Genomic DNA, 458,626 nt, shown 5'->3' with positions numbered 1-458,626 from the left:
CGGTGGACCCGTCGACGCCGTATCCCGTCCTGGTGACCGACTCCAGCCACAGGGCGGTGTAGTGCCCGGTCTTGTCCCAGGGGAAGGACTGCTTCAGCGACCACCGGTCCACCTTGGCCAGGGGGGTGCTGGTCTGCCCCGGCAGCGCGCAGGCGTGCCGGTCGCCGGTGCCGGCCGACGAGTTGTACGGGGTCAGGGAGGCACCCTTGACCCGCTGGGTGCAGGAGGTCACCTGGGTGATCAGCTTGCGGGACCAGAACGTCGGCGACGGGTTCAGGCAGTCGCCGGAGGAGCCGCAGTACAGGTCGGCGGGAGTGTCGTACCAGATGTAGTTCTCCGACCAGTTGCCGGAGGTGAAGTGGTCCGCGGTGCACTTGGCCTCGGACTCCAGGCACCGCTCGTCCGCGGTGAAGGCCATCCGGGCCAGCGGCTCGGCGGTGTAGAGGGTGTCGGAGCGCTGTCCGTAGTCGATGCGCTTGAGGAAGCCGCCGCGCTCGTAGGCGACGGGCTTGTCGAAGTCGAAGGCCTTGGCGTAGTGGTTGGTCTCCGACTCCCACCACAGCGACATGGCGTTGCCGTTGACGTCGACGACGTAGTCCAGGTTCCACTTCCAGGCCTGGTCCTGGAAGGAGTTCTTGAAGGTGGCGTTGTAGCCGGGCTCCCCCTCGTGGTTGGAGGCGACGGGCACGCTGAACACCGAGTCGGTGGTGCCCTTTCCGGACGTCCAGCCGGGAAGGTGGTTCAGCCCGTAGTAGTACTGGGTGCCCGCGGTGTCGGTGATGCGCCAGTACTCGCCGTCGTCGTCCCCGTTGGCCAGGGCGGTGTTCGTCAGCAGCTCGATCTTGGTGTTGTCACCGTTCGCGGTGCGCCACGCTCCGGCCTGGTAGACCAGCTCGGTGGTCGTCCCGTTCAGGGTGAGCGTCGCGTTCTTGGTGCCGTAGCACAGGTCGGCGGACGTCTTGCCCTTGTTGTTCGCCCCGGTGGTCGCGTCCAGCATGCACGAGGTGTACGTCCGGGTGATGCTGCCCGGGTCCCACGACCAGCCCTCGCCGATCCCGGTCGCCTGGTTGTTCGTCGAGGAGGTCTTGCCGTCCACCGACTGGGAGTTGTACGAGAAGGCCACGTTCGGCGTCGGACCGTTCGGCACCGTCGGACCGGCCAGCGGGTAGGAGTACGTGAACGCGCCCGAGGAGGATCCCGCCGACCACGAACCGGACGCGGGCAACGGGGTCGCGGCGAAGTCACCGCCCGCGCCGGAACCCGAGGAGGTACCGACCAGGGCGCCCGAACCCGAGGAGGTGCTCGCGACGCTCCGGATGCCGGAGTCGGTGTCGGTGGCGTGGGCCGCGGGGGTGTAGAAGGCGTTGGACACCGATCCCGTACCGGTCGCGGCGGCTGTCGTCGCCGCGGACGTGGTGGCGGTCGGGTCGGCCACCAGCGCCTTCACGTCCACCGTGACGTGGACCGTCGGCGCGAGGTCGGTGCCCGCCTTCTCGGTGGTGGTGCTCGCCCCGGTGTCCTCGTCGACGGTCGTGTCGGTGATGGTGGTGGCGACCTCGTCGTACACCACCTCGGTGGGCACCGCGGTCGGCTCCGAACAGCCCTCCACCTCGGGGGTGGTGAGGAAGCAGGACGGGTACATCCAGAAGTCCAGGCGGTCCATCCACTCCGCGCCGTAGTTCTGCGAGAAGTCCGCGGCGTCCAGCGCGATGACGGCCTCGCCCGTCGCGGTGGCCGGCGGCGCGACCTCCAGGACGACGCCCTCCACACCGGCGGCGTCCGCCTCCGTGTCCGAGGCCATCGCCACCGACCAGTTGCCTTCGAGGGCTTTCGCCTCCGTGGCGGTCGCGTCGGCCGGCGCCCCGATCTCAACGGGGACCGTGCCGTCCGTGGCGGTGACCTTCACCAGCTTCCCGGCCTCCAGGCCGGTCAGGCCGGCCACGGCCGAACCACCCTCGATGGGTTCGGTGTAGAGGGCCTGGAAGTCGTCGACCTCGGTGGAGGTCACCGTCTCCAGGGACTCGAGTGAAGTCGTCGTGGTGCTGTCCTCGGCCAGCGCCTCGGCCTCGGGCAGCTCCTCCAGGTCGACGCCGGTACGGGCGTCGTTCTTGGGCGGCAGGGCATAGGCCACCGGCGAGGCACCCAGCATCAGTGCCAGGAACAGACCGGTCACCACGGCCAGTCGGGCCCGCTTACGCCGCGCCCTCGTCATTCTCAACACCCCGCGCCCACGCCTGGAAGCACTGCGCACCGCCGTCCCCGTTCTCTCGACCCACGCAATCCCGGGATCCCGAAACACCCTCGACAGCACGGTGATTGGGCAGGCGGCGTCACAACACGATTGATACGAGCGCGATTTCTACATGCCGTGAGGATCTCCGGTCAATACCAACCGGAATTTATAACGAATAGACAACGACGCAATCGGCGCAGGGGAATGAAAATGACTCGACCATGCACAAGAGGGGGTCATCTTCTCGCAAAGCATCAACCCAAGAGAAAATATTCATTGGGCATGCAAGAGGTAAAAAGGGGGTAACTCGACCAGGATATTGACCCATCTAGCCACGTTACGTCCGACCCTCGTCACGATGTGGCACACACCGGCCCGCCTCGCAAAGTGATTATCTCACCCCGTTCCGGATGCACAGGGTCCGCATAGCATTTAACGCATCTCCGAAAGCCATTCCCAGGAGGGGTGATACTTCCCCTGCGATCCTCTTGCCCGTGGTGTGTCCGAAAACGCCCGGAGAGGAATTCGGGGCGGCGTCAGAGATATGCGTGAGGGGACGGGAAACACCGTGGACGAGCAACCGACCAAGAGAGCCGGTCACCGGCGGACAAAGCCACTCGTGGCACTCGTCGCCGCGGTCACGGCGACCGCTCTGGGCCTGGCTCTGCTGGAATCCGACCTCGGCTTCGGCACGCCCGGGTCAGGACCGGAAAAGCCCGCCGCCAAGGTGAAGCCGGTGGACGAGGACACCGCGCAGGACAAGGCCCGTGCCACCGGCACGAAGGTCGAGGTGACCGCACTGCGCGACGAGTCGTCCACCACCTACGCCAACCCCGACGGAACCTTCACCCTCACCACCCACGCCCAGCCCGTACGCGCCAGGAACGCCGACGGGCAGTGGCAGGACATCGACACCGGCCTGGTCGCCACCGAACAGGGCTGGACCACCACCGCCTCCCCCACCCCTGTCACCTTCTCCCCCGGCGGTCCCGGCAGCGGTGACGACAGCGGCGACAAGGGCGGCGGCGCGGTCAAGTCGGGCCTGCACCAGGCCGGTTACGCGAGTGCGCAGCAGGCCACCTACACCGGTCCGCGGCAGGCCGCATACACAGCCGACGACGAGACAGGCACCGGGAACGGGACCACCGAGGAGGACCCGGCAACCCCCACCATCCCGACCACATGGTCGGACCTGGTGACCCTCACCACCGGCGGACACGAACTGACCGTGTCCTGGCCCGGCGCCCTGCCCGAACCCGTCATCACCGGCGCACAGGCCCTCTACCAGGACGTCCTGCCCGACGTGGACCTCCTGCTGACCGCCCGCGACACCGGCTTCTCCCACGTACTGATCGTCCACACCCCCGAGGCAGCGGCCGACGAGGAACTGACCCAGCTCACCTACCGGCTGACCTCCCCCGACCTCACCTTCCAGATCGACCCGGCCACGGACACCGTCACCGCCCACACCTCCGACGGCACCGAGGTCGCCGCCTCCCCCACACCCCTGATGTGGGACTCCGCCGGCACCCCCGACACCACGATCGGCGACGACCCCGAGCCGACGGACGACAACACCGGGAGCGCCGAGGCAGACCCCAGCACGTCGGCCTCGGAGGAGTCGGACGAGGAGACGATCACCGAGGGCGAGAACGACGAGGCCGTCACCCCTGAGGAGTCCAGCCCGGAGGCGGCCACCCCGGACAGCGAATCGACGTCCGCCAGCGCCTCTCCCGACGCCACCACGGGCGACGGCACCGAGACCGCCGGTGCCGAGCCCGCGAGTTTCACCCGTGCCACCCCGGCCGGTCTGTCCACCGCCGACACCCTGGCCCTGCGGGGTCTGGCCGGTCCGGTTCCCGGCACCCACGCGGCCACCGCCCAGGCCCTCCTGACCGACGGCGCCTACCTCACCGTCCGGGCGGACACCAAGCTCCTCACCTCAGCCGACACCGCCTACCCGGTCTTCATCGACCCGTCCGTCTCCGGTGTCACCGACGCCTGGACCACCGCCTACAAGAGGTATCCCTCCTCCAGCTTCTTCGACGGCGCGAACTACAACACGGGCACCACCGAGGCCCGTGTCGGCTACGAGTCCGACACCTGGGGTACCGCCCGCTCGTTCTTCAGGCTCAAACTCAAGAAGGCGATCAAGGGCGCCACCGTCAGGTCCGCGACCGTCAAGGTCCGGGAGACCCACTCCTGGTCCTGCTCGGCCCGCCAGGTCGAGCTGTGGCACACCGGCGGAATCTCCTCGTCCACCACCTGGAACAACCAGCCCGCGTGGAAGACGCTCATCACCGAGCAGTCCTTCGCACACGGCTGGAAGTCCAGCAGCTGCCCCGACGCCTACGTCAACTTCAGCATCAAGTCCCTCGCCCAGTCCGCCGCCGACGGCGGCTGGACCTCCTTCACCATCGGGCTGCGCGCCAACTCCGCCTCCGGCTCCACCGCCGAGACCGACCCGTACACCTGGAAGAAGTTCAAGGCCGAGAACACCGACGCACCCGCCCTCTCCATCACCTACGTCCGCGCCCCGAACACCCCCACCAACCTCGCCATCACCGCCGGCACCTGCGACACCTCCACCAGCCCCTACATCAACATCGGCAAGCAGACCACCATCACCCTGTCCGCCAAGGCCACCGACCCCGACGGCGACCTCGCCTCCCTCTACTTCGAGTACTGGCGGACCGGTTACAGCAGCACCACCAAGGTCACCGCCACGAAAACCGCCGCCACCGCCACCGGCGCCGCGTCCTGGGCGATCGCCGGCACCAAGTTCACCAACGGCTACGACTACTCCTGGCGAGTAAGGGCCGAGGACGACGACGGCACCGACTCCGGCTGGGCCCCCACCACCGGCGACGACGTCTGCCGCTTCACCTACAACACCTCCATCCCCACCACCCCCGGAGCCGTTTCCACCGTCTTCCCCGAGGACGTGAAGCCCGACGGCAGCAGCGCGAACGGCAGCATCTGGTCGACGGTCACCTTCGGCACCTCCGGCGCCTTCACCTTCACCACCACCGACACCGACGTGGTGAAGTACGCGTACTCCTTCAACGCCACCACGTACGCCAACTACGTCTGCGCCTCCACCTCCGGCACCACCGGAGGGCCCACCGCCTCCTGCTCCACCGTCATCACCTCCAAGACCGTCACCGGCAAGCCCACCCTGGCCGGACCCAACGTCCTGTACATCAAGGCGTACGACGCCGCGGGCAACGCCTCCAACGCCAAGAAGTACGTCTTCTACGTCACCCCCAAGGCCGTACCGGACGGCGCCGCCGACTACACCGGCGACCAGATCCCCGACTTCGCCGCCATCCGCACCACCGGCAAGCTCTACATCGAGAGCATCACCAACACCGGTACCCACGCCGCCTCCACCGCGACCGCTCACAACGAGGGCACCCTCCTCACCGACGCCACCTCCATCGGCCACTGGTGGAACGGCACCAGCACCTACGCCCTCATCACCCACAACGGCGACTTCGCTCCCGGCGACGGCATCACCGACTTCATCGTCCGCACCCCGGACGGCGGCCTCTACCTCTATCCCGGCGACGGATACGGCGGTACCGACGTCTCCCAGCGCCAGAAGATCCAGCTCCCCTCGAACGCCCCCGACCCCGACACCCTCACCGACATCAAGTCGATGGGTGACGCCAACGGCGACGAACAGCCCGAACTCCTCGCGGTCTCCGGTGACGCCCTGTGGATCTTCAGCGGCTACAGCGGCGGCAGCATCGCCACCGCCACCCAGCTCTCCGCCAGCGCCTGGACGGGCCGCGACATCGTCACCCTCGCCGACTTCAACTCCGACGGCACCATCGACCTGCTCTACCGCACCGCCGCAGGCAACCTCTGGCTCCGCCACTCGGCCGCCACCACCACCGGCACCACCGACTGGGCCACCCTGGCCAGCGCCGCCCTCAGCCTCGACGGCGACCACCTCTACGCCGAGGGCGGCTTCACCACCGCCAACTACCCCTATCTGTACGGCAGCCCCGGCATGACCAGCACCGACCTCCCCGACATCTGGGCCATCACCCCGGCCGGCCTCCTCTACCGCCTCGACGGCACCACCACCGGCATCAGCGCCACCACGTACACGGGCAAGACCCTCACCGTCGGAGCCATCGGCTAGGCCGTCCGACGAACTCCGTCATCTCCGTATGGCTCAAGTACCGGCGTAAGGAGGGAAGTTCGTCCGCCGACTGGCTCAGGGAGCTGCCGTGACCGTAGGCGGTGCCTACCCTTGACCCTGGTCCGTCTCCGGCTCCGGGTCCTGGGCGATCCGTCCGTGCAGATGAACGTCCCGGAACGCGTCCTGGCGTTCCGCCTCGAACATCGCGCCCCGCAGGGTCCCCTCGTACCGGAAGCCACAGCGTTCGGCGACGCGGCAGGAGGCGTCGTGGCCGATGGCGTGGCCGAGGTCGAGGCGGTTGAGGCCGAGGACGTCGAAGGCCCAGCGCGCGCCGAGGGCGAGGGCGCGAGTGGCGACGTGTCTGCCGCGGGCCTCGGGGAGGACCCAGTAGCCGATGTGGGCGTCGCGCAGGAAGGGGTCGATGTCGTTGACGCCCAGGTGGCCGAGTATCGCGCCGGTGGCGTCGTCCGTGACGCAGAAGGACACCCGGGAGCCGTCCGGCGCGGTCCCGGAGCGGGTGCCGAGGGAGTCCCGGGCGCTGGCGAGGTCGGTGACCGGCTTCAACGGGGTGTTCCAGCGCTGGAAGTCCGGGTCGGTCAGCCCGCGCAGCCACGCGTCGACGTCGGTGTCCTGGTCCGCGCGCCACTGCCGCAGCCGGAGTCCCTGGCCTAGCAGTTCGGGAAACTCGGGCACGGGGTGGGCGTGGGACCGCTCATGAATGTGGGCCATCACTCCATTGAAGCCCGTACGGCTGTACGACTCCCACCTCTCGGACGAAATACGGGCACTCCCTTCCGGAACGCCACCTCCAGCCCCATCCCGACCCGCAGCGCCTCCTGGACGCCCAGCGCCTCCCCCTCCACCTCCGTCACCACCTCCGTCATCATCCGCGGCCCCTCGTCGAGGTCGACGACGGCGGCCACGTACGGCGTGCGCTCCCCGAAGGGCGGCAGGTCGTTGCGATGGACGACGGACCAGGTGTAGAGCGTGGCCAGCCCGCTCGCGGTCTCCCAGGTGACGTCCTCGCTCCAGCAGTGCGGGCAGAACTCGCGCGGATAGTGATGAGCGCGCCCGCAGCCCCCGCAACGCCGCACCAGCAGCCGCCCCTCGGCCGCGGCGTCCCAGTAGGGACGCGTGAAGGCGTCCACCTCGGGCACGTCGAACCGGCCCCTGCCCGTGTCCGTTCCTCTGTCCGTGCCCATGTCCACGGCCCCCTGCCGATCACCCGGATCTGACGATGCGTCAGCTCATCGCGTCCGCTCAGTATGCCCTCACCGCACCCTCGCAACCAGGCCCTCTGCCCCACCGGTCCCGCCCATATCCCCCACTGTCGTGATCAATCCGCAACCAATTCCGGTCTTGACCGAGACCTAACAAGTGAGCACGTGAATACGCTCGGGCACATGGCCGACTCACCGACACCGTCACCGTCCCCCGCCGCCCCCGTGTACGTCATCGGCGGTGGACCCGGCGGTCTCGCCGTCGCCTACGCACTGAAGGCCCAGGGTGTACGGGCCGTCGTGCTGGAGCGGGGCGACCAGGTCGGCTCGTCCTGGCGGCGCCACTACGACCGGCTGCATCTGCACACCACCCGACGGCTGTCCTCGCTGCCGGGGCTGGCGATGCCGCGCTCGTTCGGGCGGTGGGTGGCCCGGGACGACGTGGTCCGGTACCTGGAGAAGTACGCCGAGTTCCACAAGCTGGAGGTCGTCACCGGCGTCGAGGTGTCCCGCGTCGAGCGGACCGCCGACAACGCCGGCTGGCTGCTGCACGCCACCGGCGGGCGCGAGCTGACCGGCAGCGCGGTCGTCGTCGCCACCGGGACCAACCACACCCCTCGGATCCCCGAGTGGCCCGGGCGCGACGGCTACGCCGGCGAGCTGCTGCACGCCGCCCAGTACCGCAATCCCGCCCCCTACGCCGGCCGCGACGTCCTCGTCGTCGGGATCGGCAACACCGGTGCCGAGATCGCCGTCGACCTGGTGGAGGGCGGCGCCGCACGCGTACGGCTGTCCGTCCGCACCGCCCCGCACATCGTGCGGCGGTCCACGGCCGGCTGGGCGGCCCAGTTCACCGGCATCGTCGTACGACGGCTGCCGGTGCGCCTCGTCGACCGGCTCGCCGGACCGATGGCCAAGCTCAGCGTGCCCGACCTGTCCGCCCACGGGCTGCCCCGCCCCGACACCGGGCTGTACTCGCGCGTCACGGCCGGCTCGATCCCCGTCCAGGACGTCGGCCTCATCGACGCCGTGCGCAAGGGGCGCGTCGAGATCGTGGCCGCCGTCGAGAGATTCGAGGACGGGAAGATCGTCCTCGCCGACGGTGAGCACATCGAGCCGGACGCGGTCATCGCCGCCACCGGATACTTCCGGGGCCTGGAGCCCCTCGTCGGCCACCTCGACGTACTCGACGCCCGCGGCAAACCGGTCGTCCACGGCCCCCACACCCCGAAGAACGCGCCAGGTCTCTTCTTCAGCGGTTACACCAACCCCATCAGCGGCATGTTCAGGGAAATGGCCATCGACGCGGTACGCATCGCCAAGAAGATCGCGCGACACCAGTCCGTCACGGCGAAGTAGATCCCCCGATCCCCCGAACTCCCGATCCCCCGCTCCCCATACGGCCCTTGTGATGTGCGAGGCCGAACCGTCGGCCCAAGAAGTTCCTCGCACGCCGGTTCCTGACGGAGTGTCAGTTCAGTAACCTGACACTGCGTCAGTTAATTGGCTGTCACACAGGAGCGGGCGGACCGATGCTTGGATCAACCCACGGCACCTTCACCACCGACTCCCGCCGGGCCCGGGTCATCGCCTGCGGCGAGCAGCCCTCCCCTGTCGTGCACGGCAGGCCCGCCGATGTCGACGATCTCGACGTCGGCGGCCGGCCCCTGTACGCAGGCGTACCCGATCTCGACCGGTTCTTCCGGCCCGAGTCCCTGGCGGTGATCGGCGCCTCGGACACCGAGGGACGGCCGAACACCGGTATCACCCGGCAGTTGCTGGCGTGGGCCGAGCGCGTCGGAGCCCGGCTGCACCCGGTGCATCCGACCCGCGAGGCCGTCTTCGGCATACCCTGCTTCCCTTCCGTCGCCGACCTGCCCGAGCAGATCGATCTCGCCGTACTCCTGGTCGCCGACCCCCTTCCCGTGGTCGAGGAGCTCGCCGAGGCCAAGGTGAGGTTCGCCGTCGCCTTCGCCTCCGGGTTCGCGGAGACGGGCGAGGCGGGCGCACAGGCACAGGCCCGCCTGTCCGACGCCGTCCGCCGCTCCGGCCTGCGGCTGCTCGGCCCGAACACCAACCTCAACGCCTTCGAGAACTTCCGCGAGGACCTCGACGGCCCCGCGATCGCCCTGATCACCCAGTCCGGCCACCAGGGCCGTCCCGTCTTCGCCCTCCAGGAACTCGGTATCCGCCTCTCCCACTGGGCCCCCACCGGCAACGAGGCCGATCTGGAGACCGCCGACTTCATCTCCTACTTCTCGGAGCGCCCCGAGGTGGGCGCCATCGCCTGCTACGTCGAGGGCCTGAAGGACGGCCGCGCCTTCCTCCTGGCCGCCGACCGGGCCGCCCGGCGCGGAGTCCCCGTGGTCGCGGTCAAGGTGGGCCGCACCGAGACCGGCGCCCGCACCGCCGCCTCCCACACCGGCAAACTGACCGGCGCCGACCGGGTGGTGGACGCGGCGATGCGGCAGTACGGGGTGATCCGCGTCGACGGACTCGACCAACTCCAGGACACCTCAGCCCTGTTGGCCCGGGCCCGTCGTCCGCTCGCCGACGGGGTCGCCGTCTATTCGATCTCGGGCGGCACGGGGGCGCACTTCGCGGACCTGGCGACCGAGGCCGGGCTGCACCTGCCGCGGCTGTCCGCCGCCAGGCAGACCGAGCTGCACCAGTGGATACCCGACTACCTGAACGTGGCCAACCCGGTGGACAGCGGCGGGCATCCGGTCGGCGACTGGCGCGGCCGGAAGATCATCGACGCGATCCTCGCCGACCCGGCGGTGGGTGTCCTGGTCTGTCCGATCACCGGGCCCTTCCCCCCGATGAGCGACAAACTCGCGCAGGACCTCGTGGACGCGGCCGAGCAGACGGACAAGCTGGTGTGCGTGATCTGGGGATCGCCGGTCGGCACGGAGCCGGCGTACCGCGAGACGCTGCTCGGCTCCTCCCGCGTGGCCACCTTCCGTACCTTCGCGAACTGTGTGACCGCCGTCCGCGCCCACCTCGACCACGCCCGGTTCACCGCCTCCTACCGCTCCCCGTTCGACGAGGCACCGCGCACCCCGTCGCCCAGTTTCCGCAAGGCGCGGGCGCTGATGCGGCCGGGCGAGACACTGAGCGAGCACGCCGCCAAGCTGCTGCTGCGGGCGTACGGAATCCGGGTGCCGCGCGAGCAGTTGGTGACCAGCGCGGCGGCGGCCGTCCGGGCGGCGGGGCTGGTGGGCTACCCGGTGGTGATGAAGGCGTCGGGCGGCCAGATCGCGCACAAGACGGAACTCGGCCTGGTGAAGATCGGGCTGACCTCGGCCAGCCAGGTCCGCGACGCCTACCGCGAGCTGACCGACATCGCCCGCTACGAGGGCGTGGACCTGGACGGCGTACTCGTGTGCCAGATGGTGGAACGGGGCGTCGAGATGGTCGTCGGTGTCACACACGACGAGCTGTTCGGCCCGACGGTGACGGTCGGGCTCGGCGGTGTGCTCGTGGAGGTGCTCCAGGACACCGCCGTACGCGTGCCGCCCTTCGGTGAGGTACAGGCGCGGGACATGCTGACCGAGCTGCGCGGGCGGGCCCTCCTGGACGGGGTCCGGGGGCGCCCCCCGGCCGACCTGGACGCGCTCGTCGAGGTCGTCATGCGGGTGCAGCGCATGGCGCTGGAACTCGGGGACGAGCTGGCGGAGCTCGACATCAACCCGCTGATGGTGCTGCCCAGGGGGCAGGGCGCGGTGGCGCTGGACGCCCTGGCGGTGTGCGGGCCGGGTCCGGAGGGCGAGGACGACTGGCACGGCCGGCACGGGCGACAGCCGAACCAGCCGCCGCCCCAGTAGGAGGGCGGCGGTGGCCGGCCGGGATCCAGGCCGGCCACCGCCGCCCGAAGGGCCCGGCGGAGTCGTCCTGCTGACGCGTCCCGCTAACGCGTCCAGGCAGGAGCCTGTCCGGTCCAGCTCACGACGAGCAGGATGTCGTCGAGCGCACCGGAGTCGAACAGGCCGCCTGCCTCGCGGTCGAAACCGAGCCGCCACTCCCCTGCCGGGCTGGTGCCGAGGAACGACGCCCAGGTTGTGGCGTTGCCACGCCTGGTGCTCGCGATACCGTCGGCTGCCGTGGCCGTACCCCCGGCAGCGCCCTTCCGGAGCGAGACCACGGTGTCGGGGACCGTGGCGTCGCTCGACAGGCGAACGGCGACCGCCGCGGTGGCGATGTCGTCGATCCCGATCGGGAAGTCGACGTCGCGCAGTGTGAGGGTCACCTCTCTGACCGCCGGGTCGGTCGGGTTGTTGAGGTCGTACCACTGGTCGGGGAAGTCCCTGGCAAGGCTGAACACACAGTCGGCGCCGCGGTCCCGGTTTGCGTTGAGCCTGGTGACCACCTGGTCGCGATAGGTGTCGTCGTACGCGGCGGTGTATTCGACCGTGACCAGCAGGTCGACGATGCTTGAGTAGTCGAGCGGGTTGGCGGCGGGCGGCAGCCGGAACTCCCAGCTGGTGTCCACACCGCTGCCCTCGAACGGCAGCAGCATGTCCGACTGGGCGTCGAGCTCGAACACCCCGCTGGCATTGACCGGCGACGTCAGGGCGACGACGCCGGGGTCGCTGCGCACCACGACCTCCTGGAAGGTGCCGTCACCTCCGGTGGTCACCCGGGAGATCCCGTTGGAGTACAGCGTGGCCCGGATTCCGCGGTCGGGCGGGACGAGGGCCACCAGGCTGGTCCTCACCTGGCGGATCAGCCGCAGGTAGTGCCCGGGGAAGTCCGCGTCGAACAGGGACGTGGGCGTGGTGAACGCGAGCGTTCCGGTGCGCCTGAACTCCATGAACTCCACCGGCATGAGCCGCGCCAGCGAGAACGTCTGCGACAGGTTCAGCCGCCGCCTGGCAGAGCTGAAGGCGTACTCGTCGAGACGGGTGAGGTCCTCGCTGAGCCGTTCGGCGCCGGTCAGGCCCTTGCGGCTGGGTCCCGCGTTGGTGGTGAGTTCGGCGGGCGACTGCGTGTAGTCCTGGCGGATCACGACCCGGGCCGGCTCCGCCCGTTCGAACGCCAGCTGGGCCTGCGCCTGCCGGGCGGTCGCGGTGGCCTGCTGCAGGAAGTACCGGTAGACCCCTCCCAGCGTGTCGCTCATCCACCGGTACAGGTCGGCGTTGGTGAACTGTCCGTTGAGGAACGTCAGGGTGCCCATCGCCTGGTCGTGCTGCAGCGTCGCGACGTCCTGTTCGCGCAGGGCGATCGTGACCTGGTCCTTGGCCACAGTGATCTGTGCCGCGGCGATCTGCCCGTCCTGCTGGGCGGCGACCACCTGGCGCCGCCACTCGTCCTTGCGCTGCTCGACGCCGGCCCTCAACTGGTTGGCCTGCATCTGCGCTTCGATGTCGTTCTGCTGCTGTTGGAAGTAGGCCTTGCCCAAGGTGGCCGCGGAGATCCCAAGGGCCATCGTCTGCTTCATCCCGAGGGAGAAGAGCGCGTCCCACGAGCTGGCTGCCTGAGAGGCCGCCTGGAGGACACCGATCGTCGCATCGGCGTCGGAGATGTGGTCTCTGATTTCGCGCATGTCGCCGTAGCTGTCGAGCAGGTCCTGCTCGTACTGGTTCACGGGCGCCTCGATGGCGGAGGTGTAACTGGTGACCAGCGTGTCGGCCTTCGTCTTCTGGGCCTCCGCTGCCGCGGCGGCGTCCTTGGCCTCGTCGACCCGGCTTGCCGCCACCCTGGCCTGCGCCGCCGTGAGGTCGACCGCCTTGAGGGCGTCGTACACGCGCAGGTTGCGCTCGTCGTACTTCTCCAGGGCGGCGAGATAACCGGCCTCCATCTGGGCGGCCTGCGCGGCGAGTTGCCTGGCCCGCTCCAGCAGCACCTTGAAGCGGTACGGCGTCGGCTGGCTAACCGTCGCGGCCGCGAGCCCCTGCACGCGGGGCATGCCCGCGATGTTGCGGCCCTGGCGCAGCTTGGCCAGCTGCATGTCCACCCGGGTGCGCAGGGTGACCAGTTCCGGGATCGGCAGAGTCGGCTCCCCCGTGTTCGCCGGCTTCTGCGGGACCAGGGCCGACGAGGCGAGCAGACGGCGCGCGGTGACGTAGAGAGTACGGGCGTGCGCGACCGATTCGTCGGTCTCCCGGGCGAACTCGGCGTCGGCGTAGTCGAGATGACACCTGATGACCGAGAGCAGGGTGTACCGGGTGTAGGCCATCGGACGCGTGGCCGATGTCGCACCCACGAGAGCGAAGGGGTCGAGGCCGGCCGTCCAGCCCGGCGGGAAGGTCAGGTCGGGTGCGAAGGCCGTCTCACTGTTGATCCGGCTGTAGATGGACTTGGGGCTGACGCGGTCGTACGAATAGACGCTCCAGTACCAGTCGAGCGCGGCCCGGTAGTCGCCGGCCGCCTGCAGGCGCTGGGCCAGCAGCATGGGCACCACCCAGTAGACCTCCTTGCGGACCGGCTCGTCCGGGCGGTTCGGATCGTCGGCGAGTCTGGTCTGGTGGTCGTCCGTGCGCTTCGGATCGAGATAGGCGTATCCGGCAGGGAACGTGATCTTCTTCGCCGTCAGGTATTCGGCCGCCAGCGTGACCGCGGTCCCGGCGGTGAACGTGGCCCCCGGCGCGCTGATCTGGGCGAAGAGGACATCAAGCGGCAGTTGTGACGGCCCTGATGCCACTGTCCTGGTGCTCGGCACGAGCAGGGTGGGGTCGAGATGCCGCTCGGGGAACAGAAAGGCCGAAGTGGCCGCCTGCCAGCTTCCCTGCTCGCCCAGCCAGGCCCAGGCGGTGGCGAAGGTGTCGACGCCGTTCTTCAGCACCCAGCCCGCCGCCGGGTGGTCGCCGGCGAGTTCACCCGACCGCTTCGCCGACAGCAGCGACTGGACGCTCTCGACGGCCTGTCTGATGCGGGTGGTGCGCAGGGTGCCGCCCGCGAGCATGTCGACGAAGTACCGCGCCGACAACGCCTCGCCGGCGTTGGCGGTGGTGGCGGCCAGGTCGGTGAGCAGGGCGTCCCGCAGGATGGGCAGAGCGGCCTGTTCGGCCGCCGCCACGGCCTGCGCGTTGGCGCCGATGAGGTCCTGACGCTGCGCGGTCCTGGCCCTCAGCACGCTGTCCCACTCCGCGCGGGCGTCCGACTCTGCTCGGTACGGGCTGGGCGCGGGCCCGGTGCCGCCGGGGACGAAGAAGTCCGGCGAGAGCACGAACCCCGCCTCGGCCGCCCGCCAGGAGGCGTACAGGTTCCGCCGCTTGTACGCGCCGGTGAGTACGGCCAGGCCGTCGTCCCACTCCGCGGTGGTGACGGTCCCCGTGTTCGCCAGGGCGCTCAGCTTCCTGAGGTACAGGAAGCCCGCGCGGGTCAGGCCCTGCGCGGTGAGGGTGCCGCTGATGTCGGTGCCTTGCGTCTCCTGGGCCGCGAGAGCCGCGAGATCGAGGCCCGGCTGCGCCAGCGCGAGCATCGCGGCCAGCGCAGCCGCCGGGGTCTTGCCCGATCTGAGGGCCGCCAGCGTCGCCGTGAACGCGGTCAGCACCTGAGCCCGGTCTGTCAGCAGTTTGCGCACGGGGTCGCCGGCCTGACCGCTGATCACGTCGGCGGCGTTGATCACGTCGGGGTCGGCGAGCACTCCGAAGGCCCGTGGCGTGCTGGGGTGTTGGTCCTCCGCGGCCCAGGCCAGCGACTGGGCGGACAGTCGCCAGCTGGGCAGGAGGGGCACAGCGGGGGTGCCCAGTGGGTTGGCGGCGGTGGACGACGGAAGGCCGAACAGTGTCTCCAGCGCCGTCTCGGTCAGCGTGGGGCCGTCGAGGAGCAGCTGGTCCAGCTCGTCGGGCGTGGTTGCCGAGAGCGTGATGCCGAGCCGGGCGGCGAGCTCCTGGCGGGTCGCGGTGTCGGCGCCCCGCGCCAGCCGCAGTTCCGCGTAGGACGTTCCGGCGGCGGTGAGCAGCGCGGCGTAGGACGTGTCGCGGTACTGGAGTTCCAGGGTGCTGCCGGGGTTCGTGGAGGTGTTCGTGGCCGCGATGCGGGCTCGCAGGAGTTCCACCGGTATCCGCAGCTGGTTGACTTCGCGGGTGCCCCGGTCGGCCGCTGCCGACAGCGGCTGGCTGAGCTTGTCGACCGGCTGTCCGAGTGCGGCGACGAGGGTCGCGGTGTCCAGCGGAGCCGCGGGCGGGCCGGGCACGTTGACCTGCTCGTGCACGAAGGACAACAGCGCGGCGAGGTATTCGCGTTCGTCCAGACGTTCTTCCAGCGTCGTGGGCATGTACGAGCTGATCACCGTGACCTGGATGTCCTTGGCCGCGGTGTTGCCGACGTTGTCGGTCGCCCACAGGTAGACGGTGTGCGCGCCGAACCCGGACAGCGGCACGTCCGCCGTCCAGTTGCTGAAGTCACTGCCGGAGACCGGCTTGGCCGCTGTCCTGGTGCCCGTGGCGGACAGTGCCCATTCCACCTTGGCCCTGCCGCCGACCATGCCGCTCTGTGTGTCGGGCGCCGTCCCCTGCAGGGATGCCGTCACGGCACCGTTGGCGTCGCCGACGACCGTCGTGGTGGCCGCGACCTCCAACTTGGGCGGCGCCGCGTCCCGGCCCGTGAATGTGCGGGTCTGTGTCGCGGTGAGGCCGTCGGGATCGGTGCAGGTGATCGTCATGGGCCGTGCACCGAGCGGCATGGGCAGCAGGCCGACCGACGTCTGGTAGGAGGTGCCCCCGGTGAACGGTACGGAGGTGGTCGTGCCGTCCCGGGTGATGGAGATGGTGAGCGGCAGGCGCTGGGCGCGGGTGATGTCGAGTTGCACGCCGACCTGCGCGCCTCCCTCCTGCAGATCGACCGTAGCGCCGGCGGTGGGCGTCACCCAGGTGAACGCCGGAGGCAACGCGGTCTGCACCTGGATGGTCTTGACGATGCTGACCGCGGCGGAAGTCGCCGACCACATGTCGGGGTACTGCTCGGGTTGGGAGATGTAGAAGGAGACCGCATGGTAGTTGGCGGTCACCGTGACCGAGATCTGCGTGCCCTGCGCGACGGCCGCGGTCAGCGGCACCTGAGCCGTCCACGCCCCTCCCACGCTGGTCGCCTGTACCGCGGGGAGTCCGGCTACGGACACCATCACGCTGTTGAGAACGTCGTACGGGTCATGGTCGCCGCCCTGCGCGACAAGCCCGTTCACCTGAGCGGTGACGGTGACGGTGCGGCCCACCACCGCGTTCGTGGTCGGCAAGTTGATTTGTACGGTAACGCTCACTGTTCTCTGCCTTCCTCATCGATGGCCTGGGCCCTTTGCGATGAGTCGTCGACATTTGGCATCGCGGGGACCACAGCGGGAGGCGTCACGGCTTCTTCCCTGGTTTCACGGCGACGTTCCCCCACGGCCGCGGGTCGGTGATGGTGTCTGCTTTCGGGCTCACGTCGATGGCGTTCTTGGGTATGGGCTTGCCTGCCATTTCCGCCGCGACGATCCTGTGATGCCCTTGAGCGATTTTTCCGCCGGCATCGACTCGGACGATGTCTGTCGGAGAGGTTGGCCATTCGAAGCTCCCGCTCTTCATTTTCTGTGCCATTTCTTCGACGGTTTCCCTGTAGACAGCCCGCTGCGTCGGCTTGTAGCGCGACGTGGCCATGACGTCCGACAACGTCCAGTTACCAGCAGGAGCGGCATTCGCTGTGGGAGACGGCGCCGGGGCCGGGCCATGGGCCGGGCCAACGGGCTCACTCGGCTTGGAACTGAGGATCGTCGGCTCGGCCGGCGGCTTGCCCCTTGTCCCCGTGCTCCGCGTCCCGGCGCCTGGTGTCGGCGGCCCGTACGGGACCCCCAGGGGTCTGCCGGTCTGCCACATCACATAGCCCTGCGCAGCGGCATGCGCGACACCGGCGGCCATCACCAGATCCTCCTCCACTCGCTGCACGGAGGGGCCGGCCAACTGGCCGAGCGCGGTGGGCGCCGGGCTGCCACGAAACGCCTGGACCGCACCCGCCCCAGCCACATCTGCGCCCATGACCATCAGAGGTCCGCCCGCGAGGCAGCCGATTCCTGTCTCGCACAGCGCGGCTCCCGCGACGAACGCCCCGGCACCAGCCGCAACCTTGAGACCGCCCTCCACTCTCGGGGCTATCTCCTCCTTCGCGAATTCGAGCGGCGCCCATTCACGGGGATCCAACGTGAATTCCCACTCGGTACCTTCGGTGTCGGTGCGATTCATCGGGTTGCCGCCACACATCTGGTACTGATTTATTCCGCCCGCCGGGCCCGTGGGGTCGGACGAGGCCCAGCGCGCCACCCAGGGCAGGTAGTACCGCAGACCGTGGCACGCCAGCCCGCTTTCTTCGTCGCGTTCCATTCCTGTGAAGCGGTACCGCTTGCGGGTGTAGCTGCCGAAGCTGGTTTCGCCGTACGGGGTGTACTCCTCGCGGTTGGTGAGGATGCCGGCCCCATCGAGGACGGCAGTACTACTGCCGAGGTGGTCGGGGAGGTGGTAGGCGATCGCGGGGCCCCGGTCCTCGGGGTGGGCGGGGCCGAAGCGGACGAGAGCGATCCGTTGGCGGTCGTCCATGACGTGGACGACGTTGTTCGTGCCGGACTGCGGCCCGGTCCAGCGATGGTGTTCGAAGGCCTCGTCGAGGTAGTGGGTCACCTCGACGGCACCGCCCTGCCGACGGACGAGTTTCTTCACGCGCCGCCCGGTGGCGTCGTAGAGGTACTGGGCGTGCACGGAGGGCTCGGCGTCCGCTGTCCGCGTGGCGAAGGTGACGAGCTGGTCGGCGTGGTTCCACGTGAAGTGCCGGCTGGTCGTCTCAGCGGTCAGGTTGCCGTTCGGGTCGTACGTGTAGTCGTACGGCAGCGCGCCGACCGTCATCCGGTGCAGCCGGTTGCTGTCCGCCGGGACGGTGAAGTCGCGGGTGAAGCCGCCGGTACCCGCGTGGCCGAGTTGCAGGATGCTGCCGACGGCGTCGTAACGGTAGGTCTCGGTGTAGGGCTGGGCCTTCGTGACGTCGGTGCCGCGGGGCAGGTCGGTCCACGGATCCCCGGTCGGCGGCGCCTGGTGTTCGCGACCGGTGGCCGTCAGGAGCCGGTAGGTGGGGTCGTACGTGAAACGCCTGTCGAGCGCGTCGCCGCTGCCGAGGAGGGCGCGCAGCCGGGGGTCGGTGCTGGTCAGTGCCTCGGGGTTGCCGGGAATGCCGCTGCCGGGTGTGCGGTCGCGGAGGGTGACGAGGTTGCCGGCCAGGTCGTAGTCGTAGCCGTGGTCCTGGAGTGGGGGTCCCGTCGGCCGGTACGTCGTCGCGTCGGGCTGGGTGTAGCGCTCGCTGCGCAGTCGGACCAGGCGGAACGTGTACGGGTCGTAGGCGTAGCGGGTCAGCACGCCGTTGCCGTAGGCGATGAGGGATCGTCGGCCCTTGGCGTCGTAGGCGATGCGTTTGACGTGCACGGTGCTGTCGAGTTGCACCTGCTCCAGTCCGCCCGCCCGGTTGTACGTGTGGTAGAGGATGTGCCGCTTGCCCTCCGTGTCGCTTGGCAGGAAACGCCTCTTGACCCGGTTCAGGGCGTCGTATTGAGCGGACGTGACGTACGAGGACGCCTCCAGCAGTTGGGCGTCGCGCTGGGCCTGGGTCTGGCCGGGGCCGGGCGTCCAGTCGACCCAGAACGGCCGCACCTGCCAGCCGGTGGTCGCCGCCTGGTCGTAGGTGGCCAGGACGGGCGCGTCGGCGATGACCACGCGGGTGCCCTGCACCACGTTGCCCTTGAAGTCGACGGAGTTGGTATTGACGTAACCGGCTTCGTCCCAGTGCTGGGTCGCCCGGCCGAGCAGGTTGCGGTTGCGGGCGCCGTCGCGTTCGGCGGGGCGCTGGGCGGGCGTGCCCGCGTCGCCGTAGGCGATGCGCTGCCGGAGGGTGACCGGGCCGTCGGCGTCGTCCCTGGCCCAGACCCGGGTCGGGCGGTGCAGCAGGTCGAAGACGCCCAGGGTGAGCGCGCCCTTGCTGTCACGGCTCTCGACGACGCTGCCGAGGGCGTCGGGTACGGTGTCGCGGCGGCCGGCGTCGATGCTGTCCGTCCGCCAGCGCCGCTTGGCCAGGTCGAAGGAGTACCGGAACGCCTCACGGCCCAGAGCGTCGGTGATCGCCACCAGGTTGCCCTGGATGTCGTACGTGGAGCGGGTGATGAACCGGTCGTCCGGTGTCCGGCCGTTGCGGGCGACCGCGGTGACCACTCGGCCGAGGGCGTCGATCTCGGTACTGGCCGGGGTGTTCCAGTGGCTCGCGTACGGCTGGGCCTGCGCGGGGTGGGTGCGTCCGGCGTTGTCCTGTGCGTCGTAGGTGTAGGACTCCCACGGGGTCGGCAGACAGCGGTCCGGATCCGCGAGGTCGGCCGGGATGCCGTAGACGGTCCGCTGTTCGCTGCCGTCGGGGTGCACCGTGCGCTCGACCCGGCCGTGCGGATCGTAGAACGTGACCGCCTTCCGGCCGAGTTGGGCGTCGAGCGGCGGCGCGTAGTCGTACCCGGCGGAGAAGAACGGTTCGTACTTCTGCACCACCCGGCCCTTGTTGTCGTACACCTGCCAGCCGGACACCACCACGTTGTCCGGGCTGTCCGGAGTCCTCGTCCGCCCCGTCGAGTCACCCGTGGACGTGAGGTCGCCGACCGGGATGACGCCGCCGCCGAAGGCCGGGTCACCGAAGAGTGTCTCCTCGGCCTGCGACCGGGTCTGCAGCAAGCGGCCGAAGCCGTCGCTGTACACCACCGAGACGATCACCTCGTCGCGCTGTCCGGCGACGACGTCGGGTTCGGTGTCGTGATGCACCCGGCGGGTACTGCGCACCGAGGCCGGCCGGCCCCGCCCGGCGAACGCGTGCAGGTCGTGGGCGATGCGCAGACCGGGCGAGTCGCGGTCACCCTCGCCGTTCTTTCCGCGCACGTACTGGGCGGTGACGAACCCCGCCGGGGAGAACGTCACCGAGGTGGAGTTGCCGTTGGCATCGGTCATCCCGCCCGGCTGCAGGAGCCGGTGGTCGTTGACCGCCGACGTGACCAGGCCCGCGGCGTCGACCGTGCGGACGGCCAGCAGGTCGTGCTCGTCGTAGTCGATCGTGCTCTGCGCGCCGACCGGGTCGAGGGTGGCGACGGTCAGCCCGCGCGGTACCCGGCCCGGCACGTGGACGTCGTAGCGGAGCCGGGCGGACAGCACGTAGTAGCCGCCCGGCGATCCCGGCACCTCGCCGGCGTCATAACGCCGGTGTCCGGCCAGGGCCGGCAGCGAGGCGCGGAACTCGGCCGGATACTCCGCCGGCCACCCGCTCACCGGTCCGGTGCCCAGGACGGCGGGCCGCGGCCCGACCGCGAGCGGGTCGTCGGCGGGGTACAGGTCATCGAGGAACTCGTCGGTGAACGCGAGGGTTTCGGTACGCGTCGGCAGCCCGTACTCACCCAGCGCGCCGAGGGCCAGCCCGACGAACGCGTCACCGTCGAAGTGGGTACGGGCATGTCCGACCACCCGAAGTGACAGTCCCGGCCCGGTCACCCGGCCGGCCAGGACCGCGTCGCGCAGGTCCGGCACGGGCAGTCGGCCGTCGTTGACGACCTCGTGGGCCGAGGTTCGGCAGACCCGGTCGACGAGATAGTGCTCGGCGTCGTCCCGGCGGGCGTACTCCGTGGTGGTGTACGTCGCCAGATACGGCACCGCCTGCCCGGAGGCCGCCGCCATCGGGTCGCGGTGCCGGGGAACGGCGACCGAGAGTTGCTGGGTGGCGAACCCGTACGCGTCGTAGCCTGCGGAGAAGGCGAACCGGGTCATCGGCTCCGGACCACGTTCCCACTGGGTCGTACGAGTGCCGAGGACGTGCGGGAAGAAGACGCGCTCCCGGCCGGGCGCACCGCCGGCTTCCTCCTCCCGCACGCCCGAGAGCGTCTCCGCCACGGTGTAGGGCCGGTCGGCGAACCCGCTGCCGTCCAGCGCGTACACCTCGGTGCGCAGGGTCTGCCCACGCAGGGTGCGCAACGCCGAGCGGCGGTCGCGGCGCTCCAGCCCGGCCAGGAACGCGACCTGGTCGGCCGGCCTGGCCAGCAGGGGCTTGTCGCCCTGCCAGTACTCGTGGCGCAGATCGAGTTCGCTCCAGTCGCCGGCCTCGTCGGCGGCGACCGGTCCGGCGTGGAACCAGGTTCTGGTGAGGACGGGCGGCGCGTAGTGGCCGTCCGGCACCCCGTCGCCCGCCGCACCGGCGAACGATTCGGTGTCGAGGTGTTCGACCAGCGCGAACCCGCGGAACTCCCGCTCGACGCCGTCCCAGTAGCCGTGGCGGTAGCGGTACTCGGTGGACAGCGTGCCGCCCGAGATCCGGTCGGCGACCTCGACCTTCGTCACCACCTGCACGGGGAAGGGCAGTGTGGTGCGCCAGCGGGTCGCCGGATCCGCGTGGTCACGCAGGTACTCCTGTGTCGACGGCCCGTACGTCACCCGGGTGACGGCGCCGAGGCTGTTGTCCGTCCTGGTCAGCAGGTGGGGCTTGACCCCGCCGGTGAAGTCGAGGAAGCGCACCTGGGGCCCGCCGGAGGCGGCCGCCGACCGGCTCAGCAGCAGCCCGGCCATCCCGGTGCCGTACAGGTCGGACAGTTCGAGCGCGTCGGTGTCGGCCACCGCCGGGGTGCCCCGGACGACCACCGGCGCTTCGCTCCAGCCGTTGCCGGACTGGTTGCCCCACAGCAGAACACGCCCGCTGTCGACGTACAGCAGGTCGGCGGCTCCGTCTCCGTCGACGTCACCCAACAGCACTCGCCGCGGGTCGTACCCGTCCGGCAGGCGCGGTGAGTGACGCATCGCCACCCGCGTCCCCCACCTGTTGTGCCCGAGGTTCGGCCAGTACGACACGTTCCCGTTGCGCAGCAGCACGATGTCCTGCAGACCGTCGCCGGTCATGTCGGCCAGCCGCACCCGTGGATCGGCCAGGTCGACCTGCGGGCCGCTGCCGTTGCTCACCGCGGTGCGCCGCCATGCCAGGCGGGGATCACGGTCGTTGAACCATGCCTGCAGGCGTGTACCCGACCACAGCACGTCGGTCAGCCCGTCGCCGTCGAGGTCGACCAACTTGACGTGCGGGTCGGCGAGGCTCACGGCCGGGGACTGGGCGTAGGCCGTGAAGGCCCGCCGGCTCCACCCGCCCGCGAAGGCCATCGGGAAATAGCCCGCCGTGGGGCCCGTGCTGTCCCCGCCTGCCCCGCCCGTCGTCGGCACGACCAGATCGGGCCGCCCGTCGCCGTCGGCGTCGAGGAACCGCCCGCCCGCCGCACCGAGCGCGACGGGGGGCGCTTCGGCCATCGAGCGCGGCAGTTCGAAACGGCCGCCGCCCCTGTTGCGCCACACCCGCGCCGCCGCACCGAGTTCCACGATGTCGGGCAGGCCCGCTCCGTGCAGATCCACCAGGGCGAGTGTCGGGCTGTTCAACGCGGCGGCCGGGAAGCCCGGTCCGGTCACCGGGGAGAATCTGCGCCCACCCGGGTCGAAGCCCGAGTACGCGAACACCAACGCCGGCAGCGGTTCCTCCGCCGGAACCGCGGCGGCCGCCGACCGCGAACCGGAACCGGACACGCCCTCGGGTACGCCCTCCGAGCCGTCGCCGGAGACCGCACCCGACTCGTCGATCCCCACCGCGGTCACGCTCGCGAGCAGCGACACCCCGTTGAACGCGGCCTGTTCATACGCGAGCCGGTACTCGCGCGCCACCCTCGCCACGCCGTCCGCCGCATGCGTGCTCACCCGGATCGTGTCGCAGCGCAACGACGTCCGCACCTCGAACCCCGCCCGGTGGTCGGAGAACGGGTCGGGGCGCGCCGTGTACGCGAAGTCGACGGTGACCAGGAACGTCGGCTCGGCCCGGTCGCCGTAGTCGGCATAGGCGACCTGCGCGAGCAGCGGCTGGGCCCAGGACCGTCCCTGCCCCGTACCCGCGTCCGCACGGTAGGTGTACCGGACCAGGTTGCCGAGCCGATCGGCGGTCTCGGTCACCCGCCAGCCGAACACCCGTCCAGCGTCCCCCGGGTCGGCGATCACCGCGGGGTCCTTCCAGGTCTCCGGCGCCTGCGCCGGGCGCGGTGTGCCGTAGGTGGTGCGCGAGCCGTCCTTGCTCCGCACCTCCCAGTAGTCCCCCGTCGCGTCCCTGACGTGCTCGATCCGGGCGAACAGCCCTTCGGTACGCGGCCGGTACCGCACCCTGCCCGGGTGGCTGCCGGCGATCGGCACCAGGTCCTCGGCGCCCGCCAGCACGAACACGTCCGCCGGGCCGTCCCCCTCGCCGGGAGCGTCGACGTACCTCGGAACCCCGTGCGACGTCTTCCGCGACACTCCGGGCAGGCTCAGCTGCCAGCCGAGGCCGAACGGTCCGTTGCCGGTGCCGGTGCTGTAGGCGAGGGACAGCGTGGGTGTCGCGCCCGGGCGCCCTGCGGGCATCTCCAACGGCACCGACATGTTCCCCGTGCCGGTGAACAGGTCGGGGGTGAACTTCTCCCCGAGGCCACTCACCGCGCCGCCTCCCTGGGGCAGGGAGATCACCGAGCCGGCCACCGTCGCGTCCGTCGTACCGCTCGTGCTCATGTCCGCCGCCCTGCTGGTGCCGGCTCGGGCAGCCGCTCCGACTGCCGTACTGGCAAAGCGCCCTTCCCGGTCGCTCTCGCTCCCCGTCGCTCTTCCACAAACGTCTCCCCCACTACCGCCCGCCCGTAGGACTCCTGCGTCAGGACCGGCTCCGTGTCCTCACAATGGAGCCCGAGTGTGGGTCGGGACGTTGTCGAGAAGTTGTCGCGCGGCGCTCACTCGTCTGCGGCAAGTGGCGCAGGCGTACGCGGGAGTGTGGACATCCCGGTGGAGTTGGGGCTTCTCGGGCCGGCATTCGCCTGTGCCGATCCAGCAGGGACGCCGCGGGTCTGGACCGTGCGGCATCACCACGTCACCCTGGTCACCGCCACGGCAGTGATGTGACCCTCGATCAGGCCCTAGACGCCCTCCAGAAACGGAGAAGCACCCACATGGCCTCCTCCCCCCAAGAACGCGACTCGTTGGTACTGCACGCCACGGACAACCAGGTCTCGTGGATCACCCTCAACCGCCCCGAAACCCTCAATGCCATCACTCCTGACCAGCGCGAACGTCTGATCCAACTCTTCTCGGACGCCTCGGCCGACCCCGCCGTCCGGGCCGTCGTCCTCACCGGCACGGGCAAGGGCTTCTGCACGGGCGCGGACCTGAGAGGCGGCCAGGGACAGACCTCGGGGGAACGAGTCGCCGGGGACGTGGCCCGGGTCATCCGCCAGGGCGCCCAGCGCCTCATCGCGTCCGTCCTCGACTGCGAGAAACCGGTCATCGCGGCCGTGAACGGCACGGCGGCCGGCCTCGGCGCCCACCTCGCCCTCGCCTGCGACCTGGTCCTGGCCGCCGAACAGGCCCGCTTCATCGAGGTGTTCGTACGGCGCGGCCTCGTCCCCGACGGCGGCGGGGCGTATCTCCTCCCCCGCCTGATCGGCCCGCAGCGAGCGAAGGAGCTGATGTTCTTCGGCGACGCGCTGACGGCTCCCGAGGCCGAACGCCTGGGCCTGGTCAACCGGGTCGTACCGGCCGAGGACCTGACCAAAACGGCCCGCGAATGGGCGGAACGCCTGGCCACCGGCCCGACCCGCGCCCTCGCCCTCACCAAGCAGTTGGTCAACGCCTCCCTCGACTCCGACCGCGCCACCGCCTTCGCCGCCGAGGCCACCGCCCAGGAGATCAACATGACGACGGCGGACGCACGGGAAGGGGTCGCGAGCTTCGTAGAGCGGAGAAGCCCTCGTTACGACGGACGTTGATTCCCGTCACTGCCTCGACTGCCTTGACTGCCTTACGGGGCTTCACTTCTGACGGTACGTCAGTTCCAATGGATGGCATGTTGGGACAAGCGGGAATGGCGGCGGCTGCCGTCCGGTATCTCAGGTCCGCCGGTGCGCCGACAGTGGCGCCCACGGTCGCGGCCTCCGTCGAGGCGCTCCCCCGGCCGGACTTACGGGCGGTCGGCGAGAACGAGCGGGCGCCGGTCGCCCCGGCCGAGTTCCGGCGCGTACTGGGGAACTTCGCGACCGGCGTCACCGTCATCACCGCACCGGCCGCCGAGGGCGAGAACGCCCCCGCCGGTTTCGCCTGCCAGTCGTTCTCCGCCCTCTCCCTCGATCCGCCCTTCGTCGTCTTCATGGTCGGCCGTACGTCGAGGACATGGCCGCTCATCGCACGCGCGGGCGTCTTCTGCGTCAACGTACTGGGCGCCGGGCAGGGCGAGTTGTGCCGTGGGTTCGCGCGGAGCGGGGCGGACAAGTTCGCGGGCGTCGATTACGACTCGGCCCCGGTCTCGGGCTCGCCACGCCTCGCGAACACGCTGGCCTGGGTCGACTGCACGATCCAGGCGGTGCACACGGGCGGCGACCACCTGATCGTCGTAGGACGGGTGGACGCGCTGGGGGCGGGCGCCGAGGACACGAAGCCGCTGCTGTTCCACCGAGGGCGGTTCATCTGACCGATGCTCCCGGGGCGGGGCGCGTGTCCCCCGTTCGGCTCAGGCCGACGCGCCTGCGGCTCGCCACGATGGTCGACTGGGCCCGACTCTGTACCGCCCTCAAAGGGAGCCCAGCATGTCCATCGTCGTGGTCTTCGAGCTGCCGGGGATGACCCAGGCCCAGTACGAGGAAAGTGCCGAGAAGGTGGCCGGCCGGCCCGGCCCGGTGAAGAGCCCCTCGGACTGGCCGGTACCCGGCCTCATCTCGCACACCTCCGCCCCCACCCCCGACGGATGGCTCGTGGTCGACGTGTGGGAAACGCAGGAGGCCTTCGAGCGTTTCGGCGAAACCATCATCCCCATCCTGCGAGACCTCGGCGTCCCTGACGCGCAGCCGAAGGTCTATCCGGTGTTCAGCATGGTGACCCGCTAGGGATCCGTGAAGGCGGGGCCGCACGGGGACGGGTCCGGCTTCGGCGTTGAAGCCGTTGATGAGGTCGCGCAGTTCCTGCGTCCACCTCTACGAGCCCCTCGGCCGGCGCAGAACCAGCCAGGCCACGCCACCAGTACGGCAGAGGGCAGCACATCGAGGCGATCTGTTAGGTGGCTCCGGGCGTCTGAAGGGACCGGACCGGACTTTTCCCTTCTTCAGCCGATCGCCAGCCTCCACAAGGAAGTGATCTCCGCCGACCGGGCAGCATGCAGCGGGTCGTTGGCGTCCCGTGCGCGCGGGTGCCGTGGTCTGGTGTCGATCCGGCCCACCACCCGCAGCCCTGCCTCCGCGATGTCGCCCAGTAGGTCGCCCCTGGTGCGCAGACCCAGGTGTTCGGCCAGGTCCGACAGTACGAGCCAGCCCTCGCCGCCCGGTTCGAGGTGTGCGGCAAGCCCGTGCAGGAAGCCGTGCAGCATGCTGCCCCCAGGGTCGTAGACGCCCTGTTCGAGAGTCGAGGTCGGCCGGCCGGGAAGCCAGGGCGGATTACAGACGACCAGACCGGCGCGGCCTTCGCCGCATTCCCTGGCTTCGGAGGAGGGGTAGAGCTGGGACCCGTCCGCGACCGACACCCGTCCCTCCAGCCCCAACCGCCGTACGTTGTCCCAGGCGCAGGCACGCGCCCGCTCGCTGACGTCGGTGGCCACGACCCGCCCGGCCCCCCGGCGCGCCAGCACGGCGGCGAGCACACCGGTTCCGGTACCGAGATCGAAGGCCAGACCTGACTCCCCGTCGACCGACACAGGGAAGGGCGCGCGGGCCACCAGGTCGACGTACTCGCCCCTGACCGGGGAGAACACCCCGTAGTGCGGATGAATCCGGGCGCCCAGCGCCGGAACCATCACGCCTCTTTCCCGCCACTGCCGCGCCCCGATGACCCCCAGCAGTTCCCGCAGGGGCACGGTCCTGGGGTGTCCGTCGGGCGGGCCGTAGGCATCGGCGCACGCCAGGCGTACGTCCGGCGCGCGGCGCAGCGCCAGCGAGTGGTCGCCCTCGATGGTCACCACCAACTTGGCCAGTACGCGCGCCCGATGGGCGCGTGCCCGGCGGTGGAGGTGGAAGGTCTCGGCCGAAGTCCCCCCGGTCCGGGGCGGTTTCCGATCGATGCGGCGGGCCAAGGCACGCAGCAGTTGGCGTCCGTTGTGGAAGTCGCCCCGCCACAGCAGGGAGGTGCCTTCACAGGCCAGCCGGTAGGCGGCATCGGCCTTCATGCGGTCGTCGGCGTACTCGGCGTACACGACATACTCCTCGTGATCGAACGTGCAGGGGCACGAAGAGCACTTCGACGAGGAGGGAAGCGGTGATGGAGAGAGGAGAGATGCGATGAGATGAAGAGAAGCAGCCCGGTTGGGCTGGTTACCGCTCCCGCGTCGAAGTGCGAGAGCGGATGTCGCCGAGAACCATGCCGAGTGGGCAAGGCGTGCCTGGTGCGCCGAATGTCACGAGCAGCCCTTCCGAACGATCAGTGGGTTCAGGTTACCGTCGCCGTTCACGCCGCCGGTGCGGGTTCGACCCACGCCACCGACCCTCCGGACATCGGCCGCCGCCGTATCTCCAGCGCCATCAGCGCCACCGCGTACCAAACCACGTCGTACGCGCCGAAGACGATCGCGCTGTCGTCGCCGTAGTGCTCGCGGCACAGGGCGACGGTGGGCAAGACCGTGGCGACCCAGTCGAGGCCGCGCAGAGCCGCGAAATAGAGCGCAACTACGGTTCGCTGCGTCTGCCAGAAGGTCGGGATCCGCTGAGGCAGACGCTCAGCCGCGCGGTCAGACCGCCAGTGCACGGACAAGCATCGTGCCCACGGTCCCGCCCTCTGGCGGGTCGACCAGAGACACACGCACGTCAGAGAAGCCGTGCCCCGTCAGGATGCGACTCCACTCATCCGGGGTGCGGTCGTGCCGCAGTCCGGTTTTGGCGGGCTTGGGCCCCCGGCTGCCTGGAGGCAAGTGCGAGAAGGCCAGGATGCCGCCCGGCGCCATACGCGAGCGGATCAGCGGGAGCAGGGTGTCCGGATCGACGAACCACACGGCACCAAAGATCGAGAGCACCACATCGAATGTCTCGGCCGTTTCCTTCAGGAACGCCGTCGCCTCCGCCGTACGGAATTCGAGGCCCGGCAGGTTGCCCCAGCGCTCCCGTGCGACAGTCTCGCGGGCGGGGGCGATGTCCACCCCTTGCCCTGTCGCGCCAAGCGTCACGAGGTGCGCGAGGTTGCTACCGCTCCCCGAGCCGAGTTCGAGCACCCGGCGTCCGGCCACAGGACCCAGAACGCTCTCGTCCGGACCGTGATCCGCGTACTGGGTCCAGTTCAGCCAGGTCGTATCGCCCTTGGCGTTCACGGTCCTGCGTGGCTTGTTCCCGACCGCGTACCTGTCCCAGGACTCGGCCAATGACATGCGGTGATCCTTCCGAGAAGAGGGGCCCGCCCCCACGGTACGGAGACAGGCCCCAACTCACGTGCTACTCACCACTACTTGGGCGAGTCGTGGCACCCGGCCTGGCACTGGTTGCAGTCGGCCGCGTCCTCCATGCCCCACAGGTCTGGGTCGATCTCGAACCCGGCCGCCTTGATGGCCTTGATCGTCTGTTCCAGAACGAGCGGGCCGCCGGTCTTGGGGTCGTGGCCGTCTCGCGTCGCCTTGTCATCGCTGACGCACTGGACGCCGGCCACAACCCCCGGAAGCTCCGGGACGTGGTGGATGTACCGACCGAAGTGCCGACTGGTGAAGTGGTGGTACGGGATCGAGTCGAGCATGAACGAGTGCCATGCCTCGTCCACCTGCTCGGACGGGCCCATGAGAAGGTCCGGGTTCTCACCGCACGTGACCAGGTAGGCGATGGCCTGTCCGAACTTGGCCTCTGCCCGTTCGCGTGTGTTCTCAGGGTTGCGGAGGAGGAGTGCTACCTCCCGCTCCCACACGTCCGGCGTGACGTAGGCCTTCGGGTCGCGGATCACTACTGCCGTGCTCATGCTGACCTGCCTCCAGGTAATTGGGGGTCCGTGATGCTCCGGTTACGTCGTCCACCCGCGCACTTGGAACACAGGCATGGCGGCATGAGGCCAGTAGCCAGAGGTTCCCCGCCTTCCCCCTCGTACAGGGTTCGTGGTTCGGTCCGAGTGCCGTCGGCCCTCATCGTGTAAGCGCTGATGCGGATGGACATGACGTCCATGTTCCTGATCGGTCAGGACCATTGCGGCGACGTTCGGGGCGTCCCTCGGGCGTCATGTCGACGTCGCCCAGAAGGCGTCAAACCGGTGTCATTAGAGGTGGGACGTGGCTACCCTCAGATCATGACGACTACGGCCGAGCGTGAGCGAATCCCCAACGACGTGCTGACCTCCGTACGCAAGTCCATGAACCTCAGCCAGGACGAGTTCGCCCACGGCCTGCGCGGCGCGGGCGAGGAGCTGGGGGAACCGAACGACGCCTCCAAGCGACTAGTGCAACGCTGGGAGTCCGGGGAGACGAGGACATGCCGCCCGCTGTACGCGCGGGCGCTGAAGCGATTCACCGGCCGCGCCCCTGAGTCGCTGGGGTTCGCGATCCCGATGGCACGCGTCCACTCAGACGGGGCAGGAGGCCACGACATGGAAGCTGGGGAAGTCAGCACGGCTGACGCTGTCACAAGTCCGGAGCCAGGGCCGCACACCGAGTACGCGGGCATCTGGCTGTCTCGGTACGAGTTCTACTCTTCCAGTCGTGACGAGACGTACGACTGCAAGCATCACATCGTGATCGTCCAGCACGGCAACCGGCTGACAGCTCAGAGCTTGCCCGGAGCGTCGACCAACCCGGACAGCCCCTTGTCTCTGGATCTCACCGTTGATCGGAACGTCGTCACCGGTACGTGGACCGAGCAGACGGCGGCGAGCGGGTACTACCAGGGCGCCCGGTACCACGGGGCGATTCAGCTGCTCATCGAGCCGACGGGCCGACGTATGACAGGCAAGTGGGTAGGGTTCGGCAAAGACTTCGATGTGAACACAGGACCGTGGGAGCTGCGCCTTCTCGACCGGTCAACAAGCCGCGCGAGCATCGAGCGGTACTCGACCACACCACAGTGAGGGATCGGGGCGCTCCTCTGCGAGGAAGCAGTGGGAGCCGTCCCGCCCGGGCGCCCGGCCGCCGACTCCGCCTCGACTGGTTCGGGCCGGCGGGTGCGCACAAGGCATGCCGAGTGCGCCGAATGTCGCGAGCAGCCCTTGTGACCGGTCAGCGGGTCCGGCCACCGCCGCCCTTCACGCCGCCGGTGCCGGTGCAGGTACCACCGACGCCAGCGACCCCCCAGACACCGGCCGCCGCCGAATCACCAGCGCCATCAGCGCCGCCGCCGCGCACAGTGCCCCCGACGCGTACCAGACGACGTCGTACGCGCCGAAGACGTCCCGGGCCAGGCCGCCCAGGAACGCTACGAAGGCCGCGCCGACCTGGTGGGAGGCGAGGACCCAGCCGAAGACGATCGCGCTGTCGTCGCCGTAGTGCTCGCGGCAGAGGGCGATGGTGGGCGGGACCGTGGCGACCCAGTCGAGGCCGTAGAAGACGATGAAGAAGATCATCGGCGGGTGGACGGAGGGCGCCATCAGCATCGGGAGGAAGAGGAGCGAGACTCCGCGCAGTGCGTAGTACACCGCCAGGAGGCGGCGCGGGTCGTAGCGGTCGGTGAACCAGCCGGAGGCGATCGTGCCGACCACGTCGAAGACGCCGATGACCGCGAGCAGTGAGGCGGCGGCCGTGATGGGCATGCCGTGGTCGTGGGCGGCGGGCACGAAGTGGGTCTGGATCAGGCCGTTGGTGGAGGCCCCGCAGATCGCGAAGGTCCCGGCGAGGAGCCAGAACGGGCCGGTGCGCACCGCCGACAGCAGCACCCTGACCGTACGGCGTGCCGCGCCCTGCACGGGGGCCGGTTTCGGTACGAACTCCGTTGCCCCGTACGGCTTCAGGCCCAGGTCCGCCGGGTGATCGCGCAGCAGCAGCCAGACGAAGGGGACGACCGCCAGGGCCGCCAGGGACACCGTCACGGCCGCCGGGCGCCAGTCGTACGTCTCGATGATCCACGACAGCAGCGGCAGGAAGATCAGCTGGCCGGAGGCCGAGGCGGCGGTCAGGATGCCGGTCACCAGGCCCCGGCGTTCGGTGAACCAGCGGTTGGTGACCGTCGCCGCGAAGGCCTGTGCCATCGAACCGGTGCCGAGGCCGACCAACAGGCCCCAGCACAGCATCAGTTGCCAGGCGGCCGTCATCCACACGGTGAGGCCGGAGCCGAGGGCGATGATCGCGAGGGCCGCCGCGACGACCCGTCGGATGCCGAAGCGGTCCATCAGCGCGGCGGCGAAGGGGGCCGTCAGCCCGTAGAGCGCGAGGTTGACGGAGGCGGCGGCGCCGATCGTGCCGCGCGACCAGCCGAAGTCGGTGTGGAGCGGGTCGATGAGCAGCCCGGGCAGGGAACGGAACGAGGCGGCGCCGATGATCGTCACGAACGTGACGGCGGCGACGGACCAGGCCCGGTGAATGCGCGGGCGCGGGGACCGGCCGGGCTTCTGGAGGCGGCCGGGGGCGTCGGCGGCATCGGGTGTCTGTCTGGAGGTCGTCGTCACGCTGTCAAGCTTCCGACCTGCGTACTCCTCGATCGAGTGGCCGGAGGGACAGTGTTCGCTAGGATCGGGCCATGACCCTGTCCCGGAACGGCACTGGCACCTTGTCCTCGAAAGACACCCAGGCCCGGAACGACTCACTGGACCGGAACGGCACACCGGACCGGGACGGCACACCGGCCGTCGCGGACTTCCGCCCCCACCGCGTCGTCGTTCTCGCCCTGGACGGCGTGCTCCCCTTCGAACTGGGCATCCCGCACCGCATCTTCGGCCGCCCCAAGGACGCCCGGCGCCGGCCCCTGTACGAGGTCGTGACCTGCTCGATCCGCCCGCCGGGCCCGGTCGAGACCGACGCCGACTTCACCATCCAGGTCGGCCACGGTCCCGAGGCCCTGGCCACCGCCGACACGGTGATCGTCCCGGCGTCGTACGAGCTCGGCCCGGTCTTCGAGGAGGGCGTGCTGACCGACGAACTGGCCGCCGCCCTGGCCCACATCAGGCCGGGCACCCGGCTCGCCTCCATCTGCACGGGCGTGTACGTCCTCGCCGCCGCCGGCTACCTGGACGGGCGCCCGGCGACCACGCACTGGGCCAACGCCGACCGCTTCCAGCGGCTCTTCCCGAAGATCGAGCTCAACGCGGACGTCCTGTACGTCGACGACGGCGACGTGCTGACCTCGGCCGGTGTCGCGTCCGGTATCGACCTGTGCCTCCACATGGTGCGCCGCGACCACGGCACCGCCGTCGCCAACGACGTGGCCCGCCGTACGGTCGTACCGCCGCACCGCAACGGCGGGCAGGCGCAGTACATCCAACGCCCGTTCCCGGAGCCCCAGTTGGCGACCACGGCCACCGCCCGCGCCTGGGCGCTCGGCCGCCTCCAGGAACCGCTCCAGCTGCGCGACATGGCCGAGCAGGAGTCGATGTCTGTACGTACGTTCACGCGCCGGTTCCGTGAGGAGGTCGGCGTCAGCCCCGGCCAGTGGCTCACCCAGCAGCGCGTGGAACGGGCCCGGCACCTGCTGGAGTCCACCGACCTGTCCGTCGACCAGGTGGCCCGGGACGCGGGGTTCGGCACGGCCCAGTCGATGCGGCAGCACCTGCAGACGGCGCTCGGGGTCACACCGACTTCGTATCGCCGTACGTTCCGGGCGACGGCCCCCGTCCACTAGGAACCGCGGTCAGAACGTCAGCACCCCCCGCGCGACCCGCCCCGCCTCCGCGTCCCCGACGGCCTTCTCGAAGTCCTCGACCGGGTACGTCTCCGTCACCAACTCGTCGAGCAGCAGGCGCCCTTCGCGGTACAGGTCGGCGTAGAGCGCGATGTCCCGCTGGGGGCGCGAGGAGCCGTAGCGGCAGCCCAGGATCGACTTGTCCAGGTACATCGACGAGACGAGGAAGGACGCCTCGGCGGTCGAGGGCGGTACGCCGAGCAGGATCGCCTGGCCGTGCCGGTCGAGCAAATCGACTGCCTGGCGGACGAGTTCGACCCGGCCGACGCACTCGAAGACATGGTCCGCGCCCGTCGGCAGCACGTCCCGCACGCCCTCCGTCGAGGTCAGGAAGTGGGTCGCGCCGAACCGCCGCGCCACCGCCTCCTTCGCCGGGTTCGCGTCCACGGCGACGATCCGCAGGGCGCCCGCGATCCGGGCGCCCTGGAGGACGTTCAGCCCGACCCCGCCCGTGCCGATGACCACGACGCTGTCCCCGCGGTCGACGCGGGCCCGGTTGAGCACGGCGCCCACCCCGGTCAGTACGCCGCAGCCGATGAGCGCGGCCGACGGCATCGGGATGTCCTTCGGGATGCGTACCGCCTGCACGGCCTTCACCACCGTGCGTTCCGCGAACGCCGAGTTGGACGCGAACTGGAACACCGGCCGCCCGCCCCGCGTGAACGGCCGCCCGGGCCGCCCGATCGCCTGCCGGCACATGGTCGGCCGCCCCCGGTCGCACTCCGCGCACGCACCGCAGTTCGCGAGCGTCGACAGCGCCACATGGTCCCCGGGCGCCACATGCGTGACACCGGCACCGACCGCCTCGACCATGCCCGCGCCCTCGTGCCCGAGCACGACGGGGACGGGGAAGGGGATGGTCCCGTCCACCACGGAGAGGTCGCTGTGGCACAGCCCCGCCGCCGAGATCGCCACCAGCACCTCGCCGGGGCCCGGGTCCCGCACCTCCAGATCATCGACGACCTGGATCTGCTTCCCGTCGAACAGCACACCGCGCATCAGACGACCCCCTTGGGCTCTCGCGGCAGACCGAGCAGGCGCTCGGCGATGATCGTGCGCTGGATCTGGTCGGAGCCGCCGTAGATCGTGTCGGCCCGGGAGAACATGAACAGGTGCTGTGCGGCGTCGAGTTCGTACGGCGCCGAGGGCGTCCAGTCCGACGGCCCGATCCCCGCCCCCGCGCCCCGCACCAGCACCGCCAGCTCTCCCAGCCGCTGGTGCCACCCGCCCCACAGCAGCTTGGCCACACTCGCCGCCCCGGCGTCCGCCGAACTCCCCAGCGTGCGCAGCGCGTTCCAGCGCATCGCCCGCAACTCGGCCCACTGCCGGACGAGTCGCTCCCGTACGACGGGATCGGCCACCGCCCCACTGTCGACGGCGGCCTGCACCACCCGCCCCAACTCCCTGGCGAAGCCGATCTGTTGGGCGAGCGTGGAGACTCCCCGCTCGAACCCGAGGAGACTCATCGCGACGGTCCAGCCGGCGCCCTCACCTCCGACGAGATGCTCGGCGCGTGCGTGGGCCCCGTCGAAGAAGACCTCGTTGAACTCGCTGGTCCCGGTCAGCTGCCGGATCGGCCGGACCTCGATCCGCCCCGGCTGATCCATGGGAACGAGCAGAAAACCGAGCCCGTGATGACGGACCGACCCCGCTTCCGTACGGGCGAGCACGAAGCACCAGTCGGCCTCGTGGGCGAGGGAGGTCCAGATCTTCTGCCCGGTGATCCGGTACGACCCGTCGGCGCTCCGTTCCGCCTTCGTGCTCACCCCGGCGAGATCCGAACCCGCCCCGGGCTCGCTGTAGCCCTGACACCAGAGCTCCTCCCCGGCGGCGATCGGGGGCAGAAACCGACCGCGCTGCTCATCGGTACCGTGCGCAAGCAGCGTCGGGGCAAGCAGATTCTCCCCGATGTGCCCGGACCGCCCAGGCGCCCCCGACCGCGCATACTCCTCGGCCCACACAACCTGCTGAGTGAGACTGGCACTGCGATTCCCGTACCCGGCCTCCCCCCAGGAAAGCCCGATCCACCCACCCTTCCCAAGAATCCGCTCCCAGGAACGCCGATCAAGCCCCCCACCCACATGCGCCCCAAGCCAAGCCCGAGCTTCCGCCCGGAACTCCTCATCGCCGGCACCAAATCCGAACTCCACAGGGGCTCCCCTCTCAACACGGGACGCACGGACCCACCCAGGGGCGCGGGGAACTGCGCGACAAGCCACAACGCACCCGCACCCGCCAACCCACAAGCACCCCCGAGCTACTGGGCGTTGGGCCGCGCCCCCTCCCGCGCCGCCCGCTCCATCTCCTCCAACCGCACAAGCATCGGCATCGGATCCACCCCCACCGACCCCGGCAAAAACTCCGCGATCCGTTCCGCCGTCCACCCGCCGGAGGCGTACGCCGCCCGCAACTCCCGCGGCTGCGCCCACACCGCGATCTTCGGCCCCGCGACCGTGTAGACCTGCCCGGTGATCCGCTGCTCCTTCGCCCGGTCGGACAGCAGGTACACCACCAGGGCGGCCACATCCTCCGGCTCCCCGATCTCCGCCAGTTCCATGGGCACGTTCGCCGACATCCGCGTACGCGCGACCGGCGCGACCGCGTTGGCGGTGACCCCGTACTTGTGGAGCCCGAGCGCGGCGCTCCGGACGAGCGAGATGATCCCGCCCTTCGCCGCGCTGTAGTTGGCCTGTGACACCGATCCCTGGTGGTTTCCGCTGGTGAACCCGATCAGCGTCCCCGTCCGCTGCTGCCGCATCACCGCCGACGCCGCCCGGAACACCGTGAACGTGCCCTTCAGGTGAGTGGCGACGACCGGGTCCCACTCCTCCTCGGACATGTTGAACAGCATCCGCTCGCGCAGGATCCCGGCGACGCACACGACACCGTCCAGGCGTCCGTACGACGACAGCGCCACGTCCACAACCCGCTGACCGCCGGCCATGGTCGACACGTCGTCGGCGACCGCGACGGCGTCGCCGCCCGCCGCCTCGATCTCCTTGACGATGCCGTCGGCGATCTCGCTCGTCGGTGAGGCGCCGTCGATGGAGACCCCGTAGTCGTTGACGACGACCCGGGCCCCCTCGGCCGCCGCGCCCAGCGCCACCGCCCGGCCGATGCCCCGGCCCGCGCCCGTCACGGCGACCACCTTGCCTGCCAAGAAGTTCCCCATGTCCGGCCCCTTCCCACGGTTTCTGACGGACCGTTAGATTTTATGACCCGTCAGATATCCGGAGGCAAGCCCCGGGAGGGACCGGACTCCAGGAAGGACCGGACTCATGTCATTGCCGGCCGAGTTCCACGCCATCGCCAAACGCGTGAACAACTGGGGGCGTTGGGGGGAGGACGACGAGATCGGCACCCTCAACCTCATCACCGACGCCGTCGTACGAGCCGCCGCCGCGACCGTCCGCACGGGCCGCCGCATCCCCCTCGCCCTCCCCCTCCAGCAGGACGGCGTCCAGACCGGCGCGATCCCGGGCCGGCTGAACCCCGTACACGCCATGGTGCAGATCAACCAGGAGCTGTTCGGGCCGCCGGGCGGCGGAACCGTGGCGACCAGCGACGACATCGTCACCCTGGGACTCCAGTGCGCGACCCACTGGGACGCCCTCGCCCATGCCTCCCACTCCGGCAGGCTCTACAACGGGCGCCCGGCGGACACCATCACGGCCCACTCCGGCGCCGAGTTCGCCGGCGTCGACAAGGCGCGGCACGTCGTCTCGCGCGGGGTGCTGCTGGACGTGGCCCGCGCGCGGGGCGTCGAGCGGCTCGACGGGGGGCACGCGGTCACCCCGGAGGACCTGGACGCGGCGGAGGAACTGGCGGGCACACGTGTACGTGCCGGTGACATCGTGCTCGTACGGACCGGGCAGATGCAGGTCTACCTGGCGGGCGACAAGCACGGGTACACGTATCCCTCACCAGGGCTGTCGATCCGTACGCCGGAGTGGTTCCACGCGCGGGATGTCGCGGCGGTCGCCAACGACACGCTCACCTTTGAGATCTTCCCGCCGGAATCGGATGATCTGTGGATGCCCGTACATGCGCTCGACCTGGTGGAGATGGGGATGCCGCAGGGCCAGAACTGGAATCTCGAAGAGTTGTCCACAGCCTGTGGACAAGAAAACCGGTACGAGTTCCTGCTGTCGGCGACCCCCGAACCGTTCACGGGCGCCACGGGCAGTCCCGTGGCGCCCGTCGTACTCCTCTGACCTCTTTCGGCCGGTCGGCGGCGCGCCATTGCCCACCCCAAGTACGGCATCGCGCGCCGCCACCCGCCTTCGGCGTTCCCGCCCCACCCCCCCCGGGCCCTGAAGGAGCCGACGCCGAATCACGATCCACACTCGCCGAGGGCCCCCGTCACCGAACCCTCGCCGTCCCCTCACGGCGGATCGTGCTGCACACAAGCGTGTTCACTCGGTCACGTCACGTCAACACCTGTTCGGAGATTTATCGCTTTCGCCCTTTTTGCGACAACCGCGCACAGGGGCACACCCCGGCGCACCACACCACACCGGACCTGAAAAGTCGGATTTTCTGCACCCGTGCCCCACCGAGCGCCGCACCGAACCCAGGGGCACACACGGCACCGCACAGGGCGCTCCACACAGCACCCCACCTGGCATGACAGTCGGCACGACAGACTGCGTGACCGGCGGCTGCCCGTCCGGCGCGGACAGGGCCGTCCCGGTCAGACGGCCTCGTACGCCGCCATGCCCCCGTACGCGGAAGCCGTGACGGTGGTCGCGGCCGTAGGGGTGGCCGCCGCAGCGCCCGTGACGGCTGTCGTGGCGACCCCCGGCGCGGCGACGGCGTTTCCGCCTCCGCACGGCGCCGGAGCCGGGCAGCGGTCCAGTTCGCACCAGATGCGCTTGCCTGCACCCTCGGGGCTCCACCCCCAGCGGTCGGCGAGCCCGTCGACCAGCTCCAGCCCACGCCCGTTGGTCTCGTCGCGCTCGGCATGCCGGGGCGCGGGCGGACAGGCGCTCAGGTCGACGACCTCCAGCCGCACGATTCCGCCGGCCACGCCCTGGGCACCGGTCTGCGCCCCGCACACCCCCTGGAACGTCAGCCGCAGCACCGCCGGACGCCCGGTGTGCACCACCGCGTTGGTGACCAGTTCGGAGACGAGGAGGATCAGCGTCTCCGCCAGTGGCTCGTCGTCCGACACCCCGGACCCGGCCAGCCGCGACCGCACCCATCTCCTGGCCCGCCCCACCTCTGCGGGGTCGGGCCGGATCTCCAGCTGCACTTGAAGCACCTGCACCGCTCACACCATCCGAACCGGCGGACACATCGCCTCGCGCCGCACGAGGGCCACGATCGTAGCCATTTTCTGCATGCCCAGAACAACGCTTGGGCCGGCGGCCAGATCGGGGATCACAGAACGTGAGTCCCTTACGTTTAAGCATGGTTGACGTACAGTCACGCCAACAAGCGCTTCGGGCATATTCCAGCGCGAAGGAGTACGCCTGCGGCATACTGTGCGACGCTCGCCACCCGTAGTCGAACAGGCGAGCTGGAGACACCGACCCGCCCCGCGAGCGGCACGCACCGCCGAATCCGGGGCCGCCTCAGGGGCGACACCGGGATGGCTCGACCTCGGAACCAGTCGCATGGCACAGAAGGTACCGGAGGGAACACGCGACTCCGGGCCGTGACTAGTCCCGCGAAGGACACAACCCGGTATCGACGCTGAGTGATCTCACAACACCTCGGTCACGGTTCGATCGCGCCACGATCGGCGACATCAATCCGGCCAACACCACTCCGACCGCCGGTCACAGCGCCTCAGCCAGTAACGCGGAGGCGAGAACCTCCTCACACTCCGTCACCGCACCTGGCCGCCGGGCCCGTACCCACGCCCGCTTCAGATACAGCTGGACGTCCGACTCCCAGGTGAAGCCCATCCCGCCGTGCACCTGAAGGCAGTCGCGGGCGCCGCGCACCGCGGCCTCGTCGGCGAGCAGCCGGGCCGCCGCGATGTCCGCCGGATCGACGGTGACGGCAGCCGCGTACACCGCCGCCCGCGCCACCTCCACACGCACCAGGATCCCGGCACACAGCTGCTGCACCGCCTGAAAGGCCCCGATCGGCCGCCCGAACTGCTCACGGGTCCGCGCGTGTTGCGCGGCCAGCTCACACACCCGGGCGGCGGTGCCGAGCTGCTCGGCGGCGGTGAGGAGCGATGCCGTCAGGCGTACGTCCGTACGGTCGCCGGAGTCCGGTTCCCCGGCTCTGTGCAGTGGCGTGAGCGGGTCCACCGACCGCATCCGCACCGCGCCGGCCGTGTCTCCCCGTACGACGTCGGCCGCCTCCAGCCACTCCACCACTCCGCCGGCGTCGACGCCGGTCACCACCGTCTCTCCCGTCGCCGCCCCCGGTACCTCCCCCGCCGCGAGATGCGTGGCGATCAGCGGCCCGGGCAGCAGTACGCGCCCCGCCTCCTCGAACACCAACACCGCCTCGGGCAGCCCGAGTCCGACCCCACCCTCCTCGTCCGGCAGCCGCAGCGCGAAGAACCCGGCGTCCCCCAGTTCCCGCCACAGCCCCCGGTCCAGCTCGGGCCCGTCGGCGACGTCCACGGCCGCCCGCAGCCGCTCGCGTCCGAACCGCGCCGTCAGCAACTCTCGTACGCCTGCCCGCAACGCCCGCTGGTCCTCGGTGAGTTGGAATCGCATGGGCGAATGTCACCGTCCTTTCGGCAGTCCGAGAACGCGTTCGGCCACGATGCCGTGCTGGATCTGGGAGGTGCCGGCGGCGATGGTGTAAGACAGCGAGGACAACCGGTCGAGCACCCAGGGCTGTTCGAGATCGAGCGCCGCGCCGCCCTCCGCCGCCCCCAGAACCTCCGCCGCCGCCTCGTACAACTCCTGCCGGGCATGCGAGTACCGCAGCTTGAAGACGGACCCGCCGACCCCGGGCACGCCCTCGCTCGCCTCGCTCACGTTCCACTGGGTCAGCCGCCACAGCGCCCGGAACTCGGCGTTCAGCCGCCCGAGCCGACGGCGTAGGACAGGGTCGTCCCAGCGGCCGTTCTCCCGTGCCGCCAGGGCGAGTTCGCCCAGCACCCGCCGACAGGCGACCACCTCCCCCACGAACGCCGTGCCGCGCTCGAAGGACAGGGTCACCATGGTCACGCGCCAGCCGTCGTTCTCCTCACCGACCCGGTTGGCGACGGGCACCCGGACCTCGTCGAGGAAGACCTCGGCGAACTCGTTCGACCCGGCGAGCGTGCGCAGCGGCCGTACGGTGATGCCCGGCGCGTCCATGGGCATGGCCAGCCAGGTGATCCCGCGATGCTTGGGCGCGTCCGGGTCGGTCCGCACCAACAGCTCGCACCAGTCGGCGACTTCGGCGTGCGAGGTCCAGATCTTGGAGCCGCTCACCACGTAGTGGTCGCCGTCGCGCCGTGCGCGGGTGCGCAGCGCGGCGAGGTCCGAACCGGCGTCCGGCTCGCTGAACCCCTGGCACCAGACCTCCTCGCCGCGCAGCACCGGCGGCAGCCAGCGCGCCCGCTGCTCGTCGGTCCCCTCGGCGGCGACGGTCGGCCCGGCGTGCAGCAGCCCGACGAAGTTCGCCCCCACATAGGGCGCGCCGGCCTTCTCCGTCTCCTCCAGGAAGATCATCCGTACGGCGGGGTCGGCGCCCCAGTGGACCTCGCCGTACCCGGCGTCGTACAGCGTCCGCTGCCAGCCCAGGTCGTACGCCCGCCGCCCGGGCCAGTCGTCGGGCGAGGGCGCGACCGGCAGCGACGGCAGCACCTTCGCCAGCCACTCCCTCAACCGCGCCCGGAACTCCGCCTCTTGGGGAGTGTCGGAGAGGTCCACTACTTGTCCAGGTCGAGGCCGAGCATGCGGATGGCGTTGCCGCGCATCAGCTTGTAGACGGTCTCGTCGTCGAGGCCCTTCACATGGTCGAGGGCGACCTCCTTGGTGTGCGGGAAGGTCGAGTCGACGTGGGGGTAGTCGGTCTCGAAGGTGGCGTTGTCCCGGCCGACGACGTCGATCGAGGCGACCCCGTGCTTGTCGCGGAAGAAGCAGCAGAAGATCTGCCGGTAGTAGTACGTCGAGGGCGGCTCCGGGATCAGATCCCGTACCCCGCCCCACGCGCGGTGCTCCTGCCACACGTCGTCGGCGCGTTCCAGGGCGTACGGGATCCAGCCCATCTGCCCTTCGCTGTACGCGAGTTTGAGCGCCGGGAACTTCACCAGCACGCCGCTGAACAGGAAGTCCATCATCGAGGCCATCGCGTTGTTGAAGCTCAGCGCGGCCTGGACGGCGGGCGGGGCGTCCGGGGAGGCGGCGGGCATCTGACTGCTGCTGCCGATGTGCATGTTGACGACCGTCCCGGTCTCCTCGCACACCGCGAAGAACGGGTCCCAGTAGCCGGAGTGGATCGACGGCAGCCCGAGGTGCGTCGGGATCTCCGAGAACGTCACCGCCCGCACCCCGCGTTCGGCGTTGCGCCGGATCTCCGCGACCGCCAACTCGACGTCCCACAGCGGGATCAGGCACAGCGGGATCAGCCGGCCGCCGCTGTCGCCGCACCACTCCTCGACCATCCAGTCGTTGTAGGCGCGCACGCAGGCCAGCGCGACCTCCTTGTCCTGGGCCTCGGCGAAGGTCTGGCCGCAGAAGCGCGGAAAGGTGGGGAAGCAGAGGGAGCCCTCGACATGGTTGAGGTCCATGTCGGCGAGCCGGGCCTTCGGGTCCCAGCAGCCGCGTCGCATCTGCTCGCGGGTGATGCCGTCGAGGGTCATCTCGTCCCGGGAGAACCCGACGGCCGCGATGATCCGCTTGTACGGGAACTGCAGGTCCTCGTACTGCCACCAGTCGGTGACCGGGCCGTCGGGGTCGGTCGTGATCCGGTACTTGCCGCCCACGTAGGCGAGTTCGCCGATTCCGGCGGTGAAGGGCTTCGGCCCCCTGTCCCGGTACTTGGCCGGCAGCCAGGTCTCGAAGAGGTGAGCGGGTTCGATCACGTGGTCGTCGACGCTGATGATGCGGGGCAGTTCGGTCATGGGTCCCCTCCGCCTGGCCAGCCGGTGTTGATTATCTGACGGTCCGTCAGTTCCGCACCCCTAGAAGGTTAGTCCCGCACCTATGGACCGACAAGGCGCCAGGCCCTACGCTCCCCGCACAATCTGACTGCTCGTCAGACTCGCTGCTGTCCGGCCGGCAACTGGGGGCAAAGTGAACGCCGTCGACACCGCACACGCCTTGGGCTCGGCCCGAACCCTCTGGGAACTGGTGGCCCGCCGCGCCGAACTCACCCCCGACCGGCCGGTCTTCCTCCAGGACGACCGCGCCCTCACCTTCGGCGAACTCCGGGCCCGCTCCGAACGGGTGGCGGCGGGCCTGTACGACATGGGCGTATGCCCCGGCACGGTCGTCGCCTGGCAGCTGCCCACCCGTATCGAGACCGCCCTGCTCTCCTTCGCACTGGCCCGCCTGGGCGCCGTGCAGTCGCCGGTCATCCCCTTCTACCGGGACCGCGAAGTGGGCTTCGCACTACGGGAGTCGAAGGCGGAGTTCTTCGCGGTGCCCGGCGTGTGGCGCGGCTTCGACCACACGGAGATGGCACGGCGGCTCGGCGCGAAGGGCGTCTTCCCGGCGTACGACAGCGACGAACTCCCGGACGGCGACCCGTCGTCACTGCCCCCGCCGCCCGCCGACGGCACCTCGGTCCGCTGGATCTACTGGACCTCGGGCACGACCTCCGACCCCAAAGGGGTGCTCCACACGGACCGTTCGCTCATCGCGGGCGGCTCGTGTCTCGCGCACGCGCTGCGGCTCACCGAGTCGGACGTGGGCTCGATGGCCTTCCCGTACGCCCATATTGCCGGCCCCGACTACACGGTGATGCTCCTGCTGTACGGGTTCCCGGCGGTGATGTTCGAGCAGTTCGCGCTGCCGGACGCGCTCGAGGGCTACCGCAAGCACGGGGTGACCGTGGCCGGCGGGTCCACTGCCTTCTACTCCATGTTCCTCGCCGAGCAGCGCAGGCAGCCGGGGGTGCCGGTGATCCCCTCCCTGCGGCTGCTGGCGGGCGGCGGGGCGCCGAAGCCGCCGGAGGTCTACCACTCCGTCGTACGCGAGATGGGCGTGCAGCTCACCCACGGGTACGGGATGACCGAGGTGCCGATGATCACCATGGGAGCGCCGGACGACACGGTCGACAACCTGGCGACGACGGAGGGGCGCCCCCCGGAGGGGATGGAGATACGGGTGGTGGAGGGCGAGGTGCGGCTGCGGGGCGAGGCCGTGTGCCAGGGCTATCTGGACCCGGCGCAGACCGCCGAGGCCTTCGACGAGGACGGCTTTCTGCGCACCGGCGACCTGGGATTCCTCACCGGGAGCGGGCACTTGGTGCTCACCGGGCGGCTCAAGGACGTCATCATCCGCAAGGGCGAGAACATCTCGGCGAAGGAGATCGAGGACCTGCTGCACACGCACCCGGGGGTGGGTGACGTGGCGGTGGTGGGGCTGCCGGATGCAGAGCGCGGGGAGTTGGTCTGTGCGGTGGTGGAACAGGCGGAAGGCGCCGGTGAGTTGACCCTCGCCGGGCTGACTGCCTACCTGCGGTCGGAAGGGCTGTCCGTGCACAAGCTGCCGGAGCGGCTGGAGCTGGTGGACGCCCTTCCGCGCAACGACGCCCTGCGGAAGGTACTCAAGTACAAGCTGCGCGAACGCTATTCGGAGCCGGAGCCGGAGCCGGAGCCGGAGCCCGTGGCCGTGCCCTCGTCCGAGTCGGAGACGTCGAAGTAGCGGGCCAGCGCGTCGACGATCTCCGTCTCGCCGACCTTGCCGTCCGCGTCGGTGTCGAGCGTCGCGGCGGCCATGGAGGCGATGTCCTCGGGCACCCCGAGCGCCTTGAGAACGCGTTCGGTGTCTTCGAGGGTCGCCGCGCCGTCGCCGTCCCGGTCCGCGACGGCCAGGGCCGCGTGCAGGAAGGGCCGGGCGATCTCGGCGAACCGGCCCGGGCTGTCGTGCAGCCGCTTCACGGCGCCGTTCACGAACTCGTCGCGGGTGATCCGCTGGTCGCCGTCCCGGTCCGCGATCCCCGCCATGCCCTGCCAGAAGGCCTCGGCGCCGCTGTAGAGGGCCTGGCCCTTGTCGGACCGGGCGGGGGTGCCGAACTCGGCGAGCAGTGCCTTGGCGGCCACGCTGAAGTCCGCGCGGTCGATGTAGCCGTTGCCGTCCTGGTCGAAGGTGGCGAACCGGGCGGCGATCTTCCGCCCGTACTCGGAGCTGACCATGTCTGTCGGGCCTGCCTTACGTCTGCGTCCTACGTCGGTGTCTTGGGTCGCGGTCTCGGATCGCGGTCTTGGGTCGTCTTCCCGCACGGAGCGTACGACGCGCGGGTGACCGCCGGAGCAGGAAAACGACACCTGTACCGAGACTGGGTAAATTCCGCGACAACGGCGTCACACGCGCAGGGGCCCGGGTCACGCCCGTGTGGGGGCCGGTCACGCGCGCGTGAAGGCCGCCTGGAGAGGCGCCGCGGCCTCGTCGGAGGCCGTGGTGACATCCGCGTAGACGTCGAAGAGGCGCCGGACCCCGAGGGCGCCGAGGACCCGGTTGACGTGATGGGCGTGGGCGCTCTCGGCGGCACCCTGCGCGGGCAGGATCAGGCGCAGGCGACCTTGACAGGAACGCAGCAGCCGACGGGTGGCGATGAGGACGCCGACGCCGCTGGAGTCGCAGAAGACGACCTCGGAGAGATCGAGGACGACGCTGTGGCGGCCGTCGGCCACCGCGTCGTGCACCCGCTGGCGCAACTCCGGCGAGGTGACCAGATCCATTTCTCCGGACACCCGGAGCACGGTCCAGCCACCGCGCTCACCGTCGGTCACTTTGAACGCCACCATCACGCCTCTATCCGACTCGTCCGGCAGAAACGGAAGCTTTACTTACGCTTCCTGTCGACGCGGCTGCCCAACAGCCATGTCATCAAACACAGCACATCCGCTCGGCCCGGACCGCAAGAGACTTGCAGGCGGTTTACAAGGGACCTGTTTCGGTCACCCGCGATCCAGAACGATCGAAAACAGTGCAGATAACGTCACGATCGGTCGGTCTCCGTAGGTTCTCTACCATCCGGAGGCCTTCGGAGGGCGCACAATGCCGCAAAGCGGAGTGGGCTGTCAGAGGGGCCGACTACATTCGACGAGAGGGTGGGCGGCCACCGGACCTGGACAGGAACACGGCACGGGCACGACACGACTGGGACAACTGACGCGACCGAGACGTACGGGGGGTGAGGGGGCAGCATGCAGAAGAGGGACACACCGCCCCGCTGGGACCGCAGGATGCAGCAACGGCTCGCGCGCGGAGAGGCAGCCGCGCTCGGTGAGCTGTACGACCGGTTCGCGTCCCTCGTGCACGGCCTGGCCCACCGGGTCCTCGGCGACGAACAGGCCGCCGACCGCATCACCCGCGAGGTCTTCGCCCACGTCTGGCAGCACCCCGACGCCTACGACCCCAAGCAGGGCCCCATGCGTTCCTGGTTGGCCACCCTGACCCACCGCCTCGCGGTCCAGCGCCTCCGCCAGACGGAAACGGCAGCACTGACCCACGACGACCCGACCGACCGGGACGAGCACGCCCAGACCGACACGTACACCAACGCGCCGGCTACCTCCAGCGCCTCCACGGGTGCTACGGGTTCTACGGGCTCCATGGAGGAACTGGAGCGCAGGGTCCGCCGCGCCTCCGTCGCCGCCCGCGCCGACTACATCGTCACGTCGATGCCCGCCCCGTTGCGCGCCGCCCTGGAGCTGGCGTACTTCCAACGGCGCGACTACCGCCAGACCGCCGCCGACCTGGGCGTCACGGAGGCCGAGGCCCGTCGCCGCCTCCGCCTCGGCCTCCAACTCCTGTCCACGGCCCACGACACCGGCACACCAGGGGCACCCCCCGAATACGGGGGTGCGGTGTGAGCGGCGCGGGTCACGAGGACGGGGACTGGGAGAAGTACGAGGGGTACGACGCCCAGGGATCGAACGACGACACCGGCGCCACCCACGGCGACGGCAGCGGCAGCAGCGGCAATGGCGATGGCAATGGCGATGGCAATGGCGACTTCGACAGCAGGGGCTCGGACCCCGGCGACAGCCCGCGCCGCATACCGATGCCGCGCTCCTCGGTCGAGGACACGGGGCTCCCCCTGCCCGACGTACCCTCCGTGGCTCCAGTACCCCCGGTCCCTCCTGTCCCCCCTGCGCCCCTCGTCCTGGAACACGACGTACTGAGGTCGCTGCTCGGGGCGTGGGCGCTGGCCGCCTGTGCGCCGGAGGAGACGCTCGCCGTCGAGGAGCACCTCGGGGAGTGCGGAGCCTGCGCGGACGAGGCGCGGCGGCTGCGCGAGGCGGTCGAGCTGTTGCAACGCCCGGAGCCCCTGGACCTGGACCCGACCCTGCGCACCCGTGTCCTGCAGAGCTGCCTCGACCGCCGCCCGCCGCGCATCCCGGTGCCGGAGTGGGCGGCCCCGTACGACGCGGAGACCGCCCGTCTCGACGCCCTGCTGCAGGACTTCGGCGACGCGGAGTGGCACGCGCCGGTGCGGCTGCGCTGGTTCGAGGGCACCGCGCAGACGAGCCGCCGTACGACGGTCGCCGGTGTCATCGCTCACCTGCTGAGCGTGGACAGCCTGGTCGCGGTCGCACTGGGTCTCGACGACCCGCTGACCGGCGAGGGGAAGACCCCGGTCGCGCCGACGCCGGCGGGCCGTACGGAGGCGTACTGGCAGGCCTCGCACCACCCCCACAACCGTTCCGTACGGCTGCCGTGGCGGGAGCAGAGCCATGGCATCGTCCGGACTGTGGCGTTCGCGGGCGGCGGCTCGGGGAAGCTGCCGGTGCCGTACGGCGACTTCGAACTGCCCTTGCGGGACGCGATGTTGGACCGCGCCTTCGAGTGCTGGGTGCACGCGGGGGACATCGCGGAGGCGGTCGACTACCCGTACGAACCGCCGGCCCCGCGCCACCTCCACGACATGATCGACCTCGCGGCCCGCATGCTCCCTGAAGCACTGGCCGCCCGGCGTCAGGCGGGCCTGGCCACCCCGAACCGGACGACCCGCCACCTGGTCCCGGCCGGCGAACCCGGCCGCAGCCTCCGCCTGGAGATCGAGGGCTCCGGCGGCGGCGAGTGGTTCATCCCCCTGGACTCCCCTGCCGCCGTCCCCTCAGCCGCCCACGAGGTCGCCCATGTCGCCCTGGACGGCGTGGAGTTCTGCCAGCTGGCGGCGGGCCACGTCTCCCCGGAGGAGGCCGCGGCGGGACAGGACGGGGACCGGGAGGCGATCAGGGATGTGCTGTTCGCGGCGGCTTCGCTGAGCCGAATGTAGAGGGGGCTCTTTGCTTCGGTGCGGGACAGGCCTGCTCGCCGAGTCCCCACCAACCCGCCTCCGTTATCCGCTTTCGCCCCCCTCTCATGCGGTCCTGGCCAGTGGGGCACAATCGCGGTCGACTGGGCGAGCAACGGTGGGGGTGGGGACGTGGGGCTTTTTGGCTCGCGAAGCCGACGTAAGGGCATACCGAACGAGCCGGCGCTACTGGCTGAGGCTGCGGAGCATCCCGGTGGCAGTGTCGCCGAGATCGACCCGACGTACATCGACGACCCGAACGGCTACGTACCTCCAGAGGCGATCCGCGGCGCGTGGTTGGTGGACAGCAGCGGCAAGCCGACGGGCGAGTACGAGGAGAACCCCCGTCACGGGGTACCGCAGGACGACTTCAGCAAGCTCACTGATCCTGAGCACTGGCTCGGCTGGCTCGGCGACGATCCCGCGGCCGCCGTCCGGGAAGGCATCGAGGAGTCCTTGCGCGCTCAGGTGGCAGACGCGGTGGTCGAGTGGGTCAAGATCCTGGAGACGCCCCGGTTCCTCACGGGCGGGCGTCGACGCGCCGAGGACGAACAGGCCATTTTGGTCACCCGCGCGGCACTCGCCGCGCCGTTCGCCTTGTCCGTCCACACAGCGCAGCACGGGCGTTCCATCCTGCTGGGGGTTTTCTCGTGGGCGGCGGCGAACCTCGCACGACCCGAAGCCCGCAAAGACCGGCACTGGTTCGACCTGGGCGTCGGACTGGACTGGGCCGGTGAGCGGCTTAAGGAACGGATCTACGACATCGACGGCGAGAACGGCACCGCCAAGCAGTAGGGCGGCAAATACCACTCCGCACCGGCGGTCAGAGCAGTCAGCCGTCATGCCGATCACGCTACCGTCAGGGATCACCTTCGGAGGTGCACCGCCGTCTTCCTGGCGATCGCCAGGCCGTAACCGATGGTCGGGACGAGACCGACAAGGAAGAGCAGTCCGCCGGGGAACATCAACTTCGTCCAGCCGAGCTGGCTGGGGAAGAGGGCATGCCCAGGTCGTGCCGCATCGTGGAGAACCGTGACATGGTCGCCCCTCGACAGGCCGTCCGGGGCCAGTAGGACGTTGTCGATCGATGCCCGGTCGTCCTGGACGCCAGCGAGGTTGACACTGACGAAGGAGGGGCTTTCCTTCAGCTGCGGCTTGGCGTAGTCGGCAGCGACCACTACCGCCGGGACCTCCTCCGCGTCATGGAAGTGCAGCCGTGCAACCGCGTTGTCCAAGCCGAGGACGAAGCCCAAGGTGACGAAGAGCAACCCGGTCAGCAGGCCCAGTGTGTGGCCGAGGACTCTGTGGATCCTCTCGCCCCCTTGAGGTCGGAGGACCCCTCCGCGGCCCACTCCGATGGGGGTGTCGCTCCGTCGACCATCTCCCGGCATGGCTCCCCCGTAGTCGAGTCTCCTCGTTCTACGGGCGGCGGGCCAGCAGGTGGGTGTCGAGGAAGCCTCGCTCGCTCGCGGGGTCGTGGAGCAGTCGAGCCACGTTGACGAGTCCGGCAGCGGCCAGCAAGTCGGCGAACTGGTCCGCCGGCCAGCTGTAGGCGGGTGCCACCTTGTGGTCGAAGCGGACCGGGTCAGGCCCTTCGGTTCCGAAGAGGGACACCAGGAGCAGGCCCCCTGGTGCCAGGACACGCACCTGCTCAGCGAGCAGCGCGGGCAGCTCTTCGGGTGGGGTATGGATCATCGAGTAGTGGGCCAGCACTCCGCCGAGTGCGCCGTCCTCGATCGGCAGGGCCTCCATTCGCGCTTCGTCGAACCGCAGCGCCGGCTGGGTTCGCCGAGCGTGGTCGACCATGGCCGGGGAGAGGTCGATCCCGAAGGCGTCCAGCCCCAGGTCGTGCAGCATGGCCGTCAGATGACCGGGTCCGCACCCGACGTCGGCCACCCGCAGGTTCCCCGTATCACGCACGAGTTCGGCGAAGGTGCCGATCATGTTCCGTGCGAACGGCCGCGTCTCCAACCGGCTGGTGAACATCGACGCGTAGAGCTCGACGACCCCGTCGTAGGCCGTCCTGGTCTCGTCCTGGTGTTTTAACACGGGCAGGAAACTAACACCCGCGCAGTTCGCAGTCGTTCTCCGGCCCCGTCCCGTACCGGCGCATACGAAACCGGCCCCGCCCCGGCGATGAGTTTGCCGGCGCCCCCAGGTCTACCCCCCGACCGAGACAGACAGACAGCCAGCTCACCGGGAGTACGTCATGGGCCTCATCCACATCGAGATGTTCGCGACCCTCGACCTTGTCGGGCAGGCGCCCGGTGGGCCCGACGAGGATCCGGTGGGGTTTCCGTTCGGCGGGTGGCAGGCGCCGCTGATGGACGAGGCCACCGGAGCGCAGATCCTTGCCGCGTACGAGGGCACGGACGCTCTCCTGCTCGGTCGGCGGACGTATGACCTCTTCGCCGGCTATTGGCCGCACCAGAAGGGTGGCGAGGACAACGAGATCGCCACGCTCTTCAACAGCATCCCGAAGTACGTGGCGTCCCGGGGCACGCCCGACCTCCCGTGGGACGGTTCCACGCAGCTCGGCCCGGATCTGGCCGGCGCGGTCCGCGAGATCCGGGACCGGCACGAGAACGTGAAGGTCGTCGGCAGCCTGAACCTGGTGCAGACCCTGCTGCGCGAGAAGCTGTTCGACCGTCTCGACCTCTGGGTGCACCCGGTCGTCCTCGGGGTCGGCAAGAAGGTGTTCGACGACGGCACGGTGCCCACGAACATCACGCTCCTCGAACCTCCGGTGGCCGGCGCCAAGGGCACCGTGTTCCTGCGCTACGGCCTCGCCGACGGCACGCCGAAGACCGGTGACATGAGCGCCCCCGATCGCGGCGTCGGCCGCGACGCCTGAAGCCGCCCCGCGATTGCGGTTTCCCCCCGGCGTCTGGGTACGGGACGCTGGGGGCATGGCCTCTGAACCCGACATCGCCCCGCCGACGACCACCCACGTCAGTACGGTGACCGATGGAAACCCGAGAGTCTTCACGTGGGAGGAAGGCGCTCGTATCGAGGTCCGCGGCCCGGGCCAGGAGATCGTGATCGAGGCCAACGCCGCCGGACTGAAGACACTCGCCGGCCATCTGCTCACACTCGCCCAGGACGGCACACCGGACGGGACTCATCTCCACCTGGATGAGCACTCCGGACTCGAAGAAGGATCCCTGAGCCTCGTCCTGGAAAGGTGCGACGAAGACTGAACGACCGCTACGCGAAAACGACCGTCCGTCGTCCGTTCAGCAGGATTCGGCGCTCCGCGTGCCACTTCACCGCGCGCGCCAGCGCCTGGCACTCCACGTCGCGGCCGATGGCCACCAGCTGGTCCGGGGTCACGTCGTGGGCGACCCGCTCGACCTCCTGCTCGATGATCGGGCCCTCGTCCAGGTCCGCCGTGACGTAGTGCGCCGTCGCTCCGATCAGCTTGACGCCTCGTGCGTGGGCCTGGTGGTACGGCTTGGCGCCCTTGAAGCTAGGGAGGAAGGAGTGGTGGATGTTGATGATCCGGCCGCTCAGCGCCTTGCACAGGTCGTCCGACAGCACCTGCATGTAGCGGGCCAGGACGACCAGTTCCACGTTCTTCTCGCGGACCAGTTCCAGGAGTTGGGCCTCGGCCTGTGCCTTCGTGTCCTTCGTCACCGGGATGTGGACGAAGGGGACGTCGTACGAGGCGACCAGCTCGGCGAAGTCCGTGTGGTTGGAGACGACCGCCGCGATGTCGACCGGCAGCGCGCCGATGCGGGCGCGGAAGAGGAGGTCGTTGAGGCAGTGGCCGAACTTGCTGACCATGAGGACGACCCGCATACGGTCCTCGGCCCGGTGGATCTGCCAGTCCATGTGGAAGGCGTCACCGATCGCCGCGAAGCTCGCGCGCAGCTTGTCCACCGTCACCGGCGTCTCTCCCGAGAAGTGGACGCGCATGAAGAACAGTCCCGTGTCCCGGTCGCCGAACTGCTGGCTGTCCTCGATGTTGCAGCCGGTCATGAAGAGGTAGCTCGACACGGCGTGCACGATGCCCTGTTTGTCGGGGCAGGAAAGGGTGAGGACGTACTGCTCGGCGGGAGGTGTGGCCTGGCTGGACTGCTCGTTCATGCCGGACAGAGTCCCATATCCACCTGGCACGGCCGACTCCCGTCCGCCACCCGGAACAGACCGCCGGACGGACCGCAGGGGGAGACCACCGGACGGGCCGCCGGAGCAGACCGGCCGGGACGCCGCCCGTGCGCCACCTACGCCGAGCGCGTCAGTATCCGCAGTACCTCCAGTGTGCGCGGCGGCACGTCCGGTTCCTCGCCGTCGCTCGCCGACAGGCGTACATGGGCGTCCCGGGCCGCGCGGACGGCCTCCGGCCAGCCCGCGTGGTCGAGGTAGGCCGAGACGGGGGCGTCCGGGCCGACCTGGTGCATGATCCGCAGGACGCGGAGCACGGCGGTGTCGACGAGGGCGGCTTCCTGGGAGTCCCGGAAGATCGTGCCGACGTACTTCTCGGCGGACCAGCTGTCCAGCCAGGTGTCCTCGACCAGGCGGTACACGGCGTCGGTGACGTCCCCGTAGCCGTCGACGCCGGCCAGCCAGACGTCTCGCTGGAACACCGGATCGGAGAGCATGTGCAGCGCGGAGCGCACATTGCTGCGCCAGCGCCACCACGGCATGTCGTTGAGTGGCATGCCGCCCATGGTGGGGGAGCGACGGCCGCGACGGGAAGAGTCTTCCGAACCTTGCACGGTCATCGATCGTACGGTCCCTGTGAAAATGAGATCAACACCCCCCGTAATTCACCTCCCCGTCACCACTTGTTGACCAAGGGTCATATCCGGGTTGGCTGTGTGACGGAATCGTGCGTGTCCATGACCGGCAGGCGAGGCACCCGCAGCTCCTTCCGCACCAGAATCCCCAAGTCGATGGGCGCGCTGGCCGTGTGCGCGGCGCTCGCCGCCGGGTGCGGGGTCGTACCCGGCACCTCGGCCGGCGCCGAGGGCGGCGACATCACCGTCATGACCTGGGCACCGGAGGGCACCGACGCCACCAACAAGCCCGGGATGCCGGCCATGGCGCAGGCGTACGCCCGCTGGATCAACTCCACAGGCGGCCTGAACGGGCACAAGCTCAAGGTCCTGACCTGCAACGACCACAACGACAGGGTGGCCGCCGCGAAGTGCGCCCGGCGGGCCGCCGACGAGGACGTCGTCGCGGTCGTCGGCTCCTACAGCCAGTTCGGCGACGACTTCCTGGGCCCGCTGGCCTCCGCCGGAATCCCCTACATCGGCGGCTACGGCGTCACCAACGACGAGTTCACCAATCCGATGTCCTACCCGGTCAACGGCGGCTCGCCCGCCCTGCTGGCCGGCCTCGGCAAGGAGCTCGCCTCCGTCTGCGGGCCCGTCGCCCTGATCCGCCCCGACACCATCGCGGGCGACCAGCTGCCCCAGCTCCTCGACTCCGGGCTGCGGGCGGGCGGCCACGCCGATGCGCGGGACCAGCTGGCCGCCGAGGACGCCACCGAGTACGAGACACACACCAAGCGCGCCCTGGAGCGCACGGCGGGCACGGGAACCGGGCACATGGGGTGTGTCGTGCCCGCGCTCGGGGACCGTACGAACACCTTCATGGACTCCTTCCGGCGTGACCGCGACGACTACCCGGCCGTGCGCACCGCCACCGTCCTCGGCAGCGTCGACCAGACGGTGATCAACGCGACCGGGGGCAAGACGGGCCCGTACGAGGGCTCGTACATCACCGGCTGGTACCCGGTGGCCGGCGACGCCCGCTGGGACGGGATGAGGAAGGTCATCAACGAGGAGGCCTTCGACGACAACCGCATCGACCCGCAGGACGCGGGGGTGCAGACCACCTGGATCGCGTACACCGTCCTCAAGGCGGTCGTCGAGTCGCTGGGTGACGGCGAGGTGTCCTCGACCACGGTCCGGCGGGCCCTCGACAACGGCGTCCGGGTCACCACCGGCGGCCTCACCCCGACGCTGCGCTGGCGCTTCGAGGACCTGCTCTCGGTGGTCGGCTTCCCGCGCCTGGTCAACGCGCAGGTGACCCTCCAGGTCGTGCGCGAGGGCCGCCTCGTCGCCGCACGCAAGGGCTCCGTCGACACGACGAAGCTGCTGGAGAACGCGACGGACTGACGACTGACGACCGGCGGGCGGTCCCTCCAGGAGGGACCGCCCGGGTCATGGCTCGGTGCGCAGGGCTCAGAGCTCAGGGCTCAGAGCTGGGTGGACTGGCGTTCCGTCAGGCCGTACGACTTCGCGATCGCGTTCCACAGCTCGGCCGCCTTGGCCTTCTGGGCGGTGGCGATGCCGCTCTGCTGGTTGCCCTGCTGTGTCTGGCCGGTCGAACGGGCCTGGCCCTTCTTGCAGCCGTGCTTGCCCCCCACCTGGTCGGCCCAGGCCGCGTAGTGGTTGTCGGCCGACTGGGACGCGTGCCACGCCTTGGTGAGGGCGTCGGTCAACTGGGCGTGCTCGGGAAGCTTGTCGACGGACAGCGACGCGAGCCGGGTGACCAGCTCACCGCGCTGCTGGGCCGCGCCGCGCAGGTCGGCGGCGGCCTGGCCGAGGTTGTTGCAGGACTTGACGTTCGCCACGGCCTTGATCACCGTGTCGCGGCTGTTGTTGCTGTCGGCGAGAAGCTTGTCGAGTTCGACGGCCTGCGCCTTGGCCGGGTCGGCGGCCGGTGCCCCGGACTCCTCCGGCGCGGCCGAGGTCGCCGCGACCGTCTTGTTGTCCGCGTCCTTGTCACTGTCCCCGCCCCCGCTGCTGAGCAGCGCGCCGGCGCCTATCCCGAGCACGGCGATACCGACCCCGAGCGCCGCGATGACGGGCACCCGCGAACGCCGGCCGCCACCGCCCCGGCCGTCGTGCCGGTCGTCCGTGTCGTGGGGCTGCGCGTGCGGTCCGGCCGCCTGGAAGCCGTACGGGGCCTGCTGGGCGGCGTACGGAGCCTGCTGGCCGTAGGGGCCGGGGGCGGGCTGCTGGTGCTGCTGGGGCTGGATGCGGGGCATCTGCTGGGTCGCGCCGGCCGGTGACCCGGCGCCGGGTGCGGCGGGGCCGCCGCGGAAGAGGTTGTCGAAGTCGGAGGGCGGCTGACGGTCGTCGGGGCCGCCCGGGGGTCCGCCGTACGGCCCTGCGGGCACCGGCGGGATGTACTGGGTGGCGTCGGCGTCGGAACCGCCGGGGGCCGCCTGCGGCACGCGGCCCAGATACGCGGTCGCCTCGGCGGCCGTCTCGGGCGGCATCGCGCCGGGGCCCACGGGCGGGAGGAACTGCGTCGCCGCCTCGTTGACGTGCGGAGCCGGGTGGGAGGGCGCGGGGCCGTGCGCCGTCACCGGCGGGAGGTACTGGGTGGCCGGTTCGGCGACCGGCCCGGGGGTGCCGGGAACGGGCGGGATGTACTGCGTCGCGCCTTCGTCGACGGGCGGCAGCGGAGCACCGGGCGCGGCGGTGTACGGGAGGGCCGCACCGCCCTCGGGGGGCAGCGGGGCGCCACCGTACTGCCCGTACTGCTGACCGTGCTGCTGCCCGTACGTCTGCCCGTGCTGCTGATGGGCCTGCTCAGGAGTCGGCTGCTGGGCCTGCTGCTGGTACTGCGGCATGGGCGTGCCACCGGCGGCGGGCGGGAGCGGCGCGGACCCGGCGCCGTGGGGGGCGCCGTAGCCGGGCTGCTGGGCCCAACCGCCGGACATGCGCGGGTCGTTGTCCCACGCCGGTGCCGACGGCGCCTGCTGCTCGGGCTGTTGCTGCGGCTGGGGCTGGAACTGGCCCTGGTCGCCCCACTGTTGGTGCTGCTGGTACTGGTACGGGTTCTGCTCCTGGTGCTGCTGGGCGTCCGGGGTCGCAGGCCAGCCGTCGGCCGCCGGAGATTGCGCAGGCCCCTGCCCCTGCCCCTGGGCCTGGTTCATGTCGGGGCCCCACGGCTGGCCCCAGGCCTGACCGGCGGTCGGGTTCGGGTTCGGGGGTGGGGGCAGCGCCGGGGTGGGAGCGGGCCTGCCGACGCTTCCCCCCGTCATACCCGGCAGCAGCGGTTCGCCGCCGTCGGAGGGCAGCACGATGCCTTCGCGCGCCACGCGCGGCGAGGGCTCCTCGCCCTGTCCACTCTGCGTCACCGGGACTCCTACTAATGGGGGACCTTCGGAATCGTCGGTTAACGCTACCGGGTCCCCGGAATCCGATTCCACGCAGCACAGGACCAGACCAGTCCCCCACCAGCCGCTCAGCCGTCCGCTGTGTCTCCTGTCACGCCGCCGCCCGCAGGTCCAGCCGAGCCCCGAACTCCCGGACCACCGGTTCCTCGCGGTACGGCTCCAGGCGCATCTGGAGGTCCTCCAGATACTCGGCGCCCCGGTTGGAGCGCAGGGTGCCGAGGAGCTCCACCGCGCGCAGGCCCGTGTGGCAGGCCTCCTCCACCTCGCGCTGCTGGACCTGTGCCGTGGCCAGCAGGACCAGTCCGATGGCCCGGCGTCGCGCTCGTGTCTCGGGGTGTCCGTCCAGCGACTCCTGCGCGCATCGCGCCGCCGCCTCGGCCTGGCCGAGGTCCCGGTGGCAGTGCGCCAGCTCGTCGGCCAGATAGGCACCGTCGAAGTGAGCGATCCACGCCGGGTCGTCCCCGGACTCCGGATCGGCCGCGTCCAGCGCGTTGACCGCGCGCGAGGAGGCCAGCTGGGCCGACCGCGCGTCACCCATCAGGGCGTGCCCCCGGGCCTCGGCCGCGTGGAACATCGCCTCCGCGCGCGGGGTGACCCGGCCGCGCGCCCCCTCCTGCGCCGCCCGCGCCAACTGGGCGATCTCCCGCGGGTTTCCGAGCTGCGCGGCGAGATGGCTCATGGACGCGGCGAGTACGTACCCTCCGTACCCCCGGTCCCCGGCCGCCTGGGCGAGCCGCAGCGCCTGGATGTAGTAGCGCTGGGCGAGACCGGGCTGGCCGGTGTCGACGGCCATGTACCCGGCGAGTTCGGTCAGCCGGGCGACGGCGGCGAAGAGGTCGCGGCCGACCGCCTCCCGGTACGAGCCCGCCAGCAGCCCGGAGACGACGCTGTTGAGGTAGTGCACGACGACCGGACGGACGTGCCCGCTGCCGAACTGATGGTCCAGGTCCGTCAGTGCCTGCGTCATCGCGCGCACCGCGGCCACGTCCGACGGCCCCACGCGGGGGCCCGCCTGGCGCGCCACCTGGGAGTCGGGGGACGAGATCAGCCAGTCCCGGCTGGGCTCCACGAGCGCGGACGCGGCGACGGACGAACCGGAGAGGAAATCCCGCCGGCCCACGTCACTGCGCCACAGCTCACACACCTGCTCGATGGCGCCGAGGACGGTCGGGGAGAACTGGAGTCCGACGCCGGAGGCGAGGTTCTTGCCGTTGGCCATGCCGATCTCGTCGATCGTGACCGTACGGCCGAGTTTGCGGCCGAGGGCCTCGGCGATGATCGCGGGCGCCCGGCCCCGGGGCTGCTGTCCCCGCAGCCAGCGGGCCACGGACGTCTTGTCGTACCGCAGATCGTGGCCGTGCTCCGCGCCGCACATGTTGACCCGGCGGGCCAGCCCGGCGTTCGAGCAGCCCGCTTCCTGGATGAGCGCCTGCAGCCGTTCGTTCGGCTGCCGCGCGACGAGAGGCCTTGCGGCCATGGCGTACCCCCTGAGGCTGCGGTGCCGTGCCCACGCACCGGGTTGACGTGTCTTCCGTGCCCGGAACCCCTTCCGTACGCGGTCCGACGAGCGGACGAGTACGGCGAAAAGATCCGGCCTCGAAGATCAATGCCCCGCAGGCATGCCGACAATGCGAAGCATGTGAGGATTGCCGGGGTAAAGGCGGATGCCAAGCCCCACCCCTGCCTACCCAGCCCCGTCCCGGATCCTCCTGCGCGCCCCCGCCCATGCATCCATGCGCCCCAGATGCGGAATCGATGCTCCTCCCCCGCGCATGTGACATGCGTAACTCATGAATCCCACTAGAGTTGTCCTCATCGTGGAAGAGACCATCGCGGGCCCTGATGCTGCCCAAATCCCCAAGCAACGCGGCGAATCCCTCTTGGAAACCGCCGTCCGTTACGCCGAAGAACGCCACTGGGACGTGTTCCCTGGTACGTGGCTGGAAGCAGTCGACGGGGTGCAGCGATGCTCCTGCGGCGACACAGCGTGCGCCCTGCCCGGCGCACACCCGTCGCGTCCCGACTGGATCACGCAGGCCACGGGCAGTGCGACCGTTGCGCGCCGGCTGTGGACCGACCAGCCGACGGCGTCGATCCTGTTGCCGACCGGCCATACGTTCGATGCGATTGACGTGCCCGAGACCGCCGGGTTCCTTGCGCTGGCGCGCATGGAGCGGATGGAACTGACGCTCGGGCCGGTGATGTTGACGCCGGATCGGCGGATGCGGTTCTTTGTGTTGCCGGGGGCGTCGGTGAAGGTGCCGGATCTGGTGCGCAAGTTGGGGTGGTCGCCTGCGTCGCTGGATCTGGTGGCGTTGGGTGAGGGGGCGTATGTGGCGGCGCCGCCCACCCGGTATGCGTCTCGGGGGGCTGTGCAGTGGGCCTGCCGGCCTACGCCTGCGAATCGGTGGTTGCCGGATGCGGAGGAGTTGATCTCGCCGCTTGCTTACGCGTGCGGGCGGGATCGGTAACTCGCCTGTCGGGGTGCGTGGTTTCGGTTGCGTGGCGGCTGCGGGCCCGGTGTGGCTGGTCGCGCAGTTCCCCGCGCCCCTAAAAGCCTGCGGTTGCCCGCGGCACCGGAGCAACTGAAAAGCCTGCGGGTGCCGCCCGTCGGGAGTTTCGCGGTTCGGGGTGTCTGGTTTCGGTTGTGTGGCGGCTGCGGGTCTGGTGTGGCTGGTCGCGCAGTTCCTCGCGCCCCTAAAGGCCTGCGGTTGCCCGCGGCCCTGAAAGGCCTGCTGGAGTCGGGTCTGCTGGAAACTCGACGCCGTAGGCTCCTCGCATGGTTGATGGTGTTGCCGTGCGGGTGCGGGGGCTTTGGAAGCGGTTTGGGCAGCAGGTTGCTGTTGCCGGGATCGATCTGGAGTTGCCCGCCGGGAAGTTCGTCGGGCTTGTCGGGCCGAACGGGGCCGGGAAGACGACCACGCTCTCGATGGTGACCGGGCTGCTGCGGCCCGACCAGGGCACCGTGGAGGTCGTGGGACACGACGTGTGGCGCGACCCCGTCGAGGTCAAGGCGCGGATCGGGGTGCTGCCCGAAGGGCTTCGGCTCTTTGAGCGGCTGTCCGGTCGCGAACTCCTCGCCTACTCGGGGCGGTTGCGCGGCCTGCCCGGCGTCGAGGTCGACAAGCGGGCGGCCCAGCTTCTCGACGTCCTCGACCTGGCCGGCGCGCAGCACAAACTAGTCGTCGACTACTCGACCGGCATGCGCAAGAAGATCGGCCTCGCCGCCGCTCTCCTCCACAATCCCGAAATCCTGTTCCTCGACGAACCGTTCGAGGGCGTGGACCCGGTGTCGGCGCAGATCATCCGGGGTGTGCTGGAGCGGTACACCGGCTCCGGTGCCACCGTCGTCTTCTCCTCCCACGTCATGGAGCTGGTCGAGTCGCTGTGCGACTGGGTCGCGGTGATGGCGGCGGGACGTATCCGGGCGCACGGCCCGCTGGCCGACGTGCGGGGCGACGCACCCACGCTCCAGCACGCGTTCCTCGAACTCGTCGGCGCGGGCGAGCGCGACCACGGGTCCCACCTCGACTGGCTGGGCGGCGGCGCCCGATGACGGGTGGCGGAGGGGAGGCATCGGTCACCGGCGTCGTCGTACGCCTGAAGCTGTCGCTGCTGCGCAACGGGCTGCGGCAGTCCGCGGGGCGGCGGGCAGCGTACGTCACCTCCCTCGTCGTCGTGGCGCTGCTCGCCGCGCTGCAGTTCCTGGGGCTGATCGCGCTGCGCGGCAACGCGCACGCCGCGTCCGTCACCGTCATCCTCCTCGCGGTCATGGCGCTGGGCTGGACCTTCATGCCGCTGTTCTTTCCCAGTGGGGACGAGACCCTCGACCCGACCCGGCTGGTGATGCTGCCGTTGCGTCCCCGGCCGCTGGTCCGGGCGCTGCTCGTGGCCTCGCTCGTCGGAATAGGGCCCCTGTTCACGCTGTCCCTGCTCGTGGGGTCGGTGCTCGCCCTGGCGCACGGTGGGGCGGCGCTCGTCGTGTCGCTCGTCGCCGTTCCCCTCACGCTGCTGGTGTGTGTGGCGCTCGCGCGGGCCGTCGCCGCCGCCAACGTCCGGCTGCTCAGCAGCCGCAAAGGGCGCGATCTCGCCGTACTCAGCGGGCTGGTCGTCGCGATCGGGGCGCAGCTCGTCAACTTCGGTATGCAGCAGCTCGGTTCGGCGGGGCTCGGCCAACTCGACCCGGCCGCGGACGTGTTGGCCTGGGTGCCGCCCACTTCCGCCCTCGGGGCAGTGGACTCGGCGAGCGACGGGTCGTACGGCGTCGCAGTCGTCCAACTCGCACTCAGTGCGGGGCTGTTGGTGCTGCTTTTGCGGGTCTGGTCGCGCACCCTCACCCGGCTGATGACCTCACCCGACGGGTCCACCCTGCAGGCCGCCGAGCCGTCCGGCAAGCGGGAGCGGACGTCCGGCGGGCCGGCCCGGTGGCTGCCGGACGGGCGTACCGGGACCGTCATGGAGCGGAGCCTGCGCTATGCGTGGCGGGACCCCAAGACCAAGGCCGCGTGGGTGACCTCGCTGGCGATCGGGCTCATCGTGCCGGTGTTCAACGCGCTGCAGGGCACCGGTTCGGTCTACTTCGCCTGCTTCGCGGCCGGGATGCTCGGCATCCAGATGTACAACCAGTTCGGCCAGGACACCTCCGCCTTCTGGATGGTCGCGATGACGATCTCGTCCACGCGGGACGCGTACGTCGAACTACGTGGCCGGGCACTGGCGTTGCTGCTGATCAGCCTGCCGTACTCCCTCCTCGTGGTCGTTCTCACCACCGCGCTGCTCGACGACTGGACCACGCTGCCGGAGGCGCTCGGGATGTCCCTCGCGCTGCTGGGGGCGATGCTGGCGGCCGGGGCCTGGTCGTCGGCCCAGTACCCGTACTCCATCCCGCAGGAGAGCTACAAGAACGTGGTCCCCGGGCAGGCCGGGCTCGCCATGGCCGCCATCTTCGGCGGGATGGTCGGCGCCGCCCTGCTGTGCGCCCCCGTCATCGCCCTCACCATCTGGCTGAACGTCGACTCGGGCGGCGACCGGTGGACGTGGCTGCTGCTGCCGGTCGGCGTCGGCTACGGCGCCCTGCTCGTCCTGCTCGGACTGCGCCTCTCCGCACCGCGCACGGCACGGCGACTGCCGGAGATTCTGGCGGCGGTCAGCAAGGGCTGAACCCGGCCCGGTCCGCGCGGTACTCCCGCCCGCACACCCCTGCACTCCCTGTAACCGCCTGTACCCCCTGCATCCCCGCCGAACTTGCCTACGGCATACGGGGTTTGAGCCCCGTATCGCGGGGAGGGAAGGGGGGTGACGGAAGCTTTCAGGGGGGAGCGCTCAGGTGGCCAGATGGTTCGGCAAATCCAGGTCCAAAAGCTATGACCCGGTCGGCGCCGCGGCGGAGTCCGAGCATCTCGAACCCCTCGGTGTCTCCGACGACCTGCGGCTTGCCTACAGCCGCACCGGCGACCCGAAGCTGCTGCGCGGCTCGATCCAGGCCGCCGAGCTGGCCGTGCAGGTCTACCCGGTCGACGACGTCCGGCACGCCGCCGCCCTCTCCGCGCTGTGCATGCTGCACCGGCTGAGCTGGGAACGCGAGCGGGCCGCCGCCGATCTGATCAAGGCAGTCGACTACGGGCGCCGGGCCGTCGACAAGTCCCCGCCGGGCGACCCGGTACTCTCCCGGCACATGTCCTCCCTGGCCACCGCCCTCCAGGAGGTCTACGACAGCACCCAGGACGAGGAGTCCATCGACGAGGCGATCGCCCTGTACCGCGGCTGTCTGGACATCATGCCGGTGCGCGCCGGCGGGCTGGGCGAGGAGCGTGTCGGGCAGGAGTCCAACCTCGCCAACGCACTCCTCCGCAAGGGGCGCACCCTCAAGGATCTCGCCATCCTGGACGAGGCCGCCAGACACGCCCGCGCCGCCCTGCGCGACACCCCGGACGACCATCCGATGCACGCGCTGCGTCTCGTCAACCTCGGCGGCGTGCTCCTCGGGCTCGTCCAGACCGGCCGGCACGAACACATGGCCGCGGTGGAGGACATGTACACGCGCGGTCTGCGGGAGCTCCCGCAGACCCACCCCGCACGCCCCGGCCTGGAACAGACGCTCGCGGTCGTCAAGGCGCTGCGCAGACAGCACGGGGTCTGACCGCGATGCCGGACGGGGCCGTCGCGGAACTGACCCTGCTCGTCGAGGACTTCACCGGACCCGACCGCTGGCGCTGGCTGCTGCTCGGGCCGGACGGCGGGGTCCTCGCCCGGCACGAGGTCCGGCTGGACCCGGCCGGCCCCCAGTACGAGGCCTTTCTCGACCTGCCCGGCTATCTGCGCCGGCACGCGGCCCCGGACGTACGGGCCGTGCGCGAACGGGAGATCGTCCGGGAGGTGGGCACGTGGATCGGCGCGGAGGTCCTCGGGCCCGTCGCCCCCGCGCTGCTCGCGGCGGCCCCGGCGGTGGTACGGGTCGTCGTGCCGAGGGACGTACCGGGCGCGCGGCGCCTGCTGTTCGTCCCCCTGGAACTGGCCCATGCTGCGGGGCGGCCACTGGCCGTCCAGGACGTGACCCTCGTGACGCAGTGGGGTGCCGGGCGCCGGGGCGGGCGGCGCGAGGACGGTCCGGTGCGGGTGCTGGCGCTGTTCAGTCTGCCCGAGGGAAGCCGGGCGCTGAACCTGCGGCGCGAACGGCTCGCGCTGACCCGGCTGTTCGCGGAGGCGGCGGAGGCCGGGCGCGCGGTGGAGGTGCGCACACTGCAGTACGGGGTGACGCGCGAGCGGCTGCGGGAGGTACTGGCGCGGCCGGCCGGCTGGGACCTCGTCCATGTCTCCGGGCACGGCGCCCCCGGCGAACTCCTCCTGGAGACCGACGCGGGGCACCCCGACCGGATTGGCGCACCCGAGCTCGTCGACCTCCTCGCCGCCGCCCGTGACGTCTCCCTGGTCACCCTGTCGGCCTGCTGGTCGGCGGCGGCTCCGGAACCGGTGGGCGAGGGCTCCGGGGAAGTGGTCGTCGGGGCGGTCGCCGGGGACCTCGTCGAGCGGCTCGGGTGTGCGGTGCTGGCGATGCGGTATCCGGTGGAGGACGGGTTCGCCGCCGCCCTCGCCGAGGGTGTCTACCGTCAACTGGTCGTCGAGGGGCGGGTGTTGCCCCGAGCGCTGGCAGGGGTGCTGGGCGAGTTGTCGGCGGCGGACGCCGGGTCGGAGGGGATGCCTGGTTCCGCGTTGCGTGCGGCGACTCCGGCGCTGTTCGGGGCGCGGGCGGTTGGGCTCACCCTGGACGCGCCGAGGGTGGCGCCGCCGGGTGAGGCGACCGGCGGGACTACTGACGGGACGGCTGGCGGGGCGGCCGTTCCCGGCCAGGGGACTGCCGCCCAACTCCCTCCCGAACCCGACTACTTCGTCGGCCGCGTCGCCCTCCTCGCGCGTGCCGGTGCCGCCCTGGCCCCTCGCAGCGGGCTCTGCGGGATATTGCTGCAGGGCATGCCGGGGGCCGGAAAGACCGCGTGCGCACGGGAGTTGGCAGCGACGCACGCCCACGCCTTCGAGCGGGTCGTCTGGTTCACCGCGCCCCAGGAGCAGGACAGCGTCCAGCACCCGGAGGAGGCGCTCACCTCCTTCGCCCTGACCCTGGATCGGGCGGTGCCGGGGCTGCGCTGTCTGAGTCTGCTGGACGCGGGCGGGCCCGACCGGTCGGCGAAGGACTTCGTCGGCGCCGTCGCTTCGTGGCTGGAGCGGGAGCGGGTGCTGCTGGTCGTCGACGGCATCGACGCGCTGCTGACTCCCGACAGGGCCTGGCGGGACCGGCGTTGGGGCGCTCTCGTCGGTGCACTGTCCGAGCACGCCGGGGCGGGACGGCTGATCCTGTGCGGGCGGGTACGGCCTGCCGGGCTGGGGACGCGCGTACCGACCGAGCCGGTCGACCTGCTCACCCCCGACGAAACCCTGCTGCTGGCCCGCGCACTCCCCCAGCTGGCCCGTCTGATCGCCGGGCAGCTCCCCGGCACGGCACCCGCAGCCGCCCGGCGACTCGCCACCGGGCTTCTCCAACTCGCCCAGGGGCACCCGGGGTTGCTGGAACTGGCCGATGCCCAGGCCGCCGATCCGGAGCGCCTGACCCGGCTGCTGGCCGCCGGGAGCCGGGCAGCGGCAGCGGACAGCGGCGCCGACCAGGATGACGACGACGAGTACCTTCGCGTACTCCGCGCCTGGGCCGAGAGCATCGCCGCCGAACTCGCCCCGGCCGAGCGTGACTTGTTCCATGTCCTGTGCTGCCTGGAGGAGACCGACCGCACCCGCGTGGTCCTGGACCACAACTGGTCCGACCTGTGCGACCGACTCGGCCACCCCGACACACCGGTCGACCCGGCACTGCGGACACTGGTCACCCACGGGCTCCTCACCCCGCGGCCGGGACAGTCGTACGAGATCCAGGCCGCCGTCGCCGCCGAGGGGCGGGCGCGGGCCGGTGCGCGGGTGCGGGAACCGGTGGACACGCGGATGTGGGGGTACTGGCTGCGGGTGTTCGAGATGGCGTGGACCCGCGAGGGCACCGACGCCGAGGGCGCCCAGCTGGCCGGGCCGCTGCTGACGCACGCCGCGCTGTCCGCCGCTCCCTATCTGATCCGGCTGGGTCAGGAGTCGGACGCCGCGACGCTGCTGGAGGCCGTACTGCGCCGGGACGCCTCGGGTCCGACCCGGGCCCGCGTACTGCCGCTGCTGCGCCGGATCGCGGTGCGCGCCGCGTCCGCGCCGGGCACCGGAGTCGTACCGCCGACGGACGCGCTGGCGCGGGTGCTCAGCGAGACCGACCCGGCACTCGCCGAACGGCGGGAACGCGCCGCGCTCGCCTCGGCGCTCGAACGCGGCGACCATTCGGCCGCCGCCACCGCGACCAGCGGCCTGGTCGACCTCTGCGTACGCGCCGGACGTCTCACGGAGGCGCTCGCCCTCGCCGAACAGGGCCTCGAACTCGCCCGCAGGGCCGGCTCGGGCATCTGGACGACGCTCCTGTACGAGGTCCAGCGGCTGCACGTCCTGTCGCAGACCGACCGGGCCGGCGAGACCCTCGCCGAGGCCGACGACCTGCACCGGCGAGCACGTGACCTGCCCCGGGAGCGCGGGCCCCGGGAGGGAGTCGACTGGTGGGAGGTCTGGGAGGAGCTGTGCGACACCGGGCAACGCGCCGCGATCGAGGCGGGCGAGTGGCGTCGGGCGCTGGAGTACGCCGACGACCTGGCCGCCTCCAAACAGGCCCGCGGCGCCCCGGTCACCGACTTCGCGCGGGCCCGGCTGCCCGCGTACATGCCGTTGCTGAGTCTGGGCCGGACGCAGGACGCGCTGCGGCTGCTCGAGGAGTGCCGGGAGGTCTTCGAGGACGCGGGGGACTTCCCTTACCTGGGTGAGGTGTTCGGGGCGCTCGCCCATGTGGCGCACGTCCGGGGGCACGGCGAGGTGGCGATCGCCCGGGAACGGGACAGTCTGCGGTACGCGTACCGGGCGGGGCTGCCGGCGCTCGTCGCGGTCGGCCACGCCAACCTGGGCACCTATCTGCACGTCCACGCGCGGGACGCGGCGGGCGCGGTCGCCCACCATCTCGCGGGGGCGCTGCTCGGCACGCTCACCGGCGGCGGCCGGACGACGAACGCCGCGCTGTCCCTCGCGGGCGACCTGCGGGAGTTCGGGCCGGACGCCCGGGCTCAACTGAGCCTGGACATCGAGGAGTTGTGCGCACAGGTGGCCGCGGTGCCCGGGGTCACCCTGGACCGCCTGCTGGCCGTCCTGGACCCCGGGCCCGCCCGCGCCCGGGAGACGCTCGCCACGCTGGTCCAGGACGTGCGGAGAAGCGCGGAGGAGGAAGCGCAGGCAACGTTGACAGGAACGGGAACCGGGACGTGGACGGGGACGGAGGCGGAGGCGCGTCGGCTCGGCGCTGTGCAGGCGGCGGCGTGGGGCATGACCTGGGAACCCGCGCTCGCGGCACTGCTGGCCGCCGAGCGGCGCAACACGGCGGCGAAGGTGAAGCTGCGCCAGCACCTCGCCCAACTCGGCGCGCTGGACCCGATGTTCGGCCCCCTGGTCGACGTACTGGCCCGGATCCAGGGCGGTGAGCGCGGGCCACGTGTGCTCGCCGGGCTGGGACCCCTCGACGCCGCCGTTGCGGGGCGCGCGCTGGACGCGCTGGCCGGCCGGCTGACCGTACCCGTCGAAATGTGGACCGCCATGCATCTCGGCATCGCCCTCGGCATCTTCGTCGCCACCGCCCTCGACGGGGACGGCACCGACGAGGCGACCCGGGAGAACCTGGACGGGTTCGCCTCGGACCCGCTCCTCGCGCCGATGGCCTCGGCCCTGGAACGGATCCTCGGCGGCGAACGCGACCCCGCGCTCGGCACCGAGCTGCGGGAACCCACCCAGCGGGCGGCGGTCGCCGCGGTGCTGCACTATGTCAACGTGGCGGAGAGGGCGGCCCGTTGACCAACCCGCTGGCGGCGGTCGCCTGGGATACTGCGCGCATGGCGGACGCCCCGAAGATCAACGACGTACGGCTCGGCGACAACGGTGTGCTGGAGTTCTACGACGGCACGGCGTGGGTCCTGTACCCGGACGTGCCCGACGACGACGGCCCGCCCCAGGCGCTGACCAAGGACTCCCCCACCGTCAAGGACTGGCCGCAGTGAGCACCGAACCGCCGCCGGCCTCGCCGGGACCGGACGTCGGCACGCCCTTCGACGCCCTGCCCTCCCCTCTCGACGCCGTGCCCGAACTGCGGGCCGCCGCACGGTGGATGATCGCTTCCTTCGGTGCCGTCGGGGTCGCGCTCGTCGGCGGTGGGCCGCTGGTGGCCGTCGGGAAGGTGCACGGGCTGGGCGAGGCGCTGGTCGCGGGCGGCGCCCTGGCAGTCGCGCTCACCGGGGTCTGCCTCGCCGTCTGGCAGGTGAGCCGGGTGCTCGTACCGCCGATCACCACCGCGGCCACCCTCGCCACCCCGGCGGCACGCGGCCTGCGCGAGCTGATCGACGCGTCCCCCGCCGACTTCTTCGGCTCCGCCGCCACCGGCGTCGACGATCTGCTGCGCCACCGTGCCGTCGCCGTGAACATCCAGCGCGCGCTCGGCGCCGAGACCGACCCGCACCGCCGCGCGCAGCTGCGGGGGCACCTGGACCGGGCGAAGGCCAACATCGCCCGCACCGACCCCTTCGTACGCTGGCTGCTCGCCATGGCGCACGTCTGGCAGATCCGGGCCGCCTTCCACGAGGCCCGCCGCTGGTGCCTTCTCTCGGTGGCCCTCGTCGCGACCGGCGCGGTCGCCTTCCTGACGGCGACAGGAGGAACCGGCAAGACCTGACGCGCCCAGCAGGGGCTACCGGGCCAGGACACCGTCCAGGAACGGTTCGATCGCCGCGCGCCAGGCGTCCGGCTGGTCGTAGTGCACGAGGTGGCCGGCGTCGGCCACCTCCGCGTACTCGCCCCTCGGCAGGACGCGGACCATCTCCTGCGCCTCCGCCCGGCCCAGTTCGCCGTCCAGACCGCGCACGACGAGGGCGGGGCACTGAACCTGCGTCAGCTCCTCCCAATGCGCGTCGAACACCCATGTCTCACGGGACTTGAGCATGTGCTCCGGCTGGAAGACGGGGCGCCAGCCGTCGGGGGACTCCTGCATCACCTCGGCGTAGAACTCGCCGCGCGAGGGGCTGGGCCGCTCCACCCAGGGGTCGTCCTCACCGAACCACTTGCGCACGTCGGCGAGGGTGGCGAAGGGGGCGGGCCAGGCCTTGAACCAGTCCTCCCACTCACGCTGGGAGGCCGCGCCCAGCGCCGACGCCCGCATGTCGCAGATGATCAGGCCGTGCACCAGGTCGGGGCGTTTCGCGGCGAGCTGCCAGGCGGTCAGGGCGCCCATGGCGTGGCCGATGAGGACGACGGGGCCGAGGCCGAGCTGCTCGATCGCCGCCTCGGCGTCCTCGACGTACGCCTCGCGGGTGTAGAGGTCGCCCGGTGGGCGGTCGCTCTGGCCGTGGCCCCGTTGGTCGAGTGCGACGGCCCGGTGCCGCTCGCCCAGCCAGCGGGCGGCGGACGCCCAGTGCGAGGCGCGGCCCATGAGCCCGTGCAGTAACAGCACGCCGGGTGCCTGCTCGGGTTCGGTGACCCTGGCCTGCTCCTCACCGGTCTTGGGAGGGTCGGCGAACTCCCAGGCGGCAAGTCGTACGCCGCCCGCTCCGGTCACGTCGATACGCCGCGCCATAGGTCTCTGGCACCCCCCTAGCTATCGATGTTTCCTCTGGCTGCCGATCAGCTGTCGATGTTCCCTCTGCCCACAGATTATCGAATGGCTATTCGAAAATGCGGACTCCGGCCGCAACACCCCTCGTTCGAGTGACCCCGCTCCAGGAATGATCCGCGCGGCCGAGGGGAGATCTTCTGCGGGAGGCGGACCGCTCGGGGAAAACGGTCCGAAGGGGATGACCCTGGGAGCTCGGGGCTCCGGGTCAGCACAGGGGAGGACAGGCCCCGGCGCCGCTTGGCGCCGGGGCCCTCTTCATGTCCGCCTTCATGTCCGCGGCACATCCTCACGCTCCCCCTCCCCCGCCGGGCGGCACCGCTGCCGCTCCCGGCCAAGAGCCCTCAGGTCATATGCCTCACGCGACAGCGTGGCATGCGAAACGGCCGAGCGCTGCGATTCCGCACAGTGAATCTTGGATTGGCGCCCCGGAACGGCACGGATCCCAGGACATGACAATTTCCGCGCCGGTCACAGGAGTTGACGGTGCGGCGACCGGAGCCGCGACAGCGGTCTGGGTCAGGCCCGGGTCAGCGCTTCGCCACGAACACGTGCGAGGCCACGCCCGCCTCCAGCTCGGCCGCCTCACCGCCGCTGCCGACCAGCACCCCGCCGGCCGCCTCCGTCACGCTCACCACCGAACCGGGCTGCACACCCGCGCGACGCAGCGTGTACATCAGCTGCGCGTCCGTCTGGATGGGCTCGCCGATACGCCGTACGACGACCGTCTTGCCGTCCACACCCGGGTCGAGGTCGGCCAGCGAGACCATGCCCTCGTCGAGGAAGGGGTCCGCGCCGTCCTTCTCGCCCAGCTCCTCCAGGCCCGGGATCGGGTTGCCGTAGGGCGACTCGGTGGGGTGGCGCAGCAGTTCGAGGACCCGGCGCTCGACGGCCTCGCTCATCACGTGCTCCCAGCGACACGCCTCCGCGTGGACCTGCTCCCACTCCAGGCCGATCACGTCGACGAGCAGACACTCCGCGAGGCGGTGCTTGCGCATGACGCGGGTGGCGAGGCGGCGGCCCTCGTCGGTGAGCTCCAGGTGCCGGTCGCTGGCGACCGCCACCAGACCGTCGCGCTCCATCCGGGCCACGGTCTGGCTGACCGTCGGACCGCTCTGGTCCAGCCGCTCGGCGATCCGGGCGCGCATGGGGACCACACCTTCCTCCTCCAGCTCGAGGATGGTGCGGAGATACATCTCCGTCGTATCGATCAGTCCGGACATACGTGCCCCTTGATGAGATGTGCCGGAGGCTCGACGGCTCCGGCGCGTGCGCTGGCCCTGGCTTCAATTCTGACGCATACCACTGACAACCGTGCCGCCGCGGGGGAACCACACGGTTACGGATCCTCGCGGTCGGGTAGACAGCACGTTTCACCGAGGGTACGGCGACGGGCGCCGGAACGGCCGGTGGCGCTGTTGACAGGGCACTGGTCCAGACCTCACCGTGATCGGCGACACGGACCGATACGCGGCCTGATACGCGGACCGGTACGGACCGATACGCCGATCCCCGAAGGGCTTACCGATGAGCGACAGCGAGTTGGCCGGGCAGTTCCTCGACGCCGCGATCGGGCTGTTGCGGCGGGTGCGCGACGAGGAGACGGACACCGTGACGGCCGCCGGCACGCTCATCGCCGACACCGTGCAGGCCGAGGGGCGCCTGTTCGCCTTCGGCGCCGGGCACTCCTCGCTCGCCGCGCAGGACATCGTCTACCGCGCGGGCGGCCTCGCCCTGATGAACCTGCTGGCCGTCCCCGGTGTCGTCGGCGTCGACGTCGTGCCGGCCACGCTGGGCTCCGCACTGGAACGCGTCGAGGGCCTGGCCACGGCGGTCCTGGACACCTCACCGCTGCGCGCGGGGGACGTCCTCGTGATCATCTCCCTCTCCGGCCGCAACGCCCTCCCGGTGGAAATGGCGCTCCGCGCGCGTGCCCTCGGCGTGAAGGTCATCGGCGTGACGTCGGTGGCCTACGCGACGGAGACGACGCCCCGGAACGCCTCGGGCACGTTCCTCAAGGACCACTGCGACGTCGTACTGGACTCGAAGATCGCCCCCGGCGACGCCGTACTCACCCTCGACACCGTCCCGGCGCCCTTCGCCCCCGCTTCCACGGTCGTCACGTCGGCCCTGCTCCAGTCGGTCATGGCCACGGCGGCGGGCATCCTGGCGGACCGGGGCATCGAGCCCCCGCTGCTGCGCTCCGGCAACGTGGACGGCGGCCACGACTGGAACGCGCACATCCTCAAGCAGTACGGCGACCGGATCTTCTACGAGCGCTGAGGGCTCGGCCCCTCCTGCTTGGGGTCCCGCTCCCTGAGGTCGCGCTCCCCGAGCCCGGCGAGGTCCAGGGCCACCGCGATCCGGGCGGCCACGTCCTCGGCGTACATCGCGTCCGTACGCTCGAACTGGCTCCGCCCGGCGCCCCGCAGAAACGTCACGACGCCCAGGGTGCGCCCCCGGCTGCGCAGCACCGCGCACAGCGCGTGGACCGAATCCGGCGGCCAGCGGCGCTGGACGGCCCACGCGCGGGCCTGTTCGGCGGCGTACGACCCGGCGCTCGCCCGCACCGACCCGGACCGCTCCACGGCCTGCACGGCGGGGTGCCCGTCGCCGTAGCGCACCGGCAGGCCGGCCTGGCCGGCGAGGACGCTGGGCCCCGGTGCCCCGGAGGGCGTGGCGGCGGCGCGGACCAGTCGTACCGGACCGTCCCCGTCGTCCGCCGTACCGTCGGCCGCCTCGCCGCCGATGACGGCGATCCGGTCGATGAGCGCGTGGTCGGCGAAGCCGGCGAGGGCGAAGTCCAGGTGGATGGTCGCGGCCTCGGCGGGGTCCTCGTACTCGGCGGCGGCCCGCGCGGCCCGGTGCAGCTGCTGGCTGCGGAACCGCAGCTGAGCCGCGTCCTGCTCGATCTGCTTGGCCTCGGTGACGTCCTGGAACAGCCACCCCACACCGAGGGGAACCGGTTCTTCGGTGAGCGGCGAGGCCAGCCGCAGGAACCCGCTCCGCCAGCAGCGCCTCTTCTCGCCCTCGGGCGTGCGCACACTCACCCACATCTCGGCGGGCGCGGGGGGCGCGCCCTCGGCGAGGACGTGCGTCAGCGCGCCCTCCAGCTCCTCGACACCCTGCGAGAGCAGCTCCCCGAGGGGGCGCCCGAGCACGGCGGTGCGGCCGGTGCCGAGCAGGCGCGCCGCGTGCGCGTTGACGACGGCGGGCCGTAGATCGGCGTCGACGAGGACGACGCCCCAGCTGGCGTCCTCGAACAACGCCTCGCTCAGGGCGATCGACCGCTCGAGGTCTATCTGCGCGTGCACCTCGCTGAAGGCGCAGTACAGCCCGGCGGGCTTGCCGTCGGGCCCGCGCACGGCGGCGGACTGGGTCCGTACGAGCACCCGGCCGCCGTCCTTGGTCAGCAGCGCGAACTCGTGCACCTGGCGTCCCGGTGCGTGCATCGCGGACAGCAGCCGCCCCTCGACCTCCTCGGCGTCGGCCTTGCGCACCGCCCACCCGGCGAACCCGTGCCGCCCGACGGCCTCGGCGGCACTCCAGCCGAGAATCCGCTCGGCCTCCCGGTTCCAGTGGGTCACGACGCCGTCGGCGTCGAAGGCACACAGGGCGGCGTCCATGCCGTCGAGAAGCGCCGCGAGCAGGTCGAAGCCACCACCGTCCGAACCTTCCGGGCCGTCCCTCTCGGGCTCGTCCGGCCCCAGCTCGTCGGTGGTCCCACTACGCCGGGAAGCACTCACCTGGACCCCCTGCAGGCCGCGTCCGCACGTACTGCGCGACGGTTCGCTCACTCACCATCATTCAACTCGAACGTGACGCAGCACACATCGAGTTCCCCCAAGTTCGAAGGAAATCGTTGTACGGCGGAAATTCGCCGTACACCGGGAACAAGCCGCTCCTGCCCCTCCCGCCCCCGGACCAAACCGACCGTACGGAATGTCAGGCCTCAGGAAGCGGTCGGAGCCAGCCGCAGGTCGACCCAGAGATCGCTCTCCCCGTCCAGCACATACCGCTCGACCTCGACGAACCCTTGCCTGTACGCAAAGGAGAGGCCGTCCTCGTTGGCGGCCAGCACGACGGTCTCGATCACCTCGGCACCGAGTTCCCGCGCCTGCCCGAGCCCCCGCAGATACTGCTCCGTCCCGAACCCGCGCCGACGAAAACCGGGCAGCACGCGCGCGATGACGGTGGCCACGGCCGCGCCCCCACCCCCGTCCCCGGCGGGCGGCCGGACGGTGGAACACCCCACCAGGGTGTCCCCGAGATACGCGACCTCCAGCCGGTTGCGCCCACTGCGCTCGCGCACGTCGTCCAGCGACATGGCGGCGGGCGGAACGATCACGTTGTGGACGTACCGCCAGTCCTCAAGGGCAGCCTCGTAGACATCGCCATCGACATCACTCACGGGCACGATACGAAGATCAGACACGGTGCCAGAAAATCGCACCCCGCGGGCGGCCGTCAACGGAGTAGTACCGAGAAGTACCCAGTAGTACCGTGCCGATCATGGCGGACTGGGAGATACGACCGGCGACGGCACCGGACATCGAACCGGTGGCCGAGCTGCGTGCCGTGGTGATGCGGCCGGATCTGGAACGACTCGGGCGGTACGACGAGCAGCGCGTCCGGCAGCGCTTCCGGGACGCGTTCGACCCGGCCCACACCTGGGTGATCGAGGTGGGCGGCGACTTCGCGGGCTGCGTGGCACTGCGCCCGGCCGAGGACCCCCAGGGCCCCGTCCACTGGCTGGAGCACTTCTATCTGGACCCACGCCTCCACGGCCTCGGCATCGGCGGGGGGATCCTGCGTGACCTGCTGGAGCGGTGCGACGACGAGGGCACTCCCGTCCGGCTGAACGTGCTCCAGGGGAGCCCGGCCCGACGACTGTACGAGCGGCACGGGTTCAGGGTGGAGAGCGAGGACGCGGTGGACGTGTTCATGATGCGCGAGCGCACATGACGAGCGCCGAGACCGGCCCCCGGGTCGTGGAACGCGAGGACGCGGTCCGCATCGTCGAGGAGGAGCTGGCCCGGGAGTACGAGAAGTGGTCGGCGCTGGACGTGGACCCGGCGCGTGTGGTGGTGGCGCGGGTGGAGGAGCACGAACTGGTGTGGCTCGTCCACTGCCAGTCCGAGGAGTTCCTCCGCACCGGGAAACCCGGCTCCATGCTGATCGGCAGCGGCCCCTACCTCGTCGACCGGGTCGACGGAGGGCTGCACGTGATCGGGGTCCTCGCCGCGATGGGCGGGGAGTGGGAGGCCGACTACCGCGTCCGTGTCCGTGGCCTGGCCGTCCGTACCCCCGTCGACGACCTGCACGACGAACTGCGCGAACTCGCCGCCGCACACGGGCACATGCATTCCGTACGCGTCCTACGGCAACGGCTGCCGGCCTTGTCTCCTGCGCGAGCCGTCCGCTACGTGAACGGACTGCTGGCCGGGGCTGCTCCGGTCGACCTCGTGGCCGTCGCCGTCGAGCAGCTCGTCGAGCCTGTCGACCCGGTGCTCACGGTGACGACCATCCGCCCGGGAAATCCCGCAGCGGGAAATCCCGTCAGTCGATGACCGCCGTGGCCTCGATCTCGACCAGGTGATCGGGTATGTCGAGTGCCGCGACACCGATCAGTGTGGCCGGCGGAACCGGGGTGACTCCCAGTTTCTCGGCCGCCCTGGCGATTCCCTCCAGGAGCGTGGGCATCTTGTCCGGAGTCCAGTCGACGGCGTAGACCGTCAGTTTCGCGACGTCGTCGAAGGTTGCGCCGGCCTCTGCCAGGGCGGTGCCGACGTTGAGGTAGCTGCGCTCGACCTGCGCGGCGAGGTCGCCCTCGCCGACCGTGACGCCGTCGGCGTCCCAGGCGACCTGCCCCGCGATGAAGACCAGCTTCGAACCGGTCGCGATCGACACCTGGCGGTACACGTCGATCTTGGGCAGGCCCTCGGGGTTCAGCAGGGTGATGGCCATGACTGATCGCCTTCCTTAGCTCTCTTGTGGTTACTCAGGAACCATAGGAGAGTGTCTGCTGACATGGAAGAACGCACTTTTCGGTGACTGGGGAACCAGATGGTGACCAAGCAGTTCAGCGGCTCGGCCAACGAAATGGACCTGCGGCGCGCGGACTCGTTGGCGCGCGAGATCTTCTCCGACGTGGCCAACAAATGGGCGCTGCTGATCATCGAGGCACTCGGCGAGCGCACCCTGCGCTTCAGTGAGCTGCGGAACGAGGTCGAGGGCATCAGCCACAAGATGCTCACCCAGAACCTGCGCATGCTGGAACGCAACGGCCTGGCGGAGCGACGCGTGTACCCCACGGTGCCGCCCCGGGTCGAGTACACGCTCACCGAGGCGGGCCAGGGGCTTCGGGCCACGGTCGACGGCATGTGCGAGTGGACCCATCAGTACATGGGACACATCGACAGCGCCCGGCGGCGCTTCGACACCTGACCTCGCTCCGGACGTCTCGAAAAACCGGTTGAACGGCGGTCACTCGCGTATCTAGGGTGTGACTCACACCGAAGGGAGGTGATCGGGTACATGAAGGTAACCCGGACGCGTGAGGTGGCTGCGGGCTAGCGGCTCGCCACCACGTTCAATGCGGTGCCGGACCAGCGTGGGCGACTGACACGCAGCCGGCCGAATCCAACGCAGTCACCCGACCCGCGAGCTCGCCGGCACGTCCGGCCGGCCCCTCCACCAGAGGGACCGAGTTCGCGGGTCGCCTGCGTTCAGCCCCCTCCCCCGGGGCTATGCCTTCAGGGTTCGCTTGGCGAGTTCGTAGGCCGGGAGCATCGCCTCGTGTTCCCCGGTGTCCAGCCCTCCGAGGTGTACGACGACCGGTCCGCCCGGTGTCGTGACCGCGAGGGCTCGCTCCTTCTTCGGGGTGTCCTCGAACTCGGTCTTGTAGAGGTACTCCACCTCGGCACCGGTGAGGGCGCCCGCCTTGAACGCGCTGTACCGCGCCTTGGTCGCACCGGCCTCGGCGGCCATGAAGGCCTTCAGCACCGTGCGCGCGTCGTCGGCGCCCGGGGCGCCGGTCCAGACTCGCAGGAAGCCGATGTGCCCGGCGGGCTTGGCGTCCACCTCGCACGCGAGGGCGACCGGGCCCTGGCGCGGGGGCTCGGCGACGGCCTCCGCCGTCCAGTCCTCGGCGATGTCGAAGGTGACGGGGAGTTCACAGGGCGAGCCGGCGGCGCCGATGCTGCCGCCGCTCCTGGCGCTCCTGGCGCTCCTGTCGCTGGTCCCGGCCGCCGTCGCCGTGGCGCTCGCGCTCCCACTCGCGGTCGCCTTCGCTTCCGTACCGTCGTCCGCCGCCTGCGAGCAGCCCGCCAGCGCGGTCAGCGCCGCCACCAGCAGCGTCGCCCGGACCGACCCGTGCCGCCTGTTCCCCGCCCCGACCAGCATCTGCCGTGTCTCCCCTCGTTCGAGCGGGACACGTTATCGGAGCGGGTGACAGTCCCTCACTCGGGGCTTCAGTGGGCGATGCCCTCGTACCCCTCGATCTCCTGCGGGTTGCGGGTGCCCGGGCCGGTGTAGCGGGCCGACGGGCGTACGAGCCTGCCGGTGCGCTTCTGCTCCAGGATGTGGGCCGACCAGCCGGCCGTACGGGCGCACGTGAACATGGACGTGAACATGTGGGCCGGAACCTCGGCGAAGTCCAGGACGATCGCCGCCCAGAACTCGACGTTCGTCGCCAGGACACGGTCCGGACGGCGGGCGTGCAGCTCCGCCAGCGCGGCCTTCTCCAGCGCCTCGGCGACCTCGAAGCGCGGAGCACCCAGCTCACGGGCCGTCCGGCGCAGCACGCGCGCGCGTGGGTCCTCGGCCCGGTAGACACGGTGGCCGAAGCCCATCAGGCGTTCGCCCTTGTCCAGGGCCTGCTTCACGTAGGCGTCCGCGTCGCCCGTGCGCTCGATCTCCTCGATCATGCCGAGAACGCGCGAGGGGGCGCCTCCGTGCAGGGGCCCGCTCATCGCTCCGACCGCGCCCGACAGGGCCGCCGCCACGTCCGCGCCCGTCGACGCGATCACCCGCGCCGTGAAGGTGGACGCGTTCATGCCGTGCTCGGCCGCGCTCGTCCAGTAGGCGTCCACAGCGGCGACGTGCTTCGGGTCCGGTTCCCCGCGCCAGCGGATCATGAAGCGTTCCACGACGGACTGCGCCTTGTCGATCTCGCGCTGCGGGACCATGGCGTTGCCCTGGCCGCGCGCCGACTGGGCGACGTACGACAGGGCCATGACGGCGGCGCGGGCCAGGTCGTCGCGGGCCGTCCGCTCGTCGATGTCGAGAAGCGGGCGCAGGCCCCAGACGGGGGCGAGCATCGCCAGCGCCGACTGGACGTCCACCCGGATGTCACCGGAGTGGACCGGGATCGGGAACGGCTCGGCGGGCGGCAGACCGGGGTTGAAGGCGCCGTCGACGAGCAGGCCCCAGACGTTGCCGAAGGAGACGTGGCCGACCAGGTCCTCGATGTCGACGCCCCGGTACCGGAGTGCGCCGCCCTCCTTGTCCGGTTCGGCGATCTCCGTCTCGAACGCGACTACTCCCTCAAGTCCGGGTACGAAGTCGGACATCAGGCGGCTCCTCTTGATGTGTGCGACAGGGGGGTGCGGCCGTAAGGCCGGGCTGCGGGCTTTGGGCTGCGCGAACAGCTGTGTCCGGTAGTTGTGTCCGGTGCGGTTCCACGGCCATTTACGCACTGCTCGCGGTCCGAAACGGTCACCTGGGTGATGCCCCGTTCGATCGGTCGTTCAACCGGACGGCAACAGCACGATATCCCTGAGTGCCATCTTTGGGGAGTCCTTGCGGCACTCAGTGCCACACTGTGGCACACAGTGATGCCTCCGATACGGCAAGATGACTGTGTGACCGCTCGCGACGCCACTCCCTTCGACGGCCCTCTCGACCCGATCGATCCCCTCGATCCCGCCGATCCCGCCGTCATGCGCAAGCAGTACCGCGCGGACGGCCTCTCCGAGGGCGAGCTGGCCGACGGTCCCATGGAGCAGTTCGCGCGCTGGTTCCGGCAGGCCGCCGCCGACGCCGGGCTCGTCGAACCCAACGCCATGGTCGTCTCCACGGCCGATGCCGACGGGCGGCCCTCTTCTCGTACCGTGCTGCTCAAGCAGTACGACGAGCAGGGCTTCGTCTTCTTCACCAACTACGGCTCCCGCAAGGGGCGCGACCTGGCCGCCAATCCGTACGTCTCACTCCTGTTCCCGTGGCTCCCGCTGGGCCGCCAGGTCGTCGTCACGGGAGTCGCACGCCGCACCGGGCGGGACGAGACTGCCGCCTACTTCCGTACCCGGCCGCACGGCTCGCAGCTCGGCGCGTGGGCCAGCGAGCAGTCCTCGGTGATCCTCTCCCGGGACGAACTCGACGCCTCGTACGCCGGGTTGGCCGCCCGCTATCCCGAGGGCGAGCAGGTGCCGGTGCCGCCGAACTGGGGCGGGTTCCGGGTGGCCCCGGAGACGGTGGAGTTCTGGCAGGGGCGCGAGAACCGGCTGCACGACCGGCTGCGGTACGTGGCGGAGGCGGACGGAAGCTGGCGCGTGGAGCGACTCAGTCCCTGACCGGGTTCAGGGACGCGTCCAGCAGGGCCGCCCACTGGGCCACCACACGTTCCCTGCGCTCCCTGTCGTCCGTGAGCAGGTTTGCCAGACCCAGGCCCCGGGACATGTCCAGCAGGCCCTGGACCGTTTCTCGTACGCCTGGCCGGGACTCGTCTGCGCCGAGCAGCTCCACCGCGATGCGATGTGTCTCGCGACCCACACGCGCCTCCAACTCGGTGACACGCGGGCGCAGTTGCTCCTCGTTCGAGGCGGCCACCCAGAGGTGGAGGGCCGCGCGGAAGAGGGGGCCGGTGTAGAGGTCGACCAGGGCCGCGACCACCACGCGGCGGTCGGCGGCGCCCTCGGGGAAGAGGGCGCGCAGGGCGGTGGAGCGTTCCTCGGCGACGTACTCGACGGCGGCCGTGAACAGGTCCTCGCGGGTGGGGAAGTGGTGCTGGGCGGCGCCTCGGGAGACTCCGGCGCGTTCGGCGACGACGGAGACCGTGGAGCCCGCCCAGCCGTGCTCGGCGAGGCAGGCCACGGCGGCTTCCAGCAGACGCTGGCGGGTGGCCCGGCTGCGGTCCTGCTTGGGCGCGCGCTGTGAGCGCTGTGAGCCTTGTGAGCGCTGTGAGCCCTGTGAGCCCTGTACACGCTGCGTCTGGGGCACGTTCTCGGTCACACCGTTGACCGCGTTGACCTCATTGACCGCATTCACAGTGTTGACCGCACCCACCGCTTTCGCGGCTTTCGCCGCATTCACACCGTTCACAGCACTTGCCGAGTTCACAGTGTTCGCCGCGTTCACAGCGTCCATGCCGGGTCCCGTCGTTCGAGGAAGGCCGTCATCCCCTCGCGGGCCTCGGCGGAGGCGAACAGGCGTGCCGACAGGGCGGTCAGCTCGGGGGTGTCCCGGTCGAAGATCTTCAGCACCTTAGCCGTGAGCAGCCGTTTCGTCTCCGCCAGGGCACCCGGCGCCGCCCTGCGCAGCCCGTCGAGGATCGGCTCCAGGGCCGCGTCGACATCCTCGGCCGCCTCCGTGAGGAGGCCGGCACGGGCGGCCTCCACGGCGTCGAAACGGGCGCCGGTGAGGTAGTGGCGCGCGGCGGCGCGCGGGTCGAGGCGGGGCAGCAGCGGCATGGAGATGACGGCGGGCGCCACCCCGATCCGTACCTCCGTGAACGCGAAGGAGGTCTCCGGGCCGCCGATCGCGAGATCGCACGCGCCCAGCAGTCCGAGGCCGCCCGCCCGTACGTGGCCGGTCACCCGCGCGACCACCGGCTTCGGCAGCTCCAGCAGCTGACGGAGCAGGCCGACGAAGGCCGCCGGGTCGGGCGGCTGCTTCAGGTCCGCGCCAGCGCAGAACGTGTTCCCGGTGTGGGTGAGGACGACCGCCCGTACGGCCGGGTCCTTGCCGCAGTCCGTCAGCGCGTCCCTCAGGTCGCGTACGAGGGACGCGGACAGGGAGTTGCGGTTGGCGGGCGCGTCCAGGGTGAGCGTGGCGATGCCCCGCGCGCGGGTGGCGGTCACTGTCGGTGTCACGGCGTCTTCCTCGGTTCTGATTCCCTCAGGCGGCGGCGCAGGATCTTGCCCGAGACGGCCCTCGGTACGCCTTCGATGAAGGTGACGTTCCGGACGCGTTTGTACGGGGCGACGCGCTCGGCGACGTACATCATGACCTCTCCTTCGGAGAGGTCGGTGGCGGACGGCTGGCGGACCACGTACGCGTGCGGGACCTCGTTGTTGTCCTCGTTGTAGACGCCGATGACGGCCGCGTCGGCGATCCCCGGATGCGTGAGGAGCAGGGCCTCGAGTTCCGCGGGGGCCACCTGGAAGCCCTTGTACTTGATGAGTTCCTTGACCCGGTCGACGACGAACAGCCAGCCGTTCGCGTCGACATGGCCGACGTCCCCGGTGTGCAGCCAGCCGTCGGCGTCGATCATCGCGGCCGTGGCCTCGGGGTTCCCCAGGTAGCCCTTCATCACCTGGGGGCCCCGGATGACGATCTCGCCGGCCTCGCCGACGACGGCCTCCTGGTCGGGGTTGTCGAGGGACAGGATGCGCATCTCGGTGCTCGGGAGGAGTCTGCCGACCGTCCCGGGAGGGGCGGTGCTCATGTCGTCCAGGGGGACGACGTGCGTGCCCGGCGACAGTTCCGTCATGCCGTACGCCTGGCCGACCGGCGGCAGGCCGAGCCGCGCGGAACAGGCGGCGGCGAGCGACGCGTCCAGGGGTGCGGCGGAGCTGAGGACGTACTTCAGGGACGACAGGTCGTAGTTCTCGACCGCCGGGTGCTTGGCGAGGGCCAGGACGATCGGCGGGGCCACGAACAGGCCGGTGATGCGGTGCTTCTCGATGGCGGCGAGGAACGTGTCGAGGTCGAAGCGCGGCAGGACGACCACGGTGGCCCCGTGCCCCAGGGACATGTTCATGAGGGCGGTCAACCCGTAGATGTGGAAGAACGGCAACACGGCCAGGATGCGGTCACCGGGGCCGATGCGCAGGGTCGGGGCCAGCTGGGCGAGGTTGGTGGCGATGGAGCGGTGCGTGAGCATGACGCCCTTGGGGATGCCGGTCGTCCCGGAGGAGTACGGGAGGGCGGCGATGTCCTCGGCCGGGTCGATGTCGATGTCCGGCTCGGGCGCTGTCGAGGCGATCATGTCGATGAGCGAGCGGTGCCCGGGGGCGCTGTCGCAGACGAGGATCTCCCGTACGCCGCCCGCGAGTTCCGCCGCCGCGCGGGCCGTCTCCAGCAGCGGTGAGACGGTGACGATCCAGGCGGCGGCCGAGTCGCGCAGCTGCTTGGCGAACTCCTCGGCGGTGGCGAGCGGGTGCACGGTCGTGACGGTGGCACCCGCGCGCGTGGCGGCATAGAAGGCGGTCGGGAAGGCGATCGTGTTCGGGCTGTGCAGCGCGAGGACATCACCTTTGCGCAGGCCTGCCTCGGCGAGTCCGGCGGCTATCCGCCGGTGGAAGGCGTCGAGTTGGCCGTACGTGAGGGTGGTGCCGTCGACGCCGTCCACGAGGGCGGGCGCGTCACCGAACTCGGCGGCCCTGCCCAGCACCGCTTCGTGGATGGGGAGTTCGACGGGGTCGACGTCTGCGTAGTCGCTGCGGAACATGGTTCCTCCTCGCGCAAAACCGTGCCGGTCGGGCCGGGCCTGTCGAGCTGTGCCGGTCGAGCTGTGCCGTTTCAGTACGACTTGGGCAGGCCCAGTGTCTGGTGGGAGACGTAGTTGAGAATCATCTCCCGGCTCACCGGAGCAATACGAGCGACACGGGCGACCGTTATCAACGAGGCGAGGCCGAACTCGCGCGTGAGGCCGTTGCCGCCGAGGGTGTGCACGGCCTGGTCGACGGCCTTCACACAGGCCTCCCCGGCCGCGTACTTGGCCATGTTGGCCGCCTCGCCGGCACCGACGTCGTCACCGGCGTCGTAGAGGGCGGCGGCCTTCTGCATCATCAGGCGGGCCAGTTCGAGTTCGATGTGCGCCTGGGCGAGGGGGTGCGCGACGGCCTGGTGGGAGCCGATGGGCGCGTCCCAGACGGTGCGCTCTCTGGCGTACCGGACGGCCGTGTCGAGTGCGTACCGCCCGATGCCGATGGCGAACGCGGCCGTCATGACGCGCTCCGGGTTGAGCCCGGCGAAGAGCTGGAGCAGCCCGGCGTCCTCGTCGCCGACGAGCGCGTCGGCGGGCAGCCGTACGTCGTCGAGGGTCAGCTCGAACTGCTTCTCCGGGGACTCGATGTCCATGTCGATCCGGCGCCGCGAGAAGCCCTCGGCGTCGCGCGGGACGATGAACAGACAGGGCTTGAGGCGGCCCGTACGGGAGTCCTCCGTACGTCCGACGATGAGGACCGCGTCCGCGATGTCCACGCCGGAGATGAAGACCTTGCGGCCGGTGAGCAGCCAGTCGGGGCCGTCCTTGCGGGCCGTCGTGGCGATGCGGTGGCTGTTGGAGCCGGCGTCGGGTTCGGTGATGCCGAAGGCCATGGTGCGGGTGCCGTCGGCGATGCCGGGGAGCCACTCCTGTTTCTGTTTGTCCGTGCCGAAGCGGGCGATGACGGTGCCGCAGATGGCCGGGGAGACGATGAGCATGAGGAGCGGGCAGCCTGCGGCGCCCAACTCCTCCAGGACTATGGAGAGTTCGGCTATGCCGCCGCCTCCGCCGCCGTATGCCTCCGGCAGGTTGGCGCCCAGGTAGCCGAGTTTGGCGGCGTCTTCCCAGAGTTCGTCTGTGTGACGGCCGTCGGCGGTGACTTGGGTCATGTAGGCGCGGCCGTAGCGTTTGCCGAGGGCTGCTACTGCGGTGCGTAGGGCTTTGTGTTCTTCGGATTCGATCGCCGTCATGGAATGTCCTCAGGGGGAGGGGGGTTCGGTTGTGGGGTGTGTGCGGGTGCGTTGTGGCTTGTCGCGCAGTTCCCCGCGCCCCTAAAGGACGACCGCGAGCAGCGTGCCGACCTCTACCTGTTGGCCGGTGACTACGTGAAGTGCCGTGAGCGTGCCCGTCGTTGGGGCCGCGATCTTGTGTTCCATCTTCATCGCCTCCAGCCATAGGAGGGGCTCTCCGGCCCGCACGGGGGCTCCTACGGTCGCGCCCTCCGCCACTCGAACCACCGTGCCCGGCATGGGCGCCAGCAAGGAGCCCGGGGCGTGTTGGGCCGTTGCGTCGGGGAAGCGGGGCAGGGGGGTGAGAGTGGTTGCGTTCACGTGGATGCGGTCGGCGTACCGGGTGACGTCGAACTTCCTTCGTACGCCTGCCACTTCCAGTACGACGAGGCTCGCGTCGGTGTGCACGACCTGCACTCCGTCGGCCGTCAGGCCCTCGCGGGTGTGGCGGTAGGCCGTCTCGTGCTCCTCGCCGTCCGCCGTCGCGTAGCGCTTGACCTGCGGTTGGGCGGGGAGGTTGCGCCAGCCGCCGAAGCGGGAGCGGCCGTGGGCGTCGGCCAAGGCGGCGGCCAGAGGTGCGTAGGGGTCGGGGGCCGGCTCGGTGAGGGAGGGGAGGTGACGGTCGTAGAAGCCCGTGTTCATACGGGCTGTCGTGAACTCCTCGTGGCGGAGAGAGCGGACGAGGAGGTCGCGGTTGGTGATCGGGCCGTGGATCGTCGCCCGTTCCAGGGCGCCCGCCAGTTTGCGGATCGCCTCCGCGCGCGTGGGGGCGTGTACGACGACCTTGGCGAGCATCGGGTCGTAGTGGACGGGGATCGGGTCGCCGTCGGCGTAGCCGGTGTCCAGGCGGATGTTCTCCGCCTGGACACCGGCTACGCCGACGGCGAGGCGGTGCAGGGTGCCGGTCTGCGGGGTCCAGGAGTCCGCCGGGTTCTCGGCGTACAGGCGGGCCTCTATCGCATGGCCACGCGCGCGTGGCGGGTCATCTTCAGGATCCTCAAGAGCACCGCCCTCCGCGACGCGTATCTGGAGGGCCACCAGGTCGATGCCGAAGACGGCCTCCGTGACCGGGTGTTCGACCTGGAGGCGGGTGTTCATCTCCAGGAAGTGGGCCTTGCCGTCCTCCCCCACCAGGAACTCGACGGTGCCGGCGCCCGTGTAGTCGACGGCGCGAGCCGCGCGTACGGCCAGTTCGTGGAGTTCCGCGACGAGCGTGGCCGGGATTCCGGGGGCCGGGGACTCCTCGATCACCTTCTGGTGGCGGCGCTGGAGGGAGCAGTCGCGGGTGCCGAGCGCCCAGACCGTGCCGTGGGTGTCGGCCAGGACCTGGACCTCGATGTGCCGGCCGCCCTCCACATACGACTCGACGAAGACCTCGCCGTCACCGAAGGCGCTCTGGGCCTCCGCTCGGGCCGCCTCCAACTCGCCTTCCATCTCAGCCAGTTCACGTACGACGCGCATCCCGCGCCCGCCGCCGCCCGCCGCCGCCTTGACCAGCACCGGCAGGTCGGCCTCGGTGACGCCGGTCAGTGGCTTGAGCCCCATCAGCTGCTTGGCGCGCGTCTTGGACGCCATGGCTTCGATCGCCGCCGGAGGCGGGCCGATCCACACGAGCCCCGCGTCGATCACGGCACGCGCGAAACCGGCGTTCTCCGACAGGAAGCCGTATCCGGGGTGCACGGCGTCCGCGCCCGCCGCGAGCGCGGCCCGCACGATCAGCTCACCGCGCAGATACGTGTCCGCGGAGGCCGTCCCCGGCAGCCGTACCGCCGCGTCGGCCACGCGCGCGTGCAGGGCGTTCTCGTCGGCGTCCGAGTACACGGCGACCGTCCGGACGCCCAGCTCACGGCAGGTGCGGAAGATGCGGCAGGCGATCTCGCCACGGTTGGCGACGAGCACAGAGGTGATCACTGTTCGTTCCTCACATTCGGAAGACGCCGAAGCCGCCGCGTGCGCCCTCGTAGGGGGCGGTGTGGATCGCGGAGAGGCACAGGCCGAGGACGGTCCGGGTGTCGCGCGGGTCGATGACACCGTCGTCGTACAGCCGCCCGGAGAGGAACATGGGGAGCGATTCGGACTCGATCTGCTGCTCCACCATCGCGCGAAGGGCGGCGTCCCCGTCCTCGTCGTACGGCTGCCCCTTGGCGGCGGCCGACTGGCGGGCGACGATCGACAGCACGCCGGCGAGCTGCTGCGGGCCCATGACGGCGGACTTGGCGCTGGGCCAGGCGAAGAGGAAACGGGGGTCGTAGGCGCGCCCGCACATGCCGTAGTGCCCGGCGCCGTACGAGGCCCCCATGAGGACGGACAGGTGGGGGACGCGGGAGTTGGAGACCGCGTTGATCATCATCGCGCCGTGCTTGATGATGCCGCCCTGCTCGTACTCCTTGCCGACCATGTAGCCGGTGGTGTTGTGGAGGAAGAGGAGCGGGATGTCACGCTGGTTGGCGAGCTGGATGAACTGGGCGGCCTTCTGTGACTCCGCGCTGAACAGGACCCCTTGGGCGTTGGCGAGGATGCCGACCGGGTAGCCGTGCAGCGTCGCCCAGCCGGTGACGAGGCTGGTTCCGTAGAGGGGCTTGAACTCGTCGAAGTCGGAGGCGTCGACGATACGGGCGACCACCTCGCGCGGGTCGAAGGGCACCTTCAGATCGCCCGGCACGATCCCGAGCAGCTCCTCCGCGTCGTACTTGGGCGGCTGGACGTCGGCGTCGCTCGGATCGGCGTACGCCTTGCGGTGGTTGAGCCGAGCGACGACCCGGCGGGCCTGGCGCAGAGCGTCGTGCTCGTCGAGGGCGAAGTAGTCCGCGAGGCCCGACACGCGCGCGTGCATCTCCGCGCCGCCCAGCGACTCGTCGTCGCTCTCCTCGCCGGTGGCCATCTTGACGAGGGGCGGACCGCCGAGGAACACCTTGGCGCGCTCCTTGACCATGATCACGTGATCGGACATACCGGGGATGTACGCCCCACCTGCGGTGGAATTCCCGAACACGACAGCGACGGTCGGGATTCCCGCCGCCGACAACCGGGTGAGGTCGCGGAAGACGGCTCCCCCGGGGATGAAGATCTCCTTCTGGGACGGGAGATCCGCGCCACCCGACTCGACGAGGCTGATGAAGGGCAGCCGGTTGGCGAGCGCGATGTCGTTGGCACGCAGGGCCTTCTTCAGGCTCCAGGGGTTGCTGGCGCCGCCGCGCACGGTCGGATCGTTGGCCGTGATGAGGCATTCCACGCCCTCGACGACCCCGATCCCGGTGACAAGGGAGGCCCCGACCGCGTACTCACTCCCCCAGGCCGCGAGCGGCGACAACTCCAGGAAGGGCGTGTCGGGGTCGAGGAGCAGCTCGATGCGTTCACGGGCGAGGAGCTTGCCGCGGGCGTGGTGCCGGGTGACGTACTTCTCCCCGCCGCCCGCGAGCGCCTTGGCGTGTTCGGCGTCCAGGCCGGCGAGTCTTCCGAGCATGGACTCGCGGTGGGACGCGTACTCCGAGGACGCGGTGTCGAGCGCGGACGCCAGGACCGTCACAGCAGTGCCTCCGGTATGTCGAGGTGCCGGGAGCGCAGCCACTCGCCGAGCGCCTTGGCCTGTGGATCGAACCGGTGCTGCGCGGCGACACCCTCGCCGAGGATGCCCTCGACGGTGAAGTTGAGGGCGCGCAGGTGCGGGAGGGTGTGTCGTACGACGTTCAACTCGGCCGTCTCCGGCAGCAGTTCACGGAACCGGGCGACGGTGAGGGTGTGCGCGAGCCAGCGCCAGGCCTCGTCCGTACGCACCCAGACACCGACGTTGGCATTGCCCCCCTTGTCCCCGCTGCGGGCACCGGCGAGCAGTCCGAGGGGAGCCCGACGGACCGGGCCGGGCGGCAGCGGGTCGGGGAGGGGTGCCTCCGGCAGTTCTTCCAGTACGAAGGTGTCGTGCGGCGGCGGTACGGGGATCCGGCGTCCGTCGTCGAGTACGGCAACGTGGCTCACGGCGTCCTGGGGGACGTACTCCGCCTCGAACACCCCGTAGGGGGCGCCCTTTCCGGGGGGTGCCAGAACATGGAACCCGGGATAGCTGGCGAGGGCGAGTTCGACGGCGGCGCCGCTGAGGGTGCGGCCCACGGCGTTCCGGTCGGGGTCACGGACGACGAGCCGGAGCAGCGCGCTGGCGGTCTCCTCGGTGGGCGCGTCGGGGTGGTCGGTGCGAGCGAGGGTCCAACTCACTTCGGCGGGCCGGGACTTGGCCGCGTACAGCACGGTCTCCAGCTGGTCCCGGACGAGCGCGGCCTTGTGCTCGATGTCGAGCCCGGTGAGCACGAAGGTGACCTCGTTACGGAAACCGCCGAACCGGTTGAGGCCCACTTTGAGGGTGGGCGGGGGCGATTCCCCGCGTACTCCGTGGATACGTACCCGGTCGGGCCCGTCCTGGTTGAGGCGGACGGTGTCGAGGCGGGCGGTGACGTCGGGGCCGGCGTACCGGGCGCCCTGGGTCTCGTACAGGAGTTGGGCGGTGACCGTGCCGACGTCGACGATGCCGCCGGTGCCGGGGTGCTTGGTGATGACGCTGGTGCCGTCGGGGTGGATCTCGGCGAGGGGGAAGCCGGGGTGACGGAGGAGGCGGGGGTTCTGGCGGACGTGCTCGGCGAAGAAGGCGTAGTTGCCGCCGGTGGCCTGCGTACCGCACTCCAGTACGTGTCCGGCGACGACGGCACCCGCGAGCTGGTCATGGGCCTGCGGTCCCCAGCCGAAGTGGGCGACGGCGGGCCCGACGACGAGGGCGGCGTCGGTGACCCGGCCGGTGACGACGATGTCCGCACCTTCGCGCAGACAGGCGGCGATGCCGAACGCGCCCAAGTAGGCGTGTGCGGCAAGGCTGTTGGGATGGCCGCCGGTCAGGTCGTCGCCCTCGACATGGGCGACGCGGACGGGGATGCCGAGCCGGTCGGCCAGTTTCCGGACGTCCTCGGCGAGGCCCGCCGGGTTCAGGCCACCGGCGTTGGCGACGATCCGTACGCCACGCTCATGGGCGAGCCCGAGGCACTCCTCCAACTGCCGCAGGAACGTACGGGCATACCCGGCCGACGGGTCCTTCGGGTCCTTGAGGCGGTCGCGGCCGAGGATGAGCATGGTCAGCTCGGCGAGGTAGTCACCGGTGAGGACGTCGAGTTGGCCGCCGGTGAGCATCTCGCGCATGGCGTCGAAACGGTCGCCGTAGAAGCCGGAGGCGTTGCCCACGCGGAGGGGGGTTCGAGGTGCGGTCACTGTGCGCCCTCATTCGGTGCCCGCCCCTTGCCCGGCGGGCCCGCGAAAGCCTGGGCGATGTCCAGCCACTGGTCGGCGTCGGCGCCTTCGGCGCGCAGAGCGAGGTCGGCGCGATGGGCGCGCTGGGTGACGAGGAGGCAGAAGTCGAGGGCGGGGCCGGTGACTCGGCCGACCGCGTGTTTCGGGTCCTCCGGACCATACGTCCACAACTCCCCAGCGGGCCCGACGAGTTCCACGCGGAACTCGTCGAACGGTGGGGCCATCCCGTGCACACCGAACGCGAAGTCGCGGGTGCGGACACCGAGTCGGGCGATGTGCCGGAGCCGGGCGGTGGGGGCGATCCGGGGCACGCTCAGCGCGTCGGCCACGTCCAGGCCGTGGGCCCAGGTCTCCATCAGCCGGGCGGTCGCCATGGAAGCGGCGGACATCGGCGGCCCGTACCAGGGAAACCGTGCCCCGGCGGGTGCCGCACGCAGGGCGTCCGCCAGAGCCTCGCGCCCGGCCCGCCAGTCCGCGAGCAACCGCGCGGGCGGCTTCCCCGCCCACTCCTCGGCACCGTTGTCCACGAAGTCCCCTGGCGCGATCAGCGCTTTCTCCACCTCACGGTCGAAGGCGGCCCGGTCGGTCACGGCCAGCACGGAGGAGTGGTCGGTCCAGGCGAGGTGCGCGATCTGATGGGCGACGGTCCAGGCGGGGGCGGGGGTGTCGAGGGCCCACTGCTCGCCGCTCAACTCGGCAACCAGGTCGTCGAGTTGAGCGCCTTCCTGGCGCAGGTCGTCGATGACGGCCCAGGTATTGGCCGAGGGGTCGGACACGGGCGCTTCCCTTCGGGGAGGGGCGGGATGTGGTGGACGCTGGGGTGTCGTTCCGGGCGCTGGGACGTGGTTGCGGACGTTGGGACGTGATTGCGGCCCTGGGACGTGGTTGCGGATCCTGGAGCATGGTGCGGTCCGTTCCCGAACGAAGGATGGCAGCGCCGCCAGAAACAAGCAAGCATGCTTGCATTAACTGAACGCAGCACCACGGGCGAGGAGGCAGAGCCCCAGGCCTTGACCTGAACCGCTGAACCGCTGAACCCCTATTCGTCGTCCCAAGCCATCGAGCTCATCCGCCACCCGGCCGGCGTCAGGACGAACTGGGTGGTCTTGCGGCCGGCGCCCTCGAACCACTCGCCGTCGAGGAAGCCGGACTTGCGGTATTCGCTGAACCGGTGCGCGATCGATCCGAAGATGTCGGTCCGCTCGGCGACTTCCCATTCGGAGAACTCCGTCAGCGTCCCGTCGGTGAGGATCTTCTCCCGGGGCTCGACGAACGCGTCGAGGTCGTAGATCACAGGATCACCTCCGATGTTCTTGATGATCATTCCCTCCGGGATGAACACCTCCCGGACAACCTCGACGTTCGGTCGACTGCCGCCGGTGTTGGTGAACGCACCGAGGAAGGCACGCATCAGTTGGTCGAGTTCGGCCTTGACATCGGACACGGGTGATCCTCCATGGGGTGAGACGTTCCAGGCTCTCGGGCGTACCGGCGACTGCTCAGGCGTAGCGGCCGAGAAGGGATCCGATGTATCCCTCCAGTCTTTGGGCCAGGACACTGGGCGTCAGATCGACTCGGCCCAGTTCACGCCACGGAACAGCGACCTTCTCCGCGTCCGGGGCGAAACCCAACGCGTCGAGCAGCCGCCAGTAGAGATGGGCGGGGCCGTCGTCGGCCAGGGTTCCGCCGGCTGCGACGTAACGATCGGCGAAGTTCATCCCCGCCGGAATCCCGTGCAGAAGGGCGAGGGCCGTCGAGCAATGAGCCACGTCCAGGTCGGCCGGCCCCCAGGACGTCTCCACCCAGTCGACGACACCACTGATCCGGAGATCGTCGCCAGTGCCGGTGAAGAGCACATTGCCGGGATGGAAGTCCCGGTGCAGGAAGCAACCCTGACAGGCCGGGGGCTCCCGGCGGATGACGTCGACAGCCCGCTGCCAGATCTCGGGCCGCTCACTGCCGGCGGGCAAGGTCACCCGCTCGGGAGAGGTCCAGGCCTGGTAGGTGCGAGGGCGTTGCCGAGCGGTCACCGGCAGTTGATGGATACGCACCAGTTGCCGGGCGAGCAGGTCGGCGCGATCGTCAGCGCCTCGATCGCCCAGGCGCACGGTCCCCGGCAGCAGCGTCATCAGGAGGGAGGGGTGATCGCAGTACTGCGCCGTCGCGTCCACCGCGAGGAGCCCGGCCGCAGGCACATCCGTGTCGCCGAGCATCCGCAGGACCGTCGCCTCCCGGGTCAGCAGACCCTCCGCGTGCCGAACGAAGAACGGCTTGACGAAGGACCGCAGGACGAGTGAGCGCCGGCCACCCGGACCGCAGAGGTCCAAACGGCGCATCTCCGAAGTCCAGCCGCCGCGCAACCGCTCCACGCTTTCGATGCGCTCCGCCTCGGACAGCCCCTTCTCCACCCAGGCGCGCGTGGCGCTCCAGTCGTGACTGTCGAGATCCGCACCGACGCCCTCGGTTCCCCCACCTGAACCCATGGGAGCAGGTTATGCGTCTGCCTGTGAGCGAGGGCAAGGCGCGGGGATGAGACGGGACTTGAGGACCTGAGGGACCCGAGGGGCTGAAGGCTGAGGACTTGAATGACTGAGAGGCTGAGGGGGAACGGCTGCCGACGTCGGAAAATCGGATGCGTCGCGATCGCAACCAGCAGTACGGTCCTCCGGTGACTGTCTCAGACGCCGGAACAGACCAGGGCCGAGCCGCAGACGACGATCAGGACGACGACGGCTACTTCGGAGAAGCCGTAGCCGAGAAGTACGACGACCCGTCCTCCCACATGTTCACGTCCGCCGCCATTGAACCGGCGGTCGATTTCCTGGCCGGGCTGGCAGGGCCGGCCGGTGAAGGCCGGGCCCTCGAACTCGCCATCGGGACGGGACGTATCGCGTTGCCGTTGGCGCGGCGCGGGGTCGAGGTGCACGGTATCGACATGTCCCGCGCGATGGTGTCCCGGCTGCGGGCCAAGCCGGGCGGGGACACGATCGGGGTGACGATCGGGGACTTCTCGGCGACGAGGGCCAGTACGGGGGACGGGGACTCGGCCGGGTACTTCTCCGTCGCCTACCTCGTCTACAACACGATCATGAACCTCACCTCGCAGGAGGCGCAGGTTGCTTGCTTCCGCAATGTCGCGGCGCAGCTGGCGCCCGGCGGGACCTTCGTCGTCGAGGTCAGCGTGCCTCGGCTGCGCAGCCTGCCGCCCGGCCAGAACGTCGTACCGTTCCACACGAGCCCGACCCGCTGGGCCTTCGACGTGTACGACGTCGCCACTCAGGCGACCAGCTCGAACTACGTCGAGGTGGTCGACGGGCGTGGGTCGTACCGGTCGATCCCGTTCCGGTACGTGTGGCCGTCCGAACTCGACCTGATGGCCCAGCTCGCCGGGATGCGGCTGCGCGAGCGGTGGGAGGGGTGGGCCCGGGAGCCGTTCACGAGCGAGAGCACGAAGCACGTGTCGGTGTGGGAGAAGCCGGCCGCCGGCTGAGAGGTTGGGCGCCGACTCGGTCACCGAGGCCGGCCGGGTCGCCCAGGTCGCCTCGACCGTTGACCGCGCCACAGTCCGCGACGGCGGCGGCGCGGAGCATCGGCGAGTACGGACGTCGCGATCCCCAACACTCCCAGCCTGGCGAGCAGTTCACGCTCCTGCTCCCGCGTGACCGCCAGCCACAGCGAGGTCCCCGAGCCGTTCGCGCTGAGGATCTGCCGATCTCCTTGCCGCGCCTCGGCGTTGATCGTGAGCGGCGCCAAGTCCAGCAGCACGCCGAACTGTTCGTCGTCGCGGACGTCGATGTCGATGCCCATCCCGGGGTCGTCGCGGCCCGAGCGCCTGCCGTCCGCCGGCGCCTCCGCCCCCAGGGTCAGCAGCTGCTCGTACGACACGAGGGCCTCCGGCGGCCAGACGTCGTCGCTGTACGCGTCCAGGTGAGCCGTGTCGATGACGGGCCGCAGCACACGAAGCGCCTCTCGGTGGACGAGGGCGATGTCTTCGGGGCTGAGATCGAGGTCGTTGAGGAGGACGAGTTCCCGTATGAAGTCGGGGTCACGGTCAGGGGCGGGGGCGGGGCCGGAGTCACGAGTGGCTGTCACCTCCTCATGATCCCCGTGATCCACTCTGGTCGCGGGCGATCCGGAACCCGCCGTGGAATGCAAGGTCACCACGAGCGGTTGGGCCCGTCATGAGCCAAGGCCCCGCACCGCGCGCCCTGTCCGACGAAGCCCTCTCCGACCTCCTGGGCAAGCAGCAGTTCGGCACGCTGGCCACCAACAGACGCAGCGGTCATCCACACCTGACCACCATGGTCTACAGCTGGGATCCGGCGACCCGCATCGTCCGGTTCTCCACCACTGCCGACCGCGTCAAGGTCAAGCACCTGCGGCGCGACCCGCGTGCGGCCCTGCATGTGTCGGGCGGCAACGTGTGGTCGTTCGCTGTCGCGGAGGGCGAGGCGGAGACGTCCGAGATCACGACGGCCCCGGGTGACGCGGTCGGGCGGGAGTTGCTCGCGATGATCCCGGCGGCTGCCCGGCCGGAGGACGAACAGGTCTTCCTGGAGCAGCTCGTGGCCGAGCGACGACTGGTGATCCGCCTGAAGGCCCACCGTCTGTACGGCACGGCACTGGACATCGACGTCGACGCCCTGGACGAGACCACGGCCTCCTTGGACTCCTGACGAAATGGCTCGGCGCAGTCCCGAATCACTGGCCGGCCGAGCGGACGTACGTCAAGATCGCTTCATCTTCGTGGAGGCGACTCGGTGATGGCTGAGCAGTTGGATCTGGCTCTGTTGTGTGATGACGAGGGCAACTGTGTTCGCATCACTGTGCTCGGCCCTCTGCAGGGTGTGGCTGGAGGGCTTGCCGCGGAGATCGTCGTCCACACGCCGTTCGTGAGCGGTCGGGTGGATCTCGCGTTGTGGCGGTCGCGTCTGGTCTCGTGGGGCGAGGCCCTGGATCGTCTTGAGGCCGGCGAGGACATCGCCTGGTTGCATGTCCAGCGTGGCCCTTCCGTCTTCATTCACCTGAACGGGCAGCGCGACTGCCCCGAGGTTGTAGTCGAAGACGTTCTCATCTCCATGACGACCGTGCGAGTGCCGATCGACCTGCCGGCCGACTGGATCGAAACTCATCGGCACCGGCTCGCCTCCGTACTCAGCACTTGGGACGGCCACCTGTCACCGGAGTAAGCGCGGCTTCCGCCAGCGGATGAGTGGCGAACTGGTCTGCGATGCGGTGGAGTCCGGCTTGGTTGCGGCCGTGCGGGATCAGGTCGGCGCCGTCGGCTGCCAAGCGTTCGGCCAGGGCCGGGCCGAGGCCGTCGGTGGCACCGGTGATGAGGATGGTGCCGGGCAGGGTCATTGCTGGTCTCCCAGGTCGATCACCGTGTTGGTCGGAGGTTGTGCAGCCTGCGTGAGGGTGGCCGTGAGGTCCTCGACGAGGTCGTCGCCCATGGGCCGGCGCGTGGCCAGGAGGCGGTACCACAGGACGCCGAACACGATGTCCAGGACGGTGGACGCAGCAGGCCGGGGCGGCAGGTCACCCCGTGTCCGGGCCCGATCGAGGATCACCTCGAGCGCGTCGCGCCGACGCTGCAGAAAGGCGCTGCGGAAGAGTTCGCCGAACTCCTCGTTGATCTGGGCCTCCGCCATCAGGACGCACAGGACGTCGACGACACGCTGCTGGCGGCTGAGGCCGAACATGTCCCCCAGGAAAGCCCGTACGTCGTCGGCATAGGAGCCGTGATCCGCGTTCGTGACGTACAGATCGCCTTTCACCGCGAGTGCTTCGAGGAGAACGTGGGCCTTGGTGGGCCACCAGCGGTAGATCGTCTGTTTGCCGCATCCGGCGCGGTTGGCGATTCCTTCGATCGTCAGGCCCGCGTAGCCGACCTCGCCGACCAGTTCGAACGCCGCGACCAGGATCGCCATCCGGCTCTCCTCGCTGCGCTTGCGTCCCGGGCGTGACTCCGAGGGGGGTTGCTTGTCCATGACCATGGAGGCTAGCTTAATTCGAGACGCAGCGGTTCGAAATAAGGAGACGCCATGTCCCAGCGCACTGCCCTGGTGGTCGGAGGAACGTCCGGCATCGGGCTCGCAACGGCCCGCCTGCTCCAGGCACGTGGCGCCACGGTGCACATCGCCGGCCGCAGCAAAGAGCGCCTTGACGCCCTTGCCGTCACCGACGCCGAACTGGTCGGGCACCGGGCCGACGCCGGAAACCCTGACGAGATGAACGCACTCGCCGAGGCGACCGGCAGCATCGACTGGCTGATCCTGGCGGCCGGCGGAAGCGAAGGGCCGGGGCCGGTAGCCGATCTCGACCTGACGATGCTGCGACGCGCGTTCGAGGCCAAGTTCTGGCCCCACGTCACCACGATCCAGGCGGTCCTGCCGCACCTCACACCGGACGGGTCCATCACCCTGCTCAGTGCCATCACCGCGCGGACCGGCATGCCAGGAACCGCCGGCATCGCCGCCCTCAACGGCGCCGTCGAGGCCCTGGTCAAGCCGCTGGCCGCGGAACTCGCTCCGGTACGGGTGAACGCCATATCTCCCGGGCTCGTCGACACGCCTTGGTGGAACGGCCTACCGGAAGACGCCAAGCGCGAGTACTTCGCACAAACGGCCGCCACTCTGCCCGTCCGCCACATCGCTTCGGCACAGGAGATCGCTGAGGTGGTAGCCCTGGTCGCCACCAATGCCAACCTCACTGGCACCGTCATCGAGACCGACGGGGGCGCGCGTCTGGTCTCGCTCGGCTGACGCGCTCACTCGGCGTGGCGTCCTGCCTCGGGCGCCTCACCATGGCAGGGCCAGGACACCGACGCTCAAAGCCCGACACCGGGGTAGCCCCGGGAGCAGTTCACGTTCGGTGAAGACCTTTTTGGCGACGCGGGTGGCGTGGATGGACCGTGGCATCGCGCAGTAGACGGCCGCCTTCGGCCAAGCCACCCCGCACCCCGCAGGTGTCCGGGTCGGTATCACCGTTCATGAATCCGCTCGCCCGCTTGGCCTGATGACAGACAGAATGCCGAGGTCACATCGTTCAGAGGAGCTCAGAGGAGCTTGGCCATGACCAGTCCACAGCACGCCCGCGACAGCCTGGACGGCCTTGTCATGGGCGATGCCTTCGGTGACAGCTGGTTCGTGCGCTCCGACGAGAACATCGAGGAGCTGTGGACCGCCCGGGCCCTGCGTCCGGCGCCCTGGTCGTGGACGGACGACTCCGCCATGGCTTTCGTGCTCTTCGCCCACCTGGTGGCCCACAACGAGGTCCGCCCGGACGACCTGGCGAAGGAGTTCGTCGCCGAGTACCACCGGGACCCTGGACGAATGTACGGTCCGTCGATGCACGGTGTGCTGCGGCGTATCGGCGAGGGCGAGGACTGGCGGGCCGTCACGGCGGCACAGTTCGGCGGCCAGGGTTCCTACGGCAACGGTGCCGCGATGCGGGTGGCCCCCTTGGGTGCCTGGTTCCGGGACGACTTCGCGGCTGCCGCCGAGTACGCCCGGCTGTCCGCACTGACCACCCACGCTCACCCGGAGGCGGTCGCGGGAGCGGTGGCCGTCGCCGTTGCCGCGGCCCTGGCCGCCGCCAGTGAGGGTCAGGACGCCCCACCACGCGCCGAGTTCCTGCGGGAGGTCGCCTCGCACGTGCCGGACAGCGACGTACGGTCCGGACTACGGGTGGCCGCGAACTTCCCGGAGCGTACGTCGGTTCGCCACGCGGCGTCCGTACTGGGCTCGGGGACGCTGATCTCGGCGCCGGACACGGTGCCCTTCGCGCTGTGGTCCGCCGCCGGGCATCTGGACGACCTGACCGAGGCGTTGTGGCAGACCGTCGCCGGGTGGGGCGACCGCGACACCACCTGCGCGATCGCGGGGGGCGTCGTCGCAGCCCGCACCGGCACGGCCGGCATCCCGTCCGCCTGGCTACAAGCCCGCGAAGCCATTCCTGCCTGGAGCCAATGGGGAGTCCGACAGGACGATCAGTAGCGGGACACGGGACGTCCGGGAGCTCTGGATTCAGCTCGCGGTCGAGTCCTTGGTCAGCGCGTCCATGAAGAGGTCGACGAGCGGACGGGCTTGCTCTCTGGTGCCGTGCTGCACGGAATAGGCGATGCCCCCCATGAGGAGGAGGACATTGTCCGGGTCGACGTCCGTTCGCAGGCTTCCGTCTCGGGCGCCGGCCGCGAGGAGGGTGGCGACAGCGTCGGTGAGGAGTGCGCGGCTGTCGGAGTACGGATCGATACCGGAGGCGATGACCGCGTTGAGGGCTTCGGACATTCCGTTCTTCGCCGTGGCGTAGTGGATGAAGTGTTCCATCCACATCCGGGTGGCCTCGGCGGCCGGGTGCTGGGCGAGAAGGCCGTTCACCTTCTCGCACACCTGGGTGAGTTGGCGCCGGTAGGCGGCGTCGATGAGGACTTCCCGAGTCGGAAAGTGCCGGTAGAGCGTGCCGACACCGACGCCCGCCTGCTTGGCGATGGCGGCAGGCGCGGTGTCCAGCCCCTGCTCGGCGAAGGCCTGCGCGGCGACCTCGAGCAGGCGCTCCCGGTTCTGCAGCGCGTCACTCCTGGTGCGGCGGGGCGTGGCGGGCATGCGGGTTCCTTCGGTGTCGATCTCCGGTTGCTTTCCGGAATCTGTTCCGCTTAACTCTAAACGGAACAGGTTCCGGTATCACCCTACTTCAGGAGACCCCCATGCCCGCTCCCGCCGACAAGGCCTCACGTCACTGGTTCGTCACCGGAGCCTCCGGTGGGCTGGGCCGCCATCTCACCGAGCAAGCCCTCCGGAACGGCGACCGCGTCACGGCGACGGTCCGCCGCCCGGCAGCTCTGGAAGACCTGCGCGAGACGTACGGCGACCGGCTGACCGTCGAGGTCCTCGACCTCACGCGGCGGGCCGATGTGGACAAGGTTGTCGGCAGGACTCTCCGGTGCGGGCCGGTGGACATCGTGGTCAACAATGCCGGATACGCGGTTGTGGGCGCCGCCGAGGAGATGACCGTCGAGCAGATTCGCGACCAGATCGAGGTCCTCCTGCTCGCACCGATGGTGATCACCCGCGCCTTCCTGCAGCCGATGCGTGAGCAGGGCGGTGGCCGGATCATCCAGATCTCCAGCGTGGGCGGCCAGGTCGGCATCCCCACCCACAGCTCCTATCACGCGGGCAAGTGGGGGCTGGAGGGCTTCACCGAGAGCGTCAGCCGCGAGGTCTCCGACTTCAACATTCACCTCACTCTGGTCGAGCCCGGCGCCACCCGTACCGGCTTCGGTTCGGCCCTGCAATACACCACCGAATCGACCGTCTACCGCGACAATGCCGTCGGCCAGACCCGGCACTACCTGGAAACCGCAGACGAGAGTGTCTTCACCGGCGACCCGGCCAAGCTCGCCGCCGCCATCTACGACACCACCCGCCACCCGAGCCCGCCACTGCGCCTGGCTCTCGGCTCCGACACCTATGGCGCAGTCCACGCGGCACTCACCGAACGTCTCACCGCGCTCGAGACCCAGAAGGATCTCGCTGAATCTGTCGCCTTCACCCACTGATCCGCCCACCGGCACGACCCGTCAGGAAATCTCGCCACCAGTGGAGTTCTCAGGCCTCCAGCTCCAACGGCTTCTTGACCACAGGGGGTTCGGCCGCCTCGTCGATGACGTCGCCCAGAGCCTTCCTCCGGCTCACCTGCGTCCGTACCGCCCCCATGCTCGCCACGATGACGAGGGAGATCGCGAGGGCCTCGGGGACGGAGAGGGCCTGGTGGAGGATCAGGAACCCGGCGAAGGCGGCCACGGCGGGCTCCAGGCTCATCAGGACCGCGAAGGTGGAGGCGGGCAGGCGCCGCAGGGCGAGAAGCTCAAGTGTGTACGGCAGGACGGACGACAGCACGCCCACCCCCGCACCCAGCGCCACTGTCGTCGGGTCGAGCAGTCTGCCGCCCGACTCCACGACCCCCAACGGCAGAAACGCCACCGCGGCGACCACCATGGCGAGCGCCAGCCCGTCGGCCTGCGGGAAGCGTCGACCCGTACGGGAACTCAGGACGATGTACACCGCCCACATGACACCGGCGCCGAGCGCGAAGGCGACCCCTACGGGATCAAGGGTGTCGAAACTGCCACCACCGAGCAGAAAGACCCCGGCGAGGGCGAGACCGGCCCAGGCGAGATTGAGAGCGCGTCGGGAGGCGATGACGGACAGTACGAGCGGTCCGAGGACTTCCAGGGTGACGGCGGGCCCGAGCGGGATGCGCCCGATGGCCTGGTAGAACAGCCCGTTCATGCCGGCCATGGTCACGCCGAACAGGACGACGACTCCCCAGTCGCCCCGCGAGTACCCGCGCACCTTGGGCCGGCACACCACCAGCATGATCAGAGCGGCGGCCACCAGCCTCAGCGTCACGATCCCGAAGGCCCCGGCCCTCGGCAGCAAGGTCACGGCGAGCGCCCCGCCGAACTGCACGGATATCCCACCGGACAGCACGAGCCCTACGGCCCCCAGGGTCCCCCACCCCTTGCGCGCCCCCCGGTGCCGCCCCCGAGATCCCCCGGGGGTGGGGACGACAAGCGCGGGCAGGTTGACGGAGGGCGACACGGCGTCCCCCATACCTGCGGGCACGACCGGTCCGGCCACGACGGCCCACGCGGGCAGACGCTCAGCACTGGTCATCTTTACAGGGCCTTCCCATGATCTACGCGCGATCTCCGTACAATGCGATGCACTTTACCGTCCAGAGTAATGGACCGGAAAGGGCATGCGAACCCGTGTACACCCGTGTGACTGAGTGCTTCAGCCGGCGGCTGAGCGCGTCACCTGGCGAGTCGGTCGGTGGAGAGCAGCCACCGCCAGCGTCGGCGCTCCGTGACGACAGTCGCGGCGGCCAGCACGGTCACGGGAACCGCCGCCCAGGCGGGCCAGGCAACCCACGAGGAGATCACAGCCGCAGCGAGTTGGAGCAGCACCAGCAGGATCGTGGCCCAGCCCGGCACCGCGATGATCACGTTGGCCTTGTCCCCTGGAGTGGAGAAAGCCGTCGGAAGACCGATCAGGACCACCACGGACAGGACGGCAAGCAGCCACGAGTGGCCGGCCAGGGCCCAGGGAGTGGCCACCCACGCGACGAGTTCCGTCGCGAAGCGCAGAGCGGACGCGGTGCGGTCGTCGGGTCGTCCCGAGGTCGTTCCTCCACCAGCAGCATCGGTCACCTGCGGACGATCTCACAACGCGCCCCCGGCTGCCAGGAGTTCGGGACGTCGCCGTCGCACCGCACCCTCCCTCCTTCCCCTTCTCCTCCCCCCTCCTCCGCCCCCTCTCCTTCGTCAGCGGCGGGACATGTACAGATCCAGCGCCTTGTGCAGCAGCCGGTTGAGGGGCAGGTCCCACTCCCCCAGACTCTCGGCGGCCTCACCCCCCGTACCGACCTTGAAGCGCAGCAGGCCGAGCAGGTGGTTGGAGTCCTCCAGCGTGTCCGTGATGCCGCGCAGGTCGTACACGGTGGCGCCCAGTTCATGTGCGTCGGTCATCATGCGCCACTGGATGGCGTTGTTGGGCTGGACCTCACGCCGCCGGCTCGTGGAAGCTCCGTACGAGTACCAGACGTGCTCACCGACGGTGAGCATCGTGGCCGCTGCGAGCACCTCGCCCTCGTGACGGGCGAGGTAGAGGCGCATACGGTCGGAGTCCTCGGCGGTCAGCGCGCTCCACATGCGCTGGAAGTAGGGCAGCGGGCGCGGAAGGAAGCGATCACGTTCGGCCGTCTCGGCGTAGAGGGAGTGGAAGGCGGGCAGATCCTCGTATCCGCCCCGGGCCACCGTCACGCCCGCCTTCTCGGCCTTCTTGATGTTGCGCCGCCACTGCTGGTTGAGCCCCCGGTGGATGTCCTCCAACGACCGCCCGCCGAACGGCAGATGCTCGGCACGGCTGATGGGCTGGATGCGGAGAGACACGAACGGTACTCCTTGCGCAGGATGGGCCTACCACCCTAGGAGATCAACTCCGGCCGTTCCATGACCTCCTCGGCCGAGGCCAGTCCAGCACGGTCAACTCGGGCCACTGCTCCTGCCACCGTGCCGCCTTCGCCTCGTAGACGGCCTGCGGGGCAAGCATCGGGTTGGGCCGTACGACGAGGTTGAACATGTCCGACAGTCCGTGCGGCGCGTACACGCGCCAGCGACTGTCCCGTTCCAGGAGTGCGTCCATACACAGCTGTCACGGTCGATGCTGAGCGTGTTCGATTCCTTGACGAGCGTCGGGATGCGCCGTGCGATCGTGGCGATGGACGGGCTTTCCGGCGGTGCCTCCTCTGTCGGGTGTCGTGTCTGTCAGGTGTCGTCGGGACTGCCCGCGAGGGATCCGCCTATCCAGAAGGGCAGTGCCTTTTGGTCTTTGCTCAGTGAGCGTCGTATGGCGTTGACCAACTGCACCTGTGCTTGGGCGGGCGCCCTGTTGGCCTGGGCGAACTCCTCCTGACTCAACGGATCACGCGCCGGGTCGCGTGCCGGGTCGCGCGCCACCTGGTCCAGGAAGGCGCCGATGGCCTTGCCGAAGTTGTCGATCTCCGCCGCGACGGCCGCGGGGGCGACCAGGCTGGCACGGGTCAGGGTCGCGCTCCACTCGCTCCAGTCGTAGTCCCATCCCTGTCGATCGGCATGGGCGCGGCTGATGATCATCGTGAACTTGGCGTAGTGGCTGATCAGTTCTTGATAGGCGAGCAACTGCTTGTCCCGCAGCCACTGACGGTCCTGGGCCCGGTGCGTGACGATGCCCCCGACCAGGACCCCGATCGTGGCGGACAGCGCCCCAGCGGCTGTTGTCACCAGCGTGTCCAGCAGTGCCACCCCAGGCTCCGTATTCCCCGTCGCTCGAACAAAGGCGGACCGAACTTACTGGTGACCAACCGCTGATGACAACGCTCAACTGCGGGGCGCATGAGCAAGATCGGCAGGTCACGCGAACAGGATCATCTTCCGCAAGCAGGTCGAATTCGGCGCGCCCGTACTGCTGCCGATCGCCATAATGTCGACGGCGACCTGGAGCCCGCGGTGCTTACGCCGCGATATCGCGCTGCGCGGCCTGGATCGTCAGCCCCGCCCACCACACGGCCTTCACACCTTGGGGCGCTCGGCGACGAAGGAGCCGAGACCAACCTCCGCACGGATCAGTCCCTCCGCCTTGAGGTGTGCCAGCGCCTTCTGAGCAGTGGAACTGGCGATGCCGAACTCTGCAGACAACTCAACGACCGAGGGCACACGATCGCCCACCTGGTAGTCGCCGTCGGCGATGCGAGCGGCGATGGTTGTGGCGACCTGGCGCCAGACAGGCCTGGTTCGGTCAAGCTCGGGAGTCATGCAGTTGACGCTAAAACTCTGCGGTAGACTGCGCGACCGCAGTAGACTTCGGTAGACCGCGATCAGACCGTAAAAACCCCCGCAACGGGAGCAAGCCGTCCGGGGGCACGGTCACCAGCTGAATCCGACAGGAGCTGATGACATGAGCGACCTTATCGGCCGCCTCATCACCCAGATGAGCCTCCTACTCACCCGGCGCTACAGGCACCGCCGCACATGCCCTACCGCCCTTCCCCTACCCATGGCCGCACCCCCGACCCGCCCCACACTCCCCACCCACCGCAGCCCATACGGCCTGGACGCCGGCGCCCGAATCGAAGGCACCGCCACCAGGTCCGTGCGCCCATACCTCGTCGCCCATGAACAGCGTCTACGCCGAAGGGAGTTGGCGATGGCCACCCCTGGGCTGGACATGCCTGGCCCGTACTGGATCCACGGGATGGAGGTCGCCTGATGTGTACGGCACCGGAGTCCACGGACTCGCCCGAACTTCCTTACGGGCCCCGCCTGTTGCCCTGGTCCGGCCAGGAGGGCAAGCCCTGTTACCTGATCACCGACGACCACGGCGGCCCCGTGTCCCGCCTGGCGGACGCGACCGAGTCGATCCAGCTCGGCATGGGCGGTGAACTGCTCGTCCACGCACGCGAGTTGCTCCCGGACACGCCCCGCGGCGAACTCCGTTTCCTCGCCGAGCGGTTGGCGGAGGCCCTCCGGGATGCGCTTCGCGTAGCCGAGAGCCGGGGGCAGCGGCTGAACCGGCTGAACTGAACACTGCAGCAAGAGGAACAGGGAGTTGGAGTGAGGGGTTCGCGACGTTCCGGGCTCCTCACCTCGTACTCAGAGCCTGGCGAGCACGGTTCGTCCCCGCCCGCACCCCGGCGCCGTGCGAGCAAGGCGGATTCATGGAGGGCCTTCCGCACACGCGGGGCGGGGCAGCTGAACGGCCTTGCGGGTCGCAGCGCTGCCCGCCTTCCGCTGGCGGCCGTCGTTCTGAGACGGACCCGGCTACATCAGCAGCCGGCCAAGCCACTGCCAAGAAAGCCCGCCAGCGCCGATAGTCGCGCTCCAACTGGTCCTCGACAGCCTGAATGGCAACCTCTCGCTCGATTACACATGCAGCTTCCCGCACGGGCTTCTCTCTCGACCAGCAAATTCGCACGGCCCCGGTCACGTACGAGGGGCCTGACGGACCTTCTTGGCCAGGAACACGACGGTTGGGGAACAAGTACTGCTTCTTCTTCAAGGTCGCCTTTCGCCCGGCGGCCGGTTCAGCGCTCTTCGGGGGCCGTGCGCCGACGGACGTCGGTCATCAGTTTGTCCAGCATCTCGGTGAGCGCGGTACGTTCGCGTGTCGACAGGCTGCTGACGAGCGTGGCCTCTCGGCCGAGTACGGCATCGACGGATCGTTCGATGAGCGCGTGGCCTTCGGCGGTGAGGTTCACCATGACGGTTCGGCGGCCCGTGGTCCCTGGTGCCCGCTGGACGAGGCCTTCGCGTTCGGCTCGGGCGACGCGCTGAGAGATGGCACCCGCGGTCACCAGCGTCCTCAGCGCAATCTCGCGGGTACTGAGGGTGTAGGGCGCCCCGGAGCGGCGGATGACGGACAGCAGGTCGAGGGTGGCTGCGTCGATCCGCGCCTCCCGCAGCACCCGGTTGCGGTCGTCGGCGAGGAGCTTGGCCAACTGCCAGATGGGGGTGACGATCTCGATCGATTCGGTCGGGGTGCCTGGTCGCTCCCGTCGCCAGGCCGCGGCGATCTCGGCGGCGAGATGGGCAGGCACAGGGTCCTCAGATGCGATGGCTGCGTCGGCCACGGTGCGATCCCCTGTCATCGTCGGTTATGTTTAGGTCTAAACGTATCAGTGAGCAGGAGGACTCATGACCCGCACCGTGCTCATCACTGGAGGTACCAGCGGCATAGGCCGTGCCATCGCACAGAGGTTCGCCGCCGACCAGGCAAAGGTCTTCATCACCGGCCGCACCCCCGACACCGTCGAACAGACCGCCAAGGAGCTGGGGGTGCACGGCATCGTCTGCGACGCGGCCGACGCCGGTCAGGTCCAGGCGTTTGCCGCCAGGGTCGACGAACTGGACGTACTGGTTAACGCCGCCGGCGGCTTGCCTCAGGCAACCTCTGGCGAAGTATCAGCACTGGACGGGGTGCTCGCCCAGTGGCATGCCAACCTGGCGCAGAACCTACTCACCGCGGTGCTGACCACCACCTCGGTCCAGGACAAGCTCACCAGTGGCAGCTCCATCATCAGCATCGGCTCGATCGGTGCCGAGCGTCGGGGCGGGTCCTACGGAGCGGCCAAAGCCGCTCTGGGCGCATGGAACGCTTCACTGTCCTCCCAGCTCGCCCCCAAGGGTGTTACCTGCAACGTCATCTCTGCGGGCTACATCGCCGACACCAACTTCTTCCACGGTCAGCTGAGCGACGAACGCCGTAGCGCTCTTGTGGAGGAGACACACAACAAGCGACCGGGCACAGTCGACGACATCGCCCAGACGGCCTACTTCCTCGCCTCCCAGGGAGCCCGTCACATAACCGGCCAGACCATCCACGTCAACGGAGGCGCCTTCACCACGCGCTAGCGTCAGTAGGCCCTCGAAACAACGCTCTCGAACTCAGCCACGCCCACGAGCTGCTCCCGGAAACACCACGCGGCGAACTCCGTTTCCTCGCCGAGCGATTGACCGAAGCCCTCCGGGATGCGCTTCGCGTGGTCGAGAGCCGGGGACGGCGGCTGGACCGGCCGAACTGAACCAGGGGTGAGGTGCGGCGAAGTGAGGTGAGGGGCTCGCGGCTGGCCGGGCCCTCTCACCCCGTACTCAGAGCCCCCCGCTCGACTTCACCCGCCTCACCTCGTCGGCAACGGTTCTCTCCCGTCACGCGCCCCGAACGCCCCCAGGGCCTCCGTGTCCGTCGCCCGGGCGTGCAGGTAGTAGTCGGCCCACTCGGCGATCTCCGGGTACGCGCACTCCGCGACGAGGCGGGTGATCGCGGCCGGGATGTCGTACCGCGTCACGCGCAGGTCGGTGCCGGGGCCGAGGAGGCACCAGTGGGCGCCCGGGCGGCCGTACGGCATGCCGATGCTGCCGGGGTTGACGACCAGACGGCCGTGGGCAAGGCGGACGTACGGCATGTGGGTGTGACCGCAGACCACCGTGCGGACCGTCTCGGGGACGTCCGCGAAGACCTCCGTCCAGCGGTCGGGGCGGGAGTCGACCAGGACGATCTCCTCGTCGTCGCGGGGTGTGGCGTGGCAGAAGAGGACATCGCCGAGTCCACGGACGGGGAGGGTGAGCGAGGTGGGGAGGGCCGCCAGGAACTCGACCTGGTCGTCCGTGAGTTGGGCTGCCGCGAAGGGGGCTATCGGATCCGGGATCGACGTCCGCTCCCCTTGTCGGTACTCGACCAGTTCCCGGTCCGCGTTCCCGGCGATCCACAGCACCCGGTCGCCCTGGTCCCGGAGGAGAGCGAGAACCTCGGCGGGCTGGGGGCCCGCCGTGATGTCCCCCGTCAGTACGATCCGCTCCGCGGCGGCCACCTCGGGCTCGGCGAGCACCGCCTCCAGGGCTGGGAGCACCCCGTGGATGTCGGAGAGGACGGCCACCCGGTTCAACTCGGCCCCGCTCATGTCGCATCCCCTTCCAGTTCCGCTCCCGGGTCCACTTCCGGGTCCAGATCCAGTTTCTCCGCCAGTACCTCCGCCAGATGGCGCCCCCGCACCCCCGCCAGCTGCTGCAGTTGTGTCCGGCACGAGAAGCCGTCCGCCAGGATCACCGTGCCCTCGCGCGCTTCCCGTACCGCCGGCAGCAGGCGTTCCTCCGCGCAGGCCTTCGACACCTCGTAGTGGCCCTTCTCGAAGCCGAAGTTGCCGGCCAGGCCGCAGCAGCCGCCCGTCAGTTCGCCCGTCAGGCCCGCTGCCTCGCGCAGTCGGCGGTCCGCCGCGTCGCCCAGTACCGCGTGCTGGTGGCAGTGGGTCTGGCCGGTCGCCGGGCGGTCCACGCGGGGCGGGGTCCAGTCGGGGGCGTGGTGTTCCAGGGTCTCCGCGAAGGTGAGGACCGCGTCGGCGAGGCGTCGCGCGCGTGGGTCGTTGTGCAGCAGCTCGGGGAGGTCCGTGCGGAGGGCTGCCGCGCAGCTCGGTTCCAGGACCGTCACCGGGGTGCCCGCGTCCAGGACCGGTTCCATCAGGTCGAGCGTGCGGCGCAACACCGCGCGGGCCCGGTCCAGTTGGCCTGTCGAGATGTACGTCAGGCCGCAGCAGACCCGGGGAGAGGTGCGGGCGCGGGTGCGTCCGGTCGGCGGCAGGGTTACCTTCAGGCCCGCCGTCTCCAGTACCCGTACGGCCGCCTGTCCCACCGACGGGGTCAGGTGCTCGGTGAACGTGTCGGGCCAGAGGACGACCGCCTGCCGACGCCCGCTGTCCCCTGCGGTCTTCCGCCTCCCCCACCACCACCGGCTGAACGTCTGCGCCGCCACCGTCGGGAGCTCCCGCTCGGGCGCGATTCCCCCCAGCCGTTTCGCCATCGCCGCCAACACCCCTACCCGGCTCAGGGAGTTGACCAGCCGCGCCGTGCGCGTGCGGGCGACCGCCCCCAGCCATACCGGCAGCCACCCCATCGCGTAGTGGGCCGCCGGGCGCAGACGGCCTGCCCAGTGGTGGTGGAGGAACTCCGCCTTGTACGTGGCCATGTCGACCTCGACCGGACAGTCCGAGCGGCAGCCCTTGCAGGAGAGGCACAGGTCAAGCGCCTCGCGGACCTCCCCCGAGCGCCAGCCGTCCGTGATCACCTCGCCCGCGAGCATCTCGTGCAGCAGCCGGGCCCGTCCGCGCGTGGAGTGCGCCTCCTCGCCCGTCACCCGGAAGGACGGGCACATCACGTCCGAGCCCCCTGCACTCCCCTTGCCGACCGCAGGCGTACGGCACTTCGCCACCCCCACGCACCTGCTGACGGCCGCCGAGAAGTTCCCGCCGTCCGCCGGGTAGCCGAAGGCCACGTCCACCGGCTCGCGGGGGAGGACCGCGAAGCGGAGGTTCTCGTCCAGGCGGGCGGGGCGGACCAGCATGCCGGGGTTCAGGAGGTCGTCCGGGTCCCAGAGGGCCTTCGTGCGCTCGAAGAGGGCGATCACCTCGGGGGCGTACATCTTCGGGAGCAGTTCCGCGCGGGCCTGGCCGTCGCCGTGTTCGCCGGACAGGGAGCCGCCGTGCGACACCACCAGCTCCGCCAGGTCCTCCGAGAAGCGGCGGAAGCGTGCCACACCCGGCGCGGTCAGGAGGTCGAAGTCGATGCGTACGTGGATGCAGCCGTCGCCGAAGTGGCCGTACGGCGTGCCGCGCAGACCATGGTCCGCGAGGAGCCGCCTGAAGTCCCGCAGGTAGGCGCCCAGTCGGGGCGGGGGTACCGCGCAGTCCTCCCAGCCGGGCCAGGCCTCCGTGCCGTCCGGCATCCTCGTCGCCGTGCCGCTCGCGTCCTCCCGGATGCGCCACAGGGCTCGTTGGCCGGCCGGGTCGGACACCACGAGGGCGTCTGCGACGTCCGCCGCGCGCACGATCGTGTCCGCACGCGCGCGTGCCTCCGCCGGGTTCGCGCCGCCCGTCTCCACGAACAGCCAGGCGCCGCCCCGGGGCAGTTCGGTGGGGGTGCGGACCAGGTCGGCGGCCATGCCCTCGACCGTCAGCGGGCCGTACGGCAGCAGGCCCGCCGCCGCGTCCGCCGCGCCGCTCTCGTCCGCGTACGCCAGCACGGCCAGCGCACGCGCGCGCGGGGCCTCGACCAGCCGGACGACCGCCTCCGTGACGATGCCCAGGGTGCCTTCCGAGCCGCAGAAGGAGCGGGCGACGTCCGCGCCCTTCTCGGGCAGCAGCGCGTCCAGCGCGTACCCGGAGATACGGCGCGGCAGGTCCGGGAAGCCCGTACGCAGGCGGGCCAACTCGCCCTCCGCCAGCTGTCGCAGGCCCTCAGGGGCGCCTGACCAGCCCTGTCCCAGGCGGAGGCGGTCGCCGCGCGCGCGGATCACCGTCAGCTCGCGCACACTGTCCGCCGTCGTGCCCCAGGCGACGGAGTGCGGGCCGCAGGAGTTGTTGCCGATCATGCCGCCGAGCGTGCAGCGGCCGTGGGTCGACGGGTCGGGGCCGAAACGCAGACCGTGCGGGGCGGCGGCCTCCTGGAGACGGTCGAGAACCAGCCCTGGCTGAACAACAGCCGTCCGTTCCTCGTGGTTGAGGGAGAGGAGGTGGCCCATATGCCGCGTGAAGTCCAGAACGACCCCCGTGCCCGTCGCCTGGCCGGCGATCGACGTGCCCCCGCCGCGCGCCACGACCGGCACCCCGTGCGCTCGGCAGACGGCGAGGGCCGCCGCCACGTCGTCCGCGTCGCGCGGGGCGACCACGCCCAGCGGCACGCGCCGGTAGTTCGACGCGTCCATGGTGGTCAGCGCCCGGGACATGGCGTCGAAACCGACCTCGCCCCGGACGGCCTTCCGCAGTTCCGCCTCCAGCGGCCGAAGATCCGTCATGACCCCAGCATGCATCCCACCACTGACAGTGACCGTCCGAGCGCCCGGCGAAACGTGGACGGTTTGTGGGGACCGAGCCGAAACACCTCAAACTCGCTCACTAACTCCCCTATAGTTACGGCAAGTTGAGCACCATCAGTCACAACTCGCTCACAAACGGATTGCACAGCCACCCCGCAGGGCCCCTTGGCCCAGGCAGCAGCACGGAGGACGCAGCCGGGCACACCGCCGAGGAATCGACCGAGGACCGCTTCATGACCGCGCCCCGCCAGCCAGGCGAACGCCCCGCCTACCGTGCCCTCCTGCCCGCCCCGCTGCTCACCGCCGTACTCGCCGCCCTCGCGGTGGCCGGCGCGGTCTCCCGGGCGTCGAACGAGGCGCGCGTCCCGCTCGCGCTGGGCGGAGCCGGCGCCGCGCTGCTGCTGTGCGCGGCCGTCACCGTGGCCGCCCACGGCCTGCGGTCCGCCCGTCTGGCGCGGCGTCGGCTCACGGCCGTCAGCGACGACGCCGGCCGTCTGCTGCACGACCGCGCGCGCCTCTCCGAGGAGCTGAACCAGGTACGGGCCGGACTGACCGCCGATCTGGAACGGGAACGCGCGCGCGTGTCCGCCGACCTCGTCCGTGAACGCGTCCGCCTCCACGAGGCCTCGGCCCAGGAGTTCACCCGCCTCCAGCAGGCGAAGGCCCACGAGATCACCCTGCTCACCGAGGACGTCGCCCGCCTGACCGAAGAGCTGCGCCGGGCCAACCAGGAGCGGGCGGCGGCCCTCGCGGCCACCGCCAACGCGGCCGGGCGGATGCAGGCGCTGGCCACGAGCACCCTCGCCGACCTGCGTGCCATGGAGGACCGGCACACCGACGAGGACGTCCTCGCCGACCTCCTCCACCTCGACCACCGCACCGCCCAGGCGGGCCGCCTCGCCGACTCCGTCGCCGTCCTCTCGGGCGCCCGTTCGGGCCGCCGCTGGGCCCGTCCGATCGTCATGGAGTCGATCCTGCGCGGCGCGATGGGCCGCATCAGCGGGTACCAGCGCGTGCGCGTGCACTCCGCCAGCGCCGCCGCCGTCGCCGGACACGCCGCCGAGGGCGTCATGCACGCGCTGGCCGAACTCCTCGACAACGCCGCGAACTTCTCGCCGCCGACCGCAGAGGTCCATGTGTACGTCGAGGAGGTCCCCGCCGGGATCATCGTCTCCGTGGAGGACAGCGGCCTGGTCATGAGCGACGTGCAGCTGCGCCGCGCCGAACGAGCCGTCTCCGGGGAGGACGGCAGCAACGACACCAAGGGAGGCGGGCGGAACCCCGACGGCATCGGGCTCGGCGGCCTCACCGGCACCCGCCTGGGCCTCTCCGTCGTCGGCAGGCTGGCCCGCAAGTACGGCCTCAGGATCTCCTTCCGCCCGTCCGCGCGCGGGGGCACCGGCGTGCTGGTGCTCATCCCGCAGGACATCCTGGCCGGGGACGCGGTCGTGGCCCCACCGCTGCCGACACCTCCGACGCCTCCGACGCGAGTGACATCGCCCGTACCGGAGGCACCCGCGGCCCCCGCACCCACTCCCGGCGAACCCTGGGAAGCCCGTTCCGAGAACGAGGAACAGTGGCAGGAACAGGGATGGGGACAGGGACACGGACGGGGACAGCAACCGCCGGTGTCGTACGCGGAGGAGGGCCACGCGGAATGGCCGTACCCCGAAGAGCTGTACGCGGACCAGGCCCGCGCTCAGGGGTCCTACGCGGACCGTCCCTCCACACAGGAACCCCACTCGGACCAGTCCCGGCCCCAGGAACCGTACGCGGAACGGCCTTACGAGGAACGGCCGTACGAGGAACGGCCGTACGCGGAGCAGCGGGCCCAGGAACCGTACGCGGACCAGTCGTACACGGCCGCCCGCGCCGCCGTCAGCGACCTGGACCCGGACCCCGTACCGACGCACGAGTCCCCCGACCACGCCCCGGAGCAGCCGGAGCAGGGGGAGAGCCTCACCGCGGAGGTGGCCTCCGACGGGCTGCCGCAGCGGCGCCGGGGACGTACGCTCGCCGCGGCCGAACGCGCCCGGGGGGCCGCACCGGCCGACGAGTCGAGGTTCTCCATCCCTCTCGCGCCGCCCGACCCTGACGACACGCGCGAGCGTGTGGCCCGCTTCGGGACCTTCCGGCAGGCCGTGCGCGGCAGCGTGCCCGATCAGGCGGCTCTCCAGGGCAGCACCAGCCCGGAGCCGCACGCGCCGTCCGCAGCCCCCGCGCAGGCCCCCTCGACCCCGGCGGAAGCCGCCTCCGTACCGCCCGCCAGCTCACCCCCCACCACCTCCCACCCGGAAGGCGACCCCACCCCATGACCGGCACTGGCCTCGGCCCCGGACCGACGACCGCCGACGAGAAGCTGACCTGGCTCATCGAGGGCCTCCTGGAGCGCACCCCGGGTGCCCGGCACGCGCTCGTGCTGTCCCGGGACGGCCTGAAACTGTGCCGTACGCCGGAGTTGTCCGTCGACCAGGCGGACCAGCTCGCCGCGATCGCCGCCGGTATCCAGTCGCTGTCGCACGGCGCGTCCGTGGAGTTCGGGGACGGCAGCGGAGGGGTGCGTACCGCGATGACGGAGTTCTACGGCGGGGTGCTGTTCATCGTCGAGGCGGGCCAGGGCGCGCACCTGGCCGTCGTCACCACCGAGGACGCGGACACCGGGCTCGTCGGCCACAACATGAGCGAACTCGTCGAGCAGCTCGGGGAACACCTGCGCGCCCAGCCCCGTACGACACAGCCCCGTATGACACAGCCCCATGCGACTCAGCCGCGTACGGCATGAATGGTCCGGGGGGACAACCCGGGAACCGTCCGGGAAGGGACGATTCTCCGGACCGGCTCTACACACTCACCGGAGGCCGCAGCCGCGCCGCTCCCGACAACCCGTTCGACCTGGTGACGCTGGTGGTCGCCGAGTCCGGTCCGGTGCCGGGGATGCAGTCCGAGCACGCCGCGATCCTGCGGCTCGCCGAGCGTCCCACGGCGGTGGTGGAGGTCGCCGCCGTGCTGCGGCTGCCGGTGGGCATCACCAGGGTCCTGCTCGCCGACCTCCTGGCCGCGGGCCGCGTCAGCGCCCGCCATCCGCGCCGGACCGCCATCACCGACCCCGACATCCTGGAGCAGGTGCTCGTTGGACTCCGCAACCTCTGACCGCACGGGCAACACCACAGGCAACGCCACACCCGATGCCGTGGGCAACCGCGTGGAAGTCGACCCGCGTCCGCCCCTGCGTGCCTCCGCCGACAACGGCCTGAAGATCGTGATCGTCGGCGGTTTCGGCGTCGGCAAGACGACGCTCGTGCGGTCGGTCAGCGAGATACGTCCCCTCAGCACCGAGGAGACGATGACGCGGGCCGGTGAGAGCGTCGACGACGTCAGCGCGGTGCGCGACAAGAAGGCCACGACCGTCGCCTTCGACTTCGGCCGCATCACGCTCGACGCCCACAACGTGCTGTACCTGTTCGGGGCGCCGGGCCAGGAACGCTTCTGGTTCCTCTGGGACCGGCTGTTCGCCGGCGCGCTCGGTGCGGTCGTCCTCGTCGACACCCGCCGCCTCGACGACTCCTGGTACGCCATCGACCGCCTCGAACAGCACGGCACCCCGTTCGTCGTGGCCCGCAACGACTTCGGCGGCCAGGACTTCGCCCCGCAGGCCATCCGGGACGCGCTCGACCTCGACCCCGACGTACCGCTCGTACACTGCGACGCGCGCGCCCGGAATTCGAGCAAGCGGGTGCTGATCGCCCTCGTGGAACACGCGAAACACCGCTACCGACGCGCGCAGTCCCAGTCACCCAAACCCACACCCACACACGTGCATTCGCACGACGGCCAAGTGCCCGCACATCGCAACGCACATCACAAGGAGTTGCCCCGGTGACCGCCGCCCATGTCCCCCTCAACGGCCACCGGCTGCGGGCCGAACCCGACCAGGTGTACCGGGAGATGCGGCGCGACCACGGTCCGGTGACGCCGGTGCTGCTCGACGGGGACGTACCCGCGTGGCTGGTGCTCGGCTACCGCGAGCTGCATCAAGTCACCGGCGATTCGGTGCTGTTCAGCCGGGACTCGGAGTTGTGGAACCAGTGGGAGAGGATCCCCGCCGACTGGCCGCATCTGCCGATGATCGGCCGCGGACAGCCCTCGATCCTCTACACCGTGGGCGAACGCCACCGTGAGCGCGCCGCGATGATCAGCGGTGCGCTGGAGGAAGCCGACCCGGTCGAACTGCGGTCGTACACCGAGAAGTTCGCGGACGAGCTGATCGACTCGATCTGCGCCCGGGGCGAGGCGGACCTCGTCCAGGAGTACGCGATGCGGTTGCCCGTACGCGTCATGGCCCGTCTCTTCGGTTTCCCCGACGAGGACGGGCCCGCCCTGGTCTCCGCCGCGCTCGCCATGACCGGCGGGCAGGAGACCGGCATGGCGGGCCAACGGCACCTGGTCGAGTCGATGGGCCGGCTGCTGGCCGCCCGTAGGATGCGACCCTCGGACGACGTGGTCTCGCGGATGCTCGCGAACCCGTACGGCTTCACGGACGAGGAGGTCGCACACGACCTGATGATCATGGTCGCGGCCGGGAACGACCCCACCGCCGACTGGATGGGCAACTCGCTGCGTCTGATGCTCACGGACGAGCGGTTCGCGGCCTCGCTCTTCGGTGGTCGCAGCAGTGTCGCCGAGGCGATGAACGAGGTCCTGTGGGAGGACGCGCCCGTCCAGACCATGCCGGGCCGCTGGGCGTCCCGCGACACCCGTCTGGGCGGCCGGCACATCCGTACGGGTGACCTGCTCCTCCTCGGCCTGCAGGGCGCCAACTCCGACCCCCAGGTCCGTACCGACGGCTCCGCCCTCACCGGCGGCAACAACGCCCACTTCTCCTTCGGCCACGGCGAACACAGGTGCCCTTTCCCGGCGCAGGAGGTCGCGGAGGTCATCGCGAGGACGGGCATCGAGGTCGTCCTGGACCGCCTCCCCGACATCGACCTGGCGGTCCCACCCGAAACCCTGACCCGCCGCCCGTCCCCCTGGCTACGGGGCCTGACCCAACTCCCGGTCCGCTTCACCCCGACACCGGCACTGGACCCGCCAACACACTGACGCTCTTATCTCCAGCACCGGCCCGCATTTCCAGCCCGTCCGGCGCTTGCGGACAAGGCCCGTTCAGGGCCGAAGGGGGGCCTGGGGGCACAGCCCCCAGAAACGACGCCCCCCAACCCCCGCCAAACCCGCGGAGCGCGTCTCACCGGACGGACCACGTTTCCGCCACGTTTCCCGGAAGGGCTACGCTCCCCCCGTGGCTGAGATCCAGATTCCCGCTGACATCAAGCCCGCCGACGGACGTTTCGGCGCGGGCCCCTCCAAGGTGCGGACGGAAGCGCTGGACGCGCTGGCCGCCACCGGTAGCTCCCTCCTCGGTACCTCCCACCGCCAGGCCCCGGTCAAGAACCTGGTCGGCAAGGTACGCGAGGGCATCTCCGCGCTGTTCCAGCTCCCCGACGGCTACGAGGTCGTCCTCGGCAACGGCGGCTCGACCGCGTTCTGGGACGTCGCGACGCACGGCCTGATCGAGAACAAGTCGCAGCACCTCACCTTCGGTGAGTTCAGCTCGAAGTTCGCGAAGGCCGCCAAGCTCGCTCCCTGGCTCGCCGACCCGACCGTCATCTCCTCGGACCCGGGCACCCACCCGGACCCGCGGGCCGAGGCGGGCGTCGACGTCTACGCCTACACGCACAACGAGACGTCCACCGGTGTCGCCGCCCCCATCAAGCGCGTACCGGGTGCCGACGAGGGCTCCCTCGTCCTGGTGGACGCGACGTCCGGCGCCGGCGGCCTGCCGGTCGACATCGCCGAGACCGACGTCTACTACTTCGCCCCGCAGAAGTCCTTCGCGGCGGACGGCGGCCTCTGGCTCGCCGCGTTCTCCCCGGCCGCGATCGAGCGCGCCGAGCGCATCCACGCGTCCGGCCGTCACGTCCCGGAGTTCTTCTCGCTCCCCACGGCGATCGACAACTCGCGCAAGAACCAGACGTACAACACCCCGGCCCTCGCCACCCTGTTCCTCCTCAACGAGCAGCTCGAGTGGATCAACGGCCAAGGCGGCCTCGACTGGGCGGTCCGCCGCACGGCCACCTCGGCGCAGGCGCTGTACGGCTGGGCCGAGGACGTCAAGTACGCGAACCCGTTCGTCACCGACCCGGCGAAGCGCTCGCAGGTCATCGGCACGATCGACTTCGCGGACGAGATCGACGCCGCCGCCGTCGCCAAGGTCCTGCGCGCCAACGGCATCGTCGACACCGAGCCCTACCGCAAGCTCGGCCGCAACCAGCTCCGCGTGGCGATGTTCCCGGCGATCGACCCGGCGGACGTCGAGGCGCTGACGAAGTGCGTCGACTACGTGATCGAGAAGCTCTGACCTTCTCCCGTACGACGAAGGGGGCGCCCGGTGCTGGTCACTGGGCGCCCCCTTCGTCATGCCCGCACAGGCAAGGGAGCCACCCTCACTCGTACTTCTCCGCGGGAGCGCAGTCCATGTAGGAGCCGGACTCGTACGCCGCCCGGTCGCTGTCTCGTTCGCGGATCGCCTCGACGAGGCGGGCGTGGTCCTGGAACTGCTCGGGGCGCAGGGTCTCGCCGAAGTGGTCGAGGAGCGAGTCCCGGATCACCTCGCCCAGGTCCGCGTGCAAGTCGGCCAGCACGGTGTTGTGGGACGCCGTGACGACGGCCAGATGGAAAGCCACGTCGGCGTTCGCGAAACCGACCCGGTCCCCGGCCGACCAGGCCTCCTGCCGTTGCTGCAGCAGGAGTTCGAGCCGCTCCAGGTCGTCCGGGGTACGGCGGGCACAGGCCAGCCGCGCCGCGCGGATCTCCAGGGCGCTGCGGACGTCGGTGATGTCCTCCCGCCGGGCCTTCTCGAAGCGGGTCCGCATCATGCCGGCGAGTTCACTGGTCGCCTGCACATACGACCCCGAGCCGTGCCGGATCTCCAGCAGGCCGGTGTGTGCCAGGGCTCGGACCGCCTCACGCACCGTGTTCCGAGCCACGCCGAGCTGTTCGACCAGCTCCGTCTCGGTCGGGATGCGCGAGCCCACGGGCCAGGCGCCGGAGGTGATCTGCCGCCGCAACCGGGTGATCACCTGGTCGGAAAGCGCTTGGCGGCGAACGGGATCCATAGTCATCCTCTCAGACTACGTCGATTCTCACCCAATGAACCCCCCTGAGACTCATCGAGTCACCGATTCATCGACTCATCCCATGACTCTATCTACAAACCACTAGACATCGAGTCATGGGATGAGTCTACGATGGGGCCTATGCCGAAGAGTGAGTCCAACAGGCCCGCCTCGCACCCCGACCCGCACAGCTCTCCGAACGCCGTCCACAGCGACCCCCGGGACACCCCCCGACCCCGCAGCACCCCCCGGAACACACGCCGCCTGGCGGTTGCGGCGCTCGTACTCGCGGCACTGAACCTGCGGCCGGGGGTCACCAGCCTCGGGCCGGTCCTCGAAGAGGTGCGCGACAGCCTGTCCATGAGCGGCACGACGAGCGGCGTCCTCACCTCGATCCCCGCCGCCTGTTTCGCCCTGATCGGCTCCACGGCCCCGGCTCTCGCCCGGCGCTACGGCGCGGCAGGCGCCATCGCCGCCGCCGGTGTGGTGCTGACGGCCGGGCTCGCACTCCGGCCGTTCGCCACCGACCCCGGCCTGTTCGTCGTACTGACCGCCCTGTCGCTCGCCGGCATCGCCATCGCCAACGTGCTGCTGCCGGCCGTCGTCAAGGAGCGCTTCCCCGACCGGGTGGGCGCGATGACCGGCCTGTACTCCATGGCGCTGAACGCGGGCGCCTCGTCCGCCGCCGCCGTGACCGTCCCGCTGACCGAGGCGTTCGGCGGCGACTGGCGGTACGGCCTCGGAGCCTGGTCGGTGCTGGCCGCCATGGCCGTGCCTCCCTGGCTGGCCCTGGCCCGCCGCCGGCCACCACCGGGACCGGACCCGGTGGACGCGGACGCCCCGCAGCAGCCTCCGCCCCGGCGCCCGCTCTCCCGGGATCCCACCGCCTGGGCGCTCACCGCCTACTTCGGACTGCAGGCGAGCTCCGCCTACATCATCATCGGCTGGCTGCCCCAGATCTTCCGCGACTCCGGCCTCTCCGCCCAGACCGCGGGCCTGCTCTTCTCGGGCACCTCACTGCTCGGCGTACCCCTCTCCTTCGCCCTGTCGGCCCTGGCCGGGAAGCTGCGGCACCAGAGCGGGATCGCGGCGGCGATCGGCGTGTGCGGCCTGGCCGGATTCACGGGCCTGTGGGCCGATCCGGCATCCATGCCCTGGCTCTGGGCGTTCCTGCTGGGCGTGGCCAACTGCTCCTTCCCACTGGCCCTGACGATGATCGGCATGCGCGGCCGGGACGGCGCCTCCGTCGTCCGGCTCTCCGGCTTCGTCCAGGGCTTCGGGTATCTGCTGTCGATCCCCGGGCCCGTCGTCGTGGGCGTTCTCTACGACCACTCGGACGGCTGGCGACTGCCCCTGAGCTTCGTTCTGCTGCTGACCCTGGTACAGATCGCGGCGGGCCTGCTGGCCGGCCGGAATCGCCAGATCGGCTGAATCGCCAAACAAGTTGAATCGAATCAATCGATTCCATTGACTATACAGCGACAATGCTCGTAGATTTAAACGAGTAAGCAGAAACCGGAAACACAAAGAACCAAAGAACGAAAGAACGAGCAACTGCCGAACCCGCCATCCAATTAACGGCCGGTCGGCGAGAAATTCCAAAACCCGCACCAGAAAAACCATTGTTCGAGACGGCGCGCCCCCATGCGCAAAAGCGCGCCGTTCTTCAATCATGCGGAAAAGGGAAACAAATGAGCACAGATGCAATGTCCCGTACTCGTCTCGCCGCCACCAGCCTGACCGACCTCCTCGCCGAACAGACACTCCTCGCACCGGACCGGATCGCCGTGGTCCACGAGGCCGAGAGCCTGACGTTCTCGCAGCTCATGGACCAAGGGCAGGAGTTGGGTGCGTTCCTGAGGCAGGCGGGCGTGACCCGGGGCAGTCGCGTCGGCGTGTTCATGGAACCGTCGCTCGACCTGATGACGACCGTGTGGGGAATCCTGTGGGCCGGCGGCTCCTACGTACCGCTCTCCCCGGAATACCCCGGAGAGCGCATCGCGTACATGATGGCGGATGCCGGAGTGGAGATAGTCCTCACTCAGGAATTACTCCGGCCCGCCCTTCAGGAACTGTCACCCGCAGGAGTTCGGGCCGTCACCCTCGACGAGGTTTTCCAGTCGCAGGAAGTGAACGGAAAAGGCGGGAACGAAAAGGGCGGGAGTGAAAAGAGTGGGAGCGAAAACAAAAACAGCAGGACTGAGGAAAATCCCCGGCCCGAGGATCTCGCCTACGTCATCTACACCTCCGGCAGTACCGGAAAGCCGAAGGGCGTGATGGTCGAGCACCGGAGCATCGTCAACCAGATGCGCTGGCTGCACACCGACCTCGGCATCGACGCCGGCGAGATCATCCTCCAGAAGACCCCCATGAGCTTCGACGCGGCGCAGTGGGAGATCCTCGCCCCCGCCTGCGGAAGCACCGTGGTGATGGGTGCCCCCGGCGTCTACCGCGACCCCGAGGCGATCATCGCCACCATCAAGCGGCACGGCGTGACCACCCTGCAGTGCGTCCCCACCCTCCTCCAGGCGCTCATCGACACCGAGAACCTCTCCTCCTGCCACTCCCTGCGCAACATATTCAGCGGCGGTGAGGCGCTCTCCCGAAGCCTCGCCGCCCAGTGCCTCGACGCGATGCCGACGGCCCGGCTGGTCAACCTGTACGGCCCCACCGAGTGCACCATCAACGCCTCGGCCTTCGTCGTGGACCGTGCGGCTGTGGACGACGGACCGCGCACCATGCCGGTGGGTACGCCCGTGAGCGGCACCACCTTCCACATCCTGGACCCGCAGGGGAAGCCGGTCGCGATCGGCGAGATCGGCGAACTGCACATCGGCGGGATCCAGGTGGCCCGCGGCTACCTCGGCCGCCTGGACCTCACGGCCGACCGGTTCGTGGACGACCCCTTCTCCACCACCCCCGGAGCCCGCCTCTACCGCACCGGCGATCTGGCCCACTTCAACGCCGACAGCACGGTCCAGTTCGTCGGCCGCGCCGACAACCAGGTCAAGCTGCGCGGCTACCGGGTCGAGCTCGACGAGATCCGCCAGACGATCGAGACCCACGACTGGGTCCGCGGCGCGGCCGTCCTGCTGCACGACAACGATGCCACCGGGTTCCAGAACCTGGTGGCCTTCGTCGAGCTCAACCCCAAGGAAGCCGCCGTGATGGACCAGGGCAACCACGGCTCGCACCACCAGTCCAAGCGCAGCAGGCTCCAGGTCAGGGCCCAACTGGCGCACTCCGGCTGCCGTGACGCCGACGAACTCGACGGCCGGTCCGTGGTCGAACTCCCCGGCGTCGAGGCGACCTCCGAGCAGCGCGCCCGAGCCTTCGCCCGCAAGACGTACCGTTTCTACGAGGGCGGGACCGTCGGCCGGGACGACATCCTGCGACTCCTGGGCCCCCGCACCGGGCCGCAGCACCCCGCGCGCGACCTCGCCGACCTGACCCGGGCCGAACTCGGCGCGCTCCTGCGGAACTTCGGCCGCCACGTCAGCGACCAGCGGCTGCTGCCCAAGTACGCCTACGCCTCACCCGGCTCCCTCTACGCCACGCAGCTGTACCTCGAACTCGACGGCGTGGGCGGGATACCCGCGGGCCTGTACTACTACCACCCGCTCCACCACCACCTGGTGCTCGTCGGCCCGGCCCTCCCGGACACGGGCACAGCAACGAACACGGATACGCTCCGGACTCCCCGTGCGAGAGTCCACTTCCTCGGCAAGCACCGGGCGATCGAGCCGGTCTACCGCAACAACATCCGTGAGGTCCTGGAGATCGAGGCCGGGCACATGGTCGGCCTGTTCGAGGAGATCCTGCCTGCCCACGGCCTCGGCATCGCGGCCACGGAGTACCGGCCCGCCGTCAAGGACCGTCTCGACTGCGCCGAGGAGGACCACTACCTCGGCACGTTCGAACTCCTGCCCAGCGACGCCGCCGAGAACCACGGAACCGGCGGAACCGACGGGGACACCGGGCCCGCCAACGGCACAGCCGGCTACGACATCTACGTCCAGGCCCACGCCGACCGCGTCGAGGGTCTCCCGGCCGGCCAGTACCGGTACACCGCCGGCAGCCTCGTACGCATCTCCGACGACCTGGTGGCCAAGAAGCACGTCATCGCCATCAACCAGCGGGTCCACGAACGCGCCGGTTTCGGTGTCAGCCTCGTCGCCACCAGCCCCGACTCCTGGCGGCAGTACCTCGACCTGGGCCGCAAACTCCAGCGCCTCCAGATGAACGACCTGGGCCTCGGCTTCATGTCCTCGGGCTACAGCTCCAAGTCCGGCAACGACCTGCCCTCGGCCAAGCAGTTGAGCAGGATCCTCACCGACTGCGGACTGCCCACCGGACCGTCGTACTTCTTCGTGGGCGGGCGGGTCAGCGAAGAGCAGTTGCGCGGCGAGGACATGAAGGAGGACTCGGTGCACATGCAGGGGCCGGCCGAGCTGATCAAGGAGGATCTGGCCGGACTGCTGCCCCGCTACATGCTGCCCAACCGGATCGTCGTCCTGGACCAGCTGCCGCTCACCGCCAACGGGAAGATCGACAACAAGGCGCTCGAAGCATCCCAGCAGACCGAACTGGCCCTGTCCGGACGGGCGTTCGTCGCCCCCCGCACCCGCTCCGAGCGCCGGGTCCGCGATGTCTGGCAGACCGTGCTCAAGCGCGAACAGGTCTCCGTCGTCGACGACTTCTTCGAGCTGGGCGGCAACTCCCTGCTGGCAGTGGCCCTCGTCGGCCGACTGAACGCGGACTTCGGCCGGACGATGCCGCTCCAGGTGCTCTTCGAGGCCCCGACCGTCGAGAAGCTCGCCGCCCGCCTCGACGCCGAGACGTCCGCGCCGCTGACCCGGCTGGTGCCGCTCCAGCCCGAGGGCGCCGGCACCCCCCTGCACTGCTGGCCCGGCCTCGGCGGCTACCCCATGAACCTGCGCCCGTTGGCCACCGCCCTGGGCACCGACCGGCCCGTCCACGGGGTGCAGGCGTACGGCATCAACAGCGGCGAGGTCCCGTACGCCACCGTCCGCGAGATGGCGACCGCCGACGTCGAGGCGATCCGGGAGATCCAGCCGCACGGCCCCTACCTCCTGTGCGGCTACTCGTTCGGCGCCCGGGTCGCCTTCGAGGCGGCCTTCCAGCTGGAGCAGGCGGGCGAGCGGGTGGAGCACCTGTTCCTCGTCGCCCCCGGCCAGCCCCGGCTGCGGCCCCAGGACGCCCAAGGAGCGGGCCACCGCGCGGACTTCGGCGACCGTGCCTTCCTCGCCATTCTCTTCTCGGTCTTCGCCGGCACGGTCAGCGGCCCGGCACTGGACGAGGCCCTGCGGACCGTGAGGGACGAGAACGACTTCGTCGCCTTCGTCACCGCACGCTTCCCCGGCCTCGGCGAGGAACTCGTACGAGCCGTCACGGGCGTCGTCCGCCAGACCTACTCCTTCACCTACGAGTTCGACGAGCTGACCGGCCGACGCCTCGACGCCCCGATGACGCTCGTCAAGGCGACCGACGACAACTACTCCTTCATCGAGCGCAGCGAGCGCGGGGGCGGCTTCTCCACCCGCCCCCCGGCCGTCCACCAACTGCGCGCCGGCCACTACGAACTGCTGCGCGAGCCGTACGCCACCGAACTCGCCGCGCTCCTCAACGCCCGGATCGACGCCACAACCGCCGTTACTACTGCCGCTATTACGGCCGTCACCACCGCTGCCGCCATCACGTCCACGCGTCCGGGCCGGCCGGCCCACGCCGTTCTCCAGGAGGTCGGAGTGCCCCACATCAACATCAAACACTTCCCGGTGCCCATCACCGACGAGCAGGAACGGGAACTGGTCACCGCGGTCACGGCGGCCGTGCGCAACGCCTTCGGCTGCAAGGAGGATGTCGTCTCCATCGCACTCGAACCCGTCACCCAGGACGTGTGGAACGAGCGGGTCTACGTGCCCGAGATCGTCGACCGGCAGGACCTGCTGCGCAAGACGCCCAACTACTGACCGGACCGGCGTCACCTCCACCGCCCCGATCGCCGCCCGACCTCCAGCAAAGGACCTCTCACATGACGCTCCCCGCCCGCGGACACGGAGACGGACACGGACGCGGACACCGTCCGGTGCCCCTGGTGTTCACCGACGAGGTGGCAGCGGCGCTCGCCGACGGCGACCCGGTGGTGGCCCTGGAGTCGAACGTCATCACCCACGGCCTCCCCTACCCCGACAACGCGGCCACCGCCCGCAAGGTGGAGGAGGCGGTACGTGCCGGCGGTTCGGTGCCCGCCACCATCGGCATCGACGGCGGTCGCATCCTGGTCGGGATGACCGACGCGGACATCGAGCGCTTCGCGGACACGCCGGGTATCCCGAAGGTGAGCAGCAGGGACCTCGGGGCCGTTCTCGCCTCGGGCGGTATGGGAGCCACCACCGTCGCGTCCTCGCTGGTCGCGGCGGAACTCGCCGGGATCGCCTTCTTCTCGTCGGCGGGCATCGGCGGCGTCCACCGAGGCGCCGAGACCACCATGGACGTCTCCTCGGACCTGATCCAGTTCACCCGGTCGAAGGTGGCCGTCGTCTGCGCCGGCGCGAAGAAGATCCTCGACCTCGGCCTGACCATGGAGTTCCTGGAGACCCACTGCGTGCCCGTCATCTCGTACGGCTACGACGACTTCCCCGCCTTCTACTGCCGCTCCAGCGGACTGCGCGCGCCGCAACGGCTCGACGACGAGGCCCTGATCGCCCGTGCCGTCGAGACCCACTGGGCCCTGGGCAACCCCGGCGGCGTCCTCGTCACCAGCCCCACCCGGGAGGAGGACGCGATCGACGGGCAGGACATCGAGGCCGCCATCGCCGGGGCCCTGCGCGGCGCCGCCGACGACGGGGTGCGGGGCGGCGCCGTCACGAAGTACGTGATGCGTGCCGTGGACCGCGCCACCGAGGGTCGGTCCGCGCTGGCCAACATGGCCGTACTCATCCACACCGCCGAGGTCGGCGGCAGGCTCGCCGCGGCCCACGCCCGGCTCCGACGCGAGGACAACCGATGACCCCGGCGAAGCCAGCCCCACTGCCGCTGCCCCTGCCCCAAATCCAGCTCCGGTCCGAGACCCGATCCGATCCCCAGGAGACAACTGTGACCCGCGTGGCGATGTTCGACCTGGACGGTACGCTCGTCGACTCGCCGCGGGCGATCGTGGAGGCGTTCGCCGTCGCCTTCGAGGCGATGGGTGCCGACCCCCGGGACCCGGCGGACGTCCGGGCGACCATCGGCCTGCCGCTCGAGCAGGCGTTCGGCAAACTGCTCGGGGTGCCGCAGGACGACCCCCGGGTCGCCGAGGGCGTCGCCCAGTACCAGCAGGCGTTCCGCACGGTCATCCTGCCCCGCGCCCGCTCCCTGGTCTTCCCCGGCGTCGCCGAGGGCCTCGACGAACTGCGCCGCAGGGGAGTCGTCCTGACGGTGGCCACGAGCAAGTTCCACGCCAGCGCCGACGCACTGCTGACCGCCGCCGGCCTGCGCGACCACTTCACGGTCCTGATCGGCGCCGACGACGTCACCTACCCCAAACCCCACCCCGAGTCCGGACTACTGATCCTCGAACGCCTGGACGCCCGCCCCGAGCACGCCGTGATGGTCGGCGACACGACCCACGACCTGCGGATGGCCGAGGCGGCCGGTATCGCCTCGGTCGCGGTCACCTACGGAGTGCACCAGCGGGCCGAACTGGAAGCGGCCCGCCCGACACACGTCGCCGAGACGTTCCCCGAGGTCGTGGACCGAATCCTCGCCACACTGCCCGGCACATCGCCCGACACAGCAACCCACGTCGGCAGCCTCGTCGAGGACATGCTGAACGACCGTACGCACCACATCGAGTTCAACGGCCACCTCACCAACCACGTGAAGCACGCCGTCGTCGCCCTGGCCGGCCTGGGCATCGCCCCTGAGCGGATCAAGGCCTACCACGACAACTACGTCACCCTCACGCCGTACGGCTGCCCCGTCGAACCGGCCCGGGCGCCGCAGCAGACCATCGACGACGACAACTGGCTCCAACTCCTGGGCAAGCGCCAGGACTTCGCGGCCTACTGCGAGTTCTTCGACCACCGCGAGCAGGAACTCGGAATGGCGGAGATGCTACGGCGTTATCTGCCCCGCCTGCTCTCCGGCTGGGTCGGCGCCCTCCAGCACGCGACCATCCATCTGGGCTGGGCACTGGACGCCGGCAACCGCTGGATGGCCATCGAGGGCATCGCCTACCTGGCCTTCGCCCACGTCGACTGCCACCCCGAACGCGCCACCGTCTCGAAGGCGTACGACGCGGAGCTGCCCAAGGACTCGCTGCTGCGCATCGCCCGCTACTGGGAGGCCAACCGGCAGGAGCTCGGCGCCTGGGTGCAGAACCTGATCGACGACACGACGGCCGACATCCACCCCGAGCTGCTCAGGTCCGGACTGCAGCACCGGATCGCCCGGACGCTCGGCGAGGGCCACCCCCGGATCTACGAGACCCCTGCATGGGTCAACGACCAGGACACCGACGCCAGTTGGGACCAGCTCGGCTACCTGGTCACCCTCCTCTACCTGGCGGAACCGGGGGACTTCCTCCTGCTGCACCTCATGACCGCGCTGCACGCCATGCGGCACATCGCGGACGCCCTCCCCGCCGAGCAGCGCCCCGAAGCGGTGAAGTGCTACTGGACCGGCATCCTCGGCGTCCTGTTCTCCCGCGGCCACTTCGCCGGCCCCGGAAAGCTCACGGCGCTCGACAGCCTCTTCGGCGTCGACACGGCCGTGGACGACGTCACCGACCCGCGCTGGGCCCGCGAGTGGGAATGGCTCATCGCGCGAGCCGCCGAGGAGGAGGAAGAGCACAACCCGAAGCTCGTCTACGTGATGCGTGAGATGTGGCACCGCACGGGCGGCCGGTCCGTCTACCGAGTCGCCGCCGGCCAGTTCACCGCGACACCCGAACTGCCCGCCACCTTCGAACAGCCGCCGGTCGAATGACCACCACCGTCCCCCAACTTACGTACGAGGAGCCGAACATGACCACCGCGACAACAACCACACCGACCACGGTCACCACCCCCACCCCCACCCTTCAGACGTACCTGGACCGCAACGTCCACCTGCTCCCCCAGACCGACCAACTGCGCGCCCTGCACACGGCCGTCCGCGACCGCGACGCATCTCGCGAGGACTTCGTCTTCTACGCCGGCCGCATCATCCGCCTGCTCACCGAGGCAGCCCTGAACCTCCTGCCCTTCGAGCCGTACGACGTCACCACGCCCGTGGGCAGCACCTACCGGGGGCTGCGCTTCGCGGACAACCTGTGCGGGGTGCCGATCATCCGCGCCGGCGAGAGCATGGAGGCCGAACTGCGCGCGGTGGTCCCGGGGATCAGGATCGGCAAGGTCCTCATCCAGCGGGACACGACGACCAAGCAACCGCACCTGTACTACACGAAGCTCCCCGACGACATCGCCGACCGTCACGTGCTCTTACTCGACCCGATGCTGGCCACCGGCGGCACGGCGATCGCCGCCATCGAGGTCCTGCGCGGACTCGGCGTGCCGGAGGAGCACATCGTCTTCGTCAACTTCATCACCGTGGCGGAGGGAATCACCGCGGTGTGCGAACGCTACCCCGGCGTACGGATCGTCACGTCCGCCATCGAGGAGGGCCTGAGCGAGCACGCGTACATGCTGCCCGGCATAGGCGACTTCGGCGACCGCTACTTCGGCACGGCCCGTTAAGGCTTTCGGGTTGTGTCCAGGGATTCGTCTGCCCGCCGGAAGGCGCTGACCCGACGATGGCATCGTGAGATGGCACCCTTCCCGACGGTCACGGCAGCGCCTGGTCCGCGACTGCCTGTTGGCCGGCACGGCGATGTTGTTCCTCGTGCTTGCCGTATGGCTGCTGAAGAGCGGGGACACCAACACTGCCAGCGGGCGTGCGGGTGTGGCAGGCCTGTTCGTAAGCCTTTTGTCCCTGGCCCTGGCCCTGGCCGACTACTTCCGGCCTGATCCGCGCCCGCCCGATCCCGCAGTGCTGGCGGACAACCTGGCACTGACGCTCAGGGCTCAGTGGTTGGAGGAGGCGAAGGTACGTCGGCTGCGTAATCCCCGTGTGCTGCCGCTGGCCTGGTCGGCGACGTCCCGGAACGTCGCCGACCAGCTCGGAGCAGGGTTGAGCTCCAGGGCGGGGGCAGTGAATGCCGCACGAGTGCTGCGTATGCGTCTCAGCGGCCGCTTCGATGGCAGGTTCGACGAAGTGACCCGTCAACTGGCGCAAGGTTTCGAGCGTCTGTCGAACCGACGACTGGTCGTCCTCGGTGAGCCGGGCGCGGGCAAGACGGTCGTTGCCCTGCTTCTCACGCTGGGCATGCTCGCCGAGCGCGAGCAGGGCGGTGCGGTCCCGGTGTTGCTGCCGGTCTCCTCCTGGGATCCTGTCCGCGAGTCACTCGACGGCTGGATCGTACGAACCGTGGCATCCGCGTACTACAACGGTCGCGCGGAGATCCCGCGCCTGCTGCTGGATCACGGGCTCCTGCTGCCTGTGCTCGACGGACTCGACGAGATCCCGGAAGCGGCGCGCCGTTCCGCCGTCCGGACGGTCAATCAGGCCATCGGCGCGGAAAGACCCATCGTGATCACCTGCCGGGCCGCCGAGTACGAGGACCTGATCCGCGGTGGTGCTCCCGTGCTCCGGCAGGCACCAGTGGTGGAGGTCCAGCCGGTCAGCCCCGAGGATGTCATCGCCTATCTGCGGGACATGGACTGGCCCGCCGGCCTGGACGCGGACGCCTGGGACACGGTCTTCGATCACCTGCGAACGGAATCGGACAGTCCCCTCGCGGCAGCACTGTCGACTCCTCTGATGGTTTCCACAGCTCGGCTCGTCTACCAGCACGGGGCGGACCCTGCCGAACTACTGGACACGGCCAGGTTCGACTGCCGATACGCAATCGAGGAATTCCTGACACACCGGCTTGTCGATGCCGCCTATTCTCCCGATCCGTCCGCTGCGGAGTCCGAGACCAGATGGTCGGCCGAGCAAGCTCGCCACTGGCTGACTTTCCTGGCCGGCTATCTGCATGATCACCGCGAACGTGATCTCGCGTGGTGGCGGATGAGCGAACGTCTGCTGCCCCGATGGTTCGTCCCGGCAATCGGGATCGGGGCCGGCCTGCTACTGACAAGCGCGTCAGCGGTGTGGGTGACGGTGGTTTACGGTGGCGACGGGCGTGACGCGCATGACGTGTCGTTCATCTCAACCCTCTGTGCGGTGATCGGCGGTGGCTTCGCTGTTCTGGCTACTGTCGTGTGCTACGCCTACCCCGGCCGTGCTCCTGGGCGGTTGTCTCTGGCGATCCGCAACTCCTGGGCACGGCTAAGGCAGGGATTCCGTAATGGTGTCGTCCTGACCATCGTTTCTGTTGTGCCTGTTGTCGCCGGTACCACAGTTGTCATTACGATTTCGCAGGAAGACAGTTTCTGGTCCATGGTCGCCATCGAGTTCTATTTCCAGATGGTCATGCTCTGTGCCGCCACGGCGACCGTCGTCGGCCTGGCACTCGCGGCTCACCAGTGGCTCGACGCGCCGCCGACCCGAGCGACGGCGCAGGTCGGTCCGTTGCACTCCCTCGCCCAGGACCGCCGTTCCTCCTTGACCGGGGCGCTGGTGTCCGGAGCGGTCGTGGGCGCCACAGGGCTCATCGGTTGGACCGCGGCGGGTTTCACGGGACGGCTCGCATTCCGGATCATTACTGGCTGGCCTGGCACGCTCGACCCCTGGGGCCTCGCCCACGACGATCTGAACGTCTTGTTCGAGCACTTCGGGCACGATTTCCGGATGATCCTCGGTCTGGGCATGTTGCTACCGTCGACGGCCTTCGGTCTGCTTGTCCTCCTCACCCGGGCCTGGCCGAGATTCGTCGTGACCCGGCTGCTTCTCGCCGTTCAGGGACGTCTGCCATGGCGGCTGATGGCGTTCCTCGCGGACGCCCGCGAACGGGAACTGCTGCGGCAGTCCGGCAGCGTGTACCAGTTCCGCCATGTCCGTCTGCAGGAGACGCTTGCCGCGCGTACGGCTCCGCACACTGACCGCACCCGTACGGATCGCACGCCGGGTCGACTGGTCGTCAGCCGTCGTACGGTCCTGACGGCGGGAGCCGCCTCGTCAGCAGCCCTGCTCGGCGCCTACGCCCTGCCCGAGAACGAGAGCCTGGTGATCTTCAGCGGGCACAGAGCCAACGTGGGACCGGTTGTATGGCTGAACAGCGGGCGCCACATCGCAAGCGGGGACGAGAAGGGAAGCGTCCGAATCTGGAACCCCGACGGGTCTCCGCTCTCCCACCTCACCCTGCCAACGAAATACCCAGGTACACCCAGGATCACAGCAATCGCCTACGGGAAGCGTGACAACGTCCTGGCGGTGGCTACCGACAACGGCACCGTGCACCTGTGGAGCTTCCGGGACCGGTCATGGAAGAAGTTGTACAAACAGAACGACGCAGACGTCCTGGCAATCGACTTCCAGCCCGGAGGGCAGATCCTCGCCGCGTGTGACGGCAGCGGCGGTCTTCACATCTGGCGCGGGCGCGACGGCCGGTACGGACAGTACGCGCAGCCGGCGAGTGAATTCCTGAACCACGGTCTGGCCTTCGACAGTGAAGGGATTCTGGCTACCGCGGATGAAGACAATGGTGTTCACCTTGATCCTTTGAACCATTCGGGCAGAACCCACGCCCTCCCTGGAACCGGAAACGGTGAAACCGTGTTCTTCGGCGATTACGGTCGGGCCACCACCCTCACCTTCAGCGACGACGGCACCATACTTGCCTACGTCAGCCCGATGGGCCCGGTCCAGGTGTGGAACCGTGACGGAAGTCTGATCCGGACATCTGACATCGATGGGGCGACCGCCGTGGGCTTCAGCACAACCGATCCCACACAGCTCGCCATCGGCGACAACTACGGTGTCCTATGGCTTTGGCACGTGGATACCGATCCTGCCTCCGCCGTCGCACTCCGTGGACACAGCGGCAGAATCAATTCGCTCGCATTCAATCCGGCGGGCAATCGGATCGTCACATCTGGCGAAGACCGCACTCTACGGCTTTGGCGGGCATCCTGAGCGGATCATCCCTGCTGCCGGCGAACATCAAAGGTCCGGCGCCGTCCCGTTGGACAGTGCGGCTCCTCGCAAAGTGATCGGTTGACGCGTCAGCGCGGCGCCCGTGCCCCGCGGGCCTGCCTAAAGACGGGTCCCTACGTGATGCGTAAGGTCATCTCGGTTGGTGAGTCACCGCGGCGCTGGCCGAGGGTGGTGGCGGAGGCCCTGACGACCTGGGAGCCGTGATCCGTGGCAGGGGCGGCAGGAATCGAACCTGCGGCATCCGGTTTTGGAGACCGGCGCTCTGGCCATCTGAGCTACGCCCCTTCGATGGGTGACAGCTTCGCATAACCAACACGTCCGCCTCCAAGGAATTTCCGTCTCTCAGAGCAGGCGCAGGACTCCGACAACCTTGCCGAGGATCTGCGCGTCGTCGCCCGGGATCGGCTCGTACGACGGATTGCGGGGCATGAGCCAAACGCGCCCGTCCTGTCGGCGCAGCACCTTGACGGTTGCCTCGTCTTCCAGGAGCGCAGCGACGATGTCGCCATGGTCGGCGCTGTCCTGACGCCGTACGGTCACGATGTCGCCGTCACAGATCGCCGCGTCGATCATGCTGTCGCCGGAGACCGGAAACCGACAGGTTCTCGAATTCCTGAAGGGGATCGAGCGTGAACCTGTTGGTCCTCTCGGGGCATCGGCGGGGTTGTGCGACGGGTTCAGCGACTTCGCGGGGCATTCTCGAGCATCCGGTGTCGGCGGCTGATGCGCCGTCAATGGCGAACTGACCAGCCGGAATGGTGAGGCCCACTGAGGTACTAACAGCCCAGTGAGCGGCGCCGCCCGTAGACGAACCTCTCCAGTGGGTTGCTTCCGTGCTCGCCCACCAGCAGGCCACTGCCCTGAACGGACCCGCCACTCACGAGTGAAGATGACCAAGCCCTACTAGTTACCGGAAGAGTCCTGCGTTTTCCGTGATCCAGTCGGGAATGGAGCGGGGCGGCCGCCCAAGAACGTCCTCGACGGTCGAGGTCTTTCGGTGCTGGCGCCCGACGCAAAGGCCTCGACGTCGATGCCGAGGAGGAGTCCGACAACCAGGTCGGGCAGCCCGAGTGACAGCAGCAGCGCTCGCTGCTCGTCGGGAGTTCGATGCGTGTACTTCACCGTCCGCCCGATCGCCAGCGAAAGGTGCTCCGCGATGTCATCCATGCTCAGCCCGCCAGGCCCGGTGAGGTGGTAGGGCCTGCGGACCGGGCCACTGGCTTCGCCGCCCAGGATCAGACGGGTTGCCACATCTGCGACATCGCGCACATCGATGAGGTTCGCGGGCACAGTTCCAGCGGCTCCTCCCCACAGGTTGTTCTTGATGAGCTCCGCCTGGCCGCCGAGGACTGCAGTGAAGGTCATGGGTCGCAGGAGGCTGTAGCCGATGTCGACCTTGCTGAGGTGATCCTCAACCTGCAGGTGCCAGTCGATTGGGTGCACGATGGCCGGGGTCACGACCCCGCGATCCTCGACCGGGCCGAGGCCCCCTTCACCGCCACGAGTGAGGCGCTGGCCGCCCGGCTCGAACAGTCCGAGTAGCGTCCTCCGAGGTCACGCTGACCTCAAGCTCGAAACGTCGCGGTCTTCGTACCGCCGTCGGCCACTGCCCTGCGGCCGCGAGGGAGCAGGGCGCTACCACTCGCTGCTGGGGACGCCGCGTTCTTCCCGGTGATGTCCCGTTGCTCCCCGAGGAGTGCGCCGAAGAGTCCGGCTACGGCAAGGAGCGTCTCCACGACGGCCAGGGCGAGAGCCGCGTGCATCAGCGTGAGGCTGCCGCTCTGGTGGTGGTTCTGGGGACGGTTCGTGTGATCCATCGTGGGCTGGACCGCCGGCCACAGGACATGGGTCGTCAGCATCACGACGTTGAGCATCGCCATCGCCGTCCATTCGCCTGGTCCTGACGACCGCCACAGCATGACCGCGCAGCCGAGGCAGGTCAGTGCCGGCACCAGCAGGACGACGGCGAAACGGTCGACGTGCTGGGCCAGCATGGCCGCGTGGACAAAGGCGGAGATCACGGCCAGGCCCGCGGCCACCCGGCGGAGGGTCCCGTGCCTCGTGGGTGCGGTCACGGTCTTACGATCCGTGGCAGTGCGACGTCGTGCCGCGCGGTGCGTCGAGTGCGGGGTTGCGGTCGAAGAAGCCGACGGGCTTGAGCTTGAAGCCGGTGTAGTCGACGGGCATGACCGGCCAGTCTTCCGGGCGTGGGAAGTGGGTGAGGCCGAAGGTGTGCCACAGGACCACGTCCTCGCCGTCCAGCGGGCGGTCACCGGCGACGAACGCTTCCAGGCCGTCACTGCCGGGGCTCTGGTTGACGATCTCGCCGGCGGGCCACTTCTGATCGGGGTTGTACTGCGTGACCCACAGGTGACGAGTGGCGAAGGCGCCGCGCTTGGCGATCACGCTGGATGGGTCGGCCAGCAGGGTCGGCTGTCCCTCCGGGTGGAGGGCGTAGGCCACGTCCTCGCCCAGGCGGTTCTGCTTGTCGGGGTTGCTGACCAGCCACGTACGCGCGCGAAGGTTGTCCGCCGTGCGGCGGGCGTCGAGTTCCGAGGTGAGCCGGGTGCGAGCCTGTCGGAAGGCGTTGCCGTGGGGGTTGGTGTCGCTGACCGGGACGGCCACGGCGTCGAGTTCGTCGACGGCGTTGCGGTGGCCGTCGACCGCCAGGTCGAGGCGGGCGCAGAACAGGTGCTGGTGGAAGGGGGCGCCCAGACCGGGAGCCAGTTGGGTGGCGAAGCCGTCCGGGCCGGTGTAGGCGGAGGTGAAGACGATGCCGGTCGCTTTGGCCTGCAGTTCGATGGTGCCGTCGAGGTAGAGGTACCAGTAGAAGCCGTAGTCGTAGTTGCCGATGGTGAGGAAGAAGGAGATGACCAGGCGCCGTGACCGGCGGGTCTCGGTCATGCCGTTGAAGAGGTCGGTGTGCTTCCACAGCACGCCGTAGTCCTCCTCGTGCAGACAGATCGCGTTCTTGACGATGCGGGGGCGGCCCTTCTCGTCGCTGATCGTGGCGTCGAAGTACGTGATCTCTCCGAGGCAGTCGCAGCCCAGCTCCAGGGAGTTGGTGTAGCGGCCGAACATGTACTCGCCCTGGTCGAAGTAGTTGATCCAGTAGCGGGCGGGGGAGGGATCGCCGTACGGGACGACCATCTCGGGGATGGATGCCCGGTAGACGACGGGGCGCACCTCGCCGCCGTCACGGAAGCCGAGTTGGTGCAGCACGAGTCCTTCACGGACATCGAAGGTGAAGCGGAACGACCAGTCCGCCCAGCTGATCAGATTGCCGTCCACGGTGAAGCTGGGGCCGTCGGGCTGGCTGATCTCCAAGGCCTTGAGGTCGGTCCGCATCGGTGACGCATGCGGGCTTGCGTCCCATTCGCCGCGCTCCATCGGCACCGCCAGTTCGGCGCTGTCGACCACCTCGAAGACCTCGCCGGCCGTCAGGTCCACGTAGGCGCACACGCCGTCGATGGGGTGGGCCCACGGCAGGTCGGCCTCGTCGAGCTGGAGGAACGCCAGCACGCGGCAGACCCGTCGACCCGTCTCGTCCTCGTGGCCGAAGTTCCCGGCCGAGAGTGGGACGGCACGCACCTTCTGCGGGTCGATGCCCCGCTTGCCAAGGGCGCTCAGCCATTTCTCGCTGCGCAGCAGCATGGCCTCGATGTCGTCGAACTCCTCGTCGAGGATGGGGGCTTGGCCCTCGCCCGCCGCGTCCACGGTCCTCGACTCGACGATCTCGCCACCTTCGCCGCCGGTGACGTCGGCTACGGCGACGGTGGCGACGGAAGTCTCGCGGTCGATGAGGATCATGTTCACCCGGCGTCGTACGACGTCGCCGTCGCGGTGGGCGAGGACCTCGTGCTTGGGCGCCTCCTCCAGCCCGACGTACACGAACCGGGTGGTGTCCGTCGTCAGTCCGGCCTGCTGGGCGGCCAGCCGCGCGGCGTCGATCTCCTCGGCTGCGAGGAGTGACAGGGGGTGGGTGGCCGAGGGGGACGTGCCCGTCCGCTCGGTCGAGGCGGTGGCGTAGGTCATGGCGCTTCCTTCATGAAAGTTCGTTACTAGGGAGACATCGCTTGTCGTTCGGCCCGGGCGGCTGCGTTGCCGCTGGTTCAGTGGTCGTGCTGGGCGATCGCCTGCAGGAAGGCGATGGTTTCCATCTCGCGGTTGGTGGACTCCTCGCTGGAGGTCCCGTATCTGCGGTTGGCGGACAGCTTCACGATGGTCGTGTTGCTGGCCGGGTCGACGTAGACGAACTGGTTGTAGACGCCGATCGCGCTGAACTCGCCGCGGTCCCCGGCCGGTATCCACCATTGGTAGCCATAGCCCGGGCCGAAGTGGTGCCCGCCGACCAGGGGCCCGCCGGGCTCCAGATGAGGGGCGGCGACGGTCACGGAGTCGCGCACCCAGTCCGCCGGGACGATCTGCCGGCTCTGCCACACGCCACCGTTGCGGTAGAGCTCGCCGAGCCTCGCGTAGTCGCGGGCGGTCAGGTTGAGGCCGGCGAAGGCCAGCTCCGTGCCCGCGGGGTCCACGATCCAGTAGCCGGGCTCGGCCATACCGAGGGGCTCGCCCAGCTTCTCTTGCATGTAGTCCGCGACCGAACGTCCGGTGGCCCGCGCCACGAGCGCCCCCAGCACCTGTGTGTCGCCCGAGTTGTAGCGACAGATGGTGCCCGGCTCGCTCTCGCGGACCATGGTGGCGACAAAATCGTCGAGCGTTCCGCCGATGCCCAGCGCGGCCATGGTCAGCAGGAAGACGTCCGAGGCCGGGTCGCTGTAGTCCTCGTTCCAACGGGCTCCCGAGGACATCCGCAACACGTTCTTGATGGATACGCCGTCGTACGCGGAACCGGGTTGCACCGGCACGTAGGAGCTGATCGGCTCGTCGATGCTCCCGATGTGTCCTTCAGCGACCGCGATCCCCACGAGCGCCGAGAGGAAGCTCTTGGCCACCGACATCGACAGCCACTGGACGTCCGGTCCGCCGGTCAGGGCATAGCGCTCGTACCGGGTGACGCCATCGATGAGGACGAGCAATGCCGCCGTGTCGGTGTCGGCCATGAACTCCTCGGCCGATCGCACGGTGCCGTCGAACTCGTAGGTCTCCGGCAGGCCGATCGGATCACCCTCCGGCCAAGCGAGGGGCTTGGACGAAGAAGCCATCTCGCGGGTGTCGAGCAGGTCCTTCACCCGGGAGAAGTTCTCGTGCTGCGGCGCCCCGGTGAAGAGGTTGAGATCGGCCAGGGTCTGGCGCTTGTGATCGGTCATGGTCGTCCTTCGATCGGTGGGGAGGAGATCGGCGCTCACCACTGCCCGCCTCATCGGGGGAGGGGGCTCACCACCGGCTGAGCCCAATGTCGGGGCTTGCGTGGAAACGGATGGGTGCGGGGCCGATAAGCGGAAAGTAGCAGTACCATTCGGTTAGGGCAACCACTTGGTACGCTTAATGCCCCCTAGGTGTGGAGGAGGTTCTGTGGCGATGAGTACGGAACGGGTCGACGGGCGAACACTTCGCTTCCAGCACCGGAGACCGGAGCTACTGGCGGCGGTGACCGAATACGTCCTGGCCCACGGCGTCAGCGACCTGTCCCTGCGCCCGCTGGCCCAGGCACTCGGAGTCACCCACGCGACGCTGCTGCGGCACTTCTCCTCGAAGGAGGAGCTGATCATGAGCGTCGTGGACAAGATCCGCACCGACCTCACCGACCGGCTGACCGGCGACGAGGAGTTGCGCGCGGCCGATTCGGCAGCCGAGCTGGTGAAGGCCCTGTGGCCGCGGCTGTGCGAGCCCAAAGAGCAGCGTCAATTCCTGCTCCTGTTCGAGATGGTCGGGTACAACGGCTGGAAGCCGGAAGACGACCGTGGTTCGGCGCGGTCGCTCGTCGGCGACTGGCTGGACATTCTCGTCGGACGGCTTATGCAGGACGGCTGGCCGTCGAAGGACGCCTCGGCACTCGCCACGCTCGTGCTCGCCCAGGTCAGGGGCCTCCAGCTCGACCTCCTCGTGTCCGGGGACCGACCGCGGGTCGATCGTGCGCTCGAATTCTCGCTCCGGCTTCTGGAGCGTCCGGCAGTGCGTGATACGCCGGGCTCTCACGGCTGAAGGCCGCAGTGCACGCCGTAGAGGGCATCGCTTGCGGGGCAAGGCGATCAGGCCGCCGTTTCGGGGACAGGCTGTGCGACGGCGGTCTCCAGGTTCCGTGGCCGCCGCCACAGTGCCAGGAGTACGCCAATCGCGAAGGCCCCCAGTGGTGCGGCACCCAGGGCGGTCGCCAGCGTGGTCGAACCACCGATGAGCAGAGGGAAGTTCGCGACCGCGAGTACCAGGCAGCCGGCCAGGCCCAGGAGACCGAGGCCCGGGGCGACCACGGTGTGCCAGGTGCGCGGGTCCCGGCGGGTGCGGCGGAAGTAGACGATGACGGCCAGGCAGGTCAGGCTCATGAGCAGCAGGATGCCCAGGGTCGCGGTGCCGGCGAGCCAGGCGAAGACCTGGGTGACCGGGTCCATCCCCGTCACCGCGCAGACAGCCACCAATATCGCTGCGCAGGCCGACTGCAGCAGCGAGGCCGTGTGTGGCGAGCCGTGCCGTGGGTGGCGGCTGCCGCTCAGCCGAGGGAGCAGGCCCGAGGTTCCCAGCGCGTAGCCGTAGCGGGCCAGTACGTTGTGGAAGGACAGGGCAGCGGCGAACAGGCTGGTCAGCAGCAGTACTTGGGCGATGTCCGCCACCGTGGAGCCGAGATGGTGCTGCATCGTGGTCAGCAGCATGCCGCCCGGATCGGCAGTTGCCGCCTGAACGGCTTGGTCGTCGCCCCAGGCCGACACCAGCGCCCAGCTCGACAGTGTGTAGAAGCCACCGATCAGCACAAGGGACAGGTACGTGGCGCGCGGGATCGTACGGTGCGGATCGCGGGCCTCGTCGCGGAAGACGGCGGTGGCCTCGAATCCGAGGTAGCTGGCGATGGCGAAGACCAGGCCCAGGCCGAGCGAGCCGGAGCCGACCTGTTCGGGCTGCAGGAACGCGGTGGAAAGCCCCGACGAGCCACCCCCGCGTCCGACGACCACGGCGTCCAGGGCGAGAACGACTCCCACCTCGCCCAGCAGCAGGACGCCGAGCACCTTGCCGCTCACGTCGATGTGCCGGTGGCCGAGGAATCCGACACCCGCCAGGGCTACCGCTGCCCACAGCCACCATGGAAGCGACGGTCCGCCGTAGTGCTGCACCAGGTCGGCGGCCACCGCCCCCAGGTAGCCGTACACCGCCAGTTGTACGGCGGTGTAGGTGACCAGGGCCAGGTAGGCGGCGCCCCGACCGGCCGGCCGGCCCAGGCCTTGCTGCACGTAGGTGTAGAAAGCGCCGGCCTGCGGCACATGGCGGGTCATCGCGCCGTAGCCGACGGCGAACAGCAGCAGGATCACACAGCAGATCACGAACGTGGCGGGGAACGCGGCCCGGTCGCCCAACGCGATGCCCAGCGGGACCGTCCCGCTGACGACGGTGAGTGGGGCGGCCGCGGCCACCACCATGAAGACGATCGAACCGGTACCGAGGGAACCGGTCAGCGTGGGTGCCGCACGATCGGCGGACATCCGACCTCCATGAGGAAGTGGCGCCCGGGGGCGCTGGGAGCGGGGACCGCGACGCACCGCCACGGAAGCGGGCCGTACGCAGCGGAAGCGGGGACTGCCGCAGACACTGGAGCCTCGCGGTTGCCGGACCGTCACCGGAGCGTCAAGCGACCGTCATCCGTAACGGGAAAACCAGCCCCGTTCACTCTCAGGCGAGGAAACATTCCGGACACCTCCCCGGCACGTCCGGCAACAGGTGCGCCGCTTACCGTGCCGCCCATGACGATCCAGACCGAGCAGCCCACGCTGCGTCCAGGCCCGCGCTTTCCCGGCCTGGACCGGCGCACCCTCGGGCCGATCCAGGTATTCGCCCAGTCGGTGTCCGCTGCCGCTCCGACGGCGGGCATGGCCGCCACGCCGGCGATCGCCGCGTCCACCGCCGGAAGCGGCACGGTCTGGTCGTTCGTCATCGCCACGGTCGTCGCGCTCCTCATCGCCGGATGCATCGGGCAGTTCACCCGTCGCATGGCCGCCGCCGGGTCGCTGTACAGCCTGGCCGCCAAGGGCCTGGGACCCGCCGGGGCCTTCGCCTGCGCCTGTGCGCTGCTGGTCGGTTACGCACTGCTGGTCTCGGCGGCGCTCGCGGGGGCGGCGATCCACCTGCATGCGCTGCTGGGCCGTACCGGAGCGTCGGCCGGGGTCTCGGTGGCCGCCACGACGGTGCTGCTGGGCCTTGTCGTCGCGGCCTGCGCGGTCCGCGGCATCCGGCTCTCAGCCGGGGTGGTGTTGCTCGTCGAAGGGCTGTCGATCACCTTGATGCTGACGGTGTTCGGTCTCCTGCTCGGCGGCGACATCTCTCGGCTGCCGGCCCCCTCCGCGCACGCCGCGGAACCGGCCGGCGCCTTCGGCGGAGTGGCCGCCGCGGTGGTTCCCGCCCTCGCCGCCTTCATCGGCTTCGAGTCCGCGGCGGCCCTCGGAGTCGAGGCCCGCCGCCCGTTCCGCACCGTCCCCCGCGCGGTGATCTGGACCGCGGGTGTCGCGGGCGTCATGTACGTGTGCGCGGCGGCCGTCCAGGTGAGCCTGACCGAGGACGCCCGCGTGCTGCCCCTCGGCGTCCTGGCTTCGGCACAGCGACTGCCCTGGGTATCGCCCCTGTTGGACGCGGGCATCGCCAGCTCCTTCCTGGCCTGCGCGCTGGCGACCGCCAACGCCCTGGTCCGGGTGCTGTTCTCGCTCGGTACCGAGGGACTCGCCCCCCGTGGGCTGCGCCGCACCCATCGCGTTCACCGCACTCCGCACCTCGCCATCGCGGTGGCGCTCCCGGTGACGACCGCGTTGCCGGCGGCCATGATCGTTGGCGGTGTCCCGGCCGAACGGGTCCTGGATCTGCTGCTCCAGGCATCCACCGTCGGCTACCTCCTCGCCTACCTGCTGGTCTGCCTGGCCGTACCGCTCTTCCTGCGCAACATCGGCGAGTCGACCCCCGGGCCGGTGGCCGTCGCCCTGGCGGTCGTGCCGGTGCTGCTCATCGCGCTGGGGGCGTTCGCCGTCTCGGTGCCGGGCGGCGCGTTCGCTCTGACATTCGCGGTGCTCGCCGCGGCGGCGCTGGCCTGGTACGGGTGGCTGCGCCGCCGCCTGCCCGACCGGCTGGCGGGCATCGGCGTATACGACGAGACGTCCATGGCCGACATACTCGAGGACCACCCACGACGAACTCCCGTCCCTGGCCGGTCCAGATGAGCGCCCAGGGCAACGCGCTGCACGTACTGGAACAGGTCGTGGCCGCCGGCCCCGGGGTGACCGCGAAGGAGATCTCCACCGCGCTGCGGCTGCCGCCCGCAACCACCTACCGCCTGCTCAACCTCCTCGTGGCCGAGGAGTACCTGGTCCGCCTCCCCGACCTGCGGGGCTTCGCCCTCGGCCGCCGTGCCGCCCGGCTCTCCCTCCCCCACGTGCCCGAACCCTGCGCCGCCGCCCGCGCCGTGGTCACCGCACTCAGGCGCCAGGTCCGCTGGGGCGTCCACCTAGCCGCCTACACAGGCGGACGCCTCACCCTGACCGATCCCGATCCCGACCACCCGCCCACTGACGGCACCCTCCTCGCGCGCCACCCGCACGCCTCCTCCCTCGGCAAACTCCTCCTCGCCGACCAGCCCACCCACCGCGCCGGAGCGCACGACCTGCGGCACCTCACCGAGCACACCATCACCGACACCGCTCACCTCGCACGCGAACTCGCCGCCGTATCCGACACAGGAGTCGCCAGCCAACTCGGCGAACTCCGCCCCGATCGCGGCTGCCTCGCCGTCGCCATCCGTAACCCCGCAACCAGCGTGCTCGTCGCGGGCCTGGCACTGTGCGCTCCACCCGACCGCATCCAGAAACTGGGCACTGATCTACTCCCGGTCCTCCGCGACCACGCAGACCAACTCACTCCGCTGCTCTCCTAAGTGATCAAACGCAAGGTGTCCAACTGGCCGCTCAAACGGGCCCAGCATCGCAACTGGACACCATCCCCACCGGACACCACCACCATCACTCGGCAGCACAGAACCCAAGTCACCGGCGTTGGGCCTAGGGCCGGTCGTTTGTAACAGGCCCCACCCGCACGCGTTAACGCAGGCCACAGGGTTGTTTGCAGCCTGGCGAGGGGCTTGAGCAACAACTGTGGCAGCTCCAGGATCGGGTCACCCCAGTCCCTCCCCTGAGCGACCGGAGCGCGCACCGGCGACACCCGCACCGCCGCGACCGCTGACCCACACATCCTCCCAAGGAGCTCATCAGTGCTGACCTGGTTCAGTGGGCACCCCTTCCAACGGGTGCCGATACGGACGCTACGGACGCTGCTCATCGCCGTGCTGGTCGCCGCCGTGGCCGCCACGATCCTCGACGCGAGGGCACCGGCCCTCAGGGCCGCCCAGCCCAAGATCTCGGCCACGCAGTTCTGCGATGACTCGGTCAACGCGATCGAGGCCGCGTACGGCAAGCCGCTCCGCACGGTGACGACCGAGCCGGTCGTGACCGTGCAGGCCGCCTCGTACTCGCTCGACGCCCAGCAGACGAAGATCGTGGCCGTCAAGGCGAAGGAGGCCGCCGCAGACTGCGTGAGCAAGATGCACAAGGCGACGACGGCCGGCTGGTCCTATCTGACCGCACGGGCGGTCGAGATCGCCGTGGACGCGGTGGTCACGATCCTCGCCTCCACGTTGATCTGCTCGCTCACCGGACCGGTCGGCTGCAAGTGGGGCGTGCGTATCGCGTCGTTCACCGGCGGCTTCGTCGGCGCCCTGGCCTTCCAGTACCTGACCGACGGCTACCTCAACTGGAAGAGCGTCGGAGGCGCCTTCTTCGACGCCACGGTCTCCATGCTGGCCTTCTCCGGCCTCGACAAGCTTGACGAGAAGTACGTCGGCCAGGGCGTCAGGGCCACGTTCAAGGAGCTCGGCAACCTGCTCAAGACGGTGGGCAACCGCATCGGCAGTGCCGGACCGGCCATGGTCAGCGGCATCCAGAACGCGGTGAACTACATCATGGGCCACAACTTCGGTGCCTTCCCGATCGCCTACACCGGCGGCGGGTCCGTCGAGCCGGTCATCGCCGAGGAGCGGGGCCAGCCGATCGCCGACGGCCTGCAGTTCCGCATCCCCCACAACGCCTCCGGCTCCCCCGTGCCCGACAACCTCTGGTCGGGCGTACACACCCACCCGTACTACAACTGGGACGTCGCCGAGACGACGCACACCAACAAGGACGGCGCGGTGGGCTACCTGATCGGCCAGGGCAACAGCTGCCTCGGCTACACCGGCGGTTACGCGGTCCTCAAGACCTGCAACTACAACGACCACACCCAGTGGTGGTTCGTCGACGGCGACGAACTGATGGCGGACAACGGCAAGTGCATGGGCGAGGTGGAGAACGCCCAGTCGCGCCAGCTGGGCAGCTGTGACGGACTGAACGTCCGGGCGAACCCCCAGAACTTCGACGACCAGTTCATCGTGACCCCGCCCGGCGGCACCTACATCCCGGACACGGTCTTCAACTGGAAGAGCCACATTTCCTACTACGAGCACGCGTGACAGCACCACGCCGCCGAGTGCGGTGAAGCACCAAGCCCGAGCCGGTGACCAAGGTCACCGGCCCGGGCGTTGTCCTGTGCCGTTCGGCTCCGCCATAGTCCAAAAGCACTGTCTTGAGATGCTTTTGGGGAGCTTCGATTGGGTCGTCCCGAGCGCCCGGTGGACCCGGACGCCGGTCCGGTTCAGCGGTTCGCCCACGAACTGCGGCTGCTGCGCCATAAGGCCGGCAGTCCCTCGTACCGCGAGATGTCCCAGCACACCGGTCTGTCGGTGACGACGCTGTCCCGGGCCGCGGCGGGTGAGCGGATCCCGTCGGCGGCGGTGACGCGGGCCTACGCGCGTGCATGCGACGCGGACCCGGACGAATGGGAGGCGCGTTGGAAGGAGGCCGCGGAGGAGGCCGCCGGGGTCCAGGCGGCGGCCCGCGACGTGTACGCGTCCACCGCCGAGGACGACGCGAAGTCGCCGTACCGGGGGCTGGCCCGCTTCGAGCCCGGTGACCGGGACCTGTTCTTCGGCCGTGACCGCCTGGTGGCCGAGCTGCTGGAGCTGGTGCGGGAGCACCGGTTCGCCGCCGTGATCGGGGCCTCCGGCAGCGGCAAGTCCTCGCTGCTGCGCGCCGGCCTGATCCCGGCCGCACAGGAGACCACGCGCGGCCCGGGACGTCCCACCGCACTGCGGATCCTCACACCCGGAGAGCGCCCGGCTGCCACGTACGGCCATCTGCTGGCGCCGAAGGACGGTGAACTGGACACCTGGCTGATCGTCGACCAGTTCGAGGAGGTGTTCACCCTCTGCCGGGACCGGGCCGAGCGCACCCGTTTCATCGACCTGCTGCTCACGGCCAGGGCCCCGGACTCCCGGCTGCGTACGGTGATCGCTATGCGCGCCGACTTCTACGGGCGGTGCGCCGAGCACCCGGAACTCGCCGACGCGCTGCGGCACTGCGGCCTCCTGGTGGGGCCGATGAGCCCGGCGGAGCTGCGGGAGGCGGTCACCGGTCCGGCCACCGCGGCCGGCCTCGTGGTCGACCGCGAGCTGACCTCGCGTCTCGTCGAGGAGGTCGTCGACCAGCCCGGCGCGCTCCCGATGCTCTCGCACGCGCTGCTGGAGACCTGGCGCCAGCGGCGCGGCCGCATCCTCACCCTCGCCGCGTACGAGGCGGCGGGCGGCGTCCACGGCGCCATTGCGGCCACCGCGGAACGCGCGTACGACACGTTGACGCCCGCCCAGAAGGGGATAGCACGCCGTCTGCTGCTGCGGTTGATCGCCCCCGGCGAGGGCACTCCCGACACCCGCCGCTCGGCCACCCGCGCGGAACTGGAGGAATGGTCCGATCCCGAACTTCCGCCGGTGGTCGAGCGGTTGGCCGCCGCCCGGCTGCTGGCCCTTGACGGTGACACCGTGGAACTCGCCCACGAGGCGCTGATCACCAGCTGGCCACGGCTGAGCCGATGGATCGACGAGGACCGCGTCCGGCTGGTCGCCCACCGCAGGCTGGCCGAGGACGCCCGCGCCTGGCTGGAACTGGGCCGCGACCCTGGAGCCCTGTACCGGGGTGTACGCCTGGACCGCGCCGCGGAGCTCTTCGCGCCGGGCGAGGGGTCGCCGGGTGAGCGGTCTTCGGATGAGCGGTCCCCGGGGGAGCCGTCGCCTGACGCCCGGCAGGAGCACCTCACCTCGGCCGAGCGCGCGTTCCTGATCGCGGCTCTCGCCGCACGTGACGCGGAGCGGCACGCCTCCGCCCGTACAAGGCGGCGGACCCGGCGCCTGGCCGCCACGCTCTCCGGCCTGCTCGCCGTGGCCCTGATGATCAGCCTGGTCGCCTGGCAGCAGCACGGCACCGAGGTGCGGGACGACGAGGACACCGCCGCCCGGCGGGTCGCCGCGGTGTCCGACACCATGCGGACCACGGACCCGCGGACAGCGATGCTGCTGAGCCTGGCCGCCTGGCGGATCGCGCCCCTGCCGGAGACACGTGCGGCCCTGCTGGACGCCCTGGCTCAACCCGAGCGGGACGCGTTCACCGATCCCGCGCAGAGCGACACGGCCCCCCGCTTCCTCGTCGGCTCCGGACGCGTCCTGCTGAGTGTCAACGGGCGGACCTGGCGAACCTGGAGCACCGGCACCCACCGTGCCCTCGCCTCCGGGCGGCTACCGGCGGGGACCTCGGGAACCATTACGGCCGGCCGCGACGGCAGGCTCCTCGAGGTGGACGGCGGCTGGGGCGAACGGCTGTGGGACCTCTCCTCGGGCCGCTGGGCCGATCCGGCGCCGGTCTCGTCGCAGAACATGGTCTCCTTCGACGCCGACCCCCGGAGCTACCTCGTCAGCTCCATCGAGCAGCCGCGGCAGCAACTGCGTGCCGTCTCGGACGGTCGGCTGCTGTTCGAGGCCCGGGCGGACAGCGAGACGAACGTGGCCGCCACGGCGGACGGCCGGCTGGTGGCGGTCTGCCCCGTCAGTGGCCCCCTCCAGGTCCGCGACCTGGCCTCGCACCGCGACCTGGCGGGTGCCTGGACGAGCGCGGGCGCGAACACCTGCGGCGACGACAACTCCCGCGTGGAGTTCGATCCCCGCGGCCGCCTGCTCGCGGTGGTCTCCGAGACGGACGTACATGTCTGGGACACGGCGTCAGGAGAGCAGGTCGCGGACATCGCCTACCCGGACGCCGCGTCCGTGTCCTTGAGCGGGGACGGCGGTTTCCTGGCTGCCTCCGGCCCCGCCGAGCTCGCCGTATGGCGGCTCTCCGCGCCCGATGCCCCCGTCTTCCGCCACTCCCTCAACGACCAGCGGCCGTACGGCGCCATCGCCTGGGACCCCGACCGGCCCGAGGTGCGCTACCTGGAAGGGAGCACGGTTCACACGCTCGCCCTGGGGCCGGCGGTCACCTCCGCGTGGCGCGGCACCCCGGTGAGCGCCGCGCTGCTGAGCCCGGACGGCCGTACGCTCGCCACCGCCGAGCAGTCCGACAGCGGGTACGCATTCCGGCTGCGGGACACGGGCGACGGCCGCCTGCTCCGTACGCTGCCCGCCGCCCCGCTCCCCGGCGCCGACCACGCAGCCGGGCCGGCGACGGACGCTGTGCCGCTGCCGCTGATGGCCTTCAGCCCGGACGGCACGGCCTTCGCGTACGGCGTCTCCGCGTCGGGCGGGGGCGCCTCGGCACAGTCTCTGGCCCTCTGGGACCTCGCGCGTGCTCACGTCCGCACGACGCTGGACCTGGCACCGTCACGGGCCGCAGCAGCGGAGTACATCGCCCTCGGCCCCGGCGGACGGCTGCTCGTGGCCGTCCGCGATCAGTCCGCGGGGCAGGTCGGCGAGACCTGGGACACCACGACCGGCCGCAGGACCGCCGTCCTCGGCGACATGAACCCCGCAGCGCCGGCGCTGCGGCCGGACGGCCGCATGCTCGTCGACGGCGACCGCCTCACCACCCTGCCCTCCGGCGCCCGTACGACTCGGCCCCTGGGCCCGGGAGAGGAGATCATGGCGGTGGCCTTCAGCCCGGACGGCTCCCGGGCCGCGGTCGGCGACGCGTCGGGGCGCGTCGCCCTGTGGGACGGCGGCCTCACCCACCGGCTCGGCGTCCTGCCCAGCGTCTTCCCCGCACCCCCGGCAAACGGCTCCCCGGAGGCCGTCGGCGCCTTGGCCTTCAGCCCGGACGGCGGCACCCTCGCCGTCGCCGGCGACTCCGGCTCGCTCCAGTTGTGGGACACCGCCAGCCAGCAGCCCCTCGGCAGCGGCCTCACCACCCCCGGCGAGGCCATCACCTCCCTCGCCTTCACCCTGAACGGCACCATCCTGAACGCCGCCAGCCCCCACGCCCCTCTCCAGCGCTATCCCGTCAGCGCCTCCTACGCAGCCGACCAGATCTGCGCCCGCGCCGGCACGACGCTGTCCGCCGGCCAGTGGCATACCTACATCCCCGAGGCCGCCTACCGCAGCGTGTGTGCCCGATGAACGGTGCGGTGCCGCTGCACCTGTGAGTCCTGATCGGCTGCGGGTCCCCGAACGGACGCGGCCAGCGGCTGCCAGGGAAGGCACTGGTGCGGACCTGGGCCGAGACCCACACGGGGGACCGCTCCCGGATGTACGACCGACGCGGGTGCCCGTGCAGTCCAGCCGTCCGCGTCGAGCCGCCTGGCTCGCAGCCGCCCCCCCCCCATAAGTCCGACCGGCGCCAACATCGGTAATTCCGGTGATATACCCAAGAAACAATTCCCGATATTGAATTCAGAGTTCTTCGGATAACTGCCGGGTAAGGTTCCGCCCGGCGAAATGGCGGTCGCACACTCCTCACAGAAGAGAGATCGACTCCGCCGGAGTCGACCAGAATGCAGAGAAACACGGAGGCTGATCCGTGAAGAGATTCCCGAGGATGCGACTGCGCGCCGTCACGCTCCTCAGCAGCGTAGTCGCCCTCACGTCGAGCACGCTCGGTGTGGGGCTGGCGCAGGCGCCCCAGGCCCGTGCCGACTCATGGGGTGCGGCGGACTGATCAACAACAACTTCGCGCACTGCATCGACAGTGAGTCGTCCTATGGGCTGAAGATCGAGGATCCCTGGGTTCCCACGGCCGCCAAGCAGAAGTACATGGACCAGTGGTGATCGTCCGGCGCTGCCTGACCAGCTCCAACGCGCATTGCTCCTCGGACTACAGCAACGGCCGCGACGGCAACATCATGCGTTGGCAGAGCCAGAAGATCACCTGGGTCAACCCTCAGATGTCCGACTACACCGACAACAGCCAGCTGTCCCGGTCCGCCTTGATGAACAGCTCGGAGTGGGAAGCTCACTGCCAAGGGCAGTCCCCGAGCCCCTGGCACCACCTGCAGGTCAAGATCTACTCCAACGCCGGGGGCATACTGATCGCGGACCACACCACCGGCTACTCCCACTGCTTCGGCGTGGGCCTCCGCAATCGGCCGGCCTGGCTCGACGCCAACGCGACCGACTACAAGTCCCACGTGTGGCAGCACGACGACGTCGAGGTGAAGTGGTACCGCACATCCTTGTGCTCCTACCCCAATCAGCAGGCGAACCGCGTCAACTTCAGGCGCTCGGCGCCGCTGATCGACGGGCTGACCAACTGGTGGATCAAGTAACGCCGACCACGGGATCCACCGGCAGGTGCCTGTCCGGAATCCTGAGCCCCGAAGTCGCACAGGAGGGTTGAGGCGGCGAAGGCACGCCCCCGATGACGGAGGCGTGCCTTCGCCTAGGTGATGTGCTCTTGCAGCTGAACGGCTGGGCGCTGGAATGGATCACCCTGCCCAACGGGACGACAACGCAGTGACGACTGGGACGCCCTCGCTTTGATGCGATGCATGAGCGGACAGCGGCGCGGCGCTCCGTGCCCCCCGCCGGATGCTGGAGATGTGCTCGTCAGTCAGCCTTTCCCAGCCTCAGTCCGCCCGCTGATCGCGTGCCATATTCGCCTCCCCCGCCTACGGGGCGATGGGGCCGTTGTTCTTGTCCGGGTGTACCGACAGGACAGGGTCTGTCAAACGAGCGGTGTAACTGGGGTTGTTGGAGTTACTGACGGGCTGCCGAGAGGCGGCCGTCGAAGGTGATGTCGAAGGCGTTGAGTGCGGTCTTCCAGCGCATGGTCCAGCGGGCTTGTCCCTTGCCGGTGGGGTCCAGGGACGTGATGGCCATGTAGACGCACTTCAATGCGGCCTGCTCGGTGGGGAAATGTCCGCGGGCTTTGACCGCCCGCCGGATCCTGGCGTTGACGGACTCGATCGCGTTGGTGGTGCAGACGATGCGCCGGATCTCGGTGTCGAAGCGGAGGAACGGGGTGAACTCCTCCCACGCGTTCTCCCAGAGCCGCACGATCGCCGGATACTTCCGGCCCCAGGCATCGGCGAACTCGGCGAACCGCTCGAGTGCGGCCTCCTCGGTCGCCGCGGTGTAGACGGGCTTGAGGACGCGGGCGATCTTGTCCCAGTCCTGGCGGGCGGCATAACGGAATGAGTTCCGCAGCAGGTGCACCACGCAGGTCTGGACCGTGGTGCGGGGCCAGACGGCCTCGACCGCGTCAGGCAGGCCCTTGAGCCCGTCGCAGACCAGCATGAGGACGTCGTTCACACCGCGATTCTTGATCTCGGTGAGGATGTGCATCCAGTGCTTGGCGCCCTCGCCGCCGTCGCCCGCCCACAGCCCGAGGATGTCCCGCCGACCCTCGACAGTGACCGCCAGGGCCACGTAAATGGGCCTGTTGGCAACCGCCCCGTCACGGATCTTCACGTGGATGGCGTCAATGAAGATCACGGGATAGACGGCGTCGAGGGGCCGGTTCTGCCATTCGGCCATCCCGTCGAGAACCTTGTCGGTGATCGTTGAGATCGTCTGCCGGGACACCTCGGCCCCATAGACTTCGGCCAGGTGGGCCTGGACCTCACCGGTCGTCAGGCCCTTCGCCGCGAGCGAGATGACCATCTCGTCCACGCCGGACAGACGCTTCTGCCGCTTCTTGACGATCTTCGGCTCGAAGCTGCCTTCCCGGTCGCGGGGCACGGCTATCTCCACCGGGCCGACATCGGTCAACACGGTCTTGGCCCGGGTGCCGTTCCGTGAGTTGCCGCCGTTCTTCCCGGCCGGATCGTGTTTGTCATAGCCGAGATGGTCGGTGATCTCACCCTCGAGAGCGGACTCCAGGAGCCGCTTGGTCAGCTGCTGGAGCAGCCCGCCCTCGCCGGTCAGCTGAAGGCCCTCGGCCTGAGCCCGGCCCACCAGCTCGTCAATCAGTCGGTTGTCCACAGACTTCGCCGGCGCCTCAGACGGCTCGACGGCCTCGGGCTCAGTCACGTTGTTGCTGGTCATCGATGCATCTTCCATGATCGGGAGTTACACCGAACGTTTTACAGTCCCAACGGCATTGCCCTTAGAAGCTGTTGTCTTTCCGGACTTGAGGACTGCGTTTCCGCTGGTCAGGCGTAGGGTCGGCGATCCCGTGGGAGTTGTGGCCTGTCGTGTTGTCGCTGCCCGGGAGGTCGTGGATGCCGTCGGTGGTTGGGCTGTTGGAACAGCGTGAGCTGGGTGCTCGCCGTCGTGTTGACGAGCTGCGGGAGGAAGCCGACCGTGTCCAGGCCGAGTTGGCCGTGGCCGAGCGGGAATGGAGGGAGTGGGCCATCGCCTGCTCGCGGGTCGGCGAGGTGCTGGCCCCCGTGGACGAGAGCGGGCAGGACCCCGCCCGGGCCGAGGGGACCGCGCCAGCCGCCGGGGAGCAGACCGGAAAGACGCCGCAGGTGCCGGAGGCAGCGAAGAGGAAGTCGCAGGTTCCGATGTGGCGTGAGGGGCTGGCCTGGTCGGTGCTGTCGGTGGACTATCAGCGCATCCTCACCGCGCTCGCGGACCGGGACCGGCTCCGTCAAGGTCCGCTGACCTGCCAGGAGTTGGCCGTGTTGTTCGGTCTTGACGTGGTGCCGGCCAAGGTGGAGGCGCTGCGGTCGAAGGCGAAGCGACTGGTCGCGCGGGGCTGGCTGGCCGAGGGGCAGCCGGGACGGTTCACGCTCGCTGCGGGTGTGGCCGGGCGAGGCGGCGGGTCATGAGCAGGGTCATCGACCAGTAGATCATCGCTTCGGCGCTGGTGGTGCGGCGTTCGTAGTCGCGTGCCAGGCGGCGGGTGCGCATCAGGTGGGCGAAGAGGCGCTCGACGATCCACCGTTTGGGCAGGACCACGAAGCCGCGCATGTCGTCGCTGCGTCTGACGATCGCGAGGACCAGGGCGAGCACGGTGAGGCAGCGCTCGACGAGGCTGCCGGTGTAGCCGCCGTCGGCCCAGACCAGCTCCAGCCGGTGGTGGGCGTCGGCGACCTGCCGCAGCAGGACCTGGGCGGCGGCGCGGTCGCCGGTGTCCGCGGCGGTGACCATCACGCCCAGCAGCAGGCCGAGCGTGTCGACCACGACGTGCCGCTTGCGCCCGTTGACCAGCTTTCCGCCGTCGAAGCCGCGGCTGTCCGCACCGACGACGGCGTCCGCCTTGACGGACTGCGAGTCGATCACGCCAGCCGTCGGCTCCGTGTCGCGCCCGTCCCTTTCGCGGATCCTTGCGCGCAGCCGGTCGTGGAACTCCTTGACCAGCCAGTGGTCGCGCCAGCGGCGGAAGAACGCGTAGACCCGGTCCCACGGCGGGAAGTCGGCGGGCATGGCCCGCCACTTGATGCCGTTGTCGACCAGGTAGCGGATCGCGTCGAGTATTGCCCGGTGGCAGTACGCCTCCGGCTGTCCGCCCCGGCCGCGCAGCCAGCCCGGCACGGGCAGCAGCGGCCGGGCCACGGTCCACTCCGCGTCCGTCATGTCCGAGGGATACCGCCGAACACGTTCCGGGTGATCGGCTGCGTTTCCGAACCGGTGGGCGACACAATCACACGTCGGTGCAGCCGAGTTGAACTCCACCGGCGTGTGCACGTACAACTGCGGCAACAGGGTCTCCTGGATCTCGGTTGGCTTCGCAACCCCGAGCTACCAAGAGGCCCTGCCTTCATGCCCGCAGCCGGCGCCAACCACCCGATCGAGACTCCCGTTCGACGCACACCCCTCAAGATCGGAACGACAACAGCTACTAAGACGCATGGCCAGCCACAACTCGCCGGCACCCCGGCTGGAGGTGGGCCGGCTGCGGTGAAGTCCCGGGCAACAGCAGTCGTGTGCGATCTTGGCGCTGCCGTAGTCGCGGTGGTGAGGTCCTGGCCAGGCGATTCCGCCGGCCAGATGGTAGACCTCGCCGTCGGCGAAGAGCCGGGCCGGATAGTCACCCGGGATCAGCGAGATCCATGCCACCCCCATGGCCGGCTCCTCACCTCTCCCCACGCGGGTGGGATCGGCGCCGGCCTGAGGCCTGTAGACATTCACCCCGTCGTAGTCCAGGGAGCGATGTCGGTGCGTGGCCACGCCGCAGGCGGGGCACGGCACTGCCAGGTTGCGCCCCCAGGCCGGAACCTCCCCGTCCCCCGGCCCGGACTGAGCGGAAACACTCACGATTGCCCGGCCTCCGATCCCTGAACGAACAGCAGCCCGTACGACGCATCCGCTGCAACCGTTCCATGCACGTCAACCACCAGGCTAGCGGCCGCCCGACAGGAAGGGGCCCGGCACACCCTCCCGATCAGAAACCCCGGTTCACAGACCGCAGTCGTCAGGTGAAGGCGCCCAGCGAACAGCACCGGACGCCCCACCTCGCCCCTCACGTCGCCGTGCAGCTCACCGCAGGCACACCCCCGCCCCCAGGCGCTCCCCCGAACCCGAAGGTCGCTGAACTCCCCACTCCCACACTCCCGTTGTGAACCGCGTTCACAACGGTGACCGTCGCTCCGGACTGCGTGTACGAGGCGTTCCACATGCTCGTGACCGCCTGTGAACCGCCCCAGGTCCACGTCACCTTCCAGGACTTGAGGGCCACAGTCCCCGAATTGGTCACCTTCACCTCGGCGTTGAACCCGCCGCCCCAGTCGCTGCTGACGGCGTAGGAGGCAGTGCAGGCCGCCGTACTGCCGCCACCGCCGCCGCCTCCTCCGCCACCGTTCCCCGGGAAGCCCGGCGCCTTGACGCTCGCCAGGTATCCGTCCTTCACGGTGTCGACCGTCTGCCAGTCGTCCTTCAGGATCCCGCCCGTGTCACCGGAGTTGGGGTTCCAGGACCAGAAGGTCCAGTGGAAGGAGTCCGAGCCGTACGTCGCTGTCGGCCGCAGATAGTCCACCAGCGCGGCCAGCCACCGCTGGTCCACGGTCGACTGGAGTGTCGTACCGAACTCCCCCACCCACACCGGCGCGATGTTCTGCTTGAAGATGTAGCCCCAGTACTTGTCCCAGATGCCCGGCATGTTGGCGGGGAACGAGGGATCGCTGAACCAGCTCTGCTGGGCCACGCTCGTCGCGTAGTCGTGGGCCGAGTACACGACCCGGTTCGCCACGCTCAGCTGCACCGGATACTGCGCGACCCCCATCAGGTTGCCGCCCCACCAGCCGGAGACCCCGTTGACCGTCTGCACGCCCTCCACGAACACCAGCAGCTGCGGATTCACACCGAGAACCGCGTTGCCCGCCCGCTGTGCCGCCAGCCGCCAGTCCTTCGTCGTGTCACCGCAGCCCCAACAGGCCGGATCGTGGGGCTCGTTGTGCAGGTCGATGCCGACGACCGCGTCCTGGCCGGAGTAACGCGCCGCCAGCGCCTTCAGGTTGGCGATCCACGTCGACTCGGACACCGCCGAGGTGTACCAGAGCGCCGACTGCCCACCCGCGTCCGGCCGATGCCGGTCCAGGATGACCTTGAGGCCGTCCTGACCGGCGTACGCGACCAGCTTGTCCATGACCTGAAGGGAGCCCAACCCCTGCAGATCTGCGTTCTTGCCGCTGCTGAAGTCGATGCTGTTGGGGACGGTCGACGACTTGAAGATGTCGTCGCTGTACGGCAGCCGGATGGTGTTGTAGCCGAGCGCCTTCATCTGGTCGATCATGCTCTTGTAGTCGCGGGACCAGAGGCCGTGCACCACGTTGTTGCTGGTCTCGAAGCCGAACCAGTTGATGCCGGCGATCCGGACCGGCTGCCCGGCCGCGTCCAGGATCTGCCGGCCGCTGGTGTGCCAGTAGCCGGCACCGGCGTCCGCCACACCGGCGGCCGCCGCACGGACGTCCGCCGCGTGGGCGGCCTGCGCACCGGCTCCCAGCGGCAACAGAAGCGCGGCGGCCGCAGTGCACAGGGCTCTTCTCAGGGTACGAAGGGTACGGAAGCGGAACATGTCGCTCGTTCCTCTCGGGAGGCGCGGCCCCGGAATCGATGGGAGCGCTCCCACACACCGCGCACCTCCCAGGAAACTGACACAACATGCCCACGTCAATACTCGCGGCACCCCGGAATGGGTACGCCGTCCAGCAGAGGTCCGCAGCGCCCACCGGCCCGGCGGATCAGCTCACGGGAACGGCCACCCCGGCGATCACGAAGACGGCCGCCGCCGAAGCCGCTTCAGCCCGAGATAGCCGAGGAGAAGCACGCCGACAACGACACCGCCGTTCCTGACGTTCTCGCCCGAGCCCCCGCCCCCGTCACCCCCCGAGGCCGAACTCCCGCTGCCACCACCGGAGTCGGAGTCACCGGACTTCCCGTACGACGGAGCGTCCTCGGCCTCGACACCGCTCTCGGCGCCCTCACTCCCGTACATCAGCTTGGACCCGTCACGGCTGTACGTGACCGACTCCCCCTGCCCCTGCAAGGGCACGTCGAGCTGCCCCTGCCGCTTGAGCTTGCCGCCGTTCCAGGCGTAGGAGACGCCCCCGAAGTACCCGCGTACGGCCAACTGCCGCCCGTCGGGCGAGAACGCGGCGTCGGTGGCCCACATGTCGACGGGGGCGACGGGCCGGAAGACGTTGGTGCCGGAGGAGGAGAGCTTGGCCGGCCCGGCGTAGAGATGCCCGCCGTCCTCCTGCTTGTCGATGATGTAGACGCGCCCGGTCTTCGGATGCACGACAAGGGACTCGGCATCACGCGAACCGTCCGTGTACTTCACGACGTACTGCGTGGCACGAATCGTCTGGTTCTTGAGGACCTTGGGCTCAGGGAGCCGGTAGATCCACACGTAGTTCCAGGTCACGCCGTCGTTGTCGCCGATGTCGCCGACGTAGATCTCGTTGTTCGGCCCGATGGAGATGGCCTCGATGTCACGGGGCGTGCCGACGCCCTTCATGGTGACGGTGGCGACGGTCTGGCCGGTCGCGCTGTCGATCGCGTACAGGAAGGCCCCGTCGTCACTGTCGTTGTGGGTCCAGTAGATGCCGGGGTGGAGACGGGAGGCGGCGAGACCGCTGGACTCGGTGATCCGCGGGTCCTTGATGGTGAAGTCCTGGTCACCATCGGCAGCGGAGGCGGGCGCGGCGAGCACCCAGACGAGTAGGCCCCCGGCGAGGAGGGCGAGCGATCTGCGCATGCCCTCAAGCGTGCCATCCCGGCGATCGATACGAGGCTCATGACCGCCCATGACCCTGACCGCTCCGCCGGATCAGCCCCAGGATCGCCGCTCCCGCACGCACAACCGGCCACACCTGCCGACACGACCACCGACACGACCACCGGCACGACTCCCGACGCATCTGCCGCCCCAACCACCGGCACAACTCCGCGCAAGCCGACATACACCTGACACCGGGTGGCCCGACTCACACACCACCCCCGGTCCACGCCCCTCCCCCGATCCCTCATCATGAGCGGATGCTCAGGTTGATGCCCGTAGGCGACTCCATGACGATCGGCAGTGCCGGCGAACACACCTGGCGCTACCGGCTGTGGCAGCACCTGCGGGAGACGTACGGCGGCCCGTTCCGGATCGTCGGCCCGCGCGAGGCGCTGTACGACAAGGCGACGGACACCGCCGACTCGTACGAGTACGCCGACCCGGACTTCCCCCGCGCCCACCTGGCCGGCTGGGGCGAGGGCTGGCAGCACATGACCCCGCTGATCGCGGACGCCGTACGCGCTCACAAGCCTGACGTCCTCCTGGTCTCCCTGGGCCTGATCGACCTGGGCTTCTACACGGACGCCGACCAGACGGCCGAGAACGCCCGCCTCTTCGTGGCCGAGGCCCGACGCTCCAACCCCCGTATCGCCATAGCCCTGTTGCCGGTGATCCCGAACGTCCGCGCGCAGACGGACCCGCCCTTCGCGGCCCAGGTCACCCGCTTCAACGAACTCCTGGCGAAAACGGCAGCCGACCTGGACGAACCCCGCTCACCCCTGCTCCTGACGTCGCCCCCACCGTCGTACGACATCAACCACGACACGTACGACGGCACGCATCCCAACGCGAACGGCGAACACAAGATCGCGGGCGCGTTCGCGGACTCGCTGTACGAGGCCTGGGATCTGGGGGAGCGGTACGGGGCCTGAGACAGGCCGACTGGATCGAGGCGTGGCCCGGCCGCCGTGTACGTCATTGACGCCAGTGAGACCCACATCACATTCGCCCTGGTCTGTCACATCTCAGCGCTCCGTCCCGTCGTGCATGTGTAACGCCGATGAAGGCAGCACCCAAGACGGAGGAGCCCCTCATGGAAGCCCGCTTGAACCTCTTCGCCAACCCGGTCGTGACCAAGGCCACGAAGCACCTCGTCGCGGCGGGCAAGGCAGTAACGGACTCGGCCCTGCCGCTCGCGACGCAGGAACTGGTGAGGCTCCGCGCCAGCCAGATCAACGGCTGCGGATTCTGCACCGACATGCACACCAAGGACGCCGCCGCCGCAGGCGAGACCGCGCAGCGCCTTCACCTGGTCGCGGCCTGGCGCGAGGCCAAGGTCTTCACCGACGCCGAGCGCGCCGCGCTGGAACTGACGGAGCAGGGCACCCGTATCGCGGACGCGGCCGGCGGGGTCACGGACGAGGCCTGGGCGAACGCCGCCAAGTACTACGACGAGGAGCAGCTCGCGGCCCTGGTCCTGACCATCACCCTGATCAACGCCTTCAACCGGATGAACGTGATCGTCCAGCAGCCCGCCGGCGACTACGAGCCGGGCATGTACGCCCAACTTTGACGACGGCGACGGCGTCAGCCACAGCGACGGGAGCGGGAACAGGAGCGGGGCCGCCCGGCACAGAAAGCCGGGCGGCCCCACCGCTCAAACAACCCCGTTCTCGCCCCAGAACATCTGGAACGACTCAGGACTCAGGACTCAGAACATCGTGTTGTCGTTGGCCGAGGTGGCCGGCACGTCCTGAAGTACGTCCCAGTGCTCGACGATCTTCCCGTTCCGCACCCGGAACAGGTCCACGACGGCCTGCCCGCGCTCGCCCGGCGCGTTGACGTAGTGGCTGTGGACGGCGACCAGATCCCCTTCCGCCACCACCCGCTTTCGCGAGACGGCCAGCTCCGGGAACGCCCGGAAGTACCCGCCGAGCCCCTCCCTCGCGCCGGCCACACCGTCCGCGATGTTGGGATTGTGCTGGTGGTACTCCGTACCCCAGTACTTGTCGAGCGCGGACAGGTCCTTGTCGACGATGAGCCGGTCGAACGCCTTGGTCACGAGCTTCTTGTTGTAGGCGGTGAGCCAACGCGGCCCCGGCTGCTCGGTCTGCGGCCAACTGACCGTCGAGAACATGTCGTTGCCGTTGGCGCTGGTGTCCGGCACGTTCTGCCCGGTGTCCCAGTGCTCGGCGATCTTCCCGCCCTGGAACCGGAAGATGTCGAACACGGCCGAGCCCCGAGTCCCCGGCGTCAGCACGACGTTGGAGTGCACGAGGACGAGGTCGCCCTCCGAGATGACCCGCTTGACGTCGTACTTCGCCTCGGGGAACTGCTGATGCACGCCGGCGGCCAGGTTCTTCAGCGTCTCGGAGCCGTCGGCCGCGAACGGGTTGTGCTGGATGTAGTCAGTCCGCACGAACCTGTCCACGACCGCGGTGTCACCCTGCTCGAAGACACCCTTGAGGACGCGTACGGCAACGCCCTTCTGGTAGTCGAGCCGGGCGCCGTCACCGAAGTACAGGCCCTGACTGCCAAAACCGCCATGCCCGTCGGACTCGACGGCATGACGCCCACCGGCGGACGGCGAGGCGACAGCGGGCACGGCCGCGGCGCCCAGCAGGGCGGACACGGCGAGCGCGGCCACGAGAACACGGCGGGCAGGCATACGCGGGGCAGGCATGTGGGGGGTCACGGGTGCTCCTTCTCTCAGGTCTTGTCGACACTTGACGACATTTGACGACGAGTCTGAATCTCGAATCTTGAAACTTAAAACGACTAGCGCTGCGCATACGTAAGCACTAACCACAAGTTAGTGTCAAGATCCACCGCGCCCACCCCGTCCGCCCTTGCCGCCCCTTGCCTAGAGCGCACTCCACGACGTTGGCTGAGGAGTCATGAAGTACACGCAGCTCGGACGCACAGGACTCAAGGTCAGCCGACTCGTCCTCGGGACCATGAACTTCGGCCCCCAGACCGACGAAGCCGACAGCCACGCGATCATGGACGCGGCCCTGGACACAGGGATCAACTTCTTCGACACCGCCAACGTCTACGGCTGGGGCGAGAACAAGGGCCGTACGGAATCGATCATCGGGAACTGGTTCGCCAAGGGCGGTGAGCGCCGCGACAAGGTGGTCCTCGCCACCAAGGTGTACGGCAACATGGCCGCCGACGGCGAGGCGTGGCCCAATCACGACAAGCTGTCCGCGCTGAACATCCGCCGCGCGGTGGACGCGTCGCTGAAGCGTCTCCAGACCGACCACATCGACGTCTACCAGTTCCACCACATCGACCGCTCGACTCCCTTCGAGGAGATCTGGCAGGCGATCGACGTACTCGTACAGCAGGGGAAGATCCTCTACGCGGGGTCGAGCAACTTCCCGGGATACAAGATCGCCCAGGCCAACGAGACCGCCGCCCGTCGCGGCGGCACCATCGGCCTCGTGAGCGAGCAGTGCCTCTACAACCTCTACGAGCGCCGCGCCGAGATGGAGGTCATCCCGGCCGCGCAGGAGTACGGCCTCGGGGTCATCCCGTGGTCGCCGCTGCACGGCGGACTGCTCGGCGGCGTCATAAAGAAGGAGGTCCAGGGCGGCAGGCGCGCGAGTGGCCGCGCGGCCGACACCCTCGCCGACCCCACCGCACGCGCCCGGATCCAGGCGTACGAGGACCTCCTCGACAAGCACGGAATCGAGCCCGGCGAGGCGGCTCTCGCCTGGCTGCTCACCCGCCCCGGCGTGACCGGCCCGATCGTCGGCCCGCGCACCGCCGAGCAGTTGGAGTCGGCGGTACGGGCGTCCGAGCTGGAGCTGAGCGACGAACTGCTGGCCTCGCTCGACGAGATCTTCCCGGGCCCGGGCCCGTCACCGGAGGCCTTCGCCTGGTGACACACCGGCGGTGACAGGTGGGGCGCCGCCGTCACACCAGCAGTAGCAGTGACAGGTAGGGCGGCGGTCGGGACGCGAGCCGGAGTCAGGCTCGCGTCACCGCCCGACCGCCGCCGCCACCCCCACCACCACGAACATCAGCACGAGCGCACCGGCCATCACCCGGTTCCGGATTTTCGGATTCACGCGGTCGAGCCTAACCGGCCGCGCCGAGCGGCCAACGGGCGACCACCTCGTACCGGGGCTGTTCCCCCGGCACCCCCGACTTCGGCAGATTGCTGCGTACGAGCGCCAGGTCGTCCACCGTCCACGTGCGGCTCGTGAACGCGTCCAGGGCCTCGACGTACGGCCGCACCTCGAAGGCCTCGCGGCTGCGCGCCACGGTGAGGTGGGCCTGGTAGCGCCGGTGCTCCCCCATCTCGACGCCCGCCTTCCGGCCCGCCGCCTCCGCCCGGTCGGCCAGCAGGCGCAGCACGTTCACCTCACCGGCGGCGCCCGCCCACAGCGCCCGCCCGTGCCCGAACTGCCCGCCGCCGCACACCGACAGCGCGAACGCGTCCGTACGGTGGGCAGCCCGCGCCAGCCGCTCCGACAGCTCCGGTACGACGTCCTCGTCCACCTCGCCGTAGAAGGCGAGGGTGAAGTGCCAGCCCGGTACGCCGGTCCAGCGCAGCCCGTCCGCACCCGGCAGGCCCCTCAACCCGGCCACCGCGACGGCGAGTTGCTCGGCAACCTCCTCGGGCGGCAGCACGGCGGCGAACAGCCGGACCGTGCTCATGGCACTCGTGTCACTGGCACTCATGGCGCTCACCGTACTCACGCCACGGAGGTCACCGGCTCCCGCCGTTCCTCGTCCTGCTGCTGTGCCGGCTCCCCCGCCTGCCGCTTGACGAGGCTGACGCTCGGGTGTCCGGAGTTCCAGTCGGCGGAGACTCTCAGTCCGCCGACGCGGGCCAGGACCAGGCCGACCGTCAGGGCGGCGGCCGTGGCGACGATGCCGCCGAAGGCGAGGCCGACCCGGGGGCCGTACGCGTCCGTGATCCAGCCGACGAGCGGTGCGCCCAGCGGCGTACCGCCCATGAAGACCATCATGAACAGGGCCATGACCCGGCCGCGCATGGCAGGGTCCGTGGCCATCTGGACCGAGGTGTTCGCCGTGACGTTGACCGTGAGGCCGGCGATCCCGATCGGGACCATCAGCAGCGCGAACAGCCACAGGGACGGGGCCATCGCGGCGACGATCTCCAGCGCGCCGAAGACCACGGCCGCCACGACGAGGACGCGCAGCTTCGCCGTACCGCGCCGGGCGGCGAGCAGGGCGCCCGCCAGGGAACCGACCGCCATCAGCGTGTTGAAGAAGCTGTACGCGCCGGCGCCGGCGTGGAAGACGTCGTCCGCATAGGCCGAGAGGACGACCGGGAAGTTGAAGCCGAAGGTGCCGATGAACCCGACGAGGATGATCGGCCAGACCAGCTCGGGCCGTCCGGCGACATAGTGCAGGCCCTCGCGCAGCTGCCCCTTGGCACGCGGTGCACGCTCGACGGCGATCAGGTCGCGGCCGCGCATGAGCAGCAGGGCGGCCATGGGGGCGACGAAGGACAGGCCGTTGAAGAGGAAGGCCCAGCCCGTGCCGACGCCGGTGATCATCAGACCGGCGACAGCGGGTCCGACGAGGCGTGCGGACTGGAAGTTCGCGGAGTTGAGGCTGACGGCGTTCTGCAGCTGCCCGGGCTCGACCATCTCGGACACGAAGGACTGCCGGGCCGGGTTGTCGACGACCGTGGCGAGACCGACGGCGAAGGCGGCGAGGTAGACGTGCCAGACCTCGACGTCACCCGTGAGCGTCAGGGCGGCGAGCGCGAGGCCGGTGACGGCCATCATCGTCTGCGTGACGAGCAGGGTGGGGCGCTTGGGCAGCCGGTCGACGAGGACTCCGCCGTACAGCCCGAAGAGCAGCATCGGCAGGAACTGCAGCGCGGTCGTTATGCCGACGGCGGCCGAGGACCCGGTGAGGCTGAGGACCAGCCAGTCCTGGGCGATGCGCTGCATCCAGGTGCCGGTGTTCGAGACGACCTGGCCGAGAAAGAAGAGACGGTAGTTGCGCACCCGCAGCGAGCTGAACATGGACGAGCGGGCGGGCGTGCCCGAACCGGCGGAAGCGGGGCCGGCGGAAGCCGGGGTGCGGGAGCCGGGGTCGGTGGAATCCGGCCCGGAGACCGCAGGAGCCGAAGCCGAAGTCGAAGTCGACTCCGATGCCGACACGGAAGCCGGAGTTGAACCGGGACCGGGACCGGAAGCGGGAGTGACAGCCGTGTCGGGATCGGCGGCGACGGGCTGAAGGTCGTGGGCAAGCTGGGGATCGTGGGCGAGCTGGGGGTCGTGGGCGGCTGGTGCGGGTGCGGAGTCTGCTCCGGTTCCCGAACTCAAAGAAATTCGCCTCCTTGCTGGGTCCTGTCTACAGATGCGCGAGCTTCTCCAGTACGGGGGCGGCGGCGCGCAGTTTCGCCCAGTCGTCCTCGTCGAGGTTGTCGACCAGGCCGGCCAGCCAGGCGTTCCGCTTGCGACGGCTCTCTTCGAGCATCGCTTCGGCCTGCTCGGTCTGGGTGACGACCTTCTGGCGCCGGTCCTCGGGATGCGGCTCCAGCCTGACCAGCCCCTTGCCCTCCAGCAACGCGACGATACGGGTCATGGAGGGTGGCTGCACATGCTCCTTGCGGGCCAGCTCGCCCGGCGTGGCCGAGCCGCAGCGGGCAAGGGTGCCCAGCACCGACATCTCGGTGGGGCTCAGCGACTCGTCGACGCGCTGGTGCTTGAGTCGGCGCGAGAGGCGCATCACAGCGGAGCGCAATGAGTTCACAGCGGCAGCGTCGTCGCCATGGGTTAGGTCCGGCATGTTCTTTAGCCTAACTCATTACTCTGACTAAAGACCACTCGTGACGCGCCGAATCACCCGTGACAAGGGCCACTGAACCCCCACATCACCCGTACGAGTGAATCGACAGCAAAAAGCCCCCCGTCGCCCCGCATCGGCCCGCGACCCTCGTCTCCATGGGGACCAACGTGCTCAGCCTGCGGATAGACGGGGAGCTGCTCGACCGGCTCCGGGACCATGCGGCGAAAAGGGGAATGAGCGTCCAGGACTACGTGGTCCAGACGCTCATCCGGAACGACTTCGACGAACGGTTCCAGAGCGCTGTCGAGGAGACGGAGAGGTTCTACGGGGTGCCGTGAGACACCCCGTAGGACCAGGTGGGGCGGGGGTAATTGCAGGTCAGGCCAGTGGGGTCAGATCAGGCCCAGCGCCGGCATCAGGTAGTAGAACCCGAAGACGGCGGCGACGACGTACATGGCGACCGGGATCTCGCGCCCGCGACCGGCCGCCAGCCGCAGCACCACGAAGGTGATGAAGCCCATGCCGATGCCGTTGGTGATCGAGTAGGTGAAGGGCATCATCACCATCGTCACGAAGGCCGGGACGGCGATGGTGTGGTCGGCCCAGTCGATCTCCCTGACCGAGCCGGCCAGGATCAGGAAACCGACGGCGAGCAGGGCCGGGGTCGCCGCCTGTGAGGGCACCATCGTGGCGACGGGGGTCAGGAACAGCGCGACGGCGAAGAGCGAACCGGTGACGACGTTCGCGAACCCGGTGCGCGCCCCCTCCCCCACCCCGGCGGTGGACTCGACGAAGCAGGTGGTGGCGGAGGAGGAGCTGACGCCACCGGCCGCGACGGCGATACCGTCGACGAACAGGACCCTGTTGATGCCGGGCATGTTGCCCTGGGCGTCGGTGAGCCTGGCCTCGTCGCTGACGCCCATGATCGTGCCCATCGCGTCGAAGAAGCACGAGAGCAGCACGGTGAAGACGAAGAGGGTGCCGGTCAGCACGCCGACCTTGTCGAACCCGCCGAAGAGACTGACCTTGCCGATGAGTCCGAAGTCGGGACTGGCCACGGGGTTGCCGGGCCACTTGGGCGTGGTGAGCCCCCAGGACGGCACGGTCGCGACCGCGTTGATCACCACGGCCAGCACGGTCATGGCGACGATCGAGATCAGGATCGCGCCGGGCACCTTGCGGATGATGAGCGCGAGGGTGAGCAGAGTGCCCAGCACGAAGACGAGCACCGGCCAGCCGTTGAGGTGACCGTCGCCGCCGAGCTGCAGCGGAACGGTCGTCTGCGCGACGTCCGGGATCCGGGTCACGAACCCGGAGTCGACGAGCCCGATCAGCATGATGAACAGCCCGATACCGATCGCGATGCCCTTGCGCAGCCCGAGCGGCACGGCGTTCATGACGCGCTCACGAAGCCCTGTGGCGACGAGCAGCATGACGACGAGCCCGGCGAGTACGACCATCCCCATGGCGTCCGGCCAGGACATACGTGGCGCGAGCTGGAGCGCGACGACGGTGTTGACCCCGAGCCCGGCCGCCAGCGCGATGGGCACGTTGCCGACGACGCCCATGAGGAGCGTGGTGAAGGCGGCGGTCACGGCGGTGGCGGTGACCAGCTGGCCGCTGTCGAGGTGGTGGCCGTACATGTCCTTGGCGCTGCCGAGGATGATCGGGTTCAGCACGATGATGTAGGCCATCGCGAAGAAGGTGGCGAACCCGCCGCGGACCTCCCGGGACAGTGTGCTGCCCCGCTCGGAGATCCTGAAATGGCGGTCGAGGGCCTTGGCGGGGGCCGAGGTGGACATGCGTGTGCTCATGTTTCTGTTGACGTCTTGGAGTTTCGTACGAAAGAAATGAGACAGACTCAAGTCGTTTCAGTATGAATATATGACACCGAAACGACCTTCTCTGCGCGTAGACAGCGGCGGGCTAGCCCGTCCGAGGCTGCGGAGCGCCCGCCGCGCGGGTCCTCGTAAGCTGTGCGCATGGCGAAGTGGACACCGATACACGAGGCGCCGGAGCCCCTGGAGGGCCCCGTCGTCGCCACCATCACGGGCGGCACGATCCTCTGGTTCGTCCTCTTCCTGATCCAGCTCCCCTTCTACGGCTGGCACAGGGACCACGGCCACGAGTGGTGGGTGTGGACGTGCCTCGCGGGCGCGGTGCTGGGCCTGTACGGAACCTGGTACGTACGGAAGCGGGATACGGCGATCAAGGGGGCGTCGTCGCCCACGGGGGACGCAGGTCCAGGCATTCCAGCCCGTCCGGCGCTTGAGGACGAGGCCCCTTCAGGGCCGAACCCCTAGGTACCCCCACCTACAACCACGGCACCATTTCCCAGCGCAGCCCTCCTCCCCAGGTCGGAACTTTGGCGCACTCGGCGTGTGAAGCCCTAAATCCGCACGTACCGTCGAACACATGACGCACATCGACGCCGGCGCCGAACTCGATCCTGTGCACCCCGTCCCTCTGCCCGGCGCCACGCCGGGCAACGGGCCCCGCGGGAACGCCCCCGGCGACGGCCCGCGCGCCCACGGCCTCACCGCCGCCGAAGTCGCCGAACGCGTCGCCCGCGGCGAGGTCAACGACGTTCCCGTACACAGCAGCCGCAGCGTCTCCGAGATCGTCCGCGCCAACGTCTTCACCAGGTTCAACGCGATCATCGGCGTGCTCTGGCTGATCACGATGTCCGTCGCCCCGTTCCAGGACACCCTGTTCGGGTACGTCATCCTCGCCAACACCGGCATCGGGATCATCCAGGAGTGGCGGGCGAAGAAGACCCTCGACTCCCTCGCCGTGATCGGCGAAGCCAGACCCACGGTCCGCCGCGACGGCGTCGCGACCGAGGTGAGCACCTCCGGGATCGTCCTCGGGGACGTCATCGAGATCGGCCCCGGCGACAAGATCGTCGTGGACGGCGAGTGCGTCGAGGCCGACGGACTGGAGATCGACGAGTCGCTGCTCACCGGTGAGGCCGACCCCGTCGTCAAGCAGCCCGGTGACCCGGTGATGTCGGGCAGCTTCGTCGTCGCGGGCGGCGGCGCCTTCACGGCCACGAAGGTCGGCCGCGAGGCGTACGCGGTCCAACTCGCCGAAGAGGCTTCCCGTTTCACTCTCGTCCACTCGGAACTCCGTACCGGAATCTCGACGATCCTCAAGTACGTGACCTGGATGATGGTGCCGGCCGCGATAGGCCTGTGCATCACCCAACTGGTCGTCAAGAACAACGACTTGAAGGACTCGATCGCCCGTACCGTCGGCGGCATCGTCCCGATGGTCCCGGAGGGCCTCGTCCTGCTCACCTCCGTCGCCTTCGCGATCGGTGTCATCCGGCTCGGCCGAAAGCAGGTCCTCGTACAGGAGTTGCCCGCGATCGAGGGCCTCGCCCGCGTCGACACGGTCTGCCTCGACAAGACGGGCACGCTGACCGAGGGCGGCATGGACGTGACCGAGCTGCGCTCCCTGGGCGACAGCGACGAGACGTACGTACGACGGGTCCTGGGCGCGCTCGGCGAGTCCGACCCCCGACCGAACGCCTCCCTCCAGGCCATCATCGACGCCTACCCGGACAGCGAGGACTGGCGCTGCACCGAGTCGCTGCCGTTTTCCTCGGCACGCAAGTACAGCGGCGCCTCGTTCAGCGAGGGCAACGGGGAGAGCAGCACGTGGCTGCTCGGCGCCCCGGACGTCCTGCTCTCCCCCGACAACCCGGCCGACAGACCCGCCCTCACCGAGACCGACCGCCTGAACCAGGCCGGACTGCGCGTCCTCCTCCTCACCCGCACCAGCCGCGAACTCGACCACCCGGAGGTCGTCACCGGCACCACCCCCACCGCCCTGGTCGTCCTGGAACAGCGCCTCCGCCCCGACGCGGCGGACACCCTCCGCTACTTCGCCGAGCAGAACGTCGACGCGAAGGTCATCTCGGGCGACAACGCGGTGTCGGTCGGCGCGGTGGCGACCAAGCTGGGCCTGTCCGGTACGACGGTCGACGCCCGCCAACTCCCCGCCGAAACCGACGACATGGCGAAGGCCCTCGACGAGGGCACGGTCTTCGGCCGGGTCACCCCGCAGCAGAAGCGGGACATGGTGGGCGCGTTGCAGTCACGCGGGCACACGGTGGCGATGACGGGCGACGGCGTGAACGACGTACTCGCTCTGAAGGACGCCGACATCGGCGTGGCCATGGGATCGGGCTCGGAGGCGACCCGAGCCGTGGCCCAGATCGTTCTGCTCGACAACAGCTTCGCGACGCTGCCTTCGGTGGTCGCGGAGGGCCGCAGGGTCATCGGCAACATCACGCGAGTGGCCACCCTGTTCCTGGTGAAGACGGTCTACTCGGTTCTCCTGGCCGTCCTGGTGGTCTGCTGGCAGGTCGAATACCCCTTCCTGCCCCGCCACTTGACGCTGCTCTCCACCCTGACCATCGGTATCCCGGCGTTCTTCCTGGCCCTGGCCCCCAACAGGGAACGCGCGAAACCCCACTTCGTACGCAGGGTCATGCGCTACTCGATCCCGGGCGGCGTACTCGCGGGCGTCGCCACCTTCACGACGTACCTGATCGCCCGTCATCACTACACGGGCGCGGGTGCGTTGGACGCGGAGACGAGCGCGGCGACCCTCACCCTGTTCCTGATCTCGATGTGGGTGCTGGCCATCATCGCCCGCCCCTACACCTGGTGGCGGGTGGCCCTGGTCGCGTCGATGGGCGCGGGCTTCCTGCTGGTGCTCGTCGTACCGTCGCTCCAGGAGTTCTTCGCGCTGAAGCTGGTGGGCGTGACGATGCCGTGGATCGCGGTGGGTGTCGCGGCGGTGGCGGCGGCCATCCTGGAACTCCTGTGGAGGTGGGTGGACCGCCGCTTCCCGGCGTAAGCCGAACCTGCGGGTACGGGGCCTACTTCACGTCGACGAAGTCCGCGGCGGCGCTCGAACCCACGGTGGTCGCGGTGCCCGCGAAGACGTACCGGAAGAACCCGTCGGCGGTCGCCTTGACGGTGGTCTTCAGGGCGCCCGTGGTCGTCGTCTTGATGGTCTTGACGACGGTGTAGGCGCTGGCCCCGTTCTTACGGAACTGCAGCTGCACCGGCTGGGTCGCGTACCCGGTGTAGTTGGGCCCGTCCCAGTTGGCGCGGGTCAGCTTGCCGGTGACCGTGATGGTCTTGCCCTTGACGACGGGCTCCGGCGTGGCGTCGACCGTCAGCTTGGAGAGGCGCCGCACGGTCGTGGTGCCGAGGTCGCCCTGCTGGGCGACGCCGACCTTGGACGGGTCGAAGTCGTTGCCCTCGGGGTCCTGACCGTTGAACGCGATGGCAATACCACCCGCCGTCCAGCGGGCGCCGGCGTCGGTGTTGGTCAGGTCGCCGTCACCGGGGTAGATGTCGAGGTTGGCCTTGCAGTTGGCGACGGTCGCCGACGTCGCGGTGCAGGTGCCGGCCTTCTCGCCGAAGATCACGTTGTCCGGCATCGCCATGTCGCCCTCGTACAGGTACGGGCCGCTGTCGAAGTCGGAGGCCTTGATGTTGACCTCGGTGCCGTGGGTCAGCGTGTAGGTGACCGGCACGACGAGGTGGCCGCCGGCGCCGGCGTTGATCGACTTGGCGACCTTGAAGTTGGAGAAGGAGACGTTCAGCTTGTACGGCTCGGCGGCGGCGACGGGCGAGGTGATGAACGCGGACTTGCCGGCGCCCAGGATCTTCGCGGCTGCGGCGTGGTAGGTGGAGTCTCCGCCGGAAGCGTGGACATCGGCCTGCGCGGCCGGCACGGCGAGAGCGGAGAGGGCCAGGGCGCCGGAGACGGCGGCCACAGTGGCACGTATGCGCATGCGTGTTCCCCACATGGAGATGGGACCCGTTGGCGACCGTCCGCACGACGCGCGCTCACCCGGGGCCCAGGTGATCGTGGAGCCAGTTGGCCCCCATGATCAGATTCACTGCGGGAGTGGTTGGTTGTGCGGAAGGGACGTAATTTTGCACACCCCTTACGCACAGACCCGCCGCCGACCCGTAGAACACGAGGGGCCGACGGCGGTTGCATACGTTTCGCGCAACTAGCGGCATATGCGAAGGCGGCAGTTACTTCACATCGACGAAGTCGGGCGTGGCACCGATGGCGCCGGTGGTCGCCGTACCGGTGAAGACGTACCGGAAGTACCCGTCGGAGGCGGCCTTGACGGTGGTCGTCAGGTCGCCCTTGGTGGTCGTCTTGATGGTCTTGACGACGGTGTAGGCACTCGTCCCGTTCTTACGGAACTGCAGCTGCACCGGCTGGGTCGCGTACCCGGTGTAGTTGGCGCCGTCCCAGTTGGCGCGGGTCAGCTTGCCGGTGACCGTGATGGTCTTGCCCTTGACGACGGGCTCCGGGGTGGCGTTGACCGTCAGCTTCGCGGCACGCAGGAGGCTGGGGCCGGCGATGAGGTCCTTCTCCACGACCCCGACCTTCGAGGCGTCGAAGTCGTCGCTGCCCATGTCCTGGCCGTTCCAGGCCTCCGCGTACGCGAACGCCTTCCATTTCCCGGCGCTCGCGTTGAACAGGTCCCGGGTCGGGTGGATCACGATGGACTGGGTGCAGTTGGCGACGGTCGCCGACGTGGCCGTGCAGTGAGCCCAGTCGTCGCCGAACAGCCCGAAGTCGGAATCGACGTACGTGGCGCCGTAGTACAGCTCGACGTCGGTGAAGAAGTCCTCGGCGGTGATGTCGACGTCGGCGCCGTGGGTGAGCGTGTAGGTGATCGGCACGGTCACTGTGCCGGTGATGCCCGCGACGATCGACTTACCGTTGTTGATCTTGATGTTGGAGAAGGAGGCGTTCAGGGCGTACGGCGTACCGGCGTCGTCAGCGACGGCCGAGGTACTGAACGCGGACTTGCCGGAGGCAGCCTGCCCGGCCGCGAGCATCTTGACCGCGTCCGCACGGGACACGGAACCGTCGGCCTGCGCGGCAGGCACGGAGAAGGCGGAGAGGGCCAGGGCGCCGGAGACGGCGGCCACAGTGGCACGTATGCGCATGCGTTTCCCCAACTGGAGAAAGGGGGCCCGATGGCGGTCGTCCTCACGGCTTGTCGTCACACCGGGGGCCCAAGTGATCGTTGAGTCAGTTGACCCGCATGCTCAGATCCGTGACGGGCGGGAATGGTTGTACGGGCGGCGTGGTTTTCTGTGCCGCTTCACATGTGACGCTCGTCACCATCACCGCACAGCCCGCGCTCGTCCCGCACGAAACAGCATTCCGTACGGGACGAACCACAAGTCGAGCACTCACGACTGGCGGGCCTACAGTGACGGCCACATGGTTCGGCTCGCCGCCAGCCCACCATTGCCGTCGCCGGCGTAGAGCCGCAGGTCGCCGTCAGTGCGCATGGCGGCGATGTCCGCCTTGCCGTCACCGTTGAAGTCACCGCCCAGGACCGGGCGTTCACTCGTCCACGTCTTGTCGGGCCACATGGAGCGAGCCTTGTCGAAGGAACCGTGTATCGACTCGAGGATGGCACCGTGATCCAGTGGAGAAACGGCGTCTGCTTCCGGTGGAGCGACAATAGACATCCAGCCCGGTAGCGGTGGAAAGCCATTGAAGGTTCACTTGCCATGATCGACAGACGTGTTTTCGCGGAAGTACTGATCGAAGGGCTGGACGACTGGGTCCCGGTCGATCAGCTCACCTGGGCAGCGCGGGAAGAGATGAAGGGGCGCTCGTGGAAGGAATTCTTCGCCGAACTCCTTCGCTTCCTGCTCGAAAATGACCTGATCCAGGTTGGTGAACTTGCCGCCGAGGGGTTCTCACCGTGGAGGGGAGAGGCCCGCGAAGTTGTCCAGTTGGTGCTCGATGACCTTGAGCGCCTTTCCTGGAAACCTGAGCTGGGCAGTCGTACCTGGATCGCCAACACGAAAGCAGGCAACGACGTCGCACAGTCACTGATCGACTGCTAGCGCCAGCTGCCCTCGCTCGTTCGATGCCGACTTCGTAGGACGCGGCAACAGACGTTGGCGCCGCCGGAATCCCTTCCGCCGGGGCCAACGTCGTACCGCCTGTGAATCAGAGCCGCCTACTTCACGTCGATGACATCCCCGACCGCGTTGATCGGCGCCGTCGTCGACGAGCCCGCGAAGGCGAAGCGGTAGGTGCCGTCGACCGTCGCCTTCACCGTGGTCTTCAGGGCGCCGGCGGCACCCGCCTTGACCGTCTTGACGGTGGTGAAGGTGGTGGCGCCCTTCTTCTTGAACTGGAGGGTCACCGGGGCGTTGACGTAGCCCGTGTACTTGTTGGTGTCCCAGTTGGCGCGGGTCAGGGTGCCCTTGACCGTGATGGTCGCGTTCTTCCTGACCGGCTCCGGGGTGGCGTCGGTGGTCAGCTTCGAGTGGAACTTGACCTGGGTGGTGCCGAGGCCGCTCTGGATCTTAATGTCGCCGTCGTCCGAGGTGGTGATGGCGACCGCGCCCACCTTCCACGTACGGGCGTCGGTGTTCCCGAGATTCTTCTCGTCGCCGCTGGCGTGCAGGTCGATGAAGCCCTTGCAGCTGGCGGTGGTCGTGGAGGTCGCCGTGCAGGTGCCCGGCTCGTCGCCGATCAGGCGGACGTTGTCCTCGGTGAGGGCGGCGCCGACGTACAGGGCCGGACCGGTGAGGAGGTTGTCCGAACCGATGTCGAGCCCGGCGGCGTGCTTGAACGTGTACGTCACCGGCACCGAGGTGGTCCCCGTGGCCTTGGCGACGATCGGCTTGCCGTTGTTGATCGTCACCTTGGTGAAGGTGACGTCGGGTGCCGTGGCGGCCTGGGCGGCGGGCACGGCGAAGGCGGAGAGGGCCAGGGCGCCGGAGACGGCGGCCACAGTGGCACGTATGCGCATGCGTTTCCCCAACTGGAGAAAGGGGGCCCGATGGTGGTCGTCCTCGCGGTTCGTCGTCACACCCGGGGCCCAAGTGATCGTTGAGTCAGTTGACTCGCATGCTCAGATCCGCGACGCGTGTGAATGGTTGTACGGGTGGAGGAGGTTTTTACGGCGTCCGGCACGTGACGTACGTCACTCCACAATGCCGTGAAGGCCGGTGCCCGCCCCGAGTCGGGCGGCACCGGCCTTCGCGCTGGAGTTCGTCCCGGACCGTACGCCCGGCCCGCATGACCTACTTGACGTCGATGAAGTCCGCCGCACTGTTGACCGGCGAGGTGGTCGTGGTGCCCGCGAAGACGTACCGGAAGAAGCCGTCGGCAGTCGCCTTGACGGTGGTCTTCAGGTCGCCCTTCGTGTTCGTCTTAATGGTCTTGACGGTGGTGTACGTGCTGGTGCCGTTCTTCCGGAACTGCAGCTTCACGGGCTGGGCCGAGTAGCCGCCGTAGTTCCTGGCGTCCCAGTTGGCGCGGGTCAGCTTGCCGGTGACCGTGATGGTCCTACCCTTCTTCACCGGCTCCGGCGTGGCGTTCGCCGTCAGCCTCGACGCGCGCTGCAGCAGCGTGGTGGCGAGGCCGCCCTTCTCCGCGAAGCCGATCTTGGTGACGTCCAGGTCCCCTCCTGGCGACAACTGTCCGTTGAACGCGACGGCGTCAGCAGCGCCTCTCCAGGTGCCGGCCTCGGAGTTGAGGATGTCGGCGTCCTCGCCCATGTAGATGTCGATGTCGCTCTTGCAGGTGGCGACGGTCGCCGAGGTCGCGGTGCAGGTCGGGAAGTCGTCGCCGTAGAGCTCGTTCTCCGATTCCGTGGTCTCGGTGGTGAAGGAACCCCGGTAGATGTAAGCCTCGAGCAGGAAGTCGTCGGCGGTGATGTCCACCTCGGCACCGTGGGTCAGCGTGAAGCTGAGCGGGACGGAGACATGCCCGGTGGCCCCGAGCTTGACCGCCTTGGCGATCTTGAAGTTCGAGAAGGAGACATTCAGCTTGTACGGCATCGGCTCGTCGTCGGCCGCCGTGCTGAACGCGGACTTGCCGCTCGCGGCGGAGTGCGCGGCTTCCTTCACCTTGGCGACGTCGGCGCGGTAGGTGGAGGCGGCGGAACCGTCGGCGTGCGCGGCGGGCACGGCGAGAGCGGAGAGGGCCAGGGCGCCGGAGACGGCGGCCACGGTGGCACGTATGCGCATGCGTTTCCCCAGGTGGAGAAAGGGGCCCGGCGGTGCTTGTCCGTACGGAGTCCGTCCGCACGGCTCGCAGTCGCACCCGGGCCCGAGTGATCTGGGAGTCTCTTGACTCGCCCGCTCAGATCTGTGACGGATGGGAATGGTTGTACGGAAGTTGCGGAATCCTACGCAGAACGCGGAGATTTTGTGTTCGCATTACGGTCTTTGCACGTCGGTGACCAGCGACGACGAGCCGAGGGTCGGGCGCGGACACTCCTCCGGTCTCCACGCCCGCGCCCACCGCAGCCTCTCTCGCGCCTCAGTCGAACCAGCGGTCCCGCGCCAGTTCGGTCGTCCTCGACGGGTCCTCCATCAGGGCCGCCACCTCGAACCGCCGGGGCCACTGGCCGGCCGTCCAGGCGAGGGCCGCCGCGACGCCCTCCAGGGTCGAGGCGTGCAGCACACCGTCCCTCGTCCTGCGCCAGTCCAGCTCCACGCCGTCGACGACGAGCTCCTCGTGCTCGACGTAGGTGGCCGGGGTCCCCGGACCGAGCAGGACCCGCACCGACTCCGGTACGTCGTGCTCCGAACCCTCGGACGTCACCTCGCCCGTCACCGACTCGCTCAGCCGCCGTACCTGGAACAGCTCGGCCAGCTCGGCCGCCTTCGCCGGGCGTACGGGGAGCAGCGGGACGCCCGCTGTGAACGGCAGCAGGTCGGGTGAGTCGACGACCACGGCGTCCGCCGCGTCCACGACCTCCACGTGGCCGTCGACCACCGCCCGCAGGTCGTCGGGCAGCGTGACCTGTTCCGGGTCGAGGTCGGCCAACGCACCGTAGAGGGCGTGCAGTTGGGCGCCGGTGACCTCCCGGTCGGGGTCGGCGAGGCGGTCCAGGAGTTCGGCGGCGCCGCCCGGCTCGTCCAGGAGGGCGGCCACCGACGTCCGTACGCCGAGCGCCCGCAGCACCTGTTCGTCGTCGAACCCGGTGGCGTCGGCCTCCTCGTACAGGCCGCGCAGCAGCGGGTCGCCGCCCGCCGCCAGGAGACCGGCCGGACGCCTGCCGTCCAGCACCGGGTTTCCACGCAGCCACCAGGCGGTGTACGGCCGTACGAGTTCATGCGTGCCGTCGGGCAGCAGGACACGCACCGGCTGGACGATCGCGTCCCGCAGGGGCGGCTGGGCGAGAAGGGCGAGGGCCTGAGGCCAGCGGTCGTCGTCGACGAGGTCGAGGTCGCGTACGGCGACCAGTTCCGTGGCGACGGGAGGGACGGGCGAGTCGGGGAAGCGGTCGAGGATGTCCTCGCTCCACACGTCCACGGCGTCGAGCAGGCCCGGATCGTCCGGTTCGGCGAAGTCGCTGTCCCGGGGGTCCAGTTCGTCCGGGTCGAGGACGACGTCGGTGGCGCGGACGAGGGCGAAGGTCGCCAGGACGCCACAGGCCGCCAGCGGCTGCTCGCCCCAACGGTCCGCGAACTCGGCGTCCAGCTCCGCCAGTTCACCCTCCCTGATCACCTGGGCGAACGCACTGCCGGGCAGGACCAGTTCACCGGCGGGGGCCAACTCGCCGTCCTCGTCGGGGAGGGCGAGGGCGCCGAGCCACGGTTCGTCGCCGGGTTCGAGGCCCGCGTCGCGTACGAGGGCGAGGACCGTGTCGGCCAACTCCTCGGCGTCGGGGGTGTCTTCGTCGTCCCACGACAGGCTGCGGGCGTCCTCGTCGAGCGAGCCGGCGACAGCGGCCCGCACCTGCGGGGTGGTGAGGACGGCGCGCGGGGTCGCCGGTAGGGCGCCGAGCTTCTCCAGCAGGGGGTGGGCGGCGTCCGGGTGGGCGACCTTGAGGCCGAGGCGGGCCAGGGTCTCCGGTGCGGCGGCCCCCACCTCGCCGCCGGTGGGCAGCAGCACCTGCCGGGGCCCGATGGTCGTACGCCCGTCGGCGAGCGGTACGGGCAGCCCGGTCAGCCGGTCGGGGTCGACGCCGGCCAGGCTGTCGTACAGCCGGTGCCACCACTCGGGTGCCTTCTCCAGGCCGGCGAGCCGGTCGACGGCGTCGGTGAGGGGGACCCGGGCGACCCCCAACGTCCTTAGCTCCACCCGGCGTTCGAGCCCGGCGGGCAGCAGCGTGGGCAGCACCTCGGCGAGGACGCGGACCGTCTCGGCCCCGGCACCCTCGACGACCTCGGCGTCCCGGGGGCGCAGGGCGGAGGGCAGTTCCTCGTCGTCCCCCGGGTCGAGCGCGGGCGGGAGGAAGGCGGTGCGCGGCAGCCGTTCGAGGATCGCGTGCCGCAGCTGACCGTCGAGTTCGCCCTTGCCGAGCGGGCCGGGGACGAGCGCGATGATGCCCTCGCCCACCGGGCGCCAGTCGGCGAGGAGTTCGGTGTACGCGTCGGCGGCGCGCTGCACCAGGAAGTCGGTGAGCGGGCCCGGCGCGGCATGCCGGCGGGCGGTGTCCAGCGGGAGCGAGGCGATGAGCAGCGCCGGTACGCCCAGCGGCTCGTCGCTCGGTGTGGGCGCGTGCACGACGGGACTGGTCCGGGGCGGTACGGGAGTGCCGTCGGCGTCGACGGGCACGGCCCAGGTGACCGACCAGTGCGGACGCAGCCGCTCCTCGACCGGCCGCCCGACCAGCAGGGCGGCGTCCAGGGGCCCGTGCGCGGAGACGGTACGCCAACGGCTCGTACCGTCGCGCGAGTCCTCCACGAGGGTCAGGGTGCCGTCGGTGAGCCTGCGCAGTGTGCGGGGCGCCTGGTCGCCCACCTCGATGACGACCTCCTCCAGACCGGGGAGGGTGAGGAGCAGAGCGTCGTCGACGCCGTTCAGCAGCCGTTCGGCCAGATCCTCGGCGGCGATGTCGCGCAGGGGGAGGATGACGGCCGTGTCGTACGGGTCGGGCGCGGTGCCCTCGGCGGCGAACGGCAGCCGCAGAAGCGGCACATGGCCGTCGCGACGGCGGACCTCGTCACCGAGCCCGGGGCTGTGCCGGGCGGTGTCGGCGGCCAGCTCGCGGGCCTCGGCGAGCGCCCACCGCACACCACCGTGCCGCCCGACGACGGCGGGCTCGTCACTCACGGCGAGGACGGCGGCGAAGCCGACGCCGAACCGCCCGACGGCCCCCGTCCCCTTGCCGTCGTCACCGGCCCGGCCGTCCTGGACGTCCCGCTTCGCGGAGGCGCGCAGCGTGGAGAGGGACTCGACACCGGTGGCGTCCAGCGGGGCACCGGTGTTGGCGGCGACGAGGACACCCTCGCGGAGGGTGAGCCGGAACCTGCCCGGCACCCCGGCCCGCGCGGCGGCGTCGGCGGCGTTCTGGGCGAGCTCGACGACGAGCCGGTCCCGGTAGCCGCCGAGGACGAGATCCTCCTCGGCGTTGGCATCCTCACGGAACCTGGCGGGACTGGTCGCCCAGGCATCCAGAACACCCCGGCGCAGACGGGCCGTACCGAAAGGATCCGCGCCCTCAGCTGCAGGTCGCACGAACTTGCTCACGTACGTTCACTCTCCTCATCGGCGTGAGCAAGAAGGTACCGCGCGCCGGACAGGGCCCCCGCCCACCGGGCCTGTTCGCCCGCGGAGGCGCCCCTTACCATTCCCTGCGGATCGCGCCCGAGGCGGCGCGGATCCGTGAACCAGGTACCAAGTGCCTGTTCCTCAGGGGGGATCTCCATGTTCGTGCTGTCCATACTGCTGCTCATAGCGGCGGTCGTGCTCTTCGTCGTCAGCCGCGGCCAGGGCGCCGGCGGCTGGAAGGTCGGGGCGGCTCTCAGTGCCGTGGCCGCCGTGCTGGCCGGGGTCTTCGCGTGTGTCCATGTCGTGAGCGCCTACGAGGTCGGGGTGCCGGTGACCTTCGGGAAGATCGGGAAACCGATGACCTCGGGCGTCCAGTTCACGTCGCCCTTCACCGATGTCACCTCCTTCTCCACCCGCCCCGTGGACCTCGACCTGTACGACAAGAGCGTGGTGGAGGTCCGCTCCTCGCAGGGCGGGGTGCTGTACGCGGACATCACCATCAAGTGGGCCGTCGTACCGGCCAAGGCGGTCGAGCTGTACCGGCTGGCGGGGAGTTCGGAGGCCGTCGAGGAGCGGCTGGTGGTGCCGGACAGCCGCGAGATCATCCGTAACGTCTTCGCGAAGCACACCAGCGAGGAGGGCTACGCCTCCGCCCGCGAGCAGATCGGCTCGGAGATCGCCGCCCTCATCAAGGAGCGCCTGGCGCCGCGCGGGATCGACGTCACCAACGTCAATCTGCGCAACGTGAGGCCGTCGGACAAACTGCAGGACCAGATCGACAAGAAGATCCAGCAGGAGCAGGACACCGAGCGGGCCGTCGAGGCGGCGCGTACGGCCAAGGCGGAGGCCGAGCGCAGGCGGATCGAGGCGGAGGGCATCGCCCGCGCCAACGAGATCCTCGCGAAGTCGCTGAGCGACAAGGTGCTGTACAACCAGTGCCTGGACGCCTACCGGGAAGCCGCCAAGGCCAACCCGGTGTACGCGGTGCCGTGCGGCACGAACGCGAACGGGACGCCCGTCATCGTGAACAGCGGCAAGAACTAGCCGCCGCACCCGTACGTGAGCCGACCCCGCCGAGCAGCAAGCCTCGGCGGGGTCGCGCACCTTCTGGGCACCGCGACCTACGAGTGGCCCAGCTCCGCCGTGTCCGCGTCGTCCGCGCCCACCGACACCGAACCCGAGTCCGCCGCGGGCCGCAGCGGGAAGGGGTCCACGATCGTCTCGTCGATCACGTGCGGCGGCGGAACCGGCGGCTTCGGCATGACCGCTGCCTCCGAGTGCCCCCCGCAGCCGTACGCCAGGGACACCACACGCCCGTCCGCCGGAGCGAACTCGTTCGTACACACGCCGAACGCCTGCCCGAGGGACCCGCCGATCGCCACCAGGAACCCGCAGCTCACGCATGTCGCCGGCGCGGCCTGGGCCATGGGCGTCGTGGGGCCGTACGCGTCCTCCCAGCGGTCGGCGGCGGTGTGGAGGCCGTACCGGGACAGGACGCGCGCCCGGCGCATGCCCAGTTCCTCGGCCACCGCCGCGATCGACCCACGGGCGGGTACGACCGTGTAGTCGGACGGTGCGCCCGGGGTGATGTCGGCGTCCTCGGCGTCGGCCAGCTCCGCCGCCAGTGCCACCGAGGCCGCCCCCGACACCAGCACGGAGTTCGGCAGGGGCTCGTCCTCGCCCGAGTAGCCCGGCTCCAGACGCAGGTCCTCCGCGTCCGTGGGGAGCAGATCCCCGGGACCCATGTCGCCCGGGCGCAGACGCTCGCTCCAGGGCACCCATTCCGGGGCCTGGAGGGCGTCCGGACCGGGGAGGAGCACCACCTCGTCCAGGGTGACCAGCTTGGCCCGGGACGCCCGGGCGACCGTCACCGCCCAGCGCCAGCCCCGGTAGCCGAACTCCTTGCACTCGAAGAAGTGCGTGACGACACGGTCCCCTTCTGACACGAGGCCCGAGTGTTCACCCACCACGCCTGGCGCCGCCGCCTCCTCCGCCGCGGAAAGGGCGAGGTCGACGGCCTCGGCGCACAGGCGGTCGGGGGTGCGGCTTCGCGTTGTCGCTGCGCTCACAGGTATCGCTTCTCTCCTACGCCGTCTCACGAGTGCGCCCGTCCCGACGGGGTGCGACCGGTTGCGAACGGAGCGGACCAGAGGGCCGCGTCAACGTTCGCGCCCGATCACGCTCGGGCGCACCTACGTCATCCATTCTGCGGGATGGCCGAGAGGCGCGCGGCCGAGAACAACCGCCACTGCGCGCTACGCACGCTACCTTCTCCAGCGCCCGGGGCCCACACCGACGGGACGGTTCGTGGCGACCGACATCCAACCGTGGCAACTCCGGGCCCCCTTTTCCTCGCCTCTCACCCCACTCTTCCCACCCCCGAATGGCCGGAAAACACCTCACCGAAACCGTCCGAGAGACTCCTGCGAGAGACCCCCGGGGATCACCGAGGGACCCCTGAATGCCCCTCGCTCACATCCCACTCACATCCCACTCGGACCCATACGCGCGGTAACCGCACTAGTTACGCGCTTCTCGGGGCACTATGGCGGAGTGGCAACCGAGAGGTCGCCCCAAGGCGCCACCGGGATCGGCGGGGCCGAGGGGAGCAACCGGAGCGGCACCGGCACCAAGGGTGGCCGGCACGGCGTACGGGACCGGATGAACGGGTCCGTACGTGCGGTCGGCCGTGCCCTGCACTTCCCGGTGACCGGTACGGCCCGTGGCATCCGCAAGGCCACCCACGCGCATGGCGCCGGGGAGTCCGGGCTCGGCAAACTCATCGAGCTGCACGCGGTGAACGGCGCCGGTGACGTCATGATCACCATCGCCCTCGCCTCCACCGTCTTCTTCTCCGTCCCCACCGACGAGGCACGCGGGCGCGTGGCCATCTATCTCGGCATCACCATGGCGCCCTTCACCCTCCTCGCCCCCGTGATCGGCCCCCTGCTCGACCGGCTGCCGCACGGCCGCCGTGCCGCGATGGCCGGCTCGATGCTCGCCCGCGCCCTCCTCGCCCTGCTGCTCGCCGGCGCGGTCGCCACCGGCAGCATCGAGCTGTACCCGGCCGCGCTGGGCGTCCTGGTCGCCTCCAAGGCGTACGGCGTGGTTCGCAGCGCCGTCGTGCCCCGTCTCCTGCCACCCGGCTTCTCCCTGGTGAAGGCCAATTCGCGGGTCACGCTGAGCGGGCTGCTCGCCACCGGTGTGGCCGCACCCATCGGCGGCGGACTCCAGGTCCTCGGGCCACGCTGGCCGCTCTACGGCGCCTTCGTGATCTTCATCGCGGGTACGTTCCTGTCCTTCTCCCTGCCGCCCAAGGTGGACTCCGCCAAGGGCGAGGACACCGCCCTGCTGGCCGCCGACGCGGAGCATCTGCACGGCCCGCACCGCAGCGAGACCCTCCGCCGCCCGGGCCTGCGCACGGTCGGTACGGCGGTCACCCACGCCCTGGGCGCCAACGCCGCCCTGCGCTGTCTGTCGGGCTTCCTGACCTTCTTCCTCGCCTTCCTGCTCCGCGAGCATCCGCTGACCGGTCAGAGCGCCGCGTGGTCGCTGGGCATGGTCGCCGTCGCGGCGGGGGCCGGCAACGCGCTCGGTACGGCGGTCGGGGCGGCCGTGAAGCAACGCGCGCCGGAGCTGATCATCGTGACGGTCGTCGCCGTGGTCCTCGGCGCGTCGGTCGTCGCCGCGGTCTTCTTCAGCGCGGCCCTGGTCGCGTGCCTCGCGGCGGTCGCCGGGTTCTGCCAGGCGCTCGCCAAGCTGTCCCTGGACGCGCTGATCCAGCGGGACGTCCCCGAGCTCGTCCGCTCCTCCGCGTTCGCCCGCTCGGAGACGCTGCTGCAGATGGCCTGGGTGCTCGGCGGCGCCGTCGGTATCGCGCTGCCCCTGGTCGGCGAGCTGGGCCTCGGGGTGGCCGCCGCGATCGTCGCCGTAGGCTGGCTGACCACGGTCAAGGGCCTGATCGGCTCCGCCCGCCACGGGGGCCGCACGCACCCCCGCGTCGCCTGAGAGCCGCCATCGGGTCCTACCGGGCCCGGCACGCCGTACCCACGTGACAACCGTTCCAGGGGTGCCCGATAGCCTTCGGCCATGACCTCGTTGCGTTCCGCTTCCACTGCGCGCCGCCGCCGCGCTGTTGCCGCCGTCGGCGCCGTTGGTGCCGGACTGCTCGTCCTGTCCGCCTGCGACAAGCCGACGCCGATCTCCACGATCACCGTCGGCCGTGCCTCGGTGAACTCGGAGGCCTCCTGCTACGACGACGGCAAGGAGCTGAAGACCGCCGACGTGGCCAAGTGCCTCAAGGACACGGACATCAAGAGCATCTCGGTCGACCCGGACGAGACCGTGCGCTTCGGCGTCGACCCGAAGATCGCCGACAAGGGCTGGACGATCCTGCTCAACGGCCAGCCGCTGACGGACTCCAGCACCAAGACGTACCGCACGATCCCGGGCAGCGTGTTCTTCAACGCCCAGTACGGCGCCCAGGGCAACTCGACGCTCGTCTCCATCAAGGAGGGCGAGAAAGAGGTCAACGGCCTGTGGTCGTTCAAGCTGAAGAAGGACTCCTGACGACGTCAGGGGTACGAGTCCTCGTAGCCACCGCGGTCCCCGTCGAACGGGACGCGGTGGCACAGGCGTTCCCGCCCGGTGACGGGCCGATCGACGTCATCGCCGTGGGAGTCGGTCCCGCCGCCTCCGCCGCGTCCGTCGCCTCGGCGCTCACCACCGCCGCCCTCCGCGGCACCCCGTACGGTCTGGTCGTCTCGGCGGGCATCGGCGGCGGATTCCAGCCCCAGGCGCCGGTCGGCTCGCTGGTCGTCGCCGACGAGATCACCGTCGCGGACCTGGGCGCCGAGACCGCGGACGGGTTCGTTCCGGTCACCGCGCTGGGCTTCGGCGCCGTCACCCACCGTCCACCGGAAGCACTCGTACGAGATGTCACGGCCGTGACGGGCGCCCTCGCCGGCGCCGTCCTGACCGTCTCCACCGTCACCGGCAGCGCCGAACGCGCCGCCGAACTGCGCGCCCGGCACCCCGGCGCGCTGGCCGAGGCGATGGAGGGCTTCGGGGTTGCCGAGGCCGCCGCCGCGCACGGTGTGCCGGTGCTGGAGATCCGGGCCGTGTCCAACCCCGTCGGGCCCCGCGACCGCGCCGCCTGGCGCATCGGCGACGCCCTCACGGCCCTGACGGAGGCCTTCGGGAAGCTCGCGCCGGTACTGGAGAGTTGGAACCCACATGAGCACTCCGCCGATCAGCCCCGAGAACTCCCCCATGAGCAACCACGTGAGCCCTGAGCAGCCCGGGGAGGTGCGGATCGCGTACTCACCCTGCCCGAACGACACCTTCGTCTTCGACGCCTGGGCGCACGGCCGGGTGCCGGACGCGCCCGCGCTCGACGTGACCTTCGCGGACATCGACATCACCAACGGTATGGCCGAGCGCGGCGAGTTCGACGTACTGAAGGTGTCGTACGCCGTCCTGCCGTACGTCCTCGACGAGTACGCGCTGCTGCCCTGCGGGGGTGCGCTGGGCCGGGGCTGCGGGCCGCTGGTGCTCACGCGGGAGGCGGGGGCCGACCTGACGGGACGTACGGTCGCGGTGCCGAGCGAGCGGTCGACGGCGTATCTGCTGTTCCGGCTCTGGGCGGCGGAGACGGTGCCCGGCGGGGTCGGGGAGATCGTCGTGATGCCGTTCCACGAGATCATGCCCGCCGTACGGGACGGCAAGGTCGACGCGGGGCTGGTCATCCACGAGGCGCGCTTCACGTACCAGAACTACGGGCTGCACAAGCTCGCGGACATGGGCGAGCACTGGGAGGCGACGACCGGGCTCCCGATCCCGCTCGGCGCGATCATCGCCAAGCGGTCGCTGGGGACGGAGACGCTGCGGCTTCTCGCCCGGGCGGCCCGGACGTCCGTACGGGCCGCCTGGGACGACCCGGAGGCCTCCAGGGCCTACGTCCTGGAGCACTCGCAGGAGATGGACCCGAAAGTCGCCGACCAGCACATCGGGCTGTACGTCAACGAGTTCACCGCCGACCTCGGTGAGGACGGCTATGCGGCGGTCAGGGGGCTGCTGACCCGCGCGGCGGCCGAGGGGCTGGTGCCGCCCCTCGGCCCGAACGCACTCGATTTCCCCTAGAAATCCACGGAAAGCCCACGGAAATCCCCCGGCGATCGACGTCGAACCGGTCGCTGTCCTACAGATCGCGGTCCTACACGTCGAGCTGGTCGGCAACCGCCCGCAGCAGGCCCGCGATCTTCGCACCCGAGGTCTTCTCGGGGTAACGGCCCCTTTCCAGCATCGGGGTGATGTTCTCCAGGACGGTCGTCAAGTCCTGGACGATGGACGCCAGTTCGTCGGGCTTCTTGCGCTGCGCCGCCGCGACCGACGGGGTCGGGTCCAGGATCACCACGGAAAGTGCCTGGTCACCGCGTTGCCCGGCGACAACTCCGAACTCCACGCGCTGGCCCGGCTTGAGGGACTCGACTCCGGCGGGCAGGACCGAGGAATGGACGAAGACGTCACCGCCGTCGTCGCGGGAGAGAAAGCCGAAGCCCTTCTCACTGTTAAACCACTTGACCTTACCCGTGGGCACGTCTGTTCCTCGTCCTCATACTCGTCGGAAAATTGCTTCGGGCTGCGTCGTACTGCTTGAAGGTGCTGCGAACTGCTGGCGGGAAAACGGGTCTTGATAGCACTTGGGCGGGTCGCTGGACCCGCCGGTACCAAGGCTAGTGGTCGACAGGCGGGTGACAAGACGTCGCCCGCGTTGTTCCTTCGGGCAGGGAACTACCCTGGTCGAGTGCGTGACAAAACCCAAACGAATTCCGCCGCGGCCGGAGATCGGCTGATCCGTGCCGGTGCCATCGTCTTCTTCGTGGGTGCGGTGGCCACTTTGGTCACCGTGGCCCCATTCCTCCTCGGTACGACGCCATTCCCGACGTTCATGTTCGGCTTGAGCATGCTCATGGGCGTCGGCTTCCTCGTCGCGGCCGCCGGGGTGCTCCGGTCGGTGGCCGAGGGCCGGCGTCAGGCGCGGGCGGCCACGTCCGAGTAGGCGGCCAGCCAGGCCGGGAAGTGGGTGAGGTCGTCGAGGACGACGTCCGCGCCCGCCGCGCGCAGCTCAGCGGCGTCGCAGGGCCCGGTGGGCACGGCCACGGACAGGGCACCGGCGACCCGGGCGCCGCGTACGTCTCCGACGTGGTCGCCGACGTACACGCTCGCGCCCTGCTCGCGCAGCGCCACCGCCTTCTGCTCGGCCCACAGGTTTCCGATGACCGCGTCGGGCTCGATGCCGAGGTGTTCGAGGTGCAGCTTGGCGTTGGGCTCGTACTTGGCGGTGACGACGATCGCCCGCCCGCCCAGCTCCCGCACGGCCGCGATGGCCTCGGGGGCGCCGGTCATCGCGGGGGTCGCGGTGATGGCGATGGCCGGGTACATCGACCGGTAGAGGTCGCTCATCGCGTCAACGCGATCGGCCGGAAACCACTGCACGAGCTCATCCGCGAGGGGCGGCCCGAGCCGGGTGACGGCCAGATCGGCATCGATGAACGTACCCGTCCGCTCGGCAAGCGCCAGGTAGCAGGCGTGGATGCCGGGCCGGGAGTCGATGAGGGTCATGTCGAGGTCGAAGCCGACGGTCAGTGTCATATGCACCATTGTGCGGGAGCGTGGCGCGGGCGTGGGCTTGGGCTGGGGTAGCGGGCTCGAGCGCAGGTTTGGGTTTGGACGCGGCGGCGGGAGCGGGTTTGGGCTCGGCTCGGGAGTGGGCTTGGGCTCGGAAGCGTGCTCAGGCGCGGGCTCGGAAGCGGGAGTGGGAGCGTGGCGCGGTCGGGGACCGTGCTCAGCGCCGGCGTTGGGAGCGCCAGACCAGGAACAGGGCCGAGGTGATCGCGGCGCCCTTCAGCACCCACGGCCAGGTCTGGGAGAGAGCCTCGTTCATGTGGCCCTCGGCGATGGGGTCGCCCCAGCGGCCCTGTGTACGGCCCCACAGCCACCCGGCGCCTGCCGCGACCGCCGCTCCGGGCAGGTACACGACCGCCCATTTCGTCTCGGCCTGGGAGAGGCGGCGCGAGACGTAGGCGATGGCCCAGCCGATGAGGAGGGCGAAGATGTTGCCGAGGACCGCTCCGGCGACCAGCAGGCCGGCGGCGAGGAGGAGCAGCGGGTTGCTCCAGCCGCCGGAGGGGAGGGGCAGGCGTACCCGTCGGCGCCGACGGGGTGCCTCCGCGCTCTCGTCCTCGACACCCTCCGCGCCCTCCGCGGATTCGGGCCCCTCGGCCTCAACGACCTCGTCCGTCGGTTTCGGCTTCCGGGGCCTGGGTGGCGGCTTGAGCAGGTCGGGGATCTCCACCCCGCCGACGAACCCGGCCGGGAGGCTGTCCGAGTCCGTGAACGGCCCCCTGCGGCCCGCCAACCACCAGTCCGCGTTCCCGAGTTCGTCCGTGCCCGCGAGGTGGGGCGGGGCGGGGTCACCGTCAGAGGGAAAGGGAGCGAACGCCTCCGCGACGTCCGCTCCCCGGTCGGTCTCCGCCGGGCGCGGGCGCGGTACGAGACGCCCGAGCCCCTTGCCCTGCGGCTTCTCGCGGTCGCGCTGTACGGGCACGGCGGCACGCGGCGCCTCAGGAGCACTGGGATCGCCGGTGCCCGCGTCGGCCACCACCTCGTCCGGGGTGCCGATGCGGTCGAGGATGCGGCGTACGGAGGCCGGGCTGTCGACCGGGGCCTTGGCGCGGCGGCGGTCGATCTCCTCGCGCAACCCAGAGACGAGCCGCATCCGTTCGCCGGACGGCAACTGCCGCTGCTGGGCCAGGTCTCCGACCCTGCTCAGATACTCGTAGACGACCTGATCGCTCTCGATACCCACGAAGTCAGACGTTACCGGCATCGCCGCCCACCGAGCCCGTCCGGCGCTTGAGGACAAGGCCCGTTCAGGGCCGGAGGGGGGCCTGGGGGCGCAGCCCCCAGCGACGCCCACACCCACTCCCCGCACCGACGAAAGACACCTCGCCGCACCCACCCGCTACCGTGGGCGGGATGAGCACCGAGGAGACACCGGCGCCGCGTTCTCTCGCGGAAGCGCTGCGCGCGCGGGACGACGCGTCACTCGCCGCGCTGCTGCGCAGCCGTCCGGACCTCATCACCCCCGTCCCCACCGACCTCACCCAGCTCGCCACCCGCGCCGGCACGCGCGCTTCGGTCGTGCGTGCCCTGGAGCGCCTCGACCGGTTCACGCTCCAGACGGCGCAGGCGCTGGCCGTGGCCCCGGACCCGGCGTCGTACGACGATCTGCTGGCCCTTCTCGCGGGCGACGCCGCCGACCCCGGTGTCGTCGCCGCGGTGCCGCGTGCCCTCGCCGTGCTGCGCGAGCAGGCGCTGGTGTGGGGCGGGCCGGACCGGCTGCGTCTCGTGCGTACCGCCCGTGAGCTGCTGGCGCCCTCGCCGCAGCATCCGTCCCCGACGGGGCTCGGCCCGACGGTCGCGGAGGCGACGGCGGGGATGTCGCCGGGCCGGGTCCAGGAGATCGTGGCGGCGGCGGGGCTCACGTCGACGCACGACGCGGTGAGCGCGGTGGCCTCACTGACCGCCCTGTTCACCGACCGCGGGCGGATGGCCGCGCTGCTGGACACCGCGTCCGCGGACTCCGTCGACGTGCTGCGCCGTCTCGTCTGGGGGCCGCCGTACGGGCAGGTCACCGCCGAACCGGCCGCGCACCTGCGCTGGCTGCTCGACCGGGGTCTGCTCCTGCCGACGGCGCCCGGCACTGTCGTACTGCCGCGCGAGGTGGCCCTGCATCTGCGCGGCGGCCGGGCGCACCGGACGACCGAGCCGTTGCCGCCCGGGGTCGAGCCGGCCGCCGTCCATCGTCCACAGGTTGTGGACAGCGCGGCGGCCGGGCAGGCGTACACGACGCTCGCGACGGTCGAGGAGCTGCTGAAGGACTGGGACGAGGGCGGCCCGGCGGTACTGCGGGCCGGCGGGCTGAGCGTCCGCGACCTCAAGCGGACCGCCGTCGCCCTGGACGTCTCCGAGCCTGTGGCCGCCTTCTGGGTCGAACTCGCCTATGCGGCAGGCCTGTTGGCGTCCGACGGTGAGGCCGACGAGCGGTACGCGGCGACCCCCGCCTACGACGAGTGGCTCCAGTGGCCCGCCGCCCGGCGCTGGGCGCGGCTCGCGGAGGCGTGGCTGACGGCGACCCGGACACCGGGAGTGATCGGCGGCCGGGACGCGAAGGACCGTACGCTGTCCGCCCTCGGCCCGGGCCTGGACCGGTCGGCCGCGCCGGAGGTACGGCACCGGGTGCTGGCCCTGCTGGCCGCCCTCCCGGAGGGCACGTCCCCGACCGTCGAGTCGGTGCTGGCCCGGCTGCACTGGGAGCGTCCGACCCGTGGCCCACAGCAGGACCGGGGCGGCGACGAGGACCTGCGCACCAGGCTCGCCCGCTGGACCCTGACCGAGGCCGAGTCGCTGGGCATCACGGGCCGGGGTGCCCTGTCGTCCCAGGGCCGGGCCCTGCTGGGCGCCCCTGCCGCACCTGCGAAGCCGGCCGAACCGACGGGCCCGGGCGACAAACTCCCGGTCCACCACCACGCACACCCCCACACCTCCCCCGCCCACACCCTCGAACCCCTCTCACCCGCCGAACAGGCGACCGCGTCCGCCGCCGCGGCCCGTCTGCTCACCCCGCTGCTGCCCGAGCCGCTCGACCACGTCCTCCTCCAGGCGGACCTGACGGCGGTGGCCCCGGGCCCCCTCAAGCGCCCCCTGGCCGATGTGCTCGGCGTGCTCGCGGACATCGAGTCGAAGGGCGGCGCGACGGTCTACCGCTTCACCCCGGGTTCCGTACGCCGTGCCCTGGACGCGGGCCGCTCCGCCTCCGACCTGCACGACTTCCTGACCGCCCACTCCCGTACGCCGGTTCCGCAGCCGCTGGCCTACCTCATCGACGACGTGGCGCGCAGACACGGCCATCTGCGGATCGGCGCCGCCTCGGCGTACGTGCGCTGCGACGACGACGCGGTGCTCAGCGAGATCCTCGCCGACAAACGGTCCGAGAGCCTGCGTCTGCGGCGCCTGGCACCCACGGTGCTGGCCGCCCAGGCCGATCCGGCGGCCCTCCTCGACGGGCTGCGCGCGATGGGCTTCGCGCCGGCCGCCGAGTCCGCCGAGGGCGACGTCCTGATCACCCGCGCCCACGCCCACCGCACCCCGCCCCGCACCGCCCCGGACCCCGTGCCGGACGGCCCGCCGGCCCCCGACACCACGCTTCTCTCGGCGGCGATCCGCGCGATCAGGGCCGGCGACCTGGCCGCGACGGCCCCCCGCAGGCCCACGGAGACCCCGGCCGCGAACGGCGACCTCCCGCGCACCACCCCCGCCGAGACCCTGGCCACGATGCAGGCCGCCGTGATGACCGGCGAGGCCGTCTGGATCGGCTACGTCAACGCCGAGGGCGCCGCCAGCCAGCGCCTCATCGCCCCCGTCCGCGTCGAGGGCGGCTTCGTCACGGCGTACGACCACACAGCGGACGAGGTACGGACGTACCCGCTGCACCGGGTCACCGGGGTGGCAGAACTGGCGGAGGACCAACCGTAGGCACCCCCGGACCCCGGAGGCGCTCATGGCCGCCGGAGGCCTCTCGTGACCGTGACCGTTGACCGGACGAGGGCGCGGCGCATCTCCTCGGTGAAGCGGCGGCCGGGTGGGAGGAGTTCGCCACTGCCCAGGAGGGTCTCGATGGCGTCGCGTGTGTGGCCGGACCAGGTGGTGTGCTCCTGCTCGGCCCGGGGATCGGGCTGGGCAGCGGACTGCTCGGTGTGCCAGAAGTCGCAGACGCCGAGGTGGGCGTAGGTCCCCTGGAAGAGCGCGTCGAGCGGACGGGAGTCTGGGCGCCAGGGCGCGTGGTAGCGGGCCGGGGAGGGCGGGGCATGGAGCGGGACCAGGTCGAGCAGGGCGCCCAGTTGGACGTGCAGGAACTCGTGGACCAGGGTGAGCGCGAGGAGCACCGGGTCACCGGGCGGGGACAGAGCGACCGAACCGTAGGCCCGGCGGGCCGCTGAACTCACCGATGTGCCCCCGGGCGCGGGGCGCAGCGGCACCAGGGTGGACAGGCAGGCGGCGACGGCCCGGGCGTGCCAGGGGTGGCGGCGCACGAGGATCTGCCAGGCGCCGTCCAGTGACCGCTGCCAGCGGCGGACCTCGACGGGGGTCTGGGGGCCGGCCGGCGGGTGGCCGTGGACGGCGCGGAAGGGCCCGCGATCGTCCAGCCGCACCCGCAGCACGACGCCGTCGCACTCGGTGGACAGGATGTGCGGTCCGGACAGCGCCGCCGGTCCGCCTCGGACCAGTTCGCCGAACCAGGTGAGATCGGGGCGCCTTCCCTGGGTGTGTTCGGCCAGCGCGCGGGCCAGTCCTTCGTCCAGGTAGGGGTAGAGCATCGTCCGCTGCCAGCGGTCCGGGTCGCCGCGGTGCATCTCAGACAGCCGCCGGTAGGGCTCCTCCAGGCCGGCATCGGCGGGCAGCGCCCGGCGTACGGCCACGGTGAGCAGCATGCGTCTGCTCAGCTGGCCGCGCCGCAGCACGGCCACGGCGGCATCGCCGCCACGGGCACGGGCAACGGCGTCGAACAGGTCCGGATCGAAGTGGTGGGGAGCGAGGGGGCCGGTGGCGGAGCCCGCGCCGGGGGATGAACCGGAGGGGGGAAGGGGGATCGGGGCGGACACTTGGGGGCTCCTCTCGGTCGATGCGCTCAGGGCGCCGCCGTCACCGCGACACCGGCCGCACCGGCACGGCCAGGGCCCTGACGTCCTGGCGCAGGCGGCCGGCGATGTGGTCGACGAGAACGGCGAGGTCCGGACAGTAGACCGACGGGGAGGCGAAGGGGTGCGGCTCGGCCCCGGGACGGTAGCGGTGGGCGTACAGGCCACCGCCGCAGACCGCCGAGCGGGGGCACGCCCCGCACACGTGGGCGAGTCCGGCCCGCCCGCGCTGACGGGCCAGGAACCCCTCGTGACGGGCGGCGTCCGCGAAGGTGTGCCGGAAGACGTCCAGACCGGTGGCCGGGGCGCCCGGATAGGTGACCTTCAGCGAGTCGGCCTGTTCGATCGTGCCGTCGGTCTCCACGACCACGAGGTCGACCGGGGCGAGCCCGACGGACTCGCTGCTGGCGGCGCCTCCGAGCAGCAGGACGGCGATCTCCTCGAACAGCCGGATCCCGGTCCGCCGGCTCGGTGCCCCGTACCAGTGGTCGAACACCGCGCAAAGCCATCGCGCGTACGGCACCGGCTCCCCGGGGTCGGTACCGGGCGCGGTGCGGGGCGGTGTGGTGCGGCCGGCCAGACCGGGGGGCGGGGTCTGCCAGGTGGCGTGCGGCAGGAGCAGGTCCAGGCGGGGCGGGGCGAACTCCAGCAGTGCCTCGTACGTCTCCACCGGGTCGGCGGTCAGGTCGATGGCGCACAGCACCCCCGCGTACAGGTGGCGGTACGGACCGTCGGTGAGCAGCCGCAGCGCCCGTGCGACACCGGAGTGGCTGCCGCGTCCGTCGGGGCGCCGGCGGTGCCGGTCGTGGGTAGCGGCCGTGCCGTCGAGGCTGACGCCGATCCGTACACCGTGCCGGGCCAGGACGGGTAACAGCGCCGGGTCCTCGGCGAGCCGCAGGCCGTTGGTCTGGAGCGTGAGCCGCAGGGCCGCCACCCCGTCGAGAGCGTCGGCGAGCACCCGCAGCAGGGCCTCCAGCCTTGCCGCGCCCACCAGCAGGGGCTCGCCGCCGTGCAGGATGACGTGGACCTCGGCCAGATCGTGGTCCCGGGCGTGCTCGGCGATGAGGGCAGCCGTGCGGCGTACGGTGCGGTCGTCCATGAGCCGGGGACGGTCGCGCCAGCTCTGGTCGGCCGACTCGTAGACGTAGCAGTAGTCGCACGCGAGGTTGCAACGGCTGTGGATCTTCAGCAGGAACTGCCGGAAGGGAACCATGGTCCGGCCTCGCTGGATCAGGGGTTGCGGCTTGCGGGTGGCCGCAGCCTACAGCCTGTCGGATACCGCCCGGGCGGCCTCTCCTGACGCCCTCTCATGACGCCGGCGCATGCCGTCCACTCACGTCGTCGGCGGCTCGATGTCCGAGTCCAGCCGTATCCTCTCCGCGATCGCCCGGGTCGTCGGGTGCTCCGGCCCCAGCGTGCGTCTGGCCCTCTCCAGGGCGTCGTTGTGCAGGTCGTCCGCCTCCGTCGTGCGGTTCAGGGCGCGCAGGCTCAGCGACAGGTTGGAGGTGCAGCCGATGACGTCGTAGTGGTCGGGCCCGAGGACGGGCAGCAGGCCGTCCCGTACGGCGGTCTCCAGGGCGACGGCTTCCTCGGTCCGGGCGGCCGTCACCAGGTCGTTGGCGTGGTTGAGCATGCAGCTGTACGTGAACAGGTGCGACTCCCCGAGGACATTGCGCAGCTGTTCCGTGGTGCGGCCCGAGGAAGCGAGCGCCTCCTCCACGCGGCCCACCAGCCGCAGGTACACCGCCATGTTGCTGGCGCAGACCAGGGTGACCGGGTGCTCCTCGCCGAGGTAGTCCTTGTAGCGGCCGAGGGCCCGCTCGGCCAGCTCCAGTGCCTGGCCGATCTCGCCGAGCGCGGCGAAGTCGCTGGCCAGGTTGCAGGCGGCGGCGAGGGTGTCGTAATGATCGGCGCCATGGGCCAGGAGGAGGCGGTTGTAGATGTCCTGGTCCATGTCGCGGGCGTCCGCGTAGCGGCCGTCCCGGCGCAGGGCGACGGCGAGGTTCTTGCGGGCCCGCAGGGTGTCGCTGTGCCCGTCGCCGAGGACCTGCTGGTAGAGGCGGGTGGTGGTCTCCAACAGACGCAGCGCCTCGGCCAGTTGCCCGGCCTCACGCAGGTCGCGGGCGTAGTTGTTGGCCAGACTCAGGGTGCGCGGCTTCATGCTGCCCTGGTTCTGGCGCTGCCGTTCGTAGACCGAGCGGTGCAGTTCCAGGGCGGCCCGGCGGTCGCCGGCCAGATACTCGGACATACCGAGGTTGTTGACGTACATCAGAGTCCGCTGATGGTCCTCGCCGAACTCCCGGAGCGCCACCTCGCAGGTGTGCCGGTCCAGTTCGCGGGCCTCCTGGTAGCGGCCGAGGGCACGCAGATCGGCGCCGACGTTGCCGGCCGCGGCGAGGGTGGCGGGGTACTCGGCGCCCTTGGTCGCGGTGAACCTCCGCAGCACGTCGGAGTCGAGTTCGTACGCCTCCGCGAGTCTGCCCTGCGAGCGCAGTACGTTGCCCAGCTGGGTGCGGAGCTGCAAGGTGAGCACGTCGTCGGAGCCGCCGCCCGGGAAGTCCGGCCGCCCCCAGCGTTCCAGGGTCCGGGCGGCGAGGCCGTGAGCCGTGCCGTAGAGACTGCGCTTCCACAGGTAGCGCACCGAGTCGATGACCAGTCTGCGGACGTCGGGGTTGGGGTCGGCCGAGGCACGCGACGGTTCCAGGTGCGGCACGAGTTCGTCGTACTCGTCCCAGTCGGCGGTGGCGTCCGGGTTGCCGGGGTTGGCGTCCGCCAGTGCCGTGTGCACCACTCCACGCAGCTCCGTCCAGCGCGGGCCGACGCCGTCGCGGATGACCGCCTGGACCAGCCGGTGCACGGTCAGGGTCTCACTGCCCTGGTCGCTGCGGGCCAGCCCGAACCGGTTGAGGGCGCGCAGCAGTTGGGCTACGGCCATCTCGTCGCGGGGGTCGTCGGCGTCCATGGTGAGGGCACGGGTGACGGCACGGCTGTAGAGCAGCCGCATGGGGATCGGGTCGGGGCCGAAGAAGGAGCAGATCTCCAGCATCTCGGCGGCGGCCCGGTTGCGCTCACGCAGCTCCTCCACCGCGATCTGCCAGGTCCGGGCGGCGGAGTTGGGGTACTCCCGGGGCGGCAGCGGGGTGTGGGCGAGGATGTCCGTGGGCTGGTCGCGCAGCCGGGCGAGATAGATGTCGACGGGCATGCTGCTCTGGCTCAGCCAGACCGCCGCCTGTCCCACGGCGAGCGGCAGGTCGCCCAGTTCGTGGGCGACCTGCTCCGCGTCCTCGGCGGCGAGCTGCGGGCTGAACGTGTGCAGCAGTGCGACGCTCTCCGCCCGGGTGAAGACCTCGACCTCGGCCCGGCCCGCGCTGTTGACCCAGGCCCGGTCCCGCGAGGTGATGAGCACATGCCCGCCGGGCGGCCCCTCGGGGAGCAGCCCGTCGAGTTCGGTGGGGCTGCCCGCGTTGTCGTACACGAGGAGCCAACGTTTGTACGGCCGCCCCTGCCCGAGGGCGCGCAGCACGGCCTCGGCGGTGCTGCCCGCGTCCTCGCCCTCCTCCAGGTCGAGGTAGGGGGCGAGGTCGGCGAGGGCGGAGCGGATCAGCCCGGGCTGGGCGGCGTTCATCCACCAGACCACGTCGTACGCGGACTTGTAGCGGTGGGCGTACTCCAGCGCGGTCTGGGTCTTGCCCATGCCGCCGAGGCCGTACAGCACCTGGCTGGGTACGGAGGCGGGTCCGGCGGTGAAGTGGTCGCGCAGTCGCTCAAGAAGCGGGCCGCGTCCGGTGAAGGTGAGGTTGCGGGAGGGCAGGCGCTGGGCCACCGGGATCGACCCGGGGAAGCTGGGCAGGACCGTACCGGGTGCGGGGGTCGAGCCGTCCGGGAGACGGCGGGCCGGGGGCATCCCGAGAACGGAGACGAGCTGGCCGAAGGCCTCGGCGGCGCCGGAGCGGCTGAGGTCGGCGGTGGTGGTGCCGAGGTACGCCTCGGCGGCGGCCGGGTCGAGGTCCTGGAGACGGACGGTGATCAGGCCGGGGCCACCGGCGGTCTCGTGCCCGGCCAGCTGGAAGCGGAGCGCGGCGGCCCGCGGCTGAGCCGCGTAGTCGGGCGAGAGGAGGGCGAGCACCCGGCCCTGGCCGTTGAGGGTGCCGGCCACCTCGGGCTGGACGCCGCCGGCCGGGCCGACCGTGCTGTGCAGCGAGACCTGGTAGCCGACCGCCTCCAGTGCCTCCGCCGCCCACTCGGCCCACATCCGGCCCAGCGGCGCGTAGCTGACGTAGATCTGGGTGGGCAGGGTGCGGGGGACGCGCAGATAGGCGGTGCGCAGTTCGGCACGTCGCTCGGCGGGCAGCGGGGCGAGCCGACGCACCTGGCCCTCGGAGATCCACTCGGTGAGCCGCTCGAACGCGGTGAGCAGCGAGCGTTCCTGGCGCAGCCGGTCGGCGATCGTGGCGGGTATCTCCTCGTAGGCGTAGAACGCCTTGTACGGGATCTCGATCTCGCCCCAGTAGCGGACGTGCTCCTCCTCTCCCAGCCAGGACAGGAAGGGTTCGAACTCGGCGCGGCAGAAGTCCCGTCCTGCCTCCAGCCGTTCCGTCTCGGCCTCCTCGACCCGCATGGGGACCGGTAACACCTTGATGGGGCGGGGCGCCGAGCGCCGGACGGCGGCTGCCGCGTCCACACCGCCCCGGATGCTCTGCGCGCTCATGGTGAAGCAGTCGACGAGCACGTCGGGCAGGAGGATGGTGCAGATGCCGGAGGTGTCGCTCACTCCGGTCCGGCTGTCGATCAACACGTAGTCGTAGGCGGAGATCATCTCCTCGCGCAGGGCCTGGAGGAAGTTCCCGCCGCCGTGCCGGTCGTAGAAGTTGTGCCAGTTGAAGCTGGTGACCGCGGCGGAGTAGGAGGCCGACTGACGGCCCGCGGGCAGGAAGTCCAGCCGCCCGCCGGACGGAAGCTCCAGCAGCAGTCCGAGGGTGTACGGCGCCGGGTCCGCGGCGGCCCGCAGCCAGTCGTCCGCCTCGCCGTCGGCGGCGGGGCGCGGCTCCGGACCGCCGGGGGCCGTGGCGCGGACCGGAGGCTCCCGGGGGCTCAGCACGGTGCGCACATACGCCTGCACCATGTTGATCAGACCGTTGGACGAGCGCAGTTCGGGGTCGACCAGCAGCGGATGCAGATAGCGGTGCAGGCCGGGGGCCTCCAGGTCCCAGTCGACCAGCAGGACCCGGTGCCCGCTGCTGGCGAGGATCCAGCCCACGTTGGCCAGCGCCATGGTGCGCCCGGTGCCGCCCTTGTAGGAGTAGAACGTGACGATCTTGCCCGGTCCGGTAGGCCTACTGGTCATCGTCCTTCGTCCTTAGTGGGGGGTCTCGGGAGCCCGGCCTGACCCCTCGGGGTCGTCGGTGTCGTCGGTGTCATCGGTGTCGTATCCGCCGAAACCCCGCCAGGGCTCCTGCGGGGCTGCCGGGCCCGGACTGGTGAGGCCGCTCAGCGGAGGCGGGGGCGGGCCCGCCGGGAGCCGGTAGGGAGTGGTGCTCTCCATCTCCATCAACCGGTTCTGCGCCACCGTCAGCATCACGGCGAGCCGGTCGTCGAACTCCTCCGCGCCCACCCGCACCCGGAACAGCGGGTCGTGCGGATCGTTGCGCCGGCGCCAGTTGCGCCAGAGCACCTGGCTCAGGTCCTGCCAGACCAGGTCGTCACCGGACTCCTCGTCGGCGTCGTGACAGGGCACCAGCACGCCGGTGGCCGGACGGTACTGGCCGTCGTACTCGGCGAGCACGTCCCGGTAGGCCTCGGCGCGCACGGCCCACGGGTCGACCAGCAGGATGCTCGTCTGGTTGTTCACCATCGTCTCGTCGAGGCGGTTGCTCAGACCGGCATCGACGACCTCGATGTTGCTGGTGTAGCCCTCCTCGACGATCACCTTCTGCGCCCGGACGGCGACCGTGGGGCGCTGGGGCGGGTGGTACGGCGTCCACTCCCGCGGAGAGCGCCCGTAGTACTCCGACCGCTGCCGCCCTTCCGGCAGCGGGTCGGCGACCCCGGCGGCCAGGAAGACCTGCACGTGCCCGGTGCCCGGTGCCGCGGTCCGCTGCTGCTCTGCCAGTGGGAACAGGCCGCGCACCGTGCCCAGGTCGAGGCCGGGCGTGAGGGGCAGCCGGAAGCGGTCCGCGGCCATCCGTACCCGGGCGGCGACCTTCCCGACGATCGTGCGGTACACCGGGCCCGTCGGGTCGGTGCGCAGGATGTGCATCAGACCGTGAGTGGCGTAGTCCTCGCCCATGCCCGCCTCGTTGTACTGGTAGCGGGCGATTCCGTCCGGCAGCTCCCCCTCCATGGGTGCCCACAGGACCGGAACGAGGGCAGGCACATCGATCTCGGTCTCCTGGCGGTACTTGTCCAGCCGCTCCCGGAACGCCGTCCACTCCTTGCCGCAGTACTCACTGCTCAGATAGGAGGTGGAGTACAGCGCGACGAACGCACGGCAGTGACCGACCGCCCCGCCGAGCACCCTCGCCCAGTCCGCGCCCAGCCCCAGCCGTTCGACATCCCGGAACGGCGGCTGAGCGGCCGGATCGGCGCCGATCCGGCGGAGTTCCAGCGCGAGATCGTCGTAGAACCGCTTCACGAACTCGTCGCGATCGTCCCTCCGCGCATAGCTGAGGAAGAAATACGGCTCCTGAACCAAAGCGCCCCCCGCTGCGTCCCGGGCTGACCTGACGGCACGCCGCCTCCATGCCGGAGCATGTCCAGGTCATACCCAGAGCTGTCCCGCCCCAAGCTGCCCCGTCAGATCGAGGATTCGAAGGCGGCGTACGGCACACCGACCGGGTTGACCGCTTCGTCGACCACGCGTCGCAGCATCGCGCCCAGGACGTTGCCGGGCAGCTTCTCGAGCAGATCGTCCAGCGCGTCCATGCTCAGGCCTGTGACATCGAGCAGACATGAGTCGATCGGGGCACTGGCGTCCATCGGCATCCTTCGCACAAATGCGTGCGCTGTCGAGGTCCGGGGCACGCGAAACCTCACGCAGCGTATCGGGACTGGGACGCCTGATCCAGAACAACAGCCCACTCCGTCCACCCCGCACAGCCTTTCGTATCCTGCTCCGGCCCCGGGGCGGACCCGTCCGATGGGGCACACTGGACGTTTGGCCGTAGGCCACGCGGAAGGGATGTGTACGTACGTGAATGGTCCACTCATCGTCCAGTCGGACAAGACCCTGCTCCTGGAGGTCGACCACGAGCAGGCCGGCGACTGCCGTCGGGCCATCGCGCCGTTCGCCGAGCTGGAGCGGGCGCCGGAGCACATCCACACCTACCGGGTGACCCCGCTGGGCCTGTGGAACGCGCGGGCCGCCGGGCACGACGCCGAGCAGGTCGTCGACGCGCTCGTGCAGTACAGCCGCTACCCCGTGCCGCACGCGCTGCTCGTCGACATCGCCGAGACGATGGACCGCTACGGCCGGCTGACCCTCTCCAAGCACCCGGCGCACGGGCTGGTCCTCACGAGCACCGACCGGCCCGTGCTGGAGGAGATCCTGCGCTCCAAGCGGATCACGCCTCTCGTCGGCGCCCGGCTCGACCCGGACACCGTCGCCGTGCACCCCTCCGAGCGCGGGCAGATCAAGCAGGTGCTGCTGAAGCTGGGCTGGCCGGCCGAGGACCTCGCCGGGTACGTCGACGGCGAGGCGCATCCGATCGAGCTGGCCGAGGACGGGTGGGCGCTGCGCCCGTACCAGCAGCAGGCCGTGGAGAACTTCTGGCACGGCGGCAGCGGAGTGGTCGTCCTGCCCTGTGGTGCGGGAAAGACGCTGGTCGGGGCCGGGTCGATGGCCGAGGCGAAGGCCACCACCCTCATCCTCGTCACGAACACGGTCTCGGCCCGGCAGTGGAAGCACGAGCTGGTGAAGCGGACGTCGCTGACCGAGGAGGAGATCGGCGAGTACAGCGGTACGCGCAAGGAGATCCGCCCGGTCACCATCGCGACGTACCAGGTGCTGACGACCCGCCGGAAGGGCGTCTATCCGCACCTGGAGCTGTTCGACTCCCGTGACTGGGGGCTGATCATCTACGACGAGGTGCATCTGCTGCCGGCGCCGGTCTTCAAGTTCACCGCCGATCTGCAGGCCAGGCGGCGGCTCGGGCTCACCGCGACCCTCGTACGGGAGGACGGGCGCGAGTCGGACGTCTTCTCGCTGATCGGCCCGAAGCGGTTCGACGCGCCCTGGAAGGAGATCGAGGCGCAGGGCTACATCGCGCCCGCCGACTGTGTCGAGGTACGGGTCAACCTGACCGAGTCGGAGCGGCTCGCCTACGCCACCGCCGAGACCGAGGAGAAGTACCGCTTCTGTGCGACCACCGCGACCAAGCGGAAGGTCACGGAGGCGATCGTGCGCCGCTTCGCGGGGCAGCAGATCCTCGTCATCGGCCAGTACATCGACCAGCTCGACGAACTGGGCGAGCATCTGAACGCGCCCGTCATCAAGGGCGAGACACCGAACTCGCAGCGCGAGAAGCTCTTCGACGCGTTCCGGGAGGGCGAGATCAGCGTGCTGGTCGTGTCCAAGGTCGCGAACTTCTCGATCGACCTGCCGGAGGCGACCGTCGCCATCCAGGTCTCGGGCACGTTCGGGTCACGGCAGGAGGAGGCTCAGCGGCTGGGCCGCGTACTGCGGCCGAAGGCCGACGGCCACAAGGCCCACTTCTACTCGGTGGTCGCCCGGGACACCATCGACCAGGACTTCGCCGCACACCGCCAGCGCTTCCTGGCGGAACAGGGCTACGCCTACCGGATCATGGACGCGGACGAACTGCTGGCAGAGGACACCGAGGGCTGAACACAGGCACCCACCGGGCCGCCTGCGTCGGTACGCTGGCTCTTGCAGCACTGGACACGGCAAGGAGGACACATGCCACACGAGGACCTCTACGAGGTGCTGTACACCGAGCCCGCCGCCCGTGACCGCGACCGTCTGGACCCGGCGCGCAGAGCCACACTCGACAAGGCGATCGAGATACTGGCTCGCGATCCGTACACCGAGGTCTCCCGCGCGATCGGCGTCGGTGATCAGGACCGTGAGATCCGTCTCACCTCGCAGATCGTGGCGGAGTACATGGTGTCCCGAGGCCGTCTACTGCTCGTGATGCTGCGGATCTTCGACGACGCCGACATCCTGCTGCCCGAGGACTGAACCGGGGACGGGCGGCCTGCGCCGGCCGCTCATCTGGCCCGCACGCCCGCCTCCTCTCCGTACTCGCCGAGCAGTACGACGCTCAGGGCGGCGCCCGCGAACACCCTGACGGCGCGCAGGGCGTCGCCGACGGGGTGACGGTGGCCGCCCCGCACGGGGGTGGCACCGGAGCGGACGGACGCCACGGGGGCTGCGGACCCGGGGGTGAAGGCTGCTGCACTCATGTATCCATGGTTGCTCCCGGGGCCGCCGATGCCATCGGCCTGCGGGTCTAACCTCCGTCGTCTCCCCGTACGCCTCCGGGTGGACGTGTCCCCCACAGGAAGGTGGAGTCCGTCCCCTAGGGGACGACGGCTGCCGTATTCGCGCCCACACACCAGCCCACTCACCGGCGTACGCCGAAAATGATTGGCCTCCGCCTCCTCCTGTCCCCTAGGATCTCCGCTCTTGCCCGCCTCCCGTCGTGGAGCGCCGCCGCCCGGACGGAAACCGGTCGGCTCTCGACGTCCCACCCAGCAGCGCGTACCCAGCGGGTACGCGGCAGGTAGCCGGAGGCACCCCCTTGTCCAGCCCCGTCCCCGTCCCCGTTTCCGCCCCCACGGCCGACGACCCCCTCGGCCGCGAACGCGCCCACCTGGCCGCCTCCCGGGGAGCCCTCCGTGCGATGCGTGAGGACGCGGAGTCCCTCGACATCACGGACGTCACCGCGAACTGGGTCAACGCGGCGGTCCTCTCCCGCCAGATCGAGGAGCGGATCAAGGCCCTCGCCGACCTCAGCCACACCCCGCTGTTCTTCGGCCGCCTCGACTATCTGCACGCGCCCGGCGCCGAGCAGGCCGAGGGCGCGGAGGGGGAGCAGTTCTACATCGGGCGCCGGCACGTCCACGACGCCGGCGGCGACCCCATGGTCATCGACTGGCGCGCGCCGGTGTCCCAGCCGTTCTACCGGGCCTCGAAGACGGACCCGATGGATGTCGGCCTGCGCCGCCGCTTCGGGTACACCGGCGGTGACCTCACGGCGTACGAGGACGAGCACCTCTCCGACCCCGCGGATCCGTCGGAGGCAGCCGCCACCAGCAAGCTGCTTCAGCAGGAGATCGAGCGCCCGCGTGTGGGCCCGATGCGCGACATCGTGGCCACCATCCAGCCCGAGCAGGACGAGATCGTACGCAGCGGGCTGGGCGGCTCGGTGTGTGTGCAGGGGGGTCCCGGCACCGGGAAGACGGCCGTCGGTCTGCACCGGGTCGCGTATCTCCTCTACGCCCACCGCGACCGGCTGGCCCGGACCGGCACCCTGGTCATCGGGCCGAACAAGTCGTTCCTCCACTACATCGAGCAAGTGCTGCCCGCCCTGGGCGAGTTGGAGGTCAAGCAGGCCACCGTCGACGACCTGGTGGCCCATGTCGAGGTGCACGGCACGGACGACTCGGCGGCGGCGGTCATCAAGGGCGACGCAAGGATGGCGGAGGTGCTGAGGAACGCCGTCTACTCCCATGTCACCCTGCCCACCGAGCCCGTCATGGTCGTGCGCGGGTCACGGCGCTGGCGCGTCCCGGCGTACGAACTGGAGTCGATGGTCCGGGAGTTGCTGGACCGGGACATCCGTTACGGCGCCGCCCGCGAGGCCCTGCCGCAGCGCATCTCGCACACGGTGCTGGTGCAGATGGAACGGTCCGGTGAGGCCCCGGACGACCGTGTGCAGGACTCCGTCGCCCGCAACGCGGCGGTGAAGGCGGCGGTCAAGGCGATCTGGCCGCCCGTCGACCCGGCCAAACTCGTCCTGCGCCTCCTCACCGACGCCGACTTCCTCGCCGTGCACGCGGCCGGAATCCTCGACGAGGACGAGCAGAAGGAGATCCTCTGGTCGAAGCCCGTACGGTCGGTGAAGTCGGCCAAGTGGTCAGCGGCGGACGCGGTGTTGATCGACGAGACGACGGACCTGGTCCAGCGCACGCACTCGCTCGGGCATGTCGTCCTGGACGAGGCTCAGGATCTCTCGCCGATGCAGTACCGGGCGGTGGGCCGACGCTGCACGACCGGCTCGGCAACCGTCCTCGGCGACCTGGCGCAGGGCACGACGCCCTGGGCGACCAGGAGTTGGGCGGAGGCGCTCGGCCACCTGGGCAAGTCGGACGCGGTGGTGGAGGAACTGACGGCGGGCTTCCGAGTCCCGACGGACGTCATCACCTACGCCTCCCGCCTCCTCCCGCACATCGCGCCGGGCCTGACACCGGTGGCGTCGGTCCGCGAGAACCCGGGATTCTTCGACGTACGTCCGATCGGCGGAGACGGGGTGGGTGAAGTGGTCGCCGCCTGCGAGGAGTTGCTGCGCAACGAGGGCTCGACGGGCCTGATTGCGGCGGACGCCCGCATCCCCGCCCTCACGGAGGCCCTGACGGCGGCGGGCCTCACCCACCTCTCCCCCGGCGAGGAGACAACGCACGAAACCCGCCTGACCCTGGTCCCGGCGTCCCTCGCGAAGGGCCTGGAGTACGACTACGTGGTCCTGGACGAACCCCAGGCAGTAGTGGACGGCGAACCGGACGAACGCACAGGCCTACGCCGCCTGTACGTGGCCCTGACCCGAGCGGTCTCAGGCCTGATCGTGACCCACGCGGCCCCGCTGCCGAGCGAACTGGGCTGAGGGGCCCACACCTTCAGCCCGTGCCTCCTCCTCCCCAGCGCCGGCCCGAACCTTCAGCCCGTCCGGCGTTTGAGGACAAGGCCCGTTCAGGGCCGGCTTCTTTCCCACCCACCCCCACCGCTTCTACAGCCCAGCCCGCACCCGCCGCCAGTCCCCGGCGGTACCCCTCCAGCCCCGGCCGCACCTTCCAGCACCGGCCCGCACCCCCAGCCCGTTGGGGGTCCCCCCTCTGGGGGAGCTTGAGGACAAGGCCCGTTCAGGGCCGAAGGGGGGTCTGGGGGCGCAGCCCCCAGGGACAGGATGGGACGGGTAGGGGCGGCGGGGGCGAGAAAACCCGCCCCTCACCCCGCGTCCAACACCCCCCGCCACTCCGCAACCGCAGCGACCGAAACCCCCCTCCCCCACCCCTCCGGCCGAGCCGCACCCCCAATATGAAACGCGTCCACCCCCGCCGCCCGCAGCCGCGGCACATGCTCCAACCGCAACCCGCCCCCCACCAGCAACCGCTGCTCATACCCCGGCTCCCCACCCCGCGCCGCCTCCGCGAGCAGCGTGGGGAGCCCGGCATCGACACCGCCCGCCGACCCCGCGGTGAGGTAGGTGTCGAGACCGGGAAGCCCGTCGAGCTGCTTGCGCAACGCGTCCCGGTCGACGGCATGATCGATCGCACGATGGAACGTCCACCGGCAGCCGCCGAGCTCGCCCACGACCCGCTCGACCGCGCCGAGATCGACACCACCGTCCGCCCCCAGGAACCCGAGCACGAACTCGTCCGCACCTGCCCCCCGCAACTCCCTGGCGACCCGCACCAGCCGCTCGATGCCGTCGATGTCACCGGCACCGAACCCGTCCGCCAGCCGCAGCATCACCCGCAGCGGAAGGTCGACGGCGGCCCGGATCCCGGCGAAGCTCTCCACGGCCGGCGAGAGCCCGTCCGCCGCCATGTCGGTGACCAGCTCCAGCCGGTCCGCCCCTCCGTCCCGGGCGGCGACGGCGTCCTCGACACCGAGGGCGATCACCTCCAGGACCGCGCGCTCACTCATGGGTCCCCATTCATCGACGCCGACAACGCCGGCTACAGGTCTAGTCCAATCCAGAGTACGCCCGCGCCCCACACCCCCGGCACTCACCCGCCGTACATGTTCAGCTCCCCCTCCTCGACCCCCGCCAGCTCGAACGCCCCCACGTCCTCCCCCGCCACCGACCGCCCCGCGTACAACCGCACCAACGCCGCACCACCCCCGATGAACCGCCCCGGCGTCCGCACCCCCGACACGTCCCCCAGCCGCAACGGCTCGTCCAGCTCGTCGACGTCCGCATGGAGCGGCACCAGCCCGCGCTCCCGGCTCAGCCGCGAGAGCAGGGCCAGCGCATACGGCAGTCCGGGCCCCGCGTAGGCCCCCGGCTCGCCGAGCGCCTCCCGTACGTCACCGGCATGCACCCACTCCCCCAGCGCGAGCCCGTCCAGCGCCCCGCCGACCCCGGCGATCACACCCCCGGCCTCGCTCATCCCCTTCTCCAGCTCGTCCAGGATCCGGGCGTTCGTCCAGTCACTCCGCTCGGCGATGTCCCGGTCGTTCGACTCGGGCGAGAACACCCCCTTCTCGAATCGCCCCTCGACCACCCTCGACAGCGCGGCCGAACAGTGCGCGAGCACCTCGCGCACGGTCCACTCGGGGCACCCGGCGGTCACGATCCCGAAGTCGGCCTCGGGGCGGGCCCGCAGCAGCGGTATCAGCGTGTCGCGCTCGACGGTCAGCAGCCGCCCGGGCAGCTCGGGGTCACGTACGTCACTTGCATCAGCGGAAGACGTCATGCCTCCCACGCTAGGTGCCACCCCACCCCGGACGACAGAATTCCCACATGCCCGATCAAGCCACGCCATCCACCCCAGGCACCTCGTCCACCTCCGCGACCCCCGACGCCCTCGCCGCCCTCCGCGCCCGCTGGACCCAGGCCCTGAAGGCAGCCCGGGCCCGGGTCGCCGCCGAGGAGCTTCCCGACCCGACCCCCTACGCCGACAACCTCCTCGCCCGCTACCAGGAACCCCAGCGCCGGTACCACACGCTCACGCACCTCACCGCGGTCCTCGCCCACATCGACGTGCTGGAAGCAGCGCAGGCCGGGACGCCCGCCCCCGACCCCGACACCACCCCCGACCCCGCTCCCGACCTCGCCCTGGTACGCCTCGCCGCCTGGTTCCACGACGCCGTGTACGCCCCCGACCGCTCCGAGAACGAGGAACGCTCCGCCCGTCTAGCCGAACGCGCGCTCACCGAAGCCGGCGTCTCCCCGGCGGGCACCGCGGAGGTGGCCCGGCTGGTCCGCCTCACGCTCACCCACGACCCCGCGCCCGACGACCGGAACGGCCAGGTCCTGTGCGACGCCGACCTCGCGATCCTGGCCGCCGCCCCGGACACGTACGCCGCCTACACGGCAGCCGTCCGCGAGGAGTACGCCTTCGTCCCCGACGACGCCTTCAGAGCAGGCCGGGCAGCGGTACTGCGCCAACTCCTCGCCCTGCCACGGCTGTTCAGGACGCCGTACGGGTCGGAGCGCTGGGAGGAGCCGGCGCGCGCCAACATCACGGAGGAGCTGCGGCGGCTCGAAGGGGACTCGGGCCCGCTTTAATCCGTGTCCGTACGGGCACCCCACCACCTATCCTCACCGCATGCTGAGCACGGGCGGAAACGAAGTGGACGAGGCTGTCGCGAGCGCGGTGGCGCTGCTGCGGTCGGCGCTGGACCGGGACTGGGCGGAGATCAACGCGGGGCGGCTGGAGTGGAGTTGCCGCCGGACGGCCGAGCACGTCGCCAGTGACCTCGTCGCCTACGCGGGGCAGTTGGCGGGCCGGGCGAAGAACGCGTACACCCCCTTCCAGATCGGCATCGACGGCCGCGAGGACGGTCTGGACCCGGCCGACAACGCGGGCATTCTCGACGTCCTCACGACGACCGGCGCCCTGCTCACCGCCGCCATTCGGACCGCGCCCCGCGACGCGCGCGGCTTCCACCCGTTCCCCTTCCGCAGCGCGAACCGCGAGGGCTTCGCCGCGATGGGTATCGCCGAAGTGCTGCTGCACACCCACGACATGGCCGAGGGGCTGGGGCTGCCGTACGAACCGCCCGCGCATCTCGCGGAGTTCGTCCTCACCCGGATCTTCCCGGACGTCCGGCCTGGCCCGGACCACTGGCAGACCCTGCTCTGGGCGACCGGCCGCGCCGACCTCCCCGGCCGCGCCCGGATCACCCAGTGGCGCTGGACCAACAACCTGGTCCTCGACACCGAACGGCTCCGCCTGGAGGGTGTCACCCCGGCCGCCGCAGCCGATCTGAGCGTGGGCGGCACCGGCGGCTTCGACTGGATCGAGGACGGCCCCTTCGAGGGCACCCGGGAAGCCGCAGGGATGGTACTGAAGGCGTACGAAGGGGGCGTGCACCGCCCGGAGTTCGGCCTGTTCGTCCTCGTACGACGGGAGGACGACCGCGCGGTGGGCGGCATGGGCTTCCACGGCGTCCCCGACGAGGAGGGCAAGGCCGAGGTCGGCTACGACCTCGCGGAGGCCGCCCGCGGCAACGGCTACGCCACCGAGGCGCTGCGCACGCTGGCCGAGTGGGCACTGGCCCGGGACGACGTACGGTCCCTGTTCGCGACCATCGAGCCGGGCAACGTCCCGTCCCAGGGAGTGATCGCCCGCGCAGGGTTCGTGCCGGCGAGCGCGGAACTCGACGAAGAGGGGCTGCAGGCCTACGAGTTGCGAGGCTGACGGCTCGGCCGTTCCGCGTCGCCCGCGGCACGCACGGGGCGCACCCCGCCCGGCCCGCGTGCTTCCTTCCGTCTGCGCAGTCCCGCCCCGTGCAGCAGCCGCACCACCTCGCGGCTGCTGACCTCCACCGCCCCGGCGGCCACCACCTCCCCGTACCGATGCGACGGAATGTCGTAGTGGTCGCGCTCGAAGGCCCGCCGGGGCACCCCCAACTGGTCCGCGAACGCCTGCAGTTCGTCGTACGAGACGTCGCTCACCAGGTGCGACCACAGGCGCCCGTGGCCGGGCCAGGTCGGCGGGTCTATGTAGAGGGTCACGACGACGCCGGTCCGCCCGAGGCCGACGCCAGGCCGCCGACCGCCGCGACCCGCACCCCCGCCTTGTGGCACACCCACTGCGGGTCGGGGCCCAACTCGGGCTCGACCTCCAGGGCGTGCGGATCACCGGCGCCGCAGACCGGGCACAGCGGCCAGCGGCCGTAGGTCTCCAGCAGCGCGTCCTGGACGTCCTGCGCCACCAGCCCCGCCACGAAGCCCGCGCCGTCCGGCCACTGCTCGACCCACCAGCGTCGTTGTACGACCGACTCCTCGACCATCGAGACGACGTCCGCCTCGGCGACCTCGCGCGCGGCCAGGTCGGCGAGCACCAGGGCGCGTGCGGCGTGCAACGCCTGCTCCAGTGGAGGGACGGGGTTACTGGGGTCGCCGGTGGGGGTCATGCACCCATTGTGCGCACTCTTGACCTGACGTCCGAATGGAAAATATCTTTCATGATGTGAGCCGAGACGTGAAGGAAACTTTCGGAGCAGTGGGCACTTCCGGCACGCCCGGCGGCCTCCCGGGTGTCACCCCGCCCGCGCCCGCCGCCCTCGCCGCCAAGGTGCGGACGCTGGCGCCCTCGATGACCCGTTCCATGCAGCGCGTCGCCGAGGCGGTCGCCGCGGACCCGGCAGGCTGCGCGGCCCTCACGGTCACCGGCCTCGCCGAACTCACCGGCACCAGCGAGGCGACGGTCGTCCGTACGGCCCGGCTGCTCGGCTACCCCGGCTACCGCGACCTGCGCCTCGCGCTCGCCGGCCTCGCCGCCCAGCAGCAGTCGGGGCGCTCCCCCGCCGTGACCGCCGACATCGCGGTGGACGACCCGATCGCGGACGTCGTGGCGAAACTGGCGTACGACGAGCAGCAGACCCTCGCCGACACGGCCGCCGGGCTGGACATGGCCCAGCTGTCCGCCGCCGTCGGCGCGCTGGCCGCCGCCCGCCGCATCGACATCTACGGCGTCGGCGCCTCCGGCCTGGTCGCCCAGGACCTCGCCCAGAAGCTGCTGCGCATAGGGCTGGTGGCGCACGCCCACAGCGACCCGCACCTCGCCGTCACCAACGCCGTGCAGCTGCGCGCGAGGGACGTCGCCGTCGCGATCACGCACTCCGGGTCGACCGGGGACGTCATCGAGCCGCTGCGGGTCGCCTTCGAGCGTGGGGCCACGACGGTCGCGATCACCGGGCGGCCGGACGGACCCGTCGCGCAGTACGCCGACCACATACTCACCACCTCCACGGCCCGCGAGAGCGAGCTGCGCCCTGCGGCCATGTCGTCCCGGACCAGCCAACTACTGGTCGTGGACTGCCTGTTCATAGGCGTGGCACAGCAGACGTACGAGACGGCCGCCCCGGCCCTGTCCGCCTCCTACGAGGCCCTGGCCCACCGCCACACCCCGCGCGGCGGCGCGACATCGCGCCGCTAGGACGCAAGCCCCACCGGAACAGCCGCAACGGCATTACCAGCCCCAACCGCCGTAACTGCCGTACCGGGAGATCGGAAAGAGCAGCACGCCATGACCTCAACCGCTGACGCCTCCTCCAACCACCGCGCTCTGAAAGAGGAGTTGGAGTCGCTGACGACCGAGGCGTTCCGCCCGGAGCTGGCCGAGATCGACCAGTTGCCCACCCTCGACATCGCCAGGCTGATGAACGCCGAGGACACGACCGTCCCGGCCGCCGTCGCCGCACGGCTCCCGGAGATCGCCGCGGCGATCGACGCCCTGTCGGCCCGGATGGCACGCGGGGGCCGGCTGATCTACGCGGGCGCGGGTACGCCCGGCCGCCTCGGCGTGCTGGACGCGTCCGAGTGCCCGCCCACCTTCAACACCGACCCCGCGCAGGTCATGGGCGTGATCGCGGGCGGCCCCGAGGCCATGGTCACCTCGGTCGAGGGCGCCGAGGACTCCAGGGAACTGGCCGCCGGTGACCTCGACGCGCTCGGCGTCGGCGCCCTGGACACGGTGGTCGGCGTCTCGGCGTCCGGCCGCACGCCGTACGCGGTCGGCGCCGTCGAACACGCCCGCGCGCTGGGCGCGTTGACGATCGGCCTGTCCTGCAACGAGCACAGCGCGCTGGCGGCGGCGGCCGAGCACGGCATCGAGGTCGTCGTCGGGCCGGAGCTGCTGACCGGCTCGACGCGTCTGAAGGCGGGCACGGCGCAGAAGCTGGTCCTCAACATGCTGTCGACGATCACGATGATCCGGCTCGGCAAGACGTACGGGAACCTGATGGTCGACGTACGGGCGTCGAACGAGAAGCTCCGGGCCCGGTCCCGCCGGATCGTGGCCCTGGCGACCGGGGCGGCCGACGCGGAGATCGAGGCGGCCCTCACGGCGACGGACGGGGAGACGAAGAACGCGATCCTCGTCATCCTGGGCTCGGTGGACGCCGCGACGGCCGCCCGCCTCCTCACGGAGAACGACGGCCACCTGCGCACCGCACTGGCCGCGGCACCCCACTGAGGTAAGCACCTGTAAGCACCCCACTGATGTGATCGGGCGCTCGGCCGTCGGGCAGGATGGGCGCCATGACCGAGATCCACACCCCCCGCCTCCTCCTCCGCCGCTGGACCGACGACGACCTCGTGCCGCTGTCGGAGGTTTTCGCGGACTCCCAGGTCATGCGCTGGATCGACGACGGCTCGGTGCGCGACCTGGAGTACACGGCGGAGGCCATCGAGCGGTGGGAGGAGGAGTGGGACGAGGAGGGCTTCGGCCTCTTCGCCGTCGAACTGCTCGCCTCGGGCGAACTGATCGGCGCGGTCGGCCTGTCCGTGCCCGACTTCCTGCCGGAGGTCGCGCACGACGTGGCGATCAGCTGGCTGCTCGGCTCCCAGTTCTGGGGCCAGGGTTACGCCTCCGAGGCCGCCCACGCCACCCTGGAGTTCGCCCTCCAGGACCGCGGCCTCGACCGTGTGATCAGCGTCAGCAGGGCCGGCGACGACGCCTCCGAGAACATCATCCGCAAGCTGGGCCTGACGGAGGAGCGGGTGGCGACCCACCCCGTGTACGGCCACCAGCTGCTCGTCCACGCGATCGACCTGACGGAGTTCGAGGCATAGGAGGCATCCCGCAGTCGCGTTGTCAGTGGTGTGTGCGACGGTGGAGACCGCTGAGCGCTCAGCGCACCGCCCACGCCGAAGGGACGAACGACATCGTGAACCACGCCCAGCTGACCGCCCTCGGGCGAGCCCTGCGTGTCCTCGGCGAGCACGGGGACGCTCTCACCGGCGACACCACCGACACGAAGCTGCACGAGATCAAGGCCGACCTGAAGCGGGCGCTGGCGATCCTGGACGACACGGTGACCGGGTCGGCGCCCACGACCCGCTGCGCAGAGCACCCGAACGGCCCGGTGGACGAGAGCGCGAACGATCTCTGTCTCCTCTGCGAGACCCGCCGCCGCAGCGCCCGCCGCTCCCAGCAGAACGGCACCTACCCACAGGCCCGCCACTCCGACCCCGAATCGGCACCCCCCGAGCGCACGATGTCCCGCTACGGCATCCGCGCGGACCGCCCCCAGCCCCAGCAGCGCTGGATCCCCGAGGTCTGGACCGGCCAGAACTGGCAACTCTGCGGCACCCCACGCCGCGACCGCACAGAGGCCGAGCACTACCTCTCCGCCGAGCGCCGCGCCCCCCACCCGGGAATCGCCTACCGCCTCGTCCACGAGTTCACGGACTACGAGGTCCTACGAATCTGGGGCACACCGGTGAAGGTGGACATCGAACCGATGGGCAACCTGTAACCGCCCCCGGCACCCCAACACCCCTGGTGGTGTCGTGATCAGCCCGGTCTCGGCGATGAACCCGTCGAGCAGGTCGGGCCGGTACCGCATCCGTTTGAGGCGGGTGCGGTACCGGCCCGGCGAGGTCATCGATGCCGCACGGGGCGGGGTTGCCCAGGCTCCTGCACCTGACGGGGGCTGGAGGAGGGGCAGGCCACTCGCGCCGGGGGCGCGAGTATCTGGCAGCGGACCCGGGCGGCTCCGCGCGTCATGGACTGATAAGGCAGATGGCGAGGATCGCGGCCATCGCCGTCAGCGTGTTCGCGGCGAAGTCGACGCTCGGTGTTGCGGGGTCGTCGATCTGGAAGTTGATGGGCGTGCCGTTGTTGAGGCTGCCGACGAACTGCTTCGATGCCTCGCCCCAGCTGTTCATCAGGTCCGCGTCGGCAACGTTGACGGTCGTCTCACCGAGGCCGTCAAAGCCGAAAACCTGCCTGAAGTCCTGGCGCAGCGGCTCGAACCTCGCTGGTTCCGCGATCAACATGATGAACACCATCATCGACCGGGCTGCCGCGTTCACGGCGGCGTTCCCTCGCAGGTTCTGGTACGCGGCGTCCACCACCTGCTGATTGAGCCTCATGTTGGCCCGCGCCTGGCCGCCATGCGCCTCCAGGTCCCCGTAGCCGCCCGTGAAGCCGAAGGTGCCGGAAGGTAACGCCGAGTTGGGGTCGGGGTCGTCGTTCTTGAAGTAGATGGGCGAAGCGCTGCCCCTTCCATCCCTGACCTGGTAGCCGATGACGAACAGGTCCCGGGACCGCAGGATCAGGCGGACGTTGTTGCCGTCCGAACTCGAGGGCAGGGCACTGGCCCGCAGGTCGATGGCGAAGATGTTCGCGGAGGAGGTGTCCAGACCGGGGTTGGTCTCCAGTACGCCCTCCCGCAGCACCCTGCCGCCGGTCGCCCGCTGGCGTACGGCTTGGACCATGTCGTCGTACGCCTTTTGGCCGCCACTGATGTCCCAGGTGATGTCGTTGCCGTCATCGATGGCGCTGGCCTTCTCCTGGAACTGCGGGACCACCAGGGCGGCACCACCCAGCAGCGTGGCAACTCCCAGGAAGAGCACCAGGAACTTCCTGGTCAGCCAGCGGGAACGGCGTTTGTGAACGGGGCCGCCGACCCGCTCGTCAGGCGACGTTTCTTTCATAGACATGCCGATATCTCACTTTCCTGAGATGACTTCTGAACGAGTCATGGACGTCTTCGAGGACAGTCGGCGCTCAGTACCGCGGAGCGGTCCGGAGAGCGATCGGACGTCCGGGTCGCTTGGGGCCCCGCGCCGTTCGGTAAAGTTTTGCCCAAGAGGCCGGACTCCCGACAGAGGCAAATATCCCAACCCGCCAGTACCGAGAGGTCGAGGCCACGGCTGAGGTTTGGCCCAGGGTGACGGTGATCTCGCTGGTGGGTGTAGCCCCGTGCCATGCGGTATCCCGATGGGGGTGGCCTGACCACGAAGCAGCGGGCCCTCCGGAGCAAGCGGCCGCCCGGGTGTCCGCCACCGATGAAGCCGGCGTGGCGGGCCTGGCCGGCGGCGTTTCCAGGGGCCCCGATCTTGACCTGCCCGCGAGACCGCAAACCTTGATCCACACGACCGGGTGAACCCCGTCCCTCGTCCGGGGCAAGGTGACGGATCGGACGGCCGGTGATCGTCGATGCTGCCGGTGTCCGACTCTTTCGTTGCCGTTCCTTCACGGGGAGAACTTCCTTGAACGTCCGCCGCTTCCTGTCCTCCGCCCTGGCCGTCGTCGGCCCCCTGACCAGCGCCCTGGTGCTCGCCGTCGCGACCCCGGCGGCCACGGCCGCAGCCAACCCCTGCGGGTACTACGCGACCAGCAGCGACGCCTACTACAACCACTGCACGAGCGACGGCTCGCACATCGTGATCGAGGTCGAGGTGTGGGGCCCGAACTACGAGAAGTGCGTGCTCCCGGGCGTCACATGGCTCGGCAGCAGCAGCAAGATCGACGGCGCGTGGTACGTCGGCCGCACCTGCTGACCTGACGACAGCCGCCGTGCCCCGATCCGGCCCGACCTCATCCGGGCCGGATCACCCCGCCCGCCTCAGGGCAGCCGCCCCTCCCGATTGACCCGCCGCACCCGCTCCCGCAGCACCTTCCCCGGCGGTACGTCCCCCAGCGCATCCGGCGGACAGTCCCACTCCCGCCCGCCGCCCACGGGCCGCAGCTGCACGTATCCGCCCTCGCGCCCCATCACCTCGCCGATGCGCCCGTCGCGCACATCAAGGGCGTACGACACCTCACGCACCCTCGTCGCCCCCGGCGGCCACACCCTCCAGCACGGCGGCCAGCCGCGTCGCCGTACGGACGTTGCAGCGCCCGAGCACCACCAGCGCGAAGGGTTCGTCGCTCGCACCGGTCACGGGGTCGACGCCGAGGGAGGGCAGCGCGACCCCGACCTCTTTCAGCGCGGCCCGCAACCGCGCGACCACTTCGTCCGTCGTCAGCAGTCGCCCGTTCGACATCAGCTCCACCGTGCCCACACCTCTCCACTCTGAGTGTTCGCGTTCTCCACACAGAGTGGCGGCCCCGCGTCTAGCCTGGCCAGAGGGGGCAACCCAACAACCCCGGGTGTCCAACAGGGAGTTGCCGTGGCAGGACCGAAGGATCTGGACCCGTCCTCCTCACCCCGGGCGATGATCGGCGCCGAACTGCGTCACGCGCGCGAGAGGAAGGGCCTCAGCCAGACCGAACTGGGCGAACCGCTCTTCGTCAGCGGTTCGTTCATCGGCCAGTTGGAGGCCGGGACGCGACGCCTGCACCTCGAATACGCCATCCCGATAGACCAGATCCTCGAAACGGACGGCTTCTTCGAGCGCAACTGCAGGGCGCTGGCCAAGTCCAAGTACCCCGACCACTTCGCGGAGGCAGCGGAGGCGGAGGCGATCGCTACGGCGATCAGGGAGTACGCGCAGATGCTGATTCCCGGATTGTTGCAGACCAGGGCATACGCGGAGGCCGTCTTCCGCGCCTACAAGCCGACCGCCACCGAAGCCGAGATCGACGCTCTCGTGGCCGCCCGCCTCGAACGAGCCCACCTCCTCGACGATCCAACAACACCTCTGTTGTGGGCGATCCTCGACGAAGCCGCCCTACGGCGATCAGTCGGCGGCGGCAAGGTGATGGCGGAGGCGTTGCGTCACGTGATGGACCTGGCGCGCCAACACCGGATCATCGTGCAGGTGCTGCCGTTCGGCGCGGGCGCACACGCGTCGATGACCGGCGCTCTGAAACTCCTGGAGTTCGATGATGCGCCCCCGCTCTCCTTCGTCGAGGGCCCGGACATGGGGAAACTGCTGGACGACCCAGCGACGGTCGCTCGCCACACCCTCACGTTCAACCTCCTCCAGGCGGCGGTGCTTTCGCCTCAGGATTCGCTGGCCCTCCTTGAGTCGGTGGCGCAGGATTACGAACATGGAGAAGAACACCCGTGAGTACGACCTGAGCACTGCTACCTGGCACAAGTCCAGCTACAGCGGTGGCGAGGGCGGCAACTGCCTGGAAGTCGGCCGCTGGCGCAAGTCGACGCACAGCGGAGGCGAGGGCGGCGACTGCCTGGAGGTGGCGGACGGCCACCCCACCCTCGTCCCCGTCCGCGACTCCAAGAACCCCCTCGGCCCGAAGCTCGCGTTCCGGGCCGGGGCATGGGGCGCGTTCGTCGACGACCTCAAGCAACAGCGGGACAGCTGACCCGACGGGAGAGAGCACATGAGCCACACCCGATGGAAGCTCGCCCGCGAGAGGAAGCTGACCGACGGGGATACCGAATCCCCGGAAGTCCGGGCGGAGCGCGCGGAGATCCGGCTGGCCATGGCCTTCGCCAAAGCGGTGTACGACCGCCGCACGGAGCTCGGGCTGACACAGACTCAGCTCGCCGAGCGAGCCGGCCTCAACCAGGCGAAGGTCTCGCGCATCGAAGGCGCCGATGCCGTACCGACCCTCCCTCTGCTGCGCCGCCTGGCCCTAGCACTGGACGCCTCCCTGAACATCGCCCTGGACGACAACCGCGAGGAAGTCACCTTCGTCGGCCACCCGGCAGCCTGAGGACGCCCCGAAGCTCAGACGCCCAGCCCTGAGCCCTCTTTCTGAGGAATGGGAGGCGGGCCTCAACCCGCCCTCCCTCCCCGCGTGTTGACTTGACGCGTTCGGCTTGCCACGCAGAGTCACGAGGGGCTAGCGTGCCCAGAAGCAAATAAAGCAACCCCCATCAGGTGCAGCGAACACCTGACAGGGGTTTAACCGTAGAGATCCTCCAAGGAGATCCCGTGGCTGAGGCCAACTTTAGTGCTGTCGTACCGCCCCCGCACGCGTCCCCGCCCCACCCGATGGCCAATCCCGGTTACGGCAAACGCGACGCCCCCGACCAACGCCCCCGCACGAACCACGACTTCGCGCATCTCCCGCCCCGCGAGGCAGCGGTGGCCGCCTACATCGACCGGCTCCCCGACGGCGCCGACATCTCCGTGAAGACGCTGGCCAAGCACACCCCGTACGGCCAGTGCGCCCTCCGCACCTCCCTCAACAACCTCCAGCAGGCAGGCCATCTGCGCCGGGGCCGCGAACACGTGACCGGCTCCGGCAGCCAACTGTGGATCACCCGGACGTGGTTCACGCGCACGGCACGCGACGACGACTGGTGGGCGTCGTTCACGCGGGGCGACGTACCGGCCGACTCCCCGGAGGAGCGGCACCGCCGGCCGACCCGTTCCCGGGCGTTCGTCCTGCTCGCCGCCCTGGGCCGTACCGCGCCCGCGCTGTCCCTCTCCCAGGCGGACTGCGCGGTGCTGGCCCCGCTGGTCGGGGAGTGGTTCGAGCGAGGGGCGAACGAGGACTCCGTACGGCATGCCCTGACCGCCGGTCTGCCGACGCCGGTCCACCACCCGGCCGCCCTGATCCGCAGGCGCCTGACCAGCAAGATGCCGCCTGAGCCCGCCGCCGTACGGCCGCCGCTGCGGATGCTGGAGTGCGCGAAGTGCGGGGTTCCGGGGCGGGCGGAGGCGCTGGCGGGGGGCGTGTGCGGGGATTGCCGGGGCGAGTGCGCCCCGCCCCGGCCGTCGTCCGCGCCCGTCGCCGCATCCGCGGTCCACGCCTATGCCGCCGCGACCCGCGCGGCGCTGATCGACCGACGCCGAGAAAGGCCACGCGTATGAGCGCTCCGACAGTGCGCCGACACCGCTCCGGGGCACCATGGTGGGAAGGAGGCGAGCCCACCATGACCTTTGGCACCAGGCGTCCGCAGATGTCCCAGGAGGACTTCGAAGAGCTGGCCGGCAAGGCCCCCGCGAACGTACGGCTCGAATTCGTCGACGGACGGCTGTATGTCAAGGGCGATCACATCGAGGTCGAGGACTTCGAGGAGCTGGCCCGCAGGGCGCCCGAGGGAGTCAAACTCGAACTCATCGATGGAAAACTAGAGGTCAAGCCGTTGCCGGACCAGCGTCACGGAGCCGTCGTCATGTGGCTCCTGGTCGAGTCTCTTCAGCAACGCCCCGAGTGCCGCCTGTACCCCGAACAGGGGCTCAAGGTCGGCAGCTACCGCAAGGGCCACGCCAAGGCGGACGCGGCGCTGGCACCGCTCGACCACTTTGTCGACCAGGAAGGGGAATGGGCCGACTCGGAAGGCGTCCTCATGGTCGTCGAAGTCACCTCCCACGACCGGGACACCGACCGCCGCGACCGCACCGACAAGGTGCGCGGGTACGCGGAGGCGGGCATTCCGGTCTACCTGCTGATCGACCGGGACGACGACACCTTGGTCGTGTACAGCGAGCCGAGGAATGGGACCTACCGGCAGAACCCTTCGTACCCGTACGGAGCCGTGGTCGAGCTCCCCGCCCCCGTGAACATCACCCTCAACACCGAGAAGCTCAAGGACTATGCCGACTGACCCGTTGGAAGAGCCCGGCCGCCCGAGTGCGGGCAGAACGCCGGCGCCGCCCGCGCCGGAGAGTGGCGTCCTGGACCGGCTGGCCGCTCTGCAACGCAGCGCTGGAAACGCCGCTGTCGTACGTTTCCTGAGTCCCCCGGAAGCGGAAGGGGAGGAGTCAGCGACGGCGACCGAGCGGGGAGATCGTCCGGCCGGTGACGAAGGCGTGCGCTGAGCAGAGATCCGCTCGGGTCAGTCCGCCGCACCCGGGTCGTTGAAGTTCTTGTACTTGTCGGCGGGGAAGCCACCCGTGATGCCGGCCAACTGGCCCGCGTCCTCGCCCGTGGGCCTGTAGTGACCGCTGTCGTTCGTCCATTTGTCCAGGACACCGTTGGTGAACTTGGCAGTGCCCGCCCAGTACACGTGCCCGTCACCCTGCTTCGTGGCCTTGGCGAGCGCGGAATGCCCCTCCTCGTTCCCGGTGCCGACTTCCGAAGCCATGATCTTGCCCGGCTTCCGGACGGGGAGAACGAAGTTGTACTTGCCGTTCGCCAGTGCCGGGGCTCCGTACGTCTTGCGGTCCGCGCGAAGTGCCACGGAGTACAGCATCGTCGAGAGATCCAGGGTGAGCTTGTAACGTCCGCCCGTGCGCTCCTGGACCGTCATGTCGTTGGCGAACGCGACCGTCCCCTGCATAGGCACGGGAAGCGATACTTCCAGCTGGTTCTCCAGCTTCGCGGCCATGTCGTCCTTGCCCTGCGACCGCAGCAGCCGCGCGGTCCGGGTCAGAGCCGAAGTCGACCGGGCCGCCTCCACGTCCTCCGCGGTCACCCGCCGGGTGCGCTGGACCGCAACGCCACCGGCACCGGCACCGGTCGCGACCCGCTGTACGTCGTGCCCGCAGGCGTCGCCGTGCTGGTGCTGCTCGGCATCGTTCGTTCGCCCGGCTTCGTTCATCCGGCCGCCGGAGGCGATCCGCTGGACGGGCGCGGGCCCCTGCATGACCCGTTCCGCCGTGTTGACGGCGTGACGCTCGCCGCTGTCCGCCTCCTCCGAGATGCTCAGACCGGCGCCGTTGTCCACGCCCGGGACGGGGCCCTTCTGCTGGTCGAGCGTGTGTGCCAGCTCGTGCGCCCAGTCCTTCTGGCTCATCCCGCCACCGTCGACGATGTCCTGACCCGTGGTGAACGCCCTGGCCTCGACGGCGGCCGCCGCCTCCCGTGCGGCGGCTCCGTCGTGCACCCTGACCCCGCTGAAGTCGGCGCCGTCGAAACGTGCCTGCATCTCGGTCCGCAAGCCGGGCTCCAGCGGGCGCCACGGCGACTGCAGGGCGTTGTCCACGGCGACGCGCTGCACCTGGGCGTGGTCCGCGGCCTCTTCCTCAAGGCCGGCGCGTCCACTCCCGTTGGCCGCGACACGCTGCAAGTGGGTCAGCCAGGCGCTCGTCAGTCCCGCGCGAGGCGTGCCGACACGCGACGCGGGCGCGGGCTGTCCGCTCCTGCGAGCGTGTCCATGTCCTAGGTGATGCACGCGAGTCCTCTTCCGCAGCGAGGGAGTTTGCGTTCCGTTCTACGACAGCACAGAGGGCGCGGCAAGATCCGCAAGGGCAGACTCTCTGCCCTTCCGGTGCGGCGCGGGCCGGGGACCGGCGCGGTGGCTGCTGCTCCGGTTCCGGCCCCCGGCCCACTCAACTCGGCTCAGAAGCCGTAACCAAACACAACTCGGGTCAGCTCAACGACCCCAGCGCGGACGCGTCGTACGCCGTCAGCTCGCTCGTCCTGTCCTCCAGGACCTTCGCCGCCCACTCCGGGTCCTGGAGCAGCGCGCGGCCCACGGCCACGAGGTCGAACTCCTCGTTCTCCAGGCGGTCCAGGAGGTCGTCGATGCTCTTCAGCGGCGCGCCCTCGCCCGAGAAGCCCCGGATGAAGTCACCGTCCAGGCCGACCGAGCCGACGGTGATGGTGGGCTTGCCGGTGAGCTTCTTCGTCCAGCCGGCCAGGTTGAGGTCAGAGCCGTCGAACTCCGGGAGCCAGTAGCGGCGCGTGGACGCGTGGAAGGCGTCGACACCGGCCGCGGCGAGCGGGGCCAGGATCGACTCCAGCTCCTCGGGGGTCTCGGCGAGGCGCGCGTCGAAGGCGCCCGACTTCCACTGCGAGTACCGGAAGATGATCGGGAACGACGCGGACACGGCCTCGCGTACGGCGGCCACGATCTCCGTCGCGAACTTCGTACGGGCGAGCAGGTCACCCCCGTACGCGTCCGTGCGGCGGTTGGTGTTGGACCACAGGAACTGGTCGAGCAGGTAGCCGTGGGCGCCGTGCAGCTCGACCCCGTCGAAGCCGATGCGCTCGGCGGCCACCGCGGCCTCGACGAACGCGTCGATGACGTCGTCCAGGTCCTCCTGCGTCATCTCCTTGCCGGCACCGGCGGTGCCGTCCAGCCGCAGACCGGACGGTCCGACCGGCGGGGCGTCGGCGAACGGGGGCTGCCCGGCCTCCCTGACCATGCCGATGTGCCACAGCTGCGGCACGATCTTCCCGCCTGCCGCATGCACGGCGTCGGCCACCTTCGCCCAGCCCGCGAGCTGCTCCTCACCGTGGAACCGGGGTACGCGGTCGCTGTCACCGGCGGAGTCGTGTCCGACGTACGTGCCCTCGGTGACGATCAGACCGACCCCGGCACCCGCGCGACGCGAGTAGTACGAGGCGACGTCCTCTCCGGGAACACCACCGGGCGAGAACTGGCGCGTCATCGGCGCCATCACGATCCGGTTCGGCACGGTCAGGCCGTTGAGCGTGACGGGCCGGGAGAGGATCTGGGCCGCGCGGGAGGTCTGGGCGGGGGCTGTCACGTGGGGGCTCCTCGGAGGAAATCAGAAGAAAGTCAGAAAGAGGGGACGGGGACTGCGCGAAGGCACAGGTGTATGCATACGCATATGCGTCAACCGCACCCGTCCGGCCCCTCATTCCGGCTCACCGAAACGCCCCCTGTGATCCCGGTCACCGCACACGACACCTCAGACGCCTCGCACACCTCGGGACCGCAAGCGCCCCGCAAACGCCCGAGGGCGGCACCCTCCCCGCAAGGAGAAGGGTGCCGCCCTCGGAACGAAGGACGGTGATCAACCAGAGGTCGATCAGAAGTCCATGTCACCGCCCGGCATGCCGCCACCGGCGCCGGCGCCGGCGCCCGCCTTCTCCGGCTTGTCGGCGATGACGGCCTCGGTGGTGAGGAACAGCGCGGCGATCGACGCGGCGTTCTGCAGCGCGGAGCGCGTCACCTTCGCCGGGTCGATGATGCCCTCGGCGATCATGTCGACGTACTCACCGGTCGCGGCGTTGAGGCCGTGGCCGACGGGAAGGTTGCGGACCTTCTCGACGATGACGCCACCCTCGAGGCCACCGTTGACGGCGATCTGCTTGAGCGGGGCCTCCAGGGCGAGTCGCACGGCGTTCGCGCCGGTCGCCTCGTCACCCGTCAGCTCCAGCTTCTCGAAGACCGAGGAGGCCTGCAGCAGGGCCACGCCACCACCGGCGACGATGCCCTCCTCGACGGCCGCCTTCGCGTTGCGAACGGCGTCCTCGATGCGGTGCTTGCGCTCCTTGAGCTCGACCTCGGTCGCGGCACCGGCCTTGATGACCGCAACACCGCCGGCGAGCTTCGCCAGGCGCTCCTGCAGCTTCTCGCGGTCGTAGTCGCTGTCCGAGTTCTCGATCTCGGCGCGGATCTGGTTGACCCGGCCGGCGACCTGGTCGGCGGAGCCGCCGCCGTCGACGATCGTGGTCTCGTCCTTGGTGATGACGACCTTGCGGGCACGGCCCAGGAGGTCCAGGGAGGTGTTCTCGAGCTTGAGACCGACCTCCTCGGAGATGACCTCGCCACCCGTGAGGATCGCGATGTCGTTCAGCATCGCCTTGCGGCGGTCACCGAAGCCCGGGGCCTTGACCGCGACGGACTTGAAGGTCCCGCGGATCTTGTTGACGACCAGGGTCGAGAGGGCCTCGCCCTCCACGTCCTCGGCGATGATCAGCAGCGGCTTGCCCGACTGCATGACCTTCTCCAGGAGCGGGAGCAGGTCCTTGACCGAGGAGATCTTGGAGTTGGCGATGAGGATGTAGGGGTCCTCGAGCGACGCCTCCATGCGCTCCATGTCGGTCGCGAAGTACGCCGAGATGTAGCCCTTGTCGAAGCGCATACCCTCGGTGAGTTCCAGCTCCAGACCGAAGGTCTGGGACTCCTCGACGGTGATGACGCCTTCCTTGCCGACCTTGTCCATCGCCTCGGCGATGAGCTCGCCGATCTGCGTGTCGGCGGCGGAGATGGAGGCGGTCGAAGCGATCTGCTCCTTCGTCTCGACCTCCTTCGCCTGGTCGAGCAGCGCACCGGAGACGGCCTCGACGGCCTTCTCGATACCGCGCTTCAGGGCCATCGGGTTCGCACCCGCGGCCACGTTGCGCAGGCCTTCGCGGACCAGAGCCTGGGCCAGGACGGTCGCGGTCGTCGTGCCGTCACCGGCTACGTCGTCCGTCTTCTTCGCGACTTCCTTGACCAGCTCGGCGCCGATCTTCTCGTAAGGGTCCTCGAGCTCGATCTCCTTGGCGATGGAAACACCATCGTTGGTGATCGTGGGGGCGCCCCACTTCTTCTCGAGGACGACGTTGCGGCCCTTGGGGCCGAGGGTGACCTTGACGGCGTCGGCGAGCTGGTTCATCCCGCGCTCGAGACCGCGCCGTGCCTCCTCGTCGAACGCGATGATCTTGGCCATGTGAAGTGGTCCTCCCGGACTGGGGTGGATTGCTCCGGACCGCGCTGGCGCCCGCGACGGACGGCCTGCCTGCCTCGGTGATTCCTTGCACCACCTGGCCTGCGGGCCTCACCCACCCGGTCCTTCGTTATCACTCTCACCTTCAGAGTGCTAACGCCAATGATTAGCACTCGCCCCTGCCGAGTGCAAGCGGCTCTCGAAGATCCCCAGGTGAACAGGGGGGTGGCTACGGCCCGGTAGCAACGCCGACACACCTGCGGACATCGACCGCGTACCCCGCCTGCGGACACGCCGATGGGCCCGCACCCCGTGAGGTCCCACGAGGTACGAGCCCATCGAATCCTTCGATGAAGGAAGAAGAACGTCGCTGCGTGTGCTCCGGCGCGTGCTTCAGGTGGTCGCCAGACGGACCATGTCCGCCTGCGGCCCCTTCTGGCCCTGCGAGATCTCGAAATCGACCCGCTGACCTTCCTCGAGGGTGCGGTAGCCGTCCATCTGAATCGCGCTGTAGTGGACGAAAACATCCGCACCACCGTCGACCGCGATGAAGCCGTACCCCTTCTCCGCGTTGAACCACTTGACGGTGCCCTGAGCCATGCCTAACTCCCCTATTACTGGCCCTTGCACGGATCCGCACTTCGCGGATCCGGGTCAGACCTCACCCCCCCAACCGGTGGAGGTGTGCGCCGGAACGCGTCGACCGCGGCCGAATGTATCTGTCCAACTGCCCTCTGCAACAGGTCAATTGGACGAGAAATCCAGGCACGCCAGGTCAGGAAATATGCGGAGAATTCACGCGGATTCAGGGCAAGCCGGGCCCCACAAAGTGAACAAAAAACGCAAATTGCCTGCACACTTTGGCTACTTCTCGTTGGGTGCGCGGCAGGAATCAATACGCGTGCGGCGAGCGAGATGGTGCGGCTTCCCCAACTGTACCGCGCTCAACCATACAGAATTGCCCCCTCCGCTTCTCTCACGGAGGGGGCAATTCGATGAACTCTCGGTAATCGATGTTACCGACGGTTACTACTGGCGGGTATCAAACCCTTGATCAGCCTCCGGCGACGGCCGGAATGATCGACACCCCGGCACCGTCCGGCGTCGCCGTCTCCAGCCCCTGCTCGAAGCGGACGTCGTCGTCGTTGACGTACACGTTGACGAAGCGACGCAGCTTGCCCTGGTCGTCGAGCACGCGGGCGGCGATCCCCGTGTGGTTCTTCTCCAGATCGGCGATGACCTCGGCAAGGGTCCCACCCTCGGCAGCCACCTCGGCCTGCCCACCGGTGTAGGTGCGGAGGATGGTGGGGATACGGACAGAAACGCTCACGGTGTAAACCTCCGGTCAGGTGACATACCTAGGGGCGCGGGGAACTGCGCGACCAGCCCCCACGGGCCCGCAGAAAAACAACTACCTCTTAACCGAGCCCCGCCGCGTGGAACGACTCAAGGCTGGGCCGGATGGTCGCGGTGAGCCCCGTGTCCGCCACCGCGTCCAACGTCTTGAGACCGTCCCCGGTGTTCAGCACAACGGTCGTGAGCGTCGGGTCCAGCAGCCCGTTCTCGATCAGCTTCTTCGTGACACCGACGGTCACACCACCGGCGGTCTCCGCGAAGATCCCCTCCGTACGCGCGAGCAGCCGAATCGCGTCGACCACCTGCTCGTCGTTGACGTCCTCCACCGCTCCCCCGGTCCGCCGCGCGATGTCCAGCACGTACGGCCCGTCCGCCGGGTTGCCGATCGCCAGCGACTTGGCGATGGTGTTGGGCTTCTGCGGCCGTACGACGTCCTGCCCGGCCTTGTAGGCGACGGACACCGGCGAGCAGCCCTCCGCCTGGGCGCCGAAGATCTTGTACGGCTTGTCGGCGACCAGCCCGAGCTTGATCAGCTCCTGCAGCCCCTTGTCGATCTTCGTGAGCTGCGACCCGGAGGCGATGGGCACCACGAGCTGGTCCGGCAGCTGCCAGCCGAGCTGCTCGCAGATCTCGTACGCCAGGGTCTTGCTGCCCTCCGCGTAGTACGGGCGCAGGTTGACGTTGACGAAGCCCCAGCCCTCGCCGGCCGGGTCGCCGATCAGCTCGGAGCAGAAGCGGTTCACGTCGTCGTAGTTGCCCTCGATGCCGACGAGCTCGCCGCCGTACACCGCGGCCATGACGACCTTGCCCTGCTCCAGGTCGTGCGGGATGAACACGCAGGAGCGCAGGCCCGCCCGGGCGGCGGCGGCGCCGACGGCACCGGCCAGGTTGCCAGTGGAGGAGCAGGAGAGGGTGGTGAAGCCGAAGGCGCGGGCGGCCTCCAGGGCCTGGGCGACGACCCGGTCCTTGAAGGAGTGCGTCGGGTTGCCGGAGTCGTCCTTCACGAAGAGCTTGCCGGCGTCGACGCCCAGCTCGCGGGCGAGGTTGTCGGCCTGGACGAGCTTGGTCCAGCCGGGGTTGATGTTCGGCTTCTCGGCGACGTTCGCGGGAACGGGCAGAAGAGGCGCGTAACGCCAGATGTTCGCGGGTCCCGCTTCGATGCGCTTGCGGAGTTCCTCGGTGTCGGCCGCCGAATGGACGGCGAAGTCGTAGGCGATCTCCAGCGGGCCGAAACACTCCTCGCAGGCGAACACCGGACCGAGGGGAACGCGGTGGCCGCATTCGCGGCAGGAGAGCGCGGCGGCGGGGCCGAGATCAACAGTGGGGACAGCGGAGGTGACGGAGCCGGACGTGGTGCTCTCGGCAGTTTGCGCAGCCATGGAGGCGAAACCCTTCCTCATCTTCCTCACGACGCATTTCGCCGTGAGACGGATTTGGCACCTTCCCGAGCCGGGATCCTCGCCACATGACCTGTGGACAAGATCGGCTGGAGGGTTGCCGGGGCTTCATCGGGCCGTATCCCTCTGCCCCTCTGGATGAGCGGTATGAAGTTGTGAAGGTTGTGAGGTTGTGAACAGAGGTGACCTCGGCAATGCGATGGTCACCCGCGTTGTTCAAGACTGTAACCGAAGGCTTGGATGGTGGTGGGAGCCGTCCGAACCGCGAGATACAAGATCGCGCTTCCCCCCATGCAACGTAAGGGAGAGCCGCACGTGCTGGAAGACGTCGAGCGCTGGCTGAGCACGCGCTCCTGGGCCGCCCGCGACCGCCCGCTCAAGAAGTTGATCGCCGCGAAGCGTTCCTCGAACGCCACGGTGAGTGTCGTCCTGCCCGCGCTCAACGAGGAGGAGACCGTCGGCGAGATCGTCGCCGTCATCCGCCGTGACCTGATGCTGAAGGTCCCCCTCGTCGACGAGATCGTGGTCATCGACTCGGGATCGACCGACCGCACCTCCGAGGTGGCCGCCGCGGCGGGCGCCCGGGTCGTCCACCGCGACGACATCCTGCCGCGCATCCCGGCCGTGCCGGGCAAGGGCGAGGTGCTGTGGCGCTCGCTCCTGGTCACCAGCGGGGACATCGTCTGTTTCGTCGACGCGGACCTGAAGGAGTTCTCGTCGGACTTCGTCTCCGGGATCGTGGGCCCCCTCCTCACGGACCCCGGTGTCGACCTCGTCAAGGCGATGTACGACCGTCCGCTCGGCCAGGCGGCCGGCCAGGGCGGCCGGGTGACGGAACTCATGGCCCGCCCGCTTCTCAACATGCACTGGCCGCAGCTGGCCGGCTTCGTCCAGCCGCTCGGCGGCGAGTACGCGGCCCGCCGCTCGCTCCTCGAACAGCTCCCGTTCCCCGTCGGCTACGGCGTGGAGCTGGGCATGCTGATCGACGCCCTGCATCTGGTGGGCCTGGACGCGCTGGCGCAGGTCGACGTGGGTGTGCGCAAGCACCGCCACCAGGACGGCCAGGCCCTGGGCCGGATGTCCGCCGCGATCTACCGCACCGCGCAGCTCAGGCTGGCCCGGGGCCATCTGATCCGCCCCTCGATCACCCAGTTCGAGCGCGGAGAGGACGGTTTCGAGCCCCGGACGTACTCGGTGGACACGGAGGAACGTCCGCCGATGGCGGAGATCGCGGAGTACGCGAGGAGGAAGGCCGCCTAGCCGTCGCCTGGTCGACGCCTGGTCACGCCCGGGCCGGTGCACCGGCCCGGGCGGCTTGTATACGGCTGAGGCGTACGTGTGTACGTTTGAGCGTTTCCGGGCCGGGCTAGGTTGACGCGTATGGCTTTGACGCAAGGTGTGCAGGGTACGCAGGGCTCTTACCGGGTGCTGGTCGCTTCCAACCGTGGCCCGGTCACGTACGAGGTCCGTGAGGACGGCTCGCTGCGGGCCCGGCGCGGTGGTGGCGGGCTGGTCTCCGGGCTGTCGGCGATCGGCCCGGACGCGAACGCCCTGTGGGTCTGCTCGGCCCTCGGCGACGGCGACCGCGAGGCCGTCCGGCGCGGGGAGTCCGAGGCGGGCGTACGGATGCTCGCGATCCCGGCCGACGTGCACGAGGACGCGTACAACGGCATCGCCAACTCGGTGCTGTGGTTCGTGAACCACATGCTGTACCAGACCCCGCTGGAGCCGGTCTTCGACGCGGAGTTCCGGCGCCAGTGGGCGTCGTACGAGGCCTACAACCGCGCGTTCGCCGAGGCGCTGGCCGCCGAGGCGGCCCAGGGCGCGTCGGTGGTGGTCCAGGACTACCACCTGTGTCTCGTGCCCGGGATGCTGCGCTCGCTCCGCCCCGACCTGCGCATCGGCCACTTCTCGCACACCCCGTGGGCACCGGCGGACTACTTCCGGATGCTGCCGTACGACATCTCCGAGCAGCTCCTGCGCGGCATGCTCGGCGCGGACCGCCTCGGCTTCCTCACCCAGCGGTGGGCTGACGCGTTCACCGCCTGCTGTACGGACCTGGTCGGCGGCCTCGGCGACACCCGGATCGGCGTGCACGGTCTGGGCGCGGACGCCGACTTCCTGCGCAGGCGCGCACACGAACCGGACGTCGAGGAGCGGATGGCGGCGCTGCGGGCCGAGGTCGGTGAGGGCCGCAGGACGATCGTGCGGGTGGACCGTACGGAGCTGTCGAAGAACATCGTGCGGGGCCTGTTGGCATACCGGCAGCTCCTGGAGGACCACCCGCAGTGGCGGGAGCGGGTCGTGCACATCGCCTTCGCCTACCCCTCGCGCCAGGACCTGGCGGTCTACCGCGACTACACGGCCGAGGTGCAGCGACTGGCCGACGACATCAACTCGGCCTACGGGACACCGACCTGGACCCCGGTCGTGCTCCACGTCAAGGACGACTTCGCCCGCTCCCTGGCCGCCTACCGCCTCGCCGACGTGGCCCTCGTCAACCCCATCCGCGACGGCATGAACCTCGTCGCCAAGGAGATCCCGGTGGTCTCCGACGAGGGGTGCGCGCTGGTGCTGTCCCGGGAGGCGGGGGCGTACGAGGAGCTGGGCGAGGACGCGATCGTCGTGAACCCGTACGACGTCACACAGACGGCCCGGGCCCTGGAAGAGGCCCTGACCATGAGCGCCGGCGAACGCGCGGAACGCACGAAACGCCTGGCCGCGGCGGCGACCGCGCTACCGCCGGCCCAGTGGTTCCTGGACCAGCTGAACGCGCTCAAGGCCTGACGACGGCCCGCCCGAGGGCGGCTAGCAGCCGTACGACACCCTCGGGACCGTCGACGACCAGGTCGGCGCGCTCCTCCAGCTCCGTCACGGCCTCGCTGCTGTTACCGCTGCAGACGAGCAGTCCGGGAATGCCGCCGGGGAGGCCGTTCTGGCGGAGCTTCTCCACCGCCGCGAAGGCCGGGAGGTCGCCGAGGTCGTCGCCGGCGTAGAGGACCGAGGTGGCGCCGGTCTCGCGGACGTACTCCTCCAGGGCGACGCCCTTGTCCATGCCGGGTGGGCGCAGCTCCAGCACGAGGCGGCCGGGTTCGACGATCAGGCCGTGGCGGGTCGCCAGGTCGGCGAGGGGCTCGCGCAGGGCCTCGAACGCGGCCTGCGGATCGGCGGCGCGCCGCGTGTGCACGGCGACGGCCCGGCCCTTCTCCTCGATCCAGGTGCCCTGCCAGGCACCGAGCCCTTCGAGAAACCCGGGCAGCTCGGCACGGACGGCGGCGACACCGGGGTGCGGGGCAGGAGCACTGACCGTGCCGGTCACGGCGTCCCAGCGCTCGGTGCCGTAGTGACCGAGGACGACAAGGTGCTCAAGCCCCGGCACACCCGCGAACCCCCCGTGCCGAACCGCGACACCGGCGGGCCGCCCGGTGAGAACGGCAACGGAGGCAACGCTGGGAGCAAGGGCGGAAAGCGCGGGAAGCACGTCGGGATGGGCCCGGGCCTGCTCGGGATCGGCCACGATCGGAGCGAGCGTCCCGTCAAAATCAAGGGCGACAACAACACCACCGGGCTCGGCAAGGATGGCATCCAGCCCATCACGGCCGGCCTGCGTCAGGGGCGTGGGCAGCAAGTCCATGCCCCCGACCCTATGACCATTGCGGTCCGGGCCTACGACCATTGCAGCCCGGGCCAGGCCATTCCAGCCCCGCCCGGCACCATCCAGCCCGTCCGGCGCTTGAGGACGAGGCCCGCACCCCTCAGCCTGTCCGGCGCTTGAGGACGAGGCCCGCACCCCTCAGCCCGTCCGGCGCTTGAGGACGAGGCCCCTTCAGGGCCGACAGCGGGGGTCTGGGGGCGCAGCCCCCAGGAACGGGATGGGACGGGTAGGGGCGGCGGGGGCGAAAAAACCGGCCTCACCTACCGCTCACCCCGCCGAGCCTCCCGCACCCTCCGCAACCTGTTCACCGTCACCGGATCACACTCCAACGCCCGCCGGTCATCCAGCAACGCGTTCAGCAACTGGTAATACCGCACCGGCACCAACCCCAGCTCCTCCCGAATCGCCCGCTCCTTCGCACCGGGCCCCACAAACCCCCGCCGCTCCAGCGCGAGAATGTCCTGTTCCCGCCGCCCCAACTGCTCCCCGTCCATGCAAAGCACCGTAGCCCCACCCACTGACATCCGACCTGGCAGCCCGGCGACGGCCTAGCGACGGCCCGGCGACGACCTACTGCCCGTTCTCCTCCTCGGTCTCCGCCGCATTGGCCCTAGTCTGCAACTCGGCAAGCACCGCGGCCGGATCCCCACCCGCCGCGAACGCCGTACCGATCCGCTGCTTGATGTCCGCGTTGACCTGCGCCCAGGACGTCTTGCCGACCGGGTACAGCTGTGCGGTCGGGAGCTCCTTCAGGAAGGGCGCGAGATCCCTGTCCTCGGCGGCGGCGGACATCGTCCGGGAGGCGGAGGTGGTGACCGGGAGGAGGTCGTACTCGCGGGAGAAGGCGAGCACGTTCTTCTTGTCGTAGACGAAGTCGAGGAACTTGCCGACCTCGTCACGGTGGCCGTTCTTCTTGAAGGCCATCATCCAGTCGGCGACACCCATCGCGGACCGCGTCGAGCGTTCCTGGCCCGGCATCGGCACCATCCCGAAATCGACCCCCTTGGCGGACGCGATCTTCATCAGCGAGGGGTGCCCGTTGAGCATGCCGACCTCACCGCGCGCGAAGGCGGCGAAAGCGGCGGCCCGGTTGAGGCTGCCGGGGGCGACGGAGCCGGTGAGGCCCTTGTCGACGAGTTCGTCCTTGAGCCAGGTGAACGTCCTGATGTTCCGCGGGGAGTCGATGCCGTAGGTGCCGACCTCGCTGGTGTAGCTCTCGCCGCCGCTGAGCAGCCACTGCATGGTCTCGGCCTGCGCCTCCTCGGGCCCCAGCGGGAGGGCGTACGGGAACTTCACGCCCTTCTCCTTGAGCACGGCGGCGTCGGCGGCCAGCTCGCTCCAGGTGGTGGGCGGGGTGAGGCCGGCCTCGGTGAAGAGCTTCTTGTTGTAGAAGAGGAGGCGGGTCGAGGCGGCGAAGGGCATGCCGTACTGGATGCGCCTGACCGCTCCGGCGTCGGCCAGCTGGGAGACGAAGTCGGCCTGCGTCGGGATGGAGAGCAGGTCGTCGGCCTGGTACAGCTCGCCCTTGGCCGCGTAGTCGGCGTAGGCGCCGATCTGCGCCAGGTCGGGCGCGTCACCGGCGGCGGCCATCTCCTTGACCTTGCGGTCGACGTCGTTCCAGGAGTAGACGCTGACGTCGACCTTCACTCCGGGGTGGGCGTCCTCGTACTCCCCGACCAGCTTGTCCCAGTACTTCTGGGAGCTGTTGGCGTCGGAGTCGCCGTAGTCGGCGGCGACCAGCTTCAGCGTGACGTCACCCGAGCCGACGGCTCCGCAACCACCGAGTGCCGCCGTCATCCCGAGTGCGGACACCGCCGCGATCATGCCTGTCCTGCGCCGTTGCACTGCAAAATCCCCACTGGTCGTTCACATATGTATTCATTGGTACGTTCAATTTTTTAGCTCCATAAGGTCTACACCACGTGAGTGGACTAGACCTCTTCCGGGTCTACGGGCCACACTGTCCCCGTGAGACATGTCATCGCCCTCGACGTGGGCGGCACCGCGATGAAAGCCGCCCTCATCGGGCCGGACGGCGCTCTGCTCCACCAGACGCGCCGGGCGACCGGTCGCGAGCGCGGCCCCGACGCCGTGGTCGAGGCGATCCTCGGCTTCGCCGCCGACCTGCGCGCGCACGGCATCGCCCACCTGGGCGAGAGCGCCGCCGCCGCCGGAGTCTCGGTGCCCGGCATCGTCGACGCCGAGAAGGGCCTCGCCGTCTACGCGGCCAACCTCGGCTGGCGTGACGTACCCCTGCGCGAGCTGCTCACCGAACGGCTCGGCCTGCCGGTCGCCCTCGGCCACGACGTCCGGACGGGCGGTCTCGCGGAGGGGCGCATCGGGGCCGGTCAGGGAGCCGACCGCTTCTTCTTCATCGCCCTCGGCACCGGCATCGCGGGCGCGATCGGCGTCGAAGGCCGGGTGGAGGCGGGCGCGCACGGCTTCGCCGGCGAGGTCGGCCACATCGTCGTACGGCCCGGCGGCACCCTGTGCCCGTGCGGCCAGCGCGGCTGTCTGGAACGGTACGCGTCCGCGTCGGCGGTGAGCGAGGCGTGGGCCGAGGCGACCGGAACCCCGGGCGCGGACGCGGCGGACTGCGCCAGAGCCGTCGACGCCGGCGACCCGCGCGCCCGCGAGATCTGGCAGCACGCTGTCGACGCCCTCGCCGACGGCCTGGTCACCGCCCTCACGCTGCTCGACCCCCGCACCCTGATCATCGGCGGCGGCCTGGCGGAAGCGGGCGACACGTTGTTCACACCGCTGCGCACCGCCGTACAAGAACGGATCACCTTCCAGAAGCTCCCGACCATCGCCCCCGCGGCCCTGGGAGACACGGCAGGCTGCCTGGGAGCAGGCCTCCTCGCCTGGGACCTCCTGACCGTCACCGACCTCACGGAGGTAACACCCTGATGCCAACGACCCCAGGGGAAGCGGGCCCAGTGGAGACGGGCCCACTGGCAACAGACCCAGCGACGCCCCACCCAGGGGCGCGGGGAACTGCGCGACACCCCAACCGACCGCACGAAGAAAACGCCCTGCCGGCACCCCACCCAGGGGCGCGAGGAACTGCGCGACCAGCCCCCACGGCCCCGCAGCGCACACACAGCCTGTTGCTCAGAGGCGCCCGAGTAGTACTCCCCACAGGAATCACCGAAGGCGGTCAACTGGCCGTCGAAGGAACCAAGTTCACCGAGCGCGCCCACGACGACGCCCACGAGGTCGACGCGACGGGCCACTGGCTGATCCCCGGATTCGTCGACCTACACAACCACGGCGGCGGCGGAGCCTCCTTCACCTCGGGCACCGCCGAAGACGTGCTCAAGGGCGTCCACACCCACCGGACCCACGGCACCACCACCCTCGTCGCCAGCACCGTCACCGGCGACATGGACACCCTCACCGCCCGGGCCGGCCTCCTCTCCGAGCTCGCCGAGCAGGGCGACATCGCCGGCGTCCACTTCGAGGGCCCCTTCATCTCCCCGTGCCGCAAGGGCGCCCACTCCGAGGCGCTGCTGCGCGACCCGGACCCGGCGGACGTACGGAAGCTGATCGACGCGGCGCGCGGCCGGGCCATGATGCTCACCCTCGCCACCGAACTCCCCGGCGGCCTCGACTCCGTACGGCTCCTCGTCGAGCACGGCGTCCTCGCGGCGATCGGGCACACGGACGCGACGTACGAGCAGACGCTGGAGGCCATCGACGCGGGCGCCACCGTCGCCACGCACCTCTTCAACGCGATGCCGCCCCTCGGGCACCGCGACCCCGGCCCGATCGCCGCCCTCCTCGAAGACGACCGAGTGACGGTCGAACTCATCAACGACGGCACGCACTTGCACCCGGCGGCCCTCCAACTCGCGTTCCACCACGCGGGCGCGGACCGCGTGGCGTTCATCACCGACGCGATGGACGCCGCCGGCTTCGGCGACGGCCGCTATCTGCTCGGCCCGCTGGAGGTCGAGGTCAGCGAGGGTGTGGCACGGCTGGTCGAGGGCGGTTCGATCGCCGGCTCGACACTCACCCTGGACCGCGCCTTCAAGCGGGCGGTCACCGTCGACCGGCTCCCGGTCACGGACACGGTCGCCGCCCTGTCCGCCAACCCGGCCCGGCTGCTGGGGATGTACGACCGGGTGGGCTCCCTGGAACCGGGCAAGGACGCGGACCTGGTCCTGCTGGACGCGGACTTCACGCTCAAGGGAGTGATGCGCAAGGGCAGTTGGGTAGTGGATCCCCAACTCTCTTGACCTGCAGAGGCGAGAGGAAAACGAGGGAGGAGGTCGACGGGATGATCCTCACGGTGACACTGAACACCGCGCTCGACATCACGTACCGCGTAGGGGAGTTACGCCCGCACGCCTCCCACCGGGTCAACTCGGTGACCGAACGTCCGGGCGGCAAGGGCCTGAACGTGGCCCGCGTCCTGGCCGCCCTCGGCCACGAGGTGACGGTCACCGGCTTCACGGGCGGCCCGACCGGGCGGACCGTACAGGACCAGCTCGCCGCCACACCAGGCGTGTTGGACGCCCTGATGCCGGTGTCGGGTGCAACTCGCCGCACGATAGCGGTGATCGACGACTCGGCGGCCGGTACACCGACGGACGCGACCCAACTCAACGAACCCGGCCCGCAGATCACACCGGCCGAGTGGTCCGCGTTCCAGGGCGTGTACGAGGGACTGCTGCCGTCCGTCTCCGCGGTGGCCCTCTGCGGGAGCCTGCCGCCGGGGGTGCCGGTGGGCGCGTACGCCGACCTCGTCCGCGGTGCACGGGCGGCGAACGTACCCGTGCTGCTAGACACCAGCGGGGAGCCGCTCAGACGTGGGGTCGCGGCCCGCCCCGACCTGGTCAAACCGAACGCCGGTGAACTCGCCGAACTCACCGGCTCCCACGAGCCGTTGCGGGCAACCCGGGACGCCCGCAGGCGCGGTGCACGGGCCGTGGTGGCCTCACTGGGCCCGGACGGACTGCTCGCGGTGACCGAGGAGGGCAACTGGCGGGCGATCCCGCCGACCCGCGTCCGGGGCAATCCGACGGGCGCCGGCGACTCACTGGTCGCGGGCCTGCTGTCGGGCCTGGTCGACCAACTCCCCTGGCCCGAACGCCTGACCAGAGCGGTGGCCCTGTCGACGGCGACCGTACTGGCCCCGGTGGCAGGCGAGTTCGACCGCACGACGTACGAGAAACTGCTGGACGGGGTGACGGTGACACGCGAGGCGACGGCGGCCTAGAGCAGGACCAGTGCAGGCCTGGAGCCTGTCGGTCCTCGGCCGGCGAGCCCAGCCCCCGTCGGATCAGCCGTCAGATCCGCTGTCCTTCGCCAGATACAGCTGGTCCAGGTTCACGTCGCACTGGTTCCCCTGCTCGCAGGAGATCTTGATGGTGTTGGTGCCCTTGTTCAGCTGGACGGACGCCCAGGTGTTCGTCCAGCCCTTCGCGTAGTCGCCCTCGGCGGCGTTCGCGAAGTTCTTGAGGTTGAGCGGTCGGGTCTGGACCTCGCCGTTGACGGTGAGCGTGGCGTTGGCGTCCTTGCCGGGTACGCCGTAGTTGACGTACAGCCGGTAGCCGGCCGCCTTCGCGATCCCGCTCACATTCCAGGTGACCGACGCGCCCACGTTGTTGAAGTTGCCCACATAGACACCGTCGGCCGCCTTCGCGCCGTCGACGTCCGACACGGGGGACGCGCCGCCGCCCAGCAGCAGGGCCTTCGCGTCGATGGTGGGGAGGTCCTCCTCCGATGCCGGCGCCGAGGCACTGGCCGACGGGGACGGATCGGCGCTCTGCGAGGTCGAGGGGGTATTACTGGCGTCGGCGTTCGTGCCCTTGTCGCCGTCGCCGCCCATCATCGCCACGGCGATACCGATGACGACCGCGGCGACCACCGCGATGGCGCCGATCAGGAGACCCTTGGTGTTGGGGCCGGAGCCCCGCCCGCCCCTGCCGTTGCCGCTGCCCCCGCTGTACGACGGCTGCTGCGGGGCCGCGGGGCCGCCGCCGAAGGCCTCGGGCGCCTGGTAGGTGGCGTTCGGGCTGCCGTATGCCCCCTGCTGCTGCGGGATCGCCTGGCCGTACTGCGCGGTCGGGGCGGTCGGGGCGGTCGGCGCGCTCTGGCCGTACGCCGGCTGCTGGCCCTGCGTCGGGCCGCTGTACTGGCGCTCGCCGACCGGCCGGGTGCGGCCGACCGAGTTCGGGTAGCCGTAGCCGCTGCTCGGCGGCTGGGCTCCGTTCGCCCGCCCGTCCTCGTACAGGTAGCCGAACGGGTCATCGTCCTCGGGCGTGCTCGCGCCGCTGTTGCCGGGCGTCATCCCTTGGTCTCCTCAACAGGTGCGGGGTGGGACTGGTGCGGGTGGGACCACGAGATGTTGCGAGGTCCTGCCAAACATGCAATGCGAATAGCGAGCCTACCCGCTCCCACTGACCCAAACGGGTGAGTCCGGCCGCACCGGACCGGCGTCACACCACTGAGCTGGAGATCATCCCGCCCTGCGGTGCTGTTTGGGACGAGATCGTTTCTCGATGTACATCCGTTCGTCGGCCGACTTCAGGACTTCGTCCGCCGTCATCCCGCACTGTGCCCACCCGATACCGAAACTCGCGCCGACCCGCATCACACGGCCGTCGACCCGGATGGGCTGGATGATCTCGTTGCGCAGGCGTACGGCGAGGTCCTGGGCGTCGGCCCGGCCCAGGCCGTCGGCAAGAACCACGAACTCGTCGCCGCCGAGCCGGGCCACCGTGTCGCCGTCGCGCACGGCCCCGCCGAGCCGCCGGGCCACCTCGATCAGTACCGCGTCGCCCGCGTTGTGCCCGAAACGGTCGTTGATCGACTTGAAGCCGTCGAGGTCGCAGAAGAGAACCGCGAGCCCCTTCGTCCCGTCGTCATGTTCACCCTCGGGGGCGACGGTGTGGACGTGGTGGTCGTACGCGCCGTACACCTCGGGGGCGCCGCGGAAGTCGAACCCGTGGCCGTTCGCGTCGTACGGCTGGATTCCGCCGTCCGTCACGGGCACCGGCGCCGAGGAAGAGGCCGGCGCCGTCGTGTACTGGTCGTGCGTACCGAAGGGGTCCAGCTGGGCGGGAACGTAGGCCGCGTCGACCGACTCGACCAGGCCGGGCGCCGCCGTCTGGGGGCGCTGGCAGAGGCGGGCGCTGAGCCGGGCGCGCAGTTCGGCCGAGTTGGGCAGACCGGTCAGGGAGTCGTGGGAGGCGCGGTGGGCGAGCTGGAGCTCGCGGCGCTTGCGCTCCTCGATGTCCTCGACGTGGGTGAGCAGGAAGCGCGGGCCGTCGGTGGCGTCCGCGACGACGGAGTTGCGCAGCGACACCCACAGGTACGTGCCGTCCCGGCGGGCGAGCCGGAGTTCGGTGCGCCCGCCCTCGGCGGAGGTGCGCAGCAGGGTGCCCACGTCCTCGGGGTGCACGAGGTCGGCGAAGGAGTAGCGGCGCATCGCGGAGGCGGGGCGGCCGAGCAGCCGGCACAGCGCGTCATTGGTCCGGAGTATTCGCCCGTGCTGGTCGCCGCCCATCTCGGCGATGGCCATGCCGGAGGGCGCGTACTCGAACGCCTGCCGGAAGCTTTCCTCACTGGCCCGCAGCGCCTGCTGCTCGCGTTCGAGTCTGACCAGTGCCCGCTGCATATTCGCGCGTAGACGTGCGTTGCTGATCGCGATGGCGGCCTGAAACGCGTACATCTGGAGCGCTTCCTTGCCCCAGGCGCCCGGCCGGCGCCCGTTGCGCGGCCGGTCCACGGACAGCACGCCGATCAGTTCGCCACAGGTGCCGCCGGGCACGCCCGGGGTGAACATCGGCGCGAAGAGCCGGTCCGAGGGGTGCCACTCGTCCTCGAAGCGCGGGGCGGGCCCGTCGGTGTACCACTGCGGGACGTCGTCGTCGTCGAGGACCCAGCCCTCGGTGTGCGGTATGAACACCAGGTCGCCCCAGGCCTCGCCCATGGCGAGCCGGCGTTCCCAGGAGTCGCGCGAGCCGACGCGGCCGGTGATGAGGGCCTCGGCGGCGGAGTTTCCGGCGAAGGCGGCGACGACGAGATCGCCGTCGGGGCGGACGAGGTTGACGCAGGCCAGCTCGTATCCGAGGCCGTTGACGACGCCGTCGGCGACGGTCTGGAGGGTGTCCGCCAGACTGCGCGCGGTGTTCATGTCCGCCATGACCTGGTGCAGCTGCCGCAAGGTCGCGAGACGGACGTACGGCTCCTGGTCGGTCTCCATTCGCCCTCCTTCCGCCTATCCCACCTTCTCCGCCACTGAATCACAGCGCGCTGCCCACTCGGTACACAGGGTCAACAAAAAAGGTCACCTGTGACTCAAGTCACAGCGAAAGATGAGCAATTGAGTGGAGTTTCTGAGTTCTCCCTGTGCATTTACTGAACGCAAACTTTGTATCCGTGCGGATACTACGAGCGAGGATACGGCCGAGAGGAAGTCGGCGGGGCCGTTCCCGATCTTTGGGGTCGGACGAGAGTCGGTCGGGAGTCGGCCCGGAGTCCTAGGTCCCGGTTCGGGCGCTGGTCCGATGCGGTGACACAGGGACCCCGAATAGCTTTTCCATGTGCTGACTCCCTCCGCCATACCCAGCCATGCCGCACCCGTCACTCCCCTCCCCCCGCGCGACGGGCATCCTGGGGGAGTGAGCAACGACGACTTCCGCGCCGCCATGTCCCGCCTGGCCTCGGGCGTGGTCCTGGTGACCGCACAGGAGCCGCCACTCGACGCGGACGATCCGCACGCGCCCGGCGGCGAGGACGTCGGCATGACGGCGACCGCCTTCCTCTCGGTCTCCCTGGACCCGCCCCTCGTCATGGTCAGCGTGCGCGAGGGCTCCCGGATGGACGACCTGCTCGACGAACAGCCCCTGTGGGCGGTCTCCGTCCTCTCGGAGAACCAGCGGCACATCGCGGGCCGGTTCGCGATGAAGGGCCGCATCAGCGACCGTCTCCTCTTCGCGGACCTCCCCCACCTCCGGGGCGAGGCGTCCGGCGCCCCCCTGGTGGAGGGCGCCCTGGCGACCCTGGAGTGCCGCACGGAACAGCGGGTGACGGCCGGCGACCACACCCTGGTGATCGGCCGCGTCCTCACGGCGACCGCGCCACACGCGGACGAGGGCCCACTTGCGTACTTCCGCGGCCGTTACCGCCGCCTCGACTGACGAGAAACCCGCTGGTCACGCCCCTGCCGGACGGCCTAGGTTCGCCATATGACGAACGACACGCTCCGGCTGGAGCGAATCAGCTCCGACAACTTCGACGCCGCCATCGCCGTACGGGTCCGCCGGGACCAGGAACACGCGGTCTCGCCGGTCATGAAGTCCCTGGCCGAGGCGTACGTCCATCCGCGCACCGCCTGGCCCCGGCTGATCCTCGACGGCGAGCGTCCGGTCGGCTTCCTCATGGCCTTCTTCGACATCGCCTGGGGCAACACAGGCACCGACCTGCGCTCCGGCCTGTGGCGCCTGAACATCGCGGCCGACGAACAGGGCAAGGGCTACGGCCGCTTCGCCGTCGAGTCCGTCGCCGCCGAGATCCGCCACCGCGGGGGCACCGACCTCTACGTCACCTGGCACCCCGGCCCGACCGGCCCCGAGCCCTTCTACCTGAGCCTGGGCTTCACGCCCACCGGCGAGACCAGCGGGGGCCAGACGGTCGGCGTACTGAAACTGGGTTAGCACTCCGCGCCAGATCCGTCACGATGTCGATCACGATGTCGATGTCGATCATGGCGGCCTTTGCGTGTACGAACGTAAATTCATTGCCGGGGCCGTTCCAGGAGCCGCTCCACGAGCCGTTCCACGGTTCTTTCCCCCGGCCGTTCGGAAAATCACGACCGTTCATTCCCGGCGGTTCACTGCCCGCGGTTCACTGCCGGTTTCCGGTTACCGGCTAACCCCAGTCCCGTCCCGTACGACCCCGCTTCACATCCGCGCGCGCCTTCTTCTGCCGCAACCGGCGTTCGTTGATACCGCGCGGAATACGGGTGGGGGTACGGGGCTTGGGCGGTGGCGCGGTGGCCTCGGCGAGGAGGGCGGCCAGCCGTACGGCCGCCGCCTCTCGGTTGCGCCACTGCGAACGATGCTCGGAGGAGCGGACGGTGACGACTCCGTCGACGAGCCGTCCGGCGAGGTGCTCCAGCGCACGCCGCTTCCAGACTTCGGGGAGCGCCTCGGTGCCCGCGAGGTCGAGGCTCAACTCGACCCGCGTGTCACTGGTGTTGACGTGCTGCCCGCCCGGCCCGCCGGACCGCGAGAAACGCCACATGAGCTCGGCCTCGGGGAGCGAGACGGAGCCACGGATGAAGTAGGGACCGGACATGCCCCTATGGTCGCGCGGCTGTCCGGTCCACGTCACCCCGTTTTCACTCCGACAAGGTAGGTAAAGAAAGTAAAGGCGCGCGGAACCTTCGGGACCCCCGTCGGCGTTCATAGAGGTGACGGTAGCTTCGTCCCGTACGGGGCTCCGCACCGCACACACGTACTGCACGTATGTCAAACGAGGGAAGGACTCCCAACAATGGCTGTAAGCCTGTCCAAGGGTGGCAACGTCTCGCTCACCAAGGAGGCTCCGGGCCTGACCGCCGTCACCGTGGGCCTCGGCTGGGACGTCCGCAGCACCACCGGCACGGACTTCGACCTCGACGCCTCGGCGATCGCGGTCAACACACAGGGCAAGGTCTTCTCCGACGCCCACTTCGTCTTCTTCAACAACAAGGAGACCCCGGACAAGACCATCGTCCACACCGGCGACAACCGCACGGGCGAGGGCGCGGGCGACGACGAGGCGATCAAGGTCAACCTCGCCGGCCTCCCCGCCGACATCGACAAGATCGTCTTCCCGGTCTCGATCTACGACGCGGAGAACCGCTCGCAGAACTTCGGCCAGGTCCGCAACGCGTACATCCGCATCCTGAACGAGGCTGGCGGCGCCGAGATCGCCCGGTACGACCTCTCCGAGGACGCGGCGACGGAGACAGCGATGGTCTTCGGCGAGCTGTACCGCAACGGCGCGGAGTGGAAGTTCCGCGCGGTCGGCCAGGGCTACGCCTCGGGCCTCGTGGGCATCGCGCAGGACTTCGGCGTCAACGTCTGAGTCGTGGACGGCAGCTGAAAAGCCCCCGGTCGAGCGCGAGTCGGCGTTCGGGCCGGGGGCTTTCGCATGCCCCGGCAGAGGGCCGAGAGAGCTGAAGGCCGCGTCGTGACACCATCACCTCCGTGCTCGATATCGGCTACGCCCTCTCCAACCGGTTCCCGGACCCCCCGCAGACCGACTACCGCCGCGCGGACGTCCACGCACTGCGGCACGACCTGTTCTGCGGAGACGTCTACCTCGCCGACACCAAGGCCGACCGGGAACTGTCCACAGCCTGGGGATGGGTGCCGGTGCTCGACTTCGCGTGGGCCCTGTGCGACATCGTGGAACAGCTGGACCAGGACCCCCGGGGGTCCCGCGCCGCCCGCCCCCAGTACGCGGAACTGGACTTCACCGAGTCCACCGACCGCATGCTCTTCGAGCGCCGCTTCGGGTGGGTGGACATCGAATCCGACTGGATGCCGGCGGAGGAGCCCGCGCTCACCTTCTCCCACGCGGAACTCCGCAAGGAGGCGCGGGACTTCCTGCACGACGTCCTGGCCGACCTGATCGACCTGCACGACGCCCTCGGCGAGAACCCCGCGATCTGGACCCTCCAGGCCCGCTTCCCGAGGGTGCGCTGAGCGGGGGCCGACCATCCCTGGGGGCTGCGCCCCCAGACGGGCTGCAGAAGCAGCGCGCTCGGGCGAACGGGAAGGGATTCTCAAGGGCACCCTCGAATCGGACCGAGTCGGGCGAGTGGGTGGGAAAACACCCTCGAGGGCACCCCTCAAACGGACCGAGACGGGCGGGCGGGTGGGAAACCCCCCGCCTACTCCACCCGCACCCCCAACTCCGCCGCGAACACCCCCGCCAGATCAAGCAACTGCACAGGACTGATCACCGCCCCCGCCAGCCGGTCCACCCCCCGCGCGAACCCCAGCTCCGCGGCCCGCCGAAAGTCCACGTCCTTCAGCCGCGCATCACTGAAGTCCGCCCCCTTCAGCGCACAGCCCACGAACTCCACCCGCTCCAGCACCGCACCCCCGAAGTCCGGCTCCACCAGCACGCACCCGTCGAAGACGACATCCTTCAGCTTCGACTTGCGCAGGTTCAGATAGTCGATCTTCCCGCCCCGCACCACCACCCGCTCCAGCACAGCCCCGTGCAGCTGCACCCCACCCAGCCGAGCATCGACCAGCTCCACATCACGCAGGGTCGACTCGGCGAGGTTCGTGCCCACCCCCCGTATGCCCGTGAGGACCGAGTCGAGCAGCCGGGCGTGGTGCAGCCGTGTCTCGTCCAGCGCGCACCCCGTCAACGCGCAGTCCATGAACCGGGCACCCCCGCCGTCCTGCCCGGCGAAGTCGGCCTCCCGGAACTCCAGCCCGTCATAGTCCCCGTCCGGCTCCAGCTCACCGCCCCCGAACGGCTCCAGCACCGGCAACCGCACCTCGGGCCGCCGAGCCTCCTTCACCCCGGAACCGGAACCCCCCATACCCCTAGTACTGCCCGCGCCACCCACCACTCGCCTCGCCATGCCCCCATCCTGCACCCCACCACTGACAATCCCGCTGACCTGCGAAAACCCCCACCCATCCACCCCCATGTCACATTCCGACCCCCGCCATCAGTCGTACTGCCGGAAAGCAGAGAGGCGCCCACCCCAGGGAGACCCCAGACATGCACCCGGCCCGCACCAACAACCGAACCGCCAACCGCACGCACAACAACCGCACCCACACCCCCGCCCGCACCCCCCTCACCGTCATCGGCGGCGGCTTCGCCGGCCTGACCGCCGCCATCGCCGCCGCGGAAGCGGGCGCCAAGGTCACCGTGCACGAGGCCCATCACACCCTCGGCGGCCGAGGCCGCACCGCCGAGGAGCCCTACCGGACGAACGAGGGCCCGCACGCCCTCTACAGCGGCGGCCCGCACTGGACCTGGCTCACCCGGCGCGACCTCATCGGCCCACTCGCCCCACTGCCCCCACTCGAAGCCGCCCGCTTCCACTTCCGCCACCAGGGCGCCCTGCGCCGCACCCCACCCCTCGCCATGCTCAAGCTGCTCCGCCGCAGCGCCCAACACGCGCCCGTGGACGTCGACTTCATGACCTGGGCCACCGAACAGGCAGGGGAGAAAGGCGCCCGGGCCGCCGCGCACTACTCCGCCGTCGCCCTCTTCCACCACGACCCCGGCACCCTGTCCGCGGCCTTCGTCCAGGAACGGCTGCGCCGCGCCGCCGCCCTCCCGCCCGAGGCCCACTACCCGCGCGGCGGCTGGGCCAGCGTCATCGACCGTATGGCCGCCCGCGCCTGGAACCTGGGCGTACGAGTGGAAACCCTGTCCCGCGTCGACACGCTCCCCACGGACAAACCCGTCATCGTCGCCACCTCCCTCGACGCCGCCCGGCGCCTCCTGAACGACGACACCCTCACCTGGACCGGCGGCCGTACGGTCCTCCTCGACCTCGCCGTACGCAGCCGGCGCGGCGACCCCTTCGTCGTCTCCGACCTCGATGCACCCGGCTGGCTGGAACGCTTCACCGCCCAGGACCGCACCCTCGCACCGGCCGGCGAACAGCTCCTCCAGGGCCAGTTCCCGATCGGCCCCGACGCCCCCCGCGCGGAGGGCGTCACCCGTGCCGAGGAACTCCTCGACCTGGCCTTCGACGGCTGGCGCGAACGCGTCACCTGGCGCCGCGAGGCCACCGCCAACGGCCGTACCGGCGCGGTCGACCTCCCCGGGACGAGCTGGCGCGACCGGCCCGCCATCGAACGCGGCAACGGTGTCTATCTCGCGGGCGACCAGGTGGCGGCCCCGGGCGTCCTCGCCGAGGTCTCCTTCAACAGCGCGCTGAACGCCGTATCACTGGCCCTGGGCAACCGCCGAACCCGCCTCGACCCCCTCGACCTCAAGCAGGCCTGAAGTCGAGAAGGGACCCGGGGGCCCCTACCGGCCGGCCACCCGATCCGCCACCCGAGCCAACCGCGACGACCGCTCCCCGCCCCCGGCCGACTCCCGCCGATCCGCCGCCCGATACGTGGCGTACATCCCCCGCACCCCCACCCACCGCAACGGCTCCGGCTCCCACTTCCGCACCCGATGCCCCACCCACGGCAGACCGATCAGCTCCGTACGCCCGCCCTGCCCCGAATCCAGCAGCACCAGATCCCGCAACGTCCGCGCAGCGAGGTTGGCCGTGGCAACCCCCGAACCGACGTAACCCCCGGCCCAGCCAAGCCCCGACGACCGGTCCAGCGTCACCGTCGCACACCAGTCCCGCGGCACCCCCAACACCCCCGACCAGGCATGCGCCACCCGCACACCACCCAGCGAAGGAAAGAAACGCACAAGAACCTCCCGCAACGCCTCCACCGTCGCCGCCTGCGTACGCCCGTCGTTGTCCGTCCGCGACCCGAACCGGTACGGCACCCCACGCCCGCCCAACGCGATCCGCCCGTCCTCCGTCCGCTGCGCGTACATGTACGCGTGCGCCATGTCGCCCAACGCCTCCCGGCCCGCCCAACCGACCGACTCCCACTGCGCGTCCGTCAACGGCTCCGTCGCGATCATCGACGAGTTCATGGGCAGCCACGTCCGCCGCTGACTCTTCAACGAAGCCGTGAACCCCTCCGTGCATCGCAGCACATACGGCGCGCGAACCGTCCCGTACGGCGTGACAGCGTGGCCCGCCCGGATCTCCGTCACCGGCGTCCGTTCACGAACGACGACACCCAGCGCCTCGACAGCCGCCGCAAGCCCCTTGACCAGCTTCACCGGATGCAACCGCGCCCCATGAGGCGTCCACGACGCCCCGAGGGCACCCGCCACCCGCACCCGCTCCGCGGTCGCCTCGGCGCCGTACAACTCGCGGTCGTCCTCCCCGTACGACAGCTCCACCTCGTGGAAGTCCCTCAACCGCGCCAACTGGGCCGGCGTACAAGCGACTTCGAGCACACCCCCGCGCCGGATGTCGGCATCGAAGCCCTCCTCCCCCGCGACCCGCACAACCTCCCCGACGGTGTCGTTCATCGCCCGCTGAAGCCGCACAGCGGCCTCATGACCATGCACGCGCGCGTACCGGTCCCGCCCCGCGATCCCGTTGTACAACCAGCCCCCGTTCCGGCCGGAAGCCCCGTACCCGCAGAACTCCTTCTCCAGAACGACGATCCGAAGAGAAGGCGCCGCCTTCTTCAGGTAGTACGCAGTCCACAACCCCGTGTACCCACCCCCGACGACCACCACATCCGCCGTCGTATCCCCGGCGAGAGGCGCACGGGGAACGGGCAACCCGTCCTGCGCGTACCAGAACGACACCCGACCGTTCACCGGCCCACCAACCACACCCGAACCGCCATCCGCGCTGCTCATAGCGCCGGACGCTAACCCCTGACCGCCCCCTGCGTCTCCCTCGCCTTCCACACCCGCGCATCCCGCCCACGCGTCAACGGCCAACAGGCGAACCCCACCAGCGCCGCCGTGAAATGCCCCAGATCCGTGAACGTCCGCGACACGACAAGCGGCACCCCGTACACGACAAGAACACCCACCACATACACAAACCGCCACCACGGCCGCCCGATCCGGTACGCCAGCACGGCCACAACCCCCGCCAGCCCGTAGCTCACCCCGAAATCCATCGTGTCCGCCGCCGACGCCGGCGCCGAACCGTCCCGGATCGCCCGCCACACCGCACCCTGGCTGACCAGCGTCGCCACCACATGCGCACTCGCACAGACAATGAACCACCGCAGAGTCCCCAGCCACCGCTCGGCCCGCGCGTGAAACACCGAATACAGCACGAGATACGGGGTCCACCACCCGTCGATCCACATCGCACTGGAGATCAGCACACGCACCGGACGGTCCGACAGCTCGTTGATGTTCGTCGACCGCTGCCGCAAAAACTCCTCCTGGAACTCCGCCGACATGTGATGCACGGCCACCGTCGTGACGAACAGGACGAGCAACCACACGTACGTGCCCGGAGCACTACGGACGTACGCCCACACCCTGCGCGGGCCCACCGGAAATCGCATGCGCCAATTTACGCACGCACATACAGTCGCCCGGTGAACCGCATCCACATCCCCGACGATCTGGCCGCCACCCAGCTCAAGTACAACGGGGAGGCAGGACGCGCCTTCATCACCGCGCTCCCCACCCGCGCCGCCGACTTCCTCGACGGCTGGCACCTACGCCTCGACGGCCCCTCCATGCACGGCGTGACCGCCCTCGTCCTCCCGGTCCTACGACCCGACGACACCCCCGCCGTCCTCAAGCTCCAGCTCCTGGACGCCGAGAGCGAAGGCGAACCGACCGCCCTGCGCCACTGGAACAGCAACCACGCGGTACGCCTCCTGGACCACGACCCCACCACGGGAACGATGCTCCTGGAACGCCTCGACCACACCCGCATGCTGTCCCACCACCCCGACGCCCACGAAGCCACCCTGATCATCGCCGACCTCCTCACCCACCTCACCGCCGAACCGGCCCCACCCGGCATCCGCCGCCTGGCCGACATCGCGGAAGGAATGCTGAACGAGGCACCACGGGCCCTCCACCAAACCCCCGACCCCGAAACCCGCACCCTCCTCAAGGACTGCGAGGCAGCACTGCGCGAAGTCGCCCCCAACCCCGGCGACCGCCTCCTCCACTGGGACCTCCACGACGAGAACGTCCTCACCGCCGACCGAGCCCCCTGGCTAGCCATCGACCCGAAGCCCCTCGCCGGAGACCCCGGCTTCGACCTCTGGCCCGCCATCAACAACCGCTTCGACCCCGACGACATCGTCTGGCGCTTCGACGCCCTCACAGCCGCCCTGTCCCTGGACCGGGAACGCTCACGCGCGTGGACCCTCGCCCGAGTACTCCAGAACGCCCTCTGGACCATCAAGGACGGCGACCCCCTGGACGAACAGAACCTGGAGATCGCCCGCCGACTGCGCCACCCCTGACCCGGACCACCACCCCCTGGGCGACTCACACAGCGCGCTCCATGCACACCAGCCGCTCCCGCCCGTCCCACGACTCGGTGACGACGAACCCGAACCGCTCGTACAGGCCAATGGCCCCGGTCCGCCACTCCCACACGGACAACCGCACGCTGCTGACACCGTCATCCGCAGCCCGCGCAAGCGCGGCACCGAGCAGACCGGACGCGACACCCCGCCCCCGGAACTCGGGATCCGTCCAGAGCCGCTTGATCTCCGACCGCCCGTCAACGGGCCCGGCCACCACCAGACACCCCACGGCAACGTCCCCACTCAGGGCCACCAGCACGACGTCGTCACCGAACGCGGCCCGAGGATCCGAGATCTCCGCCCGATACCGCCCCGGCAGCCCGTCCACACCGGCAACGGCCACACCCTTCTCGGCCTCGGTCCGCAGGTGATAGGCCGCAAGCAACCGGGCAAGCCCTTCCTCGGCAAAAGGGACCTCCCCCGGCCAGCGGACAACCACAACCTCACGCTGCTCATTCATGCCGGCAGCATCACACAGCCGCAAAAACACAAAGAAGCCCAGGTCAGCTCGGAGCCGACCTGGGCTGTTGAGCCCCCTATCGGATTCGAACCGATGACCTACGCATACAAGGGCCCACGGTGGGGCTCGATGCCGTCTGGTGGTCCGCAGGCTCTTCGGTTCACGGAGCCGTGAGCGCTTTCATTGCCAGCCGTCGAGGGAGACTTCCGATCCTCCGGTGAGATACCGGTGAAGGGCACTTGATGTGGTGTCCACGAACTGTTCTGGGATGGCGCCGGTGTCGATCCATCGGACCTGGGCATGTTTGCGGGGTTCGCGGTTCTCGGGCTCGCCGGTCCACTCGTGGGCGGCGAAGACGACGGTGAGGAAGCCGTTGGGGGCTTCGACGCCCCAGGCGCCGTGAATGATGTGGGCGACCTTCAGGGACTCCCGCTTCACGGTCAGCCCGGTCTCCTCGTACAGCTCGCGCACTGCCGTCTCAGTGACAGGCTCACCAGGCTCGCTCTTACCGACGGGAAGATCCCACATCCCCTGAGCGAACTTGGCGTTCTGGCTGCGCTGGAGGAGGACGACGCGGTTGGTGGCCTTGTCGTGGACGATGACGGCGGCGACCAGCAGTGTCATGGATTCGAGGGCGGGCGGTAGGGCCTTGGGCTGGTCGTCGGTTGTCCGCTGAGCCACGGCTGGTGTCCCTTCGTGGGCCGGTTGGTGGGCAGCTTAGGCCAGTGCTTCGCGTGCGCGGCGGGCGAGTTCGGCGGCTCCGGGCACCTTGCGGCGCTGGTAGATGGAGAGGGTGGAGCGGAGCGAGGTGATGGCCTTGCGGGTGCGGTCGGACGTCATGCCCTCCATCAGGGTCAGGGCCTGGCCCCAGGCGGCAACGGCTTCGTCGGCGCGGGCCTGGGCGGCGAGGCTGTCGCCAAGGTCGGCATAGGTGAGGGCGTGGACGCGCTTGTACTTCTCGGGGTCCCAGCGGATCAGGGCGTCGCGGTGCTGCTGCTCGGTGCCGATGTGGTCGGCGAGGTCGGTGAGGGTGCGGGCGGTGTGGCTGGCGACGGTGCCGGCGGCGGGGCCGCTGACGCGTGAGTAGCTGGGCTGGGGGTCGTCGTCGCGCAGGAGAGCGTCTTCGGCGGCGAGCAGGGCGCGGGCCGCTGAGGGCCTCTCACCGACGGCGGCGTAGGCGCGGGCGTGGGTGATGTGGAGGAGGGCTTCGGTCTGGCCGTCGACGTGCCCAAGGCCACGGGTGAGGGCCCCTTCGACGAGGTCGACGCAGTGGTGGGGCTGTTTAAGGCTGAGGGCCTGGTGGGCGAGGGCGCGCATCACCCAGGCGGCGTGGCCGTGTGGGTCGGCTTCGCACGCGAGTTGGTAGCCGACCTGGTAGTAGCGCTGGGCGGCACCTTCCTGGCCGAGGTCGTGGTGCTTCCACCCTGCCAGATAGGCGAGTTCGGCCACGGCGCCGAAGGCCGCCTGTCGTAAGGTTTCGCTCGCGTAGCGGCCCCGGAGCATGGGGGCAGCGGTGTCGGCGAGGTACGCGGTGACCGTGGTCAGTCCGTGGCCGCCGCCGAGGCGTTCGTCGGCTGCGCTGAAGGCGGCAGTGATCTGCCGCACGACGTCCACGTCCTCCGCTCCGACCACGGACTTGCCGGTGCGGGCGCGGAGCATGCGGGCGGTGGCCTCATGGTCGTGGGCGAGCGGCATGGCCACGCCGGCGGTGGTGAAGGCGGCCACCGCGAGGAAGCGGCGCCGCTCAACATCGGCCCGGCCAAGGTCAGTTGCGGCCAGAACGGGATCCCCTTCGGCCGGCCCCTCGCCACCAGGTGCGCAGAGACCGATCTCGGTCCGGGTGATGATGCGGCCCGTGCGACGGGACAGGGCTTCGGCGAGGTACTGGCCGGTCCGGCCGGTGGGCTGACGGATGCCATTGACCCAGTGGGAGACGGCCGACTTGTTGGTCTGGAGGATCTCACCGTTCTCTGCCGCGATGCGCCGGACGTCTCTCGCCAGGGCCTCGTAGGTGCATCCGGTCGCGTCGATGGTGTCGCGCAGGCGGGAGTTGGGGTCTCTCGACGCTGCCACGCTCGCCGCTGGCCCACAACTCTCCTCATCACCGCGCGCAAACTCTGACCCCCATCCCCGGCTCCCCTGGGAGAAACCGATGCGCCCGCCCTACCTCCTGCTCGACGTCGACGGCGTCCTCATACCTTTTCCGGACGCCGACGGGGCCAGTCCGGCAACCCACAACCGGCACGATGTCGTGCCCGCTGACCGGAGCGCTGACGACCCGGTCACCATCTGGCTCAACCCTGCCCATGGCCCCCTGCTCATGCAGGTGATCCGGACCGGCCTGGTCACTCCCGTCTGGTGCACCAGCTGGCGCCACGACGCCGCCACTCTGATCGGCCCGCTCCTCGGCCTCCCACCCCTGCCGTACATCGACCTCCCACGCCCGCAGATCACCAGCAGCCACCCCAACGGGCATCTGTGGAAGCGCGATCACGTCGACACCTGGCTCGGCGACGCGCCAGCCATCTGGATAGACGACGACTTCACCGTCCTCGACCACGAATGGGCGGCGGAACGCGGCGATCGCGGCCAAGCGACCGCGCTTGTCCAGCCTGATCCCCACGTCGGTCTGCTGGCCGAGCACTTGGTCGAGGTCCTGGCCTGGGCCGCGCTGTTGCCCAGTGAACGGGCCGATGTTTCAGCCGTTCCACATGAAGCCGAAGCCGCATAGCGCGGACAAGCCGCAGGACGCGCTCGTGCCCTCGCCACCACGAAAGGCGAGGTCCGCATGCAGGCAGCATCACCCAGGCGCAAAAACACAAAGAAGCCCAGGCCAGCACGGAGCTGACCTGGGCTGTTGAGCCCCCTATCGGATTCGAACCGATGACCTGCGCATTACAAGTGCGCTGCTCGTTCCAGCTGAGCTAAGGAGGCATCGCGCACCACAACGCCGTACGCCAAGGCGGCTCCACTGTACACAGAGAGCGATCCCCTGAGCCACGGAGTTCGTGGCTGACCTCGGTCTCGAAAACCAAACGTAACCATCCGCGCACCCGTTCGTTGATCGCTCTGACGTGCGTTCCGAAGATCGGATCGTCGGGGAGGGAATCATGGGGGAGCCAGGGAAGTCGGTGGGGAAGCCGACGCTGGAAGCAGTGACGGGCGAGAAGGCCGACCGGATCAAGCGCGAGTCTCTCGGGATCGGCGACCGTCGCAAGCACCACCAGCGCACGGCGACTCCGTTGAAGGCGCACGTCAAGGAGCCGGATACACAGCACCGTCTCTACCGCTTCCGCTTCTATCCGACCGCCGAGCAGGCGGAGCAGTTGGCGAAGACGTTCGGTGCCTGTCGGTGGGTCTACAACGAGGGGCTGGCGTTGCGGACCGGGGCCTGGGAGCGGCATCGGGTGAATGTGGGGTTCGCGGAGTCGTGTCGGGCGTTGACGGGCTGGAAGCGGGTGGAGGGGACGGCGTGGCTCGGGGAGGTGTCGTCGACGGTGCTTCAGCAGTCGTTGCGGCATCTTGATCAGGCGTTCGGGCGGTTTTTCAAGGGTTCGGGTAAGCATCCGCAGCGAAAGCGGAAGGGGCGTTCGCAGGATTCGGCGACCTATGTGCGGACCGGTTTTCGGTGGGTGGAGGATGCGGAGCGGCCGGGTACGGGGCTGATCACTCTGGCGAAGCAGTCGGTTCCGTTGGATGTTCGTTGGTCGCGGGCGTTGCCTGTGGGGGTCGTGCCGGTGCGTTTGTCGGTGACGCGGGACAGGGCGGGGCGGTACTTCGTGTCGACGCTCGTGGAGGAGCGGATTGTGCCTCTGCCCGCTGTCTTTGTGCCGGGTTCGCGTGTGCCGAAGGCGGTGGGGCTGGATCTGGGGCTGGCGTCGCTGGTCACGTTGGACGACGGGACGAAGGTCGATCATCCGCGCTTGTTGCGGCGGTATGCGGAGAAGTTGGCGCGGTTGCAGCGTGAGTTGCACAAGAAGGTGAGGGGTTCGGCGAACCGGGACAAGGTGAGGCGGAAGATCGCGTGTCTCTACGCGCTCATCGGTGACGTACGCAAGGACATGTTGGACCAGTTCACGACCCGCCTGGTGCGCGAGAACCAAGTGCTCGTGGTGGAGGATCTGGCCATCGGGAACCTGATGCGTCCGGCGCGTGGGAAGGGCCGTCGGCGGAAGGCGAAGCTGAACGAGGCGATCATCGATGCCGGGTGGGGCGAGTTGCTACGGCAGCTGCGGTACAAGTGCGAGTGGTACGGCCGGACGCTGGTGATCGTCGACCGTTTCTTCCCCTCGACAAGGCGTTGCTCCGCCTGCCACACCAAGGGTCCCAAGCTGGATGTCTCGGTCCGGAAGTGGACGTGTGCCGGGTGCGGGGTCGTCCATGATCGGGATGTGAATGCGGCCGTGAACCTTCGGGACGAGGGTCTCCGGCTGTACTGGCTGGTGGCGGCCGGGCTGCCGCCCACAAAGGGAGTACCGGCGCTGATCAGGGCCTCGGAGTTGGAGGATTGTCTGCAGGCTGCTTAGCGGCGGCTGGATGGTACGGACCGACGGGCCGTCGGCCGGAATGCCTGTGGAGCGCTTGTAAGACCGTGCGGGCGCAGTTCATGAGGACTGTGTGCGTCGGCAGTGCGTGGTGAAGCAGGAAGCCATGAGGCATGGCCAAAAGACAGCTGCTGGGCCTTCTCGAAACTGTTCGTCTCGAAAATTTCCGCGAAGTTCACAGTCCTCCACCTACTGACAGACGGCGAAACGCCGGGTACCGTCCAGATTCAGTCCACGTCTGTGGACTACACCACCTTCCACTACGGATCGTCCGGCACGTTCCTGCCGGTGAAGGGGGCCTAGTACCCATGGCCACTGTTTCGTTCGACAAGGCGACCCGCATCTACCCGGGCACCGAGAAGCCCGCCGTCGATGGTCTGGAGATCGAGGTCGGGGACGGCGAGTTCCTCGTGCTCGTCGGTCCGTCCGGTTGCGGCAAGTCCACCTCGCTCCGCATGCTCGCGGGGCTCGAGGACGTGAACGCCGGCGCCATCCGCATCGGTGACCGCGACGTCACGCACCTGCCGCCGAAGGACCGGGACATCGCGATGGTGTTCCAGAACTACGCGCTGTACCCGCACATGACGGTCGCGGACAACATGGGCTTCGCCCTCAAGATCGCCGGCGTCAACAAGGCCGAGATCCGCCAGAAGGTGGAGGACGCGGCGAAGATCCTCGACCTCACGGACTACCTGGCCCGCAAGCCGAAGGCCCTCTCGGGTGGTCAGCGCCAGCGTGTCGCCATGGGTCGTGCCATCGTGCGTGAGCCCCAGGTGTTCCTCATGGACGAGCCGCTGTCGAACCTCGACGCCAAGCTCCGTGTGTCGACGCGTACGCAGATCGCGTCGCTGCAGCGCCGTCTCGGCATCACCACGGTGTACGTCACCCACGACCAGGTCGAGGCCATGACCATGGGTGACCGGGTGGCCGTGCTGAAGGACGGTCTGCTCCAGCAGGTCGACTCCCCGCGCAACATGTACGACCGCCCGAAGAACCTGTTCGTGGCTGGCTTCATCGGTTCCCCGGCGATGAACCTCATCGAGGTTCCGATCACCGACGGCGGCGTGAAGTTCGGCAACTCGGTCGTCCCGGTCAACCGTGAGGCTCTCAAGGCCGCCGCCGACAAGGGTGACACCACTGTCACGGTCGGTGTCCGTCCGGAGCACTTCGACGTCGTCGAGCACAACGGTGCCGCCGCCAGCTCGCTCTCCAAGGACACCGAGGACGCTCCGGCCGGTCTCGGCGTCACGGTGAACGTCGTCGAGGAGCTGGGCGCCGACGGTTACGTCTACGGCAGCGCCAAGGTCGACGGCGACCTCAAGGACCTGGTCGTCCGTGTCAGCGGCCGTGCCGTCCCGGACAAGGGCGCCACGCTGCACGTCGTGCCGCGTCCGGGCGAGATCCACGTGTTCTCGACCTCCACGGGCGAGCGCCTCACCGACTGAGACGCGATCTGAGCACCGAGGGGCCCCGCGGCTTGCCGCGGGGCCCCTTCGCATGCACCCCTCGTATGCGCCCTGCGCATGTTTACCTGCCGGACGCCCGATACCCCGGCGGACCGGTCGTTTCGAATCGTGTGCGTCAACGCCCTACCCAGAAAACGGCACCAATCCATCCCCCGTTAGGGTGACTGAATGTCGCCAAATCAGTACCGAGCGCTACCCTCACCAGCGTGAAGCACTCCACTAACCAACTGACGCGAAGTGGCCGTGGCCCCGCCCGCCGGATCGGCCGTAGCCTCGCCCTTGTCCTGCCCGTCGTCCTGGTGCTGTCCGGGACCCTCGCGGTCACCCGAGTCAACTGGTCGGGGAGCCCCTCGGACTCGGTGCTCACCGCCTCCTCCGAGGACCTGGCCGCCCGGGCCGCCGCTGCCCCGTCACCGCAGGACGTCCTGCGTGACCAGCTTCTCCTGGAACTCCAGGAGAAGGACCCCGGCATCGCCCTCACCCACCTGCAGCAGGCGGTGAACGGCCGCCCGTCGCTGGCGAGGCACTGCACGTCGATCGCCCGCGCCCTGGGCCGCGCCGCGGTCCGCGTGTACGGCCCGTCGCGCGCCCAGTCGTTCTCCCGCCCGGTCTGCGACACCTCCTTCGCGACAGGAGTGGCAGCAGCACACAGCTAAACCCTCAGCGCCCCTGGAGGCGCCCCGTAGGGGCAGCCCTCCAGGGGCGCGGGGAACTGCGCGACCAGCCCCCACCGGGCCCGCAGATCCCCACCCACAGCTCCACCCACTGCCCCACCCCCGAAACTCACCCCGCAAAACCCGCGGAGCGCCCCGTACAGTTCGAATATGACCGATCCGAACGCCACGTCGCGCCCTACTCAGGCCGTGGTCCTCGCCGGCGGCCAGGGCTCCCGGCTTCGTCCGTACACCGATGACCGGCCCAAGCCGATGGTCGAGATCCCCGGCACGGGGACACCGATCATCGGCCATCAGCTCGTCTGGCTCGCCGAGGAGGGCGTGACGGACGTGGTGGTCAGCTGTGGGCATCTCGCCGAGGTGCTGCAGAAGTGGCTGGAGACGGCCGATCTGCCGCTGAACGTCACCACGGTCGTCGAGACCGAGCCCCTGGGCCGTGGCGGCGGCCTCAAGTACGCCGCCGCGCACCTCCCCGCCCCCGACCAGCCCTGGTACGCCACCAACGGTGACATCTGGACCCGTTTCTCGCTGCGCGAGATGGCCGACTTCCACGCCGAGCGCGACGCCGTCGCGACCCTCGCGCTGGCCCGTCCCCGGCTGCCGTGGGGTGCGGTCCAGACGGACGGGTTCGGTCACATCACGGACTTCATAGAGTCCCCTCCGTCGACCTTCGAGATCAACGCGGGCGTGTACGTGTTCTCCTCCGAGTTCGCCGCCCTGCTCCCGGAGCGCGGTGATCACGAACGTACGACGTTCCCTCACCTGGCCCGTGAACTCCGCCTGGCCGGTTTCACGATCCCGCACGGCGCGTACTGGCGTGCCATCGACACCGCGAAGGACCTCACGGAGGCCGCGAAGGAGCTGGCGGCACTGGGCCGTTGAGCCAGTAAGTACGTCATCAAGTACGTCAGTCAGTACGTGAGTGGGGTCCGGCGCTGTGTCAGCGCCGGACCCCACTCACGTAACCGCCGTACCGAGGCGGGTTGTTGCTAGCCCAGGAGGCCGCCCACCAGGCCCGGCTGGCCCGTGGAGGAGCCGCCGGTGCTGCCGTCGCCGGTGCCTGAGGTGCTGCCGCCCGTGGAGCCGCCGTTGGTGCCGCCCGGGGTGCCCGTGCCGCCCGACGAGGTCGGTCCGGTGGTGGTGCTGGGCGCCTGCTGGGCCGGGGTGGTCTGCTGCGGCGGGGCCTGGCCGGCGGTGCCCTGGGTCTGGCTGGGCCGGCTTCCGGTGACGCTGCCGCTCTCGCGGGCCTCCTCGGGGGTGGTCGCGGCGCCGCCGGTGGTGGGGCTGGCCGAAGTGGCGTTCTGGGTCGGGGACTTGGTGGTCGCCGAGGGGCTCTTCGAGGCGCGGCGTTCGCCGCCGGACCGCTCGGGGAGCGGGGAGCCGGGGAGTTCGTTGCGCGGGGCTTCGCCGGGGCCGGGGACGACGACGCGGTCGGCGTCGCGGACGGCGCCGCCGAGGAGTGAGCCGATGAGGAGCGTGAGTCCGATGACGACGGCCGTGACGAGGGCGCCGCGGCGCAGGACGTAGGCGCGCAGCTCCCAGATGTCCGTACGGGGGCCGAGTCTGCGCCAGGCGCTGCCGGCGAGGCGGCCGTCGATGGAGTAGACGGGGGCGCCGGCGATGATCAGCGGTGACCAGGCGGCCAGGTAGATGATGTCGGGGGCGTCGTAGACGGGGACGCTCTTCCAGCTGACGGTGAGGAGCAGTGCGGCGGAGAGCAGGGCGCCGCCGACCGCGGCGACCCGCTGCCACAGGCCCAGGACCGTGAGGACGCCCACGATGACTTGGAGGAAGGCGATGACGAGCCCGGAGCCGACGGGGTGCTGGAGGGCGAACTGCCGTAGGGGTTCGGCGACTTCCCAGGGGTGAAGGGTGTTGAGCCACTTCATCATGGAGCCGCGTTTGCCGCCGTCGAAGTAGACGGGGTCGCAGAGCTTGCCCATGCCGGCGTAGATGGAGATGAAGCCGAGGAAGATGCGGAGCGGGAGCAGGACGACGCCGAGGTTCATCCGGCGGCCGGGGTAATAGGCGTGCCGTACGGGGTCGTTGGGGTGGCGTCTGGCGCCGGTGCGGCGTCCGTCGGCGTCCCGCTCGTAGGCTTCGTCGCCGTCGTAGCCGAACTCGCCGTCGTCGTAGCCGGATCGGCCGTGTCCGGAGTCGCCGTACCCGGCCTCCTCGTAGGCGCTGCCGGTGGTGCGCATGTTGGGGAGCAGGCGACCGGGGTCGGAGCCGTGGGTGCGCTGGCTTCCGACGATGGGTGTCTCGACGGTCTGGTCGAGGGTGCTGCCTGCGTAGTCGAGTTCGTCGTCGATACGGGGGATGACCTGGGTCGCTCCGGCGTCGGCGGCCGGCGGCTGTTCGCCGTGGCGGACGCTGGAGCCCCGGACGGCCTGGAGCAGGCGGTGCGCGCCGGTGTCGTCGGGCGCCGACTTCCCGCTCCAGACGACCGGTGCCCGGCGTCGGACGGCCGTGGCGCCGCCGGCGCCTGCGACGGGGATGCGCGCCGTGTCCTCGGAGGCGCCGAGGTGCCGGGCGACGCGGGACGACGGTGCCGCCCGCCGCGTCGAGGCCCCCAACTGCACGCGGAAGCTCGCATGGTTGACGATGACCTGCGCCGGATCGCTCGGCACCTTCACCATGCTCAGCGCGGGAGCGTCGTCGTATCCCGACGAGCGGTCCCCCGTGGGTGTGCGGGGTGTTCTGGTGTCCACACTCATCTAACCGAGTGACGTGAGGTTAGGACACTGCTTTGACTTGGCGGATGTGTCCGGGCCGCGTCAAGGTCACGTCACCCGCCCGGATTCCCCCGTACGGGTGACGGTCGCGCACGCGTGTTCAGGCGCGTCGGCGGGCCGCTTCGTAGAGCACGATCCCGGCCGCGACACCGGCGTTGAGGGACTCGGTGCCGCCGGGCATCGGGATCCGTACGAGGTGGTCGCAGGTCTCTCCGACGAGCCGGGACAGTCCCTTGCCCTCGCTGCCGACGACGATGACGACGGGTCCGCCGAGTGCGGGCAGGTCGCCGAGATCAGCGTTGCCGTCGGCGGCGAGACCGACGACGACGATGCCGGCCTTCTGGTACGCCTCCAGGGTGCGCGTCAGATTGGTGGCGCGGGCGACGGGTGTACGGGCGGCGGCGCCGGCGGAGGTCTTCCAGGCGCCGGCGGTCATGCCGGCGGCGCGCCGCTCGGGCACGACGACCCCGTGGCCGCCGAAGGCGGAGACGGAGCGGACGACGGCGCCGAGGTTACGGGGGTCGGTGACACCGTCGAGGGCGACGATGAGGGGGTCCACGCCGTTGTCGTAGGCGGCGTTGGCGAGGTCCTCGGGGTGGGCGTACACGTACGGCGGGACCTGGAGCACGAGGCCCTGGTGGTTGAGGCCGTTGGTCATGCGGTCGAGCTCGGGCCGGGGGGCTTCCATCAGGTGGATGCCGCCGCGGTCGGCGGCCAGCTGGAGTGCTTCGCGCACGCGTTCGTCGTTGTCGATGAACTGCTGGACGTAGAGCATGGTGGCCGGGACGCCCTCGCGGAGCGCCTCGACGACCGAGTTGCGCCCGACGACGAGTTCGGAGGACGCCTTCCCGCCGCGTCCCTTGGGTGCGGGCCGCCGCTGGATCTGCTTGGCCTTGGCACCGGCAATACGGTTCTTCTTGTGTCCCTTGCGCGCCTCGGCGGGCGGCGTCGGGCCCTTGCCCTCGAGCCCCCGGCGCCGCTGGCCGCCACTGCCGACCTGCGCGCCCTTCTTGCCGGACATGCGGCGGTTGTTAGCGGCCATGACCTACCTGTCTGTGTGAAGACGTGCGTGCGTACGTCTATGAGTGTGCCGCCCGGAAACCCGGGCGGCACAATCGATCAAGGAAATGAGCACGGATATGGGGGGATGTGAGACGAAATCGTCAGCGCGGACCGAGGGTCCAGCGCGGTCCCTGCGGACCGTCCTCGATGACGAGGCCGGACTGGTTGAGCTGATCGCGGATGGCGTCCGCGGTCCCCCAGTCCTTGCGCCCGCGGGCGGCCTCGCGCTGGTCGAGGACGAGTCGTACGAGGCTGTCGACGACCCCGTGCAGATCTTCGCCGCGGTCGGCGCCGTCCCCGGCCCAGTGCGGGTCGAGCGGGTCGAGTCCGAGGACGCCGAGCATGGCGCGCACCTCGGCGAGCCGGGCCACGGCGGCTTCCTTGTCGTCGGCGGCGAGGGCGGAGTTGCCCTGCCTGACGGTGGTGTGGATGACGGCGAGGGCCTGCGGCACGCCCAGGTCGTCGTCCATGGCCTCGGCGAAGGCGGGCGGCACCTCGGCGGACGGCTCGACGACTCCGCCGGCCTTCTCGACGACGCGCTGCACGAAGCCCTCGATCCGGGCGAACGCCGACTCGGCCTCGCGCAGGGCGTCCTCGCTGTACTCGATCATCGAGCGGTAGTGCGGGGTGCCGAGGTAGTAGCGCAGGACGATGGGCCGCCAGGCCTTGACCATCTCGCTGACGAGGACGGAGTTGCCGAGGGACTTCGCCATCTTCTCGCCGGCGATGGTCACCCAGGCGTTGTGCAACCAGTACGACGCGAAGTCGTCGCCGAATGCCTTGGCCTGGGCGATCTCGTTCTCGTGGTGCGGGAAGATCAGGTCGAGCCCGCCGCCGTGGATGTCGAAGGCGGAGCCCAGGTACTTGTGCGCCATGGCGGAGCACTCCAGGTGCCAGCCGGGCCGGCCCCGACCCCAGGGTGTCTCCCACGTCGGCTCACCGGGCTTGGCGGTCTTCCACATGGCGAAGTCACGGGGGTCACGCTTGCCCGTCTCACCTTCCCCGGAGGGCTGGAGCAGGTTGTCGAGTTCCTGGTTGGACAGCTCCAGGTAGCCGGGGAAGGAGCGCACGTCGAAGTAGACGTTCCCGTCGGCCTCGTACGCGTGTCCGCGTTCGATGAGTCCGCGCATCATCTCGACCATCTCGGTCACGTGCCCGGTGGCACGCGGCTCGTAGGTCGGGGGGAGGCAGCCGAGCGCGTGGTAACCGTCGTTGAAGGCCCGCTCGTTCTCGAAGCCGATGGACCACCAGGGGCGCTCCTGTTCGGCGGCCTTCCTGATGATCTTGTCGTCGATGTCGGTGACGTTGCGGATGAACGTGACGTCGTACCCGCGGTAGGTGAACCAGCGGCGCAGGATGTCGAAGTTGAGGCCGGACCGGATGTGCCCGATGTGGGGAGCGGCCTGCACGGTGGCGCCACAGAGGTAGATCGAGACACAGCCCGCTGTGAGCGGGACGAAGTCACGGATCTGCCGGGCGTTGGTGTCGTACAGGCGAATGGTCACGGGTCCAGGGTAGTGGCCCCACACCAGTGCCTTGCGACCCTTGTGCACAAAAATCCGGCCCCTACGGCGTTCCGGGGGCGTGGGGCGAATTCCTCGGGGTTCAGCCCGTACGGGCCACCAGTGCCGTGGCCACCGCCATCAGGCCCTCTTCGCGTCCCGGAAAGCCGAGGCCGTCCGTCGTCGCGCCGGACACCGAGACCGGCGCCCCGGCCGCCTCGGACAGCACCTTCTGCGCTTCGTCGCGCCGCTTGCCGATCTTCGGCCGTGGCCCGATGACCTGCACGGCCACGTTGCCGATGGTGAACCCCGCCGCCCGTACGATCCGGGCCGCCTCCGTCAGCAATGCCACCCCGGACGCGCCGGACCACTCGGGGCGGCCGGTGCCGAAGTGCTGCCCCAGGTCGCCGAGTCCGGCCGCCGAGAACAGCGCGTTGCACGCCGCGTGGGCGACGACGTCCGCGTCGGAGTGACCCGCGAGTCCCATCCCCTCGCCCTCCCACTTCAGGCCGGCGCACCACAGTTCCCGGCCCTCTTCGAAAGCGTGAATGTCGGTACCGATGCCGACCTGGGGCAGCACCGGCCCCACCGCGGAAGCTCCAGAGGATACTGACGATCCTGACGTCTGTTCAGAAGCCATCGTTGAGCCTCCTGCGGGCCAGTACCGCTTCCGCGAGCACCAGGTCCAGCGGCCTGGTCACCTTGAACGCCTCCTCGTGGCCGGGCACGACCACGACCCGCAGGCCCAGCTGTTCGACCATGCTCGCGTCGTCGGTGACGTTCTCGGTCACCGTCTCGTGGGCCCGTACGAGCGTGTCGATCGCGAAGCCCTGCGGTGTCTGGACCGCCCGCAGTCGCGCCCGTTCGGGTGTGGCGAGCACCGGCTCCGGTTCGCCGGGGGTCGTGGCCGGTTCGACCTCTTTGACGGTGTCCGCGAGCGGCAGCGCGGGGACCACGGCCTGTGCGCCTTCCCGTACCGCCTCGATGACCGCGTCGACGGTGTCCACCGGTACCAGCGGGCGGGCGGCGTCGTGCACGAGGACGATGTCGATGCCGGGCGGCAGCGCGTCCAGGCCGAGTTTCACCGAATCCTGTCGGGACTCGCCTCCGGGCACGACCAGGAAATCGGTGCGTTCGGGCAGCGCGTGGGCGTCGAGGAGGGTCTTCACCTCGGCGGCGCCGTCCGGCGGGGCCACGACTACGACCAGGGAGACCGCCCGGGACGCGGCCATTGCCCGCACCGCGTGGATGAGCATGGGCGTGCCGTTCAGCGCGCGAAGCGCTTTGGGGGCTCCCGGGCCGAGGCGTACGCCCCGGCCGGCGGCCGGAATCACGGCGGCCGTACGTGCCCCGGGCGGTGTGGGGCGCGATTCGTCAGACATCGGTTCCTGTCAGGTTTGTGTGCCGAGCCCTCGTGGGTATGGCCTGGAGGAGTGCCGGGCGCGAGCCTCGATCGGACCCTTCCGTGACTTCCGGTCGAGCCTGCTCCGGGCCCGGCACAGCAGGTACAGCAGGTATCAGTACTCAAGTATCGGTACTTCAGTGCTACTGGCAGACCGCGGGGAGCCCCTGACCGCGGAGGCTCCACTGCCTGTAGGGAATCCGCCGGCGGCGCCTGTTAGTGGATGCTTCGAGGTTCGGATGCGCGGCGGGAAATCCGGGCACGAACATGCCGCAGCGCCCGGCGACATTGGATACGTCATCGGGCACCGCGGCATTTCAGTGTGCTGCTTGAGCTGAGTGAGCGGGCTTTTCAGGGCCTGCGCGTTCAGGTCAGAGTCAGGACGCGAGCACCTCGTCGAGCAGGGCCTCGGCCTTGTCCTCGTTCGTGTTCTCCGCGAGCGCGAGCTCACTCACCAGGATCTGGCGAGCCTTGGCGAGCATGCGCTTCTCACCGGCGGACAGTCCGCGCTCACGCTCACGACGCCACAGGTCACGTACGACTTCCGCGACCTTGATGACATCACCGGAGGCGAGCTTCTCCAGATTTGCCTTGTAACGACGCGACCAGTTCGTGGGCTCCTCGGCATACGGAGCGCGCAGCACCTCGAAGACCCGGTCCAGCCCGTCCTGACCAACCACATCACGTACGCCGACGAACTCCGCATTGTCCGCTGGCACACGTACAGTGAGGTCACCCTGGGCGACCTTCAGCACCAAGTAGGTCTTGTCCACGCCTTTGATCTGGCGAGTTTCGATGGCCTCGATCAGCGCGGCCCCGTGATGGGGATAGACCACGGTGTCGCCAACCTTGAACGTCATGTGACAGGTACCCCTTCCGTGGCTATCCAGGGTAACACGGAAACGGCAGCTTCTGAATGGCGTTTTCGCAGGTCAGGGCATATCTCGGGGCTTGACAACTGCAACAGGAACGTGCTTCGGAAGGCCCGCGGAAGCGAGAACGGCGGGGGTATTCGCAGGTCGGAGCGGCTCTCCGAACGAAGCGAAACCCGGACGTTACACTCGCCCGGCGGCCCCGACAGGCGACCAAACATCCACTTATGTCCGCTTCCAAGTGTGCGACTTACGCTACTCCGTTCGGTGAGCGGACACGGGCGCGGGGCGAATCCGGAATTGATCACACCAGTTGATGTCCCGCTTGATGTCCTGCTTGATGGGCCCTCCTTGATGTCCCGCCGGATGATCAAGCAGCTGATCCACCGTTGATCAAATTTCGGGTGCCGTTCATTCCTTCACCGGAAATCCGCGAGCCGGTAACTCTGTTTGCCGATGGCGGTTATGTGAATGCCGGACAGTCATGCCCCAGGAAGGGTCAAAAGTGGCTCCGGAGGCATCCGGCTTCTCCCGGGGCGGCGTCCCCGGTGACCGCTAGAGGCGGGTCGGGTGCGGTGGCACGGGAACGGCTCGGTAACCTAAGGCCGCTGACAGTCACTTAGGGCGGCTTTATAAGGAGCTGCCCGTGCGTTCCAAGGAGTTGCCGCCGCCGTGAGCAGCAGCCTTCGACGCGGCGCCCTCGCCGCATCCGCCCTCGCGTTCTCGGTCGCCACGCTCGCCGGGTGCGCAGCCGGAAACAACGCCCAGACGCTGGAGGTCAAGCCGGACAACGCGGCCATGACCGTCGGCGACATCAAGCTGCAGAACGTCGTCGTCATCACCCCGTCGGAGCTGGCGTCGACCGGCCCGGCCGCCGTCTCCGCGACGGTGTTCAACAACGGCAAGACCGCCCAGACGCTGGAGTCGATCACCGTCCCCGGCACCGGCAAGACGGCCGAGCTGAAGCCCGCCGAGGGCGGCAGCCTGAGCATCCCGGCCCACGGCTCGCTCGTCATCGGTGGCGAGAACAACGCCTCCGCGGTGCTACCGAACAGCCGTGAGGCGGTCCAGGACGGCAACGCGCAGAAGGTCACCTTCACGTTCAGCAAGACCGGTGACGTGAGCCTGCGCGCGTTCGTCGTACCGGCGGCGGGCTACTACTCGTCGTGGGGCCCGACCGCGGCCCCTCCGACGCCGGCCGACACCGCTTCGCCGTCCCCGTCCGCCTCCACCTCGGGCGAGCCGGCGTCGCCCGCTTCCCCGAACGCGTCCGGGGAGGCCGAGTCGCCTGCCGCCGGGGCTTCCCCGAGCACCTCGGAGTCCGCCGCCCAGTAGGGGCCTTCGGTCACGCGTGTGTACGGCGAAGGGCGGGACCTCCTGGAGAGGTCCCGCCCTTCGCCGTACACACGTACACACACATACACGGTGCCGGTTTACGGCTCGAACTTGTATCCGAGGCCGCGGACCGTGACCAGGTATCTGGGGGCGCCCGGGTCCGGCTCGATCTTGGCGCGCAGGCGCTTGACGTGGACGTCGAGGGTCTTGGTGTCGCCCACGTAGTCGGCGCCCCAGACCCGGTCGATGAGCTGCATACGAGTCAGCACGCGGCCCGCGTTGCGCAGCAGCATCTCCAGCAGGTCGAACTCCTTGAGCGGGAGGTCGACCTTGCCGCCGGAGACGGTGACCACGTGGCGGTCGACGTCCATGCGGACGGGGCCGGCCTCCAGGGCGGCCGGGGTGACCTCCTCGGGCTCGCCCCGGCGGCGCAGGACGGCGCGGATACGGGCGACCAGTTCGCGGGAGGAGAAGGGCTTGGTGACGTAGTCGTCGGCTCCTATCTCCAGGCCGACGACCTTGTCGATCTCGCTGTCCTTGGCGGTGACCATGATCACCGGGACGTTGGACTTGACGCGCAGCTGGCGGCAGACCTCCGTGCCGGGCAGGCCGGGCAGCATCAGGTCGAGCAGGACGAGGTCGGCGCCGTTGCGCTCGAACTCGTCGAGTCCGTCGGGCCCGGTGGCCGCGATGGCGACCTCGAAACCCTCCTTGCGGAGCATGTACGAAAGGGCGTCGGAGAAGGATTCCTCATCCTCGACGACGAGCACTCGGGTCACGGATGGACCTCCGGGGCGTGAAGCGGATCGTAAGGGGATGTACCGGTGGTCCGGTCGGCCGGTTCGCCGGGGTCGGACGGTCCGTCCCCGGTGTCGGGGTCGGAGTCTGGGAGTGACTCGGGGTGGGAGTCATGGTCGTACAGATGCGCCCGGTTCGCACGGGTTCGGCGGCCGGTGGCCGCCTCCGGCAGGCGCAGGGTGAACGTGGAGCCCTGGCCCTCGGAGCTCCACACCGTGACCTCTCCGCCGTGCGAGGCGGCCACGTGCTTGACGATCGCCAGGCCGAGCCCCGTACCGCCGGTGGCGCGGGAGCGGGCGGGGTCGACGCGGTAGAAGCGCTCGAAGATGCGCTCCTTGTCCTTGTCGGAGATCCCTATGCCCTGGTCGGTGACGGCGACCTCGATCAGGTCGCCGCCCGGGGCGTTCACCCGGCGGGCCGCTATGCCGACGCGGGTCGCGGAGGGCGAGTAGTTCACGGCGTTCTCGACGAGGTTGCCGAGGGCGGCGGCGAGCTGGCCGCGGTTGCCCCAGACGCGCAGGTCGGCGGTGCCTCCGGCGGCCATGGTGATGTGTTTGGTGCCGGCCTGGTGGCGGCAGCGGTCGACGGCCTCGGCGACGAGTTCGTCGACGCGGACGGGCTCGGCGTCCTCCAGCGGGTCGTCGTTCTGCACCCGGGAGAGGTCGATGAGTTCCTGGACGAGGCTGGTGAGGCGCGTCGCCTCGATCTGCATCCGGCCGGCGAAGCGCTCGACGGCCTCGGGATCGTCCGAGGCACCCATGACGGCCTCGGAGAGGAGGGAGAGGGCGCCGGTGGGGGTCTTGAGCTCGTGGCTGACGTTGGCGACGAAGTCGCGCCGGACGGCCTCGATGCGGCGGGCCTCGGTGAGGTCCTCGACGAGGAGGAGGACCAGGCGTGAGCCGAGGGGGGCGACGCGGGCGGAGACCGCGAGGGCTTCGCCGCGTCCGGTGCCGCGTCTGGGGAGGTCCAGCTCGACCTGCCGTATCTCGCCGTCGCGCCGGGTGTCGCGGGCCATGTGGAGCATCGGCTCGACCGAAAGCTTTCCGCCACGGACCAGACCGAGGGCGTACGCCGCCGAGCTGGCCTTCACGACGCCGTCCGCCTCGTCGAGTACGACGGCCGAGGAGCGCAGCACGGACAGCACCGTGTCGACGCCGGGCGGGAGTACCGGGTCGGTGTGCAGGGAGGTCCGGGTGGGGCGTTTCTGGTCGCGCTCGCTCCAGCGGAACGCCAGCATGGCGATGACACCGGTGAGTACCCCGGCGATCGCTGCCGCTGCGGCGACCGCCGCGTTCACGTCCATGCACCCAGGTTAGGCACGGGATACGACCTGGCCACAGCCAAGACCGTGCGACCTCGAACACTCGTCGCCCAGAGTTCACCTTGGAGCCAGTATTGGTTCATTTGTCGGGGCGGAAAACGTCGCGTGCGGGGCCGAACGTGGGAGCGTGGGGGTCACGGGGTCCGCTGTTCGCCCCCGAACGGACGTCAAGAGAGGGACACCTGATGCGTGACGCGTACCACGAGGAACTTGACTCGATCGGCGATAGTCTGGTCGAGATGGCCCGACTTGTCGGGTCGGCGATCGGGCGTGCCACGACGGCGATACTGGACGCCGACCTGAAACTGGCCGAAAGCGTCATCGAGGCCGACGCGAAGGTCGACGAGCTCCAGCACGACCTGGAGGGCCGCGCCATAGCGTTGCTGGCCCGCCAGCAGCCGGTGGCCACCGACCTGCGGATCGTCGTCACGTCGCTGCGGATGAGCGCCGACCTGGAGCGCTCGGGCGACCTCGCCCAGCATGTCGCCAAGCTGGCGCGGCTGCGTTTCCCGGAGCGCGCGGTCCCGAGCGACCTGCACGCCACGATCCTGGAGATGGGCCAGCTCGCGCAGCGCCTGATGGCGAAGGCGGCCGAGGTCATCATCACCAAGGACGTCGATCTGGCGATGCAGCTGGAGACGGACGACGACGAGATGGACCTGCTGCACCGGACGCTCTTCCGGCACCTGATCGACGAGCGCTGGAAGCACGGCATCGAGACGGCGGTCGACGTGACGCTGCTGGGCCGCTACTACGAGCGGTTCGCGGACCACGCGGTGTCGGTCGCCAAGCGTGTGGTGTTCCTCGTGACGGGCGAGCACGCGGACGATCTGCAGCCGGACGTGCAGCCGCCCACCGGTGCCGAGGGGGCGTAAGCCCGCGGGCCGTTGCCGGGGGGCCGCACGCCCTCGGGCGCGGGCGAGCCTCCGTGCGCCGTTGATGCGCCCTGCGTGGCGGGCATGCAATGGGAAGAAGGCACCAGTCTCCAGGACCAGCTCTCCAGGAGGGCCCGATGGCCGAGACCCCCAGCACACCCGACCCGACGCAGGAACGCGAGACGCAGCATCCCGCCGACATCAAGAACCTGCCCCTGTTCGGTGCCTGCGGCTGCGGCTCCGGCTGCGGGTGCGGCTGCCAGTCGGGCAACCCCTGCCAGTGCGGCTGACGGCGGGCACGTAGAACGGGTACGTAGAGCGGGTACGTAGAGCGGGTACGTAGAGCGGCGTTTCACAGGGACCCTGTCTTCCGTTGGGGAGATGGGGTCCTTTTGTGTGAGGTTTGTGTGCGGAGGTGGCGTTCACCCCTGTTCAGAGGGGCGGAAGTCGACCTCGATCACCGGTGAACGGGCTTACACTTCACACCAGTTGACGCTCAGGCGCGGTTCATGCACAACAGGCACCCTGTTGCCATCTCGTTAACCAGTACTTCTTGACGTCACGTGCTGCCGACGCGTTGGCTTCCGTATCTGTATCCGGGATCTGTATCTGGGTTCGTCATGCTGCTCCCCGCCTGGAAGGCACCTGCCGTGAACGCTCGTACCCCCCGTCGGACCTCCGTGCGCCGTACCGCCATCGCGGTGGCGGCCGCCGCCTCGGCCTTCTCGCTCGCCGCCTGCGGTGTCATGGACGGCTCGGGCGGCAGCAGCGGCTCCGCGGCGCCCAAGAAGGGCGACGACATCACGGTGGGTCTCCTGCTACCCGACAAGAAGACGAAGCGGTTCGAGAAGTTCGACTACCCGCTCTTCAAGAAGCAGGTCACGAACATCACCAGCGGCAAGGGCAAGGTTCTCTACGCCAACGCCGAGGCGAACGCGGCCAAGCAGAGCCGGCAGTTGGAGGAGATGATCGCCGAGAAGGTGGACGTCCTCGTGGTGGACGCCCTCGACGCCAAGGCCATCGCACCGGCCATCGAGAAGGCGCACGACGCGAACATACCGGTCATCGCGTACGACCGGCTCGCGGAGGGCCCGATCGACGCGTACGTCTCCCACGACAACGAGCTGGTCGGCGAGGTGCAGGGCCGCTCGATCATCGAGGCGCTCGGCACCAAGGCCGCGGCCAGCAAGATCGTCATGATCAACGGCTCGCTCGCGGACCCGAACACGGGGCGGTTCAAGACCGGCGCGATGAACGAGCTGCAGGGCAAGGTCCAGATCTCGGCGTCGTACAACACCAAGGACTGGCTGCCCGAGGTCGCCAAGGCCAACATGGAGGCGGCGATCAGGACCGTCGGGCTGAACAACATCGCCGCCGTCTACTCGGCGAACGACGGTATGGCCGGCGCGGTCATCGACGCGCTGAAGGAGGCGGGCGCCTCGAAGATCCCGCCGGTGACCGGGCAGGACGCGGACCTCGCGGCGGTGCAGCGGATCGTCGCGGGCGAGCAGTACATGAGCGTCTACAAGTCGTTCATCCTGGAGGCCAACAACGCCGCGTCGATGGCGGTCGCCAGGGTCCAGGGCCGCTCGATCGAGTTCGACGCGCTGACCCGCGACAGCGTCGACAGCCCGACGGAGAAGAAGATCCCGTCGATGCTGGTGCCGGTGGTGGCCCTCACGCAGGAGAACATCAAGGACACCGTGATCCAGGACGGCGTCTACACCGTGCAGGACATCTGCACCCCGGAGTACGCGGCGGCCTGCGCGGAGATCGGGCTGAAGTAGGCAGCACTCGCCGGGGCGGCCGTACGGGCTGAAGATGGAGAGCAGCAGGCCGTACGGAGCAGGAGTGCGGCCGGATCGGACAGAGGGATGGGAGGTGTGACGCCATGCCCCAGTTCATGGACGTCCACCACGGCATGGAAGGCATCACCGCCGAGCAGCTGCGCCAGGCTCACCAGGCCGACCTGGACATCGAGAAGGACGAGAAAGTCCACTTCGAGAAGGCCTGGGCGGACCCCGAGTCCGGCACGGTCTACTGCCTCTCGGAGGCTCCCTCGGCGGAGGCGGTCCAGCGCATCCACGAACGCGCGGGCCACAAGGCCGACGAGATCCACGCGGTGCCGCTGGCGGTGTGAGGGTCCCCCGGGGAGCCCCAGGGAGCCCCGGGCTCACATCAGTTTGTGCCCGTGGGTCTGCCTGGACGTGGTGCCGTCCTCGGTGAGGCGGCGGAGTTTGCCGACGCCGTCGTACTTGCGGCTCATGATGATCGCCGCCAGTGCGGTGATGGCGAGGGCCAGGCCTCCGAAGAAGGCGGGCATCGCCCAGGCCGCGATCGTGTTGTCCTGTTCGGGGTTGCACGAGGTGACACCGGAGCTGAAGGTGAGCCAGATCAGGAACACCCCCAGGGGAACGCCCAGGAGGCCGAAGACCAGGTAGCGGACGCGCTTGGCTCTGGTGACGGCGGTGCTGTGCAGGACCAGCTGGAACCGGGAGGCGCAGGCCTCGCAGGTGATCCTCTCGGTCCGGCTGCCCGCTCGGGCCGCATGGGCAGTCGCTGGACGCGGTTCGTGACGGTCACCACCGCGACGCCCTGCGCGCTGAGCACGTGCGCGAACATCGTCGTGGGCTGATCGCTGATGCCGTAGAGCGATATCCCCGCGTACGCCATGTCGGCTGCCTCTCCCCCTAGTTGCCCACGCTCGGGCGTGGGTTCAGGCATCGGTTATGCCCAGGAGAGGGGCATTCGAAGCGGGCGTCGCCCCCGTCTCGCGCCGTCGCCGTAGGGAAGTCCCCTGCCCGTCGGGGTGGCGGGCAGGGGACGGTCACTTCAGCGGTTGTCCGGGCTCACTTCACGTCGACGTAGTCGGTGAAGCTGGCCGCGGGCTGGGTGAGGCGCGTGCCCGTGAAGACGTAGCGGTACGCGCCGTCCGCCGTCGCCTTCACGGTGGTCGTGACCCAGCCGTTGCGGTCGGTCTTGATCTTCTTCAGGGTGACGAAGGCGCCGCTCGTGCCCTTGCGGTACTGGAGCTCCATCTGGTGCCCGACGAGGGGCACGTTCGTGTTCGTCGCCCAGCTGGCGCCGGTCAGCTGGGCCTTGACCGTGAGGTTCTTGCCCTTCGTCACCGGCTCCGGGGTGGCGTCGGTCTGGGACATGTAGGTCTGACGCTTGATCATGCCGAAACTCGCGGTCTGGAGGCCCTCCGAGCGGGTGACGTTGTCCTCGCCGTCGACGGCAATGACGTCCAGGTACCACAGGCCGGCGAGGGCGTTGCTGTGGAGGTTGACCTTCGGGTCGGCGAGCAGGAGTGCCTCGCACCAGGAGGTGATCTCGGTGATCTTGTGGCAGTGGGCGCCCGCAGTGATGACCTTGTCGGTCGTGTTCGAGTTCAGCAGCTGGAACTTCGCGCTCTTGACGCCGGACGGGTCGCTGATCGTCGCGGAGATCGGGATCAGTCTCTTCTTCGCGGCCTCGACGCCAACGGTGGAGTCCTGCCAGTCGTGGTTGACCTCGAAGAGATCGAAAGTCGAGGGCGAGTCGTCCTGGTCGGCCCCGGCTGCCGGGGCGGCGAGGGCGGCGACGGCCAGAGCGGCGCTGAGGGCAGCGGCGGTAGCGGTGGCGACAATGGCGCGTTTGCGCATGGTGTGGTTTCCCCCACGATTGACGACTGGAGTGGTGCCTTCACTCGCGTCAGACTGCTGAGGCGGGTGGGGGGTTGTACGGGATTGCCGATCCGCGGGCAGAAGCGAGGCAGCAGCGAAGCAGCAGCCGGACGGGATCAGGAGAGCCGCCCGGTCTCGTGAAGCGCGTCGAAGACCATCGCGTCGACGGCCGAGACCCGGTCCCGGTCCGCGTAGCGGAACCACGCCTTCTCGGCGATCTCCCGCGCCGGGGTCAGCTCGCCGTGGTGATCGGCGGTGTAGCAGATCATCCGGAAGGGGCCGTGCTCCGGATGGCCCGCGCCGATCTCGAACGTGCCGAAGCGCACCATGGAACCGGCGTCGATCGTCGCCCGCAGTTCCTCGTCGATCTCCCGCACCAGGGTCTCGTCGTCGGACTCGCCCGGTTCACGATGCCCGCCGGGGAAGTAGAAGAGATCCCGGCCGTGAGTACGCGTCACCAACACCCGGCCGCCCCGAACATGAACCCACGCGACCTTCTCGGGCACACCGTCGCCGTTCACCATGGTTCGCGACGTTAACCGAAAAGCCCCCGCCCCCGCGAAGGAATCACGGGGGCGGGGGCTGCTCACAACTGCGGGCTACTTCTTCTTGCCCTGGTTCTTGACCGCCTCGATCGCCGCCGCGGCCGCGTCCGGGTCGAGGTAGGTGCCGCCCGGGGTCAGTGGCTTGAAGTCGGCGTCCAGTTCGTAGGCGAGGGGGATGCCCGTCGGGATGTTCAGGCCGGAGATCGCCTCGTCGGAGATGCCGTCCAGGTGCTTGACCAGGCCGCGGAGGCTGTTGCCGTGGGCCGCGACCAGGACCGTACGGCCGGTCAGGAGGTCGGGGACGATGCCGTCGTACCAGTACGGGAGCATGCGCTGGACGACGTCCTTCAGGCACTCCGTGCGGGGGCGCAGCTCCGGGGGGATCGTCGCGTAGCGGGGGTCCGCCGACTGGGAGAACTCCGTGCCGTCCTCAAGGGGCGGGGGCGGGGTGTCGTAGGAGCGGCGCCAGAGCATGAACTGCTCCTCGCCGAACTCGGCGAGCGTCTGGGCCTTGTCCTTGCCCTGGAGGGCGCCGTAGTGGCGCTCGTTCAGGCGCCAGCTGCGGTGGACGGGGATCCAGTGGCGGTCCGCGGACTCCAGGGCCAGCTGGGCCGTGCGGATCGCGCGCTTCTGGAGGGACGTGTGGACCACGTCGGGGAGCAGGCCGGCGTCCTTGAGCAGCTCACCGCCGCGGACCGCCTCCTTCTCGCCCTTCTCGTTGAGGTTGACGTCCACCCAGCCGGTGAACAGGTTCTTCGCGTTCCATTCGCTCTCGCCGTGGCGGAGGAGGATCAGCTTGTACGGTGCGTCGGCCATGCCCTGAGCGTAATAGAACGTCCGGATCCGTTGCGCGGCCGCCCGGTACCCGGACGGTCGGGCGTCGGTCGGGCGTCGGTTGACGGGATCTGCTAATTCAGTGGCTCCCTCTCCCGGCCCGCTCGTAAGTTGTCATCACCGTTCGAGCTGCTTACGTCCGTGGGGGATACCTGTGTCACTGGCCACCCTGAAACGCGCTGCCCGCGAATCCGTCTCCGGGCTGCCCCGCGAGTTCTGGTGGCTGTGGACCAGCACCCTCGTCAACCGGCTCGGGGCGTTCGTCGCCACGTTCATGGCGATCTACCTGACCCTCGACCGCGGCTACTCCGCCTCGTACGCCGGTCTGGTCGTCTCACTGCACGGGCTCGGCGGGGTCGTCTCGTCGATCGGCGGCGGTGTGATGACCGACCGTCTCGGACGGCGTCCCACGCTTCTCATCGCCCAGTCGTCCACGGCCCTCTCCGTCGCGCTGCTCGGCTTCGTGCACGATCCGGTCACCATCGCCGGTGTCGCCTTCCTGGTGGGGATGGCGAGCAACGCCTCGCGGCCGGCCGTGCAGGCGATGATCGCGGACATCGTGCGCCCCGAGGACCGCGTCCGCGCGTTCTCCCTGAACTACTGGGCGCTCAACCTCGGGTTCGCCGTCTCCTCCGCCGGCGCCGGCTTCATCGCCGAGGTCAGTTACACCGCCGGGTTCCTCGTCGAGGCCGGTATGACGCTGGCCTGCGCGATCGTGATCTTCCTCAAGCTGCCCGAGTCACGGCCGACGCACGCTACGAAGGAGGAGCGCGCGGAGGCCTCCGTCGGGCTCGGAACCGTGCTGCGCGACGGGCGCTTCATGAGCGTCGTCGGGCTGTGCTTCCTCGTCGCGCTCATCTTCCAGCAGGGCGCGGTCGGGCTGCCGATCGCGATGGGCGAGGCCGGGTTCACCCCGGCGGACTTCGGAATGGTCGTCGCCGTCAACGGCGTACTGATCGTCGCGTTGCAGATCCCGGTCACCCGGTTCATCGAGCACCGGGACGCCCGTCGCCTCCTCGTCCTCTCGTCCCTCCTCGCCGGCTACGGGTTCGGGCTCACCGCCTTCGCCGGGTCGGTCGGCGTCTTCGTCCTCACGGTGTGCGTCTGGACCCTGGCCGAGATCGTCAACGCGCCCACCCAGACGGGGCTGGTCGTCCGGCTGTCGCCGGTGCACGGGCGCGGTCGCTACCAGGGCATGTACACGATGTCGTGGTCGGTCGCCGGGCTGGTCGCGCCGCTGATGTCCGGGTTCGTCATCGACCACTTCGGCGCGGAGTGGCTGTGGGCGCTGTGCGCGGTCATCGGGACCGTGGCGGGGGCGGGTTACTGGGCGCTGATGGGACGGGTTCCGGCCGCGCAGACTGTGGAGGGGACGCCGGAGGAGGTGGCGGAGGGGACGCCGGAGGAGGTGGCCGGAGCCGTCACGGGTGCATCCGTGATCCCTTGATCACCTTGTCCACCGCGTTCTTCGGCCCGTACACCGCGAGCCCCACCAGATCCAGCTCCGCCGTCCGTACGGCCCGTACCGCCGCCCGGTTGTCGCGGTCGTTGCCGGTGGTGAAGAGGTCGCCGGTGAACACCGCGCGCGGGAGGGCACGGGACAGCACGCGCGCGTGGGCGGCGGTCAGGGTCTCCTTCGTGGCCTCGAAGACCAGGACCGGCTGGCGGAACATCGGCAGGTAGCGCGCTCCGTCCCCGTCCTCGTAGGGCTCGCCGATCACCTCGGGGATCTGCGTGCCCAGGCCGCTGACCAGGAACGCCGTCACATTCAGGCGCTGCCAGGGCTCCAGGTCCTCGCGCAGCAGGACAGCGATCTTCGTGTCGAAACGGATGGCTTCGGTCGGTTGCTCGGTGTTCATGCTTCGAGACTGCCGGGTGTCGTACGACCCCGTCTTGTACGTTCTTTGCATGGCCACCCGGCAGGAAGTCTCCGCCTGGCGCCCCCGTGTCCCGGGTGTCCTCGAGGTGTTCCACGCCCACTTCGTCGAGTACGCCTACCCGATGCACGTACACGACTCCTGGACGCTGCTCATCGTCGACGACGGCGCCGTACGGTACGACCTCGACCGGCACGAGCGGGGCACCCCGCACGGCACCGTGACCCTGTTGCCGCCGCATGTGCCGCACAACGGGTCGCCCGCCACTCCGGGCGGGTTCCGCAAGCGGGTGCTGTATCTCGACTCCACCCATCTCGGCGACGAGTTCATCGGTGCCGCCGTCGACCGGCCCGATCTGCCGGATCCCCTGCTGCGGCTGCGCGTAGGGCAGTTGCACGGTGCGCTCGCGCGGTCCGGGGAGGAGTTCGAGGCCGCCGGCCGGCTGGCGCTCGTCGCCGAGCGGCTGCGTACGCGGTTGCGGTCGGGCGGCGTACCGCGTCCGCCGCGTGCCGATCCGCCGCTCGCCCGGCGGTTGCGGGAACTGCTCGACGCGCGGCTCGTCGACGGGATCACGCTCGACGAGGCCGCACGGCTCGTGCACGCCCATCCCGCGCATCTCGTACGGGCGTTCAGCGCGGCTTTCGGGATGCCGCCGCATCGGTATCTGACGGTCCGGCGCGTCGAGCTCGCCCGGCGGTTGCTCCTCGACGGGCAGTCTCCCGGGGTGGTCGCCACCGCCACGGGGTTCTACGACCAGGCCCATCTCACGCGCCACTTCAGGAAGTTGGTGGGCGTGCCGCCCGGGCAGTACCGGCTCGGGCGGTACCAGGCCGGCTCCGGTGTCAGTCGGCCGTAGGGCGCTGGGTGAGGTGGGCGAAGGCGTCCAGGTTGCGGGTCGACTCTCCCCGGGACACCCGCCAGGCGTACTCCTTGCAGATCGCCGACGCGAAACCCAGCTCCAGCAGGGTGTTGAAGCTGCCGTCGGCCGCCTCCAGGACCGAGCCGAGGAGGCGGTCGATCTCGTCCGGGGTGATCGCGGACAGCGGGAGCTTGGCCGTCACGTAGACGTCGCCGAGGCGGTCGACCGCGTAACTCACGCCGTACAGCTTGAGGTTGCGCTCCAGGAGCCAGCGGTGGACGCCCGACTCGTTCTCGTCGGGGTGGCGGATCACGAACGCGTTCAGGGAGAGGGAGTGCTTGCCGACGAGGAGTGAGACCGTCGTCGAGAGTTTGCGGGTGCCGGGGAGTTTCACCACGTAGTTGCCGGGGTTCGGGCTCTCCCACTCCAGGTCGGCCTCGGTGAGGACCTGCTCGATGATCGACGCCGAATCAGCCATGCAGCGAGCGTACGCGACGCCTGTGGGCCTGCATCGCGGCCGTGTAGACGTCCCCGGTGGCGGCGGCCGAGGCGTCCCAGCCGAAGCGCCGGGCGTGCTGGGCCGCCGCTTTGCCCATACGGGCGGTCAGGGTCTCGTTGTCGGCGAAGTCGCCCAGCACGCGCGCGTAGGCGGCCGGATCGTGGCCCTGTACGAGGAATCCCGTACGGCCTTCGTCGACCGCCACCGGGAGGCCGCCCACCGCCGCCGCGAGGACCGGTGTGCCCGCCGCCTGGGCCTCTATGGCGACCAGGCCGAACGATTCGCTGTACGACGGCATGACCAGGACGGAGGCCGCCCGGAACCAGTCCGCGAGCTGTTCCTGGCCGACGGGCGGGCGGAACCGTACGACGTCCGCGATGCCCAGGCGGGCGGCGAGCTTCTGCAGGCCCTCCGGCTTGGCCAGGCCGCTGCCGCTGGGGCCGCCGACTATCGGCACGACGATGTTGGCGCGCAGTTCGGGACGCTGGTCCAGGAGGACGGCGACCGCGCGGAGCAGCACGTCGGGGGCCTTGAGGGGCTGTATGCGGCCGGCGAAGAGGGGGATCAGGGCGTCCTGCGGGAGGCCGAGACGGGCACGGGCGGCGGCGCGGCCATCGGCCGGGGAGAAGCGGTCGAGATTGACGCCCGGGTGGACGACGGCGACCCTGCCGGGGTCGGCGTCGTAGTGGCGGACGAGTTCGTCGGCCTCTTCGGCGGTGTTGGCGATGAGACGGTCGGCGGCGGCCACGACCTGCATCTCGCCGATCACGCGGGCGGCGGGCTCGGGGTTGTCGCCCGCGGCCAGGGAGGCGTTCTTGACCTTGGCCATGGTGTGCATGGCGTGTACCAGGGGGGCGCCCCAGCGTTCGGCGGCGAGCCAGCCGACGTGGCCGGAGAGCCAGTAGTGCGAGTGCACGAGGTCGTAGTGGCCGGGACGGTGGCCGGCCCAGGCCTGCATGACACCGTGCGTGAAGGCGCACAGCTGGGCGGGGAGGTCCTCCTTGGGGAGGCCTTCGTACGGGCCCGCGTCGACGTGTCGCACCAGGACGCCGGGGGCCAGTTCGACGGTCGGGGGGAGAGCGGCCGTGGTGGCCCGGGTGAAGATCTCGACCTCGATGTTGATCGCGGCGAGGCGCTGCGCGAGCTCGACGATGTAGACGTTCATACCGCCCGCGTCGCCCGTGCCCGGCTGGTGGAGCGGGGAGGTGTGCACGGAGAGCATGGCCACCCGGCGGGGCCTGCGGCGGCGTCCCAGTCGGCCGATGTACTGGCTCACGTGGCGTTCCTCCTTCTCGGCCCGACTCAACCCGCTCAACCTGCTCAACCCGCTCCGGAGCGCTCTTCAGCACGCCTCAGCACTGTTCAGCGTCCGTCCGCGCTCTTCGCAGAGCTCCGAAGGGTCAACGCCCGGGGGAAGCGACCCATTTCCTCTTTGCCCAATCATTACCGTTTCCCGCTCAACCGTTCGATAGCGCGCGGCCCCTTACCCTCGTACACATGGCTCCCCGCACATCGGCCCTCCCCCGCATCGTGGGCACGGTGACGCGCGGGACGACCAATCCCAACCGGCTGCGCCGGATGGACCGCTGGATCGCGGCCACACACGGCGCCGCCCTGCGCAGCGCCCCCTCCCCCGTCGCAGTCGACCTCGGGTACGGCGCCGCGCCCTGGACGGCCGTCGAGCTGCTGGCCCGGCTGCGTACGGTGGCGCCACGCGCGCGCGTGGTGGGCGTCGAGATCGAACCGGCGCGGGTCGCGGCGGCGAAACCGTACGAGCGCGAGGGGCTCGCCTTCCGGCACGGCGGCTTCGAGATCCCGGTGCCGGAGCGGCCGGCGCTCATCCGCGCGGCGAACGTGCTCCGGCAGTACGAGGAGGCCGAGGTCGCCGCGGTCTGGGCGCGGCTGTGCGCCCGGCTCGCGCCCGCCACGGACGGCTTCGGGGGCGGGCTGCTCGTCGAGGGGACGTGCGACGAGATCGGGCGCCGGCACGTCTGGGTCGCCCTCGGGCCCGAGGGGCCGCGCACGGTCACCTTCGCGACCCGGCTCGGCTCCCTGAACCGCCCCTCCGACCTCGCCGAGCGGCTCCCGAAGGCCCTCATCCACCGGAACGTCCCCGGCGAACCGGTGCACGCCTTCCTGCGCGACTTCGACCGCGCCTGGGCGGCCGCGGCGCCCTACGCTTCGTACGGGGCCCGCCAGCGCTGGATCCGGGCGGTACGGGACCTGACGGCGGACTGGCCGGTGACCGACGGGCCGGTGCGGTGGCGGCAGGGTGAAGTGACCGTGGAGTGGCAGGCGTTGGCGCCTCGAAGCTGAGCCGCCGGCTCCCCTTCCCCTGCTCCCCTGACACCTCAAATTGCTCACGATTCGTGGGCAACGATCTCTGTACGCCGTTCGTCACACATGCGGGGACACGGGGAAGGACAGGCAACTCGCGGGAGGCCTGTTGCTTTTTGCGGTGACATGGCACGATCCCCCGGGCGTCCGTAAGTTACTGACGGTTAATCACGTGGGCGAAAGGTACGGGGGTACGGGGAATGGGAGTCGGCAAGCGGAGTCTGATCGCGACAGCCGTGGGACTGGTCTGCGCGGTCACCGTCCTGGGCGGCGCGGGCACCGCGTTCGCGAGCCCCGCCCCGACACCGACGCCGACCCCGACGCCCGCACCGACCACGACGCCGAGCGTGACGCTGCCGCCGAACAAGGACCTGGAAGCCGTACACAAGAAGCTGGAGCGGCTCTACCACGACGCGGCGGTCGCCACGGACGCCTACAACGCGGCCGAGGAGCAGACCGAACGGCAGTCCGCCGAACTCGTCGACCTGGCCCGGGAAATCGTCAAGGGCCAGAAGCGGCTGGCCGAGTTGAAGGACCGCGTGGGCGCCGCGGCACGTGCCCAGTACCGCTCGGGCGGCCTGCCGCCGGAGGCGCGGCTGTGGCTCAGCGGTGATCCGCAGGCATGGCTGGAGGGTGTCGACCGGATCCGGCAGGGCCAGAAGGCGACCACGGGCATGCTCGCCGAAATGGCCCGCACCCAGCAGGACTTGGAGCTGTACGCGCGGGACGCCTCGGCCCAGTGGGCGAAGCTGGAGACGAGCCGGAAGGCCAAAGCCGCCGCCCAGAAGCAGATCAAGCAGCAGATCGCGGCGGCCGAGCAGTTGGAGTCCCAGCTGCAGAAGAAGGAGAAGGAACGCCTCGCGGAGCTGGAGCGCGAGGCCGCCGCCAAGGCGCAGACGTCCTGGCTCAGTTCCGGCATCCTCGACGACATCGACGGCAGTGCGACGGCTCAGGGCAAGAAGGCCGTGGAGTTCGCGACGGCCCAGATAGGCAAGGCGTACGAGTGGGGCGCTGAGGGCCCCGACACCTTCGACTGCTCGGGCATGACCTCGGCGGCCTGGGCGGCGGCCGGAGTACCCATCCCGCGCACCTCGCAGCAGCAGTGGGCCCAGCTTCCCCACGTCGACGTCAAGGACATGCGCCCCGGCGACCTGATCGTCTACTTCGACGACGCGAGCCACATCGCGATGTACATCGGCGACGGCAAGATGGTGCACGCCCCGCGGCCCGGGCGGACGATCACGATCGCGGGGGCGGGGTCCATGCCGATACTCGGGGTGGTCCGGCCGGGCGCGTGAACCCGGGACCACTGGGACACGAATAGGGCAACTCTCCACATACGGCACCTTTCGCGCCGCGTTGAACCTCTCTCGCCGCGCGTGACCCGCCCCACGTGACCCACCGCACCACACCCCACCCACCGGCCTCTCCCAACCCTCCGGCGGACGTGACATTCGTCATTCCTGGGCCGGCAACCTCACGGCCAAGTGCGTTACGGGGCACGGCATATGACACCGCCCCGACCCCGGGGACGCGCCGTCGGCCCGGCCAACCATTCCGTTGCGGGCCTGTCAACCGCTATGGTCCCGGTCGGTGGATCGAGACCCCTCGCCCATCGTGCCCTCGGGGGGAGGGAAGGAACCCACGACGATGCCCGCACCCATACCGCGGCAGAGAGCGATCCCGGCCGCGGAAAACGGTCAGGCGCCGACCTCTGCCGTACCCGGAGTGGCCCCGGCCACCCCCGCCATGCCCGGAGAGACCTCCGCAGGCACCCCCGCCCCCGGCCCCGGCGTGGCGACGAACGCGGCGGCCAACGCAGCCGCCCCCGTCGCCTCCCCCGGCACGCATCTGACCCTGCTGCTGATCCAGGACGACCCCGGCGGCTCGCCCGTCGTGCCCGAGCTGCTCGACGCCACGGGCAAGCCGATCCGCGTCCGTACGGCCCGTAACCTCACCGAGGCCGAGCGGCTGCTCACCGACGACGTCCACTGCATCCTGCTGGACCTCGCGCTGCCCGCGCCCCCGCACGCCGAGGACGGCAACGACGACGAGCTGGCGGTGCTCAAGCACGTGCTGCGGCTCGCGCCCCGGCACGCCGTCCTCGCGCTCACCGCCTCCGGCGACGCCGAGCGCGGTACGGAGGCGGTGCGCGTCGGCGCCCAGGACTATCTCTTCCGCGACGAGCTGGACGGACGGCTGCTGAGCCGCGCGATCCGCTACGCGGTGGAGAGGAAGCGCTCCGACCGGGCCGAACGCCGGCTCACCGAGTCCCGGCTGCGGGCCCAGGAGAACGCCCGCCTGGAACGCGGCCTGCTCCCCACCCCGCTCCTCGACGGATCCTCGCTGCGCTTCGCCGCCCGCTACCGCCCCGGCCGCTCCCGTGCCCTGCTCGGCGGCGACTTCTACGACACGGTCCGGACGCCCGACGGCACGGTCCACGTGATGATCGGCGACGTGTGCGGGCACGGCCCGGACGAGGCGGCGCTCGGTGTGGAGCTGCGCATAGCGTGGCGCGCGCTGACGCTGGCGGGCCTGTGCGGCGACGCCCTGCTGGGCACACTGCAGCAGGTCCTTGAGCACGAACGCGAGAACGACGAGATCTTCGCGACGCTCTGCACGGTCGACATCTCGCCGGACGGCCGCAGCGCGGGCCTGTGCCTGGCCGGCCACCCCGCTCCACTGCTGATCCGCCCTGCACCCGTGCCCTCCGTGCCCTCCGTGCCCTCCGGCTCGGAGACCGTGGCGGAGTTGCTGCCGTACGACAACAACGGCCCGGCGCTCGGCCTGCTGCCGGGGGCCCGCTGGCCTCGTACGCAGGTACGACTGGGAGCCGAGTGGACTCTGATGCTCTACACGGACGGCCTGATCGAGGGCCATATCGGCGAGGGCCGGGAACGGCTCGGCCAGGACGGCATGGTGGCGATGATCCGCCGCCAGCTCGCCCAGGGCCTGCGCGGCGAGAAGCTGCTGCGGGCCGCCGTGAGCGAGGTGCGCGAGCTGAACGGCGGGGAGCTGACGGACGACCTGGCGGTCCTGCTGCTCGACCGCCTGGCGTAGTCCGCCCGGGGAGGGCGGGAAGGAACCCGAGGCCCGGGGGTAGGTGAGGACAGGGGCGACAGGGACGGCGGGGTCGGTTCAGCGACCGCCGTTGTACGGCCCGTACGGACCGTCACTGCTGGAGCCGCCGCCTCTGCGGCTGCGTCCGCCGCCCGGGAGGCCGCGCAGGGCCGGTCGTACGTCGACCATGTACACGATCGTCGCGACCAGGCCGATGATCGGCAGGAACGACAGAATGTTGAAGATCAGGTTCACCACGAAGGCGAGCCCGAGGACGACCAGCCAGAACGGCTTGGTCTTCTTGTCCGCCGCCCGGTAGGCGTCCTCGCGGTGCACCGCGGCGTCGAACAGCGCGAAGCCGCTGAAAATGATCAGGGCCACGCTCAACAGCCACATGAACCCCGCGAACCCCTGCATCAGCACAACGTCCACCACCAAGCTCGGTCAGTTCGTATGTGCGGTCACCGTACCCGCAACCGCAAACCCGCTACCCGCCAAACGGGCCGGGCACTCATGGAGTGCCCGGCCCGTCCCTGTACCTACCGATTCACCCGTTCGGCTCTGCCTACTTGGTGGGCGGCGTCTTCCTGGCGGCGGGCTTGCGAGCCGGGGCCTTCTTGGCGGCGGGCTTCCTGGCCGGGGCCGACGCGTCCTTGGCCTCGACGGGAGCCGGGGTGGGGGCCGCTGCCGGGGCGGGCACCTTCTCGTCGGTCGCCACCTTGACCTCGGCGGCCGGCTCGGCGTTCGGCTCGACGGCGATCGCCAGTTCCTCGATCTCCTCGGCGGCCTCGCCACGCCAGGTCTTCACGGCCTGCTCGCCGTGCTCGGCGACCTTCTCGTACGTCTCCCGCGCCTTCACGGCGTACTCGGCGGCGACGCCGACACCGCGCAGGGCGAGGTCCTGGGCGCTCTCGCCGAGCTTCTTCAGGTCGGCGTCGATGGTGGAGCCGAGCTTCTTGAAGTCGCCGTCGAGCGTGCTGATGAACTCGCCGACCTTGGTCTGGAGGGTCTCCTGCGCCTCCTTGGCGCGGACGGTGGCCTTCTCCTGCGCCTCCTTGGCGCGAGCGGCGGCCTTCTCCTGCACTGCCTTCGGGTCGGTGCCGCGTACGGCCTCGATCCGGGCCGGCGCCTCGGCACGCAGCTGCTCGACCAGACCGGGCACCTTCTTGGCCTGCTGGAGAGCGAGGTCGGCGGTGCCGGCGGCGAAGTAGAACGGCGTGGGGTCGCTGAAGGTCTTGCGCAGGTCGTCGGTGATGGCCATGGTGATGGTCCTCCCGTGTTGCTTGGGCTGAGGGTTTTGGGTTGTCGCGTACGGCTGGCCGGTCTTGACGGACGCGCCCAGGGCGCTGGGTGCGTCCGTAACGTCGGGTGCACCCATCACGTCTGGTACATCCGGTACGTCAACTGGCCGTCTGCTGCGGGTCGGCGTCGCTGCCGGTGCCTATCTCGGTACCTATATCGGCACCTATGCCGGTGTCTCTGAGAGCACCGCTCGGAACGTCCGGCACAGGAACGTCCGTAGCGGCTGTGTCGCTGCCCGGATCGGCGATCTCGAACCCGTTCTCCTTGCGGAAGGACTCGTAGATCTGCAGCAGCACCTGCTTCTGCCGTTCGCTGAGCATGGGATCGGCGAGTATGACGGCACGCGTCTCCACCTCTTCCCGGTCCCGCTCGGCGTCCAGGATCCCGGCCCGCACATAGAGCGTCTCGGCGGAGATCCGCAGCGCCTTGGCGACCTGCTGCAGCACCTCGGCGCTCGGCTTGCGCAGCCCGCGCTCGATCTGGCTCAGATACGGATTGGACACCCCGGCGGCATCGGCGAGCTGCCTGAGGGACAGCTGCGCGGTGCGCCGCTGATCGCGCAGGTACTCACCAAGATTGCCGACGTTGAGCGTTGCCATGCCTCTACCTTGCCCCACCCTTGCTAACTATTGCAAGCGCCTGCTTGCAATAGTGCGCTACACCACTGTGGGCCAGAGGTGTGACTGAGCAAGATAGTTGTCACTTGAGCAGGACAACTGTCACCGCTCGGCTTGGCGGACTCCCGTGCAGGCGAGGACTGCGCTGGCGTCGTCGGCGAGGAAGAGCATGAAGGCCCACGTCCGGTCCGGTGAGAAGATGCAGCCGATCCTGACCTGAGCGGCTTCGAGCTGGGTGAGGATGTCGACGGTGGACGGCAAGGCGAGAGTCTCAGTACCTCGCTTCCTTGCCCGTCGGAGGCGAGCCGCGTAGATGCCAGCAAGCTGCTGACTGGGAACGCGGCCGTCCCATACGACGAAGTCGCCTCCGTCGAGAAGCGCCGATCTAGCGGGTTCGCAGGCCGCGGTCTGGTCGCCCAGCATCTCGGCGAGTTCCGCCCGGTCCATCTGTCGTCCTCTCGCGTGCGGTCCCGTTGTCCGCTCAGTCGTCAAAGTGGAGCTCAGGTCGGGTCCAGAGGGTGAGGTCACTACTGGTGGCGCCCGCCAGGGTCAGGCCGGAGGGAGAGAACCCGGCTGCGCGGAGTTCCGAGTACTCGGAGTGGAAGATGTGCCACCACGTCCCTCCCGCCGGGCCTTTGTGGGACCCGCCGTCGGCGGAGAGGATGACGCGATCGTGGGGCCAGTCGGGGCTGACGACGTCCAGGGTCCAGCCGTCCGGTGTGGTGCTGTGAAGGCCGCCGCCGAAGAGACCGGCGATGCGCACCGGGGCGCCTGCGATCGGGCCGAGCCCGGGGCAGGCGAGGTCCGGGTGATCGTCGGGAGTGCTCGTTTCGAGGTCAGGGTCCCTGTCGCGGGCGATCTTCTCGCCGGTGACCGCGTCGAAGAGTCCGTGGCCGTCGCTGGACACGACCATGACGAGGTCGTGGCCGCTGTCGGGATGAACGGCGAATCCGATACCGAGGAGGCCCCCGATGGGCGTTCTGCGGTCCAGCACCGGCTGCCACGGCTCCGGGGTCGGCAGGACGGGGGCGGCGAGGTAGCGCTCGCGCAGCTTCTGCTGGTACTCCGTGATCAACTCGTCTCCTCGGTGCGATCCTTGCCGAGGGTCTCTCGCGCAGCGGCCCAGGTCGACTCGAATTCTTGGCGGGTGATACCGGCTGCGCCGTCCGCTTCTTGCCAGCCGTGCAGGGTGCCTTCCGCGAGGACGCCGTACTGCCGCTCGTAGGCGGCCATGGCTGCGAGGTCACCGCGGTCACGAATCTCGATGACCTCCGCCAGCGAGGATGCGGTCACGGGCTGGCGCTGAGGTCCTTGCAGTTCAACGTGCCGCAGCGCCCATTCCTCGTCGTCGAGCTCGAAGTACGACCAGACATCGCTCTCGCCGTCGTAGGCGCGGATCCACAGCATCACGTTCACATGATCTCTCGGTGAGAAGAAGGCGCGTCCGGCGAAACCCACAGGTCTGCTTCCCATTGACGCACCAGCGTCACACTGTGCGACTCGGTTAAGGGTGGCTACGGGAGGCGCGACGGTAGCCCTTCGTGGTCGGCTTCCGCTGGCCGTCCGATGGGACGGGACCGCGAGCGATGATCTCGTGCATCGGAGCCATGTGATTGAAGTGGTTCATGATGACGATCCGAAGCGGGAAAGAGATCCAGTCCTTGCGCCGGAGATAGAGCGAGAGGGCCTGATCGATACCGCTGGCCTGGTGGATGAGCGGCAACATGCGTTCGCGAGCCTGTTCTTCGTCGTCGGCGTCCAGGAGCCGTTCGGCGATCCCGAGTACTGCCCCCACGAGCAACGGGTCCAGTGGTGGATCGGTGAAGGGCCGGGAACTGTGCTTCTTGCCGGGTCTGCCGCGGAGGACTGCCGCGCGCGCATGACGCCGCTCAGCATCCTGGTCAAGGGCTTCCGCGAGGGCCGGTGTCACGGCGAAGGGTCGGGCCGCCGGCCAGGACAGGAACACGAGACCGAGCAACGCTCTGAGGTCGGCGAAGTAGTCAGCGGCAGGGATCAGCCAGCCGACGCTCGGTGTCGTCTCAGGGCCGATCGGGCTGAGGAGATCCAGAAGTCGCTGCTGGAGGCCGAGCAAGTATTCCAGTGTCTGTGCGTCGGGTAGGTCTTCGGGGAGCGTGCCGTCGGGTTCGGCGAGTTGGACACCACAGGCGGGTTGGAGGCGCCCGACGGTGCGCGGGGCGGTGGTTGTCCGGCACTGGGTGGGGTGCAGGTCTTCGTCCCAGGGGCGGGCGATGATGCTGTTCATCTCGACCGTGTGGACGGGTTGTCGGCAGGTGGGGCATCTGATTCGCAGCAGGCGGCGGTGCTTGGTGCAGGCGAAGACTGGTGAGAGACGCCAGAGGCGTTGCCAGGACCCGCCGTGAAGTTGCTGGATCTCGCTTCCGTCTCCGACGAGGCATTGCGGGCAGTAACGAGGGGTGCGGGTCAGCAACCATGGGTTGTCGTTGACCATCCTCGCGGAGCTCCTGCGCGGGGTGAACTTCCCGCTCAGTGGCCCGTACCGCTCGGCGAGCGAGGAGGTCAGCAGATGCCTGACTTCTTCCCGAGTGAGTCGGGTGGCCTCGGCGAAAGTCTGGATCTCGTCGGGGTCCAAGTCATGCAGAAGCCGAATGGGGATTCGGAACAGCGCGTTCTCCTTGCGGTGACCGGTCAACCCGGTGCGGATGGCGATTGCTCCGGGGGATGTTCCGAGCCGGTGCGCGAGGCGGAGGATGTAGCCGGTGAGTGTCTCGTCGGGCAGTGGGTGGAGGCTGCGGGGCAGCGGACGCATGGCCTCATAGTGCCCATAGCCGGATCTACCGATGAGTTCTCGTTGCTCATGGGCCGATATTCGGTTGCCGGTCGGTGGTGGTGGCGGATGCAATGTCCGGCATGGTGACTCAGGTCCGCCCGCCACGACCAGATGAAATGGCCGCGTACTACCGGGCATTGCCGTTCGCGAACGGGCTGCCGAGCTGGGAGCCAGCGGACGCTGCGTGGCACGGTGGTCCCGAGCCGTGGCCCCCGCAGCGCACCCCCGCGACCGCGGAGCAGCTCGATGAGTGGGCAGAGGCTGACGTCAACGATGAGTCCTTCCACCCGATCGCGACGTTCGTCGACGGCACATGCGTCGGCGCATCGGCCACAATCTCCTTCGGGGTGACGCTCCCCGGCGGGGGTACGGTCAAGATGGCTGGCGTCACTGCCACCGGGGTGATCGCGACCCACCGCCGACGCGGTTACCTGCGGCAGATGATGCAGGCCATGTTCGAATCAGCCTTGGACCGAGGCGAGCCGTTGGCGATGCTCAGCGCGAGTGAAGGCAGCATCTACGGGCGGTACGGGTTCTCGCCGGCGACCTACCGCGTCCGGTGGGAGCTGGCCCGTCACGAAGCCACCCTCCTTCCAACAGAGACTGATCCCGGGTCGCTGGAGCTGGTCGGCGCCGCGCAGGCGAAGCAGGCCTGGCCCGTGGTGCATGCGGGCGTTCGCGCATACCGCGTCGGTGAGCTCACCCCCCTCCCCGGACGCTGGGACAAGCTGTCCGACAAAGCAGACGGCACGAACGGACCGCTGCGGTATCTCGTCCACCGCGACCAGTGCGGCAATGTGGACGGCATAGCCAACTTTCGGCTGCCGTGGTCCTCGACGGCGGACAACGCGGGAACTCTCGTCGTGGAGGCCCTTGAGGCGACGAATCCGACGGCCTACCACGCCCTGTGGAGTGTGCTGATCGACTTCGATCTCACCAAGACCATCGTGGCGCCCGGCCGTCCGCGCGACGAACCCCTGCGGTGGATGCTCACGAACCCGCGCGCGATGCGCATCACCCGTCAGTCGGACAACCTGTGGGCGCGCCTTCTCGACGTCCCCGTCGCCCTGACGCAGCGCTCGTACGACATACCTGGCGAGCTGAGTTTCACCATCGACGGCGACCGGATGTGCCCAGCGAACAACCGGACATGGCGTCTCCGAGCAGACGGTGCCTCGGTGACGTGCGTTCCCACCAGCCAGGTGGCGGACCTGACCATCACGATCCCGGCGCTCAGTTCGCTCTACTTCGGTGGCATGTCGGCGCATGACCTGGCGTATGCGGGCCACATCACCCCGCACGCCGACGGCGCGATCGGGCGTTTGGCCCGGTTGTTCCGGATCGACCCCGAACCGCACAACTCCTTCGGCTTCTGACGAGTTGATGCGTGACAACGGGTGAGGCCGTTGAGCCTACTTCGAGTATCCGCCCGGCAGTCGCGCCTATTCGAGGTCCCGGATCAGTTCAGAACTGATCCGGCTGAGCCCCTGCTCTTCGATCCGCTGCCCCATGCGCTGGAACGCGCTCCTGTCCTGGCGTGCGGTACGGAGAACCACTCTGAGTGGGTGGGAGGTCCCGTTGAGGCTCCGGAACTGGTACCCCACCGAGAAGTCTCGGTCCTTGGCTCCGTCGATGATCGGTGCCATCGCCTCGTGGGCCGCGGTCTCGTCGGAGGCCGACAGCAGCCGGGCGGCGATGCCGAACACCGCGCCGCCGGAAACCGGGTCCGCCGATGGATCGCTGTAGTGGTGTGAGGCCCGGCGCTGCTTTCCGATCGGGGCCCGGGACTTTGCGAACTCGGCGTGCCGTCGCTCGGCTTCCCGGTCAACGAGTACCGCCAGGGCCTCCGTGTCAGCCAGTTCCCTGGCGCGAGGCCAGGTCATGAAGATCAGCCCGCTCAGAGCACGAAGATCGATGAAGTACTGGGCCGCAGGAATTATCCAGCCGAAGCTGCCCACCGACTTCGGTCCGTCCGGTGCCAGCAGTCCGTCGAAGTAGTACTGGAGCCTCAGCAACGCAGCGACCGTGGCGGGAGCTTGAGGAGCCCGGTCCACCCCGTCGCCGGCCAACCCGGCGCCGCAGACCGTCCGCGTGCCGGGGAGGGTGGCCCGGCACTGAGCGGGGTGAAGCCCGGCTTCGGAGCCGCGGGCGATCAAACTCCCCGTACGTGTGGCATTGACGTCCTGCCCACAGCGGGGACAACCGTGCAGAAGCAGGCGCTGGTGCCGCAGACAGGCGAAGACGGGAGGCAGCCGCCAAGACCGCCGCCAGGATCCGCCATGACGCTCCTGGATCGCGGACCCGTCGCCTGAAAGGCATCTGGGGCAGTACCGGGTCGTCCTCGTGAGGATCCAACTGTTGTTCTGGAGTATCCCCGCGGGGGTGCGGGTCTCTGCCAACAGACGTGCGTTCAGCGGACCGTAGCGCCTGCCCAGCGGAGCGGTCAGCAACCGCCGGGCCTCGTCGAACGTGAGGTGAGTGGTACGGGCAAACGCGTGGAGCCGCTGCTCGTCCAGGTCGTGCAGAAACCGCATGGGGATGCGAACCGTGCTGCGGGTCAAGGCCGAAGAGACCAGCCCCGTGCAGACCGCGACCTCCGAGGGAGCGGCGCCGTACCGGTGGGCGAGCCGGAGTAGATAGCCGCGAAGTGATTCGTCCTCCAGCGGATCGAGGCTCCGCGGCAAGGCCCGGAGACCGACGCCAGGAATATCAGGCATCGGCTGCCGGGCGGCCGCCCTGGTCGTCGAAAACGGTGTTCCGGCCGCGCTTGCGGCGCTTGGGCGGGACGGCCTCTTCCTCACCCCTCAACACGGGGATCTCGCCGGAGGCCGCGTCCCGTCCGGGGATGTTGCCGAGGTTGATGGGGATCTCGTCGAACAGGCTGATGGTCAGGTTCTCCTGGGTGTTCTCCATGGCCTTGGTGCAGCCGTCCTCGATGAGCCGTTTCAGCAGCCCCACGATGCCTTCGGTGCGGCGGAACAAGTACTCGGGCATCGTGCCGTCGGTGAGCATGCCCGGCGCGGCCTGGAAGAGCCGCAGCTGATCCTCGACTCCGGCGAGGTGGTTGACCCAGGCGGCGATGCCGAGGGGAGTGTCGTAGTGGAACGGGTTGAGGTTGATCATGTCGAAGCGGCGCTCGGTCTGGGTGGCCGCCTCGTCGTTGTAGCTCTTTCCGCGCTTGGTGGGTGACAGGACCATCTGTCCGGTGCGGGGATCGTGGCGGCCCTCCCGCAGGAGCCCGGAGCTGGGGATGTTGACGCCGATGAGGATGAGGGTGACGTTCAAGCTCATCAGGTCGCGGATGAGATCGAGGGTGTCCTGGTCGTCCTCTCTGTGCATCTTCAGACGCGTGATGTCGTCCATCAGCAGCGCGGTCGTGCAGTGCGCGTGCAGGGAGTCGCGGACGTTGCGGATGAGCCCGCGCAGGGTCTTGGCGTGCGGGGCTCCGTAGAAGTCCAGGATGGCCTCGCACAGTCCCTTCGGTGTGGCCTTGACGGGTGTCTGGCAGTAGGCCACCGGCAAGAAGAGGTCCCGGGTGCCGGGGATCGCGTTCGGGTTGAGCTGGTGGTGCAGGTCGCGCCAGAAGTCCTCGAACTCGGCGGCGGTCTCGCAGGCCGTTTCCGTCTTGCCCTGGTAGCCGCCACCGTTGATCATCAGTCCGTCGCGGGTGCCGGGCGTCTGCTTCAGCGCGTTGTTCTGGATCCGGGACCGCATCAGCGCGGTGACCTGCGCGCTCATCGGTGTCTCCTGCATCCGCAGGTTCACGTGGGTCGCGGTGCGGTGCAGGTCGTGCAGGCCCCGCTTGCGGGGGCTCATGGCCCGGTATTGGTCCAGCGAGAGTCTTGGGGCCGGGATGAACGTTCCTCGCGTCTGGCGCCACTGCTGGTATCCCTCGTGGGTGACCCGGTTCGGCGAGGGGCCGAACCGGAGGAACGGGACGACACCGTCCGGTGGTCCGCTCTGGCTGTCTGCCATCTCAGTCCTCTCCCTCCGCGTTGTCGTCCGGGCCGATGGCCGGCTCGGCAGCGTTGCACTCGTCCTCGTCGGGGAGGTGGAACAGGTTTCCCTTGCGATAGCTGGCGCCCAGCGGGGGCGGCAGTGCGGGCCGTGACGGCCCGGCCTGTTCTCGGCGCCGACGGCGCTCGGCGTCCAAGCTCTCGGCTGCCTGCCGGGCCTGATCCGGCCAGTGGAGATGGACGACTGTGCCCTCTGCCTTCCGGACGACGGGTTTCTTCTCGCTTCGTGCGGTGGCGAGCTGGTCGGCAACTGCGGCCTCGGCCTGTGTGACATCGCGGGCGTACTCGGTGCGCTGAGACTTTTTCAGACGGGTTGGCCACTGCGTGACTGGTGTCCGCAAGCCGATCAAGTCCAGTAGCAGTGGCAGGAGTTCGGCATCTGTCTTCGGCTTCAGACCGGCCCTCTCCGCGCGCTGCAAGAGATCGCGGACCCGGGCATCGCCGAAGGCCGGCACCTTCCCTTTCGGTGGCAGCCCCGTCCAAGTCAGCGGATGCCACTCATGGGAGAGCGGGTCCTGGAAGAACACCGTGCGGCGGTCGCGTGGTTCCCGGTGGACGATCCACTGCCATTTGTGTTTGCCGCCGCGGGTGGACCGTTGGTCGCGGTAGGGGGCGAGGGCCGGGCCGTCGTACCAAAGTCCGCGGACTTTCACACCGCGCCGACCGTGGATCCTTGTCACCGAGTGCTCGGGCAGCAGCTGGTAGTAGAGCTCGGGCGAGGGGATCTCCATCGCGAAGCCGCCTTGTGCGAAGGAGGCGGCGAACAGCGAGTTCGGGCTGTGGTCCCCGCCCGGGTCCCAGCTCGGCGCGTACTCGCCCAGGCGGCGCTGTTGCCACACCTGAACGATCCAGGTAGCGATCAGGTGTTCCATCTCCTCGATGGTCCACGTCGCATCACCCTCCGGGTCGGCTCCGCGGTCGGCGACGTCGACCCCGGTGTAACCCAGCAGCTGCTCGAACAGCAGAGATCGGATACTTCCGAATGCTCTTTCGACGACCTGCTTGTCCGTGGGGCGCAAGACGCGGGAGGGAAGGATGTTGCATCCGAGTACGCGCTGGACATCGACGAGATGGTGGTTGCGGTAGACCGACCCGTGGTCGGTCGTCACCGTCTCCGGAGCGAAGAACGGCAGCCCGGCAACCTTGTGGCCGGCGAACTCCGCAACCACCGCGGCGGGCAGCCCGGGGTAGGGCCATTCCATCTCTTCTCCCCAGTCCGCCCGCATTGGCAGCGGCAGCGTCACGTCCCGCAGCAGCATCGCGACGTCCACCGAGGTGTCGGAGACCAGGGTGAGCCTGAACGCACAGAGCGAGTGCGTGTAGACGTCCATGGCGAGGGTGAGATGGACCTTCACAGGGTCGCCGAACACGCTTTCACGGACCATGACCGGCAGCACCGTGGTGTCCAGCGCCACCACCTGCCCGGGACGGTGGACCACCACATGCCCCGCCTTGGTAGGCAGTTCCGCCGACCGCGCATAGCGCTGACGGGCCCCACCTGGGCCGAACCATTCCTTCCAGACCCTCAGCAGCGTGTGATAGCTCGGCACCGCAACGTCCGCCCCGAAAGTCTCGCGCACGTACTGGTGGATCATGGCCTCACGGGTTCGGCCGTCCACCCGCGAGCGGTGCAGCGTCTCTGCCCTCACCGCGAAGATCGCCTCCCGGACCTCCTCGCTGATGCTCGGGTGTCCGCCGCTCTCGCGCAGCCATCGGTCGTCCGCGCAGCCGATCAGCCCGAAGCGGTTGCGGTTCTTCTCCCAGCGGATCAGGGTCCGGTAGCCGACCTCTGCCAGGCCGAGCAGCTTTGCTTCCTGGCTGGCCAGGGCCTTGAGCTCGGCGACCTTCGCCAGCCGCCGCTGGGTCAGCGTGGTCGCCTCGGGGTTGTACTCGGGCTTCGGTTCACCCGGCCCCGGCCGAAGCGGGTCCCCGCTGCGGAACCCGGTCTTGACCTCCAGCAAATGGGCCGCGCGCAGTTCGGCCAGTCGGCGCTTGCCGGGCTCCAAGTCTCCTACCGACGCAGGCTGTCGTCCTCGACTCGCACCCGGTTCCGAGGTTCGCGACGAGGAACGGCAGTGCTCGTGATTGGCGAGGAAGCGAAAGGTCAGCCGTTGCCGGACACCGTCCGGCCCCACCAACTGGACACGTCCAAGGTGCGGTTCACGCAGTTCAACGGTCCACTCCACGTCATCGAGCACCACTCCGGCGCCGACGGACAGATCAAGCGCATGAGCGGTGTTCACGAACCCTCCGAACCAAGTACGACCGTCGAGCGGTCCGCAAGCGGCCTGCTCAGATCGACACCAAGACGGCGATGCCACAGCAGGTGGAGGAGATGAGCCCGCGCGACCGGTTCGAACGCACTACCCGTCACGATCTCCCTCAACGTCAAGCCCTCGCCGGCCCCGGCGAACAGGCCCGGCTGAACGCCCAGCGGGTCCGCCAGCGGCCGCCGCCGCGACGACATCTCGTCCACCGTCACCAACACATGTGGCTTCCACCGCGCTGCCACCGCGTAGTGCCAGCCGCAGGTCAGCGCTGCTTCGGCTGTCGCCGCGAAGGACTCCCGGTCCTCCTGCTGGATCAAGTCGGCGGGGCGGACGTCAATCAGCCAAATGCCCAGGCGACTGATCGCGAGGAAGTCCGGGGTGTGCTTGCGCCAACCGGCAGCCGTACGGAACCTCAGCCGCAGCGGCTGCGAGAGAACTTCGGTCACATCGCCGGCGAAGTCCAGAGCCAGCAGCAGCCCGGCTTCTTCCAAGCTTTCGAAACCGTGCAGACGCCCCGTACTGACCATGTACTCCAGCCCGGGACGATGGCGCTGATCCCGCCTCCACGTGAAGCCCCTCATCGGCCCCAGCCTGGTGACCGGAGCCGCTGCCAGGTCAGCCACCGGACAGGTCGCCTCGCCCCCGGCGTGACGCCAGGTCGCCGTCCACTGTCGCGTCCAGCCCTCGGACAGATCGAGCCCATCCCGCCCAGCGCCGAGCGAGACAGGGACGAGCAGGTCTTCCCACCAGCACGAATGCGACCACAAGGGCCTGCACCCCGCACCGTCGGCCGCCTCGGCGTGTACGCTGCCGGATCCCTGATTCTCCGCCACACCCTCAGACAAGCGAAGCCCCGCGTACGGCGTAGGCGATCTCCGGTACTGGTGACAACAAGACCGCAAACAATCTCAGGGTGACAAGAAAGATGCACATTCAGTGACAGCAACCCTGCTCACGCCGTCTCGGAATGCAAGGCCGGGACAGCTGCCGGGTGACAACTTCCGTGCTCAGTCACAAGAGGTGTGACTGAGCACGGTAGGTGACCTGTCTCGCTGAAGGCGGGCCAATCTCGGTGTATCCGAGCAATCTGGCTGTGTGTCTCGGTCAACCTTGGCCATCTGCTGTTCTGTCTCGCTCTTTCTGAGCCGCTGCCGCGGCTGGCTGTCTACGGTCGTCGTACATGGACAGCGCCGGGTGGGGGTGTCTGGTGGAGGCTGAGGACTTTCGGCTGGAGTACGTCGACGCTCGCGGTGACCTGTATGAGGGGCCGCTTGAGGTGATGTGGCCGGCGCGTTTCGAGGCGGCCGGGCAGGTGCGGACATTCCCGTCGTACCCCGGTCAGCGCAATTTTCCCGGCTGGTACTGGGCTGCCACGTGTGCCGAGTTGGTGGGTTATGAGTCGTGGGTGGAACTCGGTCAGCTGCTGAGGCTGGACTCCGATCCGGGGGTAGTGGCGATGGCGTCGCAGCCGTTCCGGCTCTCGTGGCGGTCCGGTGGCCGGGCTCGGCGGACCAGCCATACCCCGGACTACTTCGTGCGCCGCCGGGACGGTACCGGTGTGGTGCTGGACGTGCGTCCCGACGACCGGATCGAGCCCGAGGATGCGGTGAAGTTCGAGGTCACGGCGGTGGCCTGCGCACGGGTGGGCTGGGGTTTCGAACGGGTGGGCGTGCTCGATCCGGTGCTGGCGGCGAATCTGCGCTGGTTGTCGGGCTACCGGCATCCGAGGGTGCGGCGAGAGCCGGTGGCGGCGGAGTTGCGGGCGGTATTCGCCCGGCCCCGGGGTCTGTTGGCGGGGGCCCGCGCGGTGGGTGATCCGATCGCCGTGCTGCCGGTGCTCTTCCATCTGCTCTGGCGCCGGGAACTGGCGGTGGATCTGGAGGCCGGTCTGCTGTCGGCGGCCACGCAGGTGAGCCCGGGGTCTGCGATCGCGGAGGAGGCGGGAGAGGATGCCGGCGCGTCCGCAGCTGCTGTCGCTGGGTGACAGGGTCCGCTACGAAGGGCGGGAGCACACGGTTGCCGCCCTGCACGGCACGTCGGTGCGGCTGGTCGATGACACCCAGGCCGCCAGCGTCGTGCTGCTGGGACATCTGCTGGCGTCGGAGGGTTTCACCGTGCTCAGCACCTCGCTGAGCCGCCCGCCGCTGCCGGAGGCCGGGGTGCTGGAGGGCCTGCCGGAGGAAGCGGTGCAGCGGGCTGAGTGGTGGCGGCGGCATCTGACCGAGCTGCTCACCGGCCGTCCGGACGGCGATACCAACGGCCCGGTGCGGGCCGAGTACGACCCGACGGTGCACTCTCTGCGGCAGCGGGAGCTGGCCAAGGTGGCCGAACTGCGGGACTGCGGTGAGGCGGTAGGGCTGAGCACGCTGCGCCGGATGCGGTCCCGCTTCGAGAACGAAGGGGTAGCGGGCCTGGTCGACGGCAGGCTGCGCAAGCCCGCCACAGGCACGAGCCGGGCCGATCCCCGGGTGGTCGAAGCGATCGTGAAGGTCGCGGGCAGCCGGACGGACGAGCCGACCGTCTCCGCGCAGGTGCTGCGGCGCCGCGTCGAACGGCTCCTGGCCGCCGAGCACGGTGCCGGAGTGGTCCGGATGCCGTCCCGGGCGGCGTTCTACCGTCTGCTGGAAGCGGTCTCGGCCGGGCAGCATCTCTTCGGTTCGGCCCGCACCCGCCGTTCGCTGGGCAAGCAGCCGAAGCGGATGTTCGGGCAGCTGAACTCAGCCCGCCCCGGCGAGGTGATGGAGATCGACTCCACGCCGCTGGACGTCATGGTCATCCAAGATGACGGGACAGTGGACCGCTGCGAACTGACCGGGCTGATCGACCTGGCCACCCGGACTCTGGCTGCGGTGGTGCTGCGTCCGTCGACGAAGGCGGTCGATGCCGCGCTGCTGCTGGCCCGCGCGATGACGCCGGAACCGGTGCGGCCCGGCTGGTCCGACGCTCTGCGCATGTCGCGCTCCGTGCTCCCCTACGCTTCCTTGCTGTCGTTGGACGAGCGGCTGGACAAGGCCGCCGCGGTCCCGGTGATCGTTCCGGAGACGGTGGTCAGCGACCACGGCAAGGCGTTCATCTCGGACAACTTCCGCAATGCCTGCCGCCATCTGGGGATCTCGTTCCAGCCCGCGCACCCGGACACCCCGACCGACAGGCCGCACATCGAGCGGACTTTGGGCTCGGTGTCGACGATGTTCGCCCAGTACGTGGCCGGCTACACAGGACGCAGTGCCGAGATGCGGGGCAAAGATCCTTCCGCGCAGGCGGCCTGGTCCATCCACGAGCTCCAGGAACTGCTCCAGGAGTGGATCGTCATCTGGCAGGCCAGACCGCACGACGGGCTGCGCGATCCGCTGATGCCGGACCGGCCGCTGAGCCCGAACGAGAAGTACGCCGCGCTGGTGTCAGCGGCGGGATACGTCCCCGTCGCGCTCAGCCCGGAGGAGTACATCCAGCTCATGCCCCGTGAATGGCGGGTCATCCACCGCAGCGGTCCTCGCGGTCGCGCTCGGTCCCGGCGGCCGGACACTGGTGGCCTCCAGGACACGCGACATCGGCCATCGGAGCGGCGAGGTGTGGGACACCGCACGCCGCAGCAGGGCGGCCATGCTCAACGACCTCGGCAGCATCCACCTGGCCGTCCGCCCCGACGGCCGGTTGCTCGCCGGAGACGTGGACTTCACCGAGCTGCCGTCCGGCCCGGTCACCCGGCGCACCCTCAGCCAGGGCGAGCAGATCAACGCCCTGGCCTTCAGCCCCGACGGCTCCCGCATGGCGGCGGGTGACATGACCGGCCGCGTAGCCCTGTGGGACGGAACCCTCCGCCACCGTACGGGCGTCCTGTCGAACCTCTTCCCCGCGGCGCTCGGTGACACCCCCGAAGCCGTCGACGCCCTTGCCTTCAGCCCCGATGGCAGCACCCTCGCCGTCGCCGGCGACTCCGGCACTCTCCAGCTCTGGGACACCGCCACCCAACAACCCCTCGGCGGCAACCTGCCCACCCCCGGCGAGCCGATCCGCTCCCTCGCCTTCAGCCCCGACAGCGCCACCCTCTACGCCACCAGCGACCACACCCCGCTCCAGCGGTACCCCATCACCCCCTCCCACGCCATCACCCAGGCCTGCGCACGCACCGGCACCACCCTCACCGCGGCCCAATGGCACCTGTACATCCCCGACGCGCCCTACCACCCCGTCTGCGACGCGCCCCGCGCACACTGACCACTGCGCGGCGTTGCCCGACGGTTGGCGTTCCCTGACGTGGAGTGACCTCCGCCCGCCGAGCAACCGTGCGCCGGGCGGGCAGGGCGGGCCGGGCACACGTATGCCGTTCCAGCCTCCGCGATCCCGCGCGTGACACGACGGGCCGGACTCCAGGCAACGCGCCGCTGACCTGTTTGTTCACGCCCTTGAATCGGGTTGCCGGACAACTCACGGCCGCGAAACATCGCTCGCACCCCCCTTGACCACCACCTACTCGACCTCACCCGCGTTTGGTCCCACCGAGCGAAGGAACTCGAAAATGGTCCCCACCCCTGTCAAGAAGTGGCTACTCACCGTCGCAGCCTGCGGCCTGGCGTTCAGCGGCCTGACCCTGGCCTCCGCCCCGACCGCGAGCGCGACGGGCAACGGCAATGAGACGGACCTCAACGGCCACTGGGACAACCTGCTCCCGAACATCTGCCAGGACGGCTCCAACCGGAGCGGCCAGAGCAAGTGGTTCTACAACATCGACACGCACGAACTGCACGACAAGAGCTACGAGGGCAAGTACCCGGTCTACGACGTGATCGGCGGTCCTCGCGCGGCCAAGGCCTACCTGAACCCGAACTGGGTCGAGATCCTGGGCCACTGCTACTACCCCGAATCGTCCTCCTGGACGTATGAGGGGGGCGAAACAGCCTGGTCCGAGTCGGCAAGCAACTGCGACAACGGCGGCCCCCTCAACTACAACGTCACCCAGAGCTACACCACCACGACGACCACCACCAAGACGGTGGGCGGCTCCGTCAGCGCCAGCCGCGCCATCGGCAAGCTGTTCGATCTCAGCCTCGGCGCCGAGTTCGAGCACTCGTGGTCCTACGGCAAGTCCGTCGGCTGGTCGCGCACTGTCGGCATGAGCGTCCCGGCCGGCCGGACGGAATGGTTCGGCGCGAGACCCCTCAAGCGCGTGGTGCGGGTCAACCCGCACTTCTGGCTGGACATGTTCGCGTGGAACACCATCAAGGACGGCAACGGCTTCCACTCATCCAAGAACTGGGGCGGCTACGGGTACAGGGCCCTCGTAGACCGTGACTACTACTACGACGGCACGTCCAATGTCCTCAACAGCAGCCACCAGCCGCAGTTCCACTTCCTCCTCCACGGGCGCGCCAACAAGTGGAGCGACTGCCACTGACACGTTGCGGCACCCCTGAGATCCGAAGTGCCCGCCGGACTTGTGCCGGCGGGCACTTCGCCGTGCTTGGAGCGCTTCTCCCGGACGCTGGGTTTGTCCATGGACGTACGCCGGAGAGGAAGGGTCCGCCGACTACGACCGCGCGCTGCTCGCGTGGGCGGACGACTCAGACAACGTGCCCGCAGGCCGTTGCCCGCCGCGGGGCAGCGCTGGGGAAACCGCAGCTCGGAGGCCGTCTCCCCGGGGCCGGGACGGCGGCCTCCGGGATTGTCCGGAGTGATGGAAGGGGCTCGCGGGACAACCTCCCGGCCCTGACGATCGAGCAGGGATCCGGAATTCCGGACCCCGTCCCTCTCTCACGTAACGGAGACCTCTCCCATGGCCTCTCGCCTGTTGCAGCGCGTGGGCACGTCCCTCGCCGTGCCCGCTCTCGTGGTCGGCGCGTTCGCGCTGGCCGCCCCTTCTCATGCGCACTCGACGTCCTCGAAGGCGTCCAGCACTCTCACCTTGAACACCAAGGACACCGAACTCTCGGCCTCGACCTGGTACCTCGCCCACTGGGACGTCGACGCCAGCGGCGAGGGCTACGCCCACACGATCAGCCACCTGCGGTCCATCATCGACGCCCACGGCGGTCACCGGGAGAACGTCCAGCGGGGCGGCCGGAACCTCGCCGTCGACGTCACCCCGGGCGCCAACGCTGACCACGCGTACATCGACCTCACGGTGACGACAGCCGGTGCGACCGTCCACCTGATCCTCAGAGTCAGCGACATGTACGTCGTCGGGTGGCACTTCTACGCGCCCCAGTACGGCAATGTGTACATCCCGCTCAGCCGCGACCACCCCGAGGACATACCCGCCGCCGTCCTGAGCCCCACGCAGAACGGGTTCGGGCAGTACGGCGACATGAACGGCCACGAGAACTACAACGACCTCGCCAGATCGGCCAACACATCGCTGGAGGACCTCAGCCTGAGTCACCAGAACCTCCGGCAGGCCATCTTCGACCTGCGGCAGAACCCGCAGAGCCAGTCGGCGAACTACATGAGGACCAAGTCGGTCGCGATCCTCCGCCTGATCATGGCCGTCTCCGAGGGCACCCGCTTCCGCCCGATCGCCGCCGACCTCGGCCGTCAGCTCAACACCGGCGGCCAGACCCACATGGCCCGCTACATCGAGCTGATCCGCAACTGGCGCGACATCAGCCGGGTCTTCACCAACCCCGGCGGCGCCCTCAACTGGGTCCACACGGCCGGCTGGGGCGACATCCGCGACCGCTCGGCCGCTGCCGCGGTCCTGATGGTCGCGCTCGCCGCCCGACCCGTTACTTCCAACATCAAGGACGAACTGTGAGGCCCACGGCTCACCGCCGTCGCCGCCTCGTCGCTTGACACCGGCGTCGCCCCTCACCTCAGCACCCACCCCGCCCACCGCGCCCGCTGCGGTGGGCGCGGTGGGCGGGGCACCCCCGTAGAAACCCTGACCTGATTCCTCGCGCTGTCGCCCCCTGCCCCCATGGACACGACGGAATTCGGGATGTGACTACCATCTACAGATGGCTCGCAAAGGCAAGGCGCGGCGCCTGGTGGTCGATGGCGAGACCTTCCTGTGGTCGTTGAGTCACACCCACCAAGCGCTGGGCAACGGTCGGTACGAAGACTGCTGCGAGACCTTCAGCATCCGCCGGTTCAGAGCGAGAGGGTGTCTCCGCATCGTCTTCCGAGCGGGCCCCGACAGACTTGTCCCCGACGGGTATCTCATGCCTTCCGGCGCGGTCGGCACCGCCGTCGGCGGAACGTTGAACCTCCACGAGCCGGGCACCGCCAGGGCCCTGCTGGACGCAGCCCTGGCCCAAGGATGGCGTCCCGACGATCCCTTGACCGAAGAGGTCGACGGCTGGACTCTCTTCGACGCCGTGATCACACGCCGAGGCGCGCTCGCGCCAGATTGATCTGCTGGTGGGAAATGACCCCGGCCGAGTTCCGATGCACCGTCAACCAACGTGACAGCGCCCACGGGGGTCGTCGCACCGCTGGCGTCAGCTGTGTGCGGTCACATACAGGGTCTGGGTGCTGCGACCGAGCGGGCCCTTCTCGTCGTGCAGGGCGGACTCGGCGAGCCCGATGCCCGCGCCGTCCACCATCGTTCGGGCGTCGAGGCAGACCCATTCGCCCTGCGGATGGCGGAGCAGGCTGACGGTGAGGTCGGCGTTGACGAAGGAGTAGCGGTGGAAGTCCAGCGCGGCGCTGACGCCGTTGCCGGAGTCGGCGGCCGTCAGCACCCGGCTGAGCGGTGTGGTCTCCTCGCCCGCGACCAGGGGGACCCGCATCCGCATCCACACTGTGGCCGGCCCGGGCTCCAGAAACGAACCGGTGGCGAAGCGTATGTCCATCGCGGTGTGGTAGCCCTGATCCCACGGCACCGGAAAGAACGCCTGCGGAGCTCCGGCCCCCGGTACGGGCACCTGCCGACCCGGCGACACCTGCGGTACCGAGTCCGGCACGCTCTTCATCAGCAGAGCCGTCGCCCGCATCGCTTCCCGGCCGCCGTCGGGTGTCAGAGCGACCTCCACGAGCTCGACGCTGCGCCCGGCACGCAGCACGCGCGTGGCCACGCTCAGCGGCCGGATGGGGACCGGACGCATGATCTCGTAGGTGAGCCGGGCGACCCGCATGTCCGGTCGTCCGCCGGGCCGTTGTTCGACGGCCAGAGCAAGCAGCGCGGCCGGCGGGCCGGCGTGCTGTGATCCGGCGTCCCAGGGGCCCCGGGTGTAGGCGGTGGGGACGAATCGGCCACCGGCCTCCCGCTCGTAGAAGGCCTCGGCCTGCGACATCGGCATGTCTGTTCCTCCCTGTCGCACGGAGTCGCACGGACTGCCGACGCATGATACTAAGCGCTTGGTCACCTTGCAGGCGGTCGCCTCGTACGGCGCCGTCAGCCGAGGTTCGTGGTGTCGCGCAAGGTGGTCAGTACGGGGGCGTACATGCGGGTCTTGATGGTGCCGAGGGTGTCGCCGGCCTTGTTGACCTGGGCCTGGGCGAGTTCTACGGCCGTGCTGCGGACGGCGTCCTCGGCGACCGCCTGGTCGACGATGCCCGCGGCCGCGGCGTCGGTGCCGCCGTAGCGGTGGGCGGTGACCATGGCCCGGTGTGCGGCCTGCGGGGCCAGCCGGGCCTGGATGAGGGCCGCCATGCCGGGGGTGAAGGGGATGTCGATGTCCGCCTCGGGCAGGCACCAGTAGCCCCGGTCGGCGCGCATGACGCGGAAGTCATGGGCGAGGGAGAACATCGCGCCCGCCGCGAAGGTGTGCCCCTGCAGGGCGGCCACGGTGATCACGGGCAGGGACAGCATCCGCGCGAACAGTGCGTGGACGGAGACGACGTAGTCCTGGTACTGGTCTGCGTTCGCGAAGAGCCACTCCAGGTCCAGGCCGTTGGAGTAGAACTTCCCCGTCGCCGCCGTCACCAGGGCGCGGGGCCCTTCGGCCTTCTCCACCTCGTCCAGCGCCGCACCGACGGAGGCGAGCCAGTCGGGGTGGAAACGGTTCTCCCCGTCTCCGAGGTCGAGAACGAAGACGTTGTCCTGGCGGTCGAGCACTGGCATGGCGGCTTCCTCAGGGGGCGGGGGGCTTGGACTGGCCGAGCCATCTACTTACTTGCCGGTAACTTATGGCGTGTGCCATGGAACGGCAAGGGCCGACCGCACGGGTCCACTGCACAGGTCCACCGCAAGACCGCGCCCCGGTCACCCCGCTGCGGCGCCGAACCACCTGGCCAGTTGGCCCCGCAGCTCCCCCTGGTCCTCCCCGACCCACGCCACGTAGCCGTCCGGCCGCAGCAGCGCCGCGGGTACGTCGAGTTCGGCCAGTTCCTCGCCGGTGTCGACGACATGGTCGACCCGGTCCGCCCAGCCGGTCACCGAGAGCCGGCCCGCAGGGTCGAGGAGCAGGCCCCGGCCGGTGCGCGTCAGCTCGTAGAGGCGCCCCTGCTTCAGCGTCAGGTCCCGCATGCGCCGGCCGAGCAGGTCGTGGCCCTCGCCGAAGTCGTAGCGGATGCCGATCCCGACGAGCTTCTCGATCAGGTGCCGCTTCACGTCCTCGAAGTCCATCAGCTCCGACAGCAGCCGGCGCACGGACCTCGGACCCGGCTCGGCAGCCATCAGCAGGGTCTGCGCGCGGGTGCCGTCCAGTACGTCGGCGGCCACCTCGTGCCGTTCGGTGTGGTAGCTGTCCAGCAGACCCTCCGGCGCCCAGCCGTTGATCTCCGCGGCCAGTTTCCAGCCGAGGTTGAACGCGTCCTGGATGCCGAGGTTGAGCCCCTGCCCGCCGACCGGCGGATGGATGTGCGCCGCGTCACCGGCCAGCAGCACCCGGCCGGTGCGGTAGCGCTCGGCCAGCCGGGTGCCGTCGCCGAAGCGCGAGATCCAGTGCGCCGAGTGCACACCGAAGTCGGTACCGGCGTACGCCCGCAACTGCCGCTTGACCTCGTCGAGGGTCGGCGGGACCGAGCGGTCCTCGGCCACCCCGTCGGCGGGCACGACGACCCGGTACACCCCCTCGCCCCCCATGGGCCCGAGGCCGAACCACTTCTCGGTCTTGCGGACCTCGGCCACCACCTCCGCCACCGTCTCCTGCGGTACGCCCACCTTCATCTCGCCCAGCAGCGCCTCCTGGCGGGTGGGCTCGCCGGGGAAACCGACGCCGAGCAGCTTGCGTACGGTGCTGCGGCCGCCGTCGCAGCCGACCAGGAAACGCGAGCGCAGCCGGGTGCCGTCGGCCAGCTCCGCCGTCACCCCGTCCTCGTCCTGGCTCAGCCCGACCAGCTCGCAGGAACGCCGGACCTCGACACCGACGTCGACGGCGTGCTCGTACAGCAGCCGGTCGGTGATGGTCTGCGGGATACCGAGTACGTAGGGATGCGCGGTGTCCAGCCGGTCGGGCGCGGGCTTCTCGATGGCGGCGAAGAACCCGCCGCCGACCGGATACCGCTTGCCGTGCTCCAGGAACCGCTCCAGCAGACCGCGCTGGTCCATCACCTCGATGCTGCGCACGTGCATACCGAGCGAGCGGACGACCGGCGTCGGCTCCGCGTCCCTCTCCAGCACGACCACGCGTACGCCGTGCAGCCGCAGCTCGGCGGCCAGCATCAGGCCGGTGGGTCCGGCACCGGCCACGATCACGTCCACCACGTCCACCACGTCCATCGTGAAACCCCCATTGCGGCAGCCCTGCTGTCCCCGCGATTCCCGTGTTTTCGCGGGTTCCGGCCGCCTCGGCCGACGATTCTGCGGCACTACGGGGGCCTTGCCGCAAGCCCCCCTGTGCGCTATATGTTGAGAGTGGCAAGGAGTGCTGGACGACCTCCTTGCCTTTTCCTTTGGTGCCCGGTTTCCTTTGGTGGCCCGGTGGTACCGTCGCGGAATGGACCCGCAGGAGCTCGCCAACCTCGCGCATCTGCGCCGGGCCCGGGATCTGATCGACCGGGAGTACGCGCGTCCGCTCGACGTCCCGACGATGGCCCAGCACGCGCTGATGTCCCCTGCCCACTTCTCACGGCGGTTCCGCGCGGCCTACGGCGAGACGCCGTACAGCTATCTCATGACCCGCCGGATCGAACGCGCGATGACGCTGCTCCGCGCCGGTATGAGCGTGACCGACGCGTGCATGACCGTCGGCTGTACCTCGCTGGGCTCGTTCAGCTCGCGGTTCACCGAGATCGTCGGCCAGACACCGAGCGTGTACCGCGGCCGGGAGCACGACGCCGTGACGGCGATGCCCGCCTGCGTGGCGAAGGTGCAGACGCGGCCGAGCAGAAACGGGCCGGGTCCGGACGGGTCGAGCAGGATTCGAGAAGCGGGCGGTACGGCCGCCGCCTAGCGTTGTCGGCATGGACATCGCACTGCACTACTGCCACATCACCGTCAACGACCCCGACGAGGCGCTCGCCTTCTACCGCGACGCACTCGGCTTCGAGGTCCGCAACGACGTCGCATCCGGCGAACACCGCTGGGTCACCCTCGGGAGCTCCGCGCAGCCGGACCTCGAAATCGTCCTCTCCGAACCGCACGCGGGCCGCTCCCAGGCCGACGGCGACGCCCTCCAGGAACTGCTCACCAAAGGCGTCATGCCGTCGTTCGTCTTCCGCACCGACGACGTCGATGGCATGTTCGAGAAGGTACGGGCATCCGGCGCCGAAGTTCTCCAGGAACCCATGGACCAGGGATGGGGCCCGCGCGACTGCGCGTTCCGCGACCCCTCGGGCAACCTGGTACGCATCTCGCAGAAGCCGAAGGGCTGAGTCGATGGGCTGACCCGCCGGGCTGAGTCGAAGGACTGAGCCGAAGGGCTGGACCCTCGGGAGCAGCCGGCATCACCCGAAGGAAAACCGGACGATACGGAGACCCGATGAGCAGCACCCCGAGGACGGACTCGCAGGCGGCCCCCGTGCCGCACGGCGCCGACACCCACGATCTGATCCGTGTGCACGGCGCGCGCGAGAACAACCTCAAGGACGTCAGCATCGAGCTGCCGAAGCGTCGGCTGACGGTGTTCACCGGGGTCTCCGGTTCGGGCAAGAGTTCGCTGGTCTTCGACACCATCGCGGCGGAGTCGCAGCGGCTGATCAACGAGACGTACAGCGCGTTCGTCCAGGGGTTCATGCCGACGCTGGCGCGGCCCGAGGTCGACGTACTCGAAGGGCTGACGACGGCGATCATCGTCGACCAGCAGCGGCTCGGTGCCGACCCGCGCTCCACGGTCGGCACCGCCACCGACGCGAACGCGATGCTGCGCATCCTGTTCAGCCGGCTGGGGCAGCCGCACATCGGGCCGCCGAGCGCGTACTCCTTCAACACGGCCTCGGTCCGGGCGAGCGGCGGGATCACCGTCGAACGCGGTGCCGAGAAGACGAAGACGGTCAAGGCGACCTTCAACCGCACCGGCGGTATGTGCACGCGCTGCGAGGGCCGGGGCGCCGTCTCCGACATCGACCTCACCCAGCTCTACGACGACTCCAAGTCGATCTCGGAGGGCGCGTTCACCATCCCCGGCTGGAAGTCGGACAGCCAGTGGACCGTGCAGCTCTACGCCCAGTCGGGCTTCCTCGACCCGGACAAGCCGATCCGCGACTTCACCAAGAAGGAGATGCGGGACTTCCTCTACGGCGAGCCGACGAAGATCAAGGTCAACGGCGTCAACCTCACCTACGAGGGCCTGATCCCCAAGATCCAGAAGTCGTTCCTGTCCAAGGACAAGGAGGCACTGCAACCGCACATCCGGGCTTTCGTGGAGCGGGCGGTCACCTTCGCCACCTGCCCCGACTGCGAGGGCACCCGGCTCAGTGAGGGGGCCCGGTCGTCGAAGATCGGGAAGATCAGCATCGGTGACGCCTGCGCGATGGAGATCCGGGACCTGGCCGAGTGGGTGCGGGGCCTCGACGACCCCTCGGTGGCGCCGCTGCTCACCGCGCTCCAGCACACGCTGGACTCGTTCGTGGAGATCGGGCTCGGCTACCTCGCCCTCGACCGCGCCTCGGGCACTCTGTCGGGCGGTGAGGCGCAGCGCGTCAAGATGATCCGCCACCTCGGTTCGGCGCTCACCGACATCACGTACGTGTTCGACGAGCCGACGATCGGCCTGCACCCGCATGACATCCAGCGCATGAACGACCTGCTGCTGCGGCTGCGCGACAAGGGCAACACGGTGCTGGTCGTGGAGCACAAGCCCGAGGTGATCGCCATCGCCGACCATGTCGTCGACCTCGGTCCCGGCGCGGGTACGGCGGGCGGCACCGTCTGCTTCGAGGGCACGGTGGAGGGGCTGCGGACCGGCGGCACGGTCACCGGCCGCCACTTCGACGACCGGGCGGCGCTCAAGCCGGCCGAGGCGGTGCGCAAGCCCACCGGGCAGCTGCCGATCCGCGGCGCGACGAAGCACAACCTCCAGGGCGTCGACGTCGACATCCCGCTCGGGGTGCTGTGTGTGGTGACCGGGGTCGCCGGGTCCGGCAAGAGCTCGCTCATCCACGGGTCGCTGGTCGAGACGCGGGGCGCGGTCGACGGGGGTGTGGTGGCGGTCGACCAGACCCCGATCCGCGGCTCCCGGCGGAGCAACCCGGCGACGTACACCGGGCTGCTCGACCCGATCCGTACGGCGTTCGCCAAGGCCAACGGGGTCAAGCCGGCCCTGTTCAGCGCCAACTCGGAGGGCGCCTGCCCCACCTGCAACGGCGCCGGTGTCATCTACACCGACCTGGCGATGATGGCGGGCGTGGCCACGACCTGCGAGGACTGCGAGGGGAAGCGGTTCCAGCCGGCGGTGCTGGAGTACCACCTCGGCGGCCGGGACATCAGCGAGGTGCTCGCGATGTCGGTGACGGAGGCGGAGGAGTTCTTCGGCGCGGGCGACGCCCGTACGCCGGCCGCGCACCGCGTCCTCGACCGGCTCGCCGACGTCGGCCTCGGCTACCTCAGCCTCGGCCAGCCCCTCACCACCCTGTCCGGCGGCGAACGCCAACGCCTCAAGCTGGCCACGCACATGGGCGACAAGGGCGGCGTCTACGTCCTCGACGAGCCGACGACCGGCCTCCACCTCGCCGACGTCGAACACCTCCTCGGCCTGCTCGACCGGATCGTCGACTCGGGCAAGTCGGTCATCGTCGTCGAACACCACCAGGCGGTCATGGCCCACGCCGACTGGATCATCGACCTGGGCCCCGGCGCGGGCCACGACGGCGGCCGCATCGTCTTCGAGGGGACTCCGGCAGACCTGGTGGCGTCCCGCAGCACCCTTACGGGGGAGCATCTGGCGGGGTATGTGGGGGCTTGAGCGCGAGGGCCGCGGGTCGGGGGCGGGTCGGCGGTCGTTGTGTGTGCCCTACGGCTGGAGCCACTCCTCGACGGCCACGAAGTCCGCGTCGCACATGCCGTGTTGAGGATCGACCCGGTGCAACAGGGCCCGGCCCCGGTGGTGTTCGGCCACCCAGCGCCGGTCGGCGTCGGTCACCTCGTCGTCGAGCCATACGAAGTCCCGCCCGGCGGCCGCATCGACGAGCGGGCGGGTCTTCCAGTGCACGCCGGGTGCGCCTGGCGGGTCGAGCGGGTCGTCGTCGGCCGGTTCCGGCCAGTTCACCACCGGGAGGGCGGGCAGGCCCAGCCACGGGGAGACGCACTCGTTCGCCTCGTCCATCCAGGTCGTGGCCCACACCAACTCGCAGCCCAGCGCGACCAGTCGAGGGCCCAGAGCCGGGTCGATCCGGGGCAGCAGGGGGTTTGTCTCCCCCGCCGGGAGCAGCGGTCGCCGGGCGGGCCGGTACGTCGGATAGCCGTCCGGATACTGCTCCCGGGTGCCGCCGAACGGGATCAGCGGCCCGTCGACATCCAGGAAGAGGAGCGGGGGCCCGGCGGTCCCCGGGTCCGACGGTCCGTGAGTCACAGCCTCCCCCTTCAAAGCCTCCCCCTTCAGAACGGCAACGCCCGCCCGTGCACGACCTCCAGCCGTGACACCGCCCTGGTCAGCACCACGTACAGCCGGTGCAGGCCCCGTCCGGTCGGGCCCTCCTCCTCGACGATTGCCGCCGGTTCCACCACGACCACGTGGTCCCACTCCAGGCCCTTCACCGCCTTCGCCGGCAGTACCGCGACCCTTCCCCCGCTCGGCGTCACTCCCGCCGCGCCCAGCGTCTCCCGTACCGCAGCCACCTCGCCGTCCGCCGCCACGACCCCCACCGAGCCCTCCCCGGCCAGCGCCCGGCGTACCGCGGCCAGCACCTCACCGGTGATGTCGGTCGTCTTCACCACCCTCAACTCCCCGTCTCCGCGCAGGGATCGGGCCGGTGGCACAGCTACGTCCAGGTGGGCCAGCAGTCGGTTGGCGAAGGCGACCACCGTTCGCGGTACCCGGAATCCGATGGTCAGTGGGATGACAGTGGCGTCGGGTTTGCCCAGGTGGGCCAGCAAGGGGCCCCACTCCCGTGCCGCCCACGGTGTGGTGCCCTGTGCCAGGTCGCCCAGGACCGTCAGCGAGCCGTACGGCACCCGGCGTGCGATCGCCCTGCACTCCATCGGGGAGAGGTCCTGCGCCTCGTCGATCACGACATGACCGTATCCCTCGGGGTGTTCGATCAGGCCGGCGACCTCGTCGAGGAGGACCAGGTCGGCGGCCGACCAGCGCGCTGACTTGCCGGATCTCGGCGGCCGCGCCCAGTGCACCGCCCGCTGCTCCTCCTCGCCCAGGAGTCCCTCGGCGGCTCGCGCCAACGCCCCCTCGTCCGCCAGGAGTTCGGCCACCACCTCCGCCGGACGCACCCTCGGCCACACCGCCTCCACGTAGGCCCCGATCGGCCGCGCCCGCTCGATGCGCCGCACCCAGGCGTTCGTCTGCGGTCCCGCCCGCCGTTCCGCCTCCCGCTGGACGCGGCTCACGATCCGGGTCCGTACGCGCTCGCGCCCCACGGCGTACGGCGGTTCCTCGGCCAGTACGCCCGCCACGATCCGCGCCAGCTCCGCCGCCGGGATCCGCCAGCGGTACGAATCGTCCTTCACCTCAAGGGAGTTGGTGCGGCCCATGACCTCCTCGGTCGCCACGCGTGCGTACAGCGCCCGGCGCAGCACCTGAGCCATCCGCGCGTCGTGCTTCACGACGGCGGCCCGTTCGTCGTCCTCGGCGCGCACCGGATGGCCCGCGATCTCGTCCGTGACCGTCGACTGCCGGACGCCCGTCTCACCGAGGGCGGGCAGCACCTCCGAGATGTACGAGAGGAACGTGCGGTTGGGTCCGAGGATCAACAGGCCGCCGCGCTGGACGCGCCCGGGGTGGGTGTAGAGGAGGTAGGCGGCCCGGTGCAGCCCGACGGCCGTCTTGCCGGTGCCGGGGGCGCCCTGCACGCACACGGAGACGCCGAGGCCCGCCCGTACGAGGTCGTCCTGTTCGGGCTGGATCGTCGCGGCGATGTCCCGCATGGGTCCGACCCGGGGCCGGGCGATCTCCCGCGCGACCAGACCGTCCGCGCCGCCCGCCAACTCCACTTCTCCTGAGCCGACTTCCGCCCCGTCCTCGTCCAGACGCCCGTCGAGATGCTCGTCCTCCAGGCCCGTGAGGTCGGCGGAGTCGCCCGTGCTGCCGGGTGCCCAGCCGAACCGGCGCCGTACGGCCACGCCCTGCGGGTCGCGGGCGCTCGCCTGATAGAAGGCCCGGGAGACGGGGGCACGCCAGTCCACGACGAGCGGCGGGCGCGTCGGGTGCTCGCTGATGCGCAGGCGGCCGACGTGGTAGCTCGCGCCGCTGTGCTCGCCGCCCCGGTCGCCCCCGTCGAAGTCCAACCGGCCGAAGAACAGGGGACCTTCGGGCAGTTCGCCCAGTTCCTTCGCCTTGCTGCGCAGCTGGTACCCGAGCACCTCCGCGTCCGCCCCGGAGGCGGAGACGTCCGATCCGGTGACGACGTGCTCCCGGGCACCGTCGATCATCGCGGCGAGGGCGCCACGGCACGTGTCGTGATGGGCGCGTTCGCGGCGCAGGGAGTCCTGGAGCGGGGACTGGAGCGGGGAGTCGCCGATCGGGGCGTCGGGTGGCGTCATTCGAGCCAGCCTACCGAAATAACGTAACCGAGTTAAATATTTTACTCGGTCGCGTTGCTCACATCCCGCACCACTTCCGCCGCTGCCGCCGACCGGAGCCACGGAAGCCCCGCCTCCAGCTGCCCGAACGCCTCCTCCGCCGCCGCGACCGCGTCCCCCCGCACCGCCTCCACCGACTCCCCCGCCGCGATCCGCCGCCAGTTCTCCTGCGCGAGAATCCGCTGTACGGCGATGATCTGGCCCGCCGCGAGCCGGGCCGCCAGGGTGTCGCCGAGGGCGGCGGCGAGTACGGCCTCCGAGCGCTGCTGGTACTCGTACGCCCGTGCGACCAGCGACGGGGTGCCGTAGAGCAGACGGTGGAAGGCGAGGACCCCCGGGGCGCTGTTGAGGCCGGTGACCGGGTCCTCGCGGCTCAGCCCGTCGAGGAAGTGCCTACGGAGTGCGTCGACCGGCGACGCACCGGACTCGGCCGCCCGCACCACCCGGGCCGCCTCGTCCTCGTGGTCCGCGAAGCGGTGCAGGACGAGGTCCTCCTTGGCCGGGAAGTACCGGAACAGCGTCGGCTTGGAGATCCCGGCCGCCGCGGCGACCTCCGCGACGGAGACCGCGTCGAAGCCCTTCGCGAGGAAGAGCCCGATCGCGACGTCGGACACGTTCTGGTACGTCTGCTGCTTCTTGAGCTCGCGCAGCCCGGTTCCTGCCATGGGAGCGAGGGTACGCACCACCGCGCCCGCACCGGAAAATCCCGCCCGCACAGGTAAATGTCTGCCGCGCGGGTACGGGCGTCGGCTAGCCCGGCAGCGCGCGCCGCAGATACGGGTTCGCCATCGGCCAGGTCCCCCCGGTCCCCAGGTTCAGCGCTGCCATCGCGGCGTCCAGGGTCCGCCCGACCGACGCCACCGCCCGGTCGACGTTGGGTGCCTCCAGGTCGGTGCGGGTGACCAGGCGGTCCAGGTCGACGTACGCCGAACGGACGGTCTCCAGGCGTTCGTAGGTGGGCTGGTCGCGCCGCCAGTCGCGGGTGTAGTGCGCCTTCAGGTTCCGCTCCCAGCGGCTCAGCATGCGGTACCGCGCGGCCGGACGGGACCGGGTGAGGTGCTGGTGGCGGACCAGGTCGTACAGCGGATCCCCGACCATCGCCAGTTCCCAGTCGACCAGCCCCAGAGAGAACCTTTCCTCGTTCAGGCGTACGAGGTTCCAGGGGTGCAGATCGCCGTGCAGGAGGGTCGGGGTGCGCGGAGTGACGTCGTAGCGGGACAGGATGCGGCGAAGGTGCCCGGGGTCGGGCAGACCGTACTCCTCGGCGAGGCGGAGCGACCTCTCCGGCAGCGACTCGACCAGGCGTACGAGTCGGTCCGTCATCCGCTCGTAGAAGCCCAAGGCGCTGGCCGTCCGGTCGAGGCCGAGGTAGTCGACGCCGGTGAGCGCGCAGAGCTGGTCGACCAGGTCGTCGACCTCGTTCGGCCTGAGGCCGTCCACCGGGTGCTCGGGCGGTGCGCTGCCGTCGCCCTGACCGACGTACGTGTGGACGGCGAAGGAATCCCCCCGCTCACCGTCCACTCCCAGGGCCAGCAGCCGCGGCGCCGCCACATCGGGCGTCGCCCGCTCGATCTGCCGGAGCACCAAGTGCTCGGCCAGTACGCCCTGTTCGCGCCGGGGGCAGCGGCCCTCGGTCCGGCGGCGCACGACGACCGGGGTGAGCCGGCCCTGTACCCGCACCACGGAATTGGCGTACGCCGTGCCCCTGCGCACGGCGCTCGCCGGCACCGAACGCTCCGCGAGGAGCGCCTCGCCGACCTGGGCGTGGGTGAAGTCGTCCCGGTAGGGGTGGCCGCGGCCCGGCCGCCAGTCGACGGACTCCGTCGCGCGACCGACGCCGACCTTCTCACCGTGCGCGTAGAGCGTCCAGCGGAGCAGCACCTGGGCGATCGTCTCCGGGTCGGGAACGTCCAGCATGGCGAGCGGTTCGGCGGCGACCGTCAGCGCCTGGTGCACCCGTCGCACGGCGTCCGCGAGGTGCTGCCGGTCGGGCGTCTCCTTCAGGTCGCGTGCCGCGCGGATCACGTCGGGGAACACGGACTGGGCGCGTTCGAAGGCGAGATAGTGAGGCAGGTCCTCGTGCAGCCCGCGCACCGACTCGGGGCTCGTCCGGAGCATCGCCTCCTCCCAGGTGTCGATCACCTCCTTCTCCTGCCACTCGGGGTAGCGCGTTCGGACCAGGTGGACGGCGAGATCGTGCAACGGGTCGCCGTACGTGGCGAGTTCCCAGTCGACGACGAGCACCGACGGGTCGCCGGAGTACGGGATGACGACGTTGCCGCGGTGCAGATCGGCGTGCAGCAGGCTGTACGGGCGGGAGGTCATGTCGGGCAGCCGGGCGGCCAGCGTCGCCAGCCCGTCCGGGGGGACGCCCAGCGCCCGGAACAGGGGGCCGTGCTCCGGCATGTTGGGCCACCGGACCTCCTGGTCGGTGAGACCGGCGAAATGCCTCAGGAATCCCCGACTGTCGCCGTCCTGAGGCCAGTTGCCAGGCAGCCGGGGCAGTGCGTCGCATGGGACCAGCGCCAGCCGCGCCATCACGCCGGTCATCGCCGCGATCAACTCCCTGTCGACGGCGCAGTCGTCGTGGTGGAACGCGGACAGCGGCTGGCCCGGCGCGAAGGTGTACAGCTCGGACTGCCCCCAGTCCTCCATCAGGCATGTCGGCGCGCCCGGCACGAAGTCCCTGATGGCGACGAGGATCGCGGCCTCCTCGAACGGCCAGGTCTTGACCGTCACGCGGGGCACGTCCGACCTGGGTATCCGGACCATGACCTTTGTCCCCTCCACGAGGGGTACGAGCCGGGCCATCGCCGGGGTGAGAGGGAGAACGAAGTTGTCGTTGTGTTGCCCGTTGTACAGCGTCCCGGTTTTACGTGCCAGTTCCACGAACTGGCGGTACACGGTGGGCCGCCGGGCTGAATGTGCGCCCATGGAAGTCCTGTGCTCAGCGCTTCGAACGAGTGGCCACCGACGATAGACCACGCGTGAGCACCATGATGCCGAAGTCACCCGAACGAGCTCAGGAGAAGGGGATTTCCCTTTTCCTCCCACCTTGTTCCCGGTGCCAGCGCACAAGCGCTTTCATGACATCCCGAATAGTCGGTACGTCTGCGAGCCCCAGCGGATCCTCCGCACCCACCAGAGCCTTGTGCACTTTCGAGGCCTCGCGATAGAGCTGCGTCCAGTTGAACCTCGTACCGGAAACCAGAATCTGGGTCGCCCGGATAGAATCCGTGAACACGGATTGCGCCCGTTTGAAGTCCATGATTTTCGGGAGGTCCTGTTCCCAGTTCTTCGCGCTGCCCGGCCTGATCTTCTCGGCGAGTGAACTCCAGCGCTCGGCCAGGGAGTTCTGCTGCTCTCGCGGATATCGCATCAGGTACAGATGGGTGGCCAGGTCGTAGAGCGGGTCGCCGAACATCGCCAGCTCCCAGTCGATGGTCCAGAGCCGGCCGTCGGGGTCCAGGACGAGGTTCTCTCTGTGGAGATCGGCGTGGAGCAGGCAGAACGGACGTTCGGTCAGGTCAGAAACGTTCTTTCTGAGCCTTTTGAAGGAGTCCGCCTCGACACCCAGCGCGTGGAAGAGCGACGCGAAGTCCGCCAGGTTGTCCCGGTAGACGCGGTCCTCGGCGAAGGCGATGAGCCGTTCCAGGAATTCCGAGCTGTCGGGGTCCGTGGCCCGGTCCTCGGGCTCGCAACGGCGCTTCGTGGGGAGAGTCTTCGCCGTGATGGCTAGCAACTCCCCGAAGAGCTCGAGGATCTGGTCCACCAGCTCGTCCGGGACGTGCTGGCCCGAGCGATGGCGCGCGCCCAGCGTGCGGCCCTCGATGAACCGCTGGAGCCGCATGTCCCCGGCCGTGATGAGCTCGGGAATCCATGTGACGCGTCCCTGGAGGTCCGCCAGCAGCTGTTCCTCCGAGAGGAAGCAACGCCGGTCGAACCAGAGCAGGTTGCTGCGCGGCTCGCGCACCTTGCCGCGCAGTCGGCGGCCGTCCGCGGCCACCCCGGGAAGCGAGATCACGTGCGTCACATGGTGATAGCCCTGGAGCGTCTCCTCGACCACACGTACGGCGCCATCGGCCGGTTCGGTGGCACCATCGGCCGGTTCGGCGGCACCCGTACGGCCCGCACCGGCGGCTCGCTCCGGAGCCGGAGACACTCGTTCGGCTGACATCGCCCGCTCTCTTGCCTGAGGACCCGTGAGGACCTGGGATGACCCGGTTCACCCCACCGGAACCCCTGGGGCCCGTTCCTGGCACCCCTTGTGACCCGCACCAACGCTTGTGCACCACTGAACCCGCAGTGCCCACAGCCATGGTGGAGGAGTGATGCACGGTACTCCTCCGTGATTCAGCATGTTGCCAGAAGCGATTCTCCCGACCGCACCGGGCGATTGAGCGCCAGGTGCGCGCCCGCCGTACCTTCCGACGAACGAGGAGACTCATGAGTGGCGCCCCCGGTGACCCCCGCGCCCAGGACCCGCACCGTCTGCGCACCCTGCTGCGCGACACACACGCGGTACTGGTCGACTTCGACGGCCCGGTCTGCGACCTGTTCGGCGGAGCCTCCACCGCGCACATCGCCGCCGAGGTCAAGGCCCGGGCGGCGCGGGTGTGGCCGCGAACCGAACTGGACGACGACGTCCGGGACTGCGACGACTCGCACGGCGTCCTGCTCCTGCTCGCCGCGATGGCCGACCGGCACGCACCCGCGCTCGCCGGGCCGCTCGACTGGGCGGACGAGATCGTCGAGAGGCACGAGTACACCGCGGTGCGTTCAGCCGCGGAGACAGCCGACGCCGGCCGTCTCGTCAGAGCGCTGTACGCCCTGGAAAAGCCCCTGGCGATCGTGAGCAACAATGCGGAAGGTCCCGTACGAGAACACCTGGAACGGGTAGACCTGCTGAGGTGTTTCACAGCGGTCTGCGGACGCGATCCGCACGATCCCCGGCTGATGAAACCCCATCCGGATTCGATCCTGCGGGCGTTACGCCTGCTCGGTGATCCGAAACCCGCGCAAACCCTACTGATCGGCGATCAGTTGACGGACCTGACGGCTGCAGAAAAGGCCGGAGTGCGTTTTCTCGGATTCACGCCGTACGAGGACCGGGCCCGCGAAATGCTGCGCCGGGGCGCCGATTTCGTGGTCGCCTCGCACGCGCCGGTCATCGGCGTGGTGGAACAGTTCGCGGGCGATTAGTCCGTAGCGAGGTATTTCCAGACCGAGTCGAACCATGACTGCATACTTTCCACGAACACCGATCCCGGGGATTCGGGACCACTGGAATCGGGACGGCCTGAATCCGGGCCGCCGGAATCGGGACCGCCCGCATTCGGGCCCGCCTCGCCACGCACGTAGTGCATGAGGGTGGCGCCGATGCCTATGACGTCGATCGCCGCGAGTGGTTTCGTCTCGTCCTCCAGCACGATGGGACGCTCGGTCACCTCGTACATGCCGTGCAGCGCGTCCGTGCCGTTGAGCAGATAGAGCTTGAACACCGGGGCGATCGGCACCCGCCGGATCTCCACCTCGACGTTCTCCACCAGCCGTTCCGCCCGCAGCGTGCCCAGCACGTGTCGCAGCGAGGTCGCGTGCCGGTTGGTGATGGCCCGGAGCCGGTCCACGGGGCGGGTGTCGGCCGCGTCGCCGACAGCCCGCGGATACGGCAGTTGCAGATCGTCGGTGGGCAGCAGCATGCGCAGGGCGATGCTCTGCGGGGCGGCGATCTCCCTGGTCCTGATCCGTTCCGCCTGGAGCCAGATGTGGCCCTGGAGCGACTCGGACGTCAACGTGAAGACGTCCAGGGTGACTTGGGGCTTCGTGAACGCCTCACGGATGTGCGGGGCGAGGGTCGTACGACCGGGACGCGCGATCCGTGCCGCGCCCACCGGCTGCGCGCCGCCCGGCGTCGGCTGCGCACCGGCAGCCCGCCCGGTTTCCGGCACGGCGATCACCCGGGAGCCGCTGCCCTGCCGGGAGTCGATCAGCCCCTCCCTGGTGAGCTCGCGCAGCACCCGCTGGACGGTGTCCCGCGACACCCCGAACTCCTGGGCGAGTTCACGCTGCGGTGGCAGCAGGGATCCCAGTGCGTAGACGGCGGGTTCCCCGTCGGTGACGGACATACGGCCGAGCAGTTCGGCGAGGATCCGCTCGAACTCCCTGCCGCCGCCCTCGGTGACACGCTGACCGTCCTGTTGCTCACCCACACACCGACCGTACCTCTTCCGGACCGCCGCCACACCAATTTGCGTCAACCAACCAACCTGTTGAGCTGGGAAGTTAAGGGATCTCCCCACCCGGGAAGACCAATCCCGAAGGCAACCAGTCCAATTGGACGGCAAGTTGCGTGATTGACCGCTGCGGAAGGTGCGGGTGGGGGACATGCTTCTTCTTCAAGTGCTGTGTGCGTTATGCCAGTTAATGCTGAGCACGCTGGTACAGCTACGGCTCGGGCTCACCGGCCTGATCCTGCTGAGCGCGATTTTCGTCGGAATCAGGGCACGCCACACCGGCCTGGCCGTCGGCGCGGCAGTGGTGTTCACCCTGCTGATGACTCAGGCCTGACCTCGGAGCACCTTCAGCAGGGGCTCCAGCGAACCCACGACCTCCTCGGCACCCGCGTCCCGCAGCAGCTTCTCCTTGTGCCCGTTACGCGCGTAGCCGAGGAACGGAACACCCGCCTCCTGTGCCGCGAGGTAGTCCGAGGGGGTGTCGCCGATCATGAGGGCGGACGACGGCGCCGCCCCCATCGCGTTCAACGCGCGGTTGAGACAGTGCGGGTGGGGCTTCAGATGGTGGAGTTCCCGCGTACGGCCGTACACGTGCGGGGCGAAGCACGAGGCGAGACCACGGCCGGCCAGATACTCGCGGACGACGAGCGGGGAGTTGTTGGTGGCGACCGCGAGACGGGAGCCCACCGCCGCCCAGGTGCGGATCAGCGGGTCGGCGTACGGGGTGGGCATCGCCAGGGACGCGGCTCGGAGTTCCTCCTGGGTGAGACGTTTCTCCAGCTCGTCCACCAGGTCGCTCCCGGGGTGCCGACGGTCGACGGCGCGCAGCACGACGTGCGGATCCAGGGACTCGCGCTCCGACTCCGTCAACAGACCGTGCAGGCCCCGCCCTTCGAGCCACTCGACGAGGTCGACCGCCACCCGTTCCGCCGAATGGCCCGCGAACAGGCGACAGACGGGGCCGTCGAAGTCCCAGAGCACGAAGCGTGCGCGAGCGATCACTTCCCGCAGGTTCTCGGTCACGGAATCGTCCTTGGCGGTCGCCTGTTGGGTCTGTGCCGCATGGGTCTGTGTCGCGTCAGAGGTCACTAGGAGAGTGTCAGGTCCGTCGTGATGGTTTCCCAGAGGGCGTCGAACCACTTCTGGGATTGCTCGACGAACGCCGTGTCCCGTTCCCCGGCACCCTTCTCGAACGAGAAGAGGAGCGACTCGGTACCCAGGGTGTCGTACATGTCGAGCGTCACCCCGCTCTCCACCGCCTCCTCACGGCGGGCGATCATGTAGTACGCGATCAGCGCCTCCGTCCCGTTGAGCAGGTACAGCTTCACCGGCGGGGTGAACGGCAGCGCCCTGAACGTCACCCGTACGTCGATGCCGTGCGACGAGCGCAGGGCCAGCAGGTTGTGCCGGAGCACATGGCCCTGGGCGTTGCGCTGGGCCAGCCAGCGCTGGTGGACCGAGTCGTCCTCGGTGCGGCCTTCGACAGGCACCGGGAAGGCCAGGGCGATCTCCCGGGACGGCAGCAGGATGCGTACGTCGATCGACTGGGGGCGGATGCGGCCCTCGTGGATCAGCCGGACCGGCTCGCCCACAGCAATCATCAGGGTCTCCGCGGTGAGGCAGGCGGCGTCGAGACGGACATGCGAGGCCGAGAACGCCTCCGCCATCCGCGACGCCAGCCCCACCATCGTCGGCTGGGGGCCCTCCCGGGGCGGGAGCGCCTCGGCGACGCGCGGCGGGCTGCCCTTGCCGCCGTTGGTGAGCAGTTGCTCGGCGTGCAGGATGCGCAGCGCCTCCCGTACGGCACCTCGCTCGACGCCGAACTCCTCGGCCAGGTCCGCCTGAGTGGGCAGACGGTCGCCGGGTCGCAGATCGCCGGTGCGGATGCGGTCACGCAGGGCGGTTGCGATCTCCTGGGGCGACTGTCTTCTGCTGCCGTTCACTGTCCCGTTCTCCTGAGTCACGACCAAACGCTACAACTCCAACCCATCTTTGGGGAGTTGTTCGAAAGTTGTTTATGAGTAGTGCCCAAGTGGGGACAACTTAATCAGAGTTGGTTACCAACTTGGTGAAGTTGGCAGAAGTTCCGTCTCTTGTCTGCCATCTCTGTGACACCGCTCCGGACACGCCCTGAAGGAGGAACCACCATGCCCGCCATCGCTCTCCTCGCCGCCGTCCTCATCACCGGCTTCCAGCAGTTCGTCAGCTGGCAGTACGGCACCTCCGGCGTCGTCGGCCTGACGCTGCTCACCATAGGCATCAAGGCCAGAAACCCGACCATCAGCTCCATCGGAGCCGTCGTGCTCGCCCTGCTCGTCACGGGGCCCGCCCTGTGACAGTGCCGGCACCAGTGACAGCCGATCGTGGGAGACCTCAGTCCGTGAGCACCAGCTCCGAACTGATCGTCTCCCACAGTGCGTTGAACCACAGGTGCGACTGCTCCACGAACGTCGTGTCGCGCAGCCCGGCGCCCCGCTCGAACGCGAACAGCATCGACCGGACACCCTCGGCGTCGTACATCTCCACCTGCTCGTGGTCGATCTCCGCCTCGCGCCTCTTCAGCGTGTAGTACGCGAAGAGCGCCTCCGCCCCGTTGAGCAGGTACAGCTTCACCGGTGGCGTGAACGGCAGGGCCCGGAAGGAGACGCGCACGTCGATACCGTGCGTGCCGCGCAGGGCCAGCAGGTTGTGCCGGAGCACCTGCCCCTGGGCGTTGCGATGGGTCAGCCAGCGGCGCTGCAGCCGGCCCGTGGCCGAGGCCCCGGCCGGGGAGCCGTCCGCGAGCTCCACCGGCGCCGGGAACGCGAGGTCGATGTCCCGGCTCGGCATCAGCACCCGGACGTCGATCCTGGCCGGATTCAGCTCTCCGGCGTGGATCTGGCGCAGCGGTTCCCCGATGGCGAGGGTGAGCGAGACGGACGTCAGACACAGGGCGTCGATCTTCACGTGCGGCACCGCGAAGGCCGCCGCGACACGGGGCGCGAGGCCGACGGTGGTGGGCAGCGGCAGGGCGGCGGGGCCGCCGGTCGGAACCGGTCCGGGAGTGGAGGCGACCGTCGCCGGACTCCCCTTGCTGACGTTGGTCAGCAGCCGCTCGGTGTGCAGGATGCGCAGCGCCCGCCGTACGGCACCTCGCTCGACGCCGAACTCCTGGGCCAGCCTGGCCTGGGTGGGCATGCGCTGACCCGGCCGCAGCTCACCGCTCCTGATCCGGGTGCGCAGGGCGTTGGCCACGTCACGGTGTGACGTCTGAGGCTCCACAGCCAAACACTACAACTTCTTGCCATCTTTGTGGAGTTCAAGTGAAGATGGTTATGAGACGCCTCCAAGTGGAGATAAGTACAGTGAAGTTGGTGACCAACTTCTACAACATGGTGAAACCTTCCACAGGTTGGCGGCCGAACTCTCTTCCGGAGGGGAGCCTGGAGCTCGGCAGCCATCACGACCGGAATCGAGGTCGGATCAGAAGATGTCCGGGCACCACGGCCGCCTGGACGTACGCAGCAGGGCGTCGGCCATTCGGGCGGCGCCCGCTCGTTCCTCCCGCACCCGACCCAGCGCGGCCAGCCGCACCGCCGACTCGTCACCGAGCCACAGAGCCGCCAACTCCCGTACATCCAGGGTGAGTTCAGCCGCGTCACGTACACCGGGCGTGCACGAACCGACACCCTCCGGCGACACCTCCAGCCGGTACCGCCCGCCGGCGAAGCCGGCCTCGTCGACGACCTCCAGGACAAGTCCGCGACCGCCGCCACCCGCCGCGTGACCGTCGTACGGACGCGCCTCCAGGGCCCGTACGACATCCAGGAGCCGCACCCACAGCCAGTCCGCGTGCGTGGTGAGCCTGGCCGCCCGCGGGTCCGGCAGGAAGAAGGGGAGCAGGTCGTCCGGGGCACGCCAGCCGGTCTTGACCTTCGTGATCCAGTCGATCGAGCAGAGGTACTGCCACAGGGCGCGCTCGGCGCCCGGCGTCGCGGCGATCAGCCAGTTGACGTCGGCGGTGTCGTGCGGCTGCTTGGCGTCCCACTTGTCGTCGGCCTCGTACGAGACCAGCCCGTCGACCTCCCCGTCCGCCGACCGGTAGACGGCGTAGAAGGGCTCGTCCCAGGACTCCCCGTACCGCACCACCCCGGTGTTGACCTGCCACCAGCGCTCGTCACGGCTGACGGCACCCGGCTGCTGCCGGGCGAGCCGCGCGTGCAGCTCGGGCCCCAGCTTCCGTACGTCCGCCGCGTCCACGAGGTCGATACGACCGCCGTCCGCGGGGCCCGCCCAGCGGGGGTCGAGGCCGGCGCGCGGGACGTCGATCGTCCACGCGGAGGTCGAGGTGGCGGGCCCGAAGCCGTACCGTCCGTAGATCGGGTACTCCGCGGCGATCAGCGTGGCGACGACGTCCCCGCGCTCCTTCGCGGCGGCGAGGTCCCGCGCCATCATGCGGGTGAGGATGCCCCGGCGGCGATGGGTGGGCGACACGGTGACGTTCGAGACGGCGTCGGCGGGGACGGTCGCACCGCCGCCGACGCTCAGTTCCTGCGGGAACGAGCGGAACGTCGCCACGCATCGTTCGCCGTCGAAGGCGCCGAGGGACCGCCCCGGCCGGAACGCCCCGCGGTTCGCCTCCAGCCCCACGTCGGTGACCTCGGGCGACCGGAGGAACCCGGTCTGCAGGGCCCTGGTCCACTCCCGGAGTCCGTCCTCGTTGACGGCGCGTATGTCGATGTCGGCACGGGGGGTCATGGATTCAGGCTAGGGGGAGGGTACGGAGGGTGTCGCGCGAATTTCTCCCGCCCGGCAGCCCCGGCCACTCCGGGTCAGATGAGCAGGTCCTCCACCTGTGCCTCGCCGTCCCGGTACCGCCGGGCGATCTCCCCGCTGCAGTCGTCCGCCGTCCGCTGCAACCCCTGCCGGCGCTGGGAGACCTGCTGCTCGTACCCCACGAGCCTGCCCATCGCCGCCGTCAGCTCCGGGTCCGTCCGTGCGTCCAGGTCCGACAGCTCCACCTCGGCGAGCATCTCCGCCGCGAGCTGCCCGTACTCCTCGCTGTGCGGCGTCCCCAGCGTCACGTGCCGCGCCGACGACCGGTGCCGGGCCGGGGCGTCCGTCAGGATCTCCGACAGCCGCTCGACGACCGACCCCTCCCCCACCGCGACCACGGACGTGGGCCCGCGCCGCGCCAGTTCCGCCCGCAGGATGTCGATGCGCCCCTGCAGCAGCCGCCGTACGTAACTGAGGTCGGCCTCGTCGCGCTGGGCGTCCCGGCGCAGGGCGCGCAGCTCGGACAGCCGCAGCACGGTGAGGTCGTGGCCGGGCGGAGCGGGGGCCAGCAGCGAACTGATCGCCGTGACAGGAACGACCGGAACGACCGGAACTGCCGGAACGACCGCAGCGGCCGGAACGACCGGAGCGGCCTGACCTGCGTTGCGCTGCGCGGGCGGCCGGGCGGCCGTATGAGGCCGCCCGGTACTCGGTGTGCTCATGTGCCTCTACCGTCCCCTCGACAGGCGAATGGGAGCATCGTGCCACCCCAAGTGGCCGCTATGTGACCGAGTGCCCCCGAACGGCCCCAGATAGGGGCTTAAGGATCAAAAAGAATCTCTTCAACGGCACGGCATGATGGGCGTATGCGTGCAGTGGTGCAGAGGGTGGACGGCGCGAGCGTCGTCGTGAACGGTGAAGTGACCGGCGAGATCACGGGCGAGGGCCTGTGCGTCCTCGTCGGGGTCACACACGAGGACACGAAGGAGAAGGCGGCCCAACTGGCCCGAAAACTCTGGTCGATTCGCATGCTGGCGGACGAGAGGTCGTGCTCCGACATCGACGCCCCGCTGCTCGTCATCAGCCAGTTCACCCTGTACGGCGACGCCCGCAAGGGCCGCCGCCCCACCTGGAACGCGGCAGCCCCGGGCGATGTCGCCGAGCCGCTCGTCGACGAGGTGGTCGCCCAACTCCGTTCCCTGGGCGCGACGGTGGCGACGGGCCGCTTCGGCGCCCAGATGCGGGTGACCCTGACGAACGACGGCCCGTTCACGGTCCTCATCGAGATGTGAACGTGAACCACGGAACGTGAACTACGGCTCGACCACGACCTCCTGTGCGGCGGCCGTCGTGTCGGCGACCAGCCGCGCGTCCACCGCCACGTTCCGCTTCACCAGCGCGAGCGCGACCGGCCCCAGCTCGTGATGCCGTACGGACGTCGTGATGAACCCGATCTTGCGCCCGTCGGGCCCGTCGTCCGCGAGCCGCAGTTCCGTGCCGGCCGGCGGCAGATGGACCTCGCTGCCGTCCAGGTGCAGGAAGACGAGCCGACGCGGCGGCTTCCCCAGGTTCTGGACCCGGGCGACCGTCTCCTGGCCCCGGTAGCAGCCCTTCTGCAGATGCACGGCCGTGCCGATCCAGCCCAGCTCGTGCGGGATGGTCCGGTGGTCGGTCTCGAAGCCGAGCCGCGGCCGGTGCTGCTCGACCCGCAGCGCCTCGTACGCCAGCAGCCCCGCCGCCGGTCCGGCCTTCTCTGCGTACGACTCCAGGTCGGCCCGGGGCAGGAACAGATCCCGCCCGTACGCCGTCTCGCGTACGACGACACCCTCCGGCACCTCGGAGATGGCACCCGCCGGCAGGTGGACGACCGCGAACTCGTCCGTCCGGTCGGCGACCTCGACCCGGTAGAAGAAGATCATCGACTTCAGGTAGGCGATCAGGGCCTCCTGGGTCCCCGGCTCCACATGGACCCAGGTCGTCGTGCCGTCGTCGACCAGATACAGCGCGTGCTCGATGTGACCGTTCGCGGACAGGACCAGCGCCTCGGTGGCCTGGCCGACGGGCAGGTCGCTGACGTGCTGGGTGAGCAGCAGGTGCAGCCAGCTCAGCCGGTCGTCGCCGGTGACGGTGAGCACGCCGCGGTGGGAGAGGTCGACGAAGCCGACACCCTCGGCGAGCGCGCGCTGCTCGCGGAACAGTTCGCCGTAGTGGCCGGCGACACCTTCGTCCACACCCTCGGCGGAAACGGCGCCGGGCAGGGACAGCAGAGGGCTCTTCATAGGCACAAGCCTACGACGAGGCTTACGACTCGGTAGTTGAACCCTTGAGTTCCTTGAGGTCCTGGGTCCCCTTGGCGCCCATGCTCCCCTTGGCCAGGCAGTCCCTGCAGCGGCCGAAGATCGCGAAGTGCTTCATGTCGGTCTCGAACCCGAAGTCCTCGCGCAGTTTGGCGGTGAAGTCGGCGGCGACGGCGACATCCGTCTCGATCACGTTGTCGCAGTCGCGGCAGACGAGATGGATGTGATGGTGCCGGTCGGCGAGGTGGTAGGTGGGCGCGCCGTGCCCGAGGTGGGCATGGCTGACCAGCGACAGCTCCTCCAGCAGCTCCAGGGTCCGGTAGACCGTGGAGATGTTGACTCCCGACGCCGTCTTCCGCACTTCCACGAGGATGTCGTCGGGTGTCGCGTGCTCAAGGGTGTCCACTGCTTCGAGGACAAGCTGTCGCTGCGGGGTCAGCCGGTAACCGCGCTGTCGCAGATCACTCTTCCAGTCGGTGCTCACCACACCGCCCAGTCTAGGTCTACTTAAAAAATGCGATGCCGTCGTCCGGCATGTCGTCCGGGAGGGCCTTGGCCCAGCGTTCGACGTCCTCCGGGGTGACGGCCTTCTTCAGGTGTGCCGACATGTACGGGCGCAGCTCGACGTCCGGGGTCTGCTTCTCGCCGACCCACATGAGGTCGCTGTGCACGTACCCGTAGAGCCGCTTGCCGCCGGTGTACGGTCCCGAGGCCGCCGTCCGTGCCACGGCGTCGGTCACGATGTCGATCTGCGGCTTCTTGGCGGCCAGCTCGCCGTACCAGACCTCGACGACACCGTCCTGGCGGACCATGACGACCTCGACCTTGCGGTCGGCGTCGATGCGCCAGTAGCCGGACTCGGACTCCAGGGGCCTGACCTTGTTGCCGTCGGCGTCCAGCGCCCAGGTGTGGGAGCGGTACTCCAGGAAGTCACGTCCGTCGTGCGTGAAGGTGACCTCCTGCCCGAAGTTGCACTTCTCGTCGCCGGGGAAGTCATAGACCCCCGCGCCGGCCCACTCGCCGAGCAGGAAGACGAGAGGCACAAGGTCCTTGTGCAGGTCGGACGGGATCTCGATCATGAGCGACGGTTCCTGTGATTCCGGTGTTTCCTGGCGACGGGGGTCTGCGGGACGGGGGTCAGCGCTGGCCCTGGTACAGCTTCTTGACCGTCAGACCGGCGAAGGCGAGAACGCCGACGGCGACGAGAACCAGCAGGGTTTCGAAGAATGCCTCAAGCACGGGGTGCTCCTCGGACGATCGGTTGTGTGCACAAGAGCCGGGCCCAGCTTACGCGGCCGGGGCCCGGCTCTCTCGGCCAGGTGGCGGAACGGTCAAAGGCGCCGCCCTCAGCCGAGCAGCTGGCTCTGCAGGGCCACGGTCTGCTGGAAGGGCACGGCCAGGGCCTCACCCTTTCGGGACTGCATGATCACCGCGAGGGTGTCCCCGGCGGCGAGGTAGGCGTAACGGACCTGCTCGGCGCCGTACGGCTCGGACTCGGCGTAGACGGAGTGCTGGATGTCCTCCGACCCGGTGGCCTTCGCCGGGAAGGCCTCGTCGACGTCGGCCGCTTCAGATCCGCGCATCGCGTAGCCCGTGCTGCTGAACGCGGCGAACTCACTCGCGAACAGGTCGTCCACCACGGCGGCGGTGCCGAAACGGAGCAGGTAGACGCGGGTGTGCGTGCCATCCTGCGTGGTCCAGCCGCGCGCGGCGACATGCCGCAGCCCGTTGTCGACGAGCTTCTGCCGGAACGAGTCCCGCTCCCCGGCCTCGGTGAGCTCCGTCAGAAACACCTTCGGCGCGAGCCAGCCGTCCGAGCCGCGCAACGCCTTGTCGTCCGTCGCACCCTCGGGCGCGGGCAGCACGAGTTCGCGGAGATCGGCGTAGTGGGCACCGGCCGCGTTGGCCTCGTCGAAGGGGCCGGGGCTGCCGGACGGCAAGGGCGGCAGGGTGATCTCCGGGTACACCCATCGGCCGTCCGACGCGGTCGCGAGGCCCGGTACGTCCGTCCGGTCCATGCGCGTGATCCCGTAGGCCGTCGTTGCCCCGACCGCCGCGAAGACGGCTACGACGGCCGTCCAGCGCAGAACGGCCCGCAGGCCACGCCGGTCCTTCTTCACGACCGGTGACAGGACGGGCGCGGGCTGCGCTTCGTCGGTGGGGGCGGAGGTGGGGGTGGAAACGGGTTCGGTGTGCTGCTCGGTCATACCGCCTCCCCCGGCTCGACGATGCGGTCGAGCTGCGTGCCCAGAAGCATCGCGACTCCCTTGGTGTCGAGTGGAGCGGGGCCCGTGGCGTTGACGGTGACCAGGACGTCTCCCTGATAGGCGGTGCAGAACATGCTTTCGAGGGCGCGGTAGTCGTACTCGTCGTCCGCACCGCCCTCTATGTCGTAGGGGTCCTGCGCCTTGGGCGGCAGGAAGCACTTGGCGTTCTTGTGGCCCTTGACCTCCGGGCCCTGACGCAAGCCTTCCTGAGCGTCGAGGTACTGCTGCTGGAATCTCCCGAGGTTGCTCACGGTCGCCGTGCTGGGGAACTGTGCCAGCGCGACCCGCACGGAGTAGACCCCGTTGTTGTCCCCGCCGGGGTCCACCGCCGAGCTGAGGTAGCTGCGCATCGCCATGCCCTTGAGGTGCTGCTTGTCGATCTGCTTCTCCAGCTGCCTGCGCTGGGAACGGGGCAGCCCGCTCAGGGACTTCTTGCGCAGCGCCGTGGACTGGGCATCGCTCAGCACGGCGTCGTGTCCGAACTCTCCGAGGTCGGGCCCCTGGTACCAGCCGCTGGACCCGTACGGGACGAGCACCCCCGCGAGTCCGGGCGCGGACGCCTCCTTGACGTCGTCGTCGGCCGCCGTCTTCGGGAGCGTGAAGGCGGGCGCACCCGCGTCCCGGTCGGCGTCGACCACGGTCACGACGGTGTAGCCGACGCCGGCGACGACGACCCCGGCCAGCAGCGCCGACCCGAGGACGGCGGCGAGCCGGCGCGGACGCTTCCTGGCGGGTACGGACCCCGGCAGGTCCGCGGGTTCGACGGCCGCAACGGATTCGGGTACGGGTACGGATTCGGCTACGGGGTTGTCGGTCACAGCCGCTCCATCTGGCGCTTGGCGAGGTCCACGATCCTCTGCCCCGGGATCGGCTTGGAGTCGTAGACCCAGATCTCCAGCGCGATGTCGCCCCGCCAGGCGTGGGCCTCGGCGCTGTAGTCACCCTCGCCCTCGTCCGACTCGGTGTGGACGTACGCCATCCCGTCCCCGGTGCCGGGCACGGGATAGCTCTTGGTGCCGTACTCGTCCTCATCGTCGTAATAGCTCTGGTCGACGGACTCGGCGGCGCCGAGAATCTCCGCCTGCCGGAACTGGACCAGCCGGATCTGTACGCCGTAGTCGCCGGTCGTCCAGCCGGTGACGGCCGCCCTCCGGAACTCGTAGCCGACGAGGGTGCCGAACACTGAGCCCGGCATGCCGTACCCGCCCGCGTAGTCGGCCAGGTCCATCCAGCCGTCCCCGCTCGACAGGTACTCGTCCGCCCTCGCCCCCTTGGGCTTCGTCAGCAGCAGCTTCCGCAGGTCACCGTCGGTCCTGACCCTCCGGTCCTGCGCGGCCGACAGCGGCTCCGGCCCCTCGCCCTTGGCCTGTGCGAGCACCGGCTGCGACAGGGAGGGCAGCTTGGTCGGCTCGCGGTCCGCCTGTACGAGATAGCCGGCGCAGGTACCGGCGACCAGGCCCAGCACGGCCGCCGTGGCGATCAACAGCGTCGTACGGCCGGGTCGACGCGACGGCAATTCGGGTATTTCGAGTGATTCGAACACGTCGATCACTTCTGCCACTCCGGGCACTTCCAAGACGTCCCCCACGCAACATGACGCACGGAATTCGTATCCGCGCGCACAGGAGACCCATCAGTAACGCTCAGAGTTGTAGGGGAGTTGATTACGATTCGGACTCCCGCCCGGCCTACCATGCGGCCATGGCGAAGAAGCTCGTGATCAAGGTGACCGCCGGGGCCGACGCCCCCGAGCGCTGCTCGCAGGCGTTCACGGTGGCGGCAGTGGCCGTCGCCAGCGGGGTCGAGGTGTCCCTGTGGCTGACCGGGGAGTCCGCCTGGTTCGCCCTTCCCGGCCGGGCCGCCGAGTTCGAGCTGCCGCACGCTGCGCCGCTGCCCGACCTGATCGACTCGGTCCTCGCGGCAGGACGCCTCACCCTCTGCACACAGTGCGCGGCCCGGCGGGACATCACCGAGAAGGACGTCATCGAGGGCGTACGGATCGCGGGCGCGCAGGTGTTCGTGCAGGAGGCGATGGCCGACGGCGCCCAGGCCCTCGTCTACTGAAGTCCGGCGCCGCCCTTGACGGCCCCGACAAACGCCGCCCAGGCACCGGCCTCGACGACGAGGGCACCCCGGGCGGGGTCCTTACTGTCCCGGACGGGGACGACGGCGGGGAGGTTGGAGGCGACTTCGACGCATTCGCCGCCGTCCTGATTGCTGTAGCTGCTCTTACGCCAGGCGGCCGCGCCGAGGAAGTCGTCGGAGACCTCGATGCACGCACCGCCCTCCGAGTTGCTGTAGCTGCTCTTGCGCCACGTCACGCTGGTCAGATCGATGGCTCGCACGGCACGTCCTCCAGGGTACGCAAGATGAACATCCGTGACTCGGCAGGGCTCAATGCCAGGTCACGAACCGCATCATATCTGCGCTGCAATCCCTCAACCCGGCTTGTTTCTTCGACGAGTTCGCCTCGCACAATGTTCTCCGTGTAAGCCACCGTGTGACCGTCCGGCAACCGCAGGAACGTCACAGGGGTGTCCATCAGCCCGTGCAGTCCAGTGCCGTGCGTCAGCACATAGAGAGTGATGTTCGGCCGCTCCGCCACCTCCAGCAAGTACTGCAACTGCTCTCGCCAATTCTGAAGAACACGCAGCGAATTCCGTAGCACCGCCTCGGACAGAATGACGCGGAACGGCGATGCATCGTCCCCCTCCAGCACCTTCCGCCGTCCGATGCGCGCTTCGACCTGCTGGTCCAGTTCCTCGCTCTTGAGGCTGCCCTCTGCAAGCAACTCGCGTGCGTAGTGCGGGGTTTGAAGCAGTCCGTGGATGGTGCTGCCTCCGTAGTGCCAGAGACTGATCGCCTCGGCCTCCAGTGCCATGTACCGCCGGTACCGCTCCTTGAACTGAGCCGGATCCCCAACGGCCAACTCCCACAAGGTGAGCACCAACCCACCGGTCCCGTAATGCTGATCCAGCGCCTGAGCCACCTCCGGGCTCCCCAGCGTCGCCCCGCTCTCCAGCTTGCCGAACAACGACGCGTCCCACCCGAGCGTTTCCGCGAGCTGCCGCAGGCTCTCCCCGCGCTCTGCCCGGAGTAAGCGCAGTTCCTCCGCGAACCGTCGCCTGGGCTCCTGGCTGCGCCCCGTGATCACCCTTCTCGACGGCATCGCACCGCACTCCTCACTCCCACGCACGGAATTTGTGGAATTTGTGCCCCCGGGCGCCGAACAACCGCTAGTCAGCGGCGTTTTGGCGTCGCGGATGGGTCATGCTCAGCCTGAACCCGAATACGCAGAGTAGTACAAACAGCGCATTCCGTATAGAAGTTGTACGAGTTGGATGAAAGGAACGGCACCCATGACAACCGAGCCGACGACATCCTTCGAGCCCGGCACGCTGGTCCACGACCCGGAGACCGACAGAGTCGGCGCGTACCAGGCCGTCGTCGGCCCGTACGCGATGCTGCGCCCCGTCGGCGGCGGGCGTGAGTGGCAGGCCGATCCCGCCTCGCTTCGCGTGGCCACGCCCGAGCAGCGGCTGAGCGCGGGTGTACGGGCGGCCAACGAGCGTGCGGGACGGGCGACTTGGGGCTACCTGGACGTGGGTCGCCCGCCCCAGCCGATGGCCGGCTGCGAGACCTGCGCCGAAGTGGCCGCGCTGCGGAGGGCCGCGCAGGCGGAGTCGGACGCCAGCGCGGAGACGGACGCCGACGTCCTCCTGCGCAGGCACCAGCGGGCGGAGCACGCCACGTGAGCTGCGCCCCCCGCAGGCGATGAGGCTCAGGCCGGTTGCGTCCACAGGCAGAACGGATGCCCCGCAGGGTCCAGCAGGACTCGTACGTCGTCCTGCGGCTGGTACTCGTGCAGCCTGGCGCCCTCGGCCACCGCCCGTGCGGTCTCCGCCGCCAGGTCGTCGACCTCGATGTCCAGGTGGAGCATCATCTGCTGGTCGCCGGGGAGACGGGTCGGCCAGACCGGTGGGACGTACGCGGGTTCCGTCTCGAAGGCGAGGGAGACGCCCTCGGTGCCGGGCGGGGGGCCGATGAGCACCCAGTCGGGTTCCTCGCTGCGGATCTCGTAGTCGAGGAGGCGGACGTAGAAGCCGGCCAGTTCGTGCGCGTCGTGCGCGTCCAGGACCACGGTGGACACCCTCGTACGGCCCATACGGCCTCGCCCCTCTCCGCCCTCTGCGCCCGCTACTGGCGCCGCTTCTTGCCGTCCAGCTCGTCCCACCACTCGTCGGACTTCTGGTCGCCGGACGGGTCGTCCCACCAGCGGTCGTCCGGGCCTCGGCGGTTGGCGACGATCGCCGCCAGCGGCGGGATCACCATCGCCACCACGCACATGCCTACGGCCACCGGCATCGACCAGAGGCGTACCACTCCCCAGGCCAGGACGAAGAGCGTGATGCAGGTGCCCATCATGGCGAAGTACACGTGCCGGCGACGTGCGTACATACGTCCAGGGTAGGCCCGTACACGGCGAAGGGCCGCACCCCGGAACCCCAGGATGCGGCCCTTCGGACAGCAGGTGTCAGACGGCGATCGCGACCTCCGAGAGGCCGCCCGTCTGGGCGACGACCGTGCGGTCGGCCGTGCCGCCGGGGACCAGCGCGCGGACGGTCCAGGTGCCCTCGGCCGCGTAGAAACGGAACTGTCCGGTCGCCGAGGTGGGGACCTCGGCGGTGAACTCGCCGGTCGAGTCCAGGAGGCGGACGTATCCGACGACCGGCTCGCCGTCGCGGGTCACCTGGCCCTGGATCGTGGTCTCACCGGGCTTGATCGTCGAGGCGTCCGGGCCGCCGGCCTTCGCTCCACACATGTCTTTTCTCCATCAGAGGTCTGACCGGAGGGAAGGCCGGTCGGGGTGTACGGGGTGCTCGCCTACTACTGGTCCTGCTGGTCCTACTTGTTGGCGCCGAGCTCGATCGGGACGCCGACCAGGGAGCCGTACTCGGTCCAGGAGCCGTCGTAGTTCTTGACGTTCTCCACGCCCAGCAGCTCGTGCAGGACGAACCAGGTCAGGGCCGAGCGCTCGCCGATGCGGCAGTACGCGATGGTGTCCTTCGCCAGGTCGACCTGCTCGTCGGCGTAGAGCTCCTTGAGCTCGTGGTCCGACTTGAAGGTGCCGTCGTCGTTGGCGTTCTTCGACCACGGGATGTTGCGCGCGGACGGGACGTGGCCCGGACGCTGCGACTGCTCCTGCGGCAGGTGCGCCGGGGCGAGCAGCTTGCCGCTGAACTCGTCGGGCGAACGCACGTCGACCAGGTTCTGCGAGCCGATGGCCGCCACGACGTCGTCGCGGAAGGCGCGGATGGACTTGTTCTGCGGCTTCGCCTTGTAGTCGGTGGCGGGGCGCGAGGGGACCTCTTCCACCAGCTCGCGGGCGTCCAGCTCCCACTTCTTGCGGCCGCCGTCGAGCAGCTTGACGCTGTCGTGGCCGTACAGCTTGAAGTACCAGTAGGCGTACGAGGCGAACCAGTTGTTGTTGCCGCCGTAGAGGACGACGAGGGTGTCGTTGCCGATGCCCTTCGCCGAGAGGAGCTTCTCGAAGCCCTCCTCGTCGATGAAGTCACGGCGTACCGGGTCCTGGAGGTCCTTGGTCCAGTCGATCCGGATGGCGTTGCGGATGTGGTTCTTCTCGTAGGCGGACGTGTCCTCGTCCACCTCGACGATGGCGATGTCGGCGTTGTCGAGGTTGGCCTCGACCCAGTCGGCATCGACCAGGACGTCGCTGCGGCTCATGCTGTTTCTCCTCCGGGGCAGTTGCGGCGGGGTGGTGCTGTAAGCAGAGGGGGTACGTAGGGGTCGTATCCGGTCGTACCCGCTCGCGGGCGGTCAGGCCTGTTACGACTCGCGCACGAGGGCCCTTGGGTGAAGGGCGCCGGGGATGCGGGAGGTGGTGCGCCGCTGACGCCGCGCGCTCCCGCTCAGAAAGGGCGACAGAGCATGGCGGCGACGCGGCACAGGTCTACTGCCCGCCGCTTCGTGAGATCCGCCTGTCGCTGCATAGCGTCGATCGTAGGGACGGATTGCCGGGGATGTCACCGGCGTGTCGCATGATGAGACGCGATCGTCCGCGATGTGAGATACGCGAGGCGAGGCGACGGTGATTGCGGGAGCGCGGGCGCGGAGGTGGGGGGTGTGCCCGCCGTCTCAGCTGCGGTACGGACGGTGCCGTCTCGCCAGTTGGACGTCTGTCCGGCCGGCCGGTGGTCCCGGGCCGACGCCTCACGCCTCCTACCCGGCCAGGTTGACGTTCGAACCCTTCACCGTGATGTCCACGCCGGTCTTCGCCGCCTCGACCGAGTCCAGCTTGATACCGCCGGGCAGGCCCTCGATCTTCTGCTGGAAGTCCGTCACCGTGCGCATCCTGCCGTCGGCCAGTTGGATGCCCAGGTTGGGCAGGGAGTCCGCCTTCACGTTCACCGTGTCGCCCGCGACCGTGACCGTGCTGAGGACCGACACCGGCTGCGGCAGCTCCTTGCCGAGCACCGTCGCCTTGACGGTGACCTTGATCTTGCCGTTGCCGCCGTCCGAGAGGCCTACGACGGTGGCTGTCACACCGGGGACCACCTGCGTGGGCTCAGATCCGGTGGTCGCCTTGGCCGCCTTCAGCAGCTCGGCGTACGTGATGGTGGCGCTGCCGGTCGCAGTGGCCGCGGTGGCGGAGCTGTAGTCGCCGCTGAACTCGACGCCGCGCATCCGGGCGTTCAGGTCGTCGATGCGGATGTTCTGGCCGGAGGTGCCGGTGGCGGCGTCGTAGTCCTTGATGCCGACCTCGACGTCGTCCAGCTCGCCGCCGGCGACCTGGGTGAGGAAGGGGAAGCCCTTGATGGACACGTCCGGGGTGGTGGTCAGGCCCTCGTTGGTCCTGAGGCGGTCCGCGACCTCGTCCTCCGCGAAACCGACGGCGACGCGGTCGGCGATCACGAAGAGGCCGCCGAGGATCACGGCGACGATGAGGAGTATTCGGAGTGCACGCATGTTCGTGACGGTACCGGGGGCCGGCTTCGCCGGGGGGTGGGGTGGGGGTGGTTGTTGATCGGTTGTGACGGGGGCGGGCCGACCGTTTCCTCGCCCCCGCCGCCCCTACCCGTCCCATCCCGTTCCTGGGGGCTGCGCCCCCAGACCCCCCATCGGCCCTGAAGGGGCCTCGTCCTCAAACGCCGGACGGGCTGAAAATGCGGGCCTGCGCTGTAGACACGGTGGGGGCGGGTGGGTGGGAAAGAAGCCGGCCCTGAAGGGGCCTTGTCCTCAAACGCCGGACGGGCTGGAGGTGCCGGCCCGGCATTGGTATTTCAGCCCCTCCGGCGTTTGAGGAGCGGGGGTTCGGGGGCGGCGCCCCCGAGGATGGGACGGGTAGGGGCGGCGGGGGCGAAAACCCCTCAGGCCAGTGCGCGTCCCACCAGCCACACCGCCGGTGCCGCCGTTGCCAGGGGGAGGGCGACGCCTGCCGTGAAGTGGACGAACTTCGACGGGTAGTCGTAGCTGGCCACCCGGTGTCCGACGAGCGCGCAGACTCCCGCCGCCAACCCCAGCAGCGCACCGCCGTTGCCCAGCCCGGTCATCCCGCCGACCGCGATCCCCGCGCCCGCCGCGGCCAGCAGAGCGACGACCACCGAGGCCGGCGTCGGCAACGGCAACGCCCTGGCGAGCACCGCCACCGCGACCGCCGCCGCCCCGACGCTCACCGCGTCCGGGTCCGCCGCGAGGTGACCGGTCGCGATGATCGCCAGCGCCGCCGAGGCGACCGACGCCATCAGGCCGGACATCCGGGTGTCGGGGTCCGCGTGGGACCGGAGCTGCAGGACCAGGGTCAGCAGGACCCAGGCCCCGAGCGTGCCGAGGATCGCCGCCGGCCCGTTGTCGCGGCCCACAGCCAGCAGCGCCACGTCCGCCGTCACCGCGCCCAGGAAGGCGAGCGCGATGCCCTGCCGGGCCGGCCACATCCCGTTCAGCCGGAACCAGCCCGCCGCCGTGACCGCCTGGAGGATCACGAGGGGCACGACCAGCGCGTACGAACCGATGGCCGCCGTACCGGACAGCAGCAGCCCGAGCACAGCGGTGAGGGCGGCCGGCTGCATCCCCGGCTCGATGATCGGCGAACGTCCCTCGAGGCGGGCCCGCTGCGCGTCGGTGACTCGGGCGTTGCCCGCGACCGTGGCCGGACCGTATCCGGCGTCTGCGGGAGCCCCCTGGGGCGGCAGATACGGCGCCGGAGCCTCCGGGGCGACCTGCGGAGCCTGCACCGGGGCCTGCATCTGCGTCTCCCAGGTCTGGCCCTGCCACTGCTGCGTGTACTGCTGCGCCTGCGCCTCGTCGTACGCCTGCTGCTGCCCCGGCCAGGCCTGCGCCTGGGGCTGCTGTTGGTGTTGCTGGTGCTGGTGCTGATACGGGTCGTACCCCTGGTTCTGGTACCCGTCCCCGTACTGGCCGTCGTACTGCTGCCCAAACGGCTGCTGCTGCTGGTCACTCATGACGCTGTGCTCACCCTCCTGCGAACGGCGGGAGCACCTCGACCGTGCCGCCCTCGGCCAGCCGTACCGTCTCATGTGCGCGGGTGCCCACGGGGTCACCGTCGATGAGGAACGAGCATCGGCGCAGGACCCGGACGAGTTCGCCGGGGTGTCGCTCGCGGACCCCGTCGAGCGCCTCCGCGAGGGTGGCCGCGTCGTACGGCTCCTCGGCGGTCCCTGCCGCGGCTTTCGCGGCGGCCCAGTAGCGCACCGTGACCTTTGGCATCTGCCTGTCTCTGCTCTCTGCTTCCTCGATCAACCGGCTGTGACTACGTTCAGGCTAGCCCGCCTTCGTGACAGCCCAGTCCCCGATGCGCCGCAACAACTCCTCGCCCGCCGCGTGTTCCGCGTGCCCCATCCCCGGCTCCAGCCACAGTTCGCCCGCGTCACCGGCCGCTTCCGCGAGCATCCGGGGGTGGTCCACCGGGAAGTAGCCGTCCTGGTCGCCGTGCACGATCAGCAGGGGCCTCGGCGCTATCCGGGGCACCGCCTCCACCGGGGAGAGGGGTACGGGGTTCCAGTCCCGGTGGTGGATGCGCGTACGGAGGCCGTAGCGGCCGACCAGGCGGCCCTCGGGACGGGTGATCAGCCAGTGCACGCGCCGCATGGGGGCCGTCCCCCGGTAGTACCAACGGGCCGGCGCACTCACCGAAACCACCGCGTCCGGCGCCGCCCCCGTGCGCCCCTCGTGCTCCTGCCGCCCGGAGCCCCCGTACAGCGCGGCGTGCCGCAGAACGACCGAGCCGCCCATCGAGAAGCCGACCGTGACCACCCGGGTGTGCCCGAGCTCACGTGCCCAGTGGACGGCGGCGGCCAGATCGAGGACCTCGCGGTCGCCGACCGTCGAGCGCCCGCCGGACGCCCCGTGCCCCCGGAAGGAGAACGTCACGACAGCCCCGTACTGCGCGAACGCCTCCGCCACCCGTCGAACGTGCGGCCGATCCACATCGCCCGTGAAGCCGTGTGCGACGACGAGCGCGACATGGTCGGAAGGGTTGTAAGGGGTGGAAGGGTTACCGGAAAGTGGCGTCGAGGCGTCGTATACAACGCCTCCCGGCTCGTATACGGCATCGATCGTCACCCCGTCGTCGGTGGTCAGAAACCTCCGCCGAAGGACCTGATCGGCCGTCTCAGAGTTCGGGACGGCGAAAGATCGCGTCACATGACCTGCCCCACCAGTGCTCATGTGGGCTATTCTGCTGGGCAGAGGACTCGGGCAGCGCAGCCCCCGAGTCCTTTTGTGCTTTCGGTGGCGCTGTATACGAAGCGGACCACGAGCGGAACGCTCAGGGAAACCGCAGGTGTACGGCGCATGGATCGCGCAGCAGTGCCGCAAACGTCCTCGCAGGGACCGAGGAGGAACCAGACGTTATGGGCGAGCGAAATGTGTACGACCGTATGACGACGACTATCCGGGTGGGTGGGACGCGATGAGTTCTCTTCTCCTCCTGACCAATGCCCTCCAGCCGTCGACGGAGGTACTTCCCGCCCTCGGCCTGCTGCTGCACAACGTGCGCGTAGCTCCGGCCGAGGGACCCGCTCTCGTCGACACCCCAGGTGCCGACGTCATCCTGATCGACGGCCGGCGGGACCTCCCGCAGGTGCGCAGCCTGTGCCAACTGCTGCGTTCCACCGGACCCGGCTGTCCTCTCATCCTCGTCGTCACCGAGGGCGGCCTCGCGGCCGTCACCGCCGACTGGGGTATCGACGACGTCCTGCTGGACACCGCCGGCCCCGCAGAGGTGGAGGCGCGACTGCGGCTCGCCATGGGGCGCCAGCAGATCGTCAACGACGACTCCCCCATGGAGATCCGCAACGGCGACCTCTCGGTCGACGAGGCGACGTACAGCGCGAAGCTGAAGGGCCGGGTCCTCGACCTCACCTTCAAGGAGTTCGAGCTCCTGAAGTACCTCGCGCAGCACCCGGGCCGCGTCTTCACCCGCGCCCAGCTCCTCCAGGAGGTCTGGGGGTACGACTACTTCGGTGGCACCCGTACGGTCGACGTGCACGTACGGCGACTGCGCGCGAAGCTCGGGCCCGAGCACGAGTCGCTGATCGGGACCGTCCGCAACGTCGGTTATCGATTCGTTACGCCGGAGAAGGGCGACCGCACGAGCGACGAGGCGAAGGCCAAGGCGGCGCTCGCAAAGTCGGACGAGTCGGGCACTACGGGCGATACGGCGGCCCTGGACGCCGCCACGGAGTCGCCCGAGGTCAACGCCGAGGCGTGAGGGGCGGTACGCGACGTGAGCGGATGACCGCTCACGGCGCGATCCGCGCTCCGGGCGGGTGGTAACGAAGTCCACACGCCCTGCCCGGAGCGGGTCCATCCGCGTAGACTCCGCGAGTGGCCAAGGTGACTAGGGATGATGTGGCTCGGCTGGCGGGTACCTCCACCGCCGTCGTCAGCTATGTCATCAACAACGGACCCCGGCCGGTTGCCCCGGCCACGCGCGAGCGTGTCCTCGCCGCTATCAAGGAACTGAGCTACCGGCCCGACCGCGTCGCCCAGGCGATGGCGTCGCGGCGCACGGACCTCATAGGCCTGATCGTGCCGGACGCGCGCCAGCCCTTCTTCGGGGAGATGGCGCACGCCGTCGAACAGGCGGCTTCCGAGCGCGGAAAAATGGTGCTGGTCGGCAACTCCGACTACGTCCCCGAGCGCGAGGTCCACTATCTGCGGGCCTTCCTCGGGATGCGGGTCTCCGGGCTGGTCCTGGTCAGCCACGCCCTGAACGACAACGCGGCGGCGGAGATCGAGGCCTGGGACGCCCGGGTCGTCCTCCTGCACGAACGCCCCGAGGCGATAGACGACGCCGCCGTCGTCACGGACGACCTCGGCGGCGCCCACCTCGCCGTCCGTCATCTGCTGGAGCACGGCTACGAGTACGTCGCCTGTATGGGCGGTATCGCCGAGACCCCGGCGGTCGGCGACCCGGTCTCCGACCACGTCCAGGGCTGGCGGAACGCCATGGACGAGGCCGGCGTCTCCACCGAGGGCCGCCTCTTCGAGGCCCTCTACAACCGGTACGACGCCTACCAGGCCGCCCTCGAGATCCTCGCCGACCCGGACCGCCGTCCCCCGGCCGTCTTCTGCTCCACCGACGACCAGGCGATCGGCCTGCTGCGCGCGGCCCGCGAGCTGCGTATCGACGTACCCGGTGAGCTGGCGGTGGCCGGCTTCGACGACATCAAGGAAGCGGCTCTGGCGGACCCGCCGCTGACCACCGTCGCCTCCGACCGCTCGGCCATGGCCCGCGCGGCCGTCGACCTGGTCCTCGACGACGGCGTACGGGTGGCGGGCTCGCGCCGCGAGCGCCTGAAGCTGTTCCCGTCGCGACTGGTGACCCGGCGCTCCTGCGGCTGCGAGTAACCGCCCCGGGCCCCCACGGGCCCGCCCAGACCGGCCGGCCCGCGTCTTTATATCGGGCATACGAGGTTCTGGGGGGCTTCTCAGGGAGCACTCAGCCAGCTCTCATGCTGGGGCGACAAGCTCTCTTCCATGACCGAGAGCTTCCGCCGCAGCGGCGAGTACGAGACCCCCCAGGGCCACGAGCCGCAGTCGGCGTACCCCCAGCAGCATGTCGCCTCTTCCCCCGTGAACCCGGAGTGGCCGCCCCCGCCGGCGTACGAGCCGCCGACGGTCCAGCAGCCCGCCTACCAGGAGCCGGCCCAGACCCCGCAGGCCCAGCCCGGGGCCACGGCCACCCTCCTGGCGGAGCCCCCCGCCGATCCCGGCGCCCCCTCCCACCAGCGCAGGAAGCGCGCGAAGGGCCCCTTCGCCCTCCTCGCCGCCGTGGCCATCGTCGCCGCGGCGATAGGCGGCGGCACGGCGTACGGCATCCAGGAACTCACCAGCTCGGACTCCGCCGTCACCTCCAGCAGCACCAGCACCAACGTGGTGCCGTCGAGCGCCAAGGGCACGGTCTCCGGGGTCGCCGCGGCGGTCAGCCCGAGCATCGTCGAGATCAACGCGACCTCGAACGCGGGTTCCTCGACCGGCTCCGGCGTGATCATCACGTCCGACGGCGAGATCATCACCAACAACCACGTCATCGCCGGCGCCTCGGCCATCAAGGTGTCGACGAGCGACGGCAAGACGTACACCGCGAAGGTCGTCGGCACCGACAGCAAGAAGGACCTGGCCCTCATCAAGCTGGAGAACGCCTCCGGCCTGAAGACGGCGACCCTCGGCGACTCCGCCGGCGTCCGGGTCGGCGACCAGGTCGTGGCGATCGGCTCCCCCGAGGGCCTGACCGGCACGGTCACCAGCGGCATCGTGTCCGCCCTCAACCGTGATGTCACCGTCGCCACGGAGGAGAGCCAGGGTCAGCAGCAACAGCAGGGCGGCGGAAACGGTGGCGGCTGGCCGTTCCAGTTCGGCGGCCAGGAGTTCAACGGCGACACCGGTACGTCCACGACGACGTACAAGGCCCTGCAGACGGACGCGTCCCTCAACCCCGGCAACTCCGGCGGCGCGCTCATCGACATGAACGGCAACATCATCGGCATCAACTCCGCGATGTACTCGGCGAGTTCGTCCTCCTCGTCGGACGCGGGCAGCGCGGGACTGGGCTTCGCCATCCCGATCAACACGGTCAAGTCCGACCTGGCGACGCTGCGCTCGGGCTCGACCAGCTGACGCATCAGAAACAGATGAGGGGTACGTCATGATCAAGCAGGTTTCACACACGGTGACCGGCGGCACCGCGGCCACCGGCCCGGCCGGCCTGGACCTCGCCCTCGGCGTGGCCTTCGCCCTGCACCCGCCGACGGCACCGACCCGGGCCCCGGAGCTCTCGACGACCACACTCACGTCCGCCGCCCGCAGGGCAACGACGCGCGGTCGCCGTCCGGCACTGAGCTGACCCTCTCCCGGCTGATCCTTCTTCTCTGCACCAGACCGGAAACGTGCGACGCTGAAGGCGTCCGACACCTCCCACCGCACCCGAGGAACCCACGACCATGAGCCCCGCCGAAGGCGACCGCGACACCCACCGCATCCTGATCGTCGACGACGAGCCGGCAGTGCGCGAAGCACTCCAGCGCAGCCTCGCCTTCGAGGGATACGACACGGAGGTCGCGGTCGACGGCGCGGACGCCCTGGAGAAGGCGACCGCGTACCAGCCCGACCTGGTCGTCCTGGACATCCAGATGCCGAGGATGGACGGTCTCACTGCGGCCCGGCGTATGCGCGGCGCGGGCACGACCACGCCCATCCTGATGCTCACGGCCCGGGACACGGTCGGCGACCGGGTCACCGGCCTCGACGCGGGCGCGGACGACTACCTGGTCAAGCCCTTCGAACTGGACGAACTCTTCGCCCGGGTACGGGCGTTGCTGCGCCGCAGCTCCTTCGCGGCGGCGGCGGTCGCGGGCAGCCTCCCGGAGGACGAGTCCCTCACCTTCGCGGACCTGCGCATGGACCTCGCGACCCGCGAGGTGACGCGCGGCGGCCGGGCGGTGGAACTGACCCGCACGGAGTTCACCCTCCTGGAGATGTTCCTGGCCCACCCGCGCCAGGTACTCACACGTGAGCAGATCCTGAAGGCGGTCTGGGGCTTCGACTTCGAACCGTCCTCCAACTCCCTCGACGTGTACGTCATGTACCTCCGCCGCAAGACAGAGGCGGGCGGCGAGCCGCGCCTGGTCCACACGGTCCGGGGCGTGGGGTACGTGCTGCGACAGGGCGGCGCGGAATGAGCAGGCTGGTACGCCGGTACCGGTCCCTGCCGATCCGCTCCCGACTGGCCCTGCTGGTCGCTGCGGCTGTGGCGTTCGCGGTGGCGGCGGTTTCGGTGACTTGTTGGTTCATTGTGCAGGGGAAGCTGTACGAGCAGGTCGACAGCGACCTGGAGCAGGTGGCGAGGATGAAGCCCGGGCAGTTCCAGCAGATGAACGACGCGCTCGCCAACTGCACCAAGACTCCACAGAGCACCAACCCCTTCCGGAACAACCTCTACACGCAGGTGGTCAAGGCGGACGGAACCACTTGCGTCATCGCCAACTCCGAAGGCGCGATCAAGGTCACCCAGGCTGACAAGGACGTGATCAAGAACGCTGCCAGCGGCAAGGGCACCATCCGCGACGGCACTGATGAGGACGGCGATCCCGTCCGCGTGATGACCGCTCCGCAGCTCCTTGAAAACACCGCCACAGGGGAGCAGTCCTACGGTGCCGTCATGGTCGCCGTCTCCCTCAAAGGGACTCACGGCACCCTCAACGAACTCGCCCTGATCCTCCTCTTTGTCTCCGGCGTCGGTGTACTCGGAGCAGGAGCCGCCGGTCTCGCCGTCGCTCGTGCAGGCCTCCGCCCCGTCGACAAGCTCACCGAGGCCGTGGAACACGTCGCGCGTACAGAGGACTTGAGCATCCGCATCCCCGTGGAGGAGGACAGCGACGACGAGATCGCCCGCCTCTCCCGTTCCTTCAACTCGATGACCTCGTCCCTCGCCAGCTCCCACGAACTGCAACAGCAGTTGATCGCCGACGCCGGTCACGAACTGCGTACCCCCCTCACTTCCCTCCGGACGAACATCGAGCTCCTCACCCGCAGCGAGGAGACGGGCCGCCCGATCCCGGAGGCGGACCGCAAGGCGCTGCTCGCCTCGGTGAAGGCCCAGATGACCGAACTGGCCGCGCTGATAGGCGACCTGCAGGAACTGTCTCGCTCGGAGGGTCAGCGGGGCGAGCGCGTCCAGGTGGTCTCGTTCGAGGACACCGTGGAGTCCGCGTTGCGCCGAGCCCGCCTGCGCGGGCCGGAGCTGACGATCACAGCGGACGTCCAGCCCTGGTTCGTGCGGGCGGAGCCCTCCGCCCTGGAACGGGCTGTGGTCAACATCCTGGACAACGCGGTGAAGTTCAGCCCCGAGGGCGGCACGATCGAGGTCCAGCTCGCGTCCGGTGTCCTCACGGTCCGCGACCACGGCCCAGGCATCCCCGCCGACGAGATCCCCCACGTCTTCGACCGCTTCTGGCGCTCCCCGAGTGCGCGAGCCCTCCCCGGTTCCGGCCTGGGCCTGTCGATCGTCGCCCGTACGGTCCAACAGGCGGGCGGCGAGGTCACGTTGGCCCACGCGGAGGGCGGCGGCACGGTGGCCACCGTACGACTGCCGGGGGCGCCTACGCCTCCGCCGGAGACGATGTAGGGAACGCGATCGGGTTTCCTCGATCGCGGAGCCGAGAGGACGGTCCCGCGACCGAGGCTTCCCCCGTTGCAGAAACGACAATGCCTGGTTGGCGGCCTGTTGTCCTTCGCAGCCAGTCCACAGTTTCTTGGCCCTGCGTCTACTCGCGGTCTATTGCGGTCCGGCCAGGGCCCGTTGGCGGTGTTCCCTGGGTGATGTGCCGTAGGCCGCGCGGAAGGCCCGGGTGAAGTCGGAGGGGCGTGGGTACCCCCAGCGGGCGGCGATCGTGTGGATCGGCGTTGCGGCCAACGAGGCGTCCGCCAGGTCGCGGTGGGCGTTCTCCAGGCGTCGGCGGCGGATCCAGGCGGCGACCGGTTCGCCGTTCGTCCGTTCCTGGAAGATGCGGTGCAGATAGCTGAGCGAGATGTTGTGGGCGGCGGCTATCACCGGCGGGCTCAGGTCGGGGTCGTGGAGGTTCTGGCGGATGAACGCCTGGACGCGTTCCGCAGTGGCCCGCCCCCGGGTCTCCGGCGACAACGCCGCTTCCGATTCCAGTAGTTGGGCGAACCAGGCCGACATGAGGTCGAGGACGACCGTGCCCAGGCGGGGCCCGTCGGAGGGCTGAAGGGTGTCGGCCTGCCGGTCCAGGCCGACGACGAAGTCCGCCAGGAGTGCGCCGACCCCCTCCAGCCCCGGCAGCCGCCGGCCCAGCAACTCCCGTACCCGGTGCGGTGGCAGGGGCAGCAGAGCCTTGGGGAAGTCCACGGCCATCCCGGTGACGATCCCGCCCTGCCGGTCGTCGGCCGACCTGACGTCGTACGGCCGCGAACTGTCGGCCAGGTGCAGGTCACGGGAGGTGAACGTGCTGGCCCGGCCCACGTGGTCGAGCGCCAGCCCGCCTTCGATCAGCAGCGTCAGGTGATAGAACTCGGGGTCGGCCTGCCGCACCAGTTTCTCGGTGCGCCGGTAGCGCGTCGGCAGAAACGACATCCGGCTCACGGCCACCGGCCCCAGTTCCATCAGCCGCTGCTCCGCCCAGAAATCGTCGGCGTGTTCGCTGACGAGTGCGCTGGAGCGCGTCCGGGCGACCAGTTCCTGCCAGTAGTCGAACCGGTCTCCCACAGGCACGTCGTCCGTGCGGAACACCGTCCCGATCATTCCGTTTCCTCTCCGGTCCCCGCTCTTCGTCTTCTCGGCACGGCAACCTTTCCTCTCCCGGCTGCGACAGCCAAGTGACCTGGTTCCCCCATCAGTTAACCCCTCTGACCAATCCATCTGACTTACCCCTCTGAACCCCTCACTTGATCGGAAGCCGCCGTGAGTGAAACCCGCAGCACGTCCCGTGGTCGTAGTCGTCACCGTCGCCGCAGGACCGCCCTGGTAGTCGGGGTCCCGCTGGCCCTCACCTCCGCCGGAGCCATGGCCTACGGCGGCGTCTTCGGCGCGGACGCGCAGCCGAAGGCGTCCGCCGCCTCCACCACGACCTCGGCCAGAGCCGCTTCCTCCGCGCTCGCCGGTGTCACCGATGTCGCCAACGGCTTCGCCTCCGTCAACGCCCTTGGGCAGAACGGGACTTACGGCGGCCGGGACGGTCAGACCGTCACCGTGAAGACGCTCGCCGACCTGGAGCGGTACGCGACGGCGTCCGAGCCGTACGTCATCGTCGTCGCCGCGACCATCAACATGGACCCGGTCGGCAAGGAGATCAAGGTCCAGTCCGACAAGACGATCATCGGGTCCGGGACCTCCGGGCAGATCGTCGGCGGTGGCTTCTTCCTCGGGCAGGGCGTCCACAACGTCATTATCCGGAACCTGACGATCCGCGACGCCTATCAGGGTGTCTGGAACGACAAGGAGCACGACTTCGACGGCATCCAGATGGACGGCGCGCACCATGTGTGGATCGACCACAACGACATCCGCCACATGGCCGACGGCCTCATCGACAGCCGCAAGGACACGACCTACCTGACCGTGTCCTGGAACAAACTGAGCCAGGACAACAAGGCCTTCGGCATCGGCTGGACCGAGAACACCACCGCCGACATCACGATCCACCACAACTGGATCCGCGAGACCGAGCAGCGCAACCCGTCCACCGACAACGTGGCCCACGCGCACCTCTACAACAACTTCCTGGAGGACGAGGCGGGGACCACCATCAAGTCCTCGTACGGGAACTACTCGCGCGGCAAGACCGACATGGTCCTGGAGAACTCCTACTTCCAGGGCATGACCAACCCCGTCGTCCGCGACGCCACCGCCACCCTCGTCCAGCGCGGCAACGTCTTCTCCGGGACGAGCGGCAAGAACGAGAGCGGGGGTACGGGCGCGGCCTGGGACCCGAAGACGTACTACGCCTACACCCTGGACAAGGCGGCCGACGTCCCCGCACTCCTCAAGTCCGGCGCGGGACCGCGCAGTTCGCTGGCCAAGGCGACCGCTACCACTAAAACCACTTCCGCCGCTGCCACGACCATCACCGTCGCCGCCGACGGCTCCGGCCAGTACCGGACCGTGCAGGCCGCCGTGAACGCCGTACCCGCGAACAACGCCTCCCGGGTGGTCATCTCCGTCAAGCCGGGCACGTACCGCGAGTTGGTGAAGGTCCCCTCGAACAAGCCGCACGTCACCATCCAGGGCAGCGGTGGCAGCCGCAAGGACACGACGATCGTCTACAACAACGCGTCCGGTACGCCGAAGCCCGACGGGTCGGGCACATACGGCACCGGCGGCAGCGCCACCGTCGCCGTCGACGCGGCCGACTTCCAGGCCCGCAACCTGACCATCTCCAACGACTTCGACGAGGCCGCGCACCAGGACATCGCCAACCAGGCGGTCGCCCTGCGGACCTCCTCCGACAAGGTGTTCCTCGACGGCGTCATCATCAGCGGCGACCAGGACACCCTGCTGGTGGACACCGCGTCCAAGGACAAGCTGGGCCGCGTCTACATCACCAACTCCTACGTCATCGGCAACACCGACTTCATCTTCGGCCGGGCCACCGCCGTGATCGACAGGTCGGTCATCACCCTGAAGAAGCGCTGGAACGGCACCTCGGCCGGCTACGTCACGGCTCCCAGCACCGCCGCGAACCGCAAGGGCATCCTCATCGCCAACTCCACGGTGAGCGGTGACGTCTCCGACCGCAGCTTCTATCTCGGCCGCAACTGGCACGCGGGCGGCGACGCGACCCTCGACCCGCAGACCACCATCCGCAACACGACACTGAGCGCGGCGATCAGGACGACCCCCTGGTCCGACATGGGCGGCTTCTCCTGGAAGGACGACCGCTTCGCCGAGTACAAGAACACCGGCGCGGGCTCGGGCGCGGCAAGCAGCGACCGCCCGATCCTGACCGACGCCCAGGCCGCCAACCAGGAGATCGCCGACTGGCTGGGCGACTGGACGCCGTCCGCCTCCTGACGTGTACAGGTCCCCGCTCTACGATCACCCCAGGCAGGCTCCGGGGAGGGTCGATGGGCGGGGACGTCGATGGTGGCGGTAGCGGTAGCGATGGCCGTGGCGATGGCGGGATCGAGCGGGAGTACCGCAAGCGGCGGAAGCTGCCCCGGGGGCTGCTCGTCTACTTGGGCTGCATGACGGTGTTCTGCGCGTCCCAGATCAGCCGGTCGACCGGGCTCGGTTGGGCGAAGGCCGCACTCCTGGCGGCCCTTGTGACAGCCCTCGCGCGGTGGATGGTGTACACGCGCCGCGGGCGCACACTGGTGGACGCGCATGGAGTCGCCGTACGCGGGGCACTGCTCGAACGACGCCGGGCCTGGCACGACATCTACGACATCCGGGCCCAGCCGGTCCCCAAGCCGCCCTCCTATGGGCGCAATTGGCTGGTCTACCTGTACGACACCGAGGGCCGACGGTTTCTCCTCCCGCACGTCGACGACTGGCAGTTGGACGACCCACCGGCCGAGGTCGACGAGCTGAGAGCCGTGGCTGCCCGGCACCGGGGCACAGCCTGGGAGCCGCACCCCGCGATCGAGGCGCGCATCCTGAGGTGGACGGGTCACCGCAAGGCCTGGGAGCGGGCTGTCGTCGGCGCGCTGGTCGCGGTCCTGTGCACTTCCCTGCTCTTGGTGGTGCTGGTGATCACGACGGACGATCCACCGTCCTTCCTGCTGTTCCTGTGGATCCCGCTGGCCGTCTTCGCCCTTCTCGCGGCCTTCCTCCACTGGCGCTGCGCACGAGCGGTAGCCCACGCATAACCGCCTGCCAGCCCTGTCACAGCGCGTCGTCAGACCGTGTTCGCATGACGCGGAAGATCCTGCTGGCCGACGACGACGCGGCGGTACGTGAAGGGCTCGATCGGGTGCTCAGGTTCGAGGGGTACGAGACGCTGCTCGCCGACGACGGCCGCGCAGCCCTCGCCCTCCTGGCCGAACCCGGCACCGCGCCCGACCTCGTGCTCATGGACGTCACCATGCCCGGCCTCGACGGGCTGGCCGCGACCCGGCGGCTGCGGGCCTCGGGGTGCACGGTGCCGATCCTGATGATCACCGGACGGGCCGCCGTCGGGGACCGCATCGTCGCGCTCGACAACGGCGCCGACGACTACCTCGTGAAACCGTTCGCCACCGAGGAACTCCTCGCGCGGGTACGGGCGTTGCTGCGCCGCAGCCCACAGCGCGAGCCCCTGCCCTCGCCGCTGGCGGGCATCGGCTTCCAGGATGTCCGCCTGGACCCGCGGACCCGTACCCGTCACCCGCGCCGACCGCCGACTCGACCTGACCAAGACCGAGTTCAACCCCCTCGAATACCTGCTGAGACGGCCCGAGAAGGTCCTCGGCAGGGTCCAGATCCTCAAGGACGTCTGGGGGTTCGACTTCGAGCCGGCCTCCAACACCCTTGACGTGTACGTCATGTACCTGCGCCGGAAGCTGGAGAGCCGGGGCGAACCCCGGCTCATCCACACCGTCCGGGGGCTGGGTTACACCCTGAGGGTCGGCGTCAGCGCCTCCTCCGGCCGCCGATAGGACACCGGCACCAAGACACGGCGAAGGGCCCAAGGCAGCGTGCCTTGGGCCCTTCGCCGGAGTACTACCGGGCAGTGGCTACTGCACGACCGTGATCCGGTTCGCCGCCGGCGGCGCGATCGGGGTCGTCGCCGTGGAGTTGGCGGTCAGGAACTCCGCCAGTGCCGCGAGGTCGTCCCCGCCGACCAGGTCGCCCGTGCCCTGGCCCAGCGTCGGGAAGCCGTCGCCGCCGCCCGCGAGGAAGCTGTTCGTCGCGACGCGGTAGGTGGCGGCCGGGTCGATCGCCGCACCGTTCAGCTTGACCGAGTCGGCGACCAGACGCGCCGCGCCCGCCTTCGTCATGTCGAGCGTGTAGGTGAGCCCCGAGGACACCTGCAGCACCTTCGGCGAGGCCGCGTTCGTGCCGCTCACCTGCTCCTGGAGTACGGAGATCAGCTGGGCGCCGGTGAAGTTCTGCAGGTTCACCGTGTTGGAGAACGGCTGGACGGTGAAGCCCTCGGCGTAGGTGACGACACCGTCGCCCTCGGCGCCCTTCGCCGTGAAGGTGAGCCCGGCGCGGATGCCGCCGGGGTTCATCAGCGCGAGGTCGGTCTCCGGGTCGAGCTTCTTGCCGTACGCCAGTTGCGCGTCGGCGATGAGGTCGCCCATCGGGGACTCGGTGCCGGTGTTGTTGATGTCGCCGGAGATGTAGCCGATGGCGCGGTTGCCGATGGGCGCCGCGAGGGTGTTCCAGCGGGCGATCAGGTCGGTCATGTCCTGGGCCTTGGCGACCGTCCGGGTGACCACGTGGTTCGCGGAGCGCACGGCCGTACGGGCGATGTCACCCGTCCAGCGGTCGTACGTCAGCGTGGTGTCCGTGTACAGGCGACCGAAGGACGCGGCCGAGGTGACCGTGCGCGGCTTGCCCGAGGGGTCCGGGATCGTGCAGGCGTACGCGGCGTGCGTGTGGCCGGTGACCAGCGCGTCGACCTTCGAGGTGACGTTCTTCGCGATGTCGACGATCGGACCGGAGATACCGGAGCCGCCACCCGCCGCGTCACAGTCGTAGTTGTACGCGCCGGACGCCGGAAGGCCGCCCTCGTGGATCAGGGCCACGATCGACTTGACGCCCTGCTTCTCCAGCTCCTTGGCGTACTTGTTGATCGTCTCGACCTCGTCCTTGAACTTGAGGCCCTTCACACCCTCGGCGGAGACGACACCGGGGGTGTCCTCCAGGGTCACGCCGATGAAGCCGATCTTGACGCCGTTCTTCTTCCACACCCAGTAGGGCTTGAGGATCGGCTTCTTGGTCTTCTCGTCGAGCACGTTCGCCGCGAGGTAGGGGAAGTCCGCACCCTTGAACTTCTTGCCCTTGACGTAGCAGCCGTCGGTCGGGTGACAGCCGCCGTTCTGCAGCCGGGCCAGTTCCCGGGCACCCTCGTCGAACTCGTGGTTGCCGACCGAGGTGACGTCGAGGTCGAGGCCGTTGAGCGCCTCGATGGTGGGCTCGTCGTGGAAGAGGCCCGAGATCAGCGGGGAGGCACCGACCATGTCGCCGCCGGCCGCCGTGATCGAGTACGGGTTGTCCCCGCGCGCCTCGCGCAGATGCGTGGCGAGGTACTCGACGCCGCCCGCGTCGATCGTCTTCGTCGTGCCGTCGGGCTGGAGCTCGGTGACCCGGCCGGAGGAGCCGGACGGCGGCTCCAGGTTGCCGTGCAGGTCGTTGAAGGACAGCAGCTGCACGTCCTGGTAACGGCTCGGCTTGCTGTGGCCGTGCCCGGCGGGCTTGGCCGAGCTGTCGCCGGCGCTGGCCGGCAGTGCCGCGGCGGCGAGAGCGCCGACCGTGGCGATACCGGCGACGCCGGCGAGCAGCACGCGCGTACGGCGTCTGCGGCGGTGGTACGGCTGGGGTGTGACAGGCATGTGCCCCCCTGAAGTTCGTGGACGAGGGAACGAGAAAAGAGGAAGGGAGTCCATGAGAGGACGTAAGAAACGCGTGAGAATTCAGCCCCGTCCCGGCGCAGCCTAGGGTCAACGCGCGTAGCGCGACAGGGGTTCGGGGTTACGGAACGATTGCCTTCACCGTCGATTCACCATGAAACGGGCAGGCCTTACCCTCGTAGCCATGACCAGCGACGACACCGCGCCCCCCGTTCCCCCCGGCCTGTCTCGTTCCATCGACACCCTGGCCGCCCTCACCCCTGAGCAGGCCGACGCCGTCCTCGCACTGCTCGCGGAGGCCGCCCGGGCCGACGGGCAGCAGGCGGTGTCCGAGCAGGGGCGACTGCAGCTGCGCGGGGGTGCCCGTGAGGGCGTGTCGCACTTCCTCCTCACCGTGGGCGGCGAACTCGTCGGCTACGCACAGCTGGAGGACACCGACCCGGTCGAGGCACCGGCCGCCGAGCTGGCCGTCCACCCGTCCCACCGGGGCCACGGTCACGGGCGTGCCCTCGGTTCGGCCCTGCTGGCCGCCTCCGGCAAGCGGCTGCGCGTCTGGGCCCACGGCGGCCACTCCGCCGCCCGGCATCTGGCCCAGGTCCTCGGCCTCACCCTCTTCCGCGAACTGCGCCAGCTGCGGCGGCCGTTGACCGACCTGGAGCTGCCCGAGCCGAAGCTCCCGGAGGACGTGACGGTACGGACCTTCGTCCCCGGCGAGGACGACGCGGCCTGGCTCGCCGTGAACGCCGCCGCCTTCGCCCACCACCCCGAACAGGGCTCGCTCACCCAGCGCGACCTCGACGACCGCAAGGCCGAGGCCTGGTTCGACCCGGACGGCTTCTTCCTCGCCTTCCGTGACGGCGAACTCATCGGCTTCCACTGGACGAAGACACACGCGGAGGAGCGCCTCGGCGAGGTGTACGTCATCGGCCTGCGCCCCGGCGCCCAGGGCGGCGGCCTCGGCCGGGCCCTCACGACGATCGGCCTGCGCCACCTGGCGCAGCGCGGGCTGCCCACGGCGATGCTGTACGTCGACGCGGACAACACGGCGGCGGTGAGCCTGTACGAACGGCTGGGCTTCGACACCCACGAGACGGACCTCATGTACCGAACCGAGTCGTAGTTCCGGGTTCCGGTCCTTGGACAACCCCGTACCGGGGGCGGTGTGTTTGACACCGCCCCCTCTCTTGGTCCACCCTTTCACTACTCAATTAGTGAAAGGGTGGTTGTACGAGTGGTCGAGTACCGCATCGACAGACGCACCGGCGTCGCCACCTATCTGCAGATCGTCCAGCAGACCAAGCAGGCCATGCGTCTGGGCCTGTTGGAACCCGGCGACAAGCTGCCCACGGCCCGTGAGGTCGTGGAAGCCACCGCCATCAATCCGAACACCGTCCTGAAGGCCTACCGCGAGCTGGAGCGCGAAGGCCTGGTCGAGGCGCGGCGGGGCCTCGGCACGTTCGTCCGCAAGTCGCTGGGGGCCGCCCCGGCGGACTCCCCGTTCGGTGCCGAACTGGCCGACTGGGCCACCCGGGCCCGCGCGGCCGGGCTCGAACGGGACGACGTGGCGGCGCTGTTCACTTCCGTACTCGACACGCATTTCAAGGGGGACCAGGGATGAGCGACACCGCCATGGAGGCGGCCGGACTGGGCAAGCGGTTCGGCCGGCGGAAGGGCTGGGCGCTGCGCGAGTGCGCGTTCCGGCTGCCGGCCGGGCGCGTCTGCGCGGTCGTCGGGCCCAACGGCGCCGGCAAGTCCACGCTGCTGGCCCACGCGGCCGGCCTCCTCAGGCCCACCGAGGGCACGCTCGGCGTCCTCGGCACCAGCCCGGCGGCGGCGCGCGAGCGCGTGGCGTACGTCGCCCAGGACAAGCCCCTGCACACCCACCTCACCGTCGCGGAAACCCTCCGCCTCGGCCAGGAGCTCAACCCCCGGCGCTGGGACCGGGCCGTCGCCGAGGGCGTCGTCGCGGACGGCGCCCTCGACCCCGACGCCAAGATCCGCACCCTCTCGGGCGGCCAGCGCACCCGGGTCGCGCTCGCCCTCGCCCTTGGCAAGCGGCCCGAACTGCTGCTCCTGGACGAGCCGATGGCCGACCTGGACCCGCTCGCCCGGCACGAGCTGATGGGCACCCTGATGGCCGACGCCGCCGAGAACGGCACCACGGTTGTCATGTCCTCGCACGTCGTGGCCGAGCTGGAGGGCTCCTGCGACCACGTCCTCCTCCTGGGCGCCGGCCGGGTCCGCCTCTCCGGCCCGCTGGACGACCTGCTCGCCGCCCACACCCTGATCACCGGCCCGGCCGCCGACCTCGACGGCCACACGGTGATCGAGTCCCGTACGACGGGCCGCCAGACCACCGCCCTCGTCCGCGCCGGGGGCCGCCTCGCCGGCACCTGGCAGAGCGTCACCCCCACCCTTGAGGAACTGGTCCTCGCCCACCTCCGCTCCCCGGAGGCGCCGCCCCTGCACATCGACGAGACCGACCTGGCCACGTCCGCCTCCACGGAGGCCGGCGTATGACCACCCTGACCGTCCCCGAGGCCCCGGCGCGAAAAGGGTTCCGCAGCCCGTACCGCCCCACCGGCCTCACCTGGACCCTGCTGCGTGTGCACCGCGCCGCGCTCTGGTTCTGGGTGCTGTACGTCGCCGTGGTCGCCGTAGTGCTCCTGTGGGCGTACGGGCCGGGCGCGACCGCGGCCATGGACGAGCTGGCGCGCTCGGGCTGCCGCGACGGCGGCGTGCCCAACCTCGGCTGCGACCAGATGGACGCGGCCGGAGTCCGCTGGAGCACGGGCGTCGCCCTCGGCAGCGCCCTCGTCTTCCTCGCCCCGTTCCTGATCGCCGCCTGGGCGGGCGGCTCGCTCATCGGCCGCGAGCTGGAGGACGGCACGGCCCGGCTCGCCTGGACGCAGTCCGTGTCCCCGACGCGCTGGCTGGCCGCCAAGCTCGCCGTGCCCGCCGTACTGATCATCGCGGGCATGCTCCCGCTCACCCTGCTGCACCGCATGATGTGGGCGGGCAGCCCCGAACTGCGGCGGGACAACTGGAACTGGTTCGATCCCCAGATCTTCAACGCCAACGGCACCCTCGCCACCGTCTACCCGCTGTTCGGCCTGGCCGTCGGCGTCCTGGTGGGCATGGTCGCGCGCCGCTCGCTGCCCGCGCTCGGCGTCTCTCTCGTCGGCACCGGAATCGCCGTACAGCAGTTCCTGTCCCTACGTCCGCACCTGTGGTCGTCCGAGACACAGAAGGCCGCCCACGACTTCTCCGACCACCCCGGCATGACGGTCGGAGAGGGCTCCTACACCTCGACCGGCGCCCGCCTTCCGGACCTGACGTGCGCCGACGACAGTGCCAAGTGCGTCGCCCGCCACGACATCGTCGGCGTGTACCGCGACTACCAGCCCACGTCCCACTTCTGGCCGCTCCAGCTCGTGGAGACCGGCCTCCTCCTCGCCCTCGCGACGGTGGCTGCGCTGATCGCGTTCGCCGTCCTCCGACGCCGTACGGGAGCCGCCGTATGACCAGCACCACCACCGCACTCGTGGCCTCCGCGAGCCCACGAGGCACCGGCCCGCGCCCCCACGGCCTGCCCCGGGCCATGCTGATCCTGCACCGCTGGGCCCTCTGGTTCTGGCTGCTGCTGGTCGCCGTCGCCGCCCTGACGACGCTGTGGATGTACGGCTGGGGCGCCGACGCGGCCCACGCCGAGTTCGTCCTGCGGGGCTGCGCCAACGGGGTCGCCGACAGCGGCTGCGACTACAACGGCCCCGCGTACTCCCGCTACCACCTCGCCGACAACATCAGCGGCGGCCTCATCAACCTCGTACCGCTGCTCACCGCCCTCTGGGCCGGCGCCTCCCTCATCGGCCGCGAACTGGAGAACGGCACCGCCCAGCTGGCCTGGACCCAGTCGGTGTCTCCGGCGCGCTGGCTCACGGCGAAGCTCGCCGTCCCGGCGGCGCTGCTCACCGCAGGCACCCTCCTCCTCGTACTGCTCCACCGCCTGGCGTGGGGCGAGTACACCGAGCTGTTCCGTGGGCGGGGCCCCCAGCAGTGGCACGACACCGGCAACTACTTCGCGAACGGCACCCTCCTCCCCGCGTACGCGCTGCTCGGCCTGACGATCGGCGCCCTGACGGGACTGCTCGTGGGCCGGTCCATGGCCGCCCTCGGCAGTGCCTTCTTCGCTTCGCTGGCCGTCGAGTTCGTGACCACGTCACTGCGTCCGCACCTGTGGCCGGCCAAGACCCTGACCAGCAAGAACGGCTACCCCGAGTACATCGGCATGGTCCTGGACGACGGCGCCCTGACCAGCACAGGGAAGCGAGTCACCGACCCCCTGTGCGTCTCCGACACCCAGTGCCTGGCCACCCACGACATCGTCGGCTTCTACCGCGACTACCACCCGGCCTCCCACTTCTGGCCCCTCCAGCTCATGGAAACGGGGGTCGTACTCGCCATCGCCGCTGCCGCGACGGCGACCGCCTTCTGGCTCCTCCGCCGCCGCACGGCCTGACAACCGCGTCCGCACCTCTCCGGCGCGGGCCGCATTTCCAGCCCGCCGGGGCACCCTTCCAACGCAGGCCCACATTTCAGCCCGTCCGGCGATTGAGGACAAGGCCCGTTCAGGGCCGGAGCGGGGGTCTGGGGGCGGCAGCCCCCAGAGACGCCCACCCCAACCCCCCGCACCACCACCCGCCGCCCGCCGCAGGCGCCCGCACCAACACCCGACGCCCACCCCCGCGAGCCGCCCCCCGATATCCCGCACGTCATGTCCCCGTAACCAGTGATTCAGCCAAGCTTGCGACGCTCACCCAATGACGCCCGCCGCGCCTGAGCCTTCGCCGCCCCCCGAGGGCACCAACGGGACCGAAGAGGCCCGGCAGACCCCCGCCGCCCTCCCCCCCGCCCGCTCCGACGCGACTGTCCCGGCTCCGGCGCGGAACAATGGGGTCATGAGCCAGCCAAACGCCCAGTCGCAGGTCCAGCACGCGCAGCCGTCCGTCGGTTCCCTGACGTCCCACCGCCCCCACACGGTGTCGGCCGTGGTCTCCGACCTGGAACCCGATATCGACGCCGACCTCGACGAGTACGTGGAGGCCCCCTACGACGGCGAGCTGCTGCCGCAGGGCCGCTTCCTCGACCGGGAGCGCAGCTGGCTCGCTTTCAACGAGCGAGTGCTCGAAATGGCCGAGGATCCCAACACGCCCCTCCTCGAACGGGCTAACTTCCTCGCGATCTTCGCCAGCAACCTGGACGAGTTCTTCATGGTCCGGGTGGCCGGCCTAAAGCGCCGGATAGCCACCGGCGTGGCCACCCGTTCCGCGTCCGGCCTCCAGCCCCGCGAGGTCCTGGAGATGATCTGGGCCCGCTCCCGCGAGCTCATGGCCCGGCACGCCGCCTGCTACCAGGAGGACGTCGCCCCGGCGCTCGCCGAGGAGGGCGTGCACCTGGTCCGCTGGGCCGAGCTGACGGAGAAGGAGCAGGCCCGCCTGTTCACCCTCTTCCGCCACCAGATCTTCCCGGTCCTCACCCCGCTGGCCGTCGACCCGGCGCACCCCTTCCCGTACATCTCGGGCCTCTCCCTGAACCTGGCCGTGATCGTCCGGAACCCGGTGAGCGGACACCGCCACTTCGCGCGCGTGAAGGTACCGCCGCTGCTGTCCCGCTTCCTGGAGGCCTCCCCAAGCCGGTACGTGCCCCTCGAGGACGTCATCGCCGCGCACCTCGAAGAGCTGTTCCCCGGCATGGAGGTCCTGGAGCACCACGCCTTCCGCCTCACCCGCAACGAGGACCTGGAGGTCGAAGAAGACGACGCCGAGAACCTTCTCCAGGCCCTGGAGAAGGAGCTCATGCGGCGCCGCTTCGGGCCGCCGGTGCGCCTGGAGGTCGAAGAGTCCATCGACCGGTACGTACTCGACATGCTGGTACGGGAGTTGAAGATCACCGAGGCCGAGGTGTACCCGCTGCCGGGTCCGCTCGACCTCACCGGCCTCTTCGGCATCTCCTCCCTCGACCGGCCCGAGCTGAAGTTCCCGAAGTTCATCGCCGGCACCCACCGCGACCTGGCCGAGGTCGAGTCGTCGTCGGCGCCGGACATCTTCGCGGCTCTCCGCGAACGGGACGTCCTGCTCCACCACCCGTACGACAGCTTCTCCACCTCCGTCCAGGCGTTCCTGGAGCAGGCGGCGCTCGACGACGACGTCCTCGCCATCAAGCAGACCCTGTACCGGACCTCCGGCGACTCCCCGATCGTGGACGCCCTCATCGAGGCCGCCGAGGCGGGCAAGCAGGTCCTCGTCCTGGTCGAGATCAAGGCCCGCTTCGACGAGCAGGCCAACATCAAGTGGGCGCGCAAGCTGGAGGAGTCCGGCTGCCACGTCGTGTACGGCCTCGTCGGCCTGAAGACCCACTGCAAGCTGTCCCTGGTGGTCCGCCAGGAGGGCGACACGCTGCGCCGCTACTCCCACGTCGGCACCGGCAACTACCACCCCAAGACGGCCCGCCTGTACGAGGACCTGGGCCTCCTGACGGCCGACCAGCAGGTCGGCGCGGACCTCTCGGACCTGTTCAACCGGCTGTCCGGCTACTCCCGCCGCGAGACCTACCGCCGCCTCCTGGTGGCCCCCAAGTCCCTGCGGGACGGCCTGATCTCGCGGATAAACAAGGAGGTCCAGCACCACCGTGCCGGACGTCCCGCGTTCGTCCGTATCAAGGTCAACTCGATGGTGGACGAGGCGATCATCGACGCGCTGTACCGCGCCTCCCAGGCGGGCGTCCCGTGCGACGTCTGGGTCCGTGGCATCTGCGCCGTACGCCCCGGGGTCCCGGGCCTCTCCGAGAACATCCGGGTCCGTTCCGTACTCGGCCGCTTCCTCGAACACTCCCGGGTCTTCTCGTTCGGCAACGGCGGCGAGCCCGAGGTGTGGTTCGGCAGCGCCGACATGATGCACCGCAACCTCGACCGCCGCATCGAGGCACTCGTCAGGGTCACGGACCCGGCCCACCGGGCCGCGCTCAGCCGGATGCTGGAAACCGGCATGTCCGACACCACGCAGTCCTGGCACCTGGGCCCGGACGGCGAGTGGACCCGGCACGCGACGGACGCCGAGGGCCAACCACTGCGGAACGTCCAGGAGATGCTCATTGACGCCCGGAGGCGTAGGCGTGGCACAGCGACAACTTGACCCGACCGACCCCACGACGGCCGGACCCGCCGGACCCGTGAGCTGCGACGCTCTGGCGGACTACCTACGGGCGCAGGCGACGGAGTTCCTCCGCGCCCTGCGCCTGCACAGGGAGACGGGCACGGGCTCCGCCGGGTCACCCGGAGAGGAGCCCGTGGACGCGGCCCGTTCCCTGCGCCACGCGGCCCGCCGCATCACGGGCACCCTGCACACCTTCCGCCCCCTCCTGGACCCCACCTGGGCGGAGGCGATGCACCCCGAACTGGCCTGGCTCTCCGGCACCCTGGCCCGCGAACACGCCTACGCGGCCCGCCTGGAACGCCTGCTGCTGGCCCTGCACCGACTGTCGGGGGTGACGCCGATCCCGGCGCAGTCGGCCGGGGGCAGCCGGGCGGGCGCCACATCGAGCATTCGCTCGGCCGGGGCGGACACCGTCCCGGCGAAAGCGACGGCCTCCGGCACCGCCGGCGCCCCGACCGCCCCGCCGGACCGCGCCAACCTCACCCTGGGCGCCGCGAAGGCGGGCGCCCTGCTGGAACGTCAGCTCACCCTCGCCCGCACACGGGCCCACTCGGCGGCCCTGCAGGCCCTCGGTTCCTCCCGCTTCCACGCGGTGGCGGACAACGTCGCGGTCCTCGCCAGCGAAGTCCCCCTCACCCCCGCCGCCTCCACCACCCCCACCAACCTGCGCCCCCTCGCCGCCGCCGCACACGAGCGCCTGTGCGACGCCGTCACCGCCCTCCCCCTTCTCGTCGCCGGCCACCCGTACAACGCCGAGGCCCTCGTCCACGGCCTGTCCTTCGACCCGGCCCCCCATCCCCAGGACGCCCCCTGGCACCACGTACGCCTCCTCCTGCGCCTGAGCCGCTACGCCCACGAGGTCCTGGCGAGCGCCGAAGCCCAGGTCGACGTACGGATGCTGACCGCCGGCGCGGCACTCAACCGGCACCGGGACGCGTCCGAGGCCGCCGCGGCGGCGGCAGCGGCGGCACGCACCCCCCGCATCGCCCCGGCGACGGCGTACGCGCTCGGCGTCCTGCACGCCGACCAGCGCCACGAGGTGGAGGCGGCACGGTTCGCGTTCCAGCAGTCCTGGGAGAAGAAGGCGCTGAGCACGCGATGACGTACGAGGTGAACCCCGCCGGCGAACGAGGCGAGCAAGGCGAAGGAGCCGAACACCCGGACGAACGCCCCGTGTTGGCGGCGGGCTGCGTCCTGTGGCGCCGCTCGCCCGTGGACGGCGGCCTGGAGATCTGCCTCGTCCACCGGCCGAAGTACGACGACTGGTCGCATCCGAAGGGCCGGCTGAAGCGCGGCGAGGAGACACTCGCCGCCGCGCTGCGCGAGGTCGAGGAGGAGACGGGCTACGAGGCCGCCCCCGGCACCCCCCTCACCACCACCCACTACGAGGTCAACGGCCGCCCCAAGCAGGTGAGTTACTGGGCCGCGGAGGCGGTGTCCGGCGCGTTCGCCCCCAACGACGAGGTCGACCTCGTCCTGTGGCTGCCCCCGTCGGCGGCCCGCGAACGCCTCACCCAGCTCCGCGACAGAGACCTGGTCGACGAACTGCTGGCCCTCCCGCAGAGGTAGCGAAGGAGCCGGGAGCCGGAAGAGCCTGGAGAGCAGAGGACGGCCAGACCCGGCTAGACCGTGCCCGTCTCATGCCCCTCGCCGTCCGTCCGGGCCAGACTGCGAGCCCGGCGGGCCGGCCCGCGCCACCCGCAGACACATCTGGCGAAGCAGAACCGCCCGTGCTCCACCATGGAAACGGAGTGTTCTCCGGGAAACTGAGGATGCTCGCGTCGATCTTGCTGCGCCACACCAACAACCGTACCCATCCCCCGGTAAAGCACCGGTATCCGCGTGACAACCTCCCCCACCCCTCGTTAAGCGGAAGGACGGAGGCCGTGGACCGACGGCCGTGCTTGGGGGTGGGCGGCGATGGAACGGCGGCGACACTGGCGAGGCGGTGGGGCGGTCGCCATGGCCGCCGCGACGACCGGTCTCCTGATCTGCGCCACCGGCTGCACCCGCACCGGCGAGGCCGCCATCGAGGACGCGCGTCCGGCCGGCGACGCGGTCCGCGTCCTGCACAACGCCGCCGCGACACTGGTCGACGCGGGCACGTCCCGGGCCACCACCTCCATGGAGATGGCCACCGGCGGCACCCGCGTCACCATCCGGGGCGAGGGCGTCTACGACTACGGAAAGCGGCTCGGCCGTCTCAGGGTGCTCCTCCCCCAGGACCCGGCGGGCGCGAGCGAGCACCGTCCGATCACCGAACTCCTCGCCCCTGGCGCCCTGTTCATGAAGAACCGGGGTGCGGGCGTGCCTGCTGACAAGTGGGTACGGGTGGACACGGCGACCCTGTCCGACGGCAACCTGGTGACGGGCGGGGCCACGGACCCGTTCGCCGCCGCCGAGGTGCTGCGCGGGACGCGCGAGGCGACGTACGTCGGCCGGGCCCGGGTCTCCGGCACCGAGGTACGGCACTACCGGGGCACGGCCGACCTCGCCGACGCCGCGAGGAACGCCTCACCCGGCAACAGGGGCCCGCTGGGGGCGGCGGCGAAAGGGTTCGCCACGGCCAGGGTCCCCTTCGACGCCTACCTCGACGACGAGGGCCGCATCCGCAAGCTCCTGCACAGGTTCAGCTTCGTCAACGGGCAGCAGAAGGACACGGTCGTGGTCGCCTCGACGACCCTGCTGTACGACTTCGGCACCCCCGTGCACGTACGCCTCCCGCGACCGGCGGACATCTACGCGGGCCGTGTCGCCGAGCAGTGAGGTTCGAGGGCCGGGAGGAGCAACCCCGCACGCCCCGGCTGCGTCCGCCGTCACGCAAGGACTAGCCCGTCCGTGCCATGCGCGGTGTGTAGACCACTGCCTACTCTGGGAGGCGGGACAGCGAGCCGGTGACGGCAGGGAAGAGGTGAGCACGTGGCTCCGGTCGGCGGTACGGCGGTTCAGGACTACGTGGCCCTCGCCGAGATCGAGCTGTGCGGAGACCTGATCATCGCGGCCTCGGCGGCCGACGAGGAGCGCCTCAGCCTGGAGAGCATCGACGAGGTGCTGCGGGTGGCGGAGGAACGCGAGGGGCGCAAGCTCACGCCGGGTGGCTGAAAAGCGACGTACGACGCGACGTACGTCACAAGGTCGTCAGTCGGTGCGGCTCAGGTACGCAGCAGACGACCGATCGCCTTGGTCGCCTCCTCCACCTTCGCGTCGATCTCCGTACCGCCCTTGAGGGCCGCGTCCGCGACACAGTGACGCAGGTGCTCCTCCAGAAGCTGGAGCGCGAAGGACTGCAGGGCCTTGGTGGACGCCGAGACCTGGGTGAGTATGTCGATGCAGTAGACGTCCTCGTCAACCATCCGCTGGAGCCCGCGAATCTGCCCCTCGATCCGGCGCAGCCGCTTCAGGTGCTCGTCCTTCTGATGGTGGTACCCGTGCACACCCCGGTCGTGGTCAGTCACGACGTCGGGCGTCTCCGCGCCGGCCTCGGTGGTCGTCATCGCGTCCTCCCGTTGAACAAACATCAGACACAAAAGCGTCAATATACCCCTGCCGGGTATATCGTAACCGTCTTCGCTGGGTATAGGGCCGGTGTAGACCACCGTGCAGTCCACTCTGGCTGATGGGCGACACTGGGGGACGACCCGTTAGCCGTGGCCGGATGTTGCGCCTAGCATCAGCCTGACCCAACCCGAAGGACTCCGAGGACCTCACGTGCGATTTCGTCTGACCCCCAGGGAGACGAGCTTCTACGACATGTTCGCCGCGTCAGCGGACAACATCGTCACGGGCTCGCGACTCCTCATGGAACTGCTCGGGGCGGACGCCTCCGGCCGGGCCGAGATCGCAGAGCGTATGCGGGCCGCGGAACACGCCGGTGACGACGCCACACACGCGATCTTCCACCAGCTGAACTCCTCCTTCATCACACCGTTCGACCGCGAGGACATCTACAACCTCGCCTCTCTCCTCGACGACATCATGGACTTCATGGAGGAGGCCGTCGACCTGGTCGTCCTCTACAACGTGGAGGAGCTGCCGAAGGGCGTCGAGCAGCAGATCGAGGTTCTGGCGCGGGCGGCGGAGCTGACGGCGGAGGCGATGCCGAACCTCCGCACGATGGAGAACCTGACGGAGTACTGGATCGAGGTCAACCGGCTGGAGAACCAGGCGGACCAGATCCACCGGAAGCTGCTCGCCCACCTGTTCAACGGCAAGTACGACGCGATCGAGGTGCTGAAGCTCAAGCAGATCGTGGACGTGCTGGAGGAGGCGGCGGACGCCTTCGAGCACGTGGCGAACACGGTAGAGACCATCGCGGTCAAGGAGTCCTGACCCGTTCATGGAGACCTTCGCACTGATCGTGACCATTGGCGTCGCGCTCGGATTCACATACACGAACGGCTTCCACGACTCGGCGAACGCGATCGCCACGTCCGTGTCCACCCGTGCGCTCACGCCCCGCGCGGCACTGGCGATGGCCGCGGTGATGAACCTGGCCGGCGCGTTCCTGGGCAGCGGTGTCGCGAAAACGGTCAGCGAGGGCCTGATCGAGACGCCCAAGGGCTCCCACGGCATGGCGATCCTGTTCGCCGCGCTGGTCGGCGCGATCACCTGGAACCTGATCACCTGGTACTTCGGCCTCCCCTCGTCCTCCTCGCACGCGCTGTTCGGCGGCATGGTGGGGGCGGCACTGGCCGGCGGGACGAAGGTCTTCTGGGACGGCGTCCTGGACAAGGTCGTCATCCCGATGTTCGTCTCCCCGGTGGTGGGCCTCCTGGCCGGCTACCTGGTGATGACGGCGATCATGTGGATCTTCCGGCGCGCCAACCCGAGCAAGGCCAAGCGCGGCTTCCGTATCGCCCAGACGGTGTCGGCGGCGGGCATGGCCCTGGGCCACGGCCTCCAGGACGCCCAGAAGACGATGGGCATCGTGGTGATGGCCCTGGTCATCGCGGACGTCGAGGACTACGGCGACCCGATCCCGGTCTGGGTCAAGATCGCCTGCGCGGTGATGCTGTCCCTGGGCACGTACGCGGGCGGCTGGCGCATCATGCGCACCCTGGGCCGCAAGATCATCGAGCTGGACCCGCCGCAGGGCTTCGCGGCGGAGACCACGGGCGCGTCGATCATGTTCGCCACGGCGTACCTCTTCAAGGCCCCGGTCTCCACGACCCACGTCATCACCTCGGCCATCATGGGCGTGGGCGCGACGAAGCGGGTGAAGGCGGTGCGGTGGGGCATAGCCAAGAACATCGTCATGGGCTGGTTCATCACCATGCCGGCGGCGGCACTGGTGGCTGCCGCCAGCTTCTGGCTCGTGGACCTGGCGGTGCTGTGACGGGGGCGGGTGCTGGTGTGAGCCTTGCTGGGGGCTGCGCCCCCAGACCCCCGCTCCGGCCCTGAAGGGGCCTTGTCCTCAATCGCCGGACGGGCTGGAAATGCGGGAGTCGCTCGTACACCGTCACTCGCCGGCCACGGACCTGCTTGTCGGCCACTGCTGTGAAGTACGTCTCCAGTACGGACATCTTCGTCCTGTCGCGCTTGGCCGTCACCGGCCTCGCCACCCGTGCCGCGTCCGTCACCAGCAGGATCCGCTGCTGCGCCAGCATCGCCACCCGTATGCGAGCGGAACTCGCCTCCACACCTTTCAGCGTCCCCGACTTCACCGGGCTCTCCGCGAGAGCTATGTCCCGTAGGCCGGTAAAGGCGCTCGGGGAGACGGACTTGGTGTCCCGCCGTGCCGCCGGGACGAAGACCACCGCACTCCCGGTCTCCTTCATCCGTCGCACCTCCGCCGCTATGGCCACGACGTCGTCCACCCGGCTCGCCGGAGACCGCTTGGCCAGTGACTGCGGCAGCAGCGCCACCAGCGCCACGGCGATCACCACAGGGAGAACCCACACCGACGCCCTCGGGTGCCAGGACCTGACGGCCCGCACGGCGGAGCCGATGCTCGAACCGATCAGCAGCGCCAGACCCAGCAGAGCGAAGAGAACATACCGGTCCAGAAACAGCGGCTGGATCAGGCAGAGACCGACAAGGCCGAGCTGCGGCACCGCCAGCAGCGGCAACCCGACGGCTGCCACCGACAGCCGGCCCACCCGGGGCCGGTCCAGCAGGGCGCCGACGCCACCGATGGCCAGCAGAATCGCGGGCCCGATCAGCATGTGCCAGGTCAGCGGCGGTATCCAGGCCACCTGCTCGGACTGGCTCCGGCTGAACAGGGCCAGCGGCAGCACACACACGACGGCGACAGCAGAAGTAGTCGTCCAGCGCGTCCACACTCGGCGCCGGGGCCGGGTCCAGAGCAGGGTCGCCAGGTGTGCCGCCAGAATCATCAGCGAGAGCCAGTTCAGCAGCCCGCAGATCACGACGGTTCCGCCGTAGACAGCCCAGTCGACCGTCCGGTCACGCCCCTGGAGCACGCTCACCAGCAGCAGCGTGGCGACTCCGGCGCCGGCCGCGACCAGGGCGTACGGCCGACCCTCCTGAAGGTAGAACTGCACGGCCGGAAGGAGCCCGAACGCCATCCCTCCCGCCAGCCCCGCCCACATCCCGGCCAGCCGTCGGCCGATGACGGCCACACAGGCCGCCGCCACCCCCATGGCCAGTACCGAGGGCAGCCGCAGGGCGGTGGTGCTGGGCCCGAAACACTCGAACAGCCCGTGCATCAGCAGGTAGTAGCAGCCGTGCACGACGTCGACGTTCCCCAGCATGTGCCAGATCTCGGCCGTGGAGCGTTCGGCCACCTGCCAGGTCGCGGCCTCGTCCCGCCACACGCTCCCCTGCCGCGACAGCCCCCGTATGCCGAGGGCGAACGTCCACACCATCGGGATCAGCCAGACAAGAACCCTGCGATACGGAAGTAATCGACATAAAGAGTGGCGTATAGAGCGAAGTAAAGATCGACGTAAAGAGCGACGTAAAGAATGTCGCGAGGAACGGAAATTTCGGTCAACAAACACGAAACGCGTTCACCATGGCCCCCTTGCGCGGCTCCCCCCTGAAGCCAGCGCGCCCAAGAATGGCATACGACGACGGGCCCGCCCCCGGAGTTATCCGGGGGCGGGCCCTATTCGGCCTCGCGGTGGCACCGCCATGCAGCACCGCGAGGGGTCTTGAAAATCCAGGTAACGGATCCGAACGAAACGAGTCGGCTCAGCCGAAACGACCCGAGATGTAGTCCTCCGTCGCCTGGACCGACGGGTTGGAGAAGATGCGCTCCGTGTCGTCGATCTCGATCAGCTTGCCGGGCTGGCCGACCGCCGCGAGGTTGAAGAACGCCGTCTTGTCCGAGACACGCGCCGCCTGCTGCATGTTGTGCGTCACGATGACGATAGTGAACCGTTCCTTCAGCTCACCGATCAGGTCCTCGATCGCGAGAGTGGAGATCGGGTCGAGGGCCGAGCACGGCTCGTCCATCAGCAGCACCTTCGGCTCCACGGCGATCGCACGCGCGATGCACAGGCGCTGCTGCTGGCCACCCGACAGACCCGAACCGGGCTTGTTCAGGCGGTCCTTGACCTCGTTCCAGAGGTTCGCGCCCTTCAGCGACTTCTCCACGATGTCGCTCAGCTCGGACTTCTTGTACGAGCCGGCCAGCCGAAGCCCCGCCGCCACGTTGTCGTAGACCGACATCGTCGGGAAGGGGTTCGGACGCTGGAAGACCATGCCGACCTCACGCCGTACCGCCACCGGGTCGACCCCGGCGCCGTACAGGTTCTCGTCGTCGAGCATGACCTTGCCGTCGACGCGCCCGCCGGGCGTGACCTCGTGCATGCGGTTCAGGGTGCGCAGGAAGGTGGACTTGCCGCAGCCGGAGGGGCCGATGAAGGCCGTCACCGAGCGCGGCTCGACCGTCATCGAGATGTCCTCGATCGCGCGGAAGGAGCCGTAGTAGGCGCTGAGGCCGCTTACGTCGATTCGCTTGGCCATGGGTATCACTGCTTCTTTCGAGGGGGCGGCCGGCCCACCGGCCGACCAGAGGTCGCTGTCGTACGGCCGCGTCAGCGACCTGTCTTCGGAGCCTTCCAGCGGGCGATGGCGCGAGCTCCGAGGTTGAGGATCATCACGAAGGCGATCAGCGTGAGCGACGCCGCCCAGGCGCGGTCGTACGCCGCCTCCGCACCACCACTGTTCGCGTACTGCTGGTAGATGTACAGCGGCAGCGAGGCCTGCGCACCCTCGAAGGGGTCGTTGTTGATGAAGGGGTTGCCGAAGACCAGGAGCAGCACGGGGGCCGTCTCGCCGGCGATGCGCGCCACCGCCAGCATGATGCCGGTGGTGATACCGCCGATGGCGGTCGGCAGGACCACCTTCAGGATGGTGCGCCACTTCGGGATGCCCAGCGCGAGAGACGCCTCGCGCAGCTCGTTCGGTACGAGCTTCAGCATCTCCTCCGTCGAACGGACGACCACCGGCATCATCAGGATCGCCAGCGCCAGCGAACCGGCGAAGCCGAACGGCTGCATGTCGAACTGAAGCATGAGGCTCAGGATGAACAGACCCGCGACGATCGACGGGATGCCCGTCATGACGTCCACGAAGAAGGTGACGGCCTTCGCCAGCTTGCCGCGCCCGTACTCCACCAGGTAGATCGCGGTGAGTACGCCGATCGGCGCGCCCATCAGGGTGGCCAGACCGACCTGCTCCAGGCTGCCGATGATGGCGTGGTAGATGCCACCGCCCGGCTCGCTGTCGGCGGTGACGCCCATCGAGTGGGTCAGGAAGAAGACGTCGAGGACCTTCACACCGCGGGAGACGGTCGTCCACAGCAGGGAGACCAGCGGCACGAGGGCGAGCAGGAAGGCGACCCAGACCAGCGAGGTCGCGATGCGGTCCTTGGCCTGCCGCTTGCCCTCGACGCGCGTGGCGATGACGTACGTACCGACGACGAAGAGGATCGCGGCGATCAGGCCCCACTGGATGTTGCTGTCCAGGCCGGCGGCGAGGCTGATGCCGATCCCGAGCGCGACGGACCCGCCCGCCAGGGCCCAGGGGAACCACTTGGGGAGCCTGGCGCCCTGCAGGGAGCCGGTGGGCTTCTCGGCTACGACGGTGCTCATGCGTTGGCCCCCGAGTACTCGGCGCGGCGGGCGATGATCGCGCGGGCGGCGCCGTTGACCACCAGAGTGATGACGAACAGGACCAGACCGGAGGCGATGAGCGCGTCACGGCCGTACTCCGAGGCCTCACCGAACTTGGCGGCGATGTTCTGCGCGAAGGTGCCGCCGCCCGGGTCGAGCAGGCTGGTCTGGATGATGAAGCTCGGGGAGAGGACGGTGGCGACAGCCATCGTCTCGCCCAGCGCGCGGCCGAGGCCGAGCATCGACGCGGAGATCACACCGGAGCGGCCGAAGGGCAGCACCGCCATGCGGATGACCTCCCAGCGCGTGGCGCCGAGGGCCAGCGCGGCCTCCTCGTTCATCCGAGGGGTCTGCCGGAACACCTCACGGCTGACGTTCGTGATGACGGGGAGGATCATGATCGCGAGCAGGATGCCCACGGTCAGCATCGAGCGGGGCGCGCCCTCTTCCCAGGAGAAGATGCCGGTCCAGCCGAGGTAGTCGTTCAGCCAGCCGAACAGGCCGTTCATGTTCGGCACGAGGATCATCGCGCCCCACAGGCCGTACACGATGGACGGTACGGCGGCGAGCAGGTCGATCACGTAGGCGATCGGGCCGCTCAGCCTGCGCGGGGCGTAGTGCGTGAGGAACAGCGCGATGGCGACGGCGACCGGGACCGCGATGGCCATGGCGATGATCGAGGAGACCACCGTGCCGAAGGCCAGGACCGCGATGCCGAACACCGGCGGATTGAGGTTCGCGTTCCACTCGAAGGTGGTGAGGAAGTTGCCCTCGTCCTTGCTGATGGCGTTGACCGCGCGATAGGTGAGGAAGATCGCGATCGCTGCCATGATCACCAGCAGCAGGATGCCGGAGCCGCGGGAGAGACCGAGGAAGATCCGGTCACCGAGGCGGGTGGCGCCGCGGGCGGCGCGCTTCTCCTCGGCCGTGGGGGGCTGGGGGGCGGCGGGTGGAACGGTGTCTGAGTTCTTGGTGGTTATGTCCATCGGGTTCTCCGGTCTGCGGGGCCGCACCCGGGGATGCGGCTCCTGGCGGCGGTGCACCGGACGGTGCGGTCGGGTCCCGCCGGCAGCGGATGCCGGCGGCGGAACCCGACCGCACTCTCAGATCAGGCCAGGCTCTCGACGGTGGTCCGAACCTTGGCGATGATCTCGGCGGGGATCGGCGCGTAGTCGATCCCGCTCAGGATTCCCTGGCCCTCTTCGCTGGTGATGTAGCGGAGGAAGGCCTTCGTGGCGGGCAGGGTGTCCGCCTTGTTGCCCTTGTCGCAGGCGATCTCGTACGTGACGAGGGTGATCGGGTACGCGCCCTCGGCCTTGGACGTGTAGTCCAGCTTCAGCGAGAGGTCACTGCCGGTGCCGACGACCTTGGCGGCCGCGATGGCCTTGGTGGCGGAGTCGGAGGACGGCTTGACCGGGGCGCTGGCGCCGGTGTTGATGGCGACCGTCGACAGCTCCTTGGCGTACGACAGCTCCATGTAGCCGATCGCACCCTCGGTCTGCTTGACCTGCGCCGCGATGCCTGAGGAACCGGAGGCCGCCTGGCCGCCCTTCGCCTGCCAGGCCTTGCCGCCCTCGTACTTCCAGTTGTCGGGGGTGGTGGCGATCAGGTACTTGGTGAGGTTGTCCGTGGTGCCGGAGTCCTCGGAGCGGTGGAAGGCCTGGATCTTGGTGCTGGGCAGCTTCGCGCCCGGGTTCAGCGCCTTGATCGCGGCGTCGTCCCAGGTCTTGATCTTGCTGTCGAAGATCTTCGCGAGGGTGGGCGCGTCCAGGACGAGGCTGTCGACACCCGGGAGGTTGTAGGCGAGCGCGATGGCTCCGCCGACCGTCGGGAGGTCGATGCCGGTGCCGCCGGTGCAGACCTGCTTGGAGGCCGTGACCTCGTCGGGCTTCAGCGCCGAGTCGGAACCGGCGAAGGCGACCGTGCCCTGCGTGAACGCGGTGACGCCGGCGCCCGAGCCGCCGCCCTTGTAGTTGATCTGGACGCCGGGGCAGGCGGCCGTGAAGGCCTTGACCCACGCGTCGATCGCGTTCTTCTGCGCGGAGGAGCCGTCGGCCAGCAGCTGACCCTTGGCGTCGTCACACTTGATGGAGCTGGTGCCGGTGGAGGCGCCGCCACTGGCCTTCGTGGAAGTGCCGGTGTCGTCGGAGCCGCACGCCGTGAGGGCCAGGGCGCCGGAGACGGCGAGAGCACCGAGGGTGAGGGCCCGCCGGTTCATGCGCTGAAGCTTCACTGTCTGGTGTTTCCTTCCAGGAGCCGCCGACCTGAATCCGGCGGCGTGCGAGGTCGCGAAGTATGGGTGGTGCCGGGGCGCCCGAGAGGGCACACGCAGCACCGGTAAGGCCGAAAGTAGGCAGATCAGGTGAAGCCACCTACGGGCGCGGGTGAACGGCGGGTGAACCCCTGCGGTCGGTGCGGTGAGGTCACGGAATGCTCACGGGGAGAACACGTGTATGTCCCGACCCGGGGATAGGCCCCGGGCGATCGGATTCTGCTGTAGAGGCCCGATCCCATCCTTCCCTTCCGCCGGTGAACGCGCCCGCCGAGGGAACCCATGTTCCATGGATCTCGTCTCGTTCAACGGGATCCCTCGCGGGCTCATCCGGGGGACAGCGAAAACCGTGACACCGAGGAGCACCATGCAGCGGCGTGCGTTCATGGGAGGCGGCGTGGCCGCCCTGGCGGCGATGACGACGGCGGCGTGCACGGGCTCGAAGGGAAGCGCCGGCTCGCAGGGGAGCGCGGAGGACATGTCCACCACCACGTCCCGCGGAACGACCTCCCTCTCGGCGACGAGCGCCTCGGCCCCGGCCAACTGGACGGCTCTCGGCCGCGACCTCGACGGCCCGCTCATCCGCCCCGGGGACGGCTCCTGGGCGACGGCCCGCCAGCTCTACAACACCCGCTTCGACGGCCTCAAGCCGGCCGCGGTGGCGTACGTGGCCCACGCGGACGACATCCGTACGGCCCTCTCCTACGCCCGCGCCCACTCGGTCCCCGTGGCGATCCGCAACGGCGGCCACTCGTACGCCGGCTGGTCCTCGGGCAACGGCCGCCTGATCGTCGACGTGTCGAAGCTGAACCGCGTCCGCACGGGCGGCGGCACAGCGGTGGTGGGAGCGGGCTCGAAACTGATCGACGTCTACCGCGCCCTGGCGGCGAAGGGCGTCACGATCCCGGCGGGCTCGTGCCCGACGGTGGGGGTGTCGGGCCTGACCCTGGGCGGCGGCCACGGCGTGGTGTCCCGGGCGTACGGCCTGACCTGCGACAGCCTCACCCAGGCCACGCTGATCACGGCGGACGGCCGCGAGCTGACGGCGAACGCCACCACGAACAAGGACCTGTTCTGGGCCCTGCGCGGCGCGGGCAACGGCAACTTCGGCATCGTCACGGAACTCCACTTCCGCACCCACCCGGCGCCGCAGGCGGTGGCGGCGTACATGGCCTGGCCGTGGCGGAAGGCGGCGGCCGTGCTGAAGGCCTGGCAGGAGTGGGGCCCGACGCAACCGGACGAGATCTGGTCGTCCCTGCACGTGGCGAACACGGTCGGCGGCACCCCCACGATCTCCATCTCGGCGTTCTCCCTGGGCACGTACGGGGAGCTGCAGAACGCGGTGGACCGCCTGGCGGACAGGATCGGCTCGCCGGCGAGCAGCGTCTCGCTCAAGCGCCGCTCGTACGAGGAGGCGATGGAGGTGTACGCGGGCTGCTCGTCCTTCGCGACGGACGCCCAGTGCCACCTGCCGGGCCGCACCCCGGGCCGCTCCCCGCAGGGCGCCCTCGGCAGGGAAACGTACGCGGCCCGCTCGGACTTCTACGACCGCTCGCTGTCCGCCGCCGGGATCCAGACCCTTCTCTCCAGGATCACCTCGGTCCAGGGCGGCACGGGCAGCATCGCGTTCACGGCACTCGGGGGCGCGGTGAACCGGGTCTCGCCCACGGCGACGGCGTTCGTCCACCGGCGCAGCAGGATGCTGGCCCAGTACATCGTGTCCTGGCGCGCGGGCACGACGGGCAGCACGGCCCAGTCCTGGCTGAACTCGGCCCACCGGGCGATGGCCCCCTACGCCTCGGGCGCCGCCTACCAGAACTACACGGACCCGACCCTGACCAACTGGCGCAAGGCGTACTACGGCGACGCGGCGACGCGCCTCCAGCAGCTCAAGCACCAGTACGACCCCACTCGGGTGTTCACGTTCCCGCAGGCGCTGTAGCCGGCGGGCACCCCTGACTGTTCTGGATTATCAAATACAAAACCTGGTAGCGTGGTCCCCATGGGTAGGCCACGATGCTTCGACGAGACCGCGGTGCTCGACGCGGCGGCGGCTCAGTTCCGGGTGCACGGCTTCGCCAACACCTCGACCGAGCAGCTCTGCGAGGCGGCGGGGGTGCGGCGCAGCAGTCTGTACAACGCGTTCACCTCGAAGGACGAGCTGTTCGTGCGCGCACTGGAGCGATACGTGGCCGCGTACCGCGAGTGCCGGGTACAACTGCTCACCGACGTCCGGCTCAGCGGAGCCGAGCGGCTTCGCGCCCTGATGGAGAGTGTCGCCGAGGAGGAGCAGGCGGCACGCGAGCAGGGGCACGCGGCCGGATGCATGGTCGTAAACAGCTTGATGAGCCCGGACCTGCGCGAGCGGGACGAGCGCGTGACCCGCATCCTCGACCAGGACCTGCGCGAACACCTGGGCCTGCTTGAGGACGCGATCCGGGCCGGGCGCCTCGACGGCAGCATCCGGGCGGATGCCGACCCGCACGACGGTGCCCTGCTGGTGACGACGGTCATCTCGGGGCTGCGCGTGACGGCCCAGGCCGGGATCGAGTCCGGGCTGCTGCGGCAGATCGCGCTCAACGGCCTGCACTCCCTGCTGAACTGAGACCGGGCGACCCGGCCGCAGGGGTATCCACCCACAGGGGTGCCCACCTGCCTTGATTTTGGACTCTAAAATACAGAACACAGGAAGGTGATGACCCATCCGATGTCCGACAGCGATCTTCGCGCGTTCTACCTCCGCTACATCGAGGCGCTCAACGCCCACGAGTTCGACGGTATGGACGAGTTCATCGACGACCGGACCACGCTGAACGGCGAGCCGGCCACCCGGGACGACCTCATCGCCGTGCAGAAGCACGACGTGGACGCGGTTCCGGACCTCCACTGGGAGCTCAAGGAACTGCTCTTCGACGGTGACCGCCTGGCCGCGCGCCTGGTCAACACCGGCACCCCGGTGAAGGAGTGGCTGGGCGTGGAACCCACCGGCGTCCAGTTCGAGATCGACGAGTACGCCATCTACCAGGTCCGCGACGGGCGGTTCGTGCACATGACGGCCCTGCACGACGCGGGCGAACTGCTCCGTCAACTATCGAGGGGAAACGCATGACCGTCACACTGATCACCGGAGCCAACAAGGGCATCGGCTTCGAGACGGCCCGACAGCTTCTGGAGCTGGGCCACGTTGTCTACGTCGGCGCGCGTGACGTCGAGCGGGGCGAAAAGGCGGCGGCGGAACTCGGCGCGCGATTCGTGCAGCTCGATGTGACCGACGACGCCTCGGTGAACAGCGCCCTGGCGACGATAGGTTCGGCCGCGGGCCGGCTCGACGTCCTGGTGCACAACGCGGGCGTCCTCGGGGACGGAGACATCGACGGTCCGAAGGCTCTGCGGGTCTTCGACACCAACGCGGTGGGAATCGTGCGCGTCACGGAGGCGGCACTGCCGCTGCTGCGCAAGTCCTCGAACCCCACGGTGGTCACCGTTTCGAGCAGCGCCGGGTCGTTCTGGGCGGTGAACAACCCCGAGCGAGTGGAGTCCCAACTGCCGCTCGCGCTCTACTCCGCGTCCAAGGCGGCGGCCACCATGCTGACGATCCAGTACGCCAAGTCGCAGCCGGGCATCAAGTTCAACGCGCTCGAGCCCGGCCCCACGGCCACCGACATGACCGCGGCCTTCGGAATCGGACGATCCCCGGAAGACAGCGCCAGAGTTGTCGTACGACTGGCGACTCTCGGCGCGGACGGCCCGACGGGAACCTTCCAGGACGAAAACGGGGACCTGGCCTGGTGAGCACACAGGCCCGTTAGCGCCCTCCCGGGAACGGGCCAGGTACGGCAACCGGGCGGGGAACCGCGCCGCCCGTTACGCCGCCAGGTCCCGTTCCTCGGTCTCCGCCCCCCGGGCTCCCGGAACCACAGCCCCCGACGCCTTGGAACCGGCGCCCTCGGAGCCCGCTCCCCGAGCCCGGATCAGCACCCGGCCCCAACTGGAGCCCTCAACAGCCCGGGTGACCGGAGTGAGCAGCGCCATGGCCGGCGGTGACAGCAGCAACGCGACCGCCGTACCGAGCGCGAACCCACCCACCACGTCCGTCGGGTAGTGCACGCCCATGTACACCCGGCAGAACCCCTCCACCAGCGCGAGCCCTATCCCCACGAGCCCGAACTTCCGGTTGGCGACGAACAGCCCGACCCCCATCGCCATGGTGATCGTCGCGTGATCGCTGACGAACGAGTAGTCGGTCTTCCCGGAGACGAGTACCTCGAGCCCCTGATGATCGAGAAAAGGACGAGGCCGCTCCACGAACCCCCGTATCGGAATGTTCACGAGTACGGCGATCCCCGCGGCGAGCGGCGCCCAGACCAACGCGGCCACGGACACGGCCGCATCGTCCCCGCCCCGCCGCCGCACACCCCACCAGCAGCACAGCACGACCAGAACCATGGCCGCCAACAGCCCGTACTCGCCCACGACCTCGACGACCCGGTCGAACCACCGGGGCGCGTCCTTGGCGAGACCATTGATGTCGTAGAGCAGGTCGACGTCGGGGTTCGACCCGGTTTCGGCGAGACCAGCCATGGTGCTGCGGCCCTTCGTCGTCATTTCCAGAGCGCACTGGTTTCCGTGCGCCGCTCCTGCTCACCCCGTGGCGTAGGGACTCACGCACCGCCCTCACCTGACACGTGCCACAGACCGCTGACCCCGGACCACAGACACGACACAAGCAACAAAAGCAGCAAACCCGACGCCCGATCCGGCCGCCGACGAATCCACTACAGGAACAGGAACGCACGCTCTCCGTTTATACGTTCCACTCTCCACCGAATGATCACGCAGACGTTATCGAAGAGAGATGCGTTCTTGCAGCTCAGGGGAGGGTTTCACGCTGCGCTCAAACCGCCGTCGGCAACGCTTTCGCGCCATCTTCGGTGACCCGGGTCGCCCCGAAGTAATCGGCACTGTCGATCGGATCGAACCGGATGACGGCACCGGTACGGGGCGCGTCAAGCATGTAACCGCCACCCACATAAATCCCCACATGCCGGATGGCCCGCGAGTTGGTGAGATCGTCGGAGAAGAAGACGAGGTCGCCCGGCAGCAGTTCCTCCCGGGAGGGATGCGGCCCGGCGTTGTACTGGTCGTTCGCCACCCTCGGCAACTCGATGCCCACGGACGCGTACGCGGCCTGGGTGAGCCCGGAGCAGTCGAAGCGTCCTTGCTGCTCAGCGGTACCGGTGCCACCCCAGAGGTAGGGCGTGCCCAGCTTCCCCTGGGCGTAGGTGATGGCCCCGGCCGCCTGCCTGGAGGGGTCGACGCGGCCCACAGGCGCGGCAAAGCTGGCCTGCAGCGTGGTGATGGTCTTCACATAGTTCTGGGTCTCCGAATACGGCGGTACGCCCCCGTATTTGATGACGGCGTACGCTCCCGCGTTGTAGGCGGCGAGCATGTTGTGCGTCGGGTCCCCGGGCGCGTCCTTCACGTACGAGGCGAGCTCACAGTCGTACGACGCGGCCGACGGAATCGCGTCATTCGGGTCCCACACGTCGCGGTCGCCGTCACCGTCGCCGTCGATTCCGTGCGAGGCCCAGGTTCCGGGGATGAATTGCGCTATCCCTTCCGCCGTTGCCGGACTCTTCGCGTTCGGATTGAATCCGCTCTCCTGGTACAGCTGGGCGGCGAGCAGGGCGGGATTGATGGCGGGGCACAGATTGCCCCACTTCTGCACGAGCGCCGAATACGCGGCCGGCACAGCCCCCTTGGCGAGCGCGACGCTCCCGCTCCCGACCCCACCGGCGACGGTCCCGGCGACAAGGTAGACGCCCACGACGAGCAGCATCACGAAGCTGAGGGTGCCTCCGACGGCGACGCTCACCACGATCCATGCCTTACGCACCGTCAACCGCCCCTCACCGCCTGGGAGTACGCCCACGTCAGTGTAGAGGGGCTACCCGCACCGAGCAGTGATCATGACGAAACGCGCCACACCTCACCCAGAACCGGCGGAACCGGAGAAGGCGGTCGCCTCCCGGTACAAGGCGGCAGCCGCACCCCCGAGCACAGCGCTGTAGGACACGTCATCGGTGGCCCCACCCTGCTCGAACCCCCCGAGCACCCCCACCACCTCCCCCTCCTTGTCCACCCAGGGACTCCCACTCGTACCGTCGGTGAAGGCGGGGCACTCTATGCGCTGCTGCGTACGACTGTGCGCGGTGGGCCGGTTGGTACAGCTGAGGGGCGCCTCCCGCACGTTGGGATACCCGGTGACGACGACGGTCGCGGCCCCGGTGGGCCGCCCCGTGACAAGGACGTTCGCCCCCACCACGTCCTCCAGCTCCCGCCCGCCCCGCGAACCGACGACGGCGAACGCGAAGTCGCTGTCCTCGTCGGACCGATCGCTCCAGGCCCTGGGCACGAAGGTCTTCGCAACCCGCCACAGCCCGTACGGCGCCCGGCCGTCCCGATACCCGGGCGCGAACACGACGTCGGTGTCCCCGTCGCCGCTGAGACAGTGCGCGGCGGTGAGAATCACGTCCCGCCCCCCACTGCGCACCACGGACGCCGTACAGAAGTGCCCGCCCTCCAGGTCCCCGTCGAACAACGCCCCCACCCGAGCACTACGCGGCGCCGCAGCCCGAGCCGCGACGACAGCACCGAGATGCCGCGGGACGGCATGTCCGGGGGCCGCACCGGAGACGGAGGTGACGGCGAGCAGCGCGACGACGGAAAGCAGCGCGTGCCGCCGGTTGCCAAGGGGACGAGTGGGGCGCTTCATCAGGGGCAACTGTGACGCGCGAACACAAGAACGGGTACGGCTCCTGGCTGAGAATTTCCCGTGAACCCGTAAGAAGCCTCATCCCGCGGACCTGCGTGGGGAACGTGGAGCCGCGCCGTACACGGGAAAGCCGTCCGTCACGATCTCGATGCCGAACGGCGCGGGCAACGGCACGGACTCCCCGAACTTGCCCGGCAGCACGTCACGGTAGGCACCGTTGTCCGGGTGGGTGTGCAAGGCCCAGGTGCCCTTCCTGGGGTCGATGACAAGGAGAACGGGAACACGGGCGACGGCATACCAGTCGGCCTTGTCCCTGATGTCCCGGGACTTCTCGGACTGGGAGATGACCTCGACGGCCAGTGCGGCATCCCCGGCGTCGGCCAGCCAGTCGTCGTCTTCCTCCCATTCGACGGGCAGCGCGATCAGGTCCGGCGTCGCGTAGTCGTCCGGATCCTCGGGCAGGGCGATCGAGGACACCTCGTACACATCGAGACCGTCAGGCAGAGCAACCGCCTCAAGCTGCCGACGCAACTGCTTGACCACACCCGCGTGTTTCCCACGCGGAGTAGGGGACATCACGAGCTTTCCTCCCAGGATCTGCACCCGCAGACCCGTCGCGTCCTCGATCTTCTCGGCGATCTCGCGCAGATGCCCCGGCCGGGGTCGTGGGTACATCCAGGCACCGGGCGCTACGGACATGGCTCGCTGCCTCCGTTCCTCCGCCTCCATGGCCGGACGAGCGGGGTCGGTGGGAGGCCCGACGTCCCGCTCGGCGTCGAATCCACCGTACTGTGCGGCCCCTTCCCCCGCCTCGCCCTCAAGGCCCGTCCGTGTACACGAGGCCCCCTTGCGCCGCTGTCCGACCTGCGTCATCCCGCCCCCTCCATCACAGTCCGAGCACTTGCAATCACTCTAGGTCACCCCACTGACACTCGGCCCACAGCAGCTTCCCGCCCTTCGACGCCCCCAACTCCCGCAGCACGGAGACACCCAACGCGTCCGCGCAGGCCCGTACGAGATGAAGCCCCCGGCCGCATTCGCCGTCCACCGGGGGGACGGCGTCAAGGGCGCCGCCGGCCCCGAACCCGGGCGGAACCCGCGGATCGGTGTCCCACACGGCGACCCGGACCCGCCCCGGCCCACCGAGTCGAAGGATGCGCAGGGCGTACGGCCCCTCGGTGTGCTGGTGAGCGTTGGTGAGCAGCTCGGACGCGACCAGCTCGGCGGCGGGAATGGCTTCGGCGAAGCCTCGGGCGGCCAGAACGGTCCGCACGGTCGCGCGGCCGATACCCGGTGAGCGTGGATCGCGCGGGAGTTGAAGGGTGTAGTTCCAGGGCGGGGTTACGGTGACCATCGGAAGTCTCCGATCACTGAGGGGAGTTGGACGGTTGCCCAGTGACTTCGTCGCTCCGTCGAGCGGTGTGCTTCTGGGTGGGGGCGCCTGGAACCACGATAACGAGCTACGGATATATTCTTCACCCAAACCAGGGGATACTAAAGGCAATCACCCGTGTGGGTGACGGCAGCACTCAGGGAGAGACGGGAATGCCCGTGAGGAACAGCCCGACGGGACGTCAACTCCGGCTCGGCGCCGAGCTGCGCAAACTGCGCGAGCGCGCAGGCCTGACGTCAACGCAGGCCGCACAACTGCTCGGCATGAAGCAGGCACAGGTCAGCAACATGGAAACCGCGCGACTGGGCGTCAGCGCCGACCGTGTACGCACACTGGCCGACCACTACTCCTGCCCGGACAAGACCCTCGTCGACGCGATCGCGGCAATGACCGGCGACCGGAAGCGCGGTTGGTGGGAGGAGCACCGCGACACACTTGCCCCCGCACTCCTGGATCTGGCCGAACTGGAGCACCACGCCAGGTCGTTGCGAGACTCCACCACCGCTCGCATCCCCGGCCTGCTCCAGACGCGCGAGTACGCACTGGAGATCTTCCGCCAGGCGGTCACGGAACTCCCGCCGCCCGACATCGAGCACCGCCTGTCGTTCCGCATCAAGCGCCAGGCGATCCTCTTCCGCGAAGACGAACCGACACCGTACGAAGCGATCGTCCACGAGGCGGCTCTACGCATGAAGGTGGGCGGTTCCACGGTCATCCGGCAGCAGTTGCAACACCTGCTGGACATGAGCGACCGAGACCACATCACTCTGCGCGCCATCACCTTCGACGTCGGCGCCTACCCGGGGTCCGGACAGTCGATCCACTACGCACACGGCCCGGTACCGGAGCTGGACACCGTCTATCTCGACCAGGCGCACGGCCTCGCCTTCCTCGACGCCGAGGCGGAGTTGCGTAACTACCGAACACTGTTCGACCGTATTGAGGCCATCGCACTCGCCCCGGAGAAGACCCGGGACCTCATCCACAGCGTGATGCGAGACCTGTGAAGGGACGGACCCCCATGACCCCGCACTGGCAGAAGTCGTCGTACTGCTCGGAGGGCGCCTCCTGCATACACATCGCCACCACCCCCAACCTCACTCCCCGAACAATCCACCTCAAAGAATCCGGCGATCCCAGCGGAGCCATACTCACCACCACCCCCGCCGCCTTCCACACCCTCCTCACCACCCTGAAGGCCGGCACACCCCCGCAAAACACAACTACCCCCCAAATCGAAGTCACCCTCGGCGGATCCCCGGACACCCCCGACACCCCCGTCCACCTCCGCTCAACCACCGCCCCCGAAACGGTCGTCACCACCGACCGGGAAAACTGGAACGCCTTCGTCCTGGGCGTACGGGCAGGCGAGTTCGACCACTTCGTCTGAGGCGCGCCTACGGCCCATCCCCCTCCAGCTCCTCCCACACCCGCGCCCAGGTACGGCTGTCCAGGCTGTCGAGCGGGCCGATACGGGAGAGCTCGCCCCCGTCCCGCCCGACAGCCACGACGACCGGCCGCCACCCACGCCGGAACTGGGGCCCCTTCCACACAGCGACAACCCTGCGCCGCTCGGACACGTCGTACCGCCGGTCGCCGACCAGGACATGGCCGACATCCCGCCCCAGGTACAGCCGGAGACAACCGATCCACGGAGCCGTTTCGAAGGAGCGCGGCGGGTCGAGCCGACGGGTGAGGCTGAGCGACCCCGAGCCGCCGCGAACCTCGATCACGTCGACCTCGGCGTCGGCCGGATCGTTCACGGAAGAACTGGCGCCCCCCAGGGACCGCCACTGCCCGTCGTACCACTCCAGGAACTCGATGTACTCCCGCGGCGCGGACTCCCGTGCGGCCCCCGGACGCCACACCATCCACACCGCCCCCACCCCGGCGTCCGGGTCCACATCGGCCGACACCACCGTCAGCACCCGCCCCGGCAACCACCACGGTTGCGGCTCGCCCCCGCCCAGCACCCGCCGCACAACCCCCGGCAACAGACGCACCACTAGCCCCGACTGAACCCCTGTCAAACCCCAAACCACCCGACACACCCCCAATAAGCCCAGCACACCCCTATGCACGCCCCCACCTACGCCCACCCGCCGCTGTGCGCACCCCTACACACAGCCGTGCACACAGCCGTGCACACAGCCGTGCACAAGCTGTGGACGACCTGTGCCGAAGGTCAAGCCACCCCCTCCCCCCACCCATCACCGCGTCAGTGATCGGTAACCCAGCAACCCCCTTCAGTCACGCGGAAGTCAGGATTCCGCAACCTGTCTTGTTGTCACGTACTCAACAAGCGATGGTCATCGCGGGCCGCCAACCCGCCGCCGGGGAAACCGCACCGGCGGCAAGCAACCCCCCACGTCACCACCCGCACCGCCCCTGCCAACCCCCTAACAGGAGGCTGTACGTTGCGTACGTCACCCCCCAGCAGCCAGTCCACGCACGGCAGATGGCGCCGCATAGGCACCGCCGCCGTAGCCACGGCCGCGCTCGCTCTCGCTGGACTCGGCACCGCGGCCCAAGCCGGCGCCGCCACCCCCACACCCCTCAAGGTCACCGCCAAAACCATCGCCGCGCAGGTCGCCAAGGCCCACGTGAGCTACACCAGCCAGTGTGACGCGACCCCGGCGAAGGGCTTCGCGTCCTGTAACGCGCTGCGCGTCACCGGCGGCACCACCGCCTTCCAGGAGGAACAGGCCGCGAAGAAGGGCGTCGCCCCCGCGACCATCAAGCCCAACGCGACCGCCGCCACCCCCACCGGCTACGGCCCCAGCAACATCCAGTCCGCCTACGGACTGACCTCCGCCGCCGCCTCCAACGGCGCCGGCGAGACGATCGCGATCGTCGACGCGTACGACGACCCGAACGCGGCGGCCGACCTCGCGGCGTACCGGTCGTACTACGGCCTCTCCGCCTGCACCGTCGCCAACGGCTGCTTCAAGAAGGTCAGCCAGAGCGGCTCCACGACCTCCCTCCCCGCCGCCGACAGCGGCTGGGCCGGTGAGATCTCGCTCGACCTCGACATGGCCAGCGCCACCTGCCCGAACTGCAACATCCTGCTCGTCGAGGCCACCTCCGCCACGATGGCCAACCTCGGCACGGCCGTGAACCGCGCGGTCACCCTGGGCGCGAAGTTCGTCTCGAACAGCTACGGCGGCTCGGAGTCGTCCTCCGACACCAGCTACGACACCTCGTACTTCAACCACCCCGGCGTCGCCATCACGGTCAGCGCGGGCGACGCGGACTACGGCGCCGAGTACCCGGCGGCCTCCAAGTACGTCACCTCCGTCGGCGGCACCAAGCTGTCCACCGCCTCCAACACCCGCGGCTGGACCGAGACGGTGTGGAAGACCAGCAGCACCGAGGGCACCGGCTCCGGCTGCTCCGCGTACGACGCGAAGCCGACCTGGCAGACCGACGCCACCTGCACCAAGCGCATGATCTCCGACGTCTCCGCCGTCGCCGACCCCGCGACCGGCGTCTCGGTCTACGACACCTACGGCGAGTCCGGCTGGGTCACCTACGGCGGCACCAGCGCCTCCTCGCCGATCATCGCGGGCGTCTACGCCCTCGCCGGCACCCCGTCGAGCAGCTCCTACCCGGCCTCGTTCCCCTACACGAAGGCCGGAACCTCGGCCCTCAACGACGTCACGTCGGGCAACAACGGCACCTGCACCACGAGCTACTACTGCACCGCCGGAACCGGCTACGACGGCCCGACCGGCCTGGGCACCCCTGCAGGCCTGACCGCCTTCACCGGCTGAACCGACGTCACCAACGTCACCGACTGACCTGGACCCACCAGATCCAGCCAATACGTAACTCATCACACAAGCGCCACCGGAGGTCGTGGGGATCACCGGCGGGCACTGGGGAACGGGCCGCGGCTACCAGCCGCGGCCCGTCGCCATGTCCGGAACCGGGATAACCTGCACCTGGCGGCCGCGCCCGGAAACGTCGGACGGACCGTCAGAAACGCTTCATGACCGCTTCATCACCGCGTCATGAGCGCTTAGGTGGCCAACGACGGAACCACACCTCAGGTTTCGCCCACACCTCATTGCCCGGCGTAACCTGTCGTGATACACAGAGTGACCATACGATCCGTTCAACCCCTCGCACACGTCCCGCGCTCCCCCTTTAGGGTGCCGCGCGGGTCGACGGCAAGGTATTCGTACGAAACCCGCCAATGAATGACCGCAAGTCGACATCCGACAGCGTCATTGTCGGCGAGAATGGACCTGACCTCTGCACTGCGGCAGGGGCGCGCGGAACTACCCGACAGGGGCGGTGACTTACATGTGGCTTGCGGCCGAGAAGGGCGACATCAACACCATCATCGGCGGGATCGCTCCGGACTGGGGCCCCTTCGGCAGTCTGGGCACCGAGGCGAAGACGATGGTCCAGGTCGTGATGGCCGTGGCCATCCTGATGTGCCTGGGTATCGCGATCTGGGGTGCGGCCAAGCAGCGTATCGGCGCCACGGCCCTGCGTGACACCTTCAGCGCGGAACAGGGCAAGGGCCTCATCGTCGCGGGCCTGACGGGCGTGTTCATCATCGGCTCGCTCGGCACTCTCTTCACCATCGTGTACGGCATGGCCGTGTAGCCGGCGGCTCCCCGCGCGTGGCGCATCTCATCAGTCGGACCGCCGGGCGCGCTCGGTTCTTCCCTCCACCATCCACCCACCCGTCGTGCCCACCGACTGAGGTTGCGTCTCCCTGATGCCGAGTCATAACACCGCGCCCGCGCGGGGACCAGCACGGCTACCGTCGTACTGTCACGCGTACCCGTACGCGTGGATTCGACACGAGTCCGGCACGAGTTCGAGGGGGCGGGCGCAATGAGCCTTGGTGACAGCCAGAGCAACGGCGACTCCACGCGCCCGGACGACGGCGGATACGGCGGCACCGGCCAGACCCGGACCCGCTACCACGACCAGGGAAACGGCGGCGTCTACGGCGGCGCACGGCGCACCAGGTCGTCACGGGGCACGGTGACAGCGGTCGGTGTGGTCGTCCTCCTCATCGCGGCGATCGCCTTCGCCAACCGCGGCGGAGACGACTCCGGCAAGTCCGACACCGCTTCCACGGCGGGCAGCGGCTCCGGCAGCACCAGCGGCAGCGCCGGCCAACCCGACACGTCCGCCACCGCGGCCTCCGGCGAACAGCCGGTCACCAAGAAGGCGGCGAACATCCCCGCCGGGTTCGCCCACAACCGCCAGGGCGTCCAGTCCGCGGCGGCGAACTACGCGGTCTCCCTCGGCTCCGCCGGCATGTTCCGCAAGGACAGCCGGAACGCGATCGTCGACGCCCTCTTCACCACCGAGGCCGCCGCCAAACTCAAGGCCCCCCTGGACAAGGCCTACTCCGCGAACCTCCTCACCAGACTCGGCCTCGACGCGGCCGGCAACGCCCCCGAGGGCAGCACGTTCGTCTCGCGCGTGACCCCGGTCGGCACCAAGACCGTGGCGTACGGCGGCGCCACCGCGACCGTCGAGGTCTGGTACGTCGGGCTGAGCGGCATCGCCGGCGACAAGTCCACGAACCCGGTCACCTCGTCCTGGAACACCTGGACCTACGACATGAGCTGGTCGGACGGCGACTGGAAGATCGTCTCCTACTCGGAGAAGGACGGCCCCAACCCCGTCCCCGGCGACGACCGGGCCTCCGCCTCCGACGAGATCAGCAAGGCCATCGACGAGTACGGAGGGTTCACCTATGCCAGGTAAAACGCCAGCTGGGCCCAACCTCGTACTCAAGATCGCCGGAGCGCTGACAGCCGTACAGACGACGGCCGTACTCCTGGCCTCCCAGGCGTACGCGGCCCCGACACCGTCCCCCACGGCCTCCCCGTCGGCCTCGGCGACGGCCGGCAATCCGGACTGCACCCTCCTGCCCGACCAGGCGAAGGAGGTCTGCGAGGGCGCGAAGAGCACCGGTGGCACGGGGAGCGTCAACCCCACCGCCACCCTCGACCCCCTCTCCTCCCTCGCCAAGGGCTGCGCCGACGCCGCCTCCTGGACGGTCGACAAGCTCAGCGAGGCAGTGAAGGCGACCGCGACCGTCGACTTCACCAACACCAAGTTCCTCCAGCAGTACGCGGTCGTCTTCGCCGCGTCGACCGTCCTGACCCTGGTGCTGTGGCTGCTCGCGGTCGCCAAGCGGGCCATGCGAGGCGTCCCCCTCACCACGGCCATCTCCGAGGCGATCGGCTTCCTCTGGCTGACCGTCCTGGCCTCCGCCTTCACGCCTCTCATCCTCTACACCGTCGTCTCGGCGACCGACGGCGTCACCGAGGTCCTCGCGAGCGCGACCGGAGACCAGACCGACACGTTCTTCGGCACCTTCTCCGGCGCCCTGAACAAGGGCGAGGACATCGGCGGCGGCCCGATCATGCTGATCGTGGTGTCCATGGTGTCGATCCTCGCTGCCGGCATCCTCTGGCTGGAACTAGTCATCCGGGCCGCCCTGCTGTACGTCGGCGCCCTGCTGGGCACGGTCGTCTACGCGGGCCTGGTCGACAAGAACCTCTGGGGGCACGTCCGCCGCTGGGCCGGCATCATGATCGCGGTCATCATGGTCAAACCGGTGATCGCGATCGTCCTCGGCCTGGCCGGCGCACTGTCGACGAACGACGGCCCGGACGCCTTCTCGGCGGTCGTCTCCGGCCTCTCGATCATCCTGCTCGCCATCTTCGCCAGCGCGATGATCTACCGCTTCGTCCCCGGCTTCGGCGACGAGATCGCGCACTCCCGCAACAACCGCATCATGCAGGGCGCCGAAGGCAAGGCCGCCGCAGTCATCAGCTCCCCGGCGACCCTCGTCGCCCAGGGCATCAAGACCCACAGCAGCCGCGCGGACAACAACGGGGGCGGTGGAGGCGGCGGCCAGTCGTCCTCCGCACCGCGCCCCGCCAACCCCGCGTCCGGCGGCGTGGCCGCGCACAGCTCGCGGCCCTCGGGCGGCGGCGGATCTGTCCCCTCCGCCGCACCCCCGCCGCGCAGCAGCCCGCACGGCGGCAACAGCAACCGATCCAACCGCCCTGGAGGTGACGGGCGTTGACGGCCGATTCCCAGATGGCCCATGTGATCTCGCCCCGCCGTACGTATCTCATCGGCCGCGCCCGGCCGAACGCGATCGTCGGCCGAAACCGCGAGTCCGGCGAGATCGCGCTCATCATCGTGGGCGCCTTCCTCGGCATGGTGTGCGGCCTGGTCGTACCCGTTCTGGCCCTGCGCATCGTGCTGCTCACCGGCTTCCCGATGCTGGCACTGGCGGTGGTGTACGTCCCGTACAAGCGCCGCACGTTCTACAAGTGGTTCGAGATCAACCGCAGTTACAAGCGCTCGCTCCGCCAGGGCACCGCCTACCGCAGTTCCGTCATGGAGGCCGGCACCCAGATCGACGGCCGTGAGGTCGAGATCGGCCCGCCCCCGGGCATCGGCCGCATCAACTGGCTCGCGGCCCCGTTCGGCCCGGACGAGATCGCCGTACTCCTGCACGCGGACCGCCGTACGGTGACGGCGGCGATCGAGATCGAGGGCCCCGGCGTCGGCCTGCGCGACAGCGAGGACCAGGAGGCCCTCGTCGACCGCTTCGGCACGCTCCTCAAGCACGTGGCGAACGGCGACGGCTTCGTCACCCGCCTCCAGATGCTCGCCCGCACCCTCCCCGCCGACCCGGACGCCCACGCCAAGGACGTGGCCGTCCGAGGCGACGAGAAGTCACCGCCGTGGCTGCAGCACTCGTACGACCAGCTCCAGTCCATGGTGTCGACGAGCAGCGAGCAGCACCGCGCGTACCTCGTCGCCTGTATGCACTTCACCCGTGAACTGGCCGCCGAGGCCCACACGATGGCCCGCGCGGCCCGCCCCCAGGGCGGCAGGAAGGTCGACCGCGACGCGGGCCTGGCTGTCGTGATGGCCCGTGAACTGACGGACATCTGCTCCCGCCTCCAGGAGGCGGACATCCGCGTCCGCCAGCCCCTCGGCCAAGGCCGGCTGGCCTCCCTCATCCACTCCATGTACGACCCGGACCACCCGATCGACCACCTCCAGGCGATGACGAAGCGGAACGCCTGGCCGGCCGAGCTGGACGCGATGGAGCCGACGTACCTCCAGGCGAAGACCCGCGAGTCGTCGACGCGCGCCCCCTGGTGCCACTCCACGGCCTGGGTGAAGGAGTGGCCGATGACCCCGGTCGGCGTCAACTTCCTCGCCCCGCTCCTCGTCCACACCCCCGACGTCATCCGCACGGTGGCCGTCACGATGGACCTCGAACCCACCGAGGTAGCCATCGAACGCATGCTCACCGAAAAGACGAACGACGACGCGGAGGCGAGTCGGGCCGCCAAGATGAACCGTACGGTCGACCCCCGCGACATCGCCTCCCACAACCGTCTCGACCAGCGCGGCGAGGACCTGGCGAGCGGCGCGGCCGGCGTGAACCTGGTCGGCTACATCACCGTCTCCTCCCGCTCACCCGAGGCCCTGGCGCGCGACAAGCGCACGATAAGGGCGTCGGCCGGCAAGTCGTACCTGAAGCTGGAGTGGTGCGACAGAGAGCACCACCGAGCGTTCGTCAACACACTCCCGTTCGCCACCGGAATCCGAAGGTAGGGCTGATGCGCTGATGCGGGACCCGCTGACCGCCCTCACCGACACCTTCACGTCCTTCCTCTTCGGCAAGGTCGAGACGACCCGCCTCCCCGTCCGCACCTCCACGGGCCAGGCCCAGGCCGTCTACCTCCCCACCGCCGCCCCCGGCCTCGGCGACTCCGGCGTCATCATCGGCCGCGAGGTGTACTCCGGGAAGGGCTACATCTACGACCCCTTCCAGCTGTACGGCCAGCAACTCCCCGCCCCGCACTGGCTGGTGCTCGGCGAGTCCGGCAACGGCAAGTCAGCGCTGGAGAAGACGTACGTCCTACGTCAACTCCGCTTCCGGGACCGCCAGGTGGTCGTCCTGGACGCGCAGGGCGAGGACGGCGTCGGCGAATGGAACCTCATCGCGGAGGAGTTGGGGATAACCCCCATCCGCCTGGACCCCATGGCCGCGCTGGACATGGGCATCCGCCTCAACCCCCTCGACCCCGCCATCACCACCACGGGCCAACTCGCCCTGCTCCGCACGATCATCGAGGTGGCGATGGGCCACGGCCTGGACGAACGCTCCGGCTTCGCCCTCAAGGTCGCGCACGCCTACGTCAACGAGACGATCCTCGACCGCCAGCCGGTCCTCACGGACATCGTCGAGCAACTCCGCCACCCCGAACCGGAGTCGGCCGAGGCGATGAACGTCGCCATAGACGACGTACGAGCCTGGGGCCTGGACGTCGCCCTGGTCATCGACCGCCTGGTCGACGGTGACCTGCGCGGCATGTTCGACGGCCCGACGACGGTGGGCATCGACCTCGACGCCCCGCTCATCGTCTTCGACCTGTCCCACATCGACCGCAACTCCATCGCCATGCCGATCCTGATGGCGATCATCGGCGTATGGCTGGAGCACACCTGGATCCGCCCCGACCGGAAGAAGCGCATCTTCCTGGTCGAGGAGGCCTGGCACATCATCAGCAGCCCGTTCGTCGCCCAGCTCTTCCAGCGCCTGCTGAAGTTCGGCCGCCGCCTCGGCCTGTCCTTCGTAGCCGTCGTCCACCACCTGTCCGACGTCGTGGACGGAGCAGCGGCAAAGGAAGCCGCCGCGATCCTCAAAATGGCCTCGACACGAACGATCTACGCCCAGAAAGCCGACGAGGCCCGGGCAACCGGCCGCGTCATCGGCCTACCTCGCTGGGCGGTGGAGATCATCCCGACTCTCACCCCAGGCATCGCGGTCTGGGACGTCAACGGCAACGTCCAGGTCGTCAAACACCTCGTCACGGAGACGGAACGCGCCCTCGTCTTCACCGACCGGGCGATGACGGAATCGTCCCGCGACCGCGACCTCCAGCTGACCGACGACGCCCTGAGAGCCGCGGAACTGGAGGCCGAGGAACGCGCGGCGGCCTTCGTCGAGCAACACCTCAGCGACCTCGACGACTCCTCCGAGTCCACGGTGGCGTGACGCGATGAGACCGGAGGAACGGCGTCAGGCCGAACGCGGCGTCTCCGACGGCCTGTTGGTCGGCCTGATCGGGTTCCTCCTCGGCCTGACGGTACTGGTCTGGTCGGCAACAGGCCTCGCGAGCCTGCTCTCCCACGGCGCCTGGCCACAGGGGGTCACGTTCACCCGTACCCCGGAGGCACTCCGCCACCTCATCACGGAGCCACAGGACGTCCCGGGCGCCTGGCCGACGGCACCGGCGGGCCAACTCTCCGGGTGGGGCCTGTTCTGGGGCCTGTTCATCGGCCAGCTGATGATCCTGTGCGTACTGACAATCTTCGTGGTGGGCACCCTGGCCCGCTGGAAGGCGGTACGGGCAGCGAGAAAGACCACCACGAGACCCGAGCACGAGGTCCCCGTACAGCGCACGGAGCCGACCCCACAGCCCCACGAGGAACCACCCCCACCGGACCTCACGAAGAACTCTCCGCCGGCACCCACGGAAATGCTGCCGACGGCTCCCATTGCGACGGACAGCAAACGGGTGGGTGGGTGGGAAACAATCTTTTTCGGCACCCCAGACACCCGCACACCCCCCGCAACCCAAGCCATCCAGTCCGCAGAGGGCCCCGCCCTGATCCTCACCTCCAACCCCACCCTCTGGCAGGAGACAAAGGACGCCCGAGCCAAACTCGGCCCGATCCTCCTCTACGACCCCACCCACCTCTGCGACACCCCCGCCCGCCTCCACTGGCCCCCCACCACAGGCTGCGAGGACAAACCCACCGCAGCCGCAAGAGCAGCCGCCCTCCTCACCCCGGTCCGCCCCACCGCAAAGATCGACCGGACAACGGCAGAAACCGCGGAGACACTCCTCCGCAGCTACCTCCACGCCGCCGCCATAGACGCCCGCACGATCCGCCACGTACACCGCTGGGCGCAGGGCACCAACGTCCAGGAAGCCGTACGCATCCTCCGTACGAACCCCAAGGCGGCCCCCGGCGCGGCCGGCGAACTCGAAGCGGCCCTCACCGCGCACCCCGAACGCCGCGACATCGCCCAGGAGTTGACGAGCCGGGCCCTCGCCGCGCTCTCGACGGTGAACATCCGCGAGGCATGCACGGCGAACCGAAGTGATGCCCTCGTGCTGGATTCCTTCATCTCGGAAGGGGGCACGCTTTATGTGGTCGGTGAACCGATCGAGGACCCCAGGACAAACCCGGGCGCGATGCCCCTCCTGACCGCACTGGCCGCAAGCGTGGTCGAGCGCGGCCGGCGCATGGCCGAACGGTCATCCTCCGGTCGCCTCGACCCACCAATGACCCTCGTCCTGGACGACGTCGCGGCGGTCGCACCCCTTCCCCAACTCCCGGACCTGCTCACCACGGGAGCAGCCCACGGCATGCCGACTCTGGCCCTGCTCCGGTCAAGAGAACAACTCCGGGCCCGCTGGCCCCATCACGACCTACGGGTGTGACTGTGCCTCCCGCTCCAACACGAACTCCAGCTCCACCTGGGACTCGGAGCCATCGGAGCCCCCGTTCAACGACACGGTGACCCCACTGGGTACGAACCCCACGCGCCGATAGAACCGCTGCGCCCGCGCGTTGTCCTGATGCACGAGCAACCGCACCCGCTCAACGTCCGCGGCCTCCCAGGCCCACTCCAGAGCGGCGTCGAAGAGCACATCGGTGAGCCCGCACCCGCGATGTTCGGGGAGCATGAACACCGCGACAATGTGCCCCTGCCGCCGCTCAACGGCCAACCCGGCCCAGTCGGCTGTCCCAGGCTCCTCGACAAACACCACAAGGCTCCCGACCCACTCCCCGTCGGGCCCCTCGGCAATGATCTGCTGAGCACCGGTCGCACCCTCGGCACCTCGCTGTGCCCGCTCCTGCCAGAAGGAGTCAGGCCGGCCCACGGCCTCTTCGTACGTCTCCAAGAAGGCAAGATGTGCGACGGGATCCTGTAGCGCGACCAGCCGAAGCTCCTTGGCGGCACGCCACTCGTCGGCCCGCACGGACCTGATCACAAAGCTGCTCATAGGGATCACGGTAGTACCCCCCGGAAAACAGAAAACCCCCGCACTCGAAAGTGCGGGGGTTTTCGTAATATTTGTTCGGCGGTGTCCTACTCTCCCACAGGGTCCCCCCTGCAGTACCATCGGCGCTGTGAGGCTTAGCTTCCGGGTTCGGAATGTAACCGGGCGTTTCCCTCACGCTATGACCACCGAAACACGGTGAAACACATATCAACCGCACCACCCCCCATAACCAACGGGGGTGGGGTTGTTCGTGGTTTCAGAACCAACACAGTGGACGCGAGCAACTGAGGACAAGCCCTCGGCCTATTAGTACCAGTCACCTCCACCCGTTACCGGGCTTCCAGATCTGGCCTATCAACCCAGTCGTCTACTGGGAGCCTTAACCCATCTAGTGGGTGGGAACACTCATCTCGAAGCAGGCTTCCCGCTTAGATGCTTTCAGCGGTTATCCCTCCCGAACGTAGCCAACCAGCCATGCCCTTGGCAGGACAACTGGCACACCAGAGGTTCGTCCGTCCCGGTCCTCTCGTACTAGGGACAGCCCTTCTCAATGTTCCTGCGCGCGCAGCGGATAGGGACCGAACTGTCTCACGACGTTCTAAACCCAGCTCGCGTACCGCTTTAATGGGCGAACAGCCCAACCCTTGGGACCGACTCCAGCCCCAGGATGCGACGAGCCGACATCGAGGTGCCAAACCATCCCGTCGATATGGACTCTTGGGGAAGATCAGCCTGTTATCCCCGGGGTACCTTTTATCCGTTGAGCGACGGCGCTTCCACAAGCCACCGCCGGATCACTAGTCCCGACTTTCGTCCCTGCTCGACCCGTCGGTCTCACAGTCAAGCTCCCTTGTGCACTTACACTCAACACCTGATTGCCAACCAGGCTGAGGGAACCTTTGGGCGCCTCCGTTACTCTTTAGGAGGCAACCGCCCCAGTTAAACTACCCATCAGACACTGTCCCTGATCCGGATCACGGACCCAGGTTAGACATCCAGCACGACCAGACTGGTATTTCAACGACGACTCCACAGACACTGGCGTGCCCACTTCACAGTCTCCCAGCTATCCTACACAAGCCGAACCGAACACCAATATCAAACTATAGTAAAGGTCCCGGGGTCTTTCCGTCCTGCTGCGCGAAACGAGCATCTTTACTCGTAGTGCAATTTCACCGGGCCTATGGTTGAGACAGTCGAGAAGTCGTTACGCCATTCGTGCAGGTCGGAACTTACCCGACAAGGAATTTCGCTACCTTAGGATGGTTATAGTTACCACCGCCGTTTACTGGCGCTTAAGTTCTCAGCTTCGCCACACCGAAATGTGACTAACCGGTCCCCTTAACGTTCCAGCACCGGGCAGGCGTCAGTCCGTATACATCGCCTTACGGCTTCGCACGGACCTGTGTTTTTAGTAAACAGTCGCTTCTCGCTGGTCTCTGCGGCCACCCCCAGCTCGGAAAGCAAGTTTCCTCACCGGTGATGGCCCCCCTTCTCCCGAAGTTACGGGGGCATTTTGCCGAGTTCCTTAACCATAGTTCACCCGAACGCCTCGGTATTCTCTACCTGACCACCTGAGTCGGTTTAGGGTACGGGCCGCCATGAAACTCGCTAGAGGCTTTTCTCGACAGCATAGGATCATCCACTTCACCACAATCGGCTCGGCATCAGGTCTCAGACTATGTGGTGTGCGGATTTGCCTACACACCGTCCTACACCCTTACCCCGGGACAACCACCGCCCGGGATGGACTACCTTCCTGCGTCACCCCATCACTCACCTACTGCAGGTCTGGTCCGTCGGCTCCACCACTCCCCCTTGCCCGAAGGCTCCGGGGCGGCTTCACGGACTTAGCATCGCCTGGTTCAATGTTTGACGCTTCACAGCGGGTACCGGAATATCAACCGGTTATCCATCGACTACGCCTGTCGGCCTCGCCTTAGGTCCCGACTTACCCTGGGCAGATCAGCTTGACCCAGGAACCCTTAGTCAATCGGCGCACACGTTTCCCACGTGTGTATCGCTACTCATGCCTGCATTCTCACTCGTGAACCGTCCACCACTAGCTTCCGCTGCAGCTTCACCCGGCACACGACGCTCCCCTACCCATCCCAGCAGGCGTTGGCCCTATTGCTGGAATGACACGACTTCGGCGGTACGCTTGAGCCCCGCTACATTGTCGGCGCGGAATCACTAGACCAGTGAGCTATTACGCACTCTTTCAAGGGTGGCTGCTTCTAAGCCAACCTCCTGGTTGTCTGTGCGACTCCACATCCTTTCCCACTTAGCGTACGCTTAGGGGCCTTAGTCGATGCTCTGGGCTGTTTCCCTCTCGACCATGGAGCTTATCCCCCACAGTCTCACTGCCGTGCTCTCACTTACCGGCATTCGGAGTTTGGCTAAGGTCAGTAACCCGGTAGGGCCCATCGCCTATCCAGTGCTCTACCTCCGGCAAGAAACACACGACGCTGCACCTAAATGCATTTCGGGGAGAACCAGCTATCACGGAGTTTGATTGGCCTTTCACCCCTAACCACAGGTCATCCCCCAGGTTTTCAACCCTGGTGGGTTCGGTCCTCCACGAAGTCTTACCTCCGCTTCAACCTGCCCATGGCTAGATCACTCCGCTTCGGGTCTTGAGCGCGCTACTGAATCGCCCTATTCGGACTCGCTTTCGCTACGGCTTCCCCACACGGGTTAACCTCGCAACACACCGCAAACTCGCAGGCTCATTCTTCAAAAGGCACGCAGTCACGACGCATTGAGTAAACTCAATGCGCGACGCTCCCACGGCTTGTAGGCACACGGTTTCAGGTACTATTTCACTCCGCTCCCGCGGTACTTTTCACCATTCCCTCACGGTACTATCCGCTATCGGTCACCAGGGAATATTTAGGCTTAACGGGTGGTCCCGCCAGATTCACACGGGATTTCTCGGGCCCCGTGCTACTTGGGTGTCTCTCAAACGAGCCGTTGATGTTTCGACTACGGGGGTCTTACCCTCTACGCCGGACCTTTCGCATGTCCTTCGCCTACACCAACGGTTTCTGACTCGCCTCACAGCCGGCAGACTGTGAAAGAGAGATCCCACAACCCCGCACACGCAACCCCTGCCGGGTCTCACACGTATACGGTTTGGCCTCATCCGGTTTCGCTCGCCACTACTCCCGGAATCACGGTTGTTTTCTCTTCCTGCGGGTACTGAGATGTTTCACTTCCCCGCGTTCCCTCCACACACCCTATGTGTTCAGATGTGGGTGACAGCCCATGACGACTGCCGGGTTTCCCCATTCGGAAACCCCCGGATCAAAGCCTGGTTGACGACTCCCCGGGGACTATCGTGGCCTCCCACGTCCTTCATCGGTTCCTGGTGCCAAGGCATCCACCGTGCGCCCTTAAAAACTTGGCCACAGATGCTCGCGTCCACTGTGCAGTTCTCAAACAACGACCAACCACCCACCACCCCACCCACACGGGCGAGTTCACTGGGGCCGGCACTGAAGGCGACCGTTTCCGGCCGTACCCTCAGACACCCAACAGCGTGCCCGACACCCCCGCCCCCCAGATCAGCTTTCCACGCCCCCCAAAAGGGGACAGTACTTGCAGCCTGAGACGACCGACGGTGCCGAATAATCAACGTTCCACCCATGAGCAACCACCGTCGAACGTATGCCGACGTAATGGTCCTGGACCACCAGACAATGTCTGGCGGCCTAGATGCTCCTTAGAAAGGAGGTGATCCAGCCGCACCTTCCGGTACGGCTACCTTGTTACGACTTCGTCCCAATCGCCAGTCCCACCTTCGACAGCTCCCTCCCCGTAAGGGGTTGGGCCACCGGCTTCGGGTGTTACCGACTTTCGTGACGTGACGGGCGGTGTGTACAAGGCCCGGGAACGTATTCACCGCAGCAATGCTGATCTGCGATTACTAGCAACTCCGACTTCATGGGGTCGAGTTGCAGACCCCAATCCGAACTGAGACCGGCTTTTTGAGATTCGCTCCGCCTCACGGCATCGCAGCTCATTGTACCGGCCATTGTAGCACGTGTGCAGCCCAAGACATAAGGGGCATGATGACTTGACGTCGTCCCCACCTTCCTCCGAGTTGACCCCGGCAGTCTCCTGTGAGTCCCCATCACCCCGAAGGGCATGCTGGCAACACAGAACAAGGGTTGCGCTCGTTGCGGGACTTAACCCAACATCTCACGACACGAGCTGACGACAGCCATGCACCACCTGTACACCGACCACAAGGGGGCACCCATCTCTGGATGTTTCCGGTGTATGTCAAGCCTTGGTAAGGTTCTTCGCGTTGCGTCGAATTAAGCCACATGCTCCGCTGCTTGTGCGGGCCCCCGTCAATTCCTTTGAGTTTTAGCCTTGCGGCCGTACTCCCCAGGCGGGGAACTTAATGCGTTAGCTGCGGCACCGACGACGTGGAATGTCGCCAACACCTAGTTCCCACCGTTTACGGCGTGGACTACCAGGGTATCTAATCCTGTTCGCTCCCCACGCTTTCGCTCCTCAGCGTCAGTAATGGCCCAGAGATCCGCCTTCGCCACCGGTGTTCCTCCTGATATCTGCGCATTTCACCGCTACACCAGGAATTCCGATCTCCCCTACCACACTCTAGTCTGCCCGTATCGAATGCAGACCCGGGGTTAAGCCCCGGGCTTTCACATCCGACGCGACAGACCGCCTACGAGCTCTTTACGCCCAATAATTCCGGACAACGCTTGCGCCCTACGTATTACCGCGGCTGCTGGCACGTAGTTAGCCGGCGCTTCTTCTGCAGGTACCGTCACTTTCGCTTCTTCCCTGCTGAAAGAGGTTTACAACCCGAAGGCCGTCATCCCTCACGCGGCGTCGCTGCATCAGGCTTTCGCCCATTGTGCAATATTCCCCACTGCTGCCTCCCGTAGGAGTCTGGGCCGTGTCTCAGTCCCAGTGTGGCCGGTCGCCCTCTCAGGCCGGCTACCCGTCGTCGCCTTGGTGAGCCACTACCTCACCAACAAGCTGATAGGCCGCGGGCTCATCCTGCACCGCCGGAGCTTTGAACCCACCCCCATGCGAGGGAAGGTATTATCCGGTATTAGACCCCGTTTCCAGGGCTTGTCCCAGAGTGCAGGGCAGATTGCCCACGTGTTACTCACCCGTTCGCCACTAATCCACCCCGAAAGGCTTCATCGTTCGACTTGCATGTGTTAAGCACGCCGCCAGCGTTCGTCCTGAGCCAGGATCAAACTCTCCGTGAATGTTTACCGGATATCCGGTGCACACACACGAGAGCGGAACAGTCAAGCGGAATAAGCCCGACCGTTCACAGCGTCCTCGCTGTGTTTGTGTTACTTCAAAGGAACCTCGAACTCACAGAACATTCCGTGAGCCGGGGTATCAACAAATCTGGCGTTGATTTTTGGCACGCTGTTGAGTTCTCAAGGAACGGACGCTTCCTTCGTACTCACCCGAGAGACTCTCTCAGGCTTTCCTCCGGGCAGTTTCCCTTCGGTCCTACTGTTTAACTTTGTCTCGCTGTCCTGCGTTTCCGACTCTATCAGACCGTTTCCGTATCCGATTTCCTCGGTGCTTTCCAGGTTTTCGCTTTCGCGTTTCCCTTTCCGGCGACTCCGACTCTACCAGATCCTTTCGGGCCTGATTCCCAGTCAGTGGGGCTTGTCCTCCCGGCTGTTGGGCCGTTCCGACGTCTCAAACCCTAGCGGATCCCCTCAGCGATTCCCAATCGGGCCGCTGAGCTCCATCGAGTTCCATTCGAATTGAATTCGGGCACACCGAAATCAACCCGGCTGGGAGATCGTGCTGATGGTTTGGTTTGCCGCTGCTGCGGCGGAGGTGCTGCCGCAGAACCGTTACGGCCCCGTGGCAACCCGGAGAACATTACGGATCGGGATGGGGGATGTCAAGCACCGTCTACCCGCCACTGTCAAGATCTTTAGTCGAGGTCGCTGAGTCGCCCGCCGGCGTCCGGCTGGGCGTGCTCCACGCGGCGCAGGAGACGGGTCAGGACGTCGCCGAGCCTGCCACGTTCGTCCTGGGAGAGGTCCTGGAGGAGGTCCTCTTCGAAGACCGTCGCCAGGCGCATCGCCTCCAGCCACTTCTCGCGGCCCTCGTCCGTCAGCTCCACGATCACGCGGACCCTGTTGGACTCGTCGCGCTCCCTGGTGACCAGTCCCTCCGTCACCATCCGGTCGATCCGGTGGGTCATCGCGGCCGGAGTCAGGCCCAGCCGCTTCGCCAGGTCGCTCGGGCCCATGCGGTACGGGGCGCCGGAGAGCACCAACGCCTTGAGGACCTCCCACTCGGCGTTGCTGATGCCGAGCGTCGCGGTCTGGCGGCCGTACGCCACGTTCATCCGGCGGTTCAGCCGGCCCAGGGCCGTGACGATCTTCTCGACCTGGGGGTCCAGGTCCCTGAACTCGCGCTGGTAGGCGGCGATCTGCTCATCGAGCGTCGGCTCGCCGACGGCGGGGGTGTCACCCATGTGCGCAGTATCCCATGCGGGCGCTTGGCGTCGAAGTCCTTCGAGGTGTACCGTTCAAATCTCAACTTTAGCTTCGAAGTCTTCAGGCCTAACCCCTTCGGTAGGCGTACGACTTCACGATCAAGGCAGGTGAAAGTGACCAGGGCGATGGGCGCGGAGATGCGCCGGATCCATGTGGGCAGCGCACTCAGCACGTTCGGGCTGGGCTTCACCGTCCCCTATCTGTACGTCTATGTGGCGCAGGTGCGGGGACTGGGAGCCATGACGGCGGGTCTCGTACTCGCCGTCTTCGCTGTGGCGGCGCTGGTCGTGCTGCCGTTCGCCGGGCGGGCCATCGTCCGGCGCGGCCCACTGCCGGTGCTGCTCGTCGCCCTGGTCACCGCCGCTGTCGGCGCGATGGGCCTCGGGCTCGCCGCCAACGCCACCGCCGTACTCGTGGCCGCTGTCGCGCTGGGGGCCGGGCAGGCCGTGATGCAGCCGGCGCTCGCGACGATGATCGTGGACTTCTCGTCGGCGGAGACGCGGTCGCGCGCCTTCGCCACCCAGTTCTTTCTGCAGAACCTCGGGCTGGGCGTCGGTGGGCTCATCGGCGGGCATCTCGTGGACACGACCCGGGTCGGCTCGTTCACCCTGTTGTTCGGCATCGAGGCGGCGATGTTCCTGTTGCTCGCCGTGATCATGGCGACCGTACGGATGCCGCGTTTGCCGAGGATCGACGGTGCGCCGGCTCAGGCCAAGGGCAGCTGGAAGCAGTTGCTGGAGAACCGGGCGATGGTGCAGCTGTGTGTGCTGGGGTTCGTTCTCTTCTTCGCCTGTTACGGGCAGTTCGAGTCGGGGCTGAGCGCGTACGGGGTCGAGGCAGCCGGTATTTCGACGTCCGCGCTCGGGTCGGCGCTGGCGGCGAACACCGCGGTGATCGTGGTCGCCCAGTTCGCGGTGCTCAGGTTCGTCGAGCGGCAGAAGCGGTCCCGGGTGATCGCGGCCGTGGGGATCCTGTGGGCCGTCGCGTGGGGCGTGGCGGGTTATGCGGGGCTCGGGCACGGCAGCCAGGCCATGGCGACCGCCGCGTTCGTGTCGACGTACGCGCTGTTCGGGCTCGGGGAGGCGATGCTGTCGCCGACCATCGCGCCCTTGGTGGCCGATCTGGCGCCGGCCGGGCTCGCGGGGCAGTACAACTCGGCGTTCGCCCTGGTGAAGCAGCTCGCGCTGGCGGTCGGTCCTGCGGTGGGCGGGCCGCTCGGGGCTTCGCTGCACGCGCCGTACATCGTGATGTTCCTGCTGTTCTCGCTGGGGATCAGCGTCCTCGCCGTACGGCTCGGGCGGCAGCTGACCCCCGTACAGAATCAGCCGTCTCTGGCGCGGCGCAGTCGGGTGGTCGCGCAGGGCGGGGCTCCGGTGGAGGCCGTGGTGCCTACTACGTAGTAGTAGGCAGTAGTAGGCACGGGTCGGGGCTTTCTCCTGTCAGCTGTCAGCGGGTGGCTGTGGCCAGGGTGGTGGTGAAGGGGAGGGTTGCCGAGCCGTCGGGGGACGTGTGGGGGGTTAGGGCCTCGCGGATCGTTTCCGCTGCCTCGGCGAAGCGGGCCGGGCCGCCCGCCTCCTCGATCGACTGGCCCCATGGGACGGCCGCCAGGTGGCCCGCGGCGAAGCCCGCGAAGTCTGGGAACTCGATGGCGAAGGTGACCTCGCGGGTCGTGATGTCGTGGAAGCCGGCGGTGGTCAGGGCGGCGGTGAGGCGGTCCGCGGGGCAGGAGAGGGAGGTGGCGAAACGTGCCTTCGCCTCCGGGTCGCCGTGTTCGGTGACCGCCTTGAGATGAGCGGCCATGTACGGGGAGCGTTCCGCGGGCGGGGTCCAGGCCGTGGCCGTGAAACGACCGCTTGGGCGGGTGACGCGGGCGGCTTCGGTGAGTGCGGCCACCAGGTCGGGGAAGAACTGGACGCCCTGTTGGCAGAGGACCGCGTCGAACGAGTCGTCCGGGTAGGGGAGTTTGTCGGCCGGGGCCTGGGTGAACTCGATGTCCGGGTACATCCGGGGTGCGTGGCGTGCGGCGGTCGTGAGCATGCCCTCGAGGAGGTCGGCGGCGGCCACGTGGCCCGTGGGGCCGACCTGGGCGGCGGCGGCCCGGGCCACGAAGCCGGTGCCGCAGGCCAGGTCGAGCACCTGGGCGCCCGGGAAGAGGTCGGCGGCCTCGACGACCGCGGTGACGAAGGGCGCCATCAGGGGGGCGCTGTAGCGCTCGTAGTGTTCTGTGGCGTCGTGTGTGGCGTTGTCTTTGAGGGGGAAACCTTTGGGATCTGCCATGCAGGAGCTACTAGCAGGCGACGACGGGTTCGCCTAGGGGTGGCGCAGAAGCCCTGAACGCCGGACGGTCCTGATCACTTGCCCCCCGGCAGCACGAATTCGCACCACACCGCCTTCCCGCCCCCCGGTGTCCGGCGTGAGCCCCAGCTCGTGGCGACCGTCGCGATGATGGCGATGCCGCGGCCCGATTCGTCGCCGGGTTCCGCGGTGCGGCGCAGGGGGAGGTGGTCGTCGCCGTCCGTCACCTCGACGATGAGGCGGCGGTCCGTGCGGCGCAGGCGCAGGCGCATCGGGGGTGTGCCGTGCTGGAGGGAGTTCGCGACCAGTTCGCTGGCCGCCAGGACGCCCACGTCGTGCAGTTCGGTGGGGAAGCGCCAGCTCGTCAGGACGCCGGAGGCGAACGCACGCGCGCGCGGGGCCGCCTCGATGCCGCCCAGGAGTTCCAGGGCCGCGTTGCGGAACAGGTCGCTGTCGGGGCCGGTGCGGGCCGGGTGCTGGAGGACCAGGACCGCCACGTCGTCGTCGTGGTCGGCGGTGACGCCCGCCGAGCGGACCAGGCGGTCGCAGACGACCTGGGGGCTGCCCGTGGCGCCGGCGAGGGCGCGTTCCAGGGCGGCGATGCCCTCGTCGAGGTCCTCGTTGCGGCGTTCCACCAGTCCGTCGGTGTAGAGGACCGCCGTGGAGCCCGGGGTGAGCGCGATCGAGCCCGAGGCGTGCATCCAGCCGCCGGTGCCGAGGGGTGGGCCCGTGGGTTCGTCGGCGCGCTGAACGATCCCGCTCTCGTCGCGGACGAGGATCGGGAGGTGGCCCGCGGAGGCGTAGACGAGCTTGCCCTCGTTCGGGTCGTGGACGGCGTACACGCAGGTGGCGATCTGGTTGGCGTCGATCTCCATGGCGAGGCCGTCGAGGAGCTGGAGGACCTCGTGCGGGGGGAGGTCGAGGCGGGCGTACGCGCGGACCGCTGTACGGAGTTGGCCCATGACCGCTGCCGCGCGCACTCCTCGGCCCATGACGTCGCCGATGACGAGGGCTGTGCGGCCGCCGCCCAGGGTGATGACGTCGTACCAGTCGCCGCCCACCGCCGCTTCCGTGCCGCCGGGATGGTAGGTGGCTGCCACGCGGAGGTCGTCCGGTTCCTCCAGTTCCTGGGGGAGGAGGGAGCGCTGGAGGGTCACCGCGGTCTCGCGCTGGCTGCGTTCGCTGGCGCGCAGGCGTTCGGCGGCCTCGGCGTGGTCGGTGACGTCGGCGGCGAAGATGAGGACACCGCCACTCCCTTCGGGAGTGGCCGTCGCTTCGACCGGGGTGCACGTGATCGTGTACGAGCGTCCGCTGTGCGCCTTGCGGGACTTGAGCGTGCGGGGCTTGGAGCTGCGCAGGACCTGGTCCAGGAGGGGCAGCAGGCCCAGTTCGTCGAGTTCGGGGGCCGCCTCGCGGGCGGGGGCGCCCTCCGCGCGGACGCCGAAGGCCGCCGTGTAGGCGTCGTTGGCGTACGCGATGCGGTGGTCCGGGCCGTGGACGATGGCGACCAGTGCCGGGATGCGGTCCAGGACCTCGCGGGTGGGCAGGTCGTCGACCGCGGGGAGGCAGGGGGCCGCGTCGGTGAGCCGCTCGGCGCGGGCGGCGGGTACGGAACCGGGGCCCGAGCCGGAGCTCTCGCCGCGTCGGTCGGGCAGCCGGTCCGGGCTGATCGTGTGATCGGTCCGCGCTGCGGCGCGGCGCTGCGTTCCGGGAAGTCGGGCGCTCCAGCGCGTGAAGTTCACGAATCCTTGCCTCGTGTTCGTCGGCACAGGCCGGCAGCGGGTCGGCCGGAGGTACGGGGGACGTCCCCCGGGAGATACAGCACTTACGGAAAGCCTCGTGGGTAGAGAAGGGTGTGCGGCGAGGGACGTGGAGCCAGTCTGGCAGGGTGGCCGACCGGGCCGACATCCTTCAGACGTCGGCCGCGTCGGTGGAGTTCCTGGATCGGGTCAGGAGGACCCCTTCGGGTCCTGGTTCCGGTTCTGGGGAGGCTTCCCACCGGCCGCGAGTTCGAACTCCGCGCGGGGATGTTCGAGTGAACCGAGGGAGACGATCTCCCGCTTGAAGAGTCCCGACAGGGTCCACTCGGCGAGCACCCGGGCCTTGCGGTTGAAGGTGGGCACCCGGCTCAGGTGGTAGACGCGGTGCATGAACCAGGCGGGGTAGCCCTTCAGCTTGCGCCCGTAGACGTGTGCGACACCCTTGTGGAGTCCCAGGGAGGCTACTGAACCGACGTACTTGTGGGAGTACGTTTCGAGCGGTTCGCCCCGCAGGGAGTGCGCGATGTTGTCGCCGAGGACCTTGGCCTGGCGTACCGCGTGCTGGGCGTTGGGGGCCGTCTCCTTGCCGGGTTCCGCGGCCGTGACGTCGGGGACGGCGGCGGCGTCTCCCGCCGCCCACGCGTGCGTGGTGCCCTCGATCCGCAGCTCGGCGGTGGCCTTCAGGCGTCCGCGCTCGTTCAGCGGGAGGTCGGTGGCGGCGAGCAGGGGGTGGGGTTTGACGCCGGCGGTCCACACGACCGTACGGGTGGGGAAGCGGGCGCCGTCGCTGAGGACGGCGACCCGGTCCGCGCAGGAGTCGAGGCGGGTCTCCAGGCGTACGTCGATGTTGCGGCGGCGCAGCTGCGTGACCGTGTACTTGCCCATCTCCTCGCCGACCTCGGGCAGGATGCGGCCCGATGCCTCGACGAGGATCCACTTCATGTCCTCGGGCTTGACGTTGTGGTAGTACCGCGCGGCGTAGCGGGCCATGTCCTCCAGCTCGCCGAGCGCCTCCACACCGGCGTAGCCGCCGCCCACGAAGACGAAGGTCAGGGCCGCGTCGCGGATCGCGGGGTCGCGGGTGGAGGAGGCGATGTCCATCTGTTCGATGACGTGGTTGCGCAGGCCGATGGCCTCCTCGACCGTCTTGAAGCCGATCGCGTGTTCGGCGAGGCCGGGGATCGGGAGGGTCCGCGAGACCGAGCCGGGGGCGAGGACGAGTTCGTCGTACGTCAGTTGCTGGGCGCCCGTTCCCTCCTCCGTGGTGGCGAGGGTGGTGACGGTCGCGGTGCGCTTGGCGTGGTCGATCGCGGTGACCTCGCCGACGACGATCCGGCACCGGTCGAGGACGCGGCGCAGCGGTACGACGACATGGCGGGGCGAGATGGAGCCCGCGGCCGCCTCCGGGAGGAACGGTTGATAGGTCATGTACGGGTCCGGAGTGACGACGGTGATGTCGACCTGGCCCCGTTTCAGCTCCTGCTGGAGCTTCCGCTGGAGGCGCAGGGCCGTGTACATCCCGACGTAGCCGCCGCCGACAACGAGAATGCGCGCACGTTCCTTCACCATCCCATGACGCACCCAGCGCTCGCGTTTGTCCACAGGCCCGGCAATTTGTGTGACCTTCGGACAGTGGGCCGAAACGTTGCCCGAAACGACGGCGTGCGGGGCATAGTCGCAGCTCAGCGGGTGTGAGCCGGGTGGCGGGAAGGGGCGTAACCGGGACGTAAGCGACGCGTAGTCCGATCGGGCGGCACCCTGCGCGGAACGTGCCCCTTCTGAATTGACCCTCGCTCAACTATGTTCGTAGGTCGACGGGGTGTAGGGGGATGCGCTCTTTCGGGTTCGCTCCACGACGGGTGGGCCCGTTGTTCAGTGCTGTTCCGTGCGCTCCGGCTGCCAATGGCGGGGAGTCTCCGGGGGGAGACGTCATTACCGGGGGAACATTATGCACATTCAGGATTCTCGTTGGTCATCCGCGTCCGCCATCGCACCAGGCGGACCGGTCAGCGCGGCGGCGGGCAACGGACGCGGTGACACATCGCGTACGGCGCCGCTGCGTGTGGACGCACAGCGCAATCTGGAGCACGTGCTGCGCGCGGCACGTGAGGTCTTCGGCGAGCTGGGGTACGGCGCGCCGATGGAGGATGTGGCGCGGCGTGCCCGGGTGGGTGTCGGCACGGTGTACCGGCGCTTCCCGAGCAAGGACGTACTGGTCCGACGGATAGCCGAGGAGGAGACCTCCCGGCTGACCGACCAGGCTCGTGCGGCGCTCGGGCAGGAGGACGAGCCGTGGTCGGCGCTGTCGCGCTTCCTGCGGACGTCGGTGGCCTCGGGTGCCGGGCGGCTGTTGCCGCCGCAGATACTGCGGGTCGGTGTCGCCGACGACGATGCTTCTGGTGGCCCCGGTGGTTCGGGTGACGCCGGTGGTTCGGGTGGTCTCGGCCTCGACGAGGCACGGGTCCCGCAGCAGCGGACCCAGCCGACGGGTGCCGGTTTCGGCGCCGGGGAACTGCGACTGGTGTCCGACGACGCCGCGGCGGCCGCCCTGGCGGACGACGCGGGCGCGGCGGCACTGCTGGAAGTGGTGGGCCGGCTCGTGGAGCGGGCGCGCGAGGCGGGCGTACTGCGGCCGGACGTGTCGGTGTCGGACGTACTGCTGGTGATCGCGACGGCGGCGCCCTCGCTGCCGGACGCGGCGCAGCAGGCGGCGGCCTCGTCACGGCTGCTGGACATCCTGCTGGAGGGGTTGCGGTCACGGCCCCTGTGAGAGAAACAAACCAGGTATTTCGGGCGGTCCGGACAACTCCCCGCCAGGGAGCGCCGGTTGAGCATTCCCCGTTCGGGTGAACGTTAGTACCTCGGTGCGGGAAGTCCCCACGGACGAGTGGTTGGTTCGTTCCAGCCGCCCTGAACAAAAGCCAATATGGCACTCTGACCCGGTGTTCGGGACTCGATGTGCAGGCAGCTGTGCAGGCGGCGGGGGCTTTCCGCGATGAGCTTTGACGGGCGGGACGAGTCACTCGGTGACAGTTCACTCGGTGGCGGTGACCCGGAGTCCGGCGGCGGCCTGACCTCACCCCAGGTGCCGAACCAGGGCGGGCCGGGAGGCGTTCAGTACCTCGGCGGCTCGATGGACGGCGCGGAGTACCCGGAGTACCTCGACGACCCGATGGAGAACAGCGTTCCGGCGCAGCGCGGGGGCAGCCTGCTGCCGCCCCGCGCGGACAGTGTGCTGCCGCCGCCCATCGAGCTGCCGCCGTCCGACACCGACCTGATCGGGCGCATGCGCTCGGGCGACGACACGGCGTACGAGGAGCTGTACCGGCGTCACGCCGACGCCGTACGCCGGTACGCGCGCACGTGCTGCCGTGACGGCCACACCGCCGACGACCTGACCGCCGAGGTCTTCGCCCGCATGCTCCAGGCGGTGCGCGGCGGTTCCGGTCCCGAGTACGCCGTACGCGCCTATCTGCTCACCTCGGTCCGCCGGGTCGCCGCGAACTGGACGACGTCGGCGAAGCGCGAGCAACTGGTCGACGACTTCGCGGTGTTCGCGGCCCAGGCCGCGCGCGGTTCCGAGGTGGCCGCCGACCACGACACGCTGGATCTCGGCGCCGACGTCCGCGCGATGCACGAGGCCGAGCGGTCCATGGCCATGCAGGCGTTCCGGTCGCTGCCCGAGCGGTGGCAGGCCGTGCTGTGGCACACCGAGGTCGAGGACGAGTCGCCGAGCGAGGTCGCCACGCTGTTCGGGCTGGACGCCAACGGCACGCGCGTGCTCGCCAGCCGGGCCCGCGAAGGGCTCAAGCAGGCCTACCTCCAGGCCCACGTCAGCGCCACCCTCGTCACCGACGAGGAGTGCTCCCGCTACGCCGACCGGCTCGGCGCGTACGCCCGCGGTGGTCTGCGCAGCCGGGCCGAACGTGGGCTGCGCAAGCACCTGGAGGAGTGCGCCAGGTGCCGGCTGGCCGCGGGCCAGATCAAGGAGGTCGCCAGCGGCATTCCCGCCGTCGTACCGCTCGCGGTCATCGGCTGGTTCGGCGCCGCCGGGTACGCCAAGGTGGCCGCGCTGGTCGCCGGGGGCGCCGGAGCGGGTGCGGTGGGCGTCGGTGGCGCGGCAGCCGCGGCGAGCGGTTCGTCGTCCGGCGGGGCCGGGGGTGGCGCGGCGGTCTCGGAGGGGCTGGGCGCGCCGGTGAAGGCGGGGATCGCGGCGGGGGTCGTCGCCGTCGGGATCGCTGCCGTGGTGTTCGCGCTGGCCGGTGACCAGGTTCCGAAGAAGCCGGTGGCCCAGCCGGCCCCGTCCGCGCCCGTGAGCCGGCCCGAGGCACCGACGCCGCCCCCGAGCCCGACGCCGCCCGAGCGGGAACCCGACCCGGTCGTCCCGGCCCTGGCCCCGGCCGAGGTGCCCGCCCCCACCCCGAGCCCCAGCCCCAGCGCCACCCCGACTCCGGCCCCGACACCTACCCCGAGCCCCACCCCCACTCCGACCCCCAGCCCGCCCCCGACTCCGGCGCCCACGCCCACCCCGACGCCCCCTCCCCCGCCTCCACCGCCGCCGCCGGCCCCGGCCGACTACCAGTGGAACGAGTTGGAGTACGGCATCACCGGTGACGGCACCAAGCCCGAGATGCGGCTCGGCGAGAGCAGTTGGGTGTGGCAGCGGTGGGGGGTGGCTGTCGCGGACAAGCGGTACGAGCACGGGGTGACCGTCCACGGGCAGTCCTCGGTCACCGTCGATCTCAACCGCGACTGTGCCTCGTACGACGCCCTGGTCGGTGTCGACGACATGATGCTGGGCGTCGGGCAGGTGCGCTTCTCGGTGTTCGCCGACGGGGTGCGCATGTGGCAGTCCGGGGTGGTCCAGGGCGGGCAGGAAGCCGTGCCCGTCCACGTCGACCTCACCGGGCGCAAGACGATCCGCCTCGTCGTGGAACCTCACTCGCCGTTCGACTCGGTGGTACTCGCGGACTGGGCGGAGTCCAGGTTCATGTGCCGGTGACGGGGGTGGCGGTGGTTGGGGTGTCTTTCACTCGCCCCCGCCGCCCCTACCCGCCCCATCCCTGGGGGCTGCGCCCCCAGACCCCCCTGTCGCGCTGAACGCGCTCGTCCTCAAACGCCGGACGGGCTGGAGGTGCGGGCCAGCGCTCGACCTCAGACCCCGGACAGGCCGGGAGGTGCGGGCCCGCGCTCGTTCTCAAACGCCGGACGGGCTGGAGGTGCGGGCCCGCGCTCATTCTCAAACGCCGGACGGGCTGGAGGTGCGGGCCCGCGCTCATTCTCAAACGCCGGACGGGCTGAGGGTGCGGGTCGGGGCTGGAGAGGTGCGGCCTGGGCTGGAAAGAAGCCGTAGACGGGTGGGCGGGTGGGAAACACGACCTGGACTGCACCCACCCCCGCCCGGCTAACCGCCGGAGGCGTGTGCTCCGGCGCCTGCTCCCAGGGCTCCCCTCTGGGGGGTGATTCCCCCCGGTACGGCCCGTTGGCGGGCCGGGGTTCCGGTCCAGCAGGTGCCTCGGCGGGAGAGGAGGCGGCGTAGCCACACCTCCAGGGAGACCAGGTCCGCCAGGCCGTCCAGGGGGAGGGGTTCGCCCGCCGCGGCGGCACGGAGGGCCTTGCGGACCACTCTCGCCTCCACCAGACCCGCCTCCGCGAGCAGCGGCGTGTCGAACAGGGTCATCAGGGACTCCACCGACACCCGCAGGCCCGTCCGCGACGCCGCGTTCGCCGACGCGTGGGAGGGCGCGCCCCAGCCGGGGGGCAGGTCCGCGACGCCGGCGCCTTCCAGGACCGTACGGAGGATGGACGCCCGGGCGCCCGGCTGGACCCGCAGCGCTTCGGGAAGGGCCCGGCAGGCGCGTACCACCTGGTTGTCCAGGAAAGGCGTGTGCAGACGCTGGAAGCGGATCTCCGCGGCCTGTTCCAGGACACGTACGTCGGCCGCCTGGCGGGCCAGTGCCGCCCGCGCGCGGAAGTCCCCGGGACGTTGGCCGGGGCCGACACCGACGCCCGCACGATCCGTGGCCCAGTTGAGGCGAACCGATACTTCAGCGAGCGCCTCACCGGTCAGCCAGCGCGCGGCCGGGCCGGGTCTCGCCCAGGTGAGCGCGGCCAGCGAGGCCCCCACCGCACCCCCGGGCTCGTCGAACCGGCGCTGCATCAGCCGGTCGGCGAGGTTCTCGATGCCGGCCCGGTAGGGCGTACGGGAGAGCTTGCGGGCGGCGCCGTACACGCGCGCGGGGACCATCACCGAGCCGTCGGCCTTCGCGAGCGCCGCCACCGGACGGACCAGGTGCCGGCGCTTGCGGTCCATCAGGAGGTCGGCCAGGCGGGCGGGGTGGGCGTCCAGCACCTGCCGGGCGCCGTAGCCGGTGAAGTGGTCGGCGCTGCCCGAGGCCAGGCGGGCGCGATGACGGGCCGCCGTCACCAGGGACGGACCCGGTTCGTCGGTCAGCGGGCCCTCCAGGTCGGCGTACGGGAGGACGTCCTCACCGCCCGCCACCACCACGTGGTGCAGGCGCGGATTCGCCGCGAGGGCGCCCGCCCGCTCCAGTTCCGCCTCACGCCCGCCCACGACCAGGTCGTTGAAGGTGACCGCCACGAGCCGCTCCCCGGCGCCCGTGCCGTGCCCCAGTACCGTCCCCGGCATGCCCGGGAGGCCCGCCGCCAGGAGCGCGAGTGTCCCCGAGGCCGGCCCGCCGGACAGGTCCGCCCCTATCCCCGGTACGGGCATCCCGCGCGCGGCACGCCGTTCCGCGGGGCCCATGCCTGGCACGGGGCCGGGGTCGACGTCGGCGCCGGGTACATGGCGAGGGGCCGACAGCCGGGCACGTACCGCGTCGACCAGCGCGTCCCGTACGCCGTCCACCGCCCTGTCGGGGTCCACGGAGGCCGCCGCGACCGCGAGGGAGGCGACCGGCTCGTACCCGGCGATCTCACGCGCCCCGGCGCGCAGGATCAGCGCGTGCCCGGGCGGAATGCGCCGTACGCCGTCGTACGGGGTCGAGTCGTGCAGCGCGGCCGGTACGTCGGGGGCCGCGAGAAGGGCGGCGAGGTGACCGAAGTCGAGGTTGGCCTCGATGAGGTCGGCGAGCGGGAGGGCCGCCGTCGCGTAGGCCGTACCGCCCGCCCAGGGGGTGTGGAACACCGGGCGCGCGCCCGCGAGGTCGCCGCAGACCATGAGCCGGCGCCCCACCTGGACGATCGCCGTGTAACTGCCCGGCCAGGCCGTCAGATGGCGAAGTGCCCCTCCGCGGGCGGCGAACAGGGCCACGCGCAGCTGCTCGTCGGTGGCTCCGCAGGTGCCCAGGACGGCGATCCGGGTCTGGTCGTCGGCCCGCACGACGCGTACCTCGTCGGGGCGCCAGTCGCCGACCGCCCAGAGCGGATCGGGGTCTCCCCAGAGGAGTTGGGAACCGACCGGGTGGACCGTCTCGCCCTCGTAGCCGGTCGCCCCTGCCGCGTATCCGGCTCCGGTTCCCGTTCCGGCTCCGTCAGCCGCGTAACCGGCAGGTCCTGTCGCGAACTTGGCGGCCACAGCTGCGGTGCTGCTCCATCCCACCAACCACCGCATCGACGCCTCCACAGGCTGTGGACAACCAGTGCACCGGACGAACTCGGCACCATGCTGCCATGAAGGACGCGCCCAGGAGGGACGGCAGAGCCGCTCGTGCTCCCCGAAGTGCGCCCCTGCGAACTCCTGTGCACCCCCTGGAACATGCCCGCACGGCCGCGAACGCACGCGCGGACCAAGGGACTTCAGGGTTCTCCGGGAGATTTCCGGGGACTTCCGGGGTTGCTCGTCCCGGTGGGGAGGCCCGTTCAAAGTCCGAGGGAAGGGACTTCGGCCGTCGGATCAGAAGGCGGATCAGAAGATCGCCGTTCCCTGGTGGGAAGTTCGCAACCCGTCGAGCAGGGAGACCGCGAGACAGGCAGGGCCGCTGCCGCGACCTGAATGCGCCCCCGTTACGCTCCCCCAAGACGCCCCACGCGCCCTCAATTTCCGTGGTGGGAGGGGTAATCGACCCGGTACGACGGGGTCTGTTTTCGGCCAAGTTGGCGAAGCGGGGGCAGGCTCGCGCACGCTCCGTACAGGCTCTGCGGAGCGCAGCGCCTACGCACAGTCCGGGAGGCGGAGTTCGCCTCCCGGACCGGTCCGCCGCCCGCGGGGATGTAGGCGGCGGTGTCCCCCAGCCCACTGGATCCAGTACAGCGGGCCGACCCACGCAGAATCCATGGAAGCGCTCCCGCCATGGCCGGAGAAGAGCGCACGGACAGGCGCACGGCCACACGTCGGGGGCACGTCGCAACGGTGCGTACATCCCCAGAACTTCCGTACGGACCACAATCCCGCCATCCGGAACAATGCCCCTTAACGCTTGGGATGCGGCGAACTACGCTGGGTTTACGAATGCCGGGTGGTTATGCCAGCGCGGCAGCCGTCTGTGTCGAGGGGTGGCGCATGTCCAGGGAGCAACGCGGGCCGAACGAAAAACTCGGCGCCGTTCTCGCCCTCGCGGGAATCAGCAACGCAGGACTCGCGCGTCGCGTCAACGACCTTGGCGCTCAACGCGGGTTGACTCTTCGCTACGACAAGACGTCGGTGGCGCGCTGGGTGTCGAAGGGCATGGTGCCGCAGGGCGCCGCGCCGCACCTCATCGCGGCCGCCATCGGCCAGAAGCTCGGCCGCCCGGTGCCGCTCCACGAGATCGGCCTGGCGGACGCGGACCCCGCGCCCGAGGTGGGCCTCGCCTTCCCCAGGGACGTCGGACAGGCCGTCCGCTCGGCCACCGACCTCTACCGTCTCGACCTCGCGGGCCGGCGTGCCGGTTCCGGCGGGATCTGGCAGTCGCTCGCCGGATCGTTCGCGGTGAGCGCGTACGCGACGCCGGCCTCACGATGGCTGATAACCCCGGCCGACAGCTCGGTGGCACGCGACGCGAACCCCTCCGAGGGCTCCGGGGCACCGTTGAAAGTCGGCCACAGCGATGTGCTGAAGCTGCGGGAGGCCGCGGAGGACGCCAGACGCTGGGACTCCAAGTACGGCGGCGGCGACTGGCGTTCCTCGATGGTGCCCGAGTGCCTGAGGGTGGAGGCGGCGCCCCTGCTGCTGGGGTCGTACTCCGACGAGGTGGGACGCGCGCTCTTCGGGGCGTCCGCCGAACTCACCCGCCTCGCCGGGTGGATGGCCTTCGACACCGGTCAACAGGAGGCCGCGCAGCGGTACTACATCCAGGCGCTGCGGCTCGCCCGTGCGGCGGCGGATGTTCCGCTGGGGGGCTACGTCCTGGCCTCGATGTCGCTGCAGGCCACCTACCGGGGCTTCGGCGACGAGGGTGTCGACCTCGCCCAGGCCGCCCTGGAGCGCAACCGGGGCCTCGCGACGGCCCGCACGATGAGTTTCTTCCGGCTGGTCGAGGCACGGGCCCACGCGCGCGCGAGTGACGCCCACGCGGCCGGCGCCGCGCTGCGCTCCTCGGAGAGCTGGCTGGAGCGGGCCCGCGACGGCGACGGCGACCCCTCCTGGCTCGGCTTCTACGGATACGACCGCTTCGCCGCCGACGCCGCCGAGTGCTACCGCGACCTGAAGGCACCGCGTCAGGTCCGCCGTTTCACGGAGCAGGCACTGTCGAAGCCGACCGAGGAGTTCGTGCGCTCGCACGGGCTGCGGCTGGTCGTCTCGGCGGTCGCCGAGCTCGAGTCGGGCAACCTCGACGCGGCATGCGAGCAGGGCGTACGGGCGGTGGAGGTCGCGGGGCGCATCTCCTCGGCGCGCACCACTGAGTACGTGAAGGATCTGCTGCACCGGCTGGAGCCCTACGGGGACGAGCCGCGGGTGGTGGAGCTGCGGGAGCGGGCCCGGCCGCTGCTGATGACTCCGGCGTAGGTTTCACCGGGTGCGCGGACGCTGCGTCGTGTGTCTGCGTCGTGTGGCTGCTTACCCGGTCCATTCTCCTGTCCGCTTCTCGCGTTTGAAGTGACTGTCAGTGGCGCAGTGCACTATCGAAAGCAGGAGGTGGGGCGCGGTGGAGCCGACGCGTGGGTTCGATTACGACTGTGACGTGCTGGTGATCGGTGGGGGGATCGTCGGTCTGTCGACGGCGTATGCGATCACGCGCGCCGCCCCGGGCACCCGGGTGACGGTGCTGGAGAAGGAATCGGGCCCGGCGCGGCACCAGACGGGCCGCAACAGCGGGGTGATCCACAGCGGGATCTACTACCGGCCCGGCTCCCTCAAGGCCGAGTACGCGGTGCGGGGCGCCGCCGAGATGGTCAAGTTCTGCGCGGAGTACGGCATCGCCCACGCCGTCACCGGCAAGCTGATAGTCGCTACGGAACGGGACGAGCTGCCCCGTCTGCACGCCCTCGTCCAGCGCGGCCGGGAGAACGGCATTCCGGTGCGTGAGCTGGGCCCCTCCCAGATCGGGGAGTACGAGCCGGAGGTGCGGGGCCTCGCCGGCATACACGTCGGCACGACAGGGATCTGCGACTACGTGGCGGTCGCCCGGCAGCTGGCCGAGTCCTCCGGGGCGGAGATCCGGTACGGGGCCGAGGTGGTCCGCGTCGACCGGCGGCCGGAGCTCGGGGTGGCCGTGCGGACGGCGGGGCCGGGCGGCGGCGAGATCGTGCGGGGGCGGGTGCTGGTCAACTGCGCCGGGCTGTACTGCGACGAGGTGGCGCGGCTGACCGGCGACGACCCCGGGATGCGGATCGTGCCGTTCCGGGGCGAGTACTTCACGCTGGCGCGGCCCGAGCTGGTGCGGGGGCTGGTGTATCCGGTGCCGGATCCGGCGTTCCCGTTCCTCGGGGTCCATCTCACCCGGGGGATCGACGGGAGCGTCCACATCGGGCCCAATGCCGTGCCGGCGCTGGCCCGCGAGGGATACGGGTGGGGGACCGTACGGATGCGCGAGCTGGGGGCGACGGTGGCGTGGCCGGGGTCGTGGCGGATAGCCGCGCGGCACTGGCGGTACGGGGGCGGGGAGCTGCGGCGGTCGGTGTCCAAGAAGGCGTTCGCGCGGGCGGTGCGGAGGTTGTTGCCGGTGGTGGCGGACGGGGATCTGGTGCCTGCGGCGGCGGGGGTTCGGGCGCAGGCGGTGCTGCGGGACGGGACGCTGGTGGACGACTTCCTCATCCGGGAGGGGGCGAGGGCGGTGCATGTGCTGAACGCGCCTTCGCCGGCGGCGACGGCGTCGCTGCCGATCGGGCGGGAGGTCGCGCGGCGGGCGTTGAGTGTGCTGGGTGCGTGACGCGGGCCCGAGCGTTTTTCGCCCCCGCCGCCCCTACCCGTCCCATCCCGTTCCTGGGGGCTGCGCCCCCAGACCCCCCATCGGCCCTGAAGGGGCCTCGTCCTCAAACGCCGGACGGGCTGGATAGTGCTGGGCGGGGCTGAATGGTGGCGGGCGGTAAAATCGGGCGCATTGTGTCTGACTCCCCTGACTCCGCCGCCCCCGCTCCCTCCCCCGCCCCTTCCCCTTCCCCCTCCCCTTCCCCCTCCGCCGAGCCGACGTCCGCCCCGGACTCCGCTCCCGTTCGGGCCAAGGGTGTGCCCCGGTTTCCCGGGGGGCCGCAGGCTGATCCCGCTGGGTCTCATTTCGAGCGGCGGATCAGGAGCTTTCAGCCTCGGCGCAGTCGGGTCACCGCTGGGCAGGGTGACGCGTTGCGGCGGCTGTGGCCGAAGTGGGGCCTCGACATCGACGGTCATGCCCTCGACCTCGGCGAGTTGTTCGGCGACGACCTGCCCGTCGTGCTCGAGATCGGGTTCGGGATGGGCGAGGCCACCGCGAGGATGGCTGCCGACGATCCCCGGACCAACATCCTCGCCGTCGACGTGCACACCCCGGGCCAGGGCAACCTGCTCAACCTCGCCGACCAGCAGGGGCTGACCAACGTCCGCGTCGCCAACGGTGACGCCATCATCCTGCTCCGCGAGATGCTCACCCCCGACTCCCTCGACGGCCTGCGCGTCTACTTCCCCGACCCCTGGCCCAAGAAGCGGCACCACAAGCGGCGGCTGATCCAGCCCGAGTTCCTCGACCTGGTCGCCGACAGGCTGCGCCCGGGCGCCGTCGTGCACTGCGCGACCGACTGGGAGCCGTACGCCGAACAGATGCTCGAGGTGCTCGACGCGCACCCGGAGTTCGAGAACACCCGACCGGGGGGCGGTTACGCGCCACGTCCGGAGTTCCGGCCGCTGACCCGTTTCGAGGGCCAGGGACTTGAGAAGGGTCATGTCGTGAACGACCTGCTGTTCCGCCGCGTACAGCACTCGTAGGGCACCCGCCGTTAGGGTCAATGCCGTGGCCACCTTTCCCCCGTACCCGACGCATCCCAGCGGCCCGGCCGACGGTCCCGTCGGCGGGGCGCTGCGGCACGCGCACTGGTGGCAGCGGCCCTGGGTGCGTTACGGCGCCCTCATCAGCCTGCTCGCGCTCTCCGGGCTCGTCATCCTCGCCCTGGTCCGCGAACAGACCGGCACCGAGGGGTTCCTGGTCGGGCTCGGGCTCGCCGTACTGCCCGTGCCGTTGCTCGTCGCGGCGTTCCGGTGGCTGGACCGGGTCGAGCCGGGCCCCTGGCGGAACCTGCTCTTCGCCTTCGCCTGGGGCGCCTGCGCGGCGGCCCTGATAGCGATCGTCGCCAACAGCTTCGCGACCAGATGGATAGCGACGGCCACCGCCGACCCGTCCGGCGCGGACACCCTCGGCGCGACCGTCATAGCGCCGATCGTCGAGGAGTCCGCCAAGGCGGCGGCCGTACTGCTCATCTATCTCTTCCGGCGGCGCGACTTCACCGGGATCGTCGACGGGGTCGTCATCGCCGGGGTCACCGCCACCGGTTTCGCCTTCACCGAGAACATCCTCTACATCGGCACCGCGTTCGGCACCGACCAGCTCACCGGAGACACCGGTATCGCCTCGGTCACCGCGGCGACCTTCTTCGTGCGCGTCGTCATGTCGCCGTTCGCGCACCCCCTGTTCACGGTCCTCACCGGCATCGGGTTCGGGATCTCCGCGCTGTGGGGCGAGGGCCGGCCCGTCCGCCGGGTGCTGCTGCCGCTGACCGGACTGCTGCTCGCGATGAGCATGCACGCCTTCTGGAACGGCTCGTCGACCTTCGGGGAGTACGGGTTCATCGCCGTGTACGCCGCCTTCATGGTGCCCGCGTTCGGGCTGCTGACCTGGCTGGTCATCTGGACCCGCCAGCGCGAACTGCGTACCGTACGCGCCGAGTTGCCCGCGTACGCGCTGGCCGGCTGGCTGACCCCGGCCGAGCCGTACGCCCTCGGCTCGATGCGCGCCCGCCGGCTGGCCCGCCAGTACGCCCGCCGCCACCTGGGCAGGCCCGCGGCCCGTGCGGTGGCGCAGTACGAGGCGTACGCCACCTCACTCGCGTTCCTGCGCCACCGGGGGCGCCTCGGCCGCGCGGGCCCCGACTTCGTCGTCCGGGAGCAGAAGCTGCTGGGCGAACTGTGGGAGCGCAGGGCGGTGGCCCGCCCGGCCCTGGTCCACGCGGCCCACGCCATCGCACCGGCCCCCGCCCCCGTACCGCCGGTCACCTGGCCGCCGTACGGCAGTCAGGGCTATCAGGGGTACCCGGGCCACCCGAACTACGGGCCGACGACGCCGTACCCCTCGTACAGCCACAACCCCGGCCCCGGGTACGGCCACAACCGGCCCGCCTACGACCCGTACCGCCCGTAGGCCGACGGCTCGTAGGCCCGTCACCGCGCTCGGCGGAGCCTCACGCCGAAGCCGCCGTGAGGCTCGCGACCTCCGCGTCCGTCAGTTCGAGCTCCGCCACCGCGAGCAGCGGCGGGAGCTGCTCGACCGTGCGGGCGGACGCGATCGGGGCCGCCACCGTCGGCTGGGCGGCCAGCCAGGCCAGGGCGACCGTCGCGACCTCCGCTCCCCGTGCCTCCGCGACGGCGTCCAGCGCGGCCAGGACCTTCCGGCCGCGCTCCGACTCCAGGTGCTGGGCGGCGCCCCCGGCACGCGGGCTGTCGACCGCCGTACCGGCGCGGTACTTGCCCGTGAGGAAGCCGGAGGCCAGCGCGTAGTACGGGACGGCGGCAAGACCCGTACGGGAGGCGATGTCGCGCCGCGGGCCCTCGTAGGTGTCGCGTGAGACCAGGTTGTAGTGGGGCTGGATGGCCACGTACTTGGCCAGGCCCTCACGGTCGGAGAAGTCCAGCGAGTCCTGGAGCCGCTCGGGCGAGAGGTTGGAGGCGGCGATGTACCGCACCTTGCCCGCGGTCACCAGTTCGTCGAGGGCGCCGATGATCTCCTCGACGGGCACCTCGGGCTGGTCGAAGTGCGTGAAGTACAGGTCGATGTGGTCGGTGCCGAGGCGGCGCAGGGAGGCGTCGGCGGCGGCCTTGATGTTGCCGCCGGAGAGGCCGGGATACTCGGGGTGCTGGCTGACCTTCGTGGCGACCACGATGTCCGAGCGGTTGCCCCGCGCCTTCAGCCAGTTGCCGATGATCGTCTCGGACTCGCCGCCCTTGTTGCCGTCGACCCAGGCCGAGTAGACGTCGGCGGTGTCGATGAAGTTGCCGCCGGCCGCGGCGTAGGCGTCGAGCACCTCGAAGGATTGCGTCTCGTCGGCGGTCCAGCCGAAGACGTTGCCACCGAGGGCGAGCGGGAAGACTTCCAGGTCCGATGAGCCGAGCTTGCGAAGAGCAGTCATGCTCGTCGTCAACGCCCGCCACGGAGGCCCCCATTCCGTCCGGTTCACGAAGACTGTGTGAACGACGCACAGCAAGAGGCCGGGGAAAGTGCCTCCCCGGCCTCTAGGATGCGGCTTCTACTGCTCTACGGCTTCGGCTCTACGGGTTGAGGCCCATGCTCCGCAGCCACGCCATCGGGTCGATGCCGGCACTGTCCGAGCTGCTGGTGTGCACCTCCAGGTGGAGGTGGGCCCCGGTGACGTTGCCGGTGGCGCCGACGCGGCCGATGACGTCACCCGTGGCGACCTTCTGGCCGACGCTGACGTTGATCGACGACTGGTGGGCGAACCACAGCTCGGTGCCGTCGTCGAGGGTGAGGATGGTGCGGTAGCCGTACGAGCCGCTCCAGCCCGCCTCGGTGACCGTGCCGCTGTGGATGGCCTTGATCGGCGTACCGGTGGGCGCAGCGAAGTCGAGGCCGGTGTGGTAGCCGGAGGACCACAGCGAGCCGGCCTGACCGAACGTCCCGGTGATCGTGTACGAGGAGGTCGGCAGCGTGTACTGCTTGGCGAGCGTGGCGAGACGCGCGGCCTCCACCTTCGCCGCCGCGGCCTCCGCGATCTTCTTCTTCTCGGCGGCGACCTTGGCCGCGGCCTCCCGCTTCACCTTGGCGGCCTCGGCGGCGGCCTTCCTCGCGGCGGCGTCCTGGGCGGCCTGCTGGACCTTGGCCTCGGCCTGGTCCTTCTGCTGCTCGGCCTGGAGGATGATGCGGCTGCGCAGGGCCTCGCCGGCGTCGCTGGTGCCCTGCTCGGTCTCCTCGGGAGTCACGCCGACGCTGCTGAGCGCGGTGGCGGAGCCCTTGGGCTCGTCGTCCGAGTCGTGCGTGAAGGGCGAGCCGACCGAGGGCAGGTCGGGGATGGAGATGGAGACCGGCGGCTTGCCGCTCTGCGCGGTGGCCATGCCGGCCCCGCCGACAGCGGCTATGACGCCGACGCCGAGAACGGTGGAGCTGCGGGCGAGCCCTCCGCCGCGCTGCTTGCCGACGCGGTGCCGGCCGCGAACAGGGCGGGTGGAGTCCGCGCTGGGATTCCACTCCTCCCAGGGGCCCTCGTCGGTGCGGTAGCTGCCGAAGCCGAAGGTCGGGATCTTCCCGTCCTCGGTCTCGCTGCTGCGCCGGTTCGGCACGGAGGGGGCTTCTGGGGCGGGCGGGTTTGACGCCACGTGGGCGTGCTCCTTTCCTTCCTTCTCGCCTACCGGGTTAGCTGACGGGTTCGGAGCAGGAAGGTCTCCTACGCGCGTATACCGGCCGTGTTGCCACGGAGGCGGACGAGCGATTCACCCCAAGTTGGTGGTTCCCCGGTTCCCTTGCGGGATTAGGCACTTGCGCACGGAGCCGACTCTTGTGACGGCTGGGACTACCGCGCTGCGTTATCGAACGTTAATAGACCTGGACACCGGATTCCAAGCTGTTCCCGTTGATCGTTAATCCTTTTCCCGAGGACTTTCTGGGTCACCACCGGTGAAAATCGGGCGAGTTGACCATGCCGTAAGTGACTGCCGAGTTTTGACGGAGTGTCAGATGTTATGCGGAACGAGATCGTTCACTCACCCTTGGTGACAGGCGATGACAGCCGACCTTCGACGCGATCGACGCGGGCACAAACGACTCAGGGAACGACTCAGGGCCGGAAAGCCACTTTCGTGGTTTTCCGGCCCTGGGCCTTCAGTAGCGGGGACAGGATTTGAACCTGCGACCTCTGGGTTATGAGCCCAGCGAGCTACCGAGCTGCTCCACCCCGCGCCGCTGAACACAACTATACGCCATCCGCGGGACCTCGATCACCAGCCTCGGTCGGGGTCCGGTGCCCGGGCCCCGCGGAAGCGGCACGTCAGCCGGGCAGGTGGGCGTTGGGGGCCTTGGCCCGCTCCGCGAACTCGGGGAGTACGACGACCTCGACGCCCTCCCCGGAGAGCAGCCCGTTCCCGTCCGCCGCCACCACGAAGGTGTCCGGCTCACGCCAGGCGGTGACCACCCGGCGGACGCCCGCGTCGAGGATCAGCCGGGCGCAGGGGGCGGGGCGGGAGGCTCGGCGGGCACAGGGCTCCAGGCTGCTGTAGACGGTGGCCGTCCGGAGCCGGGGGTCGGCCGGGTCGAGCTTCGCGAGCGCGGACTCCTCGGCGTGCACGACCGGGTCGCCGCCCTCCCGGGAGTGCCCGCGCGCCAGTTCCGTACCGTCGGCGGCCACCACCACCGCCCCCACGCTGAACGCCGTTCGCGACGGCGGACACAGCTGGGCCAGTTCGCACGCCAGTGCCAGCCAGTGCCGGTCGGCGGCGGAGGCGAGCGGGCCGGCGCCGGGGGCCGTGGGCTCGTACCGCATCAGGACGACGTCCTCGATACGGCGCGTCTCCGTGAGCCGGAGCCGGCCGCCCTGGTAGCCGCCGGGGCCGAAGAGACGGGGGGCGTCGGGGTCGCCGACGAAGAGGGGCGCGAGGACGAGCTGGAGTTCGTCGGCGAGGCCCTGCCGGAGAAGCTGGGTGTGGACGGTGCCACCACCCTCGACCATGAGGCGCCGGACACCCCGTACGTCATGCAGGTGTTCGAGCAGGGCTCGCCAGTCGAGCGCGCCGGGGCCCAGGGCCACGATGTCGACATCGGCGCCGAGGCCGGCCCGCCGGGCCTGTTCGGCACCCTTGTCCGTCGTGTACACGGCCTTCTCGCCACCCGTGTGCCAGAAGTTGGCGGCCGGGTCCAGCTCCCCCGATCCGCTCACGGTCACCTTGAGCGGATACTCGGGCTTTCCGGCCGCCAGCCGCGCGGCCCGCCGCTCGGGCGAGTTGACCAGGAGACGCGGGTTGTCGGCGCGGATGGTGCCGGCGCCGATGAGGATGGCGTCGCTGGCCGCCCGTACCTCGTCGACGCGGTCGAAGTCGGCGGGGCTGGAGAGCAGCAGCCGCTCGGGGCCGGTGTCGTCCAGGTAGCCGTCGAGAGAGACGGCGGCGGACAACAGGACGTGCGGGAGGGGCATGGGGCACTCTCTTCTTGTACCAGTGAGCTCGTGACCGGCGAGCTCTTGACCGGCGAGCTCTTCTTGACCGGGCGAGCTTGGTTCAAGTTTTAAACAAACCTACACTGGTGTCATGACGACCCGCTGGCTCACCCTCGAGGAGCAGCGCGCGTGGCGCGCGTACGTCGCGGCCTCCCTGCTTCTGGAGGACGCGCTCGACCGGCAGCTCCAGCAGGACGCCGGGATGCCGCACCTCTATTACACGATCCTGGCGTATCTCTCCGAGACGCCCGAGCGGCGGCTGCGCATGACCGATCTCGCCGAGAAGCTGAAGATCACGCGCAGTCGGCTGACGTACGCGGTGGCCAGGCTGGAGAAGGACGGTCACGTACGGCGCGAGGCCTGCAAGTGGGACAAGCGGGGGACGGTCGCCGCGTTGACCGAGGAGGGCATGGCGGTGCTGGAGCGCACCGCACCGGGGCATGTCGCCACGGTCCGCGCCGCCCTCTTCGACCATCTGACCCCGGAGCAGGTGGGCCAGCTGGAGGAGATCGGTACGCGGATCGAGCGGGCGCTCCAGGGGGACGGGACGGAGTCGGCGCCGGAAGGCCTGCCCTGGCTGCGCAGGTCGTCGCCGTCGTGCGACTCCGGCGACTCCGGTGCATGAGGGCTGTCACAATTCCATTGCTTTAACTTTGAAGCATGGGGTAGGGTCACTCTTCGTACAAGGATCTGCTTCAAATCTGAAGCAAGGCTGCTGAGCAGGAGCAGGTCCGGAGGATCGATCGGACCGACCCGGGAGCCCCGCATGCCCGACTTCACCGCCGCCACCCAGCGCTCCCGTGTCCGGGTACCGCTCCGCTTCCACGACGGTTACAGCGTCGACACCGAGCTGGTCACCTTCCACGGCCTGACCGACGGCCAGGAGCACGTGGCGGTCGTCCTCGGCGAACCGAAGCCCGGCACCACCCCGCTGGTCCGGCTGCACTCCGAGTGCCTCACGGGTGACGTCTTCGGCTCGGCCCGCTGCGACTGCGGCCCGCAGCTGCGCGAGGCCGTCGAGCGCATCGCCGAGCGCGGCGGCGTCCTGCTCTACCTCCGCCAGGAGGGTCGGGGCATCGGCCTCTACAACAAGCTCGACGCGTACGCCCTCCAGGACCAGGGCCTCGACACCTACGCCGCGAACGCCGCGCTGGGTCTCCCCGAGGACGCCCGCGACTACACGGCGGCGGCCCAGATGCTCCAGGCCCTGGGCATCGACTCGCTGGACCTCCTCTCCAACAACCCGGACAAGGCCAACCAGCTCCGGGCCCTGGGCATGGACGTCCACGACCGCGTCCCCACCGGCGTCTTCACCACCCCGGACAACGTCCGCTACCTCCGCGCGAAGGTGCTGCAGACCCAGCACACGCTGCCGCTGGGCGAGTTGGGCGGCGTGAGCGGCCACACCGGCCTCACCGAACTCAGCGTCGGCTGACGGCGCTCCGCCAGGGCCGCCCACGCGCGGTGCACGGGAACGGTTGGAGTGGTGCCCAACCGGTTACTCGTGCGGAATGCCGCGAATACTGAGACGCCACGGACACCACGACGAAGACGCTGAACGCACCGACCACGACGAGCCCGGCCGACACGAAGGTCACGACGGGCAGCACGCGTTCGGCACGGCCGCCGGACCGGACCGACCCATCCCACCCGTCCGATCCGACCGACCCGGCACCGCGGACCGCTCGTCCGACCCCGCGCCGACGCCTCGTGCCGGGCCGGACGAGCGGGTGGAGCGACGGGCGCCTGACGCTCCGACCGACCTGCCCCGAAGCTCCTGGTGGGCGGTGGCCAAAGGCACCGCGAAGGAGTTCCAGAAGGACGAGCTGACCGACCGGGCCGCGGCGCTGACCTACTACGGGATCCTCGCGCTGTTCCCGGCCATGCTGGTGCTGATCTCCGTGCTCGGCATCATGGGCCGGTCCACGTCCCAGCGAGTGCTGGACAACATCCAGGACCTGGCCCCGGGCGCGGTCCGGGACGTACTGCGCAACGCGGTGCAGCAGATGCAGGGCACCGCCGGGATCGGCTCGGTCATGGCGATCGTGGGCCTGGTGCTCGCGGTGTGGTCGGCCTCCGGCTATGTCGCCGCGTTCATCAGAAGCGCCAACGCGGTCTACGACGTCCCCGAGGGCCGCCCGGTCTGGAAGGTTCTGCCCGTCCGCGTCGCCGTGACGGTGGTCCTGATGATCCTGGCCGTGGTCAGCGCGGTGATCGTCGTGTTCACCGGCGGCCTCGCCCGGAAGGCGGGCGGCGCGCTGGGGATCGGCGACACGGCGCTCACGGTGTGGTCGATCGCGAAGTGGCCGGTGCTGGTGGTCCTGGTCACGGTCATGATCGCGATCCTGTACTGGGCGACACCGAACGCGAAGATCCGCGGCTTCCGCTGGATCACGCCGGGCAGTTTCCTGGCGCTGGTGATCTGGATGGCCGCCTCCGCCGGGTTCGCCGTGTACCTGGCCAACTTCGCCTCGTACAACAAGACGTACGGCACCTTCGCCGGCGTGATCATCTTTCTGGTGTGGCTGTGGATCACGAATCTGGCGATCCTGCTGGGCCTGGAGTGCGACGCGGAACTGGCCCGCCAGCGGGCCGTCGCGGGCGGCCACCCGGCCGACGAGGAGCCCTATGTGCAGCCTCGGGACACCCGGAAGTGGGACGAGGAGGACCGCCGCCGCTTCGAGTCCTGAACCGGCGGCCACCGACCCGCGTTCGGGCGGGGTGACGCGGCGATGCGTGGGTACCCGCACAGCCGACCGATCCCAGCAACGCGCAGGGCAGCCAGGGCAGCGTCGTACGAGCGTCAACGAACGCCGACCGGGCCCGCCGCAGTCACGCACATCGACGAACGCCGACGAAAGCCGACGAAGGACGGGTGAGCACCCATGACAGCACAGGGCTCCCACCGAACGGACAACGGAACGCAGGAACCGGTGGGCGACCTGGTCCAGCGTGCCTCGCAGCAGTTGTCACAGCTGGTCCGCGACGAGATGCGGCTGGCGCAGGCGGAGATGACCGAGAAGGGCAGGCGGTTCGGCAAGGGCGGCGGTCTGTTCGGCGGCGCCGGCGTGCTGGGTGTGCTCACCCTGCAGGCCCTGGCGGCCACCGCGATCGCCGCACTGTCGCTCGCCATGGACGTGTGGGCGGCGGCACTGATCGTCACCGGCGTCCTGGCCGCCGTCACCACGGTGATGGCCGCGCTCGGCAGGAAGCAGTTCAGCAAGGCATCCCCGCCGACGCCCGGGCGGACGGTGGACAGCGTCAAGGCCGATGTGGCCGCTATCAAGGAGAGTGCACACCGATGACCGAGGACAAGTCGCAGCCGGGTGCCGAGGCAACACCGTCTCCCGAGGAACTGCGGACGCGGGTGGAGGCGACACGCGAGGAGCTCGGCCAGACGGTCGAGGCCCTCGCGGCGAAGGCCGACGTCAAGGCCCGCGCCCAGGAGAGGACGACCGCCGTCAGGCAGCAGGTCGCCGAGAAGTCCGCCCAGGTCGGGGCCCAGCTGCGGGACAAGGCGACGCACGCGGCCCACGCGGTGCAGGACAGGACCCCCGAACCCGTGCGCGCGAAGGCCGCGGCGGCCACCGAGCAGGTCCGCGACAAGGCCGTGCACGTCGCGGAACTGGCCCGGGACAAGGCCCCGGAGCCGGTACGGGAGAAGGCCGGCCAGGGCATGCGTGCGGCGCGCGCCAACCGCGCCCTGTTGCTGGCGGCCGGCGCCGTCGTCGCACTGCTCATGGTGCGCCGCTCGCGGAGGCGTCGATGAAGGGCTCGAAGATCGCCTACAAGCCGGTCGGCATGGCCCTGGGCGCCCTTGGCGGTCTCCTGGCCGGCGCGGTGTTCAAGCAGGCCTGGAAGCGGCTCGCGCACGAGGACGACGCCCCGGACGCCACGGACGAGTTCCGCAGCTGGCCCGAGATCCTCACGGCAGCCGTCGTACAGGGCGCGATCTTCGCCGGGGTCAAGGCGGCCGTCGACCGCGGCGGCGCCACCGCGGTCCGGCGCCTGACGGGTACCTGGCCGGGGTGAACCTCCGGGCCGTACCTCCACGACGACGTACTGGGGTACAACGACCTACTGGGCCGCGCGGCGTTCGCCGCGCGGCCCAGTAGGTTCAGCGCAAGATCAGCCGGTGGTGATGTTCTCCGCCTGGGGGCCCTTCTGGCCCTGGACGACGTCGAACGTCACGGTCTGGCCCTCCTGGAGCTCACGGAAGCCCGAGGAGTTGATCGCGGAGTAGTGCGCGAAGACGTCCGGGCCGCCACCGTCCTGGGCGATGAAGCCGAAGCCCTTCTCCGCGTTGAACCACTTCACAGTTCCCGTAGCCATAGTCATGCCTTCCAGTCGATGAACGTCTGCCCCCTGTGGGGAAGACGGAGGTGATCGCCCTGGTCCCTGCGGCACAGCACAGCAAAGCGCCCACACCAAAGGCGTGGGCAAGGGGAACTCCGAACCACGACAGCTCGCACAGACGCTACCCGTCCGGGCCCTGCATCACCACAGGAAAAACTCCGCGTCGCATTTCGGCCATGCATGTGGGTGATGGCCCGCCGACCCGGCGGGCACGCTCACTTCAGCTCTCAGCTCTCAGCGCTCAGTTCTAAGTGCTCGGTTCTCGGGCCTCAGGTCTCAGTTCGCCGCCGACGGATTGGACGACGTGTCGGCACGCCGGTATTCGGCGTTGATGCGCTGGGCTTCTTCGAGCTGGTCCTCAAGGATGATGATCCGGCAGGCGGCCTCGATCGGAGTGCCACGGTCGACGAGCTCGCGCGCGCGGGCCGCGATGCGCAGTTGGTAGCGCGAGTAGCGGCGGTGTCCACCCTCGGAGCGCAGTGGCGTGATCAGTCGTGCTTCGCCGAGGGCCCGGAGGAACCCGGGAGTGGTACCGAGCATCTCGGCGGCCCGGCCCATCGTGTAGGCAGGGTAGTCGTCGTCGTCAAGACGGCCCAGCGAGTCGTCTGCTGTCATCTCACCTCTCTTTTGGAACGCGTCGAGGGGCCTTGGTGCCGTAACGGCACCAAGGCCCCGAAGGAACTGCAAACACCATCTGCCGGCCCTACTACTGCACCGGCCTTCTTTTTCCGCACAACTGTCTGATCTGCCGACGTGAGTGCGGGGATCGCGGATGTATGACCGGAGACCACCTACCTATCGATGTCCTGCGGTACCCGGGCCCAGCTTCCGCCCGGGCGATCCTGATGGCGCTCGACTCCTCCGTTCTTTCCCTCTTGGTCAACAACCTATCGAACAGGAACTGCGTACTGCTGGTACTGCCGGTGACGCTCATGGCGGCCCCTGATCACTGCGGGCCACCCGGTCCGGTCGTCAGTCCCGTCGCCGTCCTGCAACAACCCTGGCTTCGGAACTCCACCACCGCACCGTCCTACGAACTGCGAACTACTCCTGCGGTACTACTGCCCGGCAGTTCGTGTCTGCCAGGCCTCGCTCGATCTCGGCTACGAGAGAAACCATAATGACCCGAGCCGCCAATGTCTACTCCAGCAAGCATAGATTTTGGTGGGCCCGACGATGAGGTAATCACCTGCGGGCCGATCGGCGGAGAGGGACCGGCCCACCTGGGTGTCACCGCCCGAGCCGCCCGCACGGGCCGTTGCATAGAATCCGATGCCATGCCGAAGCCTGACGACCTGATCGTTGACATCGCCGCCCTTGTGGAGTCCGGGCGAAGCAATCAGATGTCCCTGACAGTGGTCACCGGTGGTGCTGTCATCACCGGTCGACTCGCTCCCGAAGCCGTGTGGCGGCGGAGGGTGTCGGAGGTACTGACCGACTCCGATCAACTGGGCGAGTTCTCCGCCGTCTTCAAAGCCCCCGCCAAGAAGGAGGGCCCGCCCACGCATCTGCACTTCCATGTCGCCCGGATCCTGCAGGGCACGGTGGGGATCCCGGAGACGGGCGGGATGTACCGCATCGCGATCGAGGACGTCAGCGCCTGGACCGTGGGCGACTTCAGGTACTCCGACCACTGACCCACCGACCCGCTGAGCCACCGCCGTGCCCCTTCCGGCACGGCATGCACTGAGGGCCCTGCCGATACGTCGGCAGGGCCCTCGGTGTTGTCCGGCTCGCGCTGGTCGCGCCGGTCGGGTCGGTCGGGTCGGTCAGAGGTCGGCGGTCAGACGGCCACGGGAGTCCCGAGCAGCGCCGAAGCCTGCTCGAACGGGCTCTCGACCCGCGTCGACTCCGTCGGCTCGGCCTGCGGCGGAGTCCCGCAGGTGAAGCCGAGCCGGGTCATGGCCCGTACGACTTCGCCCGCGCTGAAATCGCGGGGGTCCTGACGGGTGACGACCTGGCCCACCTGCTTGACGGGGTAGCGGCGTCGCCCGATGACCACGGACTCACCGGTGACCGGCAGGGGTTTGACGCCCTTCATCGACTCCAGCACGCCACTCTTGGTCAGGTCGAACGGGAAGCGTGCGATGACACAGCGCATGTTGCCTCACAGGGAGAAGCGACGGAAACGGGAGAAGCGGGGGTGGGCGTCGGGACGACGCCCACCGAACGACGAAGGCGAAGGCCGAACGCTGAACATCGGCCATCGGCCATCGGCCATCGGCCATCGGGAAGGGTTACGCCGCAGCGGCGCCGGCCTGTCGTGCGGACGCGCGGCGGGCCGCCGAGGCGGGGTGGCGTCGGCCGCGCGAGGTGGTGCCGCGCTTCTTGGCGCGTTCGGCCACCGGTGCGGTGATGACGACCGGGACGCCCGAGGGAGCCTGGGCGCCGGTGATGCGCTGCAGGGCCTCTTCGCCCGAGCGGACCTGGGTGGTCTGCGGGACGATGCCGGCCGCCGCCATCAGGCGGGTCATCTCGCGGCGCTGGTTCGGGGTGACCAGGGTCACGACGCTGCCGGACTCGCCGGCGCGGGCGGTCCTGCCACCACGGTGGAGGTAGTCCTTGTGGTCGGTCGGCGGGTCGACGTTGACGACGAGGTCGAGGTTGTCGACGTGGATGCCGCGCGCCGCGACGTTCGTCGCCACCAGCACGTTGACGTGGCCGGTCTTGAACTGCGCCAGGGTGCGGGTGCGCTGCGGCTGCGACTTGCCGCCGTGCAGGGCGGCAGCCCGTACCCCGCTGTTGAGGAGGTGCTCGGTGAGACGGTCGACGGCGTGCTTGGTGTCGAGGAACATGATCACGCGGCCGTCGCGGGCGGCGATCTCGGTGGTGGCCGCGTGCTTGTCGGCACCGTGGACGTGCAGCACGTGGTGCTCCATCGTCGTGACCGCACCGGCCGAGGGGTCGACGGAGTGCACGACCGGGTCGGTCAGGTAGCGGCGCACGAGCAGGTCGACGTTGCGGTCGAGGGTGGCGGAGAACAGCATCCGCTGACCCTCGGGGCGCACCTGGTCGAGCAGGGCGGTGACCTGCGGCATGAAGCCCATGTCGGCCATCTGGTCGGCCTCGTCGAGGACGGTGATGGAGACCTGGTTCAGCCGGCAGTCGCCGCGGTCGATGAGGTCCTTGAGGCGTCCGGGCGTGGCGACGACGATCTCGGCCCCGCCGCGCAGCGCGCTGGCCTGCCTGCCGATCGGCATCCCGCCCACCACCGTGGCGAGCCGAAGCCGAACGGCGCGGGCGTACGGGGTGAGCGCGTCGGTGACCTGCTGCGCCAGCTCACGCGTCGGTACGAGGACCAGGCCCAGCGGCTGCCTGGCCTCGGCGCGCTGCCCGACCGTACGGGCCAGCAGCGCCAGCCCGAAGGCGAGGGTCTTGCCGGAGCCGGTGCGTCCGCGGCCCAGTACGTCACGGCCGGCCAGGGAGTTCGGCAGGGTCGCGGCCTGGATCGGGAAGGGCACGGTCACGCCCTGCGAACCGAGCGCGGCCAGCAGCTCCTTGGGCATGTCGAGCTCGGCGAAGCCCTCAACGGCGGGAAGCGCGGGGGTGATCGTCTCGGGGAGAGCGAACTCACCCTGCGGCGCGGCGGACCGGCGGCCGTAGCCACCGCCGGAACGGCCCTGGCCACCGGAACGGCCCTGGCCACCGGAACGGCTCTGTCCGCCGGACCGGTTCGCGGTCGGCGAGCCCGATCGGCCGCCACTCCGTCCGGAAGCGGCACCGCCGTTGCGGGTGCGGGAGAAACGGTCGTTCGTACGTGTGCGGTTCATGCGGAACCTTCCTCGATGCGGCTCACATCTAGGAATTTCCGCAGCAACGAACCGCGCGGAGAATTGCAAGAATGGGCCGAAAGAATGCGAGAGCGAAACTGGCCGGCAGTGAATTCACGCGGGCGCAGTTGCTGAATTGGTTGACTCGACTGAATCAATGAAGAAGCCGACGAGATCATTTGAATCGATGCGGAGTGGCATCGGAGGCATCGGAGGCATCGGAGGCATCCGAGGCATCCGAGGTGTCCGGGGCATCCATCACGCCCACGGACTCCGCGAAGCCCTTGTCGTCTCAACAGGTGAAACCACCGCGAAAAAAGTACATGCAGCTGGGGCCCGTACCCCGAGGGATGCGGGCCCCAGCTGCACAGTACGCGTCAGCGTCAGGCAAGAACGATGTTCTCGGCCGTCGGGCCCTTCTGGCCCTGCGCGATGTCGAAGGTGACCTTCTGGCCTTCGAGCAGCTCGCGGAAGCCCTGGGCGGAGATGTTCGAGTAGTGGGCGAACACGTCAGGGCCGCCACCATCCTGCTCGATGAATCCGAAACCCTTTTCCGCGTTGAACCACTTCACGGTGCCAGCAGCCATGTCATTTCTCCTTCAGGGGCAGTGCTTACGGGTCCGCAGGTCGCAGACTCCGTGTCGCCGTGATGATTGCCCCGCCCGGAAGACCGGAGATAAAAATTTCGGGAACCACAACTGCAACTTAGATCGACAGTAGCACACTGCGACGGCCGACGAGTGTTGAATAACTCTCAGTTATCCATTGCGGCAAATAACCTGCCCGTGCGTTCCGCCAATTTCTCAGCTCGCGGCCACAGATATTAGGGCGTGCCCACCGAAGGGCCTCTCCCGCGACGCCCACCGCCCTGGGGCCAGAAGCTGATGTCGGCCTACGTGAGAACGACACACCCCAGCCGCTCCAGTTCGGTCAGCATCGACCGCGAGGGCTCACAGGTGTTCCAGCGCACGTCCAGCTTCTCCAGCGCCGGCATGTCGACGACCCAGTCCGGCAGCCGCGTGAGGCGGTTGCTCCGCACGTCGAGCTGACGCAGTCGGGGCAGGCCGACCAGCGTCTCCGGGAGTTCGGCGAGGGCGTTCTCCCTCAGGTCCAGGTGGCGCAGTTCGTGGAGGTCGGCCAAGGACGGCGGCAGGCTTTCGACCGCATTGCCCCGGAGCCAGAGTTCGCGCAGGTTGCGGAGGTCTCCGATGCTGTCGGGCAGCGTGGTCAGTCGGTTGTGCTGCGCCCGGAGTTCGATGAGTCCGGACATACGGCCGATGGCCTCGGGCAGGGCGGTGAGTGTGTTCTCGCCGACATTGAGGTAGCGCAGCCGCGTCAGGCTTCCCAGCGAGTCCGGGAGCTCAGACAGCTTGTTGTCGTGCAGGTAGAGGCAGCCACTGAGTTCGGCCAAGTCGCCCAGTTCGTCGGGCACCGAGGTGAGGTGGTTGTGGCCGAGGTCCAGGGTGGCGAGCCGGCGCAGCCGTCCGAGTTCGGGTGGGAGGTCGGTGAGTCCGTTGTCCGCCAGGATCAGCACCTGGAGCTCGGTGCGCCGCCAGACAGACTCGGGTACGTGTCCCAGCTGCTGACGCCAGAGGTTCAGCACATGCGACACAGCGTGATCCATTCCTCGGTCCGTTCAGTGGCCGTAGAGAGGCTCGAAGCAGCCTGTCTCCGGGTACGGGCCGTTGGCCTGCACGCCGTAGTTGGACTTCTGCACGAACGCGGTGACGCAAGCGTCGGGGTGGACGCGCAGGCCGACCATGGCTCCCTCGGGGGTGTAGTACTCGTTGTTCTCGAAACGCGGGAACATCTCCCGGACGGTCAGCGCGTCGTCCCCCTCCTCGTACCCGAGCTCGAGCAGCGCCGCGCGCACGGTCTCGGGATCCCACTTCCCCTGCCCCCACAGCCGCTTGAGCACCGGCTCGATACGGGCGGCCTCCCGCTCGGCGTCCCGCTCGTGGGCGGGGGACATCTCGCCCGTTCGCCGGTAGGCGTTGTTCTCGTTGTAGTGCGGAGCACCGTCACCGGCCCCCGGCTCCACGTACGGAGAGGCTCCCGGGAGACTGGGCGAGGCGCTGGAGCTGGCTCCGGCTCCAGCCGCCGAGTCCGATGCCCTCTGCTGCCCGCAGGCGCCGAGCGTCAGAACAAGGACCACACCGACAAGTGCCGTGCGCTGGAAGGACGTTGAAGTGGGCATGGATCAACCTTGTCATCCAGGCGGACTGCGGCGGCTGAGTACGTACGCAATCCGCAAGGTCATAGCGTCTGCGGCCCCTCCAGAATCCGCTGCCCGGCATCCAGACAGCTGTCCCGGGTCAAAGCTCCGCCGTCGGCCGGTATCCGCCCCCAGCAGGAGCAGAGAATCCGTTGCCGGCCGTAGGCCTTGAAGTGGTAGTTGCGGCATCGGACCACCGCTCTGTCCCCCGCAGGGGAAGAAGGAGACGGCCTCGGCTGACCCCCGACCCGGTCAGGGTCTTTCCGTGCCCGATCCATGATCGCCGTCATTTCGGTTCAGCTTCGCCTGAGCAGACGGCCACTCAGCCCCCGAAAACGACAGCAGCCCCAGTTCAGATCTCCTCTGAACTGGGGCTTGTCCGTAGACCCTGTGGGACTCGAACCCACAACCAATGGATTAAAAGTCCTGGCTGGATCTTGCTGGGTGGTTCCGGACGCTGACTCGGCGTCCGGAACTACCAGGTCAGGACAGGTTTGTCATGGGGCCCGGTCCACGTCGTGACGGCTCCTGCCGCACCATCCGCTCACGCATCGCTCACGCATGGCGGGCAGCTGAGCAGCTGCTTGAGGCCCCATCACGGGCAACATGATCTCGTTGCTCAAGCCCGTTCGGCAGCTTCTCGCGCACCACTGGGCGACGCCCTCCAACGACATAATGATCAACTCGCCCTGGTCAAGGATAATTTGAAGCCGATTGTCAGTCCTGCGGCGTAGCGTGTTCTCGCCGTTCGACGCCGTTGTCGACGGTGTGCCAGAACAGGAAGAAACCGTCGATGCGCCTGTTGTCCGCTCACATCACCAAGTACAAGAGCATCAACGACTCCACGAAGTTCACCCTCGCCGGCGACATCACCGCCTTGGTGGGCAAGAACGAGTCCGGCAAGACCGCCGCCCTGGAGGCGTTGTACCGCGTACACCCGCTCCCCAGCGGGCACCCCACCCAGTTCGAGGAGCTGCGGGACTATCCCCGCCGTCACCGGGCACGCGACAGGGCCAGGATCGCTCAGGCCCGGCCGGTGACCGCGACATTCGAGCTGGAGCAGGCCGACATCGACGCTGTTGCCGATGAGTTCGGATCCAAAGCGCTCGCCGCGAAGACGATCACGGCATACCGGCAGTACGACACGACTACCTGGTACCTGAACTTCGCGGCGAACACACTGGCCGCTGCACGGCATCTGGTGGCCAAGGCCGGCCTGGACGTCAACCGGTTCGCAAGGGTCAAGGGCCTGGACGAGCTGATCGAGGTGCTGCGCGCCGACGAGGCCGCGGAGGCCGCCGTGCAGCTCGCTGACGAGCTCGCCGAACGCGACCTCAACGCGGAGATCAGGAAGCTGGTGTACGGGCGACTGCCGATGTTCCAGTACTTCGACGAGTACAACGTGCTGCCGGGCAGCGTCTCGGTCGAGCGGCTCCAGACCGTCGCCGAGGACGACCTGGAGCCCGAGGAACGTACGGCCCTGTCACTGCTGAAGCTCGCCGGAGTGGAGTCGGAGGAGTTCACCAAGGACTCCTACGAGAGCCGCAAGGCGGCTCTGGAGGCCGCCGCCAACGAGCTGACCGACCAGCTTTTCGAGTACTGGACCCAGAACCCTGACCTGTCGGTGGAACTCGACATCGAGTTCAGACCTGCGCCCCTGCCGCACGACCCACAGCACACCGAGCCGTGGCTTCACATCCGGATCAAGAACCAGCGTCACCGGGTCACTCTCGGAATGTCCGGCCGGTCGAAGGGCTTCATCTGGTTCTTCTCGTTCCTGGCTGCGTTCTCCGAGTACACCGACACCACGCAGCGTCGGATCATCCTGCTGGACGAACCGGGCCTGAACCTGCACGCCAAGGCACAGGCCGACCTGCTGCGGTACATGGAGGAGCGCCTCGCCCCGCGCCACCAGGTCATCTACAGCACCCACTCGCTCTTCATGATCCAGCCCTCGAAGCTGGAGCGCTGCCGCACGGTGGAAGACGTCGACAACGACGGCACACAGATCAGCCAAGAACTCTGGAAAGCCCGAGCCGACACCGTCTTCCCCCTGCTCGGAGCCCTCGGGGTCGACATGACCCAGACCCTCGTCATCGGGCCGAACCAGCTGCTGGTCGAAGGCCCGTCCGACGTGGTGTACCTGACCGTGATGAGCGACGTCGTACGACAGGCTGGCGGAACACCACTCGATCCGCGCTGGACCATCACGCCGGTCGGAGGGCTCGACAAGGTCCCGGCGTTCGTGTCCCTGCTCGGCAGCAGCGACTTGAGCATTGCCGTTCTGATGGACGTCGCAGCCGGTGGCAATCAGCGAATCGCCCAGCTCGCAGCACGGGGCCTGATCGACAGCGGCCGTTTGATCTATCTCACCGAGATCACCGGAACGAACGAAGCCGACATCGAGGACCTCTTCAACGTCAGCTGGTACCTCAAGCTGCTCGCGGCCTCGAAGGTCGGCAAATTCACCAAGGCCCAGCTCAACGGTGGCGGTCGAATCATCAAGCAGGTGGAGGCCGTTCACGGTGGGCGTTTCGACCACTACCAACCGGCCAACCATCTCATGCGTTCGCCCGGAACCCTGTTGAACCAAATCGACGAAGAAACCCGGACTAGGTTCGAGAGCCTCTTCAAGCGACTCAACGGGCTTCTCTGATCGGTACAGCCAACGGTCCGCGGGCGATGTGGCTCAGGAACGCGGCAGCGCCGTGCTGCCCCGGATGACGAGTGTCTGTCGGCGACTCTGCAAGCTGTGCACCGTCAGCCCTCAGAGTCGCCGTCTGGCGGTGGGCCCATCCGCTGGTTCATCTCCTGCCACTTCCGGGCGTGCTCGGTGAAGTCGTCGTGCGCAGTCTTCATCAGGCGCTCAACGTCCTTGGCACCGTAACCCTGAATGTCCACGACTGAGTTGCCGTGCTCCAGGCGGATCTGCTTCCCCTTGTGGCGGTCGGCGTATTTCTCGATGGCGGTGCGAAGTGTCATCCAGGCGCCGCTGTCGCGCATCATCACGGCGATAATCGTCAGCTCGCCGAGGTCAAGAGAGAACTCGGCGCCGAAGCTAGCGTCGGAGCCGTCCTCTTGTAGTTGGGCCAGTAGCGGTTGGGCGAGTTCAGGGCTGACGCGCAGTTTCACCTCTTCCATGGCGCCGAACGTCGAATCGACCCGGATGCGAAGCACACCTGGCGCTGGCGGTGAGGGTTGAGGCAGGGCGTCATGGCCTTGAGTCATGCGCGGAGACTACCTCCGGCCAGCAGGGACGTCAGCAGAGGTCACCCACCAGCTGGAGAAGCTGCTACGGCAGGAAGTGGAAACGCTCGCGGGATCTTGCTGGGTGGTTCCGGACGCTGACTCGGTGTCCGGAACCACCTGCTCCACTGTCACACCCGGGCCGCGGTTCTTCGCGACCCGCACAGCGTCCTGGCGGAACTCTTCAGGATACGGCTTGGGCACAGCCACAGCCTTCCCAAACGCCCCACAGGGCAAGGCAAGTCAAGATGTCACCCGATCGTGCGGCAGACCCGTACGACGCGGTCGGACTTCGGCTCCTCGGCCTCCAGTCCAGGGCCGCCGCGACACTGGGTGATGCGGAGACCGTACTGGTCGCCAACGAGCAGGGGTCTCCCGTCCGCTGGACGGGAGGACCCCTGCTTGGCCTTTGCGAGAGGGGTTTACAGAAAGCGCAGGTTCAAGCACGAGGGCAATGCGTCGGCACCCCGAATACGATTAATTCCCGTTGCGATGTAGAGATCTCGCAGATCGGACAGTTGAGCCAACGGTGTAATGTCGATGTCGCCTTCTGCCGCCATGTCTCCCGTGAACTCGCATGAAATTAGCCGAGGAAAGGATCCGACCAGTCGATGGACGGCCGCTTGGATGACGCGTTCCCCGCCACCACCGCTGAGAGATAGGCTGGTGACATTCGCCAAAACCGTGTTTGACGGAAGTGTCTCAAATGATGCGGCACATACGCTGAGGTCGGTTAGCGATGGTAGGCAGCAAACCTCCCGCCAGTCATCGGCTGAGGCAGGGCTGGACGCATGGTTGAGTCCGAGTTCCACAAGCTGGGAAAGATCACTGAGCCCTTGGAGCTTTCGCAGTGGCCTTGCACCGTCTGACACGCGCAGGGCGCGCAGCGGAGCGCGGGTCGGAAGATATTCCGTGGCCCAGACCAGGCTGGGCGGACCGCTGATCACCAGCGATTCCAGGTTCTGCAGGCGTGAAACCGGTCGCAGGTCGATGCCGGAACCGGCTGCAGTGATGTCCAGATGCTGAATGGGTAGTCCGCAAATTGCGGAAATATCCTCCAGGCCCGGGCAATCGTTAATGATGAACGATGTCAATGCCAATTGCTGAGCCAGGAATTCTAAATTAGGCGTCTCGACGTTCGATAGCGTGAGTTGCGCGAACGCGTGGTGAGAGGCGTACGAGGCCAGCGCCCCCAAGGACACATCCCTTCTGATATCCAGAATCTCAGGCTCCAACTCTAGACGTCTTAGGTGATGCAGTTGGTCGTCGGACTGGATAGTGTACGTGAGAGCGTTCGAATCCAGGCGTGCGATGATCTCCTCGGCATACCGGGCGCTGTCGAAGCGAGGCCAGGCCCAAAGAAGTTGGGCACGGACTGGGAGAAAGGGATGATTAACGAACTGGGACAGAAACCCGATAGCAGCCTCGGATTTGACATTGGAAGCTGCGATGGCCACGTGATAGGCAGCCACCCCGTCATCGAGTTCCTCAGGGCCAGGTAGGAGGCGGAGGATCAAGGGCCCGACTTCCGCCAGAGCGTGAGCCTCTTCCTCGTTACCCGGGGGAATCAGGGTGACGGTGCGCTGTTCGACGTCTTCGCGTACGGAAGCTTCGAGGGACGTCGCGTATTCCAGACAGGCCGCAGCGAGTAGGTAGACGCGGGCCTGAACGCGTTTGTCAGAGGTACGGTCGCCCAAGTCTACGAGTTCCCGGAAGATCGAGACGCGTTCCCGGGGACGGGCGAGAGCAACCGCCATGCGGATGACGTCCTCCCACTGATCGTCCGCCGCGTGCTCGACGAGGAGTCCAAAGTCGGCCTCCTCAACAGCCGCCCGAGCGCCGAGGAAGTCCTGGAACGTGCGGTGGATGAAGTCCACCGTGTCGGGAGCAGGTTCACGAAGGAGGCCGCTCCGCTGGAGGAAGTGTTCGAAGACGGTCGACGCATCACCCAAAGCAGCTACTTCGGGGACTGCGGGCAAAGCCCGATTGATGATGTCCTCCGCGCGGGAACGGTCCATCTCGGTACGGCCATTCTTGATCAGCCAGTAGGCAAGTCGCTGGAGGAGATCGATCTGTGGCTCCTCGCGGAGTTCGGGGCCCGCCATGTCCCGTTCCCTGTCGCGTCGACTGAGCAGCATGGAGAGCGCAGCTTCGTAGAGGTCCTTGCGGCCGTGAGGGAGATAGCCTCGTCGGTCGCGATGGAGGGCACAGATGAGCCCGCACATCAGAGGATTCGTGGCCAGACGGCCGAGGGCTGGCTCGGTTCTGACGGCAGCGAGGAGCTGCCCCTCGTACTTGTCGAGATCGGCAGCGTCGTCGGCATCGGTCCGTGCGGCATCGTGCCACTGAGTGATGAAAGTGGCGACGGCTGTGGGGCCCATGGGGGACAACGACAGCTCGATGAAACCGTCTTCAGCTAGCCAGTCCTGGCCTACGGCCGATGGGCGGGAGGTAATCAGCCACCGATTTTCGCCGTCGTACGTTTCGATTAGTTCCTGCAGCCATCTTCGGGTCCGCTCGCGTTCCCGCTCAGGGATCTCGTCGATGCCGTCGATGAGGATCAGGCCGCGTCCAGCGACGAGGACCCGGTTCTCCCAGCCGTCGGGCTGAGTGCCGGCGAGCGGGCAGCCAGTGGCGGAGAGAAAGTCCTTGGGTGCTGGGAGGCGTTCGCCGTGGCGGGTGAGCGCACGGAGCGGTAGAACGAAAGGGATCCGGTCATGGAGGTAATCCATGCGATCAGGGAGATCCTGGCCGGCAGCCGCAACAGCCAGCCACTGGACGAGTGTCGTCTTGCCTGAGCCAGCTTCCCCGCGGAGGAGAACACGGTGGTTGGCTGCCAGGGCTTGGTCCGCGGGCTGGGTTGCGAACGAGTCGCGGATAGAGCTGTAGGTGAGCCACAGCGTGTCGGCAGGCGTCGCGCCGTCCTGGCTGGGCCCGGTCCGTTCGATGATCGACAGGAGGCTGTCCAGGACTCCTTGAGGCTCGTCTATGGCGCGATGCGCTGGCAGTGAGGCGAGGAAGGAGCTACGGCGGGACGGAACAAAGGCCGTGGGATCGTGGCCCTGAACGCTAGCGCGGGCCCATGCCGTTGCGCTCCGCCAGAGCCCTGACACCGGCGACGCCTTCAGATTCAAATACGCCACGACCAAAGGCCATCGTCTCGGGGAATTGTTGAGGTCGATTCCGTAGATCGTGAGCTTGCCGTGCTTCTTGGACACATACGTCAGGTACGCCTGCTCGAATGCGGCATCCTCGCCCCCGGGCCGCGGGTTGCGGCGGATCAACTCGTCGACCTTGGCGATGAGTTCGTTGACGGCCTGCGACTGCTCGACCATGGTGCGGGCGACGAAGGTGGAGCGCTGCGTGAAGAAGTGAAGGATGTGGAGGCATGCGGTTTCAACCAGGCCCTCGTAGAAGTACGTGCCGTCGGCCGTGAGATGACGCTCGGGACTGTCACTCGCGCGACGCAGCTCACGGGCCAACGCCGAGTGGCCAAGGCGTACGGCTTCGAGGTCGGTGAGGGACAGGTCTCCGAGGGCGTGGAGGGTGATGGCCAGGGCATCGGTGATGGCCTGCTGTTCGTCATTAGGGACGGGGCGTTCGCCGGAGCGTACGGCTTGCCTCACTAGCTTCGCGGCGAGATCGCGGACGTCGGACTCGGTAAGGGCACGCTTCTCGCCTTTGAAGGATACGTAGCTGGAGATGCGGATCGGCTTGTCAATAAGGCCAGCCCCGGGACCTTCAGTGACGAAGAGTTTCTTGACGAGAGGCCCCATAACGGCGGAGGCGAGTCGGGTGCCGATGGCTGTGGGTTCCACGCTTACCCCCGTAGATCCGTATCGATGCCCTCGGATCCTATGGCGCCCGGGGGCTCAGCCCAGCCAGCTTCGGTGATGGGCCTCTGGTCGATTTCGAGCATGGAGGCTCACTCGTCACGGGATCGTGGGGGTCCGGTGCATACGAACTGCGACCCCCGCCCAACGGTCCGCCGGGGGGGGGTACATGCCGAGCTGTTCGAAGAGGGTTAGCGGTCGTAGGGACCGGTCAGCGCGTAGCGCGAATCATCACGGTGAGAACCGGCGAAGCTGGTGACGGCTGGCTCTGCCCGATGTCCTCGTAGCCCCACGACTTGTAGAGCGCGTGGACCTTTCCGTCCCCTGCGGCCGGGTTGACCATGAGCGTGACGAACGGCTCGTCTCGTGCGGTGAGGAGGGCGTCATGGATACGTCGGGCCGTGCCGGTCTTCCGCCAGGTCGGGCGAACGCCGATCTCCTTCAGGGCCACGGCCGGTCGCTCGGTGTACTTCTCCGCCGGCGCCGGGCTGGTGCGCTGCCAGTAGCGGTCGCCGTGCTCGATGGTGTTGCCGTAGGCGTAGCCGACCGGATGCCCGTCCGCGTACGCCAGGACGGCTGTGAACCCCGGCTCGGTGCTGTGTCGGTCCAGGCGCTCGCCGAACGCCGTGACCGCGTAGTTCGGCAGGTGGAGCAGTGGGGCGCGCACGTCGGCGTACACGTCGAGGAGGTCGCCGCGGGCGGTGTCGAGGGTGGTGAAGGTGCGCAGATCGATGGCGGGCGCCGTGGTCATGCGGCCATCCTCCAGGTGGCGGAGTGCTCGGTCCAGGTCTGCGCGCTGGTGCTGCCCGGCGCGGTGGCGCGTAGCGCGGCTCCGAACTCCTGCAGCATGCGCGTGACCCGGGCGTGTTGGGTAGCGGCCTCGGCGGGGACTTTCATCGCGGTGGCTGTGGCGGCTTCGGGGGCACCTTGGGCGAGCTGGGCGTGTGCGAGCCGGGTCGTGGTGATGGCACGGGACCGGACCATGTGGGGCCGGAGGGCGTACAGGCAGCGGTGGGCGTGGTACTCGGCGGTCGAGTAGTCGCCGAGCGCCAAATGTGCTGACAGAGCCAGGGAGTCCAGCTCGGCCTGGTCGTAGAAGGCGAGCATCCACACCGGCCGGTAGTCGGCGGGGTCGGCGCGCAGCATGGCCTCCTGCGCCTGCTCGAACGCGCGACGGGTGCCGGTGCGGTCCTGTGCCGCGCCGTGGATGGCGCCCTGCCGGGCCAGGCCGAGGGAGGCGAACAGGGGGTCTCGGCGAGTGAGGTGAAGGTTGCGGGCGACGTCGTTGGCGGCGAACGCGTCGGCGGGGCGGCCCATGTGGCGGTACATGGTGCCCGCGTGACTCCAGATGCGGAACTTGATCGCCTGGTCGCCGGACATCTCGGCGAGGGCCTGCGCCTCACGCATGTGCGCCTTCGCGACGTCGTAGCGGCGGCCGTCGATGGCCGCCCACATCGCCGAGGAACGGAACGCGGCTGCGGAGGCGTAGAGGTTGCTACGTACACGCTGGCTGGCGCTGCCGGCGTTCTGGAGGTTCAGGGCCTCGTCGGCGAGCGCGGCGGCCCGTTGCTCGATGCCGAGTTGGCCGCCGTGGCGGTGATCGCTGGCGATGATCTCGGCGAAGCGCTTCTGTAGACGGTCGACGTCGCTCATGCCAATGCGGCGCGGGGATGCGGTGCCGGGAGCGGCGGCTGCCGCGGCGGCAGCCGCCGCGATCCCGCCGACGAGGGTACGGCGCTTCATGTCGGGGTCCTCCTGCTGCGGTGGGGCTGGGGTGGACGAAGGCCGGCCCCGTGGCACGAACCCTAGAGCGACGGCGGGCAGGCCGCTGACGTCCTCAAGTGCCTTGCGGGTAGCCGATTTGGGCCACGTGACCCGGCCTGCTTTCCAGTCCCGGACCGATGAGCCGTCCAGGCCGCCATGCCTCCCGGTCAACTGCTCTAAAGCCCTGTTCACAGCGTCAGCAAGGCTGTTGGAGCTGTAGCCGTGTTCGGCCATCCACGCCTCAAGGACGGTGTTGCGCGTGGTGTCCATGTCCGCACGGTAGCTCTCACGCCCCATCACCCACCAGGTAAAGGGAAGGTCAAATCACCCTAGGTCCTTCCGGCGCAAGGAGGGCTGATCGCCCTAATCACCTTGCTCATAAAGGGAGTTGTCTTGTTGTCGGTCGCTCGCCACGCCCCACCGTGCGGGCGGCTGTTGACGGCCCGGCCCGCCCCTGAGGTTCCCCCGCGGGGGTGGGCCGGGCGCCGAGACAACCCGAAGGCTCCCCCCAATGACGAGACTCACTACGCCAGTTCACGTCGTCTCCGTCGGCCACCCCGTCTACAGCCAGACCTTCCCCTGCGAGCCGTCCACGGCCGAGATCGGCCGCCGGCTGCTCCGGGACGTCCTCGGCATATGGCGCCTCGACAACCTCGCCGACCACGCCGCGCTGATCGTCACAGAGCTGATCGCGAACGCCACCAGGCACACCCCGTGCCACGAGATTCGCCTGTTGGTCGAGCGGCCGAGCGCGACACGGCTACGTGTGGGGGTGTTGGACCGGGAGCCGGCGCGCTTGCCGACTCTCAGCCAGGCCGATGCCGATGACGAGTCGGGCCGCGGGCTGCTCCTCATCGACGCAGTCGCTGACCGCTGGGGATACGACCTGCGCAGCTCGGGCGGGCGCCCATGGGGCAAAGAAGTCTGGGCCGAACTCCGTATCGAGGACGGCTCGTGAAGACCCCGGCCACGGCGCACCTTCCCCTCCCGCACGGCGCCCGCCTCCGCCCCCCGGCCCCCAACAATCCGCTGGGTGAGCGGGGACTCCAACGCCACCTTCAGCACCTGTAATTCGCACCCTCGTATGGCCTCCGGGCCATCCACAGGTGCCGTGCGGTGATCACCCGTCGCTGTCTTGGCTCGTCCCTTGGAGGACTTCGGTGTACGCGATCGGCTTATGCATCGACGAGCGGTACATGCTTCCGGCGCTGGCCACGGTGTCCTCACTGGCGAACGGGCTGGCGCCGCGAGAGCGCAAAGAAGTGGCGCTGCGCGTTCTGGCCTTGGACCTCACGGCCGCGCATGCCGTGACGCTGGCGCAGTTCGCCCGGCGGCTCGGTTTCGGATCGTTCGACATCCGGTGGTGTGCCCCATCGGCCGCGTCCCGGCTGGTGGACGCCGAGTACATCAGCATCACCACCTACCTGCGGTTTCAGTTCACCCCGGCGTTCGTCCGCCGCCCCTACCTGATTTACGTCGACTCGGACGTCCTGGCGCGAGGGGACCTTTCGGTTCCGCTCCACGACCTGCCGGACGGGCAAATGGGTGCCGTGCAGGACGAGTTCATCCCGCAGGTCGGCGGAACAGGGCACGCGCTGCCTGGAGTGGCCGAGCGGTGGCCGCAGCTGCGGGAGCGCGTCTACTTCAACGCGGGCATGCTGTGGATGCCGGTGGCGATGCTGGCATCCATCCGCGCCGGGGTCGAGCAGGCACTCGTCCGCGGCCGGCGGCACATCCTTCACAACGACCAGGACGCGCTGAACCTGTGGCTGCTGTCCTCCCAAGCCGTGTGTCCGGTCAATGCAGTGTTCAACCGGTTCGAGCTGGGGCGCTTTTGGGAGCGCGGGAACTGGGTGCGGCGGGTGGTGGACCGGCCGGTGCGCTCGGACCCGGATGCGGTCCTGGTGCACTTCGTCGGGCCCGAGAAGCCGTGGCTGGCCAACTGCCCGGCGACGGAGGACGTCCGCGAGTATCGGGCCCATCTGCGGGCCACTGTCCGCCACGTCAACGGCATGGGTGAACTGGGCATCGAAGCTGCCGGCGGTGCCCGATGACAGGGGCGGCGGTGGAGCCCGTGATCGCCCGGGCCTGCTCGGGACTGCTGTCGGTCGGCGCGGTCTCCTCCCAGCGGCTGAAGGCGGGATCGCGCTCGGCCGTCTACCGCGTGGCCCTAGCCGACGGGCGCCGGGTGATCGTGAAGGTGTTCTCGGATACCGCCAGCCGAAACGCAATCAGCGAAGGCCGAGTGATCGAGGCCGCAGCGGGCATCGTCCCCGTCCCCGCGGTACTGGGCTGCGGCCTGGTCCCCGGGCACCCGGCGACCGCGCTCGTCACCGCGGATCTCGGCGATCTCACGCTGGACGGGGCCATCAAGGCGGGCCGCATCACCCGCCGGCAGGCTCTGGAGCACCTCGGCATCCTGCTGGCCCGCTTCCACCAGATCCCCGGCAGACGGGCCGGACTCCCGGTGCGGCCGTTTGCCGAGCATGTCGCGTGGCTGACCCGCCGCTGTTCGCGCGAGGTGATGGGCCGGCTCGAACCGGCCCTGGATGCCATGGCGGACCCGTGCGCGGAGCAGGACCGGATGGTGCTGGGCCACGGCGACCTGCACGGCGACAACATCGTCATCCCCGAGCACGGCCCAGACGCCGGTCTCCTTCACGTCATCGACTTCGCGCAGACCACGCTGTGCGTGCCGGAGTTCGACGTCGCCCAGACCCTGACCGTCACCAGCGCCGTGGAGCCGGAAGAGCGGCAGTACGTCACCGCCGCCTACGGCCGCAGTTTGGACGAGGCGCTCGTAGAAGCGTCCGTCGCCTTCCACACCGTGCGCTGCTGGACCCATGCCGTCGAGTCCGGCGACGAGCCCAGCCGCGCCCGGTGGGCAGCCCAGCTCCACCGCGCGGCAGAACGCACCCCGCACCTGTTCCGCACCCCCGCCCCCATGGACGAAAGGAGCAGGCGGTGAGCACTCCGACTCTGTCGATCGTGATCCCGGCGTTCAACGAAGGCGCCTACCTGCCGCAGTATCTACCGACCGTCATCAAGTCCCTCCAGATGTGGGAGGAGACGACCGGCGAGCGCGGCGAGATCCTCGTCGTGGACAACGCCAGTGTGGACGACACCGCCGAGGTCGCCGCCTCCCTCGGCGCCCGCGTCGTGCACGAAGACGTCCGCAACATCGGGCAGGTCCGCAACACCGGCGCGGAAGCCGCCCGGGGCCAGTACCTCTTCTTCATCGACGCCGACGTCGCCGTCCCGGTCGAGGGCATCACCACTGTGATGCGTCTGCTCGTCTCCGGGCTGCACGTCGGCGGAGCGATCCCCCCGCTCTACACGCCCAAGCGGCTCGGTGCCCGACTGCTGTGCCGGTACTGGGACGCCTACCGACGCAGGCACCGTGGCGCCCAGGGCGTGGACCAGTTCTGCACCATCGCGGCCTTCCGCACGCTCGGCGGGTACCGCACCGACTGGTTCATGAGCGAGGACGTGGAGTTCTTCGCCCGACTGCGCCAGCTCGGCGACGCTACCCGCCAGCCTGTCGTCCTCGTCGACGAACTGCGCGTTCGGCCCTCCACCCGCCGCTACGACCAGTGGCCGACCTGGCGAATGGTGTGGTGGCAAAACCCGATCACAGCGCGTCTCCTGCCTGCATCCGCCACCTTTTGGCGGCACTGGTACCAGTCCACCGTCCGCTGACCTGGAGGCGACCCACGTGCCGATGCTGCCCGCACCAGACGCCCAGGGGATCTATACCTTCCCCACCGACCTGATGACCGCCCACCTCAACTGGCAGGAGGAGACGGCCACCCGCAAAGCCAAGGCCCCGGTGCTGGAGGTGACGGCGCCGCACAGCGGCACCCGCTACGTCATCGAAGAGCGCCGACCCGCCGGCCGCCCGGTGGTGGTGATCGAACCGCACCACGACGACTTCGCGCTCTCCGCCTCCGGTCTGTTCCTGGCCCGGCCCCGCCCGCTGACAGTGATCACGGTCTTCAGCCGCTCCTTGAGCGTCCACCCGGCACTCGAAGCCGCCTACCCCAACGTGGAGGCGGTCTCCACCCTGCGGGAACGGGAAGGCGCCGAGACCCTGCGTCCCTTCGGCGCGGCGCAGCATCTGCTGGGCCACAAGGACGCCGCCCCTCCCTACCGGGCGTACGACCCGCTGCGCCTCGATGAGATCACCGAGGAACTGCGCGGGCTGTTGGCCGGGCATCCGGATGCGGAACTGCTGGCGCCGGCCGCAGTGACCCGCCATCCCGACCACCTGCTGGTCCACGAGGCCGCCCGTCGCCTGGGCTGCCGCTGGTTCTTCGAGGACCTCGCGTTCTGGTCCACCTACGCCCTCACCGGCTGCGACCAGCACCTGTTCCGTGCCCGCACCGGCACCAGCCTGGTACCCGAACTCTCCGACATCACAGACGTATTGCTCGACAAGGTCACGCTGCTGCACCTGCACGGCTCCCAGATGCACCCCGCGGCCAAGATGTACCGCCCCATCCGCCATGCCTGGACCGTCGCCGAGGACCGCCCCGGCACCCCGAACCGGGCCGGTCCCGCGTACGCCGAACGCTTCTACCGCCAGGAGACATCGTGACGATCATCTGCCTCGAAGGCCCCTCCTACGGCGGCAAGACCACCGCGATCGGACACCTGCGCACCACCCCCGAACTGGCCGACAGGGCGGTGTTCCTCGGCTGCTACGTCCGCCACCTCCGGCGTACCCACCCGATCCCTCCGGCTCGGACCTGCTCGGCCTCCGAACAGTTCACCGCGTTCGAGACATTCATGACCGCTGAGACCGACCGAGTTGCCCAGGCCACCGAAAACCCAGGCCGCCTGGTCATCCTGGACCGCTCGGTGGACACCCTCATGGCCCATGCCTACGCCATGGATCAGCTCTACGGCTTCCGGGTGCACGCCCAGGTCCGCCGACGCCTGGAGGAGCTGCCACACCTGCGGCCGGACCACACCATCTACCTCGACGTGTCTGCCGAGACGCTGCGGCGCCGTCGCCGGACCGAGGCCGGCTCCCTGGCCGAGAGCGAGTACTTCCTCCACGACGCAGCATTCCTCGCCCAGGCTCGCGCCTACTTCCTCGACAAGCCCCAGCCGCCGATCACCCGCCAGATCACCGTGCTCCCCGCCGACGCACCACCGGGCCACATCGCGAAAACCGTGCAGGACCTGGTCGAAGCCTGGAGCCGGTGACCATGCCGACCGTACTGTTCGCCTGGCGCCGCACCCCGCCGCCACTGCTGATCGGCGGGGCCGAGGTATCCCAACAGCTCCTCGCCGAGGAGTTCGCCGACGCGGGCTGGCAGGTGACCTACCTCGGCTCCCACGAGGCGCCATGGAACCGCGCCAGCGAACTGCCCGCCTTACGCGGGCAGTTGGGCACCCACGACGTCCCGTACGAGGTGCGCCATCAGGAAGTGCGCTACAAGTGGAACGGCGTGCACTGCCGGGCCGTAGCCCAGGACTGGATCCACTCCGCCTTCGCCACCGCCCTCGCCGAACTCGCACCCGACCTGGTGATCACCTCGCAGGAAGGCGCAGCCGACCTCGCCGCCCAGGCACGCCACACCACACAGGTGGCCGCCTGGCTGCACTCCGTCTCACCGACCAGCCTGAACGTTCTCCACGGCAGCCCGCAAACCGCCCTGGCCGTCTCCCGGTTCGTCCTGTCCCGGGCGCGCGTGCAGTCAGGAACGCGGGCTGTGCTGCTGTATCCGCCCTTCACCCGTCCGGCGCCGGGCCCCGAGCCGTCCGGGGACGCGATCCTCATGGTCAACCCAGTGCCGCAGAAGGGCGCCGCCCTGCTGCACCAGCTCATCGACCGGCTGCCCGGTCAGCGGTTCACGCTGGTCGAGGGTTGGTGGGACACCTCCGGCGACTTCGCCACGTATCCGAACGTCACCTATGCGCGCCGCACCTACGACATGAGCCCGCTCTACGCAGCTCACCGGCTGCTCCTGGTGCCTTCCACCGTCGAGGACGCCTTCCCTCGCGTGATCATCGAGGCCGGTCTGCACAGCCTGACAAGCCTGGGCGCCGACCGCGGCGGCATCCGCGAAGCGATCGGTGACGGCGGCGTGATCATCCCCGGCGACGCTGGTACGGAGGCGTGGGCCGCAGCGATCAGGGCAGCCCCCGATCCACTGCTGGGCAAGCGGGCGCGCGAGCAGTCCTTGCCGTTCACCCGACCACGCCTGCCCGAGCTCAAGGCGGCCGGGGTTATCCCGTCATAGCGGCCCGGACCTCATCCAGGCGATCCGTCCACCAGTGCAAGAGTGCCTCGTCGTCCAGGAACAGATCGTCGAAGCCGTGATCGCCGCGCTTGTAGTGGAAGCTCAACTGCCAGAAATCGGTCATCCGCTTCCACCACAGTCGGCGTACCCCGTCGGCCAGATCCTCGACGGGCAGGTCGATCACACGTCGGTAGCCGCCGACAAACGCGCTCACCCGCTCCAGATCGAACCGTCCTTCGACACCGAACTGCACCTGCGCCGTCCGCGCGACCTCCTCGGCATACGGACGCACCCGCAACCGGTCCCAGTCCAAAACTGCTGCCACCTGGCCGCCCTGCCACAGGATGTTGCGGTACTGGAAGTCGCCGTGCGTCCAGCCGTACGGGCCCACTGGTACATCGCCCTTCGGGTACAGATCGCCGTACTTCCCGAGCAGCTGCTTGCGCTGTTCCATCGCCTCGGCAACGGACCGGTCGAACGCGGAAGGGGAATCCAGGGCAGCGACGGTGGCCAGATAACGGTCCGCCGCCTCCAAAGCCTTCGCCACCGAGGCAACCTCCGCCGACGGTGGAACGGCAGGCACGGATGCGGGGGCGTTCGCAGCCAACGCGCGGTGAATGAGGCCGAGCCGCTCACCCAGGTCGGACACATGGTCCAGGGGCAGGTCGCTGCCGCGTACGTGCTCGCCGTCCACCCACTCGATGACGCAGTACCCGTGGTCTTCGACCTCGGCGACGGTGTCGCCGCTACCGCTGACCAGCGGTGTGCAGACCGGGATCCCGTCCGCGGCCAGCGCCGACAGCGTCCCCAGATTGCGGCGGGCCGCCTCCAGCGGCACGTCGATGATCTGCTTCACCGCGAAGCGGCCCCGGGTGGTACCGATCCGCCAGTTGCGGTTCATCAGGCCGTCCGCCAGGTACTGAGGCGGCTCCGTGAGCTCACCGAGATCGAAGGCGTTGGTAATCGCCGCAAGATCCCTGCTGAGGGAGGTCTCCCGGGCGTCATCCACTGCTGCGAGGTCGGTCACCCGGCGCAGGATACGCGTTCCATCCCCACACAAAACAACCTTCACGGTGACCCGCCCGGATACTGCAGGTCACTCCACCCCTGTGGTTCTGACGGGGTCTACCGGCGCTGTCGGTGATGCTGTTCTGCGGATGTCGGGGCTGCCGCTGGGGGCTGGAGGTTTCGGGCCTGCTGGGCGGGGACTGCGGCCATCATGGTCGAGCGTCGGCGGGCTGCTTCGGCGCGGCGGTTGGGTGCGGGGTTGCGGCTGGTGTGCTGGATTCGGGTGATCAGGACGCGGGCGGGTTGGCGAGCGGTGGTCAGCTCGCGTTGGGCGGCGGCCTCTTTGAGGAGTCGGTGGGGCTTGTGGCCGCCGGCTTCGGCATCGGCGAGGACGGTGGCGAGGGCGGGCCAGCCAGGGTCGGCGAGAATCCGGTCAGCGTGTTCGGGAACGGCCGCGCGTACGTCGTTGGCCAGAGTGCGACGGGTCTCTTCGTTCGGTCGGCGGGCTTCGAGTTCGGTGAGTGTGGGTGCGAGGGCGTGGTCGGCAGTTGTCTGAAGGTGCTGGACGGCTTGCCGGGCGGCGTCGGCCTGGTGGGCGTGGCCCTTCGCCTCGTGCCAGCGGCCGGCGAGGATGGCGGCCCAGACCATGGCGGCGATGAGGGCGGCGAGGACGCTGCCGTCGGGGCCGGTGGCGGTGTTGACGATGTCGCGGGCTGCGGCCCGCAGGGCATGGGCGGCGCGGTCTTCCGCCCTGATCTGAGAGCGCTGGGCACGAACGAATGCCTCGCTGGCCGCCCGCAGTTGGACGCGCAGGTCTGAGGGAGCCTTCTGAGCAGTGGCTTCCATCAGTTCCCCGAGGGCAGTGATGTGGGCCTGGGCGCGCGCATCACCAGCGTCGTCGGTGCCCGTGTCCGTGATCTCGGTGTGGAGAATGTCGAGGGCGTCGGTGGCCCGCTGCCAGGGAGTGCTGGGTCGGTTACGGCGGGCGGTGGGGTGTTCTTCGGGCCTACTGGATTCGAGGCGGGCCTTGATTTTGGGCAGGGAGAGGTCGGGAGAGATTTTGCTTCCGGGGTGGTAGATCTGCTCGCCGGCCCCATTGACGTCGCCGGGGCGGCCGACGGCATACCCGAGGAGGTCCCCTGACGGGCCGCGCCGGACCTGGACCTCGATGCCGCCGACTTCGAGGTAGGCGATGAATTCCTCGGCGTTGGTCACGTGGGGGATGGCCGCGCGGATGCGGTCCTGGAGCCACTCGGGGCTGGGCTCTTCCCAGCCGAGGCGTTCGGCCTTGTGCATCTCGGCCTGGGTGGGGCGCCGGGCGGCGGTGCGGTCGCCCTTCTTCAACCGGCGCAGCCCGTAGTCCTTCTCAATCTCGCGGCAGGCGTCACCGACGCGGACACCGCTGCCGTGGAGTTTGGGGCGGCGACCGTCTTCGCGGACGGTGGTGGCGAGGATGTGGATGTGGTCGTCGGCGTGGCGTACGGCGATCCAGCGGCAGCCCAGGTCGTCACCGGCGGGGGCGATGCCAGCGGCCTGGACGATGCGCTGGGCGATCTCGCCCCACTCTGCGTCGGAGAGGTGCCGGTCCTCGGGGGCGGCGCGGACCGGGCAGTGCCAGACGTGGTCGGTGACCGGCTTGCCGAACTCGCTGTTGCGCAAGGAGACCGGCTCGTCGAGGTAGTGACCGAGTTCGGTGAGGGTGGCATTCTCGTAGCGGCCGGGGTCGGGCATGCCGAGCATCGCGAAGCCAGCCACGATGTGCGGGTCGAAGTGCTCGTCGTGGGTTCCGCGGCCGTAGAGGTACGCGAGCAGGCCCCGGGTGTTGGCCCCGGCGGGCTTAATGGCGGCGATCACGCTGGTCAGACCTCCCGCGGGTCGGCAGGCTCGCGCAGGGCTTCGGCGATCAGCTCCAGCAGGTGGTGGAGTTCGTCTAGGCGTTGGCGTATGTCGGGTGGGGTGTGGTCGCTGTTGAGGGCTCGGGCGATCTGGTTGACGTTGACGCCGATCCGGTTGAGCTGGCGCAGGACCTGGGCGCGGAACATGTGGGTGCGGCGACGGTCCTCGGACAGGGGCAGGTTGGCGGTGAACCGGCCGGTGACGAAGGCGAGGACGATGTCGGCGGCGAAGCCGGAGTCGCCCTTGTACCCGTGCTCGGTGGCTGCCTCCTGGAGCTGGGTGTGCTCGTCGCCGGTGAAGCGTAGAGGGCCAACTCGTACGACTCGCTTGGTGCCGGTGAAGCGGCGGATCGTGGGCTGCACGCTCTTCACAGCAGGCTCGCCGGCGGCGACGGCTGGGCTGTCTACGGGGCGCAGGACGGCTTGCTGGACGGAGTGAAGCGTGTCCAGGTCGGAGCCGCCCTCGGCCCCGACTCCCTGGTCCGGCGCCCTCTGGCGCCGGTCCGTCTCCGCCACCCCCGGGGCGGAGACCCCCGAAGTCCGGCCATGAGTCGGACTCGGGGTACTACTGGCTCCGCCAGGGGCAGCCCGTCCGAACGCCTGCCGCAAACGCCCCAGCAGCGTAGGGGACTTCACCTGAGGCAGGGGATCGTCAGGAGTGCGGTCGGGGTGGTCCGGGTGGTGCGTCACGAGCGGTTCTCCGGAAGTGGTCGCAAGGGCAGGTTGGACGCCGGGGAGGAGTCGGCAAGGTGTTGGCGATCGGAGCCCCATCCACAGGCGTGGATAAACGGAGGGCGGGTGGGGCGGTGGCCGACGGGCAGGGGTGACCGGAAGCGGTTCCGGCCACCCCGTAGGGATTCCGGTCAGTTGCTGTCCGGACCTGATCCAGCAGCTTCGATTTCGGGCCGGAGGATCTCCATCACCTCGGTCTGCCGCTCACTGCCGATCGTCAATTCCCTGTCCTTGACGGCCTTCCGGAGAAGGGACCGGCTGAGCGTGCCGTGCTCAGCGATGGCGATCCGGCCGATCTCCACAAGTTCCTCAACCGTGGCGCTCGCAGGACGGCCACCGCGCGGCTTGCTCTCCGAAACCCGGACTGGTGGTTCCGGCGGCCCGGCGGAGGTGGTCGCCACCATGTCGGCGGGCTGTACGGAAGTGGTGTTCTGATGGCCCCCGGGTTGATCGACGAGCTGGTGGATCTGCCGCATCAGGACACCGAAGGCCAGCAGCGCGGCGGTCGGGGGAACCGCGGCGACCACGTAGTCGAGCAGGGGCACGGCGCCGGTGCCACCCGTGCCGCTGACACCGGCCACATTGAGCGCGATGGAGCCGACCGATCCGGCGGCCGTGAGAGCAATCGCCCCCTTGTCGGTCACCCGGCGCAGGCCCGCGCGGAGCATGAGCAGTTCGCCCGCGACGATGAACGCGTCCAGGGTCGCCGGCCAGGCCCACTGGCGGGCCGGGGAGCTCTTGAGGCCATGTTGTCCGGCGACCTCGGCGAGATGCGCGTACGAGAGCCAGAACCCGCCGGCCGTGAGGGCCACGATGACCACGCCCGCTGCGATGAGTGTGAATTGCTCGGCAGCCTGCTTGGTCAGCATCGGCCGTCCCTCGTCGAGGCGGTTGTCCTGGCGGCTGGAGGTGGAGAGCTTGGTCAAGCGGGGTGCTCCTGGGCGTTGGCGGTGTGGACCGTCTTTGCCGTCTTGGCCGTTGCAAGCGCAGGTCAGGGCAGGTACGGCATGGGGTTCGGTCTGCCGTCCCGGCCGATGCCGGAGGCGTTCTCCGACCTGTTCGGCCGGGACGGCGTAGTGGTGTGGTGCCGTCCCGGCGGCTGACGCCTTGGCCTGCGGCGATACGGCGGGGACGCACGGGACGGCACAAGACGGATCGGGACGTGGTCCCGGCCAGGTAGCGCGCTCATCATGATCGCGTTGCCGTCTTGCCCCTGGTTGCCGTCTTGTCTGCATGCCGTTTTACCTGCGAGATCACGGCAGGGACGGCAGGGACGGTCACCCGGGGGTGCGGGGCTCAGCCCGAGGCGGGGGCGACGGGCTCGGCGTCCACCGGGTGGACGGCGGGGCAGTAGCGCCGCCACGCGTCGAGGAACTTGTTGCGCATGTAGCCCTTACGCTGGGTCCCGTCGACGAGGCGGACGTTGCCGGGCTTGATGACGTACGGGCTCAGCATCCTCGCCAGTTCGCGGGCATCCAGCCCGTTGCGCCCCCACTCCGCCCACGGCGCCTCGACATCCTGGCGCAGGTGGTACAGCAGCTCGTCCGTGGAGAGGCTGTCCACCTCGCGCTGGGCGGCGAAGACCCTGCGGATGTCGGCGAGAATCCGGGCTCCGCCGGGCCGCTCCTCCTCCGCCTCGACCTCCGCGGCCACCATCCGCGCACACGCCGTACGGGCCCGACGGGGCCAGGATCCGGCAGCGAGGTCGGCGATGATGACCAAGGGTTCCCAGGTGTCGGCGGCCCGGTCCTCCACCGGCAGGACCGGTTCCACCTCCGCCGCCTCGTCCAGCAACGGTCGGGACCATGCGGCGATGCGGTCCCGCAGTTCGTGGAGCCCGGGGATATCGCGGCGGGAGCGGAAGGGCTTGACGTGCTCCCCCTGGGCGCGACGGCGCATGCGGACCACGATCGACCGGTCCATGATCGTGTCGGGCAGGTCACCGATGCCCGCGATCGCGGCCATGGCGAAGGTGGCGAACCGGTGCGGGGTGTGGTCGTTGCCGACGACACGGGTGACGTACCGGTTGCGCTGGTGGCCGGCGTTGAGCAGGCCGCGCATCTCCTCGTTCTTCTCCGCCTGCTTCGGCGTGCCGAAGATGGTGTCCGCCTCGTCCACCAGGAGCGTGGGCGGCTCCTCGGTGATCGACCGGAAGACCGCGGCCGGGCTGGTGTTGATGGTGAGCATCGGCTCGTGGACCGTCTCGGTCAGCACGTCCAGCAGCCGTGACTTGCCGCACCGTTTCGCCGGCCCCACCACCGCCAGACGGGGCGCGTGCTGCCATGCGGGCTGCAGATGTGTCGCCGCCGCCCACAGCGTGACCGCGTCCAGCGCCTCCGGCGAGGGCAGGATCACGAACTTGGCTATCTGCGCACGCAGTTCGTCCAGCAACGCCGAGCCAGGGGTCGGCTCCGGATCCGGCGCCGCCTCCTCGGCGGGCTGATCCGCCGAAGTGGCCTCAGGCTCAACGTCGTTGGCGGACGTCGGGCCTTCACTGGCGTGGTGGCCGAGTTGGCCGGGGACGGAGACGGGCGGCCACGAGGGCTTGTCGGAGTCGGAATAGGGCTCGGCTCCCGCATGTTCCACGGGGCAGCTCCTCGTCTGGCGGTGGCGGGCTTGCGCGCCCTTGCCGCCGGGTTGGTTCTTCCAGAGCCGGTCGGGGTTGCTGGGGTCTCCGGCGTTGCATCGCCGGGGACCCGCCCCCTTCTCGCGGGCACCAGGCCATCGCGAGGGAACACGGACGGTACGTCCACACCCGGCAACAGTCCAGCGCTTCTGTGTCAGCTCAGCGCAGAATGGTTTGCTACTCTGCCGCCCCATCACGCCGCCAGGCCCAGCAGATCGTGCAGATCCGCGGTCACGACCCGGTAGGCGTTGCCGAGCTTCAGCACCTTGCACGGGTACTCGCCCCGCTTAGCCAGCTCGTACCCCTTGCTCCGCCCGAGCCCCAGAGCACGGTTGCCTGTTTCCAGGTCAACTGACACAGGGAGGGCAAGCAGCTCTTCCCGACTCATCCCCTTCGAGCCCGTCATCCGCCCGGCCGCCACGTCTTCGCGCATACAGCGCGCCCCTTTCGGTACAGCCCTCGGTGAACGTGACCGTCACGTTCGACTCCAGGCGTCTACCTACCAGGATGACCAAGCTAATGTGTCTGCATGACACAACGCAGTGTGGATGCTGATGAGGACGATGTCCCGGAGTGGGCGGACCGGATCAAGGCCAACATCGCCGGCGAAGTCCGGCGCAGAAGAAAGGAGATGGGATGGAGCGCACAGGACTTGGCCGACGCGTGCGAGCAACTCGGGCATCCCATCCCTCGCAACGTCATCGCCAACATGGAGTCCGGCCGCCGGGCCAGCCTTCCCCTGGTGGACGTCATGGTCCTGGCCGCCGCCCTGGAGACGTACCCGGTCTGCCTGATCTTCCCGGTCGGCTACGTCGAGAGGACCCAGGAGCTTCCCTTCCAGGGCCTCGTGCCCACCTGGGACGCCCTGCGGCGCTTCACCGGCGACGAGGACATGCCCTTGTACGACGCGGGGCTGGTCCCCGACTTCGAAGCGCATGCCAGCCTCGTACGCACCGCACTGGCCGCCCTCGAAGAGGAAGAACGGGCGCGGTTCGCAGTCAAGACGGCGACCAACCGCGCCCAGCAGGAAGAAGCCGAGCGCAGGCGGACCAAGTACGTCGACGAGGCCGTCTCCGCCAAGTACAACCTCCGCTACCTCCGCCGCGACATCCGCGACGAAGGCGCCACCCCACCCCGCCTGCCACCCGCCCTGGGCGACGTCGACCCACCCGAACCCAGCCCCAACACCACCCCGGAGGAACGCCTTTGAAGGGCTCCACCCACCGCCGCTGCTACTGCCGTGACCCCGAGACTGGCAAGCCGCTCGGCAAGAACTGCCCCAAGCTCTCCAGCCGCAAGCACGGCTCGTACTCGATACGCCAGGAACTCCCGCCGACCGAAGACGGCGCCCGCCGCTCCTTCAGCCGCGCCGGCTACGAGTCCCTCAAGGCCGCGCAGACGGACCTCGACCACGTCCGTTCCTTGCTGGCGCTGGCAGAGAAGGACGACCCCGACAGCCTCCGGCGCCTCGTCGACATGCTGGAGAAGGTCGCGGTCGAGAAGGCCCCGCTCCCAGCCATCGAGGAGACTCGGCGCCGTCTGAGGGCGGGCCTGGCCCTCCGTGGCAACCTCACCGTCGGCGAGTGGCTGGACCAGTGGTTCGCCGCGAAGAAGCGCCGCAAGACCACGCTCAACGCCTACGCCTCCCACATCCGCGTCCACTTGAAGCCGCGCATCGGCCACGTACGCCTCGACCGGCTCAACGTCGGCCACCTGGTGGAGATGTTCGACGCGATAGCCGACGACAACGAGGTGATCTCAGCCGAGAACGAGGCCCGCCGCGAGCAGATCGCCCGCTGCAAGCCGAGCACGCCCGGTCGCCCTGTCGGGGCGGAGCGGAAGCGGCTCGCCCCCGAACGAGCCAAACTGGCAGAGATGAAACCGTTCCGGAAGATCACCGGCCCGGCCACCCGTCAGGCAATCCGCCGTACCCTGCGCGCGGCCCTGAACTCCGCGATCGCCCAGCAGCTGATCACCTTCAACCCGGCGTCCCACGTCGAGTTGGAGTCCGGCAGGCGCCCGAAGCCCCTCCTGTGGACCGATGAACGCGTCCGGCGGTGGCGAGAGACCGGTCAGATCCCCGGCCCGGTCATGGTGTGGACGCCACAGCAGTTCGGCGCCTTCCTCGACGCAGCCGAGGGCGACCGGCTTTACGCGATACTCCACCTCATGGGCACCCGTGGCCTCCGGCGCGGCGAGGCGGTCGGCCAGGACTGGCACGAGATCGACCTCGACGTCGGCCTCATCACTCCCGCCAAGGAGATCGTGGTGGACGGCTGGGACATCTACGAGTCAGAGCCGAAGACGGACGGCAGCGCGAACACGATCGCGCTCGACAGCACGACCATCTCCGAACTGCGCGACCACAAAGCCCGCCAGGAGAAGGAGCGCGCGCAATGGGGCACTGCCTGGCAGGACACGGGCAAGGTCTTCACCAAGGAGGACGGCTCCTGGCTGCACCCGGGGACCGTCTCCGAGACCTTTCGCCGCATCCTCGCCACGACCGACCTGCCGCCCATCACCCTGCGGGACCTACGCCACGTCACCGCGACGCTCACGCACGGAGGTGGCGGCGACATCCACACGGTGAAGGAGACGCTGCGACATTCCACCATCACGCTGACGTCTGACACGTACACGAGCTTGTTGCCTGAGCTGGACCGTGAGATCGCGGAGAAGGCAGCGAAGCTGATCCCCCGGTCGCGTCCGGCAGCCACCGATTCGCCTGCCACAGAGTGACTCAATGAGGTTCCTCGTAGCGTGGAGTCGTGACAGCAGGGGAACCTCACGTAGCCCTTTGTCGTCGACTGCGCGGCGGCTTGGTCGGTGAGGTGGTCGTCTACCCAGAAGGGTCGGTTGTCGATGGTGCGCCGCTTGTAGTTGAGCTGCGGGTTGAACAGCACCAGCCGCGTGATCTCCTGCGGCTGCTTGGCGGCATAGTAGGCGCACACCCCGCCGGTGAAGCTCGTCCCGAGCAAGGACAGTTCGCGCGCACCGGTTGCTTCCCGGAGGTAGGCCAGCGCAACGCGGATGTCGTTGAGGATGCTGGACAACGAGAGGTCTTCCTGACGACCCTAGCTCTGCCCGTGGCCGCAAAGGTCGAAGCGCAGGGAAGCAACGCCCGCGTCGGCCAGGCCGTCCGCAAGACGCGTGAAGAAGCCGCCCTCTTCGCGAGTGACGCCGCCGCCGTGAACGAGCACGATGGCCCGAGAGCTTGGCTGTCCTGGCTCAACCAAGATGCCGGCGAGGTGGAGACCGTCGAGGGGGCGGACTGTGACGCGCTCGCTGGTGGGCATAGGAGTCAAGGGTAGGACGGTCGGTTCGGCGGATGACAGAGGGCACCCAAGGCTTCGGGAGTGGCAAGCGGCTACATCAGAGAAACCGATGCAGACGTTTCGTCGCCGGGCACGATTTTCACAGCAACCGTATCTTCAGGATCGGAGTCACCGGCAACGTCGGTCAGGGAATCCAGTTTTGCCGAGGCGTACGTCCTGTTGAGGCATCCCAGGTCGTAGGAATCCTCGCCCAAGTGAAGGACTAGTTCATTCTTTAGAACGAGGTTTTGGACGGTGTCACCCTTTTGGAGCTGCTGAAGCTCAGAGGTTCCCAAACTTGCCCGCGGGATCGTGAAAGACACGTAATCCCATTGCTCAATGGTCGTCTCGCTCGTTAGGTGCCGGTGAACTTCTTTGATTGACTCGAATTCTTCATCGGTCAGGGACTGAGGAATCGGAAAGTACACGCCGCTGATGCGCTGAATGTCGTCAAGGACACGAAGAAGTTTGACCGACTCCTCAATGTTTGGGGTTGAGGCGGGTAGATCCATTGGCGGACCAATTTCCTTGCCATTAAGCACCAAGGTTGCGCCACGGCCCTCTTTCGCCTCTGCTAGAAAGCGGACGACTGGCAACAGGATGCAGGGCAAGCTGCGCTCGGGCATGTGGAACGAATAATTGATTCTGGCGTGATGGATAGACACGTCGAACCGCGCTACAACCTTCGCCGCGCCACCGAGGTCTTCGAGCTTCAGCTCGATGCCTCTTCCACCCGATGTCCGTTCTTTGGCTTCGAGCGGGAGGTGAGCCTTGATAACTCCTTGAGCATCCCGAATCCGGAGCGCGAAACGTGCGTCTGCCAGTGGAGTGTTGTCAATGGCGCCGCCGACACGGAGTTCACCACCATCGAAGTTTCCGCCAAAATCAGCGGGTGCATCGATGGAGAAATTCTTCACGAACTCACTGGGAACGACAGTGGCTGTGCCATAGTCAAAACTATCCTGTAGCGCCTGCGCAGCTTTCTTTCCGTCTTCAGTGTCGGGGAAGCGAAAAATACCACCGACCCGAATGGGGCGATCCTTCTCGGCGCCAGGGTATCGGGGATGAGTTGTGACGTTGACGGAGCCGTCGGGCTGGATACTGAAACTGAACTCATAGTGCGGATCGAGCGAGTTGAGGCGATCCTTGAGCGTGCGCACACGATCTACTAGATCAGTAACACCACGAGTAAGGGCGGCTTGCTCTTGGTTAATCTCCCGCATCATGCTAACGATCTCGTCGTTGCTGCCTTCTAGGTAGTAACGCGGGAGCTCCGGGTGCGAAGCAATCTGGTTGTCGAGCCAATCCTTCCCACGCCAGACACAGGGGAAGGGATACTTAGCAATCAAATCGTTGAACCACTTGAGTTCGCCATCAGTGTGGTTGATGGGAACCACCAGGTTCCAGGCTACTGGGTTGTGCTTGGCGGCATTGTTAAGAGAGTTCTTGACTTGCCTCCTCCTGCCTGACTTTTCGTCCAGGCGTCCGGTAAAGCTCTTCAACTCGAAGATTTCCAAGCCGGTAGGCAGGGGAAGCTGAACATCGCGGCCGTCATCGCCACCGGATCCATCAATACGTTGTGCCTGTGGATGGAGACGACTGATGAGGACGGAGACCATGTCTTCGTAGACATTGGATCCGAGCCGCTCGTCGGTCCAGTCAACCCTGTTCTTCATGCCGCCCTCAGTCCTTGCTGATCCTGGCCTCGCCCGGCGCCTTCAGCCCCCGCACCAGTTCTGACGCGTCCACGCCGAGCGCCTCGGCCAACTTCAGGATGTTGTGCAGGCTCACGTTGCGCTGACCGCGCTCGACCTGCCCAATGAACGTCCAGTGCATACCACTGTCGTCGGCAAGGCGTTCCTGGCTCTTGCCGAGCTCGTTCCTACGGGCGCGTACCCGGGCACCGAACGTCTCTGCTGCGTCCGAGATGGGCTATTTTGCCATGGCAAGCCCTGGCTCATATGTCCCAAGCCTCAAGATCCAGAGACTTTGCATCCCAACTGTCTGCATCCCACGACTATGCGGCTTGTGATGCGTTGCGTAGGACGGGCCCGGGGAGATGGAGGAGGTGGTGGCCATGCTGCGCAACAACGGTGGTGGCGGTGGCACGGTCCGCTAGCGGCTGGCGCTACCAAAGCACCCCGGGCGTCCACCTGCCGGGGTGCTTTGCGCGTCTTCAGTATTACTCTGGGCTGCACATTCGTTACAATTGATCTTGTATGCAGGGCCCGTTACAACGTCTCTATCGCACCAAGCTCGCTCTCCTCGCAACCGTCGTCACGGTTGTCGGTATTGCCCTCATGGTCTTGGCACACTGGGCCGCCGGCCATGTGGGTTGGAGCTGGTTCAACGACCTTCCCGTCTTGGGTGTGGGCTCGGCCCTGTTCACCACGGGCCTGATCGCCATCCTTTTCGAGTACATCGACCAGGCCGACGCCGAGGTGCGAGCCAACCAGCGTCTCCGCAAGGTGCTCTCGGAAGAGGCTCCGGCTATCCGGGATGCGGTGGTCGACGGCTTCGCCTTCGCTCCCGAGTCGCTGACGAACGTTGCTTCGCCCAAGACGCTCGATCGCATCGTCGAGAACACCTTGTCCATCCAGCTCGGTGACGCTGAGCTGGCCGCCGACGTTTACCTCGACCTTCGGCAGCAGGTCATCGGGGCGCGACAACGGTGGTACGACGCCCATGTGTCGGTGGCGTTAGCACCGTGGAAGGACGGGCCTGCCGTGGGCAAGGGCTCAATGTTCGTAGCCACCCTTCAGTGGGAGTACCGCTTCACGCCGTTAAATCCCACACTGCGCTTCTCGTGCGTATCAGACCTGGACGCCTTCCGGGAGCTGTCGAGTGACCCCGAGTTCACAGAAGCCTGGTACTTCCAACCGATCAACGGGCTTGACGCCGGATCACCTGAAGCCTTCGAGCTCGTGTCCGTCACCGTGGATGGCAAGTCGCGCCCGGTCCGCCGGAGTAGCCGGAAGGAGGGCCAGCTCTTCAGCGTGAGCCTCGGGGCCAAGGCAGAACGGGGCAAACAGGTGTCGCTGACGTACACCTATCGCGCCTTGGTCCAGCAACACGGACACGTACTGCACCTCGATCTCGCTCAACCGACCAAGGACTTCGCGGCTGAACTTTGGTACGGCGATTGCGGTATCCGGCATATGAACGTTCTGGACTACCTGTCTGTGCCTCGCCAGTCGCGCGTGGCTGAACTGGCCGCAACCGACCCATCACCAAGCGTTCAGGTGACATATCCAGGCTGGACGTTTCCCAAGGGAGGCGTGGCCTTCGTGTGGGTGTTGGAGCGGGAGATACAGACGGTCTCCGGTCGACAGAAATGATCACAGTCGGTCAAGAAAGAGAGTGGTCTACTCCTTTTGTCTGCCCCGAGTCTGACGGAGCGTGAGGAACTGTCAGTGTCACCGGCTAGCGTGGCGACGTACCGGGTACGAAGATCACAGGGCCGAGGCGTACGAGGTAGCTCCGGCCGTACAGCAAAGCAAGAACGAGGAATAGTTATGACAGCACTGGAAGAGAAGCTGGCTCGCTACAGAGCGCCCTCCAGCGACACCGAGCAAGACAAGCAGCAGCGAGCTGAGCGCATGGTTCGCAATGCGGTTAATAGCTGGAGCGGCTTTAACGACATCGGCATCAAGTTGCTGCCGAAGGGGTCGTACAAGAACAACACTAACGTCCGTGCCGACAGCGATGTTGATATCGCTGTAGTTCACGAAGGGTTCTACTACTACGACGATAGCGCCTTGTATGACCATGACAAGATTCATGGTTCGGTTTCCATGAAGCATTTCGACGGGCCAAGCTTCCGTCGTGAGCTCGAAAGGGCGATGCGCGATGCATATGGAAGTGATTGCGACACGTCAGGCTCCACTGCTATTGAAATTTCGGAGAACGGTGGTCGCGTCAAGGCCGATGTCGTTCCTTCATTCCATTACCGCCATTACCACTATGACTTGCTCGGGAAAGTAACATACCGCGAAGGTACGAAGACATGGCGCACGAATGGCGAGTGGGTCATTAATTACCCCGAGCAGCAGTATGCCAACGGTGTCGCCAAGAATAACCGCACCGGGACGCGCTACAAGCAGATGGTTCGCATCCTCAAGCGCGTGGAGAACGACTTGGCAGCTTCGGGGCAGATTGAGGAACTGCCGAGTTACTTCATGGAGTGCCTGGTGTATTGCACGCCAGATGGGCGCTTCAACCATGAAGGAAGGACACCACTGACAGATGACATCACGGCGGCGCTTGCCTATATCTGGAATGAAACGAAGGCTGGAGGTTCTGCCAAGGACTGGCACGAGCCGAACGGCATTAAGCCGTTGTTTGGCCCGGGGCAGAAGTGGTCCATTGAGAAAGCGAACAAACTAGCTCTGAAGGCGTGGCATAACCTGGGGCTTGGTAACTGATGGAAAATATCAAAGTCCGTGTCGGCATAGGCATTGCGGCGTTTGTTGGACTAGCTCTCGCGCTACTCGCCGGCCAGGGGTTCTCTCAAGTACCCCTCCGTATCTACTCTATTGCCGGAACGCTTGCGGCTCTAGTGTTCGCTCTGTGGGAACGATTCATCTGGAAGTGGAAGCTGGTGCGATATTTCACGGGTGTGCCGCTGATTACTGGAACATGGCGTGGTGAGCTAGTTTCTTCCTATATACGTCCTGATGGCTCGAATGTGCCGCCGATTCCCACCGCTATTTATGTTTCCCAATCGGCATCCAAGTTGACGGTTACACTTTTCACGGGGGAGTCCAAGTCGATTTCTGAGCATGCAAAGCTCATACACGACCCCGATGGCCGGTGGCGACTCAGTTGGCAGTATGTCAATACCCCTCGTCCTGGTGTGCGTGATCGCAGCGAGCGGCATAAGGGGGCGGCTGAGGTGTACATCGGTTCGCAGCCCGAGGAAGGGCTTGAAGGGGCGTACTACACCGATCGTCGGACGGATGGTGAGCTTCGTTTTGTTGAATGGTCTCAGGCCCGGTACAGCAGCGCCGACTCTGCGCTTGCTGCGGATGGGTTCAACCATGCGACACCTTTCGTTGGGGACAAGTAGAAGGAACACGAGTGGACGAGTATGTAATTGAACAATTTATGTGGAGTTATCAGCCTCACTTTCGCATAGGTGTGGAGGTCGCGGCTAAGTTCGCGCTTGAAGCAATCGGGTTTTTTGGCGAACCTAAGGTGATACTCATTGGATTCCAGGTCGCTGGCGAACACAAATTTGAAATATGCATCGAGCCCGAGAATGGCCCCTACGCACCTTTAGATTTGCAGGATGTGGTGAGGCGAGGTTCTGAACTCTATGCGGCGCATCCACGAAGCACCATGATTCATTCCGTAGCTCACCACCATGAGCAGCAGCATCGACAGTTGCGAGACCAAATGCGCGCCAAGGCGATTGAGGAGGCGCTGGCTGCCAATCCTGTTGGCCGGAATCAGAGCTTCTTTGCAAGCGGGTCCGTGCGTGTAGGTGACTACGAAGTACATACAGTCTTAGGTGTTCGCAAAGATGCCCTGGAGTGTGTTCCTAAGATTGAAACAGAAGAGATCGGAAACTTTCCAGTATTTCGTTCCCTCGTGCATGCTGTCATCGATGAAGTGATTAGACATGCTAGGCGTGCGTTGTATATTCCGGACGCTGGGTCGGGTGTAATCTCTGCAAGCACCGACGAGATAGTACGAAGCGCGACTGAGTCTATGGTTCGATCAATCCTTTATTGCACGGGCTTTTGGTTTGGTGGCGACAATCACCTTCTCATGAGTCGGCTATCTGCCTTGCCGTACGAGGGGCGCTCCGGCTCTGGAAGGATTATAATTTCGCGGCCAGAAGACCCGGCGGTTGAGGTTTTTGTGAAACTTCGCGACCAAGTAGAAATGAAAAACACTTCAGCGATTAGAAAGCTTCTTGAGGCGAGCGGAACTGAAGCTGACCTACTGTCTGACGGGCAATTCGTCTATGGCTTGGGTGTAATGCGGCCGGAGTATGATGTCGCTAGCGAAACAGTTCTCGTTATTGGTGTTACGCAACGCGGCGTTTGGGAACTGTCGCATGCTGGAATTGCACTGCTGACTGTTCAGGATGGTATACCTCATTTGCCAACTCCTATGCTCAATGAAGATTATTTTGAAGACTTGGTAGAGCGCTTCTTCCCAGATGCTGAATTTAGTGCGCTCTTGTCTGCGGCCCGTGCTGCTGGCGACCACAGGCACGGCGCGATGCTCATCATCTCAGCTGACGCCATTGAGGAAGCGCAACGTCTGTCACCGCAAGCATGGTCTATTGAACCGACCCTTCTCACTGCGGGTCTGCTTACACAACTTACGGACATGGACGGCGGTGTGCTCGTAGACCCGCAGGGTCGTTGTCATGCTATCGGCGTGATCCTGGATGGTAAGGCTCAGGGGAAAGGCGATCCGGCTCGCGGTAGTCGATTCAATAATGCCGTCCGCTATTTGGGTAGTAACCCACCTGCGACAATTGTGATTGTCTATAGCGCGGATGGCACCATCAATATTCTTCCGCAGCTACATCCCCGGGTTGATAAAGCTGTGGTGACGAGTGCAGTTGACGATTATCTTGCAGCCGCTTCCACTGATCCCTTGGATGTGCACGAGACAAGCAACGCGTGGGATGTGGTCAAGTTGCTATGCTTCTACCTGTCTGATCAGCAGTGTGAGATGCTAAATCAGGCACGCGTGAGGGTGGATGAATGGGAGGAAAAGAACCTCAATTTTCGGATCGTTAGGTCTGACTTGATAGCAAACCCCGACATGAATGATAGCTACTGGCTTTGATGTCGACGTGTTGAGGCGTCCCATTCTATGAAGTCTTCCATCTACCGCCTCGACTAGTAAAGATTGCTTCAGATGCAGTATCGCCCGAGGTGGCCCCTTCGCTCGCCTTGGTACCTAAGACCCCGGCTATGGCAGCCCGCCGCTCCTGAAGCCTCTTCTCCTCGGCATCCAACTCGGCCATGGCTTTTTGTTGGACAGCTTCGTCGGTGAGCGTTTTTGCTACCCAGCCATTGAGGGCTTCCACGCCAACGTCGTTCACGCTGTGCCCGGTGACGCCAGGTAGACCCTCGATCTGTTCCCGAAGCACCGGATCGATGCGCACGGCGAAGGCGGCGACCTTGCGTTCTTCTTCCGCCGCTGCTGAAACCTGTGGTTGCGCATCTGGTTGTTGTTCGCTCATTTGAAGCTCCTTGCTGTTAGTGGTTGATGCTGTTGGTTATAGCTATGCGAACGTAAGATCTCGTCCGCAATGGAAAAGAAACAACCATCCCCATCTGTCAAGTCGCGACAGATGGGGATGGAATAAAGGGCAAGGCGTGTGGCTATCCTCGCTTATGCGGATCGCGCATCTCTACACCCGCCCGCTTGAGTTTCTTGCTGACCGTACTGGTGCAAACACCAAGTTGCGCACCGATTTGCCGTGCGCTCCAGCCCTGCTCGTAGAGTTCCTTGGCCTTGACCATCCGTGATGGTTCTTTTTGAGCTGCGATCGTTTGGCAACTCCCGCTCGCGCCAAGTGGTGGTCGACGGTCTGACGGTGCACACCAAAGCGCTGAGTGCGTTGTGGCTAACCGGATTTCGTTCGAGGTGTGCGGCGCGGGTGATCATCTGGACAGAGGTACGGGTGCGGTCGCGGGCATGAAAGAACGGGCTCCTTGGTAGTGACGCGGTTACGACACCAGCACGACCAAGGAAGCCCGTTGCCCGATCAGTTGAGCAGCATCTCTGTGCCTGCGTCCACCGCGGTCACTCCTGGGTGTGACTGCTACGTGCACCGGTTCGGTTCGATCGCTCCAGGGCTGCGGGCACGCTGCTATCCCAGTGACATGACGGATGCGGAGTGGGCCGAGGTCCGCTCCGCGGTGCCGGTGCCGGCCTGGCTCCTCAAGCGGGGCGGGCGTCCGGAGGCGTACTGCCACCGCGAGATACTCGACGCTGTGCGTTATCTGGTCGACAACGGTGTGAAGTGGGCGGCTCTGCCGGTCGATTTCCCGTACTGGCGGGCGGTCTACGACTTCTTCCGCCGCTGGCGGTCCTACGACTACGTGCGTGAGCTGTACCAACGCCTGCGACGTTCGGCGAGGGAACGCTCAGGCCGCAACGCCGAGCCCAGTGCGGCAATCATCGACAGTCAGTCGGTGGACGCCTCCGAGACCGTGGGCGAGGATAGCCGCGGATACGACGGCGGCAAGTCACGTGACGGGCGCAAGCGCCACATCCTGACCGACACCGAGGGCCTGCTCCTCGAAGTCACCGTGACCACGGCCGATGTGCACGACTCCAAGGCTGCCCCCGCGCTGCTGGAGACGTTCATGGACCAGCCGGGCCGGCTGCTGAAACTGGTGTGGGTCGACAGCGCCTACCAGGGGCCGGCGCTGGCGAAGGCGTTCGCCCGCCACGGAGTCCGCATCGAGGTCGTGCGCCGCTCCGACGGGCAACGCGGATTTGTCGTACTGGCCCGCAGGTGGGTCGTGGAGCGCACGCTGAGCTGGCTCTCCCGCTCACGCCGCCTCAACCGTGACCACGAACGCCGCCCCGACCACCACCAGCAGATGGTGTGGTGGGCCGCCGTGATCAGGCTGTCCCGGCGCCTGGCTGCTGACGCTCCGCGATGGCCGGAGAAACGCCCCGGCCGACTGCTCCGGGCGCGGGCATGAACCGTCCGTCCTTCGCCCGCACCAGCCAGCCCCGCTTCTCCAGCACGTAGGCACGGTGACGGATCTTCTCCACCTCGTTCTTGATCTCCGCCTCCCGGCCCACCGCCCGCGTCAGCTCCACCCCGTTCACCGGCCCCGAAGCGGCCACCACCGCGGCGAACACCTCCTGATACAGGCCGCCGAGCACCTCCTCGCCCATGCCCGACCGCCACACCGGCGGCCGCTCGCCATGCCCCGCGCCGGGGCCGCCCGATCCCCCAGCAGCAGCCGCCCCACCATCAGAAGGCACGGAGACCGGCGTCTTCACCAGGCTCTCCCCGGCCAGCACCGACACGAGCTCCTCACGCCCCACCCGGGCCCGCTCGACTCGCTCCCGCGCGGCATCCACCTCCGCCTGAGCCTGCTCCAGGACCTCCGTCCAGGACTCCAGATCCTGCCTCGCCCGCGCCTCACGCTGTTCCATCAACCCCAGCACCGACGGCATCGCACCCTCCTCGATCAACAACAAGCCGTCCGCTGCCTGCCCCTACCCCTCCGCGATCATGCCCCGCAGACGACGAAGCCCCTGCTCATCGAACAGGGACTCCCTTTGCCACAACGCACTAAGTGTTCGTCAGCCCTGGTGGGCGGCTGACGGGGCGTCGACCCGGTCCGCAGGGGAAGGGCGCTCTGCTCTGCAAGCCTGTTCTGGTTGACGCGCGCGGGGGCATGATTTCCCGCTCTCGTGGGGTGGGGCCCCCGGGGACGCGACACTTTCATAGATACAGTGGGAGCCTCAGGCGTTACACCTCCCGACGGCCGCCCTGGTCCTTACAGTTGCCCCATGACCACTGAAGACGGGCCCAGGATGGTCCGGGAGAAGATGATCGTCGAGTACCCGGCCGACACTCGTCTCTCGCAGTCGAGCACCACGCCTGGCGGGCGCAGCAGCCTCCTGCGCGACGAAGACAACCACCTCGCCGGCCATAGCGTGCTCTTCCCGGCCGACGACGACCTGCTCACCCGGGCCGAGGCGGAGGCGATGCTCAAGCTGGCCATGGCTGGCGCCGCCGCGGCGGGCATTGTGGTGACCGCCGCGGCGGTTAAAGCCGCCCCGTACGTCAGGAAGGGCTTCGCGACCCTCAAGTCGAAGCTGAACCGCGGCGAACCGGAACTCGCCGACGAGGCATCCGGGACCATCACCGGAAGCAAATGCCGCGCGTCAGCCCTCCGGGTCGCCTCGGAGGGCTGACGCGGCAAGAGCGGTGCCTGTGGCGAGGCTGGCCTGAAGTCGTCCTCCAGATAATGGTCAGTAAGGCCACGGGCACCTCGCGGACACGGCCAAGGAGAGACGTTGACGAAACTGACCCTCGTCGAGTTGAGCGACCTTCCCCGCAAGCCTCACGGCTGCCCACCGGAGGTCGAGCGAAGTTGGGCCCGTCTGGTTGCCACCCACAAGTCCGTAGGCGGGCTGTTCACCACCCTCAACGAACTGCGCGCTGGTCAGGACGACATGCGCGGCGCCGTCTCCGAGACCCACCGCGACCAGGCCCGAGCCGCCATTGTCTTCACTGCGGCCGGTATCGATGCCTGCCTGCGCACCCTGCTGCGAGATTCCCTGCACACCCTGCTCTCCACGACCGGCGACGCGCATGGCGCCTTCGCCGCCCACTTCATGGCCAACCGCCTCGTCGGCGACATGACCAAGGCCACCAAGCAGGCCGTCGTCAACATCGACCCGCGATCCGCTCTGATCGATCTTTACGTTGAGGACCTGGCTGGCTCCAGCATCCAGGGTGGTACCGACCTCATCCGCTGCCGTAACGCCCTCGGCTTGAAGCAGGAGCCCGCCCTCGACGATCAGATACTCAAGAGTCACCAGCCGTTCTTCAACGCCCGACACGAAGTCGTCCACGAACTAGACCTCGTCGACCCCTCAGGCCGGGGCACCCGCGGACGTCGGCACCGCGACCTCGCAGCCGTCGGCGGCCAGTGCGACGGCGCGCTGCAACTGCTGCACGCCTTCATCGCGCCCACCGCCCGCACGGTGAAGGGCGCGCGCCGCGCAATGGGGTTGAGCACCACATGAACGCACCGGCCCGCAGACAGCCGGCACCAGACCCGAGCCCGCACCAGCCACCACCGCACCCGCGCTCACTCACCGTGAACCCACCGGCTGTTCCCGCTAGGCTCCCTGTGAACTTCAGCCTCGGCACACGCCGGGGCTTCTCGTGAGGGTGCTCCGAGTCGGGGCGCCCGGGGGTGGGCGAATGATGAATGCTTCTGCGGTCGGAAGACGGGGCGTTGCGGCGGCGGGCGTCGTGTCGGTGCTGGCGCTGACCGGCGCGTGCGGTACGGACAGCGGGGACGATGCTGAGGGACGTAAGCACTCTGCGACCGCCGGGGCCGCCCCGTCTGCGAGCTCGGCGTCGCGGCAGGCATCCGGATCGCCCGCCTCCACGGCCGGGAAGGGCCTCAGCCAGAAGGGCCTCGACCGCCTGGCGCTGACCGCGCAAGACGTCCCCGGCTATACCGTCAACACCGTCACGGGCAAGGGCAGCCCGGTGAACCACGACGACCTCACGACCTACCGCACCGTCGCACCCGCACCTTGCCGACCCGTCTTCGCGGCGGCACAGCTGGGCAGCCTGCACGACTTCACGGCCCAGGTCAGCCAGGACATCGTGTCCGCCTCCGACGACTTCGGGCCGCACGCGAGTGTCGGCCTGACGTCCTACACCCTTGCCGACGCCCGCACGGTGATGACCGAACTGCGCGCAGCGCTTCCGAAGTGCGCCACCACCGAGATGCGCCCGTCCGCTGCTCACCCGGGTGCTGGGCTGGGGTATTCCGGCACCCAGCCCCGGTCCGTTTCCGGTTACGGCGACGAGACCCTTGCCTTCGACGCCACCCAGATCATCAACAGCGGGGGACCCAGTATCCCCATCACCATCCTGGTCGTCCGCCAGGACTCCACCATCGCCACCTTCCTGTCCCTCAACCCCTTCCAACCCCCGACCATCCCCCAGGACATCGTCGACGCGCAGATGAAGAAGCTCGCCTGACTTCGTCGGGCGGGGGGATGACGTACGTGCCGCGATTCACAGCGCACCTTCGACCAGGGGATCCGGCCTCCACACAGATGTAGTGGCACGGGTGTGGCACGAGCCTGGATACGGCGAAGGGCCAGCCCGAGAGGAAACCTCTCCTGAGCTGGCCCTTCTCTCTGTGCGCCTGGCCGACTCCCTTTCGAACCCGAGCGCACCCCTGCTGCTGCGCCTGATCAAGACGCTGGAGAGACATGGCGGGGTCGTACGTGCGCAGGTAGAGCCTGCTGTTGTAGACGTCGCCGTGGCGACGGAGATCAAGGAGAACGACAAGCTGTCGCCAGGCGAGGTGGCGGAGCTGGTGGCCGCGTACGAGCTGGGCGCAGCAGTGACCGCATTGTCTCAGTGCGTTGTGGCAAAGGGAGTCCCTGTTCGATGAGCAGGGGCTTCGTCGTCTGCGGGGCATGATCGCGGAGGGGTAGGGGCAGGCAGCGGACGGCTTGTTGTTGATCGAGGAGGGTGCGATGCCGTCGGTGCTGGGGTTGATGGAACAGCGTGAGGCGCGGGCGAGGCAGGATCTGGAGTCCTGGACGGAGGTCCTGGAGCAGGCTCAGGCGGAGGTGGATGCCGCGCGGGAGCGAGTCGAGCGGGCCCGGGTGGGGCGTGAGGAGCTCGTGTCGGTGCTGGCCGGGGAGAGCCTGGTGAAGACGCCGGTCTCCGTGCCTTCTGATGGTGGGGCGGCTGCTGCTGGGGGATCGGGCGGCCCCGGCGCGGGGCATGGCGAGCGGCCGCCGGTGTGGCGGTCGGGCATGGGCGAGGAGGTGCTCGGCGGCCTGTATCAGGAGGTGTTCGCCGCGGTGGTGGCCGCTTCGGGGCCGGTGAACGGGGTGGAGCTGACGCGGGCGGTGGGCCGGGAGGCGGAGATCAAGAACGAGGTGGAGAAGATCCGTCACCGTGCCTACGTGCTGGAGAAGCGGGGCTGGCTGGTGCGGGCGAAGGACGGACGGTTCATGCCCGCGCCCGGAGCAGTCGGCCGGGGCGTTTCTCCGGCCATCGCGGAGCGTCAGCAGCCAGGCGCCGGGACAGCCTGATCACGGCGGCCCACCACACCATCTGCTGGTGGTGGTCGGGGCGGCGTTCGTGGTCACGGTTGAGGCGGCGTGAGCGGGAGAGCCAGCTCAGCGTGCGCTCCACGACCCACCTGCGGGCCAGTACGACAAATCCGCGTTGCCCGTCGGAGCGGCGCACGACCTCGATGCGGACTCCGTGGCGGGCGAACGCCTTCGCCAGCGCCGGCCCCTGGTAGGCGCTGTCGACCCACACCAGTTTCAGCAGCCGGCCCGGCTGGTCCATGAACGTCTCCAGCAGCGCGGGGGCAGCCTTGGAGTCGTGCACATCGGCCGTGGTCACGGTGACTTCGAGGAGCAGGCCCTCGGTGTCGGTCAGGATGTGGCGCTTGCGCCCGTCACGTGACTTGCCGCCGTCGTATCCGCGGCTATCCTCGCCCACGGTCTCGGAGGCGTCCACCGACTGACTGTCGATGATTGCCGCACTGGGCTCGGCGTTGCGGCCTGAGCGTTCCCTCGCCGAACGTCGCAGGCGTTGGTACAGCTCACGCACGTAGTCGTAGGACCGCCAGCGGCGGAAGAAGTCGTAGACCGCCCGCCAGTACGGGAAATCGACCGGCAGAGCCGCCCACTTCACACCGTTGTCGACCAGATAACGCACAGCGTCGAGTATCTCGCGGTGGCAGTACGCCTCCGGACGCCCGCCCCGCTTGAGGAGCCAGGCCGGCACCGGCACCGCGGAGCGGACCTCGGCCCACTCCGCATCCGTCATGTCACTGGGATAGCAGCGTGCCCGCAGCCCTGGAGCGATCGAACCGAACCGGTGCACGTAGCAGTCACACCCAGGAGTGACCGCGGTGGACGCAGGCACAGAGATGCTGCTCAACTGATCGGGCAACGGGCTTCCTTGGTCGTGCTGGTGTCGTAACCGCGTCACTACCAAGGAGCCCGTTCTTTCATGCCCGCGACCGCACCCGTACCTCTGTCCAGATGATCACCCGCGCCGCACACCTCGAACGAAATCCGGTTAGCCACAACGCACTTAGCGCACGATCTGACACAGATGTTCCATCTGCCTCGTCACTTGCGGCGCCCCAAGGTCGGCAGGCCGCCGGACACTGTACGCAGGCTGACCGAGGGGGTTCGTTCGTCCTGGCGCTCGTGCGCGGACTTCAGCAGCTCTTCTGCGCGACGCTTCGCGGCCTCTTCAGCCTCTTTGACAACCTTCGTCTCTTGGTGCATCTCCACTGCGGACGTCACCAACTCGATCAGCGCCTGCCTGCTCTTACCCTTCTGCGACCCGGCCACACGGGCGCCCCGGTTGGCGCTCCGCGTGATCACGATCTGACGGGGAGGTGTGGGCGGATCAGGAACCGTCACGCGTATGCCTTCTCCGGCTTTCAGACGGTCGAGAATGATGTTGAGCGCGGCCAAGTTCGTCGTCAGGCGGACCTTGGTGTAGGTCCAGCCCCTTCGTGGAGTCAGGGACGCTTCGACGACATCGCCGTCGGCGGTGTGGACGAAGGCCACGAAGGTGGGCCATGCTGGCTGTTTTCGCTATTCCCCATGGATCCGAATGTTCCACCGGGAGCACAGCTGCCACCAGACCTCCAACGGACCACACTGCATGTGGTTCTGTCGGTCCGGCAACACGACGCCACGTAAGCAAACAAGACCCGTCCCTACAACCCGCCTTGCTCCCGAGGGCGGAGGGACCTGGAGCCGATACGCCATCGGGGATCACATACGGTCACCAGCTGGGTTCCACGGTGAACCGGCGACAGTTGCATACGAGTCCCTACCAGTACCGAAGCCAGAGTGCGGTGCAGGTGCTTGGCGTCTGAGTGTTGTCGCGGCAGAGTTCTGCGGCTCCCCGTGCAGTCAGGCCGAATGGAAGGGGGCAGGACCCAGCCCGGAGCAGCCGTTCTCTCCGGAGCTGCCTCCGGTGGCCATGAACTCGCTCTCGCGGCCGTCGGGCATGCGGAGGATTCCAGGCGCCGCATCGAACAGGTCGACACCGTCTTCGTCCTGCACGAGGGTAATGCTCCCCGCCCAGGTGCTGTGCCGGTCGTAGCTGAAGTTCTCCACCGTCGAAGGGTCAAGGCGCAGCACGAGCGACGCGGTGACGGAGACCTCCCTGCGATCAGGGAAGACGACAGTGGCTGGCCCGACATAACGAGGGCGGCCGTCGCCGGGATGGAAGGGGAGTCGTGACGTCATGGCGCGAGGGTACGTGGGCCGCGGGGGACTAGTTCGGGTGACGTCGTCCCGCCAACCCTGTTCCTCGGCACCGCTCTCGCCGAGCAAGCCGCCGCCACGGACACATCCGCTCACGCATCGCTCACGCACGGCCCCGAAAACGAAGCAGCGCCCGACCCGACCGAAGCCGACTCGAGCGCTGCCCTGCAGGTCAGAAGGGGTTTCCCCTCCCCCGCACCCGTAGACCCTGTGGGACTCGAACCCACAACCAATGGATTAAAAGTCCACTGCTCTGCCAATTGAGCTAAGGGTCCCCGCGATGTTGCAACCCCGAGCATAGCCGGACCCGGCCGCGACTCCGATCGGGTATCGGAGACACGGCCGGGTCGCTCCACGACCTGGGTGGCGACGCGCGCCGGAAATGGTCGTCCTCGTTATGGATCGACCGGTTCGGGTGCCCCCTTGCGAGCCGCCTCGCGGGCCAGGGTGCGCTCGTGGTCGGGGTTGAGGAACCAGTGGCGCGCCGAAGTCACCCACCACAGCGCCGCGAATCCCAGCACCGCCAGGACGGCGAGCGGGGCGTAGTTGAAGCTCTCCCAGGTGACCGGTGCCACCTGGGGCAGCATGAACAGCACCGTGATCACGGCCACCCAGACCACCGAGACCACCCCGATCACCCGCGACCACCGGCCCAGATGCCACGGCCCCCGTTCGAACGCCTCGCCCTTGCGCAGCCGCAGCAGCGTCGGGATGACGTACGCGATGTAGAGGCCGATCACGGCGATCGACGTCACGGCCGCGTACGCCGTCAGGTTGATCAGGTAGGGCAGGCCCAGGAGCAGGGCGCCGAACGCCGCCAGCCAGACCGCCGCCACGGGGGTACGGGTGCGGGGGCTGACCGTGTGCCAGAGGTGGGAGTAGGGGAGGGCGCCGTCGCGTGAGAAGGCGTAGATCATGCGGGAGTTGGCGGTGACCGATGCCATGCCGCAGAACAGCTGGGCGCCGATGACGATGAGCAGGAGCAGCTTGCCGGTGGTCGCGCCCAGCGCGTCGAGCAGGATCTGTGCGGGCGGTACGCCGGTCGGGGACTTCAGGGCGCCGTCGTACGACTGGATGGCGAAGGTGAAGCCCAGGAGCAGGACGAAGCCCGCTATCCACGAGGTCCAGATGGACTGGACGATGCCCTTGGGGCCGGCCGTGGACGCGTCGTGCGTCTCTTCGGTCATGTGTGCGGAGGCGTCGTACCCGGTGAAGGTGTACTGGGCCATCAGCAGGCCGAGGGCGACGACGTACACGCCGCTCCCCCAGCCGGTGTTGTTCACGAACTCCGTGAACACGAAGGACGCCGACTGGTGCTTGTCCGGTACGAACGTCAGCGCGCCGACGATGACGGCCACGCCCACCACGTGCCACCACACGCTGACGCTGTTCAGCAGGGCCACGATGCGTACGCCGAAGGTGTTGAGGAGCCCGTGCAGGACGAGGATGCCCGCGAAGAGCAGGATCGTGCTGCCCGGGGTGACCTCGAAGTCGAACTGGAGGTTCAGATAGGCGGCCAGGAAGGAAGCCGCCCCGAAGTCGATGCCGGCGGTCACCGCGACCTGCCCGAGCACGTTGAACCACCCCGTGAACCAGGCCCACGCGGCGGCCGTACGCGGCGGAGCGAGCTGGGCCGCCCAGAAGTACAGGCCGGCGGAGGTCGGGTAGGCCGAGCAGATCTCGGCCATGGCCAGCCCGACGAAGAGGGTCATGAGCCCTACGGCGACCCAGCCCCACACGATCACGGACGGGCCGCCCGTGTTCATGCCGAACAGGTACAGGGTCAGGCAGCCCGACAGGACCGAGATGATCGTGAAGGAGACCGCGTAGTTGGAGAACGCCGACATCCGGCGGGCGAGGACCTGGGTGTAACCGAGCTGGGCGAGCCGTTCCTCGTCCGACAGCCCACTCATTCTGACGTCATCTGTCATGCCCCCAGCAATGCCCGCACTGGGGGTATGACATGCGTCACAGGAGGTCTCATTTGGCCGAAAACATATCTGCCCCCGCCGCGTTGTCGGACGTTCGTCGCACAGTGGTCATCGTCTGCGGCGGGCGGGTGGCAGAGGCACCGGGGGAACACCCTCGACGACGGTGTTGCTGATGGTGCCGATGCCCTCGACCGTCATGGTGACGGTGTCGCCGGGGACGAGGGGCGGTGGTTCGAAGATGCCGTGGCGGCCCCAGAGTTCGGCCAGGCAACCGCCGTTGCCGCAGGTTCCGGAGCCCAGGACGTCGCCGGGGCGGATCCAGGTGCCACGAGAGGCGTACGCCGCCATCTCCTCGAACGTCCAGGCCATGTTGGCCAGTCGGTCCTGTCCGACCGTCTCGCCGTTCACGGCGACGGTGAGGGCGAGGTCGAGGAGGCCGTCGGCGTCGCGGTGGGGTTCGAGTTCGTCGGCGGTGACGAGCCAGGGGCCGAGGGTGGCGGAGCTGTCCTTCCCCTTGGCCGGGCCGAGTTTGACTCTCATTTCGCGGCCCTGGAGGTCGCGGGCGGACCAGTCGTTGAGGATCGTGTAGCCGACGATGTGGTCGCGGGCCTGCTCGGGCGTCAGATCCCGGCCCGCCTTGCCGATGACGGCGGCAACCTCGAGTTCGAAGTCGAAGCGCCCGCAGCCCGGCGGTACCGGTACGTCGTCGTGGGCGCCGATCATCGCGTACGGGTTGGTGAAGTAGAACGCCGGTGCGGCGTACCACTCCTCGGGGACGGTGTCGCCGTATCCCTGTGCGACTCCCGCGACATGGCTCTCGAAGGTCATGTAGTCGCGAACAGTGGGCGGCTGCAGCGGAGGCAGCAGGCGCGCGTCGGCCAGGGGCACGGGCAGGGAGGCGGTCAGGGCGCGTTCTCCCCACCCGCGCAGCGACTCCTCCCCTTCCCCGATCACGTCCAGGAGGTCGACGGGGTACTCGAAGGGGTGGAGCCGGTCGTCGGCGACGACTCCCGACTGCCGTTTCCCGTCGTGGACGAAGCTCGCGAACTTCACGCCGCGCTCCCCTCCGCCTCGGCCGGCGCGGTGCTGCTCGGTCGGAAGCCGACGAAGACGGCGGCGATCACGGCGGCGGTCGCGCAGGCGGCGGCGGTGAGGATCAGTCCGTTGTTGTAGCCGTGGGCCAGGGCGTCCGTGGTGTAGGGGGCGAGCTTGGCGCTGAGTGGTCCGAGGTCGACGCTGTGCAGGGCGAGCGGGCCGCCCTCGTGCAGGATGGCGGAGGCGATGCCGTGCTCCTTCGGGGTGAGTCCGGCATCCGCGAGGCTCCCGGTCAGCCGGCTGGCGGCCATGCCGAGGGCGACAGCGCCGACGACGGCCGGGCCGAGGGTCTGGCCGAGGTCGCGGACCAGGCTGGTGGTGGCTGCCGCCATGCCGGTCAGTTTCTGCGGTACGACGTTGACGGCGGCGGCGGTGAGCGCGGCGACGACCAGGCCGAAGCCGACACCGTTCAGGATCAGCGGGCCCAGCATGGGCGGCAGAGCGGTCTCGTGGATCGGCAGCGCCCGCAGCCACAGCTGACCCGAGGCCATCGCCAGGAAGCCGATGACGAGCATGGGCCCGGGTCCGACGCGGTGCAGCAGACGGACCAGCAGGGGCCAGATGAACGGCGTGCACGCCTGGATGATCATGACTGGTATCGCCGCCTCGAAGGGGCTCTTGTGCTGGATGACACCGAGCCGGATGCTCAGGTCGTACGCGCCGCCGAGGAAGCCCAGCATGCCGATCACCGCCATCGCCGCCGACGCGGCGAACGCCGGGATACGGAAGAGGCTCAGCCGCAGCATCGGGGCCGCGCTGCGGTTCTCCACCACGATGAACGCGGCGATGAAGACGGCGAAGGTGACGAAGGACGCGACGATGGAGGCCGAGCCCCAGCCGTCCGAGGGCCCCTGGATGATGCCGTACAGCAGGGCGAGCATGGCCACGGCGATGGTGATCTGCCCCGGCCAGTCCAGCGAGCGGCCCTCGGGGGCGCTGGACTCGGTGCCGAGCAGCCAGGCCGCCACGGCGGTGATCACGGCGAGCACACCGGTCACGCCGAACGCCCACTGGAAGGACGCGTGTTCGACGATGCCGCCGGACAGGAGTGGGGCGATGAAGGCGCCGAGCGACAGGGCAGCGGTCCAGGAGGCCAGGCCCCTGGCGCGCGCGGCCGGGGTGGTCGTGCTCGCGGTGATCATCGCCAGGGACGCCGGGAAGAGCGCGGCGGCTCCGACGCCGGAGATCGCCTGGCCGGTGATCAGCTGGGCCGGGGTGTCGGAGGTCGCGGACACCAGGTAGCCGACGGCGGCCAGCAGCGCCGCGACGACGACGAGTTTCTTGCGGCCGTAGCGGTCGCCCACGACGCCGAAGGTCAGCGCCAGGATGGCGGCGGGCACCAGAAAGGCGTCACTGATCCAGGTCAGTTCCGCGCCGGACGTCTGGAGAGTGCGCTGCATCTCGCCGTTGATCGCGGCGGGCAGCACCAGACCGATCTGGGCCAGACAGACGGCCAGACAGCCGGCCACG

Annotated in this window: 410 protein-coding genes, 4 tRNA genes, 3 rRNA genes, 10 pseudogenes and 2 riboswitches (2 of these 429 running past the window's edge); of the genes and pseudogenes, 196 read left to right on the top strand and 231 right to left on the bottom strand. The window is 69.3% G+C overall.

What is annotated here, in order from left to right; translation table 11 throughout:
• On the bottom strand, positions 1-2,212 hold the start of the coding sequence (locus tag OG241_RS32120) for a ricin-type beta-trefoil lectin domain protein (RefSeq protein ID WP_405820231.1). 5,852 nt of this gene lie to the left of the window's left edge; 2,212 of the gene's 8,064 nt are visible here — the first part of the coding sequence; the start codon lies at positions 2,210-2,212; its stop codon lies beyond the left edge, outside the window.
• Between the two features lie 640 nt (positions 2,213-2,852).
• Between OG241_RS32120 and OG241_RS32115 the strand changes: the two genes are divergently transcribed.
• A complete protein-coding gene (locus OG241_RS32115) occupies positions 2,853-6,386 on the top strand; it encodes an FG-GAP-like repeat-containing protein (protein WP_405820229.1) in 3,534 nt (1,177 codons plus the stop codon).
• Positions 6,387-6,491: 105 nt separating this feature from the next.
• On the opposite strand, the gene OG241_RS32110 is transcribed toward OG241_RS32115, so the two are convergent.
• Together OG241_RS32110 and OG241_RS32105 are read right to left on the bottom strand one after the other, a co-directional pair.
• Positions 6,492-7,115, bottom strand: coding sequence for a GNAT family N-acetyltransferase (locus OG241_RS32110; protein ID WP_405820227.1), 624 nt, complete (start codon positions 7,113-7,115; stop codon positions 6,492-6,494).
• Positions 7,115-7,588 carry a Zn-ribbon domain-containing OB-fold protein gene (locus tag OG241_RS32105; RefSeq protein ID WP_405820226.1) on the bottom strand — a complete coding sequence of 158 codons (474 nt, stop codon included), beginning with the start codon at positions 7,586-7,588 and terminating at the stop codon, positions 7,115-7,117. Before OG241_RS32105 ends, OG241_RS32110 begins: the two co-directional genes overlap by 1 nt.
• Before the next feature lie 201 nt (positions 7,589-7,789).
• Between OG241_RS32105 and OG241_RS32100 the strand changes: the two genes are divergently transcribed.
• Both OG241_RS32100 and OG241_RS32095 read left to right on the top strand, forming a co-directional pair.
• Entirely contained in the window at positions 7,790-8,965 is a 1,176-nt protein-coding gene (locus OG241_RS32100) for a flavin-containing monooxygenase (protein ID WP_405820224.1), read from the top strand.
• Positions 8,966-9,138: 173 nt separating this feature from the next.
• Complete coding sequence (locus tag OG241_RS32095; protein ID WP_405820222.1) at positions 9,139-11,433, top strand: acetate--CoA ligase family protein; 2,295 nt, start codon at positions 9,139-9,141, stop codon at positions 11,431-11,433.
• An 83-nt stretch (positions 11,434-11,516) separates the two neighbouring features.
• Here the strand turns inward: OG241_RS32095 and OG241_RS32090 are convergent, their stop codons facing one another.
• Together OG241_RS32090 and OG241_RS32085 are read right to left on the bottom strand one after the other, a co-directional pair.
• Entirely contained in the window at positions 11,517-16,784 is a 5,268-nt protein-coding gene (locus OG241_RS32090; protein ID WP_405820220.1) for a hypothetical protein, read from the bottom strand.
• Positions 16,785-16,893: 109 nt separating this feature from the next.
• Complete coding sequence (locus OG241_RS32085; protein ID WP_405820218.1) at positions 16,894-24,138, bottom strand: SpvB/TcaC N-terminal domain-containing protein; 7,245 nt, start codon at positions 24,136-24,138, stop codon at positions 16,894-16,896.
• A 431-nt stretch (positions 24,139-24,569) separates the two neighbouring features.
• Between OG241_RS32085 and OG241_RS32080 the strand changes: the two genes are divergently transcribed.
• The 3 genes from OG241_RS32080 to OG241_RS32070 all read left to right on the top strand — a co-directional run bounded on the left by OG241_RS32080 (position 24,570) and on the right by OG241_RS32070 (position 26,495).
• Positions 24,570-25,385 carry an enoyl-CoA hydratase/isomerase family protein gene (locus tag OG241_RS32080; protein ID WP_405820216.1) on the top strand — a complete coding sequence of 272 codons (816 nt, stop codon included), beginning with the start codon at positions 24,570-24,572 and terminating at the stop codon, positions 25,383-25,385.
• Positions 25,386-25,462: 77 nt separating this feature from the next.
• Positions 25,463-26,083, top strand: a complete 621-nt coding sequence (locus tag OG241_RS32075; RefSeq protein WP_405820214.1) for a flavin reductase family protein — start codon at positions 25,463-25,465, stop codon at positions 26,081-26,083.
• Positions 26,084-26,198: 115 nt separating this feature from the next.
• Positions 26,199-26,495 carry a hypothetical protein gene (locus tag OG241_RS32070; protein ID WP_405820212.1) on the top strand — a complete coding sequence of 99 codons (297 nt, stop codon included), beginning with the start codon at positions 26,199-26,201 and terminating at the stop codon, positions 26,493-26,495.
• Between the two features lie 215 nt (positions 26,496-26,710).
• Here OG241_RS32070 and OG241_RS32065 read toward each other — a convergent pair whose 3' ends face one another.
• The 4 genes and pseudogenes from OG241_RS32065 to OG241_RS32050 form a co-directional block, all read right to left on the bottom strand.
• On the bottom strand, positions 26,711-27,763 hold the full coding sequence (locus tag OG241_RS32065; RefSeq protein WP_405826515.1) for a methyltransferase: 1,053 nt from the start codon (positions 27,761-27,763) through the stop codon (positions 26,711-26,713).
• 278 nt (positions 27,764-28,041) lie between these two features.
• Positions 28,042-28,254 (bottom strand): annotated as a pseudogene (locus tag OG241_RS32060) (MFS transporter); the annotation flags it as partial.
• A 67-nt stretch (positions 28,255-28,321) separates the two neighbouring features.
• Entirely contained in the window at positions 28,322-28,894 is a 573-nt protein-coding gene (locus OG241_RS32055; RefSeq protein WP_405820210.1) for a class I SAM-dependent methyltransferase, read from the bottom strand.
• Positions 28,895-29,025: 131 nt separating this feature from the next.
• The gene (locus OG241_RS32050) at positions 29,026-29,526 is read right to left on the bottom strand and encodes a glycine-rich domain-containing protein (protein WP_405820208.1); all 501 of its coding nucleotides are present in this window, start codon (positions 29,524-29,526) and stop codon (positions 29,026-29,028) included.
• A 321-nt stretch (positions 29,527-29,847) separates the two neighbouring features.
• Between OG241_RS32050 and OG241_RS32045 the strand changes: the two genes are divergently transcribed.
• Positions 29,848-30,621, top strand: coding sequence for a helix-turn-helix domain-containing protein (locus tag OG241_RS32045; protein ID WP_405820206.1), 774 nt, complete (start codon positions 29,848-29,850; stop codon positions 30,619-30,621).
• Positions 30,622-30,795: 174 nt separating this feature from the next.
• Here OG241_RS32045 and OG241_RS32040 read toward each other — a convergent pair whose 3' ends face one another.
• Positions 30,796-32,151 (bottom strand): MFS transporter, encoded by a 1,356-nt coding sequence (locus OG241_RS32040; protein ID WP_405820204.1) that lies wholly within the window; start codon positions 32,149-32,151, stop codon positions 30,796-30,798.
• Between the two features lie 71 nt (positions 32,152-32,222).
• On the opposite strand from OG241_RS32040, the gene OG241_RS32035 reads away from it, so the two are divergent.
• Positions 32,223-33,320 (top strand): GlxA family transcriptional regulator, encoded by a 1,098-nt coding sequence (locus OG241_RS32035; RefSeq protein ID WP_405820202.1) that lies wholly within the window; start codon positions 32,223-32,225, stop codon positions 33,318-33,320.
• A gap of 9 nt (positions 33,321-33,329) precedes the next feature.
• Here the strand turns inward: OG241_RS32035 and OG241_RS32030 are convergent, their stop codons facing one another.
• From OG241_RS32030 to OG241_RS32020, 3 genes are all read right to left on the bottom strand, one after another.
• The gene (locus OG241_RS32030; protein WP_405820200.1) at positions 33,330-34,379 is read right to left on the bottom strand and encodes a Zn-dependent alcohol dehydrogenase; all 1,050 of its coding nucleotides are present in this window, start codon (positions 34,377-34,379) and stop codon (positions 33,330-33,332) included.
• The gene (locus OG241_RS32025; protein WP_405820198.1) at positions 34,379-35,530 is read right to left on the bottom strand and encodes an acyl-CoA dehydrogenase family protein; all 1,152 of its coding nucleotides are present in this window, start codon (positions 35,528-35,530) and stop codon (positions 34,379-34,381) included. The genes OG241_RS32030 and OG241_RS32025 overlap by 1 nt, the downstream gene beginning before the upstream one ends.
• 107 nt (positions 35,531-35,637) lie before the next feature.
• Complete coding sequence (locus OG241_RS32020; protein ID WP_405820197.1) at positions 35,638-36,552, bottom strand: SDR family oxidoreductase; 915 nt, start codon at positions 36,550-36,552, stop codon at positions 35,638-35,640.
• 106 nt (positions 36,553-36,658) lie between these two features.
• Between OG241_RS32020 and OG241_RS32015 the strand changes: the two genes are divergently transcribed.
• Positions 36,659-37,594 (top strand): cyclase family protein, encoded by a 936-nt coding sequence (locus tag OG241_RS32015; protein ID WP_405820195.1) that lies wholly within the window; start codon positions 36,659-36,661, stop codon positions 37,592-37,594.
• Positions 37,595-38,073: 479 nt separating this feature from the next.
• Here the strand turns inward: OG241_RS32015 and OG241_RS32010 are convergent, their stop codons facing one another.
• The 4 genes from OG241_RS32010 to OG241_RS31995 form a co-directional block, all read right to left on the bottom strand.
• Positions 38,074-38,649, bottom strand: coding sequence for an ATP-binding protein (locus tag OG241_RS32010; RefSeq protein ID WP_405820193.1), 576 nt, complete (start codon positions 38,647-38,649; stop codon positions 38,074-38,076).
• A 514-nt stretch (positions 38,650-39,163) separates the two neighbouring features.
• The gene (locus tag OG241_RS32005) at positions 39,164-40,063 is read right to left on the bottom strand and encodes an acyl-CoA dehydrogenase family protein (protein ID WP_405820191.1); all 900 of its coding nucleotides are present in this window, start codon (positions 40,061-40,063) and stop codon (positions 39,164-39,166) included.
• A 9-nt stretch (positions 40,064-40,072) separates the two neighbouring features.
• Positions 40,073-41,212: an acyl-CoA dehydrogenase gene (locus tag OG241_RS32000; RefSeq protein ID WP_405820189.1), complete on the bottom strand. Its 1,140-nt coding sequence runs from the start codon at positions 41,210-41,212 to the stop codon at positions 40,073-40,075.
• Positions 41,212-42,405 carry an amidohydrolase family protein gene (locus tag OG241_RS31995; RefSeq protein ID WP_405820187.1) on the bottom strand — a complete coding sequence of 398 codons (1,194 nt, stop codon included), beginning with the start codon at positions 42,403-42,405 and terminating at the stop codon, positions 41,212-41,214. Before OG241_RS31995 ends, OG241_RS32000 begins: the two co-directional genes overlap by 1 nt.
• A 172-nt stretch (positions 42,406-42,577) precedes the next feature.
• Between OG241_RS31995 and OG241_RS31990 the strand changes: the two genes are divergently transcribed.
• Positions 42,578-44,152 (top strand): class I adenylate-forming enzyme family protein, encoded by a 1,575-nt coding sequence (locus OG241_RS31990; RefSeq protein ID WP_405820185.1) that lies wholly within the window; start codon positions 42,578-42,580, stop codon positions 44,150-44,152.
• Here OG241_RS31990 and OG241_RS31985 read toward each other — a convergent pair.
• Both OG241_RS31985 and OG241_RS31980 read right to left on the bottom strand, forming a co-directional pair.
• Positions 44,077-44,643 (bottom strand): EF-hand domain-containing protein, encoded by a 567-nt coding sequence (locus OG241_RS31985; RefSeq protein ID WP_405820183.1) that lies wholly within the window; start codon positions 44,641-44,643, stop codon positions 44,077-44,079. The genes OG241_RS31990 and OG241_RS31985 overlap by 76 nt on opposite strands.
• Positions 44,644-44,853: 210 nt before the next feature.
• Complete coding sequence (locus OG241_RS31980) at positions 44,854-45,258, bottom strand: STAS domain-containing protein (protein ID WP_405820182.1); 405 nt, start codon at positions 45,256-45,258, stop codon at positions 44,854-44,856.
• A gap of 399 nt (positions 45,259-45,657) precedes the next feature.
• Here OG241_RS31980 and OG241_RS31975 point away from each other — a divergent pair, with 399 nt between their 5' ends.
• From OG241_RS31975 to OG241_RS31965, 3 genes are all read left to right on the top strand, one after another.
• Complete coding sequence (locus OG241_RS31975; RefSeq protein ID WP_405820180.1) at positions 45,658-46,326, top strand: sigma-70 family RNA polymerase sigma factor; 669 nt, start codon at positions 45,658-45,660, stop codon at positions 46,324-46,326.
• Complete coding sequence (locus tag OG241_RS31970; protein ID WP_405820178.1) at positions 46,323-47,735, top strand: zf-HC2 domain-containing protein; 1,413 nt, start codon at positions 46,323-46,325, stop codon at positions 47,733-47,735. The genes OG241_RS31975 and OG241_RS31970 overlap by 4 nt, the downstream gene beginning before the upstream one ends.
• A 150-nt stretch (positions 47,736-47,885) precedes the next feature.
• The gene (locus tag OG241_RS31965; RefSeq protein WP_405820177.1) at positions 47,886-48,548 is read left to right on the top strand and encodes a hypothetical protein; all 663 of its coding nucleotides are present in this window, start codon (positions 47,886-47,888) and stop codon (positions 48,546-48,548) included.
• Between the two features lie 71 nt (positions 48,549-48,619).
• Here the strand turns inward: OG241_RS31965 and OG241_RS31960 are convergent, their stop codons facing one another.
• Both OG241_RS31960 and OG241_RS31955 read right to left on the bottom strand, forming a co-directional pair.
• A complete protein-coding gene (locus tag OG241_RS31960; RefSeq protein ID WP_405820175.1) occupies positions 48,620-49,144 on the bottom strand; it encodes a DUF3592 domain-containing protein in 525 nt (174 codons plus the stop codon).
• A gap of 28 nt (positions 49,145-49,172) precedes the next feature.
• Entirely contained in the window at positions 49,173-49,802 is a 630-nt protein-coding gene (locus tag OG241_RS31955) for a class I SAM-dependent methyltransferase (protein ID WP_405820173.1), read from the bottom strand.
• 160 nt (positions 49,803-49,962) lie between these two features.
• Here OG241_RS31955 and OG241_RS31950 point away from each other — a divergent pair, with 160 nt between their 5' ends.
• On the top strand, positions 49,963-50,607 hold the full coding sequence (locus OG241_RS31950) for a dihydrofolate reductase family protein (RefSeq protein ID WP_405820171.1): 645 nt from the start codon (positions 49,963-49,965) through the stop codon (positions 50,605-50,607).
• A 55-nt stretch (positions 50,608-50,662) separates the two neighbouring features.
• Positions 50,663-50,953 (top strand): hypothetical protein, encoded by a 291-nt coding sequence (locus tag OG241_RS31945; protein WP_405820170.1) that lies wholly within the window; start codon positions 50,663-50,665, stop codon positions 50,951-50,953.
• A 7-nt stretch (positions 50,954-50,960) separates the two neighbouring features.
• Here OG241_RS31945 and purU read toward each other — a convergent pair whose 3' ends face one another.
• On the bottom strand, positions 50,961-51,842 hold the full coding sequence (gene purU, locus OG241_RS31940; RefSeq protein WP_405820168.1) for a formyltetrahydrofolate deformylase: 882 nt from the start codon (positions 51,840-51,842) through the stop codon (positions 50,961-50,963).
• Between the two features lie 137 nt (positions 51,843-51,979).
• Entirely contained in the window at positions 51,980-52,480 is a 501-nt protein-coding gene (locus OG241_RS31935; RefSeq protein ID WP_405820166.1) for a hypothetical protein, read from the bottom strand.
• 117 nt (positions 52,481-52,597) lie between these two features.
• On the opposite strand from OG241_RS31935, the gene OG241_RS31930 reads away from it, so the two are divergent.
• Positions 52,598-53,884 carry an ABC transporter substrate-binding protein gene (locus tag OG241_RS31930; RefSeq protein WP_405820164.1) on the top strand — a complete coding sequence of 429 codons (1,287 nt, stop codon included), beginning with the start codon at positions 52,598-52,600 and terminating at the stop codon, positions 53,882-53,884.
• A gap of 80 nt (positions 53,885-53,964) precedes the next feature.
• On the opposite strand, the gene OG241_RS31925 is transcribed toward OG241_RS31930, so the two are convergent.
• Together OG241_RS31925 and OG241_RS31920 are read right to left on the bottom strand one after the other, a co-directional pair.
• Complete coding sequence (locus OG241_RS31925) at positions 53,965-55,860, bottom strand: hypothetical protein (RefSeq protein WP_405820162.1); 1,896 nt, start codon at positions 55,858-55,860, stop codon at positions 53,965-53,967.
• A 130-nt stretch (positions 55,861-55,990) separates the two neighbouring features.
• Complete coding sequence (locus OG241_RS31920) at positions 55,991-57,376, bottom strand: transcriptional regulator (RefSeq protein ID WP_405820160.1); 1,386 nt, start codon at positions 57,374-57,376, stop codon at positions 55,991-55,993.
• Between the two features lie 340 nt (positions 57,377-57,716).
• Here OG241_RS31920 and OG241_RS31915 point away from each other — a divergent pair, with 340 nt between their 5' ends.
• The 7 genes from OG241_RS31915 (at position 57,717) to OG241_RS31885 (ending at position 67,231) form a co-directional block, all read left to right on the top strand.
• Positions 57,717-58,370 (top strand): bifunctional DNA primase/polymerase, encoded by a 654-nt coding sequence (locus tag OG241_RS31915; protein ID WP_319095419.1) that lies wholly within the window; start codon positions 57,717-57,719, stop codon positions 58,368-58,370.
• 308 nt (positions 58,371-58,678) lie between these two features.
• Positions 58,679-59,455, top strand: coding sequence for an ABC transporter ATP-binding protein (locus OG241_RS31910; RefSeq protein ID WP_405820158.1), 777 nt, complete (start codon positions 58,679-58,681; stop codon positions 59,453-59,455).
• Complete coding sequence (locus tag OG241_RS31905) at positions 59,452-61,059, top strand: transporter (protein ID WP_405820156.1); 1,608 nt, start codon at positions 59,452-59,454, stop codon at positions 61,057-61,059. The genes OG241_RS31910 and OG241_RS31905 overlap by 4 nt, the downstream gene beginning before the upstream one ends.
• Before the next feature lie 166 nt (positions 61,060-61,225).
• Positions 61,226-62,038, top strand: coding sequence for a hypothetical protein (locus OG241_RS31900; RefSeq protein ID WP_405820154.1), 813 nt, complete (start codon positions 61,226-61,228; stop codon positions 62,036-62,038).
• Between the two features lie 5 nt (positions 62,039-62,043).
• Positions 62,044-66,360: a CHAT domain-containing protein gene (locus OG241_RS31895; protein ID WP_405820152.1), complete on the top strand. Its 4,317-nt coding sequence runs from the start codon at positions 62,044-62,046 to the stop codon at positions 66,358-66,360.
• A gap of 38 nt (positions 66,361-66,398) precedes the next feature.
• Positions 66,399-66,563: a hypothetical protein gene (locus OG241_RS31890; RefSeq protein WP_405820150.1), complete on the top strand. Its 165-nt coding sequence runs from the start codon at positions 66,399-66,401 to the stop codon at positions 66,561-66,563.
• The gene (locus OG241_RS31885; RefSeq protein WP_405820148.1) at positions 66,560-67,231 is read left to right on the top strand and encodes a hypothetical protein; all 672 of its coding nucleotides are present in this window, start codon (positions 66,560-66,562) and stop codon (positions 67,229-67,231) included. The genes OG241_RS31890 and OG241_RS31885 overlap by 4 nt, the downstream gene beginning before the upstream one ends.
• Positions 67,232-67,246: 15 nt before the next feature.
• Here OG241_RS31885 and OG241_RS31880 read toward each other — a convergent pair whose 3' ends face one another.
• The gene (locus OG241_RS31880; RefSeq protein WP_405820146.1) at positions 67,247-68,128 is read right to left on the bottom strand and encodes an alpha/beta fold hydrolase; all 882 of its coding nucleotides are present in this window, start codon (positions 68,126-68,128) and stop codon (positions 67,247-67,249) included.
• 566 nt (positions 68,129-68,694) lie between these two features.
• Positions 68,695-69,387, bottom strand: coding sequence for a metal-dependent transcriptional regulator (locus OG241_RS31875; RefSeq protein WP_006377989.1), 693 nt, complete (start codon positions 69,385-69,387; stop codon positions 68,695-68,697).
• A gap of 304 nt (positions 69,388-69,691) precedes the next feature.
• Between OG241_RS31875 and OG241_RS31870 the strand changes: the two genes are divergently transcribed.
• On the top strand, positions 69,692-70,447 hold the full coding sequence (locus OG241_RS31870; RefSeq protein WP_405820144.1) for an SIS domain-containing protein: 756 nt from the start codon (positions 69,692-69,694) through the stop codon (positions 70,445-70,447).
• Here OG241_RS31870 and OG241_RS31865 read toward each other — a convergent pair.
• Together OG241_RS31865 and OG241_RS31860 are read right to left on the bottom strand one after the other, a co-directional pair.
• Positions 70,435-71,910 (bottom strand): PAS domain-containing protein, encoded by a 1,476-nt coding sequence (locus OG241_RS31865; RefSeq protein WP_405820143.1) that lies wholly within the window; start codon positions 71,908-71,910, stop codon positions 70,435-70,437. The two genes, OG241_RS31870 and OG241_RS31865, sit on opposite strands and share 13 nt — an antisense overlap.
• A gap of 206 nt (positions 71,911-72,116) precedes the next feature.
• A complete protein-coding gene (locus OG241_RS31860; RefSeq protein WP_405820141.1) occupies positions 72,117-72,575 on the bottom strand; it encodes a GNAT family N-acetyltransferase in 459 nt (152 codons plus the stop codon).
• Between the two features lie 101 nt (positions 72,576-72,676).
• Between OG241_RS31860 and OG241_RS31855 the strand changes: the two genes are divergently transcribed.
• Positions 72,677-73,129, top strand: a complete 453-nt coding sequence (locus tag OG241_RS31855) for a GNAT family N-acetyltransferase (protein ID WP_405820139.1) — start codon at positions 72,677-72,679, stop codon at positions 73,127-73,129.
• The gene (locus OG241_RS31850; RefSeq protein ID WP_405820137.1) at positions 73,126-73,734 is read left to right on the top strand and encodes a YrhB domain-containing protein; all 609 of its coding nucleotides are present in this window, start codon (positions 73,126-73,128) and stop codon (positions 73,732-73,734) included. Before OG241_RS31855 ends, OG241_RS31850 begins: the two co-directional genes overlap by 4 nt.
• Here OG241_RS31850 and OG241_RS31845 read toward each other — a convergent pair.
• On the bottom strand, positions 73,724-74,131 hold the full coding sequence (locus OG241_RS31845; protein ID WP_405820135.1) for a RidA family protein: 408 nt from the start codon (positions 74,129-74,131) through the stop codon (positions 73,724-73,726). The genes OG241_RS31850 and OG241_RS31845 overlap by 11 nt on opposite strands.
• Positions 74,132-74,230: 99 nt before the next feature.
• Here OG241_RS31845 and OG241_RS31840 point away from each other — a divergent pair, with 99 nt between their 5' ends.
• Positions 74,231-74,611, top strand: a complete 381-nt coding sequence (locus tag OG241_RS31840; protein WP_405820133.1) for a winged helix-turn-helix transcriptional regulator — start codon at positions 74,231-74,233, stop codon at positions 74,609-74,611.
• Between the two features lie 300 nt (positions 74,612-74,911).
• On the opposite strand, the gene OG241_RS31835 is transcribed toward OG241_RS31840, so the two are convergent.
• Positions 74,912-75,568, bottom strand: coding sequence for a lipoprotein (locus OG241_RS31835; protein WP_405820131.1), 657 nt, complete (start codon positions 75,566-75,568; stop codon positions 74,912-74,914).
• A gap of 68 nt (positions 75,569-75,636) precedes the next feature.
• Positions 75,637-76,737, bottom strand: a complete 1,101-nt coding sequence (locus OG241_RS31830; protein ID WP_006377987.1) for a citrate synthase 2 — start codon at positions 76,735-76,737, stop codon at positions 75,637-75,639.
• A 291-nt stretch (positions 76,738-77,028) separates the two neighbouring features.
• On the opposite strand from OG241_RS31830, the gene pdxH reads away from it, so the two are divergent.
• Complete coding sequence (gene pdxH / locus OG241_RS31825) at positions 77,029-77,736, top strand: pyridoxamine 5'-phosphate oxidase (protein WP_405820129.1); 708 nt, start codon at positions 77,029-77,031, stop codon at positions 77,734-77,736.
• Here pdxH and OG241_RS31820 read toward each other — a convergent pair.
• The 10 genes from OG241_RS31820 to OG241_RS31775 all read right to left on the bottom strand — a co-directional run bounded on the left by OG241_RS31820 (position 77,726) and on the right by OG241_RS31775 (position 89,868).
• Positions 77,726-78,271: a TetR/AcrR family transcriptional regulator gene (locus OG241_RS31820; RefSeq protein ID WP_405826513.1), complete on the bottom strand. Its 546-nt coding sequence runs from the start codon at positions 78,269-78,271 to the stop codon at positions 77,726-77,728. The two genes, pdxH and OG241_RS31820, sit on opposite strands and share 11 nt — an antisense overlap.
• A 245-nt stretch (positions 78,272-78,516) precedes the next feature.
• On the bottom strand, positions 78,517-79,254 hold the full coding sequence (locus OG241_RS31815; protein WP_405820128.1) for an enoyl-CoA hydratase family protein: 738 nt from the start codon (positions 79,252-79,254) through the stop codon (positions 78,517-78,519).
• Positions 79,251-80,834: a 4-coumarate--CoA ligase family protein gene (locus OG241_RS31810; RefSeq protein WP_405820126.1), complete on the bottom strand. Its 1,584-nt coding sequence runs from the start codon at positions 80,832-80,834 to the stop codon at positions 79,251-79,253. Before OG241_RS31810 ends, OG241_RS31815 begins: the two co-directional genes overlap by 4 nt.
• A 71-nt stretch (positions 80,835-80,905) precedes the next feature.
• Complete coding sequence (locus tag OG241_RS31805) at positions 80,906-82,063, bottom strand: acyl-CoA dehydrogenase family protein (protein WP_405820124.1); 1,158 nt, start codon at positions 82,061-82,063, stop codon at positions 80,906-80,908.
• An 81-nt stretch (positions 82,064-82,144) separates the two neighbouring features.
• Positions 82,145-84,013, bottom strand: coding sequence for an acetyl/propionyl/methylcrotonyl-CoA carboxylase subunit alpha (locus OG241_RS31800; protein WP_405820122.1), 1,869 nt, complete (start codon positions 84,011-84,013; stop codon positions 82,145-82,147).
• Positions 84,014-84,023: 10 nt separating this feature from the next.
• On the bottom strand, positions 84,024-85,628 hold the full coding sequence (locus OG241_RS31795) for an acyl-CoA carboxylase subunit beta (RefSeq protein WP_405820120.1): 1,605 nt from the start codon (positions 85,626-85,628) through the stop codon (positions 84,024-84,026).
• On the bottom strand, positions 85,625-87,346 hold the full coding sequence (locus OG241_RS31790) for an acyclic terpene utilization AtuA family protein (RefSeq protein WP_405820118.1): 1,722 nt from the start codon (positions 87,344-87,346) through the stop codon (positions 85,625-85,627). Before OG241_RS31790 ends, OG241_RS31795 begins: the two co-directional genes overlap by 4 nt.
• Positions 87,343-88,161: a TIGR03084 family metal-binding protein gene (locus tag OG241_RS31785; protein WP_405820116.1), complete on the bottom strand. Its 819-nt coding sequence runs from the start codon at positions 88,159-88,161 to the stop codon at positions 87,343-87,345. The genes OG241_RS31790 and OG241_RS31785 overlap by 4 nt, the downstream gene beginning before the upstream one ends.
• A gap of 263 nt (positions 88,162-88,424) precedes the next feature.
• On the bottom strand, positions 88,425-88,829 hold the full coding sequence (locus OG241_RS31780; protein WP_405820114.1) for a DUF4440 domain-containing protein: 405 nt from the start codon (positions 88,827-88,829) through the stop codon (positions 88,425-88,427).
• 55 nt (positions 88,830-88,884) lie between these two features.
• Positions 88,885-89,868, bottom strand: coding sequence for a phosphotransferase family protein (locus OG241_RS31775; protein WP_405820112.1), 984 nt, complete (start codon positions 89,866-89,868; stop codon positions 88,885-88,887).
• Between the two features lie 185 nt (positions 89,869-90,053).
• On the opposite strand from OG241_RS31775, the gene OG241_RS31770 reads away from it, so the two are divergent.
• Positions 90,054-90,875, top strand: coding sequence for a class I SAM-dependent DNA methyltransferase (locus OG241_RS31770; RefSeq protein ID WP_405820111.1), 822 nt, complete (start codon positions 90,054-90,056; stop codon positions 90,873-90,875).
• A gap of 20 nt (positions 90,876-90,895) precedes the next feature.
• Here the strand turns inward: OG241_RS31770 and OG241_RS31765 are convergent, their stop codons facing one another.
• A complete protein-coding gene (locus OG241_RS31765; RefSeq protein ID WP_405820110.1) occupies positions 90,896-91,477 on the bottom strand; it encodes a hypothetical protein in 582 nt (193 codons plus the stop codon).
• An 89-nt stretch (positions 91,478-91,566) separates the two neighbouring features.
• Between OG241_RS31765 and OG241_RS31760 the strand changes: the two genes are divergently transcribed.
• The gene (locus OG241_RS31760) at positions 91,567-92,061 is read left to right on the top strand and encodes a TIGR03618 family F420-dependent PPOX class oxidoreductase (RefSeq protein ID WP_405820108.1); all 495 of its coding nucleotides are present in this window, start codon (positions 91,567-91,569) and stop codon (positions 92,059-92,061) included.
• 87 nt (positions 92,062-92,148) lie between these two features.
• Positions 92,149-92,574 (top strand): DUF5959 family protein, encoded by a 426-nt coding sequence (locus OG241_RS31755; protein WP_405820107.1) that lies wholly within the window; start codon positions 92,149-92,151, stop codon positions 92,572-92,574.
• On the opposite strand, the gene OG241_RS31750 is transcribed toward OG241_RS31755, so the two are convergent.
• Both OG241_RS31750 and OG241_RS31745 read right to left on the bottom strand, forming a co-directional pair.
• The gene (locus tag OG241_RS31750) at positions 92,540-92,746 is read right to left on the bottom strand and encodes an SDR family NAD(P)-dependent oxidoreductase (protein ID WP_405820105.1); all 207 of its coding nucleotides are present in this window, start codon (positions 92,744-92,746) and stop codon (positions 92,540-92,542) included. The two genes, OG241_RS31755 and OG241_RS31750, sit on opposite strands and share 35 nt — an antisense overlap.
• Complete coding sequence (locus tag OG241_RS31745; protein ID WP_405820103.1) at positions 92,743-93,375, bottom strand: TetR/AcrR family transcriptional regulator; 633 nt, start codon at positions 93,373-93,375, stop codon at positions 92,743-92,745. Before OG241_RS31745 ends, OG241_RS31750 begins: the two co-directional genes overlap by 4 nt.
• Before the next feature lie 54 nt (positions 93,376-93,429).
• Between OG241_RS31745 and OG241_RS31740 the strand changes: the two genes are divergently transcribed.
• Both OG241_RS31740 and OG241_RS31735 read left to right on the top strand, forming a co-directional pair.
• The gene (locus OG241_RS31740) at positions 93,430-94,149 is read left to right on the top strand and encodes an SDR family oxidoreductase (protein WP_405820102.1); all 720 of its coding nucleotides are present in this window, start codon (positions 93,430-93,432) and stop codon (positions 94,147-94,149) included.
• A 309-nt stretch (positions 94,150-94,458) separates the two neighbouring features.
• Complete coding sequence (locus OG241_RS31735; RefSeq protein ID WP_405820100.1) at positions 94,459-95,382, top strand: ADP-ribosylglycohydrolase family protein; 924 nt, start codon at positions 94,459-94,461, stop codon at positions 95,380-95,382.
• Between the two features lie 30 nt (positions 95,383-95,412).
• Here OG241_RS31735 and OG241_RS31730 read toward each other — a convergent pair whose 3' ends face one another.
• Positions 95,413-95,988, bottom strand: a complete 576-nt coding sequence (locus OG241_RS31730) for a TetR/AcrR family transcriptional regulator (RefSeq protein ID WP_405820098.1) — start codon at positions 95,986-95,988, stop codon at positions 95,413-95,415.
• 101 nt (positions 95,989-96,089) lie between these two features.
• On the opposite strand from OG241_RS31730, the gene OG241_RS31725 reads away from it, so the two are divergent.
• Complete coding sequence (locus tag OG241_RS31725; protein ID WP_405820097.1) at positions 96,090-96,941, top strand: SDR family oxidoreductase; 852 nt, start codon at positions 96,090-96,092, stop codon at positions 96,939-96,941.
• A 49-nt stretch (positions 96,942-96,990) separates the two neighbouring features.
• Here the strand turns inward: OG241_RS31725 and OG241_RS31720 are convergent, their stop codons facing one another.
• The 6 genes and pseudogenes from OG241_RS31720 to OG241_RS31695 form a co-directional block, all read right to left on the bottom strand.
• A complete protein-coding gene (locus tag OG241_RS31720; protein ID WP_405820096.1) occupies positions 96,991-98,061 on the bottom strand; it encodes an EamA family transporter in 1,071 nt (356 codons plus the stop codon).
• A 140-nt stretch (positions 98,062-98,201) separates the two neighbouring features.
• The gene (locus OG241_RS31715) at positions 98,202-98,597 is read right to left on the bottom strand and encodes a hypothetical protein (RefSeq protein WP_405820094.1); all 396 of its coding nucleotides are present in this window, start codon (positions 98,595-98,597) and stop codon (positions 98,202-98,204) included.
• Between the two features lie 114 nt (positions 98,598-98,711).
• Positions 98,712-99,299: pseudogene (locus OG241_RS31710) on the bottom strand (lipid II:glycine glycyltransferase FemX); the annotation flags it as partial.
• Between the two features lie 82 nt (positions 99,300-99,381).
• Positions 99,382-99,579 (bottom strand): annotated as a pseudogene (locus OG241_RS31705) (nucleotidyltransferase family protein); the annotation flags it as partial.
• Between the two features lie 134 nt (positions 99,580-99,713).
• The gene (locus tag OG241_RS31700; protein ID WP_405820093.1) at positions 99,714-100,229 is read right to left on the bottom strand and encodes a hypothetical protein; all 516 of its coding nucleotides are present in this window, start codon (positions 100,227-100,229) and stop codon (positions 99,714-99,716) included.
• A 267-nt stretch (positions 100,230-100,496) separates the two neighbouring features.
• Complete coding sequence (locus OG241_RS31695; protein ID WP_405820091.1) at positions 100,497-100,739, bottom strand: GntR family transcriptional regulator; 243 nt, start codon at positions 100,737-100,739, stop codon at positions 100,497-100,499.
• A 142-nt stretch (positions 100,740-100,881) separates the two neighbouring features.
• Between OG241_RS31695 and OG241_RS31690 the strand changes: the two genes are divergently transcribed.
• Together OG241_RS31690 and OG241_RS31685 are read left to right on the top strand one after the other, a co-directional pair.
• Positions 100,882-101,193, top strand: a complete 312-nt coding sequence (locus tag OG241_RS31690) for a hypothetical protein (RefSeq protein WP_405820089.1) — start codon at positions 100,882-100,884, stop codon at positions 101,191-101,193.
• Entirely contained in the window at positions 101,193-101,507 is a 315-nt protein-coding gene (locus OG241_RS31685; protein WP_405820087.1) for a hypothetical protein, read from the top strand. Before OG241_RS31690 ends, OG241_RS31685 begins: the two co-directional genes overlap by 1 nt.
• Before the next feature lie 500 nt (positions 101,508-102,007).
• Here the strand turns inward: OG241_RS31685 and OG241_RS31680 are convergent, their stop codons facing one another.
• Entirely contained in the window at positions 102,008-102,571 is a 564-nt protein-coding gene (locus OG241_RS31680) for a MarR family winged helix-turn-helix transcriptional regulator (RefSeq protein ID WP_405820085.1), read from the bottom strand.
• A 46-nt stretch (positions 102,572-102,617) separates the two neighbouring features.
• Between OG241_RS31680 and OG241_RS31675 the strand changes: the two genes are divergently transcribed.
• The gene (locus OG241_RS31675; RefSeq protein ID WP_405820083.1) at positions 102,618-103,334 is read left to right on the top strand and encodes an SDR family NAD(P)-dependent oxidoreductase; all 717 of its coding nucleotides are present in this window, start codon (positions 102,618-102,620) and stop codon (positions 103,332-103,334) included.
• 266 nt (positions 103,335-103,600) lie between these two features.
• Here the strand turns inward: OG241_RS31675 and OG241_RS31670 are convergent, their stop codons facing one another.
• Positions 103,601-104,380, bottom strand: a complete 780-nt coding sequence (locus OG241_RS31670; protein WP_405820081.1) for a metallophosphoesterase family protein — start codon at positions 104,378-104,380, stop codon at positions 103,601-103,603.
• Positions 104,377-107,262: an FAD-binding and (Fe-S)-binding domain-containing protein gene (locus OG241_RS31665; RefSeq protein WP_405820079.1), complete on the bottom strand. Its 2,886-nt coding sequence runs from the start codon at positions 107,260-107,262 to the stop codon at positions 104,377-104,379. The genes OG241_RS31670 and OG241_RS31665 overlap by 4 nt, the downstream gene beginning before the upstream one ends.
• A 254-nt stretch (positions 107,263-107,516) precedes the next feature.
• On the opposite strand from OG241_RS31665, the gene OG241_RS31660 reads away from it, so the two are divergent.
• The 6 genes from OG241_RS31660 (at position 107,517) to serC (ending at position 113,698) form a co-directional block, all read left to right on the top strand.
• Positions 107,517-109,598 (top strand): ATP-binding protein, encoded by a 2,082-nt coding sequence (locus OG241_RS31660; RefSeq protein WP_405820077.1) that lies wholly within the window; start codon positions 107,517-107,519, stop codon positions 109,596-109,598.
• Positions 109,595-110,065, top strand: coding sequence for a roadblock/LC7 domain-containing protein (locus OG241_RS31655; protein ID WP_405820075.1), 471 nt, complete (start codon positions 109,595-109,597; stop codon positions 110,063-110,065). Before OG241_RS31660 ends, OG241_RS31655 begins: the two co-directional genes overlap by 4 nt.
• Entirely contained in the window at positions 110,062-110,433 is a 372-nt protein-coding gene (locus OG241_RS31650) for a DUF742 domain-containing protein (protein ID WP_405820074.1), read from the top strand. The genes OG241_RS31655 and OG241_RS31650 overlap by 4 nt, the downstream gene beginning before the upstream one ends.
• 40 nt (positions 110,434-110,473) lie before the next feature.
• Positions 110,474-111,163 carry a GTP-binding protein gene (locus tag OG241_RS31645; protein WP_405826511.1) on the top strand — a complete coding sequence of 230 codons (690 nt, stop codon included), beginning with the start codon at positions 110,474-110,476 and terminating at the stop codon, positions 111,161-111,163.
• Complete coding sequence (locus OG241_RS31640; protein ID WP_405820072.1) at positions 111,160-112,383, top strand: cytochrome P450; 1,224 nt, start codon at positions 111,160-111,162, stop codon at positions 112,381-112,383. The genes OG241_RS31645 and OG241_RS31640 overlap by 4 nt, the downstream gene beginning before the upstream one ends.
• 196 nt (positions 112,384-112,579) lie before the next feature.
• Positions 112,580-113,698 carry a phosphoserine transaminase gene (gene serC, locus OG241_RS31635; RefSeq protein ID WP_405820070.1) on the top strand — a complete coding sequence of 373 codons (1,119 nt, stop codon included), beginning with the start codon at positions 112,580-112,582 and terminating at the stop codon, positions 113,696-113,698.
• 85 nt (positions 113,699-113,783) lie between these two features.
• Here serC and OG241_RS31630 read toward each other — a convergent pair whose 3' ends face one another.
• Positions 113,784-114,461: a FadR/GntR family transcriptional regulator gene (locus OG241_RS31630; RefSeq protein ID WP_405820068.1), complete on the bottom strand. Its 678-nt coding sequence runs from the start codon at positions 114,459-114,461 to the stop codon at positions 113,784-113,786.
• Positions 114,462-114,596: 135 nt separating this feature from the next.
• On the opposite strand from OG241_RS31630, the gene OG241_RS31625 reads away from it, so the two are divergent.
• The 6 genes from OG241_RS31625 to OG241_RS31600 all read left to right on the top strand — a co-directional run bounded on the left by OG241_RS31625 (position 114,597) and on the right by OG241_RS31600 (position 127,580).
• Positions 114,597-115,886, top strand: coding sequence for a CynX/NimT family MFS transporter (locus OG241_RS31625; protein WP_405820066.1), 1,290 nt, complete (start codon positions 114,597-114,599; stop codon positions 115,884-115,886).
• Positions 115,887-116,146: 260 nt separating this feature from the next.
• On the top strand, positions 116,147-120,448 hold the full coding sequence (locus tag OG241_RS31620; RefSeq protein WP_405820064.1) for an amino acid adenylation domain-containing protein: 4,302 nt from the start codon (positions 116,147-116,149) through the stop codon (positions 120,446-120,448).
• Between the two features lie 62 nt (positions 120,449-120,510).
• Positions 120,511-121,488: a pseudouridine-5'-phosphate glycosidase gene (locus OG241_RS31615; protein ID WP_405820063.1), complete on the top strand. Its 978-nt coding sequence runs from the start codon at positions 120,511-120,513 to the stop codon at positions 121,486-121,488.
• Between the two features lie 86 nt (positions 121,489-121,574).
• The gene (locus OG241_RS31610; protein WP_405820061.1) at positions 121,575-123,449 is read left to right on the top strand and encodes an HAD-IA family hydrolase; all 1,875 of its coding nucleotides are present in this window, start codon (positions 121,575-121,577) and stop codon (positions 123,447-123,449) included.
• A gap of 38 nt (positions 123,450-123,487) precedes the next feature.
• Entirely contained in the window at positions 123,488-124,198 is a 711-nt protein-coding gene (upp, locus tag OG241_RS31605; protein ID WP_405820059.1) for a uracil phosphoribosyltransferase, read from the top strand.
• A 64-nt stretch (positions 124,199-124,262) separates the two neighbouring features.
• On the top strand, positions 124,263-127,580 hold the full coding sequence (locus tag OG241_RS31600; protein ID WP_405820057.1) for an NACHT and WD40 repeat domain-containing protein: 3,318 nt from the start codon (positions 124,263-124,265) through the stop codon (positions 127,578-127,580).
• A 229-nt stretch (positions 127,581-127,809) separates the two neighbouring features.
• On the opposite strand, the gene OG241_RS31595 is transcribed toward OG241_RS31600, so the two are convergent.
• The 6 genes and pseudogenes from OG241_RS31595 to OG241_RS31570 form a co-directional block, all read right to left on the bottom strand.
• A tRNA-Trp gene (locus OG241_RS31595) sits at positions 127,810-127,886 on the bottom strand.
• Positions 127,887-127,943: 57 nt separating this feature from the next.
• A pseudogene (locus OG241_RS31590) lies at positions 127,944-128,252 on the bottom strand (LexA family protein); the annotation flags it as partial.
• A 252-nt stretch (positions 128,253-128,504) separates the two neighbouring features.
• Positions 128,505-129,059, bottom strand: a complete 555-nt coding sequence (locus tag OG241_RS31585) for a hypothetical protein (protein WP_405820056.1) — start codon at positions 129,057-129,059, stop codon at positions 128,505-128,507.
• A gap of 107 nt (positions 129,060-129,166) precedes the next feature.
• Positions 129,167-129,676, bottom strand: coding sequence for a hypothetical protein (locus OG241_RS31580; protein ID WP_405820054.1), 510 nt, complete (start codon positions 129,674-129,676; stop codon positions 129,167-129,169).
• A gap of 4 nt (positions 129,677-129,680) precedes the next feature.
• Entirely contained in the window at positions 129,681-131,636 is a 1,956-nt protein-coding gene (locus OG241_RS31575; RefSeq protein ID WP_405820052.1) for a primary-amine oxidase, read from the bottom strand.
• Positions 131,637-131,713: 77 nt separating this feature from the next.
• Positions 131,714-132,871, bottom strand: coding sequence for a serine hydrolase domain-containing protein (locus tag OG241_RS31570; protein ID WP_405820050.1), 1,158 nt, complete (start codon positions 132,869-132,871; stop codon positions 131,714-131,716).
• A gap of 211 nt (positions 132,872-133,082) precedes the next feature.
• Here OG241_RS31570 and OG241_RS31565 point away from each other — a divergent pair, with 211 nt between their 5' ends.
• The gene (locus OG241_RS31565) at positions 133,083-133,706 is read left to right on the top strand and encodes a TetR/AcrR family transcriptional regulator (protein WP_405820048.1); all 624 of its coding nucleotides are present in this window, start codon (positions 133,083-133,085) and stop codon (positions 133,704-133,706) included.
• Between the two features lie 47 nt (positions 133,707-133,753).
• Here OG241_RS31565 and OG241_RS31560 read toward each other — a convergent pair whose 3' ends face one another.
• Positions 133,754-135,190, bottom strand: coding sequence for an APC family permease (locus tag OG241_RS31560; RefSeq protein ID WP_405820046.1), 1,437 nt, complete (start codon positions 135,188-135,190; stop codon positions 133,754-133,756).
• Between the two features lie 258 nt (positions 135,191-135,448).
• Here OG241_RS31560 and OG241_RS31555 point away from each other — a divergent pair, with 258 nt between their 5' ends.
• The 6 genes from OG241_RS31555 (at position 135,449) to OG241_RS31530 (ending at position 144,353) form a co-directional block, all read left to right on the top strand.
• A complete protein-coding gene (locus tag OG241_RS31555) occupies positions 135,449-136,909 on the top strand; it encodes an APC family permease (RefSeq protein ID WP_405820044.1) in 1,461 nt (486 codons plus the stop codon).
• Complete coding sequence (locus OG241_RS31550) at positions 136,906-137,619, top strand: IclR family transcriptional regulator (RefSeq protein WP_405820042.1); 714 nt, start codon at positions 136,906-136,908, stop codon at positions 137,617-137,619. Before OG241_RS31555 ends, OG241_RS31550 begins: the two co-directional genes overlap by 4 nt.
• A 333-nt stretch (positions 137,620-137,952) precedes the next feature.
• A complete protein-coding gene (locus OG241_RS31545; protein ID WP_405820041.1) occupies positions 137,953-139,245 on the top strand; it encodes a hypothetical protein in 1,293 nt (430 codons plus the stop codon).
• 138 nt (positions 139,246-139,383) lie between these two features.
• Positions 139,384-143,208, top strand: a complete 3,825-nt coding sequence (locus OG241_RS31540; RefSeq protein ID WP_405820039.1) for a helix-turn-helix domain-containing protein — start codon at positions 139,384-139,386, stop codon at positions 143,206-143,208.
• Positions 143,209-143,727: 519 nt separating this feature from the next.
• The gene (locus OG241_RS31535; RefSeq protein ID WP_405820037.1) at positions 143,728-143,856 is read left to right on the top strand and encodes a hypothetical protein; all 129 of its coding nucleotides are present in this window, start codon (positions 143,728-143,730) and stop codon (positions 143,854-143,856) included.
• Positions 143,853-144,353, top strand: a complete 501-nt coding sequence (locus OG241_RS31530; protein ID WP_405820036.1) for a hypothetical protein — start codon at positions 143,853-143,855, stop codon at positions 144,351-144,353. The genes OG241_RS31535 and OG241_RS31530 overlap by 4 nt, the downstream gene beginning before the upstream one ends.
• Positions 144,354-144,783: 430 nt before the next feature.
• On the opposite strand, the gene OG241_RS31525 is transcribed toward OG241_RS31530, so the two are convergent.
• Entirely contained in the window at positions 144,784-146,073 is a 1,290-nt protein-coding gene (locus OG241_RS31525; RefSeq protein ID WP_405812607.1) for an IS256 family transposase, read from the bottom strand.
• Between the two features lie 176 nt (positions 146,074-146,249).
• Between OG241_RS31525 and OG241_RS31520 the strand changes: the two genes are divergently transcribed.
• Positions 146,250-146,801, top strand: a complete 552-nt coding sequence (locus OG241_RS31520; RefSeq protein ID WP_405812652.1) for a hypothetical protein — start codon at positions 146,250-146,252, stop codon at positions 146,799-146,801.
• Here OG241_RS31520 and OG241_RS31515 read toward each other — a convergent pair.
• The 3 genes from OG241_RS31515 to OG241_RS31505 all read right to left on the bottom strand — a co-directional run bounded on the left by OG241_RS31515 (position 146,758) and on the right by OG241_RS31505 (position 151,168).
• A complete protein-coding gene (locus tag OG241_RS31515) occupies positions 146,758-147,549 on the bottom strand; it encodes an IS5 family transposase (protein WP_405812650.1) in 792 nt (263 codons plus the stop codon). The two genes, OG241_RS31520 and OG241_RS31515, sit on opposite strands and share 44 nt — an antisense overlap.
• Positions 147,550-148,435: 886 nt before the next feature.
• A complete protein-coding gene (locus OG241_RS31510) occupies positions 148,436-149,986 on the bottom strand; it encodes a cellulase family glycosylhydrolase (RefSeq protein ID WP_405820034.1) in 1,551 nt (516 codons plus the stop codon).
• A 195-nt stretch (positions 149,987-150,181) separates the two neighbouring features.
• Complete coding sequence (locus OG241_RS31505) at positions 150,182-151,168, bottom strand: WD40 repeat domain-containing protein (RefSeq protein WP_405820032.1); 987 nt, start codon at positions 151,166-151,168, stop codon at positions 150,182-150,184.
• 281 nt (positions 151,169-151,449) lie between these two features.
• Between OG241_RS31505 and OG241_RS31500 the strand changes: the two genes are divergently transcribed.
• Both OG241_RS31500 and OG241_RS31495 read left to right on the top strand, forming a co-directional pair.
• Complete coding sequence (locus tag OG241_RS31500) at positions 151,450-152,124, top strand: GDSL-type esterase/lipase family protein (RefSeq protein WP_405820030.1); 675 nt, start codon at positions 151,450-151,452, stop codon at positions 152,122-152,124.
• A 161-nt stretch (positions 152,125-152,285) separates the two neighbouring features.
• Complete coding sequence (locus tag OG241_RS31495) at positions 152,286-152,765, top strand: carboxymuconolactone decarboxylase family protein (RefSeq protein ID WP_405820029.1); 480 nt, start codon at positions 152,286-152,288, stop codon at positions 152,763-152,765.
• A 138-nt stretch (positions 152,766-152,903) separates the two neighbouring features.
• Here the strand turns inward: OG241_RS31495 and OG241_RS31490 are convergent, their stop codons facing one another.
• Entirely contained in the window at positions 152,904-153,887 is a 984-nt protein-coding gene (locus OG241_RS31490; protein WP_405820027.1) for an ester cyclase, read from the bottom strand.
• A 202-nt stretch (positions 153,888-154,089) separates the two neighbouring features.
• On the opposite strand from OG241_RS31490, the gene OG241_RS31485 reads away from it, so the two are divergent.
• Entirely contained in the window at positions 154,090-155,082 is a 993-nt protein-coding gene (locus OG241_RS31485) for an aldo/keto reductase (protein ID WP_405820025.1), read from the top strand.
• Between the two features lie 196 nt (positions 155,083-155,278).
• On the opposite strand, the gene thpR is transcribed toward OG241_RS31485, so the two are convergent.
• The 3 genes from thpR to OG241_RS31470 form a co-directional block, all read right to left on the bottom strand.
• Entirely contained in the window at positions 155,279-155,884 is a 606-nt protein-coding gene (gene thpR / locus OG241_RS31480; RefSeq protein WP_405820023.1) for an RNA 2',3'-cyclic phosphodiesterase, read from the bottom strand.
• A gap of 14 nt (positions 155,885-155,898) precedes the next feature.
• Positions 155,899-157,206 carry an MFS transporter gene (locus OG241_RS31475; protein WP_405826509.1) on the bottom strand — a complete coding sequence of 436 codons (1,308 nt, stop codon included), beginning with the start codon at positions 157,204-157,206 and terminating at the stop codon, positions 155,899-155,901.
• 331 nt (positions 157,207-157,537) lie between these two features.
• Positions 157,538-157,975, bottom strand: coding sequence for a MarR family winged helix-turn-helix transcriptional regulator (locus tag OG241_RS31470; protein WP_405820022.1), 438 nt, complete (start codon positions 157,973-157,975; stop codon positions 157,538-157,540).
• A gap of 155 nt (positions 157,976-158,130) precedes the next feature.
• Here OG241_RS31470 and OG241_RS31465 point away from each other — a divergent pair, with 155 nt between their 5' ends.
• Positions 158,131-158,313 (top strand): ribbon-helix-helix protein, CopG family, encoded by a 183-nt coding sequence (locus OG241_RS31465; protein WP_319095471.1) that lies wholly within the window; start codon positions 158,131-158,133, stop codon positions 158,311-158,313.
• 54 nt (positions 158,314-158,367) lie between these two features.
• On the opposite strand, the gene OG241_RS31460 is transcribed toward OG241_RS31465, so the two are convergent.
• A complete protein-coding gene (locus OG241_RS31460; RefSeq protein ID WP_405820020.1) occupies positions 158,368-159,777 on the bottom strand; it encodes an NCS2 family permease in 1,410 nt (469 codons plus the stop codon).
• Positions 159,778-159,957: 180 nt separating this feature from the next.
• On the opposite strand from OG241_RS31460, the gene OG241_RS31455 reads away from it, so the two are divergent.
• Both OG241_RS31455 and OG241_RS31450 read left to right on the top strand, forming a co-directional pair.
• The gene (locus OG241_RS31455) at positions 159,958-160,278 is read left to right on the top strand and encodes a DUF2530 domain-containing protein (protein ID WP_405820018.1); all 321 of its coding nucleotides are present in this window, start codon (positions 159,958-159,960) and stop codon (positions 160,276-160,278) included.
• Positions 160,279-160,390: 112 nt separating this feature from the next.
• On the top strand, positions 160,391-162,844 hold the full coding sequence (locus OG241_RS31450; RefSeq protein WP_405820017.1) for an HAD-IC family P-type ATPase: 2,454 nt from the start codon (positions 160,391-160,393) through the stop codon (positions 162,842-162,844).
• Between the two features lie 22 nt (positions 162,845-162,866).
• Here the strand turns inward: OG241_RS31450 and OG241_RS31445 are convergent, their stop codons facing one another.
• The 3 genes from OG241_RS31445 to OG241_RS31435 form a co-directional block, all read right to left on the bottom strand.
• Positions 162,867-163,793: a hypothetical protein gene (locus OG241_RS31445; RefSeq protein ID WP_405820015.1), complete on the bottom strand. Its 927-nt coding sequence runs from the start codon at positions 163,791-163,793 to the stop codon at positions 162,867-162,869.
• 250 nt (positions 163,794-164,043) lie between these two features.
• On the bottom strand, positions 164,044-164,976 hold the full coding sequence (locus OG241_RS31440; protein WP_405820013.1) for a hypothetical protein: 933 nt from the start codon (positions 164,974-164,976) through the stop codon (positions 164,044-164,046).
• Between the two features lie 264 nt (positions 164,977-165,240).
• The gene (locus OG241_RS31435; RefSeq protein ID WP_405820011.1) at positions 165,241-165,411 is read right to left on the bottom strand and encodes an FG-GAP repeat domain-containing protein; all 171 of its coding nucleotides are present in this window, start codon (positions 165,409-165,411) and stop codon (positions 165,241-165,243) included.
• 141 nt (positions 165,412-165,552) lie between these two features.
• On the opposite strand from OG241_RS31435, the gene OG241_RS31430 reads away from it, so the two are divergent.
• On the top strand, positions 165,553-165,894 hold the full coding sequence (locus OG241_RS31430; RefSeq protein ID WP_405820010.1) for a hypothetical protein: 342 nt from the start codon (positions 165,553-165,555) through the stop codon (positions 165,892-165,894).
• Positions 165,895-166,010: 116 nt separating this feature from the next.
• Here the strand turns inward: OG241_RS31430 and OG241_RS31425 are convergent, their stop codons facing one another.
• The 3 genes from OG241_RS31425 to OG241_RS31415 form a co-directional block, all read right to left on the bottom strand.
• Positions 166,011-166,811 carry a hypothetical protein gene (locus OG241_RS31425; protein ID WP_405820008.1) on the bottom strand — a complete coding sequence of 267 codons (801 nt, stop codon included), beginning with the start codon at positions 166,809-166,811 and terminating at the stop codon, positions 166,011-166,013.
• A gap of 274 nt (positions 166,812-167,085) precedes the next feature.
• Positions 167,086-168,033, bottom strand: coding sequence for a hypothetical protein (locus OG241_RS31420; RefSeq protein WP_405820006.1), 948 nt, complete (start codon positions 168,031-168,033; stop codon positions 167,086-167,088).
• A gap of 295 nt (positions 168,034-168,328) precedes the next feature.
• Complete coding sequence (locus OG241_RS31415) at positions 168,329-171,490, bottom strand: sacsin N-terminal ATP-binding-like domain-containing protein (protein ID WP_405820004.1); 3,162 nt, start codon at positions 171,488-171,490, stop codon at positions 168,329-168,331.
• A gap of 177 nt (positions 171,491-171,667) precedes the next feature.
• On the opposite strand from OG241_RS31415, the gene OG241_RS31410 reads away from it, so the two are divergent.
• Positions 171,668-172,555, top strand: coding sequence for a prohibitin family protein (locus OG241_RS31410; RefSeq protein ID WP_405820002.1), 888 nt, complete (start codon positions 171,668-171,670; stop codon positions 172,553-172,555).
• A 77-nt stretch (positions 172,556-172,632) separates the two neighbouring features.
• On the opposite strand, the gene OG241_RS31405 is transcribed toward OG241_RS31410, so the two are convergent.
• Positions 172,633-173,580, bottom strand: coding sequence for a DUF3027 domain-containing protein (locus OG241_RS31405; protein ID WP_405820000.1), 948 nt, complete (start codon positions 173,578-173,580; stop codon positions 172,633-172,635).
• A gap of 484 nt (positions 173,581-174,064) precedes the next feature.
• Between OG241_RS31405 and OG241_RS31400 the strand changes: the two genes are divergently transcribed.
• From OG241_RS31400 to OG241_RS31385, 4 genes are all read left to right on the top strand, one after another.
• Positions 174,065-175,519, top strand: a complete 1,455-nt coding sequence (locus OG241_RS31400) for an MFS transporter (protein ID WP_405819999.1) — start codon at positions 174,065-174,067, stop codon at positions 175,517-175,519.
• Between the two features lie 81 nt (positions 175,520-175,600).
• Complete coding sequence (locus OG241_RS31395; RefSeq protein WP_405819997.1) at positions 175,601-176,080, top strand: DUF2771 domain-containing protein; 480 nt, start codon at positions 175,601-175,603, stop codon at positions 176,078-176,080.
• The gene (locus tag OG241_RS31390) at positions 176,050-176,805 is read left to right on the top strand and encodes a futalosine hydrolase (protein WP_405819995.1); all 756 of its coding nucleotides are present in this window, start codon (positions 176,050-176,052) and stop codon (positions 176,803-176,805) included. Before OG241_RS31395 ends, OG241_RS31390 begins: the two co-directional genes overlap by 31 nt.
• The gene (locus OG241_RS31385) at positions 176,783-177,652 is read left to right on the top strand and encodes a 1,4-dihydroxy-6-naphthoate synthase (protein WP_405819993.1); all 870 of its coding nucleotides are present in this window, start codon (positions 176,783-176,785) and stop codon (positions 177,650-177,652) included. The genes OG241_RS31390 and OG241_RS31385 overlap by 23 nt, the downstream gene beginning before the upstream one ends.
• Positions 177,653-177,725: 73 nt before the next feature.
• Here OG241_RS31385 and OG241_RS31380 read toward each other — a convergent pair whose 3' ends face one another.
• The gene (locus OG241_RS31380; protein ID WP_319095487.1) at positions 177,726-178,109 is read right to left on the bottom strand and encodes a cold-shock protein; all 384 of its coding nucleotides are present in this window, start codon (positions 178,107-178,109) and stop codon (positions 177,726-177,728) included.
• A 207-nt stretch (positions 178,110-178,316) separates the two neighbouring features.
• Between OG241_RS31380 and OG241_RS31375 the strand changes: the two genes are divergently transcribed.
• Positions 178,317-178,571, top strand: coding sequence for a hypothetical protein (locus tag OG241_RS31375; protein WP_405819991.1), 255 nt, complete (start codon positions 178,317-178,319; stop codon positions 178,569-178,571).
• Here OG241_RS31375 and OG241_RS31370 read toward each other — a convergent pair.
• The gene (locus tag OG241_RS31370) at positions 178,544-179,173 is read right to left on the bottom strand and encodes an HAD family hydrolase (protein WP_405819989.1); all 630 of its coding nucleotides are present in this window, start codon (positions 179,171-179,173) and stop codon (positions 178,544-178,546) included. The two genes, OG241_RS31375 and OG241_RS31370, sit on opposite strands and share 28 nt — an antisense overlap.
• Positions 179,174-179,357: 184 nt before the next feature.
• On the bottom strand, positions 179,358-180,380 hold the full coding sequence (locus OG241_RS31365) for a hypothetical protein (RefSeq protein WP_405819987.1): 1,023 nt from the start codon (positions 180,378-180,380) through the stop codon (positions 179,358-179,360).
• A 170-nt stretch (positions 180,381-180,550) separates the two neighbouring features.
• Here OG241_RS31365 and OG241_RS31360 point away from each other — a divergent pair, with 170 nt between their 5' ends.
• Positions 180,551-183,109, top strand: a complete 2,559-nt coding sequence (locus OG241_RS31360; RefSeq protein WP_405819986.1) for a helicase-associated domain-containing protein — start codon at positions 180,551-180,553, stop codon at positions 183,107-183,109.
• A 23-nt stretch (positions 183,110-183,132) separates the two neighbouring features.
• Here OG241_RS31360 and OG241_RS31355 read toward each other — a convergent pair whose 3' ends face one another.
• The 7 genes and pseudogenes from OG241_RS31355 to fxsA form a co-directional block, all read right to left on the bottom strand.
• The gene (locus tag OG241_RS31355; protein WP_405819984.1) at positions 183,133-184,236 is read right to left on the bottom strand and encodes an aKG-HExxH-type peptide beta-hydroxylase; all 1,104 of its coding nucleotides are present in this window, start codon (positions 184,234-184,236) and stop codon (positions 183,133-183,135) included.
• Positions 184,237-184,276: 40 nt separating this feature from the next.
• Positions 184,277-185,485 carry an FxsB family cyclophane-forming radical SAM/SPASM peptide maturase gene (locus OG241_RS31350; RefSeq protein ID WP_405819982.1) on the bottom strand — a complete coding sequence of 403 codons (1,209 nt, stop codon included), beginning with the start codon at positions 185,483-185,485 and terminating at the stop codon, positions 184,277-184,279.
• A 120-nt stretch (positions 185,486-185,605) separates the two neighbouring features.
• A complete protein-coding gene (gene fxsT, locus OG241_RS31345) occupies positions 185,606-189,616 on the bottom strand; it encodes an FxSxx-COOH system tetratricopeptide repeat protein (RefSeq protein WP_405819981.1) in 4,011 nt (1,336 codons plus the stop codon).
• Positions 189,617-189,628: 12 nt separating this feature from the next.
• A pseudogene (gene fsxC, locus OG241_RS31340) lies at positions 189,629-190,279 on the bottom strand (FxsC protein); the annotation flags it as partial.
• A pseudogene (locus tag OG241_RS31335) lies at positions 190,197-190,376 on the bottom strand (hypothetical protein); the annotation flags it as partial. The pseudogenes OG241_RS31335 and fsxC, both read right to left, overlap by 83 nt.
• Before the next feature lie 77 nt (positions 190,377-190,453).
• Positions 190,454-190,963: pseudogene (locus OG241_RS31330) on the bottom strand (TIR-like protein FxsC); the annotation flags it as partial.
• A 101-nt stretch (positions 190,964-191,064) separates the two neighbouring features.
• Complete coding sequence (gene fxsA, locus OG241_RS31325; RefSeq protein WP_405819979.1) at positions 191,065-191,247, bottom strand: FxSxx-COOH cyclophane-containing RiPP peptide; 183 nt, start codon at positions 191,245-191,247, stop codon at positions 191,065-191,067.
• Between the two features lie 214 nt (positions 191,248-191,461).
• On the opposite strand from fxsA, the gene OG241_RS31320 reads away from it, so the two are divergent.
• Together OG241_RS31320 and OG241_RS31315 are read left to right on the top strand one after the other, a co-directional pair.
• Positions 191,462-193,114, top strand: a complete 1,653-nt coding sequence (locus OG241_RS31320; protein ID WP_405819978.1) for a DNA repair helicase XPB — start codon at positions 191,462-191,464, stop codon at positions 193,112-193,114.
• Positions 193,115-193,186: 72 nt separating this feature from the next.
• Positions 193,187-193,468, top strand: a complete 282-nt coding sequence (locus OG241_RS31315) for a type II toxin-antitoxin system RelE/ParE family toxin (RefSeq protein ID WP_405819976.1) — start codon at positions 193,187-193,189, stop codon at positions 193,466-193,468.
• A gap of 29 nt (positions 193,469-193,497) precedes the next feature.
• On the opposite strand, the gene OG241_RS31310 is transcribed toward OG241_RS31315, so the two are convergent.
• On the bottom strand, positions 193,498-193,692 hold the full coding sequence (locus tag OG241_RS31310) for a hypothetical protein (protein ID WP_405819974.1): 195 nt from the start codon (positions 193,690-193,692) through the stop codon (positions 193,498-193,500).
• A 338-nt stretch (positions 193,693-194,030) separates the two neighbouring features.
• On the opposite strand from OG241_RS31310, the gene OG241_RS31305 reads away from it, so the two are divergent.
• Positions 194,031-196,112 (top strand): HelD family protein, encoded by a 2,082-nt coding sequence (locus tag OG241_RS31305; RefSeq protein WP_405819972.1) that lies wholly within the window; start codon positions 194,031-194,033, stop codon positions 196,110-196,112.
• Positions 196,113-196,453: 341 nt separating this feature from the next.
• Here OG241_RS31305 and OG241_RS31300 read toward each other — a convergent pair whose 3' ends face one another.
• Positions 196,454-197,155 (bottom strand): copper homeostasis protein CutC, encoded by a 702-nt coding sequence (locus OG241_RS31300; protein WP_405819970.1) that lies wholly within the window; start codon positions 197,153-197,155, stop codon positions 196,454-196,456.
• 83 nt (positions 197,156-197,238) lie between these two features.
• On the bottom strand, positions 197,239-197,928 hold the full coding sequence (locus OG241_RS31295; protein ID WP_405819969.1) for a maleylpyruvate isomerase family mycothiol-dependent enzyme: 690 nt from the start codon (positions 197,926-197,928) through the stop codon (positions 197,239-197,241).
• A gap of 47 nt (positions 197,929-197,975) precedes the next feature.
• Here OG241_RS31295 and OG241_RS31290 point away from each other — a divergent pair, with 47 nt between their 5' ends.
• Positions 197,976-198,743, top strand: a complete 768-nt coding sequence (locus tag OG241_RS31290) for a hypothetical protein (protein ID WP_405819967.1) — start codon at positions 197,976-197,978, stop codon at positions 198,741-198,743.
• 40 nt (positions 198,744-198,783) lie between these two features.
• Positions 198,784-199,878: a GNAT family N-acetyltransferase gene (locus OG241_RS31285; protein WP_405819965.1), complete on the top strand. Its 1,095-nt coding sequence runs from the start codon at positions 198,784-198,786 to the stop codon at positions 199,876-199,878.
• Here the strand turns inward: OG241_RS31285 and OG241_RS31280 are convergent.
• Together OG241_RS31280 and OG241_RS31275 are read right to left on the bottom strand one after the other, a co-directional pair.
• Positions 199,860-200,195 carry a DUF4031 domain-containing protein gene (locus OG241_RS31280; protein ID WP_405819963.1) on the bottom strand — a complete coding sequence of 112 codons (336 nt, stop codon included), beginning with the start codon at positions 200,193-200,195 and terminating at the stop codon, positions 199,860-199,862. The two genes, OG241_RS31285 and OG241_RS31280, sit on opposite strands and share 19 nt — an antisense overlap.
• Positions 200,192-200,596, bottom strand: a complete 405-nt coding sequence (locus tag OG241_RS31275; RefSeq protein ID WP_405819961.1) for a hypothetical protein — start codon at positions 200,594-200,596, stop codon at positions 200,192-200,194. The genes OG241_RS31280 and OG241_RS31275 overlap by 4 nt, the downstream gene beginning before the upstream one ends.
• Before the next feature lie 56 nt (positions 200,597-200,652).
• Between OG241_RS31275 and OG241_RS31270 the strand changes: the two genes are divergently transcribed.
• The 4 genes from OG241_RS31270 (at position 200,653) to OG241_RS31255 (ending at position 203,944) form a co-directional block, all read left to right on the top strand.
• Positions 200,653-201,621: a MurR/RpiR family transcriptional regulator gene (locus tag OG241_RS31270; protein ID WP_405819959.1), complete on the top strand. Its 969-nt coding sequence runs from the start codon at positions 200,653-200,655 to the stop codon at positions 201,619-201,621.
• Between the two features lie 90 nt (positions 201,622-201,711).
• A complete protein-coding gene (murQ, locus tag OG241_RS31265) occupies positions 201,712-202,659 on the top strand; it encodes an N-acetylmuramic acid 6-phosphate etherase (protein WP_405819957.1) in 948 nt (315 codons plus the stop codon).
• Between the two features lie 65 nt (positions 202,660-202,724).
• Entirely contained in the window at positions 202,725-203,258 is a 534-nt protein-coding gene (locus OG241_RS31260) for a GNAT family N-acetyltransferase (RefSeq protein ID WP_405819956.1), read from the top strand.
• A 95-nt stretch (positions 203,259-203,353) separates the two neighbouring features.
• The gene (locus OG241_RS31255; RefSeq protein WP_405819954.1) at positions 203,354-203,944 is read left to right on the top strand and encodes a hypothetical protein; all 591 of its coding nucleotides are present in this window, start codon (positions 203,354-203,356) and stop codon (positions 203,942-203,944) included.
• Between the two features lie 247 nt (positions 203,945-204,191).
• Here OG241_RS31255 and OG241_RS31250 read toward each other — a convergent pair whose 3' ends face one another.
• Complete coding sequence (locus tag OG241_RS31250; RefSeq protein WP_405819952.1) at positions 204,192-205,133, bottom strand: ribosome-inactivating family protein; 942 nt, start codon at positions 205,131-205,133, stop codon at positions 204,192-204,194.
• Positions 205,134-205,685: 552 nt separating this feature from the next.
• Between OG241_RS31250 and OG241_RS31245 the strand changes: the two genes are divergently transcribed.
• Positions 205,686-205,976, top strand: coding sequence for a DUF6355 family natural product biosynthesis protein (locus OG241_RS31245; RefSeq protein WP_405819950.1), 291 nt, complete (start codon positions 205,686-205,688; stop codon positions 205,974-205,976).
• 65 nt (positions 205,977-206,041) lie between these two features.
• On the opposite strand, the gene OG241_RS31240 is transcribed toward OG241_RS31245, so the two are convergent.
• On the bottom strand, positions 206,042-206,236 hold the full coding sequence (locus OG241_RS31240; RefSeq protein ID WP_405819948.1) for a hypothetical protein: 195 nt from the start codon (positions 206,234-206,236) through the stop codon (positions 206,042-206,044).
• 1 nt (position 206,237) lies between these two features.
• On the bottom strand, positions 206,238-206,462 hold the full coding sequence (locus tag OG241_RS31235) for a hypothetical protein (RefSeq protein ID WP_405819946.1): 225 nt from the start codon (positions 206,460-206,462) through the stop codon (positions 206,238-206,240).
• A gap of 126 nt (positions 206,463-206,588) precedes the next feature.
• Between OG241_RS31235 and OG241_RS31230 the strand changes: the two genes are divergently transcribed.
• From OG241_RS31230 to OG241_RS31210, 5 genes are all read left to right on the top strand, one after another.
• On the top strand, positions 206,589-207,431 hold the full coding sequence (locus OG241_RS31230; protein WP_405819944.1) for a helix-turn-helix domain-containing protein: 843 nt from the start codon (positions 206,589-206,591) through the stop codon (positions 207,429-207,431).
• Complete coding sequence (locus tag OG241_RS31225) at positions 207,412-207,687, top strand: DUF397 domain-containing protein (protein ID WP_405819942.1); 276 nt, start codon at positions 207,412-207,414, stop codon at positions 207,685-207,687. Before OG241_RS31230 ends, OG241_RS31225 begins: the two co-directional genes overlap by 20 nt.
• An 18-nt stretch (positions 207,688-207,705) precedes the next feature.
• On the top strand, positions 207,706-208,041 hold the full coding sequence (locus tag OG241_RS31220; RefSeq protein WP_405819940.1) for a helix-turn-helix domain-containing protein: 336 nt from the start codon (positions 207,706-207,708) through the stop codon (positions 208,039-208,041).
• A 281-nt stretch (positions 208,042-208,322) separates the two neighbouring features.
• Entirely contained in the window at positions 208,323-209,147 is an 825-nt protein-coding gene (locus OG241_RS31215; protein WP_405826507.1) for a hypothetical protein, read from the top strand.
• A gap of 62 nt (positions 209,148-209,209) precedes the next feature.
• Complete coding sequence (locus OG241_RS31210) at positions 209,210-209,884, top strand: Uma2 family endonuclease (protein WP_405819939.1); 675 nt, start codon at positions 209,210-209,212, stop codon at positions 209,882-209,884.
• A 231-nt stretch (positions 209,885-210,115) separates the two neighbouring features.
• Here the strand turns inward: OG241_RS31210 and OG241_RS31205 are convergent, their stop codons facing one another.
• The 6 genes from OG241_RS31205 to thrC all read right to left on the bottom strand — a co-directional run bounded on the left by OG241_RS31205 (position 210,116) and on the right by thrC (position 217,360).
• Positions 210,116-211,288 (bottom strand): DUF4157 domain-containing protein, encoded by a 1,173-nt coding sequence (locus tag OG241_RS31205; protein WP_405819937.1) that lies wholly within the window; start codon positions 211,286-211,288, stop codon positions 210,116-210,118.
• Between the two features lie 301 nt (positions 211,289-211,589).
• A complete protein-coding gene (locus OG241_RS31200; RefSeq protein WP_405819935.1) occupies positions 211,590-212,714 on the bottom strand; it encodes an NADH:flavin oxidoreductase in 1,125 nt (374 codons plus the stop codon).
• 285 nt (positions 212,715-212,999) lie between these two features.
• Entirely contained in the window at positions 213,000-214,628 is a 1,629-nt protein-coding gene (gene groL / locus OG241_RS31195) for a chaperonin GroEL (RefSeq protein WP_319097211.1), read from the bottom strand.
• A 390-nt stretch (positions 214,629-215,018) separates the two neighbouring features.
• On the bottom strand, positions 215,019-215,225 hold the full coding sequence (locus OG241_RS31190; protein WP_006382349.1) for a cold-shock protein: 207 nt from the start codon (positions 215,223-215,225) through the stop codon (positions 215,019-215,021).
• A 454-nt stretch (positions 215,226-215,679) separates the two neighbouring features.
• Positions 215,680-215,955 carry a MoaD/ThiS family protein gene (locus tag OG241_RS31185; protein WP_053746535.1) on the bottom strand — a complete coding sequence of 92 codons (276 nt, stop codon included), beginning with the start codon at positions 215,953-215,955 and terminating at the stop codon, positions 215,680-215,682.
• 88 nt (positions 215,956-216,043) lie between these two features.
• Positions 216,044-217,360 carry a threonine synthase gene (thrC, locus tag OG241_RS31180; RefSeq protein WP_405819933.1) on the bottom strand — a complete coding sequence of 439 codons (1,317 nt, stop codon included), beginning with the start codon at positions 217,358-217,360 and terminating at the stop codon, positions 216,044-216,046.
• Positions 217,361-217,374: 14 nt separating this feature from the next.
• Positions 217,375-217,523, bottom strand: a riboswitch (SAM riboswitch).
• A gap of 170 nt (positions 217,524-217,693) precedes the next feature.
• On the opposite strand from thrC, the gene OG241_RS31175 reads away from it, so the two are divergent.
• Positions 217,694-218,638: a glucosyl-3-phosphoglycerate synthase gene (locus OG241_RS31175; RefSeq protein WP_405819931.1), complete on the top strand. Its 945-nt coding sequence runs from the start codon at positions 217,694-217,696 to the stop codon at positions 218,636-218,638.
• Positions 218,639-218,758: 120 nt separating this feature from the next.
• The gene (locus OG241_RS31170) at positions 218,759-220,165 is read left to right on the top strand and encodes a trehalose-6-phosphate synthase (protein ID WP_405819930.1); all 1,407 of its coding nucleotides are present in this window, start codon (positions 218,759-218,761) and stop codon (positions 220,163-220,165) included.
• Here OG241_RS31170 and otsB read toward each other — a convergent pair.
• From otsB to OG241_RS31155, 3 genes are all read right to left on the bottom strand, one after another.
• Positions 220,155-221,012, bottom strand: coding sequence for a trehalose-phosphatase (gene otsB, locus OG241_RS31165; protein ID WP_405819928.1), 858 nt, complete (start codon positions 221,010-221,012; stop codon positions 220,155-220,157). The genes OG241_RS31170 and otsB overlap by 11 nt on opposite strands.
• A 281-nt stretch (positions 221,013-221,293) precedes the next feature.
• Positions 221,294-221,527 (bottom strand): DUF3263 domain-containing protein, encoded by a 234-nt coding sequence (locus OG241_RS31160; RefSeq protein WP_405819926.1) that lies wholly within the window; start codon positions 221,525-221,527, stop codon positions 221,294-221,296.
• A gap of 76 nt (positions 221,528-221,603) precedes the next feature.
• Entirely contained in the window at positions 221,604-222,857 is a 1,254-nt protein-coding gene (locus OG241_RS31155; RefSeq protein WP_405819925.1) for an extracellular solute-binding protein, read from the bottom strand.
• A gap of 144 nt (positions 222,858-223,001) precedes the next feature.
• On the opposite strand from OG241_RS31155, the gene OG241_RS31150 reads away from it, so the two are divergent.
• From OG241_RS31150 to OG241_RS31140, 3 genes are all read left to right on the top strand, one after another.
• The gene (locus tag OG241_RS31150; RefSeq protein WP_405819923.1) at positions 223,002-223,943 is read left to right on the top strand and encodes an ROK family protein; all 942 of its coding nucleotides are present in this window, start codon (positions 223,002-223,004) and stop codon (positions 223,941-223,943) included.
• A 200-nt stretch (positions 223,944-224,143) separates the two neighbouring features.
• On the top strand, positions 224,144-225,274 hold the full coding sequence (nagA, locus tag OG241_RS31145; RefSeq protein WP_405819921.1) for an N-acetylglucosamine-6-phosphate deacetylase: 1,131 nt from the start codon (positions 224,144-224,146) through the stop codon (positions 225,272-225,274).
• A gap of 41 nt (positions 225,275-225,315) precedes the next feature.
• A complete protein-coding gene (locus OG241_RS31140; protein ID WP_405819920.1) occupies positions 225,316-226,257 on the top strand; it encodes a 1-phosphofructokinase family hexose kinase in 942 nt (313 codons plus the stop codon).
• 63 nt (positions 226,258-226,320) lie between these two features.
• Here OG241_RS31140 and OG241_RS31135 read toward each other — a convergent pair whose 3' ends face one another.
• Together OG241_RS31135 and cdgB are read right to left on the bottom strand one after the other, a co-directional pair.
• Positions 226,321-227,331, bottom strand: a complete 1,011-nt coding sequence (locus OG241_RS31135) for a CBM35 domain-containing protein (RefSeq protein ID WP_405819918.1) — start codon at positions 227,329-227,331, stop codon at positions 226,321-226,323.
• A gap of 168 nt (positions 227,332-227,499) precedes the next feature.
• The gene (gene cdgB, locus OG241_RS31130; RefSeq protein ID WP_405819916.1) at positions 227,500-229,248 is read right to left on the bottom strand and encodes a diguanylate cyclase CdgB; all 1,749 of its coding nucleotides are present in this window, start codon (positions 229,246-229,248) and stop codon (positions 227,500-227,502) included.
• 418 nt (positions 229,249-229,666) lie between these two features.
• Here cdgB and OG241_RS31125 point away from each other — a divergent pair, with 418 nt between their 5' ends.
• A complete protein-coding gene (locus OG241_RS31125) occupies positions 229,667-230,185 on the top strand; it encodes a flavin reductase family protein (RefSeq protein ID WP_405819914.1) in 519 nt (172 codons plus the stop codon).
• Between the two features lie 48 nt (positions 230,186-230,233).
• Positions 230,234-230,701, top strand: a complete 468-nt coding sequence (locus tag OG241_RS31120) for a GNAT family N-acetyltransferase (protein ID WP_405819912.1) — start codon at positions 230,234-230,236, stop codon at positions 230,699-230,701.
• Positions 230,702-230,915: 214 nt separating this feature from the next.
• Here OG241_RS31120 and arfB read toward each other — a convergent pair whose 3' ends face one another.
• The gene (arfB, locus tag OG241_RS31115; protein ID WP_405819910.1) at positions 230,916-231,344 is read right to left on the bottom strand and encodes an alternative ribosome rescue aminoacyl-tRNA hydrolase ArfB; all 429 of its coding nucleotides are present in this window, start codon (positions 231,342-231,344) and stop codon (positions 230,916-230,918) included.
• A 198-nt stretch (positions 231,345-231,542) separates the two neighbouring features.
• On the opposite strand from arfB, the gene OG241_RS31110 reads away from it, so the two are divergent.
• The gene (locus tag OG241_RS31110) at positions 231,543-232,118 is read left to right on the top strand and encodes a TerD family protein (RefSeq protein WP_006382336.1); all 576 of its coding nucleotides are present in this window, start codon (positions 231,543-231,545) and stop codon (positions 232,116-232,118) included.
• A 122-nt stretch (positions 232,119-232,240) separates the two neighbouring features.
• A complete protein-coding gene (locus OG241_RS31105; RefSeq protein ID WP_405819908.1) occupies positions 232,241-232,741 on the top strand; it encodes a hypothetical protein in 501 nt (166 codons plus the stop codon).
• A gap of 188 nt (positions 232,742-232,929) precedes the next feature.
• Here the strand turns inward: OG241_RS31105 and OG241_RS31100 are convergent, their stop codons facing one another.
• The gene (locus OG241_RS31100) at positions 232,930-233,574 is read right to left on the bottom strand and encodes a pentapeptide repeat-containing protein (RefSeq protein ID WP_405826505.1); all 645 of its coding nucleotides are present in this window, start codon (positions 233,572-233,574) and stop codon (positions 232,930-232,932) included.
• Between the two features lie 206 nt (positions 233,575-233,780).
• Here OG241_RS31100 and OG241_RS31095 point away from each other — a divergent pair, with 206 nt between their 5' ends.
• Entirely contained in the window at positions 233,781-235,025 is a 1,245-nt protein-coding gene (locus OG241_RS31095) for an NAD(P)-binding protein (protein ID WP_405819906.1), read from the top strand.
• A 24-nt stretch (positions 235,026-235,049) separates the two neighbouring features.
• On the opposite strand, the gene OG241_RS31090 is transcribed toward OG241_RS31095, so the two are convergent.
• Both OG241_RS31090 and OG241_RS31085 read right to left on the bottom strand, forming a co-directional pair.
• Positions 235,050-236,471, bottom strand: a complete 1,422-nt coding sequence (locus tag OG241_RS31090; protein ID WP_405819904.1) for an NAD(P)/FAD-dependent oxidoreductase — start codon at positions 236,469-236,471, stop codon at positions 235,050-235,052.
• A gap of 11 nt (positions 236,472-236,482) precedes the next feature.
• Positions 236,483-237,139 (bottom strand): rhomboid-like protein, encoded by a 657-nt coding sequence (locus OG241_RS31085; RefSeq protein ID WP_405819903.1) that lies wholly within the window; start codon positions 237,137-237,139, stop codon positions 236,483-236,485.
• Positions 237,140-237,172: 33 nt separating this feature from the next.
• Here OG241_RS31085 and OG241_RS31080 point away from each other — a divergent pair, with 33 nt between their 5' ends.
• Complete coding sequence (locus OG241_RS31080) at positions 237,173-238,060, top strand: aminoglycoside phosphotransferase family protein (protein WP_405819901.1); 888 nt, start codon at positions 237,173-237,175, stop codon at positions 238,058-238,060.
• 25 nt (positions 238,061-238,085) lie between these two features.
• Here OG241_RS31080 and OG241_RS31075 read toward each other — a convergent pair whose 3' ends face one another.
• The 3 genes from OG241_RS31075 to OG241_RS31065 form a co-directional block, all read right to left on the bottom strand.
• Complete coding sequence (locus OG241_RS31075; RefSeq protein ID WP_405819899.1) at positions 238,086-238,586, bottom strand: GNAT family N-acetyltransferase; 501 nt, start codon at positions 238,584-238,586, stop codon at positions 238,086-238,088.
• 180 nt (positions 238,587-238,766) lie between these two features.
• Positions 238,767-239,267, bottom strand: coding sequence for an NUDIX domain-containing protein (locus OG241_RS31070; RefSeq protein ID WP_405819897.1), 501 nt, complete (start codon positions 239,265-239,267; stop codon positions 238,767-238,769).
• 36 nt (positions 239,268-239,303) lie between these two features.
• Positions 239,304-240,659, bottom strand: a complete 1,356-nt coding sequence (locus OG241_RS31065; protein WP_405819896.1) for a tetratricopeptide repeat protein — start codon at positions 240,657-240,659, stop codon at positions 239,304-239,306.
• Between the two features lie 79 nt (positions 240,660-240,738).
• On the opposite strand from OG241_RS31065, the gene OG241_RS31060 reads away from it, so the two are divergent.
• Positions 240,739-241,317 carry an HAD domain-containing protein gene (locus OG241_RS31060; RefSeq protein WP_405819895.1) on the top strand — a complete coding sequence of 193 codons (579 nt, stop codon included), beginning with the start codon at positions 240,739-240,741 and terminating at the stop codon, positions 241,315-241,317.
• Between the two features lie 129 nt (positions 241,318-241,446).
• On the opposite strand, the gene OG241_RS31055 is transcribed toward OG241_RS31060, so the two are convergent.
• Positions 241,447-241,520 (bottom strand) — tRNA-Thr (locus OG241_RS31055).
• 176 nt (positions 241,521-241,696) lie between these two features.
• On the opposite strand from OG241_RS31055, the gene OG241_RS31050 reads away from it, so the two are divergent.
• The 4 genes from OG241_RS31050 (at position 241,697) to OG241_RS31035 (ending at position 246,152) form a co-directional block, all read left to right on the top strand.
• Positions 241,697-243,112 carry an RNA-guided endonuclease InsQ/TnpB family protein gene (locus OG241_RS31050; protein ID WP_405819893.1) on the top strand — a complete coding sequence of 472 codons (1,416 nt, stop codon included), beginning with the start codon at positions 241,697-241,699 and terminating at the stop codon, positions 243,110-243,112.
• A 326-nt stretch (positions 243,113-243,438) separates the two neighbouring features.
• Positions 243,439-244,575, top strand: coding sequence for an ABC transporter ATP-binding protein (locus tag OG241_RS31045; protein WP_405819892.1), 1,137 nt, complete (start codon positions 243,439-243,441; stop codon positions 244,573-244,575).
• 227 nt (positions 244,576-244,802) lie between these two features.
• A complete protein-coding gene (locus OG241_RS31040; RefSeq protein ID WP_405819891.1) occupies positions 244,803-245,252 on the top strand; it encodes a hypothetical protein in 450 nt (149 codons plus the stop codon).
• A 168-nt stretch (positions 245,253-245,420) separates the two neighbouring features.
• Complete coding sequence (locus tag OG241_RS31035; protein ID WP_405819890.1) at positions 245,421-246,152, top strand: NDP-sugar synthase; 732 nt, start codon at positions 245,421-245,423, stop codon at positions 246,150-246,152.
• 107 nt (positions 246,153-246,259) lie between these two features.
• On the opposite strand, the gene OG241_RS31030 is transcribed toward OG241_RS31035, so the two are convergent.
• From OG241_RS31030 to OG241_RS31005, 6 genes are all read right to left on the bottom strand, one after another.
• Entirely contained in the window at positions 246,260-247,987 is a 1,728-nt protein-coding gene (locus OG241_RS31030; protein ID WP_405819888.1) for a DoxX family membrane protein, read from the bottom strand.
• 118 nt (positions 247,988-248,105) lie between these two features.
• A complete protein-coding gene (gene rlmB / locus OG241_RS31025) occupies positions 248,106-249,047 on the bottom strand; it encodes a 23S rRNA (guanosine(2251)-2'-O)-methyltransferase RlmB (protein WP_405819886.1) in 942 nt (313 codons plus the stop codon).
• A gap of 121 nt (positions 249,048-249,168) precedes the next feature.
• Positions 249,169-250,572: a cysteine--tRNA ligase gene (cysS, locus tag OG241_RS31020; RefSeq protein WP_405819885.1), complete on the bottom strand. Its 1,404-nt coding sequence runs from the start codon at positions 250,570-250,572 to the stop codon at positions 249,169-249,171.
• 100 nt (positions 250,573-250,672) lie between these two features.
• Positions 250,673-251,209 carry a 2-C-methyl-D-erythritol 2,4-cyclodiphosphate synthase gene (ispF, locus tag OG241_RS31015; protein WP_405819883.1) on the bottom strand — a complete coding sequence of 179 codons (537 nt, stop codon included), beginning with the start codon at positions 251,207-251,209 and terminating at the stop codon, positions 250,673-250,675.
• Entirely contained in the window at positions 251,199-251,951 is a 753-nt protein-coding gene (gene ispD, locus OG241_RS31010; protein ID WP_405819882.1) for a 2-C-methyl-D-erythritol 4-phosphate cytidylyltransferase, read from the bottom strand. Before ispD ends, ispF begins: the two co-directional genes overlap by 11 nt.
• A gap of 397 nt (positions 251,952-252,348) precedes the next feature.
• Entirely contained in the window at positions 252,349-252,831 is a 483-nt protein-coding gene (locus OG241_RS31005; RefSeq protein WP_003953493.1) for a CarD family transcriptional regulator, read from the bottom strand.
• Positions 252,832-253,515: 684 nt separating this feature from the next.
• On the opposite strand from OG241_RS31005, the gene OG241_RS31000 reads away from it, so the two are divergent.
• Entirely contained in the window at positions 253,516-254,178 is a 663-nt protein-coding gene (locus OG241_RS31000) for a DUF461 domain-containing protein (protein ID WP_405819880.1), read from the top strand.
• A 98-nt stretch (positions 254,179-254,276) separates the two neighbouring features.
• Here the strand turns inward: OG241_RS31000 and OG241_RS30995 are convergent, their stop codons facing one another.
• On the bottom strand, positions 254,277-254,957 hold the full coding sequence (locus tag OG241_RS30995; RefSeq protein WP_006377546.1) for a response regulator transcription factor: 681 nt from the start codon (positions 254,955-254,957) through the stop codon (positions 254,277-254,279).
• A complete protein-coding gene (locus OG241_RS30990) occupies positions 254,954-256,279 on the bottom strand; it encodes a sensor histidine kinase (protein WP_405819878.1) in 1,326 nt (441 codons plus the stop codon). Before OG241_RS30990 ends, OG241_RS30995 begins: the two co-directional genes overlap by 4 nt.
• A gap of 203 nt (positions 256,280-256,482) precedes the next feature.
• Between OG241_RS30990 and phoU the strand changes: the two genes are divergently transcribed.
• The 4 genes from phoU (at position 256,483) to OG241_RS30970 (ending at position 259,312) form a co-directional block, all read left to right on the top strand.
• Positions 256,483-257,172 carry a phosphate signaling complex protein PhoU gene (gene phoU, locus OG241_RS30985; RefSeq protein ID WP_405819877.1) on the top strand — a complete coding sequence of 230 codons (690 nt, stop codon included), beginning with the start codon at positions 256,483-256,485 and terminating at the stop codon, positions 257,170-257,172.
• Positions 257,173-257,309: 137 nt separating this feature from the next.
• A complete protein-coding gene (locus tag OG241_RS30980; RefSeq protein WP_319097165.1) occupies positions 257,310-257,462 on the top strand; it encodes a hypothetical protein in 153 nt (50 codons plus the stop codon).
• Positions 257,463-257,822: 360 nt separating this feature from the next.
• Positions 257,823-258,959, top strand: a complete 1,137-nt coding sequence (locus OG241_RS30975; protein WP_405819875.1) for a sugar ABC transporter substrate-binding protein — start codon at positions 257,823-257,825, stop codon at positions 258,957-258,959.
• A gap of 104 nt (positions 258,960-259,063) precedes the next feature.
• Positions 259,064-259,312 carry an SCO4226 family nickel-binding protein gene (locus OG241_RS30970; protein ID WP_405819873.1) on the top strand — a complete coding sequence of 83 codons (249 nt, stop codon included), beginning with the start codon at positions 259,064-259,066 and terminating at the stop codon, positions 259,310-259,312.
• A gap of 33 nt (positions 259,313-259,345) precedes the next feature.
• On the opposite strand, the gene OG241_RS30965 is transcribed toward OG241_RS30970, so the two are convergent.
• The 4 genes from OG241_RS30965 to OG241_RS30950 all read right to left on the bottom strand — a co-directional run bounded on the left by OG241_RS30965 (position 259,346) and on the right by OG241_RS30950 (position 262,198).
• Positions 259,346-259,576 (bottom strand): hypothetical protein, encoded by a 231-nt coding sequence (locus tag OG241_RS30965; protein WP_405819871.1) that lies wholly within the window; start codon positions 259,574-259,576, stop codon positions 259,346-259,348.
• A 445-nt stretch (positions 259,577-260,021) separates the two neighbouring features.
• Positions 260,022-260,816 carry a hypothetical protein gene (locus tag OG241_RS30960; protein ID WP_405819869.1) on the bottom strand — a complete coding sequence of 265 codons (795 nt, stop codon included), beginning with the start codon at positions 260,814-260,816 and terminating at the stop codon, positions 260,022-260,024.
• Positions 260,817-260,953: 137 nt separating this feature from the next.
• Positions 260,954-261,361 (bottom strand): NUDIX domain-containing protein, encoded by a 408-nt coding sequence (locus OG241_RS30955; RefSeq protein ID WP_405819868.1) that lies wholly within the window; start codon positions 261,359-261,361, stop codon positions 260,954-260,956.
• A gap of 75 nt (positions 261,362-261,436) precedes the next feature.
• A complete protein-coding gene (locus tag OG241_RS30950) occupies positions 261,437-262,198 on the bottom strand; it encodes a phosphoglyceromutase (RefSeq protein ID WP_405819866.1) in 762 nt (253 codons plus the stop codon).
• 172 nt (positions 262,199-262,370) lie between these two features.
• Here OG241_RS30950 and OG241_RS30945 point away from each other — a divergent pair, with 172 nt between their 5' ends.
• Complete coding sequence (locus OG241_RS30945; RefSeq protein ID WP_405819864.1) at positions 262,371-263,663, top strand: MDR family MFS transporter; 1,293 nt, start codon at positions 262,371-262,373, stop codon at positions 263,661-263,663.
• On the opposite strand, the gene OG241_RS30940 is transcribed toward OG241_RS30945, so the two are convergent.
• Entirely contained in the window at positions 263,638-264,075 is a 438-nt protein-coding gene (locus OG241_RS30940; RefSeq protein ID WP_405819863.1) for a DUF2000 family protein, read from the bottom strand. The genes OG241_RS30945 and OG241_RS30940 overlap by 26 nt on opposite strands.
• 49 nt (positions 264,076-264,124) lie before the next feature.
• Between OG241_RS30940 and OG241_RS30935 the strand changes: the two genes are divergently transcribed.
• Positions 264,125-264,949: an AraC family transcriptional regulator gene (locus tag OG241_RS30935; protein ID WP_405819861.1), complete on the top strand. Its 825-nt coding sequence runs from the start codon at positions 264,125-264,127 to the stop codon at positions 264,947-264,949.
• Here OG241_RS30935 and OG241_RS30930 read toward each other — a convergent pair.
• Together OG241_RS30930 and mshA are read right to left on the bottom strand one after the other, a co-directional pair.
• On the bottom strand, positions 264,936-265,430 hold the full coding sequence (locus OG241_RS30930; protein ID WP_405819859.1) for a YbjN domain-containing protein: 495 nt from the start codon (positions 265,428-265,430) through the stop codon (positions 264,936-264,938). The genes OG241_RS30935 and OG241_RS30930 overlap by 14 nt on opposite strands.
• A complete protein-coding gene (gene mshA / locus OG241_RS30925) occupies positions 265,423-266,727 on the bottom strand; it encodes a D-inositol-3-phosphate glycosyltransferase (protein ID WP_405819857.1) in 1,305 nt (434 codons plus the stop codon). The genes OG241_RS30930 and mshA overlap by 8 nt, the downstream gene beginning before the upstream one ends.
• Before the next feature lie 221 nt (positions 266,728-266,948).
• Here mshA and OG241_RS30920 point away from each other — a divergent pair, with 221 nt between their 5' ends.
• The 3 genes from OG241_RS30920 (at position 266,949) to OG241_RS30910 (ending at position 270,848) form a co-directional block, all read left to right on the top strand.
• Positions 266,949-267,767, top strand: coding sequence for a class I SAM-dependent methyltransferase (locus OG241_RS30920; protein ID WP_405819856.1), 819 nt, complete (start codon positions 266,949-266,951; stop codon positions 267,765-267,767).
• Between the two features lie 221 nt (positions 267,768-267,988).
• Positions 267,989-269,086 (top strand): NlpC/P60 family protein, encoded by a 1,098-nt coding sequence (locus tag OG241_RS30915; protein ID WP_405819854.1) that lies wholly within the window; start codon positions 267,989-267,991, stop codon positions 269,084-269,086.
• A 352-nt stretch (positions 269,087-269,438) separates the two neighbouring features.
• Positions 269,439-270,848 (top strand): PP2C family protein-serine/threonine phosphatase, encoded by a 1,410-nt coding sequence (locus tag OG241_RS30910; protein WP_405819852.1) that lies wholly within the window; start codon positions 269,439-269,441, stop codon positions 270,846-270,848.
• Between the two features lie 78 nt (positions 270,849-270,926).
• On the opposite strand, the gene OG241_RS30905 is transcribed toward OG241_RS30910, so the two are convergent.
• The 7 genes from OG241_RS30905 to OG241_RS30875 form a co-directional block, all read right to left on the bottom strand.
• Positions 270,927-271,265, bottom strand: a complete 339-nt coding sequence (locus OG241_RS30905) for a DUF2516 family protein (protein ID WP_405819850.1) — start codon at positions 271,263-271,265, stop codon at positions 270,927-270,929.
• A 148-nt stretch (positions 271,266-271,413) separates the two neighbouring features.
• Positions 271,414-272,109, bottom strand: coding sequence for a hypothetical protein (locus tag OG241_RS30900; RefSeq protein WP_405819848.1), 696 nt, complete (start codon positions 272,107-272,109; stop codon positions 271,414-271,416).
• A 139-nt stretch (positions 272,110-272,248) separates the two neighbouring features.
• Positions 272,249-272,749: a helix-turn-helix domain-containing protein gene (locus tag OG241_RS30895; RefSeq protein WP_405819846.1), complete on the bottom strand. Its 501-nt coding sequence runs from the start codon at positions 272,747-272,749 to the stop codon at positions 272,249-272,251.
• Positions 272,750-272,869: 120 nt separating this feature from the next.
• On the bottom strand, positions 272,870-273,214 hold the full coding sequence (locus tag OG241_RS30890; protein WP_405819844.1) for a hypothetical protein: 345 nt from the start codon (positions 273,212-273,214) through the stop codon (positions 272,870-272,872).
• Positions 273,215-273,248: 34 nt separating this feature from the next.
• Complete coding sequence (locus tag OG241_RS30885; protein WP_405819842.1) at positions 273,249-273,842, bottom strand: hypothetical protein; 594 nt, start codon at positions 273,840-273,842, stop codon at positions 273,249-273,251.
• On the bottom strand, positions 273,839-274,240 hold the full coding sequence (locus OG241_RS30880; protein WP_405819840.1) for a hypothetical protein: 402 nt from the start codon (positions 274,238-274,240) through the stop codon (positions 273,839-273,841). The genes OG241_RS30885 and OG241_RS30880 overlap by 4 nt, the downstream gene beginning before the upstream one ends.
• A 31-nt stretch (positions 274,241-274,271) precedes the next feature.
• Complete coding sequence (locus tag OG241_RS30875) at positions 274,272-275,555, bottom strand: TniQ family protein (RefSeq protein ID WP_405819838.1); 1,284 nt, start codon at positions 275,553-275,555, stop codon at positions 274,272-274,274.
• Between the two features lie 137 nt (positions 275,556-275,692).
• Here OG241_RS30875 and OG241_RS30870 point away from each other — a divergent pair, with 137 nt between their 5' ends.
• Positions 275,693-276,952 (top strand): GNAT family N-acetyltransferase, encoded by a 1,260-nt coding sequence (locus OG241_RS30870; RefSeq protein ID WP_405819837.1) that lies wholly within the window; start codon positions 275,693-275,695, stop codon positions 276,950-276,952.
• 66 nt (positions 276,953-277,018) lie between these two features.
• Here the strand turns inward: OG241_RS30870 and OG241_RS30865 are convergent, their stop codons facing one another.
• The 5 genes and pseudogenes from OG241_RS30865 to OG241_RS30845 form a co-directional block, all read right to left on the bottom strand.
• On the bottom strand, positions 277,019-277,591 hold the full coding sequence (locus tag OG241_RS30865) for a hypothetical protein (RefSeq protein ID WP_405826925.1): 573 nt from the start codon (positions 277,589-277,591) through the stop codon (positions 277,019-277,021).
• Positions 277,592-277,846: 255 nt separating this feature from the next.
• Positions 277,847-278,293: pseudogene (locus tag OG241_RS30860) on the bottom strand (TniQ family protein); the annotation flags it as partial.
• Positions 278,286-279,551, bottom strand: coding sequence for a hypothetical protein (locus OG241_RS30855; protein ID WP_405819835.1), 1,266 nt, complete (start codon positions 279,549-279,551; stop codon positions 278,286-278,288). The gene OG241_RS30855 and the pseudogene OG241_RS30860, both read right to left, overlap by 8 nt.
• 1 nt (position 279,552) lies before the next feature.
• A complete protein-coding gene (locus OG241_RS30850) occupies positions 279,553-281,835 on the bottom strand; it encodes a transposase (RefSeq protein ID WP_405819833.1) in 2,283 nt (760 codons plus the stop codon).
• Positions 281,832-282,695: a TnsA-like heteromeric transposase endonuclease subunit gene (locus OG241_RS30845; RefSeq protein WP_405819831.1), complete on the bottom strand. Its 864-nt coding sequence runs from the start codon at positions 282,693-282,695 to the stop codon at positions 281,832-281,834. The genes OG241_RS30850 and OG241_RS30845 overlap by 4 nt, the downstream gene beginning before the upstream one ends.
• A 347-nt stretch (positions 282,696-283,042) precedes the next feature.
• On the opposite strand from OG241_RS30845, the gene OG241_RS30840 reads away from it, so the two are divergent.
• The 6 genes from OG241_RS30840 to OG241_RS30815 all read left to right on the top strand — a co-directional run bounded on the left by OG241_RS30840 (position 283,043) and on the right by OG241_RS30815 (position 289,211).
• Positions 283,043-283,846: a TnsA-like heteromeric transposase endonuclease subunit gene (locus OG241_RS30840; protein WP_405819829.1), complete on the top strand. Its 804-nt coding sequence runs from the start codon at positions 283,043-283,045 to the stop codon at positions 283,844-283,846.
• Complete coding sequence (locus OG241_RS30835) at positions 283,812-285,644, top strand: integrase (protein ID WP_405819827.1); 1,833 nt, start codon at positions 283,812-283,814, stop codon at positions 285,642-285,644. The genes OG241_RS30840 and OG241_RS30835 overlap by 35 nt, the downstream gene beginning before the upstream one ends.
• Positions 285,532-286,080 carry a WD40 repeat domain-containing protein gene (locus OG241_RS30830; protein WP_405819825.1) on the top strand — a complete coding sequence of 183 codons (549 nt, stop codon included), beginning with the start codon at positions 285,532-285,534 and terminating at the stop codon, positions 286,078-286,080. Before OG241_RS30835 ends, OG241_RS30830 begins: the two co-directional genes overlap by 113 nt.
• A gap of 301 nt (positions 286,081-286,381) precedes the next feature.
• Complete coding sequence (locus tag OG241_RS30825) at positions 286,382-287,257, top strand: hypothetical protein (protein WP_405819824.1); 876 nt, start codon at positions 286,382-286,384, stop codon at positions 287,255-287,257.
• 378 nt (positions 287,258-287,635) lie between these two features.
• Positions 287,636-288,613 carry a ribosome-inactivating family protein gene (locus tag OG241_RS30820; protein WP_405819822.1) on the top strand — a complete coding sequence of 326 codons (978 nt, stop codon included), beginning with the start codon at positions 287,636-287,638 and terminating at the stop codon, positions 288,611-288,613.
• A 202-nt stretch (positions 288,614-288,815) separates the two neighbouring features.
• Positions 288,816-289,211, top strand: coding sequence for a hypothetical protein (locus OG241_RS30815; protein WP_405819820.1), 396 nt, complete (start codon positions 288,816-288,818; stop codon positions 289,209-289,211).
• An 87-nt stretch (positions 289,212-289,298) separates the two neighbouring features.
• On the opposite strand, the gene OG241_RS30810 is transcribed toward OG241_RS30815, so the two are convergent.
• From OG241_RS30810 to rox, 3 genes are all read right to left on the bottom strand, one after another.
• Positions 289,299-290,099, bottom strand: coding sequence for a thioesterase family protein (locus OG241_RS30810; RefSeq protein ID WP_405819818.1), 801 nt, complete (start codon positions 290,097-290,099; stop codon positions 289,299-289,301).
• 95 nt (positions 290,100-290,194) lie between these two features.
• Entirely contained in the window at positions 290,195-290,863 is a 669-nt protein-coding gene (locus OG241_RS30805) for an enoyl-CoA hydratase-related protein (RefSeq protein WP_405819816.1), read from the bottom strand.
• Positions 290,864-291,004: 141 nt separating this feature from the next.
• On the bottom strand, positions 291,005-292,447 hold the full coding sequence (rox, locus tag OG241_RS30800) for a rifampin monooxygenase (protein WP_405826503.1): 1,443 nt from the start codon (positions 292,445-292,447) through the stop codon (positions 291,005-291,007).
• Between the two features lie 232 nt (positions 292,448-292,679).
• On the opposite strand from rox, the gene OG241_RS30795 reads away from it, so the two are divergent.
• The 3 genes from OG241_RS30795 (at position 292,680) to OG241_RS30785 (ending at position 296,084) form a co-directional block, all read left to right on the top strand.
• On the top strand, positions 292,680-293,135 hold the full coding sequence (locus tag OG241_RS30795) for a helix-turn-helix transcriptional regulator (RefSeq protein ID WP_405819815.1): 456 nt from the start codon (positions 292,680-292,682) through the stop codon (positions 293,133-293,135).
• Positions 293,136-293,145: 10 nt separating this feature from the next.
• The gene (locus tag OG241_RS30790) at positions 293,146-293,556 is read left to right on the top strand and encodes a VOC family protein (RefSeq protein ID WP_405819813.1); all 411 of its coding nucleotides are present in this window, start codon (positions 293,146-293,148) and stop codon (positions 293,554-293,556) included.
• Positions 293,557-293,663: 107 nt separating this feature from the next.
• The gene (locus OG241_RS30785; RefSeq protein ID WP_405819811.1) at positions 293,664-296,084 is read left to right on the top strand and encodes an ATP-binding cassette domain-containing protein; all 2,421 of its coding nucleotides are present in this window, start codon (positions 293,664-293,666) and stop codon (positions 296,082-296,084) included.
• A 48-nt stretch (positions 296,085-296,132) separates the two neighbouring features.
• Here the strand turns inward: OG241_RS30785 and OG241_RS30780 are convergent, their stop codons facing one another.
• The 5 genes from OG241_RS30780 to OG241_RS30760 form a co-directional block, all read right to left on the bottom strand.
• Entirely contained in the window at positions 296,133-296,690 is a 558-nt protein-coding gene (locus OG241_RS30780; protein ID WP_405819810.1) for a hypothetical protein, read from the bottom strand.
• Between the two features lie 26 nt (positions 296,691-296,716).
• The gene (locus OG241_RS30775) at positions 296,717-298,831 is read right to left on the bottom strand and encodes a HelD family protein (RefSeq protein WP_405819808.1); all 2,115 of its coding nucleotides are present in this window, start codon (positions 298,829-298,831) and stop codon (positions 296,717-296,719) included.
• 41 nt (positions 298,832-298,872) lie between these two features.
• Entirely contained in the window at positions 298,873-299,535 is a 663-nt protein-coding gene (locus OG241_RS30770) for a TetR family transcriptional regulator (protein WP_405819806.1), read from the bottom strand.
• 85 nt (positions 299,536-299,620) lie between these two features.
• Complete coding sequence (locus tag OG241_RS30765; protein ID WP_405819805.1) at positions 299,621-301,804, bottom strand: aminoglycoside phosphotransferase family protein; 2,184 nt, start codon at positions 301,802-301,804, stop codon at positions 299,621-299,623.
• Between the two features lie 88 nt (positions 301,805-301,892).
• A complete protein-coding gene (locus tag OG241_RS30760; RefSeq protein WP_405819803.1) occupies positions 301,893-303,047 on the bottom strand; it encodes a phosphotransferase in 1,155 nt (384 codons plus the stop codon).
• A gap of 269 nt (positions 303,048-303,316) precedes the next feature.
• Here OG241_RS30760 and OG241_RS30755 point away from each other — a divergent pair, with 269 nt between their 5' ends.
• Positions 303,317-304,072: an HAD family hydrolase gene (locus tag OG241_RS30755; RefSeq protein ID WP_405819801.1), complete on the top strand. Its 756-nt coding sequence runs from the start codon at positions 303,317-303,319 to the stop codon at positions 304,070-304,072.
• Here OG241_RS30755 and OG241_RS30750 read toward each other — a convergent pair.
• On the bottom strand, positions 304,069-305,079 hold the full coding sequence (locus OG241_RS30750) for a GntR family transcriptional regulator (protein WP_405819799.1): 1,011 nt from the start codon (positions 305,077-305,079) through the stop codon (positions 304,069-304,071). The genes OG241_RS30755 and OG241_RS30750 overlap by 4 nt on opposite strands.
• Positions 305,080-305,254: 175 nt before the next feature.
• On the opposite strand from OG241_RS30750, the gene OG241_RS30745 reads away from it, so the two are divergent.
• Positions 305,255-305,437 carry a hypothetical protein gene (locus OG241_RS30745; RefSeq protein ID WP_405819797.1) on the top strand — a complete coding sequence of 61 codons (183 nt, stop codon included), beginning with the start codon at positions 305,255-305,257 and terminating at the stop codon, positions 305,435-305,437.
• Here the strand turns inward: OG241_RS30745 and OG241_RS30740 are convergent.
• Both OG241_RS30740 and OG241_RS30735 read right to left on the bottom strand, forming a co-directional pair.
• Positions 305,428-306,243 (bottom strand): HAD family hydrolase, encoded by an 816-nt coding sequence (locus OG241_RS30740; RefSeq protein ID WP_405819795.1) that lies wholly within the window; start codon positions 306,241-306,243, stop codon positions 305,428-305,430. The two genes, OG241_RS30745 and OG241_RS30740, sit on opposite strands and share 10 nt — an antisense overlap.
• Entirely contained in the window at positions 306,192-307,073 is an 882-nt protein-coding gene (locus OG241_RS30735) for a GntR family transcriptional regulator (RefSeq protein WP_405819794.1), read from the bottom strand. The genes OG241_RS30740 and OG241_RS30735 overlap by 52 nt, the downstream gene beginning before the upstream one ends.
• A 177-nt stretch (positions 307,074-307,250) precedes the next feature.
• Here OG241_RS30735 and OG241_RS30730 point away from each other — a divergent pair, with 177 nt between their 5' ends.
• Complete coding sequence (locus tag OG241_RS30730; protein ID WP_319097132.1) at positions 307,251-307,439, top strand: hypothetical protein; 189 nt, start codon at positions 307,251-307,253, stop codon at positions 307,437-307,439.
• Between the two features lie 37 nt (positions 307,440-307,476).
• On the opposite strand, the gene OG241_RS30725 is transcribed toward OG241_RS30730, so the two are convergent.
• The 3 genes from OG241_RS30725 to OG241_RS30715 form a co-directional block, all read right to left on the bottom strand.
• Positions 307,477-308,364: a winged helix-turn-helix domain-containing protein gene (locus OG241_RS30725; protein ID WP_405819791.1), complete on the bottom strand. Its 888-nt coding sequence runs from the start codon at positions 308,362-308,364 to the stop codon at positions 307,477-307,479.
• Between the two features lie 201 nt (positions 308,365-308,565).
• Entirely contained in the window at positions 308,566-309,840 is a 1,275-nt protein-coding gene (locus OG241_RS30720) for a GNAT family N-acetyltransferase (protein ID WP_405819790.1), read from the bottom strand.
• A gap of 74 nt (positions 309,841-309,914) precedes the next feature.
• The gene (locus OG241_RS30715; RefSeq protein ID WP_405819788.1) at positions 309,915-310,580 is read right to left on the bottom strand and encodes an aerial mycelium formation protein; all 666 of its coding nucleotides are present in this window, start codon (positions 310,578-310,580) and stop codon (positions 309,915-309,917) included.
• A gap of 144 nt (positions 310,581-310,724) precedes the next feature.
• On the opposite strand from OG241_RS30715, the gene dtd reads away from it, so the two are divergent.
• The gene (gene dtd, locus OG241_RS30710) at positions 310,725-311,150 is read left to right on the top strand and encodes a D-aminoacyl-tRNA deacylase (RefSeq protein WP_405819786.1); all 426 of its coding nucleotides are present in this window, start codon (positions 310,725-310,727) and stop codon (positions 311,148-311,150) included.
• A 21-nt stretch (positions 311,151-311,171) separates the two neighbouring features.
• Here dtd and OG241_RS30705 read toward each other — a convergent pair whose 3' ends face one another.
• From OG241_RS30705 to OG241_RS30680, 6 genes are all read right to left on the bottom strand, one after another.
• Entirely contained in the window at positions 311,172-312,137 is a 966-nt protein-coding gene (locus OG241_RS30705) for a YgfZ/GcvT domain-containing protein (protein ID WP_405819784.1), read from the bottom strand.
• 22 nt (positions 312,138-312,159) lie between these two features.
• Positions 312,160-312,642, bottom strand: coding sequence for a Fur family transcriptional regulator (locus tag OG241_RS30700; RefSeq protein ID WP_405819782.1), 483 nt, complete (start codon positions 312,640-312,642; stop codon positions 312,160-312,162).
• A gap of 16 nt (positions 312,643-312,658) precedes the next feature.
• The gene (locus OG241_RS30695; protein WP_405819780.1) at positions 312,659-313,234 is read right to left on the bottom strand and encodes an FABP family protein; all 576 of its coding nucleotides are present in this window, start codon (positions 313,232-313,234) and stop codon (positions 312,659-312,661) included.
• 267 nt (positions 313,235-313,501) lie between these two features.
• Positions 313,502-314,362, bottom strand: a complete 861-nt coding sequence (locus OG241_RS30690) for a hypothetical protein (protein ID WP_405819779.1) — start codon at positions 314,360-314,362, stop codon at positions 313,502-313,504.
• Positions 314,359-315,240 (bottom strand): hypothetical protein, encoded by an 882-nt coding sequence (locus OG241_RS30685; protein WP_405819777.1) that lies wholly within the window; start codon positions 315,238-315,240, stop codon positions 314,359-314,361. The genes OG241_RS30690 and OG241_RS30685 overlap by 4 nt, the downstream gene beginning before the upstream one ends.
• Positions 315,237-315,965: a hypothetical protein gene (locus OG241_RS30680; protein ID WP_405819775.1), complete on the bottom strand. Its 729-nt coding sequence runs from the start codon at positions 315,963-315,965 to the stop codon at positions 315,237-315,239. The genes OG241_RS30685 and OG241_RS30680 overlap by 4 nt, the downstream gene beginning before the upstream one ends.
• 158 nt (positions 315,966-316,123) lie before the next feature.
• On the opposite strand from OG241_RS30680, the gene OG241_RS30675 reads away from it, so the two are divergent.
• The gene (locus tag OG241_RS30675; RefSeq protein WP_405819773.1) at positions 316,124-316,486 is read left to right on the top strand and encodes a DsrE family protein; all 363 of its coding nucleotides are present in this window, start codon (positions 316,124-316,126) and stop codon (positions 316,484-316,486) included.
• Here the strand turns inward: OG241_RS30675 and OG241_RS30670 are convergent.
• Both OG241_RS30670 and OG241_RS30665 read right to left on the bottom strand, forming a co-directional pair.
• A complete protein-coding gene (locus OG241_RS30670; RefSeq protein WP_405819771.1) occupies positions 316,480-316,767 on the bottom strand; it encodes a DUF397 domain-containing protein in 288 nt (95 codons plus the stop codon). The two genes, OG241_RS30675 and OG241_RS30670, sit on opposite strands and share 7 nt — an antisense overlap.
• On the bottom strand, positions 316,749-317,591 hold the full coding sequence (locus OG241_RS30665; RefSeq protein ID WP_405819770.1) for a helix-turn-helix domain-containing protein: 843 nt from the start codon (positions 317,589-317,591) through the stop codon (positions 316,749-316,751). Before OG241_RS30665 ends, OG241_RS30670 begins: the two co-directional genes overlap by 19 nt.
• A 190-nt stretch (positions 317,592-317,781) precedes the next feature.
• Here OG241_RS30665 and OG241_RS30660 point away from each other — a divergent pair, with 190 nt between their 5' ends.
• The gene (locus tag OG241_RS30660; RefSeq protein WP_405819768.1) at positions 317,782-318,177 is read left to right on the top strand and encodes a hypothetical protein; all 396 of its coding nucleotides are present in this window, start codon (positions 317,782-317,784) and stop codon (positions 318,175-318,177) included.
• 26 nt (positions 318,178-318,203) lie between these two features.
• Here OG241_RS30660 and OG241_RS30655 read toward each other — a convergent pair whose 3' ends face one another.
• The 9 genes from OG241_RS30655 to OG241_RS30615 all read right to left on the bottom strand — a co-directional run bounded on the left by OG241_RS30655 (position 318,204) and on the right by OG241_RS30615 (position 324,127).
• Positions 318,204-318,587: a VOC family protein gene (locus OG241_RS30655; protein ID WP_405819766.1), complete on the bottom strand. Its 384-nt coding sequence runs from the start codon at positions 318,585-318,587 to the stop codon at positions 318,204-318,206.
• Positions 318,588-318,619: 32 nt separating this feature from the next.
• Entirely contained in the window at positions 318,620-318,880 is a 261-nt protein-coding gene (locus OG241_RS30650) for a DUF3099 domain-containing protein (RefSeq protein WP_405819764.1), read from the bottom strand.
• 76 nt (positions 318,881-318,956) lie between these two features.
• Entirely contained in the window at positions 318,957-319,244 is a 288-nt protein-coding gene (locus OG241_RS30645) for a DUF1416 domain-containing protein (RefSeq protein WP_055524959.1), read from the bottom strand.
• 83 nt (positions 319,245-319,327) lie between these two features.
• Entirely contained in the window at positions 319,328-320,167 is an 840-nt protein-coding gene (locus tag OG241_RS30640) for a sulfurtransferase (protein ID WP_405819763.1), read from the bottom strand.
• Between the two features lie 185 nt (positions 320,168-320,352).
• Positions 320,353-320,433 (bottom strand): Ms5788A family Cys-rich leader peptide, encoded by an 81-nt coding sequence (locus OG241_RS30635; RefSeq protein ID WP_351335063.1) that lies wholly within the window; start codon positions 320,431-320,433, stop codon positions 320,353-320,355.
• 229 nt (positions 320,434-320,662) lie between these two features.
• Complete coding sequence (locus OG241_RS30630) at positions 320,663-321,409, bottom strand: DUF2993 domain-containing protein (protein WP_405819762.1); 747 nt, start codon at positions 321,407-321,409, stop codon at positions 320,663-320,665.
• Between the two features lie 401 nt (positions 321,410-321,810).
• A complete protein-coding gene (locus tag OG241_RS30625) occupies positions 321,811-322,902 on the bottom strand; it encodes a hypothetical protein (protein WP_405819760.1) in 1,092 nt (363 codons plus the stop codon).
• A 10-nt stretch (positions 322,903-322,912) separates the two neighbouring features.
• Positions 322,913-323,167, bottom strand: coding sequence for a MoaD/ThiS family protein (locus OG241_RS30620; protein ID WP_405819758.1), 255 nt, complete (start codon positions 323,165-323,167; stop codon positions 322,913-322,915).
• Positions 323,168-323,221: 54 nt separating this feature from the next.
• Positions 323,222-324,127 carry an alpha/beta hydrolase gene (locus OG241_RS30615; RefSeq protein ID WP_405819756.1) on the bottom strand — a complete coding sequence of 302 codons (906 nt, stop codon included), beginning with the start codon at positions 324,125-324,127 and terminating at the stop codon, positions 323,222-323,224.
• A gap of 244 nt (positions 324,128-324,371) precedes the next feature.
• Here OG241_RS30615 and OG241_RS30610 point away from each other — a divergent pair, with 244 nt between their 5' ends.
• The 6 genes from OG241_RS30610 to OG241_RS30585 all read left to right on the top strand — a co-directional run bounded on the left by OG241_RS30610 (position 324,372) and on the right by OG241_RS30585 (position 330,089).
• Positions 324,372-325,172: a response regulator transcription factor gene (locus OG241_RS30610; RefSeq protein WP_405819754.1), complete on the top strand. Its 801-nt coding sequence runs from the start codon at positions 324,372-324,374 to the stop codon at positions 325,170-325,172.
• Positions 325,173-325,288: 116 nt separating this feature from the next.
• Positions 325,289-326,314 carry a LacI family DNA-binding transcriptional regulator gene (locus OG241_RS30605; RefSeq protein WP_405819752.1) on the top strand — a complete coding sequence of 342 codons (1,026 nt, stop codon included), beginning with the start codon at positions 325,289-325,291 and terminating at the stop codon, positions 326,312-326,314.
• Positions 326,315-326,443: 129 nt separating this feature from the next.
• Positions 326,444-327,583, top strand: a complete 1,140-nt coding sequence (locus OG241_RS30600) for a S1C family serine protease (protein ID WP_405819750.1) — start codon at positions 326,444-326,446, stop codon at positions 327,581-327,583.
• Positions 327,584-327,611: 28 nt separating this feature from the next.
• Positions 327,612-327,809 carry a hypothetical protein gene (locus OG241_RS30595; RefSeq protein ID WP_405819748.1) on the top strand — a complete coding sequence of 66 codons (198 nt, stop codon included), beginning with the start codon at positions 327,612-327,614 and terminating at the stop codon, positions 327,807-327,809.
• 97 nt (positions 327,810-327,906) lie between these two features.
• Positions 327,907-328,644 carry a response regulator transcription factor gene (locus tag OG241_RS30590; RefSeq protein ID WP_405819746.1) on the top strand — a complete coding sequence of 246 codons (738 nt, stop codon included), beginning with the start codon at positions 327,907-327,909 and terminating at the stop codon, positions 328,642-328,644.
• The gene (locus OG241_RS30585; RefSeq protein ID WP_405819744.1) at positions 328,641-330,089 is read left to right on the top strand and encodes a sensor histidine kinase; all 1,449 of its coding nucleotides are present in this window, start codon (positions 328,641-328,643) and stop codon (positions 330,087-330,089) included. Before OG241_RS30590 ends, OG241_RS30585 begins: the two co-directional genes overlap by 4 nt.
• Positions 330,090-330,239: 150 nt before the next feature.
• On the opposite strand, the gene OG241_RS30580 is transcribed toward OG241_RS30585, so the two are convergent.
• Positions 330,240-331,226, bottom strand: coding sequence for an AraC family transcriptional regulator (locus tag OG241_RS30580; RefSeq protein ID WP_405819742.1), 987 nt, complete (start codon positions 331,224-331,226; stop codon positions 330,240-330,242).
• Positions 331,227-331,385: 159 nt separating this feature from the next.
• Between OG241_RS30580 and OG241_RS30575 the strand changes: the two genes are divergently transcribed.
• From OG241_RS30575 to OG241_RS30565, 3 genes and pseudogenes are all read left to right on the top strand, one after another.
• Positions 331,386-333,494, top strand: a complete 2,109-nt coding sequence (locus tag OG241_RS30575) for a pectinesterase family protein (RefSeq protein WP_405819741.1) — start codon at positions 331,386-331,388, stop codon at positions 333,492-333,494.
• Positions 333,495-333,547: 53 nt separating this feature from the next.
• Positions 333,548-334,291: a PH domain-containing protein gene (locus tag OG241_RS30570; RefSeq protein ID WP_405819739.1), complete on the top strand. Its 744-nt coding sequence runs from the start codon at positions 333,548-333,550 to the stop codon at positions 334,289-334,291.
• A gap of 44 nt (positions 334,292-334,335) precedes the next feature.
• A pseudogene (locus OG241_RS30565) lies at positions 334,336-335,059 on the top strand (response regulator transcription factor).
• Positions 335,060-335,137: 78 nt separating this feature from the next.
• On the opposite strand, the gene OG241_RS30560 reads toward OG241_RS30565, so the two are convergent.
• Positions 335,138-336,961, bottom strand: a complete 1,824-nt coding sequence (locus OG241_RS30560) for a bifunctional metallophosphatase/5'-nucleotidase (protein WP_405819737.1) — start codon at positions 336,959-336,961, stop codon at positions 335,138-335,140.
• A gap of 202 nt (positions 336,962-337,163) precedes the next feature.
• Between OG241_RS30560 and mshD the strand changes: the two genes are divergently transcribed.
• The 10 genes from mshD to OG241_RS30510 all read left to right on the top strand — a co-directional run bounded on the left by mshD (position 337,164) and on the right by OG241_RS30510 (position 347,292).
• Positions 337,164-338,099, top strand: a complete 936-nt coding sequence (gene mshD, locus OG241_RS30555) for a mycothiol synthase (protein ID WP_405819735.1) — start codon at positions 337,164-337,166, stop codon at positions 338,097-338,099.
• A 111-nt stretch (positions 338,100-338,210) separates the two neighbouring features.
• Positions 338,211-338,597, top strand: coding sequence for a GntR family transcriptional regulator (locus OG241_RS30550; protein WP_405826501.1), 387 nt, complete (start codon positions 338,211-338,213; stop codon positions 338,595-338,597).
• Positions 338,594-339,499 carry an ABC transporter ATP-binding protein gene (locus OG241_RS30545; protein ID WP_405819733.1) on the top strand — a complete coding sequence of 302 codons (906 nt, stop codon included), beginning with the start codon at positions 338,594-338,596 and terminating at the stop codon, positions 339,497-339,499. Before OG241_RS30550 ends, OG241_RS30545 begins: the two co-directional genes overlap by 4 nt.
• Positions 339,496-340,503, top strand: coding sequence for an ABC transporter permease subunit (locus OG241_RS30540; RefSeq protein WP_405819731.1), 1,008 nt, complete (start codon positions 339,496-339,498; stop codon positions 340,501-340,503). The genes OG241_RS30545 and OG241_RS30540 overlap by 4 nt, the downstream gene beginning before the upstream one ends.
• Positions 340,500-341,498, top strand: coding sequence for an ABC transporter permease (locus OG241_RS30535; protein ID WP_405819729.1), 999 nt, complete (start codon positions 340,500-340,502; stop codon positions 341,496-341,498). Before OG241_RS30540 ends, OG241_RS30535 begins: the two co-directional genes overlap by 4 nt.
• Positions 341,499-341,799: 301 nt before the next feature.
• Positions 341,800-344,169 carry an RNA degradosome polyphosphate kinase gene (locus OG241_RS30530; RefSeq protein ID WP_405819727.1) on the top strand — a complete coding sequence of 790 codons (2,370 nt, stop codon included), beginning with the start codon at positions 341,800-341,802 and terminating at the stop codon, positions 344,167-344,169.
• On the top strand, positions 344,150-345,292 hold the full coding sequence (locus OG241_RS30525) for a CHAD domain-containing protein (RefSeq protein ID WP_405819725.1): 1,143 nt from the start codon (positions 344,150-344,152) through the stop codon (positions 345,290-345,292). The genes OG241_RS30530 and OG241_RS30525 overlap by 20 nt, the downstream gene beginning before the upstream one ends.
• Positions 345,289-345,759 (top strand): NUDIX hydrolase, encoded by a 471-nt coding sequence (locus OG241_RS30520; protein WP_405819723.1) that lies wholly within the window; start codon positions 345,289-345,291, stop codon positions 345,757-345,759. Before OG241_RS30525 ends, OG241_RS30520 begins: the two co-directional genes overlap by 4 nt.
• Before the next feature lie 351 nt (positions 345,760-346,110).
• Positions 346,111-346,956: a hypothetical protein gene (locus OG241_RS30515; RefSeq protein WP_405819721.1), complete on the top strand. Its 846-nt coding sequence runs from the start codon at positions 346,111-346,113 to the stop codon at positions 346,954-346,956.
• Between the two features lie 153 nt (positions 346,957-347,109).
• Positions 347,110-347,292 (top strand): hypothetical protein, encoded by a 183-nt coding sequence (locus OG241_RS30510; protein WP_405819719.1) that lies wholly within the window; start codon positions 347,110-347,112, stop codon positions 347,290-347,292.
• A 50-nt stretch (positions 347,293-347,342) separates the two neighbouring features.
• On the opposite strand, the gene OG241_RS30505 is transcribed toward OG241_RS30510, so the two are convergent.
• Positions 347,343-347,684: a metal-sensitive transcriptional regulator gene (locus OG241_RS30505; RefSeq protein ID WP_405819717.1), complete on the bottom strand. Its 342-nt coding sequence runs from the start codon at positions 347,682-347,684 to the stop codon at positions 347,343-347,345.
• Between the two features lie 214 nt (positions 347,685-347,898).
• Here OG241_RS30505 and OG241_RS30500 point away from each other — a divergent pair, with 214 nt between their 5' ends.
• Together OG241_RS30500 and OG241_RS30495 are read left to right on the top strand one after the other, a co-directional pair.
• Positions 347,899-348,519: a DUF47 domain-containing protein gene (locus OG241_RS30500; RefSeq protein ID WP_055525739.1), complete on the top strand. Its 621-nt coding sequence runs from the start codon at positions 347,899-347,901 to the stop codon at positions 348,517-348,519.
• A 7-nt stretch (positions 348,520-348,526) separates the two neighbouring features.
• Positions 348,527-349,525: an anion permease gene (locus OG241_RS30495; RefSeq protein WP_405819714.1), complete on the top strand. Its 999-nt coding sequence runs from the start codon at positions 348,527-348,529 to the stop codon at positions 349,523-349,525.
• Here the strand turns inward: OG241_RS30495 and OG241_RS30490 are convergent.
• From OG241_RS30490 to pstS, 5 genes are all read right to left on the bottom strand, one after another.
• A complete protein-coding gene (locus OG241_RS30490; protein WP_405819712.1) occupies positions 349,458-351,017 on the bottom strand; it encodes a glycosyltransferase family 39 protein in 1,560 nt (519 codons plus the stop codon). The genes OG241_RS30495 and OG241_RS30490 overlap by 68 nt on opposite strands.
• A gap of 328 nt (positions 351,018-351,345) precedes the next feature.
• Positions 351,346-352,122 carry a phosphate ABC transporter ATP-binding protein PstB gene (pstB, locus tag OG241_RS30485; protein WP_405819710.1) on the bottom strand — a complete coding sequence of 259 codons (777 nt, stop codon included), beginning with the start codon at positions 352,120-352,122 and terminating at the stop codon, positions 351,346-351,348.
• 71 nt (positions 352,123-352,193) lie between these two features.
• Positions 352,194-353,252, bottom strand: a complete 1,059-nt coding sequence (gene pstA / locus OG241_RS30480) for a phosphate ABC transporter permease PstA (protein WP_405819709.1) — start codon at positions 353,250-353,252, stop codon at positions 352,194-352,196.
• Positions 353,249-354,259 carry a phosphate ABC transporter permease subunit PstC gene (gene pstC, locus OG241_RS30475; protein WP_405819708.1) on the bottom strand — a complete coding sequence of 337 codons (1,011 nt, stop codon included), beginning with the start codon at positions 354,257-354,259 and terminating at the stop codon, positions 353,249-353,251. Before pstC ends, pstA begins: the two co-directional genes overlap by 4 nt.
• A gap of 122 nt (positions 354,260-354,381) precedes the next feature.
• The gene (gene pstS / locus OG241_RS30470; protein ID WP_405819706.1) at positions 354,382-355,506 is read right to left on the bottom strand and encodes a phosphate ABC transporter substrate-binding protein PstS; all 1,125 of its coding nucleotides are present in this window, start codon (positions 355,504-355,506) and stop codon (positions 354,382-354,384) included.
• A 406-nt stretch (positions 355,507-355,912) separates the two neighbouring features.
• Between pstS and OG241_RS30465 the strand changes: the two genes are divergently transcribed.
• The 4 genes from OG241_RS30465 to OG241_RS30450 all read left to right on the top strand — a co-directional run bounded on the left by OG241_RS30465 (position 355,913) and on the right by OG241_RS30450 (position 359,337).
• Entirely contained in the window at positions 355,913-357,487 is a 1,575-nt protein-coding gene (locus OG241_RS30465; protein ID WP_405819704.1) for an FAD-binding oxidoreductase, read from the top strand.
• Positions 357,488-357,547: 60 nt separating this feature from the next.
• Positions 357,548-358,150 carry a TetR/AcrR family transcriptional regulator gene (locus OG241_RS30460; protein ID WP_405819702.1) on the top strand — a complete coding sequence of 201 codons (603 nt, stop codon included), beginning with the start codon at positions 357,548-357,550 and terminating at the stop codon, positions 358,148-358,150.
• Between the two features lie 102 nt (positions 358,151-358,252).
• On the top strand, positions 358,253-358,654 hold the full coding sequence (locus OG241_RS30455) for an ester cyclase (protein WP_405819700.1): 402 nt from the start codon (positions 358,253-358,255) through the stop codon (positions 358,652-358,654).
• Positions 358,651-359,337 carry an SDR family NAD(P)-dependent oxidoreductase gene (locus OG241_RS30450; RefSeq protein ID WP_405819698.1) on the top strand — a complete coding sequence of 229 codons (687 nt, stop codon included), beginning with the start codon at positions 358,651-358,653 and terminating at the stop codon, positions 359,335-359,337. The genes OG241_RS30455 and OG241_RS30450 overlap by 4 nt, the downstream gene beginning before the upstream one ends.
• A gap of 72 nt (positions 359,338-359,409) precedes the next feature.
• Here the strand turns inward: OG241_RS30450 and OG241_RS30445 are convergent, their stop codons facing one another.
• The 5 genes from OG241_RS30445 to OG241_RS30425 all read right to left on the bottom strand — a co-directional run bounded on the left by OG241_RS30445 (position 359,410) and on the right by OG241_RS30425 (position 363,674).
• Positions 359,410-360,126 carry a phosphatase PAP2 family protein gene (locus tag OG241_RS30445; protein WP_405826499.1) on the bottom strand — a complete coding sequence of 239 codons (717 nt, stop codon included), beginning with the start codon at positions 360,124-360,126 and terminating at the stop codon, positions 359,410-359,412.
• Between the two features lie 313 nt (positions 360,127-360,439).
• Complete coding sequence (locus OG241_RS30440; protein ID WP_405826497.1) at positions 360,440-361,447, bottom strand: NlpC/P60 family protein; 1,008 nt, start codon at positions 361,445-361,447, stop codon at positions 360,440-360,442.
• Positions 361,448-361,534: 87 nt separating this feature from the next.
• Positions 361,535-362,320, bottom strand: a complete 786-nt coding sequence (locus tag OG241_RS30435) for a trypsin-like serine peptidase (protein ID WP_405819696.1) — start codon at positions 362,318-362,320, stop codon at positions 361,535-361,537.
• Between the two features lie 78 nt (positions 362,321-362,398).
• On the bottom strand, positions 362,399-363,019 hold the full coding sequence (locus tag OG241_RS30430; RefSeq protein WP_405819694.1) for a Uma2 family endonuclease: 621 nt from the start codon (positions 363,017-363,019) through the stop codon (positions 362,399-362,401).
• Positions 363,020-363,227: 208 nt separating this feature from the next.
• Positions 363,228-363,674, bottom strand: a complete 447-nt coding sequence (locus OG241_RS30425) for an ATP-binding protein (protein ID WP_405819692.1) — start codon at positions 363,672-363,674, stop codon at positions 363,228-363,230.
• A 191-nt stretch (positions 363,675-363,865) separates the two neighbouring features.
• Here OG241_RS30425 and OG241_RS30420 point away from each other — a divergent pair, with 191 nt between their 5' ends.
• Complete coding sequence (locus tag OG241_RS30420) at positions 363,866-364,720, top strand: helix-turn-helix domain-containing protein (RefSeq protein ID WP_405819691.1); 855 nt, start codon at positions 363,866-363,868, stop codon at positions 364,718-364,720.
• Between the two features lie 14 nt (positions 364,721-364,734).
• Positions 364,735-365,103 (top strand): DUF397 domain-containing protein, encoded by a 369-nt coding sequence (locus tag OG241_RS30415; protein WP_405819689.1) that lies wholly within the window; start codon positions 364,735-364,737, stop codon positions 365,101-365,103.
• 7 nt (positions 365,104-365,110) lie between these two features.
• Here OG241_RS30415 and OG241_RS30410 read toward each other — a convergent pair whose 3' ends face one another.
• A complete protein-coding gene (locus tag OG241_RS30410) occupies positions 365,111-365,707 on the bottom strand; it encodes a hypothetical protein (RefSeq protein WP_405819687.1) in 597 nt (198 codons plus the stop codon).
• Positions 365,708-366,130: 423 nt separating this feature from the next.
• Here OG241_RS30410 and OG241_RS30405 point away from each other — a divergent pair, with 423 nt between their 5' ends.
• The 7 genes from OG241_RS30405 (at position 366,131) to OG241_RS30375 (ending at position 375,244) form a co-directional block, all read left to right on the top strand.
• A complete protein-coding gene (locus OG241_RS30405; protein ID WP_405819685.1) occupies positions 366,131-367,486 on the top strand; it encodes a peptidase S8 in 1,356 nt (451 codons plus the stop codon).
• Between the two features lie 535 nt (positions 367,487-368,021).
• Positions 368,022-368,330 carry a hypothetical protein gene (locus tag OG241_RS30400; RefSeq protein WP_006375688.1) on the top strand — a complete coding sequence of 103 codons (309 nt, stop codon included), beginning with the start codon at positions 368,022-368,024 and terminating at the stop codon, positions 368,328-368,330.
• Between the two features lie 234 nt (positions 368,331-368,564).
• Entirely contained in the window at positions 368,565-369,452 is an 888-nt protein-coding gene (locus OG241_RS30395) for a hypothetical protein (protein ID WP_405819683.1), read from the top strand.
• On the top strand, positions 369,442-370,785 hold the full coding sequence (locus OG241_RS30390) for a hypothetical protein (RefSeq protein ID WP_405819681.1): 1,344 nt from the start codon (positions 369,442-369,444) through the stop codon (positions 370,783-370,785). Before OG241_RS30395 ends, OG241_RS30390 begins: the two co-directional genes overlap by 11 nt.
• Positions 370,786-370,799: 14 nt before the next feature.
• Entirely contained in the window at positions 370,800-372,341 is a 1,542-nt protein-coding gene (locus OG241_RS30385; RefSeq protein WP_405826495.1) for an SCO6880 family protein, read from the top strand.
• A 13-nt stretch (positions 372,342-372,354) separates the two neighbouring features.
• A complete protein-coding gene (locus OG241_RS30380) occupies positions 372,355-373,788 on the top strand; it encodes an ATP-binding protein (RefSeq protein ID WP_405819680.1) in 1,434 nt (477 codons plus the stop codon).
• Between the two features lie 4 nt (positions 373,789-373,792).
• Positions 373,793-375,244 (top strand): type IV secretory system conjugative DNA transfer family protein, encoded by a 1,452-nt coding sequence (locus OG241_RS30375; protein ID WP_405819678.1) that lies wholly within the window; start codon positions 373,793-373,795, stop codon positions 375,242-375,244.
• Here the strand turns inward: OG241_RS30375 and OG241_RS30370 are convergent.
• The 5 genes from OG241_RS30370 to OG241_RS30350 all read right to left on the bottom strand — a co-directional run bounded on the left by OG241_RS30370 (position 375,233) and on the right by OG241_RS30350 (position 382,310).
• Entirely contained in the window at positions 375,233-375,811 is a 579-nt protein-coding gene (locus OG241_RS30370) for a GNAT family N-acetyltransferase (protein WP_405819676.1), read from the bottom strand. The two genes, OG241_RS30375 and OG241_RS30370, sit on opposite strands and share 12 nt — an antisense overlap.
• A 73-nt stretch (positions 375,812-375,884) precedes the next feature.
• Positions 375,885-376,001: ribosomal RNA gene (gene rrf, locus OG241_RS30365) — 5S ribosomal RNA — on the bottom strand.
• A gap of 96 nt (positions 376,002-376,097) precedes the next feature.
• Positions 376,098-379,220 (bottom strand): 23S ribosomal RNA (locus OG241_RS30360).
• 319 nt (positions 379,221-379,539) lie between these two features.
• Positions 379,540-381,066, bottom strand: a 16S ribosomal RNA gene (locus tag OG241_RS30355).
• Together the 16S, 23S and 5S rRNA genes form the textbook arrangement of a ribosomal RNA operon.
• Positions 381,067-381,761: 695 nt before the next feature.
• Entirely contained in the window at positions 381,762-382,310 is a 549-nt protein-coding gene (locus OG241_RS30350; RefSeq protein WP_327696457.1) for a MarR family transcriptional regulator, read from the bottom strand.
• A 147-nt stretch (positions 382,311-382,457) separates the two neighbouring features.
• Here OG241_RS30350 and OG241_RS30345 point away from each other — a divergent pair, with 147 nt between their 5' ends.
• The gene (locus OG241_RS30345) at positions 382,458-383,732 is read left to right on the top strand and encodes an MFS transporter (protein WP_405826493.1); all 1,275 of its coding nucleotides are present in this window, start codon (positions 382,458-382,460) and stop codon (positions 383,730-383,732) included.
• 46 nt (positions 383,733-383,778) lie between these two features.
• Here the strand turns inward: OG241_RS30345 and OG241_RS30340 are convergent, their stop codons facing one another.
• The 3 genes from OG241_RS30340 to OG241_RS30330 all read right to left on the bottom strand — a co-directional run bounded on the left by OG241_RS30340 (position 383,779) and on the right by OG241_RS30330 (position 387,956).
• Positions 383,779-384,609: a class I SAM-dependent methyltransferase gene (locus OG241_RS30340; protein ID WP_405819673.1), complete on the bottom strand. Its 831-nt coding sequence runs from the start codon at positions 384,607-384,609 to the stop codon at positions 383,779-383,781.
• A 74-nt stretch (positions 384,610-384,683) separates the two neighbouring features.
• Positions 384,684-386,369 carry a SpoIIE family protein phosphatase gene (locus tag OG241_RS30335; RefSeq protein ID WP_405819672.1) on the bottom strand — a complete coding sequence of 562 codons (1,686 nt, stop codon included), beginning with the start codon at positions 386,367-386,369 and terminating at the stop codon, positions 384,684-384,686.
• Between the two features lie 207 nt (positions 386,370-386,576).
• Complete coding sequence (locus OG241_RS30330) at positions 386,577-387,956, bottom strand: NAD(P)/FAD-dependent oxidoreductase (RefSeq protein ID WP_405819670.1); 1,380 nt, start codon at positions 387,954-387,956, stop codon at positions 386,577-386,579.
• Positions 387,957-388,335: 379 nt separating this feature from the next.
• On the opposite strand from OG241_RS30330, the gene OG241_RS30325 reads away from it, so the two are divergent.
• A complete protein-coding gene (locus tag OG241_RS30325) occupies positions 388,336-389,157 on the top strand; it encodes a TetR/AcrR family transcriptional regulator (RefSeq protein WP_405819669.1) in 822 nt (273 codons plus the stop codon).
• Positions 389,158-389,382: 225 nt separating this feature from the next.
• Positions 389,383-391,389: a sigma-70 family RNA polymerase sigma factor gene (locus OG241_RS30320; protein WP_405819667.1), complete on the top strand. Its 2,007-nt coding sequence runs from the start codon at positions 389,383-389,385 to the stop codon at positions 391,387-391,389.
• A gap of 402 nt (positions 391,390-391,791) precedes the next feature.
• Here OG241_RS30320 and OG241_RS30315 read toward each other — a convergent pair whose 3' ends face one another.
• Positions 391,792-393,960 (bottom strand): asparagine synthase-related protein, encoded by a 2,169-nt coding sequence (locus tag OG241_RS30315; protein WP_405819665.1) that lies wholly within the window; start codon positions 393,958-393,960, stop codon positions 391,792-391,794.
• A gap of 888 nt (positions 393,961-394,848) precedes the next feature.
• On the opposite strand from OG241_RS30315, the gene OG241_RS30310 reads away from it, so the two are divergent.
• The 4 genes from OG241_RS30310 (at position 394,849) to OG241_RS30295 (ending at position 400,087) form a co-directional block, all read left to right on the top strand.
• Positions 394,849-396,273, top strand: coding sequence for an MFS transporter (locus OG241_RS30310; protein ID WP_405819663.1), 1,425 nt, complete (start codon positions 394,849-394,851; stop codon positions 396,271-396,273).
• 139 nt (positions 396,274-396,412) lie between these two features.
• Positions 396,413-397,636: an L-2-hydroxyglutarate oxidase gene (lhgO, locus tag OG241_RS30305; RefSeq protein WP_405819661.1), complete on the top strand. Its 1,224-nt coding sequence runs from the start codon at positions 396,413-396,415 to the stop codon at positions 397,634-397,636.
• Between the two features lie 173 nt (positions 397,637-397,809).
• Positions 397,810-398,661 carry a tRNA (guanosine(46)-N7)-methyltransferase TrmB gene (gene trmB, locus OG241_RS30300; RefSeq protein WP_405819659.1) on the top strand — a complete coding sequence of 284 codons (852 nt, stop codon included), beginning with the start codon at positions 397,810-397,812 and terminating at the stop codon, positions 398,659-398,661.
• 25 nt (positions 398,662-398,686) lie between these two features.
• Positions 398,687-400,087, top strand: a complete 1,401-nt coding sequence (locus OG241_RS30295) for a PrsW family intramembrane metalloprotease (protein ID WP_405819657.1) — start codon at positions 398,687-398,689, stop codon at positions 400,085-400,087.
• Positions 400,088-400,127: 40 nt separating this feature from the next.
• Here the strand turns inward: OG241_RS30295 and OG241_RS30290 are convergent, their stop codons facing one another.
• The 4 genes from OG241_RS30290 to OG241_RS30275 form a co-directional block, all read right to left on the bottom strand.
• Positions 400,128-401,072, bottom strand: coding sequence for an aldo/keto reductase (locus OG241_RS30290; protein ID WP_405819656.1), 945 nt, complete (start codon positions 401,070-401,072; stop codon positions 400,128-400,130).
• A 139-nt stretch (positions 401,073-401,211) separates the two neighbouring features.
• Positions 401,212-402,273, bottom strand: coding sequence for a M23 family metallopeptidase (locus tag OG241_RS30285; protein ID WP_405819654.1), 1,062 nt, complete (start codon positions 402,271-402,273; stop codon positions 401,212-401,214).
• A gap of 11 nt (positions 402,274-402,284) precedes the next feature.
• A riboswitch (cyclic di-AMP (ydaO/yuaA leader) is annotated at positions 402,285-402,442 on the bottom strand.
• Between the two features lie 337 nt (positions 402,443-402,779).
• A tRNA-Met gene (locus OG241_RS30280) sits at positions 402,780-402,853 on the bottom strand.
• Between the two features lie 88 nt (positions 402,854-402,941).
• Positions 402,942-404,081: a dihydrofolate reductase family protein gene (locus OG241_RS30275; RefSeq protein ID WP_405819652.1), complete on the bottom strand. Its 1,140-nt coding sequence runs from the start codon at positions 404,079-404,081 to the stop codon at positions 402,942-402,944.
• Between the two features lie 112 nt (positions 404,082-404,193).
• On the opposite strand from OG241_RS30275, the gene OG241_RS30270 reads away from it, so the two are divergent.
• The 6 genes from OG241_RS30270 (at position 404,194) to OG241_RS30245 (ending at position 408,134) form a co-directional block, all read left to right on the top strand.
• Positions 404,194-404,727, top strand: a complete 534-nt coding sequence (locus tag OG241_RS30270; protein ID WP_405819650.1) for a MarR family winged helix-turn-helix transcriptional regulator — start codon at positions 404,194-404,196, stop codon at positions 404,725-404,727.
• 141 nt (positions 404,728-404,868) lie between these two features.
• Positions 404,869-405,537 carry a GTP cyclohydrolase II gene (gene ribA / locus OG241_RS30265; RefSeq protein WP_405819648.1) on the top strand — a complete coding sequence of 223 codons (669 nt, stop codon included), beginning with the start codon at positions 404,869-404,871 and terminating at the stop codon, positions 405,535-405,537.
• A 43-nt stretch (positions 405,538-405,580) separates the two neighbouring features.
• The gene (locus tag OG241_RS30260; RefSeq protein WP_405819646.1) at positions 405,581-406,792 is read left to right on the top strand and encodes a YhjD/YihY/BrkB family envelope integrity protein; all 1,212 of its coding nucleotides are present in this window, start codon (positions 405,581-405,583) and stop codon (positions 406,790-406,792) included.
• Between the two features lie 195 nt (positions 406,793-406,987).
• Positions 406,988-407,407, top strand: coding sequence for a phage holin family protein (locus OG241_RS30255; protein ID WP_405819645.1), 420 nt, complete (start codon positions 406,988-406,990; stop codon positions 407,405-407,407).
• Entirely contained in the window at positions 407,404-407,871 is a 468-nt protein-coding gene (locus OG241_RS30250; protein ID WP_405819643.1) for a DUF3618 domain-containing protein, read from the top strand. The genes OG241_RS30255 and OG241_RS30250 overlap by 4 nt, the downstream gene beginning before the upstream one ends.
• Complete coding sequence (locus OG241_RS30245; RefSeq protein WP_405819641.1) at positions 407,868-408,134, top strand: DUF4235 domain-containing protein; 267 nt, start codon at positions 407,868-407,870, stop codon at positions 408,132-408,134. Before OG241_RS30250 ends, OG241_RS30245 begins: the two co-directional genes overlap by 4 nt.
• Positions 408,135-408,230: 96 nt before the next feature.
• Here OG241_RS30245 and OG241_RS30240 read toward each other — a convergent pair whose 3' ends face one another.
• Both OG241_RS30240 and OG241_RS30235 read right to left on the bottom strand, forming a co-directional pair.
• Positions 408,231-408,434: a cold-shock protein gene (locus OG241_RS30240; protein WP_405819640.1), complete on the bottom strand. Its 204-nt coding sequence runs from the start codon at positions 408,432-408,434 to the stop codon at positions 408,231-408,233.
• Positions 408,435-408,734: 300 nt separating this feature from the next.
• On the bottom strand, positions 408,735-409,073 hold the full coding sequence (locus tag OG241_RS30235; protein ID WP_044471789.1) for a helix-turn-helix domain-containing protein: 339 nt from the start codon (positions 409,071-409,073) through the stop codon (positions 408,735-408,737).
• Positions 409,074-409,735: 662 nt separating this feature from the next.
• Between OG241_RS30235 and OG241_RS30230 the strand changes: the two genes are divergently transcribed.
• A complete protein-coding gene (locus OG241_RS30230; RefSeq protein WP_405819637.1) occupies positions 409,736-410,095 on the top strand; it encodes a hypothetical protein in 360 nt (119 codons plus the stop codon).
• 146 nt (positions 410,096-410,241) lie between these two features.
• On the opposite strand, the gene OG241_RS30225 is transcribed toward OG241_RS30230, so the two are convergent.
• From OG241_RS30225 to OG241_RS30205, 5 genes are all read right to left on the bottom strand, one after another.
• Positions 410,242-410,559, bottom strand: coding sequence for an SCO5918 family protein (locus tag OG241_RS30225; RefSeq protein ID WP_405819635.1), 318 nt, complete (start codon positions 410,557-410,559; stop codon positions 410,242-410,244).
• 136 nt (positions 410,560-410,695) lie between these two features.
• Entirely contained in the window at positions 410,696-412,228 is a 1,533-nt protein-coding gene (locus OG241_RS30220; protein ID WP_405819634.1) for a DEAD/DEAH box helicase, read from the bottom strand.
• A gap of 383 nt (positions 412,229-412,611) precedes the next feature.
• Complete coding sequence (locus OG241_RS30215) at positions 412,612-412,815, bottom strand: cold-shock protein (RefSeq protein WP_053746402.1); 204 nt, start codon at positions 412,813-412,815, stop codon at positions 412,612-412,614.
• Between the two features lie 305 nt (positions 412,816-413,120).
• The gene (locus OG241_RS30210) at positions 413,121-413,852 is read right to left on the bottom strand and encodes a leucine-rich repeat domain-containing protein (RefSeq protein WP_405819633.1); all 732 of its coding nucleotides are present in this window, start codon (positions 413,850-413,852) and stop codon (positions 413,121-413,123) included.
• 12 nt (positions 413,853-413,864) lie between these two features.
• Positions 413,865-414,425, bottom strand: a complete 561-nt coding sequence (locus tag OG241_RS30205) for a hypothetical protein (protein WP_405819631.1) — start codon at positions 414,423-414,425, stop codon at positions 413,865-413,867.
• An 811-nt stretch (positions 414,426-415,236) separates the two neighbouring features.
• On the opposite strand from OG241_RS30205, the gene OG241_RS30200 reads away from it, so the two are divergent.
• Entirely contained in the window at positions 415,237-417,099 is a 1,863-nt protein-coding gene (locus tag OG241_RS30200) for an ATP-dependent nuclease (RefSeq protein ID WP_405819629.1), read from the top strand.
• A gap of 104 nt (positions 417,100-417,203) precedes the next feature.
• On the opposite strand, the gene OG241_RS30195 is transcribed toward OG241_RS30200, so the two are convergent.
• From OG241_RS30195 to OG241_RS30180, 4 genes are all read right to left on the bottom strand, one after another.
• Entirely contained in the window at positions 417,204-417,671 is a 468-nt protein-coding gene (locus tag OG241_RS30195) for a hypothetical protein (RefSeq protein ID WP_405819627.1), read from the bottom strand.
• Between the two features lie 440 nt (positions 417,672-418,111).
• Complete coding sequence (locus tag OG241_RS30190) at positions 418,112-421,507, bottom strand: NACHT domain-containing protein (protein ID WP_405819625.1); 3,396 nt, start codon at positions 421,505-421,507, stop codon at positions 418,112-418,114.
• A 226-nt stretch (positions 421,508-421,733) separates the two neighbouring features.
• Positions 421,734-422,273 (bottom strand): GNAT family N-acetyltransferase, encoded by a 540-nt coding sequence (locus tag OG241_RS30185; protein ID WP_405819624.1) that lies wholly within the window; start codon positions 422,271-422,273, stop codon positions 421,734-421,736.
• The gene (locus OG241_RS30180) at positions 422,270-423,556 is read right to left on the bottom strand and encodes an XRE family transcriptional regulator (protein WP_405819622.1); all 1,287 of its coding nucleotides are present in this window, start codon (positions 423,554-423,556) and stop codon (positions 422,270-422,272) included. Before OG241_RS30180 ends, OG241_RS30185 begins: the two co-directional genes overlap by 4 nt.
• Positions 423,557-423,797: 241 nt before the next feature.
• On the opposite strand from OG241_RS30180, the gene OG241_RS30175 reads away from it, so the two are divergent.
• The 7 genes from OG241_RS30175 to OG241_RS30145 all read left to right on the top strand — a co-directional run bounded on the left by OG241_RS30175 (position 423,798) and on the right by OG241_RS30145 (position 429,537).
• Positions 423,798-424,244, top strand: coding sequence for an ATP-binding protein (locus OG241_RS30175; protein ID WP_405819620.1), 447 nt, complete (start codon positions 423,798-423,800; stop codon positions 424,242-424,244).
• A gap of 202 nt (positions 424,245-424,446) precedes the next feature.
• On the top strand, positions 424,447-425,340 hold the full coding sequence (locus OG241_RS30170; protein WP_405819618.1) for a glycosyltransferase family 8 protein: 894 nt from the start codon (positions 424,447-424,449) through the stop codon (positions 425,338-425,340).
• A gap of 11 nt (positions 425,341-425,351) precedes the next feature.
• Complete coding sequence (locus OG241_RS30165; protein ID WP_405819616.1) at positions 425,352-426,254, top strand: phosphotransferase family protein; 903 nt, start codon at positions 425,352-425,354, stop codon at positions 426,252-426,254.
• On the top strand, positions 426,251-426,985 hold the full coding sequence (locus OG241_RS30160) for a glycosyltransferase (protein WP_405819614.1): 735 nt from the start codon (positions 426,251-426,253) through the stop codon (positions 426,983-426,985). Before OG241_RS30165 ends, OG241_RS30160 begins: the two co-directional genes overlap by 4 nt.
• A gap of 22 nt (positions 426,986-427,007) precedes the next feature.
• Positions 427,008-427,883, top strand: a complete 876-nt coding sequence (locus OG241_RS30155) for a PIG-L deacetylase family protein (protein ID WP_405819612.1) — start codon at positions 427,008-427,010, stop codon at positions 427,881-427,883.
• Complete coding sequence (locus OG241_RS30150; protein WP_405819610.1) at positions 427,880-428,497, top strand: hypothetical protein; 618 nt, start codon at positions 427,880-427,882, stop codon at positions 428,495-428,497. Before OG241_RS30155 ends, OG241_RS30150 begins: the two co-directional genes overlap by 4 nt.
• 2 nt (positions 428,498-428,499) lie before the next feature.
• Positions 428,500-429,537, top strand: a complete 1,038-nt coding sequence (locus OG241_RS30145; protein WP_405819608.1) for a glycosyltransferase — start codon at positions 428,500-428,502, stop codon at positions 429,535-429,537.
• Here OG241_RS30145 and OG241_RS30140 read toward each other — a convergent pair.
• The 6 genes from OG241_RS30140 to OG241_RS30115 form a co-directional block, all read right to left on the bottom strand.
• The gene (locus OG241_RS30140) at positions 429,524-430,564 is read right to left on the bottom strand and encodes a phosphotransferase (protein WP_405819606.1); all 1,041 of its coding nucleotides are present in this window, start codon (positions 430,562-430,564) and stop codon (positions 429,524-429,526) included. The two genes, OG241_RS30145 and OG241_RS30140, sit on opposite strands and share 14 nt — an antisense overlap.
• Before the next feature lie 98 nt (positions 430,565-430,662).
• Positions 430,663-432,399: a relaxase/mobilization nuclease domain-containing protein gene (locus OG241_RS30135; RefSeq protein ID WP_405819604.1), complete on the bottom strand. Its 1,737-nt coding sequence runs from the start codon at positions 432,397-432,399 to the stop codon at positions 430,663-430,665.
• A gap of 5 nt (positions 432,400-432,404) precedes the next feature.
• Entirely contained in the window at positions 432,405-432,956 is a 552-nt protein-coding gene (locus tag OG241_RS30130; RefSeq protein WP_405819602.1) for a MobC family plasmid mobilization relaxosome protein, read from the bottom strand.
• A 347-nt stretch (positions 432,957-433,303) separates the two neighbouring features.
• Positions 433,304-434,098, bottom strand: a complete 795-nt coding sequence (locus OG241_RS30125; protein WP_405819600.1) for a DUF2637 domain-containing protein — start codon at positions 434,096-434,098, stop codon at positions 433,304-433,306.
• Between the two features lie 370 nt (positions 434,099-434,468).
• Positions 434,469-435,758 (bottom strand): DUF3631 domain-containing protein, encoded by a 1,290-nt coding sequence (locus OG241_RS30120; RefSeq protein WP_405819598.1) that lies wholly within the window; start codon positions 435,756-435,758, stop codon positions 434,469-434,471.
• Positions 435,759-435,991: 233 nt separating this feature from the next.
• A complete protein-coding gene (locus tag OG241_RS30115) occupies positions 435,992-436,231 on the bottom strand; it encodes a hypothetical protein (RefSeq protein WP_405819596.1) in 240 nt (79 codons plus the stop codon).
• Positions 436,232-436,327: 96 nt separating this feature from the next.
• Between OG241_RS30115 and OG241_RS30110 the strand changes: the two genes are divergently transcribed.
• Complete coding sequence (locus OG241_RS30110; protein ID WP_405819594.1) at positions 436,328-437,008, top strand: helix-turn-helix domain-containing protein; 681 nt, start codon at positions 436,328-436,330, stop codon at positions 437,006-437,008.
• Positions 437,005-438,537 carry a tyrosine recombinase XerC gene (gene xerC / locus OG241_RS30105; protein WP_405819592.1) on the top strand — a complete coding sequence of 511 codons (1,533 nt, stop codon included), beginning with the start codon at positions 437,005-437,007 and terminating at the stop codon, positions 438,535-438,537. Before OG241_RS30110 ends, xerC begins: the two co-directional genes overlap by 4 nt.
• A gap of 164 nt (positions 438,538-438,701) precedes the next feature.
• Here xerC and OG241_RS30100 read toward each other — a convergent pair.
• The 3 genes and pseudogenes from OG241_RS30100 to OG241_RS30090 form a co-directional block, all read right to left on the bottom strand.
• Positions 438,702-438,776 (bottom strand): annotated as a pseudogene (locus OG241_RS30100) (alpha/beta hydrolase); the annotation flags it as partial.
• Between the two features lie 389 nt (positions 438,777-439,165).
• On the bottom strand, positions 439,166-440,788 hold the full coding sequence (locus OG241_RS30095) for a hypothetical protein (RefSeq protein ID WP_405819590.1): 1,623 nt from the start codon (positions 440,786-440,788) through the stop codon (positions 439,166-439,168).
• A 7-nt stretch (positions 440,789-440,795) separates the two neighbouring features.
• Positions 440,796-441,041 carry a helix-turn-helix domain-containing protein gene (locus tag OG241_RS30090; protein ID WP_405826491.1) on the bottom strand — a complete coding sequence of 82 codons (246 nt, stop codon included), beginning with the start codon at positions 441,039-441,041 and terminating at the stop codon, positions 440,796-440,798.
• Between the two features lie 290 nt (positions 441,042-441,331).
• On the opposite strand from OG241_RS30090, the gene OG241_RS30085 reads away from it, so the two are divergent.
• From OG241_RS30085 to OG241_RS30070, 4 genes are all read left to right on the top strand, one after another.
• Positions 441,332-442,450 (top strand): hypothetical protein, encoded by a 1,119-nt coding sequence (locus OG241_RS30085; RefSeq protein ID WP_405819588.1) that lies wholly within the window; start codon positions 441,332-441,334, stop codon positions 442,448-442,450.
• A 177-nt stretch (positions 442,451-442,627) separates the two neighbouring features.
• Positions 442,628-443,536 carry a hypothetical protein gene (locus tag OG241_RS30080; protein WP_405819586.1) on the top strand — a complete coding sequence of 303 codons (909 nt, stop codon included), beginning with the start codon at positions 442,628-442,630 and terminating at the stop codon, positions 443,534-443,536.
• The gene (locus OG241_RS30075; protein WP_405819584.1) at positions 443,536-444,180 is read left to right on the top strand and encodes a hypothetical protein; all 645 of its coding nucleotides are present in this window, start codon (positions 443,536-443,538) and stop codon (positions 444,178-444,180) included. Before OG241_RS30080 ends, OG241_RS30075 begins: the two co-directional genes overlap by 1 nt.
• A gap of 11 nt (positions 444,181-444,191) precedes the next feature.
• Complete coding sequence (locus tag OG241_RS30070; protein ID WP_405819582.1) at positions 444,192-445,922, top strand: hypothetical protein; 1,731 nt, start codon at positions 444,192-444,194, stop codon at positions 445,920-445,922.
• A 25-nt stretch (positions 445,923-445,947) separates the two neighbouring features.
• On the opposite strand, the gene OG241_RS30065 is transcribed toward OG241_RS30070, so the two are convergent.
• Positions 445,948-446,322, bottom strand: a complete 375-nt coding sequence (locus tag OG241_RS30065; RefSeq protein ID WP_405819580.1) for a hypothetical protein — start codon at positions 446,320-446,322, stop codon at positions 445,948-445,950.
• Between the two features lie 142 nt (positions 446,323-446,464).
• Positions 446,465-446,605 carry a helix-turn-helix domain-containing protein gene (locus OG241_RS30060; RefSeq protein WP_405819578.1) on the bottom strand — a complete coding sequence of 47 codons (141 nt, stop codon included), beginning with the start codon at positions 446,603-446,605 and terminating at the stop codon, positions 446,465-446,467.
• A gap of 363 nt (positions 446,606-446,968) precedes the next feature.
• Here OG241_RS30060 and OG241_RS30055 point away from each other — a divergent pair, with 363 nt between their 5' ends.
• Entirely contained in the window at positions 446,969-447,799 is an 831-nt protein-coding gene (locus OG241_RS30055) for an IS5 family transposase (RefSeq protein ID WP_405817980.1), read from the top strand.
• On the opposite strand, the gene OG241_RS30050 is transcribed toward OG241_RS30055, so the two are convergent.
• On the bottom strand, positions 447,717-448,283 hold the full coding sequence (locus tag OG241_RS30050; RefSeq protein WP_405817982.1) for a hypothetical protein: 567 nt from the start codon (positions 448,281-448,283) through the stop codon (positions 447,717-447,719). The two genes, OG241_RS30055 and OG241_RS30050, sit on opposite strands and share 83 nt — an antisense overlap.
• Positions 448,284-448,622: 339 nt before the next feature.
• Between OG241_RS30050 and OG241_RS30045 the strand changes: the two genes are divergently transcribed.
• The 5 genes from OG241_RS30045 (at position 448,623) to OG241_RS30025 (ending at position 451,916) form a co-directional block, all read left to right on the top strand.
• Positions 448,623-449,030: a hypothetical protein gene (locus OG241_RS30045; protein ID WP_405819576.1), complete on the top strand. Its 408-nt coding sequence runs from the start codon at positions 448,623-448,625 to the stop codon at positions 449,028-449,030.
• Positions 449,031-449,132: 102 nt separating this feature from the next.
• Complete coding sequence (locus OG241_RS30040) at positions 449,133-449,867, top strand: hypothetical protein (RefSeq protein WP_405819574.1); 735 nt, start codon at positions 449,133-449,135, stop codon at positions 449,865-449,867.
• Positions 449,868-450,048: 181 nt separating this feature from the next.
• The gene (locus OG241_RS30035) at positions 450,049-450,843 is read left to right on the top strand and encodes a hypothetical protein (RefSeq protein ID WP_405819573.1); all 795 of its coding nucleotides are present in this window, start codon (positions 450,049-450,051) and stop codon (positions 450,841-450,843) included.
• A gap of 163 nt (positions 450,844-451,006) precedes the next feature.
• Positions 451,007-451,264 (top strand): hypothetical protein, encoded by a 258-nt coding sequence (locus tag OG241_RS30030; RefSeq protein WP_405819571.1) that lies wholly within the window; start codon positions 451,007-451,009, stop codon positions 451,262-451,264.
• Between the two features lie 85 nt (positions 451,265-451,349).
• Positions 451,350-451,916 (top strand): hypothetical protein, encoded by a 567-nt coding sequence (locus OG241_RS30025; protein WP_405817982.1) that lies wholly within the window; start codon positions 451,350-451,352, stop codon positions 451,914-451,916.
• On the opposite strand, the gene OG241_RS30020 is transcribed toward OG241_RS30025, so the two are convergent.
• The 7 genes from OG241_RS30020 to OG241_RS29990 all read right to left on the bottom strand — a co-directional run.
• Positions 451,834-452,664, bottom strand: a complete 831-nt coding sequence (locus tag OG241_RS30020) for an IS5 family transposase (protein WP_405817980.1) — start codon at positions 452,662-452,664, stop codon at positions 451,834-451,836. The two genes, OG241_RS30025 and OG241_RS30020, sit on opposite strands and share 83 nt — an antisense overlap.
• Positions 452,665-452,972: 308 nt before the next feature.
• Positions 452,973-453,422 carry a hypothetical protein gene (locus OG241_RS30015; RefSeq protein ID WP_405819569.1) on the bottom strand — a complete coding sequence of 150 codons (450 nt, stop codon included), beginning with the start codon at positions 453,420-453,422 and terminating at the stop codon, positions 452,973-452,975.
• Between the two features lie 351 nt (positions 453,423-453,773).
• Positions 453,774-454,112 carry a hypothetical protein gene (locus tag OG241_RS30010; RefSeq protein ID WP_405819567.1) on the bottom strand — a complete coding sequence of 113 codons (339 nt, stop codon included), beginning with the start codon at positions 454,110-454,112 and terminating at the stop codon, positions 453,774-453,776.
• Positions 454,113-454,332: 220 nt separating this feature from the next.
• Positions 454,333-454,405 (bottom strand) — tRNA-Lys (locus OG241_RS30005).
• Between the two features lie 120 nt (positions 454,406-454,525).
• The gene (locus OG241_RS30000) at positions 454,526-456,061 is read right to left on the bottom strand and encodes an amino acid permease (protein WP_405819565.1); all 1,536 of its coding nucleotides are present in this window, start codon (positions 456,059-456,061) and stop codon (positions 454,526-454,528) included.
• Between the two features lie 108 nt (positions 456,062-456,169).
• Complete coding sequence (locus tag OG241_RS29995) at positions 456,170-457,114, bottom strand: fumarylacetoacetate hydrolase family protein (RefSeq protein WP_405819563.1); 945 nt, start codon at positions 457,112-457,114, stop codon at positions 456,170-456,172.
• On the bottom strand, positions 457,111-458,626 hold the 3' portion of the coding sequence (locus OG241_RS29990; RefSeq protein WP_405819561.1) for an MFS transporter. The gene runs 83 nt beyond the window's last position; only the last 1,516 of its 1,599 coding nucleotides appear in the window; the start codon falls outside the window, past its right edge — the gene reads right to left on this strand; the stop codon is at positions 457,111-457,113. The genes OG241_RS29995 and OG241_RS29990 overlap by 4 nt, the downstream gene beginning before the upstream one ends.

The sequence above is a fragment of the Streptomyces sp. NBC_01390 genome, from assembly GCF_045040105.1.
Taxonomy (GTDB): domain Bacteria; phylum Actinomycetota; class Actinomycetes; order Streptomycetales; family Streptomycetaceae; genus Streptomyces.
This window is presented reverse-complemented; position numbering and strand designations above follow the sequence as displayed.

Coding starts and splice junctions, on each gene's coding strand:
- OG241_RS32110 (WP_405820227.1), bottom strand. CDS start 7,115: ATGGCCCACATTCATGAGCGGTCCCACGCCCACCCCGTGCCCGAGTTT.
- OG241_RS32105 (WP_405820226.1), bottom strand. CDS start 7,588: ATGGGCACGGACAGAGGAACGGACACGGGCAGGGGCCGGTTCGACGTG.
- OG241_RS32100 (WP_405820224.1), top strand. CDS start 7,790: ATGGCCGACTCACCGACACCGTCACCGTCCCCCGCCGCCCCCGTGTAC.
- OG241_RS32095 (WP_405820222.1), top strand. CDS start 9,139: ATGCTTGGATCAACCCACGGCACCTTCACCACCGACTCCCGCCGGGCC.
- OG241_RS32085 (WP_405820218.1), bottom strand. CDS start 24,138: ATGAGCACGAGCGGTACGACGGACGCGACGGTGGCCGGCTCGGTGATC.
- OG241_RS32080 (WP_405820216.1), top strand. CDS start 24,570: ATGGCCTCCTCCCCCCAAGAACGCGACTCGTTGGTACTGCACGCCACG.
- OG241_RS32075 (WP_405820214.1), top strand. CDS start 25,463: ATGTTGGGACAAGCGGGAATGGCGGCGGCTGCCGTCCGGTATCTCAGG.
- OG241_RS32070 (WP_405820212.1), top strand. CDS start 26,199: ATGTCCATCGTCGTGGTCTTCGAGCTGCCGGGGATGACCCAGGCCCAG.
- OG241_RS32065 (WP_405826515.1), bottom strand. CDS start 27,763: ATGAAGGCCGATGCCGCCTACCGGCTGGCCTGTGAAGGCACCTCCCTG.
- OG241_RS32050 (WP_405820208.1), bottom strand. CDS start 29,526: ATGAGCACGGCAGTAGTGATCCGCGACCCGAAGGCCTACGTCACGCCG.
- OG241_RS32045 (WP_405820206.1), top strand. CDS start 29,848: ATGACGACTACGGCCGAGCGTGAGCGAATCCCCAACGACGTGCTGACC.
- OG241_RS32035 (WP_405820202.1), top strand. CDS start 32,223: ATGACCCTGTCCCGGAACGGCACTGGCACCTTGTCCTCGAAAGACACC.
- OG241_RS32030 (WP_405820200.1), bottom strand. CDS start 34,379: ATGCGCGGTGTGCTGTTCGACGGGAAGCAGATCCAGGTCGTCGATGAT.
- OG241_RS32020 (WP_405820197.1), bottom strand. CDS start 36,552: ATGGGGAACTTCTTGGCAGGCAAGGTGGTCGCCGTGACGGGCGCGGGC.
- OG241_RS32015 (WP_405820195.1), top strand. CDS start 36,659: ATGTCATTGCCGGCCGAGTTCCACGCCATCGCCAAACGCGTGAACAAC.
- OG241_RS32005 (WP_405820191.1), bottom strand. CDS start 40,063: ATGCGATTCCAACTCACCGAGGACCAGCGGGCGTTGCGGGCAGGCGTA.
- OG241_RS31995 (WP_405820187.1), bottom strand. CDS start 42,405: ATGACCGAACTGCCCCGCATCATCAGCGTCGACGACCACGTGATCGAA.
- OG241_RS31985 (WP_405820183.1), bottom strand. CDS start 44,643: ATGGTCAGCTCCGAGTACGGGCGGAAGATCGCCGCCCGGTTCGCCACC.
- OG241_RS31975 (WP_405820180.1), top strand. CDS start 45,658: ATGCAGAAGAGGGACACACCGCCCCGCTGGGACCGCAGGATGCAGCAA.
- OG241_RS31960 (WP_405820175.1), bottom strand. CDS start 49,144: ATGCCGGGAGATGGTCGACGGAGCGACACCCCCATCGGAGTGGGCCGC.
- OG241_RS31950 (WP_405820171.1), top strand. CDS start 49,963: ATGGGCCTCATCCACATCGAGATGTTCGCGACCCTCGACCTTGTCGGG.
- OG241_RS31945 (WP_405820170.1), top strand. CDS start 50,663: ATGGCCTCTGAACCCGACATCGCCCCGCCGACGACCACCCACGTCAGT.
- purU (WP_405820168.1), bottom strand. CDS start 51,842: ATGAACGAGCAGTCCAGCCAGGCCACACCTCCCGCCGAGCAGTACGTC.
- OG241_RS31935 (WP_405820166.1), bottom strand. CDS start 52,480: ATGACCGTGCAAGGTTCGGAAGACTCTTCCCGTCGCGGCCGTCGCTCC.
- OG241_RS31930 (WP_405820164.1), top strand. CDS start 52,598: ATGACCGGCAGGCGAGGCACCCGCAGCTCCTTCCGCACCAGAATCCCC.
- OG241_RS31920 (WP_405820160.1), bottom strand. CDS start 57,376: ATGGCCGCAAGGCCTCTCGTCGCGCGGCAGCCGAACGAACGGCTGCAG.
- OG241_RS31910 (WP_405820158.1), top strand. CDS start 58,679: ATGGTTGATGGTGTTGCCGTGCGGGTGCGGGGGCTTTGGAAGCGGTTT.
- OG241_RS31905 (WP_405820156.1), top strand. CDS start 59,452: ATGACGGGTGGCGGAGGGGAGGCATCGGTCACCGGCGTCGTCGTACGC.
- OG241_RS31895 (WP_405820152.1), top strand. CDS start 62,044: ATGCCGGACGGGGCCGTCGCGGAACTGACCCTGCTCGTCGAGGACTTC.
- OG241_RS31890 (WP_405820150.1), top strand. CDS start 66,399: ATGGCGGACGCCCCGAAGATCAACGACGTACGGCTCGGCGACAACGGT.
- OG241_RS31880 (WP_405820146.1), bottom strand. CDS start 68,128: ATGGCGCGGCGTATCGACGTGACCGGAGCGGGCGGCGTACGACTTGCC.
- OG241_RS31875 (WP_006377989.1), bottom strand. CDS start 69,387: ATGTCCGGACTGATCGATACGACGGAGATGTATCTCCGCACCATCCTC.
- OG241_RS31870 (WP_405820144.1), top strand. CDS start 69,692: ATGAGCGACAGCGAGTTGGCCGGGCAGTTCCTCGACGCCGCGATCGGG.
- OG241_RS31855 (WP_405820139.1), top strand. CDS start 72,677: ATGGCGGACTGGGAGATACGACCGGCGACGGCACCGGACATCGAACCG.
- OG241_RS31850 (WP_405820137.1), top strand. CDS start 73,126: ATGACGAGCGCCGAGACCGGCCCCCGGGTCGTGGAACGCGAGGACGCG.
- OG241_RS31845 (WP_405820135.1), bottom strand. CDS start 74,131: ATGGCCATCACCCTGCTGAACCCCGAGGGCCTGCCCAAGATCGACGTG.
- OG241_RS31840 (WP_405820133.1), top strand. CDS start 74,231: ATGGTGACCAAGCAGTTCAGCGGCTCGGCCAACGAAATGGACCTGCGG.
- OG241_RS31835 (WP_405820131.1), bottom strand. CDS start 75,568: ATGCTGGTCGGGGCGGGGAACAGGCGGCACGGGTCGGTCCGGGCGACG.
- OG241_RS31830 (WP_006377987.1), bottom strand. CDS start 76,737: ATGTCCGACTTCGTACCCGGACTTGAGGGAGTAGTCGCGTTCGAGACG.
- OG241_RS31810 (WP_405820126.1), bottom strand. CDS start 80,834: ATGTTCCGCAGCGACTACGCAGACGTCGACCCCGTCGAACTCCCCATC.
- OG241_RS31805 (WP_405820124.1), bottom strand. CDS start 82,063: ATGACGGCGATCGAATCCGAAGAACACAAAGCCCTACGCACCGCAGTA.
- OG241_RS31775 (WP_405820112.1), bottom strand. CDS start 89,868: ATGGGTTCAGGTGGGGGAACCGAGGGCGTCGGTGCGGATCTCGACAGT.
- OG241_RS31760 (WP_405820108.1), top strand. CDS start 91,567: ATGAGCCAAGGCCCCGCACCGCGCGCCCTGTCCGACGAAGCCCTCTCC.
- OG241_RS31755 (WP_405820107.1), top strand. CDS start 92,149: ATGGCTGAGCAGTTGGATCTGGCTCTGTTGTGTGATGACGAGGGCAAC.
- OG241_RS31750 (WP_405820105.1), bottom strand. CDS start 92,746: ATGACCCTGCCCGGCACCATCCTCATCACCGGTGCCACCGACGGCCTC.
- OG241_RS31745 (WP_405820103.1), bottom strand. CDS start 93,375: ATGGACAAGCAACCCCCCTCGGAGTCACGCCCGGGACGCAAGCGCAGC.
- OG241_RS31740 (WP_405820102.1), top strand. CDS start 93,430: ATGTCCCAGCGCACTGCCCTGGTGGTCGGAGGAACGTCCGGCATCGGG.
- OG241_RS31735 (WP_405820100.1), top strand. CDS start 94,459: ATGACCAGTCCACAGCACGCCCGCGACAGCCTGGACGGCCTTGTCATG.
- OG241_RS31730 (WP_405820098.1), bottom strand. CDS start 95,988: ATGCCCGCCACGCCCCGCCGCACCAGGAGTGACGCGCTGCAGAACCGG.
- OG241_RS31725 (WP_405820097.1), top strand. CDS start 96,090: ATGCCCGCTCCCGCCGACAAGGCCTCACGTCACTGGTTCGTCACCGGA.
- OG241_RS31720 (WP_405820096.1), bottom strand. CDS start 98,061: ATGACCAGTGCTGAGCGTCTGCCCGCGTGGGCCGTCGTGGCCGGACCG.
- OG241_RS31695 (WP_405820091.1), bottom strand. CDS start 100,739: ATGACTCCCGAGCTTGACCGAACCAGGCCTGTCTGGCGCCAGGTCGCC.
- OG241_RS31690 (WP_405820089.1), top strand. CDS start 100,882: ATGAGCGACCTTATCGGCCGCCTCATCACCCAGATGAGCCTCCTACTC.
- OG241_RS31685 (WP_405820087.1), top strand. CDS start 101,193: ATGTGTACGGCACCGGAGTCCACGGACTCGCCCGAACTTCCTTACGGG.
- OG241_RS31680 (WP_405820085.1), bottom strand. CDS start 102,571: ATGACAGGGGATCGCACCGTGGCCGACGCAGCCATCGCATCTGAGGAC.
- OG241_RS31675 (WP_405820083.1), top strand. CDS start 102,618: ATGACCCGCACCGTGCTCATCACTGGAGGTACCAGCGGCATAGGCCGT.
- OG241_RS31670 (WP_405820081.1), bottom strand. CDS start 104,380: ATGAGCGGGGCCGAGTTGAACCGGGTGGCCGTCCTCTCCGACATCCAC.
- OG241_RS31665 (WP_405820079.1), bottom strand. CDS start 107,262: ATGACGGATCTTCGGCCGCTGGAGGCGGAACTGCGGAAGGCCGTCCGG.
- OG241_RS31660 (WP_405820077.1), top strand. CDS start 107,517: ATGACCGCGCCCCGCCAGCCAGGCGAACGCCCCGCCTACCGTGCCCTC.
- OG241_RS31655 (WP_405820075.1), top strand. CDS start 109,595: ATGACCGGCACTGGCCTCGGCCCCGGACCGACGACCGCCGACGAGAAG.
- OG241_RS31650 (WP_405820074.1), top strand. CDS start 110,062: ATGAATGGTCCGGGGGGACAACCCGGGAACCGTCCGGGAAGGGACGAT.
- OG241_RS31630 (WP_405820068.1), bottom strand. CDS start 114,461: ATGACTATGGATCCCGTTCGCCGCCAAGCGCTTTCCGACCAGGTGATC.
- OG241_RS31625 (WP_405820066.1), top strand. CDS start 114,597: ATGCCGAAGAGTGAGTCCAACAGGCCCGCCTCGCACCCCGACCCGCAC.
- OG241_RS31620 (WP_405820064.1), top strand. CDS start 116,147: ATGAGCACAGATGCAATGTCCCGTACTCGTCTCGCCGCCACCAGCCTG.
- OG241_RS31615 (WP_405820063.1), top strand. CDS start 120,511: ATGACGCTCCCCGCCCGCGGACACGGAGACGGACACGGACGCGGACAC.
- upp (WP_405820059.1), top strand. CDS start 123,488: ATGACCACCGCGACAACAACCACACCGACCACGGTCACCACCCCCACC.
- OG241_RS31575 (WP_405820052.1), bottom strand. CDS start 131,636: ATGACCTACGCCACCGCCTCGACCGAGCGGACGGGCACGTCCCCCTCG.
- OG241_RS31570 (WP_405820050.1), bottom strand. CDS start 132,871: ATGACCGATCACAAGCGCCAGACCCTGGCCGATCTCAACCTCTTCACC.
- OG241_RS31565 (WP_405820048.1), top strand. CDS start 133,083: ATGAGTACGGAACGGGTCGACGGGCGAACACTTCGCTTCCAGCACCGG.
- OG241_RS31560 (WP_405820046.1), bottom strand. CDS start 135,190: ATGTCCGCCGATCGTGCGGCACCCACGCTGACCGGTTCCCTCGGTACC.
- OG241_RS31555 (WP_405820044.1), top strand. CDS start 135,449: ATGACGATCCAGACCGAGCAGCCCACGCTGCGTCCAGGCCCGCGCTTT.
- OG241_RS31550 (WP_405820042.1), top strand. CDS start 136,906: ATGAGCGCCCAGGGCAACGCGCTGCACGTACTGGAACAGGTCGTGGCC.
- OG241_RS31535 (WP_405820037.1), top strand. CDS start 143,728: ATGGGGTGCGGCGGACTGATCAACAACAACTTCGCGCACTGCATCGAC.
- OG241_RS31525 (WP_405812607.1), bottom strand. CDS start 146,073: ATGACCAGCAACAACGTGACTGAGCCCGAGGCCGTCGAGCCGTCTGAG.
- OG241_RS31520 (WP_405812652.1), top strand. CDS start 146,250: ATGCCGTCGGTGGTTGGGCTGTTGGAACAGCGTGAGCTGGGTGCTCGC.
- OG241_RS31515 (WP_405812650.1), bottom strand. CDS start 147,549: ATGACGGACGCGGAGTGGACCGTGGCCCGGCCGCTGCTGCCCGTGCCG.
- OG241_RS31510 (WP_405820034.1), bottom strand. CDS start 149,986: ATGTTCCGCTTCCGTACCCTTCGTACCCTGAGAAGAGCCCTGTGCACT.
- OG241_RS31505 (WP_405820032.1), bottom strand. CDS start 151,168: ATGCGCAGATCGCTCGCCCTCCTCGCCGGGGGCCTACTCGTCTGGGTG.
- OG241_RS31500 (WP_405820030.1), top strand. CDS start 151,450: ATGCTCAGGTTGATGCCCGTAGGCGACTCCATGACGATCGGCAGTGCC.
- OG241_RS31495 (WP_405820029.1), top strand. CDS start 152,286: ATGGAAGCCCGCTTGAACCTCTTCGCCAACCCGGTCGTGACCAAGGCC.
- OG241_RS31485 (WP_405820025.1), top strand. CDS start 154,090: ATGAAGTACACGCAGCTCGGACGCACAGGACTCAAGGTCAGCCGACTC.
- thpR (WP_405820023.1), bottom strand. CDS start 155,884: ATGAGTGCCAGTGACACGAGTGCCATGAGCACGGTCCGGCTGTTCGCC.
- OG241_RS31475 (WP_405826509.1), bottom strand. CDS start 157,206: ATGTTCAGCTCGCTGCGGGTGCGCAACTACCGTCTCTTCTTTCTCGGC.
- OG241_RS31470 (WP_405820022.1), bottom strand. CDS start 157,975: ATGCCGGACCTAACCCATGGCGACGACGCTGCCGCTGTGAACTCATTG.
- OG241_RS31465 (WP_319095471.1), top strand. CDS start 158,131: ATGGGGACCAACGTGCTCAGCCTGCGGATAGACGGGGAGCTGCTCGAC.
- OG241_RS31460 (WP_405820020.1), bottom strand. CDS start 159,777: ATGTCCACCTCGGCCCCCGCCAAGGCCCTCGACCGCCATTTCAGGATC.
- OG241_RS31455 (WP_405820018.1), top strand. CDS start 159,958: ATGGCGAAGTGGACACCGATACACGAGGCGCCGGAGCCCCTGGAGGGC.
- OG241_RS31450 (WP_405820017.1), top strand. CDS start 160,391: ATGACGCACATCGACGCCGGCGCCGAACTCGATCCTGTGCACCCCGTC.
- OG241_RS31445 (WP_405820015.1), bottom strand. CDS start 163,793: ATGCGCATACGTGCCACTGTGGCCGCCGTCTCCGGCGCCCTGGCCCTC.
- OG241_RS31440 (WP_405820013.1), bottom strand. CDS start 164,976: ATGCGCATACGTGCCACTGTGGCCGCCGTCTCCGGCGCCCTGGCCCTC.
- OG241_RS31435 (WP_405820011.1), bottom strand. CDS start 165,411: ATGTGGCCCGACAAGACGTGGACGAGTGAACGCCCGGTCCTGGGCGGT.
- OG241_RS31430 (WP_405820010.1), top strand. CDS start 165,553: ATGATCGACAGACGTGTTTTCGCGGAAGTACTGATCGAAGGGCTGGAC.
- OG241_RS31425 (WP_405820008.1), bottom strand. CDS start 166,811: ATGCGCATACGTGCCACTGTGGCCGCCGTCTCCGGCGCCCTGGCCCTC.
- OG241_RS31420 (WP_405820006.1), bottom strand. CDS start 168,033: ATGCGCATACGTGCCACCGTGGCCGCCGTCTCCGGCGCCCTGGCCCTC.
- OG241_RS31410 (WP_405820002.1), top strand. CDS start 171,668: ATGTTCGTGCTGTCCATACTGCTGCTCATAGCGGCGGTCGTGCTCTTC.
- OG241_RS31395 (WP_405819997.1), top strand. CDS start 175,601: ATGACCTCGTTGCGTTCCGCTTCCACTGCGCGCCGCCGCCGCGCTGTT.
- OG241_RS31385 (WP_405819993.1), top strand. CDS start 176,783: ATGAGCAACCACGTGAGCCCTGAGCAGCCCGGGGAGGTGCGGATCGCG.
- OG241_RS31370 (WP_405819989.1), bottom strand. CDS start 179,173: ATGGTGCATATGACACTGACCGTCGGCTTCGACCTCGACATGACCCTC.
- OG241_RS31360 (WP_405819986.1), top strand. CDS start 180,551: ATGAGCACCGAGGAGACACCGGCGCCGCGTTCTCTCGCGGAAGCGCTG.
- OG241_RS31350 (WP_405819982.1), bottom strand. CDS start 185,485: ATGGTTCCCTTCCGGCAGTTCCTGCTGAAGATCCACAGCCGTTGCAAC.
- fxsT (WP_405819981.1), bottom strand. CDS start 189,616: ATGACCAGTAGGCCTACCGGACCGGGCAAGATCGTCACGTTCTACTCC.
- fxsA (WP_405819979.1), bottom strand. CDS start 191,247: ATGGACGCCAGTGCCCCGATCGACTCATGTCTGCTCGATGTCACAGGC.
- OG241_RS31315 (WP_405819976.1), top strand. CDS start 193,187: ATGCCACACGAGGACCTCTACGAGGTGCTGTACACCGAGCCCGCCGCC.
- OG241_RS31310 (WP_405819974.1), bottom strand. CDS start 193,692: ATGAGTGCAGCAGCCTTCACCCCCGGGTCCGCAGCCCCCGTGGCGTCC.
- OG241_RS31300 (WP_405819970.1), bottom strand. CDS start 197,155: ATGAGTGAGCGCGCGGTCCTGGAGGTGATCGCCCTCGGTGTCGAGGAC.
- OG241_RS31295 (WP_405819969.1), bottom strand. CDS start 197,928: ATGACGTCTTCCGCTGATGCAAGTGACGTACGTGACCCCGAGCTGCCC.
- OG241_RS31290 (WP_405819967.1), top strand. CDS start 197,976: ATGCCCGATCAAGCCACGCCATCCACCCCAGGCACCTCGTCCACCTCC.
- OG241_RS31285 (WP_405819965.1), top strand. CDS start 198,784: ATGCTGAGCACGGGCGGAAACGAAGTGGACGAGGCTGTCGCGAGCGCG.
- OG241_RS31275 (WP_405819961.1), bottom strand. CDS start 200,596: ATGACCCCCACCGGCGACCCCAGTAACCCCGTCCCTCCACTGGAGCAG.
- murQ (WP_405819957.1), top strand. CDS start 201,712: ATGACCTCAACCGCTGACGCCTCCTCCAACCACCGCGCTCTGAAAGAG.
- OG241_RS31260 (WP_405819956.1), top strand. CDS start 202,725: ATGACCGAGATCCACACCCCCCGCCTCCTCCTCCGCCGCTGGACCGAC.
- OG241_RS31250 (WP_405819952.1), bottom strand. CDS start 205,133: ATGTCTATGAAAGAAACGTCGCCTGACGAGCGGGTCGGCGGCCCCGTT.
- OG241_RS31235 (WP_405819946.1), bottom strand. CDS start 206,462: ATGTCGAACGGGCGACTGCTGACGACGGACGAAGTGGTCGCGCGGTTG.
- OG241_RS31225 (WP_405819942.1), top strand. CDS start 207,412: ATGGAGAAGAACACCCGTGAGTACGACCTGAGCACTGCTACCTGGCAC.
- OG241_RS31220 (WP_405819940.1), top strand. CDS start 207,706: ATGAGCCACACCCGATGGAAGCTCGCCCGCGAGAGGAAGCTGACCGAC.
- OG241_RS31215 (WP_405826507.1), top strand. CDS start 208,323: ATGGCCAATCCCGGTTACGGCAAACGCGACGCCCCCGACCAACGCCCC.
- OG241_RS31210 (WP_405819939.1), top strand. CDS start 209,210: ATGACCTTTGGCACCAGGCGTCCGCAGATGTCCCAGGAGGACTTCGAA.
- groL (WP_319097211.1), bottom strand. CDS start 214,628: ATGGCCAAGATCATCGCGTTCGACGAGGAGGCACGGCGCGGTCTCGAG.
- OG241_RS31190 (WP_006382349.1), bottom strand. CDS start 215,225: ATGGCTCAGGGCACCGTCAAGTGGTTCAACGCGGAGAAGGGGTACGGC.
- thrC (WP_405819933.1), bottom strand. CDS start 217,360: ATGGCTGCGCAAACTGCCGAGAGCACCACGTCCGGCTCCGTCACCTCC.
- OG241_RS31170 (WP_405819930.1), top strand. CDS start 218,759: ATGGCTTTGACGCAAGGTGTGCAGGGTACGCAGGGCTCTTACCGGGTG.
- otsB (WP_405819928.1), bottom strand. CDS start 221,012: ATGGACTTGCTGCCCACGCCCCTGACGCAGGCCGGCCGTGATGGGCTG.
- OG241_RS31160 (WP_405819926.1), bottom strand. CDS start 221,527: ATGGACGGGGAGCAGTTGGGGCGGCGGGAACAGGACATTCTCGCGCTG.
- OG241_RS31155 (WP_405819925.1), bottom strand. CDS start 222,857: ATGATCGCGGCGGTGTCCGCACTCGGGATGACGGCGGCACTCGGTGGT.
- OG241_RS31140 (WP_405819920.1), top strand. CDS start 225,316: ATGATCCTCACGGTGACACTGAACACCGCGCTCGACATCACGTACCGC.
- OG241_RS31135 (WP_405819918.1), bottom strand. CDS start 227,331: ATGACGCCCGGCAACAGCGGCGCGAGCACGCCCGAGGACGATGACCCG.
- cdgB (WP_405819916.1), bottom strand. CDS start 229,248: ATGGAGACCGACCAGGAGCCGTACGTCCGTCTCGCGACCTTGCGGCAG.
- OG241_RS31120 (WP_405819912.1), top strand. CDS start 230,234: ATGACGAACGACACGCTCCGGCTGGAGCGAATCAGCTCCGACAACTTC.
- arfB (WP_405819910.1), bottom strand. CDS start 231,344: ATGTCCGGTCCCTACTTCATCCGTGGCTCCGTCTCGCTCCCCGAGGCC.
- OG241_RS31110 (WP_006382336.1), top strand. CDS start 231,543: ATGGCTGTAAGCCTGTCCAAGGGTGGCAACGTCTCGCTCACCAAGGAG.
- OG241_RS31095 (WP_405819906.1), top strand. CDS start 233,781: ATGCACCCGGCCCGCACCAACAACCGAACCGCCAACCGCACGCACAAC.
- OG241_RS31090 (WP_405819904.1), bottom strand. CDS start 236,471: ATGAGCAGCGCGGATGGCGGTTCGGGTGTGGTTGGTGGGCCGGTGAAC.
- OG241_RS31085 (WP_405819903.1), bottom strand. CDS start 237,139: ATGCGATTTCCGGTGGGCCCGCGCAGGGTGTGGGCGTACGTCCGTAGT.
- OG241_RS31075 (WP_405819899.1), bottom strand. CDS start 238,586: ATGAATGAGCAGCGTGAGGTTGTGGTTGTCCGCTGGCCGGGGGAGGTC.
- OG241_RS31060 (WP_405819895.1), top strand. CDS start 240,739: ATGCGCCCGCCCTACCTCCTGCTCGACGTCGACGGCGTCCTCATACCT.
- OG241_RS31050 (WP_405819893.1), top strand. CDS start 241,697: ATGGGGGAGCCAGGGAAGTCGGTGGGGAAGCCGACGCTGGAAGCAGTG.
- OG241_RS31045 (WP_405819892.1), top strand. CDS start 243,439: ATGGCCACTGTTTCGTTCGACAAGGCGACCCGCATCTACCCGGGCACC.
- OG241_RS31035 (WP_405819890.1), top strand. CDS start 245,421: ATGACCGATCCGAACGCCACGTCGCGCCCTACTCAGGCCGTGGTCCTC.
- OG241_RS31030 (WP_405819888.1), bottom strand. CDS start 247,987: ATGAGTGTGGACACCAGAACACCCCGCACACCCACGGGGGACCGCTCG.
- rlmB (WP_405819886.1), bottom strand. CDS start 249,047: ATGGCCGCTAACAACCGCCGCATGTCCGGCAAGAAGGGCGCGCAGGTC.
- ispF (WP_405819883.1), bottom strand. CDS start 251,209: ATGGCTTCTGAACAGACGTCAGGATCGTCAGTATCCTCTGGAGCTTCC.
- ispD (WP_405819882.1), bottom strand. CDS start 251,951: ATGTCTGACGAATCGCGCCCCACACCGCCCGGGGCACGTACGGCCGCC.
- OG241_RS31005 (WP_003953493.1), bottom strand. CDS start 252,831: ATGACGTTCAAGGTTGGCGACACCGTGGTCTATCCCCATCACGGGGCC.
- OG241_RS30990 (WP_405819878.1), bottom strand. CDS start 256,279: ATGGACGTGAACGCGGCGGTCGCCGCAGCGGCAGCGATCGCCGGGGTA.
- phoU (WP_405819877.1), top strand. CDS start 256,483: ATGCGTGACGCGTACCACGAGGAACTTGACTCGATCGGCGATAGTCTG.
- OG241_RS30980 (WP_319097165.1), top strand. CDS start 257,310: ATGGCCGAGACCCCCAGCACACCCGACCCGACGCAGGAACGCGAGACG.
- OG241_RS30970 (WP_405819873.1), top strand. CDS start 259,064: ATGCCCCAGTTCATGGACGTCCACCACGGCATGGAAGGCATCACCGCC.
- OG241_RS30960 (WP_405819869.1), bottom strand. CDS start 260,816: ATGCGCAAACGCGCCATTGTCGCCACCGCTACCGCCGCTGCCCTCAGC.
- OG241_RS30955 (WP_405819868.1), bottom strand. CDS start 261,361: ATGGTGAACGGCGACGGTGTGCCCGAGAAGGTCGCGTGGGTTCATGTT.
- OG241_RS30950 (WP_405819866.1), bottom strand. CDS start 262,198: ATGGCCGACGCACCGTACAAGCTGATCCTCCTCCGCCACGGCGAGAGC.
- OG241_RS30940 (WP_405819863.1), bottom strand. CDS start 264,075: ATGAACACCGAGCAACCGACCGAAGCCATCCGTTTCGACACGAAGATC.
- OG241_RS30935 (WP_405819861.1), top strand. CDS start 264,125: ATGGCCACCCGGCAGGAAGTCTCCGCCTGGCGCCCCCGTGTCCCGGGT.
- OG241_RS30930 (WP_405819859.1), bottom strand. CDS start 265,430: ATGGCTGATTCGGCGTCGATCATCGAGCAGGTCCTCACCGAGGCCGAC.
- OG241_RS30920 (WP_405819856.1), top strand. CDS start 266,949: ATGGCTCCCCGCACATCGGCCCTCCCCCGCATCGTGGGCACGGTGACG.
- OG241_RS30915 (WP_405819854.1), top strand. CDS start 267,989: ATGGGAGTCGGCAAGCGGAGTCTGATCGCGACAGCCGTGGGACTGGTC.
- OG241_RS30910 (WP_405819852.1), top strand. CDS start 269,439: ATGCCCGCACCCATACCGCGGCAGAGAGCGATCCCGGCCGCGGAAAAC.
- OG241_RS30905 (WP_405819850.1), bottom strand. CDS start 271,265: ATGCAGGGGTTCGCGGGGTTCATGTGGCTGTTGAGCGTGGCCCTGATC.
- OG241_RS30900 (WP_405819848.1), bottom strand. CDS start 272,109: ATGGCCATCACCGACGACCTGCGCAAGACCTTCAGCGACCCCACGCCG.
- OG241_RS30895 (WP_405819846.1), bottom strand. CDS start 272,749: ATGGCAACGCTCAACGTCGGCAATCTTGGTGAGTACCTGCGCGATCAG.
- OG241_RS30890 (WP_405819844.1), bottom strand. CDS start 273,214: ATGGACCGGGCGGAACTCGCCGAGATGCTGGGCGACCAGACCGCGGCC.
- OG241_RS30880 (WP_405819840.1), bottom strand. CDS start 274,240: ATGGGAAGCAGACCTGTGGGTTTCGCCGGACGCGCCTTCTTCTCACCG.
- OG241_RS30875 (WP_405819838.1), bottom strand. CDS start 275,555: ATGCGTCCGCTGCCCCGCAGCCTCCACCCACTGCCCGACGAGACACTC.
- OG241_RS30870 (WP_405819837.1), top strand. CDS start 275,693: ATGGCCGCGTACTACCGGGCATTGCCGTTCGCGAACGGGCTGCCGAGC.
- OG241_RS30855 (WP_405819835.1), bottom strand. CDS start 279,551: ATGGCAGACAGCCAGAGCGGACCACCGGACGGTGTCGTCCCGTTCCTC.
- OG241_RS30840 (WP_405819829.1), top strand. CDS start 283,043: ATGGACAGCGCCGGGTGGGGGTGTCTGGTGGAGGCTGAGGACTTTCGG.
- OG241_RS30835 (WP_405819827.1), top strand. CDS start 283,812: ATGCCGGCGCGTCCGCAGCTGCTGTCGCTGGGTGACAGGGTCCGCTAC.
- OG241_RS30825 (WP_405819824.1), top strand. CDS start 286,382: ATGGTCCCCACCCCTGTCAAGAAGTGGCTACTCACCGTCGCAGCCTGC.
- OG241_RS30820 (WP_405819822.1), top strand. CDS start 287,636: ATGGCCTCTCGCCTGTTGCAGCGCGTGGGCACGTCCCTCGCCGTGCCC.
- OG241_RS30815 (WP_405819820.1), top strand. CDS start 288,816: ATGGCTCGCAAAGGCAAGGCGCGGCGCCTGGTGGTCGATGGCGAGACC.
- OG241_RS30810 (WP_405819818.1), bottom strand. CDS start 290,099: ATGCCGATGTCGCAGGCCGAGGCCTTCTACGAGCGGGAGGCCGGTGGC.
- OG241_RS30805 (WP_405819816.1), bottom strand. CDS start 290,863: ATGCCAGTGCTCGACCGCCAGGACAACGTCTTCGTTCTCGACCTCGGA.
- OG241_RS30795 (WP_405819815.1), top strand. CDS start 292,680: ATGGACCCGCAGGAGCTCGCCAACCTCGCGCATCTGCGCCGGGCCCGG.
- OG241_RS30790 (WP_405819813.1), top strand. CDS start 293,146: ATGGACATCGCACTGCACTACTGCCACATCACCGTCAACGACCCCGAC.
- OG241_RS30785 (WP_405819811.1), top strand. CDS start 293,664: ATGAGCAGCACCCCGAGGACGGACTCGCAGGCGGCCCCCGTGCCGCAC.
- OG241_RS30775 (WP_405819808.1), bottom strand. CDS start 298,831: ATGACGCCACCCGACGCCCCGATCGGCGACTCCCCGCTCCAGTCCCCG.
- OG241_RS30770 (WP_405819806.1), bottom strand. CDS start 299,535: ATGGCAGGAACCGGGCTGCGCGAGCTCAAGAAGCAGCAGACGTACCAG.
- OG241_RS30765 (WP_405819805.1), bottom strand. CDS start 301,804: ATGGGCGCACATTCAGCCCGGCGGCCCACCGTGTACCGCCAGTTCGTG.
- OG241_RS30760 (WP_405819803.1), bottom strand. CDS start 303,047: ATGTCAGCCGAACGAGTGTCTCCGGCTCCGGAGCGAGCCGCCGGTGCG.
- OG241_RS30755 (WP_405819801.1), top strand. CDS start 303,317: ATGAGTGGCGCCCCCGGTGACCCCCGCGCCCAGGACCCGCACCGTCTG.
- OG241_RS30745 (WP_405819797.1), top strand. CDS start 305,255: ATGCTTCTTCTTCAAGTGCTGTGTGCGTTATGCCAGTTAATGCTGAGC.
- OG241_RS30730 (WP_319097132.1), top strand. CDS start 307,251: ATGCCCGCCATCGCTCTCCTCGCCGCCGTCCTCATCACCGGCTTCCAG.
- OG241_RS30720 (WP_405819790.1), bottom strand. CDS start 309,840: ATGACCCCCCGTGCCGACATCGACATACGCGCCGTCAACGAGGACGGA.
- OG241_RS30715 (WP_405819788.1), bottom strand. CDS start 310,580: ATGAGCACACCGAGTACCGGGCGGCCTCATACGGCCGCCCGGCCGCCC.
- dtd (WP_405819786.1), top strand. CDS start 310,725: ATGCGTGCAGTGGTGCAGAGGGTGGACGGCGCGAGCGTCGTCGTGAAC.
- OG241_RS30705 (WP_405819784.1), bottom strand. CDS start 312,137: ATGAAGAGCCCTCTGCTGTCCCTGCCCGGCGCCGTTTCCGCCGAGGGT.
- OG241_RS30695 (WP_405819780.1), bottom strand. CDS start 313,234: ATGATCGAGATCCCGTCCGACCTGCACAAGGACCTTGTGCCTCTCGTC.
- OG241_RS30690 (WP_405819779.1), bottom strand. CDS start 314,362: ATGACCGAGCAGCACACCGAACCCGTTTCCACCCCCACCTCCGCCCCC.
- OG241_RS30675 (WP_405819773.1), top strand. CDS start 316,124: ATGGCGAAGAAGCTCGTGATCAAGGTGACCGCCGGGGCCGACGCCCCC.
- OG241_RS30665 (WP_405819770.1), bottom strand. CDS start 317,591: ATGCCGTCGAGAAGGGTGATCACGGGGCGCAGCCAGGAGCCCAGGCGA.
- OG241_RS30660 (WP_405819768.1), top strand. CDS start 317,782: ATGACAACCGAGCCGACGACATCCTTCGAGCCCGGCACGCTGGTCCAC.
- OG241_RS30655 (WP_405819766.1), bottom strand. CDS start 318,587: ATGGGCCGTACGAGGGTGTCCACCGTGGTCCTGGACGCGCACGACGCG.
- OG241_RS30650 (WP_405819764.1), bottom strand. CDS start 318,880: ATGTACGCACGTCGCCGGCACGTGTACTTCGCCATGATGGGCACCTGC.
- OG241_RS30645 (WP_055524959.1), bottom strand. CDS start 319,244: ATGTGTGGAGCGAAGGCCGGCGGCCCGGACGCCTCGACGATCAAGCCC.
- OG241_RS30640 (WP_405819763.1), bottom strand. CDS start 320,167: ATGAGCCGCAGCGACGTCCTGGTCGATGCCGACTGGGTCGAGGCCAAC.
- OG241_RS30635 (WP_351335063.1), bottom strand. CDS start 320,433: ATGCAGCGACAGGCGGATCTCACGAAGCGGCGGGCAGTAGACCTGTGC.
- OG241_RS30630 (WP_405819762.1), bottom strand. CDS start 321,409: ATGCGTGCACTCCGAATACTCCTCATCGTCGCCGTGATCCTCGGCGGC.
- OG241_RS30625 (WP_405819760.1), bottom strand. CDS start 322,902: ATGAGTGACCAGCAGCAGCAGCCGTTTGGGCAGCAGTACGACGGCCAG.
- OG241_RS30620 (WP_405819758.1), bottom strand. CDS start 323,167: ATGCCAAAGGTCACGGTGCGCTACTGGGCCGCCGCGAAAGCCGCGGCA.
- OG241_RS30615 (WP_405819756.1), bottom strand. CDS start 324,127: ATGAGCACTGGTGGGGCAGGTCATGTGACGCGATCTTTCGCCGTCCCG.
- OG241_RS30610 (WP_405819754.1), top strand. CDS start 324,372: ATGAGTTCTCTTCTCCTCCTGACCAATGCCCTCCAGCCGTCGACGGAG.
- OG241_RS30600 (WP_405819750.1), top strand. CDS start 326,444: ATGACCGAGAGCTTCCGCCGCAGCGGCGAGTACGAGACCCCCCAGGGC.
- OG241_RS30595 (WP_405819748.1), top strand. CDS start 327,612: ATGATCAAGCAGGTTTCACACACGGTGACCGGCGGCACCGCGGCCACC.
- OG241_RS30590 (WP_405819746.1), top strand. CDS start 327,907: ATGAGCCCCGCCGAAGGCGACCGCGACACCCACCGCATCCTGATCGTC.
- OG241_RS30585 (WP_405819744.1), top strand. CDS start 328,641: ATGAGCAGGCTGGTACGCCGGTACCGGTCCCTGCCGATCCGCTCCCGA.
- OG241_RS30580 (WP_405819742.1), bottom strand. CDS start 331,226: ATGATCGGGACGGTGTTCCGCACGGACGACGTGCCTGTGGGAGACCGG.
- OG241_RS30570 (WP_405819739.1), top strand. CDS start 333,548: ATGGGCGGGGACGTCGATGGTGGCGGTAGCGGTAGCGATGGCCGTGGC.
- OG241_RS30560 (WP_405819737.1), bottom strand. CDS start 336,961: ATGCCTGTCACACCCCAGCCGTACCACCGCCGCAGACGCCGTACGCGC.
- mshD (WP_405819735.1), top strand. CDS start 337,164: ATGACCAGCGACGACACCGCGCCCCCCGTTCCCCCCGGCCTGTCTCGT.
- OG241_RS30545 (WP_405819733.1), top strand. CDS start 338,594: ATGAGCGACACCGCCATGGAGGCGGCCGGACTGGGCAAGCGGTTCGGC.
- OG241_RS30540 (WP_405819731.1), top strand. CDS start 339,496: ATGACCACCCTGACCGTCCCCGAGGCCCCGGCGCGAAAAGGGTTCCGC.
- OG241_RS30535 (WP_405819729.1), top strand. CDS start 340,500: ATGACCAGCACCACCACCGCACTCGTGGCCTCCGCGAGCCCACGAGGC.
- OG241_RS30530 (WP_405819727.1), top strand. CDS start 341,800: ATGACGCCCGCCGCGCCTGAGCCTTCGCCGCCCCCCGAGGGCACCAAC.
- OG241_RS30520 (WP_405819723.1), top strand. CDS start 345,289: ATGACGTACGAGGTGAACCCCGCCGGCGAACGAGGCGAGCAAGGCGAA.
- OG241_RS30515 (WP_405819721.1), top strand. CDS start 346,111: ATGGAACGGCGGCGACACTGGCGAGGCGGTGGGGCGGTCGCCATGGCC.
- OG241_RS30505 (WP_405819717.1), bottom strand. CDS start 347,684: ATGACGACCACCGAGGCCGGCGCGGAGACGCCCGACGTCGTGACTGAC.
- OG241_RS30495 (WP_405819714.1), top strand. CDS start 348,527: ATGGAGACCTTCGCACTGATCGTGACCATTGGCGTCGCGCTCGGATTC.
- OG241_RS30490 (WP_405819712.1), bottom strand. CDS start 351,017: ATGGTGTGGACGTTCGCCCTCGGCATACGGGGGCTGTCGCGGCAGGGG.
- pstB (WP_405819710.1), bottom strand. CDS start 352,122: ATGGCCAAGCGAATCGACGTAAGCGGCCTCAGCGCCTACTACGGCTCC.
- pstA (WP_405819709.1), bottom strand. CDS start 353,252: ATGAGCACCGTCGTAGCCGAGAAGCCCACCGGCTCCCTGCAGGGCGCC.
- pstC (WP_405819708.1), bottom strand. CDS start 354,259: ATGGACATAACCACCAAGAACTCAGACACCGTTCCACCCGCCGCCCCC.
- OG241_RS30465 (WP_405819704.1), top strand. CDS start 355,913: ATGCAGCGGCGTGCGTTCATGGGAGGCGGCGTGGCCGCCCTGGCGGCG.
- OG241_RS30460 (WP_405819702.1), top strand. CDS start 357,548: ATGGGTAGGCCACGATGCTTCGACGAGACCGCGGTGCTCGACGCGGCG.
- OG241_RS30455 (WP_405819700.1), top strand. CDS start 358,253: ATGTCCGACAGCGATCTTCGCGCGTTCTACCTCCGCTACATCGAGGCG.
- OG241_RS30450 (WP_405819698.1), top strand. CDS start 358,651: ATGACCGTCACACTGATCACCGGAGCCAACAAGGGCATCGGCTTCGAG.
- OG241_RS30445 (WP_405826499.1), bottom strand. CDS start 360,126: ATGGCTGGTCTCGCCGAAACCGGGTCGAACCCCGACGTCGACCTGCTC.
- OG241_RS30435 (WP_405819696.1), bottom strand. CDS start 362,320: ATGAAGCGCCCCACTCGTCCCCTTGGCAACCGGCGGCACGCGCTGCTT.
- OG241_RS30430 (WP_405819694.1), bottom strand. CDS start 363,019: ATGTCCGTAGCGCCCGGTGCCTGGATGTACCCACGACCCCGGCCGGGG.
- OG241_RS30425 (WP_405819692.1), bottom strand. CDS start 363,674: ATGGTCACCGTAACCCCGCCCTGGAACTACACCCTTCAACTCCCGCGC.
- OG241_RS30420 (WP_405819691.1), top strand. CDS start 363,866: ATGCCCGTGAGGAACAGCCCGACGGGACGTCAACTCCGGCTCGGCGCC.
- OG241_RS30415 (WP_405819689.1), top strand. CDS start 364,735: ATGACCCCGCACTGGCAGAAGTCGTCGTACTGCTCGGAGGGCGCCTCC.
- OG241_RS30400 (WP_006375688.1), top strand. CDS start 368,022: ATGTGGCTTGCGGCCGAGAAGGGCGACATCAACACCATCATCGGCGGG.
- OG241_RS30395 (WP_405819683.1), top strand. CDS start 368,565: ATGAGCCTTGGTGACAGCCAGAGCAACGGCGACTCCACGCGCCCGGAC.
- OG241_RS30390 (WP_405819681.1), top strand. CDS start 369,442: ATGCCAGGTAAAACGCCAGCTGGGCCCAACCTCGTACTCAAGATCGCC.
- OG241_RS30385 (WP_405826495.1), top strand. CDS start 370,800: ATGGCCCATGTGATCTCGCCCCGCCGTACGTATCTCATCGGCCGCGCC.
- OG241_RS30380 (WP_405819680.1), top strand. CDS start 372,355: ATGCGGGACCCGCTGACCGCCCTCACCGACACCTTCACGTCCTTCCTC.
- OG241_RS30375 (WP_405819678.1), top strand. CDS start 373,793: ATGAGACCGGAGGAACGGCGTCAGGCCGAACGCGGCGTCTCCGACGGC.
- OG241_RS30370 (WP_405819676.1), bottom strand. CDS start 375,811: ATGAGCAGCTTTGTGATCAGGTCCGTGCGGGCCGACGAGTGGCGTGCC.
- OG241_RS30350 (WP_327696457.1), bottom strand. CDS start 382,310: ATGGGTGACACCCCCGCCGTCGGCGAGCCGACGCTCGATGAGCAGATC.
- OG241_RS30345 (WP_405826493.1), top strand. CDS start 382,458: ATGGGCGCGGAGATGCGCCGGATCCATGTGGGCAGCGCACTCAGCACG.
- OG241_RS30340 (WP_405819673.1), bottom strand. CDS start 384,609: ATGGCAGATCCCAAAGGTTTCCCCCTCAAAGACAACGCCACACACGAC.
- OG241_RS30330 (WP_405819670.1), bottom strand. CDS start 387,956: ATGGTGAAGGAACGTGCGCGCATTCTCGTTGTCGGCGGCGGCTACGTC.
- OG241_RS30325 (WP_405819669.1), top strand. CDS start 388,336: ATGCACATTCAGGATTCTCGTTGGTCATCCGCGTCCGCCATCGCACCA.
- OG241_RS30320 (WP_405819667.1), top strand. CDS start 389,383: ATGAGCTTTGACGGGCGGGACGAGTCACTCGGTGACAGTTCACTCGGT.
- OG241_RS30315 (WP_405819665.1), bottom strand. CDS start 393,960: ATGCGGTGGTTGGTGGGATGGAGCAGCACCGCAGCTGTGGCCGCCAAG.
- OG241_RS30310 (WP_405819663.1), top strand. CDS start 394,849: ATGTCCAGGGAGCAACGCGGGCCGAACGAAAAACTCGGCGCCGTTCTC.
- OG241_RS30290 (WP_405819656.1), bottom strand. CDS start 401,072: ATGACTGCTCTTCGCAAGCTCGGCTCATCGGACCTGGAAGTCTTCCCG.
- OG241_RS30275 (WP_405819652.1), bottom strand. CDS start 404,081: ATGCCCCTCCCGCACGTCCTGTTGTCCGCCGCCGTCTCTCTCGACGGC.
- OG241_RS30270 (WP_405819650.1), top strand. CDS start 404,194: ATGACGACCCGCTGGCTCACCCTCGAGGAGCAGCGCGCGTGGCGCGCG.
- ribA (WP_405819648.1), top strand. CDS start 404,869: ATGCCCGACTTCACCGCCGCCACCCAGCGCTCCCGTGTCCGGGTACCG.
- OG241_RS30255 (WP_405819645.1), top strand. CDS start 406,988: ATGACAGCACAGGGCTCCCACCGAACGGACAACGGAACGCAGGAACCG.
- OG241_RS30250 (WP_405819643.1), top strand. CDS start 407,404: ATGACCGAGGACAAGTCGCAGCCGGGTGCCGAGGCAACACCGTCTCCC.
- OG241_RS30245 (WP_405819641.1), top strand. CDS start 407,868: ATGAAGGGCTCGAAGATCGCCTACAAGCCGGTCGGCATGGCCCTGGGC.
- OG241_RS30240 (WP_405819640.1), bottom strand. CDS start 408,434: ATGGCTACGGGAACTGTGAAGTGGTTCAACGCGGAGAAGGGCTTCGGC.
- OG241_RS30235 (WP_044471789.1), bottom strand. CDS start 409,073: ATGACAGCAGACGACTCGCTGGGCCGTCTTGACGACGACGACTACCCT.
- OG241_RS30230 (WP_405819637.1), top strand. CDS start 409,736: ATGCCGAAGCCTGACGACCTGATCGTTGACATCGCCGCCCTTGTGGAG.
- OG241_RS30225 (WP_405819635.1), bottom strand. CDS start 410,559: ATGCGCTGTGTCATCGCACGCTTCCCGTTCGACCTGACCAAGAGTGGC.
- OG241_RS30220 (WP_405819634.1), bottom strand. CDS start 412,228: ATGAACCGCACACGTACGAACGACCGTTTCTCCCGCACCCGCAACGGC.
- OG241_RS30215 (WP_053746402.1), bottom strand. CDS start 412,815: ATGGCTGCTGGCACCGTGAAGTGGTTCAACGCGGAAAAGGGTTTCGGA.
- OG241_RS30210 (WP_405819633.1), bottom strand. CDS start 413,852: ATGGATCACGCTGTGTCGCATGTGCTGAACCTCTGGCGTCAGCAGCTG.
- OG241_RS30205 (WP_405819631.1), bottom strand. CDS start 414,425: ATGCCCACTTCAACGTCCTTCCAGCGCACGGCACTTGTCGGTGTGGTC.
- OG241_RS30200 (WP_405819629.1), top strand. CDS start 415,237: ATGCGCCTGTTGTCCGCTCACATCACCAAGTACAAGAGCATCAACGAC.
- OG241_RS30195 (WP_405819627.1), bottom strand. CDS start 417,671: ATGACTCAAGGCCATGACGCCCTGCCTCAACCCTCACCGCCAGCGCCA.
- OG241_RS30185 (WP_405819624.1), bottom strand. CDS start 422,273: ATGACCACGGCGCCCGCCATCGATCTGCGCACCTTCACCACCCTCGAC.
- OG241_RS30180 (WP_405819622.1), bottom strand. CDS start 423,556: ATGGACACCACGCGCAACACCGTCCTTGAGGCGTGGATGGCCGAACAC.
- OG241_RS30175 (WP_405819620.1), top strand. CDS start 423,798: ATGACGAGACTCACTACGCCAGTTCACGTCGTCTCCGTCGGCCACCCC.
- OG241_RS30155 (WP_405819612.1), top strand. CDS start 427,008: ATGCTGCCCGCACCAGACGCCCAGGGGATCTATACCTTCCCCACCGAC.
- OG241_RS30145 (WP_405819608.1), top strand. CDS start 428,500: ATGCCGACCGTACTGTTCGCCTGGCGCCGCACCCCGCCGCCACTGCTG.
- OG241_RS30115 (WP_405819596.1), bottom strand. CDS start 436,231: ATGCGCGAAGACGTGGCGGCCGGGCGGATGACGGGCTCGAAGGGGATG.
- OG241_RS30110 (WP_405819594.1), top strand. CDS start 436,328: ATGACACAACGCAGTGTGGATGCTGATGAGGACGATGTCCCGGAGTGG.
- OG241_RS30095 (WP_405819590.1), bottom strand. CDS start 440,788: ATGAAGAACAGGGTTGACTGGACCGACGAGCGGCTCGGATCCAATGTC.
- OG241_RS30085 (WP_405819588.1), top strand. CDS start 441,332: ATGCAGGGCCCGTTACAACGTCTCTATCGCACCAAGCTCGCTCTCCTC.
- OG241_RS30080 (WP_405819586.1), top strand. CDS start 442,628: ATGACAGCACTGGAAGAGAAGCTGGCTCGCTACAGAGCGCCCTCCAGC.
- OG241_RS30075 (WP_405819584.1), top strand. CDS start 443,536: ATGGAAAATATCAAAGTCCGTGTCGGCATAGGCATTGCGGCGTTTGTT.
- OG241_RS30065 (WP_405819580.1), bottom strand. CDS start 446,322: ATGAGCGAACAACAACCAGATGCGCAACCACAGGTTTCAGCAGCGGCG.
- OG241_RS30060 (WP_405819578.1), bottom strand. CDS start 446,605: ATGGTCAAGGCCAAGGAACTCTACGAGCAGGGCTGGAGCGCACGGCAA.
- OG241_RS30055 (WP_405817980.1), top strand. CDS start 446,969: ATGACGGATGCGGAGTGGGCCGAGGTCCGCTCCGCGGTGCCGGTGCCG.
- OG241_RS30050 (WP_405817982.1), bottom strand. CDS start 448,283: ATGCCGTCGGTGCTGGGGTTGATGGAACAGCGTGAGGCGCGGGCGAGG.
- OG241_RS30045 (WP_405819576.1), top strand. CDS start 448,623: ATGACCACTGAAGACGGGCCCAGGATGGTCCGGGAGAAGATGATCGTC.
- OG241_RS30035 (WP_405819573.1), top strand. CDS start 450,049: ATGATGAATGCTTCTGCGGTCGGAAGACGGGGCGTTGCGGCGGCGGGC.
- OG241_RS30025 (WP_405817982.1), top strand. CDS start 451,350: ATGCCGTCGGTGCTGGGGTTGATGGAACAGCGTGAGGCGCGGGCGAGG.
- OG241_RS30020 (WP_405817980.1), bottom strand. CDS start 452,664: ATGACGGATGCGGAGTGGGCCGAGGTCCGCTCCGCGGTGCCGGTGCCG.
- OG241_RS30010 (WP_405819567.1), bottom strand. CDS start 454,112: ATGACGTCACGACTCCCCTTCCATCCCGGCGACGGCCGCCCTCGTTAT.
- OG241_RS30000 (WP_405819565.1), bottom strand. CDS start 456,061: ATGACAGATGACGTCAGAATGAGTGGGCTGTCGGACGAGGAACGGCTC.